The organism is Halalkalibaculum sp. DA384 (genome assembly GCF_043951955.1).
Lineage (GTDB): Bacteria > Bacteroidota > Rhodothermia > Balneolales > Balneolaceae > JAMQKA01.
Map to the genome: position 1 here is coordinate 1 of NZ_JBINJE010000001.1, position 365563 is coordinate 365563.

283 protein-coding genes, 3 tRNA genes and 1 riboswitch are annotated in these 365563 nt (G+C 50.7%); of the genes, 130 read left to right on the forward strand and 156 right to left on the reverse strand.

Going from position 1 to position 365563, the window contains the following annotated elements:
- Positions 1 to 318 precede the first annotated feature (318 nt).
- The gene (locus tag ACG2E4_RS00005; RefSeq protein ID WP_395275323.1) at positions 319 to 1419 is read right to left on the reverse strand and encodes a calcium/sodium antiporter; all 1101 of its coding nucleotides are present in this window, start codon (positions 1417 to 1419) and stop codon (positions 319 to 321) included.
- Positions 1420 to 2024: 605 nt separating this feature from the next.
- Between ACG2E4_RS00005 and ACG2E4_RS00010 the strand changes: the two genes are divergently transcribed.
- From ACG2E4_RS00010 to ACG2E4_RS00060, 11 genes are read left to right on the forward strand one after another with little or no spacing between them, the layout of a single operon-like run.
- Positions 2025 to 2579 (forward strand): Na+/H+ antiporter subunit E, encoded by a 555-nt coding sequence (locus ACG2E4_RS00010; protein ID WP_395275324.1) that lies wholly within the window; start codon positions 2025 to 2027, stop codon positions 2577 to 2579.
- Positions 2579 to 2854: a monovalent cation/H+ antiporter complex subunit F gene (locus ACG2E4_RS00015; protein WP_395275326.1), complete on the forward strand. Its 276-nt coding sequence runs from the start codon at positions 2579 to 2581 to the stop codon at positions 2852 to 2854. The genes ACG2E4_RS00010 and ACG2E4_RS00015 overlap by 1 nt, the downstream gene beginning before the upstream one ends.
- Positions 2847 to 3164, forward strand: coding sequence for a monovalent cation/H(+) antiporter subunit G (mnhG, locus tag ACG2E4_RS00020; RefSeq protein WP_395275327.1), 318 nt, complete (start codon positions 2847 to 2849; stop codon positions 3162 to 3164). Before ACG2E4_RS00015 ends, mnhG begins: the two co-directional genes overlap by 8 nt.
- A gap of 3 nt (positions 3165 to 3167) precedes the next feature.
- Positions 3168 to 3413, forward strand: a complete 246-nt coding sequence (locus ACG2E4_RS00025) for a Na(+)/H(+) antiporter subunit B (RefSeq protein ID WP_395257987.1) — start codon at positions 3168 to 3170, stop codon at positions 3411 to 3413.
- Positions 3410 to 3718 carry a hydrogen gas-evolving membrane-bound hydrogenase subunit E gene (gene mbhE, locus ACG2E4_RS00030; protein ID WP_395275328.1) on the forward strand — a complete coding sequence of 103 codons (309 nt, stop codon included), beginning with the start codon at positions 3410 to 3412 and terminating at the stop codon, positions 3716 to 3718. The genes ACG2E4_RS00025 and mbhE overlap by 4 nt, the downstream gene beginning before the upstream one ends.
- Entirely contained in the window at positions 3708 to 4148 is a 441-nt protein-coding gene (locus tag ACG2E4_RS00035; RefSeq protein WP_395257983.1) for an MnhB domain-containing protein, read from the forward strand. Before mbhE ends, ACG2E4_RS00035 begins: the two co-directional genes overlap by 11 nt.
- A complete protein-coding gene (locus ACG2E4_RS00040) occupies positions 4141 to 4509 on the forward strand; it encodes a cation:proton antiporter subunit C (protein WP_395275329.1) in 369 nt (122 codons plus the stop codon). The genes ACG2E4_RS00035 and ACG2E4_RS00040 overlap by 8 nt, the downstream gene beginning before the upstream one ends.
- A complete protein-coding gene (locus ACG2E4_RS00045) occupies positions 4506 to 5999 on the forward strand; it encodes a complex I subunit 5 family protein (RefSeq protein WP_395275330.1) in 1494 nt (497 codons plus the stop codon). Before ACG2E4_RS00040 ends, ACG2E4_RS00045 begins: the two co-directional genes overlap by 4 nt.
- 21 nt (positions 6000 to 6020) lie before the next feature.
- Complete coding sequence (locus tag ACG2E4_RS00050; RefSeq protein ID WP_395275331.1) at positions 6021 to 7496, forward strand: monovalent cation/H+ antiporter subunit D family protein; 1476 nt, start codon at positions 6021 to 6023, stop codon at positions 7494 to 7496.
- An 11-nt stretch (positions 7497 to 7507) separates the two neighbouring features.
- A complete protein-coding gene (locus ACG2E4_RS00055) occupies positions 7508 to 7723 on the forward strand; it encodes a hypothetical protein (RefSeq protein ID WP_395275332.1) in 216 nt (71 codons plus the stop codon).
- Positions 7713 to 9440, forward strand: coding sequence for a Na(+)/H(+) antiporter subunit D (locus tag ACG2E4_RS00060; RefSeq protein WP_395275333.1), 1728 nt, complete (start codon positions 7713 to 7715; stop codon positions 9438 to 9440). Before ACG2E4_RS00055 ends, ACG2E4_RS00060 begins: the two co-directional genes overlap by 11 nt.
- Positions 9441 to 9877: 437 nt before the next feature.
- On the opposite strand, the gene ACG2E4_RS00065 is transcribed toward ACG2E4_RS00060, so the two are convergent.
- The gene (locus ACG2E4_RS00065) at positions 9878 to 12016 is read right to left on the reverse strand and encodes an amino acid permease (RefSeq protein ID WP_395275334.1); all 2139 of its coding nucleotides are present in this window, start codon (positions 12014 to 12016) and stop codon (positions 9878 to 9880) included.
- Between the two features lie 67 nt (positions 12017 to 12083).
- Positions 12084 to 14201 carry an amino acid permease gene (locus ACG2E4_RS00070; protein ID WP_395257965.1) on the reverse strand — a complete coding sequence of 706 codons (2118 nt, stop codon included), beginning with the start codon at positions 14199 to 14201 and terminating at the stop codon, positions 12084 to 12086.
- A gap of 922 nt (positions 14202 to 15123) precedes the next feature.
- On the opposite strand from ACG2E4_RS00070, the gene ACG2E4_RS00075 reads away from it, so the two are divergent.
- The 6 genes from ACG2E4_RS00075 to ACG2E4_RS00100 all read left to right on the forward strand — a co-directional run bounded on the left by ACG2E4_RS00075 (position 15124) and on the right by ACG2E4_RS00100 (position 27026).
- Positions 15124 to 17625 carry a cation:proton antiporter gene (locus tag ACG2E4_RS00075; RefSeq protein ID WP_395275335.1) on the forward strand — a complete coding sequence of 834 codons (2502 nt, stop codon included), beginning with the start codon at positions 15124 to 15126 and terminating at the stop codon, positions 17623 to 17625.
- A gap of 17 nt (positions 17626 to 17642) precedes the next feature.
- Positions 17643 to 21455: a hydantoinase B/oxoprolinase family protein gene (locus tag ACG2E4_RS00080; RefSeq protein ID WP_395275336.1), complete on the forward strand. Its 3813-nt coding sequence runs from the start codon at positions 17643 to 17645 to the stop codon at positions 21453 to 21455.
- A gap of 182 nt (positions 21456 to 21637) precedes the next feature.
- Complete coding sequence (locus tag ACG2E4_RS00085) at positions 21638 to 22690, forward strand: serine protease (RefSeq protein WP_395257958.1); 1053 nt, start codon at positions 21638 to 21640, stop codon at positions 22688 to 22690.
- 174 nt (positions 22691 to 22864) lie between these two features.
- On the forward strand, positions 22865 to 24250 hold the full coding sequence (locus ACG2E4_RS00090) for an aspartate kinase (RefSeq protein WP_395257956.1): 1386 nt from the start codon (positions 22865 to 22867) through the stop codon (positions 24248 to 24250).
- A 1-nt stretch (position 24251) separates the two neighbouring features.
- Positions 24252 to 26237 (forward strand): ATP-binding cassette domain-containing protein, encoded by a 1986-nt coding sequence (locus tag ACG2E4_RS00095; RefSeq protein WP_395275337.1) that lies wholly within the window; start codon positions 24252 to 24254, stop codon positions 26235 to 26237.
- 21 nt (positions 26238 to 26258) lie between these two features.
- Positions 26259 to 27026: an SDR family NAD(P)-dependent oxidoreductase gene (locus tag ACG2E4_RS00100; protein WP_395257952.1), complete on the forward strand. Its 768-nt coding sequence runs from the start codon at positions 26259 to 26261 to the stop codon at positions 27024 to 27026.
- An 84-nt stretch (positions 27027 to 27110) separates the two neighbouring features.
- Here the strand turns inward: ACG2E4_RS00100 and ACG2E4_RS00105 are convergent, their stop codons facing one another.
- Complete coding sequence (locus ACG2E4_RS00105) at positions 27111 to 28184, reverse strand: CNNM domain-containing protein (RefSeq protein ID WP_395275338.1); 1074 nt, start codon at positions 28182 to 28184, stop codon at positions 27111 to 27113.
- A 66-nt stretch (positions 28185 to 28250) separates the two neighbouring features.
- A complete protein-coding gene (locus ACG2E4_RS00110) occupies positions 28251 to 28679 on the reverse strand; it encodes a VOC family protein (protein WP_395275339.1) in 429 nt (142 codons plus the stop codon).
- A 317-nt stretch (positions 28680 to 28996) separates the two neighbouring features.
- Here ACG2E4_RS00110 and ACG2E4_RS00115 point away from each other — a divergent pair, with 317 nt between their 5' ends.
- Positions 28997 to 29578 carry a superoxide dismutase family protein gene (locus ACG2E4_RS00115; protein ID WP_395257946.1) on the forward strand — a complete coding sequence of 194 codons (582 nt, stop codon included), beginning with the start codon at positions 28997 to 28999 and terminating at the stop codon, positions 29576 to 29578.
- Positions 29579 to 29708: 130 nt separating this feature from the next.
- On the opposite strand, the gene ACG2E4_RS00120 is transcribed toward ACG2E4_RS00115, so the two are convergent.
- Together ACG2E4_RS00120 and ACG2E4_RS00125 are read right to left on the reverse strand one after the other, a co-directional pair.
- Entirely contained in the window at positions 29709 to 30632 is a 924-nt protein-coding gene (locus tag ACG2E4_RS00120; RefSeq protein WP_395275340.1) for a sulfite exporter TauE/SafE family protein, read from the reverse strand.
- Between the two features lie 139 nt (positions 30633 to 30771).
- Complete coding sequence (locus ACG2E4_RS00125; protein WP_395275341.1) at positions 30772 to 32244, reverse strand: glycine--tRNA ligase; 1473 nt, start codon at positions 32242 to 32244, stop codon at positions 30772 to 30774.
- A 187-nt stretch (positions 32245 to 32431) separates the two neighbouring features.
- Between ACG2E4_RS00125 and asd the strand changes: the two genes are divergently transcribed.
- Complete coding sequence (gene asd / locus ACG2E4_RS00130; protein WP_395275342.1) at positions 32432 to 33493, forward strand: aspartate-semialdehyde dehydrogenase; 1062 nt, start codon at positions 32432 to 32434, stop codon at positions 33491 to 33493.
- Positions 33494 to 33569: 76 nt separating this feature from the next.
- On the opposite strand, the gene ACG2E4_RS00135 is transcribed toward asd, so the two are convergent.
- Positions 33570 to 33962, reverse strand: a complete 393-nt coding sequence (locus tag ACG2E4_RS00135; RefSeq protein WP_395257938.1) for a hypothetical protein — start codon at positions 33960 to 33962, stop codon at positions 33570 to 33572.
- Between the two features lie 551 nt (positions 33963 to 34513).
- Here ACG2E4_RS00135 and ACG2E4_RS00140 point away from each other — a divergent pair.
- The 3 genes from ACG2E4_RS00140 (at position 34514) to ACG2E4_RS00150 (ending at position 40996) form a co-directional block, all read left to right on the forward strand.
- A complete protein-coding gene (locus ACG2E4_RS00140; protein WP_395275343.1) occupies positions 34514 to 38647 on the forward strand; it encodes a lamin tail domain-containing protein in 4134 nt (1377 codons plus the stop codon).
- A 178-nt stretch (positions 38648 to 38825) separates the two neighbouring features.
- Entirely contained in the window at positions 38826 to 39632 is an 807-nt protein-coding gene (gene murI, locus ACG2E4_RS00145; protein WP_395257934.1) for a glutamate racemase, read from the forward strand.
- Between the two features lie 128 nt (positions 39633 to 39760).
- Positions 39761 to 40996 carry an NAD(P)/FAD-dependent oxidoreductase gene (locus tag ACG2E4_RS00150; protein WP_395275344.1) on the forward strand — a complete coding sequence of 412 codons (1236 nt, stop codon included), beginning with the start codon at positions 39761 to 39763 and terminating at the stop codon, positions 40994 to 40996.
- Positions 40997 to 41117: 121 nt separating this feature from the next.
- Here the strand turns inward: ACG2E4_RS00150 and ACG2E4_RS00155 are convergent, their stop codons facing one another.
- Together ACG2E4_RS00155 and ACG2E4_RS00160 are read right to left on the reverse strand one after the other, a co-directional pair.
- Positions 41118 to 42449 carry a PhoH family protein gene (locus ACG2E4_RS00155; protein ID WP_395275345.1) on the reverse strand — a complete coding sequence of 444 codons (1332 nt, stop codon included), beginning with the start codon at positions 42447 to 42449 and terminating at the stop codon, positions 41118 to 41120.
- A 369-nt stretch (positions 42450 to 42818) separates the two neighbouring features.
- On the reverse strand, positions 42819 to 43610 hold the full coding sequence (locus ACG2E4_RS00160; RefSeq protein WP_395275346.1) for a TrmH family RNA methyltransferase: 792 nt from the start codon (positions 43608 to 43610) through the stop codon (positions 42819 to 42821).
- A gap of 379 nt (positions 43611 to 43989) precedes the next feature.
- Here ACG2E4_RS00160 and ACG2E4_RS00165 point away from each other — a divergent pair, with 379 nt between their 5' ends.
- Positions 43990 to 45528, forward strand: coding sequence for an aldehyde dehydrogenase family protein (locus ACG2E4_RS00165; protein WP_395275347.1), 1539 nt, complete (start codon positions 43990 to 43992; stop codon positions 45526 to 45528).
- A 26-nt stretch (positions 45529 to 45554) separates the two neighbouring features.
- Here ACG2E4_RS00165 and ACG2E4_RS00170 read toward each other — a convergent pair whose 3' ends face one another.
- Together ACG2E4_RS00170 and ACG2E4_RS00175 are read right to left on the reverse strand one after the other, a co-directional pair.
- Entirely contained in the window at positions 45555 to 46427 is an 873-nt protein-coding gene (locus ACG2E4_RS00170) for a DUF3078 domain-containing protein (protein ID WP_395275348.1), read from the reverse strand.
- An 89-nt stretch (positions 46428 to 46516) separates the two neighbouring features.
- Positions 46517 to 47023, reverse strand: a complete 507-nt coding sequence (locus tag ACG2E4_RS00175; protein ID WP_395275349.1) for a phosphoribosyltransferase family protein — start codon at positions 47021 to 47023, stop codon at positions 46517 to 46519.
- Positions 47024 to 47180: 157 nt separating this feature from the next.
- Here ACG2E4_RS00175 and ACG2E4_RS00180 point away from each other — a divergent pair, with 157 nt between their 5' ends.
- The 8 genes from ACG2E4_RS00180 (at position 47181) to ACG2E4_RS00215 (ending at position 54151) form a co-directional block, all read left to right on the forward strand.
- The gene (locus tag ACG2E4_RS00180) at positions 47181 to 47459 is read left to right on the forward strand and encodes a hypothetical protein (RefSeq protein WP_395275350.1); all 279 of its coding nucleotides are present in this window, start codon (positions 47181 to 47183) and stop codon (positions 47457 to 47459) included.
- A 9-nt stretch (positions 47460 to 47468) separates the two neighbouring features.
- Positions 47469 to 48659 (forward strand): DUF2851 family protein, encoded by a 1191-nt coding sequence (locus tag ACG2E4_RS00185; RefSeq protein ID WP_395275351.1) that lies wholly within the window; start codon positions 47469 to 47471, stop codon positions 48657 to 48659.
- 47 nt (positions 48660 to 48706) lie between these two features.
- Positions 48707 to 48777, forward strand: a tRNA-Gln gene (locus ACG2E4_RS00190).
- 84 nt (positions 48778 to 48861) lie between these two features.
- A complete protein-coding gene (locus ACG2E4_RS00195) occupies positions 48862 to 49794 on the forward strand; it encodes a ribose-phosphate diphosphokinase (protein WP_395257916.1) in 933 nt (310 codons plus the stop codon).
- Between the two features lie 17 nt (positions 49795 to 49811).
- Complete coding sequence (locus ACG2E4_RS00200; RefSeq protein ID WP_395257914.1) at positions 49812 to 50519, forward strand: 50S ribosomal protein L25; 708 nt, start codon at positions 49812 to 49814, stop codon at positions 50517 to 50519.
- A 42-nt stretch (positions 50520 to 50561) separates the two neighbouring features.
- Entirely contained in the window at positions 50562 to 51119 is a 558-nt protein-coding gene (pth, locus tag ACG2E4_RS00205) for an aminoacyl-tRNA hydrolase (RefSeq protein ID WP_395257911.1), read from the forward strand.
- A 40-nt stretch (positions 51120 to 51159) separates the two neighbouring features.
- Positions 51160 to 53352, forward strand: a complete 2193-nt coding sequence (locus tag ACG2E4_RS00210) for a sodium-translocating pyrophosphatase (protein ID WP_395257908.1) — start codon at positions 51160 to 51162, stop codon at positions 53350 to 53352.
- A 136-nt stretch (positions 53353 to 53488) separates the two neighbouring features.
- Entirely contained in the window at positions 53489 to 54151 is a 663-nt protein-coding gene (locus tag ACG2E4_RS00215; protein WP_395257906.1) for a hypothetical protein, read from the forward strand.
- 223 nt (positions 54152 to 54374) lie between these two features.
- Here the strand turns inward: ACG2E4_RS00215 and ACG2E4_RS00220 are convergent, their stop codons facing one another.
- Entirely contained in the window at positions 54375 to 55136 is a 762-nt protein-coding gene (locus ACG2E4_RS00220) for an SAM-dependent methyltransferase (protein ID WP_395275352.1), read from the reverse strand.
- Between the two features lie 182 nt (positions 55137 to 55318).
- On the opposite strand from ACG2E4_RS00220, the gene pyrF reads away from it, so the two are divergent.
- Together pyrF and rnhA are read left to right on the forward strand one after the other, a co-directional pair.
- Positions 55319 to 56161, forward strand: coding sequence for an orotidine-5'-phosphate decarboxylase (gene pyrF / locus ACG2E4_RS00225; RefSeq protein WP_395257902.1), 843 nt, complete (start codon positions 55319 to 55321; stop codon positions 56159 to 56161).
- Positions 56154 to 56606: a ribonuclease HI gene (gene rnhA / locus ACG2E4_RS00230; RefSeq protein ID WP_395257900.1), complete on the forward strand. Its 453-nt coding sequence runs from the start codon at positions 56154 to 56156 to the stop codon at positions 56604 to 56606. The genes pyrF and rnhA overlap by 8 nt, the downstream gene beginning before the upstream one ends.
- 62 nt (positions 56607 to 56668) lie before the next feature.
- On the opposite strand, the gene tsaD is transcribed toward rnhA, so the two are convergent.
- The 9 genes from tsaD to ACG2E4_RS00275 form a co-directional block, all read right to left on the reverse strand.
- The gene (gene tsaD, locus ACG2E4_RS00235) at positions 56669 to 57655 is read right to left on the reverse strand and encodes a tRNA (adenosine(37)-N6)-threonylcarbamoyltransferase complex transferase subunit TsaD (protein WP_395257898.1); all 987 of its coding nucleotides are present in this window, start codon (positions 57653 to 57655) and stop codon (positions 56669 to 56671) included.
- A gap of 124 nt (positions 57656 to 57779) precedes the next feature.
- Positions 57780 to 59735, reverse strand: a complete 1956-nt coding sequence (gene dnaK / locus ACG2E4_RS00240; protein WP_395257896.1) for a molecular chaperone DnaK — start codon at positions 59733 to 59735, stop codon at positions 57780 to 57782.
- A gap of 87 nt (positions 59736 to 59822) precedes the next feature.
- Complete coding sequence (locus ACG2E4_RS00245) at positions 59823 to 60248, reverse strand: Hsp20/alpha crystallin family protein (RefSeq protein WP_395275353.1); 426 nt, start codon at positions 60246 to 60248, stop codon at positions 59823 to 59825.
- A 148-nt stretch (positions 60249 to 60396) separates the two neighbouring features.
- On the reverse strand, positions 60397 to 61683 hold the full coding sequence (gene aroA, locus ACG2E4_RS00250; RefSeq protein WP_395275354.1) for a 3-phosphoshikimate 1-carboxyvinyltransferase: 1287 nt from the start codon (positions 61681 to 61683) through the stop codon (positions 60397 to 60399).
- A gap of 4 nt (positions 61684 to 61687) precedes the next feature.
- On the reverse strand, positions 61688 to 64678 hold the full coding sequence (locus ACG2E4_RS00255; protein ID WP_395275355.1) for a tetratricopeptide repeat protein: 2991 nt from the start codon (positions 64676 to 64678) through the stop codon (positions 61688 to 61690).
- A 106-nt stretch (positions 64679 to 64784) separates the two neighbouring features.
- Entirely contained in the window at positions 64785 to 65456 is a 672-nt protein-coding gene (locus ACG2E4_RS00260; RefSeq protein WP_395275356.1) for a CBS domain-containing protein, read from the reverse strand.
- A gap of 37 nt (positions 65457 to 65493) precedes the next feature.
- Entirely contained in the window at positions 65494 to 66783 is a 1290-nt protein-coding gene (hflX, locus tag ACG2E4_RS00265; protein WP_395275357.1) for a GTPase HflX, read from the reverse strand.
- Positions 66784 to 66829: 46 nt separating this feature from the next.
- Positions 66830 to 67429, reverse strand: a complete 600-nt coding sequence (locus ACG2E4_RS00270; RefSeq protein ID WP_395257884.1) for a hypothetical protein — start codon at positions 67427 to 67429, stop codon at positions 66830 to 66832.
- The gene (locus ACG2E4_RS00275; protein WP_395275358.1) at positions 67426 to 69555 is read right to left on the reverse strand and encodes a BatA domain-containing protein; all 2130 of its coding nucleotides are present in this window, start codon (positions 69553 to 69555) and stop codon (positions 67426 to 67428) included. Before ACG2E4_RS00275 ends, ACG2E4_RS00270 begins: the two co-directional genes overlap by 4 nt.
- Before the next feature lie 140 nt (positions 69556 to 69695).
- Between ACG2E4_RS00275 and ACG2E4_RS00280 the strand changes: the two genes are divergently transcribed.
- The 3 genes from ACG2E4_RS00280 to ACG2E4_RS00290 all read left to right on the forward strand — a co-directional run bounded on the left by ACG2E4_RS00280 (position 69696) and on the right by ACG2E4_RS00290 (position 73478).
- Positions 69696 to 72344 (forward strand): hypothetical protein, encoded by a 2649-nt coding sequence (locus tag ACG2E4_RS00280; RefSeq protein WP_395275359.1) that lies wholly within the window; start codon positions 69696 to 69698, stop codon positions 72342 to 72344.
- 334 nt (positions 72345 to 72678) lie between these two features.
- Positions 72679 to 72763: transfer RNA gene (locus ACG2E4_RS00285), tRNA-Leu, on the forward strand.
- Positions 72764 to 73127: 364 nt separating this feature from the next.
- Entirely contained in the window at positions 73128 to 73478 is a 351-nt protein-coding gene (locus ACG2E4_RS00290; protein WP_395257877.1) for a carboxypeptidase regulatory-like domain-containing protein, read from the forward strand.
- Between the two features lie 328 nt (positions 73479 to 73806).
- Here ACG2E4_RS00290 and ACG2E4_RS00295 read toward each other — a convergent pair whose 3' ends face one another.
- A complete protein-coding gene (locus tag ACG2E4_RS00295) occupies positions 73807 to 74280 on the reverse strand; it encodes an NlpC/P60 family protein (RefSeq protein WP_395275360.1) in 474 nt (157 codons plus the stop codon).
- Positions 74281 to 74398: 118 nt separating this feature from the next.
- Here ACG2E4_RS00295 and ACG2E4_RS00300 point away from each other — a divergent pair, with 118 nt between their 5' ends.
- From ACG2E4_RS00300 to rpsU, 3 genes are all read left to right on the forward strand, one after another.
- Positions 74399 to 75127, forward strand: coding sequence for a pyridoxine 5'-phosphate synthase (locus tag ACG2E4_RS00300; RefSeq protein WP_395257873.1), 729 nt, complete (start codon positions 74399 to 74401; stop codon positions 75125 to 75127).
- 50 nt (positions 75128 to 75177) lie between these two features.
- On the forward strand, positions 75178 to 76074 hold the full coding sequence (era, locus tag ACG2E4_RS00305; protein WP_395275361.1) for a GTPase Era: 897 nt from the start codon (positions 75178 to 75180) through the stop codon (positions 76072 to 76074).
- Positions 76075 to 76224: 150 nt separating this feature from the next.
- Positions 76225 to 76419, forward strand: a complete 195-nt coding sequence (rpsU, locus tag ACG2E4_RS00310; protein ID WP_310681356.1) for a 30S ribosomal protein S21 — start codon at positions 76225 to 76227, stop codon at positions 76417 to 76419.
- A gap of 41 nt (positions 76420 to 76460) precedes the next feature.
- Here rpsU and radA read toward each other — a convergent pair whose 3' ends face one another.
- From radA to ACG2E4_RS00325, 3 genes are all read right to left on the reverse strand, one after another.
- On the reverse strand, positions 76461 to 77831 hold the full coding sequence (gene radA, locus ACG2E4_RS00315) for a DNA repair protein RadA (protein WP_395257868.1): 1371 nt from the start codon (positions 77829 to 77831) through the stop codon (positions 76461 to 76463).
- A 12-nt stretch (positions 77832 to 77843) separates the two neighbouring features.
- Positions 77844 to 78932 carry a YbhN family protein gene (locus tag ACG2E4_RS00320; RefSeq protein WP_395275362.1) on the reverse strand — a complete coding sequence of 363 codons (1089 nt, stop codon included), beginning with the start codon at positions 78930 to 78932 and terminating at the stop codon, positions 77844 to 77846.
- Between the two features lie 305 nt (positions 78933 to 79237).
- Positions 79238 to 80314, reverse strand: coding sequence for a class I fructose-bisphosphate aldolase (locus ACG2E4_RS00325; protein ID WP_395257863.1), 1077 nt, complete (start codon positions 80312 to 80314; stop codon positions 79238 to 79240).
- Positions 80315 to 80608: 294 nt separating this feature from the next.
- On the opposite strand from ACG2E4_RS00325, the gene dusB reads away from it, so the two are divergent.
- Complete coding sequence (gene dusB / locus ACG2E4_RS00330; RefSeq protein WP_395257861.1) at positions 80609 to 81601, forward strand: tRNA dihydrouridine synthase DusB; 993 nt, start codon at positions 80609 to 80611, stop codon at positions 81599 to 81601.
- A 142-nt stretch (positions 81602 to 81743) separates the two neighbouring features.
- On the opposite strand, the gene ACG2E4_RS00335 is transcribed toward dusB, so the two are convergent.
- Positions 81744 to 82343: a hypothetical protein gene (locus ACG2E4_RS00335; protein ID WP_395275363.1), complete on the reverse strand. Its 600-nt coding sequence runs from the start codon at positions 82341 to 82343 to the stop codon at positions 81744 to 81746.
- A 54-nt stretch (positions 82344 to 82397) separates the two neighbouring features.
- Entirely contained in the window at positions 82398 to 83666 is a 1269-nt protein-coding gene (gene serS / locus ACG2E4_RS00340; RefSeq protein WP_395275364.1) for a serine--tRNA ligase, read from the reverse strand.
- 200 nt (positions 83667 to 83866) lie between these two features.
- Between serS and ACG2E4_RS00345 the strand changes: the two genes are divergently transcribed.
- Complete coding sequence (locus tag ACG2E4_RS00345; RefSeq protein ID WP_395257855.1) at positions 83867 to 84349, forward strand: Lrp/AsnC family transcriptional regulator; 483 nt, start codon at positions 83867 to 83869, stop codon at positions 84347 to 84349.
- 31 nt (positions 84350 to 84380) lie between these two features.
- Positions 84381 to 85886 (forward strand): hypothetical protein, encoded by a 1506-nt coding sequence (locus ACG2E4_RS00350; RefSeq protein WP_395257853.1) that lies wholly within the window; start codon positions 84381 to 84383, stop codon positions 85884 to 85886.
- On the opposite strand, the gene rpoN is transcribed toward ACG2E4_RS00350, so the two are convergent.
- The 9 genes from rpoN to ACG2E4_RS00395 all read right to left on the reverse strand — a co-directional run bounded on the left by rpoN (position 85887) and on the right by ACG2E4_RS00395 (position 98315).
- Positions 85887 to 87425, reverse strand: a complete 1539-nt coding sequence (gene rpoN / locus ACG2E4_RS00355) for an RNA polymerase factor sigma-54 (RefSeq protein ID WP_395257851.1) — start codon at positions 87423 to 87425, stop codon at positions 85887 to 85889. It lies immediately after the preceding gene.
- Positions 87422 to 88015 carry a DUF3109 family protein gene (locus ACG2E4_RS00360; RefSeq protein WP_395257849.1) on the reverse strand — a complete coding sequence of 198 codons (594 nt, stop codon included), beginning with the start codon at positions 88013 to 88015 and terminating at the stop codon, positions 87422 to 87424. Before ACG2E4_RS00360 ends, rpoN begins: the two co-directional genes overlap by 4 nt.
- A gap of 129 nt (positions 88016 to 88144) precedes the next feature.
- Positions 88145 to 89266, reverse strand: a complete 1122-nt coding sequence (gene dprA, locus ACG2E4_RS00365; protein WP_395275365.1) for a DNA-processing protein DprA — start codon at positions 89264 to 89266, stop codon at positions 88145 to 88147.
- Positions 89241 to 90239: a GTPase ObgE gene (gene obgE, locus ACG2E4_RS00370; RefSeq protein WP_395257845.1), complete on the reverse strand. Its 999-nt coding sequence runs from the start codon at positions 90237 to 90239 to the stop codon at positions 89241 to 89243. The genes dprA and obgE overlap by 26 nt, the downstream gene beginning before the upstream one ends.
- A gap of 71 nt (positions 90240 to 90310) precedes the next feature.
- Positions 90311 to 92506: a S9 family peptidase gene (locus tag ACG2E4_RS00375; RefSeq protein ID WP_395275366.1), complete on the reverse strand. Its 2196-nt coding sequence runs from the start codon at positions 92504 to 92506 to the stop codon at positions 90311 to 90313.
- A 138-nt stretch (positions 92507 to 92644) separates the two neighbouring features.
- Complete coding sequence (accD, locus tag ACG2E4_RS00380) at positions 92645 to 93496, reverse strand: acetyl-CoA carboxylase, carboxyltransferase subunit beta (protein ID WP_395257841.1); 852 nt, start codon at positions 93494 to 93496, stop codon at positions 92645 to 92647.
- 132 nt (positions 93497 to 93628) lie between these two features.
- Entirely contained in the window at positions 93629 to 94297 is a 669-nt protein-coding gene (gene tsaB, locus ACG2E4_RS00385; RefSeq protein ID WP_395275367.1) for a tRNA (adenosine(37)-N6)-threonylcarbamoyltransferase complex dimerization subunit type 1 TsaB, read from the reverse strand.
- A 233-nt stretch (positions 94298 to 94530) separates the two neighbouring features.
- Positions 94531 to 96609 carry a DUF3857 domain-containing protein gene (locus ACG2E4_RS00390; RefSeq protein ID WP_395275368.1) on the reverse strand — a complete coding sequence of 693 codons (2079 nt, stop codon included), beginning with the start codon at positions 96607 to 96609 and terminating at the stop codon, positions 94531 to 94533.
- A gap of 410 nt (positions 96610 to 97019) precedes the next feature.
- A complete protein-coding gene (locus ACG2E4_RS00395) occupies positions 97020 to 98315 on the reverse strand; it encodes a dihydroorotase (protein ID WP_395275369.1) in 1296 nt (431 codons plus the stop codon).
- Positions 98316 to 98517: 202 nt separating this feature from the next.
- On the opposite strand from ACG2E4_RS00395, the gene xseA reads away from it, so the two are divergent.
- A complete protein-coding gene (gene xseA / locus ACG2E4_RS00400; protein ID WP_395275370.1) occupies positions 98518 to 99723 on the forward strand; it encodes an exodeoxyribonuclease VII large subunit in 1206 nt (401 codons plus the stop codon).
- A 220-nt stretch (positions 99724 to 99943) separates the two neighbouring features.
- Here the strand turns inward: xseA and pheA are convergent, their stop codons facing one another.
- The 8 genes from pheA to ACG2E4_RS00440 form a co-directional block, all read right to left on the reverse strand.
- Positions 99944 to 101104 (reverse strand): prephenate dehydratase, encoded by a 1161-nt coding sequence (gene pheA, locus ACG2E4_RS00405; protein WP_395275371.1) that lies wholly within the window; start codon positions 101102 to 101104, stop codon positions 99944 to 99946.
- A 277-nt stretch (positions 101105 to 101381) separates the two neighbouring features.
- Positions 101382 to 103094, reverse strand: coding sequence for an ATP-binding protein (locus ACG2E4_RS00410; protein ID WP_395257830.1), 1713 nt, complete (start codon positions 103092 to 103094; stop codon positions 101382 to 101384).
- A gap of 197 nt (positions 103095 to 103291) precedes the next feature.
- A complete protein-coding gene (locus ACG2E4_RS00415; protein WP_395257828.1) occupies positions 103292 to 104572 on the reverse strand; it encodes a hemolysin family protein in 1281 nt (426 codons plus the stop codon).
- Positions 104573 to 104639: 67 nt separating this feature from the next.
- Complete coding sequence (locus ACG2E4_RS00420) at positions 104640 to 105422, reverse strand: enoyl-CoA hydratase/isomerase family protein (RefSeq protein WP_395257826.1); 783 nt, start codon at positions 105420 to 105422, stop codon at positions 104640 to 104642.
- Positions 105423 to 105453: 31 nt separating this feature from the next.
- Positions 105454 to 106347, reverse strand: coding sequence for a hypothetical protein (locus ACG2E4_RS00425; RefSeq protein WP_395257824.1), 894 nt, complete (start codon positions 106345 to 106347; stop codon positions 105454 to 105456).
- Positions 106348 to 106357: 10 nt separating this feature from the next.
- Entirely contained in the window at positions 106358 to 106813 is a 456-nt protein-coding gene (locus ACG2E4_RS00430) for a hypothetical protein (RefSeq protein ID WP_395275372.1), read from the reverse strand.
- 14 nt (positions 106814 to 106827) lie between these two features.
- Entirely contained in the window at positions 106828 to 107616 is a 789-nt protein-coding gene (locus ACG2E4_RS00435) for a PspA/IM30 family protein (RefSeq protein WP_395257820.1), read from the reverse strand.
- A gap of 206 nt (positions 107617 to 107822) precedes the next feature.
- Complete coding sequence (locus ACG2E4_RS00440) at positions 107823 to 109169, reverse strand: thymidine phosphorylase (RefSeq protein WP_395275373.1); 1347 nt, start codon at positions 109167 to 109169, stop codon at positions 107823 to 107825.
- 78 nt (positions 109170 to 109247) lie between these two features.
- Here ACG2E4_RS00440 and ACG2E4_RS00445 point away from each other — a divergent pair, with 78 nt between their 5' ends.
- Positions 109248 to 110381, forward strand: a complete 1134-nt coding sequence (locus ACG2E4_RS00445; protein ID WP_395275374.1) for a 4-phosphoerythronate dehydrogenase — start codon at positions 109248 to 109250, stop codon at positions 110379 to 110381.
- Between the two features lie 69 nt (positions 110382 to 110450).
- Here ACG2E4_RS00445 and ACG2E4_RS00450 read toward each other — a convergent pair whose 3' ends face one another.
- On the reverse strand, positions 110451 to 111227 hold the full coding sequence (locus tag ACG2E4_RS00450; RefSeq protein WP_395275375.1) for a TatD family hydrolase: 777 nt from the start codon (positions 111225 to 111227) through the stop codon (positions 110451 to 110453).
- Complete coding sequence (locus ACG2E4_RS00455) at positions 111220 to 112071, reverse strand: hypothetical protein (RefSeq protein ID WP_395275376.1); 852 nt, start codon at positions 112069 to 112071, stop codon at positions 111220 to 111222. Before ACG2E4_RS00455 ends, ACG2E4_RS00450 begins: the two co-directional genes overlap by 8 nt.
- Positions 112072 to 112207: 136 nt before the next feature.
- Between ACG2E4_RS00455 and ACG2E4_RS00460 the strand changes: the two genes are divergently transcribed.
- From ACG2E4_RS00460 to rodA, 11 genes are all read left to right on the forward strand, one after another.
- The gene (locus ACG2E4_RS00460; protein ID WP_395275377.1) at positions 112208 to 112990 is read left to right on the forward strand and encodes a tryptophan 2,3-dioxygenase; all 783 of its coding nucleotides are present in this window, start codon (positions 112208 to 112210) and stop codon (positions 112988 to 112990) included.
- Positions 112991 to 113736: 746 nt separating this feature from the next.
- The gene (gene recA, locus ACG2E4_RS00465; RefSeq protein ID WP_395257809.1) at positions 113737 to 114798 is read left to right on the forward strand and encodes a recombinase RecA; all 1062 of its coding nucleotides are present in this window, start codon (positions 113737 to 113739) and stop codon (positions 114796 to 114798) included.
- Between the two features lie 20 nt (positions 114799 to 114818).
- Positions 114819 to 115487, forward strand: a complete 669-nt coding sequence (locus ACG2E4_RS00470) for a regulatory protein RecX (RefSeq protein ID WP_395275378.1) — start codon at positions 114819 to 114821, stop codon at positions 115485 to 115487.
- On the forward strand, positions 115484 to 116557 hold the full coding sequence (locus ACG2E4_RS00475) for an AI-2E family transporter (protein WP_395257805.1): 1074 nt from the start codon (positions 115484 to 115486) through the stop codon (positions 116555 to 116557). The genes ACG2E4_RS00470 and ACG2E4_RS00475 overlap by 4 nt, the downstream gene beginning before the upstream one ends.
- An 80-nt stretch (positions 116558 to 116637) precedes the next feature.
- Positions 116638 to 117216, forward strand: a complete 579-nt coding sequence (gene purN, locus ACG2E4_RS00480; protein WP_395275379.1) for a phosphoribosylglycinamide formyltransferase — start codon at positions 116638 to 116640, stop codon at positions 117214 to 117216.
- 101 nt (positions 117217 to 117317) lie between these two features.
- The gene (purH, locus tag ACG2E4_RS00485; RefSeq protein ID WP_395275380.1) at positions 117318 to 118892 is read left to right on the forward strand and encodes a bifunctional phosphoribosylaminoimidazolecarboxamide formyltransferase/IMP cyclohydrolase; all 1575 of its coding nucleotides are present in this window, start codon (positions 117318 to 117320) and stop codon (positions 118890 to 118892) included.
- A gap of 151 nt (positions 118893 to 119043) precedes the next feature.
- Positions 119044 to 120096: a rod shape-determining protein gene (locus ACG2E4_RS00490; protein WP_395257799.1), complete on the forward strand. Its 1053-nt coding sequence runs from the start codon at positions 119044 to 119046 to the stop codon at positions 120094 to 120096.
- Positions 120097 to 120109: 13 nt separating this feature from the next.
- Positions 120110 to 120952 carry a rod shape-determining protein MreC gene (gene mreC, locus ACG2E4_RS00495; protein ID WP_395275381.1) on the forward strand — a complete coding sequence of 281 codons (843 nt, stop codon included), beginning with the start codon at positions 120110 to 120112 and terminating at the stop codon, positions 120950 to 120952.
- Positions 120949 to 121419 carry a rod shape-determining protein MreD gene (gene mreD, locus ACG2E4_RS00500; protein WP_395275382.1) on the forward strand — a complete coding sequence of 157 codons (471 nt, stop codon included), beginning with the start codon at positions 120949 to 120951 and terminating at the stop codon, positions 121417 to 121419. Before mreC ends, mreD begins: the two co-directional genes overlap by 4 nt.
- Positions 121420 to 121441: 22 nt before the next feature.
- The gene (gene mrdA, locus ACG2E4_RS00505) at positions 121442 to 123295 is read left to right on the forward strand and encodes a penicillin-binding protein 2 (RefSeq protein ID WP_395275383.1); all 1854 of its coding nucleotides are present in this window, start codon (positions 121442 to 121444) and stop codon (positions 123293 to 123295) included.
- The gene (rodA, locus tag ACG2E4_RS00510) at positions 123292 to 124542 is read left to right on the forward strand and encodes a rod shape-determining protein RodA (protein WP_395275384.1); all 1251 of its coding nucleotides are present in this window, start codon (positions 123292 to 123294) and stop codon (positions 124540 to 124542) included. Before mrdA ends, rodA begins: the two co-directional genes overlap by 4 nt.
- Before the next feature lie 22 nt (positions 124543 to 124564).
- On the opposite strand, the gene ACG2E4_RS00515 is transcribed toward rodA, so the two are convergent.
- On the reverse strand, positions 124565 to 125188 hold the full coding sequence (locus ACG2E4_RS00515) for a ribonuclease HII (RefSeq protein WP_395275385.1): 624 nt from the start codon (positions 125186 to 125188) through the stop codon (positions 124565 to 124567).
- A 186-nt stretch (positions 125189 to 125374) separates the two neighbouring features.
- Between ACG2E4_RS00515 and ACG2E4_RS00520 the strand changes: the two genes are divergently transcribed.
- From ACG2E4_RS00520 to ACG2E4_RS00545, 6 genes are all read left to right on the forward strand, one after another.
- Entirely contained in the window at positions 125375 to 125947 is a 573-nt protein-coding gene (locus tag ACG2E4_RS00520) for an RNA polymerase sigma-70 factor (protein WP_395275386.1), read from the forward strand.
- A gap of 3 nt (positions 125948 to 125950) precedes the next feature.
- Positions 125951 to 126901: a FecR family protein gene (locus ACG2E4_RS00525; RefSeq protein WP_395275387.1), complete on the forward strand. Its 951-nt coding sequence runs from the start codon at positions 125951 to 125953 to the stop codon at positions 126899 to 126901.
- A 107-nt stretch (positions 126902 to 127008) separates the two neighbouring features.
- A complete protein-coding gene (locus ACG2E4_RS00530; RefSeq protein WP_395275388.1) occupies positions 127009 to 129780 on the forward strand; it encodes a carboxypeptidase-like regulatory domain-containing protein in 2772 nt (923 codons plus the stop codon).
- Between the two features lie 109 nt (positions 129781 to 129889).
- Positions 129890 to 130693 carry a hypothetical protein gene (locus ACG2E4_RS00535; protein ID WP_395275389.1) on the forward strand — a complete coding sequence of 268 codons (804 nt, stop codon included), beginning with the start codon at positions 129890 to 129892 and terminating at the stop codon, positions 130691 to 130693.
- A gap of 3 nt (positions 130694 to 130696) precedes the next feature.
- Positions 130697 to 131212 (forward strand): hypothetical protein, encoded by a 516-nt coding sequence (locus tag ACG2E4_RS00540; protein WP_395275390.1) that lies wholly within the window; start codon positions 130697 to 130699, stop codon positions 131210 to 131212.
- Positions 131213 to 131558: 346 nt separating this feature from the next.
- Positions 131559 to 132671, forward strand: coding sequence for a VWA domain-containing protein (locus ACG2E4_RS00545; RefSeq protein ID WP_395257778.1), 1113 nt, complete (start codon positions 131559 to 131561; stop codon positions 132669 to 132671).
- Between the two features lie 152 nt (positions 132672 to 132823).
- Here ACG2E4_RS00545 and ACG2E4_RS00550 read toward each other — a convergent pair whose 3' ends face one another.
- From ACG2E4_RS00550 to ACG2E4_RS00620, 15 genes are all read right to left on the reverse strand, one after another.
- Positions 132824 to 133372 (reverse strand): OmpH family outer membrane protein, encoded by a 549-nt coding sequence (locus tag ACG2E4_RS00550; RefSeq protein WP_395257776.1) that lies wholly within the window; start codon positions 133370 to 133372, stop codon positions 132824 to 132826.
- Between the two features lie 30 nt (positions 133373 to 133402).
- Positions 133403 to 133936 (reverse strand): OmpH family outer membrane protein, encoded by a 534-nt coding sequence (locus ACG2E4_RS00555; protein WP_395275391.1) that lies wholly within the window; start codon positions 133934 to 133936, stop codon positions 133403 to 133405.
- Positions 133937 to 133990: 54 nt separating this feature from the next.
- Complete coding sequence (locus tag ACG2E4_RS00560) at positions 133991 to 134557, reverse strand: OmpH family outer membrane protein (RefSeq protein ID WP_395275392.1); 567 nt, start codon at positions 134555 to 134557, stop codon at positions 133991 to 133993.
- Between the two features lie 5 nt (positions 134558 to 134562).
- A complete protein-coding gene (gene bamA, locus ACG2E4_RS00565) occupies positions 134563 to 137052 on the reverse strand; it encodes an outer membrane protein assembly factor BamA (RefSeq protein ID WP_395275393.1) in 2490 nt (829 codons plus the stop codon).
- 46 nt (positions 137053 to 137098) lie between these two features.
- The gene (locus ACG2E4_RS00570) at positions 137099 to 137920 is read right to left on the reverse strand and encodes an isoprenyl transferase (RefSeq protein ID WP_395275394.1); all 822 of its coding nucleotides are present in this window, start codon (positions 137918 to 137920) and stop codon (positions 137099 to 137101) included.
- A gap of 65 nt (positions 137921 to 137985) precedes the next feature.
- Positions 137986 to 138462 carry a 6,7-dimethyl-8-ribityllumazine synthase gene (gene ribH / locus ACG2E4_RS00575; protein WP_395257766.1) on the reverse strand — a complete coding sequence of 159 codons (477 nt, stop codon included), beginning with the start codon at positions 138460 to 138462 and terminating at the stop codon, positions 137986 to 137988.
- 11 nt (positions 138463 to 138473) lie between these two features.
- On the reverse strand, positions 138474 to 139313 hold the full coding sequence (locus ACG2E4_RS00580; protein WP_395275395.1) for a PHP domain-containing protein: 840 nt from the start codon (positions 139311 to 139313) through the stop codon (positions 138474 to 138476).
- 3 nt (positions 139314 to 139316) lie between these two features.
- Positions 139317 to 140972 carry a S41 family peptidase gene (locus tag ACG2E4_RS00585; RefSeq protein ID WP_395257762.1) on the reverse strand — a complete coding sequence of 552 codons (1656 nt, stop codon included), beginning with the start codon at positions 140970 to 140972 and terminating at the stop codon, positions 139317 to 139319.
- 28 nt (positions 140973 to 141000) lie between these two features.
- The gene (locus tag ACG2E4_RS00590; protein WP_395257760.1) at positions 141001 to 142986 is read right to left on the reverse strand and encodes a LysM peptidoglycan-binding domain-containing protein; all 1986 of its coding nucleotides are present in this window, start codon (positions 142984 to 142986) and stop codon (positions 141001 to 141003) included.
- A 270-nt stretch (positions 142987 to 143256) separates the two neighbouring features.
- Positions 143257 to 144936, reverse strand: a complete 1680-nt coding sequence (locus tag ACG2E4_RS00595; RefSeq protein WP_395257758.1) for an NAD+ synthase — start codon at positions 144934 to 144936, stop codon at positions 143257 to 143259.
- Positions 144937 to 145179: 243 nt separating this feature from the next.
- A complete protein-coding gene (locus ACG2E4_RS00600) occupies positions 145180 to 145662 on the reverse strand; it encodes an NUDIX domain-containing protein (protein ID WP_395275508.1) in 483 nt (160 codons plus the stop codon).
- Position 145663: 1 nt separating this feature from the next.
- Complete coding sequence (locus tag ACG2E4_RS00605) at positions 145664 to 147316, reverse strand: CTP synthase (protein WP_395257756.1); 1653 nt, start codon at positions 147314 to 147316, stop codon at positions 145664 to 145666.
- A 418-nt stretch (positions 147317 to 147734) separates the two neighbouring features.
- Positions 147735 to 148514: a glycerophosphodiester phosphodiesterase gene (locus tag ACG2E4_RS00610; protein WP_395275397.1), complete on the reverse strand. Its 780-nt coding sequence runs from the start codon at positions 148512 to 148514 to the stop codon at positions 147735 to 147737.
- Positions 148515 to 148593: 79 nt separating this feature from the next.
- On the reverse strand, positions 148594 to 148920 hold the full coding sequence (locus ACG2E4_RS00615) for a hypothetical protein (RefSeq protein WP_395257752.1): 327 nt from the start codon (positions 148918 to 148920) through the stop codon (positions 148594 to 148596).
- 2 nt (positions 148921 to 148922) lie between these two features.
- Positions 148923 to 149270: a hypothetical protein gene (locus tag ACG2E4_RS00620; RefSeq protein WP_395257750.1), complete on the reverse strand. Its 348-nt coding sequence runs from the start codon at positions 149268 to 149270 to the stop codon at positions 148923 to 148925.
- A gap of 132 nt (positions 149271 to 149402) precedes the next feature.
- Between ACG2E4_RS00620 and rlmB the strand changes: the two genes are divergently transcribed.
- Positions 149403 to 150149, forward strand: coding sequence for a 23S rRNA (guanosine(2251)-2'-O)-methyltransferase RlmB (gene rlmB, locus ACG2E4_RS00625; protein ID WP_395257748.1), 747 nt, complete (start codon positions 149403 to 149405; stop codon positions 150147 to 150149).
- A 405-nt stretch (positions 150150 to 150554) separates the two neighbouring features.
- Here rlmB and ACG2E4_RS00630 read toward each other — a convergent pair whose 3' ends face one another.
- The 4 genes from ACG2E4_RS00630 to ACG2E4_RS00645 form a co-directional block, all read right to left on the reverse strand.
- A complete protein-coding gene (locus ACG2E4_RS00630) occupies positions 150555 to 151370 on the reverse strand; it encodes an NYN domain-containing protein (protein WP_395257746.1) in 816 nt (271 codons plus the stop codon).
- 108 nt (positions 151371 to 151478) lie between these two features.
- Positions 151479 to 152951 (reverse strand): lipopolysaccharide biosynthesis protein, encoded by a 1473-nt coding sequence (locus ACG2E4_RS00635; protein ID WP_395275398.1) that lies wholly within the window; start codon positions 152949 to 152951, stop codon positions 151479 to 151481.
- A 208-nt stretch (positions 152952 to 153159) separates the two neighbouring features.
- A complete protein-coding gene (locus tag ACG2E4_RS00640) occupies positions 153160 to 153591 on the reverse strand; it encodes a type II 3-dehydroquinate dehydratase (protein ID WP_395257742.1) in 432 nt (143 codons plus the stop codon).
- Entirely contained in the window at positions 153588 to 153986 is a 399-nt protein-coding gene (locus ACG2E4_RS00645) for an HIT family protein (RefSeq protein ID WP_395257740.1), read from the reverse strand. The genes ACG2E4_RS00640 and ACG2E4_RS00645 overlap by 4 nt, the downstream gene beginning before the upstream one ends.
- 224 nt (positions 153987 to 154210) lie before the next feature.
- Between ACG2E4_RS00645 and ACG2E4_RS00650 the strand changes: the two genes are divergently transcribed.
- The 6 genes from ACG2E4_RS00650 (at position 154211) to ACG2E4_RS00675 (ending at position 160689) form a co-directional block, all read left to right on the forward strand.
- Positions 154211 to 154747, forward strand: a complete 537-nt coding sequence (locus ACG2E4_RS00650) for a DinB family protein (RefSeq protein WP_395257738.1) — start codon at positions 154211 to 154213, stop codon at positions 154745 to 154747.
- A 461-nt stretch (positions 154748 to 155208) separates the two neighbouring features.
- Complete coding sequence (locus ACG2E4_RS00655; protein ID WP_395275399.1) at positions 155209 to 157644, forward strand: TonB-dependent receptor domain-containing protein; 2436 nt, start codon at positions 155209 to 155211, stop codon at positions 157642 to 157644.
- 419 nt (positions 157645 to 158063) lie between these two features.
- Complete coding sequence (locus tag ACG2E4_RS00660; protein WP_395275400.1) at positions 158064 to 158777, forward strand: DUF1080 domain-containing protein; 714 nt, start codon at positions 158064 to 158066, stop codon at positions 158775 to 158777.
- A 243-nt stretch (positions 158778 to 159020) separates the two neighbouring features.
- Positions 159021 to 159440, forward strand: coding sequence for a TonB-dependent receptor plug domain-containing protein (locus ACG2E4_RS00665; protein ID WP_395257734.1), 420 nt, complete (start codon positions 159021 to 159023; stop codon positions 159438 to 159440).
- Between the two features lie 198 nt (positions 159441 to 159638).
- On the forward strand, positions 159639 to 160067 hold the full coding sequence (locus tag ACG2E4_RS00670) for a TonB-dependent receptor plug domain-containing protein (RefSeq protein ID WP_395275401.1): 429 nt from the start codon (positions 159639 to 159641) through the stop codon (positions 160065 to 160067).
- Between the two features lie 193 nt (positions 160068 to 160260).
- Complete coding sequence (locus ACG2E4_RS00675) at positions 160261 to 160689, forward strand: TonB-dependent receptor plug domain-containing protein (RefSeq protein WP_395275402.1); 429 nt, start codon at positions 160261 to 160263, stop codon at positions 160687 to 160689.
- 143 nt (positions 160690 to 160832) lie between these two features.
- On the opposite strand, the gene ACG2E4_RS00680 is transcribed toward ACG2E4_RS00675, so the two are convergent.
- From ACG2E4_RS00680 to ACG2E4_RS00820, 29 genes are all read right to left on the reverse strand, one after another.
- Complete coding sequence (locus ACG2E4_RS00680) at positions 160833 to 161507, reverse strand: GDSL-type esterase/lipase family protein (RefSeq protein ID WP_395275403.1); 675 nt, start codon at positions 161505 to 161507, stop codon at positions 160833 to 160835.
- A gap of 36 nt (positions 161508 to 161543) precedes the next feature.
- Complete coding sequence (locus ACG2E4_RS00685) at positions 161544 to 164381, reverse strand: DUF6797 domain-containing protein (RefSeq protein ID WP_395275404.1); 2838 nt, start codon at positions 164379 to 164381, stop codon at positions 161544 to 161546.
- 59 nt (positions 164382 to 164440) lie between these two features.
- Positions 164441 to 165679 (reverse strand): PmoA family protein, encoded by a 1239-nt coding sequence (locus ACG2E4_RS00690; RefSeq protein WP_395275405.1) that lies wholly within the window; start codon positions 165677 to 165679, stop codon positions 164441 to 164443.
- A 2-nt stretch (positions 165680 to 165681) separates the two neighbouring features.
- Positions 165682 to 167256, reverse strand: coding sequence for an SLC13 family permease (locus ACG2E4_RS00695; protein ID WP_395275406.1), 1575 nt, complete (start codon positions 167254 to 167256; stop codon positions 165682 to 165684).
- Positions 167257 to 167303: 47 nt separating this feature from the next.
- Positions 167304 to 168074, reverse strand: a complete 771-nt coding sequence (locus tag ACG2E4_RS00700; protein ID WP_395275509.1) for a 3-ketoacyl-ACP reductase — start codon at positions 168072 to 168074, stop codon at positions 167304 to 167306.
- 2 nt (positions 168075 to 168076) lie between these two features.
- Entirely contained in the window at positions 168077 to 169468 is a 1392-nt protein-coding gene (locus ACG2E4_RS00705; protein WP_395275407.1) for a glycosyl hydrolase, read from the reverse strand.
- Positions 169469 to 169490: 22 nt separating this feature from the next.
- Entirely contained in the window at positions 169491 to 170651 is a 1161-nt protein-coding gene (locus ACG2E4_RS00710) for a Gfo/Idh/MocA family protein (protein ID WP_395275408.1), read from the reverse strand.
- Positions 170652 to 170687: 36 nt separating this feature from the next.
- A complete protein-coding gene (locus ACG2E4_RS00715) occupies positions 170688 to 171143 on the reverse strand; it encodes a dimethylsulfonioproprionate lyase family protein (protein ID WP_395257716.1) in 456 nt (151 codons plus the stop codon).
- A 78-nt stretch (positions 171144 to 171221) separates the two neighbouring features.
- Positions 171222 to 172250, reverse strand: coding sequence for a PmoA family protein (locus ACG2E4_RS00720; RefSeq protein ID WP_395275409.1), 1029 nt, complete (start codon positions 172248 to 172250; stop codon positions 171222 to 171224).
- A gap of 170 nt (positions 172251 to 172420) precedes the next feature.
- On the reverse strand, positions 172421 to 173788 hold the full coding sequence (locus tag ACG2E4_RS00725; protein ID WP_395275410.1) for a Gfo/Idh/MocA family protein: 1368 nt from the start codon (positions 173786 to 173788) through the stop codon (positions 172421 to 172423).
- A gap of 131 nt (positions 173789 to 173919) precedes the next feature.
- Positions 173920 to 175614, reverse strand: coding sequence for a RagB/SusD family nutrient uptake outer membrane protein (locus ACG2E4_RS00730; protein WP_395275411.1), 1695 nt, complete (start codon positions 175612 to 175614; stop codon positions 173920 to 173922).
- Between the two features lie 21 nt (positions 175615 to 175635).
- Positions 175636 to 178632, reverse strand: a complete 2997-nt coding sequence (locus ACG2E4_RS00735; RefSeq protein WP_395257708.1) for a SusC/RagA family TonB-linked outer membrane protein — start codon at positions 178630 to 178632, stop codon at positions 175636 to 175638.
- A gap of 524 nt (positions 178633 to 179156) precedes the next feature.
- Complete coding sequence (locus ACG2E4_RS00740) at positions 179157 to 180968, reverse strand: hypothetical protein (RefSeq protein ID WP_395275412.1); 1812 nt, start codon at positions 180966 to 180968, stop codon at positions 179157 to 179159.
- A 70-nt stretch (positions 180969 to 181038) separates the two neighbouring features.
- Complete coding sequence (locus ACG2E4_RS00745) at positions 181039 to 184776, reverse strand: FG-GAP-like repeat-containing protein (protein WP_395275413.1); 3738 nt, start codon at positions 184774 to 184776, stop codon at positions 181039 to 181041.
- Positions 184777 to 184980: 204 nt separating this feature from the next.
- Positions 184981 to 186000 (reverse strand): LacI family DNA-binding transcriptional regulator, encoded by a 1020-nt coding sequence (locus ACG2E4_RS00750; protein ID WP_395260717.1) that lies wholly within the window; start codon positions 185998 to 186000, stop codon positions 184981 to 184983.
- Positions 186001 to 186412: 412 nt separating this feature from the next.
- The gene (locus ACG2E4_RS00755; protein ID WP_395275414.1) at positions 186413 to 187843 is read right to left on the reverse strand and encodes a Gfo/Idh/MocA family oxidoreductase; all 1431 of its coding nucleotides are present in this window, start codon (positions 187841 to 187843) and stop codon (positions 186413 to 186415) included.
- 457 nt (positions 187844 to 188300) lie between these two features.
- Positions 188301 to 188951: a sulfite exporter TauE/SafE family protein gene (locus ACG2E4_RS00760; protein ID WP_395275415.1), complete on the reverse strand. Its 651-nt coding sequence runs from the start codon at positions 188949 to 188951 to the stop codon at positions 188301 to 188303.
- A 108-nt stretch (positions 188952 to 189059) separates the two neighbouring features.
- Positions 189060 to 189536 carry a FixH family protein gene (locus ACG2E4_RS00765; RefSeq protein ID WP_395260712.1) on the reverse strand — a complete coding sequence of 159 codons (477 nt, stop codon included), beginning with the start codon at positions 189534 to 189536 and terminating at the stop codon, positions 189060 to 189062.
- Positions 189537 to 189833: 297 nt separating this feature from the next.
- The gene (gene ccoG, locus ACG2E4_RS00770; RefSeq protein WP_395260710.1) at positions 189834 to 191297 is read right to left on the reverse strand and encodes a cytochrome c oxidase accessory protein CcoG; all 1464 of its coding nucleotides are present in this window, start codon (positions 191295 to 191297) and stop codon (positions 189834 to 189836) included.
- A gap of 400 nt (positions 191298 to 191697) precedes the next feature.
- Complete coding sequence (locus ACG2E4_RS00775; RefSeq protein WP_395275416.1) at positions 191698 to 192315, reverse strand: cbb3-type cytochrome c oxidase N-terminal domain-containing protein; 618 nt, start codon at positions 192313 to 192315, stop codon at positions 191698 to 191700.
- On the reverse strand, positions 192312 to 192506 hold the full coding sequence (locus ACG2E4_RS00780; protein WP_395260706.1) for a cbb3-type cytochrome c oxidase subunit 3: 195 nt from the start codon (positions 192504 to 192506) through the stop codon (positions 192312 to 192314). Before ACG2E4_RS00780 ends, ACG2E4_RS00775 begins: the two co-directional genes overlap by 4 nt.
- 220 nt (positions 192507 to 192726) lie before the next feature.
- On the reverse strand, positions 192727 to 194928 hold the full coding sequence (ccoN, locus tag ACG2E4_RS00785; RefSeq protein WP_395275417.1) for a cytochrome-c oxidase, cbb3-type subunit I: 2202 nt from the start codon (positions 194926 to 194928) through the stop codon (positions 192727 to 192729).
- A complete protein-coding gene (gene ccoS, locus ACG2E4_RS00790; RefSeq protein WP_395260704.1) occupies positions 194928 to 195116 on the reverse strand; it encodes a cbb3-type cytochrome oxidase assembly protein CcoS in 189 nt (62 codons plus the stop codon). The genes ccoN and ccoS overlap by 1 nt, the downstream gene beginning before the upstream one ends.
- Complete coding sequence (locus tag ACG2E4_RS00795) at positions 195107 to 197560, reverse strand: heavy metal translocating P-type ATPase (RefSeq protein ID WP_395275418.1); 2454 nt, start codon at positions 197558 to 197560, stop codon at positions 195107 to 195109. The genes ccoS and ACG2E4_RS00795 overlap by 10 nt, the downstream gene beginning before the upstream one ends.
- A 24-nt stretch (positions 197561 to 197584) precedes the next feature.
- Positions 197585 to 198034 (reverse strand): RrF2 family transcriptional regulator, encoded by a 450-nt coding sequence (locus tag ACG2E4_RS00800; RefSeq protein ID WP_395260700.1) that lies wholly within the window; start codon positions 198032 to 198034, stop codon positions 197585 to 197587.
- A 534-nt stretch (positions 198035 to 198568) separates the two neighbouring features.
- Positions 198569 to 199087 (reverse strand): helix-turn-helix domain-containing protein, encoded by a 519-nt coding sequence (locus tag ACG2E4_RS00805; protein WP_395275419.1) that lies wholly within the window; start codon positions 199085 to 199087, stop codon positions 198569 to 198571.
- A 195-nt stretch (positions 199088 to 199282) separates the two neighbouring features.
- A complete protein-coding gene (locus tag ACG2E4_RS00810) occupies positions 199283 to 200269 on the reverse strand; it encodes a sigma-54 interaction domain-containing protein (protein WP_395275420.1) in 987 nt (328 codons plus the stop codon).
- 161 nt (positions 200270 to 200430) lie between these two features.
- Positions 200431 to 200790 carry a hypothetical protein gene (locus ACG2E4_RS00815; RefSeq protein WP_395275421.1) on the reverse strand — a complete coding sequence of 120 codons (360 nt, stop codon included), beginning with the start codon at positions 200788 to 200790 and terminating at the stop codon, positions 200431 to 200433.
- Positions 200790 to 201140 carry a cupin domain-containing protein gene (locus ACG2E4_RS00820; RefSeq protein WP_395260694.1) on the reverse strand — a complete coding sequence of 117 codons (351 nt, stop codon included), beginning with the start codon at positions 201138 to 201140 and terminating at the stop codon, positions 200790 to 200792. Before ACG2E4_RS00820 ends, ACG2E4_RS00815 begins: the two co-directional genes overlap by 1 nt.
- Positions 201141 to 201482: 342 nt before the next feature.
- Here ACG2E4_RS00820 and ACG2E4_RS00825 point away from each other — a divergent pair, with 342 nt between their 5' ends.
- The 3 genes from ACG2E4_RS00825 to ACG2E4_RS00835 all read left to right on the forward strand — a co-directional run bounded on the left by ACG2E4_RS00825 (position 201483) and on the right by ACG2E4_RS00835 (position 204369).
- Positions 201483 to 202592, forward strand: coding sequence for a fatty acid desaturase family protein (locus tag ACG2E4_RS00825; protein ID WP_395275422.1), 1110 nt, complete (start codon positions 201483 to 201485; stop codon positions 202590 to 202592).
- Positions 202593 to 202798: 206 nt separating this feature from the next.
- A complete protein-coding gene (locus tag ACG2E4_RS00830; protein ID WP_395275423.1) occupies positions 202799 to 202921 on the forward strand; it encodes a hypothetical protein in 123 nt (40 codons plus the stop codon).
- Positions 202922 to 203109: 188 nt separating this feature from the next.
- On the forward strand, positions 203110 to 204369 hold the full coding sequence (locus ACG2E4_RS00835; RefSeq protein ID WP_395275425.1) for a sensor histidine kinase: 1260 nt from the start codon (positions 203110 to 203112) through the stop codon (positions 204367 to 204369).
- Positions 204370 to 204706: 337 nt separating this feature from the next.
- Here the strand turns inward: ACG2E4_RS00835 and ACG2E4_RS00840 are convergent, their stop codons facing one another.
- Positions 204707 to 205267 carry a helix-turn-helix domain-containing protein gene (locus ACG2E4_RS00840; RefSeq protein ID WP_395260676.1) on the reverse strand — a complete coding sequence of 187 codons (561 nt, stop codon included), beginning with the start codon at positions 205265 to 205267 and terminating at the stop codon, positions 204707 to 204709.
- 829 nt (positions 205268 to 206096) lie between these two features.
- The gene (locus tag ACG2E4_RS00845) at positions 206097 to 206732 is read right to left on the reverse strand and encodes a response regulator (RefSeq protein WP_395260674.1); all 636 of its coding nucleotides are present in this window, start codon (positions 206730 to 206732) and stop codon (positions 206097 to 206099) included.
- Between the two features lie 293 nt (positions 206733 to 207025).
- On the opposite strand from ACG2E4_RS00845, the gene ACG2E4_RS00850 reads away from it, so the two are divergent.
- The 3 genes from ACG2E4_RS00850 (at position 207026) to ACG2E4_RS00860 (ending at position 212366) form a co-directional block, all read left to right on the forward strand.
- Entirely contained in the window at positions 207026 to 210793 is a 3768-nt protein-coding gene (locus ACG2E4_RS00850; protein WP_395275426.1) for a chemotaxis protein CheB, read from the forward strand.
- 470 nt (positions 210794 to 211263) lie between these two features.
- Entirely contained in the window at positions 211264 to 211917 is a 654-nt protein-coding gene (locus tag ACG2E4_RS00855; RefSeq protein WP_395275427.1) for a DUF2959 family protein, read from the forward strand.
- A gap of 290 nt (positions 211918 to 212207) precedes the next feature.
- Positions 212208 to 212366, forward strand: coding sequence for a YqaE/Pmp3 family membrane protein (locus ACG2E4_RS00860; protein ID WP_395260670.1), 159 nt, complete (start codon positions 212208 to 212210; stop codon positions 212364 to 212366).
- Between the two features lie 242 nt (positions 212367 to 212608).
- Here ACG2E4_RS00860 and ACG2E4_RS00865 read toward each other — a convergent pair whose 3' ends face one another.
- Complete coding sequence (locus tag ACG2E4_RS00865; protein ID WP_395260668.1) at positions 212609 to 212764, reverse strand: lmo0937 family membrane protein; 156 nt, start codon at positions 212762 to 212764, stop codon at positions 212609 to 212611.
- Between the two features lie 711 nt (positions 212765 to 213475).
- Between ACG2E4_RS00865 and ACG2E4_RS00870 the strand changes: the two genes are divergently transcribed.
- The 4 genes from ACG2E4_RS00870 (at position 213476) to ACG2E4_RS00885 (ending at position 215596) form a co-directional block, all read left to right on the forward strand.
- Positions 213476 to 213718 carry a hypothetical protein gene (locus tag ACG2E4_RS00870; RefSeq protein ID WP_395260667.1) on the forward strand — a complete coding sequence of 81 codons (243 nt, stop codon included), beginning with the start codon at positions 213476 to 213478 and terminating at the stop codon, positions 213716 to 213718.
- A gap of 14 nt (positions 213719 to 213732) precedes the next feature.
- On the forward strand, positions 213733 to 214260 hold the full coding sequence (locus ACG2E4_RS00875; protein ID WP_395275428.1) for a hypothetical protein: 528 nt from the start codon (positions 213733 to 213735) through the stop codon (positions 214258 to 214260).
- 221 nt (positions 214261 to 214481) lie between these two features.
- The gene (locus ACG2E4_RS00880; protein WP_395275430.1) at positions 214482 to 215132 is read left to right on the forward strand and encodes a DUF2959 family protein; all 651 of its coding nucleotides are present in this window, start codon (positions 214482 to 214484) and stop codon (positions 215130 to 215132) included.
- 59 nt (positions 215133 to 215191) lie between these two features.
- Complete coding sequence (locus tag ACG2E4_RS00885) at positions 215192 to 215596, forward strand: hypothetical protein (RefSeq protein WP_395260663.1); 405 nt, start codon at positions 215192 to 215194, stop codon at positions 215594 to 215596.
- Between the two features lie 537 nt (positions 215597 to 216133).
- Here ACG2E4_RS00885 and ACG2E4_RS00890 read toward each other — a convergent pair.
- Positions 216134 to 217630 (reverse strand): M48 family metalloprotease, encoded by a 1497-nt coding sequence (locus ACG2E4_RS00890; protein ID WP_395275431.1) that lies wholly within the window; start codon positions 217628 to 217630, stop codon positions 216134 to 216136.
- Positions 217631 to 217844: 214 nt separating this feature from the next.
- The gene (locus ACG2E4_RS00895; protein ID WP_395275432.1) at positions 217845 to 218045 is read right to left on the reverse strand and encodes a hypothetical protein; all 201 of its coding nucleotides are present in this window, start codon (positions 218043 to 218045) and stop codon (positions 217845 to 217847) included.
- A 482-nt stretch (positions 218046 to 218527) separates the two neighbouring features.
- On the opposite strand from ACG2E4_RS00895, the gene ACG2E4_RS00900 reads away from it, so the two are divergent.
- On the forward strand, positions 218528 to 219841 hold the full coding sequence (locus ACG2E4_RS00900; protein WP_395275433.1) for an ice-binding family protein: 1314 nt from the start codon (positions 218528 to 218530) through the stop codon (positions 219839 to 219841).
- 182 nt (positions 219842 to 220023) lie between these two features.
- On the opposite strand, the gene ACG2E4_RS00905 is transcribed toward ACG2E4_RS00900, so the two are convergent.
- The 5 genes from ACG2E4_RS00905 to ACG2E4_RS00925 all read right to left on the reverse strand — a co-directional run bounded on the left by ACG2E4_RS00905 (position 220024) and on the right by ACG2E4_RS00925 (position 225731).
- On the reverse strand, positions 220024 to 221409 hold the full coding sequence (locus ACG2E4_RS00905) for a mechanosensitive ion channel domain-containing protein (protein ID WP_395275434.1): 1386 nt from the start codon (positions 221407 to 221409) through the stop codon (positions 220024 to 220026).
- Positions 221410 to 221926: 517 nt separating this feature from the next.
- A complete protein-coding gene (locus ACG2E4_RS00910; protein ID WP_395275435.1) occupies positions 221927 to 223744 on the reverse strand; it encodes an SLC13 family permease in 1818 nt (605 codons plus the stop codon).
- A gap of 45 nt (positions 223745 to 223789) precedes the next feature.
- The gene (locus ACG2E4_RS00915) at positions 223790 to 224020 is read right to left on the reverse strand and encodes a LapA family protein (protein ID WP_395275436.1); all 231 of its coding nucleotides are present in this window, start codon (positions 224018 to 224020) and stop codon (positions 223790 to 223792) included.
- A 549-nt stretch (positions 224021 to 224569) separates the two neighbouring features.
- Positions 224570 to 225391, reverse strand: coding sequence for an arsenite methyltransferase (locus ACG2E4_RS00920; protein ID WP_395260654.1), 822 nt, complete (start codon positions 225389 to 225391; stop codon positions 224570 to 224572).
- A gap of 4 nt (positions 225392 to 225395) precedes the next feature.
- Entirely contained in the window at positions 225396 to 225731 is a 336-nt protein-coding gene (locus ACG2E4_RS00925) for an ArsR/SmtB family transcription factor (RefSeq protein ID WP_395260652.1), read from the reverse strand.
- A gap of 440 nt (positions 225732 to 226171) precedes the next feature.
- Between ACG2E4_RS00925 and ACG2E4_RS00930 the strand changes: the two genes are divergently transcribed.
- The 10 genes from ACG2E4_RS00930 (at position 226172) to ACG2E4_RS00975 (ending at position 242796) form a co-directional block, all read left to right on the forward strand.
- Positions 226172 to 227224: a porin gene (locus ACG2E4_RS00930; RefSeq protein ID WP_395275437.1), complete on the forward strand. Its 1053-nt coding sequence runs from the start codon at positions 226172 to 226174 to the stop codon at positions 227222 to 227224.
- A 264-nt stretch (positions 227225 to 227488) separates the two neighbouring features.
- The gene (locus ACG2E4_RS00935; protein WP_395260650.1) at positions 227489 to 228475 is read left to right on the forward strand and encodes a 2-hydroxyacid dehydrogenase; all 987 of its coding nucleotides are present in this window, start codon (positions 227489 to 227491) and stop codon (positions 228473 to 228475) included.
- Positions 228476 to 228771: 296 nt separating this feature from the next.
- Positions 228772 to 229818 carry a LacI family DNA-binding transcriptional regulator gene (locus ACG2E4_RS00940; protein ID WP_395260648.1) on the forward strand — a complete coding sequence of 349 codons (1047 nt, stop codon included), beginning with the start codon at positions 228772 to 228774 and terminating at the stop codon, positions 229816 to 229818.
- 474 nt (positions 229819 to 230292) lie between these two features.
- Entirely contained in the window at positions 230293 to 233472 is a 3180-nt protein-coding gene (locus ACG2E4_RS00945) for a SusC/RagA family TonB-linked outer membrane protein (RefSeq protein WP_395275438.1), read from the forward strand.
- Between the two features lie 42 nt (positions 233473 to 233514).
- Positions 233515 to 235269 (forward strand): RagB/SusD family nutrient uptake outer membrane protein, encoded by a 1755-nt coding sequence (locus ACG2E4_RS00950; RefSeq protein ID WP_395260644.1) that lies wholly within the window; start codon positions 233515 to 233517, stop codon positions 235267 to 235269.
- A 392-nt stretch (positions 235270 to 235661) separates the two neighbouring features.
- The gene (locus tag ACG2E4_RS00955) at positions 235662 to 237344 is read left to right on the forward strand and encodes a GH32 C-terminal domain-containing protein (RefSeq protein ID WP_395275439.1); all 1683 of its coding nucleotides are present in this window, start codon (positions 235662 to 235664) and stop codon (positions 237342 to 237344) included.
- Between the two features lie 104 nt (positions 237345 to 237448).
- On the forward strand, positions 237449 to 239032 hold the full coding sequence (locus ACG2E4_RS00960; protein WP_395275440.1) for a glycoside hydrolase family 32 protein: 1584 nt from the start codon (positions 237449 to 237451) through the stop codon (positions 239030 to 239032).
- A gap of 27 nt (positions 239033 to 239059) precedes the next feature.
- Entirely contained in the window at positions 239060 to 240415 is a 1356-nt protein-coding gene (locus ACG2E4_RS00965; RefSeq protein WP_395260640.1) for a sugar porter family MFS transporter, read from the forward strand.
- A 21-nt stretch (positions 240416 to 240436) separates the two neighbouring features.
- A complete protein-coding gene (locus ACG2E4_RS00970) occupies positions 240437 to 241792 on the forward strand; it encodes a sugar porter family MFS transporter (RefSeq protein ID WP_395275441.1) in 1356 nt (451 codons plus the stop codon).
- A 104-nt stretch (positions 241793 to 241896) separates the two neighbouring features.
- Entirely contained in the window at positions 241897 to 242796 is a 900-nt protein-coding gene (locus ACG2E4_RS00975; protein WP_395275442.1) for a carbohydrate kinase, read from the forward strand.
- Between the two features lie 60 nt (positions 242797 to 242856).
- Here the strand turns inward: ACG2E4_RS00975 and argS are convergent, their stop codons facing one another.
- From argS to ACG2E4_RS00995, 4 genes are all read right to left on the reverse strand, one after another.
- Positions 242857 to 244494 carry an arginine--tRNA ligase gene (argS, locus tag ACG2E4_RS00980; protein ID WP_395260634.1) on the reverse strand — a complete coding sequence of 546 codons (1638 nt, stop codon included), beginning with the start codon at positions 244492 to 244494 and terminating at the stop codon, positions 242857 to 242859.
- 88 nt (positions 244495 to 244582) lie between these two features.
- Entirely contained in the window at positions 244583 to 244963 is a 381-nt protein-coding gene (locus tag ACG2E4_RS00985; protein WP_395260632.1) for a four helix bundle protein, read from the reverse strand.
- Positions 244964 to 244993: 30 nt separating this feature from the next.
- Positions 244994 to 245743 carry a DNA repair protein RadC gene (gene radC / locus ACG2E4_RS00990; RefSeq protein WP_395275443.1) on the reverse strand — a complete coding sequence of 250 codons (750 nt, stop codon included), beginning with the start codon at positions 245741 to 245743 and terminating at the stop codon, positions 244994 to 244996.
- Positions 245744 to 245955: 212 nt separating this feature from the next.
- A complete protein-coding gene (locus ACG2E4_RS00995; protein WP_395260628.1) occupies positions 245956 to 247146 on the reverse strand; it encodes an AMP nucleosidase in 1191 nt (396 codons plus the stop codon).
- Positions 247147 to 247156: 10 nt separating this feature from the next.
- On the opposite strand from ACG2E4_RS00995, the gene ACG2E4_RS01000 reads away from it, so the two are divergent.
- The 4 genes from ACG2E4_RS01000 (at position 247157) to ACG2E4_RS01015 (ending at position 251588) form a co-directional block, all read left to right on the forward strand.
- A complete protein-coding gene (locus tag ACG2E4_RS01000) occupies positions 247157 to 247720 on the forward strand; it encodes an NUDIX hydrolase (protein WP_395275444.1) in 564 nt (187 codons plus the stop codon).
- 158 nt (positions 247721 to 247878) lie between these two features.
- Positions 247879 to 248352 carry a peroxiredoxin gene (locus tag ACG2E4_RS01005; protein WP_395260624.1) on the forward strand — a complete coding sequence of 158 codons (474 nt, stop codon included), beginning with the start codon at positions 247879 to 247881 and terminating at the stop codon, positions 248350 to 248352.
- 14 nt (positions 248353 to 248366) lie between these two features.
- A complete protein-coding gene (gene topA / locus ACG2E4_RS01010) occupies positions 248367 to 250910 on the forward strand; it encodes a type I DNA topoisomerase (RefSeq protein ID WP_395275445.1) in 2544 nt (847 codons plus the stop codon).
- Between the two features lie 105 nt (positions 250911 to 251015).
- Positions 251016 to 251588 carry a hypothetical protein gene (locus ACG2E4_RS01015; RefSeq protein ID WP_395275446.1) on the forward strand — a complete coding sequence of 191 codons (573 nt, stop codon included), beginning with the start codon at positions 251016 to 251018 and terminating at the stop codon, positions 251586 to 251588.
- Between the two features lie 329 nt (positions 251589 to 251917).
- Here the strand turns inward: ACG2E4_RS01015 and ACG2E4_RS01020 are convergent, their stop codons facing one another.
- The 4 genes from ACG2E4_RS01020 to ACG2E4_RS01035 form a co-directional block, all read right to left on the reverse strand.
- Complete coding sequence (locus tag ACG2E4_RS01020) at positions 251918 to 252562, reverse strand: Pycsar system effector family protein (protein ID WP_395260617.1); 645 nt, start codon at positions 252560 to 252562, stop codon at positions 251918 to 251920.
- Between the two features lie 146 nt (positions 252563 to 252708).
- Positions 252709 to 254676, reverse strand: coding sequence for a tetratricopeptide repeat protein (locus ACG2E4_RS01025; protein ID WP_395275447.1), 1968 nt, complete (start codon positions 254674 to 254676; stop codon positions 252709 to 252711).
- Positions 254677 to 255119: 443 nt separating this feature from the next.
- The gene (locus ACG2E4_RS01030; protein WP_395275449.1) at positions 255120 to 258914 is read right to left on the reverse strand and encodes a metallophosphoesterase; all 3795 of its coding nucleotides are present in this window, start codon (positions 258912 to 258914) and stop codon (positions 255120 to 255122) included.
- Between the two features lie 45 nt (positions 258915 to 258959).
- Positions 258960 to 259580: a TetR/AcrR family transcriptional regulator gene (locus tag ACG2E4_RS01035; protein WP_395260609.1), complete on the reverse strand. Its 621-nt coding sequence runs from the start codon at positions 259578 to 259580 to the stop codon at positions 258960 to 258962.
- 353 nt (positions 259581 to 259933) lie between these two features.
- Between ACG2E4_RS01035 and ACG2E4_RS01040 the strand changes: the two genes are divergently transcribed.
- Positions 259934 to 261253 (forward strand): nodulation protein NfeD, encoded by a 1320-nt coding sequence (locus ACG2E4_RS01040; protein ID WP_395275450.1) that lies wholly within the window; start codon positions 259934 to 259936, stop codon positions 261251 to 261253.
- Between the two features lie 195 nt (positions 261254 to 261448).
- Positions 261449 to 262306 carry an SPFH domain-containing protein gene (locus ACG2E4_RS01045; RefSeq protein WP_395275451.1) on the forward strand — a complete coding sequence of 286 codons (858 nt, stop codon included), beginning with the start codon at positions 261449 to 261451 and terminating at the stop codon, positions 262304 to 262306.
- A 192-nt stretch (positions 262307 to 262498) separates the two neighbouring features.
- Here ACG2E4_RS01045 and ACG2E4_RS01050 read toward each other — a convergent pair whose 3' ends face one another.
- Entirely contained in the window at positions 262499 to 263881 is a 1383-nt protein-coding gene (locus tag ACG2E4_RS01050; protein WP_395275452.1) for an alkaline phosphatase PhoX, read from the reverse strand.
- 355 nt (positions 263882 to 264236) lie between these two features.
- Between ACG2E4_RS01050 and ACG2E4_RS01055 the strand changes: the two genes are divergently transcribed.
- Both ACG2E4_RS01055 and ACG2E4_RS01060 read left to right on the forward strand, forming a co-directional pair.
- Positions 264237 to 264908, forward strand: coding sequence for a hypothetical protein (locus ACG2E4_RS01055; protein ID WP_395275453.1), 672 nt, complete (start codon positions 264237 to 264239; stop codon positions 264906 to 264908).
- A 38-nt stretch (positions 264909 to 264946) separates the two neighbouring features.
- The gene (locus ACG2E4_RS01060) at positions 264947 to 265165 is read left to right on the forward strand and encodes a hypothetical protein (RefSeq protein ID WP_395275454.1); all 219 of its coding nucleotides are present in this window, start codon (positions 264947 to 264949) and stop codon (positions 265163 to 265165) included.
- 206 nt (positions 265166 to 265371) lie between these two features.
- On the opposite strand, the gene ACG2E4_RS01065 is transcribed toward ACG2E4_RS01060, so the two are convergent.
- Together ACG2E4_RS01065 and ACG2E4_RS01070 are read right to left on the reverse strand one after the other, a co-directional pair.
- Complete coding sequence (locus ACG2E4_RS01065; protein ID WP_395275455.1) at positions 265372 to 268494, reverse strand: efflux RND transporter permease subunit; 3123 nt, start codon at positions 268492 to 268494, stop codon at positions 265372 to 265374.
- Between the two features lie 18 nt (positions 268495 to 268512).
- Positions 268513 to 269856, reverse strand: coding sequence for an efflux RND transporter periplasmic adaptor subunit (locus ACG2E4_RS01070; protein WP_395275456.1), 1344 nt, complete (start codon positions 269854 to 269856; stop codon positions 268513 to 268515).
- Positions 269857 to 270052: 196 nt separating this feature from the next.
- Between ACG2E4_RS01070 and ACG2E4_RS01075 the strand changes: the two genes are divergently transcribed.
- On the forward strand, positions 270053 to 271081 hold the full coding sequence (locus tag ACG2E4_RS01075; protein WP_395275457.1) for a metal-dependent hydrolase: 1029 nt from the start codon (positions 270053 to 270055) through the stop codon (positions 271079 to 271081).
- Between the two features lie 58 nt (positions 271082 to 271139).
- Here ACG2E4_RS01075 and ACG2E4_RS01080 read toward each other — a convergent pair whose 3' ends face one another.
- Complete coding sequence (locus ACG2E4_RS01080) at positions 271140 to 271850, reverse strand: SIMPL domain-containing protein (protein ID WP_395260590.1); 711 nt, start codon at positions 271848 to 271850, stop codon at positions 271140 to 271142.
- Between the two features lie 295 nt (positions 271851 to 272145).
- Here ACG2E4_RS01080 and ACG2E4_RS01085 point away from each other — a divergent pair, with 295 nt between their 5' ends.
- Positions 272146 to 273582 (forward strand): alkaline phosphatase, encoded by a 1437-nt coding sequence (locus ACG2E4_RS01085; RefSeq protein ID WP_395275458.1) that lies wholly within the window; start codon positions 272146 to 272148, stop codon positions 273580 to 273582.
- 9 nt (positions 273583 to 273591) lie between these two features.
- Positions 273592 to 274617, forward strand: a complete 1026-nt coding sequence (locus ACG2E4_RS01090) for a medium chain dehydrogenase/reductase family protein (protein ID WP_395275459.1) — start codon at positions 273592 to 273594, stop codon at positions 274615 to 274617.
- A 285-nt stretch (positions 274618 to 274902) separates the two neighbouring features.
- Here the strand turns inward: ACG2E4_RS01090 and ACG2E4_RS01095 are convergent, their stop codons facing one another.
- Positions 274903 to 276009 carry an alkene reductase gene (locus ACG2E4_RS01095; protein ID WP_395275460.1) on the reverse strand — a complete coding sequence of 369 codons (1107 nt, stop codon included), beginning with the start codon at positions 276007 to 276009 and terminating at the stop codon, positions 274903 to 274905.
- 480 nt (positions 276010 to 276489) lie between these two features.
- On the opposite strand from ACG2E4_RS01095, the gene ACG2E4_RS01100 reads away from it, so the two are divergent.
- A complete protein-coding gene (locus ACG2E4_RS01100) occupies positions 276490 to 278715 on the forward strand; it encodes an amino acid permease (RefSeq protein ID WP_395275461.1) in 2226 nt (741 codons plus the stop codon).
- A gap of 214 nt (positions 278716 to 278929) precedes the next feature.
- Here the strand turns inward: ACG2E4_RS01100 and ACG2E4_RS01105 are convergent, their stop codons facing one another.
- From ACG2E4_RS01105 to ACG2E4_RS01115, 3 genes are all read right to left on the reverse strand, one after another.
- The gene (locus ACG2E4_RS01105; RefSeq protein ID WP_395275462.1) at positions 278930 to 280066 is read right to left on the reverse strand and encodes a Fic family protein; all 1137 of its coding nucleotides are present in this window, start codon (positions 280064 to 280066) and stop codon (positions 278930 to 278932) included.
- Between the two features lie 303 nt (positions 280067 to 280369).
- A complete protein-coding gene (locus tag ACG2E4_RS01110) occupies positions 280370 to 282424 on the reverse strand; it encodes an ATP-binding protein (RefSeq protein WP_395275464.1) in 2055 nt (684 codons plus the stop codon).
- A 145-nt stretch (positions 282425 to 282569) separates the two neighbouring features.
- A complete protein-coding gene (locus tag ACG2E4_RS01115; protein WP_395275465.1) occupies positions 282570 to 283463 on the reverse strand; it encodes an HNH endonuclease in 894 nt (297 codons plus the stop codon).
- A gap of 986 nt (positions 283464 to 284449) precedes the next feature.
- On the opposite strand from ACG2E4_RS01115, the gene ACG2E4_RS01120 reads away from it, so the two are divergent.
- Both ACG2E4_RS01120 and ACG2E4_RS01125 read left to right on the forward strand, forming a co-directional pair.
- Positions 284450 to 285214 carry a DUF5995 family protein gene (locus ACG2E4_RS01120; protein WP_395275466.1) on the forward strand — a complete coding sequence of 255 codons (765 nt, stop codon included), beginning with the start codon at positions 284450 to 284452 and terminating at the stop codon, positions 285212 to 285214.
- Positions 285215 to 285427: 213 nt separating this feature from the next.
- On the forward strand, positions 285428 to 286798 hold the full coding sequence (locus ACG2E4_RS01125) for a GntP family permease (RefSeq protein ID WP_395259695.1): 1371 nt from the start codon (positions 285428 to 285430) through the stop codon (positions 286796 to 286798).
- 369 nt (positions 286799 to 287167) lie between these two features.
- On the opposite strand, the gene ACG2E4_RS01130 is transcribed toward ACG2E4_RS01125, so the two are convergent.
- The 5 genes from ACG2E4_RS01130 to ACG2E4_RS01150 all read right to left on the reverse strand — a co-directional run bounded on the left by ACG2E4_RS01130 (position 287168) and on the right by ACG2E4_RS01150 (position 290532).
- Positions 287168 to 287374, reverse strand: coding sequence for a DUF3185 family protein (locus ACG2E4_RS01130; RefSeq protein WP_395275467.1), 207 nt, complete (start codon positions 287372 to 287374; stop codon positions 287168 to 287170).
- Positions 287375 to 287570: 196 nt separating this feature from the next.
- Positions 287571 to 288023: a large-conductance mechanosensitive channel protein MscL gene (gene mscL, locus ACG2E4_RS01135; RefSeq protein ID WP_395259569.1), complete on the reverse strand. Its 453-nt coding sequence runs from the start codon at positions 288021 to 288023 to the stop codon at positions 287571 to 287573.
- 165 nt (positions 288024 to 288188) lie between these two features.
- Positions 288189 to 288362, reverse strand: a complete 174-nt coding sequence (locus tag ACG2E4_RS01140; RefSeq protein WP_395275468.1) for a hypothetical protein — start codon at positions 288360 to 288362, stop codon at positions 288189 to 288191.
- An 8-nt stretch (positions 288363 to 288370) separates the two neighbouring features.
- Positions 288371 to 290308 carry an ATP-dependent zinc metalloprotease FtsH gene (gene ftsH / locus ACG2E4_RS01145; protein ID WP_395275469.1) on the reverse strand — a complete coding sequence of 646 codons (1938 nt, stop codon included), beginning with the start codon at positions 290306 to 290308 and terminating at the stop codon, positions 288371 to 288373.
- 148 nt (positions 290309 to 290456) lie between these two features.
- A tRNA-Lys gene (locus ACG2E4_RS01150) sits at positions 290457 to 290532 on the reverse strand.
- Positions 290533 to 291146: 614 nt separating this feature from the next.
- Between ACG2E4_RS01150 and ACG2E4_RS01155 the strand changes: the two genes are divergently transcribed.
- Positions 291147 to 292427: an outer membrane beta-barrel protein gene (locus tag ACG2E4_RS01155; protein ID WP_395275470.1), complete on the forward strand. Its 1281-nt coding sequence runs from the start codon at positions 291147 to 291149 to the stop codon at positions 292425 to 292427.
- A gap of 971 nt (positions 292428 to 293398) precedes the next feature.
- Positions 293399 to 295285, forward strand: a complete 1887-nt coding sequence (locus ACG2E4_RS01160) for a serine hydrolase domain-containing protein (RefSeq protein WP_395275471.1) — start codon at positions 293399 to 293401, stop codon at positions 295283 to 295285.
- A 53-nt stretch (positions 295286 to 295338) separates the two neighbouring features.
- On the opposite strand, the gene ACG2E4_RS01165 is transcribed toward ACG2E4_RS01160, so the two are convergent.
- The 7 genes from ACG2E4_RS01165 to uvrA all read right to left on the reverse strand — a co-directional run bounded on the left by ACG2E4_RS01165 (position 295339) and on the right by uvrA (position 306192).
- Positions 295339 to 296124, reverse strand: a complete 786-nt coding sequence (locus ACG2E4_RS01165) for an ABC transporter ATP-binding protein (protein WP_395275472.1) — start codon at positions 296122 to 296124, stop codon at positions 295339 to 295341.
- A gap of 39 nt (positions 296125 to 296163) precedes the next feature.
- The gene (locus tag ACG2E4_RS01170) at positions 296164 to 297852 is read right to left on the reverse strand and encodes a hypothetical protein (protein WP_395275473.1); all 1689 of its coding nucleotides are present in this window, start codon (positions 297850 to 297852) and stop codon (positions 296164 to 296166) included.
- A gap of 52 nt (positions 297853 to 297904) precedes the next feature.
- Positions 297905 to 298558: a porin family protein gene (locus tag ACG2E4_RS01175; protein ID WP_395275474.1), complete on the reverse strand. Its 654-nt coding sequence runs from the start codon at positions 298556 to 298558 to the stop codon at positions 297905 to 297907.
- Positions 298559 to 298771: 213 nt separating this feature from the next.
- Positions 298772 to 299515, reverse strand: a complete 744-nt coding sequence (locus ACG2E4_RS01180; protein WP_395259577.1) for a hypothetical protein — start codon at positions 299513 to 299515, stop codon at positions 298772 to 298774.
- A 173-nt stretch (positions 299516 to 299688) separates the two neighbouring features.
- Positions 299689 to 300528 (reverse strand): hypothetical protein, encoded by an 840-nt coding sequence (locus ACG2E4_RS01185; RefSeq protein WP_395275475.1) that lies wholly within the window; start codon positions 300526 to 300528, stop codon positions 299689 to 299691.
- A gap of 164 nt (positions 300529 to 300692) precedes the next feature.
- Positions 300693 to 302960 carry a carboxypeptidase-like regulatory domain-containing protein gene (locus ACG2E4_RS01190; protein ID WP_395275476.1) on the reverse strand — a complete coding sequence of 756 codons (2268 nt, stop codon included), beginning with the start codon at positions 302958 to 302960 and terminating at the stop codon, positions 300693 to 300695.
- Between the two features lie 421 nt (positions 302961 to 303381).
- Positions 303382 to 306192 (reverse strand): excinuclease ABC subunit UvrA, encoded by a 2811-nt coding sequence (gene uvrA / locus ACG2E4_RS01195; RefSeq protein ID WP_395259580.1) that lies wholly within the window; start codon positions 306190 to 306192, stop codon positions 303382 to 303384.
- Between the two features lie 615 nt (positions 306193 to 306807).
- Here uvrA and ACG2E4_RS01200 point away from each other — a divergent pair.
- Both ACG2E4_RS01200 and ACG2E4_RS01205 read left to right on the forward strand, forming a co-directional pair.
- Positions 306808 to 307152, forward strand: a complete 345-nt coding sequence (locus tag ACG2E4_RS01200; protein WP_395275477.1) for a hypothetical protein — start codon at positions 306808 to 306810, stop codon at positions 307150 to 307152.
- Positions 307153 to 307586: 434 nt separating this feature from the next.
- Positions 307587 to 308771, forward strand: coding sequence for a P-loop NTPase (locus ACG2E4_RS01205; protein ID WP_395275478.1), 1185 nt, complete (start codon positions 307587 to 307589; stop codon positions 308769 to 308771).
- Between the two features lie 91 nt (positions 308772 to 308862).
- Here ACG2E4_RS01205 and ACG2E4_RS01210 read toward each other — a convergent pair whose 3' ends face one another.
- Both ACG2E4_RS01210 and murF read right to left on the reverse strand, forming a co-directional pair.
- Positions 308863 to 309237, reverse strand: a complete 375-nt coding sequence (locus tag ACG2E4_RS01210; protein ID WP_395259583.1) for a VOC family protein — start codon at positions 309235 to 309237, stop codon at positions 308863 to 308865.
- Between the two features lie 217 nt (positions 309238 to 309454).
- Positions 309455 to 311128 (reverse strand): UDP-N-acetylmuramoyl-tripeptide--D-alanyl-D-alanine ligase, encoded by a 1674-nt coding sequence (murF, locus tag ACG2E4_RS01215; protein WP_395275479.1) that lies wholly within the window; start codon positions 311126 to 311128, stop codon positions 309455 to 309457.
- 119 nt (positions 311129 to 311247) lie between these two features.
- Here murF and ACG2E4_RS01220 point away from each other — a divergent pair, with 119 nt between their 5' ends.
- Positions 311248 to 312261 carry a sugar phosphate nucleotidyltransferase gene (locus ACG2E4_RS01220; protein ID WP_395275480.1) on the forward strand — a complete coding sequence of 338 codons (1014 nt, stop codon included), beginning with the start codon at positions 311248 to 311250 and terminating at the stop codon, positions 312259 to 312261.
- Between the two features lie 171 nt (positions 312262 to 312432).
- Here the strand turns inward: ACG2E4_RS01220 and ACG2E4_RS01225 are convergent, their stop codons facing one another.
- The gene (locus ACG2E4_RS01225; protein ID WP_395259591.1) at positions 312433 to 313365 is read right to left on the reverse strand and encodes a cation diffusion facilitator family transporter; all 933 of its coding nucleotides are present in this window, start codon (positions 313363 to 313365) and stop codon (positions 312433 to 312435) included.
- Positions 313366 to 313462: 97 nt separating this feature from the next.
- On the opposite strand from ACG2E4_RS01225, the gene ACG2E4_RS01230 reads away from it, so the two are divergent.
- The 3 genes from ACG2E4_RS01230 (at position 313463) to ACG2E4_RS01240 (ending at position 318539) form a co-directional block, all read left to right on the forward strand.
- Positions 313463 to 314905 carry a CCA tRNA nucleotidyltransferase gene (locus ACG2E4_RS01230; RefSeq protein WP_395275510.1) on the forward strand — a complete coding sequence of 481 codons (1443 nt, stop codon included), beginning with the start codon at positions 313463 to 313465 and terminating at the stop codon, positions 314903 to 314905.
- A 147-nt stretch (positions 314906 to 315052) separates the two neighbouring features.
- On the forward strand, positions 315053 to 315925 hold the full coding sequence (gene ispE / locus ACG2E4_RS01235) for a 4-(cytidine 5'-diphospho)-2-C-methyl-D-erythritol kinase (RefSeq protein WP_395275481.1): 873 nt from the start codon (positions 315053 to 315055) through the stop codon (positions 315923 to 315925).
- A gap of 148 nt (positions 315926 to 316073) precedes the next feature.
- Entirely contained in the window at positions 316074 to 318539 is a 2466-nt protein-coding gene (locus ACG2E4_RS01240) for a glycogen/starch/alpha-glucan phosphorylase (protein WP_395275482.1), read from the forward strand.
- A gap of 43 nt (positions 318540 to 318582) precedes the next feature.
- On the opposite strand, the gene ACG2E4_RS01245 is transcribed toward ACG2E4_RS01240, so the two are convergent.
- Entirely contained in the window at positions 318583 to 319551 is a 969-nt protein-coding gene (locus tag ACG2E4_RS01245; protein ID WP_395259595.1) for a c-type cytochrome, read from the reverse strand.
- A 113-nt stretch (positions 319552 to 319664) separates the two neighbouring features.
- Between ACG2E4_RS01245 and ACG2E4_RS01250 the strand changes: the two genes are divergently transcribed.
- Positions 319665 to 320090 (forward strand): MarR family winged helix-turn-helix transcriptional regulator, encoded by a 426-nt coding sequence (locus tag ACG2E4_RS01250; protein WP_395259596.1) that lies wholly within the window; start codon positions 319665 to 319667, stop codon positions 320088 to 320090.
- Positions 320091 to 320223: 133 nt separating this feature from the next.
- Here ACG2E4_RS01250 and ACG2E4_RS01255 read toward each other — a convergent pair whose 3' ends face one another.
- From ACG2E4_RS01255 to ACG2E4_RS01265, 3 genes are all read right to left on the reverse strand, one after another.
- On the reverse strand, positions 320224 to 321603 hold the full coding sequence (locus ACG2E4_RS01255; protein WP_395259597.1) for an amidohydrolase family protein: 1380 nt from the start codon (positions 321601 to 321603) through the stop codon (positions 320224 to 320226).
- Between the two features lie 468 nt (positions 321604 to 322071).
- A complete protein-coding gene (locus ACG2E4_RS01260; protein WP_395259598.1) occupies positions 322072 to 322359 on the reverse strand; it encodes a ubiquitin carboxyl-terminal hydrolase 14 in 288 nt (95 codons plus the stop codon).
- 84 nt (positions 322360 to 322443) lie between these two features.
- Positions 322444 to 324024, reverse strand: coding sequence for a cation:proton antiporter (locus ACG2E4_RS01265; RefSeq protein WP_395259599.1), 1581 nt, complete (start codon positions 324022 to 324024; stop codon positions 322444 to 322446).
- Between the two features lie 267 nt (positions 324025 to 324291).
- Here ACG2E4_RS01265 and ACG2E4_RS01270 point away from each other — a divergent pair, with 267 nt between their 5' ends.
- A complete protein-coding gene (locus ACG2E4_RS01270; protein ID WP_395259600.1) occupies positions 324292 to 325275 on the forward strand; it encodes a C-terminal binding protein in 984 nt (327 codons plus the stop codon).
- Between the two features lie 144 nt (positions 325276 to 325419).
- On the opposite strand, the gene ACG2E4_RS01275 is transcribed toward ACG2E4_RS01270, so the two are convergent.
- The 5 genes from ACG2E4_RS01275 to ACG2E4_RS01295 all read right to left on the reverse strand — a co-directional run bounded on the left by ACG2E4_RS01275 (position 325420) and on the right by ACG2E4_RS01295 (position 329113).
- Complete coding sequence (locus ACG2E4_RS01275; protein WP_395259601.1) at positions 325420 to 325794, reverse strand: hypothetical protein; 375 nt, start codon at positions 325792 to 325794, stop codon at positions 325420 to 325422.
- 9 nt (positions 325795 to 325803) lie between these two features.
- On the reverse strand, positions 325804 to 326361 hold the full coding sequence (locus ACG2E4_RS01280; RefSeq protein WP_395259602.1) for an NADPH-dependent FMN reductase: 558 nt from the start codon (positions 326359 to 326361) through the stop codon (positions 325804 to 325806).
- A 39-nt stretch (positions 326362 to 326400) separates the two neighbouring features.
- The gene (locus tag ACG2E4_RS01285) at positions 326401 to 327075 is read right to left on the reverse strand and encodes an alpha/beta hydrolase (protein ID WP_395259603.1); all 675 of its coding nucleotides are present in this window, start codon (positions 327073 to 327075) and stop codon (positions 326401 to 326403) included.
- Positions 327076 to 327161: 86 nt separating this feature from the next.
- Positions 327162 to 328094, reverse strand: a complete 933-nt coding sequence (locus tag ACG2E4_RS01290) for a ring-cleaving dioxygenase (RefSeq protein ID WP_395259604.1) — start codon at positions 328092 to 328094, stop codon at positions 327162 to 327164.
- Between the two features lie 89 nt (positions 328095 to 328183).
- Positions 328184 to 329113 (reverse strand): ring-cleaving dioxygenase, encoded by a 930-nt coding sequence (locus ACG2E4_RS01295; protein ID WP_395275483.1) that lies wholly within the window; start codon positions 329111 to 329113, stop codon positions 328184 to 328186.
- Positions 329114 to 329469: 356 nt separating this feature from the next.
- Here ACG2E4_RS01295 and ACG2E4_RS01300 point away from each other — a divergent pair, with 356 nt between their 5' ends.
- Positions 329470 to 330243: a patatin-like phospholipase family protein gene (locus ACG2E4_RS01300; protein ID WP_395275484.1), complete on the forward strand. Its 774-nt coding sequence runs from the start codon at positions 329470 to 329472 to the stop codon at positions 330241 to 330243.
- A gap of 238 nt (positions 330244 to 330481) precedes the next feature.
- Here the strand turns inward: ACG2E4_RS01300 and ACG2E4_RS01305 are convergent, their stop codons facing one another.
- The 3 genes from ACG2E4_RS01305 to ACG2E4_RS01315 form a co-directional block, all read right to left on the reverse strand.
- Positions 330482 to 331897 carry a sulfatase gene (locus ACG2E4_RS01305; RefSeq protein WP_395275485.1) on the reverse strand — a complete coding sequence of 472 codons (1416 nt, stop codon included), beginning with the start codon at positions 331895 to 331897 and terminating at the stop codon, positions 330482 to 330484.
- A gap of 154 nt (positions 331898 to 332051) precedes the next feature.
- Positions 332052 to 333398, reverse strand: a complete 1347-nt coding sequence (locus tag ACG2E4_RS01310) for an FAD-binding protein (RefSeq protein ID WP_395275486.1) — start codon at positions 333396 to 333398, stop codon at positions 332052 to 332054.
- 571 nt (positions 333399 to 333969) lie between these two features.
- The gene (locus ACG2E4_RS01315; protein ID WP_395275487.1) at positions 333970 to 334692 is read right to left on the reverse strand and encodes an SDR family NAD(P)-dependent oxidoreductase; all 723 of its coding nucleotides are present in this window, start codon (positions 334690 to 334692) and stop codon (positions 333970 to 333972) included.
- Between the two features lie 163 nt (positions 334693 to 334855).
- Between ACG2E4_RS01315 and ACG2E4_RS01320 the strand changes: the two genes are divergently transcribed.
- The 6 genes from ACG2E4_RS01320 to ACG2E4_RS01345 all read left to right on the forward strand — a co-directional run bounded on the left by ACG2E4_RS01320 (position 334856) and on the right by ACG2E4_RS01345 (position 341511).
- Complete coding sequence (locus tag ACG2E4_RS01320) at positions 334856 to 336181, forward strand: sigma-54-dependent transcriptional regulator (protein WP_395275488.1); 1326 nt, start codon at positions 334856 to 334858, stop codon at positions 336179 to 336181.
- Between the two features lie 164 nt (positions 336182 to 336345).
- Positions 336346 to 338208: an ATP-binding protein gene (locus ACG2E4_RS01325; protein ID WP_395275489.1), complete on the forward strand. Its 1863-nt coding sequence runs from the start codon at positions 336346 to 336348 to the stop codon at positions 338206 to 338208.
- Positions 338201 to 338467: a hypothetical protein gene (locus tag ACG2E4_RS01330; RefSeq protein ID WP_395275490.1), complete on the forward strand. Its 267-nt coding sequence runs from the start codon at positions 338201 to 338203 to the stop codon at positions 338465 to 338467. The genes ACG2E4_RS01325 and ACG2E4_RS01330 overlap by 8 nt, the downstream gene beginning before the upstream one ends.
- Positions 338464 to 338886: a hypothetical protein gene (locus tag ACG2E4_RS01335; RefSeq protein ID WP_395275491.1), complete on the forward strand. Its 423-nt coding sequence runs from the start codon at positions 338464 to 338466 to the stop codon at positions 338884 to 338886. The genes ACG2E4_RS01330 and ACG2E4_RS01335 overlap by 4 nt, the downstream gene beginning before the upstream one ends.
- A gap of 45 nt (positions 338887 to 338931) precedes the next feature.
- The gene (locus ACG2E4_RS01340) at positions 338932 to 340785 is read left to right on the forward strand and encodes a TrkH family potassium uptake protein (RefSeq protein WP_395275492.1); all 1854 of its coding nucleotides are present in this window, start codon (positions 338932 to 338934) and stop codon (positions 340783 to 340785) included.
- 24 nt (positions 340786 to 340809) lie between these two features.
- Positions 340810 to 341511, forward strand: a complete 702-nt coding sequence (locus ACG2E4_RS01345) for a potassium channel family protein (RefSeq protein WP_395275493.1) — start codon at positions 340810 to 340812, stop codon at positions 341509 to 341511.
- 243 nt (positions 341512 to 341754) lie between these two features.
- Here ACG2E4_RS01345 and ACG2E4_RS01350 read toward each other — a convergent pair whose 3' ends face one another.
- Positions 341755 to 343989 (reverse strand): amino acid permease, encoded by a 2235-nt coding sequence (locus ACG2E4_RS01350; protein WP_395275494.1) that lies wholly within the window; start codon positions 343987 to 343989, stop codon positions 341755 to 341757.
- Positions 343990 to 344224: 235 nt separating this feature from the next.
- Here ACG2E4_RS01350 and ACG2E4_RS01355 point away from each other — a divergent pair, with 235 nt between their 5' ends.
- On the forward strand, positions 344225 to 345460 hold the full coding sequence (locus ACG2E4_RS01355; RefSeq protein WP_395275495.1) for a M48 family metallopeptidase: 1236 nt from the start codon (positions 344225 to 344227) through the stop codon (positions 345458 to 345460).
- 172 nt (positions 345461 to 345632) lie between these two features.
- Here ACG2E4_RS01355 and ACG2E4_RS01360 read toward each other — a convergent pair whose 3' ends face one another.
- A complete protein-coding gene (locus ACG2E4_RS01360) occupies positions 345633 to 345830 on the reverse strand; it encodes a hypothetical protein (RefSeq protein ID WP_395275496.1) in 198 nt (65 codons plus the stop codon).
- Between the two features lie 295 nt (positions 345831 to 346125).
- On the opposite strand from ACG2E4_RS01360, the gene ACG2E4_RS01365 reads away from it, so the two are divergent.
- The 3 genes from ACG2E4_RS01365 (at position 346126) to ACG2E4_RS01375 (ending at position 348917) form a co-directional block, all read left to right on the forward strand.
- Complete coding sequence (locus tag ACG2E4_RS01365; RefSeq protein ID WP_395275497.1) at positions 346126 to 347073, forward strand: sugar phosphate isomerase/epimerase family protein; 948 nt, start codon at positions 346126 to 346128, stop codon at positions 347071 to 347073.
- A 61-nt stretch (positions 347074 to 347134) separates the two neighbouring features.
- Positions 347135 to 348172 (forward strand): polysaccharide deacetylase family protein, encoded by a 1038-nt coding sequence (locus tag ACG2E4_RS01370; RefSeq protein WP_395275498.1) that lies wholly within the window; start codon positions 347135 to 347137, stop codon positions 348170 to 348172.
- A 1-nt stretch (position 348173) separates the two neighbouring features.
- On the forward strand, positions 348174 to 348917 hold the full coding sequence (locus ACG2E4_RS01375) for a copper homeostasis protein CutC (protein ID WP_395275499.1): 744 nt from the start codon (positions 348174 to 348176) through the stop codon (positions 348915 to 348917).
- Positions 348918 to 349055: 138 nt separating this feature from the next.
- Here ACG2E4_RS01375 and ACG2E4_RS01380 read toward each other — a convergent pair whose 3' ends face one another.
- On the reverse strand, positions 349056 to 349232 hold the full coding sequence (locus tag ACG2E4_RS01380) for an FG-GAP repeat protein (RefSeq protein WP_395275500.1): 177 nt from the start codon (positions 349230 to 349232) through the stop codon (positions 349056 to 349058).
- Between the two features lie 173 nt (positions 349233 to 349405).
- On the opposite strand from ACG2E4_RS01380, the gene msrA reads away from it, so the two are divergent.
- From msrA to ACG2E4_RS01395, 3 genes are all read left to right on the forward strand, one after another.
- Positions 349406 to 349957: a peptide-methionine (S)-S-oxide reductase MsrA gene (gene msrA / locus ACG2E4_RS01385; protein WP_395275501.1), complete on the forward strand. Its 552-nt coding sequence runs from the start codon at positions 349406 to 349408 to the stop codon at positions 349955 to 349957.
- Positions 349958 to 350424: 467 nt separating this feature from the next.
- The gene (locus ACG2E4_RS01390) at positions 350425 to 350973 is read left to right on the forward strand and encodes a DUF2911 domain-containing protein (RefSeq protein WP_395275502.1); all 549 of its coding nucleotides are present in this window, start codon (positions 350425 to 350427) and stop codon (positions 350971 to 350973) included.
- Positions 350974 to 351048: 75 nt separating this feature from the next.
- Positions 351049 to 351990: a DMT family transporter gene (locus ACG2E4_RS01395; protein ID WP_395259697.1), complete on the forward strand. Its 942-nt coding sequence runs from the start codon at positions 351049 to 351051 to the stop codon at positions 351988 to 351990.
- Positions 351991 to 352041: 51 nt separating this feature from the next.
- Here the strand turns inward: ACG2E4_RS01395 and ACG2E4_RS01400 are convergent, their stop codons facing one another.
- A complete protein-coding gene (locus ACG2E4_RS01400) occupies positions 352042 to 354444 on the reverse strand; it encodes a TonB-dependent receptor (RefSeq protein WP_395275503.1) in 2403 nt (800 codons plus the stop codon).
- A gap of 141 nt (positions 354445 to 354585) precedes the next feature.
- Positions 354586 to 354681: riboswitch (TPP riboswitch) on the reverse strand.
- Positions 354682 to 354956: 275 nt separating this feature from the next.
- Here ACG2E4_RS01400 and ACG2E4_RS01405 point away from each other — a divergent pair.
- The gene (locus ACG2E4_RS01405; protein WP_395275504.1) at positions 354957 to 356246 is read left to right on the forward strand and encodes a M28 family peptidase; all 1290 of its coding nucleotides are present in this window, start codon (positions 354957 to 354959) and stop codon (positions 356244 to 356246) included.
- A 358-nt stretch (positions 356247 to 356604) separates the two neighbouring features.
- Here ACG2E4_RS01405 and ACG2E4_RS01410 read toward each other — a convergent pair whose 3' ends face one another.
- Positions 356605 to 359130 carry a M14 family metallopeptidase gene (locus ACG2E4_RS01410; protein ID WP_395275505.1) on the reverse strand — a complete coding sequence of 842 codons (2526 nt, stop codon included), beginning with the start codon at positions 359128 to 359130 and terminating at the stop codon, positions 356605 to 356607.
- 194 nt (positions 359131 to 359324) lie between these two features.
- Between ACG2E4_RS01410 and polX the strand changes: the two genes are divergently transcribed.
- Both polX and ACG2E4_RS01420 read left to right on the forward strand, forming a co-directional pair.
- The gene (polX, locus tag ACG2E4_RS01415; protein WP_395275506.1) at positions 359325 to 361085 is read left to right on the forward strand and encodes a DNA polymerase/3'-5' exonuclease PolX; all 1761 of its coding nucleotides are present in this window, start codon (positions 359325 to 359327) and stop codon (positions 361083 to 361085) included.
- Between the two features lie 469 nt (positions 361086 to 361554).
- Entirely contained in the window at positions 361555 to 362553 is a 999-nt protein-coding gene (locus ACG2E4_RS01420) for an aldo/keto reductase (protein ID WP_395259631.1), read from the forward strand.
- 416 nt (positions 362554 to 362969) lie between these two features.
- On the opposite strand, the gene ACG2E4_RS01425 is transcribed toward ACG2E4_RS01420, so the two are convergent.
- Positions 362970 to 364721, reverse strand: coding sequence for a sodium:solute symporter (locus ACG2E4_RS01425; protein WP_395259632.1), 1752 nt, complete (start codon positions 364719 to 364721; stop codon positions 362970 to 362972).
- A gap of 341 nt (positions 364722 to 365062) precedes the next feature.
- Complete coding sequence (locus ACG2E4_RS01430; protein WP_395275507.1) at positions 365063 to 365446, reverse strand: VOC family protein; 384 nt, start codon at positions 365444 to 365446, stop codon at positions 365063 to 365065.
- Positions 365447 to 365563 lie beyond the last annotated feature (117 nt).

Genomic DNA, 365563 nt, shown 5'->3' on the forward strand with positions numbered 1-365563 from the left:
ACCAATAATTGAAATTTGTACCCTGCACTGAGGTTACGTATTCAATGAAAATGTTTTTATGAGGCTACTATTTTACTCACAACTATAAAAATTTTAGGGTGACAAAATGCATGTATATGGCGTTTAAAAACCACTTTTTTAAAAATGTCTCACAGATTTTACGCTTTATTCTATAAGTCATTGAGCCCCAATGAGTTTAAACGGGACACTAGTGTAATAAATACTCTAATTTGCTGGTAACCAATGAGTTGATGAGGCCCTGTTTAAAGCAGGCCTGATGCCCATTTTCTGATCACAGTGCCAGTCAGATCCAGCAGATTACGAACGGCCAGACAACTCATCGGCCTTGTTGGCCAGCCGTTTCAGGTACAGAGACCGCGTAACCAGTATCCCCAGGGTCAACAGCGTAATAGGCACCACAAACCAGATCATGATGGTATTGAATCGTGGCAGCAGCTCATGGCCGGTGGTGTCCAAAAACAGGTACACAAGATAGGCCGCATAATAAAACAGAAAGACGCCCCCTTCCCAACGTGCAATACGGTGTCCGGTAAAAAAGATCGGCAGGCAGGCGATACTGACTGCCACCATAAAAGGTATGTCGAGCGCAACCGCCGCCGGCGATACTGCAAAACCACCGCTTAGCACAACACTTAAGCCCAGCACCAGCAAAAGATTGAAAATATTGCTGCCCACTACATTTCCCACGGAAAGATCCTGCTCTCCCTTCAGTGCTGCAATGACAGAGGTGGCAATCTCCGGCAACGAGGTGCCAACTGATATTACCGTTAGGCCAATAATCAGCTCGCTCATTCCCCAGGCCAGGGCTATTTCCACCGCGCTGCCAACCATCCAGCGGGCGCCCAGTATCAGGGTTCCCAGCCCTGTAACAAACAGTCCTATTTGTATCGGCAGGGGGCGAACTTCTCGTTGAACAGGAGGTTCAGCCTCTGTTGGTTCGGGCATGCTGTCTCTTTGAATCTGCTTAATCTGGAAAACAAGAAATCCGGCAAACAGGGTAAGCAGGAGTACCCCCTCCCACAGCTGCAGCACTCCATCCAGGCTCAGCAGGTAGACCAGGAGCGATAGTACAATCAGGATCGGGATGTCAAGCAGAACAATTCGGCGCCGGATGGCAATTGGAGCGATAACGGCGGTAACTCCCAGAATCAGGAGCACATTTACGATATTACTGCCAACTACATTTCCCAGGGCCAGGCCGGCCTCTCCCCCCAGTGCTGCGCCTATACTTACCGCAACCTCGGGCGCACTGGTCGCAAAGGCGACAATCACCACCCCTACAAAGAGTGGTGAAATCTCATAACGGGCAGCAATGCCGGTAGAGGAGTCCACGAGCCATTGCGCCCCTGCCAGCAGAAAAACAAGTCCGATGATAAAAAGGAAGTAAGTAAGAATCATACACAAAAATACGATTTAACTTAACACTATCTAATTACAGGGAGCCGGGTGTAACTCTCCCGTTCTTCTTCTCCTTGATAAGAACTCATTGAGCCCGTTAATCGATCATTACCCCATTCGGTGACAAATCCATAAAATCCGTCTTGGAGAGGAGAAGTTCACGGAGATTGATCCATTGGGTAAAAAACGCTGTGCCACTTTCTGAAACAGTAAACGTGGTTACATTAATGGATACCACACTCAATTTTGGTTGATACAAGAGAGCTAAAAAAATTGATATCGGGTTGCTTTATTTTTTCTGCTACTAATTTACTCGCCGAATAATACGGGTTAAAAAGGCCCAGATCCTATTTACATTTTTTTAAGAAAAACTTATAGCTACATACAACCATGTTTTGGAAATCTGATGTACAGTTTATATTCTCCAATCATCAAAATTGAGTTCCGTAAAAGGCAGCGACAATGCTCCGATCATTTGCATTTATATCATTGCAGGAATATCCGTATATACGTTGAATGACCCAGGCGAATTCATTTTGAGGATTCCCCTTTTTTGATATTTTAAGAGCCCGCAATTATCTCTATCAACATAACTGGTTAGAACTTTGAAGTTATCAGCAAAAAGTCTGCTCCTGTCGTTTATTAGCCTGATGGGGTTTTGGTATCTTATGAGTGGCTTTTTTGACCTTGTCCATACGATCATGGGGTTGATAAGCGTGGGTATTGTCATGGGGATCAATTACAAGCTCAAAACCTTTTCGTTTTATGAAAATGAAACCGATGTTCTAAAAGACCTTCGCATCTTGTACGCCCCCTACTATTTCGGGTGGCTGCTGGTGCAAATTGTGATATCGGGAATCGAAGTGGCAAAAATTCTGCTCAGTCCATCGCTGCCTATTCAAACCACCGTTGTCCGTTTCAAGGTCGATTATCCCAACCCCCATTGTAAAATGATTTTGGGCAATTCTATTACGCTCACCCCCGGTACGTTAACCGTAGATATTCAGGATAACGAATTCATTGTACATGCCATAACCCCTTCATCATTTGAGGGGATCGAAAGTGACAAAATGCCTAAACAAGTATTACGGCTATTCACTACTGAAGACCGTTCTGTAGTATCAGACTTTGAGATCATTGAAAGCAAGGAGGAACTATAATGGAAGCCTTTTTTCTGATCAGCGCAGTCGTTTTAACTGCCATTATAGCTGTTCCTGCTTATCGCGTTATTAAAGGACCAACCGTATTTGACCGCCTTATCGGTACCAATGCCATTGCTACCAAAACCATCGTACTGATTATTTTAATCGGGTACATTTACGGGCGGATCGACATGTTTATCGATATTACACTGGCGTATGCCATTCTCGGGTTTATAGGATCACTGACCATAGCAAAATACTTTTCAACAACAAAAGTGCGATTTGATGATTGATATCACCGCTGTTCTAGCCACCATATTTATTGTGTTGGGTATTTTTTTCCTGCTGATCGGCAGTATAGGAATCATTCGTCTGCCTGATTTTTATTCCCGCACCCACGCCACCAGCAAAAGCGATACGCTGGGCATGATCTTAATCATTATCGGGCTGATTATTTTTGAAGGATTTACTCTTAACAGCGGCAAGTTATTTCTGGTACTGCTTTTTATACTCCTGGCCAATCCTATTGGAGCACATGCGCTGGCCAGAGCAGCCTACTCCTCAGGACTTTCGCCGCAATTTCTCGACAAAAAAAATGACTAACGAATGTACTGGGCACTTGAACTCATACTATTTTTATTTCTGCTGATTACTGCCTATATCGCCCTGGAAGCGGATGATCTGCTTGTGGCAGCCGTCATGCTGACCACATTCAGCTTTTTGATGGCCCTGCTTTTTACAACGATGGGGGCTGTAGACGTAGGTTTTACCGAGGCCGTGGTCGGAGCCGGGGTAACAGGGATCTTACTTGTAATAGCAATTTATCAAACCAAATTTACCACAGTAGATTGAAGTACTTAAAATTACTTTTAATCCTCACATTTACCCTGGTGCTTGTTTTTGCAGCCTCTGATCTGCCGTACCGCGGCAATCCCGACAATCAAATGAACCAGGAAACAAGCATAACGGGTACCGAAGTACCGGGCAACTACTATATTCAGGAAGCATACAATGATGCTCATACTCCCAATATTGTCACGGTTATTTTGGGCGATTATCGTAGTATTGATACGCTTGGAGAACAGATCGTAATTTTCACAGCTGGATTGATATGCTTTTTACTGTTAAGAAAACGGGGGCAGGAAGATGACGAATAGAGAACACAGTCCCATTATTTTATTGGGCACCCGATTTTTAAGCCCCTATATCATGATTTTCGGTTTTTATGTGATCTTCCACGGGCACTATTCCCCGGGTGGGGGATTTCAGGGCGGTACGCTGCTGGCAGCATCTCTGCTGTTGATTCGCATTTCAAGCGGTACGGAAATTGCCAACCTGCAATTCAGGGATTACCTGGCCACCCCCTACGCCGCACTCGGCGTTCTCATTTATTTTGGAACCGGACTCGTCGCACTACTCTGCGGAGGCTATTTCCTGGATTACGAACAGCTGCCCATTCCGGGGTTGGAAGGTGCAGATCTGCGGTACTGGGGCATCTTAATCATTGAACTGGGCATTGGCATAACCGTGATGACCGTACTTGTACTCATTTATGACAACATGGTAAAAGGTGAAGACTATGCTTGATTTTATTATGGGCCATTACGCTTACTGGTTTACCATTATTTTACTGGCCATTGGCCTGTACGGCATGCTCTTGAAAAAAAACCTTGTTAAAAAAACAATTGGACTTTCCATTTTTCAGGCTGCTGTCATTCTATTTTTTGTATCCGTAGCCATGAAAGACGGTGCCACTGTTCCTGTAAAATCAGATAAACTCCCGGTTAGCGAAGTGGCAAACTACATGAATGCCCTTCCACACACCCTGATGCTGACAGCTATTGTAGTGGGAGTGGCGACATTGGGTGTGGCCTTTACATTGATCATCAACATATATAACCGTTACAAAACACTCAACGAAGAAGAACTTTTAGATAAGATTCAATGATCGGATCAGAGATACCGGCTTTAATCCCCATTACCTATATCTTATTTGCGATTCTGATTCCCGTTATCGGGCTGTGGAAGCGGGATATAACATGGCACCTGGCCCTGCTGGGCTCAGGCATCGCCACCTTCTTCTCCACTTATGGATTGTGGTATTTACTTCAAACCGGTGAAACCGTTCGGTACTTTTTCGGCGGATGGCCGCCCCCCATCGGCATTGAGTTCGTTTATGACGGGCTTGCCGCGTTTATTGTGCTCGTGATTAACGCGATTTCCTTCCTGGTTCTTATTCATTCCAGGGAGATCAGCCAAAATGAATTTCCCGGCAAATTAATGGGATATTATTCGGTAGCCATGCTGATGATGCTTGGCTTCAACGGCATGGTGCTTACCGGCGATCTGTTTAACCTCTACGTGTTTTTGGAAATCTCTTCCCTCTCCAGCTATGCACTCATCGCTATTGGAGAAAAACGGGCCCCTTATGCCGCCTTCAGGTACCTGATTATCGGTACGGTTGGCGGATCGCTCTATCTGCTGGGCGTCGGATTTTTATACACCGTCACCGGCACGCTGAATATCATTGACATGCACGACATGCTGCCACAGGTTATCGGGCACTCTTCCGTCATAGTAGCAATAATATTGATGGTCGTCGGTATCGGCGTAAAAGCGGCACTGTTTCCCCTGCACGGCTGGCTGCCCGATTCCTACACCTACGCTTCATCGACTTCGTCGGCCATTATCGCCCCCATCGGCACCAAGGTAGCGGCCTACATTCTCTTCCGCGTGGTGTTGTTTTTGTTCGGAGTAGAGCTTATTGATGCAGCTCTTCCAGTTACAACCATTATCGGAATATTTGCGGGTATCGGGATCCTCTACGGATCGATTATGGCGATTGCCCAGAGCGAGCTCAAAAAGATGCTGGCCTACAGCAGTGTTTCACAGATTGGCTACATCATTATGGGACTCAGCCTTGCCAATCCCTTCGGTTTTATTGGCGCCATACTTCACGTGTTAAATCACGCAATAATGAAAGCCCTGCTATTCCTTGTATCCGGGAGCATGCGACTTAAAGAGGGCCACTCCCTGATTACAAAATTTGACGACAGCTATCGCAAAAAATATCCGTGGACCATGGCCGCTTTTACTACCGCAGCGATCTCAATGGTGGGATTGCCGCCGCTGGCAGGTTTTTTCAGCAAGTGGTACTTGGCACTGGGCACCATCGAAAACAGCAGCTGGATACTACTGGCTGTCATTTTAATTAGTTCACTGCTCAATGCGGTATACTTCTTTCGAATTTTGGAAAAAGTGTATCTGCGCAATCCCGAGTCCGAAGAAACCGCTGTTACCGAGACTACCCGAACCAATGAAGTTGGCTTTAGCATGATGATGCCGATGGGCATAATGGCGATCGGACTTTTGATCGCAGGGATCTTCAATGCCTACATCGTTGATATCATTGTAACTATGTTCCCGGCAGGATTTTAACCAAAGTATTTACCCATTAACATGGAGCTTACGTATATCCCCTTATTGGCAGTCCTGGTATCGCTGGCAGCGGTACCGTTTATATTACTGAGTTCTGGCAAGCCGAACATACGCGAATTCTGGACCATCCTGGCCGGAGTCGTCAAGTTTTTACTTGTTCTTACACTCCTCCCCTCGGCCCTGGATGGCGAAACCGTTTCCATCACCCTATTGGAAATTGCTCCTGGCCTACCGCTGGTTCTTGAGGCGGATACCTTTGGCGTCTTTTTTGCCATTATTGCCTCAGGCTTATGGATTTTCACCTCATTCTATTCGATCGGCTACATGCGCGGTCATCACGAGAAAAAGCAGACCCGCTATTTTGCCAGCTTTGCCGTCTGCCTGTCTTCCACCATCGGCATCGCGTTTTCCGGCAACCTGCTGACGTTTATTATCTTTTACGAGATGCTCACGCTGGCCACCTACCCGCTGGTCGTTCACAGTGAGAATAAAAAAGCTGTTGCAGCTGGCCGCAAATACCTGACCTACACGTTAACGGCGGGCCTCCTGTTAATCGCCGCAGCCGGAATTACCTATTCCATTACCGGTACGCTCGATTTTCAGGCCGGCGGAATCTTTGGAGACTCTGAGCTTTCCCCCGCCATGGCCGTTACCATCTTCCTGCTTTTTTTAGGCGGAGTTGGAGTTAAAGCGGGTATTATGCCCCTGCACAGCTGGTTACCCTCGGCGATGGCGGCGCCCACTCCCGTCAGTGCTCTATTACACGCGGTAGCAGTGGTTAAATCGGGGGTATTCGGGGTCATCCGTGTAGTTGGATTTATCTTTGGTCCCGATGTGATGGCGGCCTTCGGTCTAAACGAAATTTTGTTGGTGCTGGCCGGCTTTACCGTTATTGTGGCATCACTGCTGGCATTTGCCCAGGACAATCTCAAGCGGCGGCTGGCATACTCTACCGTGGGACATTTATCATATATCGTACTCGGTGCTGCCCTGCTCACCGAAACGGGACTCATCGGCAGCATCATGCATATTTCCACCCACGCGACCATGAAAATTACCCTCTTTTTCTGCGCCGGGGCTATCATGGTGAATCTCCATAAAAAAAATATCAGCAACATGAACGGCATTGCAAAAGTTATGCCGTGGACGATGGGAGCATTCACTGTTGGATCGATGGGGCTGGCCGGCATACCGCCTGTCAACGGGTTTGTAAGCAAATGGTATCTCGCTTCCGGCGTACTGGAGGGAGATATGATAATCCCCCTCATAATTCTGGTCATCAGCGGATTGCTGAACGTGGGATATTTCTTTCCCATCATCCACCGGGCCTATTTTAAAAAGGGCGGTCCGGAACTCGAGGGCCATACCGAGGCTTCCCCGTTTATGGTTGTTCCGCTGACCGGCACCGCCATACTTTCGGTTTTATTTGGCATATATCCCGACCTGTTTTTCAGCTTTTTTGATCTGGCAACATCAATAGCTTCAACTATTTTCTAACACCTGTATCTATGAAGAAGTGGCATTGGATAGCACTCGGCATTATTTTCGTCATCAGCTTGATCCTGGAGTTCACCTTCCTGGCAGGCTATGACTCCCACTGGTGGAACCACATTCCCGCATTTTATGCCACCTGGGGATTTGTGGGATGCGTTGCTGTCATCTACATCTCAAGGTGGTTAGGCAAACTTTTCATTTTAAGCGACGAAGACTACTATGATCGTTGAGCTCCTTACCGTACCTGCAATTATATTAATTCTGGGAGCCTTCCTGCTCCCGCTGATACCGAAACGTCTTCGGAGTAGCAGTTTTATCCTGTTTCCCCTGATAGCTTTAGGAGTACTGTGGACCTTACCTGAAGGCAGTTTGCTGCAACTGCCATTTGCCAGTTACGAGCTACACCTGCTCACGGTTGACTCGCTAAGCCGCATATTCGGTACCATCTTTGCGATGATTACGATCATCGGCGGGGTGTATGCCTTCCATCTTAAAGACCTGGGGCAACAGACCTCGGCCCTGGCCTATGCCGGCGGTGCACTCGGCGTTACTTTTGCAGGTGATTTCTTCACCCTGTTTATCTTCTGGGAAATTATGGCTGCGGCTTCAACATGGCTCATCTGGGCTCGCAAGACCGAAGCATCCGACAAAGCCGGCATGCGTTACGTGCTGGTTCATATTTTTGGCGGCGGACTTCTGTTTTCCGGAATTTTACTGCACCTGAATAGCGGCGGATCTTTTTTAATCGATAACCTGGAACAAACCTACACCCTTGCCAATGTATTGATACTTTTAGGAGTGGGACTTAACTCTGCGATCCCTCCCCTGCACGCCTGGGTGGCCGATGCTTATCCAAAAGCGACCATTACCGGTGCCGTTTTTATGTGCGCCCTGACTACCAAATCCGCCGTATATGTTTTAATTCGGATGTTCCCGGGCTGGGAAATCCTTATCTGGGTAGGCGTTGTGATGGCTATTTACGGTACCATTTATGCCCTGCTTGCAAACGATATCCGCGAGATCCTGGCTTACAGTATTATCAGCCAGATCGGGTATATGGTCACCGCTATCGGTATTGGTACTGAACTTGCCCTAAATGGGGCCACCGCTCACGCTTTTAACCACATTATTTATAAATCCCTCTTATTTATGGCAGCAGGAGCTGTCATCCACGCCACCGGGAAAAGCAAACTGAGCGAGCTGGGAATAGGCGCAAAAAAAATGCCGCTGATTATCGGTTTATACATGGTGGGTGCCCTCTCTATTTCGGGAATGCCCCTGCTAAATGGGTTCATCAGTAAAACCATGATCTCAACAGCCCTTGGAAATGCTCACCTGGAATGGCCAATTTTACTGTTGCTTTTGGCCACCATCGGTACCTTTATACACACCGGGCTCAAACTCCCCTATTTCACATGGTTTGGGAAAAATAAAAATGAACTCAGCCTCTCCAATATTCCATTCAACATGAAAATTGCGATGGGAATCGGCGCCTTTTTCTGTCTGCTTTTCGGCCTGTATCCTGCACTTCTCTACAACTATTTGCCTTATGCGGCTGATTACGAACCCTACACCATCTATAACCTTGTAGAGATGACTCAGATCCTCGTTTTCGCTTTCATCGGTTTTTGGCTGCTGCGTAAAAAGCTGGAAGGAACGCCCCAGATTGCCCTCGATACCGACTGGTTTTACCGGCGTCCGGCGGATAGTGTAGAGCGCCTGTTTGTAACGATGCCCAATAACTTGTTTGGGAAGGCGGAGAAAATCGCACTGAATATTGCAAATTCCCTGTCCGGAACGTCCAGGAATCCTCTCAAACTACTGTTACCAGCCTTTATAACAGAAGGCCGGAAAGTGACCTCCGATGACTTTAGCAGTCCAATTGGCACGGCCCTGGCGTTTATCCTCTTCGGCTTTATTTTCGCCAGCCTGGTCGTCCTTCTCTGAATCTATTAAGGGCACTATCCGTTCTGCTGCTTATCCAACCAGGGCTTTTCTCAAAAGTCACGGTAGGCTTTCCCCTTTTTTGGCTTTCTAATCACTTTTCCATGTTCATTTTTTAGTCATTTAAAAAATGAACAACCCATTTCGTTGGTTATGAGTGGTTATGTTTTGTCAGGGCCCGGGGTGGGTGCCACACCCGTATCAAATGCAATGAAATTTGACAAAATCCGTAAAACCCGGCATTCAAAAAAGCCTGTTTTTCCATAGCTATTGATAAAATAAGTTCCATTACAAAATGGGAACCTACGAGCCACGACAAAAAATACGCAATCTACAGACTTTGACGGCTTTCAAAACCATCACATATCCTGGAGTCTACCAGCACCTGATCTACAATACCATAAAATAACAAAGAAGCAGAGAGCTCCCCTGAACAAGCCTTAATTACCGCCCCTCTTTAACCTCCTCACTTCGTCGATATCTTCACTATCACCTATGATGGAAAGTTCATCATTTTCATGGATTTCAGTATTGCCGTGTGGTATGATAATATCATTGTCACGTTTCAGGATAGCGACAAGACTTTTACCCGGCAGCTCAATATCTTTTATTTTTTTCCCAATCATCTTGGCGGTCATGTCGTCGGTGGTGACCGTAAGGTTGATAAAGCGTTCGTCGCGCAGCATAATTTCACGCAGCGCCCCTTCATCCTCGGCAGCCAGCCAGCGATCCATGAAATGCTTGTTGTCAATCATTTCCGCAAGATGGGCCAGAATACGCAGATGCGAGCTCGAATGCTTTTCCGAACTTATCAGGAAGATAAAGGCCCGTACTTTCTGGGATGGATCTTCCGCACTTTGGCTCAGCTGTTCAAAATGATCCGTATCCATCGTGATTCCCTCCTTCATCCGCACCAGCACCATCTCGGAACTGATATCCTTCTCAACCCGCAGGTGGTTGAGCGCCACCCCGCGCCCCATCGGTATCAAACCCGACTGATTGATATTACAGAACGAATCGAACATCTCGCTCTGGTCAAGGTTCACCCGAACAGCCAGCCGGGAAGAGGCCATGCGTATGATCTCCCGGTAGGTGGTATTCGGTTCAAGATCGTCAATAACCATAGAGCGGGCCACCACCTCTTCGTAGGGATCCTCCTCCCGCAGTCCCTTTTCACGGAGTATGCCCCTCATTTCGTGCTCAAGTCCGCTGTCCTGCTTTTCGCCGAGACGAGCATGGATGTGAAATATCGCTCCCTGGCGATCAATTTCGCTGTGGGCGTAGTAATAATACCAACCCACGGAAAATGCCGACACAGCTACCGTAAACAGTATTGACAGGATGCCCATCTCAAAAATAAGAACAAACGACAGTACCATGCCGGCAATTTGCAGCCAGGGATACCAGGGTGCATTGAAGCCGGGATCGTACTCCTCAATCTTGCTCTCCCGCATCACAATAACCCCGAGGTTCAACAAGGCAAAAAGCAAAAGTTGAAAGGCGCTTGCCAGCTTGGCGACAGATGCAACATTAAACGCAAGCAGGAAAAAGATCATCAGGCCCACCGTGGCCAGGATAGAATTTTGGGGCGTATTGAAACGTCCGAGTTTTGCAAAACGCGGTTCAAACAGGGAATCCCGCGCCATCGCCATCGGGTAGCGGGAAGCGGACATAATCCCGGCATTTCCCGTTGAGGCGAAGGCAGCTATGGCGGCAATCACAATCAAGATCAGCCCGACATCTCCCGGCAGCCAGTCCATAAACACCTCTCCGGCCGTGGCCACAGGGGTCAAATCCTGGCGAAACGCCTCCGGCTCCAACACGGCAACCATTAAATAGACCCCCAGCACATATACCGTAATCGCCGACAAGACCGACAAAAACATGCCCAGCGGAATATTGCGATCCGGGTCTTTTACCTCTTCGGCAATGCTGGCAACTTTGGTAAGTCCGGCGTAGGAAACAAACACCATTCCTACTGTTGCAAAAAAACCGCTGGCACCCTTTGTGAAAAACGGTGTGAACTGCTCCTCGGTTATCCCGAGAATATCCATTGAGAGCAGATAGCCGATACCCTCAACAAGATAGCCAAACATAATGGTGATCAGGGCAGCCACAAGCACTTTCTGCAGGGTTGTTGTCTCTTTGGCCCCCACAATATTCAGCATGCCAAAAGCGATGGTGAGACCTATGGCCACAACCGTAATGTTAATATCATAAAACAGGGCGATATAGGCTCCCATCCCGATCAGGGCAAATGCACTTTTAAGCACCAGTGCCAGCCAGGATCCAAATCCCCCGATACTGCCCATCAAAGGTCCAAGGCTGCGGTCAATAATATAGTATGTCCCCCCGGCCCGGGGTAGCGCAGTAGAGAGCTCAGCCACGCTGAACATCGTGGGGAGAATGAGCAACCCGGAAACCAGGTATGCCAAGAAAACAGAAGGACCCGTTTCTGCAGCGGCGATACCGGGAAGCAGGAAAAACCCTGAGCTGAACATAGCCCCTGTTGCTATGGCGTATACGTCAAATAAGTTGAGCTCTTTTTTTAGCTTGTCGGACTTCTTCAGTTTTGGCAAAATGCTGTGATGCTTTAAATATTTGTTTTAAAAATAAAAAGGAATAAATCTTATCCTTCAATTCCAATTAACTTATCATCTCTTTGATCGCTTCTATATCCTGTTTCTCTCCAATGATTGACAACTGGTCCCCCTCCTTAATAATAGTGTCTCCGTGAGGGATCGTGATTTTGCCGTCTCTTTTAATGATCGCCACCAGACTTTCACCCGGCAGATCGACCTCCTTGATTTTCTGCCCGGTCAGCGTTCTGGTTTTATTTTCCATACTGATCGTAATATTGATAAAACGTTCGTCGCGCAGCAACACCTCCCGGAGTTCGCCTTCATGCCGCGCATTGTTCCAGCGATCAATAAATGATGGATTATCAACCATCTCAGCCAAATGCGCCAGCGTTCGCAGGTGCTGGCCGGAATTGTTTTCTGAACTTACGATAAACAAAATTGCGCAAATTTTTTCTGCCTCGGCCTGCCCGTTTTTATTAAGCGGATGGTATCCCTCGGTCTTCAATTTAATACTTTCGGGAATTCGAACCAGTGCCATTTCCGTGGGACGGTCGCGGTCGATCCTGAGATGATTGATGACCACACCACGCCCCAGTGGCACCGTACCGGTATCCTGGGCTTTGATAAAAAGCTCACTCAGTGCGTCAGCTTCAATATGGAAACGGGGGGCAAGCTGCTGTGATACCTGCTTGATGATCGTGTGATAACTGAGATCGCCCCGTTTTTCATCGATAACCACCGATCGTGCCACAATTTTTTCATACGGATCCTCCTCGCGCAGTCCCTTTTCCCGGAGAATATCACGCATCTCGGTCTCCAGCCCGTGGTATCGGCGCTCACCCAGTCGTGCGTGCACGTGGTAAATAGCCCCCTGCCGCTGCACCTTTGCATATGCATAGTAAAAATACCACCCGATGCAGGCTACCGTCATAAGACCGGTAAAAGCGATGGGCAATATCCCCATCTCGATAATCAAAAATGTGGAGACCAACATCCCGGCCAGCTGCAGCCACGGATACAATGGGGAATTGAATCCGGGATCATACTCCTCAATTTTACTTTCCCTCATCACAATTACAGCCAGGTTCAGCAACCCAAAAATCATAAGCATGAACGCGCTGGCGAGCTTGGCGATATCCTCCACATTCATAACCAGGATAAAAAACACCATCAGCAGGGAGGTAATTATGATGGAGATGGTCGGTGTTTTAAATTTGCCAACCTGAGACATCTTCTTCCAGATCAGGTTATCACGAGCCATTGCCAACGGGTAACGCGCCGCCGACATAATTCCCGCATTCCCCGTAGAGGCAAAAGCCGCAATGGCGGCAATAACTATCAAAATTAATCCCGTTGGCTCAGGGAAAAGATCGAAAAACTCAACAGCAGCGGTAGCTACCGGGGTCAGGTCTTCGCGAAGCATATCGGGATCAAGTACGCCCACCATTACAAATACGCCCAGCACATAAATAACGGTAGCCGTGAGGAGCGACAGAATCATTCCCAGCGGGATGTTGCGGTCCGGGTTTTTCACCTCCTCGGCCACGCTGGCTATCTGGGTCAACCCGGCATATGATACGAACACCAGTCCGATTGTTGCCAGCAATCCCTCGTATCCAAACGGCAGGAACGGTGTCAATTGCGTTGAGGCAACTTGTTGCATTCCTATTCCAAACAGCTCAAATAACCCTTCTACCACGAAGAGCAGCAGTATCCCGACAAGGATGATCACAAATGAGTTTTGCAGGCGTGTCGTCTTTTTGACCCCGATGATATTCATAATCATAAAAAGGAAGGTCAGCGTAACGGCAACAGGCTTAATTTGAACATCAAAAAACAGTCCCAGGTAAGCGCCCATTCCCACCAGGGCAAATGCACTTTTGAAGATAAGGGCCATCCATGTTCCCAGTCCCCCAACGGTACCTACCATGGGACCTAAACTTCGGTCCAGGAAGTAATACGGTCCGCCGGCACGGGGTAACGCTGTTGACAGCTCGGCTACACTCAACATTGCCGGCAGCACCAGTATACCACCGATTAAATATGCAATAATTACAGAGGGACCGCTGTATGCACTGGCAATACCGGGAAGCAGGAAAAATCCAGAGCTGAACATAGCGCCGGTGCTAATGGCATACACATCAAATAATCCAAGTTGCTTTTCTAGTTTTTCGTGCTTCATGCATTTACAAATTTGGTATATCTAATGTTATTCTGATGGTTACTGTTTGGAACTAAAGAGAGTGGCAGGCAGGCAGTTCCCGGCAATATGATTGATAAGTACACTACTTATTGGATGTCATAGTGTCAACCTCGTTGCAATGGGTCCATAATCTAATAAATATATCCCGATTCAGGTAATCGCAGATAGTTTACAGATGGTCTTTTCATAGTGTCGTACTGCTTTTATAATCAATAAACAGGTGATTTAAGTATGCACTAAACTGACAATTAAATATAAAGCGTTTCGAGTTTCTACAAAGTTTTTCTTTTAGGGATTGTATTCACCCGGGAAGATAAAAAATAGATACCATCCTTACCTATCCTTTACGTTTTTTAACCCTGCTCTTGAAAACATGGCACCGATCAGGACTTACTACTTCAAGCAGGTAACCCTGTATTTCGAACTGTGGAACATCCCATTTATCAAATCCGGGAAATACGGTAGTAAGTACTGATGGAACCCGACATAAGTCCAGCTAAATTTTCCCTCACTAATGAGGACTGTCCGACTTGTTATGTTCTGGCTGTCGAGGATAATGTCGATATCTACAAAAAATGTAAGAACACCGTTATGGGATGCTGCAACAAAGTCCAACCCGGTTTACATGTCTCTGGTTTAACAGGGAGCGTTGAAAAACCCTCAATTTCTCGTTCTGAGGAAGTTGTCCTCCCGTTTAAAAGGACCAATGGTCGATGGTAAAACCACCTCCCAACAAAATAGTAGGCTTTCAACGCCCTTTAACAACAGTAAAGATATCAAATAACACTGTTGAGTATAAATTTTTTGTACAAATTCAGAGTGCTTTGTTAAATAATTACTTTTAACTTGGCCCCCTTTGGGTCTCCACACCAATCAGCGGTTCATTTCACTGATAGATTTTATGAATTTCCCCGATTTATCTCTCCCTTTTCAAGATCCCGTGCTGGTATTCGCCATGGTAATGCTCATTGTGTTTCTGGCGCCCATGCTCTTTCGGCTCATCAAAGTGCCGGGGCTGGTCGGACATATTGTTGCCGGTATTATTATTGGTCCTTATGCCCTTGGCGTGCTACAGCGCGGAAGCACGATGGAGCTGTTAGGAACGGTGGGACTACTCTTTCTGATGTTCATTGCCGGGCTGGAGATTGACCTCAATAAGTTTGAAAAATTAAAGGGACGCAGTATTGTCTTTGGATTAGTTTCATTTTTTATCCCCCAAATTGGCGCCCTGATCGCAGGCATATACCTGCTGGATTTTTCGCTCTACCAAGCCCTTCTACTGGGCTCTATCGTAGGTTCTCATACCCTGCTGGCCTATCCGGTGGCCGAGCGAATCGGTATCACCAAAAACACGGCTATTACCATGACGATGGGGGGTACCATTGTCACCGATACTCTGTCGCTGCTTATTCTGGCGATTGTCTCGGGTGCGGTAACGGGAGATATCGGTCCCGCTTTTTGGATTACATTCATTACGCTGGTTGCTGTTTACACTTTCGTAATGATTTACGCCCTTCCCCGTTTGGGACGCTGGTTTTTCAAAGACACCCGCAACGATACCAATACCGAGTTCGTATTTATGGTCACCGTGCTGTTCCTGGCCTCATTTATTGCTGACTTTGTCGGCCTGGCCGCTATCATCGGTGCGTTTCTGGCCGGATTATCGCTGAACCGTCTCGTTCCCGGATCAAGTCCGCTGATGAGCCGGATCCAGTTTGTAGGTAATACGCTTTTCATTCCCTTCTTTCTTATTTCAACCGGCATGCTGGTGGATGTATCCGTCCTCCTGGAAGGCACCGAAATCTGGATGATGGCCGGAGCTTTTACCGGCCTTGTGCTCGTCGGCAAATTTTTAGCGGCCACCATAATCCAAAAAATTTACGGATACACTCCCACTGAACGGACTTCAATATTTGGTTTGTCGGTCGCACAGGCAGCTGCTACCCTGGCCGTTACGCTGGTGGGATATGACATTGGACTTTTCAGCGGTGAAGTCGTCAATGCCGTCGTAATTATGATTCTGTTAACCTGCCTGATCGGTCCCTGGCTCACAGAAAAATATGGACGCAAACTGGCACTCGAAGAGCAAAAAAAGCCCTACGAACCCTCCGAAGCTCCACAACGTATCCTGGTTCCGTTGGCTAATCCCGTGACCTCCCAGGCCATGATCGACCTGGCGATGATCATTCGTGACGAAGATTCCCCGGAGCCGATTTTTCCCTTGACCGTGGCTCCTGAGAAAGGCGATATTGAGGCCGAAGTAGCCGCAACCGAAAACATGCTGGGACACGCCGTTGTGCATGCTGCGGCTGCCGACGTTCCTGTAACACCCATCACCCGGGTAGACATGAATATTGCCAACGGCATCATGCGAGCGGCCAAAGAACTGCGTATCTCCGATATCATTATAGGCTGGAACGGTGAACCATCGGCCAAACAGCGAATTTTCGGAAGCATCCTGGATCGGGTGCTCGAAGAGAGCAAACAACTTGTTATCGTCTCCCGAATCGTGCATCCCGTCAATACTTCCGAAAGAATTATCCTTGCCATCCCTGAAAATGCCGACCGGGAACCTGGATTTCCAAGTGCCATTCGTGATATTAAAAATATCATCAACGAGCTGGGAACCCAGCTTATCGTTTTTTCTCCGGCAACCATGCACCGCTCCCTCCGCACTGTTATCGAAAGTACCGAGCCGGAACTGGAGGCCACCTTCCTGGATATTAAACATTGGCGGAATCTTCTTTCCGATAAACTGACGATCGATGAAGACGACCTGTTTATACTGCTGAGCTCGCGGGAAGGATCCATCTCGTGGGATAAAGATCTCGAACGCCTGCCCGGCCTTATCGCCGAACGCTACCCCGGCAACAACTTTCTGACCGTTTATCCCAATGAGCAGGCAGCAGGCAACAATACCGGACTCAAACTCAGGATCGAGCGCAAAGCCCAGCTGCCTGATATCGAATCCCGGCACATCGCTTTCGACCTGAATACCCCAGATGCCGCTGACGCTCTTACTCAAATGCTCAATCCCCATTTCGGAGACAAACCTGACATCCTCGAAAGCCTGGTTAAAAATATTCTGAATGTGAATCCCGACAACCTCCCGGGAGATATTCCGGGTGTTGCCATTACGAAACTCCGGTCTTCGTTTGTAAATGATCCCACCTTGTTCCTGGGGATCAGCCCGGACGGGGTAAATTATCCTGGGCTAGACCAAAAAGTACACGTAATTTTTCTGCTGATCTCTCCCCGCACCGTACCCTACGAAAAAAGCTTGAAAATGCTCGGGAAACTGGCCTCCCACCTGAGCCAGGCCGAGGCCATAGATCACATAAAAAACGCCAAAACCATAAAGGAAATCAGTACCTTCTTTAAAGAAGGTGAGCTAAAGACCTAATCCGGATTATTCACAAAATGAATCAACAATCCTGGGATATTTGGATCGACACGGGCGGGACTTTTACCGATTGCATTGCCCGCGATCCCCACGGTACATTCCATAAAACCAAAGTGTTGAGCAGCAGTGCTCTCCGTGGTACCATTACCGAATGGATTGATTCCCGAACTCTCCGGGTTGAAGAGAGCTGGAATGCACCAGACGATTTTATCAGGGGATTCCATTTTCAATTACTTGATTCGAGCCATCCGCCTGTCGAAATTCATGCATTCGATGCCGAGACCTCCGTCATCGTACTCAAGCATGCCATGGACGTACGGGAGCTATCCGCTTTCGAGTTGACGAGCAATTTTGAGGCCCCGATTCTTGCCGCGCGGCTCATCACCCAAACCCCGGCCGGTGAACCCCTTCCCCCCGCCGACCTGCGACTGGCCACCACCAAGGGCACGAATGCCCTGCTGGAGCACAAAGGCGCCCACACCCTGCTGCTGGTCACCGAAGGCTTCCGCGATCTCCTGAAGATTGGAAATCAAAAACGACCCGAACTTTTTTCGCTGCAAATCAATAAGCCGCAACCACTGTATGAGCAGGTTATTGAAGTACCCGAACGAATTGATGCCGATGGTAAAATTATCCGGCCGCTGAATCTGAACCTGCTCAGCAAACATCTGCACTCCGTAGAAAAACCCGCTGAGATATCTGTAGCGCTCTGCCTGATAAACAGCTACAAAAATGATGAACATGAGCAGCAAATTGCCGGTTTGCTGGATGAGCTCGGCTTTAATCATGTCTCGGTTTCTTCGGAATTAAGTCCATTCATCAAGATTTTGCCGCGGGCGCAAACGGCGGTAGTCAATGCATACCTTGCTCCTATTCTGCACGAATATGTCTACAATGTACGGGAACAGCTCTCGGCAGGCTCGTTCCGGTTGATGACCAGTGCGGGCGGCCTGGTACAGTCTGAAAAGTTCAATCCCAAAGACAGTCTTCTCAGCGGTCCCGCAGGGGGCGTGGTCGGGGCCTCCACCGCGGGGCGGCAAGCTGGATTCAACCACATCATCTCGTTCGACATGGGAGGAACCAGCACCGATGTTGCCCGCTATGACAATGAATACGACTATCTTTTTCAACACCAGGTCGGGGATGCACAGGTCGCCGCCCCGGCTCTCTCTATTGAAACGGTCGCCGCGGGGGGAGGATCCATATGCTCCTTTGATGGGTTTAAACTGTCAGTCGGGCCGGAAAGTGCGGGGGCCGACCCCGGACCGGCCTGTTATGATGCTGGCGGTCCTCTCACAGTAACGGACGTCAACCTGCTGCTTGGACGACTGGAACCTGAGAACTTTGGTATCCCCATAAACAAAGAGGCGTCACAGAGGCGGCTGGAGGAAATCCTTGCCGAAGTCCGGAATCTCAACAACCGGGACGTTACACCAAAACAGATCCTGGAAGGGTTTCTGCAGATTGCCAATGAACGCATGAGCGATGCGATCCGGAAAATATCGCTGCGAAAGGGATACGATCCCGCAGAATACGCTCTCGTTTCATTTGGCGGAGCGGGTGCCCAGCACGCCTGTGCCATCGCCGGGCAGCTCAATATCAGCAATATTGTGATCCCGGCCGATGCCGGTTTGCTGAGCGCTTATGGACTGGGAAATGCCGTCATAGAGCAATTTGAGGAACAGCAGGTGCTGGAACCGCTGCGCGAGCTGGGAGACAGGCTGGAAGTGATGTTCAGTGAATTGGGGAATAAAGCGGTTCGTACCCTGTCAGAGCATATCCCGAAATCGAAAATAGAGCTGCGCCGGCATTCAGTCTTTATGCGACTTGCGGGCCAGGAGTCGACTCTTGAAATCGCTTTTGAAGAAAACAAAAATCTTGCGGACGCATTCCGGCATGCCTATCAAACCCGCTATGGGCACTGGGTCAGTGACCGTGAAATTGAGGTGGAATCGATCCGGGTGGTGGCCTCCAGCCGCAAACCTGAACTCAACCGCAGTATAGAGGCAGCCTCCCCCCGTTCCGATAAGCCGGCTAAAGTCCGGCCGGTGGTATTTTCCGGAAATAAGATCGATACCCCGGTCTACAATCGCGGGCAGCTCGCCCCGGGGGAGAAACTTGACGGCCCCGCCCTGATCCTGGACCCGTACAGCACTATCGTTGTTGAGCCGGGGTGGACGCTTGCCGTTGAGGGAAACGGTTCCCTGATCCTCTCACAGTTGAAGAACAGGAACCACCAGAATTCTTCAGATCACGATTCCCGATCCGAGGCGGTAGCGCTGGAACTCTTCACCAACCGGTTTACCTCAATAGCCGAGGAGATGGGAGAGATGCTCCGGCGGACGGCGCTCTCGGTCAACGTCAAAGAACGAATGGACTACTCCTGTGCCCTGCTCAACGCCGAAGGGGAGCTCATCGTCAATGCACCCCATATCCCGGTTCACCTGGGAGCGCTCGGTATCTGCGTTCGACGCCTCAAAAAAACTATCGAAATGCGGCCGGGAGATGTGGTAGTTACCAACCATCCCGCCTTTGGTGGGTCGCACCTTCCGGATGTTACTGTAGTCACGCCCATTTTTACCGGCAAGAATGAACCGGAACTGATCGGTTTTGCTGCCAGCCGGGCCCACCATGCAGAGATCGGCGGAACGCGACCCGGCTCCATGCCGCCCGGAGCAACGACCCTGGCAGAGGAGGGCGTTGTTCTGCCCCCGACGCACTTGATCCGGCTGGGGAAGGAACGGTGGGACGACCTCCGCAACCTGCTCAATTCTGCAGAGCATCCCACGCGAAGCATTGAAGAAAATATGGCCGACCTGCAGGCAGCTGTTGCAGCAAACCAGCGCGGCAGCCGATCACTGCAGGCGCTGGTGACCGCCCACGGGAGAAAACAGGTACTGCACTACATGCACGCCCTAAAGAGTTATGCAGCCCAAAAAATGAGGACGACGCTCCGCCGGCTGCCGGATGGCACGTTTGAGACCACTGAAAAAATGGATGACGGCACCCGCCTGCACGCCGCTATCACTATTGCTGAAGAGACGATCACATTTAATTTCGAGGGAACCGCCCCGGTACACCCCGGCAACCTGAATGCGACTCCGGCCATCGTGAGCAGTGTGATTATCTACATCCTGAGGCTCCTGGTCGATGAACCGCTTCCCCTGAATGAAGGATTGCTCGAGCCCGTCACCATACAGCTGCCGAAGGGATCTATCCTGAACCCGGACTTTGCGAGTGATCCCCGCAAGTCGCCCGCGGTTGTGGGAGGCAACGTGGAAACAAGCCAGCGGCTGGTGGATCTGTTGCTAAAACCCTTCGGAAAAATGGCCTGCAGCCAGGGAACCATGAACAACGTGCTGTTCGGCAGCGACACGTTCGGCTACTACGAAACCATTGGGGGAGGAACCGGCGCCGGACCTACTTTTGACGGCGCAGATGCTGTTCACCATCATATGACCAATACCGCAGGTACTGACCCGGAAATTCTGGAACAGCGCTACCCGGTGCGGCTTGACCGTTACAGCATTCGTCCCGGCTCGGGTGGCGAGGGCGCTCACTGCGGTGGAAATGGAATCCGGCGTGAAATGACCTTCCTGAAACCCGTACGCCTGTCGCTGCTCACCCAGCACCGGGTGGAGGGACCCTACGGCCTGGAAGGAGGGAAAGCGGGCGCCAACGGACAGCAGTGGATTGTTCGAAAAAACGGGGAGCGGGAACCGCTCGCCTCTATCGACGGGGCGGACCTGGAGCCGGGCGACCGTTTTATAATCCTGACGCCGGGCGGCGGTGGTTATGGAGTCGACCACTCTTCAAGGAAAAAATCATGACTCCGATACCGGAATATACGCAATAGTCTGCCCGGAACGTTGTAATAAACAGTCAGGAATTCAACGCAAAAGAATAATGGCCCAATGCCGGGAAGAGACGCCAAATTCCTGCAGACCTGTTCCATTATTTTTTAGCTAAAACAGCGGTTTTGCAAAAACCTCACAAATCAAACCGTAGGTGAATGATTTTCTTTAGACAGATCGGCCTCTGTATAGCAGCATTCATGTTCATATCGGGATGTGTCTCTACGGAACTAGGAGTACAATCGTCCTCCGCGGGAAGTGATAACAGGCGCAACCTGCAGGAGGAGTATACATCCGCTTTTCCCACGAAAGATATATCTGCAAACATCAGTAACGTTTTTCGGTCCGTAAGGCGAATCACGATATCGGGAATTTACCGTATCTTTTATTTTGAAGAGGAACCGGTAACGCTCCCTCAAATCCGTGGCGCCGACTTGATGCAACTCTCCTCCCGCTCAACAACCAAAGAGGAGAGCGTTGCCGGAACAGCCATCTCCATTGCCCAGGATAGCCGGTTCATATCGCTGCTCACATGCGCGCATATAGTTCAGTTCCCGGATACACTGATCGAATATGTTGAAACAGGCGATCTTCCTGAAAATGAATATATCCGGTCTGTAGCCGTAAAATTCACCCAACACAACCTGGTTTATGGAGAAAGGCACCTCGCTCCTTTTGAAGTAAAATCAGTTGACCCCGTCAAGGACCTGGCACTTATTCAAGTTCAGAGGCAACAAGAGCCCAACCTGCAAATACCACCGCTTTCGATTCAGCTGGGAAATTCAAAGGATCTGAAATGGGGATCATTTCTCTATATTGCCGGCTATCCAAGAGGGAGAGCTGTAGTAACCCGCGCCATCGTCAGCGATCCAAATCGTACCAGTCGAGGAGACTTCCTGACCGACGGACTTTTTAACCAGGGTATGAGCGGTGGTATCATATTGGCCAGCAGAGATCATTATTCCAGCTTTGAATGGGTTGGAATGACCAATACCGCATCAGCCGAAGAAGAACACATTTTGGTTCCCGCCCCGAATCGATCCACCAGCGACAAACTAACAGAGCCGTATGACGGTCCCGTCTACCAGGAAAAAAAAGTTCGTATTGCATATGGCGTTACCCAATCAATTCCCACCGGAGATATCGCTGATTTTTTAGATGAAAACCGGCAGCTCCTCCAAGCTTCAGCGGTTAGTTTTCCCAGCTTTTAGCTGGCGCAAACCATGCAACTACCGTTTTCATCATTCTTCTCAACCTGCAAGATATCATTCCGATTTTATCGATACTTGGGTTCAGGTAATATTTGAAACGAGCATTTCTATTTAAATCTGTAGCCTCAGTTTGGTATCTTTGGCACTGTTTGTTTCAGCTTATAAAATGGTATCATGAAGACAACACGCGTACTCAAATTCGGCGGCACTTCCATGGGCGACGAGCACACATGGCGCATGGTGCTGGAGATCGTCAAACAATATGAACAGCCCGTGGTTGTGGTCTCTGCCACCTCCCGAACTACGCGACAGCTGCTGGCCGCCGTCGAGGCGGCACCGGACCGCTATGAGCGCTCGCTCGAAATAAGCAGTGAAATACGTTCACGTCACGAAACCCTGATCCGCCGATTTCTGCAGGAGTTCGACCATCATGATGCGGCCGATGCCCTTGAGCAGTGCCTGGCATGGATTGAAAAGAAGATCCGTGATCTGAACCGGCATCTCAGGGAGATCAACAAAAGCAAAAAAACAGATGCTGCCCGCAAAGATGCCGTGGCAAGTATCGGGGAACAGCTCTCCTCCGGGCTTTTTGCGACATGTGGAAAAGTGTTTGGCCTGAATACCACGTTTATGGATGCGCGCGATATTATCAAGACGAACTCCGATTTCGGTCACGCCACTCCCGACCTCCGCAGGATTAACCAACAAGCCCGGAAAATACGCCAGAACATTGAGCAGTCGATAATCCCGGTCATCGGCGGGTATTACGGCGAAAACGATCAGGGAGAACTAACCACCCTCGGATTCGAGGGATCCGACTACACCGCCAGCCTGATCGGGGCCGCCCTCAACTGCGAGGCGATTGAAATATGGACCGATGTCAGCGGTATTTTTACCTGCGACCCACGGGTGGTGGAGGAGGCCCGGCCTATCCCGGAAATCAGCTTTCGGGAAGCCACCGAGATGGCCTATTTCGGGGCACGGGTGCTGCATCCTTCCACACTGAAACCGGCGGCACAAAAAGAGATCCCGGTATATGTCCGCAACATTTTTGATCCCGGTCATCCGGGAACCAAGATCTACTCCAATGCCGAATCCGGGCGGCCGGTACGCGCACTTGCATTCCTGGAAGACGTTGTTATCATAACGGTCAACGCCCCCAGCACGTTGATGGGATTTCGTTTCCTGTCGAACGTGTTCCAGATCCTGGAGCATCATCATATTACGGTAGATGTGGTAACCACCACTGAGGCTTCCGTTTCGATCGCCCTGGAACGGCCGGAGAAGCTCGATCTGGTTATAAACGAGCTGCAAGGAATTGGGGAAGTCACAATAACGGAGCAGCAGGGCCTGGTCAGCCTGATCGGCTTCGGGCTTTCGAATGTGGAGTCGATCACAAGCCGCGTCTTTTCCTCGGTCAGGGGCGGTCCCCTTTCGCTGATCTCCTTCAGCCGGGATAAACGGAACCTGAACCTGGTGCTCCCGGAACAACAGCTGATCGCCACCGTTCGCTCGCTTCACCGCTCACTCTTCAGAACCGAACTTTCTTCAACATCCTGACATGCTGGCACTTGAAAATATATCACTTACGCTGGGAGATCAGCCCCTCTTTAATTCGATCGATGCGCTGATCAATCCCGGGGAACGGATCGGGCTTGTGGGACCCAATGGAGCGGGAAAATCGACCCTCCTCAAAATTATTGCCGGGCAGATCGAGCCAGACGAGGGCCAACTGAAGCTGTCCAAATCGGCCACGGTCGGATACCTCCCGCAGGACGGGGTGGATCCGGACCCGTCACTGACCGTGCTGGAAGAGGTGAAAAGCGCCTTCTCCGACCTGCAGGAACTGCGAGAAAAAACCCGGAAAGAACAGCAAAAATTGAGCCACCTGGAGTCCGACAGTGATCAATACAAGCAGACCCTGGAGCGCATGGGGCGGTTGCAGGATCGCCTGGAGCAGTCGGGGGCCTACTCACTGGATTCTGACATCGAAAAAGTGCTGATGGGTCTGGGCTTTACGAAAAAGGATTTTAACCGGTCGACCACTGAATTCAGCGGGGGCTGGCTAATGCGAATTGCCCTGGCCAAGCTGCTGCTTCAGCAGCCGACCTATCTCATGCTTGACGAGCCGACCAATCACCTGGATATCGAATCCCTGCAGTGGATCGAGAATTTTCTCCTTAGCTACAAGGGGGCGGTCATCGTCGTCTCCCACGACAAGGCATTCCTTGACAAAATCACCGGGCGAACGCTTGCGCTGGACCGTGGAAATCTTTACGACTATGCGGGCAACTATTCATACTACGTGGAAAAGCATGAGGAGCGGATGGACCATCTCCGCAAGGCCTACAAAAACCAGCAGCGGGAGATCAAGGAACTGCAGGAGTTTATTGACAAATTCCGATACAATGCCAGCAAGGCTTCGCAGGTACAGAGCCGGATCAAGCAGCTGGAAAAGATGGACAAAATTGAGCTGGATGAACACGAGGAGGAGATCACGTTTCAGTTCCCCCCGCCCGAGCGAAGTGGTGCAGTAGTCATGAAGCTGCAGAATATCAGCAAGAGCTACGGCGAAAACCAGGTATTTGACGGCCTGGACTATTCCGTGGAGCGCGGGGATAAAATTGCCGTCGTAGGTCCGAACGGCGCGGGAAAATCCACCATGGTGCGCATTCTGGCCGGACTTGAAGATTATGACGGGGGCAGCCGCGAGCCGGGACACAATCTCACCACAAACTATTTTGCCCAGCACCAGGCCGACGAGCTCGACCTGTCGAAGACGGTGTTTGAAATTATGCGAGAAGCGGCCCCCAACGCCCGGGAAACCCGCTTGCGCACCATCCTGGGCTGCTTTTTGTTCCAGGGGGATGAGGTCTTTAAAAAAGTGTCGGTGCTGTCGGGGGGCGAAAAAAGTCGCCTTGCCCTGGCCCGTATGCTGGTGAACTCGGCCAATTTCATGATTTTTGACGAGCCGACCAACCACCTGGATATGCAGTCAAAACAGATCCTCCAGCAGGCTCTCGACCAATATGAGGGGACATTCATTATCGTTTCGCACGACCGCGATTTTCTCGATCCCATCGTCAGCAAAGTGCTGGAAGTTCAGCCGAATCGCGTGCGCACGTTTCTGGGGAATGTTTCCTACTATCTTGAAAAAAAGAGAGAAGAAGAGAATGAAACGTTAAACACGGCCTCAGCCAACAACAGAACGGGGCCGCCACACTCAGCAAACGGCTCCGGTTCCGGGTCTACCCTCTCACGTAAGGAAGAACGCCGGGTAGAAGCTCAAAAACGGCAGGAAAAGTATAACAAGCTCAAGCCGTTTAAAAAGAAGATCGATCCCCTGGAAGAAAAAATAGAAACCCTGGAAAATCGCAAGCAGGAGATTGAGCAGGAGATGGCAGAGCCCGATTTCTACGATGATGAAGTGCAGGTGAAAGAGATCTCCCTGGAGTATGAAAAGCTGAAGGCCGAGCTCGTGGAGACCTACGCGGAATGGGAGAAGCTGGCCATGAAGATCAGCGAAATTGAGGAGGAGTTTGAATAGCAAGACCCAAGAAAAAAAGATATGAAGAAACTAGACGGTAAAACAGCTATTGTTACCGGTGCCACCCGGGGGATGGGGCGCGCCGTGGCCGAACTTTTTACCGCTGAGGGGGCTCGCGTAGTCATGAATGGACGAGATACACAGCAGGGACGGGAGGTGGTGACGAAGATCACTTCCCGCGGGGGAGAAGCCATTTTTATCCCGGGCGATGTCAGCTCTCGGGATCTCAACAAGCAGCTCGTGGAACGGGCGGTCTCCGAATTCGGCGGACTTGACCTGCTCGTGCCCAACGCCGGGATGCTGGGACTGGGATCGATCACAGAGGTGACCACGGAAACCTGGGACAAAACGCTGGATACCAATCTGAATGCCGTTTTTTACCTGCTGCGTGCCGGCATCCCGAAAATGCAGCAGACAAAAGGCGGCGGAGCTGTGGTTGTGACCGGCTCCATTGCTGCACACAAAGGGTTCCCGAATCACGCCGCCTATTGTGCATCAAAAGGTGCATTGGAGGCGTTGGTACGGCAGGCGGCCGTCGATTACGCCCCGGATATTCGGATCAACCTGGTGCAGCCCGGTCCGGTAGACACCAAGCTCTATAACGACTCTGCAGAAGCATTTCCCAATCCGGATACCATCCTGGATGAAGTGCCCGGCACGCTGCCGATGAAACGGATCGGCTCCCCGGAAGAGATTGCAAGAACCGTGCTGTTCCTGGCCAGCGATGACGCAGGCTGGACGACCGGCTCCGTCGTCACGGTGGACGGGGGCGCCTCAGCGGCGGGATGATTGTTTGTTTGTAGACGTGAGACGTCAGATGTGAGATGGGAGACGAATTTGACATCTTGTTCTGTACCTCTCACGTTTGACGTCTCACATCTCACGTCTGTCCTCCTCATCCTCGTCCGAGACGATACCGAGGCGGGCCGCGCGTTCTCTCCACTTTTTACGAGCCAGTTTCTGCATATCTTCATAGGCATCCACCTCGTCAATAATCTCCATGCCCAACAGGGTTTCCACCAGGTCTTCCATTGTCACCACACCTGAAAATCCGCCATATTCATCCACTACCAGCGCAATATGATCCTGCTGCTCCAGCAGCCGTTCAAAAAGGATTTTCAGGTTGGCATTTTCCGGGACAACCAGAATCTCCCGTTTCAATTCTTTGAGCTTTTTATGCTTCTCATCGCGCGCCAGTTGTATTAACAGGTCGTTTTTAAGCACATACCCGGTGATGTTGTCTTCGTTGTCCTCATAAAGCGGGAGCCGCGAAAAACGCAGATCTTCCACCTTGTCTGGAATCTCCTCAATTGTCCGTTCCTGGTTGTAGTATTTAACGACAATCCGTGGCGTCATGATATCCTTGACGCGAAGCGAGCTGAACCGGATGAGATTCTTAAAAATCATTGACTCCTCCTCCTCAAAGATTCCCTGCTCCACCCCACGCTCGGCCAGTGCGCTGAATTCTTCCCGGCTGAAGGAGGGCGGACGGTTATCGCTTGAAAGCAGACGCGTGATGCCGTTTGACAGTGCTACAAAAGGATACATCAGGAACATAAGCACCCGCAGCGTGCGCGCAGCCAGCGGCGAAAGCGTTTTCCAATAGGTTGCTCCCAGCGTTTTGGGGATAATTTCTGAGAAGACGAGAATAAGCAGGGTAAGTACAGCCGATATTATACTGACGTATTCATTGCCGAAAACCGCCTGGGCCTGGGCTCCGACACCCGCCGCTCCCACGGTATGGGCAATGGTGTTGAGGCTGAGAATTGCCGACAGGGGACGATCGATATCCTCCTTGTACCGGGCAAGCAACTCTCCACCCTGCGTGCCCTTCCGCTTCATAACGGCAACATACGATTCGCTGACCGACAACAGCACCGATTCCAGAATAGAACACAGAAACGATACTCCCAGAGCGAGGAACAGGTAGAATAAAAGCAGTGTCATAGGCTGGATTTGAGACTCAAAAATTTAATCGGAAAATGAACATTGTATAATCCCACTATCAATCTGTTACCCTGCAAAAATTTGATCCTCATTTTTAAATGTTTTGAACTCCATGGTGTTGCCGCTCGGGTCCCTGAAAAACATCTTGCCCTCCTCTTCCGGCAATCCTTTGTCTCTGACATAGGGCTCAAAGACAAAATCGTGTTCCGAGGCCCGAATCCGCTCGGCCAGTGCTTCCCATTCGTCCCACTCGAGGATCACCCCGAAGTGGTGCACCGGTACCGGGTTACCGTCAATTTCATTGGTTCCGTGTTTTCCCGCGAATTCAGGGATCAGGTGTCCGACAAGCTGGTGCCCCCAAAAATTGATATTAATCGTCCGTTCGGAGCTCCGTACGATGTCACATCCCAGTATTTCCCCGTAAAATTTACGAGTCTCCTCAATATCGGATATGGGAAATCCAAGATGAAAACGTTCAAAAGATTGCTCAGCCATCAGTTTCTAAAATTGCTCTGGAGTTAATGTTTCGCTTAAAATAGGTATTTCACGTGAAGTGAAAAATTTTGACCGAAATTATATCCGTATTTTGTGGAGACCGGTTGTAAATTATTATTTTTTCTGCAGCCTATCGGCCCTCGGCTGGTACCCTACTTTTACCCACCCAACAAATATTCCACGAAAACACCCCATCTCCTTTTTTAAAACGGTCAATCAAATTTGCAGATGTACCCAACATAAGATTTATTGAATGCCGAAGCCTGGCAAGTTGTTAACAACTACCCGTAATTTCTAACAAAATATTTCTCTAAACCATGAAACACATTTCAAAAATATTTTCGATCCCTCTCATAATTGTAGCATTTGTAATCGCCGGTTGTGCGCAGCCACAACAGCAGGAGTCTGCCGAAGAGGAAACCACTACCGCTCCTTCTACCAATTTTACTAAAGCGGTTGCAGTTGTCCATCCCACGGAAGGCAATGAGGTCAGTGGTACCGTTACTTTTGAGCAGACCGCAGAAGGCGTGCAGGTGACGGCTGAATTGAGTGGACTTGAGGAAGGCCGGCACGGGTTCCACATCCACCAATATGGAGATTGCACTGCCAGCGACGGGACTTCTGCCGGCGGTCACTACAACCCGGCTGGAAATGATCACGGTGCGCCCACCCAGGATGATCGTCACATGGGGGATATGGGCAATATCGTTGCCGACAGTGAAGGAAATGCGACCATCGACTACACTGATTCCGTGATTGAGCTGAATGGTCCTGACAGCATTATCGGTCGCGGTATTGTGGTGCACGGCGGAGAAGATGACCTGGAGTCGCAACCCTCTGGTGCGGCCGGTCCCCGCATTGGCTGTGGCGTAATCGGTATTGCGAATACTTCCCAGTAATAGAGTTTCAACGACAGGCAGGGGACATATCATTTAGGATATGTCCCCTTTTCTTTTGGAATCGTTCTCTTTCTTCTTTCGACCCGATTTTTCCTGGTTTTCATGAACCCTTCCTCCCATATATTCACCATTACTCAGAAGCAACCGGCATCTGCCCGTTCGTGCGGTTGTAATTCGTGAGCCAGAAGAACAGAACCAGGCCCGACAGAAAAATTCCAGCCGAAAACAGAATCAGCATCCCGGAGGGACGGATAATCAATATGGCGCTGACGAACTGTACAAGCAGGATAACATAGAGTAAAACGGCAATATACAAGCGGTTTACCCTGCTGATGACGTAAGCCCCCATTGGTGCTCCCAGGACGACCACGGGAATACAGACCAACCAAAAGTTGATCGCTTCCGGCTGCAGATCCTGCAGTATCAGCCCGTGCAGCAGAGTTCCCACCACGGCATTCATCGCCATCAGGATGACGGAAGTTGGGGTCGCGATTTTCTCCGAGAGACGATATTTCAGCGTCACAAATGCAAACGAGCAGATATCGATCCCGTTGCCGAGGATGGCACTCAGGATACCCCCGACAAAGCCGACAGCCACCAATTCGATCTTTTGTCCCGGGGTGAGAGCGGGCAGTGCCTCTGCCGATGTTCGCTTCCGGATGTGATTGATAAAAAAGAGCGCGATTCCGTAGCTGAGCCAGAATGATACAAACATCATTTTGGCGTAAGCCGGTAAAACGTAGGGGGCGATGAGGTAGGTGCCGAAGATGATGCCGCCCGTCCCGCCAGCGGCTACGATCCAGAGGTACGTTTTCTCAATTGGAACCTTTTTGGCAATTATCCAGAGGGAAGCCGCCGTCATCCCCACACTTTGGATCGCCAGGCTGAAATTACGCGCCACCGAGGGATCGATCTCGAATATCAGCGTCATTACCGGGTAGGCGATGGCACCGCCGCCCTCAGAGCTGGCTCCCGCGATAAACGAGCCAAATACCATGGTCAGGGTCATGTACCAGTCTGACAGGAACAGATACCATCTATTTTGGGAGATCATCCAGAAGAGCCAGATTCCGTAAACCAGTAAAACCGGACCAAGAAAAATGAGTATACGCTGCTTAGCGAAACCTGTTGGCCTGTGCTTTTGCAAATCGGGCGATTCCAAAGAGTTAAGGCGGGAGCCATCCAACCCGGAACTAATCTTCCGGACTCCAGGATTTCATTTTGTCGTTGATCACTTCTTTAAGACGACTGACCGGCACGCGATCCTGCGTCATATCATCGCGGTAGCGGATGGTGACCGTATCTTCTCCCTCTGACTCAACCCCGTCAAAGTCGACCGTGATGCAAAAGGGCGTACCGGCCTCATCCTGCCGGCGATAGCGTTTCCCGATAGATCCGGATTCATCATAAAGCACGGTGTATTCCTCTCGCAGGTCCGCTTCAATCTTTTTGGCCAGGTCGATCAGCTTGTCTTTTTTGATGAGCGGGAAAATGCCCAATTTTCGGGGCGCCACTTCCGGATTCAGTTTTAATACCGTACGCGTGTCTCCGTCCACCTCTTCCTCGCGATAAGCGTCGCAGAGCACCATCATGACGGTCCGATCAAGTCCCACGGAGGTTTCTATAACATAGGGAATGTAGCGTTTTTGCTTGGCCTGGTCGTAATACTCCAGCTTTTTACCGGAAAACTCCTGGTGCTGGCTCAGGTCAAAGTCGGTGCGGTTGTGGATGCCTTCCACCTCCTGCCAGCCGATCGGGTATTCATACTGGATATCAGCCGCAGCTGCAGCGTAGTGTGCCAGCTTGTCTTCGGGGTGGGGAGCTGTACGCAGCTTTCGGGGGCGGATGCCCAGGTTTTTGTGCCACTCCAAGCGGTCCGCAAGCCAGTTGTCATACTCCTCCTCGTCGGTGCCCGGCTCCACAAAGTACTGCATCTCCATCTGCTCGAACTCCCGCATCCGGAATACAAACTGCCGGGCCACCACCTCGTTACGGAACGCCTTGCCGGTCTGGGCAATGCCGAACGGCACCTGCTGCCGGGCGGTATCCATCACGTTCTTGAAATTCACGAAAATGCCCTGGGCCGTTTCCGGGCGCAGGTATACTGCATCGTCATCATCCCCAGAAGAGACCGCTCCGAACTGGGTCTTGAACATCAGGTTAAACTGGCGGACTTCGGTCCAGTCGAACGCCCCGGATTCGGGCGCCCGGATTTCGTTGTCGATGATGATCTTGTGGAGATCCTCGCACAATCCCTCGCGCGTGCCGGCGGTATCGAGCAGTTCCTGTAGCTGGTCGGCCTCCTCCGCCTTTTCTTTGCTGCGGAGCTTGGCGATATGCCCTTCAATAAGCATATCGGCCCGGTACCGCTTGTTCGACTGCCTGTCATCGATCATCGGGTCGTTGAAGCCGGAAACGTGTCCGCTGGCCTCCCACACTTTGGGATGCATGAAAATAGCGGCATCAATGCCCACGATGTTATCATGCTTTTGGGTCATCTCCCTCCACCACAGGTCACGGATATTGCGCTTCAGCTCCACTCCCAGCGGGCCGTAGTCGTAAACGGCCCCGAGCCCGCCGTAAATTTCGGAAGATTGAAAAATAAGGCCGCGCGCTTTGGCCAGCGATACGATTTTATCCAGACTGTCGAGTTCGGTTACTGCCATTGAAGTGTGTAAAAATTATTTTGGGTTCAGATTCATCGATGCCAAAGATAAAAAAAGTACGTTTAATTAATGAATTCTAGTTTTTTAATTCCGATATTCCCTGCCTCCTGTATTTCCGGCCCGGTTTACTCCCGGAAACCGGCAGCGGGAGCAATCAACTTTTTAAACCCACAGAAATCATAATACAATGCACAGTTTCAACGTAGGAATTCTCGGCGCAACCGGCGCTGTCGGACAAAAATTTATCCGTTTACTTCGCAGGCATCCCTGGTTCACGATCAAGGCCCTGGGTGCTTCCAAACGTTCGGCCGGAAAGACCTATAAACAGGCCGCTCACTGGATTGAGGATATTGAACTTCCCGGGCAGGTAGCCAAACTGAAGGTTTCTACGTGTGAACCTGCACATTTTGAAGGGGTCGATTTCGTGTTTTCCGGGCTCGATTCCTCCGTGGCCAAAGATATTGAGCAGGCCTTTGCGACTGCGGGTATCCCGGTAATTTCCAATGCAAAAAATCACCGGATGTTTGACTCGGTACCGCTGCTGGTTCCGGAAGTGAACCCGGATCATGTTGAAATGATCAAATCACAGGATTTTACCGCCGACGGCAGCGGTTGGATCGTCACCAATCCAAACTGCGTGTGCGTGCCGCTGTCGATGTCGCTGCGCCCGATCTTTGACGCCTTTGGGATCGAATCGGTCGTTGTTACCTCGATGCAGGCGGTTTCGGGGGCGGGATATCCCGGCGTTCCCAGCCTCGATATTCTGGGCAACGCGGTTCCCTTTATCGGAGGCGAAGAGGACAAAATTCACACTGAGCCGCTGAAGATGCTCGGAACCCTTAACAGCAACGGTACCGTGACGCATGCCGACTTTGGCGTTCAATCCACGGCTGTTCGCATTCCCACCGTTGAGGGACACCTGCTTTCTGTTGCTGTTAAATTAAAAGAGAAGCCCTCGGATATCTCGGACGTACAGAAGGCGATTGAAGACTGGAAGAGCCCGATTGCCGACCTTGATCTCCCCTCGGCGCCCAAGCAGCCGGTCAAGCTGTATGAAGAGGAGCGCCATCCACAACCGCGCCTGCACTCTGCCCGCGAAAACGGGATGCAGCTCGGTATGGGACGCCTGAGAACGGGCTCTGTATTTGACATTTCCTATATCGCGCTGGCCCACAATACCGTTCGCGGTGCAGCCGGCGGAGCGATCCTGAATGCAGAGCTGCTGGCCGAGAAGGGCTATCTGAATTAGCAAGTTGAGAATATCGAACAAGGAATGTCGACTGAAGGGACGTTCCCTTTACCATTCCTTGTTCTTTATTCGATGTTTACTCTTCATTCAGGTCGTTTAACTTAATTTCTGACATCACAAGGCGTATTTTGGAGACCAGCTTTTCGGCTTCCTTTCTCTCCTTTCGCTTTATCTTGAGTATACATTCGCCCTGGTCAGCGCCCGGGATTTCATCAAAGACCCGCAACGAATCTGCCTCCAGGACAATCCTGGAGCTGAACCATCCTTTTTTGTATTCAACGGACTGCAGCGCCCGGAGCGGAATGGCGACCTCCTCCACATCCGACTTGAATACTTCAAACAGGGCGTCTTTCACCTGGAATTCGATCAGAAGCTCTTCCCCCTCCAGCTTAAGTAATCCACTGGCCGTTTGAAGCCCGTAATTTACTGCAGGGATCTCAAATTGTACCGCTTTGGTCTCAAATGGCATGGTATGTGTAACGCAATTGAATTTATGGGAGACATTTGCAACGAAAATTCCATCTTGAACATACAAATTACAAACTTTTCAGGATCCGAATTTTGCAAAAACCTGTTCGCCACATCTGCTACCTGTCACTTCAAGTTATTTTCACGTCAAACCCTGGATAGCGGCCTCTCCCTGACAAACCGAGGATAACACCGATCATGCCGATCGGTGCAGACAGATCATGTATCAGGTACTGCCTGAACTGCTATCCCGTGATGACCTGCACCTTTCGTGTCATCTGCGCTCCGGTAAACCCTGAATGTTCATAGTTAAAATCGCGCTGTTATATCCTCAAGCTCAGAAAAAAATTAATTTTTTTTGTAAGGATTGCCCTGTTTACCGGTCTAGTAAGTAGAGATGAAGATAACTCATCTTTCACAAGCCGTTGAATGAGAGAGCACATTCAATGTCCTTCCGAGGTGAAGAGGCTGACCCCTCTTCACCTTATTTTTTACCGTTGGCTTCCCAACCCGCCCTCTTACCTCAGATATGAACATCAAAACAAGAGAGCTATGAACAATTTCCTCGCAACGTTACTTGTCGTTCTTTTAATTCTGCTACTGCCTGGGCAGACAAGTGCCCAGACAACCATTATTGACGAAACCTTCAGCGACGGCGATTTTACCGCTGATCCTGCATGGACCGGATCCGTGGATGACCATATTATTTTCGACGACCAGGGAAACAGCAAACTTCGGCTGGATGCCTCCGGTGGAGGCACCTCCTATTTAACAACCGAAAGCACCGCGGCCTACGGAACCTGGGAGTTCCTGGTGGAGTTCGATTTCAACCCCTCCTCAACCAGCTATTCCAGAATCTACCTGTTGGCCGATCAGCCCGAGCTTGCTGAACCGGTCAACGGCTATTACGTCCGGGTGGGCCATACAGATGACGAAGTCAGCCTCTTCCGGCAGACGGGAACCGAGCAAACAAAAATTATTGATGGAGCAAACGATTTAATTGATCATGATCCCGTTGCCGTTCGCATAAAAGTTACAAGAGACCTGGAGGGACACTGGAAGCTCCTGGCAGATTCCACCGGGGGTAATGATTTCACATCCCAGGGATCTGCCCGGGATAACACTCATCGTTTCAGCAACGTTTTCGGGATCTACAGCCAATATATCGGTAGCCGCACATCCCACTATTTTTATGACGATATCCAGGTACGCAAGGTAACACCCCCGCTTAAAATTGCAGATATAATTCCCTCCGAAAACAGAATTATGGATGTTGTATTCAACACCAGAATTGCGCCCAACAGTGTTGCTGCCGCAGACTTCACCTTAAATAACGGTATCGGGACTCCCTCTTCTGCACGTGTAACCGACCTGAATACGGTACGGCTGACCTATTCCCAACCGCTCCCCGGCGGCGACTACACACTGACGGTCAACAACATCGATGATGCCGCAGGAAATACCATCAATACGGATTCAACAATCGATTTTGTTCTTTTTGACATTTTTAACCAGGGCGATATCGCTATTACCGAGGTTATGTATGACGAGCCCCGGGAACAGGCTGAATATATTGAAATCACAAACAGGAGTTCAAAACGCCTGAACCTGGAAGACTGGCTGATTGGTGATGAACAGGCGATGGTCTCCCTCAGCAGGGATACTCTGGTGATCGGGGCTGGTGATTTCCTGGTATTTTCCTCCGATACCACTGCTCTCTTCAACACCTACGGTTCCCGGAATTACGTTCCCGTGGCCTCGCTTCCCGCCTTCAATAACGGGGGAGATGCAGTCCGGATCCATACCGAGAGTGGCATACGGGTCGACTCCCTCTTTTATTCTCCCGATTGGGGTGGTTCAGAGGTCGCCCTGGAACGACGTTCAACCTCCACGACTGCAATCTACCGTTCCAACTGGGGAGATTCGCCGCACCCCACCGGCGGAACACCCGGGCGGCCGAACACCATACCCGATGACACCATGCCTCCCTCCGTCATCGAATTTAATATTCTTGAGGATCAAAAACTACAGCTCCTGTTCAATGAGAGGGTAGATCGACGTACAGCCGGCGCTATTTCGCGCTACAGCATCAGCGGGGAAATTGGCTTCAGCGGCGTACAGGTTTCAGAGCCGGATACCGTACTTCTACTGCTGGATACCCCACTGAAAAATGCGTCCCGGTACACCCTCACCATCTCCGGCGTAGAGGATATCTTCGGCAACTCCCAGGTGTCGAGCAACATCGATTTCACATACTACCATATCTCGCGCGCCGACTCCGGTGATATTTTTATCAATGAATTTATGTACGAGCCGCCGGAAGGCGGTACGGAGTTTGTTGAGCTGTACAATCCCACTCAGCGGTCGTTCGACCTGCAGGGATGGACGCTCAGCGACAATACCGGCAACCGGAAGGTACTTGCCTACAAATCGTTTGTACTGCCCCCTGATTCGTTCGCCGTCATTGCCCCGGACAGCACCCTGGCATCCCGGTATCCGGGCATCCGTATCCTTACGACCGGGAGCCGGTTTCCATCGCTAAACAACGGTGGCGACGACATCGTACTCCGGCGGCCCGATGGAACGCTGATGGATTCTCTCCGGTACCGCTCAGGCTGGGGCGGCGACAAGGTTTCGCTGGAACGACGCACAACCCGTGTTCCCGCCTACCACCAGGCCAACTGGGGAGACACGCCCCAAGGCACCGGCACACCCGGAACCGGCAATGCAATACCCCCGGACACTACCCCTCCGAAGTTATCGAAATTCCAGATTCCCGACGCTTCAACGATGAAGCTGGTATTTTCTGAACCCGTTTCCAGCGAAAGCGCCCGCAATCCTTCCAACTACTCGGTCACTCCTCCGGTGGATATTCAGATGAGATCGGTGGCAGGCGACACCGTTACGCTCCTTCTTGCCGAAGATCTTGTCTCGGGCACCGCATATAACATAACGCTCAGCAACCTGCAGGATATTTTTGGGAATGCGATGGAGACCGTTTCCCGGACCCGCGAATACCTGGAGTTTGCCTCTGCAGAGCGCGGAGATATCGTGATCAACGAAATCCTGTATCATCGATCCGGGGCCTCAGGGCCTGAATTTGTAGAGCTGTACAATCCCGGCAGCGAACACTACGACTTGTCGGGCTGGCAGCTGGGCGACGGGGTCGCTGTAACGGACCTCTCCCGCGGAATTCAGCTCAAAGCGGGAGAGTATGTTCTGTTGACGGGTCACAAGAAATTCGCCTCCACTTTGGACAACGGATACTATCTATCCGGCTTCCCGTCTCTCAATGATGATGAAGACGCGATATACATACGTTCAAGCCAGGGTACCACGATAGATTCACTTTACTACAAGGCCCGATGGGGCGGTGATGAAGGAATATCGATAGAGCGTAAAGACCCCCTGGCGGCCTCCAACGACGGGTCCAACTGGACCAGCAGCGGATCCCCGGAAGGAAGCAGCGGGGGAACAAAAAACAGCCGTTTTTCACCAGACCGATCACCTCCCGGTGTGCTCTTTTCAACCCGCCGGCCGGATGGCCTGATCGAAGTTCGGTTTGACGAATTTATTCAACTTTCGCCGGAACTTACTTTTATGCTGGAAGGAAAGTCATTATCGGTAGCAACATTCACTCCCGGGAATGGCAACAAAATTTTACTGCAGCAACCGGCTTCGGGTAGCAGCAACCCCAAACCGAGGGAGCTCAATATCCGAAACCTGGCGGATGTAAAAGGAAACATCACCAGAGCAACATCCATACCGGTGGCTGAGCCGATCGAAGCGGGCAGCGTAGTAATCAACGAGATCATGTACAATCCGCTGAACGACCCGGAGGACAACCAGCCTGATCAGCGTGAGTATATTGAACTCCGGAACACCCGGGATTACGCCGTCTCGCTTGAGGGATTCACCCTGCACGACGCGCCCGATGAAACCGGGGCAACCCGTTCGCTCATACCGGTTAACTCCCGCGCAAAATTTCTGCCTCCCCAGGGACACGTATTGGTCTATGCGGATGAAAAAGACAGATTTTCCGACAGCCAGACCGCCCTCTTTTTTGAACTCGACGATCTCTCTCCCACCCGCACAGTGAGAATTGACCGGGGAACATTAAACCTCGCTTCCAGGGATGATGCGATCTACCTGGCTGACAGCACCGGGGCTACGATCGACTCGGTCTACTATGATGAAAGCTGGCACAATCCCAATATCATTGACACACGCGGAGTGGCTTTAGAACGAATAAATCCGTCCGGTCCCAGTGGAAGTGCCTCCAACTGGAGCTCCAGCACCACAAAAAAGGGCGGAACCCCCGGAACGGAAAACTCGATCTACCAGGTACCCGGGCAACCGCCGGACGAGATCGGCATCAGCTTCAATCCCAATCCCTTTTCCCCGGATGGGGACGGCCACGAAGACAACCTGTTTATCAATTACACGCTGGATCACCCCAACTACCTGTTGAAGGTTCGCATTTTTGACCGATATGGACGCCTGGTCCGTGAACTGGCGGACGGCAAGCAGGCGGGCTATGAGGGCTCCCTCCAGTGGGATGGCACAACCGATGACGGGAATCGCAACCGGGTGGGCATCTATATTGTGCTGTTCGAGGCGTACGACAGCAGCAACGGCAGCAACCGCACATTCAAAGAAGTCGTCGTACTGGCACGGCAAATGTAGGAGGTTAAATGTTTGATGTTGAAGGTTGAAGGTTGCAAGGTCCGAGATGGAAAGGAATTTCGAGTGTCGGACTTTCAATAACGCGCGGTTCAGCATTCGTTACGCTAAATCCCTTGTTCGATATTCCTTTCTTCAATACTTTGCCCTCTCCTGAAATTACAGTTTTAAAGCAATCTACATGAGTAAAAAAGCGGCTCCCATCGGCATTTTTGATTCCGGCATCGGAGGACTTACCGTTGTAAAGGCAGTTCGCGAGGCGCTCCCCAACGAGAATATCATCTATTTTGGGGATACCGCCCGCGTGCCCTACGGTATTAAATCGGAAGAAACCGTACGAAATTACGCGCTGCAGATCACTGATTTTCTGTTGGATCGGAATGTGAAGATGATCCTGATCGCCTGCAATACCGTTTCGGCTTCCGCCAAACGAGAGGTACAGAAGGCCGCCGGGGACATTCCCGTGCTGGATGTAATCACCGCCGGAACGCGCGCCGCGATGCAGCACAAACATCGACATATTGGAGTAATCGGTACGCTTGCTACGGTGGGCTCAGGAGCCTATGAGACCGCAATCCGGGAGTACAACGGGGGCATCACCATCACCTCAGCGGCCTGTCCACTGCTGGTGCCGCTGGCCGAAGAGGGATGGACCGACAACGAAATTGCCGAAAAAACCCTGCAGACCTATCTCAAAAAATTTGAAGGCAGCAACATCGACAGCCTGATTCTCGGCTGCACGCACTATCCGCTCTTCAAGGAATCGATTCGTCGAATTCTGCACGATCCAAAGATTGAGATCGTGGACTCGGCCTTGTCGATAGCTGAGATGGCCCGCACAGAACTGCAAAACCTGGAGCTGCTGAATGATGAAGCAGAGGGAAAATTAGAAACATTTGTGAGCGACCGCCCCCAGCGTTTTCATGAACTTGCGGAGCGCTTCCTGGGCCACCGTATTGAGGATGTGGAGATTGTTGCCCTTCCCTGATCATTTCACAGTAGCGCTAATTTATCTAAAGAAGGCACAGAAGTTCACAAAGTTTTCTTTGATATTCTTCGTGACTACTTCGTGTAACTTTGTGATATAACCTTCTCAGCGGTTTAACTAACTTTAAAATGTCTCAAAATTCCTTTAACAAAAAACTAGCTGTCATAGGTGGTGGTGCAGCCGGCTTTTTCGGGGCCATTCGTGCGGCCCGGAATAATCCTGATCTCAATATCACTATTTTCGAACGCAGCCGGGAAGTGCTCTCCAAAGTGCGCATTTCAGGTGGCGGGCGGTGCAACGTAACGCATCACTGCTTTGATCCCGAGCTGCTCTCCAAAGCCTACCCTCGGGGCGAGAGGGAACTGCGCTGGGCGTTTGAACGATTTGATGCCAAAAATACGGTGCGATGGTTTGAGGAGCGCGGCGTGGAGCTCAAAACTGAGGAGGATGGACGCATGTTCCCGGTTACCGATGACTCCGCCACCATCATCAATTGCCTGAAGCGGGAAGCCCTGGAAAGAGGTATTCAAGTACGCACCAAAACCAAGATCGAGCGAGTGGAGCCTCTGAAGAATGGACGCTTCAACCTGCATATCCACAACTCAAATCCGGCAACTGTGGATCTCGTACTTATCGCAACCGGCGGCAGCAACCGCCGTAAGTCCTACGCCTGGCTGGAGGAGCTGGGACACTCCATCGAAGAGCCGGTGCCCTCACTATTTACGTTTAACTTTCGGGATAAAATTTTCACCGATCTGGCGGGCATTTCGGTGCCGGAGGCGGAAGTCAGTATAACAGACAGCCCCTACACGCATACCGGTCCGCTGCTGATTACGCACTGGGGACTCAGCGGTCCGGCAGTGCTGAAGGCTTCGGCGTGGGCAGCGCGTTACCTTCACGAACAGGAGTACCGGTTTACGATCCAGGTCAATTGGCTGCATCCCAAAACCGAACAGGAGGTGCGAAAAATACTTAAAAAGCTGAGGCAGGAAAACGCTAAAAAGCTGGTCACTAAACAGGACCGGTTCCCCATCCCCAACCGACTGTGGAAGCGTTTCACTGGGCTCGTACAGATCAATGCCAATACCCGCTGGGCCAATCTTTCCAACCAGCAGATCCATGAACTTGCTCATCAGCTGGTCAATGGCACTTACCAGATCCAGGGCAAAACCACTTACAAAGAGGAGTTCGTCACCTGCGGCGGCATTCCACTCACCGAAATCGATTTCGGGACGATGGAGAGCAAGAAATGTCCCGGCGTTTATTTTGCCGGCGAAGTGCTGGATATTGATGCCATCACCGGCGGCTACAATTTCCAGTCGGCCTGGACCACGGGCTGGATTTTTGGGGAGAATTGGCAATGAGTGCTAAGTAAGGAGTAATACTACAGTCTCCTTAGTGATAAGCTGTGGCTTTTCGTTTTACGTATTTCGTATTACGTACTTCGTATTTTTCTTGTCCTTTATCTCTGTGCAGATCTGTGGCCTACAGCAGTTTGCTTGCCAGGTTGGCCAGTTCGGAGCGTTCGCCTTTCTCCAGGTTGATGTGGGCGTACAGGTCGTTGTCGTGCATGCGGTCCACCAGGAAGGAGAGACCGTTGCTCTGGGTGTCCAAGTAGGGCGTGTCGATCTGGTAAATATCGCCGGTAAATATAATCTTTGTATTTTCGCCGGCCCTGGTGATGATGGTCTTAACCTCGTGCGGCGTCAGGTTCTGGGCTTCATCCACAATGAAAATGACGTTGGATAGGCTGCGACCCCGGATGTAGGCCAGCGGCACAATGCGGAGTTTCTCGGTTTTCACCATCTCTTCCACCCGCTTGTACTGCTTGCTGGTTTCCGAGAACTGGTTTTTGATAAAGTTCAGGTTATCCCACAGCGGCTGCATGTAGGGATCGATCTTGGACTTGATATCGCCGGGCAGGTAGCCGATATCCTTGTTGCTGAGCGGCACGATGGGGCGCGCCATATAGATCTGCTTAAAATTGCGACGCTGCTCCATGGCCCCGGCCAGTGCAATCAGCGTTTTTCCTGTACCCGCAGCCCCGGTAATGGTTACCAGCGATATTTCAGGGTCCATAATAGCCTGCAGGGCAAAGGTCTGCTCGGCATTGCGCGGGTTTACCCCGTAGGCTGCCATCTTGCGGACGGGTTCAATGTGCTGGGTCCGAGAATTATAAAAGCCGAGCGCCGAGCTGGAGTGATTTTTCAGGATAAAAAAGTGGTTGCTCACCGGCTTGTCATCCCCCACCTTTTTTGGATCCAGCTTACCATCGTTGTAAAATTCATTGATCACATCCGCATCGTTGTATTTTACCTCGGTCTTGCCCTTGTACAGGTGATCGATATCCTTGACGCGCACCGTTTCATAATCCTCCGCCTCAATGTTCAGCGCCCGTGCCTTGATACGCAGGTTGATATCCTTGGAAACCAGGATCACTTTTTTATCCGGCTCACTCTCCATCAGCTTCAGGGTGGCATTCAGTATGCGATGATCTTTCTTCTTGGAGCCAAATACTTCAGCGGCATCCGTCTTGCTGCCTTCATCGTTCAGCACGCGCAGCTTGCCGTGCGACTGACCGTTGAGGGAGATCCACTCCTGCAGCATGTTTTTGTCTGAAATTTTATCCAGATAGCGAATAAACTCGCGGGCGTGCAGGTTGATGACGTCGTTGCCTTTCTTGAAGGTGTCAAGCTCTTCAAGAACGGTGATGGGAATGGCGATATCGTTTTTCTGGAAATTTTTTACGGCATCGGAATCATACAGGAGAACGGAGGTATCGAGTACAAAAATCTTCTTTTGCTTGGCTCTTGGCATAGACAGAAGTCCAATTTAGTTATAAAAGAACGTCGCAGATGATAGCGAAACCCAGTCTATTTGAACAATAGCTAAACAGAGGAACAGAAGCAATTCTGAGGGGCTTGTTTACGAAAAATTAATTTGATATTGGCCAATAATGATTTTGGTGGATCTGCTGAGGATTAAAGGTATGCAAGAACATTATAAATGAACCGTACCGCGAGCTTCAGCTCGCGATCTCAGCCCTATTTAAAAGCTGCTGCTCTTCCAAATTAACACTTTTGATCAATTAATGCCCTTTCACACCAGCAGACGCTGTTCTAAATCTAAGTTGCGAGCTGAAGCTCGCAGTACAGGTTGCTTTTATCAAGACTCCTTAGTTATTACTCAGGTCTGATCACTCAACGCATAAAGTGCTATGGAAAGCGCAATCGAGGCATTCAGGCTCTCTACCTGTTTCTCTTTTTGTGGATGGGGAATTTCAACAACTCTGCGGTTTCGTCCAGCCATTAAACTCGGATCAACGCCATTTGCTTCGTTGCCGATCACCACAATAGTCTGGGGGGCGGCCTCAACCGTACGCAGGCTTTCTGCATGTTCGGAGGTATCGAGCAGCAGCACCTGCCAGCCCTTCTCCTCAAAAAAAGAAAGTGTTTGCTCCAGGTTCACATTCACAAACGGGATTGTTCCCGTGGCACCCGCCGTGCTGCGCACCACTTTGGGATTAAACAGATCTGCGGTTCCCTTGCCCAGCAGCAATCCCTGCACGCCAAACCACGCTGCCGAGCGCAGAATAGTGCCCAGGTTGCCGGGATCCTGGATGCGGTCGGTTGCCACAACCACTCCCTGTTTGTCCGAAAGCTCGTCGAGCGCAACCTCCGGCGGCATCTCGCAAAGCGCCAGTATCCCCTGGGGATTGTCTGTGTCGGTAATCTCACGGAATGAATGAGGATCTACTTTGGCAGAGAGTAGTTGCCCGGCCCGCTCGCTCCAGCCCGGCCTCTTCCACAGCTGCTGGTTTTCATCCCAAAAAAGATGCGTCACTTGAACTGTCCCGTTTTGGATAACCTGTTCTACAGCCCGCTCGCCCTCCACGAGGAACAACTGCTCACGTTCGCGATATTTTTTCTTCTGCAGTTTTCTCAGGAGTGTCAACTGCCGATTTGAAATGGTATCCATACAAATTCTTAGATTCTTTCGTGTGATTCCCGGGATAATACAAAATACGCAGCCGGCAAGAAAAATAACCCGGACTATTCACAAAATTATAAATATAAAAGGTTAAGCCTTTGATTTTGGTTGACATATCGAAAATAACCTGTAGCTCAAATTTGAGTGTCTTTACAACGGGCTGCAAAATTTGGCCGTGCCCTTCGTTGTCCCGACAATGGCTCCTCAACGTACCTCGGTACGTCTGCTGGTGCCATTGTCAGGATGCCTCGTTCACAACCAAATTTCTTGGTGAATAATCCGGGTTAAGCAGATGATCAGGGTTTAAAACCTCCGCAGTATCGTTATCTTTACAGTGTACAACGAGAATAAATAAGCAAGGATCGTCATGGAGTTTTTGAAAAAGCTTGGCATTGAGGGTACAAATTACGGCACCAGTACGGGGCAACAATCGCTGGGCGACGGCAGTGAGCCGCACATTGAAAGCAGCACGCCGATTGACGGCAGACATATTGCTGATGTCACCGTAACCACCCGCGAGCAGTATGAACAGGTGATAGAACAAGCGCAGCAAGCGTTCAAGCAGTGGCGGATGACGCCGGCACCCAAGCGCGGGGAGATTGTACGACAGATCGGCCTGCGGCTGCGCGAATACAAGGAGGACCTGGGCAAGTTGGTAACCTACGAGATGGGAAAAATTCACCAAGAGGGACTCGGCGAGGTGCAGGAAATGATCGACATCTGTGACTTTGCGGTGGGGCAGTCGCGCCAGCTCTATGGCAAAACGATGCAGTCTGAACGTCCTGATCACCGTATGTATGAGCAGTGGCATCCGCTGGGGCCGGTGGGCATCATCACGGCCTTCAACTTCCCGGTGGCGGTGTGGTCCTGGAACGCCATGATTGCGGCCGTCTGCGGCGATGTGATGATCTGGAAACCCTCCGAAAAGGTGCCGCTCTGTGCCGTGGCCGTGCAGAATATTGTGGCGGATGTTCTCAAGGAAAATGACCTGCCGGAAGGCATCTTCAACCTCGTCACCGGTGACAAAGAGGTGGGCAAATGGATGACCAACGATGAGCGGCTGCCGCTGATCTCGGCCACCGGCTCCATCCGGATGGGGCGACAGGTGGCGCAGACCGTAGGGGCACGCCTCGGTAAAACAATCCTGGAGCTGGGCGGTAACAACGCCATCATCGTCACAGAAAATGCTGACCTTGAGATGGCCGCCCGTGCCACGGTGTTTGGCTCAGTAGGTACCTGTGGGCAACGCTGTACCACAACGCGCCGGCTGATTGTTCATGACTCTATTTTTGATGAGTTGAAAGATCGGCTGGTAGAGCTATACAAGAGCGTAAAAATCGGGAATCCATTGAATGAAGATACCTTGGTCGGTCCGCTGATTGATGAACAGGCCGCCGAAAGCATGCAACAAGCCTTGGAGGAAGTGCAACGGTCGGGCGGCGAGCTGATCTACGGTGGTGAGCTGCTGGAGGGCAACAACCTGGAAGTCGAAGGAGGTCACTATGTGCGTCCGGCCATCGTAATCGCTGAGCATGACTACCCTATTGTGCAGGAGGAGACTTTTGCCCCCATTCTCTACCTGATGAAGTACAGCGAGCTGGATCAGGCTATTGATATCCACAACAGCGTGCGGCAGGGGCTCAGCTCGGCAATGTTTACCCTGAATGTGCGGGAGGCGGAGAGCTTCCTTAGTGCACGTGGTTCCGATTGCGGCATCGCAAATATTAATGTGGGTACCAGCGGTGCGGAGATCGGCGGGGCATTTGGCGGCGAAAAGGATACCGGTGGCGGACGCGAATCGGGATCGGATGCATGGAAAGCCTACATGCGCCGGCAAACCAATACCATCAACTGGAGTGATGAGATGCCACTGGCACAGGGTATTGAGTTTGACGTTGACCCATGAGCCACAACCTGCAATCTACGGATCGTTCAAAGAATGCTGTAGGAAAATCCCACGGAAAGAACCTGTTTGAGCTGAACCTCCCTGGAGAAATCTTCGTCATAGACCAACACAAACTGGAAGGTCGTATTAAGGTAGTCGTTGATCTTTCCGACTATTTCGTTTGAAAAATTAATATCTGTTTTTCTCACATTCTCCTTCAGGTTGGTGAAGGTCTCCAGCGTACTGTTTAGCCTTACATTACTTACAATTTTTTTCTCGAAATTGAATATTAATGAATATCCGGGCTCAAACCGGAATTTTTCTCCCCTTTCCAGGCCATATCGTTCAGACAGGGTTTTATCCCGCACAATGGTCTCCTTCATTGCTACGCCCCCCTCTGCAGAGAAATAATCTGCGGGGTGAAATCCCAGGCCGAACACCTGCGACAGGTAGGCCGGGGCCAAAAACCTTGAGAGCAGCAATTTGGGATCTTCCCCGTAATCATATCCCCTGTCAAACTGGGTAGTAAAATTGATGTTTCCGAATACATTAAACCGCTCATCCCGGAACCGGTAACTAAATTTATTTGCGATGGCGATCCTGTCATCGGTTTTCCGGGTACCCTCGTCCTCGATCCGCGCCTGCCCGTATTTAAAGTTGGTCACAAGCTGGTAGCCAAATCGTTCTTTGCGGTATTTCAGGTCAAAAAGAGTAGACGCTGTTACACTGATGGTGTTGACCCCACCCTGGCTCCAGTTTCGATATGAAGCCTGTGACCCATTCAGTCCTCCTACCCAGTTGAAGCCCCAGCCGTTGGTCGTGTCTTGTAGTATTACATCGCTTTCCGCCGAAGTAGAATAGATCATATCCACGTAGTCACGGTCGCTCTGGCCAAATCCACCCCTGACAAGGATACACAACAGTATTGGGATTAAAAATAGAGACAGCTTAAAATGCATGAAAACTTTACAAAAATCGTGTTATTTGGTTACAGTGATGAAGTTCGGCCTTACCCCATCTGCAGTACCACTTTTTCTACCTTTTCCTGTTGAACCACGACAGAGACATGTTCCTTCAATTTTGTTGACAGTTCCAGCCCTACAAACTGGGCCTGGATCGGAAACCTGCGATGCCCCCGGTCTACGAGAACGGCAGTATGTATTTCATCAAAACTGAAAAAATCATAGATATGGTTGAGCGTGGTAAACATGGTATGCCCGCTGAAGATCACATCATCTACAACCAAGAGGTAGCACTCCCTCAACCGGCGGGGGGAGATCTTCTTGCCGGAAAGTGTTTTTTGGGGATCCAGCCGTGTGAGAACAAATTCAGTGCCGTAAATATCAGCAAGGTAAGCGTTCAGTCGAGAGGCGACGGCAAAACCGCGGGAACCGATTCCAAAGAGGAAAATATCCCGGTCCTGTCGATTGTCTTCTGAAACCTGATAGGCCATCCGTTTGAGCGTACGACCTACCCGATCGCTATCCATATAAATTAACTCAGAACTATCTGACATAAAAAAATTATATCTTGAAAATAACGTCTAAAATATGAATTTATAACCTGCTTTACGAGTACTAAACTCCGGAAAAATCACGTTCAAGGTTTAGAGAACGATCTCAGGTTTATTAAATTTTATTCCCTGCAAAAATGAAAAGAGAGGACTATCAGCGATGAAAGAGAAAAAAAGCATGAGGCTGTTTCTCGTTGCCGCCAGCTCATTTATCGGAGGGGTGGGACTTGGCCTTCTTATGGCTCCAAGAAACGGGCGACAGAACCGGCAGTGGCTGATCCAACACGTCTCAGAATGGTCTCCACGCCGGACGAACAACAAAAAGCGGCACACCCTAAAACGGCAGCTCCGCAAGCTGCGAAACCGTGTGAAACGCGGGTATGACAACCGCGTACCAGACCTGTATGCTGCAACCGACCAGCTGGATCTCGGCTATTAAAAATCACAGATGAAAGATCTTGAAGAGAAATACCATGAGCACCTGCTCCATTGGATTTGGCAGACTCTCCATTTTGATGCCGGCAACCTGGAAACTACATGCGGACAGCCTGTTACCATTCTTGAACCGGGAAGACTGAACTCCTCTGGCGGACCTGATTTTAAGGAGGCGCGCCTGCAGATCGGCGATCTCCGCTGGCACGGCGATATCGAATTTCACTGGTCAGTCGCCGACTGGCGGAGACACGGGCATCAACACGATTCCGGATACAACCAGGTAATTCTCCATGTCGTATATCAAAATCCCGACGGGAAAAGGGCATACCGCCAAGACGGCTCCGCTCCCTTTCTGCTGCATCTCCGCCCCCACCTGCCGGAAAACCTGGAAGAGCTGCTCGCCGCCTTCCGTCAGCCCGACCGGCTGCCGTGTGCCGGACAGCTCCGCTATATTTCCCGGGAAGCACTGGAACAGCAATTCAGGAAGGCTCATCGCGAATATTTTGAAACCAAGGCCGATGCCCTCCTGAACTTTTATGACCCGGATTTAGCCCCTGCAACAGCCTGGAAAAAAGTATTTTCTCTCGGATTGTTTGACGGGCTCGGTATCTCCCTGAACCGGGAACCGATGCTCCGCGTCGGCCGCCGCCTTTACAATCATGTGTTACAGGAGGAGACGTTCCCGGCGGTAGAAGAGCTACAGTTCCTGGCCTTGCAATTCGGTGGGTTCGGATCTGCCCGCTCCGCCGCGCGCTGGAGCTACAAGGGCGTCCGGCCCGCCAACCGTCCCAAAATTCGGTTGCAACAAGCGGCCACGCTGATGGGGACAATTCACCATGAGCCGCTGGATGCGTGGTTCAAGGGAACCCCGAGCGACCGATGGGAGAGGCTACTCAACACGGTTGACACCGAAACAGGAATCGGCCGGCAACGAAGTGACATCCTGTACGGCATCGTCTACCTGCCCGCCCTGTGGCTGCTGGGAACCCTCTTTCATATTGACCGCCTGAAACAACGCGCCTTTGAACTTTGGATGAATCACCGCGCACAGGTTCCCTCCACCCTGTTCAAGCTTTTCGCACAATCAGATTTTCCGCCGGATCTTTACAAGCAACGACTCGGAGCCGTATTTCAGCTCAAACAGTATTGCAAACCCCGCAGGTGTAGCCAGTGCAAAGTATTAAAAGAAATAATTTCTTCTTGATTCCAAATCGGTAAATTCATATCATCTGAATCTCTCGAAAACGACATTGCCCGGTCGTCTAATGGCAGGACAGCGGTTTTTGGTACCGTCAGTGGGGGTTCGAATCCTCCCCGGGCAACAAGGGTAATATTAAACTCTTAGAAAGGATGACTGTAAAGCCATCCTTTTTCTTTTATTTTGAACCACTGAATGCTTTGCCTCGTTGGACACACCTCTAGCCATATTTGCCGGACGCAGCAACCTGGCGCTAGCTCGGGCTATTGCGGAACATTATGGCACTACGCTTGGAGAAGTTACCATCAAGCCGTTTTCGGACGGAGAACTTTATGTTAAATACGAGCAGAGCATACGCGGCGAAGATATTTTCGTGGTTCAATCTACGCCTCCGCCGGGCGACAATATTATTGAATTATTGATGATGCTCGATGCAGCCAAGCGGGCTTCGGCCAAGCGGGTAACGGCTGTCATCCCCTATTTCGGGTATGCCCGGCAAGACCGGAAAGATCGCCCGCGGGTCTCCATCGCCTCCAAGCTGATGGCAAACCTGCTGACCGAAGCCGGGGCCGACCGCGTGTTAACGATGGACCTGCACGCAGCGCAGATCCAGGGTTTTTTTGACATACCGATGGATCACCTGTATGCAAGCCGATTGTTTATTGACTACTTCAGGGAAAACCCGATTGAAAACCTGGTGGTGGTAGCCCCGGACGTCGGGAGCCTGAAGATGTCCCGGTCGTATGCCAAACGCATTGGAGCGCGACTGGCATTCATCGACAAACGGCGCCCAAAGCAGAATGTGGCAGAGGTGATGAATATCGTTGGTGAAGTGGAAGGCAAAAATGTATTGATTGTAGATGATCTGATTGATACGGCCGGCACTTTGACCAACGCCGCCGCAGCGTTAAAAGAACGAGGGGCGTTAAACATTATCGCCACGTGTACGCATCCCATATTGTCGGGGCCCGCGTACCAGCGGATTGATGATTCACCTATTGACGAGTTGCTGGTTACGGATACCGTACCGCTGCAGCGCCCATCGGATAAAATCCGGGTGTTGAGTGTCGCAGGAATTTTTGCCGAGGCGATACAGCGTATTCACACCAACGACAGCATTAGTGTTCTATTTGATGATTAAATTCAATTGTTAAAATTATGATTACGCCAGAAGTAGTTACCCTAAAGGGAAAAGTAAGAGAAACCGGACGTAAAGTGGCAGATGCCCTCCGCGATTCTATGAGAGTTCCTGCCGTCCTCTACGGACCTGAAGTTGAAGAGAATGTCCATTTCTCTATTGATGAACTTGAGCTCGAAAAAATTCTTTCCAACAGAAAGCGTCAAATCATCGAACTTGAAATCGATGGCACGACGTACCGAACACTCCTCAAAACCACCGATTTCCACCCGGTCTCGGATCGGGCCGTTCACGCCGATTTTTATGTGCTCGACGACGACCACAAGGTAACCCTCAGCGTCCCCCTCAGGCTGACGGGGACCGCCATCGGGGTTACGGATGGGGGAGGCCGCGTATTCCAGCCGATGCATATCCTCAGAATTCGCACCTATCCCGACAGAATACCGGGTGAATACAGCGTGGATATCACGGAACTGGCTATTGGCGATTCGGTCCACGTACAGGACCTGGAGCTCGAGGGCATTGAAGCTCTCGACGAGGGCAGCCGAACAATTGTGACCGTCGTACCTCCGAAATCCGAAGCCCTGCTTACATCTACACTCGTTACCGAAGAGCCTGCTGAAGAAGAGCTTGAAGAAGGTGAAGAACCTGTTGAAGGCGAGCTTGAAGAGGGTGAAGAGCCCGCAGAAGGCGAAGAAGAGGATGGCGAAGAAGAGGATATTGAATAAAACGTATCCATCACCTGTACTAAATAACTATATGTTGACCCCATGCCCGTAATTGTTGGCTTAGGTAATCCCGGCAGAAAGTACGCCGGCACCCGTCACAATATCGGGTATGAGGTTATTGACAGGCTGTCCGATCGCCTTTCTGTCAGCCTGGGGCCTGGGAAGGGCCCTTTTCATATCGGGGACACTCATTATCACGGACACAAATTACGGCTGGTAAAACCGACCACCTACATGAATAAAAGCGGAGACGCTGTTGTTCAGGTACTCAACTGGTATAAAACTGAGATCTCCGAATGTCTGGTGTGTTACGATGACCTGAACCTGCCTGTAGGTGCCATTCGAATACGTCCCGGGGGCAGTGCCGGCGGACATAATGGAATCAAGGACGTCATCAACAAGGTTGGAACCAAGCAGTTTCCACGCCTCCGGATCGGCATAGGAGACGACTTCCGCAACGGTAACCAGGTGGGATATGTACTCTCGAAGTTTTCAGATGAAGAGCGGCAACTTATGGATGACACGCTGGATCGAGCTTGCGATGCCGTGCTTACATTTGTAGAGTATGGCATAGATACTGCGATGAATAACTATAACTAAATCTTAACAACGCTAACTACCAGAAACCTAAACCGTAAACATGAATACACTCATAACCTATTTAGTACCTGCAGCAGGGATCATTGCGCTGTTATATACCTACCTGAAGTCTTCCTGGGTAGGGAAACAGGATCCCGGTACCGAAAAAATGTCAAAAATAAGTGCTCACATTCAGCGGGGCGCCATGGCGTTTCTCAAGGCCGAGTACAAAGTACTGTCCATTTTTGTAATCTGCGTAGCCATCCTGCTGGGTGTAACTGCAAATCCTGAAACCTCTCACTGGCTGATTGCAGTTTCATTTGTTGTGGGAGCTTTCTGTTCGGGCCTGGCCGGATTCATAGGCATGAGAGTGGCGACCAAAGCTAATGTGCGAACAACAAATGCCGCCCGTAACAGCCTGGGACAGGGCCTTAATATCGCATTTGCCGGTGGTTCGGTCATGGGTCTTGGCGTTGTTGGTTTGGGCGTTCTCGGCCTTGGCGTGCTGTTTCTTGTTTTTGGCGATATGTTCGGCATCGGAAATGCTGCCACTGTCAACAAGGTGCTGGCGGTTGTTACCGGGTTCTCTTTCGGGGCCTCTTCCATCGCTCTTTTTGCTCGTGTTGGCGGCGGTATCTACACCAAGGCGGCAGATGTTGGTGCAGACCTTGTCGGTAAAGTTGAAGCAGGAATTCCCGAGGATCATCCCCTGAACCCCGCCACTATTGCAGACAACGTTGGGGATAATGTAGGGGACGTTGCGGGAATGGGCGCTGACCTGTTTGAATCGTATGTCGGCTCTATTATTGGCGCCATGGTTCTGGGCGCGGCATTTATTGGACTGGACGGCTTTGCAAGCGCCAACACCTTTGGAGGACTCAACGCCGTTCTTCTACCGCTGGTTCTTGCCGGAGTCGGTATATTGACCTCCATCCTCGGAACGTTTTTCGTACGGGTCAAAGAGGGCGGCGATCCCCAAAAGGCACTAAATATCGGAGAATTTGTTTCCGCCGCTGTCATGCTGGTGGCTTCGTACCTGCTCATACACTGGATGCTGCCAGGCAGCTGGACGTTTAACGGAATTGAGTATACTCCCGGTGGCGTCTTCTGGGCCACCATTTTCGGTCTCGCGGCCGGACTCCTCATCGGGCTTATCACTGAACACTACACCGGTACCGGCACCGGACCCGTCACCTCCATCGTTCGGCAGTCGTCCACGGGGGCGGCAACCAACATTATTTCCGGGGTAGGCGTTGGCATGATGTCAACCGCTATTCCGATCGTCATTATCGCAACTGCCATTATTGGTGCTTACCACCTGGCCGGTCTCTACGGAATTGCTATTGCTGCTGTGGGAATGCTCTCCAACACCGGGATCCAGCTCGCTGTAGATGCCTACGGCCCGATCTCCGACAACGCCGGGGGAATTGCAGAAATGTCTGAACTGCCGGGCGAAGTGCGCGAACGTACCGACAAACTTGATGCCGTTGGCAACACCACGGCGGCTATCGGTAAAGGATTCGCTATTGGATCTGCAGCCCTTACGGCACTTGCTCTTTTTGCAGCTTTTATCACTTCCTACGAAGCGGTAAATCCGGGTGCGAACATATCAATCAGCGTTACCAACCCGTATGTCATGGCTTCCCTCTTTATCGGAGCGATGCTCCCATTCCTGTTTTCCGCCCTCTCCATGAACGCAGTGGGCCGGGCAGCCATGTCGATGATTGAGGAGGTCCGCCGCCAGTTCAACGATATTCCCGAATTACGCGCCGGCCTTGATGCCATGAACAACAACAAAGGTGAAAAACTGGAAAACTGGCCAGAGGAAGACCGCAAAGCGTTTGAAGCGGCAGACGGCAAGGCGGAATATGAGAAATGCGTCGCCATTTCCACAACTGCCTCTATTCGCGAGATGGTCGCTCCCGGCGTACTTGCCGTTGCAGTTCCCGTGGCATTCGGGTTTCTGGGAGGACCTGAGATGCTTGGCGGACTGCTGGCTGGTGTTACCGCCGCGGGCGTACTGATGGCCCTGTTCCAGTCTAATGCCGGCGGCGCCTGGGACAACGCCAAGAAGATGATTGAAGAAGGCTTTGAACACAATGGGGAAATACTTGGAAAAGGTTCGGAAGCTCACAAAGCCGCCGTTGTAGGCGATACTGTCGGCGATCCCTTCAAGGATACTTCCGGCCCCTCCCTGAATATTCTCATCAAGCTCATGTCTGTTGTGGCTCTCGTTATCGCAACCATGATCTAAGTTGAAAATATACCTGTTTTTATCGCCTCGTCGCGTTACCGCGGCGAGGCTTTTTTATTTGATTTACCGCGTACCTTGTATTTCGTATTTTGGAATCTGCAGACACATCAAAATATCTAACTGGTTTAACAACGTTATGGCTGACATTTTCAAGCTTTTTTTCGAACACGATCTCCGACTTGACAACCTGAGAGAACGACATACCGCAAAGAATCCCGAAACAGGAATCTCTATTGAAGATTTTATGACTCCGGATCCCACCTACTCCAAATTCTATTTCACCGGTACTGTGCTCAAAGAGGAGAAATTTGGCCTGAACACGCTCAGCAATTATAACGAGCTTCTGCTCTGCCTGGAGGATGCTTTCCACGACCTGTACTTTATCACGGCATACGGTACAAACTCCAGTCTTGGAGAAGCCCTTCAGCGAATTTCCATCGGTGAGGCTATCCTGATCAGTCCTAAGCCTGAAACCGATTTCAACCCGCCGGACCTGCACGTAGACCGCAACTCAAACGTGGGGCATTTCAAGGAAGAGCTGAGCCAGGTGTTGGAAGCAGGCTTGCTGGTTCTCTATAAGGAGAAAGCGCACCATGGATTTGACCTGCATCTTTTTTCGCGGGAAAATATCTATGAAAAGCTATTCTATCCTCTCCGGGGGCTGGTAAACAGCACCTTCCGCTTTTTCAGCATCAATAACAAGCGGATCGGTTCAGAACGGAAGTTTTATTTTGAGACGTGGACGCTTGACAAACCTCCCCATGGAGTCGAGGAGGTTTCAGCTGAGACGGTTTTGTAACCTATCCCGGAGCGCAGGAACCGATAATTCAACCTTTTAAAAATCGACCGATTCCGAGAGGGCCTTGCAAAAGACTGAATTCCTTGTTCTGAGGGAGTTGCACTCCCGTTTAAAGGTCAATACGCTCGGTGGTACAACCAGCTCCCAACAACACAGCAGGTCCTGCAAAGATCTCTCCAACATTATTTCGTTTTCCCGGCTCTCTCTCGTAAAACCATTTCGCTTATTCCAGGTGACTCACAATCATCAGGCGGGGACTGCTTTCAGGATCGAACCTGTGGCCGTGATAATCGCCGTACAGGTGATCGATCTGTAAGTTTCGCTTCTCAAATTCCTTTTTAAACCAGTCCAGTTCATAAAGCTTAACTCGCTCAGAATACTGTTTCTTTCCCTTGATGGGTCCCCCGGAAAACTCAATATCCTTGATAATCGATCCGCGGCTGATATACCGGTGCACTTTAAAACTGATATCCCGGAACCGTCCATGATCTGTTGGCTGGAACGTCTTTTTCACCTTGTTTGAATTCATATAATCCAACACGAACATTCCGCCGGGATCCAGCATCTCGGTGACGCTGTCCAGCACGCGGGTATTTTCCTCATCCCTTGCAAAATAGCCAAAGGTGGTGAAAAGGTTTACGATCGCATCAAACTTCCGGGGCAGTGGGTTGCGCATATCGCGGACCTCAAACCGGATCTTCAGCCCCATGCGCTTCGTTTTCTCACGAGCCGTTTTTATCGCCTCTTCAGACAGGTCAATTGCCGAGACCCTGTAGCCCCGCTGAGCCAGGCTGATTGCATGACGTCCCCGGCCGCAGCCCAGATCCAGTATTTCGGAACACCCGCTCAAATTGAGCGTTTTTTCCAGCAGGTCGATCAGCTGTTTAGCCTCCTCTTCATCACGGTTTGCATACAGCTTTTCATATAGTGGGCTGTTGAACCACTCTTCAAACCAATTCGCTGTTTTCTGCAGTTCTTCTTTCATAGAGGGCTGAATATAATGATTACACCTGTATTAATTAATGCGAACTTCAGGAAGATATTTTAGATGACCAGAGACTGCGTACGAACTGTTCATCCTTGAAAGCAGTAGCCACCACAAGGTAAATACAACTCGAATTCGTAGCACAGTATTTGTACCTTCTACTGGAATTTAATATCAGAATTATGGCAACATTCAGCGATAAAATAAGGCAGTCGATCGGGGCGGCCGGTTCTACCCTTTGTGTCGGGCTTGATCCCCATCTCCACCTTTTGCCCTCGCACCTGGCGGAGGAGTTCCCGGATCAAAACGAGCGCGTGACCTATTTCTTGAAAAAAGTTATAGATATCACTCATCCCTACTGCGCTGCATACAAACCCAACCTTGCTTTTTTTGAAGCTCTTGGCAGGCAGGGGCTGGAGACCTTTTCGCAGGTTCTGGAATATATTCCCACAAATAAAATCGTCATCGCCGATGCCAAACGTGGCGATATCGGCTCCACTGCCGCCAACTACAAAACAGCATACTTCGACCACTGGGATGTGGACGCCATAACGCTGAATCCCCTCATGGGTTTTGAAACACTTGAATCCTATTTCAACTACCCGGAAAAAGCGATCTATGCCTTGACGCTCACCTCCAATCCCGGTGCTGCGGACTTCCTGGAAAAACCATTCGCGGGATATCGTTCAATGGCGGAATATATCGCTGCCAACCTCGAGCGACACCAATCCAACAGCAAAACGGCATTGGGACTTGTAGTCGGGGCTACCCAGCCCGCGCATCTTGAATCTGTGCTCTCCCAACACCGCACCTCTCCACTGCTGATTCCCGGTGTCGGTACACAGGGCGGCACAGTCGGGGAGCTCGTATCAGTACTGAAAGATCACTCCGGCATCCCCTTGGTGTCCTCCAGTCGCAGCATCCTTTTTGCGGGCGGCGACAGTACGAACTGGCAAGAAGCCGTGCTGGAAAAGGTCACTTCATACCGAGAACAGCTAACTCCCATAACGGAACGATATGCCTGACCCAAAAAAACCTTTTGTATTAATTTATACTGACGGCGCCTGCAGCGGGAACCCGGGCCCGGGGGGCTGGGGCGCTCTGCTCAACTGGAACGGCAAGGAGAAGGAGCTCTCGGGAGGCGAACCTGATACTACCAATAACCGGATGGAGATGCGGGCCATTATCGAGGCGCTCAAGGCCCTCACCAAACCGTGCAAAGTGGAAATCCGAAGCGACAGTGCCCTTATTATCAACGCCTTTAAACAGGGCTGGATTGACAGCTGGCAGAAACGGGGATGGCGAAAAGCCAATAAGAAGCCGGTGGAGAACCAGGACTTGTGGAAAGAGATGCTCAAAGCGATGGAACCCCACGAGGTCAAATGGACCAAAGTCAAGGGACATGCCGACGACGATCGAAACAATTACGTAGACGGATTGGCGGTCGAGGCCTCAAAGCAGTTTCAGTAGGTCATGGGTCTTGGGTCTTGGGTCGTGAGTCATGGGTTTCACTCACCACCCAAGACCCACGACTACCTTAATTGCGCGAATGGTTTTAAATTCATATCCGAAAATTTACCGCGCTCTGCCAGCATTGCTCCAGTTATGGCTATCATTGCCGCGTTGTCGGTACAGTATTCGATCCGGGGGATATGTATGTTCAGCTCTTTTTCCCTGGCCAAATGCCCGGTTTTCTCCCGCAGCATGGAGTTTGCAGACACCCCCCCGGCCAGTAAAACCGTTTTCACCCCGGTCGCTTCCACCGCCCGGGAAAGCTTTTTCACCAATACTTCTGTGATCGCGTGGGAGACACTGGCACAGATATCGTTCAGATGTTCGTTCACAAAGCGGTCATCCTTCTCCTGGAGATAATACAATACAGAAGTTTTCAGGCCGGAAAAACTGAATTCCAATCCACCGTCCAGCATCGCCTGCGGAAAATCATGAAATGATGGATCGCCTTCTTTGGCCTTTTCATCGATCACCGGCCCCGCCGGGTAAGGGAGACCCAGAATTTTCCCAATTTTATCAAACGCTTCACCGGCGGCATCATCGCGGGTTTTACCCAGCATGCGGTGCTCGAAAGGCGCGGTCACATGCACCAGGTGCGTATGTCCTCCGGAGACAGTCAGGGCTACAAAAGGATACTTGGGCTTCTGTTCAATGAAGTTCGCATAGATATGCGCATCCATGTGATTAACACCGATCAGCCTCATCCCCCTTGCAAGTGCCAGGCCCTTGGAAAAGCAGAGCCCCACCAGCAACGCCCCCATCAGACCGGGTCCCCGGGTCACGGCAACAGCTTCTATCTCATCCAATGAGATGTCTGCCTCGTCCAGGGCTTGCTGTACGGTCCGCCATATCGTCTTGTGGTGGGCCCGCGAGGCCAGCTCGGGGACAACCCCGCCATACTGCTCATGAACTGTTTGTGAGGCGATAACATTGGATTTGAGGCCATCAGAAGTATAAACGGCGGCCGCGGTCTCATCGCAGGAGGATTCAATACCGAGAATAATCATGTGTGTTACGTATTGCGTATTGCTTAAAGGCTCGCCAAAATACACGGTACGCAATAAAATAAAAAGCCCCGAATCCCGGCGGACGCCGAAATTCAGGGCTAAATCTTCATTAAATATTAGTCGCTTACTTATCGTCTTCGTCTTCGTCGACCACCTCGAAATCGGCGTCAACCGCGTCTTCTCCTTCATCGGAATCCTCAGCCTGTCCCTTTTGACCGTTGCCCGGACCGCCGGCAGCCCCTGCGGCTCCGGCAGCTCCAGGTCCTCCTGCGGCCTGTTGCGCGGCCTGATAGATCTCCTGGGAGGCTTCATTCCAAACTTCGTTGAGATGCTCCATGGCCGATTCGAGCTCTTCCATGTTCTCTTCCTGCCGAACCTTTTCTACCTTGTCGGCTGCTTCTTTGATCTTCTCTTTGTTTTCGTCAGAGATTTTGTCTTTGTGCTCGTCAAGCTGCTTTCGGGTTGAAAAGACGAGGTTATCCGCTTCATTGAGCTTTTCAGTTTTTTCTCTGATTCGCTCATCCTCTTTGGCATGCTCTTCCGCATCTTTTTTCATCTTTTCGATCTCCTCTTCAGAGAGTCCGGAAGACGATTCGATACGGATGCTCTGCTCTTTGCCCGTGCCCTTGTCCTTGGCGCTTACATTCAGCACACCGTTGGCATCGATATCGAAGGTTACCTCAATCTGCGGGACACCGCGCGGGGCCGGAGGAATTCCATCCAGGTGGAACCGGCCGAGGGTGCGGTTGTCTTGCGCCTTGGCACGTTCACCCTGCAACACGTGGATCTCCACGCTGGTCTGGTTGTCAGCAGCTGTGGAGAAGGTCTCGGTTTTGCTGGTCGGGATGGTGGTATTGGCCTCGATCAGCTTTGTGGATACGCCCCCGAGCGTTTCGATACCGAGGGTAAGCGGGGTCACGTCAAGCAGTACCACATCGTCGACATCGCCTGACATTACGCCTCCCTGGATGGCCGCTCCGATCGCAACCACTTCGTCGGGGTTGACACCCTTGCTCGGATCTTTGCCAAAGAACTCCTTGACGACCTCCTGGATCTTCGGAATCCTTGTCGATCCGCCAACCAGGATAACCTGGTCTATCTCGTCTTTCGTAAGACCTGCATCATCAAGAGATTTTTTGCAGGGATCGATTGTTTTCTGAATCAGATCGTCGATCAGCTGCTCAAACTGGGCGCGCGTGATATCGATATTCAGGTGCTTGGGACCCGAATCCGTGGCGGTAATAAACGGCAGATTCACATTCGTTTTCTGCGAGCTGGACAGCTCAATTTTGGCTTTTTCAGCCGCATCTTTCAGCCGCTGCATCGCCATCGGATCCTCACGCAGATCGATGCCCTCATCCTTTTTGAACTCTTTGGCCAGATGGTCGATCAGGCGGGAGTCGAAGTCGTCGCCGCCCAGGTGGGTATCGCCGTGCGTGGACTTCACTTCAAAAACGCCGTCACCCAGCTCAAGGACCGACACGTCGAAGGTACCTCCACCGAGGTCATAAACAACGATTGTTTGATCCTGATCTTTTTTGTCAAGGCCGTATGCCAGTGAAGCGGCCGTCGGTTCGTTGATAATACGTTTTACATTGAAACCGGCAATTTCACCCGCCTCCTGGGTGGCCTTACGCTGCGCATCGTTGAAGTAGGCCGGCACCGTAATAACGGCATCGGTCACCTTTTCTCCGAGGTATTCCTCGGCAGTCTGCTTCATCTTTTGCAGCACCATCGCAGAAATTTCCTGCGGGGCGTATGTTCGGTCTTCAATTTTGACGCGGGCCGTATTGTTTTCGCCTTTTACGATTTGGTAGGAGGCCTGCTTGGCTTCCTCCTTCACCTCATCGTAAAATCGGCCCATAAACCGCTTGATTGAAGAGATCGTTTTATCAGGATTCGTAATCGCCTGACGCTTTGCAGGGGCACCGACCAACCGCTCTCCTTCTTTGGAGAAGGCAACGACAGAGGGAGTCGTACGCCCACCTTCGGAGTTCTGGATAACCGTGGGTTCATTGCCCTCCATCACGGCTACGCAGGAGTTGGTGGTACCTAAGTCAATTCCTATGATTTTTCCCATAATATTAATGTTCCTTTTTGGTTATGTGTTTAATTTTCTTCAAACAGGTATTCAATTTCTTTTTGTGTAGTACCGGTAAAGATTTCCTCATTTAATCGGAATCGATTGCGTGTCATTGAGAACTTCCGATTTCGGCAGTGTAATACTTAACACTCCATTCCTGAGCTGTGCTTCAGTCTCGGCGGTGTTGACGTTCTCAGGCAGCGCAAATGACCGGGAAAACACTCCGGATTTGCGTTCCTGCCTCCGGTAGGATTCCTCCTCCGAAAGCTGGTCAGCCCGTTCGCCTTTGACCGTTAACACATGCTCTTTCAACGCAATATGGATCTCCTTCTTCGACAAACCGGGAAGGTCCAGCAGAATTTTAACCTGCTCTCCACTTTCTATGATGTCACACGCGGGAGTGAAATCATGCCCCTGGTCTTCCAGCGGGACGATCCGCTCCACAAAATCCTGAATATCCTTTCCCAGCTTGCTCAATTGTCTTTCAATATCAATTACAAATTCACTCATAAGCTTTTCCGCTTGTTCAGTTTCACAATATTATGAGCAATCACAATGCCAAGGGATAGAGGAATCCCCGTTTTATGACGTATTGACATTAAAAAGAAATGAGGCCGCGGTATTTGTCAGAATTGCGGACGAATAACGGGCGATGAGCTCAATTCGTCAGGAGTTGCAGGTCATCCCAGAAGGAAGGATAGGAGATGGCCGTACACTCGGCTCCGAGTACCGTACTTGGGCTGTCGGCAAGCAGGGACAGTACGCCGGCCGCCATTGCAATGCGGTGATCGTGGTAGCTGTTGTAACGGGCCGGACGAGGAGTGAAGTCCGGACTGCCGTTGATTTCGAGACCGTCCTCGTATTCCGTAAAGTCGGCCCCGGCATTTTCCAATATCTCTGCCACCGCATTAAGGCGATCCGTCTCTTTGTGCCGCAGCTCTTCGGCGCCCGATATACGGGAGACTCCATCCGCAAAAAGCATGGCAACAGCCAGTATCGGCAGCTCATCGATACAGTTGGGCACGCGTTCGGAAGAGATGTTAATCGGCTTGAGCTCGCTGCCGGCCACCGTTATGTCGCCCACAGGCTCCTGGCCTGCCTGGCGCTCCTGCTCAATCCTGATGTTGGCTCCCATCTCCCGAAGGATATCCAAAAAAGCGGTGCGCGTGGGATTAAGCCCCGTACCCGGGAGCTCAATCTCTGCCCGGGGATGTATAGCTCCCGCCGCCAGCCAGAACGCCGCCGCCGAAAAGTCTCCCGGAATGGTGTAACTCTGTTCCGGGATCACATCCTGCCTGCTGCTGGAAATAATGCGTGTATTCCCCGCCTTTTCAATACCCAGATCCAGCAGGCGTTCGGTATGATCCCTGCTCGGGATCCGCTCAATAACCTGCGTGGGCTCTTTTCCAAAAAGGCCGGCCAGCAGTACACATGATTTAAGCTGGGCACTGGGAATCGGCAATTCGAAACGTAGTGGGATGAGGGATCCCGGGCGGCTGATACTCAGCGGGGCGTAGTCATCCTGGCGGGCTTTAATCCTGGCTCCCATCTTCTCCAGCGGGTCAATAATGCGGCGCATCGTTCGGGCGGAGAGCGACTCATCGCCCACCAGCGTACAGCTGATACCTGCGCCGGCCAGTATTCCCGACAGCAGCCGCATGGTGGTGCCTGAATTTCCACAGTCCAGATCTTGCTGTGGGTGCCGGAATCCATCTCGTCCCACCCCGTGCACTGTTAGTGTTGAACGGTGCTGCTCAATCTCCACGCCCAGCGAACGAAAGCAGCTAACGGTGCTGTGGGGATCGGCCGCTTCCGAAAAGTTTTCGATCGTGGAGACCCCCTGGTGCAGGGCGGCAAACATAACCGACCGGTGAGAGATTGATTTGTCTGGAGGAGGAGCAATCGTGCCCTTGAGTTGTGCTGCCGGTAAAACCTTCTGATCCATCTGTTTAGTTTGCGTTGAGCATCTGTTTAGCTTTTTCTGCTTCCGGGGTTCCCGTATAATTCTCCATGATGGCGTTGAGCGTGCTTCGCGCCTCTCCGGTATTGCCCAGTTGAATATGACATTCCGCACTTCTCAGCATCGCTTTGACGACCCATTCATCAAACGCCTCGTACAGCACGCTGACATTGGAATAAGCTTCCAGCGCCTGCTTGAAATTTTGCTGCTGCTGAGCCACATAGCCAAGCAGGTACTGCGCTTCCGCCCCGATTTCCGTGGTGTTGGATTCAGCCACGAGCCCCAGCAGATCGCTGGCCTCCGAGTAATTCCCCTGCTGGAGCTCCACTTTACCCAGCCCCACCTTTGCCGGGTCATAGTCGTTATTTACTTCAAGAGCCGCCTCATAATGCTTGCGCGCCGCATCCACATTACCCATGGCCAACTGCGACCGCCCCATGCCGACGTGTGCTTCCATGCTGAAATCCGATCGTTCATTCAACAACTGCTCGTAGTACTGAAAGGAGGTGGAATACTCGCCGCGCTCGTAGTAGATGCGGGCCAATGCAACCAGTGCTGAGCCCATCTGTTCAGAGTCGGAATAATTTTCTACAATCGCCCTGTATGAGTCGATCGCATTTTGGATCTCTCCGGTCTGTTCATACGCATTGGCCAGGCTGAAATGAGCCTCGGGCAGCAGGTTCTGATTATTGGTAATCCGGATATACTGGCGAAACTCCTCTATGGCGCCGGTGTAATCTCCCGACTGAAACAGGTTTTCGGCTTGCCGGTAACGAAGTCGATCTGCCGTTGACGACTGGGGGTGATCGTCGAGGAAGCTCTCCAGAATCGCCGAACTCGAATCCTGCTGTCCCGATGAGAGCTGGGCGTATTGTATGCCGTTGATCGCCTCGATCAGGTAATCGCTTTGGGGATAGTCCTCCAATACTTTTTTATACGCGGCTATCGCTTTTTCGTAATCCCCGGCGTTGTAGTATGCATCACCGATATTATACTGGGAGCGGGCCGCCCAGCTGGTATTCGGGTACTTGTTGATAGCGGCCTGAAACTCATCAATCGCCTGGGTATAATTCCCGGTATTCAGGTAGATATAGGCGATATTGTACTGCGCCTGCTCCCGGAGCTGTGTATAGGGATATATACGGAGAAGCCGGCGAAAGGTGGTCACCGCTTCATACGTTTGGTTGGCCCGGTAATAGCTGTTGGCCACCTGGAACATCGCATAATCTCCTCCGGGCTCGGCCCCGATCGCCCGTTTGTAGGTTTCAATGGCCTCATCGTACTGGTGGGACGCATAGTAGGAGTCGCCCAGCCGCAATATCGCATCCGTGTCATACGGGTAAAGTGCAATGGGTGGCGGATCATACTCCTCCAGGAACCGGCTAAAGGGTTCGATGGCGTTCTGGTACGCGCCGTTGTTAAAATAGCTCCACCCCAGGGAATAGCGTGCGGCCCCGTTCAGCTCATGGTCCGGGTATCGATTTACAAAGGCCGAAAACCGGTCACTGGCCGACCCGTACTGCCCCATCTGGTAGTAGCAGTCGGCACTCCAGAAAAGGGCCTCTTTACCGAGATCGCTGTTCGGGGCTTCGTTGTAGATACTCTCAAACACCGGCTGAGCCTGCTGGTACGCCTGGTTGCGATATTGTACCCATGCTTTCTGGAACCGCGCCTGGCGTTTTACGTTGTCCTCGATATCGGTAAGTTGTTCGGCCTCCTCAAATGCCTGCAGGGCACGGGTATATTCTTTATTGGCATAATATGCCTCACCTAGCAGGGTATACACCTTTCCCGCCCAGTCCAGGTCATCGTCATTGCGGACAATGGTGAGCAGCGTTTCAATCGCCTCGGCATAGATTCCCATCTCGTAAGCTGTTACAGCCCACTCGTAATACGCCTCCTCTACCCAGAGACCTTCGTTGTACTGTGATCCGAAGTTGCGAAAAGTCTCGATCGCCTGGTCGTACCGCCCGCCCAGTTTTTCATTTACCGCCTTGTAATAGAGCGCCTTGCGGGCCGTTTCGTCATCTCCCTGCGCCGCCTTGCTGAAGGAGTCGGCCGCCCAGTGATAAATCTGCTGCTTGTGGTATATCCACCCGAGACCATAATGGGCAATGCGCACCCGATCTGTCCCTTTGTTCATGTTGATATACTGGAGATAATATTTTGAGGCCTCATCAAAATTATTCAGGTAGTTGTGGCTTTCCGCAATCAGGTAGACCGCCTTTGAACGCAGCTCATCCTCGAGGTAGGCCATGGCGTTGTCAAGAGCGGTTATCGCCTCTTTATATTTTCCCTGCTGGTAATAGGATTCTCCCAGGGCCGTACCGATACGGCGGGTCATCTCGTGGTTGGGGTAGCGGTCTTTGAGCACCTCAAAAGCGATGGAGGAGGAATCAAATTTGCTGTCACTCAGATAAAGCCTGCCACGCGAATAGAGTGCTTTTGGCGCCCACTCCGACTCGGGATACCGGTCGGCAAGCCTCAAAAAGTAGTTGCGGGCCTGATGGTTATTCCCGTTTAGCACCGAAGTTTCCGCAAGCCAGTAGTGAATCTGTGCACCCTGCCGGTCGTGCGGCTTATGCTGCAGCGAACGCTCATAATACCGTAATGCTTCTGTATAATTGCTGTCTGCTTCAGATGCGCTGGCAAGTTCAAACAGCAGCTTTCGGGCAAATTCGGTATTGGGATACTCCTGTATATACTGCTCATAATTGTGTTTTTTCGAGGCGGGATCGAGGCGGGCCTGCGCACGGATACGATAGAATTCGGCCGATTTTCGCAATTCATGGCCGTGATATTTTTCACCAAACTGTGCAAGCAGATCAGCCGAGTCGTCATACAAGCCCCTGTCAAACAGGGTTATCCCTTTTTGATACAGGGCTTCAGGAGAGTCCGATTTCTGCTGACCTGATACAATGACCGGAAACAAGATGAACAGAAGGATGGAGAAGTAACAAACATTCCGGATCGAGATCATTCAGATTTTGGTGCCTTTTGCTTTATGGTTTTGTATAAAATATACCAACTATACGAAATATGTTCCCAGATTTAAAGAGGAATCAATCCAAAAAGAAGTGAATAACCTACATATCAATATATTTAAGTAATTCATCGGCCCGGTTTTCCATATCGAACCCGAATACATCTCTGCTGATATCGTCAACAATCACATCATAATCATGGCGGCGCAGCGCCGACGTTATGCGGGAGGCATCTCTCAGATTGATCTTGATGGAAATTCTGAACGTTCCACCCTCAGATTTTGGACGCTCCACGGAAAGAGCCAGGATTTTGGCCACCTCCACTTCGATCAAATGGATAATTTCGGACAGTGAAAAATCGACCCTTTCCAGCTGTATGGTCAGTATCGCGCCGTTCGTCACCAGATTCATTATATCGGGAAGCGTTTGCAGGATATGCTGCTTTTCTATCGTCCCGAGAAACGTGATCTCCTCGTCAACGACCGGGAGCAGCTGCAGCTCATACTGCAGCATCAGCCGAGCCGCCTCAAAAATATGCTGGCGGCTGAACACCTTCACCGGTTCATCCAGCTCCAGGGTTGCAATGGTAGCCTGCGGATCTTCCTTTTCCCGCAACTGCGAACCGCGAACCTGGCCGATCAATTTTTTTGTCGTCGGGTCCACAACCGGCAGGCAGTCGATCTCCAGCTCCTGCATCTGCTGTAAAGCATCGGTAATGGTATCTTGCCCGCTGAGTGGAGCTATATCGGTGTTAAGTATATCTGCTGCCTGCATATCTGCATCGTTGGTTAATGGAACTATCTACTTCTATTTAAACAACTGATTCGGGAGAGTCAATATTATCCAACAAGTTTTCCAGCCGCATAAAATCTTTTTTTGAAATGCTGAAGGTTATCTTCACGTTTGCTCCCACATATTCTTTAGAATGAATATGGGCTTCGCGATGCAGAAACGCCACTCCTTCATATTTTGCGGCGGGAATCTTCATCGTTTTTTTGATGTAGTCTTCTTCGATCAGGACTTCAATCTGCTCTTTGAGCTTTCCGATGCCTATACCCCGTTCCGCCGACACAAATATGGCATCCGGGTAGGCAGATTTAAGCTCTGCAATTCGGTGGGGCTGCAGTTTGTCAATTTTGTTAAAAGCCAGGATTCCCTTTTTGTCCTTCGCATCCAGGTCTTCGAGTGTATCCCGGACCACTTCAATATAATCATCGATCATCAGCGCCGAAGCGTCTACCAGGTGAATAAGAATATCGGACTCGCGCACCTCGTCGAGGGTGGACTTGAAGCTTTCTATCAGGTTGTGGGGCAGCTTCCTTATAAAGCCAACCGTATCGGATATCAAAACCTCGTGGTGACCGATATTACAGCGGCGCACGGTGGAGTCGAGGGTGGCAAACAGCCGGTCTTCGGCCAGGACTTCCGTATCGGTCAGGGTATTCATCAGTGTTGACTTGCCGGCATTGGTATATCCTACCAGGGAAACGCGAATCATTCCGGAGCGACCTTTTCGCTGCGTCTGGCGCTGCTGGTCCAGCTTGTCGAGCTTGTCTTTCAGCGTGGTAATGCGTTTGTCGATCAGCCGGCGGTCCGTTTCAATCTGGGTTTCTCCCGGTCCCCTTGTGCCGATCCCCCCCTGCTGCCGCGAAAGGTGGGTCCAAAACCGGGTAAGGCGGGGCAACAAATATTGCAGCTGGGCGAGCTCAACCTGGGTTTTTGCCGCAGAAGTTTGCGCCCGCGTGGCAAAAATATCGAGAATCAGTCCACTGCGGTCAAGCACCTTTGCCTCTGTTTCCCTCTCCACGTTGCGGATCTGTGTGGGAGAAAGATCATCATCAAAAATAATAGTTTCCAGGTCATGTTCGCCCACCATCCGCCGGATGGTGCTTAACTTCCCTTTACCGATATAGGTAGAGGGGTCGGGATGGGTCCTGTTCTGCAGGATAGTATCTATCGGTATGCCTCCCGCCGTTTTGGTAAGCATGCCAAGCTCTTCGATATATTCCTCAGCTACCACTTTTGGCGTTTCCGGGCCATATACGCCCACCAAGAGGGACCGTTCTTGTATTATGTCGGATTTTTTTAAGTCTTCTAACAAAAATATGCAGGTGTGAGTAACGTTTTTGTCAATGTAACATAAGGTATCACTTCAAATCAAACTGTTCCAGATCAAAGCTGGCTGTATTATAACAATTTATCTGTCTTCCGAGTTTATGCGCCAGCAGTTTATGGAAGTCCTCGAGATGTTTTTTGGGTACATCCAGCTCCAGCCTGACAAACTGGGTGTCCTGGTCTACTTCATCCTCCTTGTATAAAAATATATATTTCTGATATCGATCCTGATCCTGTTCCAGGTAGTCCCGAATTTGGTACCACTGCACAGACTGTGAAGGGTCATTAATATTTTTGACAATACCGTTGTCGGTAATATACCGCTTTGAAGCCAGGTAACTGTTGACAAACCACCCGCCGCTCATCCAAACATAGAGCAAAAAGCCCACCCAGTGCGTGGCCGATCCCGTGTGGAATGCCAGGGCGAAAAGTCCCAGGCTGAAAAAAAGAAAGAGGGTTGAAAACAGGGGATACCCGTTCAGCTTTCCTGCATTCCAGCTCAACCGTACATTGCGCAGTCGATACTTATTTAACAAAGTGGCTGCAGCCATGACTGTTGCCGAAAAGGCAAAAGTGGCAACCAGCAGGATAATAAAAAATCCCGGTTCGACAGGTAGTGATGATTCGTTCATGTTATGGACTCTGCCCTGTAGAGCTTTGAAATGAGTGTTTCGGCGACCAACAGTGCCAATGCAGCCCAGATAAACCAACTCCAGATTTCCCGCCCCATACCGGCGGACTGCAACTCGGCAACCAGGTTGTCTTGCGAGAGCTCATTCGTATTCAACACGGTGGTTATAGTTACGGGGATTTCGGAAAAATTTTCAAGTTCTTCTTCTGATAATGACTGGAAATCGGACTCTGCCACCTCTTGATTTACGGCAACCAGGCGCTGCTGATCACCCGCGCTTATCTTGAGGAGACCCGGATTCCATTCCCTTCCTGTGTATTGAACGGAAACACCGTTGGGTATATTTTGCACTTCCGGCTTGTATGTGAAGTCATTTAGTGATAATTCCACGGATGGGTTGTCCAACACCCCGTTCCAGGCGAATGTGCTGCCCAGCTGATGGCTGTTGAGCCCGCCCTGTTCAGAAGCCGAGGCATACAGTACCGACCGGAAGTAGATCGGCGCAAAAAGCGCGTTTACCGGGAAATTGGACCATCCGGGATCGGCACCCAGCGTTGAAACCAACAGCCGCCCGTCGCCAAAACGTTGTTCAACCAAAATTTCATCATCCGTCGTAGATGAAAGTATGGTATACGTTCCGGTGCCGGAAGCCTGCTCCAGCTCGTAATAATAAAACAGTTCGGGAAGATCTACCTGTATCTGCTCATCCTCCTCTTTCTCGAACATCCCTTCCAGGATCGGGTGCCCCTCTACCAGCCCGGCTACTCTGCCCACCGGCTTAAAACTGGCATACTCACCGCGAATTCCGGTAAACCGGCCGGCATTAAACAATCCCAGGAAGCGGTTATAGTTTTCAATACTTCCCTGCTCTGACGGTAAAAAGAGCAGTCCCTTCCCGTTTTGCACATATCGCTGCAGGTCCTCGCTCCAGTATTCGGGAATCTCCTCCAGCCCGTCCAGGATAATCACATCATTCTGCAGCCAGGTTGACTGGTCCACTTCCTCCGGTTGTTGGCGGGTAAACTCAATCTGGGTATTGGCGCGCCGGGCTGCCTCCAGCGCCGGGCGCAGGTAGGAGACAAACTCCGAAGCCTCATCTTCCGAATCGCTGATTAACAACACCGTTCGGGTCTCAGGAATCCTCAGCACAAAATAGCGCTCATTGTCGTAGCTGATCTCATCCCCTTCAATCACGACTTTTCCCGCAATATCCCCCACATTTTGAGGTACAATTTCAAAACCGAGCTGTCTTGTTTCCCCCGGATCCAGGTTAACCTCATACTGACCCACCATGCGGCCCTCCACTTCCAGGGAAACGAACTGGTTTGCAGCTCCCGCATTTCCATAATTACGCACCTCTACCTGCAAGGTAACAGGAGTCCCCTGGCTGAGCATCCGCGACTGAAGCTCTAAATCCGCAACAGCAACATTGGGCTGGCTGGAGGCCCCGAGGGTTATAATCTGCAGTCCCACCCGCCTGCTTTCATCCAGTTGCAGCTCATCCAGCTCCTTCAATTCGTCCAGCTGGCTTTTCTGGGCATCGGTGATCAGGTAGATAACGGCGTGCTGCATCGCCGAATTCTTGAGCTGATTGGCCACCATCTCAATAGCATGATTGATCTGGTTACCCGTATTCGTCACAGAAATCTCCTCAATCAGGTCCAGCGCACGCGCCCCATTCACCATCTGCGCGCCCTGTTCTGAATGGTTTGTACCCGTAACAATAAACCGGTCGTCGCTCTTTGACTGCTCGACAACCTGCTTTGCCACTTCCCGGGCCTGCTCAAAAAAAGGTCCCTCCGCCCCGATACGGTTCATACTGGGACTGTTATCCATCAACAAAACAGCGAGTTTGGGTTCATTGGCGTCCGATGCACCTCCCAGTGTGGGACTCAGCAGCGGTCTCGCCAAAGCCAGGGCCAGCATTAACACGGCCAGCACGCGCAGGGCCAGCAAAATGTACTGTTTGATCCGAATCTTGCGAATGGTACTTTTCTGCAGCTCTTCAAAAAAGGCGAGCGTTGAAAATGAGACCTTCTGCGGGCGCCTTAGGTTAATGAGGTGTATGACTACGGGAATAGCCACCGACAAGGCCCCCAGCAAAAAAAAGGGATTCAAAAAATTCATTTAGTTTTAAAATTATTACTTTTGAGCTGTCTGATTTGCAAGTAACAGTTTCGAAACTTTTTTTCGTTGTTGGTATAAGCTATAAAATAAAACATCCTATTCCCTAACATTATTTCACTGAATTTTCAATTCCATTTTTTATGAAGAAGTTTGTTCTTCCTGTTCTTTGCACAGTGTTGACGCTCGTACTGCTTTCGTGCCAGGGTCTCCCGGAAAAGCACTGGGTAACATCGATTCCGCAAACGACGCCTGCCGTAATTATTCCCTCTGAAGAACTTTCTCCCCGCGAGATGCTCGAGCAGGACTATACCCCGTTTGTGGATGACATCACCTCCTCGGCTCTTCAGCTTGTTTCCGAAATCGACTCCTACCCCACCGTCAACCTCCGGGTCAACGCCCTTGCACTCTATCCGGGCGCAGATGATCAGTTACAACCCGTATGGCTGATCCAGGCTCCCGACCAATTTGCAAAAAACCTTCACCAAACGTTTTACAAGGATTTCACCCAAAACAGGTACAATTTTCACCAGCAGGTCATCTATACACTCCACGTCAAAAACCGCGTGATCTATGCCAGCCAGCTACACGGCCTGTTGATTCTCTCAGAATCGAGCCTGGGAATTGAAGATGCTATCCGCGCATACCTGGGCCGGGTACCATCCATCCAGCTTGACCCTGCAGAGCTTCGACCCTCTTCACTGGTATTGAACACTCCCTCCCTGGACCGCTGGATTGAGCAACTCGCAAAAGTTGAATATCGGCCGTCCATCAAGGGAGCCTTCCGCGGAACCGGGCCTGTTGTACTTGATCTGGAAACCCTTTCTGACGAAGAGGAGAACAGCCAGTACCGCTTTACCGGGAATATTCCACTGGCTGAAGATGACCGGACGGGGTTGGTCGACGCTTTCTCATCCCAAAATGCTCCCATCTCGCTCGACCGTTATATTTCGGGCAACGCCTCGTCATTCGGTATCTTTCGTCTCCCCCCCCGTACGGTTCCTCCGGATTCCGTTCCCAACAGCACCCGGCTGGATTCCCTTTTAATGGCGGAAAGTGGACCGTATTCCGCGCTTGCCGCAACCCTGAACGCCGAATTCTCCATTGTTACCTATACCGAATCGGGATTTCTTTCTACCGGGGAATACCTGTTTTTACGCAAATTGCGGGACCCCGCAGGTCTCGCCGGCCAGCTCGATGACCTCGTCTCGCGGCAATTTATACAAAAATCCGATGACACCTATTTTATTCAAAGTCAGGTACTGGGAAGCCTGATCGGCTCCGAGCTCTGCAATTACACCGATTTCTACCTGAATATCACCGGTGATGCGGTCGTCATATCAAAGCGGAAAGGACTGGCGGAGATCGTTGAATCTGACCGCAACCGAAGGCGGGTGATCTACTATGATCAGGATTACATGGACATACGAAGCAACCTGCCCGAAGAGGTGAGCGGCTACCTTTTTGCCAACAGTGATTTCTACGATTTCATCAGCACCTATCTTGATCCGGGAACCTATGTGAATGCCATTACCTCCCAATTCAATCAGCTGACAACCTCATTCCAGCTGCAAGAAGAGCAGCAGCTGGCATTTGAAATGCGCACCTATACACGCCAACAGAGCGATATTCCCTATGAAGAGCAGTGGTTGTTTCCCACCGGGGGCGCTGAACTATCCGGGGCGCCGGTCCTCTCCGACCTGAGGGGCAGTGCACGCAATGAAGTCATATTTGCCACCACTTCGGGCAGCGTGTACGCCCTGGCCTCTGATGGCACTACCGTGATGCAGGCCAGTACCGGGGACGATGAACCCGTCGGCTCTCCCGTGGTATATGACTGGTATGGTACCAACCAGCAGGTGATATTGCTAGCGGCGGGCAACAAAATCTACGGGTGGAACGACACCGGATCTACTCTCCCAAAATTTCCGTTTGAACTTACCGAGACCATCACTACGCCTCTCACCGTAACCGATATCGACCAAAACGGTTTGCCCGAAGCGGTAGTGGCCACCGCCAACCGGCAGCTTCACGCACTCGACGGACGCGGAGAAAACATCAGCGGCTGGCCGGTAACCACCAATGCCGTGATCCGCAGCAAACCGGCCGTTGAGCTTTTCAGGGGTGGAATCGGGGTAGTGGCATTCTCGGAAAACGCCGTTCATGCCTGGAACCAGGATGGCTCTCCCAAGGCCGACTTTCCCAAGTTCGTTAATGCTTCCCTGAACGGTTCACCCGTGCTGCACAAGGGGAACATCCTGGGAGGGGCCGCCGATGGATATCTCTACGCGGTGGGCGGGGAGCCGCTGTTTCCCGACTCCGTTGACGTGTACAGCAACCGGACGGAGAAGGACGAACTGCAGGCTGTGTATGTCTCCAACAGTGCCCTCTCCGGTACGCCCTCCCTCCATTCTGCTTCTGTACAGATAGACGAGGATCGGACTGTCTCCGAAGATATGATCCTGACCATGAGCAGCAACGGCTCCCTCTTTTTGATCAATGAACAGGGACAACTGCGGTTTACGGCAAGCATGGGGCAGCCGGCGGCCCAAAATTTCTCCCCATTTATCACCGATATCAATGGTGACGGCACGGATGAGATTATCGGGCTTGCCAGTTTCGGACGGCTGTATGCCTGGCAGGTACGTGACGGGGAGCGCCTCTATTCGCTTCCTACTAGCGGCATGCAGTATCCTGTGGTTACCGACCTGGACGGGGATGGCTACAAGGAACTGATTGCCCAAACCAGCGAGGGCGTACGCAGCTGGACGATATACAGGACCAGTGACTAGATGGCAGAGACTATTGGTTTTAGATTTCGTTTCAAAGTCATTTTTTGGAAATACAGTATTTTGGGTACTGCGTGATAAATAAAGAGGAGGATACCTGTTCTCGCATTACATACCACGAATTATGTATCTGGCATCTGCGCAACTCCACCGGGCTGTTTGGCGAGGCCATAAAATTAAATAAATTCTCTATTGAATTTACCCCCGCAAGATCCCTATATTTGCACTCCAATTGAAATGGTGCCGTAAGTAGTTGAGCAGCTGGAGGGTTGAATAGAAATTTTATGCTTCAGGAATTGCTCACATCCTGTTTCAATTGCACTTTCTTTATTGTCAAGCCCAAGTGGCGGAATTGGTAGACGCGCATGCTTCAGGAGCATGTGACCATCTTGGTCGTGGAGGTTCGAGTCCTCTCTTGGGCACTCTGGCCCTTGCAAGTCGTTGACTTGCAAGGGCTTATTATTTACACCCATTCAATATACTGGCAATATTGCCATCTCTTCTCAATACGTTTAATTACGGTGTTGCTTAGCCCTCTTATCGGTTCCCTGCTTTATCATTTTCAATCAGCCTCTCAAAATTGTTCTCTGCATTTGCTTTAAAGTGATGCGATGTAACTGTTGCCTCAGTTTACGATAGTGCAGAAGTCTGGTACTTTTTAGTGTGAAACGTAACAATTTTCCCGGATTTGGTCCTTAACGGAACAAATCTGCAATTTTCCCATAAGAATAGACGTAGCATTCACTGAATATTTAACCATCAACCTAACAAATACAGGTTATTGTTATGTTTAACTTTAACAAGGCAACATTTTTTACCACTATTTTGGCGCTTATCTTCAGTTTGAGTTTCTCCACCAGCTATGCGCAGGAGAACAACTCAGATACCGAAAAATACAAGCTGACGCTGAATGTGGTGGATGCTGAATCCGGGGAAGCTTTAATGAATGCCAACATTCAAATCCTGGGAATCTATTCCCCGCATACTACCAATCAGGAGGGACAACTGGTATTTGAAGAAATTGAGAACGATCCCCACACATTCAAAATCTCTGCCGATGGGTATCAAACCTGGAAGAAAACAGTGACGGTTACTGACGATTCCAAGCTAACCGTTGAACTTACTCCCACTGGATAAGCATTCGCTGCCAGTTTTAAAGCACCGGGTTTGCCACCCGGTGCTTTTCATTTTTCGTTACTTAAAAGAGGGTTTTGCAAAACCCTCAACTCCTCGTTCTGAGGGCGTTGTACTCCCGTTAAAAGGGCACCAGGGTCGGTAGTACAACTACCTCCCTCAAAATAGCAGGTTCTGCAAAGGTTTCTTGAAAATGATACGTCACAGGATATCAGATGTAAGATCTCGTCAATATTTAACCTGACAGGAGTTTACGTTGCGTTTTACTTCTGAAAAAGTTTGGAAAGTCTCCCGTTTTTAGCTTTACCGTTATAACAAATATTTCCCCACCTTACATTACGCGGCGAGCCCCAAGGTAGCGGTTGGCCCAGTATCTGTCATACAGGCTGCTCAGCGTCACCCCCTGGGAGGTCGAGGCATGCAGGAACTCTCCATCTTCCACAAGAATCCCCACATGAAAGGTTCGCCTACCGGTTTTAAAAAAGATAAGATCGCCGGTGCGTACCGAGCGTCGCCGGATGCCTTCGCCCCGGTTTAGTAATCGCTGCGTATGCATCGGCAGGTCGATGCCGAAATACTCATCAAAAATAATGCTGACAAAAGAGGAGCAGTCTACCCCGGAAGCCGACCGGCCGCCCAGCAGGTAAGGCGTTCCCTTCCAGTCGCGGTAGGCCTGCTTTAATGAAACCCGGGTCTCACTGTATTTATTGACGGAATAGGCCACGGGAGAAGAGGAACTACTGCCCGAAGAGTGTGTGGCACGTCGGGTTGAAATACCACAAGCCGTCAACAGGGTGGTTATCACTATGTATATGATCAGATGCCTCATTAGAAAGTGTTGCCGTGGCTGTCTATTTTGTCCTCTAAATGATCTATATTTAGAGAATGAAACACAACCCGAAAATGCTTAACAAGTAACCAATATGCGACTTTTGGTTAATATCGACCATGTAGCTACACTCCGAAACGCCCGGGGAGAGGGATATCCCGACCCTGTGAAAGCGGCCCACGTATGCGAAGAGGCCGGGGCCGCCGGAATTGTTTTTCACCTTAGAAAAGACCGCCGACACATCAGGGAAGCGGATGTCTACCGGCTGAAGGAGTCGGTCCGGGGCATCCTGGATTTTGAAATGGCGGCTACCAAGGAGATGATAGAGACAAGTATTGACGTAGACCCGCACCTGGTGACGCTGGTCCCCGAAAGTCGTGAAGAGCTGACAACCGAAGGCGGACTGAGCATGGATACCGTGTTTGAGGATTTCAGAAACCGGGTATTTCCCCGTTACAGGGATACCGATATTGAAGTAAGCCTGTTTATTGATCCCAACCCGGAAGATATTGACGATGCGGCCGAACTGGGCAGCGACGCCGTGGAGCTCCACACCGGTACCTATGCAAATGCGCGAACCGACGAGGCCCGAAACCATGAGCTGCAGCGGCTGAAAGAGGCGGCTAAACGCGCACATAACCTGGGGATGAAGGTAAATGCCGGGCATGGATTAAACCTCGACAATCTTGAAGCACTAGTCAAAACCGTGCCCCACCTGCATGATGTAAGCATCGGGCACGCCCTGGTTTCAACAGCTGTTTTTAACGGATTAGAGAACACGGTAAAGGCGTTTCTCAATATCATGAACAAATACAACGATTAAATTTCAACTTTAGATGATTTCAAATTTCGAATTTTCATCCACGGAGATAAATGACTGAGAATCCAAACAAGGAGGAACACAAGTCCGGCTACGTGGCCATTGTTGGCAAGCCCAACGCGGGGAAATCAACCCTGATGAACCAGATTCTGGGCAGCAAGATATCGATTACCACTCCCAAGCCGCAGACCACGCGTCACCAGATCATAGGGATCCATTCGGAAGAAAATCTGCAGATCATCTTCCTGGATACCCCCGGCATCATCCACCCGCGCTACGAGCTGCAAAAAGCGATGATGAGCTTTGTAGACCGGGCACGCAGCGATGCCGATATCATCCTCTTTTTGGTGGAGGCCGGAGAAGACCGCATGCCCGACTACGCCTTTGACGTATTCAAAACCATGAACAAACCGATTGTCCTGGTTGTCAACAAAATGGACACCAGCAGCCGCGAGCGGGAACTGGAGATGGTGGAATCCCTGCAGGAGTCCTACCAGTTTGCCAATACCGTCTATATTTCTGCCCTCACCGGGGAGGGCGTGCCGGAGCTGATGGAGGTCATCTACCAAAACCTGAAGCCGGGCCCGCCCTATTATCCGAAGGATATGCTCAGCGAACAGCCGGTACGCTTTTTCGTGGCCGAGCTGATCCGCGAGCAGCTTTTCATGCAGTTTGAACAGGAGATCCCGTACTCCTGCACCGTGGATGTGATACAATACGATGAGCGGGACGAGCTGGACTACATCAATGCGGAAATCATTGTCAACAGAAACTCTCAAAAAGGCATTTTAATCGGCAAGGGTGGAAAGGCGATCAAAGAGCTGGGCAAAAACGCGCGGCAAAAAATCCAGGATTTTATCGGCAAAAAAGTGTTCCTCGATCTTCATGTTAAAGTGCGGGACAAGTGGCGAGAAAACCCGAATATGATCCGTAATTTCGGGTACCGGTAAACTGGATTTCAGTCGTAGTCGTTTTTCCGACTGTTTTCCCGAGCCATCCACCACATTTTGTAAGAAAATAGATATTACACTTTGGCAGATAATGCTTATATTTAAGGCCTAATTTGGAAAGAAAACTTTATAAGGCAGGTGAATTAGTAAATGGTTGGAGTAAACGTAAAAGACAACGAAAGCATTGACCGCGCAATTAACCGGTTTAAGAAGCTGGTAACACGTTCCCGGATACTGAATGAATACAAAGAAAATCAACAGTATACGAAACCTTCCGAGGAACGTCGTGAAGCGCTGAAAAGAAGCATTCGTGAACAGAAACGACGAGAACGTAACAATTACTGAGTTTCTGTACTACACTACCAACGTTAAGCCCTGTGGCCTTGCTACAGGGCTTTTTTTATGGCTTCGCTAAAATATTGCACGCCTTCCAGTGCAATTGAACTCTTTTTTTTCTTGTTAATATTGTTGGCGCGCGGGATAACTGCCCCTTCAAAACCCATTTTCTCGATCTCTCCCAGGCGTTGCTCAAGCTTGGGTACCGCCCGAATTTCCGACCCAAGTCCCACCTCTCCCAGGAACACCAACTCACTGGAAATCGGTTTGTCCAAAAAGCTGGAAACCAGTGCACAAATCACCCCCAGGTCGCCGGCGGTGTCGCTCAACTTAATTCCGCCGGCCACATTAAGATAAACATCCTGGCCCGAAAACTGGTAGCCTCCCCGCTTTTCGAGGACTGCCAGTAATAACGAAAGACGCCGATGGTCGAAACCGCTTGCCGTACGCTGCGGGGTCCCGTAGTTGCTGGGCGTGACCAGCGCCTGTACTTCAATAAGAAGAGGCCTGGAGCCCTCGATAGTACAGACTACGGCATTGCCGCTTACCTTGTTGTTATAGTCAGACAGGAAAAGCTGGGAGGGATTCAGGATATCAGTAAGCCCGTTTTCATTCATCTCAAAAACCCCGACCTCCTGGGCCGGACCAAACCGGTTTTTTATACTGCGAAGTAACCGGTACGTATAGTTTTGATCCCCCTCGAACTGGAGTACCGTATCCACCATATGCTCCAGTACGCGCGGACCTGCCAGCGTACCCTCCTTGGTTACATGCCCGATCAACAGGGTGGTGATCTCCTGCTTTTTGGCCAGCTGCTGGAACAGGGCGGCGCACTCCTTCACCTGCTGGATGCTGCCCGCCATGCTGGTCAACTCGGTGCGATACACGGTTTGTATGGAATCTACAATCAGCAGGTCCGGCTCCATCTTGCGGGCCTCTTTCAGGATGTTGCTCACATCCGTTTCGTTGTAAATGAACAGGTTTTCAGAGTCGACCCCGAGGCGTCGGGCCCGCTGCTTGATTTGCCCGGCAGATTCCTCTCCCGCGCAGTACAGGATCTTGAGACCGGGATTCGATTTGCTTATCTGCAGTGCCAGTGTACTTTTTCCGATGCCGGGATCTCCCCCAATCAAGACAAAAGAGCCCGGGACAAAACCGCCGCCGAGAACCCGGTCCAGCTCGGCAATATTGCTGGCAAAACGGGCTTCCTCATTGAGCTCAATATCGTCAAGTGATTTGGGAGCTCCGGCATCTTCAAGTCCCTCGACCTTGCCCTTGTGAGATTTGTCGGACTTTTTTTCCCGCTCTACGGTAAACTCTTTAAACGTATGCCAACTACCGCAGGAGGGGCAGTTCCCCAGCCATTTTGTTGATGTGTGCCCGCATTCGCTGCAAACGTATTCAATTCTGTTTTTCGGCAACTTTGGTGCTGTTTATTTTATCTCTCCGATTACATCCGAGTCGCTGCTGGGCTCGGTTTTATCCTCCATTTTCTGTACTACAGACTGGTTTATATACCACGTGGTTGCCATCATCCCGAGTCCTATACTTATATAGTAGCTGATAATTCTCCATGCAAAAACGGCCAGCCCGATGAATGCTTTTCGATCAATCAACGGGCCCTGAAAAATTGCGAAAAGCCCCTCCACACCACCACTACCGCCCGGGGTGGGCATGATAAGAAAAGCGAGATTCATCGCCAGGCTTCGCAATAGCGATAATATTTCGTCTGCGGGAAGCAGGCTCAGTATCACAATCGTTGGCAGTGCGATGCGGCACAGCCACGACATCGTGGAGAGAAAAAAAGCTTTCAGCAGAAAAGAAGCCGGCTTCTTTCGCAGCTCGTGGGAATACTCCTCCAGGTGTTCCGCCTCTTCCTTTACCTTTTCTTCCCATTTCCGCAGGAAGGGGAGGCGAAAAACCGCATTTACCACCTTTTTGAGTGCAGCGGGATTTTTTAACACCCCGTAGGCGAGCAGTCCTGCATAAGTAAGCAGCCCCGCGTAGAGCAGCAGCATCGAAATGTCGCCCACCATCCCGATATTTTCCGGGACCACTTCGTAATAGAGGCCTGCGATAAGCAATATGGGAATCGCCATCGCGAACCACAGCTGATCCAGCAGCACGCCGTACAAAATAATGGCCGTGGACTGGCCGGCTTTCAGCCCTTCTTTGGTCATGGCATAGGTAGCCACCGGAGCGCCCCCAATCGTTGAGGGAGTGACGGAAGAGGTAAAATCCCAGCTCAGGATCACCCGGAATGACTGCATCCAGTTTAGCTGGTCTTCCGCCAAAAACCGGATTTTGGCAGCTGAAAACCAGACCCTCAGCAGGGAAACAATCACGGCGATGACTAGTCCCGGCATGCGCTTCGGCCTCAGATGTTCCAACACACCCGGGGTGTATGTCAGGTAAATCACGACCCCCATCCCAAGAATACTTAACCCAATGGAGATGAATAAATATCGCTTGGAGAAGAAGCTCTTTGGATCCTCTTGTATATGTTCTGTGTTATCACTCAAAAGTTAATCATTTGTAATACCGGTACGAACCGCATTTGGTAACCAAAGGTAGCGCGCTACATTGAATAAGTCTAACTGGCTGTGTCAAGGCGTACAGTACATTACCAAAAGAAGTTTTTGAAGCCGTTGTTCTGCCCATTTCAGTATTTCCGCGAATTAAAAACCCTCAATCCATGGACTGAAAACCGCGATTTCGATTTTACTCAGGAGTTGACTTTGGACAAAGTTCCCGGTTTTCAAAGCTCTCTTAATAAAAAAGCCTTATGGAAAGCGATCTCCATAAGGCTTTAAACGGATCAAGCTGATCAGGCCACAGTGATGTTGTCGTCAAGATATACATCCTGGATAAAGTTCAGGATCTTGACTCCTTCATCCATCGGCCGCTGGAATGCCTTGCGCCCGCTGATTAAGCCCATTCCGCCGGCACGCTTGTTGATTACTGCCGTGCGCACGGCCTGGGCAAAATCGTTTTCACCGGAACCACCACCCGAGTTGATCAGCCCTGCCCGGCCCATATAGCAGTTGGCTACCTGGTAACGGGTAAGGTCGATGGGATGATCGGAAGCCAGTTCGGTATAAATGCTTTCATCAAGCTTGCCATAGGAGGAATCCCCGATATTAAGTGCCTTGTACCCGCCGTTGTTCACCGGCTGTTTCTGCTTGATGATATCCGCCTGGATCGTGACCCCGAGATGGTTGGCCTGACCGGTAAGATCGGCCGAGGCGTGGTAGTCGGTGCCGTCTACATTGAAGGCGGAGTTTCGGGTGTAGCACCAGAGAATGGTGGCCAGGCCGAGCTCATGCGCATACTCAAACGCTTTGGCAACTTCCTGTATCTGGCGGCTGGACTCTTCTGAACCAAAATAGATCGTGGCACCCACTGCAACAGCCCCCATGTTAAACGCTTCATCAATGCTGCCAAACATAATCTGGTCATAGGTATTCGGGTAGGTCATCAGCTCGTTGTGGTTGATCTTGACCACGAACGGAATTTTGTGGGCATACTTGCGAGCCACGGCACCAAGCACTCCGTATGTTGAGGCCACGGCATTGCAGCCGCCTTCAATTGCAAGCTTTACGATATTTTCAGGATCAAAGTAGGCCGGATTCGGAGCAAAAGACGCGCCCCCGGAATGCTCAACCCCCTGGTCCACGGGCAAAATTGAGAGGTAACCGGTTCCCCCGAGGCGCCCGTTGTCAAACAGGGTCTGCAGGTTCCGCAATACGCGAGGATTCCGATCCGAATCGATCCAGACCTGGTCTACAAAATCCGGGCCGGGCAGGTGTAAATTTTCTTTTGAAATGGTCTCGCAAGAATGATTTAACAGGTCATCCGCCTCATTTCCAAGCATCTCTTCAATGCTTTTAGCAGCAAGTGCCATAGTAATAACTCCTAATTTAATTGGTATAATGGTTTATGAATTACTAGGAGCCCAATATAAGTGATCTGTCTAGAAATGACTAAAAAGGTTTCCGGGAATTCCGTTCTCCTGCCATGGGAATCGACCGCTCGCGGCATCCGCGTAAAGCGTGCTGACAACAGTAGAGTGCAGCCTGGAAGCCACTTCATCCAGCAAGGGACAAATCCGGCGTCCCGGGGATAATTCCCATCGACCTTGAGACTAAATTTTCCTATATTTTCACCTTGCATTTTTAACCCTTGAAAAGCATAGAATATGAAAATCGGTCCCATAGATTTGGGCGAAAAACCACTGCTCTTGGCCCCCATGGAAGATGTAACGGACTCCCCCTTTCGGCTGATGTGCCGGCGAAGAGGGGCCAGCATTGTCTATACGGAATTTATCAGTTCTGAAGCTATCGTTCGCGATGTAAATGGGGCGAAGCAAAAAATGGATTTCAGAGAAGAGGAACGTCCTTTCGGAATTCAGATTTTCGGCAGCCGCGAGGAAGCAATGGAAGGCGCAGCCCAAAAAGCCGAAGCGAACAACCCCGACCTGGTCGATATCAACTTCGGATGCCCGGTGTACAAAATTGCCAAAAAAGGAGCCGGGGCCGGCTGCCTTAAAGACCTGGCGCTGATGGAACGGATGGCGGGCAGCGTAGTAGATGCGGTGCAAGACAAGCCGGTGACTGTAAAAACGCGCCTTGGCTGGGACGACCGAACAATCCGTATCCGGGAGGTGGCCCTGATGCTGCAGAAGCTGGGCGTCAAGGCGCTGACGGTTCATGCCCGCACGCGGAACCAGAAATACAAGGGAGAAGCACGCTGGAACTGGTTGAAAAAGCTGAAGGATACGCCGGGACTCGAGATTCCAATTATTGGCAACGGCGATGTAACATCCCCGGAGGATGCCAAGCGGATGTTTGACGAAACCGGGGTCGACGGCGTGATGATCGGGCGCGGGGCCATCGGCAGCCCCTGGATTTTTGAACAGACCCGCCATTACCTTGAAACCGGCGAACGGCTGCCTCCGCCCCCGGTGGAGGAGCGCATCGAACTGGCGGCTGAACAGTTGCGGCGTTCCGTAGAACACCACGGAGAACGATACGGCGTTATCATCATGAAAAAGCATTACGGGCAGTACTTAAAAGGGGTCCGCAACAGCCGTAAACTTCGGGGAGCGATTATGGAAGAAAAGGAGATGCAGCCGATCCTGGAACTGCTGCTCAACTTCAAGGAACAGGAACTGTACGCAGCTGCTTCCTGAAACAGATGATCCACCGGCAATTTGCGGGATGTTTCCCGATCCGTTACTTCAGGGTAGACAAGTTAAGATGTATGCCCAGCGAAACCAGCGCCGGGCGATAGTCAAACGCCACCTCCTCCTGCAGTAGATCGGCGGTTCCCAACTACCCCTCTATCTTGATATTTTTCCAGCCCAGCCGGGCATAAAGGGCAGGTTCGAAAAAAGTGCCGGCCTCCGCCTCTTCGTATGTGGTGGCAGATGTTTCAAACTCGGTAAACCTGACCTGTCCCAACCGCAGCGCCAGCCCTGTTTCAACCCAGTCGGTCTCCAGCCCGATATTGGACTGCAGGAACAGCTTGTTATATCTGCCTGTAGCCTGAACCGCACGATCTGTACCGGAAAAAGCATAATTGTCGACCGAGGTTGCGGATCCCAGTCCGGCTCCTCCCAGCAGTTCAAATCGACCGATATTTCCGATCACGCGAAAATATTCCACGGCAATCTCCCCGTAGGAATGCTCGTGGTAATCTTCGTTTCCCTCTTCCTCATTATCGCCGAAAGACGCGGCTCCTGCAAAACCAAAACGGTCTGAAACCGCATATGCTCCCTGCAGATCGATGCCGTTGGTACCCACAAAAGCCGCACCACTTAATTCTCCTTTATGATCCAGTTGATGGGTGTGCCGGGCACTGGGAATATAAACTGGGGCACAGGCCTGAATCGCCATCAGCGGCAAAGCAAGTATCAAAAGTCGCAGTTTCATGACAGTTCCCGTTTTATTGCGATTGACATGAGTTGCCACCCCTGTAATTCTGCTCTATATCATTTTCGCACCCATATGGGGCTGAAGCACTTCGGGTACTCTGATATTCCCGTCCTGATCTTGATAAGTTTCCAAAATGGCTGAAACGACCCGCGGCAACGCCAGTCCCGAGCCGTTGAGCGTATGCAGGATCTGGGTATTCCCCTGCTCGTTGCGAAACCGAAGCTGCATGCGGCGGGCCTGGTAATCCACAAAGTTGGAACAGGAGCTTACCTCCAGCCAGCGCTGCTGACCCGGACTCCAGACTTCAAGATCATACTTTTTGGATTGCGTAAAGCCCATATCGCCGGTGCACATCAGCAGGGTTCGATAGGGCAGGCCAAGCTCTTCGAGCAGGGATTCCGCATACTCCCGGAGGGTCTCCAGCTCGTCATAGGAATTTTCGGGCTGTACAATTTTTACCAGCTCTACCTTGTCAAATTGATGCAGCCGGTTCAATCCCCGCACATCCTTCCCATAAGAGCCGGCCTCGCGTCTCCAGCACGGGGTGTACGCTACATAGTATATCGGGAGCTTGTCTTTCGGTATTATCTCATCCCGGTGAAAATTGGTAACCGGTACCTCGGCAGTCGGAATCAGAAAAAATTCATCGCGGGGTATCTCGTACATCATATCCTCTTTATCGGGAATCTGTCCGGTGCCGCGGGCGGAATCCTCATTTACGAAGAAAGGCGGCTGAATTTCGATAAATCCCTGTTCGGCAGCTTTATCCAAAAAATAGTTGATCAGCGCACGCTGCAGGCGGGCTATCGGCCCGATATAAAACGGGAAGCCTGCGCCCGTTACCTTGGCTCCGCGTTCAAAATCGACCCACCCGGAATCTTCCGCGAGCTCCCAGTGGGGACTTCGCCATGCTTCCTCCGCCGGATCTCCCCAGGTTTTGTAAATTTCATTGTCCTCTTCCGTCGCTCCCACGGGCACTGATTTATGAGGGACGTTTGGGATCTGCAACAGCAGTTCATCGCATTTATCCCTGAGCCGATTCAGATCTTCCTCCTTTCGCTTGATCTTCTCCTTTAGTTTGCTGGTATATTCAATAATCTCCCGGGCTTCCTCTTTCCGGCCCGAACCCATCAGCTGGCCAATCTCCTTCGCCTTCGTATTACTTTCGTTTCGGAGGTCATCCACGCTTTTGACCAGCGAGCGCCAGTTCTTATCGGCTTCAAGAAGCTCATCGACCACCTCCACCGCTTCTTCCCCCTTGTTTTTCATTCCTTCCTTAACCACATCGGCATGTTCTCGAATAAACGCTATGTCAAGCATATAATTAACATTTAAATTTGAATTTTCTTCTCGTCAAAGATAAAAGAGTTTTGCCAAGTAATGAACCAATTTTTAGTTTGCAACAGGTTGGCATTTCAACAAATATATTTTAAATTCTACCATCATATATTGGGTTGCCTACCTAAATAATTTAAGTTAAATTAAATAGTTCATAGATAAATAAGGGTCGGATTTATAAAATGGCGCATACCTTAGACGAAATTGATATCAAGATTCTGAAGCACCTTCAAAAAGATGCAAGAGCGCAGCGGAACAAGCTGTCGGAGATCGTGCATCTTTCGGTTCCCTCTGTTTCCGAACGGATGAGGAAACTGGAAGAACGCGAACTTATCGAGGGGTATCATGCCGTGCTCAATTCACGCCGTTTTGAATTTGATATTACCGCGTTTGTGTTTGTTGAGGTGGATGGCTCCGACAATTATCCAAAGTTTGTCGAAAAAGCTATTGAAGAACCTGAAATCCTGGAGTGCTACTCCATCACTGGTGATGGTTCCCACATCCTGAAAATACGAACCTGGAACACCGAATCTTTTGAGAAGCTGTTATCCAAAATACAGTCGTGGAGCGGCGTCCATAAAACACGTTCCAACGTTGTGTTGACCAACTTCAAAGAAACACGTGAACTGCCCATAGAGCTGACCGGTACCATAGAAATCAAGTAAACTTTCATTTTCGCGTTTCTGCATTTCACTTATGAGCAGAATTCCGGTTGCACTCACGCTTTTGGCGTTTCTACTTGTATTGCCCCGCCCCGTCACTGCACAGCGCACGTTTGGCGTAGTCTGGGATGTGCCGGAAGACACCGGCGAAGCCCTGAACCAGCTTGACGACTTTAAGGACCTGAAAATAACCTATCTGGAGCTGGACGAACTGGTCTCCGACGCACTGTGGAAAGAGATCCAGCAGCGTAATTTCAGCGTTTTTATCCAGGTCCCGGTCCAGTATCCGGTGGTTGAAACGTTTGCGCGAACAGATTCCGCCCTCGCGCAGATTTACCAGCGCTTCCTTACGCACTACCAGGGGAAACAGGTGGAAGCGATCGGGGCCTTTGCTTATGGACAGACACACGACCCATCATTTTCCGAAGCCGTTAAACCTTTTACGGCCGAGCTTTCCTCCACGCTTTCAGTGCCCCTTTACTACAAAGAGTGGAACGCCGTCGGCCACCCCACAAGCACGTTGTTTGACTTTACCCTGACCAGGGTGAATGTGGATGCCGGTTTTACCTCGTCCTCATCCCCTGACTACCGCCTTCCGGCCTCTGGCGCATACCTGTATCATCCCTCTCCCTCACTGGCATCAAAAATGGCTCCCCTGAAATGGTTTTTCCAGACTACACGGGACACCCCCGATGCGATCCTTTTTTTTGACTCCGGCTGGCTATTGAATTTTGTTGAGGTTCATCAACCGGTTCAGCAAATACTGGTCGAACACGCCACCTTCCAGGATGCGGTATTTCCCCTGCCCCGGGAACGTATGCCCTCCGGCCATTCCCACAGCATTATCGTCCTGATACTGGTACTGGTATGGGGTACGGTTGCCCTGAACTACAGTTTTATGCCGACGTACCGGCGCTCGCTATTCCGTTTTTTTCACAGTCACAGGTTCTTCATTGAGGATGTTATCAAGCGCCATATACGGTCTGTTGTTCCCAGCCTTTTGCTTCTTATCCAGCACTCGATACTGAGTGGAATTTTCCTTTATTGTGCGGCAAGCACCTTTTTTTCCAGAGCCGGGCTAGAGGTTTTCTACCACTATTTTCCCACACTTTCGCTGTTTGGCAACGAATACTTCTCCTTTTTTGTGCTTGGACTGATCACTGCGTTCCTGTTTCAGACCGTATCCATACTGTGGCTCTATTTTGCCAACCGCAGCATCAATTATTTGAGCCAGATCTCCATTTTGTATTCCTGGCCTTTTCACCTGAACCTCGTTATAACCACGATCATTGTTACTATGCTGATGGCAGGCGCCAACGCTTACCTGCTTTCCATCTTTTTTATTCTCTTTACCGTGGTGCTGCTGCTCGATTTCCCGGTTACGGCGTACGATGCCGGGCAGAACGTCAATAGTTACAGGGGGCTCTACGCGATGGGCACCATCGGGCTGTATACGTTGCTACTGGCAATAGCGCTGTCTGCGATCTTCACCAACAGCTATCTGCTAAATATCATGGACCTGGCGATCGCCATTACGTAATCACATAATCTGCTTGCGAAGGCGGGCAACAGGAATATTCAGCTGTTCCCGGTATTTACTCACCGTCCGCCGGGCCACTTTGTATCCCTCTTTTTTCAGCTTGTCGGCGATAGCCTGATCGCTCAGTGGTTTCTGTTTATTCTCATTGTCAATGATCTGCTGAAGGGCATTTTTTACTTCGCGATTCGAAACCTCTTCCCCGCTTTCCGTCTCAAGTCCTTCACTGAAAAAATATTTTAACTCAAACACCCCAAAATTGGTTTGTACATACTTTCCGTTCACCACCCGCGATATCGTCGAAATGTCCAGGTTTACCCGTTCAGCAATATCTTTCAAAATCATCGGTTTCAGCCCCTCCCCGTGCTTAAAAAACTCCTCCTGCAGGGCTACGATCGTCTTCATCGTATTCATAAGCGTATTCTGGCGCTGGCGGATAGAATCGATAAACCACTGGGCCGAATCGATCTTGTCTTTTATGAAGTTTTTTGTCTCTTTTACGCTTTCATTTGCTTCCTTCTTGTTCTTTTTTTTGAGGTCATCCCACATTTTTTTGTAGCGGGGAGATATCCGAAGGGCCGGTACATTCCGGTCGTTCAGCTTGATAATAAAATCTCCCTCCCCGGTCTCTTTTCCCTCTTCATCCGTCATCGGCTGGTAGCGAACCTCAAAATCCGGTTCGATATAATTCTGGGTATCCTCTACTTCCGTACCTCCCCCGCCCGGTTTGGGATCGAGCCCCTTGATACAGTCGAAAGCCTCTTTCAGCTGTTCATCCCCGATATTGAGTTTCTTTTTCAGCTTGCTGAAATGTTTTTTTTCAAACAATTTCCAGTGATTTTCGAGCATCTTGATCGCGATTTTTCTGCCGCTCGATTCATCCTCCATCATCTCCAGCTGCACCAGCAGACAATCCCGCAGATCGGTTGAGGCGATGCCCGGCGGATCAAGCCGCTGGATCTGTTTTCGCACTTTTTCGATCTCCTCTTCTGAAACCAGCACCCCCTCGTTGAAGGCTATATTATCGACCACCGCTTCCAATTCCCGGCGGAAATAGCCGTCATGGTCGAGAGAGCCGAGGATCTGGTCGGCAATCAGTTTTTCATTTTCATTCAAATTGAGCAGGCCTACCTGCTGTTCCAGCTCTTCCAGCAGCGACTCGTGGTAGGGGTTAGGCAGGTCGCGCCACTCCTCATTGGCCCCGGACCCGGAATACCCGCCGTAGTTCTCCCCTTCGTACTCCGTATTGTGCATAAATTCTTCCCAGTCGACCTCCTCATTTTGGTCCACCGGATCAAGCTCATCGCTTTTCTCTTTTTGCTCTTCCCAGTCTTCGGGCGAATCCAGCCGCTCATCGGTCTGCAGCTCCTCCGGTTCGGCTTCCTCAAGCACCGGATTCATCTCCATCTCCTCCTTGATGCGCTGCTCCAGGGCAATAGTGGGCAGTTGCAGGAGCTTGATGTACTGGATCTGCTGCGGAGATAGCCGCTGTTGCTGCGACTGTTTTTGACTTAACTGTTGGCTCTGGCCGGTTTTAATCATACGTCAACCGTTTCATTATTAACTCTGATCTTGTTGCATGCTTCAAGGAACTCGCTGTACCACTCTTCCCCGTACCGTCGGATCAGCGGCTTTTCCAGGAAGTCGGACAGCCATATGCCCTCCTTCTTTCCACGGTCGCACCCGGCGCTGCAGAGACTGGGGAAATAGGTAAAATTCGCATAATCCAGGTCAACTAAACGTTTCAGACGAATCGGGAACAGATGACAGCTCAGCGGTTTTTCCCAGGAAAACTCATCCTTGTAATAGGCTTCCTGTATGGCACATTTCGCATTGCCATGCGGATCAAAGGTCACAAAAATGCACTCGCCGTCATCCACGCAGCTGAGTTCATAACCGTGCTTCTTATCCCCCTGCACAAGTCCCTGCTCCTCCACCGCCTGCACTGCCTCCGGTCGGAGCCGGTCTTTCAACCGTCGATACGCTTTTTTTAGCACGGGTATCTCTTTTTTGTCAACCGGGGCGCCCGCATCCCCCACTACGCAACACGCTCCCCTGCATCTGCTTATGTTGCAGGCGAACTTTGCCGTAGCGATATCTTCCGATAATATAGTGTTTTGTACTCTAAACATTGGGCTCCCAAAATACCTTTTCTATCTCCTAATTTAAAAGACGAATTGAATAGCCGTTCACTGTTCGGCCTGGCACGGGCTTCTCGGCCTCGTGAGGGTTCCTGAAAGTCCGGCAATTTTATCAATAGTTTACCGCAACTCAAAATTTTTACCCGCGGTTTGGCGTACGCACTCCTGTATCTCAAGCTCCAGCAATTTTGGCAGCAGTTGGTGGGTGGACCTGCCGAGCCGCTCCGCCAGCTCATCGACATGTTTTGGGGATTCCTCCAGCAGTTCACATATGGAAACCGATAACGAATCCAGCTCTTTACGCTTCCATCTTCGCTCGGCGGGCTCATGATCATTTTGTACCGGATTTTTCCGGTGGATATCGATCTCGTATAAAATATCATCCACCGTTTGAATCAGCTTGCCCTGCCCGGTTTTTATTAGATGGTTGCAGCCGATCCCCGTTTTGGAGCGAAGAGAGTGGGGTACCACAAAGACCTCCCGGTTTTGGTCCAGGGCCGAAGAGGCGGTGATCATACTTCCGCCTTTCAATCCGGACTCGACCACCACCGTCCCCAGTGTCAACCCGCTGACGATGCGGTTGCGAACCGGGAAATTTCCCGCATCCGGCTCGGTACCGGGGGGGAACTCGGTAATAACCGCCCCGCCCTGTTCGGCCATCTCAAAAGCAAGCCGAATATTTTTGGAGGGATAGATATTGTCAATCCCGGAACCCAGTACAGCAATAGTTCGGCCCCCGGCCACCAGTGTACCACGGTGAGAAGCCGCATCAATTCCATATGCCAAGCCGCTTACCACCGTGAGTCCGGCGGCAACGAGCTCGCCGGCCAGGTCCCTGGCGATATCCTTCCCGTAGTCCGAGGCGCTGCGGGTGCCCACTATTGCGATCGCATCAGTGTCGAGAACTGCTGCATCTCCCCGAACCCAGAGCAGGATGGGGGGATCGTAGATCTGTTTCAGGAGCTTGGGGTAGGCTTCGTCGACGATGGTAAGTAAAGAAAAGTCGGCGTGCTGCGTCTTCTCTATGATTCGGTCGGCTTCTTTCCAGTCATCAAAGACCAGGATCTGGTTGGCTGTAGCCTCCCCGATACCATAAACGGACGTAAGCTGGGTACGGCTGAGCCGGAATACATCCTGCGGTTGGTCCACCGCCTTCAGCAGCGCCCGAATGCGCTGGGCACCCAGGTTCGGTATCAGATTTAATGCGACAAGCTCTCTAAGATGTTGATTCGTTGTCTCCAATGGTAGATTTCAGTTGCTCCCAGATGAGTTCTTTAAGTTCTTCCATATGGTACCCTGTTGCAGCCGAAATTTCAACCGTGGGAATATCGAGGTCTATCTCCTCTTCCAGCTCATAATTTTCCTTCAGATCCATCTTCGTGATTGCCAGAATGCGGGGTTTATCCAGCAGATCCGAACGGTAGGCCTCCAGTTCGTTAAGCAACGCGTTATATTCATATTCCACATCCTGCTGGCAGCTGACCATAAAAAGGAGCAGGCTGTTACGCTCAATATGACGCAAAAACTGGATTCCCAGCCCGCGCCCGTCGTGTGCCTCTTCGATGATCCCGGGAATATCGGCCATGACAAACGTACGGTAGTCAGCCAGCGTGATAACTCCCAGGTTTGGTTCAAGCGTAGTAAAGGGATAGGAATCGATCTTCGGCTTTGCCCCTGACATGGCTGAGAGCAAGGTGCTTTTACCGGCGTTGGGAAATCCCACCAAGCCCACGTCAGCAAGCAGTTTAAGCTCAATTTCAATCGTTCGCTCTTCGCCCGGTCTTCCATCCTCCGCCTTGTTGGGCGTCTGGTTGGTCGAACTGCGAAAATGCCAGTTCCCCCGCCCCCCCTTGCCTCCGCGGGCCACTACCATCTGCTGCTCGTGTTCCGTTATTTCGCCCAGTCGTTCACGGGTATCGGCGTCATAAATCACGCTGCCGAGCGGAACTTCCAGGAGCTCATCCTCCCCGTCTTTGCCCCGCTTCTTGCTGGATTTTCCATTTTCGCCATGACCGGCCTTCACAAATTTTCGGTAGCGCAGGTCGAGCAATGTGTTGAGCTGCTCATTTCCCTGCAGGATGATGTCGCCGCCGTCGCCGCCGTCGCCGCCATCCGGTCCTCCGCGAGGTACATACTTTTCCCGCCGGAAGTGAACAGAACCATCCCCTCCACTTCCCGCTGTTAAATAAATTTTGGCGTAATCGGCAAAGCGCATGGCAATATCGATTGAAATATTATGAACAAGTAGATTAAATGTTCGATGTTCCCTGTCCGGGATTTGAGTTTCTACAACTCTTCGAGGATGAAATCGGTCATCATCCGGTAGAGATGGCGCCGGGTATTGCCTCCGTAAATCCCGTGGTTTCGATCCGGGTAGAACATCGATTCAAACTGTACTCCCGCCTCGACAAGTTGATTTACCAGCTCAATACTGTTTTGGAAATGGACGTTGTCATCGCCGGTGCCGTGAACGAGCAGGTATTCACCTTTGATATTATCGACCTTGTAGATGGGTGAACCCTCCTGATATCCATCGGGGTTCATATCGGGGGTCTGCATAAACCGCTCGGTGTAGATCGTATCATAAAAACGCCAGTGCGTAACCGGGGCCACGGCGATACCGGCCTTGTATAGATCGCTGCCTTCGGCCATCAGCAGGGTCGACATGTAGCCGCCGTAACTCCATCCCCAAATACCAATGCGGTCGGGATCCACATATTCATACCGGTCGATAACATACTCGATGGCATCAATCTGGTCCGTGACTTCATACTGCCCCAGTTTTTCATACACCTGTTTCTCAAAGTCGCGCCCACGGCCACCGGTACCCCGGTTGTCGATACTGAGGATGATATATCCCTTCGTAGTCAGGTAGCGATGCCACATGGGACGCTGCCCTGTTCCAAACTCTTTGTCCACTGTCTGGCTGCCCGGTCCCCCGTACACATATACCAGCACCGGATATTTCCTGGAGGGATCAAAATCGTGCGGTTTCAGCATGTAGGCATTAAGTTCAGCCTGCGGGAGAGAAATCCTGAAAAACTCTTTCCGGGGCATGTTGTATTCCTCCCACTGGCTGTAGAGGGGGGCGTTGTCCTGCAGCACTCTTACCTGCCTGCCATCCCCCCTGTGCAGGGTGTAGCGGGGCGGGCCAGCGGGACCTGATGAGGTCTCGATATAATATTTATAATCGCGGCTCATATTCACCGAATTCCAGTTGTCTCCGTCACTCAGCTTCCTTTTGTTCTCCCCCGTAATGCTGATGCTGTAAAAATGCCGTTCCAGCGGCGACTCTTCCGTGCTTATATAATAAAGTTGCCGGTTCTCCTCGTTAAAACCCACAAAATTAGTGACCTCCCAGTCTCCTTGTGTTATCTGGCGTATCAACTCTCCCTCCATACTGTACAGGTACAGATGGTTGTAGCCCGACTCTTCACTTGCGTAGATAAACTGTTTGCCGTTTTCCAGGAAGGTCAGATCATCATTGACATCAATCCAGGTTTCACTTCGTTCAGTCTTGATAATTTCCGTTTCACCGGTTTCCGCATCTGCAAGTATGAGCTCCTGGCGATTCTGCATCCGGTTCATGCGGCGTATAGCCAGTGTCTCAGAACTCTGTGTCCAGTTTACCCGGGGAATGTACTGATCACGATCGCTGTCGATATCCATCCAGGTGGTGCGGCCGGATGCGAGATCGTATACTCCTATTTTGACAACAGAATTTTGCTCACCCGCCTTGGGATATTTAAATTCAGTAAGCTTGGGATACAGCGGGCCCCAGTCGGTCATAAAAAACTCCTTGACGTCTGTTTCATCAAAACGATAGAAGGCGATTTTTGACCCGTCGGGCGACCAAAACCATGCTTTGGCAAATCCGAATTCCTCTTCGTAGACCCAGTCGGCAGCCCCGTTTATTATTTTACCCTTCTCCCCGTCGGTTGTAATCGGGGTTTCTTCGCCGGTATTCAAATTCACCCAATACAGGTTGTTATCAATGACAAACGCGGCTTTGTCCCCTTCCGGCGAAAGCTGAGCATACTGCTGTTTTTTTTCCGAACGGGTCAACTTCTGGAGTTCGCCGGTCTGCAGGTCATATACAAAATAGTTCTCTTTTGTACTGCGCCGCCAGATCTGCTCAACGTCCGTCTTGATCATGAGCTTGGATTCGTCAGCGGAAAACTGGTAATCCTGGATGATAATCGGGTGATTCCGCCCGTCGTTTTCGAGTTCTGAACTCTTTACGATAACCTCGTATTCTCCGGAGGTAATATCGTATTTCCGGAGCTCCAGGTCTCTCTCCGTCCGCACAAGCGTAGTGTAAAACTGTCCGTCCCGCATCCAGTTTACATTGCGAACAGATTCCGGCTCAAAGGTTCCGTCAAAGATATGATCAAATTCCAGTTGCTTCGTTTGCTGAGCAACTGCCGGTCCGCTGACAAATACCCAGGAAAAAAGTACAGAAAGCAGTAAAATATTCTTCATAAATCTAACTAATTTGAGTAAAGAACTTATTGTCACACTACCGGTGACCGTTGCTGCCAACGGGAGATGGCATTGCAGCGGAGCCGTACTCCTGGAAACCAGCTGTCCCTGCATACCTCCCCGCAGGTTGACAACGTTTTATTCTTCGAATTTGTGTGTGACGATTTTTAACAGTTTGGTGAGCTTCGATTTCATCTGTGTACGTTTAACGATAAAATCCAGAAATCCGTGTTCAAGCAGATATTCTGAAGTCTGAAACCCCTCGGGCAGATCGCGACCAATGGTTTGACGAATAACGCGCGGGCCTGCGAACCCGATAAGCGCCCCGGGCTCGGCGATATTGAAATCCCCCAGCATGGCAAAACTGGCCGTAACCCCCCCGGTAGTGGGATTGGTCATGACGGATATATAGGGAACGCCCGCCTCTTCCAGTTGTGCAAGCTTGGCAGAGGTTTTGGCCATCTGCATCAGACTGAGTACGCTTTCCATCATGCGGGCACCGCCTGATTGTGAAATAATGATCAGCGGTATTTCATTTTCGCGGGCATGATCAATCGCCCGTGCTATACGTTCTCCCACAACCGACCCCATGCTGCCGCCAATAAAGTCAAAATCCATGCAGGCGATCACTACCTCCAGCTCATTCATCCGGCCTATTCCTACACGGAGAGCATCGGAATGACCCGTCTTATCCTGGTATTCTTTCAAGCGATCGCTGTACTTTTTTCGATCTTCGAACTCCAGGGGATCGGCAGGCTGTATCTCCTGCCCGATTTCTTCAAACTCCCCGTCATCAAACAGGAACGAAAAATACTCTTCGCTGCCTACCCGGAAATGATACCCGCTCATGGGATCGACCCACAGGTTCTCCTCCAGCTCGCGCCGGTGAACCGTTTCGCCGGTGGTCGGTACTTTTACCCAGACACCTTCCGGCATCTCCTTGCGCTGTTCGGTCTGGATGTTTTTGTCTTTTCGTTTAAACCAAGCCATGCATCATTATTTTAGTTCAAATGAAAGCCCAAAATAACGATTCTGCACCGAAGCTGAAACGGTTTATTTTAGCTGGCTTTTGACCTCTTTTCTTGGCTTTACTCCCGAGCATAAAAAACTACTGGCGCAAGCCTACTTTTTTGCCTGCCGAGAAGTGTAGTATTTGGGATCGTAGCTCTCGGGATCGGCTCGGGTAATGAAAGGAGAGCCCTGGCCGGAATTACTGTAAAGTGTAATGAGCGCCCGAGCGGTAATCTGTTCAGGACCGAAAACGGAAGCATTTTTCAAGACCTCTTCATCAATGCGCTTAGTCCCTGTTCCTACGACGGTATCACCCGGTTTTATCATCTCCTGTACCTGCTCAATCGGCTTAATTTCTACCTCGGTCTCTGCCTGGAAGCCATCTTCTTCAACAGCAAAAGCCTGGTGGTACAGGTGTACCCGCCGTGCATCAATGACTGAATGAATGGTTTCGGATTTTATTCCCTGATCAAACACCGACTGCGCAAACCCGGCCAGCGTGTTGATGGCATACAGCGGAATTTCGGTACCAAACAGCAGCCCCTTTACCGCACTGGCGCTGATCCTCAGCCCCGTGTAGGAACCCGGTCCCTCGCTTACCAGTACCGCTTTCAGGTCCGAAACGGCAAATCCCTGCTCCTTCATCAGCTCCTCCAGAAACAGGAACAGTTGTTCTGAATGAGCACCGCGTTTCTCAATCCGTTTCTCATGGATTTGACCGCCATCGTCTTTGAAGGCCACGGAGCATACGTTGGTAGCAGTTTCAAACGCCAGAAGCATTTTAGTTATTTGTGATTAGTTATTGGTTATTAGTGATTGGCTGATTTCAAGATAAATGTCAGAGCAATATATTTCGTATTGTGTACTGCGTATTTGAAAGAGCCTCTTCTTGAACCGGCGCGAGGGTCCCGATCGTATTCCATAAAGTATAGACTATCACGAGCAGACGCCTGCGCTGGTAGGTGGATACAGGCAAAAGTAATACGCATTACGGAATACGAAATACGCAACTTTCAATTCCGTTTAATCTGCCAGGTCATATTGCTCAGTTTCACCCATCGCTCATACAGGTCCAGCAACTGGGGATATAGCTCCGGCTCAAACTGCTTGCGCGCTATATCAATCTCATACCCGTAGCGGACCCACTGCCCCCGCGACTGGTATGACTCCATCAGTTCGGCCCCTGACAGCTGTATCGAGCGGTTCTGAGTTCCTTCTCCCAGGGTATACCCGTCCGGAAGCTTGATTCGAAAGGAGAGATCCAGCCTCTCCGGGGCATCAAGCGTGACGGGCAGATCCCGCTCTTCATCACCGAAGGGATTGCTCATCAGCGAACCCACAACCAGTGGCCGGTAGTCTAGGCCATCCGTGTAGCTGGTAGCGTATCCCCTGATTGCAACATTCGCAATTATCTTAACCGTATCCTTGTACTGTTGCAAATTTTGTATCCGTACGTCTTCCAGCGCTACATCGGGATATCCCTCGAACATCGCCTCCCGCAAAATCTGATCATACCCTGCCCCCCCTGCCGCCTTTTCACGAATCAGTCGTGCGGGATACCCCACATGTTTCGTCGTAATCGTACCCCTGAGATTGCCCTGCGGATCGAGTTCAGCATCCAGGTTTGTATTAATGGAAAATATGCTGAATTCCGGCCTGAGTTCAATCCAATCATACGATTCCTTCTTCAGGAGCAGGCCGGTTTCATTATAGGTTTCCACCGGCAGCAGATTTGGATGGCTGTGGGAATAACTCGCATCCATGAAATAGCCTTCTCCGTCAATTTCGGAATAAGCAAGCATTCCGTTGAACTGGTAATAGGAGGGAAATGATCGGTTGATCCGGCCATACTGCCGGGTAGAGATAAGCAGCGGCCACGCATCAATCCCTGCTCCCCGCAGCATAGCTGTCAATGTTTGATTTATTGCCGGTTGGCTCACCAGTGCTCCGCCCAGCACGCTGTCGCTCCGCATCTCGCTGAACGCCCCCCTGCTATCGCTAAACCGGGCCATACTGTTCAGGTACCGGAAGATACTGTCCTGTGCCAGTACCGGTGTTTCAAACTCATCCGCAATCTGTTTGCCCGCCTTACGGGCCTGTTCGTCCTTTTCTATTACCGACCAGGGATTTTGGTTTCGCCGCAGCTGCGCTACGACAATTTCCCAGCTGTTCTCCAGGCGCTGTCTCGGAATACCGAACTCCTTCAACTGGAATTTGAGTTTTCCCCGGTAGTCATCGATGGAGGAGATAAACGCCTCTTGTTCAACTCCCGGAACGTCGCGGGCGATCCAGTGATCCAGTACCAGCGGATTTGGGCGCGGCAGTGAAAACACTTTGGGCACGGAACTGGTGTCAATACGCTGTCTTACATGGTGAATCTCCCCGTCAAAGTCGACAGGAACCACTTCGTAGCGCAAATATTCGGGATTCTGAATGGTCGCCTTGGCAAATGCAGTTGGCACCTGGTGAGCAAGGTAGAAGTCCGGCAACTCCTCTATATAACGTCTCTTCTTTTTATAGGTATATTCAATGACCGAACCGTCGGTCACCCCCGGCATCGTGAACTCCTTCACATTATACCGGGTATTGAGATTGATAGTGCGGATTTGCTCCTCCTGCAGGGGCAACTGGTCTCCATCCGGCGTGTGGGTGTAGCCTTCAATCTGTTCAACGGCTTCTACTCCATCTTTGAAATAGTATGGAATCGCAATAATGGACGCCTGCGTGGCCTGGGCGTCAAACACTTTGATCCGAATGTGATAGTCGAGTGTGGCTACAATGGATTTTTCATCCTCTTCGAACGTAATATTCACGTCCTTGTAGGCATAAAAGTAGGGCGCCGAAGGGTCCTGCCGATACGCCTCCAGGGCAAACAGGGAATCCGGAATTTCACCAAACCGGGCATCCGGGATGCCCTCCGCCCCGTTGATATGCCGATCCTGCGAAAACCCGTTTAAAAAAAAGAAAAACAGGAGCAATCCCAATACAGCAAGATGCCTGGCCAACGGAGCCCCGTTTACCTGCAAACAGACCGGTTTATTTTTCCGGCGTACAGAAAATTCATATGACAAGCGGTATTCAGTACCAATCATGGAAGATCACATCAAATTCCAAACGTATCCAATACTTTCATTTATATCTAAAAAATAGCTAACGCAGTTGTCGCAGATCCATTCCAGCTGAAGCTCCTGACCGTTTAGCCAGCGGGTAGTATTTAGGGAGAGCGTTGCCCAACGGTTGTTGAGCCCGCCCCAGGATCCCGGCATGTCTCCGATGCCTTTTCTAACCCGGATTTCTCACGATTATTTTGGGTGAAATCATGTAACCTCATGGATGACCATAACTTATCCCATTTTTACTGCCAAATTATCATTACAGTCTGTAACAGGCTGTGAAATGGGCCTTTCAGCTGCGTTGAAGTACAAATCACGTACCAACGTACGCCTGCGCAGCCATTTGCCCTTCGCCTTGCTGAAAAACAAATTTCTTGGTGAGTTCCGGGCTAAAGGGTATTCAAAACAAAACGGCCTTTGTTATAGATCGCTTCGGCACGTCCAGTCATTTTGCTGCCCAGGTAGGGTGAATTCCCGGATTTCGATTTTACATGCCGCTCCTCGAATTTCCACTCCTGGTCGGTATTAAAGATTGTCAGGTTGGCAGTTGCGCCTTCCTCAATTTTGGGAATATCCAGGTTCAGGATTTTGCGGGGATTGACCACCAGTTTCCGCAGCAGCTGATCCAGCTCAAGCTTGCCCGGCTTGAGCAGGCGGCGCACGCATACGCCCCAGGCGGTTTCCAAACCGATAATGCCGTTCGGGGCATAGATAAACTCCACCTCTTTCTCTTCTATGGCGTGGGGGGCATGGTCGGTACAGATCGCATCGATGGTGCCGTCGGCCAGCCCTTCAATCATCGCTTCCACATCTTTGGCGGTGCGCAGCGGAGGATGCATCTTGCAGTTGGTATCGAAATCACGTTTTTCAATTTCCTCATCTGTAAGGTCAAAATGGTGGGGACACACCTCGGCCGTTACATTTACGCCGTCCGCCTTTGCCCACCGTACCAGTTCAACCCCTTTGGCCGTGCTGATATGTGCAATATGAATATGTCCGCCGGTAAACTCCGCCAGCAGCAGGTCCCGGGCTATCATCACTTCTTCGGCGATGCCGGGTGTCCCGTCGAGTCCAAGCCGGGTAGAAACTTTGCCCTCGTGCATATGTCCTGGCCGGGACAGTTTAAGATCCTCCTCGTGATTGATGATCGGCATGCCCAGCATGGAGGAATATTCCAGCGCCACACGCATCAGCTGTGCATTGGAAACCGGATCGCCGTCGTCGCTGAACGCCACGGCGCCACCCGCCTGCATGTCCGCCATTTCAGCAATAGAATCTCCTTCCCGCTCTTTCGATACACACCCTATCGGATGGACTTCAACCGGCAGGTTCTCCGATTTTTTCTTAATAAACTCCACTACATCGCGGGTATGAATAGGGGGATTTGTATTTGGCATGCAGGCTACTTCCGTAAACCCGCCAAAAGCTGCTGCCGCGGAGCCGGTTTCTATGGTTTCCTTGTGCTCAAACCCCGGTTCGCGAAAGTGCACGTGCATGTCTATCCAGCCAGGCGAAATGCAGGCGCCATCAAAATTTCGGACTTCTTCACTTTCACTGGAATTCAGTTTTTTCCCTATCTCAACAATCTTGCCATCCCGGATACGCAGATCCAGGGATTCGCGGTCGCGGTGGCGCCGGCTGACCGGAACAACATTTTGAAACAGAATATCGGGCGTATCACTCATGCAAACTTTCCTTTATTTTTGTTGGCAAATATACGTGTTTTAAGGTGAATTCAATAACGGCCTTGCAGGATGGGATTCTACCCTCTGGCCGCATCATTATCATTTTAAAAATATCCCGATTTAAATTTTAACCTGTACAGCACTCAGTATCTGACAGTTCATGTTCCTCCACTACTGGGAGCTGGTCTCTTGAAATCACGCTATGTCGCAATCCGATCTTTTTACTCCGTCTGTACTCTCGGTTTCCGAGCTTACCGAAGATATTAAAACCCTGCTTGAGGGCAATTTTATGGATATCAAAGTGGAAGGAGAGATCAGCAACGCCAGTACCAGCGCCAACGGTCACACCTATTTTACCCTGAAAGATGAAGATGCCCAGCTTTCGTGCGTCATCTGGCGGGGAGTTGCCCGGCGCATCGGTGGGGAGCCGGTCATCGACGGCCAGCAGATCATTGCCGGCGGGGATATCCAGGTGTATCCTCCTCACGGCAAGTACCAGCTTATCGTGCGATCGGTAAAACAGGCGGGGTTAGGTGCCCTGCAGGAGGCGTTCGAAAAACTAAAAGCCCGGTTAAAGGAAGAGGGCCTGTTTGATGAGAAACACAAGAAGCCGCTTCCCAAATTTCCGCAGCGGATCGGCGTCATCACTTCCGAAACCGGGGCTGCCTTTCACGATATCCGCGACACCCTGGAACGGCGCTGGCCGGTGGCCCGGGTTCTGCTTCACCATGCCAGCGTACAGGGCGTAAACGCCGCGCCGGAGCTCGTCAAAGCCATCAACTGGTTTTCCAGCCGTCAAAATGTGGACCTTCTGATCGTCGGGCGCGGGGGCGGTTCGCTTGAGGACCTCTGGCCGTTCAACGAGGAAGCGGTGGCCCGGGCTCTGTTCAACTGCACGATACCGACAGTCAGCGCGGTGGGACACGAGGTCGATTTCAGCATTTCCGACTTCGTGGCTGACGCCCGGGCTGCCACGCCGACCCAGGCCGCCATCGTCGCCACCCCGGATATCAACGAGTACCGGATGCTCGTGGACGATCTCAGTACCACGCTAAGGGAATCGGTTACAGGTCGCATTGAAGATCAGAAGGAGCGCGTTCGTCAACTTGTAAAGTCACATGCCCTGCTGGCTATCAAGCAAAAAGTCGTTACCAATCGCGAGCATATACATAGTCTCCTCGCACGCCTCAGTCACCGCCGGGAGATGCTCTTTATGAAGAAAAAAGAACAGCTTACCGATCTTGTTCACCGCATGGAAAACAAGAATCCGAACCTGCCGCTGGAGCAAGGCTATGCCCGAATCTGGCAAGAGGACCGGTGGATCAAACAGGCTGCAGAATTTGAATCTGACCGGGCTGCCCGGCTCGAGTGGAAGGATGGAGAGGTGACCGTACGAGACGAATCCTAACTTTATCCCTGTCCCAAACAGTTTCGGTTTCATCGAGGGTTTTGCAAAATCCTCAACTCCTCGTTCATAGGGAGTTGTACTCCCGTTCAAAGGTCAATAAATAGAGTCGGTGGTACAACCCCCTCTCAACACAACAGCAGGTTCTGCAAAAGTCTCTTTCATAACTTTCTCCGTTTACCCTGCAGATTTTTACCAAACACCGACCCAGAAAGTGCACCTGCTAATCCTGTTCATCCGAGTGCCATCCCATCTGGGTCGGGTAGCAGCCAAGTATTTTTAATGAACTGGATTTATCCCGTAGCTCATCAAGAGCGGCATCCACATCGGGATTATCCATATTGCCTTCGATATCCAGGTAGAACTGGTATTTCCAGGGCTCATTGGGCTTGGGACGGGATTCCAGCTTCACCATGTTGATGCCGCGATCGGCCAAAATATTGAGGCAGCCCACCAGATCTCCCTGCTGGTGCCCGGTAACCAGTAACATGGAGGTTTTGCACGGAATCTGGGGATCGCAATGTATCGGTTCTGGAGCCACGATCACAAATCGCGTAAAATTCTCTTTTTGATTGGCGATATCCCGCTCCAGAATCTGGAGTCCGTAAAGGTCGGCGGCGTGCGCCCCGGCGATCGCCGCCTGGGAAAGATCCCCGTCCTCAACCACTTTTTTAGCAGCCATCGCCGTATCGATATACGATTCCACTTTGCAGCGGTGAAGTCCGGCCAGGAAGTTACTGCACTGGGCGATCGCCTGCGGGTGTGACATAATGCGGCGGATACGATCTACAGGGATCGATTCCAGTGCCAGCAGGCAATGGATAATCCGGATTACCTCTTCACCCACGATATGCAGATTATCCTCTCCCAGGATATCGTAGGTTTCATTAATAGACCCCGCGGTGGTATTCTCGATCGGGAGAATCGCATAATTGTGCTCTCCCTTCATCACCGAATCCGCGGCCTGCTTGAAGGTATCATATCCATAACTTTTAACTTCGGAATAACGCTCCTCAAAATGCCGGAACGCAGCCTGGTGGCTGAATGCCCCCTCGGTACCCTGGTATGCCACGGATACACTTTCCTGCTTTCCCTTTTTATTCTGGTGGTCTACAAGCGAATGCGTTTGAAAGCGAACTGAGTGATCCAGGATATCGCGATAAAGCTGTTCGGCAAAGTACCGATCCAGGCCGTGCTCCCGCGCCAGGTTAGTAATGCGCTGCAACAGCTGTTCTTCCCGCTCGTGATCCCGTATTGCTCCCTGCTCCTCAATTTTGAGCGAAGAAACCTGCTGAATCACTTCCTGCCGCTTGGCCAGCGATTCAATAATACTTTTGTCGATCCGGTCCAGTGCATCCCGGATTTGTTTTAACTTTTCGTCCATGGGTTTCCGTAAAGATCCTGTTTGTAAAATGAAGCGGAATATAAGAAGAGCAACGCAGAATTATGAATGGGATTGTTGGCAGATGGCAGATGGCAGATGGCAGATGGCAGATACTGCTTGTTTCTGAGAGCCGTGTCAAGAGGAATTTATGTACAATTTTACCTGATTGATAATTCTTTATCCAATTACGAATTACGCGGAAAGGGGGGACTCTCCCCAACGCTGGCTGCAACTCCCAACGGCCATTGTTCATTGCTCATCGACACACTCCGCACGGCTATTCTATCCGGTATTTTAGCGTCTCAATCTTGTCGAGTATTTCGCCGCGGTCCATCTCCTGGTAGCGTTCCGGCAACAGCTCTTTTGAGGTACACTCGATAACGGCGCTCAATGTCTGGAGTTCGATCTCCTCGGGATATGTCGGGGGGAGGAAATCGGTCAGGGCGGCGTCCAGTATTTCAGGGGTAACCTGCTCCTCTCCTTCGGCGGCAGCGCGAAATTTCGCCCGGGTCAACGCCGCCTCCATATCGGCCCCGGAAAATGTTTTAAGCCCGTCTTTAATTATTTTGGGCAGGTACTCCTCGGTTAGCTGAATTCCTGTTTTTTTTCTCATTACTTCAAAAAGTTCCACCCGCTCCTCTTCTGTGTAAGGGTGAAACAGGGCCAGGTGCTCTTCGGCTCTTCCCTGGCGCTTCAGGTCGACCGGCATCAGGTCGGGTCGGGCCGTCATCAGGAACCAGATAATTTCGCCCCGGTGGCTGGTATCACTCATAAAAGAAGCGATCTGCGAAAATACGCGGCTGGAGACGCCGCTGTCTCCGCTCGAATCGCGATCCCCCAGGTAGGCATCCGCTTCATCGATCATCACCGCAACAGGGGCCATCGCCTCCAACAGGTTTAGGATTTTTTCCAGGTTCCCTTCGGTCACTCCCTGCCACTGGCTGCGGAAATTTTTCAATTTCACCATCGGTATGCCGACCTCACTGGCGAAGCAGGTCACCATAAAGGTTTTGCCGGTGCCGACGGGTCCACATACAAGGTAACCCATCGGCAGTACATCCTGGCGCCCACGCTTTAGAGCCGTGACCGCCTGGCGCAAATGCTTCTTAACCTTGGTATGTCCTGCAACATCATCAAGGTCATAGGCAGTTTCAACAAATTCCAGCAGGCCGTAAGCTTCTGCTTCAATTAGCTCTTTCTTGGTTTCAGTCAGCCCTTCATGGGTGATCTTTTCCCTGTTTTCCTTGGCATTTGAGATAATGCTGCGAATATTAATGAAATTTAGTCCCGCCGTTTGCCGGGCCAACACGCCAGGGGGTACAGCAGAAACGGTGGAATACTCATCACCGGCCGTCTCCGACTCAATAAAAGTGAGTCGCTGTTTTTCGTCCGGTATGCCGATCCCGATATTGGTGGTATAGGGATTCTGGATGAGCGTCCGGTTGAGATCGGTCATGTTTTCCGTAATCAGAACTGTCGTAAAATCAGATGCCAGGAAAAGAGGGTCGTGCGCCCATCGAGAAAGGTAGACCAGGGAATTTCGATCTTCAGATCCCGATGAGCCCGCCTCATTCATCGGCACGATTGTTTCGGCATAATCTACAATCAGGGCGATGCTCTTTTGGTTTTCCAGCCGTACACGCAAGTACTGCTCAAGAATTGAAAACACGCGAACAGGATCTTTGGGCAGGTTTTTGGCGTATTCCGTTCCCACAAGAGAATCTCGACCGGCAATGGCCCGGTTAAAATCTTTTTGACTCTCCTTGTCCCGAAAATAGATACCCGAGGAGCGATCGTAAAAAATCACAAAATCGCGTGCCCCGAAGAAGTCGTCAGAGAGAAACGATTTCAGCCTTAAAAAATCGGTTTTTCCGTTTCTCTCAAGAGGTACCAGATCATGAACATTGCCGTGAAGAATAAACTGATTAATGGTACGTCCCAAATACTTTTGCGCGAACTCCTGCGCCCACTCCGGATAATGCTCAAACATTCTTGGTTATTCGTTATTGGTTAACTCGTTGTTGGTTAGCAGAGGCTGCTTATTTCTAAGTACATAGTCAATGTTTGACTTAACGTATTGCGTATATGGGACTATTGTCTGAAACAACGATTTATCCAATACACAGTACGAAATACCATATTGCATCTCCCCCCCGAACGCCGGCAATAATTATCAATTGCTCACCGTCACTGTTCGCTGCCGAGGATCAGCTTTACATTTTCTATGCGACTTGGGGAGGCTTTGCTTATGATAAATTTATTGCCGTCAAGCAGCAGCTCCTCGTTCACTTTCGGGATCCGGCCCAAAGCGTTGATAATGTACCCCGCCACAGTTTCATAATCGGCCGTTTCTTCCGGCAGGTTGATCTCGGGATAGGCCTCCAGGAGATCCTCAATCTCCACATTGCCACTCAGCACGTAGGTATTGGGAGAAAGTCTCTTCATAACCTGATCCTCGGTATCATACTCGTCCTGGATATCCCCGACCACCTCTTCCAGCAGATCCTCAATGGTTACCATCCCGGCGGTTCCCCCATATTCATCAATAACAACGGCCACCGAAAGATTAGATTTGCGAAATTCGGACAACAGGTCTTTTGACCGCTGGGAAGGCGGAATCAACTTGATCGGGCGCATTATCTCGGTAAGGCTGCCGGGATTGTTAAACAGATCATGAGCAAAGATTACGCCCACGATATCGTCGATGGTCTCTTCATAAACAGGCAGTTTTGAAAAGCCCGAAGAGATGAACACCTTCAGTGTCTCTTCAATGCTCGTGTTCTTTTCTATGGCCACCATATCCGTGCGGGGTATCATCGACTCCTTTACCCGTTTGTTGGAGAGCTCCAGCACATTATGCAGTATTTCAGAATCCTCCCTGTCGAGATCAGAGCCGCCCACATCCCGCAGCTCCTTGAAAATGAGTTCGATATCCTGCCGCCTGAATACCTGTCCCGTGCGATCGATTTCCGGGTTTATTGTCCTGATAATAGCATCAGACGCTATATCAGCAATAACGATCAGTGGCTTGAACAGCCAGTGGAAAATCTGCTGGGGAACTGAAATCAGCCGTACGATCCAGTCGGAATGGATCCGGAAAAGCGCCTTCGGCAAAATTTCTCCAAACAGCATAATAACAACCGAAGCCACGATGGTCTGGATCGCCAGCATCATTGCTGGTGAGGGAATATGGCCAAACCAGTTCTCATAGATCATTGACACCGGGGCCGCAAGGAAAAGCGTCATCAGGGTGGCATAAATCACGTTCACAATATTATTGCCGACCAGCGTGGTGGTAAGAAATGTTTCCGGATTCCGGATAAAGTAGTTGACCGACCGGCCGACCAGCGACTTTTTGCGAGATTCAATCTCCAGCTTCAATCGGTTTGCCGAAACGAATGCGATCTCAGAGCCGGAGAAAAAACCGCTGAGCAGTATCGTTACCAGTATGAGCAGTAGTTCAATCATTCAGGTGGATTAGAAAATCAGAAGAAACAGTGTTATTGGCAACCAGGAGGAACAATATTAATCCTGTTCATTTTCCCTGGAATTCAGGGGATCTTTTTTCAAGAAATGCGGTCGTGCCCTCTTCTGCATCCTCGGTGCTGCAGAGGTAACCAAAAAGTTCAGCCTCGGACTGGAATCCCCCGGCCGCACCCGACTGGTAAACCGCCTGTAGTGCCCCGCTTACTGCAAGTGGACCATTTTCAAGAATCTCATTCATCAGATTTTGGGCGCTCCCCATCCCCTCGGTCTCCGGCACCAGCATGTTGACCAATCCCAGCCGGTGGGCTTCTTCAGCGGAAATATGATTGCCGGTTAATATCAGTTCCAGGGCTTTGGCACGTCCAACGATGCCCGGCAGGCGCTGTGTTCCCCCGTACCCGGGGATCAGTCCCAGACTAACTTCCGGGAACCCAAAAACAGCCTTCCGGGTTGCCACCCGCATATGGCACGCCAACGCCAGTTCAGCCCCTCCGCCCAGGGCATATCCATTTACAAGGGCGATGACCGGCTTTCGGATCTCTTCGACAGACTGGAATACCTGTTGTCCTTTCAGAGATTTTTCCCTTCCGCTTTGTTCATCCAGTCCACGCAGCTCCCGAATGTCGGCACCGGCGACAAACGCCTTTTCTCCGGACCCGGTAATAATAACTCCCCGCGTTGAATCATCCTCTTTGATTTTATTGATTACCTGCCCCAGCTCATCGAGAAGCGTGCCGTTCAGGGCATTGAGTTTATCGGGCCGGTTAATCGTTATGTAGGCGACTCCGTGTTCATCCAGCTCGAAACGTAGGGTTTTGTAGGTATCACTCATAATTCATGCCAATGATGTAGCCTTGCCTTTTCTATTCCTGCATTCTTTCCCGGGAGGTACCGCCCGTTGATTCAATATCCTTCTCGATCTCCGGAATGTCGATACTGATGTCTTCTTCAAAATCCATTTCATCGAGATCCGAATACAGGGGAAAAATATTCTTGTCGAGGTCCTCGATAATCTGGGACGTCTCCTCCACCTCCTCGAGGAGATTGTCAAGCTGAAAGCCGATCTCTTCGGGATTGCTCATGGTCATCGACTGCTCATAGATGTATCGTATCGCATCCTCGATCGTCTCCAGGTGGGTCTCGCAGATCAGGTATTTCTCCTTGGCGATTTCAAACTTTTTCAGGCGCTTCTTTAATATCCTGATGCGACGGGCCTTGGTACGTTTCAGCCGCTCCGATTCCACTCCTTCAATCTCCGCCTCCTCTTGTTCCACCTCCCTCTTCAGTCCCTCTTCCACCGAGGTGTTCATATACAGCTGATAGCGCTTGTGGAGGTCGAGCAGGGTGAGGTAGTTGGAAATCAGTTCCTCAATCTTTTTGCGAATATTCTCCAGCAGCCCCTGGGAGCTGTAGGGCAGTTTGTCAAAATTCTCTTTAGTGAGTTTGGCCAGGTGCTTCAGCACCAAAAACCGGCGCCTGCTTTTTTCATCCAGATCGCGGAATACCGTTTTGTCCCCGGCAGCAGCATTTCGCTCCCGGAGCTTCTTCAATTTTACATTTTTGCGGAATCGCGGCAGTCGGGGTACAATCCCCAGGTACATCAACTCGGTACCAAACGTCATGGTGAGTATCAGGTTCGAGATCAGTCCGACGTCCGCCAGAACAAAAGCCGAAATCGCCGCCACGAGCAGTCCCCCCATATTAAGGGGATGTAAAAACGCTTCCCGTGTGTAGTTTATCGAATCATCTTTTTCCATATTGTAAGCCTCAGCTTTCGCTCTGGGTAGTATCATCTTCCGGCGGGGACTTTGCCGACCCCACCGTCTTCTCTACATGCATGTTGCCGGCCTGCCGCTCGATCTCATTGTACAGCTTTCCCATTTCAAGCTTTACCTGCTTCAGGGTTTCCCGGGCCTTCGTTTTCTGCATCTCTTCATCGCGCTCCTGTTCACTCATGCCCGCGTGTTGCTTTTCATCCTCAGCCAGGCTCTCCATCGCCACATCCAGCCGGGCTTCCACGCTGGCGATCTTGCTTTTAACCGTAAACAGCAAATTGTCAAACGAGTCCATCAACTCGGACGTATCCATGTTGCGCAGGGCTTCCGTGATATTTCTTTTGCGCCTGGTGCGGTTTAGCTGCTCTTTGGCCTCCCGCATTTTGCGGTAGTGCTGCTTGTATTCCTCTTTCAGGCGTTCGCGCTGTTTCCGGCTTTCTTCGGACATCGGTTCTGGCCCGGTTACGATTTGGATTTTTCTTTCTTGCCGACTGTCTTTGAGGATTCAGACTGCTTTTCCTCCTGCTTCTCCCCGATATCAACCTGCCCGTCAGCAGTTGCTTCCTCATCCACCTGTACTTCCGGCTCGCCTTTTCCCATCTCTGATTTAAACTGTTTTACCAGTTCACTGGCCCGAAGCTTTTCGGCATTCGCCTCGATCTCCATCGTCTCAGTGTCGATGCTGTCGAGCGCCAGCTCCATGCGTGCTTCATTCTTGGCCGTTTCCTCATTGAGCCTGTTCAGCATTTCATCGTGGGTCTGATCGAGCCCGCCCACTTCGAACTGCTCAAGGGCATCGGCCACTTTCGACTGCCACTCGGCCCGTTCGCTGGCCCGAAGCGCCTCTTTGGCTTCCTGGATTTTGCGATCTTTTTCACGCACAAACGCTTTCTTCACCTTCAGCGCCTTCTCGTAGGCCTGTTCGGCAAATTCGAGCTGTTCCCTGGAATGCTGGAGATTCTCCCGGGCCTTTTCCAGCTGCAGTGCATATCCTTCGGCGATATCGTCCCGATCGGCGTTGATCGCAGATTTTATTTTGGATGTCAGGTCCTGGATCTGCTTCTCATACTTTTTGACCTCCTTCTGCAGCATAATCATATTGGCCTTCACCGTGGAGATATTCTCATTCATCTGCGGAATCTGGTCGTTCAGATCACGGATATTCTGTTCGAGAATCAGCTTGGGATCCTCGATGGAGCTCACAAATCCACCAAACAGTGATTTTAATGCTCTGACTAATCGTTTAAACATAGTGTTCTTTGTTTTATTAACCTTTGCCCTGCCCTGTTATTCATTATGTTGGTTGCTTATCCAACGACTGAGGGTTTGCAAACCTGTTGTCTTGTTCAGGACCGGCATATTCTGACTGAAACTACCGGTTTTTCAAAACCCTCTCACACTTTATAACTAATATAATGGATATAAGTTATGTGATTTTGTTGATATTGCAATAGTAATCAGGATTTCAATGGGTGAACGCCGCGGCTGTCTGCCCTGTACTGTATCAGCCGTGAAGTTTCGGGGCGTTCATCTCCTATCGAGACCGCTTCTTCCATTACGGGTAAGACCGCCTCGACTACAGCTTCCTTGTTCGTATAACCGCGGGCAATTGTTTCACCGCTGTTCACATAATCTCCACGTTTCCTTTCCAGGAGGATACCGGCAGAGGGGTCGATCGAATCCTCTTTTCGGCGCCGGCCAGCCCCCAGTTCCAGCGATGCCATGCCCATTTTATACGCATCCATTTCGCGGATGTATCCATCCCGGGCGGCCTTCAGCGTAAACCGGTGGTCCGCTTGCTCATATCTTTCCGGGTGCCGGATCAGTTCCGTATCTCCCCCCTGTTCCCTCACCAACGCCAGCAACTTCTCAAACGCCTGTCCATTGGCAACGGCTTCCCTGCTCATCTCCACCCCTTCATCGATCGAGTCGGCCTTTTCTGCCAGACAGATCATCGTACCCGCCAGCGTGTGGGTAATTTCCATCACATCATCCGGGCCCTCGCCTTTCAGGGCGTCAATCGACTCTGCCACCTCCAGCCAGTTGCCGATGGCACGGCCCAGCGGCTGATTCATATCGGTAAGGTAGGCGATGGTCTCTTTGTCAAAACGCTCTCCGATTGCTACCAGTGCCTCAGCAAGTGCAATCGCCTCGTCCAGCTCCGTCATAAACGCCCCGGAACCGAATTTTACATCCAGAACCAGGGCATCGATCCCCTCGGCCAGTTTTTTACTCATAATACTGCTGGCGATCAGCGGAATGGACTCTACCGTGGCGGTCACATCACGCAGGGCGTACAGCCGCTTGTCGGCCGGGGCCACCTCTTCGGTCTGGCCCGCCATCACCATGTGTATCTTTTCCAAAATATGCCGGTATCGCTTCAGCGACAGGTCCACGGTAAACCCCGTAATCGACTCCAGCTTGTCAAGCGTGCCCCCGGTATGGCCCAATCCCCGGCCCGAGATCATCGGTACCGGGATACCCCAGCTGGCCACAATGGGGGCCAGAATCAGGGATAATTTATCGCCGACATCGCCGGTAGAGTGCTTGTCAACTTTTTTCCCGGGGATATCGCTCAAATCCAGGATCTTCCCGGAATGAAGCATCGCGTCGGTCAGGGCCGCGGCTTCACGGTCATCAAATCCGCGGATAAACCCTGCCATCAGAAAGGCACTCATCTGGTAGTCGGGAAGCTGGTCTTTTGTAAATTCTTTGATGAAGCAATGAATTTCGTCGGCCGAAAGACTGCTTCCATCTCGTTTTTTCCGAATCAGGGAAACAGGATTGAAATTATGTGACGACATTGTTAGTCTTGACTTGATTTTTTGTGGACTTTAAGTGAACTATATTGACGGTAACTTTCAACCTCTAAATCCCTGTTTGTGCTTACGGTATTTGCAGATCAACATCTCTTTAAAGCCAGAGAGATTGTCCCCGACGAAATAGATCTCCGGTTTTATGATCCGGAGAAGGGACTGCCCGCCCCCCTTGACGAGGTTGACGCCCTGTTAATCCGAACCGTTACCGGGATTAATGCCGGCACGCTTGGGGAGCCCCCTCCAACACTGAAATTTGTGGGGACCGGGTCCGCCGGCACCGACCATGTTGATACCGATTTTTTGGCCGCTCACGGAATCCGCTTTGCCCACTCCGCCGGGTGCAATGCCCGCTCTGTAGCTGAATATGTGGTTACCAGTTTGATCATATGGAGCGATCGCAACAATATCGACCTGGAGCAGGAAACAATCGGTATTGTAGGCGTGGGACATGTAGGCACCGTTCTGCAGCAGATGTGCGATGATCTGGGTTGGCAGCATATCCTGTTTGATCCACCACGAGCTGAACGGGAGAAGGCGTTCAGATCGGCCGAGCTGGCGGAGCTGCTGGAAGCATCTACTCTTACCTTCCATACTCCACTGCATGACCACGGAGTACATTCCACCTATCACTGGTTGAACCATGAGTATTTAGCAGACCATCGATTTAAACTGGTGATCAATACCTCCCGGGGAGGCGTGGTTGATGAGCAGGCCCTTCTGAGGGCAATAAGCAGCGGAACCGTCGACGACATGATCATCGATGTGTGGGAAAACGAACCGAACTTTGACAACGAAGTGGCTGAAAACGCTTTTATCGCCACTCCGCATATTGCGGGGTATTCTGTTCAGGCCAAATACCGCGCCACAAAGATGGTGGTCGATCAAATGATTGAGCACTTTTCACTTGATCTGCCCGTCAACAAGCTCACAAACTCTAAAGAAGCGGTCTGTTTTGAGGGACAAGATATTGAAACGCTTTCGCTAGCCCAGGTACTGCAGCAGGTTCACCCCGTTCAGCAATATGCAGATGCCCTCAACAAGCTGGTCGGGCTGGCCATAGATCTCAAAAAGAAACGGTTCAACAGGCTGCGGACCTCCATGCCGTTCAGAAATGAATACGCCTTCCTTACGGTCCCCGAGCCGCTTGTCAGGCGTTTCCCGGTCTTGTCAAAACTGGGAATATCTCCTCCGGCGTAACCTGGTTCTGGAATGCACCTTGCCTTTTTAAACATGCCAGGCTCGATGCCGATATGACAGAGTGAAAAATCACAGATAAATACCGTCCTGGAGTTTGAAGAGCTTCATCGCGTTCTCCGTGGTGCGACGGTCGACCTCGTTGAGCGACAGGTTCATCACCTCAGCCAACCGCTGTGCTGTATACCGGACAAAAGCGGGTTCATTGCGTTTTCCCCGTTTGGGCTCGGGAGAAAGATAGGGAGCATCGGTCTCCAGGATCATCTTTTTAAGGGGAAGGCGAGCAACCGCCTCATCAACACCGGCATTGTTAAAAGTGAATACGCCTCCTATTCCCAGGTACAGACCCAGATCCATCGCACGCCTGCCTTCGTCCGCCGACCCGGTAAAGCAGTGCCAAACGCCGGTGAGGCTGCCATCCTGTTCCTGTTCAATAATATCGAGCAGGTCGCCCGTGCTCTCCCGGTTGTGCAGTACAACTGGTTTTCCCACGCTCTTTGCAACCCGGCAATGCAGTTTCAGGCTTTCCTGTTGTTCTTGCTTGTAGGCCCTGCTCCAGTGGTAATCCAGCCCGGTTTCCCCGACCGCCACAATATCTGCGGAGCTGCAATACTCCGACAATTCCGATTCGGTTGTTGAGACGCCCTCATTTATTTCGGTGGGATGTATGCCCGCCATCTTGTGGAACCGGATCTTCTCATGCGCCATTTGATCCATCCTGGGGAGGGAACCAAAATTGATGGCCGGCATCAAAATCCGGCGAACCCCCGCTTCCGCGGCGCGGTCGAGCACCTGCGGCAAATCCTCCTCAAAATGTTCCATGTAGATGTGGCAGTGCGTATCAATCATGAACCCGCCGGGTATGATATTCCATGAGCCGCTGCATCGGTTTCTGTATAAACCCGCCGGCCTTCATGCCATGGGACTCCAGTATTTCCGTGAGCATACCTTTGTAGGCGTGGCCCACCGACCCTATAAAACGCACCTCATAATCCTGTGCGTTGGTGTAGTTCATCAGGATGCGGGTGATAAAATTTTCAAATCCCTCGCGCAACATTTCCTGGATAAAAGGATGGTCGGAATGCTCTCCCAAAAAGGCTCCGTAGGAAGCGATAAACCGGCTTTTCTGAGCCCCGTCATAAACTCCCTTGGTTATGTATTCGAGCGAGGTGTTATAGTTTTCTTCAAACGCCTTTTCCAGCTCCGGGGGTAACTCAAAGCGAAAATAGCTGTTAATTATTTTTTTTCCGAAATACCCGGCACTCCCCTCGTCACCCAGGATAAATGCCAGGGAGGGGATATGCTCCACGATCTTCTCCCCGTCATACAGGCAGGAATTGGAGCCGGTCCCCAGAATACAGGCGATACCGGGCTTGTCGAGGAAACAGGCACGGGCTGCTCCCAACAAGTCATGATATACTTCAACTTCCGCTCCTTCAAAAAAGGGTTGGAGAGCTTCCAGCACTACCTGTTTTTTGTCTTCAGAGTCGCATCCCGCCCCGTAAAAGAATATTTTTTCGACCTCTTCTGCGTCAATCTGGGTAATTACCTCTTCTCGTATTACATTCCGAATGCTGTCGGTGGTATGGTAGTAGGGGTTCAATCCCTCCGTAGCAATAATATCGCTTTCACCATCTTCCCACACACACCACTCGGTTTTGGTGGCTCCGCTATCTGCTATAATAATGCTCATCAATAGAAGTTTCGTTTTCGTTTTTTATACTGCCAAATCTAATGATTTTTGATCATTTCCCACAAAGTTCCTGCGCTGTAGAGATCAACTTAATTTCTGCCTATACTTTCGGTCAAGCTGAATAAAAAATTTAAATATGAATCTCACATACGGAAAATATTTAAAGATTGAGGAGCTCCTCAACCTGCAGCAGCCCCTCTCCCAACCCGAGGAGCACGACGAGATGCTCTTCATCGTCATCCACCAGGTGTATGAATTGTGGTTCAAACAGATTTTGCACGAATTTGATAAACTGAGGACCCAGCTCAAGCAGGGAGAGACGTGGACTTCTGCCAAAACCATGAGCCGCGTTCTTACCATCCTTAAAACCATGGTTGCACAGATAGATGTACTGGAGACGATGACCCCGCTGGAATTTGAAAGCTTCCGGGGGTTCCTGCAAAATGCCAGCGGATTCCAGTCGGCCCAGTTCCGCGAAGTCGAAATTCTGTGTGGACTCCGCTCGCCCCACATGCTCAAAGCCCACAAAGACGAGCCCAAAAATTTAGAACGACTGCAGAAAAGACTGGGTGAGCTCACCTTGTGGGAATGTTTTTGCATCTATCTCGAAAAACGGGGATATGGGATTCCACAGCCTGAGCGAGTTCACGATCAGGGGCTGCTGCATGAGACGAACCAGGAAATCCAGCAGACATTGCTCCACATAATGAAAAACGACCCGGAGACAGCCCTGCTCTGTGAACGTTTTGTAGATTTTGACGAGGGCATGCAGGAGTGGCGCTATCGGCATGTGAAAATGGTGGAACGAACGATCGGAAACAAGCAGGGAACCGGCGGGTCCAGCGGGGTGGAATACCTGAGAGGCACCCTCCACCAGCGGATATTTCCCGACCTGTGGGAGATGAGAGCACAAATATAGTTTTTTGAAGGCTTTGCAAAAAACGGAAATGCTCAGGGATTACTGCTCAACTTTTATAACTCCAGCGAATTCCTTCTGCCTTTCGGAGGACTTTGAACAACCAGGAATTTTGGTCAAGATCAACGCTTGAGCGAATTTGAACCCGGGGCTTATTAGCTATAACTCAGAATTCCAAATTCACGAAAATACCAAGCTTGGCCAAAACAACGGTTTAGCAAAGCCATCGTTCGGATAATACGCACCTACTCCTTGTGGCATGGCTCTCGTTCTGATCTGGGCAACAAGCCCAACATTTTACGCTATCCGGTAAAAAATTGTAAGGATCGGCCTGTAAAAGGGTCTAGTAAGTAGCAGAAAGCTGTTGAAAGCCGGTTTGACCCATGCGGCTGTTCACGCTGAGGAGACCTTACGGAATATTAACCGCGGTTTGGGATGCGCTCAGGGAGCAATCCCGACAAAATACCGGCGGCTGGGCGCTTCGTGGGGGTAAAACTTCCACCGAGAGGTTTGGGCGACCAGGCAGACCGCAAACTGCAGTTTCTGCTCCCGGCTTCTTAAGCTTCAAGTAGAAATTGAACATTTTTATGGCAAATAGCAGTTAGCGAAACATCGGGGACGGGCTATTCGAAATCTAACAGGTGCAAATTGATGATCTATTTGTTTTGGGTGTGACAATGGGTTGTCAGCTTTATTTTTTATCTTCGGTTCGAAATTGAATAAAAAGCCAACAATTATAAATCTTCATTATGTCTGACAAGAACAACGATCGCGAGAAAGCCCTTGAGATGGCCATCGGCCAGATAGAAAAACAACACGGCAAGGGCACTATTATGCGGCTGGGAGAAGAAGCCAACAAGAACGTACCCACCATATCAACCGGGTCAATTATGGTTGACTACGCGCTGGGGGTGGGGGGAATACCTCGCGGGCGGGTGACCGAAATTTACGGGCCCGAAGCCAGCGGAAAAACGACCCTGGCACTCCATGTCATTTCCGAAGCACAAAAAACGGGGGGATACGCCGCCTTTGTTGATGCCGAACATGCCTTTGACCCCCGCTATGCCAAAAATCTTGGGATCAACACGGATGAGCTGCTGGTTTCACAACCCGACTCCGGCGAACAGGCCCTGGAAATCACCGAAACGCTGATTCGTTCAGCCGCCCTGGATGTTGTCGTCATCGACTCGGTGGCCGCCCTCGTACCGCGCGCCGAGCTGGAAGGGGAGATGGGAGATTCCCACGTCGGGCTGCAGGCACGGCTGATGTCGCAGGCGTTGCGTAAAATCACCGGAATTGTCAACAAAACCCGTACAGCCGTTATCTTTATCAACCAGATTCGGGAAAAGATCGGGGTCATGTTTGGAAACCCGGAAACCACCTCGGGTGGACGGGCGCTTAAATTTTATTCCTCCGTCCGTCTCGACATACGGAGAATCGGATCCCTGAAACAGGGCGATGATGTAGTGGGCAACCGCACGAAGGTTAAAGTGGTCAAAAACAAGGTCGCCCCCCCCTTCAAAGTGGTCGAATTCAACATCATGTACGGCAAGGGGATCTCCCGGCTGGGCGAAATACTTGATCTCGCCGTCGAGCTTGACATCATAGAAAAACGGGGCAGCTGGTATCGATATGACGGCGAGCCGATCGGGCAAGGTACCGACAACGCCACCGATTTCCTTGAGAATGAACCGGAACTCACGAAAAAGATAGAGGCAAAGATCCGTGCTGAGCTCCTCCCCGACGAGGAGGGCAGCGAGGAAAATGGGGAACCGTCCGACGAGGACCAATCCGACGCTGACGAGGATTAATCATTCACACCCTTTAACCATTGAGTACCGACAACTCCGACCGGCTGCCGGCGTCCATCACTTCCATCGTAACGCAGAAAAACAACAGGGAGCGGTATTCCCTGTTTATCGAGGAAGGATTCCTAATCGGGGTGTCCGAATCGACATTGCTGGAGTACAAGCTGCGGAAGGGACTCGAAGTGACGCCCGCTCTCTTCAGGAAGCTCCAGCGGGCCGAGGGGCGGCATGCCGTCAAATCATACTGCATGCGGATGCTGGCCCGGCGAGACTACTCCCGCAAAGAGCTCTTCGAGAAGGCGGCCAAAAAGGAGCATCCCTCCGGGATCATCCACGCTGTGCTTGATGAACTGGAGGAAAAAGGGTATGTAAATGACCGCACGTTTGCCGAAAAATACGCTTCCGACAAAAGCCGGCTTAACAACTGGGGGCCGGCAAAGATAACATCAAAACTCTACCAGAAAGGGATATCAAAACATGTGGCTCAAGAAAGCGTTGAAAAGGCATTTGAGGGGATCGACCTGCAGCAGGTATTTCTTGAGCTGGTCAACAAAAAGAGCCGGCGGTTTCTCCGCGAGGAGGATCCGTGGAAGCGAAAGAAGAAAATTTTTGATTATTTACACAGAAAAGGGTATCGATCAGATCATATTTTTAAATACCTCGACATGTTGATGGCATCGTTGGATTCATGAACAACCTTACACTGGATAAAATCGTAAAATTCCTGCTCGGAACCGCGGCGTTTGCGGCGGTTTTAATGGTGTTGTACAACTACAGCAACCTCCTGACCTACGCCATCATCGCGATGATTCTCAGCTACATTCTGGATCCCATTGTGAACCGGATGCAGTTCGCCGGCATGAATCGAACCGTGGCGATAACCCTGACCCTGAGCTCTGTCATTCTGCTGCTGGTATGGATTTCAACCACCGTTATCCCGATCATTGCCACCCAGATGGTACAACTGGCCAATCAACTCAACATCGAGACGATCCGAAATATCCTGAACCAGGTGGAAAGCCGCTTTACCGAGAACCTTACCTTCCTGCCGGAAGGATTCCTGATCGAAAATGTAACCCAAATTCTCGAAGAGCTGTTTGACGTGGGAGAACTTCCCACCGCGATCAGCAATATTATAGATCTTTTCACCAATCTTTTTTCCGCGTTCCTGGTTATCCCGTTTGCCACATTTTTTTTCCTGAAAGACGGCAGCAAAATCCGGCGCGACCTTCTTCAATTTGTGCCCAACAAGTATTTTGAAACCACCCTCAGTCTCATCGATAAAATTGAGACGCGGCTGGGACACTATTTCAGGAGCGTTGTCTTCCAAAGCTTTCTGGTTGCCACCTCATCCTATATAGCCTTGTCGGTCGTCGAGCTCAATAACGCGCTCTCCGTCGGTATTTCGATCGGTATTGCCAACTCCATCCCCTATTTTGGACCCATTATCGGGTATATTCTCTCTATCATCGTATCCATCATCGAGGTGGGTGATTTCTCGCTCATCCTTCCCTGCGTGCTTGCTATTTTAGTCGTTCAAATTCTGGACAACGCCGTGTTCCAGCCGCTGATCTTTTCCCGGTCGGCCGACATGCACCCCGTTGCCATCCTCTTTATCATTTTAATCGGCGCTGAAACCGCCGGCATCCTGGGCATGCTCATCGCTATCCCGATCGCCACCATTATCAAGATTACTATTAACCAGTTCCGATGGAGTTTCAACAACTATTACATCTTTAGAGCGGGGAGCCAAAAAGAGTAATATTTGTATTATAGTTGACCTTTATTTTTCATTATCTTTGCCACGCAACTAGATCGACAATTTTCTTAAATCATCTCAGGTTGAATCATATTGTTGTTTTTGCCTCAGGTTCAGGCACCAATTTCCAGGCTATTATCGATGCTGTTGAGGAGGGTCGTATTGAGGCCCGTATCAATGGGCTTATTGCCAGCAAGCCAGGCATTCAGGCGCTGGAACGAGCCCGGAAGCACAACATCGACACGGAGGTCCTCACTCCTTCTGATTTTGATACTCCCGCTGCTTACGAAACCAAACTGCTTCAAACCCTGGAACGATGGGATACGGACCTGATCGTTCTGGCGGGCTATATGCTGAAAGTACCAACTGCGGTATTAGAACAATACCCGGAAAAAGTTATCAATATTCATCCTTCGCTGCTTCCCAAATACGGCGGCAAGGGTTTTTACGGGAGCAACGTGCATGAGGCGGTCCTCGCAAACGACGAGAAAGAATCGGGCTGTACAGTCCACTACGTTACGGAGCAATATGATGAAGGTCCCATTATCGACCAGGTTAAAGTTCCCGTACGGGAGACCGACGACGCCGAAACACTGGCTGCCCGCGTGCTGGAGCAAGAACACAAGCTGCTGCCTCGCGTAATTGCTGACCTGGTAAATTAGTTGCCAGTTATTTGTTATTAGTTATTGGGAATGCCCGAATACAGCTCCCACACTTGTAACTAATACCAAATAACTAGCAACCATTAACAAACAACCAAGTTGTGGCGGTAAAACCCTTAGACAAACTACCCGAAGAACCCCTAACCATCAACCGGGCCCTGCTGTCGGTATCCGACAAAACGGGACTGATACCTCTGGCCAAAACGTTGCACGAGGCTGGAGTTGAACTGATCTCTACCGGGGGAACGGCCCGTAAAATACGATCGGCAGATATCCCCGTAACGGATATTTCTGAGCTGACCGGCTTCCCCGAGTCGCTCGACGGCCGCGTGAAGACCCTGCACCCCCGCGTCCATGCCGGACTGCTGGCACGCACGAGCTACCAACCTGATCTCGATGAACTTAAAAAGTTGAATGTGAAGCCGATTGAACTGGTCGTTGTCAACCTGTACCCGTTTAAGGAGACAGTGGCCGACCCGGACTGCAGCCCGGCGACAGCGACCGAAAATATCGATATCGGCGGGCCGACGATGATCCGCGCCGCGGCCAAAAATTTTGCCCATGTGTCGGTGCTGACAGCCCCCGGCCAGTACGAGCATTTTATCCGGCAGCTCAAGGAACACAATACTGTCGATTTTGAGTTCCGCAAGGCGCTGGCCCGCGAGGCGTTCAACCACACGGCGAACTACGACGCCCACATTGCCGACTATTTCAACCGGTTGTTTGAGGAGGACAATCCCCCGCAGTTGAACATCTCCCTGCCCAAATCTCAAGAACTGCGGTATGGCGAAAACCCACATCAAAAAGCAGCCGTCTACGGTAACCAGCCCGCATTTATCGACTGCTTCCACGGCAAAAAGCTCAGCTACAACAACTACCTGGATTTAGACAGCGCCCTGAACCTTATTGCCGATTTCGAGGAGTCGGCACCCACTTGTGCCATCTTCAAGCATACGGTACCCTGCGGTGTGGCCACCGGCCAAAACCTGGCCACCGCCTGGGAAAAAGCCTTCGCCACCGATACGAAATCCCCGTTTGGAGGAATCGTGGTGGTCAATCGTCCCCTGGATATTGAAGCGGCCAAAGCAATCGATGAAATTTTTACTGAAATAATAATCGCCCCCTCCTTTTCAGATGAGGCCGAAACGCTGTTGAGACAGAAAAAGAAACGACGGCTTGTTCGATTAAAACAGTCTGTCCGCGGAACACAAACCCGCCATTTTCGTTCAATTTTCGGGGGAGCACTCAGCCAGCAGCCTGACTTTGTGACCGAGCGGATGGAAGACTACGAGGTTGTTACCGAGCGGGAACCCACCGAGCAGGAAATCCGGGATCTTTTATTTGCGTGGAAAGTAGTAAAACATGTGAAATCGAACGCCATCGTTTATGCCAGAAAAGAGCAGACAATTGGTATCGGAACCGGCCAAACCAGCCGGGTGGAAGCCTCTGAAATTGCCATTGCCAAAGCCGAAGAAGAGGGACTTTCAACAGAACATACTGTAATCGCCTCCGATGCGTTTTTTCCTTTCGCAGATGGTGTTGAAGCCGCCGCAAAAGCCGGATCTACCGCCGTAATACAGCCGGGAGGAAGCATCCGCGATGAGGAGGTCATAAAAATGGCCAACAAACATAACCTGGCCATGGTATTTACTGGAAAACGCCATTTCAGGCACTGAAAGCCCGGCATTCCTCTTTTAAACAAGGAAAAATCTGTTTATATATTTATCGCTATTTATTCGCAAATAGCTGCACAATATTGTATTTTCGATCACGCGATTTTCTATGTAACTGTAATGTAGTTTGTTCATCACGCCTATGATTGAGTCCATGCCAAAGAAGAGCTCACAAAAAAATAGTAAAAATAAAAAAAACGGACTATTTGATTGGCTCTATACCGATATTGCCATCGACCTTGGGACGGCTAATACCCTTATCTATTCCCGCGGTGAAGGGATTGTGCTCAACGAGCCCTCCATTGTTGCCCTGAATATGCAGAACGAGCCTGTGGCCACCGGTCACGAGGCACGGCTGATGCATGAGAAAACCCATAAAAACATCCGGACGGTGCGGCCGCTCAGAGACGGCGTTATCGCCGATTTTGAAGTGGCGGAACAGATGATCCGCGGGATGATCAAGAAGGTAAAAATGAAGTGGTACTCCAGCACCCGCCAGATGGTGGTGTGCGTGCCCAGCGGCATAACCGAGGTAGAGCGCCGCGCCGTGCGAGACAGTGCCGAACACGCCGGGGCCAAGGAGGTCTACCTGGTGGATGAACCGATGGCCGCCGCCATCGGGATCGGGCTCAACGTTCACGAACCGGTGGGAAATATGATTGTCGATATCGGGGGGGGGACCACGGAAATTGCGGTGATTGCCCTTTCCGGCATTGTATATGCCCAGTCGGTGCGCCTGGGCGGCGATGAACTGAACGAGGATATCATCAACTACTTCCGGCGCAACCACAACCTGCTGATTGGTGAACGCACTGCAGAAAATATTAAGTGCGAAATCGGTACGGCCGCGCCGCTCGAGGAAGAACTCGAGATGGTAACAAAAGGTCGGGACCTGGTCAACGGGGTGCCCCGGACCCGGCATGTGACATCAAAAGATGTGCGGGAGGCGATCCAGGAATCGGTCAATACCATTGTAGAGTCGATCACAAAATCGCTGGAGCAAACCCCGCCCGAACTCTCGGCAGATATCCTGGACCGTGGCATTATGCTTACCGGCGGCGGTGCCCTGCTTAAAAATCTGGACAAACTGATAATCGAGACAACCGACCTGCCGGTCCACATTGCCGAAGACCCGCTTACCGCGGTCGTGCGCGGAACCGGTGCAATCCTTGAAGATCTGGAATATTATCGAACAGTAGTGTCATAATGAACGGAAATGAATGCGCTTTCGATTACCCCGAATAACCGATGCTAAAGACCATTTAATAACAGCGGTACTGCTGGTTCTGTCCCTGGTGTTGATGGTGAGTCGCCACCAGGGCGGCATCGAAAACCTGCGCAAAGTTTCCATCACCCTGTTCAGCTACCTCGAAGAACCGCTCTCCAACATACGGGTATACCGGCAAGCCCTGAAAACCAATACCTACCTTCGCAAGCAAAATATTCTTTTGCTGGATGAGTTGAGCCGGCTGCGTGCGGCGGGCCAGCAGAACCGGGAGCTCCGGGAACTGCTGGAACTGAAACGGCAAACCGAGCTCCAGCTCTATCCTGTGCACATTGTGGGCAAAGAGCTCAATGAAATTAACAATTCCATTACTGTAGATGCCGGAACCAACCAGGGCATCCAGATGGGCATGCCGATGGTTTCTGCAGACGGCCTGGTGGGGCGGGTCATACTGACAGCCCCGAACTACTCCCAGGTGATGCCTTTCTACAATACGCTGTTCCGGGCCAGCGCCAAGCTCCAGCAGTCCGGGGCCTACGGCATCGTATCGTGGAATGGAGAAAGCATTCATGAGCTGGTGCTCAACTTCGTTCCCCAGACGGTACCGGTAGATACGGGCGAAGTGGTGGTAACTTCGGGGTACAGCAACCAGTTTCCACCGGACATCCCGATCGGCAAGGTGGTCCAGACCCAGCCGGAGCGGGGCAAGGAAACACAAAAAATTTTCGTGGAGCCGTTTGTCAACCTTCATTCCATAGCAGAGGGTTTTATTATAAAATTTACCCCGGATACCACTATTCAAAATCTCAATCAAGAATATCAGCAACAGTTTGAATGAATACAGAACGGCTTAAAGATTTTGGAATCGGCCTGGGTTTTGTGGGATTGCAAATCGTTATGTTCCGGCACCTGAAGGTCTGGAATATGCAGCCGGACCTGGTGCTCATCTATATCCTATGGCTGATTACCGTTCGCGATCGCACCTCCTGCCTCTTCATGGCGGCATCACTGGGGCTGTTCCAGGATGCCCTGCTGGACTTGTGGGGACTAAATATGTTTTCCAAAACGCTGATAACTTTTGCCGCTTACAACTTTATCCCAAAAAGTGATAAAGTACGGCTGCTAATTGGACAAATTTTTCTTACTGTGTTTATTGCTTCGCTGTTTCACAACATAATATTTGTGGGATTGAGCGTTATTGTAGAAAGCTATTCTGCGGAATTCCTTTTCTGGCAACAATGGCTGGGGAACGCAGTTTACACTACCCTTGTAGCAGGCTTAATACAACTTTTCAGAACCCAATAACAAGTAGCAGAATGCTCTGCCCATGATGCGGCATCGACGAGAAAAAAGACAAGAAACATCCATCCGCGTATTGCAGATCGCAATGCTTGGGCTTGGTGTGCTTATCCTGGGACGTCTTGTGCAGCTTCAGATCATAGAATATGACCTGTACAGCCCGATGAGCCGCGATAACTCCCTGCGGCAGGAGATCATCAATCCGGCCCGCGGGCTTATTTACGACCGGAATGGACAGCTGATTGTGGACAACGAACCGATCTATTCTATTACCATCACGCCGGCCAATTATGACCAATCAAACACGCCCCTGCTGGCAGACCTGCTCGACTTGCCGGAAGAAGAGGTCAATAACCGGATTGAACAGGCCCGCGCCTACTCCTGGTACCGTTCATCCCGGTTGTTTACCGAAATAAGCTTTCCGAAATTTTCGCTTATCCAGGAAAATATCTGGCGTCTGCCCGGCATTGGGCACCAGATCGAAAGTAAGCGTCACTACGCGGTGGACAGCATGAAGGCCTCGCATGTGCTCGGCTATTTACGGGAGGTCTCGGAGCAGAAATATCTCGATTCTGATAATTACCACATCGGCGACAAGGTGGGGAAAAGCGGTCTTGAAATGGTATACGAGGAACGCCTGCGGGGATCCCTCGGTGTCGAATACATTCGCATCAATGCGCTCGGACAGTCGCTCGGCCCCTTTAACGAGGAAAACATCAGCGAAGCTCCCGAAAAGGGCAACGACCTGCACACCACGCTCGATGCCCGCCTTCAGCTGCTGGCTGAAGACCTGATGGAGGGCAAGCAGGGAGGAGTAGTTGCCATGGACCCCAACAACGGGGCAATTCTTTCTCTCGTGAGTTCTCCCCAGTACAGCATCCGGCGACTTTCGGGACGTATTGACTCCACTTACTGGCAGGTAGTCAACACCGATACGACCAACCCGCTCTACAACCGGGCCATCTCCAGCAAGCAACCCCCGGGATCGACCTTCAAGCCCCTTATGGCGTTGATCGGCATGGAGATGGGCATCATCACTCCCGAAACCGAGATCAATAATCCCGGCTACTACTATCGCGGGCGACGGTACGGTGATCTGGCCGACCCCGGGATGTACGATGTGGAGAAAGCCCTGGAAAAATCAAGCAACACTTTTTTCTTCTGGATGATGGACAAAATAGCCTCCAACGGACGGCTGAACCAGTGGCACGATCTTGCCACCGAATTTGGCCTGGGCCGGATAAACGGAATCGACCTGCCGCACGAAACCGCCGGTATTCTCCCTGACAGCAGCTACATGGATCGCGTTTTTGGCGAAAACAGATGGGGAATTGGTGATATCATCAACCTGGGCGTAGGCCAGGGATCGATTGCAGCCTCCCCGCTCCAGATGGCGGTGGTCGCCTCCGGAATCGCCAACGACGGGTACCGCGTTCAGCCGCACCTGGTCAGCAGAATCGAAACGCCTGAAGGGCGGGTGTTCAACTCGAATCCAGACAGAAAAAAAATAAGCTGGGTTGACCAGCATGAAATTGACATCGTCAAGGACGGCATGCGACGAGTGGTTACCGATGGCAGCGGGCGCTGGTATGCCAATCTCGACAGTATTAAAGTAGCCGGCAAAACCGGTACGGCCCAAAACCCGCACGGGCGCGATCACGGCTGGTTTATCTCGTTCGCACCACTCGAAAATCCACAGATTGTCGTAGCCGTACTGGTAGAAAACGCCGGGTATGGATCCATTTCAGCCGCCCCGATCGCCTCACTGGTTATTGAACGATATCTGAAGGGAGAGATCGAACGGACCCACGTGTACGACTATGTTAAAAACTTTGAACCACGGGATACCAACAACAGCAGCAGTGAAGAGGAGGAAGAATGAATGACATTCGTGACATCAGCTGGTCGCTTGTCCTCTTTTGGCTGGGACTCACCTCCATCGGCCTTATTGGCATTTATAGTGCCACACAGGGACCTGTTGCGCAGTTTCTACCCGAGTTCATCCAAAATAATTTTTTCAAACAGCTTGTTTGGATCGGAATATCCATCTGTATACTTGTAGGAATACAGTTCCTCTCTCCCCGGTTTTTCCAGAATTTTTCGTACCTGCTTTATGGATTTGGCCTTTTCCTCATGGTGTTGACCCTGCTGTTCGGGCAGGAGGTAAATGGCGCCAAAAGCTGGTTGCAGGTAGGTCCGGTGAACCTCCAGATCAGTGAATTTATGAAGGTAGCGACCATACTGGCCGTGGCAAACTACCTGACCAGCCGTCGTAATATTTCAGCAGAGAACCTGCGTTACGCACTTATCGCCGTACTGCTCATTCTTATTCCAACCGTGCTGGTCATCCTGCAGAATGATATGGGAACGGCCGTCGTGTTTATGGCGCTGATTCCAGTCATGCTGTTCTGGTCGGGCCTGCCATACGGGGTTTCCCTTTTTATCATCTCTCCAGCTATTATCGGCTATTTGAGTATCATTCAGTGGTACTGGGGGTTGATTGCCACCGTGGTCTTAACCCTTGCGATCTTTATCATTCAGCGACGGACCTGGCTGACGTTTGCCTCTTTTGTCTGCGGAGTGCTTATGGTCATCGGTGTTCAGGTAGCCCTGTTCCAGGTTCTGCAACCGCATCAGCGGGCGCGTATCGCCGCATTCACGAATCCCTCCTTTGACCCACAGGGTGCCGGATGGAATGTAATTCAGGCGAAAACGGCGATCGGATCTGGGGGCATCTATGGCAAGGGATTCCTGGAGGGAACCCAAACGCAGCGGCGTTTTTTACCCGAGCAGTGGACTGATTTTATCTTTTGTGTAGTGGGAGAGGAGTTTGGTTTTATCGGGGCCAGCCTGGTTGTGTTACTTTTTCTCGGTATGGTGCTGCGGATGCTCAATGCGGCCGGCAGTCATAAACACCCCTTTGCCCAGCTTGTCATCGTCGGGGTAACCACCATCCTGTTTATCCACTTCTTTATCAATGTCGGGAGTGCCACCGGCCTGCTTCCCGTGATCGGCTTGCCGCTTCCGTTTGTCAGCTACGGGGGATCCGCTTTCCTCGCAAACACGCTGATGCTCGCCATCTGTGTCAACCTGGATACGTACAAACGGCAGTTCAGCATTTATCGCTGAGAAGTTCCTTGTCTGCTCATTGCTACTGGTCCTTCTCTCTGTATTCCTTGTCAGTCTTCAGGTTAAAACTGCGCCGGTGATATTGAGTAATTCCATACGCCTGTAACCCCTCGTAGTGCTGAACCGTTGGGTAGCCTACATTCGTTTTCCACCCATAGTGCGGGAAATCCTGATGCAGGCGCTTCATCAGCTCATCGCGATGCACCTTGGCCAGGATTGAGGCCGCACCGATGGAAACCGACCGGTCATCTCCCTTGACGAGACAGGTGTAAGGAATCAGGCTGCTGCCGTACCGGTTGCCGTCGACAAGCAGATAATCCGGTTTCTCGCGGGCGGCATCCACACACTTTTGCATCGCTTTCAGGGAGGCCCAGAGAATATTCAGCTCATCGATCTCATCAACACTGCAGTATTCTACTGTCCAGAACAGGGCCCGTTGCTTGATCAGGCCTGCAAGACGCTTGCGTTCGCCTTCCTCCAGGCTCTTGCTGTCCCTGATCCCCTCGATATCGGTGCCGGACTCAAAAATAACGCCGGCCGCGGCCACTGGTCCGGAGAGACACCCCCGCCCCACCTCATCAAGTCCCATCACCCGGCTATAGCCCTGTTGCCATAATCGCTGCTCATATTCCAGTCTCGCATTCATGCTCAGATAATATTTTCTGCAGTATTTGAATGTTGGGTTAGCCGAAAAACTATAAAAAACCGTCAAATTTTCAGAAGTTTTTTACTTATCAGGCATCCTAAAAAATATTCCCGAAAATATCTCATTAAAAAAGCAAAGCCAATAGTTGTTTATCTTGTGGAAGTGTAACTCTAGTAGAATAAGAACATGGAAAAACCGACAGCAGAACAAATACAGATCTGGGCAAAACGGATTTCCGAGTCGGACCAGGAGGCTTTCAACCGCTTTTTCCGGTCCATGTACCCCCGGCTTGTCCATTTTGCCATGCGATATACGAGACGTAAAACCGTAGCCAGTGATATCGTCCAGGATGCATTTGTGAAGTTGTGGGAAAAACGGCGAAACATCGATCCGGGCCAGTCGATCAAGGCCTACATTTACAGGACCGTGCGGAACAAGGCTCTCAATTATATACGCGATCACTCAGACGAGACGGTGGGACTGGAGGTGTTGAATGATACACCGGCCGATACCGAAACAGAAATTCAGTTAAACGATCGTTCCGAACAGTTATGGGAACTCCTCAAACAGTGGATCGAGGAGCTGCCGGATCGCCAGCGCGAGGCGTTCAAGCTGAGCCGGTTTGACGGGCTTGACCACGAAGAGATAGCCGGGGTCATGAATATATCATCCAACACGGTGAACAATCATATCGTAGCCGCCCTGGACAATCTGCGAAGCCGCTGCGATCTTTATCAACAAGAAGTAAACGAAGCATGAGTTATGACTGATCACACCGGACATAACAAAACCAACAAGCGTGAAGTGGAAAAACTGCTTAACCAGTTTCCTGCTGACAAGAAAGACCTTGCAAAAAAAATATGGGAGGAGAGTCCCCGGGCCGCCCCTGAATACGCCGCTATAACTGGGGAAGAAACCGAACAGGCACTGAATAACGTTCACGAACGGCTGCCGGATTTCAGTTCTGACAGCCCAAACAACGGCTCATCTATTTCACCTGCCTGGCGGTGGATGGCAGCTGCGGCTGTATTGTTTCTTGCCCTCGGGGCCGGATGGCTGTTCATTCCCAAAACTGCTTCTGCCCCGTACGGGGAACTCGCCTCGGTGATGTTGCCGGATGGATCTACCATTGACTTAAACAGTGGAACTCACATCACGTATAACCGCTTGTTCGGAATTACGCATCGCGATATAGACCTGGAGGGCGAAGCCTACTTTATTGTTGAAGACGGTGACCATCCATTCGTCGTCAACACCGCCACCTCTACTATCCAGGTCACCGGCACCGAGTTCAACGTCCGTTCTTGGAGCGAAGATCCGGGCGGAGAAACAGAAGTAACAGTTTCGGAAGGAAGTGTACAGTTTTTTCCCGCTGAAGAACCCGACAGTTTCGTTACGATCAATCCGGGCCAGTTAAGCAGGTTTGCCGCACGGTGGAACAGGCCCACCCCTCCCGAATCGGTGGCGGTTGATCGCTTTCTGGGATGGCGGAACAATAAATTGATCTTCAACAATAAAACGCTTGGCGTCATCTTCCGGGAACTTGAACGCAGGTTTGATGTAGTTATCGACCTTCAGGCCGTGGAGGTCGCCAATGAAACGCTAACGACCTACTATGCAAATCCCAAAGATATTGAGCCCATACTCGCGGATATCTGCCGGGTTAAGGGACTTCGCTACGCGCAGACCGCCAATGGATATCGCGTATACTGAACCTGGCGGTATTCCGGTTATGAAAGATGGGAAAAACAATTTCTGGTATACCCTGTTATGCTGAATCTCAAAACCAGGATCAAAACAAAACACCCTGATTTTAACAGATGAAAAGCAGCTTTTTACGGACCTGTCTCTGCGTTTTCCTCCTTTTTTGGGCAGGGAGTACCCTCCATGCGCAAGAGCGGCCCGAAAAGAACTACTCGTTCGAGTTCAGGGGCGTTTCCCTGACTGCTGTCCTCGATGAAATTGCCCGCGAGACCGGTATCGACCTGGTGTACGATCCGGAACTCGTCAACGATGTCACCATATATGAACGGATTCAGGCACAACCAGTCCCCGAGTTGTTGAAGACCATTCTCGCTGATACCCCGCTCGACTTCCTCACACTCTCTTCCGGCACTGTTGTCATCGTGCAGACGGTGAATGAAGAACCGGCTTACGGTTCGTACTACGGGAAGGTCGTAGACAGCGAGACCGGCGATCCCCTGCCCGGCGCTTCTGTCATGCTCGCCGATGCATCCGGCGGCACCAGTACCAGCCAGGCGGGCAACTTTTCCCTGAATCGCCTGGTTTCCGGAACATATAACATTATCTTCAGCTACGTCGGCTATCATCCTGTCCAGAAAACAGTGGAGATCAGGCCAAACCAGGATACGCAGCAAAAAGTGGCCCTGCGTCCCAAGCCGCTGGATTTCAGCCCTATTGTAGTAACGGGCCACGTTCCGCAGATGCCGTTTAATCACGACGGGGGAGAAACGATCGCTGTCGACTCGCAGTGGGAGCCAACCGGGCGCATTCAGAATACCATCCACAGCCTGTCACTGCTCCCCGGGGTCCAGTACGGACTGCCGATGACCGACCTGCACCTGCAGGGCGGGCAGAGCAGTGAACACCGTATTCTGCTGGATGGAGTTCCTGTTTACAACCCATACAGCTTTGGCAAAATGTTCAGTGCATTTAGTCCCTATGCCATCAACAAGGTAGAGCTTCATAAAGCGGGATATGGAGTATCGCAGGGCAGCCAGATTGCGGGACTGGTGGACCTGCAACATCGCATCGGCAATAATTCCGGGCCGGATGCCATGGTACAAGCTGATCCCCTGAGCCTGAATGCACGAGCCGGTACCCGCCTGAACTTCAGTAACAACGATTCCTCTTCACTGGATATCATGGCAGCGGCCCGTACGAATTACTGGGACCTGTACCAGGAGCCGATACTCCAGCAGACTCTCCGTAAGTGGGATGCCCTCGATCCACTTGTTACCAACCTGCTTATCGATTCTGACGAAGACGCCACCCTGTACCGGCCCGAGGAACACCATTCCGATGTACGGTTTTACGACCTCCACCTGGCATCACAGTACAATATCGATGCCTACCGTACCCTTTCCTCATCGTTTTATGTCGGAGAAAATTTTGTCAGTACCGATCTGCTCCGGCAGGCACCCCGGGCTGAAGAACTTCCGGAATACCTGTATGCCCAGGATGCGTATCGCTGGAACAACGTGATGGGACAGCTAACCTACGAACATTTTATATCTTCACGTTTCGACCTTCAGTCCCAGCTCAGTTTCAGCTCCAACCGGTTCAGCCACCGCTATCGCATAGGAACCAATGAGGACCCCAGCCTCCCCGAAGTCAACCTGGCTGCCGGCGATGTATATTCCACCTTCCAGGCGGCTGGAGAACAAAACCAGATACCTACCCAGCGAAATTCGAACCATATTGACCATTTTATCTTTCGAACTGACGGGAGCTACAGTGTAAGCCCGAACTTCAGCCTGGAGGGCGGCCTGCGGCTGGATGCTGTTGAATCGCGTGTGGACCTAAGCGATCTTTTTTACCTGCCGACGATTTCAGATCAGCGGTCGCATTTTTACAGCGGATACCTGAATGGAAACTGGATACTCGGTGAATACTGGAAGCTGACGGCGGGAAACCGGTTAACGCTGCTTCAACCTGCAAAAGAGCTGTACGCTGAGCCCCGGGCCAGCCTGCAGTACGACCGTCCGGATACAAAGATGGGGTATTGGTCGGCCCGGCTCTCCGGCGGCATCTACCGGCAGTTTATCAACCATTATGAAATTACCAATCCCGGACCAACCTCCCTTGTACCCTCATTTTCCGTATGGTCCCATGCCGAAGCCGACGAGATTCCGGAAGCGTTGCATCTGAGCGGTTCTCTGCACCTTAAACCCAGCACCCGCACCAGCCTGGACCTCGAGGGATTCTATAAATGGCAACCCACGACCTACACGGTCTCTTACCGTAACCTGCTGCAGGGAATTTCCGTTGACCGATCCGGATTTAATGCTTTTGCCGAAACCACCGAAATGAAATCACTGGGCGCCGGTCTTCGTATCAATCAATCTCTGGCCGATGCCCGGCTCAAGTTGTTGCTCGGCTATGATTATAATTTTAGCCGCATCGACCTGGATTCGCAATTCGGGCATGCGGTGCCCGCACCCTGGAACGAGCCCCACCGTTTCCAATTTCGTGCCCTCTGGCACGTCACGCCCGGCTTTTCAACCGTCCTGAAATGGCAAAGCATCCTGGGAAGGTCCTGGGGATTCCGGCAGGCTTATTACAACTTTCTCTACTATGAAACGGGAGGACCGTATGGTGAATATTCGTTCAACAATCCAGAAAAAGACCACCTCAGCCCCTTTCACCAGCTGGATCTCTCCCTGGTTTACGCCCCTTCCTTCAACCAGTTTGACCTGGAGATCAGGCTCGACCTGATCAACCTGATGGATCGTGCCAATACCATCGACTGGAGTCTCCAGCCTGAACGTCCGGGAGCACAGGACTATACCATCCGTGAGCGGAACATGCCTGGATTCAGTCCCTCTCTCAGTATACAGTTGGCATATTAAGCCCCCCTTTGCAAGAATCACTCCACTCCCTGACGCATAGTTACTGTCCATTTGAAAGTGTATTAGCAGTAGAAACAAGAAAAGTAAAATCAAAAATCATCTGCAAGCCATGAACAGCGCAAGAACAACCCGCTTTATCATATCCATTCTGACTATCTGCGTTCTCAGCACGTGCGACGGCCTGCTGGACAGTACCAACTCCCGGCTGGATACTATTGACTGGCGGGAGGGAGCTGAAATTGTACCGGCACCCGAGGATTCACTCTCTGCAGAACTGCAGCAGGCCTACCGACAGGATGCTGAAAAACTGGCTATTCGATATGTTAACAATTCCGATTCGACCGAAACAGCCATACCCAGCCCGTTGATTGACAGGATCTATAATGGACTTGTACATGTGGCTGCCTCCGGGCATCCCAAAGCGAATGAGGTTACCGAAGATTATCAAATCCATGCTCAGATGCCCTCCCATCCGCGCCAGGTGGTAGTTCATGTGGATACAACCGCACCGTGGATCGGTGCCTGGAAAAATGGTGCGCCGGATACAGGCAATGAACAGATCGATATGCTGATGGAGGAATTTAATCTTGAGCCAGTCAGCTACCAGGCAGTGGAATCCACTCCCAATGCAGAAGTAAAACTTCAGTCCGACAAGGCGATCAATGTATTTGCCGTGGGCAGGCAGTTCCGAACGCTGGATTACATCGTCAATGCCGGTTCAGAAGGCATAACGGACGGCAATGAAATTGATGTCCTGTTTTTCAGCAATCACCTGCGTTACTACTACACACTCGGATTTGGCGACTGTCCCTCCGGGTGCATAAATTCCCATGTGTGGGTATTTGACGTCTACAGCGACGGAACGGTTCAGTTTGTGGGAGAGGAGGGCGATCCCCTTGAAAATATTAATTAACCGATGAAACGATTTATTACCGGCGTGCTGATCCTCTGCACATACGCACTCTTTGCCGGTTGCGGGAACACGCTTTCCCCTTTCAACTCCGGATCGGCAGATAAACTGTATTTCAGCTCATTTGAGAGCAAAGCCGATACCTCCGGCTGGCAAAGCTTCGCTGCTTTTAACATAAGAAATGAGACCCCACCAGCCGGGGGAGAAAAATCGGTCTATATTGCAGGAGGATGCCTCTACCCGCACGCGTTACTGGAGATACCGGGTATTGGCAAAAGCCTGGAGGTGGAGCTCCGCCTGTGGGGTAAAACCCTTGTCAACGGGGGGAACGTGGTGCTAACAAATACCGGCACGGGAAAACGTATTTCAGTGGCCGTCACCGATTCTTCATGGACCGAATACCAGTCCGCCGGCAAGCTTGCCGTGAACAAAAACGACCGACTGGAACTTTCCATGAGTTCCGTGGGGATCATCCCGGGCGGTATGCTGGTCGACCGGGTTGAAATTGCCGTGACAAAGTAAATATTCCCGATCTCGCTTCACGCGGCTTTATTGCCAACAATATTCAGGCATCTGCTTCTCCTTTCTAATTCAGGCTCAGGCGGTACCTGTCGTTGAAGTTCTCCATCTGGTTATAAATATTACATACAAAAACCGCCGATATTGAATGTTTTAGGCTGTTCACTGGTTAACATATACGCAGTAGACTTTGTAAAACCGTTATTTTGTCCAATCTCGGAATTTATGCAGATTATAAATCCCTATAATAGGATATAAACTGCGGTTCTGAATTAACTCATGCGTTGATCCCGGACAAAATTACTGGTTCTGAAACCTTCGACAAACCTAACCCAGATCGCAACTATTTATGTATTTCAAGTACCAACAGTGGGACGAACGTTTCAGTCGTGGAACAGGCAAATCCCCTTTCGATACGTTGTGGGATCTATTCCAGGAGCTGCTAACGATTGCCAGTGGCGATGTGGCGCAGGCCATGCGGTGGCTGACCGAGCTGGACAAAGAATACGGGCTTACCGACCAGTTTGAGGAGGGCTACGGCATTGCTGATTTCATGGATGAGATGAAGGAACGCGGATATATTCGGGAGGATGAGAATCAGCAGACAATGATCATAACCCGGAAAACGGAACGCAGCCTGCGGCAGCGCTCGCTCGAGGAGATTTTCAATAATCTGAAAAAAGGCAGTTTTGGCGGTCACAAAACCAATTACACCGGCACAGGGCGCGAACGACAGCCCGAAACCCGCCCCTGGCAGCAGGGGGATGACGTGAGCAATATCGACAGCGTGGGCACCATGATGAACATGCTGAAGCACAGTTCCATCGACCAGGTCAACCTGCATGAAGATGACCTGCGGGTCCATGATACCGACCACTACAGCTCGGCCGCAACGGTATTACTTATCGATTTGAGCCACTCAATGGTGCTTTACGGGGAAGACCGCATCACCCCGGCAAAGAAGGTGGCGATGGCGCTCTCAGAGCTTATTATGAGAAACTACTCCAAAGACTCACTGGACATTGTCGCATTCGGCAATGAAGCCTGGGAGGTCAGTATTGAAGACCTGCCCTACCTGGAGGTCGGACCCTACCATACCAACACCAAGCAGGCCTTGGAGCTGGCCCGTCATATCCTGCACCGCCGGAAATTTACCAACAAGCAGGTATTCATGATCACAGATGGCAAACCCTCCTGTATCATTGAAAACGGGCAAATATACAAGAACAGCTACGGCCTCGACCGAAAAATTGTCAATAAAGTGCTGGATGAGGCGGTGAAGTGCCGCCGGGACGATATCACCATTACCACGTTTATGATTGCCCGCGATCCCTACCTGCAGGATTTTGTCCGCGAGCTGACGGAGGCCAATAAAGGGCGCGCCTATTTCTCCTCTCTCGACAACCTTGGAGAATATATATTTGAAGACTATATCAAAAACCGGAAGCGCCGGATGAAGTAACATTTTGGAACCGGTTCATTCCCCTGGCACTTTTGTCTAAGAGACTTTGCAAAACCGTTGTTTTATAGAAGAGCCCTCGTCTAAAAAAGTGAAGCCCTGAACGCAATATTCAGGGCTTCACTTTTCAACTGTTTTTCAATGCCGTAATCAGCTTAAATGCCTAGCTGCTGCATAACTGAATCGGTGATATCATAATTTTCACGGGCCGAAGGAGAAGCGTACAGTATAATCACATCCCCGTTACTCGTGGTGGTATTCAGTACATAGGTGAGGTCCCGTTCTTCAGCAACCGTATTGATAGCCTCTTCAATCTGCTGCAGCAGCGGACCTACAAGCTCTTGCTGTTTCTGTTGAATCTCCTGTTGAAGCTGTGTTTGGAACTGCTGCAGTTCAGCCTGCATTTGTCCAAGTCGTTCTTCTTCCTTTTGCTTAGCTTCTTCGGAAATGACCGCCGATTTCTGCTGATAGGCGGTAACCTGTTCCTGGAAATTGGTCTGCTTATCCTGCAGCTCCTGGCGTTTCCGGTCCGCAAAATTTTGAAGGCGCTGTTGCACCGCCTTCATTTCCGGCATTTTGCTGAGGATAGCCTGCGGGTCAACATAGCCTATTGAAAGATTATCCTGGGCCTGTGCGCTTTGCGTGAGCGCCATCCCCGAAAATGCCAGACAAAAAACTAATACTGTAAGTACTCGCTTAACCATAATTTCTTGCTCTTTTAATATGATTCTAAATTAATTTGATTCGCTATTCATACGATCCAGAACCTGTTGGGTAACATTTAGCTTCTGATCGGCTGAATAATAGATAATAGTTTCACCCATGCCGGTTGCCTCATTCAATACAAAATCAAGATTATTAGCCTCAGCAGTGGCGGCAATTGCCTGATCCATCCGGTTGTAAATGGGGGCCATCAGTTCCGAACGGCGCTGTTGCACCTGCTGCTGGATGCTTTGCTGCATCTCCATCAGCTCCTGCTCCCGGGTTGCCAGCTCTTCTTCCCTTTTTTGCTGTTCCTGTTCCGACATCGAGGCCGCATTCTGCTGGTAGGTGCTTACCGCCTGCTGAAAGGCCGTACTCTCCCGCTCCAGCTCGGATCGTTTTTCCTGGATAAAAGAGTTTAGCTGCTGTTCAATATCGGCCCGTTCGGGAAGCTGACTGAGCACCTCCTGTGGATTCATGTAGCCGATACTCAGATCCTGGCCTACGGCTGTAAGTGTAAATGCGAATAAAAGGACAAAAGCTGTAGCAAGTAGCTTTCTAAACATAAATGTAAAGGGTTTACAGATTATAATGGCGTGTGATTATACTAACTATTTTTCTTAATTGCTCGTCTGATTTGCGCCGGTGTTGATATCCAGTTCCATCAGCACTTCATCATTCAGATTCCATTCCTGCCTGAAATAGAGCATGCTTGTATCTGCCGCCCGGTCGAATACGAAATCATAACCATTACGTTCCGCGACGACGTTTATTGCCCTAAAGACCCTGCGCTGTATCGGTTCCAGCAGTACTTTTTGTTGTTGAAAGTATTCACCTTCGGCCCCAAACTTCTCTTCACGGTACTGCTGGCGTTCCTGTATCCGCCGGCGAATTTCCTGCTGCCGCTGGTTACGAACCTCTTCAGTAAATAGTATTTCCCTGTCGGAAAAATCCTGTTTTAACTGCTCGATCTCATTCTGCATCTGTTCCAGTTCCTTCTTCCATTTTTGGCTCAGGGTACGCAGTTTTTGATCAATACCTTTGTATTCGGGCATCTGCTGCAGGATAGTGTCCGTGTTAACATACCCGATCTTCTGCTCCTGGGCCTCGGCAACTGTACCCACCGACAGGCAGCCGACAACCGCCAGGCAGAGCAGCTTCCAGTTATGTGACGTTAAGCGTTTCATCTTTATCAGAATGGCGTTCCGATATTAAACAAGAACTCCCATTCGCCTGCCTCGATCGGGGGATTGGTACCCGGCAGTCCATCCAGGCGATAGCCGTAACTCAAGTCAACCAGTCCCAAAATGGGGAGAAATATCCGTACCCCCACTCCAGTTGCCCGTTTCAGATCAAACGGGGCAAAATCCTCGATATTCAGGTATGCATTTCCGGCATCACTAAACAGGTATGGGATCACCTGGACCTGGTCTTCCTGCACAGCAGGATATCTCAATTCCAGGGAATATTTGCTGTAAAGTCGGCCACCGACCTCTTGCCCGTCAATGCGTGGGGTGATTGACCCGTTATTTCCGCCGGGAAACCCGCGCAGATCAATGTTGTCATTGATAAAGCTCTGTCGCTGCTGCATCTGTGTTCCCCCCAGCATAAATCGCTGGAAGTTGCTGCGCTGCCCGGAACCCAGGTATCCCAGGTATCCGTACTCAATCGTATTGGTAAAGACCAGCTTTCCGGCAAGCGCCGTGTGGTTCTGATACGATGTTTTAAGCTTGTAGAATTGGGCAAATGACGGCAGCGGCGGGGCTACCTCGGCAGAGAACAACAACTTTGACCCGGAAGTGGGTGATATCGGATTGTTCAGCGAATTTCGTTCTATCTGCTGGGTAATACTCAAAATGCTGGAAGTCCCCTCGGCAAGAAACGATGCGCCACCGGCCACATCATAGAGTTGGTACGAAAGGACCGTTCGGCGGGTGAAATAATCGTCCGGCCACTTCAGGCGTTTACCGAGCGAGACGCTTCCGGAAAAAAGCTCATTTCTCAGGTCGCTGTTCCGGTACTTGATCAGGTTGTAATTGAAGTTGACGCCCAGCGAGAGGGGTTCGCCACCGAGCCACGGCTCCTGGAATCCAAAACTGTAGCTTTGATAACCGCCACCGGTGACCTGCACCCCAAGTGACAATTTCTGGCCGTCGCCCGAGGGGATCGGGTTAAACCCTTCTCCGCGCAGCGCCCGCCCCATTGAAAAATTGTTGAAATTGAGCCGCGCCGAAAGAATCAGTCCGATCCCACGTCCGCCAAAACCCCCGGAAAACTCAAAATTGTCGGTACTCTGCGACTCATCCAGCTCATAATTGATATCGACCGTCTTGTCCTGGTAGTTGGGTTGGGGGACGGGATTTATATTTTCTGACTGGAAATAGCCCAGGGTCCCAAGCTCGCGGACTGTACGCACAATCGCCTGGCGGCTGTATGTTTCTCCCGGAATAGTCCGCAGGGTGCGGCGCACCACATCGTCATGGGTTTTGGTATTACCACTGAACGAAACCTCATTGATGGTGGCAATTTCATCCTCAACAATATTCATATGGATATCGAGTGAATCTTCGGCGACCACATCAATCTGGGGCTGTACATCAAAAAACAGGTACCCGATATTGTGGTAGAGGCTGGTGACGTCGGTATTTCCCTGGGTAAACTGCAGGTTCTCCTGGAATTTTGTCTCGTTAAACACCTCTCCTTTCTGGAAACCCAGTGCCTGTGTCAGGCGCTCATCGGTATACACCGTATTGCCTTCCCAGGTGATATTCCGCACTTTGTACTGGGGACCCTCACTGACCTTGATCCAGACCCCGACCCCTTCCTTGTCATCCTTGTAGTTGTAGGTGAAAACCGAGTCTTCCACGATGTAGAAATCACGGAACCCGTTCTCCCGGTAAAAGGTCCGCAAGTTGGTTTTGGCCTCCTCGTAGTCTTCCTGCTTAAACAGCTTTTTTGAAAAAATCTTCCACCATCGATCCTCCTGGATTGTATCCAGTGTTTTCCGGAGCTTCTTCTCGTCGTAGTTTTCATTGCCTTCAAACCGGATATCCTTGATCTCAAGCCGTTCACCCGGGTCAATATCGAAATACATGGTCACCCGGTTTCGCACCGTATCCGCAGTACTCGTGGAGATATCAACTTCGGTAAACCAGTGTCCCTTCTCCTTATAGAAGTTTTTAATCGTATTAACAGCCTGTGTTTTGGCCGACTGGGTCACGGCAAAACCGGAGAGTAGATTCAGGCGTTCCCGAAGATCATTCCGCTCTGATCGCTTCACACCGCGTATTTCGTAATCAGAAAGTCGCGGCTGCTCCACCACCTTTATCTGCAGGTGTATCCCATCGGCGGTAGTTCCCGTCTGGTTAATTTCAATATCAGAAAACAACCCGGTCCTGTTCAGGCGCCTCATCGCCTGGGAGATATCTTCACCCGGGATGGTGATGGTCGATCCCACCTCAAGGCCGCTGGTACTTTCAATAAACGAAGGACGAACAGTATTCACCCCTTCCACCGAAAGGCTCAGTATTTCATATTGACTGGGGGTCGCCTCCAACGGGTTGCTTATTTCAATATCAAGCGTGTCGCTGCCTGTATCCTGTGCGTAAACGGCCGTTGTGAAAACGAAAAATGCTAGTGGAAATAAAAACAGTAAAGCTTTGGTAAGTAAGCGTTGAACCACAATTTTCTTTGATCGCTGATTAGACTTCTGAATTAAGTTGAGTGTACTAAACGTAGGAACCGGCCTTTTTCTTTTGTGATTTATTTCCTTCCAGTGTTCCGAATCTCCGTTCACGGCTCTGGTAGGACTGAATGGCTTTATAGAGCTCGTTTCGGCGGAAATCCGGCCAGTAAGTTTCTGTAATATACAGCTCGGAATAAGCCAGTTGCCAAAGCAAAAAGTTGCTTATGCGGTATTCTCCGCTGGTCCGGATGATAAGATCGGGATCCGGTATTTCAGCTGTCGAAAGGTGTGAACTAATTAGATCGTCATCAATATCTTCGGGATCGACCTTCCCCTCCTTAACCTCCCGGGCCAGCTTTTTTACGGCCTCGGTGATATCCCACCGGCCTGAATAACTGAGCGCAAGGCACAGGTGGAGCCTGGTATTGTCGCACGTTAACTCGGCTGCTTCCTTGAGTTCATCCTGGCATCTTTGGGGAAACCGTTCAATTTGCCCGATCGTGGCCAGCTTAATATTGTTTTTATGGAGGTTTTCGGCCTCTTTTCTGAGTGAGTTAACCAGCAAACGCATCAGCGCATTGACCTCTGCTTTGGGCCGCCCCCAGTTTTCAGTGGAAAAGGCGTAGAGTGTCAGGTATTCAACTCCCATCTGCGCACACGCTTCGGTAATGTCGCGTACGGAGTCAACCCCTGCCTTATGGCCATAGGCGCGTATATTGCCCTTGCTTTTGGCCCATCGACCGTTCCCATCCATGATGATGGCTACATGCCGGGGGATCTCCCCGGAAGCAACAAGTTCCTGCTGCTTTTGCTTATCCACAACATCCTGTTCTGTATCTGTAAGCTGAATCGGTTTCAATGACATCCTAATGAGTTATTTAAAAGCTCATTATATTAGTGCTTTATCCTCGGTTATTCAAGCATCATAACTTATAAGCTCTCAATTTGTTGTGTTATGGAAAGCATCTCCAGTACGGCCAGGGCTGCTTCCGTTCCCTTATTCCCTTTCGGGGATTCCGCGTCGGCCCGTTTCGTTGCCTGTTCAACGGTATCTGTGGTAAGAATCCCGAACCCCACCGGCTTGCCGGATGAGAGATTAAGATCTGCAAGTCCCCTGGTTACCGCCTCACAAACATAATCAAAATGGGGGGTGTCCCCGCGAATAACCGCCCCGATGGCAATTACGCCATCCACTTTTGTGAGCATTTTTTTTACCGTCAGCGGTATTTCAAAAGAACCGGGACAACGCGCCACCACAAGTTGGTCTTCCGCCAGGCCCTTGCTGCGCAGCAGGTCCAGCGCCCCCGCCAACATCTTGTCGGTTACAAACGAATTCCACTGTGCTGCTACAATACCTATTTTCCAGGTGCTATCCGTTATATCTGCTTCAATCTGTTGAACTGGCATCTATCTACTTTTTAAACTGATATTTTTTTTCGCTGCCGGGTCATCTGCTTGAGTTTTTCAACCTGTGCCAGGCTGGTCGTGATAACGCCAAAATTACGCAGGTAACCCTCCCCGTCGCCGTGATAATCGCTTCCGCCGGTCATAAGCAAATTGTGCTGTTCGGCCATCTCCCGGTATTTTTTCTGCTGATCGTAGTTGTGGCTGGAATGAACAACCTCCAGGCCGTCAAGACCCGCATCAATCCATTGCTCAATCTCTTCCCGGGAGTACAGCACGCCCGGATGCGCCAGGATGGTGGCACCTCCGGCCCCCTTGATCCGTTCAACTGCCTCTTCGTGCGATACGTAATAGCTCTGGATAGGTCCCAGCGCATGGTTGCCCAGATACCGGATAAACGCCTCCTTGGCACTGCCTACATAGCCTTTTTTGACGAGTACCGACGCCACATGCGGACGCCCCACATTTCCACCGGCAGCTTCGGCTCGCACCTCATTTTTGTCGATATCCAGCCCCTGCTGGGTTAACTGGCCGACGATCCACTCGATACGATCGAGGCGGGCTTTCTTGTGATGGGCCAGCAGCTGCAGGAAGTCGGGATCTTCCGGGTCAAAACAATAGGCAAGCAGGTGACTTTCCCGGTTGTTAAAATCGCAGGTGAGTTCTACGCCCGGAAGGACCTCCACCCCGATCCTCTCTCCGGCTTCAGACGCCGGAAAGTAACCGTCAATCGTATCGTGATCGGTTATGGCGATCACCTCCAGCCCGTTTTCACTAGCCAACGCGGGGACCTCTTCGGGAGATAACCGGCCATCGGAGGCGGTAGTATGGATATGTAAATCTGCCTTACCCAAAAACTATTGGTTGATTGCCAGTATTTGTCGGTAGCGATTGGCGTTGTGTATTACTTCGATCCCTCTTTCCACAAACGGATCAAACTGAACGGACGCTTCGTACTTTCCGCTTTGCCCCCGGTAACGAGAGATAAGCTCCAGATAGAGAATCTGTTTAATCTCCTCCTTTTGCTCCTGCAAATTTTCCTGCTTTTCATTGTCAAGGGCCTGCTCCAGCTGACTCAAGCTTTGGCCAACGGCATTGCTGGCATCCAAACTGGCAAAGTGTTCCTCCACTTTTTCCAGATGTTGTTCCGTTCTTGTCTCATAACTGAAATCGTTTTCGTCCAGGTAAGCCTCGAACTCCTCAAAAATGGAGTCGGGAATGGTTTGTGCGTCCAGCGATTTGTGATTGGCTGCATACTTGTTGGCAAAAAAGAAAAAGTGGCTGTTTTGGTACAGGGCCGTTTCAAGCAGGGTGGGGGCATCTTCCCTGACCTCAAGGTCAGGAGCAATCCCCTGGCCGTCGTACACCGTTCGGCCATTCCGGGTCTGAAATGCTTTTCGGGCAGAGTCCGGCATGTTGATCTGGGAGTTATTTTCATCATGGGTGTAGGTTACCGACTGAATACTGCGGCCGCTCGGGATATAATATTTTGCTGTTGTAATCTTTAACGCGCTGTTGTAGGAAAGGGGCCTCACTACCTGCACCAGCCCTTTGCCAAAACTCTGTTCACCGATAATTACCGCCCGGTCCAGGTCTTGCAGCGCCCCCGCCACAATCTCAGAAGCGCTGGCGCTTCCGCCGTTCTGCAGAACTACCAGCGGCAATTTCTCCACCATTGCGGGTTCTTCGGTTCTGTATGTGCTGTTATGTTCGCTCAGGCGTCCCCGCGTTTCCACCACCTTGACGCCCGGCTCCAAAAATTTGTCAACCGTGGAGACAGCCTCATTCAACAGCCCCCCGGGATTGTTCCGCAGGTCCAGGATAAGCCCTTTGAGATCGGCCCTATCCTGCAACTCGGTTATCGCCGTTCGGACCTCTTCGGCAGTATTTTGTGAAAACCGGCTTAACAATATATACCCCACATCGTTACTGCTCCCCACCAGGCCGCTGTAGGCCACATTTTTTACATCAATCCGCTCTCGTGTGAGCTCAAAATTGAGCAGCTGATCACTGCCATAGCGCTCTATCGTCAGCGAGACGGTAGATCCAGGTTCGCCAAGCGTCATATTCTGAACTTCCTCGGCAGATAAATTCTCTACCGAAATGCCGTTAACCTTGACAATGACATCGCCGGTACGGATACCCTTGCGATGGGCGGGGTACCCTTCCATCGGGGCGATTACCACTATTTTGTTACTTCTAAATCCAACTTCAAGTCCTACCCCGCCATAATTTCCGCGGGTAATGATATCAAGTTCCTGGTTCTGGGCCTCGTCGATAAATACAGTATAGGGATCCAGCGATTCCAGCATCGCGTCGACCCCTTTGCGCATCAGCTTTTCGGGATTCACCTCATCTACATAATTGAGGGACACCTCGCGGAATACCTCACTGAAAATGGTGAAATTCTTTTTTATCTGGAAGTAAACATCAGGTAACCTTGCCGCACCGGCCACCATCAGAAAAAGGACAAGGGAGCCGGCAACAGCCGTAATTTTTGCTTTTTTACTCATTAAACCACACTACTCGTTGTTTCTAACTCTATTTAATGCGAAGAGTCTGCCCCACGTAGATCTGCGATCCCTGTATATTGTTGAGCTGCCTGATTTGGGACACAGACACTCCAAATGAATTCGCTATCTCTATTAACGTATCGTTTTGACGTACCGTATACACCGTAGACCCAGAACTGGAACCTGAATTTGAACTGGAGCCTTCAGCAGAGGCGTACAGCTGGGTCACATCTTTGCCTGAACGCTGCTCTCGTTCAATGCTCTGCTTCTTATCAAACGGCATTTCGTTGACCTGCCGGTAATAGTTTTCCTTGCTTTCAGGAACATAAACGGTCAGCGTTTGTCCCGGGTGGATATAATTTGAAATTCCGTTCCATCCCCGGATCTGCCAGGCGCGCACATCATACCACTCGGCAATATGGCCCACGGTATCCCCCTTTTTGACCTTGTAACTAACTGCGGTGGTGTTGGCCGGTGCCTTTGCCCGAGATCGCGTGTTCGAAGCGCTGCTGCTGCGCGGCTGATGGGTCGGGCGATTCACCGCCAGCTTCTCGTTGCTGCCCGGCGCAAGGGGAACAACCAGTTTTTGCCCCGGATAAATAACATTCGAAAGGTTGTCATTGGTCTCGTACAACGCGCGGACCGATGTGCCATACTTGCGGGCGATATGTCCCAGCGTTTCGCCCCGCTGTACCGTGTGCATAGCGATGTTTCGGTTGCGATCTTCCCTTGGGATATTCTCATAGTTTTCCTGGAACTCCTCTTTCGTACCAACGGGCAGTTTCAGCGAATATCTGCTCCCCGGGGGAGTAGCCCAACGCAGCAGTTCAGGGTTGTATTCCTTGAGCTCCTCGGTTGTTATCGAGGCCGCTTTTGCCAGCTGATCCAGCGGCATCAAGGGATCTACCTCAACCGTCTCGTAATCGTATTCGCTTTCGCCATATTCCGTCTGGAATCCAAATTCGACGGGATTGTGAGCGACCATCGTGGCAGCGATAAAGCCGGGCACATATCCGCGGGTTTCGCGCGGCAGATAGTCATAAGCAGCCCAGTAATCCTCAATGCCGCCGCCAGCCCGAATTGCCCGTTTCAAACCGCGTGGACTAATATTATAATTGGCCATCGCCAGGTGCCAGTCGCCCCAGATATTATACAGGTCTACCAGGTGACGGGCCGCCGCACGCGTTGCCTTCTCCGGATCTCGTCGTTCATCCACCCAAAAGTTGACCTCCAAACCATACATGGAGCCCGTCGCCCGGATAAACTGCCACATCCCCACTGCGGATGCCCAGCTCCGTGCCCGCGGATTCAGCCCGCTTTCAATCATCGAAAGGTGAATCAGCTCTTCCGGCGCGCCCTCTTCCCTGAATATCCGTCTCATCATGGGAAAATACTTTTCCGAACGCTGAAGCCATTTCTCCATCACTTCGGGGCGCCGCATCGTGTAATACATAAGGTGACGGTTCACCTGCCGGTTCTGTACCAGCGGTACATCCGTTTCATTTACCGTTATATTTTCCGGCAGCACGTATCCCTCTTTCATCCAGTCATTGTTTTCAGCAAAAAGTTCTTCCTGGATTTCAAAAATTTCCCCTTCAACCTCCCTGGAAGAGTCTTCAATACCGTAAAACTCGCGGTACTCGGTCATCACCGACCGGTAAAGTTCGTTAAACCGCTTGTCCGACTGCACCTCCGGGAATTCATCCAGCAACGACTGGATGGAGGAGAGGGCGTTGTTAATATTTTTTTCGGTGTTGACAGGATCGTTATTGATCTGTGCTTCTATCGCGTTCACATGCAGACGGTAGATACCCGCAATCCGGTTCATTATTTCCTTCTGGAACTCGTCAAGCTCCCTTGCTTCCGGTTCACCTGCATCGCCAAAATCCATTTCCACAGGTTGCAACGGATTGTTGTAGGGAAGTAGCTTTTTACCGATCGGCACCTCCTCCAACTCCACCTCCGAATCCCGGTTCTGGGCCTCAGCCGTAAAAACAGTTGCTGTTAGAAACATAATTAGGATACACAGATATCGCTTTTGCATGCCGTACCGATTTAATCTTTTAAGGATAGATTTGATATCAAATTAGGTGAAAATTTAATAAATCCGAATTAAAATTAAACATATCCTCCCTAATTCCACAACCTTATGTACACCGGCAATTCGAATTTGCGGGATAAATCACCGCGGGGGTCCCGGGATGAAGAACTTCAGCTCGTGCAGAGTAACCTGCAAGTTGTTCTGTTTCCCGATTTTAAATTTGGGCAGAAGATCCGGGGAACACTACTGGTGTTTCGTCCATTGCTGTACGATAGGCCAGCGCCGCCCGCTGCCAAACGCCTTGGGCGATACTTTTAAACCCGGTGTGGCCTGGAATCGTTTGAACTCGTTGTTGTCGACCATTTTTATAAGTCGTTTTACGAGGTCGTAATCAAAACCTTGTTCCGCGATGCGTTCGGCCGACTCCTGCTTTTCAATATAGCTGTACAGAATGGGATCCAGCACCTCATAGGGCGGCAGGCTGTCAGAGTCTTTTTGACCGGGCCGAAGTTCTGCCGTCGGCGGCTTGTCGATGACAGACTGCGGAATCACATTCCTCCCGTAATAATGCTCGTTCAGCCAGCGGGCCATATCATATACTTCGGTTTTGTACAGGTCGTTCAGCACTCCCAGTCCCCCGTTCATATCTCCATAAAGCGTACAGTAGCCGGTGGCCATCTCCGACTTATTCCCGGTATTGAGCAGCATATACCCGAACTTGTTGGCAACTGCCATAAGCAGCATGCCCCTGATCCTGCTTTGCAGGTTTTCCTCGGCCACCCCAAAGGAGGTACCCCTGAACAACGGTTCCAGCGTATCCTCATATTGCTCGTAAATATCTTTAATGGCCAGCTGATGAAACCCGATTCCCAGGTTTTCTGCCAGCCGTTCGGAGTCACTGATGCTGCCTTCAGACGAAAACTCCGAGGGCATGGTAATGCCGATCACATTGCCTGGCTTAAGCGCCTCGGCTGCGATACAGGCCACAAGCGTGGAATCGATACCGCCGCTGAGTCCGAGAATAACCTTTTCGGCAATGCCGGTCTTTCTCAGGTAGTCCTTCAGACCCAGTGACAGGCCTTTGAAAACACCTTCTGACTTCTCCGGTATTTCAGCAGGGGGCTGCCCAATATTTACAAGTGAATCGTTTTCGACATCCCACGCCGTATCCACGTAACACTCTTCAAAAAGGGGGGCCCGGGCCACCATATTTGCCTGGCTGTCGACCGCCATCGAATCCCCGTCAAAAACAAGCTCGGTGTTGGCCCCGACCTGGTTGCAGTAAAACAGCGGTCGCTGCAGGTTCCGGGCGTGATCCTGCAACATCCGCTGCCTGCTCTGCGGTTTGGTTTTAGTAAAGGGTGAAGCGGATATATTGATGATCGCCTGCGCCCCCCGTTCAGCCAGCTCTTCGGCCGGATTCAACCGGTAGGTGTGGTACTGGATGTCATTTTCATTGTACCATATATCCTCGCAGATGGTAATCCCCAGCCTGATTCCATCAATTTCAATACATTCAAAATGATCGTTCGGTTCAAAATAGCGCAGCTCGTCAAATACATCGTAGGTGGGCAGGAGCGTTTTGTGGACCTGTGCCAGCTTCTTTCCGTTTCGGGCAACCAGGGCGGTATTGCAACACTGCCGGCCAAACCGCAAGCCCCTGTTTGGGGTTATACTGCCAAATACAAGTGCCGTGCTTACCGTGGTGGCTTTAATAATCCTTTCGTTGGCAGCATAAACTGAATTGCGGAAGGCCGCCCGTTCCAGCAGATCCATGGGCGGATATCCACAGACCGTCATCTCCGGCAGGACCAACAGGTCTATTCCATCCGATACAGCTTCTTCCAGGGCTTGGAGTATTGAGCGTACATTCTGTTCCAGGTCACCAATAGTCTGGTTTAACTGTTGAAGACGTATTTTCATGATTACGGCAACTCCAGGGGCGTCAGTTCACATTAGTTTTACAATTCCATTTAACTTGCAAAAGGACTTTGCCAAACCGTTTTTTGCCCAGTTTCGGCATATTTCCAGGTTTCGGACTCCTTATCTACTATGGGATAAAAATGTTACGTAAGAATTACTGGTACGTAAAAACCGAGAATGGGAAAAACGACAAATTCACGGAATCCAATGTATAACAATGATCCAAGAGATGAAATACGGATTTCAGCGATGCTCCGGCGAATAGCTTATGCCCTCCTTGCCGGCTCGCTGCTCAGCCGCAAAATCGGTTCGTATATAGTCCGGGGCAATCGGTTCAGAGTAGGATTCCAACTCTTCAACCGGTATAAACCGGAGTTCTTCCATAATTTGACCGCTGTCGGGATGTTCGGGATCGCTGCCAAGTGATGGTTCCCCACCCATGCCGGTAACATCAAAATAGAACTCAAGGGCATGAAAAGGGGGAGCCACCAGTTCATTGACGTGCCGCAGGGAGCCGACCTCTATCTGGAGTCCTGTTTCTTCCCGAAATTCTCTTACCAATCCCTCTTCCGCGGTTTCTCCGAACTTCACACCGCCGCCCGGCGGCAACCAGACGGTACGGCCGGTTACAGGAGAACGCATCCTGATCATAAGGAGAGCCTCATCCCGGATCAGCAGGCCGCTGACCCGAACACGAATTCGTCCTTTATAGGGCGAGCCGGGCATGTCAGCCAACCACAACCTCTTCTTTGTTGACAGGACTCGTTAAATCATTCTGCCTGGCATATTCCAGGCTTGCCTTTACAAAATCCACAAAAAGGGGCTGTGGATTGTTGACCGTGCTGGTCAACTCCGGGTGGAACTGAACACCGATAAACCAGGGATGTTCCTGCAGTTCAATAATCTCCACGAGATCCCGATGTGGGTTTACGCCCGAGAGCTTCATCCCCTCTTCGATCAACCGGTACCGCAGGTTATTGTTGACCTCGTAACGGTGGCGATGGCGTTCCTGTACAAAATCGGTGCCGTATGCCTGGTGGGTTTTGGTACCCTCCTTAATCTTGCAATCGTACAGGCCCAGCCGCATAGTTCCCCCCTTGTCTTCAATCTCCTTCTGCTCCGGCATGAGATCGATGATCGGGTGTTCACAGTCCTCGTCAAACTCCGTACTGTTGGCATCCTCCCAGCCACAGACATTCCGGGCAAACTCAATGACAGCGCACTGCATTCCCAGGCAAATACCAAAGAAGGGAACTCCATTTTCACGGGCGTACCTTATCGCCGACAGCTTGCCGTCGATTCCCCGGCCTCCAAAACCAGGGGCTACAAGGATCCCCGATACTTCCTCCAGCTTCTTGGCAATATTGTTGTCGTTCAGGTCATCCGATTGTATCCATACAATATCGACATGGCAGTCGTTAACGGCTCCGCTGTGAATAAAAGCTTCTACAATAGATTTATAGGCATCCCGGTGTTCAACATACTTCCCGACCAGGGCGATCTTTATCTCAGTAGAAGGATTGCGCACCGCCTCAACAAAGCCGATCCACCGATCCAGCTCCGGCTCCTTCCTTTCGAGCGAAAGCTTGTCGATAACCCGGGCGTCAAGTCCCTCTTTCTGCATCAGCAGCGGTACTTCGTAGATGCTCGGGGCGTCGATCGATTCAATCACATCTTCGACCTCCACATTACAAAATTGAGCAATTTTTCGACGAATACTCTGGTCAAGATGATGTTCCGTGCGGGCGACAATAATATCTGGCTGGAGTCCGCTTTCCGAGAGCGTCTTGACTGAATGCTGGGTCGGCTTTGTTTTCAGTTCCCGTGCCGCAGACAGGTAGGGCACCAGCGTCAGGTGAATGGCCAGCGTGTTTTGGCGACCCACATCGTACCGGAGCTGGCGTACTGCTTCAATGTAGGGCAGACTTTCGATATCGCCAACGGTACCGCCAATTTCGGCGATGACCACATCATAGTCGCCCGATTCCCCCAGCTGCAGCACGTGCGATTTGATCTCATCCGTAATATGGGGAATGACCTGCACCGTTTTACCCAGGTAAGCCCCCTGGCGCTCCTTGTTGATTACATCGTAGTAGATACGGCCGGTTGTCACGTTATTTTCCTGGGAGGTCTTGATATCCAGGAACCGCTCGTAATGCCCCAGGTCGAGATCTGTTTCCGCGCCGTCATCGGTCACAAAAACTTCTCCGTGCTCATAGGGATTCATCGTCCCGGGATCCACATTGATGTAGGGATCCAGCTTTTGAATGGTCACTTTCAGTCCCCGGGCCACAAGAAGTCGTCCGAGCGAAGCGCAGATGATACCTTTGCCTAGTGAGGATGTAACACCGCCGGTGATGAAAATATATTTCGTTGCCATTATGTGCTGAAGGTTGAGTTGAGGGTTAAGGAAAAATAGAACCTTTCGGCTCACCATTCAAACCGTTATAAACTTTTTTTGGATTTCGTAAGTGCCATGGCGATCGATGGTGTAATTAGCATTTGGTAACGGTCCAATAGAAATGATGACGGGCAGACCGTACCGGGCTTCCCTGCATTATATTGCCCTCATCAGCCGGCATTCTCCTGCTACAGGCTGCAACACCTTGGAACATCTACGCTCAAAAGGGCTATAATGTCAATGTAGATGATAGATCGGGTTCATTACCCAGTAAAAGATATGGTTAACCTAAGGGGGGACAGGCCCTGACAAGTACTGTCCCCCATTTTTTCTTCACGGGAAAAGGGTCAATCGTTCTCTTCTCTAAAGAATATCCATCAAGAGAGGAAGGTCCGTATTACTTGTTCACACTCTCCGCCACCTTCCGAAGCAGGTCGGGCTTATCCGAAAAGATACCCGTCACCCCCATTTTCACCAGTTTTTTCATTCTCTGCTGCTGGTTCACGGTATATACAAACACCGGTATATTGTGCAGCCGGATGTCCCGTAACCGCTTGCGATTCAGCTGCTTGTAACTACAGTTAAATGCATCAGCAGAGTAATCGGCCACCAGCTGCGAGGGCAGTCGCTTGTTGGAGGTCTGACTGTTATACAAAAGAGCCGCCGGCATGGTTGGTTCCAGCGCTTTTATGTGTGCTATCGCCCGGTAGTCAAAGCTGGAAAAAAGGACGTGGTCTTCCATCCCGTACTTCCTGACCAGCTCAAGTGATTTCTCCTCTACGCCCCCTCTTTCCTGATCCGTGACAGCCTCGGTCTTGATCTCAATATTCACGGCAATCCTGTCTCTGGCAAACTGAAGAACCTCCTCCAGGGTGGGTATTTTCTCACCGGCAAATTCCGCGCCGAACCATGAACCGGCATCCAGCTCTCTTAACTCATCCAGGGAATAATCAGCCAGTTCCCCCTCCCCGTTGGTATGGTCTGCAAGTGTTGCATCATGAAAAACGACCGGCACCCCGTCGCTGCTCATCATCACATCAATTTCGATCATCTCCGCTCCCATCTCAACTGCTCCCCGGAACGCCGGCATGGTATTTTCGGGAAAATAGGCACTGGCCCCGCGGTGGGCGATGACGATAAAGTTATCTCCGTTGTCGCTATAAAGAGTGGGAAGCATATAGGGGAAAGATTCAGATTCCTGGGCAGATAGAGCAGGGGATATTGCAGCAAATACTGTTAAAAACACACAGACGGGTCTAATCATGCTTTTGTGTTTGTAAATATTCTATGAGTGACCGAATTTGTCGTTTCTGGTAGAAAATGAGAACTACGTTAATTCCAAAAACTACTGCAATAATGATAAAAAAAGTTTGACTTAGCTGTGTTAAGTCAAAGTAAAAAGAGTAGCCAAAAAGGAGTATAGCAGCCACGTTTATGAGCAGGTGGAACCATTTGTTGCGATCTCTTTTCTCCAGCAGGGTGATCTTTTGATCGATCGGCAGCTCCGTCTGATTTTTTTTGAGATGAATATTCAAATACGATTCGTACTTCTGCTTCTGCTCGTCAGGGATCTCCTGCTCCATAGTCAGTTCTGGGCGTTCATAATTCGGCGGGTGGCCTCGCGCAGCAGTTCTTCCGCATTGCCATCTTTGTGAATAATATTATACAACAGGAACACTCCGATCATGCAGCCGAGGCTTCCCAGCAAACACATAAAGTTCGAGAACCAAAGCGGTTCCATGAGCCCCGCAACCGATGCGAACACAACACCAACACCAAGCACGATCTCCAGGATTGAGGCGATAAAGATCAATGTTGTCGGCGCCTGGCTCCGATTAAACAGGTTCAACAACCTGGAGGATTGGTTCGGCTGCATTAAATCCGATGAATCCGAAGAAAGAAAATGTCCCTTGTTTTTATGTTCTAAGTCCATGACGTTATTCCTTATTTTAAAGAGGTAGGGAAGTCCTTTGCAACGATAATCTACTTTTTTAAATCACCGTTTTCCTATTCCCATATATAAGTTAACCGAATTAGATAATTTTTCAATCTGTTTATTAATAATATGCCTGAAACCGATGAAAACATTTACATTTACGGCCGGAACCCCGTAAAGGAGGCGCTTGAACATGAGCCCGAGCGCATAGAAAAAATATTTGTGCGAGATTCTGTCAAAGATCAGGATATTGACTCCATTTTTAGTCTCTCTTCTAATAACCGTATTCCGATTTCCCACGTTCCGGGATCCCGGTTGCACAACCTCGTGGGATCGGTCAACGACCAGGGGGTTGTAGCCTTAATGAGCGCGATTGAGTACCATGAATTCGGTCCCTGGCTGGACACGCTCGACCTCGCTGCCTACCCGGGCATTCTTTTGCTGGACGGGCTGGAAGATCCACACAATGTGGGAGCCATTCTCCGCACGGCCGCAGCCGCGGGTATTGATGCGGTACTGGTTCCCAAACACCGGCAGGCCCCGATCAACGCCACAGTGTTTAAAACATCCGCCGGCACGGCAGGGCGCATTCCCACCGTAAGAGTGGGCAACCTGAACCAGGCGATCCTAAAACTGAAGGAGGCCGGCTTTTGGATTGGGGGGCTAGACCAGGAAGGTGAAACGCAACTATGGGACCTCCAGGTTGATCGGCCACTGGCGTTTGTGATCGGCAGTGAAAGCAGCGGCATCCGCCAGAAGACGCTGGAACACTGCGACTATACCTTTGCCATCCCGATGCATAACCGGGTTGAATCGCTGAATGCATCGGTCAGTGCCGCCCTGCTGAGCTACGAATGGAGAAGAAAAAAGGGATGACGCCCTCGATCCGTCAAAAGAAAACGGGCGGATACTGATCTCACCCGGAATAACACAACGCCCCTGGAGTCCGTCCCCTCCGGCCGAAACCGTTGCGGCCGGCAACAAATGGGCTGAGCTCTCCAGACCGCTAGCCCGCATTTCTCACGATAATTTTTGATAAAATTATGTACCCTCATGATCGGCAGTATCTTACATCATATTTTACAGACCATTGTATGTAACAGGGTGTAACGTGCCGCGAGATTTGCCCTCCAGCTGCATTAAAGAGGAAATCGCCTGCTCAACGTGCGAAGGTACGTCTGCGCGGCCATTTTCCCTTCGCCTTGCTGAAGAACAAATTTCTTGGTGGGAAATGCAGGCTAGTTCCTCCCGGCCAGCTCCTGAACGGGCCTATAAAAAAGATCAAGGGGCGGAAACCAGGACTATATTTTCTGCCACGAGCCCCTTGTCGCTCTCGGCCAGGTCAAACTCAAAGATCAGGTCGCGACTGGGCAGAAAACTGGTATCAAAATTCTCTTCAAATTGCGAGATATGGGCAAACACGGTCTTGTATGGCGATCCCTTGAACCGGGAATCGGTAATCCACAAATGCTCATTGAAGCTGGTCAGGTAGCGCATAAACCCGTACCCATCGTTGTGCGAAAAGTCGTAACACACCCCCCGAACCCGGGAACCGACGCGCCCCCATTCATAAGGCGATTCTATTGGCAGAAGACCCGGTACAAGGTACCCTGAAATATACATGTCCGCCTCCCTTTTCAGCGGACTGGCAATCGCGTCGAAACCTATAATCTCAACCCGGCACCCTTTCTGCTGCACTGCGCGCACCAGGCGCACGAAGCTGGCCTTGTTCGTGAGTAGTACAACCTTGTCCAGCTCGTCGGCCTGCTGCAGGATGTCGACCGTCATGTCTACATCTACCGCAGAATTAATGTTGCTTTCTCCATCAGACTGACTTTCATTCCGGACAAGCGGTTTTTCGATCACTTTATATTCGTAGTCGCGCAGCACCTCGGCAAACCGGGTCGCCTTATCGCGGTAAGAGCTGTCCTGCTTGGCCCGTTTGGCATCATAAATCTGGTACACGTTCAACCGGGCCGGGTACTCTCCGCCCCGGGTCGCAAATTTACGAAGAATCTCATACCGAAGACCGAAGCCACCATTTTGCGAAACATTTGCTGCATCAACATAGACGCCAACTTGTTCTGTTTTTCCCATAATACTTTTGAAACCTGATATTCTTTAAGAAATAATTTTGGCAACAGGTCTCGCTGCTACACCTGGTTATCCAACCTGTCAAAGATAGCGGGATTACTCCTTCTCAATTCATGAAATAGCTGCTGCACCCTTCCGATAACCGAGCAATCCCAACAGAAAGGTGCCTATCAATAACAACAGGATATTGGCTGTCCATTCCGATCCCGCCCATTGAATCATCGCAGGTTGCATAACCAGGCAAAGAGCCGCAACGGCGATCATTAACCCCGCACGGCCGAGCTCATAGGATACGGGGTAGACCTTTGTGCTGCGATGATAAAGAAGGAGGGCCATCGCAGCATAGCTCAAAAGGGTGGCTGTTGCTGAGCCGAGCATGCCGTAAAAAGGAATCAAGACCAGGTTGGCGCATACGGTGATGGCGGCCCCTGCCAGCGTAATTTTGGGCAAAATCCGGGTTTCCTCCTCGATGAAAATTCCTGCCGAAAAATTCATATACCAGCCGTGGAACCAATACGCCCCCAGCAGCAGCGGCACGATATGGAGGCCCATCCAGTATTCTTTCCCGATAATGTAGGCGTTCAGGACCGGGATTTCTATCTGTACGATCTCCTCGACAAAAAGGGCTACAGACAAAAACAGGATACCCGCTGCGACATTAAAATATCGAAATACATCCCGAAACAGGGCGGGAGCCTGCGCATCATCGGAGTGGCGCATAAAAAAGGGCTGCCACGCCATCCGGAACATCTGGACAAGCAGCAGCATGAATACGGCCAGCTTGTAGCAGGCATTGTATACCCCGACGACAGCCTCCGGCGTATAGCCGGTTCCGTAAAGAGCAGTCACCGCATCAGGTGAAAGATAATTGTTCAGAAAAAAGCGATCGAGCATCTCATTAATGGCATACCCGACTCCGGCGGGAATAAAGGGGAGGCCAAACTTCAGCGCCTTCCGAAATACCGGGTGCGACCAGCTACCGCTGAGCATGTCGGCCGTCAAAAGCCAAAGCACTAGCGTTGTTGCCCCCGAAGCCACTACATTTGCCCAGAACACAGCCTCAATACCCCAGCCCAGCGACAGAATCAGGAAAAAGTTGAGGCCGAGATTTATCAATACATTCCCGGTCCGCAGAGTGGCAAACAGCCAGGAGCGGCGGACCAGCCGCAGCTCGGCAAACGGTACGATAGAAAGAGTATCGAACCACAGGATGCCGATCATCATCAGGTAGATCGTTTCCGTGCCGGCATCCAGGCTCATCAACGGCATCAGCCATGGGGAGAGCAGCCAGAGCAGGAACGCCAGTATCGTGGCGATGCCCAACAGGCCCAGCTGCAGGGTTTTAAATACGTCTCGGGCCTTGTCGCGATCTTTGGCATACCGCAGGTAGGCCGATTCCATTCCAAAGGTGAAAATAACATTCAAAAAAGCGATCGCCGCATAAATCAGTCCCACTACGCCATACTGGGCAGGCCGAAACACATCCGTGTGGAACGGTACCAGCAGATAGTTGATAAAACGGGCCAGCACACTGCTGATGCCGTACACCAGGGTATCGGACAGGAGTTCTTTAAGCTTCTTCAAGAATATTTTTGTTATCGTTTATTCTTCAGTGGAATCGCCTGTTTTCGGTGATCACGGCTACCCTTTCATGAGATTAATACCGCAATACTGCTCACCCCTCACATTACAAGAGTTCCTGCAAATGATGCTAATTTATGCACGCGGTGCACTCCTTTACCAAACTCAGCAAAGTTTGTGATAAGAGGCCGGCAACTGGCTCAAATTCAACTCATCTATTTAACAGCTGTTCTACCGCCTGGATACCCAAAACGTAGCTCTGTTTTCCAAAGCCGGCAATAATCCCCGTTGAGACAGCACCGGTCAACGTTTTATGGCGGAACGCCTCCCGGGCGTGGATGTTGGAGAGATGGACTTCAACGACAGGAATCGTCAGCAGTTCAAGTGCATCCCGTATCGCAACAGAAGTATGGGTGTAAGCTCCAAAATTGGCCACCAATCCTTCATGGTCGCCGCTGACCAGCTCCTGTATTGCGCTTACAATCGCTCCCTCCCCGTTACTCTGGAAAAAGGTAAGTTCATGCTCCGGGAATCTCTCCACGAGCATCGTCTCGATTTCTTTCAGTGTTGAGGCCCCGTACTGTTCAGGGTCGCGACTTCCCAGCATATTCAGATTTGGACCGTTGAGGATAAACAGCTTCATATTTTTACCTCGGCGCTGATCTTTTTGGCCAGCTCTTTCATCTCGTTTTCCGTCACCTCCACGTTGTGCCCCAGCGCCATCACCTGTCGCGTTTTATACAAGGGAACCAGGTGAAGGTGCGCGTGCGGAACCTCCAGGCCCTGCACGATAATCCCGGTCCGAAACGGTTCGAGGGCGCGGTCGATCGCTCCCGCTATCCCCCGGGCAAAATCCATGGTGCTGTGATACAGCTCATCCGGCAGGTCAAAGAAATAATCGATCTCTTTTTTAGGCACAATCAGGGTATGTCCCCGGGCAATGGGATTAATATCCAGGAACGCAATATGCTCTTCATTTTCTGCAATCTTGTGACAGGGAATTTCTCCCTCGATAATCTTGGTAAAAATAGTAGACATAAGATACCTCTGAATTCTATTTCTGGTTTGTTCTATTATATCGTTTTAAACCTATATTTTCAGGGATTTGATGAAATGATTGAATATGAGTGCCTGACTCCCTCTGTAACGCGGTATGTGCAGATTTACTTCAACCCCCCTCTGAAAATCCATTTGGAACGGGTGGAACTGTTTTGCATATTTTGCTTACGCGTACCATTCATCATTAACCAGGGACCACTGCCATGAAAAAAACACTCACCACTCTGTTTGCAGCCGTTGTGCTCGTATTTTCCGGGTATCCGGCTTCTGCCCAGGAAAGCTCCGAAAACAATTTCAAACAGCAGTTTATCGGCCAGTTTGACTACAGCTCCCGCGTGCTTGAACTCGCAAAGGCGATGCCCGCCGAGCATTACGACTGGCGGCCGATGGAAGGAGTTAGTTCGGTAGGCGAAGTATACCGGCATATTGCCGGAGCCAACTTCTCCATGCTACAGGGAGCTCTCGACATACCCGCGCCCGACGGTGTGGACATGGAAAATATTAGTTCCATGACCGGGAAAGAAGAAATTGTATCCCTACTCGAACAATCCATACAGCATGTCAAGGAATCCGTACAGAACATGCCGGATGCCAAGCTGAGGGAACAAACCGAAATTTATGGTCGATCTACCGATGGGCAGGGCGTGTTGGTCATGCTGCTCAGCCATATGAGCGAACATGTCGGCCAATCTATCGCCTATGCCCGGATGAACGAAGTGGTTCCGCCATGGAGCCAGTAGCACCATTGACCGGGACCGGGGTTGATCTCGATCCCGCGGTGTGCTAATAGAGAGCTCTGCAAAACAAGGCTTTTCAAAAGCTCTCTATTAGAGACCTTTACAGAACCTGTTATTTTGTTGGGAGGGGACTGTACCACCGACCTTATCCCCCTTGAGACGGTAGTACAACCCCCTCCCAACGACCAATTGAGAGTTTCGCAAAACCCACCCAAATACCTATCCCAAAATAAAAGATACGGATGATCGCCGGTATTGAGGGGAGACCTTCGTGACAGCATCTCTACAATCCCAGGTGGTGGTCAACCCGCCTCATCATTTTTTTAACACCGATTTACAAGTTTACACATGTCGAATCAGAATCTTCAAATTCTGATCAGATTTCATTCAGGATTGGGTCAGCATCGGCTATTATGTTTAGAATGAATTGAAAACGGCAATGTAATGAACAGACCAATAACACTATGAAGCGTTTACTCCTGGGCGTGCTGTTAATATGTATCGCACAAATATCATTTGGGCAAACCGGTGAAACAGATCCAGCCGTTGTAGAAGGGGTCATCTACAATGAAGCGGGGGAGACGGTGCCAAATGCCTCTGTAGCTATCTATGACTCCACGGAAACCGACCTTATTACGGGCACTTCCAGCAATAACGACGGCACTTTCAACATTGAAGTGGAACCGGGACGTTATGTTCTCCAGATATCGTATGTCTCCTATAATAATTATACCGAACCGGTTGAGCTCTCCGCCGGAGAAACCTACGATGCCGGAGAAATCAACATGCAGCCTACATCCGCCCAGATGCAGGAAGTGATGGTACGTGGCGAAAAGTCCGAAATGTCCATGAATTTCGACAGCCGTTCTTTTGATGTCGGTCAAGACCTGACCAGCATGGGCGGTTCGGCGCTCGACGTGCTCGACAATGTCCCCTCCATCGCCAGCGACATTGACGGCAACATCAGCCTGCGGGGCAACCAGTCGGTGCGTATTTTGATCAACGGCAGGCCCTCAAACCTGGTGGAAGACGGGGCAGACGGACTCAGAAGCATCCCCTCCTACCTGATCCAGGAAGTGGAGATTATTACCAATCCATCTGCAAAATTTTCAGCGGAAGGCTCGGCCGGGATCATCAATATTATAATGAAGAAAGACCAGCGCCAGGGATTCAACGGCAGTGTGGGCCTTGGCTCGGGCATGCCGCAGGATCATGAAGTTTCAACCAACCTGAACTACCGTACCGAAAATGTAAACTGGTTTGGCGGCGGTGGAATCGACTACCGGAGCGATCCCGAAGAGGGATTTTCCTACCAGGAGTTCAACCTCGGCCAGAACGCCACTGCCGATACCTCCTACGCATACCGCGAAAATACGGATGCCGATGAAAGTGAAATTGATGGTGACCTCAGGCTGGGAGCCGACTTCTTTCTCACCGAAAATCAAACATTGACGATCGACGGAAACCTGGACCTGGAAGATGGATGGACCGATGAAACCGTCAATTATACCGACTACAATATCAATGGCGGATCGGTCGGGGATATCAGCCGGCGCATACAGCGAAGCGACGAACAGGATGAACAGGAGAAGGAATTTGAAGCGAACCTGGAGTATGAAAACAGGTATGACGGGCAGGACCACCGGTTAACCGCCGAAGCGAGTTTTGAGGTCGAGGATGAATCGGAACGGTCCAACTTTACCGAATCCGTTATGCAGGGTAGTTATGATCCCCAGCGGGAACGCACCTTCGCCAGTGAATTTGCACGCGACTTCCGATTCGACATTGATTATGTGCGACCGATCGGGGAGAGCGGCCAGCTTGAGGCCGGTGGACGCTCCAGGTTTGAATGGATGGACAACAGCCTGCGCGCCGAAGTGCTTGAAAACAGTACCTGGCAACCTCTGCAGGCCGCTGCATTTAATGACAACTTCCTCTATCATGAAAATATCAACGCCGCCTATGCAACCTACAGCCAGGAGTTCGGGGCATTTTCTACCTCGATTGGCGTGCGGGCCGAGCATACGGTCATTGAAACAGAGCTTAAAACGACCGGCGATAAAACCAACCAGAATTACTTCGGGCTGTTTCCGAGCGTGTTCCTGAATTACTCCTTTAACGACCGGCAGTCGGTCCAGGTGAGCTACAGCCGCCGCCTCGATCGCCCCTGGTCGCGCATGCTGCTTCCCTTTTCCGACTATTCCGACTCCCGCAGCCGGTTTACCGGCAATCCCGAACTGGAGCCTGAATATGGAAACTCCTTTGAAACGGGCTACCTGCAATACTGGGAGACAGGCTCGCTGCTCACCAGTGTGTATTATCGCTACCGCACCGGCGTTCACGAGCGCGTGACCACGCTGGATGACCAGGGAATACGACGCACGCAGCCGATCAACCTGGCTACTGAAGAGGCATGGGGCATCGAATTTTCCGGAGACCAGGATCTGGCCCAAACGCTCAGCCTCCGTCTCAATGCCAACTTCTACCGCTCCGACTCCAGAGGCAATTACCAGGGTGAGCTTCTCACCAGCGACGCCCAAACGGCACAGGGACGGCTGACACTGCGCTGGCGACCCACCTCGCAGTGGAATATGCAGTTTGCAGGCCGATATCGCGGGCCGCGCAACACCACGCAGGGTCGACGAGCCGGAATGATGATGATGGACACCGGCATCTCCAGGAGTTTTGAACTCTGGGAGGGTCAAGCTACCGTTTCCCTCAGTGTTGACGACATACTGAATTCACGCAATTTCCAGAACACCATCGATAATCCAAACTTCTATTCGGAACGCGAATTCAGCTGGTCGAGCCGAAGCTTTATGCTCAATTTCCGCTATAATTTTAACCAGTTCGGCAATAACCGTGGAGGCCGTGGCGGGGGTCGCGGTGACTGGGATTAACGATTTTATTCCTGTTAACCTATCACACAAACAAGTCCATTACATACTTCTTGTGTGATTTTCCCTAGAAATCGCAAGCCCTTGATTGGGCTTGCGATTTATTTATTTTCACGGATCCTTTGCAGAACCTGAACCTGCTACTTTATTAGCAGGTGGTTCTACCAACGACCTTATTAACCTTTTAGACAGGACTCCCCTCCTCAGAACAATGACGGCGAAAATTACCTATTATTTTTTGAAAGGATATTTCAAAATAAGTAAATATAGTTTATATATATGAGACGGCACTCTTGCCAAACCGGCTATTTCATGATGGAATAGTGGTCAGGTCCCAACTATATTTCGCTACCGGAATCTACCGCGAACCGGCGGTTTGTCGCTGCAGCAGACTTCAAACAATTAATCTACTCGATACGAGGATGTATGCTGATAAAAAACTGTTTTTGTTCTGCATTATTTTCGCTTTTTCATTGCACATTCCCAACCAGGTACACGGACAGTCCCAGTCGCTTTTTAATGGGAAAGACCTGAGCGGATGGTACATGGACGTACCCGCTCTCGACGAGGATTCAGCCCTCCGGAAACCGTTTATTGTACGGGATGGCTATCTTGTCAGTCTTGGAGAACCCCGGGGACACCTGATTACAGAAGATGAATTCAGCAACTACCGCCTTGAAGTAGAATACCGTTTCCCCGGTGAGCCCGGCAACTGCGGCGTTCTTGTGCATGCCTCTACCCCGAGGGCGCTATATGAGATGTTTCCTAAATCGATTGAAGTGCAGATGATGCATGAAAACGCGGGTGACTTCTGGTGCATCGTGGAAGATATTACCGTACCCAACATGGTGGAACGTCGTGGTCCCAGGGAGGAGTGGGGCATTACAGAGGGGAAAAATCGAAGAATTCTTAATCTCACCGATGACTCCGAACACCCACTTGGCGAATGGAACAGCATGACTATAGAAGCGGTCAGCGACTCGATTAAGGTCTGGGTAAATGGCGACCTGGTTAACTTCGGGTACGACGCCACCGCCAGCAGCGGAAAAATTGCCCTCCAGGCTGAGGGAGCGGAAGTAGAGTTTCGCAAGATAATACTTACCCCGATTCAAAAAATCAGCGGAGACAGAGAATGAGGCAAATTTATGGCCACTCCATCTATTCAGCCCTCAAGAGCATTACACAATAAAACAGTTTTGCAGTCTCTCCTGTTTAACAGCTACTTTGGGTGGCAAATTAATTTATCCTGAATAATTCAGGATAAATGCAATATTTACCTTTATTTACGTTAACTTATAACGGGTGAATAAAAAGAGAGGTACAGCACCAGTAAAATTATATGTTGTATATATATTCCTCCTAAACTAAACACCACAAATATGAAATGCGAAGAAGTCAATATCTACCTTCTGAGCATTGCCTTGGCACTGCTTATCTCAGGTTGTGGTACGAGCGGAAATGGTGTGGGAAAATCCGAATCGGCATTCAACAGCTCGAGAGTTGTTGTCGACAACCCGTCGATCGATTTAACTGACTATTTACGGAGGATACCCGGCGTCCAGGTAACAGGACACGGAGCCAACGCCCGAATTACCATCCGTGGTATCAATACGTTTTTAGGTAATCCCAGTCCTCTTTTTGTAATTGATGGCATCCGGATCGGAAGAGATTTTAGCAGTGTCTATGGTTTTATTAACATCAATGATATCGGAAGTATCGAGGTATTGAAGGGCCCGGAAGCTTCGGCTTACGGGGTAGAAGGAGGTGGCGGCGTTGTTCTTTTTCATACGAGGTCTTAGCATATTTTAACGTTAAGAGGCTGGGACACCGGGATATTGCAAGTACTTTCCGTTTCGGACTCTTTGATGAGAATTGACTGTCGGCTACTGTTAGAATACGGAAATCGTGGGAAACGAGTGGGTTCAGCAGTCACAGTATCCGAGTCAAAACGCTGCACTCCCGGAGGTTAAAACATAACTTCATTATTATTCCCGAATATGAAACGGTTCCATTCACTCATTGTCATTGCAATCACCATCACGGCTACCGTTGCAGCATCCTGTGCCAGCACGGGAAACAGTGCACGTTCCGAGCGGCAAAGCTCTGAACGACTGAGCCGGGTTCAGGTAGAAAATCCAAATATTTCTCTGGCTGATTATCTTCGGCGCGTCCCCGGTGTCAATGTCCAGGGTTCCGGGAATAATGTTCAAATAATCATACGGGGGATTAATACATTTCGCGGCAGCACCGCCCCGCTTTTTTATATTGACCAAACCCGGGTGGGCCGAAGCTACAGCCGCGTAAAAAGCATGGTAAACATGCACGATGTTGATAATATTAAAGTTGTAAAGGGAGTTGAGGCCTCGGCTTATGGGGTTGAAGGGGCCAATGGTGTAGTCATTATCAACACCAAACGCAGCGGCTAGTGTAGTTACTCGTTGTATTGTATATCAGCTATCTGTAGGATACAGAGATTGCTGGTATTCGGTCCGATGGCCCTTATGGATTCAACTGATATGTACAGCTTTTACCAAAAGTATTTGCAAACAGCACAGGAATCCCACTCTAACCACTCATACATGAGATAAACCCGTTCTTCTGAAATTAACCTTTTCTGCTATGGATTATCTACATTCAACTTCCGGTATTCTTTTAGTTGTCATTGCACTGATCTTGGCAGGATGCGCAACCAGCGGACAAGGCGGTGTCAGAAGCAACATCGATGAAAACACCAACGAAAGCAACTCCGTTAAAGTGGTGCAAAATAACTCCGATTCCCTGACCGATTATCTTCGGCGGATTGTCGGCGTCAAGGTGATAGGGGATGGTCCCAATGCCCGCATTACCATACGGGAAAAAAGCTCGTTTAACAGCGATACGACACCACTTTTTGTTATTAACGGCATACGCGCCGGAAAAGATTTTTCCGACATTTACAGCTTGTTAAACCCGGCCGATATTGTCGAGATAGAGGTGGTTAAAGGGGCCGACACCGCACTGTACGGTATGGATGGTGCAAACGGTGTGATTGTCATCAGCACGAAATAGGTGATATTCTCAGCATCGCATAATGCTTCCGTGCCCATTCGAGGCCGTGAAGTGCAGGTGGTGCTTTTGCTGTCTTTCGTCGTCAGAAAAATTTTCCTTGCCGGGAAAAGGGCATTTGTGATTTTGGGAGAGAGCCCTGATCGTCAATACAACGTGTCAAGCGCAGGTGCCAGCACCCGGTTCCACGCTGCATACCCCTTATCGTTGAGGTGCAGCAGGTCCTCCATAAACAAGCTGTCATCCGGCTTGCCGTTTTTGAGAAGAGGAGTGGCCAGATCCACATAAAACAACTGCTCGTATTGCTGATTATAGCTCTTTATCCGCCGGTTTACCTTTTCCATACGCTCCCAGTAATTCCATCGACTGGAACTCGGCTTTATCGGGATATAGACAAACTTGACTTCCGGGAAATCCGTCTGAACCCGTTCCGTGAGATTACGATAGTCGTCCACCACCTGTTCAACCGGCTTGTCGGCCGCGACATCATTATCGCCGGCGTAGAACACAATCACAGAGGGCTCGTACTTATGGATGACGTGCTTATAGAAATGCCGGACATCGGAAATGTGGGAGCCACCGAATCCCCTGTTTATGACCGGGTACTCCGGAAACGCCCGGCGGGTTTTCCAAAACCGAATACTTGAACTCCCCACAAATAAAATGGCATCCTCGGGAAAGGTGTTTTTCGCATCCCACTCCAAAAAAGTCTCTATCTGTTGTTGAAAACGCTGTGGATCGGGGTCCCCGACGGGTTGCGACCGGACCAAATCACCGGCAAATACACAGATAATAAAACACAGCAGATATTTTTGAAGCATGGCATGCGAAATATAGGTTTGAAAAGTACAAGGCACCTACTCAGAAATGGACTCGATATACAGGATTAACGATTCGATTTCACTTTCAGAGAGCACCCCGAGAAATGAGGGCATTTCAGCCGAATATCCTTCCGCAACCTCCTGCCCCGGTTCAAGAATGGAACGCCGGAGGTATTCCTCATCGGCTATAACAGAGGACCCGTCGTCCAGCTTGCGTTCGGAACCGAACAGTCCCTGCATGGTGGGACCCACTTTACCGGCCTCCGTCCCGTCCACCGAGTGGCAGGCGAAACAGCCCGTGCGCTGAAACAGCTCTTTTCCGCGTTCCACCGACGCCGGCTCCTCTTCTTGCCGAGCTACCATCTGCTGCCCCGAATCCTGCAACAGTTCATCCACATTCAAATCGCCAAAACCCTCGGTCACCAGGTTGGGCTGTTCCACGTCATTGACTGTAAACCAGAATTCATCGTCCATGGCCTCCCCGGCGCTCGTTTCCAGGTTGTAGGCGATCTCCATCTGCATCACCTCCTGGATATCGGGGATGGCGATAAAAACGGAGCGGTTGTCATCCGACAAGTGGGCAGAAAAAACCGGCATCAGCTCTTCTCCCGGCGAATCATCCAGCTTAAAATGCCCGGATCCATACTCCTCTGTCCGCCGGTAATTCCACCGTTTCACCTGGTAGTTGGCGGGATTTGTGGCCATCTCTTCATCCAGTTCAGTTCCAAAACGGAGGATCACTCCACCCTCCCGGACCCTGAAATCTTCGGGAAGCGGGCTTTGCTGACCGGTATACCGCAGCCGGATCAGCGAACTTATCACATCAGAATTCGAGCCCCAGAGCGAAAACCCGGCAACATACAGCTGCCCGTCATCAGGACCGATAGCACCTTTCATGGTCGGGGCCGGGTAGTTGCCCGGAATTGCTGACACCCCGCCCTGCACCGCGTCGCTGGTGCTGTCAATCAGTACCTTGAACAGGCCCGGGCGCCCGTAGGAAAGATGGATCAGCTCCCCGTTTAACGGCCCCATCTGGTCGCTGGTTATCCATACCTGGCCCGTCCCCGAACGGTCCACGCTGTGGGGAATCCACGTTAATGGCGGTGTAATCTCCGGCAGGGGATCGCGGTAGGCGGTTGCCGGCACCCCGTAATAGTCGCCATTGTCGACCAGCATTACGGGGGTCGAAGGCACGTGGTGTCCCTGCTGATCCGAGGCAGTCAGCACCCCGGTCTCGGGATTGATCCCCAGGTAGGGACCGCGAAATCCGGTGGCGTAGCGTTCTATTTCACGCCCATCCGGAGAAATTTTAGCGATGGAACCTCCATACCAGGAGCCCGCGCGAAATCCCATAATCGTTTTCGGAGACGACGTTTCCGGTCCCATATCCAACGCGCCAAATTTTGAAACGTAAAACGATCCGTCCGGGGCGTGCACCATGTCGCTGGCCCACTCCCTGGTCTCGATGGATTGTTCCATCAGGCTGGAAAAATTTTCATAGTAGTCGGCCGAACCGTCGCCATTCAGGTCATGGAGTTTCGTAATCCCCTCTTTCCCGAAAACGTGCACCTTCTCGTCCACCACCTCTATACTTTGCGGTTCATACATGCCCGAGGCAAACCGCTGCCACTCCAGGGTCTCCAGGTCGCGATCTATCCCATCCACAATCCAGACATCTCCCTCAAACGTAACCAGTGCGGCCCGATTGTCATCGAAAAATGCAATGTCTACCACACGTACATTCCGTTTCCAGGGATTCGGGATGGGAAGCGTCAGGCGGTCCACCACAAAGGCGGAAGTATCGGGCGCCAGCTGTCCCCGCGTATGCACCGGTTCCGGCCAGTATGCGGGCCCACCATCTTCAAACTTGGCGAGATTCACATTTAAATCCGCCTCTGACTCCGAACCGGAAAGCAGTTGATTAAACGTCTCTACCTGCCCTGCCGGTCCCTTCCACAGTACTATCGTAAATTCCACGGTTTCACCGGCAGGTGAAACGGCTGCCGTGGCGTACCGATCCCCGGTAACCTCCAGTTCAACTTCAGCTGCCGACCCGACCAGCCCGATCGCTGTGACCGTATCCTCTCCCGGGCCATGATAAATAAGGGCGGTATTCCCGGACACTTCACTCCTCGCGCCATCGGAAACCTCGGCCGCTGCAAGCGAAAGCGCCTGATCCGGATTTTCAACCTGAAATGTTCGGGTAAATGCAGTGACATCTCCCGATTGGATCGCCCCCGGCTTTTCGTAGATATCGGTATTTTGAGCCGTATATGAGAGTACCACTTCCTGGTCATTCACATAGATACCGTTCCATCGACCGAGCTCCAGCGGCAGGGGTCCCCACGAGGGACCATCGGGATTGGGAGCCGGCGGTCGGGGATCGGAAAAGCCGGGATCCGCACCCATCCAGCCGGGATACAGTCCCGTTGCAATTTTTGGGTTTCCCGCGATCAGGGGAATCTCGTTATCCTTGTTATGGAAATCGCGATAAGAGATCTGTCCCATGGTAACCATCGGCAGGAAATCTCCGGTCCAGGCCACCGACCAGCGCAGCATATCGGTGTCAAAACAGGCATACGCTTCTGACCCCAGTCGCAAAGCCAGGCATCGCGGCGTGATGTTGTCGGCCGGAAATCCGGGTCCGAGTTCACGGGCATCCACCGAGGTGGTAATAAACGGGAATTCCGGCTCCACGAACGGGGCCAAGTCCTCCGGGTCAAAATTCTGTTCCGTGAGTATCTTCTCATCGCCCGTACCGCATCCCGCCAGCAGTATGACGAAACTCAGCACCAGCAGACGGGACGTAATATTCCAAAACCCGGGAAAAATATGTGGATTTTTGCTTGATCGTGGCTTGCTGTAGAACTTCATAGTATCAAAAAGTTATATAATTCATTGCTGAACAGGGCTCTGCAAAACCAGCGCCTGTTTTATTGCTTTTCAACGGTTATCCCCGGCGGATAGGCATAATCATTCCACAAACGATTGATTTTTTCGATGTCCGGTTCTCCGTCATAAGTGACAAATCGATAGCGCATGATGTAGGGCGAACCGGGTTCAATTGTCATTTTCCCCAGCTGCATCGGGGCGTAGACCACATACGGCGTTTCGGGATGTATGCGAATCGGCTGCGGAGCCCGGTAATTGTCGGGATGTCCGAGCAGGGCAACACCGGCACGCTCACCGTTTACCAGCCCCCCCATGTGAACCCAGCGGGCACGGGTTTCATTAGCTTCATCCCGGTTCATACCCTCAGAAGTAACAAAAGATACATTCTCCGGGTTATTCCAGTCGCCATGCCCGCGAAACGCCAGTCCACCGTAGTGATATTCCGGCAGAACCAGCGGCTGCCCCGTGTTGGTCGTATGCGTCAGTACCAGATCCACCATGTTGTAATCGCCGTCTGAAGCAGTGTTGTACACGATAACCTTCCACTCCTCGTTGAGTGCAGTAACCGGTGCCGAACCTGAAATATCCACAAAATAGTTTTTTGCCTTGAAACCGGCGTGCACGGGTCCCTCCCAGGCCTTCTCCACCGAATCCGCATGATCTACCCGGCCCGAATGGTTGTGTGGATTCCAAAAATCGGGCGTTCTTCCCTGGAATTCCGTATTTGTCCAGGCCGAGAATATGCCGTAGTGATGGGGATGTATTTCCTGGTCCAGGTGGTTGGTCAGCGGTACGCCCCCCGGTGAATAGAGCGGGTGGATATACCCCGCGCGCTTGTACATTTTATCCATTCCCGGCGGTAATCGGTTTTCACGGTGATAATACGAGAGCACCTTTCGGCTTCCATCGTTAAATATAAGGGTTCGCTGACCGGCGGAGATGCTCATTTCCGGCTGACCCGGCATCGATGAGACCGGGGCTTCGGTATCAACTGTATAGGTTCTGGTCTCCTCTGAAGGTAATTCCCTCAAAATAAACGATCCTCTTTGGTTTTCATCCACCTGCAGTAGCAGGTTTTCCCCTGAATCGCTGTTCATCCGGTAGGTGCCGGGAGCAACCGGTTCGGGAAATGTAAAAGAGGCAACCGTCTCCACCCGGTCAAATGCACCGGCACTGACCGTAATTTCGTATTGTGCCATCGCCTGCCCTGCACCAGTCGCCCAAAACAGACCGACCAGCAGCAGAACAATATGTTGAGCCAAATTTTCAGTTCTTTCCATCGCTAGTAGATAGTTAAGAGTGAACTGATGCCTTCAGGTACCACCCCGATATCGATACCCAGGAATATCGTGAAGAGGAAATAGGTAAGCAGTGTTATCAGGATGGCAAAAAACAGGTTCAATACCAGTCCCGCCCGCGTCATTTGCGGGATGCTCATCACCCCACTGCCGTAGACAATGGCATTGGGCGGGGTAGCCACCGGCAGCATGAACGCACAACTGGCTACCATGGTGATAGGTACGGCAAACAGCAGCGGATCCTGGCCGATACCAATTGCCACCGAGGCGATCACTGGCAGAAAAGCGGCAGCGGTCGCCGAGTTACTGGCCAGCTCGGTAAACATGATGATAATAACTGCAACAATGAATATAATGAGAATGACAGGCCATCCGCCGAGGATCTCAAAATATCCGCCGACCCACTCCGCAAGTCCTGTACGCTGGATCGCCCCGGCCAGTGAAAGTCCGCCACCAAAAAGGATCAGCACACCCCACGGAATCTCCTCGGCATCTTTCCACCGCATCAGGAACCGGGATTTATCAAGATTGACGGGGATAATAAACAAGAGCAGTGCCCCAAATATGGCTATACTCGCATCCGAAATGCCGGGAACCAGGGGTTCGACAAGCGGACGTGTTATCCAGAGCAGGGCAACCAGTACAAATACAGCTGCCACCATAATTTCCGGTCGGGAGATCTTGCCCAGCCGTTCCATCTCGCTGTTCAGGTATTCTTTTCCACCGGGCAGCGATTGCATGCGCACCGGGAACACAATGTTGGTGAGCGTATAAAAGATAATCGGAAGTCCGAGTATGACGACCGGCAATCCCAGCGACATCCACTGGGCAAACGTTATTTCCATGTTATACGCGTCATTCACGAATGCGATCATCAGGGCATTGGTGGGTGTTCCGATAACGGTTCCCAGCCCGCCCACGTTGGCGGCATAGGCGATCGCCAGCATCAGCGCCACGGCAAAATTTCGATTCTGCTGCTGTTCCTTGTAGGACTTTCTCCCCTTCTGTGTTAGCTGGATGACCGAGAGCCCGATCGGCAGCATCATCATGGTGGCGGCGGTATTGCTGACCCACATGCTCATGAATGCGGATGAGACAATAAAACCGGCAATTATATTACGGGGTTTTGAACCGATAAAGTTGATAATATTGAGCGCAATCCGGCGATGCAGGTCCCAGCGCTGCATCGCGATGGCGATGATAAATCCACCCAGGAACAGGTAAATCATCGGGTCCGCATAGGGTGCGGCTGCCGCATCGATATCCGTGATACCGAGGATTGGAAACAGGACCAGCGGTATCATCGCCGTTCCTGATATCGGTATGACCTCCGTCACCCACCAGGTGGCCATCAGGGCCGCAACGGCTGCCGTTCGCCACCCCGCCAGGCTCAGCCCTTCGGGAGAACTTGAAAACAACATCAAGAAAAACAGGAGTAATCCCCCGATAAATCCGCCCCATTTTATCCCGCTGACCGGACCCTCTTCGGAATCTCCCATCTTCATACCTGTTGAACTTTGCTCTTCCTGTGTATCGACCGTTTCAGACTCCTGCTTCATATCCAGATATCTTAGATTAATGGATTCAAATTAGTCATACGTTTAGATCAGAGACGCGGCATCGTCAATCCCCCGTCTATCATAATCACTTCGCCTGTGGAATATGGAAAATCACCGTCGACCAGTGACAGCACCGCTTTCCCGACATCTTCCGGATAGCCCCAGCGCTGCTGCACCGTCAATCCTTCGGCGATCAGCTTGTTGTATTTTTCCTCCACTGCGGAGGTCATATCGGTTTTGATCACGCCCGGCCGCACTTCGTAGACCGTAATATCATATTCTGCCAGCCGGGCTGCCCAAATCTTGTTATGCATCGCCAGTCCCGCCTTCGAGATACAGTATTCTCCCCTCTTGGGAGAAACCACGGTGGCTGATATCGAGCCGACCGTAACGATGGTGCCGGAATAAGAATCATCCGCCTCTTTCTGTTCCACCATCCATCGCGCAATGCTCTGAGTCAAAAAATAGGGACCTTTCAGGTTGATACCCATCACCCGGTCATAGCTCTCCTCGGTTGCCTTCAGGGGGTCTTGCCGTACCTTGGGAGCGACCCCGGCGTTGTTAACCAATATGTTAAACCGGCCGTAATACGCTTTCAGTTTCTCAACGACAGCCTGCCGGTCTTCGGAGGAGCCAATATCGCCCTGGCAATAAATTGAATCGGAGCCCGCTTCACGCAGTTTTTCAAGGGTATCCTGCACCTGTTCTTCTCCGCGAACGCCGTTGATCGCCACATCGTACCCGTTCTCGGCCAGCAGCCTGGCAATTCCAAAACCGATCCCCCGGGATCCCCCGGTAACCAATGCAACAGATTTCATCATCAACTTTTATTTTTAATTGCACTGAAAAAGGTGTAATAGGGAGCCTCTCTCAATATTCTGGTTAGATACAGCGCCAGCTCCCGCACGTGATAATCTCCCCACATGCTCGATTCTCCACAGGGAATTTTCTCTCCCTCCGGTATATGATCCCACCCGTTGGGACGGTGATATACCGAATGCAGGAGCAGCCCGTGGTGATCTTCGTCTGTACTAAGGTAGGGTTCCCCGAGGAGCGTACGGGTGACGGCCAGGCCCGCCTGCCAGTATTTTTCGCCCTCGCTTTCATCACCCTGCGCTTCCAGGTAATGACCCAGGCGCAGCAGCCCCTGAGCACCTATGGCGGCCGCTGAACTGTCGACCGGTTCATAATCGTTATACGGGTCGGCCGGTTTGGCCGTGTAGTCGCCCAGCTTGTGAAGAAGGGGAGCACCGGTATCCCAGTACGGGATGCCATCCTGCGAGGTATGATCGATATAAAAATCGCAGGTGGCGCGGGCGGCTTTTCGCATCATCGCTTCGATCTCGTCGTAGCCTCCATACGGTTCCAGCTCGGCAGAATCGATCTCATTTAAAAACTCCAGTTGTTCGGCAAAACCGCACATCGCCCAGGCCAATCCCCGGGTCCATGTAGAAAAGGGGGAATAGCCCTGTTGAGAGTTGGGACAACGAAATTGCCCGTCATTGGTATTAAAAACCGCCTCGTGCACCGTTCGTCCCCGGATGTCATATGAATCGCGGCCTTCTCCATAGTAGATACTGTATTTCGCCGTCGAGCGGGCGTGCTCCACCAGGCGGCCGAGCAGCGATATCGGTTCGTCGTGCTCCCCGTAGAGCAGGTGTCCCAACCGGTGGCTGAGCGCCAGGGCTCGTATCGTTCGGATGGTATCCACAAAAAGGGAATGGGGACCGTTAAATGAGTATATAAACCCGCCGCCATCCGCCGTTTCCGTCCACCGCGCCGCCTGTACGGCCCCGGTGGATTTCAACGCCAGCTCGTAGAACTCCTTCTCCCAGTCTTCCGCCTCAACCCGGCCTTCGCCGGCAAGGCGGCGAAGTGCCCCATACGTGCTTACATTGTTAAACCCGTGATCATGCACCCCGATATGGGTGATGTGCGGGGCCATTTTTTGCACCGTCGCCTTGCGACCCATCTCCAGGAACTCCGCGTCGCCGGTAGCGTCGAACTGAAGGATTTCGGAACCGAACTGAAATCCCTGGGTCCACTCGGTCCATCCGCGGGTCGTATATTTGCCCTCCACAGTAAACACCGGTGATCCCTGGGAGGTGTCGTACTCCTTTCGAATTCGCTTTATCTTCCGGGCTGAAAGCTCCCAAAACTGTTCAAGTGACTGCTCCAGGTCTGTTACGCCCAATTCATCGTTAATTTTCATCGTGTATCTGCTGCTACATTGTTTAAATTAGTGAAGGAACATCGATCCATTCGCGCTTTTCGGAGGCCTCGTACCCCAGTTCCGCCAGCTGAACTCCCTTGGCAGCCTCCAGCAGGTTCCACCGGAAGGGCTCATCCTTAACTATGTGACGCAGGAACAGCTCCCACTGAATTTTGAACGCGTTGTCAAACTCCTGCTGGTTGGGCATCAGCATCCAGTCGTCAAAGAAGTTGTGATCCGAATCCACATCCGGGTTCCAGACCGGTTTGGGCGTGGCCGAGTGGGGCTGAATCCAAACCTCGCGCAACCCGGCTACGGCCGAACCTTTGGTTCCATCTACCTGGAATGTGACGAGATCATCGCGACGCACCCTCGTTGTCCAGGAGGAGTTGAACTGCGCGACCACCCCGTTTTCCAGTTCAAAGATCGCATACGCCGCATCGTCGGCGGTGGCGTCATACGGTTCTCCCTGCTCGTTGTAGCGCTTGTCAATATGGGTGGCCCCAAGACAAGAAACACGCTCCACTTCTCCAAACAGGTTGTCCAGCACGTAGCGCCAGTGACAAAACATATCCAGGATGATGCCCCCGCCGTCTTCCTTGCGGTAGTTCCAGGAGGGTCGCTGTGCGGGAACAGTATCTCCTTCAAAGACCCAGTACCCGAAATCGGCCTTGACCGAAAGAAGTTCTCCAAAAAAATCCTGCTCCCTGAGCTGCCGTAGTTTTGCCAGTCCGGGCAACCAGAGCTTATCCTGCACTACGCCGTGCTTTACTCCCTTTTCTTCCGCTATTTTATGAAGTTCAACCGCATCGGCAGTATTGAGTGCTGTCGGTTTTTCACAGTAAATGTGCTTACCGGCCGCTATCGCTTTTTTGATGTGGAGCGGGCGCAGGTCGGTGCGAAGGGCATCAAAATAGACCTGGTTGTCCTCGTCCTCCAACTCTTTGTCGAGATCCGTCGTCCACTTGTCAATACCGGTCTGTTCTGAAAGTTTTTCCAGCTTTACCGGGTTTCGGCCCACCAGGACCGGGTCGGGCATAATCACCTCATCTTCACTTATTTTGACGCCGCCCTGCTCAATAATCGGGACTATCGAGCGCAGAAGATGTTGATTGGTTCCCATACGGCCGGTTACGCCGTTCATTATAACGCCTACTCGGTGTGTCGTCAGTTCATCGCTCATGTGCCTGTTAAAATCTAAATGTTTGTTGATAGCGTATTATTTGTACTCCTCGGCAGGTTCCGTGCACTGCGGCCGGGCCCCCTCCGGAAGCGGTGGAACATCTTCACCGGCCCGCGGCAAGGTTCCCTTCAGCTCCTGCTTCCAGTGAGCGACATCGCCGGCCGGACCGTAGCAATACACAAACTTCAGCGGTTCATCGCCAATGTTGGTCAGCTGGTGGAACTCGTTTGAGGGGATATACACGGTCTGCCCGCCGATGATCTGCTGCCGTTCGGTACCGACACATATCTCACCGGTACCTTCCAGGATCATATAGATCTCCTCCTGTTCGTGGTTATGCCAGGGCACCTGTCCCCCGTTTGGTTCGAGTGTTACGAGTCCAAGGCTGAAGTTTTCTGCCTGTATGCTTGAACTTCCTCCCACAATATTTTTCGTAAGACGTCGCGCGGGAAACGTACGTCCTTCGGTCTTATTCAAATCTGCTATTTTCATATTATTTAATATTGTTTTTAAATGATCGTTTGTTATACCGATTCGTACACGGATTCTTTCAACGTAAGCCGGCTGGTCTTAAAACGTATCACGGAATTGTTCCCAATCCTGATCCAGTTCGCTGTCAGAAGCCGCCTGGCCGGAATAGATGATCACCCGGTGCCTGAACGTCGTGGATCGGCCGGCCGCCAGCTCAAAATTGAGTTCCTTCTGTCCACCGCTCAACGCTTTCTGTCCCAGTGGATTGGCCGCAAACAGGCCGTATCCCCGGGCGTGCCAGTAGGTTGGGAAGCCCACATTCTCCGGGTGATCCAGTATCGCCACCGATACCTGCTCGCCTTCAATTTGACCGGACAAGTTCATCCAGTGGGCGCGTGTGCCCCACACTTCCGTGCCTTCGATCCCGCTGCTGCTGAGGTAGGTACCGCTCACTCCTTCGTTATCGACGACCTCCCGGTCCGCCGGCCGACCGGATTCATCGATTAAAAGCACCGGTTCATCGAAGGGGTGTTCCAGCTCCCGGGCTACCCTTAGTCCCAGCATTCCTTCCTTGTTATCCCGTAGGGAAACTTTCTCGTCCAGTGCCTGCAGCGTGGTAATCCGGTCAATAATTCGTTTGTTACCCGAGCTCCGAAAAATAAAGGTGGCTTGCTCTTCCAGCAGGGGCTTCCCCCCGGGTCCCACCCAGTCGTGGGTTACCTCGAGCAGACCTTTACCGCTACCGCTTTCGATATTGTCGATACTCCGGTGAACCACCGTCCCGTACTCGTCTTCTTCCCCGGGGGGAACGGCATCGGAATTATTCCAGAAGTCCAGCCCGTTCACATCACCATAATTGAGCCACAACCCCACATGATGCGGATGATCCGCCCGTTCCCCGGGTCGCGGTTCCAGCGGATAGCCCCGCGTGACCTGATTGCTATGCTGGGTTTTTATAGGATAAAGCACCGGCTTTTTAAATTCCGGGGAATAGAGGTAGCTGGTAAACAGCTGCCCGTCAAACCGTACCTCAACTTTATGTTGTTCTTGTTTGTGAATCAGTTTTATGGACGAATCCTTCCCAAATTTCGCACCGCTGAACGCCACAAGCAGTGTTGGTGCCAGCAAGGTGCCTATATATTTAGCGATACTACAAATTCTATACACAATAATGGAATAATTTGTATCATTTGCCTTTTTACGCACTGGCCCGGAAAAGGCGATGCTGCATCTCTTTTACGTACAAACAAAAAAGAGCTCGAAAAAAAGTACCGAAGTGTATATACGGAAAAATAACCCTAATATTTAAATACGTCGCCTCCCGCCATCACTTCCTGGTTCTCCTCATCGAATGTCACCTGCCGGCCTGTACGAAGTGCGGCTGTGGTCATAATATTGGCAATGGAGTGATTGTAACCTGCTCGAACATCGGCGTTCGGCTTTTCGCGGCTTCGCACGCATTGCATCCAGTTCCTCATGTGGGCCGAGGTCATATTGTCGACACCCGTATCGGCACTGGTTTCCGCACCGGCGGCATCCGAGAGCGACTGATCTTCGAGCAGGTTGGGCTCCATGCCCATTGCCGACGCGTGGCGCTCGCGCAGTCCACCGTTGGGGGTCACTTTATTCGTACTCAGGTTCAGCTCCCCGGCGTTGGAGAAATAGATCTCTTTTACGCCTCCCGCAGAATTGGTAAACCGCGAGGAGTAGACCACCTGGAATCCTTCCGACGGATCGTCCAGCGGACCGTAATCAAATACGGCGGTCATCGTATCGAAGTTTTCGCGGCCATCTTTCCACAGGTATATGCCGCCGTTGGCTGATACGCTGCGCGGATGCGGCAGCCCGCTGAACCAGTGCACGGTATCGATCTGGTGCGACATCCACTGCCCGGGTATACCCGAAGAATAGGGCCAGAAGAGACGATATTCCAAATACTTGCGCGGGTCCCAAGGCTCATAGGGACGGTTCATCAGGTACCGCTCCCAGTCCGTATCCTCTTTTTCAATTTCCCTGGTGAGTTCCGGAAGGCGCCAGCGGCCCGGTTGATTCACATTCCAGGTCATTTCAACACTTACGATATCTCCGAATTTACCTGATTTTATAAAATTTTCGGCGGCATGATAGTTTCGCCCGCTCCTCCGCTGCGAACCAACCTGTACAATTTTGTTACTCTCATTCACCGCTTTCAACGCCGCCCGGTTGTCCTGCATCGTTTCGGCAAACGGTTTTTCCACGTACACATCGCACCCTGCCTCTACCGCCTGCTTGCAGTGCAGTGCGTGCTGGAAATCGGCCGTACTGATAATGACCGCATCCAGGTCGTACTCGTCATATAATTCCTCGTTGTTACGGGCTTTCGCAATTTTTTGGCCGGACTGTTTGCGTATAAATGCGGCTCCTTCATTTCGGCGCTTGTTCCATATATCCGAAACCGCGGTCAATTCAAAATTCAGTTCATCGGCATGATCCAGAAAAGATGGGATCAGCGATCCCCTGGCTCGATTCGAGAAGCCGACAACACCCACGCGTACCCGGTCATTGGCACCGATAATATTTTCATAACTTTTGGCACTAATTCCTGTAGAGAGGCCCGCAGACAAGATAGCCGATGTTGTTAAAAACTCTTTGCGCGTAATGCGGTTCTTGTTTTCTGTATTACTCATATTCTTCTGTAAAAATCAAATATTAGCATGTGATAGGTCATATTTAAACAGTTATAAAATGGTAAAATGACATAAAGTGGCAAGCATGTACATGCCTGCCACTCATGTCAAGGTTCCGGTCCTATCTATCTCTAGTAACCGGGGTTTTGGGGAAATGCACTTTCACCGCCATCTGTCAAGTCAATTTGAGACTGCGGTATCGGTCTCAGGTTGTGAAACTCTTCCAGTCCACCTGTCGGGGGAACGGTATCCGGGTTGTACTGGGTGGCTCTTTCCACCAGCTTTCCGGTTCGTTTCAGGTCAAACCAGCGGAATCCCTCACCCAGGAGCTCGCGTCCCCGTTCATCCAGGATGAAGTCGATGCCGTCGCTGGCCAGCAGCTGGGCTGTCTCAGCAGCCATGGTTGCTTCTTCTCCCGGCCAGGCGGCTCGTTCTCGTACCGCATTCAGGTGTGCGATGGCATCCGGCGAACCTGCCCCGTCCATATAGTAGTAGGCTTCAGCGGCGATCAGGTGAGATTCAGCCAGCCGGAAGGCCATCCAGTCGCGCGATCCACCCGTTTCATTCACGCTGGCCCGGTTGGGATCGGTGTGCTTCCAGAGCGGCGGGAAGTTAATGAAGTTGTACTCTTCCGGCGTAATCACCTGCATGTTGTAGGTCTGCTGCTCGGAAAGCGGCATGTTATATCCCGGGAACCAGATCGCCGTATCTCCCTCGGCAAAGGTCACTTCCACTCCGTCAACGTTGGAGTAGGTGCCCGGATCGATCACGCGGAATGCATCCTTGAAGGTTTTCTTGTACCGGGAGTCCACATCGCGGTCGTCCACGTGGAACATCTCCTGGGTGGTAAACTCCGTAGGACGGAAGCGACGGAACGGACGCCCGAACTCAACGGTACGAAACAGCCCCGGTTCCTGGTCATACGGAAAGTTAAAATAGAGATGCGAGGAGTTGCCGCCCCGGAACAGGTCGTGGTCCGGCGTACCGTTTACAAGAGAGTTCTCGGAGTACTGAACGGCCCAGATCACCTCGGCATTCTGCTCATTTCCGACCGCAAAAATATCTCCGTAGTCATCCAGGAGCTGGAAGTTGTAGTCGTCGATGACCGTTTCGGCCAGGTCAGCCGCCATCTGGTAATCGTTGGATCCCGCTGCGTCGGTTGTAGCGCGGGTTAAAAAGACCCTCGAGAGCAGGTGCTCGGCAGCAGGCTTGGTAGCCCGGCCGTACTGTTCAGGCTCAACCGGCAGGTTGTTTGCCGCAAACTCCAGGTCACTGATGATCTGGTCATAGACATCACTAATCGGCGCACGTGAAGCCTCCAGTTCAACTCCCTCGGTTTCCTCGGTTGTGAGGTGAACGGGTCCAAAAAACTGTACAAGGATAAAGTAGAAGTGTCCCCGCAGGAACCGCACTTCGGCTGTTCTGCGTGTCACTTCTTCTCCACTCAATCCTTCAACGCCGCCCTCGGAGCGGGCAATCACCGTATTGGTGATGTTGATACCGCGGTACATATTTCTCCAGATTGACTCGATCGGGTAGGAGAATGAGTCAAACTCGTTGCTGTACCGGTTCATGGCTTTAAAGTCACCGTCAGCCCCCTCGCGGTAGGTGTCGGTGCCAAAAACGGTGGCCGTAAGTCCCTCCTCGGTCCCGTAAAAGGTCCGCAGGTAGGAATAAGCCGAATTCACCGCCTCGTTGAAGCCTTCGGGGGTACTATACCGCTCGTTACTTACCTGGGTTTTAACATCCTCCTCCAAAAAATCCGAGCAGGAAGCCACCAGCCCCGCTATCATTACAATTGCAAATATTCTTAGATACTTATTCATAATGTTATCCGGTTGGTTGTGTTAAAATGTTATGTTGATTCCGAAGTTCATTTGCCACTGGGCCGGGGTACCGGTTCCGGGATTTTCAGGATCGATACCGCGGTGGTTTTGCACATAAGGTGAGATGATAAGTGGCTGCTGTGCATTGGCATATACCCGGAGTCGCTGTATCCCGAGCGTCTGCTGAACAATATGGCTCGGAAGGTTATAGCCTAACACCACATTCCGGACTTTGACAAAATCGCCATCATAATAGTGACGAGCACTATTATAAATCGGGAATTCCCGGTTGATCGTCGGTTGCGGATGCCGGTTCACCGGGTTTTCCGGCGTCCAGTAATCCACATCGAACTCGTTGTACCGACCCACCAGGGCATCATCGTGGATACCGCTGTCAATGGTGTGGCCGAAGTTGCCGTACAGGAAGACCGACAGGTCTACGCCCTTGTAGCTGAACCGGGTATTCAGTCCACCCGTCAGCTTCGGCATCTCCTGGCCGATAATAACACGGTCGGCGGCATTGATCTGGTCGTCGTTGTTAACATCTCTGACCCTGATTTCCCCCGGGATCTGATCATAATTCTGGGCTTCAGCCTCTTCATCAAGCTGCCATACGCCCACCTGATCATAGTCATAAAACACATCAATCGGCTCGCCGATGAACCACTCGTTTCCGACATCATCCTGCGTTCCGCCGTAGAGTTCAACGATCTCCTCTTTGTTGGAGGCGAGATTCAGGTCAACGCCCCACTGGAAGGCATCACGGCCGGTAGCCTGGATAATATCAGCAGAAATCGACCCCTCAATACCGGTGTTGCGGGTGGATCCGACATTCTCCAAAATACTGGAATATCCACTGGTAATGGGCAGCTGCCGCTCGAGCAGCAGGTCGGACGTCTCCTGTCGATATACGTCGATGCCACCGCTGATTCTCGAGTCAAGTATCGCAAACTCGATTCCAAGGTTGGTGGATGTCGTTGTCTCCCATTTCAGCTCCGGGTTGGCAATCTGGGAAGGTTCAAATCCAAATGCCGCATCGCCCCCGTAATTGTACTGGGTGCGTGCGAGCAATCCCTGCGTCTGATAGGGATCGATACCGGTTTGCCCGGTTTTACCCCAGCTGACACGAAGCCTCAGGTCGTTGAACAGCGCATCTCCGGGAAAGAAATCTTCGTTGGCGATATTCCAGGAAACCGCAACTGAAGGAAAGAACCCGTACTTGTTCTCTTCGCCAAAGCGCGACGACCCATCGCGGCGACCGGTGGCCGTAATAAAATACCGTTCGTCGTAATTGTAGTTTAACCGGAGCATTGTCGAGAGCAGGGTCCATTTAACGTAACCGGTTTCCGCTCCCAGGATTTCCTCGGCAGCGCCAAAGTTGTAAAGTTCCATGGTTTCCACCGGGATACCACGTACCGAGGTAGAGGCCGTCTCCTGGTTAAACTCCTGCATACTGAACAAGCCCGTTACATCGAACGTGTGATTTTCACCAACGGTCTGCTGGTAATTCACAATGTTCTCCCACGTATACTCAAAACGATAGTCTTCCCCTTTCTGAGCAGCGGCCGGTCCCAGGAACTGGGCTCGCGAACGGGAGGCCTGGTAATCGTTATCGCGCTCATAGCTGATGTCAGGCGCGAAATTGACCCGGAAATTCAGGTTGTCAGTAAAGTCAATATCGGCAAAGATATTGCTCAACAAGCGCTGCCGGATCTCTTCATCCACATAGGTTTCAGGCTGCACTTCAATCAAGGGATTGGAGCGCTGACCGTCATTGATTGGCTGGAATCGAAGATTTCCCTCTTCGTCATACGGGACACCGAGCGGGCTGTTGGCGATCGCTTCACCGTAAAAATTGCGGTCTCCCCCATTCTGAACGCTGTAGCTGGCCAGCGTAGAAGTACCGATCGTAATATTGTCGGTCACGTCAAAATCGAGATTCAGGCGGGTAGTGTACCGGCTGTAATCTTCCGGGGCAAGAATCCCATCCTGGACGAGTCCGCCAAACGAGACGTTATACCGGGTCGTCTCATTTCCACCGGAAATCCCCAGCTGGTGGTTATGGCGCGCACCGGTCTGCAGGATCATCTCCTGGTAGTCTTGCCAGACCCCGTTTTCCAGGTTTTCCAGCTCCCCGGGTTCCAGAAATTGCGAATCATTCTGGTATTGCCCGGCCTGGCGATGAGCTTCACGGTTTAACTCCGCGTACTCTTCACCGTTCATTACGTCGATCTTTCTCAGTGCCTTCGTAAAGCCGATAGAACCACTGTACTCAACGGAGATCTCTCCATCATAACCGCGATTGGTTGTTACAAGGATAACCCCGTTCGAGCCTCTTGAACCGTAAATGGCGGTGGCCGATGCATCCTTCAATATCTCAATCGACTCAATATCCTGCGGGTTCAGGTCCCGGATACCGCCGGAAATGGGTACCCCGTCCACTACGTAAAGTGGCTCATTACTGGCGTTGATGGAGCGGTTCCCCCGAATCCGAATTGAAGCGCCATCTCCCGGCTTTGTTCCTCCGGAAGAAACCACGACCCCGGCCGACTGTCCCGTCAGGCCCTGATCGATAGAATTAACCGGCACTTCGTTCAGGTCATCACCTGACACCGAAGAGACCGCCCCGGTCACAGCACTTTCCTGCTGGGTACCATACCCGACCACGACCACGTCTTCGCCAAGCAGTGTTCCCTGGCTCAATTCTATATCCAGCGTTAGTGATTCGCCGGAAGATATGTTAACGGTGGTCTCAAATCGCTCATATCCTACAAAAGAGGCGACAAGCGTGTAAGAACCGGGCTCAATACCAGTAATTTGATAGTTACCCTCGGCATCGGTTGCCGTACCGGTTTGTGTTTCAGACAAAAAAACATTTACACCGGGCAAGGTTTCGCCGGTGCCTGCGTCTGTGACTGTTCCACTGATCTGCTGTGCATACATTGGTATTGCCGAGCAGAAGAAAAGCCCTGCCAGCAATCCGAAAATTAGTAGCGATGTTTTGTTCGTTTTTCCCATAGTATCACCTTCGTTATTATTTCTAGTTATCCCGACTTACCTACCATAGGGTTACCGGTTAAGTAATTATAAATAAAAAAATTTAACCGGTTAAGTAAAGTGCGAAAAATAATAGCTACATCTCTGCAGCGTCTTTCCTTCCCTTTTCCCTGAGCAGGCGAATGCGAAGTCCTTTTTATTCTTGGCATTCGCTTGTGTGTCGGTCTCGTTAATTAAATAAATTAATAAGAATTCGCAAACAATTTTTCCGATAAAGGTAAAAACCTGGTAAATGAGCCCCTTTCCCAGATAGTACAGCGGGTAGCGAGCATATCACCGGTCTCAAGGAATGTCTGCCAGCATTATGTAAGGCTTCCTTCCTCAAAAACCTAATAGTCCCTTCCCGTGGCAGAGTTTTTCCTTTTGTGTGAACAAAAACGAACGCCTCAACCGGGGAAACAAACTTTTCTCTTTTGGGCTTCTCCATCTTTTTCCCTTGTTCATTTATTGATCACCCAAAAATAAGTACCCTGCCAGGTGAACGTCTATTTATTAAGGGGAAAAGTCTGTCCGGCGTAGCTCACCGGTATACCGTGGGCCTCCTCCGGCCACCCTTCTTTGGTAATAGTGGTATAATACCAGATCGCCTGGTCAGCGTCCTCTCTCCAATTCCATTGTCCGACCTGCACTTCATGCGGATACATTTTAATTTTTTGAGCGATCTCCGGAATCTGTTTTAGGGCCACCCTCGTTTCATTCATCAGTGATTCGGTTCGGAACTCTTCGCCGCGGGCATAAATCCGGAACCCAAAATAGGCGGCCGCCACCTGGCGGTGAAGTTGAGCGGTCAGCAGCGTTCGTTCAAAGTATTGATACAGTTTCTCATATTCCGTTTCCGGAACCAGCGACTCCACCTTCTCGATGTGACGAAGCGATTCTTCCGCCAACCGAATGCCGTACTCCTTCTCCGTTATGATATGGTCGAGATAGGTCTCGTTCATATTTTCACTTTCATCCAGCCACCCGTTTTCCAGGACCCAGGATATCTCTTCGAGCTGTGTGCCTCCCTTTTTAGCCCAGGCCGGAGCCAGCGTGTTTACCAGATCCTTCCAGTAGTGAAACTCCTTGTTCACCCCGTGCTCCACTTTTGCGATGGGTGGATCCAGCCATTTTCCGGAGACGTGCCGCGCCCAGTGTGAGCTGTACGGATCGTAGTTGAGGCGGGAGTGATTTGCCGTGTTGGTGCCCAGCGTGTACAGCACCGACGTGATGATATCAAAGGCGTTCTCAAACGCCGCCCGGATATGGGGATACGCCTCCTCCCCATAACGCATGAATATAAACTCCTCGTAAATATCATCGGCAGTAAGACTTTGATCCTCAAAATACCGTTTAAGCGCCCACAGATTGATCTCCGTGGGTCGACCGACAATCCGCGTGTCGCCGTAGCGGTCGGTTCGGGCTACATAGCCGATAATGTGATCTCTTTCCAACAAATCGCTCCAGCGGTACAGTATGTGTCCTGGCCAGGTGTTGGCGATGATTCCCTGCCCGTTGAACTCCCCCGTGGGGTCAAACTCCATAATTGTGGGGCGGTCAATTGTTCCGGCAAAAAAATCATTGGGATGGGTCAGGAAAAAATCGTGGGGCGTCTCTTTCATCATTAACCGTATGCCCGGGTGGTCAAAAAGCTCGATCGCACCCACGATGTTTTCGTACTCTTCGTGCGTGTAGGAAAACGTGCGGGCATACAGGTTCATCCCGCGCTCCTCGATAACTACGTCGGCCACGGCGTTAACGACGGCCGCCAGCTTCTGGTGGTTGGTTGTCATCTTCTCGGAATATTGATCCTCCACCCGGGCGCCCGTCTCAATAAACGTCAAAATCAAGCCCTGGATGTCCGGGGCCAGGTCAAGCAGCTGGCGGTAATCGTTCTTGAACCAATCCCAAAATTCGGGATTGTCGAGGTTAAGCGTACTGTCCGGGCCGGTCTTGAATCGATCGGGATAGTAATCCATATTGTGCAGCGCCCGGTCCCAGAAAACCACCTCCTGTATTCCCTGTTTATGAGCGGCGTCCGTAAACCTACGGGCTATTCGGCGGCGCCTGTCATCACGGACATGCCGCAACGAGTGAATGACGTGGTGCGAAATCTGCAGGTGGTTGATATCATATCGATCCGCATTCTCGATAACGTAGAGCCCCTCCTCTTCATTGTCCGACAAGATCATCCATCCCTTGACCGGCTGTTCAGGTGAAAGCGGAGCCGGTACCACCGCTTTTTCCTGCGAGCATCCCGTGCTGCACAGCAGTATGGATATATACAGAACTGCTACAAATCCTTTATTTATATTCATGCCTGTCTTTTCGTTGGAGCCACAATTCACATTTTGGAACCAATGTTTTATTTGCTGAACCAGCGCGCAATCAGTTGTCAGCGGGATATGAGATGATATAGTCCCATTTTCCATCTTCAATGTTCACAGTCTGGATACGGCCGTCGTACCAGTGGATTTCGATCTGTTCCGCCTCCGCTTCGGCTCCCATCACCTGGGTCACGCTGTTTTGCGACCAGTAGCCGGAACCCGCCTGTATTTCTCGCAGCGGTCCCCTGGTTTCCCGTCCCGCGTAGACCAGCCGAATGCCGGAACCGATACCATCCCGGTTTTCCGGGGGGCCTTCCAGGCTGACTCGATACCCCCTGTTTTCGGTCTGGTTCACGTAGAGCCTGGTGTCATAACTGTTTTGGGATACGGCCAGGTCCACCCGGCCGTCGCGGTTGAAATCACTGAATGCCGCGCCGCGCTGCTCCCCATAAATCCTGATGCCGGAGCGACTTCCCGGGACCGGTAGCAGGCCACCCTCTCCGTCACCTTTGAGCCACAGTCCCCTTCCCGCATCCTGCCGCGGTACCTGCCGGGGAAACGCGAAAAAGTTTTGGCTCAAAAAGAGATCTTCGTTTCCGTCGTTGTCCATGTCGGCCACTCCTGCGTGAAAAGCCACGCTGAACTGGGCTTCCATCGGGAGCGGGTGGGCTTCAAACCCGTTCTCTGAACTGAGAAAAAGGGTATGCTGCAGGGTATTAATTTCTTTGTAGGGGATATTTTGAAGCCGGGACCCGAAAAGTTCTCTCAACGTCGTGTTGGCAAACTGCTCATGGCTTCGGATGCGATTGGCGATGGCCGGAACCGACCCGTAGTTAAAGAGCCGTTTTCTGGGTACGTACTCCCCTTCCGCTGAAGCATAACTCTCAATTATTTCCACCCACTGGTCGCCGTTAAAATCACTGAAATAGAGCCGGAGCGGCTTGCCCATCTCCAGCTGGTACGAACTGTTGAGTCCCCGGTTCGTGGCAACCAGGTCGGGCTTGCCGTCGTTGTTAAAATCTCCCGTGGCAATGCCGTGCCACCAGCCCTTGTATTCGTCGAGCCCATACCGTTCCGTGGCATCAGTGAAGACACCGTTTTGGTTTTCCAGGAGCAGCAGGGAATCCCATCCCCGGCTCAGCACCAGGTCCTGGTCTCCATCGCGGTCGATGTCGGTAAAGACAGCCCCCGTTACCAGTCCCGCCTCCTGCAGGGTTCGGGAATTCTGTCTATCCAGAACCATTGTACCCTGCTCGTTCCGGTACAACCGGGAAGGGGCATCCATCGGGTAGTGTCCGGGGACGAAGCGTCCCCCCACAAAGAGGTCCACCTGCCCATCGTTGTCGTAGTCGGCCGCAGCCAGCGGGCCGGTGGTAGAGATATTGTCAGGCAGGGAATCCCGGCGGACATCCGTCAACCCGTTGACCTGGTACTGGTACGCCGACGGCACCCGGAGCTTGCCCTGCTCGTAGTTTGCGCTCCCGGTAAAAAGCCGTACGCCGTGCTCCCCTTCCCACCCCACAACAGCGGTCTGGTCGCCGGGCGCTGTGCTGCTCAACTCATTAACCGTCAACTGACGAAACGCGGCGTCACCGGTATTATCATATACAGCGGTTTCCCCTCCCTGACCCGAACTTATCAGCAGCTCATCGTCCCGGTCCCCGTCGATATCGATCCACGAAATACCGGGCCCCAGCTTGCTCATGCCGATCGGCAGCAGCGGCTGCAGCTGAAAATCCTGGAAATCATTTTCGTGGTGGCGGTGACCAATCCGGCTGGAAACATCCTCAAATAATGGTGGAGCAGCTTCAGGGTCGGTTCTTCCTGGTTTAACGCGCTCACTCGCGGATTCCTCAATCTCATATATCCGGTCGGGATGTATATCGTCAATACGACTTACTGTGCCATCCGGCCAGGTAATCGTCAGGCGGTGATCGGTATTTTCAGGGTCGGCCGCAAACACCACCAACGGATCTGATCCTGAAAGGTAGTCTCCTCCCGAGGAGATCTCTTTCTGCTGAACGACCGGTCCCCCCTCCAGCTTTACTTTTGCTCCTATAGCCTGGGTATTGGGGGCTTCCCCGATTAATCGGACCGCAATACGCGGTCGTGTCGTATTATTTTGATATACGCCCGCCTCCTCGTTCATGCGGTTCATGACGAGGTCGAGCGCCCCGTCATTATCGAGATCAGCCACGGCCATGCCGTGGGAAATATCCGCTCCCACAAATCCGAGATCCGTGCTCTGGTCCCGAAACGTAAGGTCGCCGTTATTCATCAGAATCCTGTTCTGCAGCTCCAGGTCCGGGGCCCCCTGCATGAATTCGGTAAAATGCTCATCCATATTCCGACCTTTCCGCATCATCCCGATCTGTGCATCCATATCCAGGATATGATAGAGGTACCCGTTATTAACGATCAGATCCTCATAGCCGTCCAGATCGATATCCAAAAAAGTGGCATCCCACGACCAGCCGGTGGCCTCCACTCCACTCAGGTACGAGATTTCCGCATAGGTTTCATCCTCCCGTTTCAGGTACAGCGAGTTTCGATTGTTGGTGGGGCGTGCTTCCGTGTTTCTGTAGTCATCGGGATTGGGATCGTCGGAGCCCACCTGGCGCAGCCGCTCGCTGTGTTCAGAGCTGAGCATCTCGGCCGTGAAAATATCGAGCTCCCCGTCGCGGTTGATATCGGCCATATCGACGCCCATGCAGGCGAAGCTCAAATTGCGGATGGCGTTGCGGGATATCGCCTGGAATACACCCTCTCCCTGGTTTATCCATACCCGGTCTTTGGTAAAAAAGTCGTTGCAGACATACAGGTCTGGCAGCCCGTCCCCGTTCAGGTCCTGGAACTTGGCCGTTAGTCCCCAGTCGGGCTGCAGCCCGTAGGGAGCTCCCTCCTCATCCAGGAACACCGGGCGCGTATCGGCAACATCCTCAAAGGTTCCTCCCTGGTTTAGATAGAGGTCATCTTCCTGCCCGGTTTCCGCCAGGCCCGCCAGGCGGTTCTCTTCATCCATAAAGATCTCGTAATGCTCATCAAAGGGGGGGACCAGGGTATAGGGACCGGTTTGCTGCTGCTCATTATACGGTTCATTCAGGATGGTATTCCAATCAAGCTCTTCGGTTGTGTAGATATCCTTGACCGATTTCTCCTTGTATTTTGCCACGTAGAGATCCAGGTCCCCGTCGCCGTCAATATCGGCCAGGGTCATGGTGGTGCTGCCCTGCCCCGGGCCCAACCCGCTGTTTTCTTCGAGCGTGAAATTGCCATCCCCGTCATTGATGTAGAGCGCAATATCCTTATAGATAGAGGTCACCAGCAGGTCCAGGTGCGAGTCGCCGTTGACATCTGCAAAAACGGCACCCGTGGAGTAGTGGTCTTCGTGGGCAACACCGGCGGCTTCAGTCACATCCTCAAACTGCATGTTTCCCCGGTTTTTGTACAGCTTGTTCGGGTTTTTCAGTCCCGCAAAGTAGAGATCGACCCGCCCGTCGCCGTCCACATCTCCCGCGGCGACTCCGGATCCATTCAGGTAGTGGCGGTTGTCCGAAAGCTCCTGTTCAGTTATATCGTTTGAAAAAGTGATATTCGTTTCAGAGGAAGCGAGTTCAGTAAACCCGACCTCTCCACTCTCAAAAAAACCGGTGGCAGGCTCCGCCCAACGGTAGCCGTCCTCCTGCTGCCACTGTAGTTCTTCGGAACGATTGCAGCCGGCAACCAGTAAACCGGCAACTAGCACTCCGATTATATATCGCAGAGAACGCAGTCTTTTGTTTCTCAATAGATCAAGCATATTCTTTCAATATTTGATATGGCAATCTTCAAATCCGGGGGGCTTTTCTGGTAGTCACTACAAAAGCTTAACCTGATATATCAGATGTTACAAATTAAAATATTCTCGATAAATTCTGAGAGGCTCGTTCAAAAAGAAAGAATGGTCGCTGTCTTCGGTATACTATTCATCCCCGGTCGCTCATCACCATTCTTCCACGGCAGCTTATCCAATAATTTTATCGGCCGGCAGTGTAATGACTTCCGGCTTGATCTCTTCTTCTGCACCGATCTCCGAAACCAGCCGTTTAAACGCGCTTTCACCGAGTCCAAACGAAGGTTGATCAATACAGATAAACGGGTGCGCCAAATATTGATTATACTCGCTTCCGCCAAAGGTAAGAATAGGAAATTCTCCGGAATCGATGCCGTGATCCTGCATATACCGAAGGGCTCCGATACCGACCGGGTAGGTGACACAAAAAAGGGCCTCCGGCTTGCCGTACTGCTCCAGCAGCCGACCCATCGCGGCGTAGCCATCCTTCTCGCCATATGCCCCTTCTACAACCGCATTCTCATCGAATTCCAAACCGGCCTCCTCCATGGCATCCCGGTATCCCAGGTACCGCTCCTGGCCAATTTTCGCAATATTGCGATCCTGCCCGTTATCCACTTCAAGAATTCCCGAAAGATGTGCAATTTTTTTATATCCCCGTTCGATCAGGTGCAAAACACCTCTGCGTGCCCCGCCCCGATCTTCCACTTTTATATAGCTAAAGTTGTCACTAATAAATCCGCGATCATAAAATACCAGGTGCACCCCCATATCATGTACCATTTCGAACGTTTTCATATCTTTTGTTCGCTCAGATATGGAAACCAAGAGCCCTTCCACCCGCATATTAAGCATCGACTCTATATGTTTTTTCTCCAGCTCGGGATCCTCCATGGAGATTCCCAGGATCACCTCGTACTTTGTCCGCAGGGCCGCCTGGTAAATCCCCTGGATGACCGAGGAAAAAAAGGTATGGGCAATTTTGGGGACGATAACGCCAATGGTATTGGTCTTTTGAGAAGTCAGCGAACGTGCCACAAGATTCGGGCGATACCCCATCTTGTCTGCCATCTCTTTTACTTTTTTCCTGGTTTCTTCAGATATATCCGGATGATCGCGCAGCGCTTTAGAGACACTCACCTTGGTGAGATCCAGTTTTTTTGCGATGTCTTTTAACCGTACATTTTTCATTGGTTATTATCTTAAGATTAATAACGCCAAATAAAAGAAAGTCCGCCTGCTTTTACCTTTTTGATGCAGATCCAAGCTCTCCCTGTTGAGCTCTTCAACGCTCTTTAAAAAAGGTATTTTTTTAATATTAATACAGTTCCAGTTTTTATCTTTGTAAAATCGCTGCCTTCAAAACATACATTGACGTGATTCCAGGTCCGGAATTCACCGCCGTGTCATTTTCCCTATGTAAATATGAGCTCTTTGCAAAACCCTCGACTCGTCATTGTGAGGAACTGCAGTTCCGCCTGCGAGATCGTTGGGCCCCTGCAAAGCAGAAGGTTCTGAAAAGTTCCCTGTAAAAAGTCGAGGCATTGCAATGAGCCTGTGCAATGCCTCGAACGGATGTATCCAGCATGTGTAAGTGATTCGCTCAGGCTCCGCGGGTTGGATGCGGCGTGAGCGACGTCAAATCATCTATGCGAACCGGTTTGCCGGATTCAATACTCTTGCGAGCTGCAATACCCACCAGTATTGACATGGCACCATCCCGGCTGCCGGCAGAGTGACCCAGGGGGTCATCCATATCGGTGTTGCGGAAAATCTGGTTCTGCAGGCGAATATCTCCACCGCCGTGCCCGCCACTCTCCTGGAACACCTTGATCTGCTCATGCTTGCTGCTGAAGTTATCCATCACCATGATCTCTTCATAGTCGGTTGCCTCGTCCATCTCGTCCTGGGACATCTCCTGGCTGTGCAGCTCGGCCTGGCTCACTTTTTCCTGTTCTCTCCACGGGATGCCGTGCCATGCATCAATCCGGCCGTCAAATCCGTTGAAAGCGATCTTCATACCTTCATACGGTGAATACGTGGTAAGCGAGTAGTTCACCTGAACGTTATTTGCATACTCAACCTGGACAGACATCTTGTCGTATATATCGATTTCGTGCCTCCAGAGACAGTTGTCCCGGATATAGCCGTCGTGGTGCTCATTATCCACATACAGGTCCATGTAGGTGTCGTTCTGGGTAATATCCCAGTAAAATCGGCACTTGTCTTTATGGGGACAGGTTCGACACTTGTTCCCACGGAACGGATGATTGCTTCCATAGTGCTCCAGCGCCCCCTCGGCGTACACCTCAACGGGATCGGAGTCGAGCCACCAGTTCAGCAGGTCGAAATGGTGCGTGGCCTTGTGGACCAGCAGTGTTCCGCCACTGGATTCTTCTCCGTGCCAGCGACGGAAATAGGAGGCCCCGTGATAGACATTCAGGTACCAGTGAAAATCGACGGATGTGATTTTGCCGACCCGCCGGTTCACCAGCATCTCCTTTAGCTTGGTGTGATGCGGACTGTACCGGTAGTTGAAGCCCACGATGACCTCGGCTTCAGAATTGGCCTCGGCATCCAGCACGCGCTGGCATTTAATTTCGTCCGTGGTCATCGGTTTTTCTGTAAGCACGTCTATATCCCGCTCAAGGGCCCCGATGATAAACTGGTGGTGCGTGGCATCCACCGTTGTGACGATCAGCATATCCGGGTTTACCGTATCCATCATCTCATCAAAATCGGTAAAGGTAGGGCAGTCGGCCCCGATAAAACCTTTACCATACTCCAGGCGACCCGGGTTGATATCACACAGGCCGACAAATTCGATGATATCGCCGTACCGTTCCCGAATGGTCCGCCCCCAGAACGTGATACCCCGGATTCCCGTACCTACCAGGGCGATCCGTTTTTTCTGGGTTTGCGGATTTTGGGGACTTTTCGAAAACGCCCCCGCCGGGGTGGCAAGCATGGACCCGGCAACAGCTCCGGTTGTACTTTTTAAGAAATCCTTACGTGTAAACTTTTTTTGTGACATATGAATATCCCGTCATTTGATTATTAACTATGTGTTGTTTAAACCTTCCGTTAAGGCTGTATACTCTGCACGCCGAAACATTCGGCTGAGGATACAACCCTCTGATCCCAAAACCTTTTATAAATCTACCAATACAAGCCGGAGTGTTTCAGGAATACAAAAGAGGAGTGCATGATACCGCAGCCCTTCATCATCCCAATAAATACCGGTTTTGTGCCTTCCATCCGATAGCCATGACCCCCGGTCATCGATCCGTTACCGGTTCCCAACAACCCGCCCGACCACCTTGCAGCAGTCGAACCCTATCGCTAATTAACCGGTTACTTTGATTATAAAGTATTAGTTAATTTTTAAAAAGACAATTTTATCCATCCCGTGTTTGCTAATGGGCCCTTGGGACAATTCCCGGCGCAGTCCTGTGCATAACACCGGAGTTGGCTGCTTTCCGGCAAACGGGTCAAACTCCTCCCATCGCCAAACCGCGAAAAACAAGGTACCCGCCCAGGGCCACCGCCAGCCAGGGCAATACGCGGTTGATACGCCGGCGCAGCCTCAGGCTGATCAAATTTGGAGCCATCGCCATCAACATCATCGCGGGGAAGGTACCGAGGCCGAACAGCGCCATATAGCTCATTCCGCCGATAACCGACTCCGTGGTAAGCGAGGACGCCAACCCGACATACACAAACCCGCAGGGCAGCAACCCGTTGAGAATTCCTGTCACCAGCATCGTACTGTTTCCACGCCGGCTCATCTGCTGTTTAAGCTTTTGCCGAAGCCAGTCGAAAAACCGCTGAACAGGCTTGATGCGCTGTATTCCGGCGGAAGAGATCACGGGAAGAAAAGCGCCTGCGATAATCAGCATGCCAAGAAAAACGGAGAGCGGTCGCTGCAGACCGGCAAGAGAAACGGCCTGCCCCGCTCCCCCGACTACGCCCCCGAGCAGGCTGTAGGTAAGAATCCGCCCGAGGTTGTAGATCCCTTTCCGGGTCAGTTCGGCGGCCATCCCTGCCCCGGAACCGGGCAGTGCCATTGCAATGGGCCCACACATCCCCACACAGTGGAAACTCCCAAACAGGCCGATCGTGAAGGCGGTCCACAGTTCCATGCAGGGCTTTGTTTTATGTTACGGGTTGAAAGTTAGTCTCGCTTCGGTTTTGTTCTCCGCAGAGGTTATTGAAAAACATGCGGTCGGTATCTTTTGATCCGTTAAATACTAAAGAAAAATGGATTCTTCCTCGAAATATTCTTTCTCCCCCGACTGCCACGTAACCTGAACCAACCACTTCCCTTTTGCAAGGCTTCGGGTCGAAATCAGCTGTTTACCATCCGCGTCAAGCGACAAGCTAACTGAGTGATCGAGGCTGGAATTGCTGGGCCGGTAAAGTCGGATTGTACCTTTGGGTTTCAGCGATAGCTGTGCCGCGGGAAATTGAATGTGTATCTCCCGCGATTCCGTCTGGCTGATCCTGACAGAATTTTCAAGAGACCGCGCGTGTTCGATACGATCAATCTGCTGCTGGTATTTGGCCGCCTGCTCGTAATGGTTTTCACTGACCATGTAGTAGTCCAGACTCACCAGGTAAAACACCACGCCGAGGGTCGTAATCACAAACAGGGCGATGACGACCGCAAGGCCTTTTCCCCAGTTCCAGAAGACTTTTTGTTGATTGTTACCAGGTTGCTGGCTCATATTCCAATTTTCAATTACAGATTTCCTTTGAACAGGTGCGAGCGTCCCGCTCGTACCATATTGTGAAGCATCGATTATAGATTTCCGATATCACTTATAAGGCTCACTGCGTATTAAGTCACCGTCTGTTAATTTAGTTATCGGTTATTAGGAATTAGTTATTAGTCGTCAATACTCGCCAACTAATAACCAGTAACAGATAACTAAATCGCGCCTTTGCTTCATTTACTCCGGGCGGTTCACGAATACCAAGGCCACGCTATTTAAAATCATTTCTAATTCTTAATTCTTCATTTTTCATTCCTGATTCCCTTCCGAACCTGGTCCGATAAATCCTGAAGTAACCGTTTCCACCTTTTCACCGTTTGCATAGACATCGAACACCAGTTCTGTCGATGCCGCATTCAGCTGGTTCCCGTCAAGCGTGACCAACAGCCGACCCTGCGCAGAACCCTGGGCCGGAATAGCGCTGATATCTCCCAGCTCCGAGAGCTCTCCCTCCGGCTGACGCAGGCGCACCTCGTAGTCGATCTCCTCAAAGGTTTTGTTGATCGCCCTGATTTCATAAATGTTGCTGTACCGGTTGTTTGGCAGCTCCTGGTAGAGCGTACCCGGCTGGCGCAGAATGCTGGTTTCAGTATCCGGACGCATACTAAGCAGAGTAACAAAAATACCCAGCAACACCACCAGTATGCCGCTGTATCCCGCCACGCGGGGCGTAAGAATCCTGCTCTTGCCCTCTTTTATCGCTTCTTCAGAAGAATATCGAATAAGCCCGCGCGGCTTGTCGATCTTGTCCATTACCTCGTCGCAGGCATCGATGCAGGCGGTGCAGTGCACGCACTCCAGCTGGGTGCCGTTGCGGATGTCAATTCCCATCGGACACACGCGCACGCATTGCTTGCAGTCTATACAATCTCCGTAGCTGGTGGGGCTGAGCCCGAGATCCCCGAGCGTCGCTTTCCGGCCAATGTCGTCGCGCTCCGACACTTTGCCCCGGGGTTCGCCGCGCACGTAATCGTACATTACGTTGATGGAATTGTTGTCCAGCAATACCGACTGCATACGCCCATATGGGCAAATAAAGTGACAGACCTGCTCCCGTAGAAATGCAAACACCCCGTAAAACACGCCGCTGAAGATGATCATCGCTGAAAGCCCGGCGATATGCTCTGAAGGCGGATCAGTGACAATGACATACAGTTCATCCACCCCGATGATGTAGGCCAGAAAAAGATTTGATATGATAAAGGCCAAACCAAAGAAAATCCCGTGCTTAAGCGTCTTTTTCCAGATTTTAGTCCAGTTCCAGGGCGCCCTGTCCAGCCGGATTTGCGCACCACGGTCGCCCTCAATCCAGTACTCTATTCGCCGGAACACCATCTCCATAAAGATGGTCTGCGGGCAGGCCCATCCACACCACAACCTTCCAAAAACCGCGGTAAACAGCACAATGAATATCACAATGGAAAGCGCCCCGAACACCAGCAGGTGTAGGTCCTGCGGCCAGAACGCCACCCCAAAAAACACAAATTTGCGCTCCAGGATATTCAGCAACAGCAGCGGCTGCCCGTTAACCGTGATAAACGGGGCCGAAAAGAAGAACAGCAGCAATATTACGGCAACGACATTCCGAGCCTTGTAATACCGACCGCTCGGTTTTTTGGGAAAAATCCAGTTTCGCCTGCCCTCTTCATCGACGGTAGACAGGTGATCCCGGAAGGATTCCCGGCTGTTGCGTATGTCATCTGATCGTGCCATCTGCTTCTTTTGAAGTACTGTAAATTGTGATCTCGCTACTTATTCTAATGTGGCAGCAAAGACTCTATTAATCCGGATTATTCACTAGGCCTGTTTGCACTATTTTAACTTCAACTCATCACATGATCAAATTTCGTAGCCGTTTCGAATAATATCCAAATGTTAGCTACAGATCATTTTCATTATGTGAAATAACCTCAGTTCGATATAAGAAACTGCTAAGCAAACAAGGCGCTTTCAAATCCCTCCTTCAGGAGGGTGCCGAAATTCCGTGTGTTTTCGGAATTTCGGCGGGAGGTGTCAGGTATCATGCATGAAACTTCCGACACCCCTCAGATAGATTTGAGGAATAACTCAAATCTATCATCTCCCCTTAAGGGGAGATTTAGTCGAGCCCTGATTACGAACCTGAGCTCAGCGGACCTTCCTGGCACGGCTGGGTGCGGCTCATATCCGCCTCTTTCGCGTCCGGGGGGTCGGTCCCCTGCAATGAGGCGATGTAGCTGACCAGGTGCTGCACCTGCTCGTTGCTCAGCTTCGTGCCGCTGCCGTATGGCAACATTCCCATATCGGGGTATCCGTTAATAATACTCGCGGCGATATCCCTGGGCGTACAGCCGTGCATCCAGTACTCGTCCGTCAGGTTGGGCCCCACCATGCCCTGCCCCTGGTTGCCGTGGCAGGTAAAACAGAGCTGACCGGGATTATCAAACAGTGCCTTTCCCGCGGCGATATCCTCCTGATCGGTACTGATGGTCCAGGAAAACTCCTCAACCGGATCGCCCTCCTCTTCAGGAGTTCCGAATCGGGCTTCAGCCGCCGCTACCTCCTGCTGGTATTCCTCGTGCTGGGTGGGGCCCCACCCGAGCACCTGGTAGTAGAGCAGGTAGCCCACCCCAAACGCAATGGTGAAATAAAACAACCAGAGCCACCAAACCGGCTTATGATTGTCGAGCTCACGAATTCCGTCATACTCGTGATCCAGCAACTTATCCTTTTCGTCGTCAAATACTTTCATGATCCTTTTTGATATTGGGTTTCAATTTCTTCGTCGGTTTCCAGAGGCAGACGGGCGGCATCCTCCCAGTGGCTGTTTCCCTTCCTCAGCAGACAGATTACCAGCCAGGTAAAAAAACCGAAAAAAATCACCAGCGAAATACTGGGAAAGATACCGATACCCTCTATAGATCTGAGAACTTCTTTATACATGATGTTGTATTGCTTTTGGCCAGCTGTGACACTGAGCATCCCAGCCAGATATTCAATTTATGTTCACAAGTTGATTTCGTACCAATGTCACGTCAAATCCTGGATTTTGGTCTCTTCCTGACCGAACGCGAACAGCTCCGATCCTCCCCCTGTTCTCCATCTCCAGGGTGGAACTCTTTGACCGCATCTGGATTATTGCCGGGCCTTTATCCCGCATTGGCTACTCGCTTTCCGGTCGTTGTTCCAGTTCGGCGGTTCCGATCACCTTGCTGGACGGGAGTCCCTCAAACGGGTTGTTATCGCCCTTGATATCGACTCCCAGCCGCTGCAGGTAGGCGATCATCGCGATTATCTGCTTGTCGGACGTGATCTCAATGCCGTCCACCTCCTTGAACCCGGCCTGGTGCAGTTCCTGGGTAATCTCTTCTGCCTGGGCCTTCATATCAGCCAGGGCCTGCTCCTCATATCCCTCGGCATAGGGAACGCCCACCGACCTGAGAGCTGAAATCCGGTTGCCGATCGACTCCATATCCATTTGCTGGGAAAACATCCAGGGATACGCAGGCATAATGGAGCCCGGGGAAGTGGATTCAGGATCGTACATGTGCCGCAAGTGCCAGGAATCAGGATATTTCCCCCCGACCCGGTGCAGATCGGGACCGGTGCGCTTGGAGCCCCACAGGAAGGGATGATCATAGACAAATTCACCCGCCTTGGAGTACTCGCCATACCGCTCCGTTTCGGAACGGAACGGGCGGATCATCTGCGAGTGACAGTTGTTGCAGCCCTCGGCGATGTAGATATCGCGGCCCTCCACCTCAAGCGGCGTATACGGTTTTACGCTGGAGATAGTCGGCACATTGGAATCGATCAGGGCAGTCGGGACATACTCCACAATGCCCCCGATCAGGATTACGACCAATGTCAGCGCGGTAAGCTGAATCGGGCGACTTTCCAGGCGCCGGTGCCAGGTTTCTTTGGCGTTGGCCGAAGGATCGGCAATGGGCTGGGCCTCGTCCTCTTCGGCGGCGACAAACTGTCCGGAAGCGGCGGTTTTCCACAGATTATACACCGAGATGATGGCACCGGTAATAAAGAGTGTACCCCCGACCGCACGCAAGGCGTACATCGGGATGATTTGCTGAACCGTCTCCAGGAAATTGGGATACTGCAACACGCCTTCCGCGGTGAACTCTTTCCACATCAGGCTTTGGGTGATGCCGCCCCAGTACATCGGGATGACGTAGAAGATCGCCCCAAGCGTGGCGAACCAGAAGTGAACGTTGGCCAGCTTCGTGGAATAGAGGTCGGTCTCATAAATCCTGGGCGTAATATAGTAGAGCATCGCAAAGGTCAGTCCGCCGTTCCAGAGCAGGGCGCCCAGGTGTACGTGACCGATAATATAGTCGCTGTAGTGTGCCACGGCGTTCACGTTTCCGATAGAGAGCATCGGGCCCTCAAAGGTGGCCATCCCGTAGGCGGTCACTCCAACCACGAGAAATTTCAGCACCGGGTCTTCCCGAACGCGATCCCACGCCCCCCGCAGTGTTAACAATCCATTCAACATGCCACCCCAGGATGGCGCGATAAGCATGAGGCTAAAGACGGTTCCGAGCGCCTGCGCCCATCCCGGCAGCGCCGTGTAGAGCAGGTGGTGCGGACCCGCCCAGATGTAGATAAAGATCAGTGACCAGAAGTGCACAATCGACAGCCGGTAGGAAAAGATCGGTCGGTTGGCCGCTTTCGGGATAAAGTAGTACATGATGCCGAGGAACGGCGTCGTCAGGAAGAAGGCCACCGCGTTGTGCCCGTACCACCACTGCACCAGCGCATCCTGCACTCCTGCGTACACCGGGTAGCTTTTCAGGAGGGTGGCGGGGATCTCAATAGAGTTCACCACGTGCAGCACCGCCACCGTCACAAACGTGGCGATATAAAACCAGATCGCGACATACAGGTGCTTTTCGCGACGCTTCCAGATCGTCATCAGCATGTTGATGCCGAATATGACCCATATAACAGTGATGGCAATATCGATCGGCCACTCCAGCTCGGCGTACTCCTTGCTGGTATTAAAGCCCATCGGCAGGGTTATTACCGCGGATAGAATGATCGCCTGCCATCCCCAGAAGTTGATTTTACTGAGCAGGTTGCTCCACATCGGGGCCTTGCAGAGCCGGGGAAGCGAGTAATACACACCGTAAAAAATGGCGTTACCCGCAAACGCAAAGATTACCGCGTTGGTGTGGAGCGGTCGGAGTCGCCCGTAGGAGAGTTCCGGGATCAGGCCCAGAAAACCCGGCCAGATCAGCTTCAGGGCTACCGTCAGGCCGACCAGGAACCCGATGATTCCCCAGAAGATGGTGGCTATCCCGAACTTCCGGACGATCTCGTTATCATACTTAAATGTTTCTACAGCCATTAATCTTGATCTTGTTTATGGGTTGATGATTGTTTTTTATTGGATTTCGTTGTGTTGTCAAAAAGAATCCTTATCGACGGGGTGTGGGGGTCGTCAAACTGCCCGGAGCGCACGGCCCAGAAAAATAGTCCCAGGAAAATCAGGGCCACCAGCAGGCTGAATCCTATGAGCATAAAAATTACTTCCATGTGGCCAGCCCCATATTTTTTGCCGTTAAAATGGTTGTCACGCTCGTAAATACCATGATGCTGATGGAGCTCAGCGGCATCAGGACCGCCGCCACCAGGGGTGAGAGGTGCCCTGTTACGGCAAAACTGAGTCCCACAACATTGTAGATCAGCGACAGACCAAAGCTCCAGAGAATGATGCGAATACTCTTCTGTGCAAAATGGATGAAGCGATCCATCGAAGAGATCGCATCCCCATCCAGGATGGCATCACAGGCCGGGGTAAAAGAACTGAGATTGTCGGTCAGCGCGATCCCGAAGTTGCTCTGCTGAAGGGCACCGGCGTCGTTCAGACCATCGCCGATCATCAGGATGTTCCTGTCTTCGTTCTGCAGATTTTTGATAAAATCGAGTTTTTCCTGTGGCTTCCGGTTGAACAGCAGAGAATTGTTACTGAAATAAGTCTCAAGCTCCGCTTTCTGCCGGTCGTTATCGCCGGAGACCAGGAAGAGGCCGAAACGCTTCCTGAGATCATCAAGCAGCGTGGCAACGCCCGTACGATAATGGCTTCTCATTTCGAACCAGCCTTTCCACTCCCCGTCAATGGCTACATGGACCCGGGAGGCGTATTTGGCAGATCGATCCTGATTCATCATGCCCAAACCGGTTTCTTCGGCTACAAATTCTGCAGATCCGATAACCAGCTTTTTCCCATCCACGGTGGCTTTAAGGCCCTTGTTAATAACTTCCTCAAACTCATTAACCACTTTGAGCGGCATCGACTCCAGCCAGCCCACGATTTTACGGCTCAGCGGGTGTACCGACTGCTTGCAGACCGATTTGACCATCCGGTATTCCTCTTCGGTCAGCTTACCGCCATCAAACGAAACATCGGCCTGGTCAGATTTTGTCAAGGTTCCTGTTTTATCGAATACTACATCCGTAATTTTGGATAGATTTTCTATGACCTCTATGCCCTTGATGTAGAGCCCGTTGCGGGAAAAGATATTGAGTGCGGAACCCAGCGTAAACGGGGTAGAGAGCGCAAGCGCACAGGGGCAGGCGATGATCAGCACGGCCGTGAACACGTTAATGCCCTGACCGGCCCCCTCCGGCAGCCACATCAGTCCGGCCACCATGGCAATAGTTAGCACTGAAAGCGTAAAATGGGGACTGATGCGATCGGCCAGCGAGCTCACATTACCTCTTGTCGAAGCCGAATCAAATGCAGCGTCATTCCATAGTTTGGTCAGGTAGCTGTTGGAAACCTCACTGGTGGCGGTCATCAGCGCAGATTTGCCCACGATGCGTCCGCCGGCATAGATGGTCTCGCCCTGTTCAATTTTAACTGGTTCCGATTCGCCGGTGATAAAACTGTAATCCACAAAGCACTGCTCAGAAAGCAGAGTGGCATCGGCCGGAACAAGCTCCTGGTTGCGGATCAGCATGCGAACACCTTCGCCAATTTTGTGGATGGAGGTGGAGCGTTCTATCCCGTTCTGACCCAGGATGGTCACTGAAAGCGGCAGGTATGATTTGTAATCTCGATCGAACGCCAGCCGCTCATAGGTTTTTTTCTGGATCATGCGCCCGATCAGAAGGAAGAAAACAAGGCCGGTAAAAGAGTCCATGTATCCCGTACCGATACCGGTCATGATTTCATATACGCTGCGGCCAAACAGCGCCAGGATCCCGATGGAGATCGGTACATCCAGGTTGATACCGCCCTGCCGCAACGCCGCCCAGGCCGACTTCAGGTAGTCGCTGCTGCTGAAAAGCAATACGGGCAGACCGAGGGCAATGTTCAGAATCCCAAAAAAGACAGTGAAGTAACCGTGACTGTCCAGGTCGGTGGCGCTACCGGCCAGGTAATCCGGGAAACTGAACAGCATGATGTTGCCAAATGCAAAACCGGCCACACCCATCTTGAGCCACAGCCGCCGATCGGGGGTGGACCGTTTCTTATTTTCAACCTGGTCCAGCCGAAACTCCGGTTCATATCCGATGGAGTGGAGCAGCTCTGAAATAGTGCGCAGGCTGGTCTGCTGATGATTAAAGGTGAGGCTCAGTTCCCGTTTCAGGAAGTTGACACTGCTCTGAGTTATGCCATTATCCAGCTTGTAGATATTTTCCAGCAGCCATACGCAGGATGTGCAGTGAATGCCCGGGATATAAAGACGAACCGAGGTTTTTGCGCCATCCCGGAAGTCAACAATTTCGTCCAACAGTGCCTCATCTTCCAGGTACTCAAACCGCCCGGACCGTTGTTTCCCGTTCAGCGAGATGCCCGGCTGCTCCTGCAGGCAGTAGTAGGTTTCCATCTCGTTTTCATCCAGAATCTGGTACACCATCTTGCAGCCTTCGCAACAGAACGACTTTTCATCAACGGCAACCGCATCAGATCCACAGGCCTCCCCACAGTGGTAACACGCTGTCGATCTGTCTGTCAGTAGCTGTTGCTGCATTCGATGCTTCCGCTGGTTCTTTATTTAATCGTTGTTAAACTGGAACCTCAGGTCGAACCACGCCTGCGACATCGACTGCTCGCAGTCGGCAAACGTGGTATTGGCAAGCCAGTCCTGGATTTTATCTCGCTCTTCTGACCAAAAATTGTGAAACGGGCAGGGTTCAATGGTACCGCACCCCTCGATACCGAGGAAGCAGTGCTCAAAAAAGTCCATCCCGTCAATCGCCTTTATCACGTCGATTAACGGTATCTCTTCGGGATCGCGGACCAGATACACCCCACCGTTCAGTCCGCGCCGGGATTTGAGTATGCCGGCAGGCTTTAGTTTGGACAGCACCTGCGAGAGATAGGCCGGCGGACAGTTCAGCGGTTCTGCCAGTGCGGCAGCTGAAACCGTTGTACCCGGTGATTGTTTAGCCAGCGTAATAATTGCTGAAATGGCGTACTGAGCGCCCTGAGAGATCAACTTCAATGCTCAAGAATGATTTAAATCCTTTAAAACCGATAATCGAATATGATTATCCGATTTTACGGTTCTCGCTGTTTAGACTCAATATGAATTAAAGGTATTTTACTCCTTTATCTATTTTTAGCCCTAAGGAACGACAGGCACTCCAAGCAAGCGGGACGTGCCCAAAGCTCCCCCGTACATTCTTATTTGGGGGGGGAGACCTTTACAGAATCTGCTTTTGGTTGGGAGGGGGTTGTAACACCGACCTCATTGACCTTGTAAACGGGAGTTAAACTCCCTCAGAACGAGGAAAGGAGGGGTTTACAAAATCCTCATTTACTTCAATGGCCATCAATGAACCAGAAGATTTTGCAATACCGTTGGCGCGTTATGTGCAGTTAAAAGTAGAGAATGGGATGTTCTTCGAATTAGGTTTGACTAACTGCTTGAATAGATTAGAAGAGTATAGCTTGCTATAAAAACCCTAGCGGATTACCTCTCAACAGACTCAAGTTTTTTTACCTATAACTATCATCCACCCGATGAGCAATCGATTTATATTTGGTGCGAAATACTTGTGCGTTTTCTCTTTAGTTTTTGAAAATAGGTGGGATGCAGCCCGGTGAACTTTTTGAATTGAGCGATTAAGTAGTGTTCGTTTTTGTACCGAAGCTTTTGCGATATTTCCGCCAGGGACAGGTCCTCATACAGCAGAAGCTCTTTAACCCGTTCAATTTTTTGTAGCAGGATAAACTGCATAATTGATATCCCCTTTACATCCGAAAATATTTTCAGTAACGATTCCCTTTCCGATCCCAGGCTTTTACCAATGATATCCTCAAAATTGAGGTTGGGCAATTCATCGGAATAATGGATCACTTCTATGACGGTGTTTATGATGCGATCGATAAGCATACTGTTACTTTGGTCAAGCAGCTCCAGGCCCGATTGCATCAAATTCCTGTTGAGCTCCTCAAGTTGGGTCTGTGTCGTTTCTTCAAGAAACTCTATGGCGCCATGGGGAGAAATTGAGTATCTGAGGCTCGCTTTGCCAAGCTCCTCCTTAAGTATCATTTTGCACCTCAAACTCACCATATATTTCACATACCGCCGGGTAGATACCATGATCAACAATTCATTTTTTCGGTTTTATTCATTTACGCCCATCGTCAAAAAGAGCAATACCAGAGTCGTGGAAACACTGAAAACCTTTATTAAAAATGCTCAAATATTTAATTGGGTCAAAATGCGGTACCATAAAGCCCGCAGTTACGCTTCATTATTATGTTTGTCCAGGTGATTCCGAAGTGTTTTCCTGGTAAACCCCAATATTTTGGCTGCTTCGGTCTTGTTATTATCAACGGAATCAAGCGTTTGGTTAATTACTTCTTGTTCAACCTGTTTCAACGAGGACCCAAATTTTATTTGAATAATTTTATCAGCCAACGAATGGTAATTCACAGGATGTATGCTGCCATTTTTACATATCTGCATGGGAAGGTTTTCACGATCGATAATATCCCCTTCGGACAATATCACGCATCGCTCAACGGCGTTTTTCAATTCACGAACATTCCCGGGCCAGCTATGTTTCATCAGCGATTCTATGCAGTCATCAGAAAATTTCCTGGGCTCTTTCCCATAAAGGTTGAGAAAATGATCTTTATAATACCGAGTCAATAGTCGAATATCCTCCTTGCGTTCGCGCAGCGGGGGCACGTGGAGCTCGATAACATTGAGCCGGTAGAACAGGTCTTCCCGGAAGTCGCCCGATTTAACCTGTTCAGACAGTATTTTGTTGGTGGCAGAAATCAGGGAAATATCCACTTGAATATCTTCTTTTCCTCCCAGCCTGCGAAATGTACCGAGCTCAACCACCCGCAATAGTTTGGCCTGTATAGATTTGGGCATCTCTCCGATTTCATCCAGGAACAAGGTTCCGCCATCGGCTTGCTCAAAACAGCCTGTTCTCTGTTCATGAGCGCCGGTAAACGCGCCCTTTTCATGGCCGAAAAACGTGCTCTCCGCCAGGTCTGCGGGTATAGCCCCACAATTTATCGTAACCATCGGTTTATCTCTGCGTGGCCCGTAATAATGAAACAGGCGGGCCATCACCTCCTTGCCCGTACCATTTTCCCCGGTAATCAGTACAGCGGGGCACCCTGTTTGGGCAACTTGTCTAACTTTGGTAACCAAATCTTTCATATCCTTGTTTCGAGTCAGGCATACCGGTTTCTCAGTTGCGTTCCGTGCCATATTATTTACACTCCGTTAATTGCGCTTAAACCATTTCCGTGATATAAAAAAGAAGGCAGGATCTCACTAGGCCTGCCTTCCTGATTGAAGACAGTCCTCGCAAACTGCCTTCGCTCTCTCTTATTCCTTTCATATTCTTAATTTCCAAACCTGATATTGCACTATCCTTTCCATCCGAGTGCCATAAGGCGCTGTTCAAGACCTGTCAACGTCAGGCTATTTCCGGTAATGTAATTCTGCAGGTTTGCCGTTCTCAAGTCTTCATTACATAAATTGTTCGCTTTTATTTTACAATAAGCATTAAACAGTACATTCATTTCAAGCATCTCTTTCTCATTCAAATAATAGTGCCTGGCTTTTTCCAACAGGAGACTAACCGATTGGGGCCTGACCACCAGTTGGTGGAAGTCATCCATAAAGTCGTTGTAATCCGACATGATGTTAGAACCTTTATCAGGATCAGTTTGCTTGATCCTTGCAAGAGTTTGTTCCAGTTTTTTTAATCTGAGCTCCAAATCCATCAGCTTACCTCCTCATATCCGCTTTTGATTGTCGTGGATATCATTTTAAACCGGTCATTCGCCTTGAACGAATTGCGGGCGTGGGCCGGTACAATAATCGATTCCCCGGTTTCCAGGAGTGTTGATTTTCCATCGATTATAACCTCCGCATTCCCGTCAATAATCTGTATAAACTTATCGAACGGGGAGGTCTTCTCCTCCAGTTTCTCTCCGGTATCAAAAGAGACGGCATTAATATTCCCCGTCGCCTTCTTTATAATCGTTTTAATCACCACCGAATCGGGGACGTATTCGATGATTTCGACAATAATCATCGCTTTTGACTTTTCAAGCTCGAACGATTCTTTCATTTGATAACGATTACTTTGAAGGTTTACCGGGTGGTAAAAGATCGGATCATTATTTACTCATTCTGTACCATTCTCATTTTTCTGTGTTCTTTCTGTGTATAGAAGAATATTCAGAAATTATGGGTAGAGTGCGTTACACACTTGCAAGAGGAATCTTACATAAATTACAGGTTTTCACCTTTCGCTTACTCATACCCCGATCATCATTGCAAAATGTGATGACGGGGGGTAGCCTCTGCCGGGCGGGTGTAAAATCTGCAACAAAAACCAAAACGTATGTAATAGCCTACAGGCAATTTTTTGGCATCTTTAATGCGATATCGCATTAAAGGACCAAACAAGATGTCTGCCGTCAAAAAAGTAACATTCAACAACAGCACCAGCCGGGAATTCAGTAACACTGTAAAACAGCGGGTCAATCAATATTTTGAAGAGCATGACCTCTCAAAACATGCCAACCTGCAGATGGTCCTGAAAACCATCGTGTTGCTGACCCTGTACTTCGGCTCGTATGCCCTGATCATATCGGGACAGCTTTCCCTTACGGCGATGTGGTTTTTAACATTTGTGATGGGCGTCGGGATGGCCGGAATCGGCTTCTCGGTATCGCACGATGCCCTGCACGGGGCCTACTCTTCCAACAAGTATGTCAACCGCGCCCTGGGATACACCTTTGACCTGATGGGAGCCAACGGGTACATCTGGAAAATCACCCACAACATTATCCACCACACCTACACCAACATTCACGGGCATGATGAAGACCTGGAGGTGGCCGGGTTTATCAGGCTCTCCCCGCACTCTGAATACAAGCCGATCCATCGCGTGCAGCATATCCTGGCCTTTTTTGCCTACAGCCTGGCCACCTTCTTCTGGGTCTTCGTTAAGGATTACAAGCATTTTCTGAAAGACAATATCGGCCCGTACGAAAACAAAACTCATCCCACAAGCGAATGGATCATCCTGTTTGTGACCAAGGGCATCTATTACAGCTACATGCTGGTGCTGCCGATGCTGGTGCTCGATATTACCTGGGTGCACCTGTTGATAGGATTTGCAACGCTCCATCTTACGGCCGGCCTGATACTGGGTATCATCTTTCAGCTTGCCCACGTGGTGGAGGGGACCGACCACCCGGTGCCCGATGAAGAGAACATGATTGACGAGCACTGGATGATACACGAGATGGTGACTACCAATAATTTTGCGCGGGACAACAAGGCGTTGTGCTGGTTTGTCGGCGGATTGAATTTTCAGATAGAGCATCACCTGTTCCCGGGAATATGCAGCGTGCACTACCCGGCCATCAGTCATATTGTGGAAAAGACGGCCGATGAATTTGGTATTCCCTACAATCAGCATGACACCTTCCTCGAAGCAGTGGCGTCACATTATCGCACGCTCAAAAAATTCGGGGATCCGGACTTCACCTATTCTGAAGCTCACATGTGAGAGATCTGCAGAGAGCTTTGGTCATCGTTTGGAGGGAGTTGTACTCCCGCTAACGAGCATGTAAGGTCGGTGGTACAACCACCTCCCAACAAATTAGCTCGCATGTGAGATATCTGTAATCTTTTTATGGGTTTATGTAACTATAAATTAACACCGACAGGGTACATTAAAACTGAATCAGATAATGCTAACAAATGGGCTTGAACATGGATAAACATAATAAAGACCGAAAGAAAAAATCTTCCTCCCCCAAAAAATATTATCCCAAGGGGAGCAAAGACAACGATTCGAAACAGCCGGAAAAGAAAGCTGAAAAGAAGCAGGCTTAACCTTTAAGAATCCCCTTTAGGTCGAATCTCTGTTTTATCCGGAGGTTCGACTTTTACACCGAGGGGCATGCAAAACCCTCAAAAAAGAAACACTCACTTATCCTCACTGTTGATCTGAGATATACATTTGGATAAAGCGTCAAAATGATTTCCGGATATCAGAATCGCCAAACAAACTGCATGATGTAATGAATGATAATGAGCCGGCCCGACCCCAACAATCTGTCTCTCGTGCTATCGAAGGGAATAAACAGTACCTTAACCTACAGCCATACGTAACGTTGGCTCAGCACATCATGGATGCACCGGTTTGTGAAATCCACATCATGGATGCTCATTACCAGCGCACGGTAGCACACAATATAGATAAAGCCGTCTATAAAGATATCATCAACTACAATGCAATAAGGCAAAACGGAACCGTTTATGAAGTGGAGGATCTCGCTAATGACAGGCGCTATAAAGATCACGCTTACGTGAAGAACCCTCCCTTTTTTCAATATTTCTGCAGCGCTAACCTCACTGCTAAAAACGGCAGGGATATCGGCTGTATCTACGTGCTGGATACCAAACCAAAATCTGTTTCAACCAACCAGAAGAAACAGCTCCGACACCTTGCCCGGTTAGCCGTGAACGTCATTGAATATGAAAACAGATACAGAGAGATGGCTTCGAAATTAGAGGTGCTGAGTGATAGCCTTCATAAACTTAACCATGATGTGCGCACCCCCATCAGCGGCATTATGGGGATCTCCGACCTGTTGATCGAAAAGAAAGATTACATTGAATTCCCTGCCCGGGAACTTACGATGATAAAAGAATCTGCCGAAACAATCCTCAATATTATCGATGGAGTTTTAGAAGCTTCGATCATCGATGACTACGTACAAGAAGAGCAGGGAAAAAAGCGATTCGGTATTATTGTTGAACAGTTACAACACCTGTTCGATCCTCCGTCGAAAGCAAAGGGGATCTCTCTGGCGTTTGACAGCCACGTAAACACCGGGCTCAAAGTGTCTCAATCTTTTGCTCTTAAACTGCTGCAGATCACCAGCAACCTTCTTTCTAATGCGATAAAATTTACTCCACAAAACGGTGCTATTGACGTTACGATAACCCGGGACAGCGATAACAATAACAATATCCTGCATATCACCGTTGTGGATAATGGACAAGGTATGACCGCCGATCAGATCGCAGCGTTTAATAATGGTGATGCGGTTGCAAGATCGGCCGGCACCAATGGAGAGCAGAGTTTTGGGGTAGGCCTTGAACATGTCAAGCAGGTGGTCGCCCAGGCAGGAGGAACCATCTCTGTACAGGCTGGAGAAAACAACGGAACACAGTTCTTCGTCTCGTTACCCGTACCGGTCGATAACTTTGGCAAATTGCTGTCATCGTTATCTTTGCATAAGGAAACTAAACCCTCGGGTAATGGAGTAAAGTAAACTTACGAAAAGAGATCTTTGCAAAACCTGTTATTCCCAGGGTATTTAGGGCATCCTCAACAGATGCTACCTCACGATGTACCAGCAACGTGCTAGGCTAAAAGGGGCCATAACCGAGATGTCCCTTTAGGCTTGATCTTTATCCAGAAAGAACCAAAAAACCAAGGCGGTAAAAACGGGATGGTATTTTTTGTAACCCGTCCCTCGCCAGAGAGAAATTCTTCCAGTTTGGTGTTATAACTTGTTAATACGAACTCCTCTCCGTCGTTCGAAATTCGTTATTCGCGATTTTACATCCTTAATCCCCCATTCCCCTCCGCTCAAAGCGTTTCCTATATCACAGGTCTTCGAGATTCTTTTCCCGTTTCTCTTTCAGCTCTTTGAAATAGGTGGGCGTGAGGCCGGTAACCTTTTTAAACTGGTTGGACAGGTGGGCCACGCTGCTGTAGTGCAGTTTATAGGCTATTTCGGTCAGGGTCAGCTCATCATACAACAGCAGCTCTTTTGCCCGTTCAATTTTGTGCATAATAATATACTGCTGTATGGTGGTCCCCTTTACCTCTGAGAAGGTGTTGGAGAGATAAGTGTAATCGTAGCCCAGCTTTTCGCTGATATAATCGGAATCATTTACTTTCGGAACTTCATCCTCGTAGTGGATCATTTCCACGATCACGCTTTTTATTTTTTCAACCAGGATATTCTTTTTATCGTCAAGCAGTTCCAGGCCGGCTTTTTTCAGGTTCTCCGCAAATGTTTCCAGCTGCTCATCGGTAATGTCATCCTGAATCTCGACCACGCCAAGGTCAACCGATACGCAGTCAATGCCAAGCTTTTTTAATTCCTCCTTGACCACCATTTTGCAACGCAGGCTTACCATATACTTAATATATAGCTTCATACTGTGCCATTCTTAAACCGTGAACAAGCAAAATTTAAAAAAGATGATTCAAGCAGAGGTTACCCACATTCATTTTGTGGTTCTTCATTCCAACACCGGTATCCTCCCAGTATCCAGTTAAAACGACCGGTCTTTAAGTGGTGGGCACCGGCAAAGGCTCCTTTTCATGACCGAGAAGCTCACTCTCCACCCCGTCAACAGGTATGGCCTCCGAAAGGGGGAACTGCCACAGGATTATACTGGCTGTGAACGGTAATAACGGAACAGCCGGGCCGCCACTTCCTGGTGAATAATCCGTGCTTTGAAATACTGCTGTTTTGATCTCCCTGCCCCCCCTGTGTTTGCAAGTGGGGATGATGTGGAAGTATTTCAAAGTCCTCTCCCAATCGAAGCGGAGGGTTCTATTCTCGTTTTTTTTTCATTTTCTATGTACACCTTCATTAAAGAATCGTACTTCGTGACGAGATTTCGGACCATTTTTTAGTTGAGGTAGTGAAAAGTTAACAAGAAGGATTCCAGGGCCTGATACTCCCCGCATTCTCGGTTATTCGGGTAATCCCGAGTTTTGCCTTTTCTCTCTTGTCATCTATTCAAAACTTCTGCCATAAAAATATTAGAAATTTGTAAATAGATTCCCTGTAGTACGTTTTGCTATTTTCTTGTACCAATTATTGCTATAAAAAGTCCAGCGGACTCCTGGCGTGCCAAGGTTTTTCGTATTGACTCATGCACAGAGAGGAGGACAGTGTCGCTATATCCAGTTCCAACGAGGAGTATTAGAATGGGATACCAGACCAGGGCAGAAATGGCAAGGCGTTATTACACGGCTCTATTCGATCAAATTGTGTTCGATGGCGTACCTGGTCATTTCCACATTTGAGCTTAGGTTCATCTTGTCTTTGATGCGAGACCGATACGTATGGATCGTTTGAGGGCTCAGTGAAAGTTCCTCGGCGATAGCTGTCACCTTCATGCCCCTGGCAATCATGCAAAGAACCTGGAACTCCCGGTCTGACAACTCCTCGTGCATCAGATTGTCCTTGCCAATATCTATTTGTGAGGCAAGCTGCTCGGCTACTTCCGGGGTTATGTATCTCCGTTTTTCAGTAGTGATTTTTCGGATCGCCTTAATCAACTCGTCGGAAATACTTGTCTTGGTCAAATAGCCGTACGCTCCTGCTTTTAAGGCCCGGATGGCAAACCGCTCTTCCGAATGGATACTCAAAATAAGGACCGGAAGTTGAGGATATAGTTTATTGATATGCTTTAGCAGATCGAGTCCACTTTTGCCGGGCATCGTTATATCCAACACTAAAATATTAGGGGTTTTCTCTTCGAGTATATCCAGCAGCTCATCCCCGTCTTCCGCCTCACCGACCACTGTCAAATCGGTTTTGCTGTCGACTACTTTTTTTATTCCCTCTCGAATAAGGGGATGGTCATCGGCGATTACTACCTTAACCATATTTCACATTCCTGTATAGCTTATTCCTAAACTTCCCGAGGGCTTTGCAAAACCCCTCAATTCCTCGTTCTGAGGGAGTTGTACTCCCGTTTAAAAGGGCTATAAGGTCGGTGGTACAACCACCTCCCAACCAAATAGCAGGTTCTGCAAAGGTCCCTCCCCGGGTATTTTATTAATATATTAAGAGATAAGAATATAGTATAAAGAAGAAAGAAAATTTATGATATTTTGTTTTTCCGAGGAGAAGAACATGACAACATTTTCATTTCGCCTTAAAAAATGAGATCAATTTTATGGCAGTACATGCAAAAAATGAACAGCAGGATAACAGCCAGGATTTCCTGGTAGTCGGGCTGGGCGCTTCAGCCGGCGGACTGGAAGCCCTGGAAGCTTTTTTTGAAGCGATGCCGGATGCTCCGGGCATGGCGTTTGTCGTCATTATTCATCTCTCTCCCGATCATGAGAGCAGCATGGCCGAGCTGCTGCAGGACCACACCTCGCTGCAGGTATCACAAATTACCGAAGAAACACAGATAGCGCCCAACCATGTGTATATCATTCCGCCGGGCAAGCTCTTGTCCGTAGAAGACCGGCACCTGGTGTTGGCTGATGCTGACAAGAAGGATAAAAGACTTACCACGATTGATCTTTTTTTCCGCTCGCTCGGCAAAGCCAGGGGTAATTATTCCGCCTGTGTCATTTTATCGGGAACCGGCAGCGACGGGACCATTGGCCTTAAAACCATCAAGGAACACGGGGGTATTGTACTCACCCAGAACCCTGAAGAGGCAGGGTACGACGGGATGCCCTACAACGCCATGCAGACGGGCATGGTGGATATGACCCTGCCTGTCAACGAAATTCCCGCAAAGCTGAAGGAGTACCAGGAAAGTCTCAGGCAGATTAACATTTCCGATTCCGGGGAGCTTCCGGAACGCGAGACAAAGGTGCTCAGCAAGATCTTTGGAAAGATAAATGTTGCATTGGGTCATGATTTCACCCAGTACAAGCGATCTTCGGTCCTTCGCAGAATTGAACGCCGTATGCGGGTCACCCGAATAACTTCGCTTTCCGACTACCTGGAGTATATCACTGAGCACCCGCCCGAAATTAAAGAGCTGTTCAAGGATCTGCTAATCAGCGTAACCAATTTTTTCCGCGACCCCGAGGCCTTTGATAAACTTCAGGAAACAGTTATCCCCAAGCTTTTTGAGGGCAAGAATGCAACAGACAGCGTGCGCGTTTGGGTGCCGGGGTGTGCTACGGGAGAAGAGGCCTATTCCCTTGCCATATTACTGCATGAACATGCCCAAACGCTCAGCAGTCCGCCGCAAATTCAGATCTTTGCAACCGACATCGATCAGGAAGCACTGGATATTGCCCGCAAGGGGTGTTATCCCGAATCTATGGCTGCTGACATTACAACAGAACGATTACACCGGTATTTCAAAAAGGAAGGAGCTGAATATTGTGTCAGACAAAATATAAGCGGCATGATACTGTTTGCTGTTCACAACCTGCTTAAGGACCCGCCCTTCTCCAAGCTTGACCTTGTCAGCTGTCGCAACCTGTTGATCTACCTGAACCGTGATTTACAATCGGAGGTGTTCAACCTGTTCCATTACGCCTTAAAACCGGAGCAGTGGCTGTTTCTGGGCATGTCTGATTCTATTCTGGAAGCCACCGACCTGTTTAACTCCATTGACAAAAAATACCAGATTTTTCAACAAAGCACGGTTTCAAAATCCCAGGTGCGGCTGCCGCGGTACCCGCTTTCCAGGCAAAGTGATCGCCGCCCTGCCTATCACCGCCGTAACGAGGTGTATAGCAAAAGGCAAAGTAATATCGAGGAGCTCCATCATCGCCTGCTATTCAACCAATATGAACCGGCCAGCGTCATTATCAATAACAATAATGAGGTTCTGCACTCTACATCTGACATTGACCGGTTCCTGAAATATTCGGGCGGAGAGCCCAGCCAAAAGATCCTGGATTTGGTCATCCCGGATCTACGAAAAGTGCTCAGCCGCTTGCTGTTCCAGGCGAAACAAGATGCGGCCGCATCCACATCCAAAAAAATAACTCTCAATATCGAGGGGGGCTTCCGTCATTACAAGATTATTGTTCGGAAGATAACCGAACCGAATTTTCCTGAAGGATTGCTGCATGTCATCTTTATGGAAGATCCCGATCAAGCGAGCAGCCATCCACAACCAGTTGAACAAATTGAGTCGGTAACCGCGGAGGAATCTGATATTATTTCTGCGCTGGAAAAGGAGCTGGAGCATACCAAAGAACAGCTTCACGTCACGATCGAGGAATATGAAACCTCCAATGAAGAGCTCCAGGCTTCCAACGAGGAGCTGCAGTCGATGAATGAAGAGCTGAGATCTACGACTGAACAGCTTGAAACCAGCAAAGAGGAACTGCAATCGGTTAATGAGGAACTCAAGAGCGTAAATACCGAACTCGAGCATAAAATTGAAAAACTAAACGAGGCGAACAGCAACCTCAAAAACCTGATGGAGGCCACCGATATTGCTACGCTCTTTATTGACAGCAATAACTGCGTGCAGTTTTTCACCTCGTCGGCTACCAATCTTTTTAACCTGATCTCCTCTGATACGGGTCGCCCCTTTAACCATGTGACCCATCAGCTCGACTACGATTCGATACCGGCTGATATCGGCGAGGTAACAGAGAGCCTGCAGCCCGTCAAAAAGATCGTGCCGGATGATCAAGGAAATCAATATATCATGCGCGTGCGACCTTATCGCACCATAAATGACAAAATTGACGGGGTGGTGCTTACCCTTGTGGACATCACATCGCTAAAAAAAGCGGAAGAACAGCTTACAGAGCGGGCACGGAGGCAGGAAATCATCTCAGAACTGGGCCTGTTTGCACTACAGGAAGATGATCTGCAGAAAATTATTGAAAAGGCGATAGATGACATTTGTGATATTACCGGTATCGATTATGGTTTCGTGTTCGAACGTGATCAGCATAAAGATTTATTAAGGCTGATCAGCACTAATTTGAAAAAGGGTACGCCAGGCGAGGCAACCATCGGGCTGGATACCGATTGGGATGTCGGCTATGCCATAATCCGGTCAGAACCATTGATTACGGAAGACTTCCGGGAAGAACAACGATATAGCATACTACCATTGCTTGAGGAATATGAGGTTACTTCCGGCATACATGTTAATATCGGGGGAAGAGAGGAAGACTTCGGAGTTTTATGTCTCTATACCAAAACATTATACCAGTTTTCAACGCACGACATTAGTTTTATTAAAATTATCGCAAACATTATCGGTTCCGCTATTGAACGAAAACGTGATGCTCAAGAGCTTCTTACAACCAATGATCGACTTCAAAAAGAGGTTGAACGAAGTACCGAACTCCAAAAACAGATCTTGAGTAACAGCCTGGCAGAACGCTGGGAACTGGGGGGATACCTCCATGATGATCTGGCCCAGATCTTGGCATATATAAAGATGACCGTCAAAAATCTCAAGGATAAGCTGTCGGGCACGAGTCAGGCTAATGCTTCTTCTATGCTCGATGAGATCAATTCTCTTATAAATCTCCAAATTGATAATATCCGGAATCTAAGTCATGACATCATCCCCATTGATGTAGAAGAAGAAGGGGCATCCCATGCGTTTACCCTTCTCATCCGGCGGTCCCAGAAAATCCACAACGTAAAATGTTCCCTGGAAGCTGATGATATATTGGACAAAATCAACAACAGGGAGTTATCCTCCAGCTTATACCATATTACCCAGGAAGCGATCAAGAACGCTGCCACTCATGGAGAGGCGAGTCGAATTTTGGTAGCCATTAGCCAACAAAAAGACCAGTTGATATTGGAAATCAAGGATGATGGCAGGGGATTTTCACCCGAGGAAACAGACAGCAAGGGAATGGGACTCCGGATTATCGGCCACCGGGTTGACTTGCTGGGAGGGACGTTTGCCATTGACCGGCTGCCGGACTCGGAGGATTTCACTACGTGTGTGAGATGTACATTTCCGTTCAAGTCTGTTACATGAGGCTTTGTAAACTCTCCCTGTTCGGTCACGGGCTCCTAATGACCAACCAATTCCACCGATAATCAGACCTCTACTTTACAAGCGGGCTGTATCCTGGCAAAGTCCCTGTACCGAGATGGAGCACAACGGGCAGTGTACTCCATCAGTATACATTTACAATATTCAGGATTCCTCAAAAAATCATAGCCGTCTTTTCCCGTGACAGAGGTGCGTTTTGGGAAGTAGTTCCAACGCCCGCCTTTTCCCGGAACCAGTGATATATGTAAGCCTTTTGTGATACGGTATAACACTTTTCAGACCTGGAATAGCGACCTTCTATTACAGTGGGAAATACATCAACTCACCGTTCGGAGGGAGTTGCACTCCCGTTTAAAGACCAATACGGTCGGTAGTACAACTACCTCCCAACAAAACAGTAGGTTCTACAAAGGCCTCTTACAGTAAAAAGACCAATAAATGGGAGCATAATTATGACCCCTACCAGGCATATAAATCGTGTTCTTCTGTCCGCAATTATTGCTGGCTTCGTTATGACAGCCGGTTGCCAGTCGACAGGAATGGAGCGCTCCGATGAAACCCGGATCTCCCTGCAAACCATGGACGACGATATAACGTCGGCGATACGACAGCTGGATGCCACCGGGGCGGCGCTGGGTGAGATCCTCAGGCCCGGCCAACCCGACCTGAAGAAGGCGCTGGAAGCTTTTTCGGATAACGCCGCTAAAATAGTTGCTACCGAGACCAAGTTTGCCCGTCATGCGGACGAACTAACCGAACACGGCACCGATTATTTCGAGGAATGGCAACAGGAGGGCACTGAATATAATAATCCGAAAATACAGCAGCTGAGTGACCGGCGCCGGTCAATACTGGGGGGCGTTTACGGGCGAATTTCTGCACAGAGTACCAGGATTAAAGACTCCTTTAAAACGTATGCGTCTGATATAACGGAAATCAAGGTGTTTCTCTCCAACGATCTATCAGCCAATGGCGTGACCGCCATCGCCCCGATCGCGCGCCGGGTTATCAGCGAAGGAGACAGCCTTAAACAGGCTATGCAGAATGTCCAAAGCATCATTCAGAGTGCACGCAACGAAATGGCGCAAAGTGGAAGCGGCCTGTAATTTCGTTGGCACGACCATTAGCGGACTTTCTTTGGCTCTGATTGTTTTCCAAGTCGTGCAAGTGACATGGATAAAAATATAAGCAGAACAGTAGAGCGTAGCAGTTATGAAATCAAAAGCGACTTGTTTCACGTTACGCTCAGACATGAAAAAGAGATCGACTTTTATTCAAAACAATACCTATTGGCCTTTGAAATATTACTGTTTTAACCTTCCCAAATTCCTTCTGCATGTACAAGAGGGGATTATGAAGCGATATTTCAACAACCTCAAATAATCAAGGTAAAAACATGGATATCCTGAAAATTATTTTTGCAATTATTCTTCCTCCTGTCGGAGTTTTTTTAGAAGTTGGATTAACAGGTGCTTTTTGGATAAATGTGATACTAACCATACTTGGCTACATTCCCGGAATTATTCATGCTATATGGATTATTGCCAAACATTAATATCCGGGATTTTATGGTGAGTGTTGCGATTCATTTTTTCCTCACCGAAAAAACGAACACTCCATTCCGGGATTATCGGTTGTACTGGGATATCAGAATGGCAATGGAAGAGATTTTTTGAAAAAACAGAAATATCACCGCCTCCCATTTTATGATATTAGGAGTGGGGTGAAATGCCTCGCCAATCCCCCATCTGGATGCAGTAGGGGGAGAGGTCGAAACAGTAGTTTTTTAGTGACTCTTTAAAACGCTTTTCGTCCTTGAATCACCTGTAATAAAACAGCTATTACGGCAATGACAAGCAATACGTGAATCAGGCCACCCGCGCTGTATCCAATAAATCCAACCAGCCAGCCAATGATTAAAATTACGGCAATAATATAGAGTAGATTTCCCATGGTCGTTTTATTTAAAAGATTGCAATCCAGCTCTCTGGATTATGTAATCTGCCTCTTATTAAAAATCGTGGCAAACAGAATCACACTCCACATAGCCTGATCGTTCTTGTAGTCGCTATTTGCGAAGACAGAGGTGGAGTGTATCTCCACCAAGAAATGTACTATCATTTAACCCGGTCAATATTACATGATCCTGAAAAAGAGTTACAAATATCACAGATCTGCCAGGCTTTTGCTTCTTTCGGTAAAACCCTTAAAACCCGTGACTTGACGTTTTGAGGGCGTTGTACTCCCGCTTGCCAACCCCCTCCCAACAAACAGAAGATCCTGCAACCCCGATAAATGAGGATTTTGTATTCTTGAGAATAGCAATATGGCGCAAAACAACAGTTTTGCAACGTGCTCGCTAAGATTTTCGGGACCTGTGATATATGCAAATCTTTTCCCCCATTGTATAACATTTATTGGGCATAAAGGGGGATCTTATAGTACATATAAAAATTTTGAGCCAACAGGTAGGAGAATCCACTCTGCCCGATCGTCGTCATCTTGATTATCGGGCCGTTTGTTTCCCCGGCTTCAGTATTGTCACCTGGTACCTGTTCTGTTTGTAATTGCTGTTATAGCAATATAACGGTAGCTAAATCAACGAAGGCGGGTTATATGCTTGAAGTCTTTCACAAAAACATATCCAACTTTAAAAATAACGTCATGAATACGAGAAAAGCATTATACGCCATACTTGGTGGTGTGGCACTTACCACCATAATCGGAATCCTGGTAACGCCCTACAGAGACTCCTCGGGGCGAAAGAGTATCGTCGACAAAGCCAAAGACTATACAGACACTGCCGGAGAAACAATAAATGAGTCGGTTGACAATGTTAAAAAACAGGTAAAAAAAATGGGCGAAGACGCTGAGCGAATGATTAATGAGGGAGGAAACGCGGTATAAATTACGAAAGTGAAATGAAACAGACCGTTACCATAGCGATGTTTATCGCTGGAATGATTATTACAGGAACGGCCCGGGCACAAGATGAGATGCCAGCAGTTACTACGCAGTATCGGCTCGTTGAAGGGATTGTGCAACTGTCCAAACCCGGTGAAGAGTCGGTATTGATTAATCTCTGGGGAGATGTAAACGCCCCCGGGCGATTTATGGTCCCCACCGGTACCACACTTATCGAACTGATCTCATTCGCTCGCGGCCCGGCCAGTTTCCGTACGGGCGAAACCACCCTTGACTGGTCCAAATTGCGTGTTGAAGTCAACGTATCCCGGCGCAACCAGGAACTGAACATTGATGAAGTGGTCAATTTCAGGTTTCGCTATACGCAACAGTTACCAGCTGGAATGCGCGATTTCGTCCTGCAAGAGAATGACTTCATTACGCTTGAAGTAAAAAGACGCCCGGCCTTTGTCGACTACATGCGGATTATAGGCCCCATCTCCACCGTTGTGGCCGCTATGATACTGCTCGTAGACAAGCTTTAGCCCGTATTCCTGGTGAGATACCCGGGTAAAAGATGATCCACTACTGCGCTGGCTACAGAATCACATGTCATGTCTCTTCCCCCGATTTCTGTGAAATGTGTGATATATATAAGTCTGCGTCGGTGATCTGTAATGCTTCCCGGGGGCAGAATGCTCATATTACTTTTGTGAAATTAATTCACAGCTGTCCCGCCAGTCGCGGGCAATTGAAGGAGTTTACGATGAAACAACTAAACCAAACTTGTACGTGGCACGGTGCACTGCTGATAATAGCTGCATTAGTTATTACCAGTTGCGCTTCCACCGGCATGCAGCGTTCACAAGACACGAGAACAACCATGGAGACCATGGATAATGATATTCAAGAAGCATCCCGGCAACTTGATGCTACTGAAGCATCCCTGGAAGCACTTATGAGGCCCAGCCAAACGGATGTAAAACAAGCATTTGAATCTTACAGTGAAAATGTGGAAAAAATGGTGGCCATGGAGAAAAAATTTGCCAAACATGCCGAAGAGATGAAAGCTAAAGGCATTGAATATTTTGAGGAATGGGAAAAAGAGGGAAATGAATACAATAATCCACAAATTCAGCAACTCAGTGAACAGCGGCGGGCTGCACTTGGAAAAATTTATGACAAAATAGCTGAAAATAGTATTGGCGTAGACGAGGCGTTTAAAACCTATACATCTGACGTAAAAGAAATCCAGACCTTCCTGTCAAATGATCTGACCACAAAGGGAATTTCGGCCATTGCCCCGACCTCTGAAGAAGTTGTCAAGGATGGAAACAGGCTGAAATATGCCATGCAAGACCTTCAAACTGCCATTCAAAATGCGCGAGCAGAAATGTCACAAACCAGTAGTAACTAATTATGAAAAACTTTAATCCCATTATAGTGAAAAAACCAGCTTTAATACTCGTAATATCCATGATGACTACAGTCGTCCTTTTAACCGGCTGCAACAGCCCGGACCAAAATATGGAAAATGCACAATCAGCCGTAGTTGAGGCCAACCGGGAGCTGGAAGAAGCTACCCGGGAATACCAGGCCGATATGAACCAGTACCGTGAAGAAGCAGCCGAAAGGATTGCCGCCAACGACTCAACGATCACAGCTTTCAAGGAACGTATGGCCAACAAAACAGCCGATGTGAAGGCGACATACGAAAAACAACTGGCCGAACTCGAACAAAAGAACAGCGACATGAAAAAGAAACTCGCTGACTACAAAGGGGAAGGAAAAGAGCAGTGGGAAACCTTTAAAACTGCTTTTAACCGCGAGATGAATTCCCTCGGTGAAGCCTTTGAAGATTTTACTGATACCAATTCCTAACATCACCCTTATCGTTATCATCCCTTAATCCCTAAAAATAACATTCATCAAAGAGAAACCCCTCAAGGACAGAGATAACCCTCTGTCCTTCTTTTTTGGATCCTGTTTGCAAAATTAATACAGGAGGATACCCATCTGAAGTTTTTGGTCTCTTGGTGATAAAAGCGGGATAGTGTTATAACCATGAAGTAATCTTTGTCTATTGGGTATGTCAGTCAGTACTACCCTCACCACAGATATCCCATTATAACCGGCAATCCCGGAATGTGAGTGTTCATTTTTTCAGTGAAGAAAAAACGAACCTTTAAAATTCACCATAAAATCCCCAGATATTGACCTTTTGCCACCTCCTAACAATTATTTGCCTATCCACACCAAGTGGTTTTACTGGGATCAGTTGCAGGGATTTTCTGGGTTCGTTTTTGTTCACACAAAAACGAACACCTCTGCCATGAGAAAAGAGCTACCGTGATTTTTTGAGGAAGGAAAGCCCTTATTACATTATGAACCAACCGATAACAACACAGGCTTCCGCGTTTACTGAGTTGGGAGTTTTAACCACGTGCCGGCATCGATCTGTTCATCGAGGCCCACCTGGTTCATTATGGCCAAGTCCTCTGGCGACACTGTTATCGAAAAGCTTTCGAGGTTCCCTGGAAGAAAGGACTGAAAGGTGCCTGAACGGCTGGCTTTTACCGCTTGCAGGCGAACCGGTTGAATATTCAATATATCTGAATCGGTCAGCTCCCTGAACTCACTGGTTATCTCATCAAAACGTGAAGCATAGGTTTCATACTTTTCAACGGTTGTATAGTTTAAAAAGCGATAGATGGAACCGCCATACTCTATTGCATATAGATAGAATTTGAGCTGGGTTCCGTCCTCCGTCTGTCCGGTGGCTTCTGCCCGGAACGCAGCAAGGCCGTTGCTTTGGGTATTTGATTTTCCCAGCGTGGTAATACCCTCTTGATTTAAAAACTCGTTAACGGAGGCCTCTGCACCCGCCGACTCGCCGTCCAGCGTCATAATCGAAACGGCATCCTGGTCCCCGCTTACAACCGCAACCAGTGACCGCTGATTAACCACCTGCCAGTCCTCAGGATAGGGAAATTGAAATTTCATATCCGGATGGTAGAAATGGCCGTTACGGGTAAACCCCTCCCGCGGATTTTCGCCATAGATCATATTGTCGAGCTTGCCCATATACTGATCGGTGTTGTCAATGGTCTGTTCATATCCTTTTGCTTTCCACTCTTCGGCAAGTTCAGGAATACTCCTTGCCCTTTCGCCCGGATCGGGATGGGTTGATTGCCAGTCGGGAATGCTCTGGCCGGACTGTTTGGACATCCGCTCCAGGGAAACAAAAAACTGTGCCCCTTCAGCCGCCTTGTAATGTTGCATGGAGGCGTACTCAACCCCAAGGCGATCGGATTCCCGTTCGTCATCGCGGCTGTAGCTTAAAAACAGCAGCTGGGCTGCCTGGCTGCCAATACCAAGGATATCTCCACCGGGAAGCCCCAGCAGTTCCCCGCCTATGGCTCCCCCGATCAGGGCAATCTGTCCCATCTGCTGCTCGAAGGCTCGTTGGGAGGCATGGCGTGCAATCACGTGGCCGATTTCATGACCCAGCACCACGGAGAGCTGGGCTTCATTGTCAAGATGCGACAGCAGTCCCCGGGTTACATAGATGTATCCGCCCGGCAAGGCAAAAGCGTTGACGACCGGGCTGTCTAAAACACGAAAGTAAAAGTCCGTTCCTTCATACTCGGCAGGCGTGTCGGCCCGGTTCATATGGCTGACGGCCAGCATCTCCTGCCCAATATTTTCCACATACGCTTGCAGCTCATCATTATCATATACCCCGTATTGTTGTTGAATCTGCTGGTCGGCATCTTTGCCAATCTGTTTTTCCTGGTCCCAGCTATAGCCGTACGCCCGCCGTTCACCGCTTATCGCACTTTCCTGTATACTGCAGGCAGAAACCAAAAGCCCCAGCATGAATATCAGCCATATATTTGAAATAATGGGTCTCATAATCGATCTCTCCTAATTTTTCTTATTGTGTACACAATTCCGGGATATTAAACCGTCAAAGCCAATTTGGGACGATTGGATTCATCATATTTCACTGCCTAATAATTTTTCAATCCCCCCTCTAACGCAGCTTGGTTGGATGGGCCCATGAGTGATATGTCAATCAATAAAGATCAGCATAACAACCCTTATGGACTATTAGACCGACAATTGACTACTCCTTAGACTGATAAATGACTACTCCCAGAATGAGTACGATTAGTGATATGAGAATCGGAACCCAATTACCAGTACTTACAGCGACATCTGCCCCCAATAATTCAAAAGATTCAGAATCGTTCATATATTGAATTCCAAAATATATCACTCCGATCAATCCGCCTACACTTAAGATACTTCCAATTGTCTGTTTCATAATTTCTCTCTTTTTAATTTTCATTACTTGGAACCAATGTACACTCTCACAAAATAGCGACTCAGCTAGAATAAAATGCTCCCGTGACTGTAGCTATCTTTTTAGTTTTCCTCATCTGAAAGAGCAATTCTAACAGATTTCTCATAACAATTTTTAAATATTCGTGCCGGGATGTGTTACAAATTATTGTGAAAGTATTACATATATCGCAGGTTTTGTTTGTTTTTTACACAGAGGAGGAGCTATCATTTTTTCTAGCAGCTGTTATATGGATTTCCAGCCATCAAAGAGAGATTAGCGAAAGCGAAATCATTACCTATTTGCAAAAATTGAAGAGTCTTTTTCATCGAGGTCAGGAACGGCAGGTGCATTCAGCTTCAGTGATATATACAACTAATAACCGGCATGCTGTAACAACTCTCAGTCAATTTATATACAGATTAAAGGCGTGATAATTACTCCACGCTAATCAAAAATATATTATGAAAACAAATAAACAGTTATTTAAATGCACCGCTCTCTCAGCCCTGCTTTTTGCCGGTTTTTCTGCTGGTAGTATAGCACAGGATACAAGCACTGTCGCTGAGCCAGAGACAAAAGCACCCGTCATTTTATCAACCATTCCCGCTGGTGATGAGTTGAATGTTGATCTAAGTAGCGTTATCGAGGTAACATTCAGCAGTGATATGAATGAAGAAAGTATCAATGGAAGGACATTACTTTTACATGCTACGTATGCAGATACAATGCACGGAAAGCATGGAGGCCATGGCGAGATCCTGGATAATCCAATCAGTGACCGGTCAACAATTAAAGATTCTGAAAATAGCCGGCAGTATTCTACAGGTCCTGTAGGTGGAACTATCAGTTATTCTGATAAAGTAGCACTGTTTACACCTGACAGGGAATTGAATGAGGGTACTCTGTACACCTTTACCGTTACAAATGGTGTCAAAAATTCAAAAAATATTGCACTTGAAAATGATCAAACCTGGAGTTTTACAACCACAGGAAAATCTGGCGCAACTGGCTTTGATAAAGAAAATGACAGATATGGTATGGATTGGACTGAGAACAGCTCAATGTATGCCATGTTAACAAATAGGACAACGAGTATTGATCTCGGTAAAGCCGGCCATTTTGTTATTCTGGCAAAAACATCTGTTATAAACAGTTCATCATCCGTTATTACGGGTCACGTCGGAGAAGGCGCTGTGGCAACCAGCACTCCAAAAGAGGAGGACATCTTTAAGCCAACACTGCAAACAACCTCCGGTAAGGTTTTTGTTTTGCATGCGAACCAACGGAATGCAACTTCTCCAGATGCCATTGAAGCCATCGGAGACATGATCTCTGCCTTCGGTGATGCATCAATGCAGAACGGAGATGACTCAACAAGTCACGTCAATGAAAGTTTTCAAAATACTGTGTTGACCCCCGGAGTACATGAATGGAGTGATTCCCTTCATATAGCCTCCGATGTTACTCTTTCAGGCAGTGTAGATGATGTGTGGCTGATCAAGGTAGGTAAAAACCTTACCATAAGTGAAAATACGGTATTCACGTTAACCAATGGAGCCCGTGCAGATAATATTTTTTGGTATGTAGAAGATGATGTAACCATCGGTAAGAATGCCCATTTTGAAGGCATCATCCTGTCCATCAATGAGATCACGCTTGAAAAAGGTGCAAAACTGAACGGGAGATTGTTTAGTCAAACGTCAATCATCCTCGATGATAATACCGTTACTGAACCCAGAAGTATCGACAGCCAAACTTCTTCAACAATCAGGTAAGGCAGGAAAAACTGTTCTATAGTAATCTGAAGTAGTCATAAAGCGGGCACCGGCCGGTGCCCGCTTTATTAAATTATTCTTGCAACTAATTCATCTTGCAAAAAAAATTTTATGCAGCAATAACCTGGCTGACCGGCATAACCGGTATTCTAGAAGTATATCAGACAACCACAATTTTGCGCCTATTTATTAGGTTTTAGAAGGTCATCTCCTTCTTCAGGAGATCTTGACTTCCGGGCCTGTTCTAAAATTTCCTCATCATTGCTTTCCAGCTGTCCTTCTGCCTTCGTTATTAATTTTGAATCTTCTGCAACAGGTCTGCTCACGGTTTTTTTCTTATCGGACGCTTCCGTTTCCTTTCGGGATTGAATGGTTACACCATCGAGGAATATTCTTTCCCTTGCATCATCAGGCATTGAAACCTCCTCTGCCAAATAAGCGGTTTTGATCTGCCTTAGCACAGATGATTTTACCTTTAATACATTATGTTTGCTTCCATCCACCCAAACATAGAACATCAAATTAATGGTAGAAGGAGCCAGCTTGTCCACCAAAACCAAGGGCTCCGGTTCCCTCAAAACGGCCGGATGTTCTTCAAATATCTTTGTGGCAAGATCCTGTGCAGACGTAACGCTGGCATCATATCCAATACCAATAACAAAACTGAATCGCTGGTTTGGATTACTGGTGTAATTGAGGATACTGCTTTTATAGACGATAGAATTTGGAATTTGCAGATGGTTGCCGTCAAGGGTCATAAGTAGCGTAGCCCGAATGGTAAGCCGCTGGACATATCCAATATTGTTATTTATCTCTACATGATCACCCGCATGAAATGGGTTTTGAACACTCAAAAAAATACTGGCCAGGAAATTTTCCGTTATATCCCGGAATGCGATCCCCAAAACAATCCCCAGCAACCCTGTACCTCCCAGTATGGTGAGAGCTACATTGGTTAAATCTGCAACATGAAAAACGATATATATACCCAGGAGGAAAACAAAAATGCCAATACCTCGTGCAGCAATATCCTGCAAAAGGTCGTTCATTTGACGATTTACCAAATAAGCGCGGGCACCTTTAGCTACCAACACGGAAATTCCCCAGAAGATAACCAGTACCACTATTCCGAAGATCAGGAATGGAATAGCACTCATAATATTTCGCCATAATTCCTGCAAGCCGGTATAAGCGGGTTGATAATCCCATATATCCGGATCCAGAATATCAATTCTATTTACGACGGCAGTTACGTCCTGGGTATTTCTGGCCAAATCTCCCGCCCATCTCTTATAATCACCGGTTTCTGTTGATCCACTTAGAAAAACTACCCCATCGTTCACCTCTACCTGTGGATTTTCGAACCACTCTGTTGCAGTCAAAATCCGGGCAAGCCGATCCCGTATCTGGGAATCATCTGCCACTGGGGCAACATCTACGCGTTCGGGAGCGGCAGTTTCATCCGGTTCAGTAGTTTCAGTCTGGTTTTGAACCTGCGCGAGCACGCTATGCGGCATGGTGATCAGCAGGAGAAGTACGATAAATATGTACTGATATTCTTTATGCATACAGGTCTCTTAATAGTACTGATATGTATCTGGCGGATTTAAACCAGCAAAACAATTTGGTAAATATTGCCTCTTGAAGCTTCAGAAATATGGCTAACAAAAACCTTAATCACAATTTGAATGTTATTTTGCCAGGGGAATTTCCCACCGGGATAACTTTCATAGATGTACATGTTAACCCGAATATCTCACAGATCAGTTGTTGAAAGTTTTGTTACCAAATGAAATGCAACTATTTGAATCAATGTATGGGATGGCTGAAATGAAATTAAATAAAAGCTCGTTACCTGTAATTAAGACCCCATATTAGTCAATGATAAGCTATTTGCTACAACCAAGATCCTGCATTGGCATAAAGGGACCCGCAAAATTGGAAGGGTTTTGGGCAAATTAGCAAAATTCCTTGCATTTAATCACCACATAAATACCTTTAATTTATTGGCAGCCAATGAAGTAATGGGGGGACTGAGGAAGGCCCTAATTAAACGGATATTTTGGGGATAAAAAGTAAAAAAACTCACATTGTCCAAAAGATCGGCACCAAGATGATGACAAGCGCCCACAACGTTAATTCAAGCGGGAAACCGACCTTGAAGAAATCCGTAAACCGGTAATTGCCGGGACCATAAACCATAAGATTGGTCTGGTAACCGATCGGGGTGATCAGCGACATGGAGGCCACCAGGGTAATCGAGATAAACAGGCCGCGGGCTTCAACGCCCTGTGACTCGGCAACCGACAACGCTATGGGGAACATCAGGGCTACCGCGCCGTTATTGGTAATAACTTCAGTGAGCAGACCCGTAACAATAACAACCCCGGCCAGCACCGCCCGGTGGCCGTACACACTGGTCAAATCCACCATCCACCTTCCGATGAGTTCGGCCGTTCCGCTTACCTCCATGGCTTTCCCCAGACCAATAGCGGAACCAATGACTATTAAAACAGTCCAATCAACCGATTTTCGAGCTTCACCGGCTTTAATGACATTGAAACTCAACAATACTGCAACTCCCAAAATGCCCGCCAGCGCAATATGAACCAGTCCAGTGGCGACCAGCGATACAATGCCCACTAACACGGCCACCGAAATATACAAATCTTTTCCCCCGGGCCGGCGCTCTTCAATGCTTGTTTCTGCCCCCACTGCTTCCCCACCGGCCGCACTAGTCAGGAAAAAATCTTTGGTATCCTCATGGGCCTCTCGGAATCCAGGCCTTGTATCAAGCAACAGCACATCACCGGGATGCAGTACAAACGGTCCAAGAGGCTGGTCAACACGTTTTCCTCTCCTGCGCACGCCGGTTACGGCGGCTCCGAACCGGTCTAGGAGCCTGGCTTTTTCAACGGTGCTGCCCACCAGCGGCGATCCTTCTTTTACAACCACCTGGTGAAGCTCCCGTTCCGGGCTTCCCTCCTGCTGCACATCATCTCTCGGAGGCTTATGAACAACGTGCAGCCCGGAATAATCGGTCAAGTCAGGTGCTTTCACTGCAATGCCCCCTTTTGCAGTATACAAAAGATGATCGCCCTGCCGTAGTTTCTCATTTTTCGGAACAGGTGCTATTTCACGGTCCCCGCGGTTAATACGAGAAAGGAAGAAGCCCTGTATTTCATCTAACCCTGTTTCCCTTACCCTTTTTCCAATTACATCTGCACCTTCTCTAATCTCAACCTCCACCAGCAGGTTCCGTTCCTGCTCCTCCTCATAGCGAATATCGCGACGGGCCGGGGTTAACAGGGGAGAAATGAAAACGAGGTACAACAGTCCGACAACTGCACTGGGTACGCCAACCCAGGCTAGTTCAAAAAAGGAAAGACCCTCAAATCCGTGACTTTGCAGCAGTCCGTGGGTAATGAGGTTGGTACTGGTCCCGATTAAGGTGCAGAGCCCTCCCAAAATTGCGGCAAAAGAAAGGGGCATAAGCAGCTTTGAGACGACAATGTTATTTTTCAGGGCCCATCGCCGGATAGCGGGAATACCCATCGCTACAACGGGAGTGTTATTTAAGAAGGCGGAATAGATGGATACACTGGGGCACAACCGCAGCAATATTCGCTGGATACTCCGGGTCTCCCGTCCCAGGATAAAGGAACTGGCACGGTCGAGCGCGCCGCTTTCCCGCATCGCCGCCGACACCACGTACAGGCTGCCCAACGCAATTAATGTTGTATTTGCGAATCCCTGGAACGCCTGCTCAAGGCTTAGAACCCCGCTGATTGTGAGGATAGCCAGGGCCGTCAACAGGATAGCATCCGGGCTCCACAGGTCAATCACCAACCCGATAAAAACTCCTACCAATACTCCAATAATTAGCAGCTGTTCGAATCCCATGTGGAGTAAGACAAGATTATAATTTCCAGATGAATAGCCCCTTTATCACGCCTCTCGCTGCTGGTCGGGGGCCCGGGAGCGCCTGCTCTTCAATAGAAAACCGAGCACCAATCCTGATACAAAGCCTATACCCCCGGTCAGGAATAGCAGAACGACCAGCGACATTTCTGCAGTAAAGCCCAGAAAGTGGGCCTGAACGGAAGCGGTATTTTGTACCACAAGCAACACCAGGACCAGGGTCAGAATCACGAAAATTGCCACTTTTATTTTTTTCATAGTGTACTTCCCATTTTCAGTACCAGGATTAATCGACCGGCATCCACTCAATCAAAGGTATAAATTAAATTACCCACCTGGTAAGTAAATTTTGCTGCACCGGAGCCTTAGTTTAATTCATTTAACAAGCCGAACCCGACAGGTGCATACATTTGCTATTCATAAGAATTGGTGCTTTGGGCCGTACCTCATCCCGCATTATTCCCGAAGAGTTCCTAAATAATTGGATGGCTCAAATTTTGGAATTTACCGTTAAATATTTTTAAGCCACCTTTACAGAATCTGCTGTTTTGTTGGGAGGTGGTTGTATCACCGACATTAACATACGGGAGAATAACGCCCGCAACGAAGGGTCGAGGAGATTGCAAAGGTCTCCATAACTTGATCCTGAAAAACCGATTTTTCCGCTAACATCTTTCCCATTGCTTTCCGCTACTACATGAAGCCCTAATATTCTGGCTTCATTTAATACACATCAACATCTCGCACCGGCTTTATATTTCTGAGAACCACCAGGGTTGCCCAACCCTGGTGGTTAAACATTTATTACTACGGTTTTTCGGCATACACCGTAATGCTGTAGATGCCTACCCCGGAAGCGTTGAATTCCCCGATTTCATCAGCGGACATGTACGGACTTAAAATATCATCCGGGAGCTGAATCTCTTTCTGTTTTTGGAGGGTGATATTTTCGAAGCCGCTTTCCCTTATGACCGACAGATACGCATCAAGGTCGATTGCACCGGCAACACAGCCCGCGTACATTTCGGCGTCCTCTTTGAGAGATTCAGGCAGATCGCCCTTGGTGACGACGTCGGAGATGCTGAAATGCCCCCCGCTTTTAAGGATCCGATATGTCTCCGAAAAAGCCTTTTTCTTGTCGGGCACCAGGTTCAGCACGCAATTGCTGACTACCACATCGGCCAGTTCCTCTCCGAGCGGCATATCTTCAATATCTCCGACCACAAATTCCACATTTTCATATCCCAGTTTCGCGGCATTTTTCCTAGCTTTCTCCACCATCTCCTCGGTCATGTCCAACCCGATGACGCGCCCGGTTTCGCCTGCGACCTGACGGGCCACAAAGCAGTCGTTGCCCGCCCCGGAGCCGAGGTCAACCACCGTATCTCCCTCACTGATCTTTGCAAATTCGGTGGGCAAACCGCATCCCAACCCCAGGTCCGCCTCTTCATTGTACCCTTCAACCGTCGAATAATCTTCGGCAAATACCGCGTAATCCACGGTATCGCAGCAGCCGGTTGCTCCGCAGCAGGAACTCGCATTTTGGTCGCGTGACTGCTTGCTTATTTGGGCATATTTTTCTTTCACTGTAGCTTTTAAATCTTCAGATGTTTGGTTTTTGGTATTCATGGTGTTAGCAGCATTCGTTGTTAATGGATTTGAGTAGTTTTCCGGCAAGTTCGCCGAGCAGGGCGTGAAGTTCCGGGACGACCTCCTCGTCAAGGCAGTAGCAGGTGCGAACTCCGTCGATTTCGCCCTTAATGATACCCGCTTTTTTCAGAGCCTTCAGATGTTGTGAGACCGTGGACTGCGCCAGCGGCAACTCTTCCGTGATATCGCCACAGATGCATCCCGGGCGGTCTGCCAGAATCTGGAGAATCGCCACTCGCGCGGGATGCCCCATCGCCTTGGCCAGCGCCGCCGTTCGCTTCTGTTTTTCTTCGAAAAGACCTTCCTTGGTTATCGCCATAGCTAAACTCTTAATCGTTTATCGTAATAAAACGATATAATATATGCATCCTTGTATTCTCCTCCAAATAATCGCGGATTTTTTATCTGGTTTCCGAACTAGTGTCATGTCAGCCATAAACAGTCGGGGTTACGGGATACTGCAACGCAGATGACACTGATACCGAGGATTAGCCACAGAATAGGTTTTCAAACAGCCCCTTCAAATGATCAATTTCGTAGATTAGCCTGATCGGTAGTATTCGCATTTTGCCAGTCGGCCGGTAACAGTCTCTTGCAGCACGGCTATTACGACTAGCCGGAAACAACAACCGGACGTTTCCTGTATAACCTCACGATTCCGGCCCTAAAACCTAACCGGGAAACCTGCGGTGAACGATGAATGGCCGGAATCAATTACAACATCACAGATTAAACAAAATTAAACAAAACTATTATTGTATGATGGCAAGCTACACGACAAAACTTAAATCTTTTTTCCTCTCTTTCTCAATTATTTTGCTCTGTTCTGCCGTAGCCGTTGCCCAGTCGGCCGACAGCCAGGAGCCCGACTTTAACGCATTTCAGCAGCAGTTAAAAAAGGATTATTTTTCGGTAGGCGCCCTGTTACAAACCATCGGGGACTACCAGCACGAACGCTCCGCGGGATACAACGGATTTTTGGTCGGCAATGCCCGTTTGCAGGTGTACGGCGAATTTGACCAGGGATTTGGCTATCAGCTGCAAACAAATTTTACCAGTTCAGCCGCCCTGCTGGATGCCGCGGCCTACTACCGGTTTTCGGATGGTTTCCAGGTCAAAACAGGGGTTTTTAAATCACCCTTCAGCTACGAGTACCTGACCGGGGCCGCCGCCATTGATTTTGTAAATCGATCAACCGCCGTCAGTCAACTGGCTCCAAAGCGCCAGATCGGGGTTCAGCTCTCCGGACAAACCACCGACGGTATCCTCCATTACAGCGTTGGCGCGTTCAATGGCAATGGATTTGGAATAAACCGAAATAACGACTCCCACCTACTCTATGTCGGACGACTGGAAGCCCGGTTTGACACCGACCGGCAACATTCCGACGACCAGATTACGTTCGGGGTCAACGCCTCCCGGGAAACCAAACGGCGCAGCGGGTTTATCGGCGGTATACGGGGAGACCAGACGCTGCTGGGCACGGATGTCCGAATCACTCAGAGCAACCTTTTCCTGGCCGGCGAATTTATCTATTCCTGGCTTGATGCGGATTCCCAGGCCGATCAATACAACCCGTTTGGATACCACGCTACCGCCGGCTACCATGTCACTCCAAAAACACAGCTGCTGGCCCGGTGGGACTATTTCACCAGTGATGAGTTGCCCGGGAGCGTCAATACCGAATCGATTCTGGCCGGGATCAACATCTTTCCCACCAGCGTCTCTGAAATTCAACTCAACTATATCATTCCGACCGAACAATCTATTGAATACTCCCAGGTGCTGGTTAACTTCCAAATAAGCATCTGATTCCGCTTTGGACCTGTAATACACTCCCGCGGGAATACGGCATTGCCGATCTAAACAGTCCGTTCACGGGTACTGTTTGAATATCATTCCGCGGTGATCTGCAGCATCGGTTTCATCTGCATTCCGGTAAACCTGACGATTCATAGTTGAGATGGCACCGGTCGTCCTTTTTATAATTTAAAAATAGGATTGAGCTTTCGATCCGAAACGAAGAAATTGGACCAACAGTTTAGCAGGAACAGTAACCCAACACTACCATCTATCATGCAACGCACGCAGCAAAAACCCGTGGTACTGATTGTGGATTCGGTCTACAACCGCGCACCGCAGCTTTTTTCATCCATATCAGATTTACATATTCTTGAAGCCCCGACAGGGGAGGAAGCCCTCGCACGCATGGTCAAGGAAAAACAGGCCGCAGCGGTGGTGCTCAATGTTGACTCCTACCGTGGACCTCTCTACCAATCTTTTGGCAACAAGGGTCTGCTCGCCCGGTTCGGAGTGGGTTGCGATGGCGTGGATTTTGACAAAGCTTCAAAACACGGGCTGGTCGTCACCAACACACCGGGCGTCCTTGATTCCACGGTCGCGGAATTCACGGTCTTTCTGGCGGGCGAAGTGCTGCGGATGGCGGGCCGCTGCAGCAACGAGATCAAGCAGGGCCGTTGGAACCCGGTTATGGGAAGAGAACTGCATGGAAAAACCTTTGCTATTCTTGGACTTGGCAACATCGGGAAGCGGGTCAGCCAAATTTTGTCATTTGGATTTGGGGTGGATGTACTGGCGCTAAAAAAACATGCAGGCGACCCGGATCGGCTGAAGGAAAAATACGGGGTTAATAAAATTTCGACAGAATTTTCTGAAATTGCTCCCCACGCGGATATTGTATCGCTGCATCTGCCCGCCAACAGCGAGACTCATCATTTTTTGGACCGGGACCGCCTGCATCAGCTGAAGAGGGGAGCTGTACTCATCAATACCGGACGCGGTGCACTTGTCGATGAAATTGCTCTTTACGAAGCCCTGAAAAGCGGTCAACTAGCCGGAGCCGGACTTGACGTGTTCGCCCGCGAACCCTACAAGCCCGCTGACCCGGATGCCGACCTGCGCACCCTCTCCAACGTGATTCTCACTCCTCATATCGGCAGCAGCACGAAGGAGTGCTCCCGAAGAATGGCCAAACGGGTGTTGCAAAATATTCGCTATTTTCTGGATAAAGAATATGACCAGATGGATGTCGTTACCAGGTAGCCCAATACCAGGAATGGTTGCAACGGAAATCTTGGGAAAATTTAAACTGACTGGTTGGCTGACACATCCCGGCCACGTTAACAAGTGAACAGGTTACACTCCTTTTGTGGCACCTGCTTATTTCTCTTCAGGGGAGGTTGTAATATTGGCACATGAAATAGTCATTTTTCGGGGATATCACGTTGACACTATGCAGGGGTGATCAAATTTTCGAAATAATTGGCAAAATTCGTATTGTAAATTCCTGCCATTGGATAACAATGTAAACCAGAGCAGATGGTATTTTTACTACATACATGAAAAAAAAGAACAGTTATACCGTTGAAGATGTTGCAGAAGAAGCGAATGTATCAACCGCGACGGTTTCCCGGGTCTTCAGCGGGTCGGCAAAAGTAAATACCAAAACCACTGAGCGGGTGATCAAGGCCGCCAAAAAACTGAATTACCGGCCGAGCCGGGTTGCCCGCCGCCTGCGGGTTAAGAGTACCCAGTCGATGGTGATCGGCCTGATCGTAACCGATCTGCAAAATCCCTTTTTTTCCGAAATTGCGCGCGGCGTGGAAGATGTGGCTTATGAAAACAAGAACGGTGTAATCGTCTGTAATTCTGACGAAAACCTGAAAAAAGAACACTTCTATCTCGACACGCTGCTGGATGAACAGGTCGCCGGACTGATCATGGCCCCGACAAGCGGTAACCACGAATATATTCAGGAAATTGTTGATCAAAACGTCCCCGTGGTGTTCGTGGACCGCCATATCCCTTCCCTGAATGTGGATACGGTGACCGTCGACAATGAGAACGGGGCCTACAAAGCGGTCAAGCGATTGATCGGGCTGGGACACCGGCGAATCGGTATTATTACCGGCATCAAAGGCATTTATACCACGGACCAGCGTTACAACGGGTATGTAAAAGCCCTGGATGAGCACAACATCCCGGTTGACGAGGAGCTGGTTGCCTATGGAAACTCCAAGGAACAGGGGGGCATTGAAGGCACCCGCAAGCTGTTATCTCTTGACACCCCGCCTACGGCTATCTTTTCGACGAACAACCTTATGACCCTCGGCTGTTTTGAGGAGATGTATCGGCAAAATGTGAACGTACCTGATGATATTTCAATTGTAGGCTTCGACGATATGTCCTGGGCCTCGGCTCTCAATCCCCCGCTTACCGCGGTTCGGCAGCCGGGATATGAGCTGGGTACTACGGCGGCGGAACTGCTGCTTAAAAGACTCAGGGATCCAGCCCGCACCATCTCCAACATTGAGCTGCACTCTGAGCTCATTATTCGAAAATCCTGTGGTACAAGCGTCGCACGATCAGCGGCCGACACGGTATAAAACCATCTTCCCTTCGCAACATCTATCCCTGCAACCAGGCTTATGCAACGAGCAATTTGGTTATAGGCCAAGCCCAGGTGAAGCTGCTTCATAAACATTCAGCTGCATTTCGAATGGACAGTTTCAACTTTATCCCCGCCCAACCAAATTTTAAAAGTATTACGCCACAAACTCTCAGCAATCCATCCTAATTTGTAAAAAAATGTAAACAATATTGCCATTAATTATGTAAACGATTTCATTTAATAATCCACTCATTAGTAAAAATAAAAGGGTAAATCCTTATTTTTTTTATGTAAAATGTAAACGATTACATAAAAAGGGGATCGTTTTACATGTCAGTCGGGTGGAAATAAAAGGGAATATCAATAAAAGTCAGAAAGGAACAGGGATGGATATGATTCTACCATTGATGTAATTCGTGCATTTCCGGATCACCATATACAATACCAACTTCTAACTTTGGGATAAGTTATGAAAACGTTCAAAATACTACTTTTTCTGTGCCTGGCAGCATTAGCAGTCAACTCCCAGGCAATCGCAGCAGTGACCCTCCAGGACGCGCAGTCCAGCTCACAAACCGTAAGCGGAACGGTAACGGATCAAGCCGAAGGCAGCACCCTGCCCGGTGTCAATATCCTTGTAAAAGGAACAACCATCGGCACCTCGACAGATAGTGAGGGCCAGTATGAATTAACGGTACCCTCTCTGCAGGATACACTGGTATTTTCCTTTATAGGATATCAAACCCAGGAGGTGCCCATACAGGGAAGAACACTCATAGATATTGCACTCGCACCTCAAACACTGATTGGGGAGGAGCTGGTCGTTACCGGCTATGGAGTTCAGCGCCGGGGGGAGCTGACGGGCTCCGTAACGAGTGTTGACCCGGAAGATGTGGCAGAAGTAGCCACGCATAATCCGCTGCAGGGCCTGCAGGGACGCGTGGCAGGCTTGCAGATCAACCGGGACGGAACGCCCGGCGGCGGCACCCAGCAGGTTCTTATACGGGGCATTAGTACGCTCGGGGATAACGAACCGCTCTATATCATTGATGATCAGCCGGTGGAACGAAGGCGCTTCGACCTGTTGTCTCCCAATGAAATTGAGTCTATCCAGGTGCTGAAAGATGCTTCCGCCGCCTCGATTTATGGATCGAGAGCTTCCAATGGAGTTATCATTGTCACTACCAAAAAGGGCCAGCCCGGTGAGTTGCGGCTGAAATTCAACTCCAGAACGACGTTTGAAAGCCAGTACCCCACGGTAGATGTCATGAATACCGAGCAGCGCGGAAGGGCGGCCTGGCGGGCATCCGTAAACAGCGGGGCGGACCCAAATGATCAGGTCCATTACGATTATGACTGGTCCATGCAGGATGGCCGGCCGGTGCTGAACAGTATCGAAACCGTTGAGTGGCTTGACCAAAATGTGCAGGGAGGTATCCGGGCTGCCGATACCGACTGGTTCGATGTTATTACCAGAAACGGGCTGAGTACGGAAAACAACCTCTCGCTCTCAAGTGGAGGCGACAATTACAGCCTGCTGGCATCTGTCGGTCACAATTTTCAGGAGGGAGTTGTCAAGTTTAATGACTTTGAGCGGTTTACGTTCCGACTGAACTCCTCCATGGATCTGCTTGACGGCAGATTGACCATTGGGGAAAATATGCAGCTTGCCAGAAGCGAGCAAACGCCCTTTTCAGATTACGTGTTCGGCGGGAACCCGTTAAGTACAGCTACATTGCTGCATCCCATCATTCCCGTATACGCTGAAGATGGCAGCTTTGCCGGCCCGATCGGAGGTGGACTCTCCGACCGGCTGAATCCACTGGCTACATCCACATTTCAACGAGACGACAACAACGAGGTACGGTCGGTATATGGAAATTTCTATATGGATTTAAGCATCATGGAGAACCTGGAATTCAGCTCCAATTTTGCAATCGATTATGACCAGGAGGTCCAGTCCGTGACCCTGGAGGAGTTTAACATTGGATTTCTTTCCCGCGAGCCCAACAGGCTGGTTGAAGATAACCGCACTACCTCCAACTGGACATGGTATAACACGCTGAATTACTCCTTTGATCTTGGAGAGCACAGCACCGAAATACTGGCCGGAGTGGAAGCAACCCGCAGTAATACGGAATTTTTGTCGGCCGAACGGCAGGATTTTCTGCTGGAGACCGACGACTTCTGGCAATTTGACGCCGGAACCGGCCCGATGACCGTCTCCGGCACCGCCACCGGCTTCCGGCTGTTTTCATACTTTTCCAAAATAAATTATGACTATGCCAACCGGTATCTGGCTACCGCCACGTTCCGGTATGACGGCTCCTCCCGGTTTGGCGAAGACAAGCGCTTTGGGTTTTTCCCCGCGTTCTCTGCGGGATGGAGAATCTCAGGTGAAGAGTTTTTCCGAAACAGTGAAAGCCTTGATTTTATATCCGATCTCAAGATACGAGCCGGCGTTGGCAGAATGGGGAATCAACGCATCGACAACGAGGCCCCGTTTGCCTTTTTCACCCCGGCCTACGGCACCGCCGAATTCTTGTGCTGTGGGGCATTCGGCCGACCCACCGGCACCGCCTATGCCCTCTCAGGCCAGCAAACCGGGGAACTCCCCTCGGGTGTGAAACAGGTGCAGCGTGCCAATCCCAACCTGAACTGGGAAGAGACGGATGAACTCAATATGGGGTTGGATATCGGGCTGTTTGACCAGCGGTTGACCGGATCATTTGATTATTTCTTCCGGGAAACCCGCGATATCCTGGTATTGCCTCCCCGGCTGGCGATACTTGGAGAAGGAGCCGACCGGTGGGAAAACGGGGCCACCATGGAAAACCGGGGCTGGGAAGTCGCCCTGGGCTATAACAACAGCTCGGGAGATATCGGCTACGGATTTAATGCCTCCTTTTCCTCATCCAGTAACAAGGTAACATTTGTGCCCGAATCCGTAGTCCGCGATTTTCCTGGCAATGTGGAAAAAACGATCATCGGTCAGTCGATTACCTCCAACTTCGGATATGTGGCCGACGGCATTTTCCAAAACCAGCAGGAGGTCGATAACCACGCCGATCAACCCGGTAAAGGAGTGGGACGGCTGCGCTTTAAAGACCTAAACGGGGATGGAGTGGTCAATACGCTGGACCAGGATTGGCTTGGCAATGAATCGCCCGACCTTGAATATGGATTCCAGGGCAATGTCAGCTACAAGCAATTCACCCTTTCATTCTACCTACAGGGCGTGTATGGGGTGGATCGGTTTAACCCCGTGAAATCCAGGGTATTCTACGGGGCCGGCACCCACTCGGGAGAAAACCTGCTCACCATGGCGCTCGATGCCTGGACCCCGCAAAACACCGACTCGGATATTCCAGCCCTCTCTCTGGATGATGCCAACAATGAGTCCAGGATGTCCACCTTTATGATTGAGGATATGTCGTATCTAAAACTCCGAAATATCCGGCTGGAATACACCCTGCCTGTGGAACTGCAAGACAGGATCGGCTTGAAAAATGCACGGGTCCACGTAACCGGGGGCGAGCTGTTTACGATCTCATCCAGTGGTTTTTCCACCGGTGGAGACCCTGAGAACCCGGGGGCGTTCTATCCCCTGCCCCGCACATTCACATTCGGCTTCAACGTGGCAATATAACCAAGTAATTCGAGATTTTTAACGTAAAACGAGGTAACTAATATGTTTTCATTCAAATTTAGATCATATCTGCTGGTAGTGGCGGCCCCTGTATTGGCGATCATGCTTGCGGGCTGCGAAGGCTTTCTGGATTACAAGCCTAAAGGGGTCGTAAACGAAGAGGACATCAGCGGCGCAGACGGTATTGAGCGATTGACAACCGCGGCCTATGCATCGCTGGGTAACTCCGACTGGCTCTATTCCTACGAGTCGAACTGGCTATACGGCAGCGTCCGCTCGGATGATGCCTATAAAGGAGGCGGAGCACTGAGCGATCAGGGTGAAATGGACTGGTACGAGCGCTTTGTCTTTATCCGGGCAGACCAGGGATATCAACACCGCGCCTGGCAGGCTCTCTTCCAGGGAATTGAGCGGGCCAATTTGGCGCTGCGGAAAATCGGCGAGCTGGAGGTACAGGACCAGTCGTATCCCCTGCAGGAACGGGTGGCAGAAATGCGCTTCCTCAGAGCTCATTTTTATTTCCGCCTGGTCATCCTTTTCAAACAGGTCCCCTGGATTGATGAGACCGTCAGCTCTGAAGAAATGGCGGAAATTTCCAACGCAGAGTTTACGCGAGACCAGCTGCTGGATAAAATTGCGGCTGAATTTCAGTTTGCCAAAGATAACCTTCCCGACGAACAGCAGGAGGTCGGCAGGGCCAGTGCCGTAGCGGCCGCCGCCTACCTGGCCCGAACCCGGCTTTACCAGGCGTATGAGCAGGATGAAGATCACAATGTGGTCAACATCAACCAGGAACGGTTAAACCAGGTCGTGGTGGAAGCCGATTATGTGATCAATTCCGGCAAACATCAGCTGTTTGATGATTTCGGCAAAAATTTCATTACCGAATACGATAACGGTCCCGAGTCGGTGTTTGCGGTGCAGCATTCCTTTGACGACGGTACGTCCCAGGGAGGGCGGATGAATTATGAGCACGGGCTGAATTATAACATGGCCCCGGAATACGGCTGTTGCTGGTTCCATATACCAAGCCATAATTTGGTAAACGCGTTCAAGACGGATGAAAACACCGGCTTGCCGTTGTTTGACACCTTCAATGACCAGATGGTGAGCGACACCGACCCGAACGCCTACCTGCAACAGTCGTTTGATCCGCGCCTGAGCCACACCGTGGCCATTCCGGGTCACCCCTTCAAGTATGATTCAGACTGGCTGTACCAGGCAGGCTGGGCACGGCAACCGGAGCTCTATGGGCACCATTCAACCATGAAGGAAGTACAACATCCCGACCAGCAGGGAACCCAGTCCTGGGGTCCGTTCTGGGGAAGCGCCAAAAATGTGGACATAATCCGTTATGATGATGTGCTATTGATGAAAGCCGAAGCCCTTATCGAGTTGGGCCGCGAAGACGAGGCGCTGCCGCTGATCAACATGCTCAGAAACAGGGCCGCCAACAGTACCGACATGGTCCGGTATTCCGATGGCTCCGCCCCGGCCAACTACAATATCGAACCGTACCGGGATGGGGACAACATCAACTGGACACAGGAAAACGCCAGGGAGGCCCTGCGCTGGGAACGGCGACTGGAATTTGCCATGGAAAGCTGGCGCTTTTTCGATCTGGTCCGCTGGGGTATAGTGGAAGAGGTGCTTAACAATTACTTCGAAGTAGAACAGACGAGAAAAGGATACCTCAGGGAGGCTCACTTTGAAGCCAATAAAAACGAGTACCTTCCCATTCCGGAACAGGAAATTGTGTTGAGCGAAGGGCTCTACGAACAAAACCCGGGCTACTAGATCAATATCGAATAAGGAACAGGGAATAAAGAATATCGGAGGATATTGCTTCCAAAATATTCTGGGAGCGCCTTCGGTATTCAGCATTCCTTGTTCGCGATATTCGTAATGCAATTCCAGCAATTCTGCCTGAAGCCTGGCCACCTAAAATGTCTGGTTTACCCGGCTAATATAATGAAATTCACATTGCAGCAATTTCATTGCGCTCCCGGGGACAGCAGAGCCGGCTTCCCTCTTTTGATGCATGACAGATGAGACACCCTGGGATATAACGCTTGACGAATGGTATGATAAACCGGTCTGGCAATAATATAGATAAAGGCATTAACCAGTAAAGTAATTACCGTATGGACGTAGCATACTATGTCCCAACAGTTAAAATCATTAAAATTATGAAAACACTAATCACCAGTATTTTTCTCATATTTGCAACCATCTCGTCCATCGCCCAAACGCTCTCCCGGGAGATCAAGGTGGAAAACCAGGACCGATACCTGAACTTCCCAGTTGCGGGGTGGAGCAGCGATTTCGAGGGTGAGCAACAGATGATGCGTATCATCCACGACGGAACCGTGCTCGATGAGTTTTCCATCAGCCTGGCCGCCGGTGATGCCGACTGGTGGGCTTTTTTTCCGGTCGAAAACTTCCGGGGAGAAACGATTACGGTCGAGGTGGATGATCCTTCCGGCAAGAATGGGCTCAACCAGGTTTTTTCGGACGCTGAATTTCCCGGATCAGATCAACTGTACAATGAACGTTACCGGCAGCAGGTACACTTTTCCTCCCGCCGCGGATGGAACAACGACCCGAACGGGCTCATTTGGTACGAAGGCGAATGGCACCTGTTCTACCAGCACAATCCCTATGGATGGGCGTGGGGAAATATGCACTGGGGTCACGCAGTAAGCACCGACCTGGTGCACTGGCGGGAACTCCCCGATGCGCTCTATTCTCCCGATCACGATCACATGGCCTTTTCCGGGGGAGCGATGGTGGATCCCGAAAATACCGCTGGATTCCGAAGAAATGGGGTGGATCCGCTTATCGCCACCTATACGCGAACGGGCTCCGGCGAACACCTGGCACTGAGCTACGACAACGGCCGAACCTTTGAGGAATACGAAGGCAACCCGGTAGTAGAACACCGGGGTCGGGATCCAAAAGTTTTTTGGTATGAGCCCGGCAATCACTGGGTGATGATTGTGTATAGCGAATCGCATACCCGGGAACTGGCATCGGGAGAGGAGGTCAGGCTGTACCAGCACTCCATCTACACTTCTTCCAATTTAAAAGAGTGGACCTACCAGTCTGGGGTTACCAATTTTTTTGAGTGCCCGGAGCTGTTTGAACTGCCCGTGCGGGGAGAACCCGGCGCCAGCAAGTGGGTGATGTACGATGCCGACGGCAAGTACGTGGTCGGAACGTTTGATGGCAAAAAATTCAATGTAGAACAAGGGCTGCGGCAATTTGACTACGGCGGGGATTTCTACGCATCTCAAACCTTTGCCAACGTACCCGAAGAGGATGGACGAAGAATCCAGATCGGCTGGTTCCAGACCGAAACTCCCTATATGCCCTTCAACCAGAGCATGACGTTTCCAACTGAACTGAACCTCAGAAAAACAGACGACGGGTACCTGCTGTATCCCAGGCCGATCCGGGAAATTAAAAAACTTCACACCCGCAGCTACCGGCTGGAAAACAGGGTGATCAGTGATACCACAATTTCATCCCCCATACGGGGAGATCAACTGCATGTTATTGCGGAGTTTGACAAGGGGGAATCAACCCAGTTCGGCCTGAATGTGAATGGCTATGAGCTGACCTACAACCTGCTGCGGAGCACCCTGAACGATACCTTTTACCCGATCGAGGAAACCCTGAAGCTGGAGCTGATTGTAGACCGGATGGGCATCGAGGTATTTGTCAATGATGGTGAATTGTATTATGTAGAGGAATATAATTCTGTGGACGCCGAGCACCTCGTGGAGATATTTTCCCGGGGCAGAAGCTCCTCCACACTCCAGATCAAGTCGTTCGAGGTACATGAACTTTCCTCCATATGGAATAAGTGAATTTTTTCCACATATTCTGCCAAAAGCATTCTTTTTTTCAGAAAGAGAGAAAAAATCGCAATCGGGATAACTTCAACCTTTATTATCACACAAAAACCAACGCTATGGATATTCTAACAAAATTTAGAACCCTCATATTTCTTGTACTGCCGGGAATTCTGCTCATCTCCTGTCAAAATGGGGACCCGCAACAGGAGGTGACTGAATTGGAAACACAAACGGCAAGCTATGACGAGCCCTATCGCCCCCAGTTCCACTTCACACCGGCTGAGAACTGGATGAACGATCCGAACGGACTGGTGTATCATGACGGGGAATACCACCTATTCTACCAGCACAATCCGTTTGGAGATACCTGGGGACATATGAGCTGGGGACACGCCGTGAGTCCCGACCTGGTGCACTGGGAACATCTTCCCGTCGCCCTGCCAGAGGAAAATAACATCATGATCTTCTCGGGGAGCGCGGTAGTGGACCACAACAATACGTCTGGTTTTGGGTCAGACGAAAATCCGCCGATGGTAGCGATCTATACCGGTCACCATACCGATCAAGACCGGCAGGACCAGCGCATCGCCTACAGTACCGACAACGGGCGCAGCTGGACCAAATTTGAGGGCAACCCCGTCATCGACGAGGAGATGGAAAACTTCCGGGATCCCAAAGTAATATGGCACGAGGATACGGATCAATGGATTATGGTCGTGGCCCTGCCTACTGAGTACAAAGTTCGGTTTTATAGCTCCGATAACCTGAAAGACTGGAGCCTGCTCAGCGAATTTGGCCCCTCCGGCGCTACCGACGGTATCTGGGAATGCCCGGATCTTTTTGAGCTCCCGGTAGACGGAGATAGCGACCGCACGAAATGGGTGCTGCAGGTAGACCTGAATCCCGGTGGACCTTTCGGCGGTTCGGGAGCACAGTATTTCGTGGGCCATTTTGACGGCGAAACATTTGTCCAGGACCCGGAGACCGAGGGACAAACCCGCTGGGTGGATTACGGCAAGGATTTTTACGCGGTGCAGTCCTATGCCAATATTCCCCGGGACGACGGCCGCAGAATATGGCTGGCATGGATGAACAACTGGCAGTATGCCCAGGAGATTCCCACCAGCCCCTGGCGAAGCGCCATGACCATTCCGCGATCGCTGAGCCTGCAAACATTTGATGATGGCATCCACCTGATGCAGCAGCCGGTGGATGAGCTGACCCAACTGAGAGGCGAGCATCACCATTTTGAACAGCAGCAAATTGACGGCGATTTGAACCTGCTCAGCGAGGCGGGCATCAGGGGCAACCTGCTGGAAATCAAAGCCCGTTTCAATGTCGGTGAGGCCTCTGTAGTGGGATTCAGAGCGGCACAAGGCAACGGGGAAGAAACGCTGGCCGCTTATAATAACGATACGGGTCAACTGTTTGTAGACCGTACCAATTCCGGCAATACGGCATTTAACGAGGAGTTTCCCGGCGTTCACGAGGCTCCCCTAAAAACAGTTGAAGGTGAAGTTACGCTGCATATATTTATAGACCGTTCTTCAATCGAGCTGTTTGGCAACGGGGGGCGTGCTGTCATCACAGACCGCATCTTTCCATCGGAAGGGAGCGACGGGATATCGCTTTACACGGAAGGAGGCACAGCACAGCTCATCAGCATGGATGTATGGCAGCTTGAATCGGCCTGGAACTAACCACTTAATCAACAAGGATTACAGGGAATGATAAAAACAAAATCGATTCTTCTATCGGCTATTGTCGCCTCGCTGGCGGGTTTTCTTTTCGGATTTGATACAATCGTCATCTCCGGGGCGGAACAGCCCATTCAAAAATTGTGGAATACCAGCGACCTGTTTCACGGCACCTTTATCACCTCCATGGCCCTGTGGGGGACCGTCATCGGGGCCCTGTTTGGTGGCATTCCCTGCGATCGCATCGGGCGGCGCAGAACGCTGTTCTGGATCGGCATCTTTTACCTGCTCTCGGCACTGGGGTCGGCTTTTGCCCCCGGGCCCTATATTTTTTCCTTCTCCCGCTTTATCGGCGGACTCGGCGTCGGGGCCTCTTCGGTGGCCGCCCCGATCTATATCTCCGAGATCACCCCGGCCGGCGACCGCGGCCGGCTGGTGGCCTCCTACCAGTTCAATATCGTATTCGGTATCCTGGTCGCCTACCTATCCAATTACCTGATCGGGGAATATTTCGGCGTCAACGCCTGGCGCTGGATGCTCGGAGTCGAGGCGATCCCTGCCGCCATCTACGCCCTGTTTGTGCTCGGCGTGCCCGAAAGTCCACGCTGGCTGGCACTCCGAAAAGATGACCAGGCCGGCGCTCGAAAAATTTTGGAGCATCTCAATCCCACCGAAAATATCGACCTGCTGCTCGAAGAGATCACCAGCTCGGTAAAAAAAGCCTCCAGGTCGGTATTCTTTTCCAAAAAGTACAGCTTTCCCATCATGCTGGCGTTTCTGATCGCCTTTTTCAACCAGCTTTCCGGCATCAACTTCGTGCTGTATTACGCGCCCCGCATTTTTGAGCAGGCGGGACTGGCCGCATCGGAAGTGCTCGGGGCCTCGGTGCCGATAGGAATTGTCAACCTGCTGTTTACCCTGACGGGCATGGCTCTGATAGACCGGATGGGGCGTACAAAACTGATGTATATCGGCTCATTCGGATATATACTCTCACTGGCCGGGGTCTCCTGGGCGTTCTTCACTGGGGCGGAGGGCAGTCTCGTTGTCCTGTTTGTCAGCGCCTTTATCGCCTCGCATGCCATCGGGCAGGGAGCTGTAATCTGGGTGTTTATTTCTGAAATATTCCCAAATTCGGTTCGCGACTATGGGATGTCGCTGGGGGCCGGCACCCACTGGGTTTTTGCAGCCCTCATCACCCTGTTGACGCCCACGGTACTCAGTACATTTTCGGGCGGCACCATATTTGCCTTTTTTGCCTTTATGATGGTTCTGCAACTGCTGTTCGTCTGGAAACTGATGCCCGAAACCAAGAACAAGAGCCTCGAAGAGCTGGAAAAAGAGCTGCTGCCAGAGGATGCCGAGTTTGATGAAGAGCTGGGGTAATTAACAGAAAAGACAAACAAGATGATAAAAACAAAATCAGTTTTACTGTCTGTTATTGTCGCCTCGCTGGCGGGATTTCTCTTCGGGTTTGACACCATTGTCATCTCCGGGGCCGACCGCCCCATTCAACTGTTGTGGGACACCAGCGACCTGTTCCACGGCACTTTTATCATGTCGATGGCCCTTTGGGGAACGGTTATCGGGGCCCTGTTCGGCGGTATTCCCTCTGATAAATTTGGGCGACGGAAAACCCTTTTTGGTATCGGTATCCTGTACCTGCTGTCTGCGCTGGGCTCCGCGCTGGCGCCCGATCCATACATATTTTCCTTCTCCAGGTTTATCGGCGGACTCGGCGTGGGTGCCTCTGCCGTGGCTGCCCCGATCTATATCTCCGAGATCACCCCGGCCGGCGATCGCGGGCGCCTGGTGGCCACCTACCAGTTTAATATCGTATTCGGTATCCTGGTCGCCTACCTCTCCAATTACATGATCGGGGAATATTTCGGCGTCAACGCCTGGCGATGGATGCTCGGGGTGGAGGCAATACCCGCCGCGATTTACGCCCTGTTCGTGCTCGGCGTGCCCGAAAGTCCACGCTGGCTGGCGCTGCGAAAAAATGATGAAAAAACAGCCCGCGAAATATTGACACAGCTTAACCCTACAGAAAACATTGAGCGCCTGCTACAGGAGATAACAAAATCGGTTTCCACCGTTTCCCGCTCCGAGTTCTTCACAAAAAAATACAGCTTCCTGATACTCCTGGCCTTCCTGGTTGCTTTCTTCAATCAATTTTCCGGCATCAACTTCGTGTTGTATTACGCGCCCCGCATTTTTGAACAGGCTGGACTGGCGGAATCGGAAGTACTCGGGGCGTCGGTTCCCATAGGGATTGCGATGGTCGTCTTCACGATGGTGGGGATGTACCTGATCGACAAACTGGGTCGAAAAAAATTGCTGTATTACGGGTCCATCGGATACATCCTGTCCCTGTCAGGCGTTTCCTGGGCCTTTTTTTCTGGTGCAGACGGCAGCCTGCTGGTACTGTTCATCGTGGCTTTTATTGCCGCTCACGGCATCGGGCAGGGGACCGTTATCTGGGTCTATATTTCTGAAATATTTCCAAATTCCGTTCGCGACTACGGGATGTCGCTGGGAGCCGGCACCCACTGGGTGTGCGCTGCTGTCATCACCCTGATTACCCCCACGGTATTGAATACCTTTTCGGGCGGCACCATATTCGCCTTTTTTGCCTTTATGATGGTTCTTCAACTGCTTTTTGTGATCTACATCATGCCGGAAACCAAAAATCGCTCGCTGGAGGAACTGGAACGAGAACTGCTCCCGGAAGAGGTGGAACTGCAGGGGGAATGGAAATAGGTTTTCCAGAGAATGCAACAATAATTCTCAGAGCATGTACGGTCGATTAGTTCAGACTAATACTGATCTGCTGGAATTCAAATGCTTCAATTTTAAAAGAAGTGATGAGTACGAAAACAGGAATACTTTGTATCGGTGAAATTTTATGGGATGCTCTCCCTTCGGCACTGTACCTGGGAGGCGCCCCGCTGAATGTATGTTACCATCTAAATCGCTTTGGGATAAACGCCTCCATTGCCAGCCGCGTGGGCCGGGATCGCCTCGGCAGCGAAGCGATCAACCGGATCAGGCGAAAAGGAATTCCGGTCGACCAGATCCAGGAAGACAATGACTACGAAACCGGGTTTGTATGTGTGAAGTTGAGCACAAGTGGAGATCCAACCTACAATATTATTGAACCGGTCGCGTGGGACTATATCCGGCTTACCCAGTCCCTCAAAAATAAGGCGCAACAGTGCTGGGGATTGGTTTTCGGGTCACTTGCACAGCGCAATGATGTAAGCCGGCACACTATTCAACAACTCTGGGAGTTTGATGTCAAGAAAATCCTGGATATGAATCTCCGAACGCCCTTTGTCGACAAATCCATTATTTATGATTCCCTTTCGGTCTCGGATATCGTCAAGATGAATGAGGACGAGCTCAACCAGCTTTCAGACTGGTACGGGTTTTCCGCTGACACGCCAAAAGCGGTGGAGCAGGTGGCCCGCAAGTTTGACTGCCGGCTGGTATGCGTTACCCGGGGAGCCGACGGGGCCATGCTATACCGGGAAGGGGAATGGTACGAGCACAAGGGATTCCCGGTTAAAGCCAAAGATGCAGTGGGAGCCGGAGATGCATTCCTCGCCGCCCTGCTTCACGGGATCAAAAACAACAAAAAAAGCAGCGAACTGCTCCCCTTTGCCAACGCCACAGGCGCCCTGGTAGCCCAAAAAGATGGAGCGACCCCGGCGTATTCTATACAGGATATTCTCGTTGAGCTGGAAGAAACCGGCAGGGAATAAGAGGACGTTACAGGGCTGTACGCCCATTTTGAGGTTTCACATATGCCCTGTATAACAATATCACATCTGGTCGGGCGCCGATATCCCCAGGATCCCCAATCCATTGGCCAGCACCTGCGCGGTGGCCCTGGCAAGTTCGGATCGTGCCAACACCAGTTCCTCGGCCTCTCCCAGGATACGGCAATCGTGATAAAAGCGGGTGAAATCCGACGCCAAGTCATTCAGGTAGTTGATCAGCCGGTGTGGTTCACGCGCTTCGGCCGCGCTCCGAATCACCTGCGGGAAACGGATCATCGTCTTGATGAGCTGAATCTCGGAGTCATGCGTCAGCACCTCCAGGTTGGAGTCCATTTCAAAGTCGTACTCCTCATCCACTTTGCGCAGGATGCTTTTGATCCTCGCATGCGCATATTGCAGGTAGAAGACCGGGTTCTTCTCTCCCGCCTCCTTTGCCTCGGCGATGTCAAACTCAAGGTGCGTATTGGGATCGCGCATCAGGAAGAAAAAGCGGGTCACATCCGATCCGACCTCGTCCATCAGTTCGTCAAGCGTCACGAAGTTGGCCTTGCGCGTACTCATTTTGAACGGTTTGCCCTCTTTAACAAGCGTGACAAACTGGTACACCACCACATCCACTTTCGAGGAATCGTATCCGAGTGCTTCGATGCCGGACATCACATCCGGGTAGGTGGCGATGTGATCGGCCCCGAAGATATCGATACACTGGTCATATCCCCGCTCCAGCTTGTTGGCGTGATAGGCGATGTCGGGCAGGCGGTAGGTTGGCTCTCCCGTGCTTTTAACGAGTACAGTGTCTTTGTCTTTCCCGAACTTGGTGGTTCTGAACCAGGTGGCCCCGTCTTTGTCGTATGCAAGTTCCTTTTTTCGGAACGCCTCCACGGTCTGGTCTATTGAGCCATCCTCATAGAGCGTGTGCTCATTGAAAAAGGAGTCCATGTGAATATTCATACGGTCCAGGGTCTGCTGGATATCTTCAAAGATGAGCTCCTCGGCCTTTTCCTTGAAGGGAGTGACATCTTCAGCGTCGACCAGCGCCTCGCCGTGTTCATCAATCAGGGCCTGCGCAATCTTTTTGATATACTCTCCCTGGTACCCGTCTTCGGGAAATTCCACATCCCGGCCAAGTTCCTGCAGGTAGCGTGCCCGCACGCTTTCCCCGAGCACGCGCATCTGGCGGCCGGCGTCATTAAAATAATATTCGCGGTCGACCTCCGCGCCGGTCCATTCCAGCAGCCGGGCAATAGTGTCGCCGAGCACTGCATTCCGGCCGTGTCCCACAGTCAGCGGACCCGTGGGATTGGCACTCACAAATTCGACCAAAATTTTTTGTCCTTTACCGACATCGGTTTTCCCAAAATCGGTAGTGGTCGAGAGTATATCGTCCAGCTCGTCATACAGGTAGGCGTCGGCATAGCGAAAATTGATAAAGCCGGGTCCGGCGATCTCGACCTCCTTTATTCGCCTGGAATCGTAATCAAGGTTTGCGACGATTTGCTCAGCAATCTTTCGCGGATTATTGCGCAGGGGCCGGGCCAGCATCATGGCGATATTGGTGGCGGCATCACCGTGTTCGGGCTGGTTCGGTTTTTCAATCTCAATTTCATCCGGAAGATCTTCGTCGGAGAGGTCAAACTGTTTCAGTGACTCGCTGATTACAGAGCGCAGGTATTCTTTCATTCAACAAACTTTTTTAGGGCTTAGCGTGAAACGCCAAATATAAGACTTTTGAATATCGAATATCGAACAAGGAATTATAAATCCTGAATTAGGTACTCTTTCTTAGATTTGATCTTGCTGTCGCTATACTAGTTACAAAAATGGATATTAACTCATTATTCTCTTTAAGAGTTGTGTTTATCAGTTTAGACTTGTCTATTAACGGCTTTCTTTGAATAATTTTTAAGCATACTTGTGTTTCCCTTAATTCTTTCAAGCTAATTTTCATTTTATGGATAAAATCCCTTCTCGATTCTGCACTCTGGGCCTCTGCATATTGCAAAGCAGGTGCTGTACCTGATCTTATTAATTGATTAGCAAAATGTCTACCAACTGAAGTCTTGGGTAATATTTCTACAATCGTTATAACGGATAATGAAAATTCTATCAACCGCTCCTCAAGATCGAATTTGCCCTTATACTTCTTCATTCCAAATTCCCTGTTCAATATTCTTCAGTTCTATCCAATCAAGCCTTTGGCGCGGAAGCTGGTGTAGCTGTCGCCCGCGATGATGATATGGTCATTGACCGGTATGCCGAGCAGCTTTCCCGACTCAACAATACGTTCCGTAAGCCGGTTATCCGCCTTTGACTCGCTTTTATTGCCACTGGGATGATTGTGGACAAGTAAAATGCTTTGAGCCTCGTTGAGAATAGCCTGGCGCATGACCTCGGCGGGATCGACAATCGTGGCGGTGGAACCGCCCGAGCTGATCTTGTGATAGCCGGAAAGGTATTTTGCATTATTCAGGAAGGCCACGATAAAGGTTTCCTTCGTCAAATCGCGCAGCTTGGGAGCAAAATAGGCAACCGCCTGCTGCGGAGACGTAATCTGCAGCTGTTCGCCCAGTGAAGCCACCTGGATACGGCGTGACAGCTCAAACACCGCTTCCAGCGTCAGGGCTTTGACCTTGGCGATGCCCGGAATCACTTTCATATCCTGCCAGCTTTTGCGGGCCAGGTGGCGCAGCCCGTCAAAATGATCGAGCAGCGCCTGCGACATCTGGATGACATTCATCTCCCGGCTGCCGGTACGCAACAAAATAGCCAGCAACTCTGCATCGGAAAGACTTTCCCCGCCATATTTCATCAGCTTTTCGCGCGGCTGCTCATCAGGGCGCATCTCCTTGACGGTTCGATTGCGAAACCGCTCAGCTTCAAACGTTTCCTTTTCTCTCCCGGATTCGGTAGCATTCCCAGAATTTGACATATGTACCCCTCTCTTTTGACTGTTATCAGATCAATTTTCTATCTATATAGAGCGGTTTTGGGAGCAATCCTTACAGAAAAAGGCAGACCGCAAACGGCAGATGTGAGACGTGAGACGTTGATGAAATTTAAATCAATATATCTGTCTCCCATCTCACATCTGCCGTCTGCCGTTTACCGTTTCACGTCTGCCGTCTCACGTCTGACCTCGCGCTAATCATCATCCGGTCCGCCCATGAGAGGCTCATTCGGGGCGCGTATGCTGGCGTTGGGAAGTCCCTCCGGGTAGTTCTGCTTGCACATCTCCAGCGCCTCGATCACCATCTCCAGATGCATTTGCTTGGATTCCTCGTAAAAATGCTGGGCTTCATCGCTGAGTTTCGGCTTGCCGTGCAGCGGGCGGTCGCTCACGCAGAGCAGCGTGGCATTGGGTATGCGGTAGCGGTAGCCGTTCGTCGCCACGGTAGCCGACTCCATGTCGATGGCGATGCTCCGGCTCATGTGAATCTCCTCGACCGTACGCCGCTTGATAAACTCCCAGTTGCGGTTGGCGGTGGTATATACCGTTCCCATCCGGTGGTTGCGGTCGTAAGTATCGAGCACCTCCTTAAGGTACACATTCAACAGGTAGTTGGGCGTAATCGGGATATTCAGCGGCAGGATATCATCCAGCACGCCGTCGGCCCGGAGAAATCCCGTAGCAAGTACAAAATCCCCGATACTCTGGTGGTTCCGCAACCCGCCGCAGTGCCCCACCATCACCATGGCGTCCGGTCGCAGTACGGCTACGTGATCGGTAATGGTCTTGGCATTCGAGGGCCCCACCCCGATGTTGATAAGCGTCACCCCCTTGTTGTCGGGCAAAACATGGTGATAGGCCGGCATCTGCACTCCATCACGATCCGGTTTAATGCAGTCCGGGTATTTTTGATTGAAGACCTCCACATGCATATCGTAGTTCGTAAAAAGAATATAACGCTGAAAGTGCTCCGGGCTGGTTCCTGTGTAATGATGCAGACGATTCAGGGAAATGTCGATCCGCTCGGGACTAAACAGGAACAGCTTTTTCTGTGTGATATCCCACTCGTCCTCATCGGTATTATCGAGCAGCAGGGGATCGTCCATCGGCACAATATTGCGGGAGGGACTTATCTTGATATAGGCCCCCTTTTCGGCAAGCTTGGTGAGTTCCCGCAGCAGGTACCAGCGATACGCCCGGGGCCGGGCCATCTCCCCGTCGATCACCGGGTTGTGCCGGGACCACGACCGGCGGATCAATACTTTGGGATATTCTCCATGATCATAGATATCTTCCATCAGGTTGCAGGCCTGCACCATTTTATCATGAATGGTCTCCTGTTTTCCCAGATCCTCTTTATGAAATTCAAACTTCTTATCAGTCATTACCTCACCCATGAGTAAAAAACCGTTCTCTTTTAGTGTCGAACCGTGGTCTATTGAACAAGAAAATAAGGAATATGACACACCAATATTCAGTCTTTTGAAACGGCGGCTTTGCCTTCGGTCCGAACAACATCAAGGGACATTCTATGTGATTGATGCCCCCCACTGGGTCAACGTCATCGCGTTGACGGAAGAGCGGGCGGTTGTGCTCGTCGAACAGTTTCGTTTTGGGATAGACAAGCCCTCACTGGAAATACCCGGCGGCGTGTGCGATGAAGGGGAAACACCCCTCGAGACGGCCCGACGAGAACTGCAGGAAGAAACCGGCTACACTTCTGCTTCATGGACCTCGCTCGGCAAGGTGAGTGCCAATCCCGCCATCATGAACAACTACAATCACTTTTTCCTGGCGGAAAATTGCAAACGAGATGGTTCCATGAACCTGGATCAACACGAACGGATCAAGGTGCACACCCTTCCCTATGCACAATTTCTGGAACGTGTGCGTGACGGCACCATCGATCACTCCATCGTGGTGGCCGCGGTGGCTAAACTGGTGTTGAGGGAGACGTGAGACGTTTCCAACAAAAAGTAATTGCAGTATCAACAAGAGGGCGTTATTATATACGGTCTTTAAAATGTTGGCTGGTACGGAAACGATAGAAGGCCAAATACAATTTATTATCCTTCCAAGAAGAACCAGGGAACAATCAAACCAAAAAGAAGGAACAAATGATATCGACCGGAGATCAAATTGATACCGACTTTTCGCTCACTGTCGTCCAGAATGGGGAACAAAAAGAGGTTGCGTTCGGCGATCTTCTTGACCGGCCAACGATTGTATCGGTTTATATGAGGAATAACACCTCCGGTTGCGACAGGCAGAACAAGAGCCTCGCAGAACATTCCGAATGGTTTGATGAAGAGGGCTTTAACCTGGTGGCGATCAGTAAAGACGGATGCCGGTCGCACAAAAATTATGCGGAGAAGCTGGATATCAATTACACGCTGGCCTCCGATCCCGATTACAAATTTGCGGAAGCCACCGATTCGATCGTAGAAAAAAACATGTTTGGCAATACATATGAGGCTCCTTCCCGTTCCGCTTATGTGATCGATACCGACGGAACCGTTTTGGGAATTATTGAAAAAGTTAATACGAAAGCTCATGCCGAGGAGTTAAAAGAGCTGATCGAGAACCTGTAGTACCTGATTACATTATGAAATCGTTAGTAATAGTAGAGTCACCCACAAAAATCAAAACCCTCAAACAATACCTGCCCAAGGATTACGTCATCGATTCCTCGATGGGGCATATCCGCGATCTTCCGGCCTCCGCCAAGGAGATACCCGCGAAATTCAAGAAAGAGGAATGGGCCAACCTGGGGGTTAATACGGATGAAGATTTTGAACCGCTTTATGTTATTCCCCGGGGCAAAAAGAAGGTCGTCAAAAAACTAAAAAAGCTGCTCAAGGATGCCGACGAGCTGGTCCTGGCTACCGATGAAGACCGTGAGGGAGAAGCGATCTCCTGGCACCTGGTGGAACTGCTGAATCCCGATGTGCCGGTCAAACGGATGGTATTCCGCGAGATTACCAAGGAGGCGATCCAGGATGCCCTCAAGAATTTCCGAGATATCGACATGAACCTGGTTAACGCCCAGGAGACCCGCCGCATCATCGACCGGCTGGCGGGCTATACGATCTCTCCCCTGCTGTGGAAAAAGATCGCGCCGGGCCTTTCTGCCGGGCGCGTGCAGTCGGTGGCCGTGCGATTTCTGGTGGAACGGGAACGCGAGCGTATGAAATTCCGCTCGGCACGTTACTGGGACTTGAAAGCCCAGCTCAGCAAGCTGGAAGACAACGATATTTTTGAGGCCGACCTGACGCACCTGGACGGCAAGCGGCTCGCATCCGGCAAAGATTTTGATGAAAATACCGGGAAGCTGAAAAAGCCGAAGTCGGTTGTCCTGCTTGATGACAAAAAAGCTTCCCAGCTGCGGGATGACCTGGCGGAAGCGGAGTGGAAGGTGTCGGAGGTCAAGAAAAACCGGCAGAAACGCAATCCGTCACCGGCGTTTATAACCTCTACCCTTCAGCAGGAGGCCAACCGGAAGTTTGGCTATTCCGCAAAACGCACCATGCAGATTGCCCAGAAACTGTACGAAAACGGGCTTATCACCTACATGCGTACCGACTCGGCGCGCCTTTCGGGACAGGCGATCAACGCCGCCCGTAATGCGGTTGAGGAGGAATACGGGGAGGAATACCTGTTTAAGCGCGCGCGAAACTACGGCGGAGGCTCAAAAGGGGCCCAGGAAGCCCACGAGGCGATTCGACCGGCGGGCAGCTATTTCAAGAAACCGGAAAAAGCCGGCCTCAGCGGTCCCGATTTCAAACTGTACGACCTGATCTGGAAGCGCACAATTGCCACCCAGATGGCGGAGGCCGAACTTGAATTCACCAACGTAGTCATTAAAGCGACAGCCAACGGCACGAAAGCGGAGTTCAAAACCAGCGGAAAAAAAATTCTGTTCCCGGGCTTTTTCCGGGCCTACGTGGAGGGTAGTGATGATCCTGAAGCGGCGCTTGAAAACCAGGAAAATTATCTGCCCGAGCTGACTGAAGGCGAAAAGATTGAGGAACACGGCATAGAACCGATCTCCCATGAAACCAAACCGCCTGCCCGGTTTACGGAGGCCACGCTGGTCAAGGAGCTCGAAAAACGGGGCATCGGTCGACCGAGTACCTATGCCAATATTATTAGTACGGTGCAAGATCGCGGCTATGTGGAAACCGACGGGAAGACCCTGATCCCCACCTTTACCGCCTTTGCCGTTACCGAACTGCTGGAGCGCAACTTTCCCGAACTGGTGGACAGCGATTTTACTTCCGAAATGGAGAACAAACTTGACAAGATTGCCCAGGGCAAAGGAGATCCCAAGGAATATCTCAGCAACTATTACAAAGGAGACGATGGGCTGAAAGCCAAGGTGGAATCTCGTGAAGACAACATCGATCCCCAGGAAGCGCGCCAGCTGCACCTGCCGCTGAAGGACCTCGATAACATTGATGTGCTCGTAGGCCGGTACGGACCGTATATCAAATCGAAACGAAATGGCGACGAGGTGACAACGTCGATCCCGAACCAGTGGTACCCGAGTGATATAACGGTAGAAAAGCTGGAGGAGCTGGTCAAAGCGGAAGAAGAAGGCCCCAAATCGATCGGCAAACACCCCGAAACCGGCGAATCTGTCTATGTTCGCAACGGCCGCTACGGTCCCTACGTACAGGTCGGGGAAGTAACCGACGACAATAAAAAGCCTCCCCGCGCTTCTCTCCTGAAAGGGATGAAGCCGGAAGAAGTGGACCTGGACCTGGCGTTGCAGCTGCTGGACCTCCCGCGTCTGCTGGGCAAGCATCCGGATACCGGCAAGGAGGTGCGCGCCGGGGTTGGACGCTACGGGCCGTTTGTCGTACATGACGGGACGTTCGCTTCGCTGCGAAAGAATGACAATGTACTGGATGTGACTCTTGACCGCGCGCTGGAGCTGCTGGCCAAGAAGAAAAAACCGAAACGCAGCTCTGAGATCAAAGAGCTTGGCGAACATCCCACCAACGGGAAAAAGATCCGGGTGATGAACGGGCGGTATGGTCCTTATATTAAGTATGGAAAAAAAAATATCAGCCTCCCGGATAATGTGGAGCCGGAAAAAGTATCGATGAAGCAGGCTGTCAAGCTAATTGAAGAGAAAGGAAAGTAGACGTGGCCCGAAGAATACAGGCTAATATTTCCACTCGGCGACGGTTTATCGCCGAAGTCACGGCCTCAAAAACCAACCGGGCATTCTTATTAATTTGAAAGGGCTATGGAAAAGAAATCCGACTTTCATTTTAGTTATCCTCCCAACCTGCATGAGTTGGATCTGGCTACACTCGTTTCAATGTATCGCGAACGGGGAATGCCCAAAAAAGCGAAAGCCGGCGATTATTTTGCATGTACCGTTACCCACCGTATGGTGAAGGATGCCAAGTGGTGGTTCGGCCTCTACTACAGCCAGAAAGCCTGGGACGAACTGCTGACCAAAGGTTCCGAGGGCTATCCGCTGACTGAAACGGAGCTGAATATCCTGGGTTTGGTTCTTGACGCGGGGGACGAAACCGTGAGCCGGGACTACGTTGAACAAAATTCCGGTACGATCTCCAAGCTTACCTTCATGATTATCAATGATCTCAAGGAATTCGGGTTCCTGACAATCGAAGAAAATGAACGCCTGTTGATTACCCCCCGCGGGGAAAAAGCACTCCAGGGGATCGCGCGGCGGATTTATGACAAAAAATTCCACCCCGACATGCTGCTGATCAACCGGGAACGAGGCCCCGCCCCCAAAATGGAGCGCGCACAAAAGAAAGATGATGACGAACAAGCCAGTCTTTTCTAACAGGTTTCAGACGTTAAATGTGAGACGTCAGACGTGAGATGTTGTTCCGTGATTAGGTTCTTTTTGGAAACAGTTTCTTTAGAGCGAACGACAGGTGAAGAACAACGCTGCTTTTTACGCAATACGTAATATGTAGTGACCTTTGCAGAACCCACTATTTTGTTGGGAGGTGGTTGTACCACCGACCTTATTGACCTTTAAGCGGGAGCACAGCTTCCTCAGAACGAGAAATTGAGGGGGGTTGAAAAGACTTAATGTATTAATTTACAAAATAGTATCAGCCTTCAATTCTGTTGGCACCTGTTTTAAAAGGATTAAGTGGCAAACCCTCAGGCAACGGTCAAAAAAACGGTGATGAACAGAACCACGGCCAGCACAATACCCGCCATAAAGATTGTGTAGGAGACCTTCAGAAGGTCGTATTTTTTGAATAGCACTTGTCCCAGCCCGTAAAGATCGCGCGCCATCGAGTCATACAGGCGTTGTTCATCCTGCATTAACTCCTCGATGCCCTCTACAAATTCACTGCGCTCCATATTGTTATAGTTGCCAAAGAACAGGATATTTGCACGATTTTCGCGCACATCCTCCAGCGTTACCGGATTCTTATTAACCCTGGGACGAGCGGCCAGGATGGCAAACACCAGTGACGCCAGACAAAAAATAAGCAGGGCCGCGGTAGGCCACAGCAGCCAGGGATTGGCATCAATTTTTGGAGATATGGATGCGATGACGATGGAAATGATAATCCCGTTGATGCTGATCATGATATTTGACTTGTTGTCGGCAATGGCACTCAGTTCCACATGCGTCCGGTAGGCCGTTCGGAACATATCTGACACGCCCCGTTTTCGTGAACCAAACTTTTTCTCCTCCTCGGCCTCCTTTTCCTGCTCTCCATTCTTCGGCTGCTCTTCCGGTTCCGACCCGGTGCGCTCTTCCTGTTCTTTTGTAGGTTCTGTTGATTGTTCCATAATGGTTTTCTAATTAGAAGGATTTTTCGCAAAACCGTTGATTCACCCGATCCCGGTTTTTTGCAGGATACTACTGTTTCCAGTGAATAATTACTGAAGCCGCCTCTTCCCCGATTTACCATACTAACCGGAGTACCGGTAATGAATCAACCTGCTACAAGGGTTTCCTTCTCCATCCCTATTCGCTCCAGCAATTTTTCATATCGCAGATCCGACTTCAGCGGATTCCACAGCGGGATCGACCGGATAAACAATACGCTGCCCAGATGTTCCTCAACTGCTTGGTTCAGGTAGTGAAAGACCTGGTCGATCTCACCTAATCCCAAACAGACCATCGCATAATCCATGGCCAGTGAAATATCCGGTTCTTGCTTTTCCTTTTTTCGCAACAGTTTTATACACTCGTTGGCTTTTTCCCTCTTGCCCATGATTCCATATACATAGCCCCGCTGGGCAATCTGTTTCAATTCTTTCTCCAACGTTCCCGGGTTTGTTTCAAACATCTCCAGGGCTTTTTCAAAGTCACCCATCGCCACATATGTCCATCCCTTTCCCTCCAGGGCCGGACGAAAAGTGGCATCCAGCTCCAGGGTTTTCTTAAACTGTTCCAGGGCTTTTTTCAATTGTCCGTCATTGATGTAGGTACGGCCGAGGTCTGCATTGATTGTCAACGAAAGCGGATCTTTTTGCAGGGCCTCTTTCAGCGCTCGTATTGCCGGCCGGTTTTTGCCCATTATCCGCAAGTACAGGGCATAACCCTGCTTTACAAAAGGGGAAGCGGGATCGATAGCCAGGGCTCGCCTCAAGCTTTTTTTCGCCCCCTTGAAATCCCAGTAATAAAACAGCCGTACAAAGGCGAGTGCTATATGGGAGTCTGCCCGCCGGTTGTCGAGTTGAATAGACTTTTCAGCTGCCTCTTCAGCCCTGGCATATATATTGTGATGGGTGGAGCAGCGCGTGCTGGTTCCCAGAAAGGTATAGCAGTTGGCAATGCCCGCATAGGCTTCGGCATATCCCTCGCAATATTCCAGGGCTTTTTTGTAGTGCTCTATCGCCTTCCTGGCATCTTCCGGCGACCATTTGTGCAGGTAAAAGTTTCCTCTCAAAAAATGATTGTATGCCTGAACACTTTTGGTTCTCGGTTTAACCAGCGACTTGATTCCCAGATCGGCATCGGAGAAATCCTCCTTGAGCTTGGCCGCAATCTTGCGGGAAATTTCGTCCTGTACCCTGAAGATATCCTCCAGATCGCGGTCAAACACTTCCGACCAGATATGAAATCCATCTTCCGTGTCGATAAGCTGAGCGGTAATGCGCACACGATTTCCCACCTTCCGAACACTGCCCTCCAGCAGGTAGCGCACCGATAATTCCTCTCCAATTTGCCGGGCATCCTTGCTCAATCCTTTAAAAGCAAACGCGGAAGTCCGTGATGTCACCTCCAGACCTTCTACCCGGGTCAGGGCGTTGATAATTTCTTCAGTGATACCATCACTGAAATACTCGTTATCCGGATCGGCACTCATATTCAAAAACGGCAGCACGGCCACACTTCGAACCAGACCGCCGGTCTTGTATTGTATATCGGCCCGGGATGGAACTTCCAATCCGCTGTTACTGATGGCATACACCGTCACCTCGCGGCTGATATTTTTCAGCTGGTGCGTTCCCAGGTTTTTTACCTTTATTTTAGGATGGTTTTTGAGTTCATCGTAGAGGCGGTCGCTTACCAGGATGCTCCCGGGAACCGCCAGTGCCTGGATGCGGGCGGCCATATTTACAGCATCTCCATAGGCGCCCTCATCGTCATAGACGATATCTCCCACATGCAGGCCAATGCGCAGGGGTATCTGCTCGTTGGACGAATTGAGTTTCTTTTGGATCTCGATGGCGCACTCCACCGAGCGTATGGCACTGCCAAAGATGCTGAGCGTACCGTCCCCGTAATACTGGATCACCCGCCCCTGGTTCTCCAGGATGCATTCTTCCAGTATCTCACGCTGGCGATCGCGCTTTTTCACAGCTTCCTCTTCGTCCTCCTGCATCATGGCGGTATATCCGACCATGTCCGCAAACATGATAGCAGCCAACAGACGAAAATGTTCAACAGCCATTTATTTACTCCTGCATTAATTGTCAAACCGTAAATACGAATACCCGGTGCCACGCCAAACCCTGAATTTCGGTCTTTCCCAAACAGTACGCAGATAACACCGATCGGTTGATCTGTACAGACCGACCATGTTAAAGACTACTGTTCCTACTACTATTCCGTAGTAACCTGACCTGCAGCAAAGTCTCATCTCCGTTTCATTGAGCCTGAATCTTCCTAGTTCACTAAAGCACTGACGGTGTTTGAAAGCCCTACACCTCATTTGCAGTCAAGGATATTCCCCGTACGAGAAAACAATTCGTCGAACGAGTAATTCAATGGCTTCTGCCATGAAAGCAATATATATTACTTTCGAGTATTCGCATTATTAAATATTACGAAAAAATCCTCTCACAAGCGACGCGCTTCCCCCGTCTCTGTCATGCGGGGACTAACAGCAGGACCTCAAAAGAAAAAGCCGGCCCCAGCCAGTATATTCCACTCCCCTTCCGAGAAACCGATGCTGCCACGTACTATCGACATCCTGAACAGATTGACCCACAGTCCCCCGCCGTAGCCCCAATGCCAGGTATCCGACTGCTCCCCGTCGGTCCAGACCCGCCCGTGGTCCAGGAATCCCAAAAATCCCGCTTCGCCGCCCAGCACGTAGCTGCTGAAATCGAAGAGCTTGCCACGTAATTCCATATTATTATAGAAGTTGGTTCTCCCGTTGTAGCGGGTGCTGCGGAGTCCTCTCAAATTCCTGACGCCCCCCAGGCTGTTGGCTTTGTAAAACGGGAACGGGCCGATGTTGTGCTCAGATCCGACGCGGGCGGCCAGCGTAAACTGTGGGTTCAGCGAGGGCGAAAAATAGAGTGCCAAAGAACTTCCAACAGTCCCATGAGTGGCGCTTGTATTTTTGACTCCCAGATTCAGGTCTCCCCAACCCTGCAGCCGAAACCCTTGCCGCGGATTCGTGCTGTTGTCAATATCCTGCAGCCTCAGCTCTCCGGCCAAACCGGTATACCACTGATCTTCGAATGTATTGGGAGAAACTCCGGCCTGCGGCTGACCGATAAACCGGCCGGCATCTTCGCGCACGTTGGTAACCTGGAAATAGGGGCCCACCGATATGTCGACGCCGGTGCCCAGGCTTCGACGCAGAGAAGGAGCCACTCCGAACTGCCAAAGGCGGGCCTTATAGTAGTCATCATCTTTGACAGACTCTTTTGTCTCGTTTCCAAATCCCAAAAAGTTGCGAATATTATTGGGAGTCAATGCCCGGATATCAAGCTCGCCATCCCATCTTCCCGCAACCTCTGTGAACCGGCTATTATACCGAATATTAAACGCCCCCGTTCGGGCCGCAACGTTTGCCCGAAGCGTGTGGGAGGCTGCAAAAGGATATTTCTTGAACCCGTGAAGCTGTACGGTACCTCCACCTCCCATAAAAATGCCATCATCCCTGTTATGCCCGAAAAAAAGGAGCGGTTCCCCGGTATTGTAGGAATATCCCCTGCTGTAATCATACCTGTTGAGCCCGGAGCGGTTGGACCTTTTGATATCAAGTCCCGCTACCTCATTCCAGGTGTTCCCGGCGGTGGAGTCATACAGTTTGATATTCTCATCTCCCCCCGGGCTCAACCCTTTTCCTGTAAACCGGTCGGCGCCACTGCCACCCACAATTCTGACCAAAATGGAACTGCCGGCGGCGCCTTTTATCTCAAATTCATCATCGTCACCCATTCCATATATGCGAACCTCGCGGGTTTCACTGGGGTAGAACGTTCGCTGATAATAGGGTTTTCGATCCGGCTCCTCTTTTTCACTGCGTTTAAATACCCGTACCCGGGTTCGATCATTATCCAGCCGTTCGATCTCAAAGAACTCCTTTTTGTGGCTTCCGACCACATCCACAACTTTGCTGATCAGCTCATAATACCGCCCAGCGATCTCGGGAAGCTGATCACGCCGTACCCTCATTACATGCTCAATGCGGTCAGCCGCTGCCAGCTGCACTTCCTGCGGCAGCCGTCCCACCGCCTCTTTGATAATCTCGTTCGTAAGGGCATCTGTCACATCCCGGGCAATCGACATCCACTCGCGCCGAGTTAACTGGTTGGTAAACCGGCGGGTAAGGGCCAGGCTGTTCATCGTCAGGCCCTTAAGGTTTCCGTAGCTCTCGGTAAAATCCTGGTACAACCTGAACGAGGTTAATTTCCCGAGAGTGGGGAGCACCCCGTTCATCACCATAAAAGCGACATCCCGGTCGCGGGGAATCGGCTGGTATATTTTCCCTTCGGTTCGTTTTTCTCCACGGAGCGAAGAGTCGAGTTCAAACGGCTCAAAAGAGGCCCACCGCCACTGGTCTTCGTGGCGATCCCAGTCGCTTATCCAGATATCCAGCAACCGGTTCCGAAGCATCATCGGCTGGTCTACGCGGTGATCCAGGTCGCCCTCCACCTCGCTCAGCATAGCGCGCGTGCTCATCACTTCTCTGGATCCGCTCAAATGGGGAGCATGCGACATATCATCATCCGGGCGTTCTTCAAACAATGCGAGGCGCCCGCCGACCTGGTGGGCAAATTCTCCCAGCCTCGGGTCGTGCGGGATGTAATAGATCCTGGGATTGGTATGGTATATACCCACGGCCTCGGCCAGGGGAGGCACCATCAGCGCGCCGTAGGGATTCAGGATCGAAAACTGATCTTGTGCCAAATCCTCCGCCAGGGTATTTTTCAGGTGCTCGTCCCAGATTTTGCCCGCCACTTTATCGACTGAACGCAGCACAAATTCCCGCCCCTGCTCGTTTTCCAATCTCAGGGTGTTGGATTGCCCCTTCCCTCCCAGCTTTACGGCCTCCAGCCCCCCTTCCACCGTTGCTATGTCAAATACCGGAAATTCCACCGGGATCGCCCACAGGTCCCGGTTGTGCACCCCCAATACCGTCCGAAATATGGGTCCGGGCTTGTCGTAGGCGGAGTTGGCAGCGATGGTAATCGTGCTGTCCTTCAATTCCGCGCTATCCAGATTCGACATTTTAAACTCGGAACCGGTACCATAAAAAGGATCATCATCGGGGGCTGCCAGCTGCCGCCGGTACAGCAGGCGTCCCTGCCCGGAGGAACTGTTCCCGGGAGTCCAGGCCTCCAGCCAGCTCGAGCCGTCTTCATAATACCGGATCACCATAAAACCCGCTCCCCTGTAGGTAAAATCGGCGTTCCGGCCGGCAGCGACAAAGTCGGGGCGCGAACCGGCCCCACTCACCAGATAATGCTGGTACATCCGTCGCCGGTCTATCCGGAAGTGCTGAAGGCTGTGATCATGGCCCGAAGCATAAATCAAATTGGAGACGCCGTCGAACGCCTCCAGCAGCGCATTTTTAAGCTCCTGGTAGCGGTAATGGGAGATATCCTGCCGGAATCCAAAAAACTTCCGATACCAGACGTAGAGTGATCCGAACACGGGAGGAAGCAGGTGATTCACGGGAGGGAAATATCCACCGTGGGTTCCGTTGGAATAGAGCGGATGGTGCCCCGCAACGATTACATGGTCGTTGGTCCGTTTCCGGATAATATCCCGCAGCTCCACCAGGAAATCGCCCGCGTCCTGCAGTTCATACTCCCCGGTATCGCCAAACGCCTTTTCGTGCTGGTACAGCCACCACTCAGTGTCCATCAATATGAGCCTGATATCCTTGTCAAACGGGGTATCGTCGTCATCCACCAGCTCGATATCCACCGGACCCGGGAAGCCATCGTCCGGCAAAAACGTATTGCCGCGCCCCAGGTATTGCTCTACAAACGCCTCCTGCCGCCCGACTGCCTCCAGTCCCCCGGGCTGCGAGTTATTCCAGTCATGGTTTCCCGGGATAAAGAAGACCCTCCCGGAATATTGCTTCACAATATCCAGCTGCGCGCGAATTCTGGCTTCTGCCTCTTCACGTCCCGGTTGTCCCGGCTCCGGCAGACCGTCCGGGTAGATGTTGTCTCCCAAAAAAACAACAGCGCTCTGTTCGCCCGCTTCGTTGGCCTTTCGCTTCAGCAACTTTCCCACCGGATCACCCTTGATTGGTGCCAGTGCCCCAGCGTCACCCACCAGAAAAACCGAATAAAGAGGCGACTCAACCGGAGGCTGCCGAGCCTGCTGATCTGTGGCTTCCTCCGAAATGTATATCCCGGAAGAACCGCATCCCGCCAGGATAAACAGTATTACTGCATATAAATAATATAAATATGAAGAGAAGAGGTTGTTATGCATGGATTCAATGGTGGCGGAAGGGTTTGGAATACCCCTCGTTGTTAGTCAGGCGGTAAGCCAGCTGATCGTCATATCGTAAATGATTCCTTTCCGTTCCTCCAGGAAGTTCCTGTACTCGCGCCCGTCCGATATATCAAGCATCACCGTGTAATACTTCTGGTTGATGACCGGTCCGAGACAAAGCGAAGTAATATTTGCCATCAGTTGCCGCGGGCTGATCCGGGCAATCTCATAACGATCAGCAGCTTCGTTCATTTGCCGCTCCAGCACGGAACGGTCAAAATCGATCGCTTCCACCAATATCTCTGTCAATACCCCGGGATGACGATTGAGCTCGTTCATGACAAAAGAAAACACGCGGGGCTCTTCTGCCAGTTTCCCGGTAAGTGCGGCGATATACTCCTCAATTTTTTCAAACAGGGACGTCTGCTCGTCCTCCATTGCTTCCAGCGTTTTCAACCCGCTTTCCCGGACCGCCTTCCGAAAGACCTCTTTGAACAGGTGTTCTTTGGAGTCGAAATAGTAGTAGAGCATCGCCTTGTTGACCTGGGCCCGGTCCGCAATCTGCTTGATTCCGGAGCCATCTATTCCATGTTGCAAAAAAACCTCATAAGCCGATTCAAGAATTTTGTCTTTCGTATCGATTGCGTTTTCCCGGTCTTTCATAGAGTAATTACCAACTGGTTAATTAATTTTTCAGGATACAATATATCAGTTTATCCGGAATCACCCAACCGGGTACACCCGGCGCAGGGCGGGCAATATCCGCTTTTCGACCCCTCCCCATTGATCGATCCCCGAACATTAAAAGACCAGTTAATAGCAGCGCCTCCAACTATTTTCGGACGTTTCTGTCTTCCTCCCTTTTACGAAAGCCTGCAAGTGCTGTCAAGCCCGTATTCAGGCACACTCTTTTACAGAAGTTTCTGCAGATGGAACTGTTTTGTTGATCAAAGTTCTTTATAATGAAAAAGGGTACCTGCTTGTTTGGGTCACACAATTTTTGATATTCACGGCTTATGATACGACTGTTCCTCATACTTTCTTTTTTCATGTTCGGCCAGGGAGATACGCCTGCTGATACCACCGCCCTCGACAGCAGGGATTCAGTTTCCGTGAGCGTGATTCGCGTAGAGGGCGCCATCAGTCCCACGACCACCAACTACATTCGCCGGGGAATCGACAACGCCCGGGAGAACGGGTCTGTTTGCCTCATCATAGAAATGGATACGCCCGGCGGACTGCTTGAATCCACCAAAAACATCGTACAAACTTTCTTTGATTCCGATATTCCCATCGTTGTGTATGTATCACCGGATGGAGCACGGGCCGCCAGTGCCGGCACTTTTATTACCATGGCTGCTCATATTGCCGCGATGGCTCCCTCTACCACCATCGGGGCGGCGTCCCCGGTTTCAGGCAGCGGGGCACAGATGGACAGCGTAATGCAGAACAAGGTATTCAACTACTCCGAGAGTTTTATTGAGAGTATCGCCGAGCGCAGAGATCGCAACAAGGAGTGGGCAATTTCTGCTGTCCGAGAAGGAGAAGCCGTGACGGAATCGGAGGCGCTTGAACTGAATGTAATTGACCTGATTGCAGAAGATCGGGATGACCTCCTTCAACAGATCGACGGGCGAACTGTGGAAGGCGACACGCTGCGTACCACCGGCGCCACTATTACGGAGATTCCCCAAAACCTGGCGGAAAATCTTTTCGGGTTTATCATGCGACCTGAGGTCATGTTGATCCTGACCATGATTGCCATTTACGGCATTGTCGGGGAAGTGACGAATCCCGGCGCCATCGTTCCGGGGGTAGCCGGCGTTATCGCGCTGATCCTTCTGCTGTACGCCTCGGCGGCCATGCCGATCAACATTGCCGGCTTTGTGCTGATCGGGCTGGCGATCATCCTTTTTGTTGCGGAAGCGTTTACCCCCACATTCGGACTCCTTATTGCCGGGGGAGCGGTTTCGTTTTTCCTGGGAGCTCTGATGCTGTTCCAGGACCTTCCCGAATCGATGGAGCTCTCCTGGGCCTGGCTGGTACCGGCAACGGTGCTTACCACCCTGTTTTTCGTTTGGATTGTGACGGCCGGACTAAAAATACAATTTTCTGAAAACCGTACCGGGGTGGAAACGATGATCGGGCAGCATGCGGAAGTCGTTGACAAGGTAAACAGCAGCGGCGGGCGCGTCTTTATCAGCGGAGAGTACTGGAACGCGTACAGCGACGAAGAGATTGAAAAAGGAGCGTTAGCGGAAGTGGAAGAGGTCAAGGGGCTTAAAATGAAGGTCAAACCGGTTTCTGACATCACCTCATCTTCACGGCAATCATGAGAACAAGATGAATTCAAACAAACAGTTAGTCAACACCTCGGCACCGGATATTTTTCCAAGCTGATCATGATCTTCAAATCCGGCCAGGTCAGGTGTACGTGCCGTCCCACTGGTGACATTCAACCGATCCAGCAATTAATTAACACAACAAACAAATAACCAATAACAGCAAACTAATAAAAAACGGAGCAGATTATGGATTCTGGAATTATTGATTCTCTATCCTGGGTCATCACTATTGCCGTACTTGCGGCCATCCTGTTACCGCAGATGTTTAAAATCCTGCGGGAATATGAACGGGCAGTGGTATTCAGGCTGGGTAAATTTCAACATACCAAAGGTCCGGGACTGATCTTCCTTATTCCCTTTATCGATAAAATTGAGCGGGTGGATATGCGCGTGCTCACGATCAACGTGGAGCGGCAGGAAGTGATTACCAAGGACAACGTAACCGTTAACGTGGACGCCATCACCTTTTTCAGGGTGATAGACGCTGAACAGGCGATTATACAGGTGGAACGCTATATTGAGGCTACCACCTGGCTGGCACAAACGACTCTCCGAAGTATCGTGGGACAGGTAGAGCTGGATGAGCTGCTGGCCAATCGCGACAAAATCAACAAAAAGATTCAGGAGATCATTGACCGGCAGACAGATCCCTGGGGGATCAAGGTGGTGTCGGTAGAGGTGCGTGATGTGGTGCTGCCTGAAAACATGAAACGCGCCATGGCCCGACAGGCTGAAACCGAGCGGGATCGGCGTGCCAAAGTTATTAATGCCGAAGGAGAGTTCCAGGCTGCCGCCCGGCTGGTTGAAGCGGCCGAAATGATGCAAACAGCCCCCATAGCGCTGCAACTGCGCTACCTGCAAACCATGAGCGAAGTGGCAGAAGAAAATACCAGCTACGCCTTCTTCCCGCTGCCGATGGATTTCCTGGAGGCTTTTAAGTCGATGGCCAACGGAAAGGATATTGATCTGGATGTTGATACCAGCGAGATTGACACCGGTCCTATAGACCCAACCCAGGGAGAGGATACAGAAGAAACCGATTAAATTGACATCAGGTTTAACAAGGGATTGGAGGGCGGTCTGCTTTTCAATCCCTTTTTTTACCCTTTATCCAATAGAATCCAAAAGTGTGAAAAGTTATTATTTACACCGTTTCGGGCAAATCATTAGATCAAATGGCAGAGGGATCACGTTTGCCATCACAACCCAGGACAATCAAAAGGAAACCAGTCTTTTCTATCCCCACTTTTTTGCCTTGTTCCAGGGACCGGTAATAGCGATCGTAAGACCTTCGTGCTGTATATTCATAAAGAGCGTAGAGCCGTCAGGAGAAAAGGTGGCCCCGGCCAGTTCCGAAGTACTGACCGCATTTCTACCGAACTTGTAGATCTCTCCCTCGGGCGTAATCCCGTTGAGATACTGCTCGGCATCGCCATCCTCACACACAAAGATATCGCCCCAGGGGGCTACTGTCAGGTTATCCGCATTTTCAATCATGGTCCCGTCGTTGGGTTCCACAAACAGTTCGAGCTTGTCATGCTCCTCCTGCGGGCCGGCGGGCATCAGCTTCCAGATCTGTCCCAGCTCTTCCCGCCCGCCGTTGGTGCAGGCGAAATAGACAGCGTCATTACCATACCACATGCCTTCGCCACGGGCAAAGCGCGCCGCTCCATCCTCAAAACCGCGGTACCGAAGGTCGTCTTCCGGCGCATCCACATCTTCCAGGTCGATCCATTCCACATCCAATGTCTGTCCCACGGCCACCGCCTGCTGTTTCCAGTTGCGTGTATCCATACGGGGCTGATCGACAACAGCCAGGGCCTGAAGCGTACCCCCATCCAGCAGCCTGCCGGGAGTATTGGGAATATATCGATACAACAGGCCCTCCCCGTCATCCTCGGTCAGGTACACTATGCCACTCTCGGGATCAACAGCTACCGCCTCATGGTTAAACCGTCCCATCGCCTTAATCGGTATGGGGCGGGCAAGACCCGGCTCGGCCGTGGCGGGCACCTCAAAGACATACCCGTGCGCCTTCGCGTAGGTGTCATCGGGCTGCATCACAATCTCTTCGCACGTTATCCAGCTGTTCCACGGAGTGGGTCCCCCCGCACAATTGCGCAGGGTTCCGGCCAGACTCAAAAACTGGCGTACCACCTGCTGATTCTCGGTATCATACACCACCGTCGTCGTGCCGCCCTGCCCTGGATTTCTATTGACGCCATAATCGTAAAAATCCTCCTCGCTCAGTTTTTCGGCAAGTGCAAAATCAGAACCAAACGCGCTCTCATCACCTCCGCGGGCTGCATTCACCTCGTGGTTCCGAATCAGGATGGTAGTGCCGCCCGGTCCTTCAAACGTTGCCATGCCATCGGGCCGGTGGGGTACGTAAAACCCATCGTCCATTTTATCGCGGAACCGGGACACGATTTTGTAAGAGAACCCTTCCGGCAGGTCCATAATGCCCTTGGGGTCCGACCTGAGCGGACCAAACGCTTCCGAAATAGCTTCGGGATTTATATTACGCGTAGCGGCACAACCGGAAAAGATATGGAGTCCCGAAAAACCCAGCGCTACTGCACCTGCGCGTTGAATAAACTGCTTGCGTGATATTGACATAAATGCACTAATTTAACTTTCACTTAGGGTGATATTCTCAGTTCTATATAACAAATCTATTTTACTTCTGCATTACGTGTAGATTGTAAAACTGTAAATATTTTGTTGGCAAAGTCATAAAGGCTGGTCTTACCTCAATAACGATTTTGAAAATAATCCCAGTCCCCTTGAGCTTGCGGGATTTTAAATTTCTATCCCGGGATGCATGAATTTAATTACCTCCGTTAAAAAATATTTATGTAAATGCTAGTTATGCTCAGGCACCTTATATTTATTTTTCAAATACAGACATTAATTAGTGATCGGCAATATAAAAACATCAAGAGTCGAGTCTCTCCTTAAGGAAATACGTATTATGAAATCCATACCGGTATGGCGCTGGCCAATATTGCTCCTGATACTCCTCATTTCGGCTGACCTTATGTTTATCGGGCTCGAAATTATCCACACCGTTGGATATGCAAGTGACAACAAGTTTTCTCTTGGCACAGAGCGGGGATATTCAGAGGTCTACCAATACGTCAAGTTCTTTTGGGTCGCCTTTCTCCTGGGATGGTTGACGATTAAAATGTATCAGCCGATATACGGCATTGGCTCCCTTCTTTTTCTGTATCTGCTTCTTGACGACTCCCTTGAGATCCACGAAACGGCGGGCGGAGATATCGCTGACTGGGTTGGACTGGCTCCGGCGCTGGGGCTTCGGGGAAAGGACTACGGAGAGCTGGCGGTGTATGCGCTTGTCGGCACGCTGTTTTTGGCCCTCGGATGGCTGGCATATCGAGCTAGTAATGCGCTTGCACGCCAAATCAGCTGGTACGTACTTGGAGGGGTAATTGTACTGGCAATATTTGGCGCCGGAGCAGATATGCTACACGCACTGCTGATGAATAGATTTCCCTGGTCAGATACCCCCATGCTGATACTGGAAGACGGGGGAGAGCTGATCGCCTTAAGCGGCATCACCTGGATTGTCTTTTCATTCGCCAACCAGGAGTTGAACACCGATCTCTCCTATGACAAACTGTAAGGGGGGGTAGCCGAAGCAGGATCCAGTACAGACGCGACATGGCGCGCCTCAACAAACTTACACGCCTGTTGCAGCTGGAGCGAATTGCCCCATTCTACGCCTTTTTGGGTTACTTATGGATCATGCCAAAAAGAATACCGCTGTCAAAGGAAAAGAAAACCGTAACTTTTGGTGAAAATCATTTACTTATATGGCCTCTTCCTGCTTATAGTCTGAAACTATTTGAGAAGGCTTTCTCAAATCAACAGTCATTGTAAATGGATTGGATCCACTTTCTCCAGGTCCTCTCTAAAATGGGGCCTTTGCAGAACCTGCTATTTTGTTGGGAGGTAGTTGTAATACCGACCTTTGTGACCTTAAAACGAGAAATAGAATGTTTTGCAGAGCCCTTTAAAATCAAGGGCAACAAAAAAGCCTGGTCCCCATATGAGCACCAGGCTTAAAACGACGAAGGTACCAACGGTTACGCCTTGGCCGTTTGTACCTGCTGGTCCGTTTTGTCGAACAGGTACCATTTTGAGGCACGAACTTTTTCAAGCACATTGTTCGCCGTAACATACACTACGGGGATAAATACGAGCGTGACGAGGGTAGAGGCAGTAAGTCCGCCAATTACCACACGTGCCAGCGAAGCCTGAATTTCAGCGCCTGCCCCGAGCCCGAAGGAGAGCGGCAGCAGTCCCAGAACAGTGGTCAGTGTCGTCATCAAGATGGGACGCAGGCGCAGCTTGCCCGAGACAATTACAGCCTCGCGGACGCTCATTCCGTGATCGCGGCGCATCAGGTTGATATAGTCGACCAGTACAATGGCGTTATTCACCACAATACCGATCAGCATAACCACGCCCATCAAGCTCTGCATGTTAAGCGTCGTTCCCGTAAGCAGCAGCGTCGGGACCACCCCGATGACAGCAAGCGGTACCGAAAACATGACGATTACCGGGTCCAGGAAACGCTCAAACTGGGCGGCCATCACCATGTAGATCAGGATCAGCGCCATGAGAATAGAGAGCTGAAAGTCAGCTGCCGCCTCCTGTTGTTCCTCGTATTCTCCACTGTATACAATAGAGAAGCCGGCCGGAAGCTCCAGGGTTGAGAGCTTTTCCTGAATTTTTTCCACGGCCTCACCCAGGGGCACGCCGCTCTGCAGGTTCGCCGATATGTATGATACCCGCTGGCTGTTCACCCTGTTGATATCGGTCGGTCCCCGTCCCATCTCCTTGGTAACCAGCGAAGACACCGGGATCACCTGCCCGTTGGGAGTGGTAATCGAGATATTATCAAGATCGGTCGTACTCAGGCGGTCTTCGGGCTGCAGGCGCACAATAATCGGGTATTCATCGCCGTCCTCGCGGAACACCCCGGCCCGGCTGCCGCCCACGTTGGTTTGGATGACGCGGGCTACTTCAGTAATCGAAAGGCCGAGATCAGCAATTTTTTCACGATTGAAAATAATTCGCTGTTCCGGTCGTCCTTCTCTGCGGTCGGTGCGTACGCCCTCCACCTCGGGAATCTCCTCCATCAGCAGCTTAATCTGGTTGGATATCTCCTGGGCCTGATCCAGGTTGTACCCCATAAGCTGTACTTCCACCTCGGTGCCCCCTCCCGAGCCAAACAATCGACGCAGCATCCAGAGTCCCGATTGCGCGCTAACCCTGATATCGGCTCCCGGAATCAGTCCCTGAACATTATCCCGAATTTGATCGGCAATTTTTGAGGTACTCATGGAACGCTCGTCAGCCGACACCATTGAAATTTCCACTTCAGCTCGCCCGTCGCGTACGTCGGTCGTAATATGCCGTACATCCTCCATCGGCAAGTTTGCCCGGACTACTGTCTCCAGCTCCTTCAGGTACTCATTCAAAACCGTGATGCTGGTGCCCTGCGCCATCTCGAGATCCACATCGATCTCGTCAGCATCGGTTTGCGGGGCGAGCTCCATCGGGAGCTGTGGAATCACCAGGAAGCAGCCGATGACCAGTACGGCAGTAGAACTGAACACTATTACCTTGCGATCCAGTACCTTGTCGATAATCTGGGAATATTTCTCTTCCATCATCACAAAGAAACGGCGAAAACGACCTTTCTTCTTGATCTCCTCCTTTTCAGAAGGTTTAATCGTGAGGAACTTGCTGCAGAGCATCGGTACCAGTGAAAGGGCCACAAACAGGGAGCACACCAATGCAAATACAACCACCAGCGCCAGCTCCTGGAAAATGATGCCGGTGATGGTATTCATGAATACCACCGGCAGGAAGATCACGGAGGTAGTGAGCGTAGAGGCGATAATGGCGCCGCCCACCTCTTTGGTACCGACCAGCGAGCTGGTTCGCAGATTCTCGCCTTTTTCCTCCCTTAGACGTACGATATTCTCCAGCACCACGATAGCGTTGTCCACAATGAGGCCGACACCCAGGGCGAGCCCTCCAAAACTCATTTGGTTTAACGTAAGTCCGTTAAAATAGAGCAGTGCAAAAGTGGCGATGATCGAAATAGGAATAGAAAGGGCGATAATAAATGTTGAGGATCCGTTTCTCAGGAACAGGTACAGGATAAATACCGCCAACAGTCCGCCCCACATGGCCGAAGACTGCACGTTGTCTATGGAATTCTGTATAAAATCACTCTGGTCAATGGTGACAAACAGTTCAAGATCCGAACGCTCGCTGTTGACGCGTTCAACCTCTGCACGGATCTCTTCAGCCACCGCTACCGTGTTGGCACCCGTCTGTTTGCGAATGCCGAATCGAACCATCGGTTCACCGTTGATCGTAACCAGCCGGTCCAGGTCCTCATAGTCCCACTTTACCTCGGCCACATCTTTTACGCGGATCGGTTTCCCGTCAACCACGGTAATGATGGTATTGGCGATCTCGTCGACCGTCTCGTACTCCCCTAGAGTCCGCACATAGAGCTGCTGCGTACCGGAGTTCACATTCCCGCCCGGCAGGTTCACGTTTTCGCTGGCGATCGCCTGCTGAACCTGCGCCGAGGAGAGTCCGCTTGCGATCAGTCGATCTCTCTTCAGGTCTACATGCACTTCTCGGTAGATACCGCCCCAGATATCGATAGAGCCGACCCCGTCTATCTGCTCAAAACGCTGCGTAATTTCCCGCTCCAGTATCTGGGTTAGGTCGGGAAGCGGGCGTTCGGAGTTGGCTCCCACAATAATAATGGGAAAATTATTGGGGTCGAACTTCCAGATGCGGGGCGATTCCACCTCGGGCGGCAGGTCATCCCGGATGCGATCCAGCGCGGCCCGCACATCATTGGCCGCCACATCCACATCCGTGGTCTGGGAAAACTCAAGCGTCACCCGGCTTCGGCCCTCCGAGGAGCTTGAGCGTACGCGCTCCACGCCCGGAACGCCGGCAATGGCATTTTCAACCGGCTTTGTAATAATTTTTTCCATCTCCTCAGGCCCGACATTGTTGTAATCGGTACTGACCGTAAGCTGGGGATACTCAATCGGGGGCAGCAGGTCTACCGGCAGATACCGGAACGAGATGACGCCCAGCACGATGACAATCAAAAACACCATCGTGGTGGCAATAGGTCGGTCTACAGCAGTTTTCGTTAGCGGCATGGTTAGATCCTTTTTACGTTACATGGTTGGTTGTTGAGGACTCTGTTGCTGGGTGTTGAGGACCTCCTGCAACAGGTCGTTACGCTGGTATCCCTGGAGCGTCAAAATGCGCTCCCAGGAGCTGGTGCGCACCCGGGCCTGCCGGCGGCCGCCCGTCAACAGGTGCTGCCCGACGGTAATGACCCAGTCACCCGGTTCCACCCCGGCCACTCCCAGTTCCATACGTCCTTCCGCAATAACATCAATCACCTTGAACTCGACATCAACAGGTTCAGTAAGCGGGGCCGGGTTCCCGGAATCATCCGGTGTACTTTCGACCGGTTCCACCTCCGATCCAAGCGTAGTGGCCACATAAACTCCCTCTTCACCGGTTTGAGGATCGGTGTACAGCGCACTGGTAGGCAGCAGCGTGGCCTGCTCACTTTCTCCATACAAAATATCCACCGCGACAAACATCCCGGGCCTCAACAGGCCCTTTTCATTTGATACATCAATTTCTGCTTCGGTACTGCGGGCCACGGGATTCAGAAAGGGAGAAATACGGGAGAGCTCCGCTTGTATAATTTCAGTCTGCCCATCTCTTGTCGGTGCCATAATTTCGGCCGTCTGTCCGATCTCAATCCTGTTCAGCATATCTTCGGTCAATACGACTTCCACCCGTAAATCTCCAAGATTCCCGATCGTAAACAGGTGGGTGCCGGTACCTACCTGCATGCCCACCTCTGCATTGCGCTGCCCCACGGACCCCGTGATCGGGGCCCTGATCACGGTCCGTTGCAGCATCTCTTTTTGCTCTTCAAGCGTTGACTGCGCGCGCTCAAGCTCAGCTTCAGCCAGTTCAACATCCGCCTCGGCTGATGCCATCTGGGCCTCCAGCGTTTCCATCTCCAGCTCGCTGGAAAGATCGCGGTCGGCCAGTGTTTTGGTTCGCTTGTACTCCGCCTCCAGCTGGCGCAACCGGGCCCGGGCCTGCTTTAAACGGGCGTTACTGATCCTGTAGCTTGCCTCCGCCTGTTGGACCTGTTCCCGGTACTGGGTGTCATCAAGACGGACCAGCGGATCCCCTTTCTGAACTTCGCCGCCATTGCTGACCAGTACCTCGGCAACGCGACCGCTTATCTCGGGGTAAAGCTCCACCTGGTTTTCGGCAATCACTGTACCGCTGAGCCGCTCGCTTAACGGCAGGGATCCGTAACGTGCCTCTACCGCTTCAACTGCTGGAATAACTGAATTAGTAGGGGAATCGCTGTTTCCCTGAGAGGCCTCATCTGAACAGGAAACCACAAAAAAAACCGCCACCAGGGCGACCGTGGTAGAACGGATATATGAACCGGCTGCAAATATCATTGGATAATTATTCAAAATTGTTGTTGTATTGTCTACGTCCGACTTTTTTGTCTCAGTAACCAAAAAAAGTGAATGAAATATGAAATAGTTCAACACTAAATGTAAAAACTTGTCTAGTGTAAATAACGCACATGATTCTGAAGGAAAATTGAGAAATCGACCAGGTTTGGCCGCACAAACAAATCTTTAATTTTTTTTACAAAATTGCTGAATGGACACCATTACACAGATCACACTGGGAGCTGCCGTCGGGGAGGCCGTACTCGGGCGCAGGATTGGAAATAAAGCTCCACTATGGGGCGCTGTACTCGGGGTGGTTCCCGACCTTGATATTCTGGCGAATCCCTTCCTGACAGAAGCTCAACAGATTGTTGCTCACCGCGGAATTACCCACTCCATACTTTTTTGCCTGCTGACCCCGCCCCTGTTTGGCTGGCTGCTGGCCCAACTCAAATGGAACCACAAGGCCGGATGGAAGCAGTGGAGCGGGCTGGTGTTCTGGGTTTTTTCTACCCATATCTTTATCGACGTGTGTACCAGCTACGGTACGCAGGTATTCCAGCCTTTCAGCAATTATGCCGCCAGTTTTAACTCAATCTTTATTATCGACCCGTTTTATACGGTGCCTCTCCTCGGCGGCATCCTGGTTGCGCTCTTCCTCAACCGGAATCTGCACAAACGGCGGTGGGCCAACTACCTCGGGCTGGGAATCAGCTCCTTCTACCTGCTGATGGGCTTTGGAGTAAAATGGCATGTAAATACGGTCTTTGAGGATAACTCCCGGCAGCAGAATATGGCGGTGGACCGGTACATGACCACCCCCGCTCCCCTGACCATATTTCTCTGGACCGGCTACCTGGAAAGCGGCGACGATATCCATGTGGGACTCTACTCCATCTTTGACGACGATCAGGAGATCGATTTTATAACGCTGCCCAGGCAGTCTGACCTGATAGCCCCCTACCGGGATGACCTGCCCGTCCAGCGACTGCTCTGGTTCTCCAACGGGTATTATACCGTCGAGAAGCGCCCGGACGGACTCATCTTCTCCGATCTCCGTTTTGGGCGATCCGACCTCTGGTTATCGGGTGCCAACCCTTCTTCCGCCTACGTATGGAATTACAAGCTGGAATTTAACGGGGACAGCACACAGGTAACGGGATTCCGGCATTTCGAACCCTCCTTTGACACCCGAAAGGGGATGTTCGGCCAACTGTTTAACCGCATCCTGGGAGAATAGAATCGATGATTCCGCCGTTAACCTCACTGCCTCAATTTGAGACAGTCAGATCCAGAGACTAGTCTGACAGGTAATACTCGATCGTAGAAACCACGCGGATGTTTTTAATATACGGGGTATTGTTATCTCTTGGGGCAATGCTAAACTGTCCCTGCGAAGCCGTCTTGATCTTACCCAGCCTGCTGTTGGAATCTTCGGCGAATTTCTGTGCTACCTGCCGCGCCTCTTTTGTGGCCTGCTCAATCATCTCCGGCTTGATCTCATTTAGCCGCGTAAACAGGTATTCGGTTCGCACCTGGTACTCGTCGCCACTCAGCGTGATGCCCCGCTTCCCCAGCTCCACCAGCTCTCCCATCACCTCGCGCACCTTGTCGACCTCGCTCGAGTAGACCGTCACATTCTGGGTGGCCACATACCGGAATTCCACGTTCTCATTTCCACCATACCGCTGTGCCGACCTGTCAGTCATAACCGGCGTCGAAAACGAGATCGCCTCCTCACCGATACCGCGCTCCATAAGGAACGTTTTAACGATATTTGCGCTCTTCTCAACCGAGGTGTAGATCGCCTCGAGGTTATTACCCGCCTCGGTAAACTGGATCGGCCAGATTACGATATCCGCCGGGTGCTCCTGCTCGGCAAGGCCCTTGACGGTGACCGTGCGCTCGTACTCTTTAAAACGGATCGCCGTTTCCCTTATGAAATATCCCAGTACGGCCATTGCAAGAATAATTGCGATACTCAACAAAATATAGTGCTGTTTTTCCATCTCACTTTATGTAGATAACATTGGATTTCTGAGGACTCCGAAAAAAGGGAGCTTTGCAAAGCCCTCTTGTGAATAGCGATACCGGATACTACGAATTTTATGTGAAAATAGGTATCAGTCCGTGTTATTTACCTACACATCCCGCACACCTTTTGAAAGGGTAATCGCGTCCTGGATTACGCGAATCAGTGCGCGTACACAATAAGGATAAAAACATTTAACAAGGAGTTAATCACACTTCTACCTGATATCACTTATCTTAACCAAAACCATTGTCAAGACAATCAGATCCTTTATGTCTTCATTTAGTCGGAAAGATTTTTTAAAAAGCAGCGCATTAGCATCTCTTGGAATCGGTTCCTCTGTTTTATCCGGAAAATCCAGTAGCCTGCTGGACAGGATTTCCCAGGCGAAGGGGGAAGCGAAGAACATCATATTTATGGTCAGTGACGGGATGAGCAGTGGCACCCTGACGCTGGGCGACCTTGTCAAACGGCGCCAGTATGGAGAGGCCACCAATTGGCTGGAGCTCTACGATTCCACCGAGCGCCCATACCACCGGGGGCTGATGGATATGGCCTCTCTCGATTCTCCGGTGACCGATTCCGCCGCAGCGGCTTCCTCCTGGGGAGCCGGCCAGCGAATCAACAACGGGGCGATCAACATGTCGCCCGACGGGCGCCGCCACAAGCCGATCGCCGAAATATTCCGCGATGCCGGCAAAAAAACCGGCCTGGTTACGACCACGCGGCTTACCCACGCCACACCCGCCGGGTTTGCCGCCAACGTGCCCGACCGGGGCATGGAAGACACTATTGCTATGCAGTACCTGCAGCGGGAATTCGACCTGCTGATGGGCGGAGGAGCCCGTCATTTTGCTCCGGCGGACCGGGATGACGGCAAGGATCTCTTTGCGGGATTCCGCGCCAAGGGATACGACGTGATTCGCGAAAAGGCAAACCTGCCAAACGCCAGCCGGCAAAAGCTGCTCGGTGTCTTTTCCGATTCGCACCTGCCCTACACCATCGACCGTCAAAACAACGCTGCCCTGGCGTCGACAGTGCCGACCCTTGCAGAGATGACCCAAACCGCTCTCAAACAGTTCAACGGGGCTCAGAACGGGTTTCTGCTGCAGGTAGAAGGCGGACGTGTGGATCACGCGGCCCACGGCAACGATGCCGCCGGACTGATTTACGACCAGATTGAGTTTGACGAGGCGGTGGGTGTGGCCCTCGACTTTGCCTCCGGCAGAGAGGATACCCTGCTGATCATCACGACCGATCACGGGAACGCGAATCCCGCTGTCAACGGGACCGGAGACCGCTATACCGATTCCGGCAGCAACCTCGACAACATCCAGCAGTTCACCCACAGCAACGACTGGATCCTTTCCGGTCTGGACGCCAATAGTTCCGTTGAAGACATTCGGGACCGTGTGAAAACGGCAACCAACCTGGGCATTACCCGGCAGCAAGCCATCATGCTCCTTAAATCGCTGAATGGTGAACTCACCACCGTCTACGAGGCCAAAAACAGTCCCAAGGCGGTGCTCGGCTCCATATTGGCCAACTACCTTTCCATCAACTGGCTGGGCACCGTGCACACTTCCGACTACGTGGAGCTGGCGGTGCTTGGACCCGGCATTGAACAGATGGATAATTTTACCCGGAATACCGATCTTTTTGAGATGATGGTGGCCCTTGCCGGGGTGGAAAAATATGCAAGCAACTAACAGGGTATTATGCGAGAGATTGTAAACAGCGCCGACGGCAGTTACGACGTACTCACCATATCGGAAGCGGAAGACCCTGTGCCTGACGGGGAGGAGCTGCTGATTGACGTTCGGGCGGCGGGCATCAATTTTGCCGATATCCTGGCCCGCAAAGGCACCTACCAGGATGCCCCGCCCAAGCCGTGCGTCATGGGCTACGAAGTTTCAGGGATCGTGGAGGCAGCCGGGGCGCAGGCGGATCCGAAATGGAAAGGAAAAGAGGTCATTGCCACCACCCGTTTCGGGGGACAAGCCGAAAAAGTTTTGGTGAAGCCCCATCAACTATTTGAAAAGCCTGAAGCCCTCTCCTTCGAAGAGGCGGCTGCGCTGCCGGTAAATTACCTCACCGCCTGGGTGCTGATACGGGTCATGGGCTCGCTGCAGCCCGAGGAGTCGATCCTGATCCATAACGCTGGCGGGGGCGTGGGACTTGCCGCACTGCAGATCGCCCAGCACATCGGGGCCACCACCTACGGCACGGCCAGCCCCCGAAAACACGAATTCCTGGTAGCACGCGGGCTTGACCACCCGATCGACTACCGGAACAACGACTGGTACAAGCAGCTCATGAAAATGACGGACAACCGGGGGGTAGAGTTAATCATCGATCCGCTGGGCGGAAAGGAGTGGAAACGGAGCTATAAAGCCCTTCGGACAACCGGGCGACTCGGCATGTTTGGGGTTTCCAGTGCCAGCGAAGGGGTTTCTGGTGGATGGTGGGCCAAGCTCAAACTGCTGGCAACTGTCGTTACCATGCCTTTTTTCCACCCTCTGCCGCTGCTCGACAAAAACCGGGGCGTCTTTGGAGTCAACCTGGGACACCTGTGGCATGAAAAGGAGAAGGCGCAACACTGGATGCGCCAACTCCTGGAGGGCGTCGGTGAAGGATGGGTATCCCCGCATGTAGACAAAACCTTCCCGTTCAGCGAGGTGGCCGACGCTCACCGCTACATTGAGGAGCGCCAGAATATCGGCAAAGTCATTCTGGTACCCTGACTTTTCAGCGTTGCTGGAAACCCACCTGTTCCGGCTGAATTCAGCAGACCCCGCTAACCTGCATTTCTCACGAGAATAATTTTGAATCATTGTAATACTATGAATTACAATGATTTAGATTGATTTCCCGACCGAAAATACTATGACAGGGTGTAGCGGACTGCGAAATTGGTTCATCTGCTGCGTTGAATGTGGGAATCGCTCGCTGAACGTACCAGCATACGTCTCGCTTGCGATTACCACTTCGCCTTGCATACAAACCAATTTCTTGGGGAGAAATGCAGGCTAACCCTTGATTTCCATTTCCTCCAGAAACGGGTAATCCGTATAGCCTTTCGCGTCGCCGCCGTAGAAGGTGTCGCGATCCGGTTCATTGAGGGGGGCGTTCTGCGCGAAGCGCTTCGGAAGGTCCGGGTTGGCCAGGAATTCGCGGGCGAAAGAAACCATATCTGCTTTCCCCTCTTCTACCACGTTGATGGCCGCTATACGGTCATAGTTGCCATTAGTCATCAGCACGCCGTCATAAAAAGGACCATAGTAGGCCAACACATTCTCTGCCAGTTGCGGGTGGTCCGACAGGTCGGCCAGCGGTTCCACCAGCTCAAGGAAAGCGAGCTCATACTCCTCATTCAGTTTGCGGATCACATACTCATACAGGGCTTTCGATTCAGAGTCATTTTCAGTAGCCATCAGATTACTGGGGGAGAGGCGCAGCGATGTTTTATCAGATCCCACCTCCTCAATCACCGCATCCAGCACCTCAAAGAGAAAACGGGCCCGATTTTTGACAGAGCCGCCATAGCGGTCCGTGCGGTCGTTGATGCTGTCATGGAGGAACTGCTCCACCAGGTAGCCGTTGGCGCCGTGGATCTGTACGCCGTCGAACCCGGCCTCGATGGCGTTGCGCGCGGCCTGCCGAAAATCCTGCACCACGGCTTCCACCTCTTCCGTAGAGAGGGCACGGGGCGTGGAGGTCGGCTGGAAGCCCTCGGGCGTGAATACCTGGGTGTTGGCATTTTTATTTGTGGAGGACACCGGCGGCTCCCCATCGTGGAACCAGGTGTGGGAAACCCGTCCCACGTGCCAGAGCTGGCTGTACATCACACCCTCGTTCTGGTGGACGGCCTCCAGCACCTTCTTCCATCCCTCGATCTGCTCCTGGCTGTGGATACCGGCAGTGTCGATATAGCCCATCCCCTGCCGGGATATCTGCGATCCCTCTGAGAGGATGAGTCCAGCTGAGGCGCGCTGGCTGTAATACTCGGCATGCAGCTCCGTGGGAGCATTGGCCTCGTTATGAGCCCGGTTGCGGGTCATCGGCGCCATCGCCAGCCGGTTTTTCAGGGTTTGGGTTCCCACGTCAATAGTGTCAAAAAGCTTGGGGGTGGACATTTGTAATCCTTTTTAGTTTAACATTGAACTATATTGACTGTTACAACCGCGAAGACTCCCCAACCATTCCACCCGGCTGTTAGAAATTATCGATCAGGAGTATAGGATTTGATTATATCTCTAAAGCGATACATAGTCCGTGAATTCCAATGCAGAACATTGTAACCGAGAAACATCTGTTAAACGGGGACTTTGCAAAGCCGTTGTTTTGCCAATTTCAGTGATTAAAATTTCATCTGTTGAAGTGAGTGTATTTGGGAGTGCAATAACCATAAAAATTTCCCTCCAGGGCACACACCATTGGAAAGCCATACCTCTGTAGAAATACGGCGAAGTAAAAAGTCCGAGATCATTCACCGGACGACAACACCAGCCGTCCGACAAGCAGTTCGAAGATCTCCATAAACAAGTTTGTTCATTAAAAGTGATTTTATAGTTTGCTTGTCATATTGACCGGTAAACCCGTTACCATGAATCTCCATGAATAAACAACCCGCAGAAGAATCCACGCTGCAGGAACAAGTTGAGGAACATGCTTCCAAAAAAAAGCAGAAGTACGGCACTTTTGGCGGCGTGTTTGTTCCCACCCTGCTGACTATCCTGGGAGTCATCCTGTTTTTGCGACAGGGCTGGGTGATCGGGAATGCCGGACTGCTGGGCGGATGGCTGATCATCACCCTTGCCTTCCTGATCGTCACTTTTACGGCGCTGTCGATGTCGTGCATCACCACCAATATCCGCATTAAGGCCGGCGGGGCGTATTCCATTATCTCGCAGTCGCTGGGACTGGAAGTCGGCGGCAGTGTGGGCGTGCCGCTGTACCTGGCACAGACGTTTGCCATCACCATGTACATTTTCGGTTTTAGGGAAGGCTGGCTCTATATCTTCCCCGACCATTATGCCATTGCCGTCGATATGGTCGTATTCAGCCTGCTCTTCATCGTCGCCTATCTAAGCGCAAGGCTGGCTTTTCGTATCCAGTACATCATACTGGCGGTTATCATCGCGGCCCTGGTATCGGTGGGCGCCAGCGTGTTTACCGGGGCGATGGAACACAGCATCCAGTGGTGGGGAGAGTTCCCGGGTGAGCCGGAGGATAATTTCCAGGGTGTCAGCTTCTGGGTGGTCTTTGCCGTTCTTTTTCCCGCCGCCACCGGTATTATGGCCGGGGCCAACATGTCGGGAGAGCTTAAAAATCCCAAGAAGAGCATACCGCTGGGCACGCTGTCGGCCATCGGCATCAGCTACCTTATTTATATGTCCAGTGGATACTGGATGGCCAAAGTGGCCCCGGTAGATGAGCTGGTGAGCAACTACAACGTGATGATCGATTACGCGTTCTGGTCGCCAGCGGTGCTGGGCGGACTGCTGGGGGCGACCTTTTCATCGGCGCTGGCCTCTATCGTGGGGGCGCCCCGTATCCTGCAGGCACTGGGAGATCACAGGATATTTCCGGGCGGCGAGGTGTTCTCGAAGCTGGCGGACAACGGCGAACCGCGTAATGCCATCCTGCTGACCGGCGGCCTGGTGCTGGGCACCCTGCTGCTGCGGGATTTGAATACCATCGCCCCGCTGATCACCATGTTTTTCCTGATCACCTACATGATGATCAACATGGTGGTCTTTATTGAGCAGCAGATGGACATGATCAGCTTTCGGCCGACGTTTTCGATTCCCAAATTTGTGCCGTTCCTGGGCACGGTGGGCTGCCTGTTTACCATGTTTGTCATCAACTCCACCTTCGGGCTCATCGCCCTGGGCTTCGTCATAATCACGTACCTGTACCTGTCCAACCGAAAGCTTCAGGTCCCCTACGGCGATATGCGAAGCGGCCTGTTTGTGTCACTGGCCGAGTGGGCGGCCAAGCGGGTATCCCTATTGCCCGAAAATAACGAGCGGGCCTGGAAAGCCAATCTCTTGGTGCCGGTCCGGAGCTCCCGCGAGCTGCGCGGCAACTTCAGCCTTATCAGGAACCTGGTGTATCCCAAGGGATCGGTCAAGCTGGTGGGAGTCTCGGGGGAGGAAGATGAGGGAACGTTCAGGGATTCACTGATGGATTTTTCAATGTCATTTCAGCGAGAAAATATTTATGCCCGGTGGAGCGTCATCGATTCCAATAATTTTGAAGATGCCGTGCTCAATTCGCTGCAAACCCTGCAAGGCACATTTTTCAGGCCCAACATTTTGTTTTTGAGACTCCCCGCCCACAAGCAGTATGATGATGAAATTTTGTCGATCATCCGGCAGGCGCGCCTCAACAATATGGGCATTCAACTATATGTTGAGGATACGATTGCCCAGCTCGGACGCAGTGCGCTGGTAAATGTGTGGGTCCATGAGCAGAGCCCCGATTGGGATCTGAGCATGGAGCTCGGCAACGTAGACCTGGCGATGCTGACCGCGTACAAGCTGAAGGTCAACTGGGATGCCGAGATGCGCATCATCACCGTGGTGGAGGAGCCGGAGGTGGAGAATGCGTATCAATATCTTGAAAATCTGCGGGATGTGGCCCGCCTGCCCGATGTGAAGCCCCATGTGGAGATCGGCGATTTTAAGACGGTGATGCGGGAGGCGCCCCAGGCAGATGTCGACCTGTTTGGGCTGCCGGAAGACCCGGACCTGGATGAGCTCCGCAGCTATGTAGAGCAGACCCAGTCTGCCTGCGTATTTGTAGCGGATTCGGGCAATGAGAATATTTTGGCGTAGGGTTTTAGAAATATTCGGATGAAGCTGGCCACGCCCCTTGCTACCGCCCAATCCTGCCAACTGATAACCAGTCAATCAATAACGCACTCCGCCTTCTTTGTGTTTGCCGGGAGCGGGAGACAAATTCATAGGCCGTGAGGAGAAAACCTAACTCGAATTTCTCACCAAGAAATTTGGTTGTGCGTCTTTTTAATATGATTGTGAATAATTCGGGTTAAAACGTCAGGATCTGTTCCAGTTCACGATTACGATAATAGTGACGCCCCTTGATCTCCCGTTTCTCCAGCACCCCCATCTCATCCAGCGTATTCAGGTAGCTGCGGGCCGTATTTTCCGCATACAGCCCCGCATCGGTCAGGTGACTCACCTTCGTAAACGGCTGGGTGAAAATGGCATCGATAAGCTGGCCCGGGCGCTGAAAATTCTGCTCACGTTCCACGGCCTCCAAAATGGCTTCTTTGGCCTCCAGGATATCATTGACCTTCCGGTAGGTCAGCCGTGCCGTAGAATCCACCGCCCGAAGCATATACAGTATCCAGGCCTCCCAGTCCCCGCGCTGCGACACCCCCGCCAGCGTATCGTAATACTCCTGCTTGTGATCGATGACATAGCGACTGAGATAAAGAATGGGCAGCTCCAAAAGTCCCGCCTTTGTCAGGTAATGAATATTCAGGATGCGTCCCACGCGTCCATTGCCATCGCGAAAGGGGTGGATCGCCTCAAATTGAAAGTGAGCAATCGCCATCTTTAGCAGCGGCTCGTGGGGCGGGATGGAATCGTCATTCAAAAACTCCGTCAGGTTCTCCAGCTTCTCCCGCAGCACCTCCTTTCCCTTGGGCGGCGTGTACACTCGTTTGCCGGCATTGGGTCCACTGCCCCCCTGGCGAATATAGGTCGTGGCAAAAGGCGGACGAATGGCATCGCGGGCTTCTTTGATCTCCTGGTACAAGTTCACAAAGTAATCCAGATCAAACGCACCGTGTTCTTGTAAATATTTATGTCCCTCCCATATCGCCTCCCGATAACGAAGCACCTCTTTCGTGGGGGCGGATACATTATCATCGAACCGGCTGTCGCTGAACGCCTGGTAGAGATCGTCGGTGGTGGTAAAGACGTTCTCGATGGCGCTCGAATCCTTCGCCTCCTGCAGGGTAATACTGTTGATCAGGAGCGCCTGGTTGGGGATGGCCACGCTGCGTCCGGCCAGCAGCCCCATCGCCTCCTTGGCCCGGCCCAGCTGTTCGTAGATCTCAACATTTTTATACAGTTCTTCATCGATCGGCAGCAGCGGCAGGTCATTCCAGGGTGTATTGCGATCGGGATTAACGCGGTATATCGGCTGTTGAGACATTAAAATACCTGTCATTTAAGGCATGAGTTTAATTCCGGCCTCAACATAAGGGTTTTACAGGTACCATACATTAAAAATTACACTTTTTGATGTATGGGTTGGGTTCCGGCCTTAATGGTACGTTGGGATGGGTTGTGAAACCTCAATATCAAACCGAACTGGGACGGCGACCTGGCCAAAATCTGCAGCTTTGCGGGAATGATTGTTGTTTAGATGCTGGTTGCAGTGCGGGGTTGGCTGAGAGTATTCGCAGGTTGAGGTAAAATAAAAAACTATTAATTAGGATATTGTACCAATTGTATCCTACTCTTCTTGATCTTGTGATGTTTCTCGTTTTAGATCAATAATCATTGGTAATTTTGACTTGATGGCCTTGCCCGAAACTACAGCATGATACCTTTTAAGTGTTGGGATCGCATTTATCATATCACTGCCAAAGTAATTTTCCAAAAACCCAAAAGAGGTTTTGTCATGTGCTTGAAAACTTATAATTGTATTACATTGTGTTAGTACTGTCTTTGAAACATTGGCAGTTCTTTGAGCAATAACAAAAAATCCAACATCGTACTTTCTACCTTGGAGGGCTATTTGTCCAATTTTATTCACTAAAGCTTTATTACTACTATAATCTCCAAAATCCCCCAAGCTATTAGTTTCAGGTACAACTGTGTGAGCTTCTTCGATAACTATACAAATTCTCTCGTCATCATTTTTCTTAGCATATTTAAATATACTTTCTAAAAACTGCTGAGTAAACTTCAAAATAAAAGACGTATTTGATAAGTCAGGTAGCTCAAAGATGGATAGGTTATCTTCACTATCCATAAAATCTGTTATATAGCCTAACAACTTCTCATCTATTTGATTTTTCAACTTTAAAGTTTCTTGGTTCCCAGCCCGTTTGGAATCAGCATCTTTATACTTTGCATATAATTCTTCAGTCGCATCTAATCCTTCCTTATCTACAAGTAGTTCTGGGTCTAATGCTGATAATTTATCAACATACTCACCTGTGAAATCAATACAGATTACTTTAGTATCTCTTTTTAGCTTTGCAATTATTTCTCTCGCGATAAATGACTTACCACTACCAGTAATACCTAATATGGCTGTATGATGTGTTACAGCTTCTTTTAAATCTAGAACAGATGGAATATCAGTTTTAGGTATAAAACCAAGTTCAAATTCATTTTCTGAAGTTTCTGGCAAATCAAAATCTCTATAAAATCTATTGACAGGGGTATTTATATTTGGAACCCAACCAAATTTATCAAATGCTCCTAAATCTTTATCCCAAACCCCAAGTTGGATTGCAACTGCCTCTACATATCCTCTTTTATTTCGCTCTTCTAAGTTTTCAGATTTAACCACGCCATTTATTATTTGATAGAATACATTTCTACCGTCTATATCAAGCGTAACCAAGTCTCCATCTTCTAAACTTCCAACCTTCGGAGAATATTCAAACTTAATTGTTTCGATATCCGAACCAGATGTCACAAGACCTACAAAATTTTCGTAATCCTCTCCTTTGTCTCTATCGGTTTGGTATATTCTATTTGCTGAGAGATTCGAATTTACTTTTATTTCTTCTAACTGTAGTATTTTGATCCACTTCTCTTCATCTAAGAGGGTGCTATCAACGACTAAGCCAAGAAAAGTTTTTTCATTACCCTGAATAGTGTGGGTAAACATTAAAAATTCAAATTTATCTATGTGAGTATTTTGGTCTGGATAAATTTTTGCGAGAAAAATATTACCAGATTCTACACTTAGTATTTCACCAACTTCTTCAGGAGCCGTATCCTTTTCAATAAAGAAATTAATTGTATGTTTTTTGGGCTCTATAAAAAGGATTAAAGCACTATAAAAAAATAAACTGAGAAAAGCCCAAGATTGATTATCTACATAGAAAAGAAGAGTTAAAATGAACAAAGCAAAAAACAATAGTTTACCCTTCCCGAACAAAGTGCTGAATTCCTTAAACCTCTTTGACCATATGTTCTTAGTTGATTTAGAAGACTCATTCTTAGTTAAAAGGAATAAAGCCATTAAGGAGGTACAGAAAAGAAGAATATTGTATATCAAAAAAAAATCATACCAAATCCCTAAGTTGTTTAACTGATCATTTAATGGAGCTAGCAACAAGATTATCGATATTGTTGAAGCCAGAACATCAGTAGGCTTTGTAAAAAAATGTTCTAAAAAAAATGTTACCAATGACAGCATAACTAAAGTGGATATCAATACAATCTTGGCTGATTGGTTTTCAGGTAAGCTCGTGTTAAACGATACAATTATAAATATTAGGATTCCTAGAAAAATAAGAAGTAGTAACCCTCTCTCATTTTTATTCATCTTAGATTAAAGTATTTATTGTTTGAATCAAGTTGATATCTATTATTGTTTGGTAATCGGTTATGGTTATGAATAATTCTTAAGTCAAGATGTCTAAAATGTAAAGTCTAATCTTCAGAGGTAATTTCATCAGAATGATTACAGATTAAATTTTATCCTTAAACTCCTGATACCGCCACTCCAAAAACTCCTGATTAGGCCAAGCCTTCTTCGATCTAGGCAAAATCAATTTCTTATCCTGCAACTCTTGAATTCCATGCAGTAGCATTGGTCCATCCTCTTCTCTCAAGACCTCATCTTTGACCTTGATTTCATAGTCCGGAGTAACGCCAAGAATGTGCTTGTCAAAAGCGGCGTGATGGATTTTGCACAAGGCCAATCCATTGTTAACGGAGGGTATCCCTTCTTCCTCTTGGTCGGGAATGATATGGGCGGCATCCAACAGCTCTACATGTTTTAAGTGGCAGAAGGCACATTGCGACTGGTAGGCGGCAATCACGCGTTCACGGAAACCGCGCTGGTGCAGTCGTTGTCTTACGGAAGCAGTAATATAAGCCCGGCGATATTTGTCAGTCTCACCAACTCGGCTTATTTCCTGGTCCACATCATATTGGTTGTCTGCTGCAACCCTGAATGTCAGCGAGTCGGGATCATCTCCAATTATATATACCGGCCAAACGACAAGATACTTGCCGGGTATAATGCCATGGAAATAGATTAAGGGCACCTCTTTCTGCATGCACTTGCGAAGTCCCACGTTGTCTCGGTGCATGGGATCGGTGCCCCTATACTTGTAGAGCAAGAAATCATGTTCATCAAAGCTATCTTCATAAGGACCTTTGGGCGAGGTGGTTATAGTGAGAGGCAAATCAAGTATTTTGGGTTTAAAGATTCCCTGCGGTGAAACCAGTGGTATTCTGGTTCCCTTGAATTCAAACCCCTGGGCCAGCATATCTCGATTTAATACATCACCATATTTTTCTACCTGTTTTTTCAGCCAGTTGAAAGCCGCCAATCGTATTTGCTTATCTAGATCCATCTGGTGGGATTTGGAAATGATCCTGTACCCGATTCAAAATGATTATACCTTTTATTCAATAGAAAATCATTTTAGGAATAAATATTTCAACTGAACACCTTTTCAGCCCCACATCAATCTGACTCAATAATCCAAAAATTTTCTGCACGGATCCCGGTTCTCAGCGATCATTTAAGTAGCGTTGGCACTTGAGCCAATTCAAGAAACAGCTCCAACAATCGAAAAAACCATCAACAGACTCATGAGTATGAAATATGCATTAATAACCCAACCATTTACCGACTTCCCGGAAAACACATGGCCATTGTACAAGATCAGACCTCCCGGACTATGCACGGATCTTGGAAGCGATGGCGAACCGCAAATCTACCGTAACCGGGTCCGATTTTTCCGTTGATCGGGGAGGGGAGAATGTAGAATGAAGAATTATGAAGTATTAATAATGCCGGAGGATTGAGGATTGAAGGTTGAAGGTTAAGAGTTGAAGGTTTGAGGTTATTTTTGACCAGGGGTGAATGAAAAACTACCCGCTTTCCCGGCCTTGAATGGGGCGCAGAGACCGAAGCAGTATCCCGTACAGACGCGACATACCGCGCAACAAGCATCCACGCCTGCTGAGGCTCGGGCGTTTGCCCCATTCACCGCCCAGATCTTTTAGATTCCTTTTGGATCAAGCCAAAAGGAACACCACTTTTATGAAAATTAGCTTCATGTTTCTTGTTGGAACTTCTTTATCATCTTTAGAGATTCCCCAGAGTAATTAGGTTAATCCGTGCAGATCGGCATGATCGGTTTTATCCGCGTTCTGCCAGAGCAAGGCCAAAATCCAGGATCCTGGGTTGACATACCACTAGATTTGTACCCCAATAAGCTGTACGTTTTTAAAGCAGATTCACAGGGCACAAATATCTAGTTACACCAGTTAGTCAATTACACACCAGCCTGTTGCGATCATAGGTCATAAACACGAAAAAAAGAGGCTTTCCATGCCCCACACCGACATCACCACCATCGACGAGGTTCTTACGGAGCTGGACAATATCATCGATGCAACGCTCGGCGAGGGAAGTCCGTTGGGTATTTTTGCCTGTGTCTATCGCCATACGACAGCCAAAATTGCCAGGGGGATCGAAGAAAATCGATTCGAGAACGCCACTCGCATGGAGCATTTTGACGTCGCGTTTGCCCGCCTGTATATCGATGCATTCTGGCGGCACAGGGATGGCGAACCGGTCTCCTTTTCGTGGGAGGTCGCTTTTGAGGCCGCAGAAAACCGGGAGGTGATTATTATGCAGCACCTGCTGCTGGGAATGAACGCACATATCAACCTGGACCTGGGAATCGCCGCCTCCGAAGTGGCACCGGGCGATGAGATTTACGGCCTGGAAGGCGATTTCATGATGATCAACACGCTGCTGGCCGAACTGGTGGATGAGATGCAGCAGCGGATAAGCCGGGTCTCTCCCCTCATGTTTCTGCTCGACTGGATCGGCAAGCGAAACGACGAGGCGGTAGTGAATTTCAGTATAGCAAAAGCGCGGGACTTCGCCTGGAAATTTGCCCGAAACCTGGCACAGGCCGAAGAGGAAGCGCGGGACCAGCTCATCCGCCGCGTGGATGACCAGATCTCCAGCCTCGGCAACCTGGTAGCCTATCCCCCGGGATTCCTGCTGCCCCGGGTGCTCTCCCTGATCCACTATTTTGAAGAGAAGAACATGCAAAAAGCGATTGAAGTATTGAACAGGGAGTAGGCCAAATTTTTAAACGGGGAGAGTTATTTTCCCGATCGGAACATAGACAGAGAAGACCGACTCATACAGGTCGGTGCTGCCCGTATCCGCCCGGCAGGAAAACACGGGACAATTGTATCTCCATTCTTATTCCCAATCCCCATTTCCCGAGTTGTCCTTTTCCGTGAGATTCTTATACTTGAAGCGGGATATTAACGAAAAGAAAGGTTGTTGATGCACGGATACCTGTTGTTGGGGTTACTGATCGTCGCCGTAATTTTTATCGTACTGGGAACCGCCCGTTGGAAGCTGCATCCTTTCCTGGCGCTGCTGCTGGCTGCTTTTGGGGTGGGACTTTTTTCCGGCTTACCGGGGTCGGAAACGGTATCGGCCATCACCGGGGGATTTGGCGGCACGCTGGGTTCGATCGGTATTGTGATTGCCGCCGGAACGATTATCGGGTCGCTGCTGGAGAAGAGCGGAAGTACGCAGGTGATCGCCGACCTGGTGATTCGCGGTATCGGCAAAGCGCGCTCGGCCCTGGCCATGAGTATTACGGGGGCGATCGTCTCTATCCCGGTATTTTGCGATTCTGGCTTTGTTATTCTCTCCCCGCTCAACCGCTCACTGGCTTCCGAGACCAAACAGTCGCTGGCCACCTTTGCGGTTGCCCTCAGCATGGGATTGTACGCCACACATGTGTTTGTACCGCCCACACCCGGACCGATTGCCGCCGCGGGCACCCTGGAGGCTGATATCGGGTCCGTCATTTTGCTGGGAATTGCGGTAACAATTCCCGTGATTGTGGTCACCTATCTTTTTGCCAGGTGGATCGGGAACCGGATCTATATCGACCCGGATGCGGCCGGCACTGTTGATGCCGCTGGCGGAAAACAAGCGGTGAAACCGTCAGCGGGGGCCGGACCAAAGCCGAGTTCGACTACGGCCCTTCTGCCGATTCTTGTGCCGATGGCGCTCATCGCCCTGGGCTCGGTGGCCTCCCTGCCCTCGAACCCGTTCGGAGCGGGATGGGGCGCCGAAGCGATTAACTTCCTGGGCGATCCCAACACGGCGCTGATCATCGGGGTGTTCCTGGCCTTCCGGACGATTCATCCAACCCACCGCGATGCAAAAGTGTATGGCGACTGGGTGGGAGACGGGCTAAAAAATGCCGGCACGATCATCCTTATTACGGGAGCGGGCGGGGCGTTTGGCAGCGTGTTGCGGGCCACAGAGATCGGTACGTTCCTCGGGGAGCTGCTTGCCAACTGGAATATCGGCATCTTCCTGCCGTTCCTTATTGCGGCAGCGCTCAAGTCGGCCCAGGGATCGTCGACCGTGGCTATCATCACCAGCGCCTCCATCATGCTGCCGCTGCTGCCCGGGGCCGGACTGGCAGAGGGACTGGGACCGGTGCTGGTCACCCTGGCGATCGGGGCGGGGGCGATGACCGTTTCTCATGCCAACGACAGCTACTTTTGGGTGGTCAGCCAGTTTTCGGGGATGGATGTAGCCCAGGCATACCGACTGCAGACCGCGGGCTCCGCCGTGGCCGGCATCACAGGCATGGCGATGGTCTTTTTGCTGAACCTGTTCCTGGGATAGGCGTTACCCGGGGTCGTTATTGCCTACAAGGCCTCTTCACAATAGTAGTGTTCCTTTTCGCTTGATTCAAAAGCAACCAAAAGGCGATGAATGGGACATCCCGCTGCAGCCGCCGCATTCAAGGCCAAGAAAAGCTGATTCTACATAAAAATGGGGGGCACTGCGAGGCTGTCCAAAAAGTCAAATAAAAACCGCCACAAGGGGGGAAAGATCCGTGTTCTCTATCCCGGCACCCCTTCGAAATTCATTATTCCTGATTCTACATTCATTATTCCCCATCCCTTTCCGGCCTTGGACTTGTGAGCCGACCGAGACAAGTGCAGGGGCAGCGCAGTTTAGTTAATTGCGGACTGATTATGATGCTCCATCTCAAATCGACCGCTCTCCACGCAGCAGTCCGACCAAGCCCCCGATTGAAGCGGCCGTTCCGCCTACCAGCATCCAGATCGCTTTGTCGGAGCCACCACCGCCCAGCAACTGGTCGACTTCCGAACGGAAAGAATGATATTCATCATAACCAAAATAAAGCAGCAGGAGTCCGCTGACCAGCAACACTGTGGATATTATTTTTCTCATCACCGTACCGTTTTATTACCATTCACTTGATAGCTACTAAATTCGACGTGGAACCACAAGGGAGCTTCCAAAAGCAAAGCATTCCCTTCTAAAAAAGGATCATAAAGACACACTGCTCCGCACCCGCACAGGGCGTCTCATCCATCACTCAAATGGCGGCGTACCATATCTGTCTTTTACAATATACCGTGGGTTGCTAATCCACTTCCGAGGTACAATGGGGGCAGCGTGTAGCCTCGACGGGAATATCGGAAATACAGAACGGGCATTTTTTCAGGCTGGGGACCACCGGTTCCGGCGTTTCCTGCGGACGTTTAAGCTTGTTGATATACCGGATAAGCACAAACACCGCGAAGGCGACGATCAAAAAGCCTAAAATAGTGTTAATAAAAACGCCGTAATTCAGTGTAACCGCGCCGGCCTCCTGCGCCGCAGTGATCGTCGCATAAGGGGCGGGGGCTGTTCCCTCCTTCAGGACAATAAAAAAATTAGAAAAATCGACTCCTCCAAGCAGCAGCCCCAGTGGAGGCATCATCACATCTTTTACCAGCGACTGGACGACACCGGTAAACGCCGCCCCGATAATAATACCGACCGCCATGTCCACCACATTCCCTTTTACGGCAAACTCTTTGAACTCTTTCAACATAACGCTCCCTCGTTGGGTTCAGTAATTATGAACAGATCACTTGCATACTACTATTTTGTGGTCTAAAATCCTATAGACAAGTTACAAATAAAGCGCACCGGGGTTCCCGTAAACGGCGGCTTTATCACACCCAATTGAGCCATTTCCAGTGACAGGGAATCACTGTCAGTCCTGCGGAATAATCGCCGCAATCTGTTCAAAATCCAGGTAGAACTGTTCCATCTCGTCCCCGTTTTCGTCGTTAATCTCTATCCGGCCGATGTGGTCATTATACTCTATCGACCCCACTTCAACCCGCTCTGTTACTCCGCTGTCAAATATAATTTTGTACGTTTTCATGTGCGGGATTACTCCTCTTCGTCGCTGACCTTCTGGTTATTTGACTTCGCTTTTACCAGGTCCTCAACCCATTTGCCGGGAATTTCCTCTTTTTCGAGCAGCTCCTGGGCTACCTTGTCCAGTATATCCCGGTGTTCCTTGAGGGCGTTTTCCGCCTTTTTGTATGAATCTTCCAGGATCCGCCTCACCTCTTCATCGATTTCGCGGGCGGTACTGTCGCTGTACTCGCGCTGGCTGCCCATCTGCTCCCCAAGGAACACCTGTTCCCGCTGGCCGCCAAACGCCATGTGGCCGAACTTGTCGCTCATGCCCCAGTCGAGCACCATCTTGCGAGCGAGCTTGGTGATCTCTTTCAGATCGTTTTCAGCTCCGCTTGTCGAGGTGTCAAAGATCAGGCTTTCTGCTGCCCGTCCTCCCATCATCACCGCCATGCGGTCCAGCATATACTTTTTCTGGTAGAGCAGTTTTTCTCTTTCCGGCAGCTGCATGGTCACGCCCATCGCTTTGCCACGCGGGATGACGGTTACTTTGTGGATCGGGTCAGCGTTGGGCATTGCTGCGGCCACGACGGCATGGCCCGCCTCGTGGTAAGCCAGCAGCGATTTCTCCTCATCCGACAACTTGATGCCGTCGCGCTTGAGGCCCATCATCACCTTGTCGCGGGCCTGGTCGATATCTTCCTGCTCTACGTGCTTGCTCTTCTTTCGGGCGGCAATCAGTGCGGCCTCGTTCAGCAGGTTCCGGAGATCCGCTCCACTGAATCCCGGGGTCGAACGAGCGATCTCCGCCAGGTCAATATCATCGCTCATCTTTTTATTCTTGGCATGAATTTTCAGGATCTCCTCGCGATGTTCCTGGGTTGGCAGGTTTACGGTAATCTGCCGGTCGAAGCGCCCCGGCCTGAGCAGCGCTTTATCCAAAATATCGGGTCGGTTCGTAGCCGCCATCACGATTACGCCCTCGTTGGGTTCAAACCCGTCAAGCTCCGCCAGCATCTGGTTGAGCGTCTGCTCACGTTCGTCATGTCCACCACCGAGGCCGGCCCCTCGCTTGCGCCCGATGGAGTCGAGCTCGTCAATAAAGATGATGCTGGGGGCTTTCTCCTTAGCTTTGCCAAACATATCCCGCACCCGCTTGGCGCCAACCCCGACAAACATCTCCATAAAGTCGGACCCGGTAATCGTAAAGAACGGCACGCCGGCTTCACCCGCCACCGCCCGGGCCAGCAACGTTTTACCGGTACCGGGAGGCCCCACCAGCAGCACTCCTTTGGGGACTTCTCCTCCCAGCGAGTCAAACTGCTCCGGATCTTTTAAAAATCCCACGATCTCTTTCAACTCTGTTTTGGGGCTTTCCAGTCCGGCCACATCGTCAAATGTGGTATCCACTTTTTTGGCATCCTGCAGCTTGGCTTTGCTTTTCCCGATATTCATAAACGGTTGCCCCTGGGCGCGCATCTGCCGGAAAAACTGCATCCCTATAAAAAAGAGGAACATCAGCGGAATACCCCAGAGGAGAATGGTCCACCAGTTGAAATCGCTTTGGGGGACAGCCGTAACTTTGACATCGTTCTCCTCCAGCATGCCCAGCAGCCGATCGTCTCCCACAGAGGGGATATAAGTCGTAAATTCCGAATAGCGGGTGGTGTCGTTTTCCGAAGACTTGAGCGCGGTTTGCTGTTTGAGCTCGCCCTGGATGCGGTCGCCCTTCATCACAACCTGATCGACATTGCCCGACTCTACCTGTGCCCGAAAAGTGCTGTAATCAATACTCGGCGGACCACCAAAAATTCCGGTATCGCTAGAACTTAAGACCCAAAATCCGAAGAGTGCTGCGATGATAAGCCAAAAAATAATGCGCTGCTTACCACCCGGCGTGCTGAACTGGGGAGCATTTTGGGGGGATGGTTGCTCGTTTGAAGACTGATCTTGTTCTTTATCTGCCATAAATAGTGTTCGACTCTAAAAAGTAGTATGCATACAAAATATGTAATAGAACAACGATAATAGACCGGCTTTGCATTCCACACATGTTGTTCCAGAAAAAAGCCCCTGCGGTTATCCACCTACAGGGGCTTAAGAGAGAGTTAATGCTTGGTGAGTCGGGAGGGGATCGAACCCTCGACCCACGGCTTAAAAGGCCGTTGCTCTACCATCTGAGCTACCGACTCATCGGCTTTAAAATAGATTCCAAATATACGGGATTAGAAAAAATAATATCAAACCGAATTTTGATATTATTTCTCACTCCCAAAACAGGGTCTGCAGGATACAGAAACCATTATTTCAAGCCTAAACATACAAATTATAGATCGTAATGTGTATGTGGAACTGAATACTGCGCGAGCCGCTTCCCAATTACACATTATGCCCACGTTTATATATCGCAAAAGGCCCTGGTATTCATCAAGAAACATCACTTTTGCACCATTTACCGAGTTCAACCGGGTTTAGAAAAGATCCCGGCACGAAGGTCAGTGCAAGTTTGATTTTGGGATTAGCTCAGGCGAATAGCGCCGCATTTGCAAAGACAGGTTTGTGCCCTTGCCGGGCACGCCGCCTGCTGGCACAATCGAGACCTGATTACACTGCTTGAAAGCCTGGAGAGCGGGTAAAAAAAATTAGAAAATTCAAATATGAGCTCGTTGAAAATCTGTGTAAACTTTAACTACACGCAATGCACGGAAGGATCAGGACATAATATTATAGAGAGAGTATGTCCGGCCAACTGATTCAATACGAGAGCAGTAAAATAAGGCATAGCAACAAACAAAGAGAGAGTATTATGATTTCTTCATCGATTATTAAAAAAAGTATACTCAGCATTTCCATATTGCTGATCGCCTCTACGGTAGCTTTTTCCCAGCACTACTCCAATAACGAATACCGGAGACTGAGTCTTTCAGTGAGTGGTGGAGCCAGTCTTGGAGACATGAACCAGGGCAATTACTTCATGTCAAGCAACTTCAGCGTCAACACCAAAGACACCCCGGCATTCGGGCTGGGAGTGCAATATGCGCTGACTCCCGCGTGGTCGCTGGAACTCGGTTACCGGCACACGCAGGTAAAAGGGAGAGCCATCCCGTTTACCAGCTCGGTGAACCTGTTTACGCTGAAAAACTTTGTCAATCTCAATCAGCTTTTATTCGTGAACAGGATCTCTAACCGGGTCAACCCTTTTCTCACCGCCGGTATCGGTTATGATGTTGTCAATTACGATGGCCCCGATGCCGCGTATGACCTGCACAACGCGAGCTATAATGCGGGGGCGGGCGTCGCCTATCGACTGACGAATACGGTGGACCTGTTCAGCCAGTATGAATACCATATCGGTTCCAACTCTATTGACAATGATGACGAGGGCTTTGGAACGGACCTGATCAATACCCTCACGTTCGGAGTTCGGATCAACTTTGGCAAAAAAGATGCCAAACTTGCCTCCTGGCGGGATGTGCCGGTGGATATCAGTCCCAGTGAATACGATCGCTTTATGACACAGTCCAATCTCATCTCCAACCTGGAACAACGGGTAGAGCAGGTAGAAAAACGGGATACCGACAACGAGAAGCTTTTGACTGAGCTGAAAAATGAAAAAGAAGCTGAAATCGACTCCCTGAAAAACCATATCAGCCGTTTAAATGAACGGTTAAGCAACCTAAAAATGGCTTTCTCTGAGCTTCAGGACAAAACAATAAATGGCGTAGAAGTGGATACCGCGACAGGGCTCACCGAATCTCTGCCCAGGGGACATTATGTGCAGATTTTTGCCACCCAAAACCTGGATATCGCCCGGGATATGCGGGAACATACGCTCCAGCAACTAAACGGGGTGATAGAACAAGCCGAGGAGAAGATCTTCATCATCCACCGCAAAGAATTCTATGAGGTCATGATCGGGTTATTTAAAGAGTTCAGCCACGCCAGCGATGTTCAGGAGGTGCTGAAGCCGATCCACGAGGATGCCTACGTGATCTCCTTCCCACGCCCCCTGAGCCTGAAAACAGATTTCGAAGGACTTGAAGTGATCAACACAAACAAAGCCGAGATAACGGTATTCAACAACTGATTTAACATAGGCTCTCTGAATTACTCGTCGGACGCCTGGCTTTGTCGTCCGACGATTGCCGTGAAAATGGGATAAAAAACCTGAGCCTCCTCGGAAAACAATTGGCAATCCAGATCCCGTTATGTGTCAGGGTTAAACCACGGAGCCGAGTTCTTGCTTTCCCGGCAGGCTGCCAAATTCAGCTGGACTCCTCCGGATTTTTGGATTCATTGTTGGGCCGTTCAAAAAAATGAACGGGGAATGCGGCCCCGCTCCAGCCACCGCAGGCACAGGTTAGTTATGTGTGGACTGGTTTATTAGTTATTTGAAGAGACCTTTGCAGAACCTGTTATTTTGTTGGGAGGTAGTTGTACCAACGACCTTATGGTCTTTAAACGGGAGTACAACTCCCTCCGATCGAGGAATTGAGGATTTTGCAGACCCTTCTTGAATAAACTAATAACCCAATCTCTAACGGTAACTTTTGAGTTCATTTCCGCCCACACAACTTGAACCGGATTTATCGCACCCCATTGTCGTTGGCAGAAAGTTGAGTTCAGCTTGCCGGGAGTTGACAGGCCGGGCCAAGGGATTCTCTGTTGCGCATTCAAAAAGCCCGAATCCTCTCTCATTACGCGGAACTTTTTTTATAGTAACCGATATCAAATCACTGCTATCGGATAAAAATTTCGATTGCGGATCATTGCCGCAGGCCCTATTCTGCTTTTACTGTTTATGGAAAACCTTTGCAGAACCTGCTATTTTGTTGGAAAGTCCGACCGTTTTGATCTTTTAACCGGCGTACAAATCTCTCAGAACAAGGAGTTGGGAGTTTTGCAAAGCCTTCTATAATATTTTTTGACCGGGGAATTCTCTAAAGCCGGGATCGGTGCAGCCCTGGCAAAAAATATAGTTGCTATTGAAAAACAGCGGTTGTACAGTTCCCTTTACTGCTGAAATGTCCATGTTCTACTTTTAAGTTTGCTGATCTCATGAAAAAGTTGTGCATACTCTTTCTCCTTTTTATTTACTCAACTTCGGGACCCTCTTTTGGTCAGACTGTCCCCGTTGACAGCGTTGACCTGCACGCGTTTTTGGATGGCACTATTCAATCGTATATGGAGGAACAACAGATTGCCGGTGCCACCCTCGCCGTTATCCAAAACGGGCAGCCACTGATGCTCAAAGGCTATGGATATGCAGACCGGCGCAATCAGGTACCGGTCGACCCGAACCAGACGCTTTTCCGGGTTGGATCTATCTCCAAGCTTTTTGTCTGGACCGCCGTTATGCAGCTCGTTGAAGAAGGGCAGCTGGACCTCAACACCGATGTTAACCGGTACCTGGAAGCGTTCACTATTCCCGACACCTATCCTGAGCCGATCACCCTTAAACACCTGATGACTCATACCGCCGGTTTTGAAGACCGGATTATCGGGCTTTTTGCACTTGATACCGGTCGGCTGCGACCGCTCGAAGAAATACTGATCGAAGAGCTGCCCGCCCGGGTGCATCCACCGGGCCAGATCGCCTCCTATTCCAACCACGGTACCGCAATCGCCGCCCATATCGTAGAGCAGGTAAGCGGACTCCGGTTCCCCGACTATATAGAACAGTATGTCCTTCATCCGCTGGAGATGGACGCCACGACCTTCAGGCAACCTGTCCCCGAGCCTCTACAGCCCCGGCTCTCCCGGGGATATGCGGTCGAAGAGGGGATCCTCACTGAACAGCCGTTCGAGTTTGTTCCGCTGGGCCCTGTTGGTACTGCCAGCTCCACCGCCGCCGACATGATCCCCTTTATGCAGGCTCATTTGAACTTGGGCAGCTACCAGGGAAACACACTGCTCGATTCCACAACCGCCCGGCTTATGCAGAGCCAGGCCTTCAGCCACCACGATCAGCTCAACCCGATGCGCTACGGCTTTATCGACATGAGCCAAAATGGCGTCTCCATTTTTGGACACGGGGGCAGCACATTTTGGTTCCACTCCCTGCTGGCCCTGTTTCCCGATTACGATATCGGCTTTTTTATCTCGTTTAACAGTGCTGGCGGAGCACAGGCAACCCAGCATGTCCTGGAGGCGTTTGTTGACCGCTACTTCCCCGACCAGGCGTCGCCCCCAGATACGATGTCCACTGATCAACCCTACCTGCAGCAGTTTGCCGGGGAGTACCGCTCCAACCGGTACTCCCACGAACGGCTGACCAAAATCATTTCGCTGATGAATCCCGTAACGGTTCAAGTAACCGGCGACCGCACCCTGAACGTGACGCGGGACGGCCAAACACAGGAATGGATTCCCACCGAGAGCCTCCAGTTCCGGAATACCGAAAATCGACACCCGCTGATTTTTCGACAGAACAGTGACGGGGAGATCACGCACCTGTTTTTTAATGACATGCCGTTTGTTGCCTTTGAAAAAATCCCGTTCATCTCTTCGCGTACCCTCCATTTCACCCTGTTAGGCATCACGTTCGCCACCCTGTTGCTGACTCTGCTGTACTGGCCCGCCGCCTACCTGGTACGCCGCCCCTACCGGCCCACGCTGATAACCACCTCGCCGCTGCCACTGTATATCAAGATTATCGCATGGCTCAACAGCCTGCTCCTGCTCGTTTTTTATATCGGCTTGGGCACCTCGCTGACCGGACCGGAAAGTATCGTGTACGGGCTATCTTCGGCCATCACCTTTTGGCTGATCTTCCCGCTGATATCGGTCATGCTGACGATCACACTCTGGTACCTGACTTTCCGGGCGTGGGAAAATTCGCTCAGCGGCTTCTGGAGCCGGCTCTGCCTAGCGATTATCAGCATCGTTTTTACCGCCAACCTCTGGCAGCTTTACCACTGGAACTGGCTGGGATTTCACTATTAATTACGGATCTCCTGCCGAAACCCAAAACAGCCGTAAAGAACCTGAAAAAACGTCTACAGCCATTTCAGCACGTCCTCTCGCGGGTGCTCCACCCCAACATAGTGCTCAAAAATTTCGCTCAGGCTGGCATCTTCCTGGAGCTCCCTGCGGGTTTCGGAATCGAGATAGGCAATCACTTCTCCCTCGTGCAGGATAGCGATATCGTCGCACATATTTTCAACAATTTCGAGGATGTGACTCGTGATAACGATCGTAACGCCCTTGTCCTGCAGCCGGTTCAGTATTGTTTTCATCCTGCCGATCGAGATCACGTCAATACTCTCAAACGGTTCATCCAGGAACAGGATCTCCGGCTCACTCAGGATAGCTGCGCAAAACGAGAGCTTTTTCCGGCTGCCCGAAGACAACTTGCTGATCTTGGCGTGCTGGAACTCTGAAAGTCCCAAAAAGTCCAGCAGTGATTCCATCCTCTTCTGTCGCTCTGCGGCCGGCACCTCATAAATGTCGCAGATATAATGCAGGAAATCGTGGCTGCTGAAGTGTTCAAACAGCAGCGGTGGCTGCAATACGGAAGCGATCTGCGCCTTGATGTTGATCTCATTTTCTTCGGTAAGCGGCAATCCATTGATCACGATCTCTCCCTCCTCGGAATCAAGCAGGCCGGTTAAAATACCGATCAGGGTACTCTTGCCTGCGCCGTTGGGACCGATAAGCCCAAAAACTGTTCCCGAGGGTACGGAAAGGCTGAAATTATCCAGTATCATGGTATCGCCGTACGATTTTCGCAGGCCCGTTATCCGGATTGCCTGGTCTGTTTCACGCTTCACTTGTTCATTCATTTGGATACCGTTGAAGTTGTCTTTTCATTATCCGTATTGCTACTCCCCATCCAGCCAGATCTGGTGCAGCACATGCTTTTCAAATGCCTTCACCAGCACCCGCATATTCAGCCAAAGGTAGATACTGATGGCTGCGATGAGTCCCACCATCACCCAGCGGCGGTAGATATTGTATTCTCCCAGCGGGATAAAAATAGTGTAGCCGAGTCCGAACATCAGAAATGTCATCAAAAAAGTGACCTTTTGCGGGATAATCGGGTGCTTAAAACTGAACGAGCTGTAGCTCACTTTCTTGTAATAGTTGAAAGATGTAAACAGGAATACCAGCATAAAACAGAGGAAAAAGAAGGTGTTGGCGACATAGATATCAACCACCTGCCCGAGCTGCGGCAAGTATATAAGCTCCCCGATTGTGATCAAGTAAAAGATAAACAGCGGTACGGTAATTATGCCCAGGAACCGCTCCTTCAGCTGCTTCTCAAACGGCACCGGGAACTGCCGGTGCAGCAAAAACTCCCGGTGCTCATATCCGAACATGTTGGCCATGCCAACAGCCAGCAGTGCCACCGGTATGGCCGCCATCATGGTGGGAATGAGAACCGAGGTGATCCAGCTCTGTTCAAGATGCAGCAACAGGGGAATGTAGATTGCGGGAACCAGGGCCACCGTCAACAAAAACAGGCGATTATAGGGATGCAGTATAATATAGTAGTAAAACTTGCCTGCATTTCCACCGAGCCACCGCTTCAGGAAGCCCCAGAGCGTACTCCGGCGGTTTTTCGCCTTTTGTGTGTGAGGCGTCTGCAGCCCCTCCCTGGTTTTGTAAAAGTGATCCCGGAATACCAGGAACACCAGCAGTGCCGAAAACCCGTAAATGGCCGCCGCGATAGCCAGGTTATACTCGGCTGTGGCCGATGCCATCATCAGTCCACCGGGGAAATAGGTCAATATTCGGATCAGGCTCTGCACATCCGGCAGGTACTGGCTTAACACAAAGCTGGAATAGCGCGACAAAATAGCCAGTGCGGATATCGTCCCGAAAACCAGGAATAGCCCGCTGAAGACAACCAGCCTGAACCGCTTTTCGATAAGATGCAGGAACCGGTGCTTGATGGAGTAGATGATCGAGTAGTTAAGCAGCACAACGGCAATGACCACGGGAATATACATAGGATGACGCACCTGCATCAGCAAAAAAGCAGCCCATGTGAAGTTATAGATCACATTAATGGGATGGAAAAAGCCGATCAGGTTGAGATGCCAGGCCAGCTTGTTGACCGGGTAGCCGTAGGCCAGTAGCTTCCGGTTGAGCTCCATGTTCAGCAGTCGCGTGCTGGTAAATGAAAAGTGCAGCAGCCAAAAAACGTTGGCAAATACGATCAGGATCAGCACGCGGACAGAGGGCGTCAGCCACGGTAGTTCCTGGAATCCCCGGGGCGCGCGCTCATACATAATCACCAACAAGGCACTGCCCAGCAGGTTGGAGAACAGTATCAGCAAAAATATGATATAGCCGATCACCAGTATCGACTGAAATTTGGTGAGTCGTGCCAAAAAAGCTGACCAGTTTAGATATATAAGCCGCCTGAACATATTCTCTTTTTCTTTGAATACCCGGAGTACCCCGCCGCCAGTGCGCAGGGTGATGGCCGCCGGGTTATACTTTGGCATGATTACAGCGTGAAGGGTCTGACCGCCTGCTGTTTCCAGCGTACCAAAATGCTTCAACACGTTAAGAATGAAGGGGCTCTTATGCAAAAGTTAACGCAGGAAAACTTGCCTAAAATTGAAATCCTATTAACAACATAACCGTCCCATTGCGCGCGGGTTGCGGGGCTGCGCCGCCAAACACATCGGTAAATCCGGCGCTATACCTTATCTCAGCACTCACGGTGTTAAATCTGAAATCAAGATCGGTCCCGATCCCGGCAACAATCCCGAAATCACTGTCTCTCGCTTCCCCGATCAGCTCGTCAGGGGTCTGCTGCTCATTTTCAAAGATTTCAGTATTGCTGTTGTTTTCAATCAGAAAAGAAGCGTAGGGGCCTATATAAACGTGGGGGAGCAACAGGCCGTCCGCGGGCAGGTGAAACTTTGCCAGGACCGGTACTTCAACATAATCGAGGACAAGGTTAAATTCCGTATCGAGGGATGGCACCTGTACTCGTTCCCGGCTGCCTTTCTCAACGTACAAGACTTCAGGCTGAACAGAAAAAAGCCGGGTAAACCGAAAATCGAGCGATAGTCCAATTGCAAAGCCCGGTGCCGGGCTGCTCTCCCATTCCGTATTTATTAGCCGGCTGCCCACCAGCCCGCCCTTGATCTGCTTGTCCGGCTTGATCTCTTCCTGGGATTGCGCCTGTGCCGAAGCAGACCCCAAAAGAAATACTGCCAGAAATGCTATTTGTTTGATAGAAGTTACAGGTTTAATCATGGTCGCTGATCTGGTTTTCCGGCAGGAACAGCTGCATGCTGAGTTAAAGTCCATTTCCCGGCAACGTTTCCTGCCAGTGGAATTCGGGAAACCGGATCATGTAGTATTTCGCTCTTCGGAGCGGCGGGCAGGGCCAGACCAGGGCAATATACTATGCCTCCGGCTCAAGTAAAATGGATTTTCCCGTTGTAAAGGGGACCTTCTTCGAGGGCATCACTGAGGGCTGCACTCTTTATAGGGTATTTTTTTGCTGATAATTCCGACTACATATCCAAGCCCGTCTGTCACATTGGAAAATCCTTCCGGCAACGTATAGGTAATATTATCCAGCGAATCGACCCCTTCAACCCATTCGGGACCGCCCGAGGCCACCCACAGGTAGCGTTCGGTAAGCCTGGCGTCACCGTCCGGAACATTTATATGCTCTCTTTCGCGGATTGGATCGATGGTTACAGTATACCCCCCGGATAGTCCATAGGCCTGGTCCCGATAGGAAAACCGGTACAGGTCTACGCGTTTATATCCCGCTTGATTGATATGAAACTGCCATACCGACTGTATGTCGGCCAGACGCTCCACCTCCCGGATCGATACAGTGGCTGAACATCCCATTTGGGCGTATCCCAGTCTAGGTTGTGGAAAATCCGGCGGTATCGTTACGGTGACACTGCTGTAGGCCCCATCTTTTCGTTCCGCTTTTAAACGGTACGTGTGCTGAGGTTTGAGATCCATGGTTGTCCAAAAATTCAGCATGTTAACGCCGTTATCCAGTTGGAAAAGAGAGTCCTTCATGACCGCCGAACGACCGCTCTCCATTTCCCTGAGTGTGACCTGCATTTCGGGGATATCGTCCGGCATCTCGAGTTGCGTACGCGCCGGGGCAATCCGTACCCACTGGGTATCGGCAGAAGCGTCCAGATAGCCGTACATGGAAAAGAAATACTGTTCATTTTCCATGACAGGCTGGAAGGACGAGTCACAGCCGGCTGCAACCATTGCCAGGCAACCTCCAACGATCAGGCATATCCATATCCCGCCGACAGTTGTATGCCTGTATTTTTGCTGACTGTATTTCACTTGTTGTAGCCCTTGCAATTGCAATATTTACTTGTCGATCGATTTCTTGCTGGCTAATGGCACTCTTCATACGGAGTCGTTTTACTGAGAATTCCCACCATATAGCCAAGACCGTTTTGCACGTTGGAAAACCCCTCCGGCAGGGTATAGGTCGGATCGTCCAGTGAATCCACCCCCTCCACCCATTCGGGGCCGCCGGCAGCAACCATTACATACCTACTCTGCACATCCACATTTTCGGCCACCGGTATCTGGGTTCTTTCACGAATAGCATTCAGCTCGATGGTATGAAAACCAGAAACGCCTCCATATGCCTGGGTTCGGTAGGGAAACCGGTAGAGTTGTTGAGCAGAATAGCGCCATACCGACTGTGCATCTGCCAGCCGCTCGACGCCACGAATGGACAGGGTAGCCTGGCATCCGTTAAGATGATATCCGATCCTGGGCTTCGGGAAGTCTGGAGGAATGGTGACGGTGACGCTGCTTGTAGCCCCATCCGGAGATTCGGCCAGCAGTCGGTAGGTGTGCTCCGCCCGGACATCCATCGTGGTCCAGTAATTCCAGTAGTTGTATCCGCCTGTACGTTCGAACAGCGAATCCTCCAAAACGGCTGAATGGCCGGTTTCCATTTCTTCAAGTGTCACTACTGCGTCCGGTGCATCCGTGGGGACCTGAAACTCCACTCGAGCAGGTGAAATCCGCACCCACTGCGTATCGGCGGAGGCATCCAGGTAGCCGTAAAATGAGAAATGAAACTCATTATTTTCCTTGTAGGGTTCAAAGGTTTGCTCGCATCCGGCCAAACTTCCACCCCAGAGGCACAAAAGCAGGCCCGAGATCAACGTGCAAAACGAGTTTGCCATGATGGGATTACCAGAAATTTTACCATTCATTTTCACTTCTTTCCTGTTAACGCGGTTTTTTAAAACACAGGAGTGTTGGTCCCTGAGTGCATTCAAAACCGCAGCTTATATCTCATAAATGAGGATTCGAGTGCGCAAAAATATAAAATCGGGCAAAACAACGGTTTTACAAGACCTCTATGACAAACATGATATCAAGTGCCTACCTTCATTTCCAGCGTAAGATAGGGTAAAACCGGCAGCTGATTGATGCGCCGATGGGTATAGACATCGTAATAGAAAATATTGGTCTGGTCATATATATTGACGACTCCTGCCCTCGCATTCAATGTCAGCCCGGGATCTATGATCCTGAACGCCCGTTCCAGTGACATATCCAGCCGGTGTACGGCGGGCAGCCGGCCCTGATACGGCTTGTCAAGGATTACGCGGCGCAGCCCCTGGTCTCGAAGCACATCCGGCAGGCGCTCCCTGAAATCCAGGATATCGTCGAATCCCATCGGTCGGGTAAACGGCACGCCGGTACCGAGCTGCCATCGCACGCCGGCGGTAAAAGAGCCTATATCAGCGCTCACCAGCGCATTCACCTGGTGCCGGCGATCGTGGGGCGGATGATACTGCTGAACCGGCTCATCAAACCAGACACTAAAGTGATCCTGCGCGGCTTCATACATCGTCCAGCTAAACCCGTATCCCAGCATGCCGTAGAACCAGCTGGTACTGTACTCCATGCGCAGGTCACTGCCGTAGACCTCTCCATTGGCCTGGGCCAGGTCTGTCGTAAACCGGGCAATAGTGTTCCAAAGCGGTACCGGCTGGTTGCGCATTTGCTTGTAATAACCCTCGACCGACCATGTCAGACCCCGGGCAAGCGACTGCTGCCATCCCAGCGTGGCATGCAGCGCTTCCATCTGCTCTTGTTCTACCGGTGAAGTCATCCATGCTACAAATACAGAGCTGGCATCCCGCATGTCGCTTATGCCTGTCACCGCCTGGCGATACAGGCCGGCTGCCGCCGTAATTTCTTCCGTTTCGCGCCCGAACGGTTGCCAGGACATCCTGAAACGGGGTTCCAGGCTTGGGGCGTAATCGCCCGTATACAACGTTATGGCGGCGCCCGGACGGACCGTCAGTCGTTCACCAATCGGGATATTTGTTTCGAGATGTCCACCAAGGACAAATTGCGAGAGGCTTTCGCTGTTCAACCCCAGAAATTCTTCATCCATATGGTAGTTGAGGCGCTTTAACCGGGAAAAAAAACCGTAATCAACCCGGATATCGCCAATATATTGACGAAGGTTCATATCCAGGTTTACCCGCCAGATATCTGAAGAATATCCAGACGATTCCTCATCGATCCTGGAATTGGAAAAATAGGACAGGTTGACATTTGTCTGCATGAGTGTTCGGGAGTCCGGGGGCAGGGCTATACAGTTCCCCCCCAAAATAAAATTCCGCCATTTTATACTGTCATTCACCTCAAAATCCATGCGGCCGCGGTCGTAGGTATTCATGACCATTGCAGAGCAGCGGTCATCATTGCCGGTGAAGCTGGTTTTAAGCAGCTGGCTGCCGAATTTGAGCGGCTGCCTCTCTACCGGAAGCCAGCTGCTCGCCTGTTCGATAAACGAATTTCTGGCCGAAAACATCCAGGATGATTTTCCTTCCTGGATCGGGCCTTCTGCAAACACTTCGCCGGCAAACGGACTCACAGAACCCGACCCTGAGAAGTTGTACCGGTCGCCATGCCGCATCTGGATATCCATGACCGATGAGACCCGGCTGTTGTAGCGGGGACCAAATCCCCCGGCGTAAAAATCGACTCCCGAGATCAGATCTTCCGGGAAGGGAGAAAAGAATCCCACAATATGGGTGGGGCGGTAGACGATCGCTCCATCCAGCAGCACCAGGTTTTGAGTAGGCGTTCCCCCGCGAATAAACACCTGCCCTCCGCGATCGCCCATCGACACAACGCCCGGCAACGTCTGAAGATAGGTGGCAAGGTCACCGGCAGCAGGACTGGGCACCCGGCTCAATTCAACCGGGGTAATGCGCTGGCGCCCCTCCTGTTTCCATACGGCCCCGGTGGTTTGCTCCACCACCACTTCCTCGAGCTGGGCGTCATCCGGCTGTAGCGATACATTAACAGTCCTGTTTTCCCCCTCATCCAAATCCAGGGTGTCGGTATAGGGTCGGTACCCGATATAACTAATGCGCAGTGAATAGGTGCCCGGTTCTATCGAACTGATGCGGTAGAATCCATCGCCGTCAGCCGCAGCCCCCATGAACTTCTCTCCGGCAACAGGTTTTAACACCACGTTAGCCCCGTAGAGCGGCTGGCCGGTGGAATTATCAGAAATAATTCCCTGCATTGCCGCATCCTGGGCCTGAGCTTTTGATACTACCAGAAATGCGTAGATGGAAATGAAGGACAGAAGTATCAGTCGCTTATCATAAAACATAAACGGTTTCTTTTGATCTGAATTTATCAAAATTATCCGGGTAGGTTACCTGATGAATGATCAATGGGATTATCTCCTGGACAGGCAGGCAGCAGTTGATTTATGTTAAGGCAGCTCTTGAAAATGATCCTTTGCGTTTTACGCCCAAACAGGCAACCGCGTCCGCCTTTACCCCACATTTGAGAAATTCTGAATAAAAATATAAACCAAGTACACCATTAAAAAAATCTCATAAGGGTTTGCCCGATCCCACATAAGCCTGTTTGTACAATAGCCATTTTCTCTGTCAGCAGGAATAAATTTGTTCGAATTATTCACCGAGGAATTAGCCCGATATAGTACGGGAAAAGATTATCCATTCTAAAATCACAAACAACCACTCACGTCTCACGTTTGACGTCTGACGTCTCCCCCTCACATCCTACAACATCTCTTTCAGATATTTGCCCGTGTAGCTCTCCTCGATCCCGGCAATCTCCTCCGGCGTACCAGTACCCACAATCTGTCCCCCCGCAAATCCGCCTTCTGGACCAATATCGATAATGTGGTCGGCGCTCTTGATGACGTCCAAGTTGTGCTCAATGATGATAACGGTGTGCCCCTCATCCACCAGGCGGTTGAAGGAATCCAGCAGGTTGTTGATATCCTCAAAATGGAGACCTGTGGTAGGCTCATCAAAGAAATAGAGCGTGTGATCGCCTGCGCTCTTGGAAAGAAATTTGGCCAGCTTTACACGCTGTGCCTCTCCGCCGGAAAGTGTTGGAGCGCTTTGTCCCAGTTTCAGGTAGCCGAGTCCCACGTCCTCCAGCGGCTGCAGCCGGTTGGTGATGGAGGGTTCATCCACAAAAAACTCGATCGCTTCGGAGACCGACATCTCCAGCACGTCGTGAATATTCTTGCCGCGGTACTTTACACCCAGCACATCTTTCCTGTAGCGTTTCCCGTTGCAAGTTTCACAGGTAAGCTCAATATCCGCCATAAACTGCATTTCGATCGTCTGCACCCCTTCGCCCTCGCAGGTCTCACAGCGCCCGCCCGGTACGTTAAAGGAGAAATGACCCGGTTCGTAACCCATCAGCTTGGACTGCCGGGTATTGGAGAAAAGATCCCGCACCCCGTCAAATGCCTTGGTATAAGTGGCGGGATTAGAGCGCGAAGAGCGCCCGATCGGCGACTGGTCGACCATCTCCACCGAATCGATATGGTTAAGCCCCTTGATCGCCTTGTGGCGGCCCACTTTGTCGTTGTAGGTACCCAGCTGTTTTTGGATACCGGCATAGAGCGTATCGTGCACTAGCGTTGACTTGCCGGAACCGCTGACCCCTGTAACACAGATAAACTTGCCAAGCGGGAACTCCACCTCCAGGCTCTTCAGGTTATGCTCGCTGGCCCCTTGCAGCACGATGGCGTTTCCGGTGCCCTTCCTGCGCTTTTCGGGGACCGGGATCTCCTTGCGTCCACTAACATACTTGCCGGTCAGGGTTTTGGCTTTTTTCAGCTCGTCATATGGACCTTCAAATACCACTTCACCGCCGTGTACCCCGGCAAAGGGACCTATATCGATGATATTGTCGGCGGCCTCGATCATGGCGGGGTCGTGCTCTACCACCAGCACCGTGTTTCCGATATCGCGGAGCGATTTCAGGATGTTGATCAGGCGGTCGTTGTCGCGCGGGTGCAGCCCGATGGTGGGCTCGTCCAACACGTAGAGGCTGCCGATCAGCGAGCTGCCCAGCGAGTTGGCCAGGCTTATCCGCTGCGACTCCCCGCCGCTGAGCGTGTTGGCCAGCCGGTTCAGGGTGAGGTAGTCGAGTCCCACCTCATCGAGATATTTCAGGCGCTTCCGAATTTCATACAAAATCTGCTCGGCCACCTCTTTCTCAAATTCAGTCAGCTCCAGCTCCTCGAAGAATTCCCGGGCATGCCCGATGGTGAGCTCGGCAATCTCCCCGATATGTTTGCCCGCCACCTTCACGTACAAACCGTCGGGCCGCACGCGGTACCCTTCACAATCGGGACAGCGGCTGTAGCCCCGGTAGCGCGAGTAAAATACCCGCATGTGCACTTTGTAGGACTGACTTTTGACATCCTCAAAAAACTCATTCAGCCCCTTGTATTCATCCTTGCCGTTCCAGATGATATCCTTCATTTCTTTGGAAAGCTCGTTGTAGGAAGTATCGATCGGCAGGCCGTAACGGGCGGAAACCTTGATCAGGTCGCGCAGGTGTTTGCTGAATTTTTGTCCGCTGTAGGGAGCAATAGCCCCGTCACGGATTGTTTTTTCCGGATCGGGAATAACCAGGTCCTCGTCAATGCCCGCCACGCGCCCGAATCCCTCGCACTTGTCGCAGGCACCATACGGGTTGTTGAAGGAGAACATCTGGGGCGTAGGCTCCTCGAACTCCATGCCGTCCATCTCAAATCGCTCGCTGAAGTTGAGCTCTTCACCGTTGCGTATCTTGATTGAGCAGCGCCCCCGCCCCTCATGAAACGCGGTCTCCAGGGAACCCGCGATGCGACTCCGGGTATCCTCATCCTTCTTCACTGCCAGCCGATCTACCAGCACACGGTACTCATCTGCATTCATCTTGTCAGGATTGACTTCATCGACGGTCAAATCCAGCAACTCTTCATCCTGCATGTGCAGCAGGCGGGTAAATCCCTTCTCCTTCAGCACCTTCAGCTCGTCATTCAGTTTTTTCTTCTCGTGGTGGGGGATCGGGAACAGCACGTAAAACCGGGTGCCCTCCTCAAACCGGCCGAGCAGCTCTTCGATTACGGTCTTGGTGGAATCCTTCTTTACCTCGCGGCCCGATTTCGGTGAAATTGTGCGGCCGATACGCCCCCAAAGCAGGCGCATGTAGTCATAAATTTCGGTAGTGGTACCCACCGTGGAGCGCGGATTGGAGGAGGTGGTTTTCTGCTGAATGGCCATAGCCGGCGAAATCCCCTGCATAAAATCCACATCCGGCTTGTCCATGCGCTCCAGGAACTGCCGGGCATAGCTTGAAAGGCTTTCTACATATCGGCGCTGACCTTCAGCATAAATAGTGTCAAAGGCCAGGCTGGATTTCCCGGAACCCGATACGCCGGTCACCACGGTCATCTTGTTCCGGGGAATCTCAATATCGATATTTTTCAGATTGTGAACACGGGCGCCTTTAACAATAATGGGGCGGTCGCCGCTTTTCGTTGACTTCTGCTCTTTAGCTGCAGCTTGGGATCGGGACATTCAGTAGTGTAATTTTGACATTTAAATAAACAGGTGAATATACGAAATTAAGACAAGAAGATTATGAACTGATTGCCATTTAAATAATCACCGCCCATTCAAGGGAGCGGATTAAATCCGCGTTCATCGTGAACACCAGCCTTAAGTATATAAGCCGTCTGTGTCAGAGGCCATTCAAAACCGGTTAACGAAGAACTGGCGGCGTATCGTTCTGTGGATTCGATTTCCAGCTCTCCTCTGCCCTTAAATATTGCTCAACGAATAGTGCTAAAACCGGGAAGCGGTGATCTTTTCACCCAAGGATATTCGAGTACGATTAAAATATTACAAACAATTAATATTCATTAGTTTTTTTTAATATTTATTTGTAACATAATTTTGCGCATTAAGAAAAACGCGCATATAATTTACAGGCGATGATTACCCCATGAGAGGTTTGTAAAACAAGCGGTCATTTTTGCGTTGAGCAAAGCAGTCTTTCGATCACAATCCCATACTTGAAAATTGCTTTGCAGGCCGCCCTGACAACAACAGACGAGAATTTCCAACGGCATCAACATATCATCTGCAGTATTTATAGCTAACTGGCTTAACAACGGAAGAACAGGCTGAATTATGAATAAATGTGGCAATTATCGGGACTACTATTCAACCGACAGATACAGAGGGTTCTACAGGTTGCATAAAGCCGGGAATGGGTTTTCCAGGTTTATCCATCTGGCATTCTCTGATGGAGAGAACATCATCGTTACAACCGGTGTTTACATTGAAGAAGCCATGGCCAAAGCCTTTCAGGCAATTGACAAATTTCACTTGCAGCAGAAGCGTAAAAAAGAGCAGCAGATGGCGCAACTCTCTTCTGAACAAGTACTGCCTGGTGTCAGAAAAAAGCGTACTACCAAGCCCGCCGGCTCATATTTTCGCGATTCAGCTATTCCATCCCTCGCAGGGTACCAGTAAACAGTTATCCAATCTTGAGTTTTTGAACCAAGCCAAATGGAACACCTCTTTTTTTAAAAAATGCTACTATTTTCTTGTTGGGCTTTCTGATCATTTTGTGCACGGCCAAAAACAAACTAAAAAAATGCCGTCAAATTTTGGTTATCGACTATTGGTGTATTCGAATAACGGATAACCAGTCCACAAATAACCAAACTTCGCCTCCGGTTACTGCAGAAATCCCAACATATAGGCGATGTGTAAATACCTGCAAATCTTGCCTTCCTCCTCGGCAGGTAGGCCCTTATTGGTCATAGATGGATCGTTGACGATTGATCGAATTTAATCGTGGAGCACATCAAGACACGTATAAAAAGTCGAAACACGGCGTTTAGCATCTCGGGTAAAATCCTTATCTTTACGGGCTTTAAAGAAAACTTTGTAAATGACAGTTTATGGCTATCAACAAACAGCAGGTACGTACGGCGTTAACGCATGTCATCCATCCGAAATATGGAAAAGACCTCATCACCCTCGATCTTGTTCAGGACCTGATTGTCCAGGATAAATTTGTGACCTTTACGATCGATTTGCCCGAAAAAACCCCGGAGCTGGATACCAGGCTCAAGCAGATGTGCGAGGAGACGCTCCACAAGTATGTAGACAACGACCTGGTGCTGGACATCCAGACGGCGGTCAACCTCTCCAAGAAACGCGCGCTCGAAGGAGATGAAGAGGATGGCGGAGAACCGGCTTTTCCCGGCCAGGGACATCGAGAAAAAAAGCAGCAACAATCCACGCAACAGCCGCAGGGGGAGGAAGAACTGCTGCCCGGGGTCGAAAATATCATTGCAGTGGCTTCAGGCAAAGGGGGCGTGGGGAAATCCACCGTGGCCGTCAACCTGGCGTGCGGACTGGCCCGTACCGGGGCCAAAGTGGGCTTGCTGGATACCGATATTTACGGGCCCAGCATCCCGACGATGATGGACACTCACGAACGACCCAATATTACTACCCAAAAAAAGCTGATTCCACTTGAAAAATATGGCGTCAAGTTTGTTTCAATGGGATTGCTGGTCGATCCCGACCAGGCGATGATCTGGCGCGGACCGATGGTCACCAGTGCCGTCAAACAGTTTATGCAGGAAGTGGTCTGGGGCGATCTCGATTACCTCGTACTCGATCTGCCTCCCGGAACCGGGGATATCCAGCTTACGATTGTTCAAACGGTGCCCCTGACGGGATCTATCGTCGTATCCACCCCGCAGAATGTAGCGCTCGACGACGCCCGCAAAGGGGTGGCGATGTTTAAAAAAGTAAGTGTCCCGGTTCTCGGCATCGTCGAAAACATGGCCTACTTTGTTCCCCCGGACATGCCCGACAAGAAGTACCATATTTTTGGCAAACACGGGGCCCGCAAGCTGGCTGAGCGGATGGGGATCAACTTCCTGGGTGAAATTCCCCTGGAGCAGTCGGTTCGCGAGAGTGGCGACAGCGGCAAGCCTATTGTGTTGCAGGATGTGGAATCCAGGTCGGCTCAGGCTTTTATCGAACTTTCAAACAACACCATACAGCAGCTGGCCATCCGCAACAAGGAGCAGCCTACCACTGAGAAAATCGATATCAAGATCAAACCCTAGAAAATAGCGAACCGCAGAACAAGGAATTTCGAATAAGGAGCCTATCCTTCTGCATTCGATATTCCTTGTTCAATATTCTGTGGTTCTACAATCATTTCATGGCGTGCAGGGCCACGCGGTTGCCTTCGGTGTCCTCAAAAATAGCCATGTACCCATATTCCTCGGATATCTGGGTTTTCGGACGAAGTATTTTTCCCCCGTGCTTCTCAATCCGGTCGACAACGGACTGCAGGCGGGGCTCGGCATTCAGGTAGATCAACGAACCCTCGTGGCTCGGGATATAAAACTCTTTTCCTTCGCAAAGGGCACCTCCCATCCCTCCATCCTCTACGGGGAACATCGCCATCTTGAAATCATCGCCCATCTCCATATCGATCAGTTCCACTTCAAAGATTCCCTCATAAAACTTCTTCGCCCGGCTCAATTTTTTGACCGGTATCTCAAACCACGTGGCTGCGGTTTTCATTGTGTTCTTCATCGTCTTGGGTACCATAACTCCCTCCCTTTTGATTATTATGGATATAAATAATAAACAAACAGAATGGTTAATTTTCTTTTTGCATCCCTGCCATGACATGCAGGGAACCTGCTAGCAAATTAATACAAAACAGTAAGATAACCTAGGAAAACCTAAGGTATGATCGTCGTTTATCCGGAACATTCACCCGATCCCCCATCAAGAATTACTCGTTGTACGTATCCGGCAGATCATTTTCATACAAGACCACATCCCCTGCTCGAGTGAAATCCCGGACAATATCGTTTGCTTCAAAAAGACTGTTTACCACCCGGACCTGTTCTTCAGGAAAACCCACCGAGTGAATACCCTTAAGAATCGGCTGGGTGCGCTTCTTACCGACCAAAATGACCAGGTCGAGCCCGGCACGCCCGATGGCTTCCCCAAACTCCCGGTTTTTCTGCTCTTGCAGCTCTCCGAGCTCAATCATCCCCGGGGTAATGATGATACGACGGCCACTCTCGAATTGCGAAAGGATCTCTACGGCGTTCCTGGCTCCCACCGGGTTGGAATTAAAGGCGTCATCAATCACATAGAGATCGCCCTCTTTTTTCAGCTCGAGCCGATGCTCAATCGGCTCGATATGCGAGGCGGCCACCGCCATCGTACCGGGACGGATATCAAAGAGCCTGGCCACCCCTGCGGCCAGCAGCAGGTTTTGCACGTTGTGCGCTCCCAGCAACTTCGTCTGAAAAGATTCGGTAACTCCGTTTATATGCAGCCTAAAACCGGTTCCCTCCGGACCATAGGTGATATCGGTGGCCCTGATCTCTCCCCGTTCCAGTCCCACTCCCACCACCTGTATATCTTCCCGCAAGTCGGCCATTTCGCGCACGAGGGGGTCATCAACGTTCAGCACCGCTTTCCCATTGGGATTCAGCCGCCGTACCAGCGTGCTTTTGGTCCGGGCAATCGCCTCTTTCGAACCAAACGTCTCCAAATGGGCAATACCCACATTGGTAACAACCGCAATATCCGGCTGAACGATATCGCAGAGTTCGTCAATATTGCCCTCGTAGCGAGCCCCCATCTCAAGAATCAAAATTTGATGATGGGCCTCCAGATCGTTGTTGATTACCTTGCAGATACCCATCGGGGTGTTGTAGCTGCCCGGTGTTGAACAGACGCTGTACCGCTCTTCCAGCAGGTCGCGGATCATGAACTTGGTGCTGGTTTTACCATAGCTTCCGGTAATGCCGATCACCGCAAGCTCCGGCATGGAGGCGACTTTTTTACGCGCCAGGTCGATATAATACTGGTGCACCCGTTTTTCAATGGGCGCCGTAAGCATGGCAGCCGGAAAGACCAGGAACGGCATCAGGGCGTCGGCCAGCACCCAGCCGAAGGCCAGCACGTAGATATCGGCACTGTGAAACAGCGGCTGCTTCATGAGGATATCGGTGAATGGGATTCGGCCGAGATAGGCTCCGCCCGTGGCCATTACCGGGATCACAAGACTTAAAAGAGCATAGGGGATGGCAAGGCGAATCATGCGGGCAGTAAATACGATCGGTTTTTTCTGCCGGTCTCCCCGGTAGTAGTTGAACTTGCCAAACCAGAAAAAACCAAACATCGACAAGGTGATAATTGCGGCGCTGCCCGTAATCGTATTCGACATAAAATAGAGCAGTAAAAAAATCACCAGGTTGAAGAAGACATGCTCCGGCGTCAACACCCGCTGGTTCCAGTGCTCAAACAGCCACCCCCGGTACTCTTTAATTTTATATCCCTTTTGCTGAAAGATGTGCAAAAAATACTTGCCTCTCAGAAATGTGTGGCGCGCCATCACCAGTACAAACGCGGCCATAAGCAGTTCAATAAACCGAAAATACAGATTCAATGGAGGAAAGTCCGAATTAAATTGAGGTTAACAATATATTTGAAAGTCGCTAAAGTATTTGAGTTCCATTATATTAACAGCCCTCAATAAATCTTTCATCTAAACCAAGACGAAAATATATGAAATTAATTATCCCTATGGCAGGTCGCGGTACCCGGGTCCGTCCGCATTCGCATACGACCCCCAAGCCGCTGCTGCCCGTAGCCGGAAAAATGATTGTTGAACGCATTGTGGAGACGTTTGCCCGAACTCTCGACCGGGCGATAGATGAAATTGTATTTATTCTGGGTCCCGATTTTGGGCAGGAAATCAAAGATACGCTATCTGCGATGAGCAAACGTCACAACGCTAAATCCCGCTTCCGGGTTCAGGAGGAAGCGCTCGGTACGGCTCATGCGGTCTACTGTGCCGAAGAGGATCTCGAAGGCGAGTGCATCGTCGTTTTTGCAGACACTATTTTTGACACCGATTCAGAGGTATCGGTTGAAGAGGCTGATTCTGTCATCTGGCTGAAGGAGGTAGAGGATCCCTCCCGTTTCGGAGTGGCCGTACATGAAGGGGATAAAATCACCGATTTTGTAGAAAAGCCCGACAAACCGATCTCAAACCTGGCAATCATCGGGGTCTACTACTTCAAGGAGGCAGCCGACATCAAGAAAGAGATCGAATACCTGCTCGACAACAAAATTCGGGGAAAGGGCAATGAATACCAGCTTACGGATGCACTGGACCGCATGCTAAAAGACAACAAGGTTTTTAAAAAAGCGACTGTTGATGAATGGCTTGACTGCGGTACGCTCCCGGCCTGGCGAGCCACCTCGTCGGTAATCTTGGAAAAAGAGCAGGATCAACACCCGTACGACGAAAACGATTACAAAAACACGACCATCCACGATCCGGTCTACCTCGGGGAAGGGGTAGAGCTGGAAAACTGCACCATTGGCCCCAATGCCAGCATAGCCGCCGGTTGCCGCTTAAAAAATACCACGGTAACGAACAGCATCGTGCGCTCAAATACAACTATTGAGGACAGCCATATCGAGAATTCAACCATCGGGCAGCACGTAGAGCTCAAGAATGTAAACCAGGAAGTACATCTGGGCGATCACTCCAAAATCGGCGTGGAAGTGTGAAAATGGTCTTGAGTCTTGGGTCTTGGGTCTCTTTTTTTGCTCAGTAGCCAATTGTATTAAAAACTCAAAAAGTCTCAGGCGCATACAAACCTCCCGGGTTTTCGAAAACCCTGTAGGTTTTTTAAATGGCAACTCCCACCTCACTCACGACTCAAGACCCATCACACACAGCTAAATAAAATCCTCCAGCGGGCGATCCTGATCGGCCTCGCGCAGGGCCTCATGAACCTCTTCATGGTGGCCATCCGGCTCAAGATGAATTGTGACAATCACATCTCCACGTACGCCGTCAATAAGCCTTCGCTCTAAGATTGTGGCGTCTTCGTGGGCGTGTTTCAGGCTGACTCCCTTCTCAAAAAGGGCGTGCAGCTCAATCCACGTGGTGTTGCCGGTGGTGCGGTGCCGCAGGTTGTGAATACTGCTCATTGAGCCGGGCAGCTCCTCCTGCAGGACGCCCCTGATCCTGCGATCGATCTGGGGATTTCGGCTGTCCATCAGCCCGTCAACCGAATATTTGAGGAGTTTGAATCCCTCGTACATAATAAATATCGCCAGCCCTACTCCCACAATTGAATCCAGCACTTCCCAGGAGGTAAACTTGATAATAAGCAGGGTCGCCACCACGCCAAGGCTGGTCCACACATCGGTAAGCGTATGGCGTGCATTGCTGACCACCATCATGTTATTTTCCTCCCGGCCCACCTTCAGCAGGTATTGCCCGAGAAAAAAGTTGATGCCCGCCGCGCCGCCCAGCAGGTAGATACCGGTGTTCAACTCTTGCAGGTTATAGCCGGTCAGGTAGGTATGTACAGACTGATAAATGATGGTAATGCCGGCAAGCAGAATAACCGCGCCCTCGACCCCCACCGAAAGATATTCCACACGTTCGTGACCGTAGAGATGTTTCTCATCGGGGGGTTTGGTGCTCAACAAAAATCCATAATATACAAACGCCACTGCCAGAACATGGATAAACGATTCGGCCGCATCCGAGAGAGCCGTGGTTGAATTCGTGATCAGGAACCCGCTGCTTTTAATAAGCAACAGGCAGAACGATACGAACAGGCTGACACGAAGCGCTATTTTGGAACGAGACTGTTTCACGACGGTTTCAAATGGATCAGTTTAGACCAAAAAGATTAGACAAAGAATACCTGAAAGCAAGTTCAATTGTTATTATTTTTACGCTCATTTGAACAATCTGAACAGGCAACACCATTTCCCGTTGAAGGATATAGATCCCAAGCATAAAAAAGTTTTTTCCGTTATTTCCGAAGCCGGCGCTGCGCTCGGCCAGCCGGTGTACGTGGTGGGCGGGTATGTCCGCGACTATTTTTTAAATCGATCCAAACAGGACGATGCACTGGATATCGATTTTGTTACGGTAGGATCAGGAATTGAAATAGCCCGGGAGGTCGCATCCCGGCTGGGTACCGATAACCTCGCCGTATTCAAGCGGTTCGGAACCGCGCAGGTGAAGTATCAAGACCTGGACCTGGAGTTTGTCGGGGCCCGCAGGGAAAGCTACCGGCGCAACTCCCGAAAGCCGGTTGTGGAAGACGGCACCCTCGAGGATGACCAGCTCCGGCGCGATTTTACCATCAATGCCCTCTCCTGGTCGCTCAACAAAGAGAACTTCGGCGAACTGCTGGATCCATTCAGCGGTATCCAGGACCTCAAAAAGCGATTGATCCGCACGCCGGTTGATCCCGAGCAAACCTTCGACGACGACCCGCTGCGCATGATGCGGGCCGTCCGGTTTGCCACCCAGCTCAATTTTGACATCGAAAAGAACACCTACAAGGCGATCGAAAAGATGGCCTCCCGCATCGAAATCATCTCCAAAGAGCGGATCATCGAGGAGCTCAACAAAATTGTGATGGCTCCCACACCCTCTATCGGATTCTCCTACCTGTTTCGCACAGGTCTCCTGGAGAAGTTTTTTCCCGAAATGCACCGGCTGCACGGGGTCAAGGAGGTGCGCGGCGTGCGCCACAAAGACAACTTCTGGCATACGCTCAAAGTGCTGGACAACGTGGCCGAAATGAGTGACAACCTCTGGCTGCGGTGGGCGGCCATCATGCACGACATCGCCAAACCGGCCACCCAGAAATTTGAAGAGGGAACGGGCTGGACCTTCCACGGCCACGATGCAATCGGCGCCAAATGGGTCAAGTCGATTTTTCGGCGGCTGGGACTTCCTCTCGACGAGCGGATGCGGTATGTACGCAAGCTCGTGCGCCTGCACCTGCGGCCTATCGCCCTTGTCTCTGACGAGGTCACCGACAGTGCGGTCCGCCGACTCCTGTATGAAGCGGGGGAAGATATCGACGACCTGATGACGCTGTGCCGGGCCGACATCACCAGCAAAAACGAGCGAAAAGTACAACGCTATCACAAAAATTTCGATCGTGTTGAACAAAAAATCGAAGAGGTCGAAGAAAAAGATCGCATGCGCAGATGGACCAACCCGATCAGCGGAGATGAAATTATGGAGACCTTTGACCTGAAACCCGGACCGGTCATCGGTGAAATTAAAGAGGCGATCAAAGAGGCCATACTGGAGGGAGAAATCCCCAACGAACATGATGCGGCATTCGATTACATGATAAAAATCAAAGACCAATTTATCAGTGAACAGTGAACAGTATTACAGTGATCATGCTGATCACGTTAAATATTAGCTCTACACTGAATGATGTTTTGCCGGGATCGAAAATGATTAATTTTTCATTTTTTAGTTCTTAATTCCACTGTTAACTGACACACTGCCAAATTGTTAAACTGATATATGAAGTGGATTGCTGACTCATACGCCAAAATAAATCTCGGGCTGCACGTACTGGAACGGCTGCCCACCGGGTACCACCGCATAGAAACCGGATTTGGCTTCATCAACTGGAGCGACCGTTTTGAAGTGCAAAAAGCCAGCCGCTGGCAGCTGGAGCTGGATACCGACGACGAGACGATCTCCGCCGGGGAAGATAACCTCATCAACCGGGCGGTGCGACAACTGAAAAAATATGTGGAGATCAGCAACGCCTATCATATCAACGTTGACAAACGTATTCCGGCCGGCGGTGGCCTGGGCGGCGGGAGCAGCAATGCCGCCCTTATCCTGCGCATGCTCAACAAAATTGAGAACCTGGGCCTGACAGATGAGGAACTGGCAGACCTTGGGCGGGATCTCGGCGCGGATGTACCGCTGTTCATCAAGGGACAAGCAGGCATAGGGAGCGGCGTGGGACACGAAATTCGCCCGCTCGACATTCAACCCGATTACTGGATTATCACCTGTTTCCCCAATGTAAAGAGCAGCACTCCCGAGGCCTACCGCCACTGCCGGCCCAACCCGGAACCGGAGTTCGACCTCGAAAAAACCCTTACGGAGACCGACCCCGAAGAGTGGCGCTTCACCCTCCAAAACGACCTCGAGCAATCGGTCCTGCCCCGCAACCACATTGTCGGCAACATGAAGGACCAGTTTTACGAATTTGGCGCCCTTTACGCCTCCATGAGTGGCAGCGGGTCCTCGGTCTACGGTCTCTTTGAACAAGACTTTGTAGCTACCAACGCCTATCACGGATTTGTAGACCTGGGATTTCCCACCAATATCACCAAACCGGGCTTTAAACCGGATCGCGGTATCTACCAAAAGGAATAAACCGTACATTCACTCCTGCCAGGGCAGCCAGCCCCTACCCCTCTCGCATCCCAAAAGAAGCCTTTTATCGAAATAATTTCGTGCCTCACTTTTAATTGACCAATTAATACTTTTAATTAGCTGTTCATTTGAAAGAAATTTGGTCTATATGGAAAACAGTGCTACTCACGTTGATCCGCGTACCGGAATGGACGTGGAATCGTTTAAACAGGACATTCACCAGCATCTCTACTACACTCTCGCAAAAGACAAGTACTCATCCACCGAATGGGATATCTATCGCAGCGTGGTAATGTCGGTCATGGACCGGCTGCACGACCGCTGGATCGACACCCAGCAGCGCTATTACAGGCAGGACGTCAAGCGTGTCTATTACCTGTCGATGGAGTACCTGATCGGGCGCCTTCTCGACAACATGCTGATCAACCTGGGCATGCAGGATGAAGCGATACAGGCCTTTGAGGAGTTGGGCCTCGATTACGAAAAAATCCGCGAGGTGGAGGTGGATGCGGGCCTCGGCAACGGCGGGCTCGGGCGGCTGGCCGCGTGCTATCTCGATTCGATGGCAACCCTCGGTATTCCCTCCATCGGGTACGGGATCCGGTATGATTACGGAATTTTTGACCAGGAGATCGAGGATGGCTGGCAGGTGGAAAAGGCAGACCTGTGGCTCCAGTACGGCTACCCCTGGAACATGGTGCGTCCCAAGGTGGAATACCCGGTCCACTTTTACGGGGAAACGGTTTCTCACATGGGAGACGACGGTGAACTCCATTTTGAGTGGAAAAACACCCATGATGTGCTGGCCGTGGCCTACGACACCCCGATACCCGGGTACAAAAATGATATCGTAAATCACCTCCGGCTTTGGAAAGCCACCGCCTCTCACGAATTTGACCTCAAAAGTTTCAACCAGGGCGACTACATCGACGCGGTGCGCGACAACATGCTGGAGGAAAATATCTCCCGCGTCCTCTACCCCAATGACAAGGTGTTCAAGGGACAGGAACTGCGGTTGAAGCAGGAATATTTCCTTGTTTCCGCCTCTGTACAAGATGCCATCCGGCGGTTCAAAAAGCAGCATGACGACTTCCGGAAACTGCCCGAAAAAGTCGCTTTTCAATGCAACGATACCCATCCCAACCTGGCGGTACCTGAACTCATGCGCATCCTGATGGATATCGAAGGCCTGAACTGGGATACCAGCTGGAATATCACCACCCAATGCATCAACTATACCAATCACACCCTGATGCCGGAGGCCCTCGAAAAATGGCCGATCTCGCTGATGCAAAACCTGCTGCCGCGGCATACACAAATTATCCACGAGATCAACCGGCGGTTTATGGATGAGATCAGGGCCGAGTTTCCCGATGACGAAGACCGGGTCAGCCGCATGCGCATCGTCGGGGAAGAGATGGATCCGGTTGTCGAGATGGGGCCGCTGGGCATCGTGGCTGCCAACAAGATCAACGGGGTGTCGAAGATCCACTCCGACCTGATGAAGAAGACCATCTTCAAGGATTATGCCGAACTTTACCCCGACAAGTTCACCAATGTCACCAACGGGATCACCCCGCGCCGCTGGCTGAAACAGTGCAATCCCGGCCTGTCAAGCCTGATTTCGGAACACATCGGCGACGACTGGCTGACCGACCTGAAACAGCTGAAAAAGGTGGAGCAGTTTGCCGACGACGAGGCCTTTAAGAACCGCTTCGGCGAGATCAAGCGGGAGAACAAAAAGCGCCTCGCTGGCTACATCAAGCGGGAGCTTGATATCGATGTAAATCCCGATTCTATTTTCGACATCCAGATCAAGCGTATCCACGAGTACAAGCGACAACTAATGGCGGCATTGCACGTCATTACGCTGTACAACCGTATCAAGGATAACCCGGAAGCCGACATACAGCCGCGCACTGTCATTTTCGGCGGAAAAGCGGCGCCGGGCTACACCACCGCCAAACAGCACATCAAGCTGATCAACAATATTGGCCGCAAGGTGAACAATGATCCCGATGTAGGCGATAAATTAAAATGTATTTTCCTGCCTAACTACCGCGTTTCACTGGCTGAAAAAATGATTCCCGCAGCCGATCTTTCTGAGCAGATTTCGACGGCCGGCATGGAGGCTTCCGGCACTGGCAATATGAAGTTTGCGCTGAACGGCGCCCTTACAATCGGCACGCTTGACGGGGCCAATATCGAGATTCGCAACCAGGTGGGAGACGAAAACATCTTCATCTTCGGTCTCGAAGTCGACGACATCGAGCGACTCCGTTCGGAAGGATATAATCCCCAGGAATACTACCAGGAAAACAAGGAACTGCGCAAAGCGCTCGACCAGATACGGGACGGATTCTTCAGCCCCGAAAAACCGGACCTGTTCCAGCCTGTTATCAATAACCTGCTGCATCACGGCGACTATTTTATGGTTCTGGCCGATTATGAAGCCTATGTCAAAAAACAGGAAGAGGTCGAAAAAGTCTACCGCAACAAGCAGGATTGGTACAATCGGGCCATTATCAATGTGGCCCATATGGGCTTTTTCTCCTCGGACCGCTCGATCTCGGATTATGCGGAACGAATCTGGGATATCGAACCGATCAAATAAACGGTCTCGTGGGGTGCACCTTCCCCGTGCGTCCCACACCCCGTTATTGAATATCCGAAGAAAAGGCCGTCACCTTGTGTTCAACCGGAGCTACTGTTCGCAGGTAGGCATAAATAGCCTTTAAATCATCCTCGTGCATTCCGCCAAATGAAGTCCAGGGCATTTCGGTATTGAACTGTTGCTCTTTTACCGCACGCACTCCTGCGACATAGGATTTAAAACGGGCCACAAACTTTTCTTCCGTCCAGGTTCCTATTCCGGTTGCCGTATCCGGCGTAATATTTGATGAACGCGCCACGCCTCCCGTGGGCATCGGAAATTCAAATCCACCGGCCAGCTCCAGTCCCGGCAGCGGCTGACCCTGCGCATCCTTTGGTGTGTGGCAGCTGGAACAGCTCGCGGCATTTACGAGATACCGGCCATAGGCTATCGTATCGGTCTTTGGCGGGCGGGGCTGTGGGTTCGGGTCCCGGGGAATCGTCTTGACTATCAAGTTCATCGGGAATTCAAGCTCCGAATCTGGCACCTCCTGTTCGATCGGATCCAGCGTGCGCACGTAGGCGATGATGGAAAAAATATCCTCGCGGTCCATCTCAGCGTAGTGCTGATAGGGCATCAGGGGAAACAGGGCATTCCCGTCCCTGTCAACTCCGGCGGTAATAGCCCGGTACAGCTCGCCATCGGTCCAGTTTTTCAAATTGTAAGGCGTGATGTTTGCAGCATACAACCGGCCGACGCCCTCCTCCACAAAGGGAGCCAGATTACCCCCGCCGATACGGGAAGAGTCGATCGGTTGCGAAAAAATTTGGTGCTGCCTGTTGGTGTGACAAGTCGTACAAACAGTTACATTTTCCACCAGGTATCGGCCGCGCTCTACCCGCTCATCTGTATATTCAATTTCCAGCTTTGGTGGTTCACTCACGTTTGGCAATACAAGTGAGAAGTAAATAATCCCGATGACAATTCCGGTCGCAATAAACCCAACACTCCCAAATAAAATATTCTTTATCATATCCCTAACCCCCTGATTTTATTACTGTTAATGATGAAAAAATATTAAAAAAAAGAACATCTTACCTATAATTTTCGAGTTGCCCGTCCAGAGTAAATCTGTATTTTAATGATATGGAATTTTCACAAAACAGATACCGGGACTGCCTCTATTTTACCACCAATGTTCTCTCGCGCAGGTTGACAAGTATTGCCGAGGAGGCGTTTACTCCCCTGGGACTGTCTCCATCCTACGCTTACCTGCTGATGACGGTCAACGAGCAACCCGGAATCCGCCCGGGCCAGATCAGCCGGGAGCTGGAGCTGAGTCCCTCTACCGTAACACGGCTGCTCGACAAAATGGAGCATCGCGGCTACCTCGAGCGCACCTCTGCAGGGCGTGCTACGGAAGTGCACCCCACCGGAAAAAGCCTTGACCTGCAACCCCGGCTGCAGCAGGTTCAGGATGAGCTCCGGTCGACCATCGCCAGGGAGCTGGGCGAACGCTACACCGAGGTGCTCACTGAAATGACCTACACGGCTGTAGACAAGCTCGATTGAGTGCTGCGTTGCAATTTCACCCTCCCCGCTCCATGCTCGAAAGATGGTATTCTCGTCCCGCATCCACCCGGAATTTACGTTTAGCAAAGTGATTACTCTCCGCGAGTGACTGCCCGAGAAAACAGGGAGAACGCTACCGGTATTTTTGCGCGATCTTCTCCAGTCGGTTATCTATCTCCTCTTTGCTCAACCAGTTGCCGCGATACATCACGCCGGCAATCGTCTCCGAGTTGCTGATATCTTCCAGCGGATTGGACTCCAGCAGCACCAGGTCGGCCATTTTTCCCTCCTCTATGGTCCCGGTATTCTCCAGATCCTGCAGGTACTGCGCGGTGTTGTAGGTACCGGTTTCCAGGGCCTGGTAGGGCGTCAGGCCCGCTTCGACGATATAACGGAGTTCATGATGCATGGAAAACCCGGGAACGTTAAAAATTTGCGGTGCATCCGATCCGAGCAACAGGTTTGCACCCTCATCATGTAACGCCTTGATGATGTCGCGGCGCAGCTGCAGGTATTCCGTGGCCAGCTCTTCTGAGTAGGCCTCATTACCGGTTATCGACTGTTTGCTGCTGATCCACTCCGAGACCGTTTCATCGGGCATGTACTGGAATTCCGGGCGCCGGGCAAACTCTTCAGCCGATTCCAAACCCAGTACATGTTCCAGCAGGGCCTGGGTTGGCACGTTCCAGGTTCCCCCTTCGGCCGTCATTTGCGCTACCTCCGGTATCCTGTTGCGGTCTGCCACGGGTGTGAGATGCATGCCAAAATATATGACACCCGGATCCTCTATCTGGTCGAGATCCACCGTGTCGGGGACCAGGGCGTCAACATATTTATCCAGGTGATCCACCGTGGTCTGACCCGCTTCAATAGCCCGCTCAAGTCCCACCGATGCGGGAATGTGACCGGAAAATTCAATCCCGACGCTGTTGGCCTCATCGGCAATTGCGTTGTACTCTTCCAGGCTGAGGCCCGGAAATATCTTCAGAAAGTCGTACCCCGCCTTGTGCTGGTCGCGAACGCGCTGGCGGGCCTGCTCCACATTTTGGATGCTGCCGCCGCTGAACCCCGGTCCGGAGGTATAAATGCGGGGACTTACGATCTCATCCCGCGCCGCCTGCTCCCGAAGTTCGAGATGCAGCGGCTGCCCGAGCATTCCCCGTATCGTAGTTATGCCGTTGGCAAGATACAGGAACAGCACATCTTCAATATATGCGCGATCGGCATCTTCCGGGGGGATGTGGGCGTGCATCTCCGACAAGCCGGGGATCAGGTATCCACCCTGACCATCGATCCGTTCAGCCTCCTCCGGCGCCTGCAGTTGACCGGCTTCCGCAATGCGTATGATGCGATCGCCAGCGATAAACAGCGTGCGATCCTGCTGTATCTCTCCCTCATTATTCATCGAAATGATATGCACATTTTCAATCACCTTGTCGGCATCCACAACCTCTTGCGAGGTGCATCCCACCGAAAGTCCCAATAACAATAAAAATACAAGTTTTATCTTCATGGTGTCAGCCCTTTTGAATGAGTTTAAAATGAATGTTTTGCCTTCCTCAATCCCTTCTTTTTGGCAACAGGTACTACAACACACCGGTTCTCGGTGCCTGTTGAGTAATAAAATAGTTTTGCCGGCGATATGATCAAAATTGACCCGCAAGTTCTTTTATGGCAAATTGATCGTTTTTAAAACAGATCAACAACGTACCAAATTTGCAACCTTCGGCGCAATCACATCTCCTGGATGATACGGAATAGTGCATTGTAAAGTCCCGGATTTTATCTTTTCCTGACATAACGCGGATACCATCAGTCAGGCTGATCTACATGGATAGATCATTGAAAGTACTTGGAACAACTATTCTGTGGTTAATCCGCAGTATCAGCCTCATCTGCGTTCAAGTATCCCGTAAACCCGAATATTCATGGTTGACATATGGCATAGCACGATGGATAAATTCAAAACCCAACAGCTACACTAGCCTTTGCGGATCGCCCTGTTTTGCGAATTCAGAAAAAGCTTGTCTATATAGCAGTAGCGCCACGTTTCACCCGGTTCCACCGACCGGATCAGCGGGTGCCCGGTCTGCCGGTAATGCTTTCGGGCGTGCCGGTTTTTTGAAGAATCACAACATCCCACGTGACCACAAACCAGGCACATACGCAGATGCACCCACTGATCGCCCTGCGCTTCGCATTCGGGACAAACCGTTTGATCGGTTCCTGTCACTTGTATCTGATCAAGGTGTGTACACTCCATATCCATATTGAATCATGTGTTAAATCCGTTTATTTGTCCAAAATTTGCACTCTTCAGTTAAAAGCATTGTTGAAATTTTTATGAAAAATTTCAACGGTCCGGGATTCCAACTTCCGTATTCAGTATCAACTCTTCCGAACCGTCGTCACCGAAAAGGCTCAACTCCGCCAGTTTGCGTCCGGCCTGCGTGATGGGGAGACACACAGCCGTAGCCCCGGCCTCTCTCAATGCGCGGTGTTCTTCATCCCGCATCGTTAGAGCATAAATGGATCCTTTAAACCTGTTTGACCGCATATATTTTGTCGCATTAATTTTCGCATCCGGCGTACCAACGGCCAAAATAACGGCCTGGATATTATCCAGCTCCATATTGCTCCAAAGCTCAATATCCTGCATATCACCATATATTACACGCCGTCCCTCCTCGATATTTTGCTGAATCCGCGCCGGGTCAATATCCACGCCGACGACCTGTTTCTTCTCTTTTTTCAGGCGGTCGTATGCGGCCTTCCCTGCATTCCCCATGCCAACGACCAGGTATTCGGCGGCTCCGAGGGAGATCGTTTGCTGGTCGGGATGGCGAACGTCGCGCTCAAACCGGCTGAGAAACAGCTCCATCCGTTTCCACAACGCTTCTTCCCAGATCGAAAGCGGGGCGTTGAGCGCAAAGGAGATCGCTGTGAGCAGGGCAAAAGCCACGACCACTCCCCCGGGTATAAATCCCGCAGAAGCCGCAACTGAACCCGCAATCAGCGTAAATTCACTGTATGAGGTAAGAGAAATTGTGGCGATAAACGAGGTACGGGCCCTCAGCTTAAAAAACAGCATAAGCGCAAAAAACAGCACCGCTTTCAACGGCAGAAGGGCAACGGCGACCAGCGCCAGGTAAAAGTCCTGCAGTCCGGGGAGTCCCGCCAGCCCCACTTCAAGGAAAAAGCCCACCAGGAAAGCCTCTTTCAGGCCCCATAATTTTTTTGACAGCTCGTCTGCCACTTCGTGACCGGAAAGCAGCATGCCCGCAACAAGAGCCCCGAGTTCGGAGGAGAGTCCCACCCCCTCAAAAACGGCTCCACCGCCCATCGCCAGCATCAGTGCAAACAGCAGTTTGAGCTCCTCTTCGTTGCTCAGCTCAACAATTTTTATTACTCCCGGCCGGATCAGGGGCAGCCCCAGCAGGGCAAGACTCCAGGGTGAGGGCGTCGTTCCACTGGTCAGCCCCAGCAGCACAATGGCCACGATATCCTGCACTATCAGGATTCCAATAGCCACCCGACCGTGAAAAGCACCCAGTTCGCCCCTGCGCTCCAGATTTTTAGCCGTCAACACGGTACTCGAAAACCCGAGCACCACGGCTATAATCAGGGACGCCAGGATGCTGTATCCAAAAAGAAGGGCAATGGGTACAAAGATGCCGATGCTAAGCAGCAGGTGAATACCTCCTGTGCCCAGAACCTCAATCCTGACAATATTTTTAAGCCGCAGGTGCAGTCCCACGGTAAAGAGCAGGAACAGCACCCCGAGATGCGCCACTTCATGAAGCGCCTGCCCCGCCTCGTAGCCGTAAGCCGAAAGAATGACCCCCGCTGCCAGATAGCCGACCAGCGGCGGCAGCTTAACCCGGGAAACCAGCATCCCGAACAAGAAAGCCATGCCTATCCATAAAATATCCATAGAAACAGGATTGAGAAAATTGGCGGATGAGACAATCTAACAATACTTTTCATAATAGGGAATTACACATTACAGAAAGCGCAGCAAAAGGATGGCGATAGCCGGATATCAACACGTTCTCGCATTCGAGTGCACTCCGAGTTGTCCCGAACCGATCAGGATATGCTCTCATCCGTTCATAATGAACATGCAAAAAATTCAGGAACATTGCCTGGCTACGCAAGAATGGTTAACCTTCCACTTTTCAAAAAAATACCGTTATTTTTTATGACTGACAATGATACAACAACCCCGAAGATCGCACTGCTGGATCCGGGGATCGCATCCTGCAGCTATGAAGAAACGTTGTTCACTGAACACGGGTACCATTTCGAAGTCTTTGAGGGCGAGAAGGGAGATTACCAGTCAAAAATCAACCTGGCTTCTGATGCGGAGGGGATACTGATCCGTTTCACTGAAATCGACGATCGTTTCCTGGAGCAAACGCCAAACCTTAAAGCTGTTGCCCGCTATGGAGTGGGGTACGACAACATCGATGTCGACGCCTGTACCCGTTTTGGCGTCCGTTGCGCCAACGTTCGTGGATACGGCAACCATTCGGTCTCCGATCACGCCCTGGCACTCATCCTTGCCTGCGTGCGCATGCTAAAACCCGGCTATGAAAATATCTACACCCGCTTTGGAGGCGCCCCCTCCGATCGCGTCCCGGAGCTCCATGAACTGGTTCTTGGCATTCTCGGGCTGGGCCGGATCGGGGGGACCCTGGCTCAAAAAGCGGGCTCCCTGTTTAAAAGCGTTATCGCCTGCGACCCCTATGTCGAAGAGCAACAATTTGAGCGGGCAAACGCTCAGCCCGTTTCATACCATGAACTGCTGCAAACGGCGGATGTCATCAGCATTCACTGTAACCTCACGGAGGAGACCCGCCACCTGATTAATAAGGAGGCCTTCGACCAGATGGAACGCGGCCCGATTCTGGTGAATACGGCCCGGGGGGAAGTGGTGGATGAGGAGGCCCTGCTGGAAGCCCTGGAAAGTGGATCTATTCACAGCGCGGGACTTGACGTTTTTAAAACGGAGCTTCCGGACCAGCTTTCACGCCGGCTTGTTGAGCATCCCCGCGTGATGGCCACGGGACACTATGCCTGGTTTTCTGACAGGGCACAGGATGAACTGCAAAAAAGAACCGCCGACAACCTTTTGGCGATGCTGCAAGGGCAAAATCCGGAGGATTGCCTGAATCCTTTTTAACATTTTTGGGATATTAAATCTTAGTCGCAAAGCAGACTTACTTCGACCCCGATATGTAGAACATCCTCTGAAATCACCGGACAATATTAGTTGTTGGTTTTACAAATAACTAAACTAAGCCTTCGCTGCGTTTACCCTGGTGGCTCATAACTCCCCAACAACTTGAAATTCGTCCAGCGTCACAAAAACGGACTTCCTCGGCTTGTTATCTACCGCCCTGCTTTTATGTCCCCGCCCCGTGGTGTCTTCGGCCAGCAAAACATCGCCGGTGCCAAAACGGCGGACCGTTCCGTCACTGATCTCCACATCCACCGCTCCATCCAGCATGATGATGTACTGCCGCCGCGGGGCGTTGTGCCAGTCATAATCATAATCGGGCCCGGTCTCCCTGAAAACAATGCCTGTTGCATCCTCCCGTTCCGATAGACGCCCGATATCGCCCGCATCCTCCAGGGAAATCTCAATATCCTCAAAATGTGACTCCCCGTCTTCACCGCTGTATAACCTGGTTATCTGCATAGGACTCCTCTACTGAAATTTCAATATCCACTCGTACAACGACTGCAGGTACCTGCCAAAATAATCCCTCGTTCGCTCGTCAACAAGCGTTCCCTCCGAATCAAACTTTTCATGAGCCCGGTAGACCAGGATTTCCGGCTGGGGCATGCAATAGGAATTGGTAAACTCAAACGCCTGGCGAAGCTGGCTCTGTCCACGGGCGGAACCCGTCATACCGGGCGATGCCCCTACAATTCCGACCGGTTTCTCGTTAAGAGGCGCTTTCTTCGGGGGACGCGACGCCCAGTCAATCGCATTTTTCGTGACGGCCGGTACCCCGTGATTGTACTCCGGGGTGGCGATTAACAGTCCATCTGCGCGGTCGATCGCCTTCTTAAATTCGATCACCCGCTCCGGGTCGCCCTTTGCCTCCAGATCCGCATTGTACAGGGGAATACCCTCGAGATCGAAAAAATGGATCTCCATCTCTTCCGGGGACAGCTCTGCTGCGGCCCTGATCAGTGCTTTGTTGTATGAGCCTTCCCTGAGGCTCCCTGCAAAACCAAGTACGTTAATTGGCTTGTTCATGGTGTAAGTCTTGATTAGAAATTGTAAGTGCGTAAAAAATTACGAAGTTAACAGCTCTGCCATCATTCCGCGGATCGTTTTGATCTCATCGTCGTTGACCGTGTGGGGCATCCCCTTGTAGAGTTTTTTGGTTACTTCCGCTCCAAGGGATTTTAATACCTGTTCCGTCTCGTTCACCCGTTCCTTGGGGATGTGGGGATCGACCGTACTGCACCCAAGGAATACGGGCGTTTTTTCGAGATCGCCCTCATACTCATCAAACTGGATTTCAGGACCAATAAGGCCACCGCTTAAGCCGACCACTCCGCCGTACCGTGCAGGATGGCGCGCAGCAAATTCGGTTGCCAGGCAGGCACCCTGTGAAAAGCCCAGCAGCATAATCTTGTTTTTGGGGATCCCCTGGTCCTCGATCGACCGGATCAAATCGTACAGTTTTTGCAACCCGGAGGAGATACCCGGCTGATTTTTTTCCTTCGGTTCGAGGAAGGAGTACGGGTACCACGTATGGTTGGCGGCCTTGGGCGCCACGTAGTGAAAGTCGGGCTGCGCAAACTGGTCGGCCAGCGAAAACATACCTTCTGCAGAGGCCCCGCGCCCGTGCACCAGGATCATTGCGGCTTTTGCTTTTTCCACGGATGAACCGTAGGTCTGTTCCCCCTGCTTTTGATGAGGACCTTCGAACGGGTCGTCCGGATCTACTCTGAATAATGGCATAAAAACCTGTTGTTTTTTTCTGGTTGAAGAGAGTGGAAAAAAGGCTTGTACCAGCTCTCGCTGGATATGGTTACAGCGGCTGCTCCTCAGATGTTGATCTCCGGCAGCCGTTTTTCAATCATCTCCCGTTTGCCCTCGAGCCAGGGAGGCAATATCAATTTTTCTCCCAGCTTGTCGGGATCTTCATCCACATCATAACCGGGTCCTTCTGTAGCCATTTCGAACAGCACCCCGCCCGGCTCCCGAAAATAGACCGAGTGAAACCAGTGGCGGTCGATAATCTGCGAAGGCTGCAAACCCATGTCAATGACCTCCTGGCGAAGTGATTCCAGCTCTTCGTCATCGCGGGCCCGAAATGCCACGTGATGAATAATGCCCCGCCCGTTGGCCGACGGTTTCGACTCCCCCTCCTCAATAATTACGGCACGCCCGATCGGGGCATCCGTGGTGTAGAGAGTATGCTTTTCGCTGCGGGACGTTTCCCGGAATCCAAAAAGTTCATTGAGGATACGGGCCGTAGGTTCCTGCTGTTTCAACCGGAGTGTGGTTCCCCAAAACCCCCGGATGGCGTACTTTTCGTGCACGGTGCCTTCCGACCAGCCCGGGAGATCGGCCACCTGATCATCAAATACAAGTTCAAGCTGCATGTTGTCGGGGTCCCTGAACCGCATCACCGGCCGCCCAAACCGGTCAAAGGGTCCGTCAAAGGCGATATCCTGCTCCCCGAACCGCTCTGCCCAGAACTCCTGCGACCCATCCGGCACCGACAGAGAAACCGCCACCGCCTCACCAAGACCGGGCTTTCCCTGGACTGCCATCGGCCACGGAAAGAAGGTGAGTCCCGATCCCGGAGAACCTGTTGCATTACCATAGAAAAGGTGATAAGTCCCCGGATCATCCTGATTGACCGATTTTTTTACCAATCGCATTCCCAGCTTTTTGACATAGAACTCAGCGTTTCGGCCCGGATCCCCGGCCAGTGCTGTTATATGGTGAATTCCTTTATAATGTGTTTCCATAATTTTGTGAATTAAGTAATGATTATTTCGCAAACCCCCACATCTAATGCCCCATGACCCAAGACCCAAGACTCAAGACCATTCAATCCCTAAACTTTCAACTCCGGCAGATCGGCTTCAATAAGCGCACGGCGATTCTCAAGCCACCCGGGAAGCTTCAGGGTCTCTCCCAGCTGTTCAACCGGCTCATCGCGATCAAAGCCCGGTCCCTCTGTGGCAACTTCAAAAAGTACTCCCCCCGATTCATAAAAATAAACCGATTTAAAATACCGGCGATCCTTTTGTTCGGTCACGTGGTAGCCCTCCTCCACCAGGCGCCTGCGGATAGCTTGCTGCTCAGCTTCATCCTTGGCCCTGAAAGCGATATGGTGCACCGTGCCCTTGCCCGGCTTGCCGTCCAGCTCCGACTGGTCGATAATCTCAATCGCGGAACCCAGCCGGGCGCCAGACTCAAACAGGTGACGATCGTCAAATTCATCTGTTTTTCTATACCCGAGGTGTTCCTCAAGCAGTTGTCCCGTCGGGCGGTAATCATCTTCTGCCAGCGTAGCCCCGTGAAACCCGCGAATGGCATGCTCAGAAGGAAGCGCTCCCCCCGACCAGCCCTCGATGTCATTCACACCGGCCGTCTCTACCAGCTCGAGGTGTAGCCCGTTGGGATCTTGCAGTCCGAGCACTTTTTTGCCAAAACGGGTAAAGGGTTCAATAACATCGATATCCTGCTGATCCAGGTGGTTACCCCACACCTCAATCGCCCCTTCCGGCACTGCAAAGCTTACCGCCACCACTTGTCCCCGGCCCGGCTTCCCCTGCTGCAGGTGAGACCACGGGAAAAAAGTCAGCACCGAACCCGGCCGGCCGAACTCATCGCCGTAATACAGGTGGTAGACCGAGGGATCATCAAAATTGACAGTCTTTTTCACCAGCCGCATTCCCATTACCCGGGTATAAAAATCCAGATTTTTCTGCGGGTTTCCGGCAATGGCGGTTATGTGATGAATTCCTTTGCTGTGTTCCATGAGTTCCTGTATTTAATTCGAAAATAGTTTAACATTAAACTAAATAAATTGCAATCAATATATTCTATTGGGTTCATCAGCGCTACCAAATCCACATTAACTCCCTTTAATTCGTTCACATTCTACAAGGTTAAAAGCTGTCGTTTTGCAGCAGCTTGCATAAAAGCAGAAGGAGAAATTGGCAGGCACTTTCAACCACCAGAAATCGTTGCCACCACTGTTCACTTTTATCATAATATTCCTTTTACTACTATTTATTATTTATGTGAATTTAATGGGTAGTGACTTTATAAAACCACTATTTCAACCAGGGTCAATATCACCGTTTTCCATCCAACCTTATTGCGTTACAGTATATGATAAATTTTACGAATAATTCGAAAACAGGATTGGCCCTGGGCGGCGGCGCTGCTCTGGGAGCAGCCCATATCGGGGTTTTGAAAGCACTGGAGGAGCACGGCCAGCAGATCGACTATGTCAGCGGTACCAGCATCGGCGCAATGATTGGCGCCTTCTATGCCTTTGGCATGAGCGTGGAAGAGATCGAAAAAATTGCTGTTAACCTGAGATGGCTGGATGTTTCAAGCCTGTCTGTTTCCAAGATGGGGCTGCTCTCCAATCAAAAGCTGGGCAATTTGGTAAGAGAAGAGCTTGGAGATGTAACGATCGAGGAGGCTCCCAAACCGCTGGCGATTGTTGCCACCGACCTGGCCAGCGGACGGAAAGTGGTATTTCGCGAGGGCGATCTCGCTACCGCGGTGATGGCCAGCACCTGCATCCCCGGCATCTTCATACCGGTTGAAACCGACGGCAAGCTACTGGTGGATGGCGGCCTTGTCGAAAATGTGCCCATTCAAAGCCTTAAAACGATCGGGGCTAAAAAAATTATCGCCGTTGATATCAATGCCATGCGACTGTACAAAAAGCCGGATGATATCATCGAGGTGATCACCAATGCGCTGGACATTGCAATCGAAAACCTCTCCAGGGCCAAAGCGGACGAGGTAGACCTGTTGATACGTCCGAAACTCGCATCCTACAGCCGCACGGTCGATGATCCCGAAAAACTCAGGGAATTGATTGACAAGGGGTACCACGCAGCCAACAAGAAGCTGAATAGCTACAAGTAAAAACCAGTGTATTAACCACAACCCAATACAAATAACCGATAACAAATAACTAAACTTCGCCTGTGCTGCGCTTGTCCCGTGCGGCTCATAAATCCTAGGCCGGAAGGGGATGGGTAAATAGGAATGTAGAATAAGAAATAACGAATTTCGAAGGAATGCCGGGATGAAGAACACAGGTCTCTCGCCCATGTGGCAGTTATGAAAAGCTAGCAAAATATATGATTCAACATGCATTCCTTTACTCTTGATATTCCGCCTTTAATTTTTCCCTTTCCTTTGAAAAGCAACAAGCCGATGGTTGTTCGGGTAAAGATTCTTCAATCGTTTTCATTTGCTCCCATAGCTCCTTAACCTTTTCCGGTCTTTGGGCCGACCGGTCTTCCTGTTCTGCCCAATCAGTATCGATATTGTACAATTCCGTGCGGTCCATTTCCTCATTTACCAGAAGCTTCCAGTTCTCATCCTGTATGCCTGCACTTGGCCAAAAACCGGGTCGCTCGCGGGCATAACGCCAGTCCCAGTAGATAGGCTTCTGCCGGTCGTATGATTTGCCCATGATGGCTGGCACAAGACTCTCCCCATCGGGTTGATAATTTTCAGGATAGGATGCCCCCGCCAGTTCCACAAATGTGGGCAGCAGATCTACAGCCGCCATTTCTGTAGTCTTGTCCACCGTTCCGGCCGGTGCTTGTCCCGGCCACCGCACGATAAACGGAACCCGAACACCACCGGCAAATAAGGAGCGCTTACGCCCCTTAAGTCCACCTGTTTCACCTACCGAGTAATAGCTCCCCAAACCGGGCCCGGTCGAGTTATCGTCAATACTCTTTCTATTACCAGTTATTTCAGGACCATTGTCCGATGAAAATATCACCAGCGTATTTTCATCCAGCCCCAATTCCTTCAGTGCCGCAAATAGTTCTCCTATGCGGGCATCATATTCCGCCACTACAGCGGCATAGACTTGTTGCTGTTCATCCAAATTGTCAAACTGGTTCAAATATTTAAGCCTGGGATAATGCGGGGTGTGTGTCGCATGAATCCAGGCATTGACAAAGAAGGGCTGATCTTTATGGCGCCTTACAAAGTCAATGGTTTTATAGATGGTAGAGTCTGCCTGCATCTGGTGCAATCGTCCGGGCAGATTAAACGCTCCATACTCGTCATACCCATATTCCAGCGGGGATGGGGCATCTTGCACATGAGTATTGGTAAGATGCCACTTGCCAAAGTGAGCCGTGGCATAGCCTGCTTCTTTTAACATGCGAGGCAACATCGGGGCGTTGGGATCCAACCAGTCCGGCATATCCCGGTTCATATGGGATTCTACAGAAGCAAAATGGCCATGCACGCTGTGACGAGCGGGGAACTGCCCGGTCATCAGCGCTACCCTGCTGGGAGAACATACGGGATTGACCACCGAAAAATTTTTGAAATCGATACCTTCCGAAGCCATCTTATCCAAATTTGGGGTCTCACAGTACGTACAACCATGGATTCCCAAATCACCATAGCCCCAATCATCCGCATAAATGAAAATGATATTGGGTTGCTCTATCTCCTGAGATGCTGCTTCTTCTGTTCCATCCCTCTGACAATTATATAGCAGCATTAGGGATATCATTAAGTTGATAATGGCCCATTTGTTCATCATAGCTCAGTTTTTTACTTAATTTACATTTTCATCTATAGAGGGCTTTGCAAAATCCACCGATCATGGTTCTGAGGGAGTTATACTCCCTCAGAATGAGGAATAGAGAGTTTTGCAAAATCCCTTTATAGCATGAGACCCATTAACCAGTAACGAATTACGTATACAGGTACTCTTCCAGGAACCGGTTCCGGAACTTCCCCTTCGGATCGCACCCCGCAAGCAGCTTTTTAAAATCATCCAGCTTTTCGTAGCGTGACTGGAGAACGCGGGGCGACAGCGTAAACAGTTTACCCCAGTGCGGACGTACATCATACGGTGCCAGCCGCTCTTCAATAAGCGGCAATACCTTTTTGACCGAGGGCCAGTCCGGCTTCCATGTAAAGTGGAGAGCTACCGAGGGCTGCCGGTAACAGGGACTCATCCACAAGTTATCTGCATCGATCGTCCTGATTTCAGAAATGAGCAGGTGCGGAGCAATCCTGTCGCTTAGCTTGAAGAGCTCGGCAACGGCATCCCAGGCATGCTCCCGGGGCACAAAAAACTCCGATTGCAGCTCATCCCCGCTGCTGGGTGTAAAGTCCATCCGGAAGTGCGGCAGCCGCTGGTGCCAGGGACCGGGAATTCCCATTTGTCGCGTACAATTTTCGGCAGATATTTCGGCGATCGGGTGCATGTGGCGATCGGTCAGCCGGGCATCAAACAGCGTATCTTCGGCCCTGAATTCAATATCATCGTCCAGGCGATTTTTCATCCACACCTGGTTGATAGTGTTATTCCTAAAATCGGTAAACAGGCTCACGCTGTAGGCACCCGACATGATATCATCAAAATGGGTTTCAAGATGCTTCGCCGAAAGATCCCGGTACACGTACTGCTCGACCTCGTACGTCGGTTCAATATTCAGGGTCAGACTTGTCACCACCCCGACGCCTCCCAAACCGACGACACTCCCTGAAAGCTGTTCCTCGTCCCTTTCGCGACTAATCGACAGCAGCTCGCCATCGGCAGTAACAAGCTCCATCCCGGATACCGCTGTGGCCAGGTTCCCGTTACGAACGCCCGATCCGTGAGTGGCCGTAGCGCACGCCCCGGCCACCGAAATATGGGGAAGAGAAGCCAGGTTATGCAGGGCAAATCCATGCTTTTGCAGGTGCCGCGCCAGTTCACCGTACCGTACCCCGGCTGTGACAGTAACGGTTTGGGTTTCGCGATCAATGAAGATCTCCGGTCTTAGGTTCTTCAGGGAAATGAGATCCTCGGGGCTGTCGGCGATGCTGTTAAACGAGTGGCGGGAACCGAGCACCCGCACCTTTTCACTCTCCTCCACCAGAGCTTGTACCTGATCAATGCGTTCCGGCTCGTGAAGCTCTTTCGCTTTATAGTAGTAGTTGCCCGCCCAGTTGCTGCCGATCTCGCGGTCCGGCCGATACAAAAACGGCGGTGTAAAAAAGCTGCCTGTCACTATAAGAGATGAAATTTTGAGAAATGTTCTTTTTTTCATCGTCCTGTATCCCGACTTTTATATTAATATTTTATAGGCTGTTAAAACCCCTATCCATCCCCAATTACCGGCACACTCTCTGCCAGACAAAACCGCTGAATCTTTGCCTGCTGCAACTCCAGTACATATTACTTAAACCAGTTGAAAAATGATAACAGATCTGTTTAGAGGATCCTCAAAAGGCGTGACAGCCATCTCCCACTGCAGAGGTCTTCCTTGTGAAAAACAAAAAAGGAAAAACTCCACTTATAAATGATGAAGTCGGAGGCAAAAAAACGCAGTACTGCTTTCCCGGCCTTGAATGGGGTGCACCGGCCGCAGCGTTTGCCCCATTCTCTGCCTAGATCTTTTGATTCCTTTGGGATCAAGACATACGAGGGACAACTCCGTCGCGGGCAATAGTCTCCTGTTTACATTAAGACTAATTCAACACCATAACTGTTTGCTATCGCCAAAAACCTGCCAACTAATGATTATCCGCTACGTTTGTCGGGCGATTCACAAATCCACAGGCCGGGAGAAATAAAAAATTATTTCTGTGGCAGTATTTGCATCCTCCAACAGCGGAAAATCAGGATTTGCCATACACCGGCACGACAGCCCCGCGCGTCACCTCGTTCCGGGGCGATACCAGGTACCCGATCTGCTGAGCCAGCTGTTCCGGCTTCGGCCAGTCGTCATAGTTTGCATCCGGCATCGCGCTCCGGTTGGCTTCCGTATCGATAGTTGAGGGGGCGATGGCATTGACCAGGATATCGTCCCCGACCACCTCCGCCGCCAGCGACTCAGTCAACGCGGCGACCCCGGCCTTGGCCACCGTATAGGCGGTCATCTGTTTGCCCTGACGAGGCTCAACGCCCGGTCGCGAAGCGATATTCACAATGCGTCCCCCGCCGTGGGTCGACTTTCTCATCCAGTGCACCGCAGCGCGACACGAATTATAACAGGTTATCGTATTCATCTGGATCTGCTTGTTAAAATCGGCCAGCGGCGTATCTTCAATTGCTCCCATCCCAAAACCCCCGGCTATATGGACAGAGCCCCAGAGCCCGCCCTGGGCAGAGACCGCCAGTTCATAAAAAGACCGGCACTGCTGTTCATCTGCCAGGTTGACCGGCGTTTTCGTGTAGACATCCTGCTCATCTTTCTGCAGAAAAGATTCCAGCTCTTTTTCATTAAAACAGGGCACGCTGCACCTGGCACCCGCCTTCAGCAGCAGCTTCACCACGGCAGATCCCAAGGCCCCGGCGCCCCCGGTAACGACAATATGCTTATCATTCAAATCAACATTCATAATGTGATCAATCGATGTTTGTTCGTTGGTTATTTCGTATAAAAGGACAAATCCTATTACATTAAAAGAGGACTTTGCAACACCTCCTGAATCTATACTAACACAAAGGTCTGGACTGAGCAATCATTCCATCCTGGAATCTACTGTTTTGAATACCGAAAAAATGAAACAAAGTGTCCTGATCATAGATGACGAACACCGATTTCGCGAACTGCTGGCCCGGGTTATAGGGCTGGAAGGTTTTGAGGTGTTTCAGGCAAAAAATGTGAGAGAAGGTTTTAAAATACTTGAAAAAGAACCCATTAGCGTAGTTGTTACGGATGTGAAGCTGCCCGACGGTAATGGATTGGAGGTGCTGGAGCGTATCAAGAAAGAGTATCCGCTTATAGAAGTTATCGTCATAACCGCCTTCGGTACCATCCAGGATGGAGTGAATGCGATGAAACAGGGGGCGTTTGACTATATTACCAAGGGAGATGAAGACGATCACATCCACGTTGTTGTCGAACGGGCCGTTGAGAAAGCCCAGATGCAATCCAGGCTTAAGCATCTGGAGCAGCGCGTGGAGAGCCAGTACAGCTTCAGAAATATTATCGGGGAATCGAAAGCGATACGGGAAGCCAAGCAGATGGCTCAAAAGGTGGCCGGATCTGATATGAGCGTGCTGCTTCAGGGAGAGACGGGCACCGGTAAAGAACTTTTTGCACAAGCCGTTCATCAGGCCAGCCCGCGCAAAAACGGACCTTTTGTCGCCCTAAACTGCAGCGCTTTTCCAAAGGACCTGTTGGAATCCGAATTATTCGGGTATAAGAAAGGTGCTTTTACCGGTGCCGACCAATCTAAAAAGGGGATCCTGGAAGAAGCTGATACGGGCACGTTGTTTCTTGACGAAATCGGAGAAATGGATCCCGGCCTTCAAGCCAAATTATTACGTTTTTTAGAGAACAAAACTTTTACCAAGCTCGGAGATACAAAACAACAGTCGGTTGATATTCGCATCATAGCGGCAACCAACAAAAAGCTTAAAAAAGCGGCCGAAAACGGAGATTTCAGGGATGACCTCTACTATCGTCTTGCCGGATTTACCATAGAGATTCCACCTCTCAGAAAGCGAAAAGAGGATATCCCGATCCTTGCAAATTTTTTTCTAAAGCGCGTCAATAATCGTGTTAAAGAGATTGATGAGAATGCGCTCCACCTTCTTGAAGAATATCCCTGGAAAGGCAACATCCGGGAACTAAAAAATGTGATCGAACGAGCAGCAGTTTTGGCCGAGGGGGATCGGATAACCGTAGACCTGTTACCTCCAGAGCTGCAAAAAGAATACGAGTCCGGCGGCCATTCAGCTTCAAATACGCTGAAGGAAGTGGAGCGATCTCATATCAAACGGGTGCTTGACGATGTGGATGGAAACAAAACGAAAGCTGCCAATATATTAGAAATTGGCACAAGTACCCTATATCGTAAAATCGAAGAATATGGTTTGTGACCCTCCCAAATTGAAATAGTATATCTCCCAAAATGGGAGAGCTTTCTCAATACGCTCGTTTGATCACCCCCCCTACATGAGTTAAAACCCGAATATGCAGTTATATTGCCCAGCAATGCGAAGCTGGCACAGTTTTTTCATACTAAGCTACAAGGACTGTTTTTATGAATATTAGTGTAAAATCAAAGCTCTACGCAGGAATCGGTCTGCTGGCAGGATTTGTAATTCTTCTGTGGATGAGTGGTTCTGTGTTTATCAACACCCTTGCAGAGAATTCCGGGGCGATTATTCAGGATAATATCCGATCAGTCAGTTATGCCCAGCAAATGGAACAGGCCTTAAATGACTTATATACCTCTCAAGTATTGGCTGTAAGTGGGTCAAGCACTGCCGGTATTTTGGGGAGTGCTCGTTATCAAAAGTCTATCCAGCAGTTTGAGGAGCTGTTGGACAAACAGCAGGCAAACATTACGGAAACGGGGGAACAGGAACTTTCGAACCAACTGCAGGAAAATTTTGAGAATCTTATTGGGATCTTTGAGTCAGGTGCCCAAACTCCTGTCGCTCCCAAACAGGTAATTAATCAGCGATTGACCTCCGCCTACCACCGGCTGCAACAAAATTTGAGTCAACTCACAACCATGAATGTAGATGCGATTCACCGGAAGAATACCATTGCCCAGGAAACGGCATCGAGCGTAACCCTTTACATGAGTGTTATTGGAGCGCTTTGTTCAATATTGGGTATTCTGATGCTCATTCGCTTCCCTGGCTATATTGTGGATCCGATTCGCGAGCTTATCAGGCGCATTAAAGAAATTGCCAATCGAAACTACGATCAGTCGCTGGAACTTCATACCGGCGACGAATACGAAGACCTTGCTGAAGCGTTCAACCAAATGGCCCGGAAGCTTCAAGAGTACGAGAATAGCAATATCGACCGGATTATGAGTGAAAAAAAGCGCGTTGAGACCATCATTAATCATATGGGAGATGCCGTCATAGGGTTAGATGCTGACAATGATATTTTATTTGCCAATAACAAAGCAATCGAGCTTATCGGTTATCCAAAGAAAGAGATTGTTGGAGAATACGCCCCAGATCTTGCATCCCGGAGTGAATTATTCCACGAAATTATGAAATCACTTTCTGGAGATCATGAAGAAGAGGTGAATTATCTGAAGATCGGGAATCAAAACGAGCACTATTTTTCTATCGACGTTGTTCCGGTGCCCCACCAGAATAGAGATGCCGGTCAGGACACTCACCTGGGTAACATCATTACCCTCAAGAATGTCACGCGCTTTCACGAGATGGATCAAGCCAAAACAAATTTCATTTCTGTGGTATCTCACGAGCTTAAAACGCCGATATCCTCCATTAACATGAGCCTTCGGCTACTGGGAGACCAGCGAGTGGGCATGCTTAATGAAGAACAACGAGAGCTGATTTCCAGTATCAAAAAGGATGTACGCCGCATGAAACAAACCACCTCAGACCTGTTGGATCTGTCAAAAATTGAGTCGGGGAATATCCAGCTTAATACCAGAGATGTTTCCCCCGAAGAGTTGTTGGAGTATGCGTATGAGACCATGATTATGCAAGCGTTCCAAAAAGATATTTCCATGGATATAAATGTGCATGAAGATCTGCCACAGGTTCAGGCTGATTCGCAAAAGACCGTTTGGGTACTTGTAAACCTTATCTCTAATGCCATACGATATACTGGTCCTGGTGGACAGATTATCCTGGAAGGCGCCCTGGCAGAGGGAATGCCGAAATATGTCCAGTTTGCCGTGAAGGATACGGGTGAAGGGATAGCTCCCGAAGATCTGGATAAGATCTTTGACAAGTATTATCAGGTTGATAAAGATCAAAAAGACCGGAAAGGCTCCGGACTTGGGCTCGCCATTGCAAAGGAATTTATCATGGGCCAGGGCGGACGTATTTGGGTGGAAAGCACCCCCGGCGCGGGCAGCATCTTTTATTTCACATTACCAGTAAGTAAGCATTCTGACGATGACTAAATTTTTAGGCACGTATCGCGGAGCCGCCATCTATGAAGTTGGTGAGTTTGACTCCCCTGCAGGCGAAAAAGCAGGTTCAAAGCTGATGGCAAAAGCCGTGTATCCATACAAACAAAACCTGCAGGTCGATTTTGTGGAGCAGGCCGGAACACAGCAAAAAGCGTGCGAAAAAATAAAAAAAACGATTGACCGGTTCCTGGATGAGCACGACATGACCCAGTTTGAAATTAGTTCTTTAATCGATAGCAAAGACCAATGAAAGCAACAATGGACGATATTTCCCGCAAAGAACATCTGCTGGCTGAAAAAGCACAGGATATCCTCGAGCATCAACAGCAATTAGAATTATTAGAATCACAAAAAGGGGAACTACAGCAGCAAAAGCCGACAGCTGACAAACAGCAACTCTCCTACCAGGAGTCGCTGGAATTCAGGGAGCACATAAAGCAATATGAAAAAAATCTGAAACGCATTGAAGTGCAGATCCAAAAATTGACAAGAGAGCTTAACGCACTTAAAAAACAGGCAAAAAAACTATTGCCTGTATCCGGCGTCAAGGTAAAAGTGTCCACCCATTCAACTGGTGATGTACAATCACCGACCTATTGCATAAAGCACATTACGGAAGATGGCAGCAATGAATCCAATGACCATTTCGAGATTGAGCGCCTGCAATAAAAGACCGATGTTTGTAGTCAGGCAATTAGTTTTTAGATTCGGGACATGAACATTCCTTATGACTGGAAGCAAAAGTGGATCAGGTTGCTTCGCCGGTGGCGAAGCTTTAAAAAAGAGGCCAACCTAATCCTCCACTATCTGCAGGATGATATTTATGAAATTGACAAGGTGGCGCATCCGTACCTGCGGGCCTTTACCGTAATACTTAGCCTGCTGGTGGTGGCGAGCATTCTTATCCCCATCGGGTTTGACCTGACTCCCGAACTCATTCACCTGAACCGCCAGATCGAGGGATGGATCCTGTTTGGGTTCGTTGCCAGTTTTATACTCCGGCTGGGGTTGACCAGTGACCGCACAACCTACCTCAAGAGACGCTGGTTCGAGGCGGTCGTCTCCCTCTTTTCCATGGTTTTACTAATCGATATCGGGGTTGCATCGATCGGCATTATCGACTATCTAATTGGGGTTTCGCCCAACCCGGAAGAGGTGTTCCTGCAGTTTCTGAAAGGCTACCTGCTGTTTGTAGTTGTGGTAAAATTTCTGCAGTACCTGCCCGAACTACTGGGTCAACAAGAGAATACCGGCCGCTTTTTGGTCTATAGTTTCTTGTCGCTCATTGTTGGTGGCACGTTTCTGCTGATGCTGCCCGGCGCCACCCGGGATGGCCAGGGACTTGTTTTTATTGATGCGCTGTTTACCTCCACCAGTGCTGTCTGTGTAACCGGACTCATTGTGGTGGATACGGCCACGCACTTTACGCTGTTTGGAAAACTGGTGATTCTCGCCTTAATCCAGCTGGGCGGAATTGGCATTGTCACCTTTGCCACCTTCCTGTTTCTGTTCATCAGCGGCGGGCTGGGCGTGGGCCAGATGAATACCCTGAAAGATGTAGTCGGAGAAAGCAATACCAGCTTGGTAACCGCTACGCTAAAGCGTGTGGTGGGATTTACATTTCTGGTTGAGGCGATCGGTGCTGTTGGTTACTACCTTAGCTGGGAGGTGAGTTTTCCCAGTCAGGGGCAAAAGATTCTGTTTTCTGTGTTTCATGCAATATCGGCTTTTTGCAATGCGGGATTTTCGCTGTTTACCAACAGCCTGGCTGATCCATTGAATGCCACCAGCCTGGGGATTAATATTACCACCATGATCCTCATTGTTTTAGGAGGTTTGGGCTTTACCGTCATTTGGGAGATGATCAGAACCCAAACCGATCGCTCGCGGTGGCGAAGACGCCTCTCGATCCATACGCGGACGGTCCTTATTTCCACAGCCGTGCTTATTGCGGCCGGCACCGTGTTGATTTTAGCGATGGAATGGAACGGGACGCTGGCCGGATTTTCCTGGGGAAACAAGATTATGGCCTCCCTGTTTCAAAGTATTACTACGCGTACGGCGGGCTTTAACACCATTGATACCGGGGCTATCGGCATATCCGCGACCCTGGTGATGCTCACACTCATGTTTATTGGGGGATCGCCGGCCTCCACCGCCGGTGGAATAAAAACCACGACGTTTACAGTCGTCATGCGATCTATTGTGATGACCGTGCGCGGATATAACAAGATGGAGCTGTTTAAGCGAACGGTGCCCAACCAGGTGATCTTTCGGGCCATGACCGTCATCTTATTAGCCGCATCCTGCATCAGTATCAGTACCATTTTATTGTCGCTGGTAGAAGATCATGCGTTTATGGACCTGTTTTTTGAAGAAGTGTCGGCTTTTGCCACGGTGGGATTGTCGCGGGGCATTACCGGTGATTTAACATCGTGGGGCAAGTTCATTATAGTCGTCTCCATGTTTTTGGGCCGGGTGGGTATCCTCACCTTTATGGCCGCCTTTGCCAGCAAAGTGGATACGAACAAGTACAAGTATCCCGAAGAAGATATTATGGTATCCTAAGATTAATAATTAACGTTATCCATTATGAAACGACGAAGTGATCTGCATTTTGCAATTATCGGCATCGGAGCTTTTGGAAGCGCACTGGCTAAAAAACTTTCCGAGGAAGGGGCCTATGTTATCGCCATTGACAACAACATGGAGCATATTAACCAGGTTAAGGAGTATGTCTCTGATGCGATCTGTTTTGATGCAACCGATCCCGAACTGCTGGAAAGCCACGGCATTACCAATGTGGATGTAGCGGTCATATCCATTGGTGAAACGTTTGAGCCGGTGGCCCTTATTGCCATGCACCTGCTTAACGCCGGAGTAAAAGAGGTATATGGGCGGGCAGGCAGCCGCATCCAGGAACAGATACTGGAACAAATTGGCATTACGGATGTCATCCATCCGGAACGACAGGTGGCCGAACGCATGGGGATATCGCTGGTACGCCGGGGCATGTCAGATGTATTTGATATCGGGGAAGGGCTGGCCATGTTCGAAGTTCAGGCCCCGGATGCAATGGTTGGCTACACGTTGGAAGAGCTCGAAATTCGCAAGCGATATGAGCTCAATTTAATTACGATAAAACGCCTGGTACCGATGGATAGCGAGATCGGTCCCGAAAAACAATATAAACCGATCGGCATACTGTCGGGGAAAACAACGATCAAGGAAGGTGACCATTTTTTACTGGTCGGTCGCAAAGAAGATGTTGATAAGCTACTTGAGACGAATTAACTCGGCGTCCGACTTGGGAAATTACAACAAAAAAACTTGCTTTCTTTAGCCAAAGGTTCAATCTCCCTGAGTCCCTCTTCTCAAGAGGGACTCTTGATGAAGCTGCCCATTTCTACCAACGAATACCTCCCTGGAGAGGAGCCTGTCCCGAACACTTTCGGGAAGAGCAGAAGGATTGACCCCGAATTAGATACTTAAGCAAGTTGGCAGCTGGTAAACGCGTTATGGCGAATAAAACCAATCCTACCTCGAAAGCCGCTCAATAATACCTTCCGTCACAGAACGGGGTTTGTATTCCCGGTTCCGCGTTATAATAACGGTGCCATCGGAGTGCTCGCCGATCTCTTCCGGAATGGAGCCAAACAGGGCTTGCCGGATCGCCGTACTCCTTGTTGCACCGATACATACGGTATCATAGTCTTTGGTAGCTCCCAGCAACGCTTCTCGAACATTATCGGATATTATAACTTCTGAATGATACTGCCCGGAATCTATACCGGCTTCATGGGCTACGGAACGGATAAGGCCTTCTCCCTCTGATTTGGGATCTGCCTGCTCATCAGAACCTGGTTGTTGTACCGTTAATAAGGTAAGGGAAGCTCCGGCGGTATGGGAGGCCAAATCGAATCCCCGTTTTACCGCCAATATGGTGTTTGGTCCGGTGCCCACCAGGACGACGATATCTTTCACCGGCTGACTGCCGGCCTTGACAAGCGTTATCTCGCAGGTGGCTTCGTCCACAATATGGTCGATATTGGAGCCCAGGATATGTTGGTACCGCTTGCGCTTGCCACTCCAGCCGAGCACAAGATGCTGCGCCCGTTCCTCTTTAAGGACGTTTAAGACCGTTGAACTGATGCTGTGGGCCACAATAGCACGCGTACGAAGACCCAGTCCCCCCTGCTGGGCCGTCTTGCGAGCACTGTTCAACAGGTCCTGCTGGCGGCGAATCCGTTCATCTTCATACTCTATGCTCTGCTCGAGAGAGGTTTGCTGCGGAACCTGGAGAACGCTGACAGCCACGATCTCCGCTTCACCGTAGTTGGCGCCGATGGCTCCCCCAACATTGATAAGATGCTGCTCGGTCTGGGGATTGGCCACGGGGATAACAATGCGATACCGTTCATTGGGAGCCGGGGTTTGACTTCGGGCTGCAATAGCATCGCCAACGAGACTGGGCTTGAGTGCACGGCTGGCGGCATAGCCGAAATACCACAGAACACCCACTATGATAATACCACCGCCGATGACAAGAACAAGCGGACGCATTTGAGCTACGATAACCAGGCATGAAAACGATCCAAGCAGGGGAATGGTCGGGTATGCCCAAGACGACAATTTGAAATCAGGATTGTAATCCTCAGGCTCGGCACGTCGCATGACGATGACCGCCACATGGACAAGTGCATAGGTGATGAGATATAAAAAGCTGGCTACATCTGCCAGCGTCTCAATACCAACTCCAACACCGATAAGCAGGAGAATAACCACTCCTGTGATCAGAATGGCCCGGAAGGGAGTGCGAAATTTACTATGAATTTTGTTGAGCCAGCTGGTGAGAATTTTATCGCGCCCCATCGCAAAGTTGACACGCGCAGCAGACAGAATGGAGGCATTGGCACTGGATACCGTGGCAAGAAGAGCCCCCACTACCATCATTAACGCACCAATAGTGCCCAGGTATTCGCTTGCCACATCGGCCACCGGAATATTAGAGGCGGCCAGATCGGCCACCGGCAGCACTCCCGTGGAAACCAGCATCACCAACACGTAGAATATCATCGGCGTCAGCACCGAGGCAATCATCGACAGGGGCAGGTTGCGACCGGGATCTTTGATCTCTTCTGCACTGGTTGCGATAACTTCAAACCCGATAAACGAAACATAGACGGTGGCCGCCGTGGAGGCCACGGCTCCCCATCCATTGGGATTGAACGGGCGAAATACGGACCAGTCGATATTAAATACTCCAAAAGCCAAAAATACAATGATAAACCCAATCAGCAGAACGACAATCAGGTTCTGCAGCACCCCGGCTTCTTTAACGCCCCGATAGTTTACGCCAATAAGCAGAAAGGCCATGACCAGCGCAGACCAGGCCACGGGAATATTGCCCCAGAAAAAAGTTAAATACTGTCCAAATCCCAGCATGTAAAAAGCCGTGGCGAACATGAGCCCCGCCCACATGCTCCAGCCTACAATAGAGCCGAAAAAACTGCCCATCGCTCGGTTCACGTAGTGGTAGCTGCCCCCCGCCTTGGGCATACCGGTAGCCAGTTCAGAAAGGGAGAGCGCCGTAAGTAGCGACACGACCCCGCCGATGGCAAATGAAATCATACCTGCCGGCCCCGCGTTGTTGGCAACAATACCGGGGAGCACGAAAATGCCGGCGCCGATCATCGTGCCGACTCCAATAGTGTAGGCTTCGAGAAACCCCAGGTCGCGGGCCAGTTCCTGATCACTTGAATGGTCAGTCATCTAACGTTTTTTTGTTTAAAATGCAGCGAAATATGGCTCAATCTACGCAGCGGGACCCATCCCGAATGATACGAACACGCAAACTGACCGCTTAAGTTCATTGCAGGATGATACTAAATAAGTTCTTGTTCATAAAAAATGATTTTGTGGAAAAGGATTTTGCAAAAGCCTCTTTTACTAATTAATTCATTTAGTTTACCTTGAGTCAAAAACTAAACAGCAACAACCATCCCGCATGAACATTTTCGGTATAATCATCCTTGCCACGCTGCTGGCAGATTACCTGCTGAACCTGGTCGCAGATTATTACAATTTACAAGCCCTGAAGCCGGAACTGCCGGAGGAGTTTGAGGGCGTATACGATGAGGAGACCTACCGGCGCTCCCAGGAATATACGCGCGTAAACACCAAATTCGGATTCGTAAGCTCAGCCTTTAGCCTGGTGTTAATACTGGTGTTTTGGTTTGCGGGCGGATTCAACTGGCTCGACCAAATTGTTCGCGGCTGGGAACTCGGCGCCATCTGGACCGGTCTGGCCTATATCGGCATCCTGATTCTGGCCAAAAGCATCCTGTCGCTGCCGTTTTCCATCTATTCCACGTTTGTAATTGAGGAAAAATTCGGGTTCAATAAAACAACTCCCAAAACCTTTGTGCTGGATATGCTGAAAGGCCTGGGCCTGGGCATCGTGCTGGGCGGACCGCTGCTGGCCGGCATCCTGGCCTTTTTCACCTATTTCGAAACCTACGGCTGGCTCTATGCCTGGGGCGCCGTCACCGCCTTTACCCTCTTCGTACAGTTCATCGCCCCCACCTGGATCATGCCCCTTTTCAATAATTTTGAGCCGCTGGAGGATGGCGAGCTCCGCCAGAAAATTGAGAATATGGCCGCCAGCGTCAATTTCCCGCTGCAGGGTATTTTTGTGATGGACGGCTCGAAGCGATCCTCCAAGTCGAACGCCTTTTTTACCGGATTTGGCAAAAACAAGCGGATCGCCCTGTACGACACGCTCATCGAAAAACACACCGACGACGAGCTGGTGGCCGTGCTGGCACACGAGGTGGGCCACTACAAGAAAAAGCATATCATCCAGAATATGGCAATCAGCATCCTCCAGACCGGCATAATGTTTTTCCTGCTTTCGGTTTTCCTTAATGCAGGGGGGCTCTACGAGGCTTTTTACATGGAGCAGCCTTCGGTCTATACCGGCCTCATCTTTTTCGGGATGCTCTATGCGCCCATTGACATGATTCTCTCCATATTCATGCAGGTCATCTCCCGCAAGCACGAGTTCCAGGCCGACCGCTTCGCCGCTGAAACCACCCGCCAGCCTGAAACGATGGTGCAGGCCCTCAAAAAGCTCTCCAAAGACAACCTCTCCAACCTGACGCCGCACCCGTTTTATGTGTTTCTGAATTACTCGCACCCGCCGGTGCTTGAGCGGATTAAGGCGATCCGGGGTCAACGGTAACTGAACACGTTTAGCGTGTTTTACAATGTGACCTGCCATCGTTACTCAACGGATCATTCACCCTAAGTCCCTCTTCCCCAATAGGGACTTAGGGTGGGTCCCATCAAGACTTATAATCCACAATACAGGACAAAGAGTTCCTCTTTAAAGAAGGAAAGCCAGAAGAATTAACTTAATCAACTGACCAAGATTTTAATCCAGTCACTGCACACATCTTATCCTGAATACCTAACGTTTCCACGCTAACGGTGCACACGCGCTTAAACAGTTTGTGAAAAGTGTTGCGGATGGAGGTTTCTTTACGTGATCCGCCGTAACGAATAACTTTTTCACCTTCTTTGAGGTACTGCTCGACCAGGTAGTTGGACATAGCGGTATGTTGCTCTCAATTTGATGCTGCTGCATAAATACTAAAGAAATGGCTTTTTTGAAAAGGGAAAGTGACACAAGAGGCGGAACGAGGATTTCGAATGCATGAAAATGCAGAAGTCCTGCAAAACAACGGTTATCAAAATAGCTCGTTCATTTGGTATTCCTTCAGGATCCGTCCATCTCAGCCCCCCACTTTGATCCTTCCTCAGAAGTGCTATTTTTATATGGAATTCAGATCTCCCTCCTGACCAGGAGCGGGGCCAGGTAATGTTAATCACAAACGCACGGTATTTATGAAACGACGAAATTTTCTGGGATTAGGGGCAGCGGGACTGCTGGGAGCGGCGCTGCCGAAACAGTCTGAGGCCAGCGGCCAACAGTCAAAACCTGACGATCACCGGTACCAGGATGGGAAAAGTCCATGGCCAATCTGCCTGGATACCGCCACTATCCGACCGGCATCCCTGAGGGAAAAAGTGGAAATCGCCGACAAAGCCGGGTTCGATGCCATTGAGCCATGGGACGGCGAGCTGGAGGAGTTTGAAGAAGAGGGCGGCGACCTGAAGGCCCTGGGGCAGGAAATCAAGGATCGCGGCCTGTTTGTACCGAGCGTCATCGGCCTCTGGAACGCGCTGCCGCCCACCCGGGATGAGTGGGAAAATTCCTTAAAGGATACGCGGCGGCGCATGCGGATGGCTTCCGATATCGGGTCCGAGCACGTCCAGACCATCCCCAATACGGTGGGGGAGAACTACGATCTCCGCTGGGTGGCCGAACGCTATCACGACATTATCGAGATCGGCCTCAACGATTATGGCGTCAAGCCGGCCATCGTATTTGTGAAGTTTTTCCCGCTGAAGACGCTCGGTGAGGCCGCCGCCGTGGCGATGAACGCGGATCACCCGCAGGCGCTTGTTATCCCCGATACGTTCCACATGTATATCAGCCAGGGCGGATTCAACAGCTTGTCGCTGCTGGACGGCAGCTCAATCGCCATCTTCCAGTTTGCCGATGCCCCCGAATCGCCGGCCCCGGACCAGATGGAGGACCGGCATCGCGTATTCCCCGGCGACGGCATCCTGCCCCTTCCCGATATTCTGAAGGATCTGAAAGCAACCGGGTATAAAGGATGCATTTCGCTGGAACTTTATAACCCGGATTACTGGGAGCGCGACCTGCAGGAAGTAGCCGATACCGGTCTCCAAAAAACGCTCGGTGTTATCGAAAAAGCCGGCGTTTAATGCCAGGGAGTAGCAACCATCACTGATACAACGTAAAACTCCAACATCCTTCTAAAAACGCATGGAAATATATCTGACGCATACCTCCCTGGCTGTTGTGCTGATATCAATGTCAATCATTTCTGCCAAAAGCAGTACCGCTGAAGCACAGGACCAAACCTACGCCGAAAAGCTGGGATTCCCGGAAAACGCGACCGTGCTCATCATGCATATCGATGATGTGGGGATGTCGCACGAGTCCAACCGGGGCGCGATCCATGCCATGGAGAAGGGCGTTGCCAACTCCCTCAGCATTATGATGCCCTGCGCATGGGTACCGGAGTTTGCCCGATACTACAAGCAACATCCCGATATCGATGCCGGCCTGCACCTCACGCTCACCTCCGAATGGGACAACTACCGGTGGGGACCGGTCAGCGGGGCCACCTGCAATCCGAGCCTGGCAGACCGCCAAGGGGCTTTTTATCCCTCTGTGGAGGAGGTCGTACAACATGCCGAACCGGACGAGGTAGAGGACGAGATCCGGGCCCAGATCGAGCTTGCACGGAATATGGGATTTAGTCCAACCCATCTGGATTCCCACATGGGAACGCTCTTTGCCACAGCAGACCTGATGCAAATTTATATAAATCTGGGAATTGAATACCAGATTCCCGTTATGTTTCCCGCGGGGCACAGTACGCTAATCCGGCAGCAGCGCCAGCTTACTTCTGATCAACATCAGCAGATGCAGGAAGCCGGGCAAAAACTCTGGGCGGCCGGGCTCCCCGTGCTCGATGACCTCCACAATTTCAGTTACGGGTGGGAGATTCCCCGGGAAGTGGCCGACTCAGACAAAAAGCTGCAGGCCTACTGGACACAAAAATATATCGATTCCTTTGAGCACCTGGAACCGGGCGTAACCATGGTGATCATGCACTGTACCGATCCCTCGGAAACGTTTGCCCAAATATCCGATTCGGGCACCCTCCGCAAGGCCGATATGCTGGCGATGACCAGTACACGGCTAAAAGACTATATCGAAAAGGAGGGAATTATCCTGACTACCTGGAAGGAGTTGAAACGGCGACGTGACAGCCTGCAAAAAAATGAAAAATAGCATGCCTGTACAGATCGAAATTTGTATCAACGCCGACCGGGAAGAATCGGTCCGCCGCTCCGTTTCTGCGGCCTTCCAGGGGGGAGCGGGCCGCATCGAGCTGTGTGGCGCGATGCATCACGACGGACTCACTCCACAAAAAAAGCTGATCGATGTTGCACGAAAAACGTTCCGTGAACGGCCGGGACTGCTGGTGATGATCCGTCCCCGAAAGGGAGATTTTTTCTACACTCCACAAACTGTCACCAAAATGATTGCCCAGATTGAAGGAGCGGCCCGACAGGGTGCAGATGGAGTGGTATTTGGCGCCTTACATCATACGGACCATACGATCAACCGTTCTGCCACTCTGCGCCTGGCGGAGGCGGCCAAAAAATACGACCTGGCAACCACGTTCCACCGCGCGTTTGATGCCACCCCGAATCCCTCTGAGTCACTGGAGCAGCTTATAGAGATGGGGATCGATCGCGTGCTCACGTCAGGAAATCCCTGGGGCGAACCCGGCTCAGCACTTACGGGCCTCCCGAAGCTTGCCTCAATGCTGGAGCAGGCCCGGAATCGAATTGAACTGGTGGTTGGCGGCGGTGTCTCACCGGGAAACGCCGGCACCCTTTGCCGGTCGCTTCAAACCCACGGCACCCATTTTTCCCTTCATGCCTACAGCAGTGTCCGGCAGGATGAAAGAACTTCTCAAATAAAAGTAGAGCGTCTTATAGAGAGCGCATCGCTGACATCGACCCTATAACCGCTTTTTAACCCGGATTACCTCACCCATATTTTCCCAAAAGTAAGGCGAAGAGAAAAAATTGCACAGAGATCCTATTATAGACCTTGAGCAGATTATTTCCGCTTCAACACAGCAGGGTGCCAATTTCGCTGCCCGCTACTGCGTGTTATTTCTTAGAATGACAATCGGAAGCCGGGTATTCCAGGTGGGCTCCACGTTGAACTTGCTCATGAAGCGGCGTGAAAAATTGCCCAGCACCAGGTCCAGGTCTCCGTCGTTGTCAATATCCCCGGCATCCATCGCGATCCACCGCCCCAATTTTGTCTTAGACAAGAAATGATAAATCCGAAACCGTTGTTATTGCGTACTGTGAGGTATCAATGCAAAACAGACATGGTGTGCATCCTATGAAATACAAGAATCTATATCTCCTTCTGCTGCCAATTTTTGTAATATTGGCGTGTTCTTCGAAAGCACAAAACAACCGTTCAACCGAATCATTTGATATGAGCAATACAAATTTTGAACAAGCCACGCTTGGAGCGGGATGCTTCTGGTGTGTTGAAGCAGTGTTTGAAGAATTAAAGGGCGTCAAACACGTAGAGGCCGGTTACGCCGGTGGAGAGGAGCAAAATCCCACTTACAAGCAGGTGTCCTCGGGCAACACCGGCCATGCAGAGGTCGCTCGCATCGTTTACGACCCGGAAGTGATCTCTTTTGACCAGCTGCTTACCGTTTTTTGGCACACGCACAACCCCACCACACTGAACAGGCAGGGACCGGATGTGGGCCCTCAATACCGGTCGGCTATTTTTTATCACAATGAAGAGCAGAAAAAAATAGCTGAACAATCGATGGAGGAGGTCGATCGCTCCGATTTATGGGAGGACCCGATCGTGACTGAAATTTCGCCCGTCAAAAACTATACGACGGCGGAAAATTATCATCAAAACTATTATGAAAACAATCCCAATGCCGGGTACTGCCAGGTCATCATAGCACCCAAGCTTAAAAAATTTCGAACGGAGTTTTCCCACATGCTCAAAGAGAACGGGTGACTGTAAATTAAACGGGATACGCCCCGCAAACGCCAGCTGGGCGGGGAATCAGACCTTTAAAGATGCAAACGTTCGCATGATGGCGGTAGGCACCACTGGTACAATACGCCTCGTACATCTTCTCTTTTCTATTTTCTTTCCTTCCTTAAACCGGGTCAGGGTCAACCTGTTTCTGCTGAACATTACAGGCCGGGCTCAACTGTGGACGATAGGTCCTTCAGGGTTAACTGAATTTTAAAACCTTTTAAAATCTAATGTTCTTATTCTTTTAGATATTTATTTATGTTATCAGCTTATTTTTGCCTAAAGTTCATTACTCTTTGTCTTTTATAGGAGTGCATTTTTTTATTCCGTTGTGGAAGATCCCGCAGGTCACTCTTTCGCAATGGTAAGAACGAATCTTATCCATTCTTGTTTATGGGATGTTACTTAATGGGAAATCAAACTTAATTTATGTCGAGATGAAAATGAAAAGCTTTTTAGTATCTGTTTCGCTGTCGTTCGCACTGATGTTTGCATTCGCTTACTCCGCTTCTGCCCAGGAACGGGCGACCAACGAGGCGAGAGTAAGTCCCAACGCCTCGGTAAGCCAAACCATTGGAACAACCCAGGTAACCATTACGTATGGGCGCCCCAGCGTAAAAGGACGCCAGGTTTTTGGCGGACTGGAACCCTACGGTAGTGTCTGGAGAACCGGGGCGAATGAGGCCACCACCATCAGGTTTTCCGATGATGTCCTCATCGAGGGAGAGCCGCTGCAAGCCGGAACATACGGCCTGTTTACCGTTCCTGGTGAAGATGAATGGGTCGTCATATTCAACAATGTTCCCAACCAGTGGGGTGCATTCGATTATGACAGCAGTGAGGATGCCCTTCGCGTGAAGGTTTCCCCGGAAGAGGCTCATCACATAGAACAACTGATGTTTTACTTTGAGGATGTTACCAGTGACTCCGGCACTGCGGTAGTACACTGGAGTACGATTAAAGTGCCTTTTACGATAGAATCAGCATCCTGACGTCCTATTAAAAAAGTAGAACAAGATACCAACACCACCTCTGGTGAGGCTATATCTCATCACGGTATTCTTTTACTGTTTACGTTTCTATGGGGAGCCAACTTTATCCTGGCCGAAGTGGCGCTAAAGGAGATGGCTCCCATCTCCTTTAGCGTCTCCCGTTTTTTTATGGGCGGGGTGGCGATGCTGAGCGTTCTCTATACCCAGTGCTATTATGATGCCAAGGTAGCAGATAAACCGTTCCGTTTTTTCCCGCAGATTGAAAAAGGAGACTGGTTTCGGCTACTGCTGGTTTCTGTATTCGGGGCCACCCTGGCTCCCTGGCTCGGTATCGAGGGACTGGGCCTTACCCATGGCGCACGGGCTTCTATCTGGCTTGCCCTTGGACCCGCTATCAGCACCGGTTTCGGATACCTGTTGAGTACAGAAAACATGGGGAAATCCGGCATAGCGGGGGTTACCCTGGCGGGGCTGGGGACCGTTACCCTTGCCTACGACGGACTAATGGTGGAGGGCTACTGGCTCGGCGATCTTCTTCTCTGTATCGCCCTGATATTGACGGTGGTGGAACTTCACCTGATCAAGCCCCTGGCGCGTAAATACGGGTCCATCAGCATGGTTGCCATGCGGACGCTCATCGGGGGCAGCCTCTATCTGTTTATTGCATCTCCCTCACTGATTCAGGAGCCCTGGCTTAACCTGGGCATGTGGACCTGGATTGCCATCCTTGCCGGAGGGGCTGTGGGGGTGGGCGTAGGGCAGTGGGTCAAAGTTCGGGCCCTCCGCTCTCTTGGACCCACGCAGGTGGTAATCTACGGGAATCTCGTCCCTATCGCCGCCCTCCTCATCGCCTGGCTGTCCGTCGGTCAGAATCCCTCGCTCTTCGAAATTATCGCCTGTATTTTAATTATCGCGGGAGCTATCCTGATCCAGGTTATCGATGCACGAAGGACAAGAAGAACGAAATCGAAGGAGGACGATGAACTCTCCGTGGTTTCCAGCGCCAAGCAGGAGTAACAAAGACTGCAGGAAACGTGAACCGGGTGTCACCATCCCCCTTCTCAAAACTTAAAACTCCATCTTAACCTGCAACATCGCATTGCGCCCTGCCTGCGGATAATAATAATTAAAGTGCTGCTCCTCTTCTCCTGCCACCCATCCGAAAGTATAACCGTTGGTCTCGTATTTTTCACTCAGCAGATTGTTAATCTGGAGTGTTAACTGCACGGCCCGGGCAAAGGGAATGTCGGCAAAGCGGTATCCCAACCTGACATCATGCAAAACGTAGGGATCCAGCGACCGGCTTTTGGTCTCGGTATTGTCGAGGTACTGGCGTGACACATATTTACTGATCAGTTCCGCAGAAAACTGGTCTTCGGTAAAACCGAATACCGAATTTCCGATAACAGCCGGAGAAAATGAAAGAGCTGTATTTTCATAGGTTGCCACCTCCTGTCCGCCCAGGTAGTAGGTATAATTTTCAATCCTGTTGCGGCTGAAGGTGGCATTCCCGGACCACTCAAGTCCCCGGTACAGTTTTGTGCCCACCTGCAGCTCAACACCTGCTCGGTAACTTTCAGGGACATTCTGACGGATGCTGGCACCCACATCGTTGATTTCGCCTGTCAATGCAAGCTGGTTCCTGTAGTTCATATAATACAGGTTGACCGCTCCAAAAAACGTGCTGAATGAGGCGCGGTAGCCCAGCTCCCAGTCATAGAGCGTTTCATGGCTGGGGCGACTTTCCGGCGTGGAGTTGACATACTCTTCGCGCGTAGGCTCGCGGTTGGCCACACTGAACGATGCGTATACCCGCTGCCGGTCATCCACCCGGTAGACCAACCCGAGTTTGGGATTCAGGAAGCCAAGCCGGTCGCTCTGTCGCACATCAAGAATCTGCTCGGATCCCCCCGAAGTCTGGGTATCCTTGCCCAGAAAATCATAGGTTATTTCACGGAACTGCAGGTCCAGGAAACCGCTCAGTGTTTCCGTAAAATAGTATTGACCTTTACCATAGATGTTGAAGTCGGTTTTAAACCCGTTGTTGTTATAATAGGTTTCCTCGATACGGCTGTCGCCGGCGTAGCGCGCCCAGATCACCTCGCCAAAATGGTCGCCGTCATACTCATTGTATCCCCCGCCCAGTGTTACCGACCAGCGATCCGCAACCCGGTAATCGGTGGAAAAGACAATCCCGTAGAAGTGATTATCCAGCCACCGCCGGCGTACCAGGTCACTTTGGGTGATGGTCTGGCCGCCGATCTGAATCGGCCCGATACCGTAGGTTGCGAGGTCATCTTCATCGCGAAACTCCTCGTAATAGCCCCGGCCGTAGGTGTAGTGAAGCGAGGCGTTGGCATTCCAGCGGTCCGCCAGCTGGTATGAATAGTGGACCTGGTAGTGATCCTGCTGGTAGTTGTCGGTTTGGTCCTCGTAGGTAAACTCGTTGAACTGCCGGTTGCCCACGTTGTTGCGAAAATGTACAGCCTTTTCCCCGGCTATGCCGAGACTGGTTATATACCTTTCAAGCTGATCTGAATTCCCGTTCAACACCGGTTCCGGCACGCCATTCCACGCCTGATAGGTTTCCTCTACGCCGGAGAGCACATCGACCTTGAGCAGACTTCGCTCACCATTCCGGGAACCGCTCAGGTAGATCGATTTCAGGTCGGACGTCGCCCGGTCGATATACCCGTCCGAGATGATTTTGGAGAGGCGACCTTCAAACTGCCAGCCGTTTTCCATCAGGCCCGAACCCAGCTGTACATTTATTTTTTGAGTGTTGAATGAGCCGTAGCCGGTATTGACCTCCCCATAGGGCTCGGGGGTCATCGTCGAGGTCTGGATATTCATCGTGCCCCCGAACGCTCCCGCGCCGTGAGTTGAAGTGCCGACTCCCCGCTGGATCTGGATATTTTCCACCGACGAAGCCAGATCAGGGAGGTCAACCCAAAAAACTCCATGCGATTCCGCATCATTCAGCGGAATTCCATTAATCGTGACGTTTATACGCGTGGGATCGACGCCGCGAATACGCAGGCCGGTATACCCGATCCCCGTCCCGGCATCTGACGTGGTCGTCACCGATGGGGTGGAGCTGACCAGGTATGGGATATCCTGGCCGAGATTCCTCTTTTCGATCTCTTCGCGCTCGATATTTTCGTAGGCCATCGGTGAGGCCTCATCCACCCGCAGCGCCCGAACAAACACTTCGCTGCTCATCACCGATTCCGGAACAAGGGCAATGCGGAGATCGCCGCCTCCCCGCTCCTCAATATTAATCGATTTTGACCTGTAGCCAACAAATGAAACCGTGACTTTTTTTAATCCACCATCGACCAGGAGCAGCTTAAAACTGCCGTCCGCGGCTGTTGTGGTCCCGTTTTGGGTGCCCTCCTGGACAACATGGGCCCCTGCGAGGGGCTCGCTGGACCGGGCATCGATGACAGCCCCCGCGACAGTCTGGCTCAAGGCCGTATTCTGGTTAAAAAATTGAATAAAACACAGGAATACCGCTCCTGCTGCAAAACGTGTGATGTGAGTAAACATGAAAAAATCCTCCATCTTATTTGTTTATAAGAGGAGGAGGTAAACTTGCAAGAAGTGCTGAAGCATGGGAACTCCAGGTTTCCCTACGCCGGTGTTAACCGGTTCAGGTTCTTAGGGTATGATCTCAGCCCGCTGTTGCAAGCACCCCCAACCATTGTGAGTGTGTATTTGTATGTGCCGTAAATATAATGCTACTCGAAAATCTTTCAAAGATAAATACCAGAGGGTTTTGCAAAACCCTCACTTCTTCGTTCTGAGGGAGTTGTACTCCCGTTAAAAGCTCAATAAGGTCGACAGTACAACTCCCTCCCAACAAAATAGCAGGTTCTGCAAAGGTCTTTGCCAATCATTTTATATTGTAACAAAGTGATTTACTGTTGCAACTTTCATGCTGTATTCCCGATTTTCAGGTACTGCTTAACTCAATTGTTGCTATGAACGGTAGAACCCCGGTATTACTGGCATTCATGTTCTTTTTTATTTCATGCGGACCGGAACAGTCGTCCCCGGAAGCGCCCCGGGCACGACTTTCCGCCACCATTGAACCCGGCGATATCAGGACCCATATCCAGTTTCTTGCCAGTGATTCGCTGCGGGGCCGTGCAACAGGCACGGCCGGGGAAGCGATCGCAGCCAACTACATTGCCGATGCCTTCAATCAATTCGGGATTGCACCACTGGGCGAAGACGATACCTACTTTCAGCCTTTCACCGTGACCACAGACCATCTCCACAATCCGCCCCGGGGGGATACCTCCCGGCAGCGGGAACGGCCTCTTCTCTCCCGGAACGTAGTGGGAATCATAAACGGAAGCAAAGAACCAGATTCCTACATGATCATCGGCGCCCATTATGACCACCTCGGCACGGGAGGATACGGCTCGCTCGCCAACCGGCGAAGGAACCAGATCCACAACGGAGCCGATGACAACGCCTCCGGCACGGCGGGCATTCTTGAACTGGCGCAGTACTTTTCGGTTAATTCTCCCCGGAAAAGCCTGGTCTTTGTTGCATTTTCAGGGGAAGAGATCGGCCTGCTGGGATCGCAGCATTTTGTCGACCAGCTGCCGGTACCGCCAGAGCAGGTCGAGGCGATGATCAACCTCGATATGATCGGGCGACTGCAGGATAACAAACTGCTCATTTTCGGCACCGGCTCCGCTGAGCGGTGGGAGCAACTCATAGCAGAAGCCAACACCGACTCGCTTCAGATCGAGACTTCGGCAGATGGAACGGGAGCCAGCGACCACACCAGCTTCTATAACAAGCAGATTCCCGTACTGCACTACTTCACCGGTACCCACGGCGACTACCACCGCCCCACTGACGACGCCGGGCAGATTAATTATGACGGCCAGGACAAGGTGCTGGAGCATGTGCGCCGCGTGATACAACAGCTGGACAAACCTGGCAGCGAGCTTACATTCACGGAAGTTCCGGCCAGTGAACAGCAGAAGGGGATTAGCATGAAGGGCGTGACCCTTGGCGTAACGCCGGATTACGGCTTTGACGGCACCGGCATGCGAATTACAGGGGTCAACGCCGGTGGACCAGCCGGGCGGGCCGGACTCCGGAGTGGAGATGTAATCATAAAGCTGGATGGCCAGCCCCTGAAGGATATCTATGAATATATGAAGATTCTGGGCGGGCTCGAAGAAGGGGAAACCGGTACCGTTACCGTCCAGCGCGGAGAGGAGGAGCTTACCCTCGATATCCGGTTTTAAGTGGTCGCATTTTTCCAATCATTAAGAATGTCGACGCTTTATAAATACACCATCCAGGAGTCTGTCGGTCGGACTTAGAAAATCATTACGAAAATGTCTCAGTTTGAGACAGATTTTGTGATTCTTTTGAGGGGAACAGTGGTTCTATTTGCCGAAAAAGAGCACAAAATATGACCAAATCTGACGCTTTTGCAATAGGTTTAGCTAAGTCCGACAGACTCCCAGTACATTTAAAAATTTGCTTACTTCCCATGGTTCTTCCAAGCGTGAACACCTGACATAGCCCGTAACTTATCTCCTAAATTGAACTAACCTTTAAAAAATCGTCTCACCTCTCACGTCTGGCGTTTGCCATCAGCTACTGTCCCACCATGAATACCGCATTCCCAAAAAGCAGTTTCCCGTTGTGCCAAAAAGCGCGGAACAGGGGATTATCGATCATATACACCACTCTTCCCTCCCCGATCTCCTGAACCCCGAACGTCAGCGTTTGTTCCAGTTCCTGCTCGGCCCTGTAGCCGATAAATCCACTCAGGTGGGCATCTTTTCGGGCAATCCCGACATTCCACCCATCCTTCAGGTAGCGATATGCGTCGGTATCCAGCTTAAGAGAAAAATAGGTGTCTCCGAGCCCGTACCCGAGCGGATGCGAGGCATCGATCAAAATTTTGAAGACAGATCCGCTGTTCGCTTCGCTGACCCGTTCTCTCTGCTGTTTATAAAATGAAGTGCCGTAAGCGGGGTCACTGTCTTTAGATTCGCCCTCCTCTTTTGTAGTCAGGGAAAATCCCTCCCTGCCAGACAGAAAAGCGTTGGCCTGCCGCAATGCAACCAGTCTTCCCCCGCCGGCGATCCACTCCCTTATGGCTCGCAGGCGATCGTCATCAATGATGCCCGCGTAACTACCGCCTGGTAAAATGAGCAGATCATACCTTTGCAAATCTACATTGTCAAAATAGCCGGAGTCCACCAGCGTGACGGGATAATTAATCTGCCGGTCAAAAAAGTGCCATATTTCACCTACGTTGCCGGCGGAAGTACCTTTACCGGAAAGGACCGCCACCCTTGGCTTTTCTAAAAAGCGAAACGAATCAGATCCAAAATTGGGACCGGAATCCACCCAACCTGTGGAGACGGGGTACAGCGGCTGCCCGAAACCGTTTGCTGTCTGTTGAACAACCTGGTCAAATTGAGCTCCGAGCTCCGCGTTTGCATTCCGCGTAATCACCAGCGTCCCCGGATCGTACCTGGTACCGTCAATAACAAATTGACTGCCGGCAATATGGATGTCAATGCCCTTTTGGAGCAGGGCTGCCACCATCCGCATATCGCTCAACGACTTCCATTCAGCCAGGTAGGCATAGGGAGTTCCCGCATCCTCATTCTGTACCCGGGGGACCGGCGGTTGGCCGGGAACGGGATCGACACGCTCCTTCAAGGCGTACCCATCCAAACCATAAGCGTAATGTTGTCCCCATGCGGTAATATCGTAGGTGACGGAATCGGTCAACTCCGGATTTGGCTCAAAAAAGATGCGTGCCAACACCGACTTCGGCTGGTATGCACTTACAAGGTAATCGTCCGTTGTGAGATCAAACTGCTCGTACTCCCCGGTTTGATAGTTGTACCCGGTATAGGTCTCTTCCCGCGGTGCCATGCCGTACTGCACCCGGTGCTTTTCCAACAGGTTGAACAGCGAGCGGAGTTTGTCGGGATTATTATCACCGCTGATTACGTACGTTTTGTATTTGCCCGCCGGGTTTTCGCGCGACTGCCGGTAATAGGCGGCAAACTCGTGCACGATCTCTTTAGCATGTCGGGAGGCTACCTCAATCGTCGAAAGGCCGGTGGTGACGTGGTGCGTCAGCCGATCTCTGAGTGTCAGGGTGTCCCCTTCTGCCTGGATGATGCGGAGTCCCGCCTGGCCGGCCTGCTCGTAGGTCATCCCGATGGACCCGTTATAGGTGGGGTAGGTATCCCCGTAGCTTGGATAAAAAAGATCGAACACCTCGCGGGTAAAGTAGAGCCAGTTGTTGGCATCAAAATAGTCTGCGTGGTTTTTCCCGATGGTGTACTGAAACTGGCGCTGCCATTCCGTTATCGCCTTGTGAAACGGTTCGGCGGCCGGGGCAAAATAGTAGGGGGCGTTGTGGTTCTGCTCGTGAAAATCCACGTGGATGTGAGGCAACCATTGCTGAAAAATTTCGTTGCGCTGGCGCGATTCTTTCTGCGTCAGCCACGCCCAGTCCCGGTTCAGATCAAAATAATAGTGGTTGGTACGTCCCCCCGGCCACGGCTCGTTGTGCTCTCGGGCATCGGCATGTGGATTTGCCTCGTCCCCCGCCGTCTCTTTGTACCAGTGGACATACCGGTCGCGTCCGTCGGGATTCAGCATCGGATCCATGATGACCATCGTATTTTTCAGCCACCGGCCGACATGGTCATTGCCGGGACGGACCAGCTCGTAGAGCGTTTTCATGGCCGCCTCGCTGCCGGAGGCCTCATTACCGTGCACGTTGTAACTCAACCAGACGATAGCGGTTGAGTCTTCCGTGGAACTCCCCTCTGCCAGGCCGGTGCGCCTCAGGTTGTTAATGCGAATTTCTTCAGATCGACCAATATTTTCTTCCGAGGAAACAATCAGGTATGTGAGTGCACGCCCTTCGTTAGATCTCCCATACTGCTGCAGCTGAACCATCGGGGAGGCCCCGGCCACCTGCCTGATGTAGTCCATCACTTTATAATGGGGAGTCCATTCCGCACCCAGTTTGTACCCCAAAAAATCTTCCGGCGACTGCAAGTCAGGCTGCGCCTGCACCAATACCGGGGAAACCAGCAGAAACCCGGCCACATATAATAACAGTTTATGAATTCGCTTGATCATAGGACCACTTCTCACTTCTCACTTCTCACTTCTCACTGAATGATAGATAGTACTAAATGGTTTCTAAACCACAAAATGGCCGAGAGCTGTATGTTTTGAAAAGGAAAGAATATTTTTACTGCTTTTGAAGATTGTATTTTTGATTTTAGCTCTCACAAGAAAATGCATATCAAACCGATTAAACCTATTTCAATATGTCTGTAAGCAACCAGGAGGTCGCCCGGCGGCTTCGCGAAATTTACCAACTGATGCAACTGGCCGGTGAAAACCGGTTTCGTGCCATCGCTTTTGACCGGGCTGCTCAAACGATTGAGGGGCTGGGCGAAGATATTAACACCTACATTACAAACGACACCCTGACCGACATCAAGGGGATTGGATCCTCGATCGCGGAGGATATAAAATCATACGCAGAGACCGGCAAGATCGATGTACTGGAAGATCTGCGCGCGAAAATCCCGGAAGGGGTCATCAAATGGCTGGATATTTCCGGGCTCGGACCGAAAAATATCGCCAAAATCCACAAAGAGCTGGGCATCAGCGAGCTTGAGGAGCTAAAAGAGGCTTGCCAGGATGGGCGTGTGGCCTCGCTCGATGGTCTCGGGGAAAAATCGGCCCAAAAAATTGTAAAATCGATTGAATGGATGGAGCAGTTCGAGGAACGCTGCCGGCTTGACCAGGCCCTGAAAATTGCCGATCCCCTGTTCCATTTTTTGAAGAAGCAGGAGGGAGTCGAACATATTGAGGTGGCCGGCTCCCTGCGCCGATCCAACGAAACCATCGGGGATGTCGACATTCTTATTGGGGCAAAAAAGAAGTATGGGCCTTCCATCTTTGACGCGTTTGTCGGGCACGAACTGGTCGTGGATGTGCTTGGCCGCGGCGACACGAAAAGCTCGATCCGTACTAAAGAGGGTCGGCAGGTAGACCTCCGTATCGTGACGCCAGCCGAATTTCCTGCTGCCCTGATGTATTTCACCGGCAGCAAGGAGCACAATGTTGTGATGCGGCAGCGGGCCCGGGAACGCGGCATGTCGCTCAACGAATACGGGCTTTTCAAACTCAATGAACAGGGGGAGACCGATTTTGACCAGCCAATCGCGTATGCTTCGGAGAGCGATATTTATGAGCACCTGGATCTCCATTTTATTCCACCCGAGCTCCGGGAAGATCAGGGTGAAATCGATTTTTTTGAAACCCATGAAACGATGGAGCTTGTCAAAAAGTCCGACATCCGCGGCGTGCTCCATGTACACAGCACCTACAGCGATGGAAAATACTCAATCCGCGAGATGGCCGAAGCCTGCCTAGAACGGGGATATGAATACCTGGGCTTGTCGGATCACTCCCAGACGGCCGCTTACGCCGGGGGACTTTCACCCGATGAAGTCAAACGGCAGTGGGACGAGGTGGACCAGCTCAACGAGGAGTTTAAATCTTCCGGTGCCAACTTCCGTATTTTCAAGGGCATCGAATCTGACATACTGGGCGACGGCAGCCTCGACTACGATGATAAACTGCTCGAAGGCTTCGATTTTGTGATCGCCAGCGTTCACAGCGCCATAGACCAGCCCAGGAGCAAAATGATGGAGCGATTTCGCAACGCCATTGCCAATCCTTTTACCCGGATGGTGGGTCACCCTACCGGCCGGCTGCTGCTAAAACGAAACGGCAGCGACCTCGACATGAATGAGCTCATTGAGCTGGCCGCGGAGCATAATACGGCTATTGAAATCAATGCCAACCCGCTTCGCCTGGACCTGGATTGGCGCCACGGCAACAAGGCCCTGGAGGTGGAACTGATGTCGGCGATCAATCCGGATGCCCATACGACGGAAGGGATCGACTACATGAAGTACGGTGTAATGACAGCGCGCAAAGGCAAATTTGAGAAAGAGCGGATCCTGAATACGAAATCTGCAGATCAGGTGGAAACGTTCTTCCGCAACAGGTAATTGAGTTTTTGAAGAAAACTTTGCAAAACCCCGGTTCCTCGACCTGAGGGAGTTGTACTCCCGTTTAAAAGGTCAATAAGGCCGGTGGCACAATCCCCAACAACATAGCAGGTTCTGCAAAGCTTCCTTGAAGTGGATTTTGGAAACACCGTTGTTTTGGCTAGTTTCGTGATTTTCGCAAAGCTCTTTTTGAACTTACCTTTGAGACACCGATATTTTGCGCATGGAATCATTAACACCTTCTGCTGGTTCCCTGTGTAAAGCGACAAGCCGGTCCGTCACTACTGATGTCACGAACGGGCCGACTTGCAACCGATCCCGGAGTGTTCACCTGGGAATTTGAGCTGTAAATCATTTAGCTATCGAGGGGCTCAAGTAACATATTCTTTAGTGAATAATCCGGGCTGCGAAATTTATGGGAATTGGTATTAACTCAAATCATTAATTAAACCATTATTCAGGGACAATCATGAAATACAGAACACTTGGCGATACCGATTTGGAACTTTCAGTGGTAACATTCGGCGCCTGGGCGGCCGGCGGCTGGATGTGGGGCGGAACCGAGCAGAATGACGCCGTGGATGCCATCCGTGCATCTTATGACCTCGGCGTCACCTCAATCGATACCGCGCCGGTATACGGACAGGGACTCAGTGAAAAAATTGTGGGAGATGCTATTAAAGACATCCCGCGCGACAAGGTTCAGATTCTTACCAAATACGGCCTTCGCTGGGATACTGACAAAGGAACCTTCTACTTCAAAAGCAAAGACAACGACGGCAACGATATCGACATTCACAAATACGCCGGTAAAGAGGCGATCATTAAGGAATGCGAGGAAAGCCTGCAGCGGCTCGGTACCGATTATATTGATCTGTACCAAATTCACTGGCCGGACCCTTCGACACCTATCGAGGAGACGATGGAAGCGGTACTGAAACTCAAGGAGCAGGGAAAAATCCGCGAGGCCGGCGTCTGCAATTACAGTGCCGAGCAGATGAAAACCGCCGAAAAAACGATCAAGCTCGCCTCCAACCAGGTTCCATACAGCATGGTGCGGCGCGATATCGAAGAAGAAGTTGTGCCCTACTGTATTCAAAACAACAAGGGCATCCTGGCCTATAGCCCCTTTCAGCGGGGCCTGCTCACCGGCAAGATGAGCCCGGGATACGAATTCGGGGAGGGCGACACCCGAGCCAACGAAGTGTACTATACCGATGAGAACATCCGCCGGACCAACGCGATGCTTGAGAAGATCAAACCGATTGCCGAAGACAAAGGGGCCACGCTTCCGCAACTGGTTATCCAGTGGACGATCCAGCAACCCGGCATCACCATTGCCCTGGTGGGAGCCCGCACGCCCGAACAGTCTACACAGAACGCCAAGGCAGCCGACCTTGAACTGACCAAGGATGAACTCAAATTCATTAACCAGCAGATTGAAGAGCTTGAGCTGGAAAAAGACTAAGAGCGGTTCCAGTGCCTCGATTTGCCCGTCGGCACGGCCAGACAGGCGAACCGAACGCTGTTAAACTCGTTCGGTTACAGATCGAGGGCAGGATTTCTCACCAAGAAATTTGTTTTTCAGCAAGGCGAAGGGCAAAGGGCCGCGCAGACGTACGTTGGTACGTTGAGCCGGTGATTTGTTCTTCAACGCAGCTGAAAGGCCCATTTCGCAGCCTGTTACAGACTGTAATGATAATTGGGCAGTAAAAAATGGGATAAGTTATGGTCATCCATAAAGTTACATGATTTTATCCAGAATACTCGTGAGAAATCCGGGCCAGGGCCGGTAAAGCCATCTCTTGAACAGCTCTTCGATATAATTAAACCTCCGCGGCTTTGAAAGCCGCGGAGGTTTTTATTTTAGTTCAATTAATGCCGTCAGCCGGTGAAGTAGAGATAGGCGGCCAATATCAGCGCAATAACCAGGCCCGACATCGCCACATCTCTCCAATCCCAGCTGGCTCTGTTTTCCGACCGGTCCTCATCTGAAAGCGTACCGTAGGTAAGTCCGGCTATCTTTTCGTAGGAGGGAGGAGCAGTCATATAACTGACACCCACCATCACCAGGATGCAGACCAGGAAGATTCCGAGGCTGTAGTACTGGAAGAAAATGTTATTGATAATCCAGAAAAATGACCCTTCCTGGTAGCTAAACCCGTCAATAAGCATCGCCGGGGTATCAACGGCCAGGCGAAATATGCCGAGTGCAAAACCCACACCCAGGGCGGCCAGGCACCCCTCCTTGTTCAATCGTTTGTTATAAATTCCCAGGAAAAAGACGACAAAAATCGGCGGCGCCAGGTAGGACTGCACCCCCTGAAGGTAGTCATAAAGCCCCCGGCTCCCCTGGATGACCGGAATCCACAACAGACCGATGATCACCATAACCACGGTAGCCACCCGGCCCATCCACACCAGGTGCTGCTCGGAGGCATCCGGTTTAAGACGGGAATAGAAGTCCATGGTAAACAGCGTGGAAGAGGCATTAAAAACGCCGGCCAGCGAGCTCATCAGCGCTGCAAGCAACCCTGCAACTACAATGCCGCGGATACCGATCGGGAGAATATGGGCTACCAGCAGCGGAAAGGCCGCCTGGGCATTCTCGCGCACCAGTTCGCCGTTTTGCATCATCTCGTTTTGGAGGGCCGTAACCTCTCCCGTTTTGGCCAGGGCAAATGCAATAATTCCGGGAATAATGAAAATGAATACGGGAAGAAGCTTCAGGAAAGCAGCCGCTATGGACCCACGGCGCGCCTGTGTAATATTGGCGGCTCCCAGCGTACGCTGCACAATATACTGGTCGGTAGTCCAGTACCAGAGGCCCACAATGGGTGCGGCAAACAGCATTCCCAGCCAGGGATAGTTATTATTAAAATACCACGCCATCTGGTCGGGCTCCTTCACGGGCGCCCAGGTTGCCGCAACGCCTTCCGGGGTCAGGGGCTTCCAGAGGTTGAACATCTCTGACCCCACAATGTTATACAGCCGGTTCCATCCCCCTACGGCATCCAGCCCGTAGATAAGCACCAACAGCGAACCGACAACCAGGACCAACGTCTGCAGCGCCTCCGTATAGGCAACCGCCCGAAGTCCACCGAGCACCGTATAGATACCGGTAAACACGATAACAAGGATGGAACCGATCCAGAAACTGTTCATCCCCATGAAACTTACATCGGGGAGCAGCACGCTGAAGACGACCCCGCCTGCAAAAATACCAACGGCAATTTTCGTCAACACGTAAGCAACCAGGGAGATAACCGACAATACGGAACGCGCGATGGGCGAAAACCGCTTTTCAAGGAACTCCGGCATGGTGAACACCTTGGATCGCATATAAAACGGGACCATAACCCATCCCAGCACCAGCAGGCACCAGGCGTGCAGCTCATAATGCGCCATGGCAACACCATCGGTGGCACCGGACCCCGCCAGCCCCACCAGGTGCTCGGAACCGATGTTGGAAGCAAAAATTGAGGCCCCAACGATAAACCATCCCAGGTGCCTGCCCGCCAGGAAGTAATCGGTGGAAGTGTCGGTTTTTTGCCTGATCACCCACCAGGCAAGCACAACGAGTATTAAAAAGTATATCGCAATGACAATCCAGTCAATAGCTGCAAGTGTACCCATAGATCTCCTCTGCGAATTAGTTTAAAATTGCGGCAGGTATTTCTGCCTTCCCAAATAAATGAGACGTCCTTTCAACGTCGTAACCCTTAGTATTCCCTGCACCGGGACTGGCTCTATTCCCGATTTTTAACGCACGTGTTTTCCGATTCAATACCACGCAAACCTCCCGGCATCATCGGGAATGAAGCCGTTTCTTTTGCACTTAATATGGTATCTGAGAGCAATCGTGCGCCCAAAAATCCAAGTCAATATGGGAGTATTTGATAAAAAATCCAACCTGCCCCTGTACAAATACCCTTATTCTGCCCTGCAGCGACAACCCGTTCTTCCGGGCAGAAGCTTCACAGCATCGGCTCGGACCGCTTGCAGAGCTGGATCGCCAGTCCCCAGGGATCCCTGAGCATCACCAGGCGGGAACCATCCTTCAGCGTTTCGTCGCTGACAAGAGATGCCCCGGCGTCAAGCAGCCGGTCCCGATCCTGGTCCGGATTTTCGGAACAAAAAGCCAGGTGCAGCGTCAGCGGATCCATCGCGTCATAATCCGGCACCCGGCTCGCGGGATTATTATACAGCTCAATCATCACCGAGCCGCTGCTGTCGGCCAAAAAATGCATCTGCGGAGGCTCCTCCACTTTTTTGACGATCGACATCTCCAGGTGCTCGACATACCATCGGGCTGTTTCAATGGGATCTTCAACGTTAAACGCAATGTGTTCAATTTTCATAACCGGCTGTTTTTATATTATATAAACGCGTTTAGGGGTTAGGATTTTAACAATTTTAAACTAAGAAAGGCCATGCAAACGCTTGATATTCAATATCTTAGGGATGTTAATTCTCAC

Coding starts and splice junctions, on each gene's coding strand:
- ACG2E4_RS00005 (WP_395275323.1), bottom strand. CDS start 1,419: ATGATTCTTACTTACTTCCTTTTTATCATCGGACTTGTTTTTCTGCTG.
- ACG2E4_RS00015 (WP_395275326.1), top strand. CDS start 2,579: ATGGAAGCCTTTTTTCTGATCAGCGCAGTCGTTTTAACTGCCATTATA.
- mnhG (WP_395275327.1), top strand. CDS start 2,847: ATGATTGATATCACCGCTGTTCTAGCCACCATATTTATTGTGTTGGGT.
- ACG2E4_RS00025 (WP_395257987.1), top strand. CDS start 3,168: ATGTACTGGGCACTTGAACTCATACTATTTTTATTTCTGCTGATTACT.
- ACG2E4_RS00035 (WP_395257983.1), top strand. CDS start 3,708: ATGACGAATAGAGAACACAGTCCCATTATTTTATTGGGCACCCGATTT.
- ACG2E4_RS00040 (WP_395275329.1), top strand. CDS start 4,141: ATGCTTGATTTTATTATGGGCCATTACGCTTACTGGTTTACCATTATT.
- ACG2E4_RS00045 (WP_395275330.1), top strand. CDS start 4,506: ATGATCGGATCAGAGATACCGGCTTTAATCCCCATTACCTATATCTTA.
- ACG2E4_RS00050 (WP_395275331.1), top strand. CDS start 6,021: ATGGAGCTTACGTATATCCCCTTATTGGCAGTCCTGGTATCGCTGGCA.
- ACG2E4_RS00055 (WP_395275332.1), top strand. CDS start 7,508: ATGAAGAAGTGGCATTGGATAGCACTCGGCATTATTTTCGTCATCAGC.
- ACG2E4_RS00060 (WP_395275333.1), top strand. CDS start 7,713: ATGATCGTTGAGCTCCTTACCGTACCTGCAATTATATTAATTCTGGGA.
- ACG2E4_RS00070 (WP_395257965.1), bottom strand. CDS start 14,201: ATGAAGCACGAAAAACTAGAAAAGCAACTTGGATTATTTGATGTGTAT.
- ACG2E4_RS00075 (WP_395275335.1), top strand. CDS start 15,124: ATGAATTTCCCCGATTTATCTCTCCCTTTTCAAGATCCCGTGCTGGTA.
- ACG2E4_RS00080 (WP_395275336.1), top strand. CDS start 17,643: ATGAATCAACAATCCTGGGATATTTGGATCGACACGGGCGGGACTTTT.
- ACG2E4_RS00085 (WP_395257958.1), top strand. CDS start 21,638: ATGATTTTCTTTAGACAGATCGGCCTCTGTATAGCAGCATTCATGTTC.
- ACG2E4_RS00090 (WP_395257956.1), top strand. CDS start 22,865: ATGAAGACAACACGCGTACTCAAATTCGGCGGCACTTCCATGGGCGAC.
- ACG2E4_RS00095 (WP_395275337.1), top strand. CDS start 24,252: ATGCTGGCACTTGAAAATATATCACTTACGCTGGGAGATCAGCCCCTC.
- ACG2E4_RS00100 (WP_395257952.1), top strand. CDS start 26,259: ATGAAGAAACTAGACGGTAAAACAGCTATTGTTACCGGTGCCACCCGG.
- ACG2E4_RS00105 (WP_395275338.1), bottom strand. CDS start 28,184: ATGACACTGCTTTTATTCTACCTGTTCCTCGCTCTGGGAGTATCGTTT.
- ACG2E4_RS00110 (WP_395275339.1), bottom strand. CDS start 28,679: ATGGCTGAGCAATCTTTTGAACGTTTTCATCTTGGATTTCCCATATCC.
- ACG2E4_RS00115 (WP_395257946.1), top strand. CDS start 28,997: ATGAAACACATTTCAAAAATATTTTCGATCCCTCTCATAATTGTAGCA.
- ACG2E4_RS00120 (WP_395275340.1), bottom strand. CDS start 30,632: ATGATCTCCCAAAATAGATGGTATCTGTTCCTGTCAGACTGGTACATG.
- ACG2E4_RS00125 (WP_395275341.1), bottom strand. CDS start 32,244: ATGGCAGTAACCGAACTCGACAGTCTGGATAAAATCGTATCGCTGGCC.
- asd (WP_395275342.1), top strand. CDS start 32,432: ATGCACAGTTTCAACGTAGGAATTCTCGGCGCAACCGGCGCTGTCGGA.
- ACG2E4_RS00135 (WP_395257938.1), bottom strand. CDS start 33,962: ATGCCATTTGAGACCAAAGCGGTACAATTTGAGATCCCTGCAGTAAAT.
- ACG2E4_RS00140 (WP_395275343.1), top strand. CDS start 34,514: ATGAACAATTTCCTCGCAACGTTACTTGTCGTTCTTTTAATTCTGCTA.
- murI (WP_395257934.1), top strand. CDS start 38,826: ATGAGTAAAAAAGCGGCTCCCATCGGCATTTTTGATTCCGGCATCGGA.
- ACG2E4_RS00150 (WP_395275344.1), top strand. CDS start 39,761: ATGTCTCAAAATTCCTTTAACAAAAAACTAGCTGTCATAGGTGGTGGT.
- ACG2E4_RS00155 (WP_395275345.1), bottom strand. CDS start 42,449: ATGCCAAGAGCCAAGCAAAAGAAGATTTTTGTACTCGATACCTCCGTT.
- ACG2E4_RS00160 (WP_395275346.1), bottom strand. CDS start 43,610: ATGGATACCATTTCAAATCGGCAGTTGACACTCCTGAGAAAACTGCAG.
- ACG2E4_RS00165 (WP_395275347.1), top strand. CDS start 43,990: ATGGAGTTTTTGAAAAAGCTTGGCATTGAGGGTACAAATTACGGCACC.
- ACG2E4_RS00175 (WP_395275349.1), bottom strand. CDS start 47,023: ATGTCAGATAGTTCTGAGTTAATTTATATGGATAGCGATCGGGTAGGT.
- ACG2E4_RS00180 (WP_395275350.1), top strand. CDS start 47,181: ATGAAAGAGAAAAAAAGCATGAGGCTGTTTCTCGTTGCCGCCAGCTCA.
- ACG2E4_RS00185 (WP_395275351.1), top strand. CDS start 47,469: ATGAAAGATCTTGAAGAGAAATACCATGAGCACCTGCTCCATTGGATT.
- ACG2E4_RS00200 (WP_395257914.1), top strand. CDS start 49,812: ATGATTACGCCAGAAGTAGTTACCCTAAAGGGAAAAGTAAGAGAAACC.
- pth (WP_395257911.1), top strand. CDS start 50,562: ATGCCCGTAATTGTTGGCTTAGGTAATCCCGGCAGAAAGTACGCCGGC.
- ACG2E4_RS00210 (WP_395257908.1), top strand. CDS start 51,160: ATGAATACACTCATAACCTATTTAGTACCTGCAGCAGGGATCATTGCG.
- ACG2E4_RS00215 (WP_395257906.1), top strand. CDS start 53,489: ATGGCTGACATTTTCAAGCTTTTTTTCGAACACGATCTCCGACTTGAC.
- ACG2E4_RS00220 (WP_395275352.1), bottom strand. CDS start 55,136: ATGAAAGAAGAACTGCAGAAAACAGCGAATTGGTTTGAAGAGTGGTTC.
- pyrF (WP_395257902.1), top strand. CDS start 55,319: ATGGCAACATTCAGCGATAAAATAAGGCAGTCGATCGGGGCGGCCGGT.
- rnhA (WP_395257900.1), top strand. CDS start 56,154: ATGCCTGACCCAAAAAAACCTTTTGTATTAATTTATACTGACGGCGCC.
- tsaD (WP_395257898.1), bottom strand. CDS start 57,655: ATGATTATTCTCGGTATTGAATCCTCCTGCGATGAGACCGCGGCCGCC.
- dnaK (WP_395257896.1), bottom strand. CDS start 59,735: ATGGGAAAAATCATAGGAATTGACTTAGGTACCACCAACTCCTGCGTA.
- ACG2E4_RS00245 (WP_395275353.1), bottom strand. CDS start 60,248: ATGAGTGAATTTGTAATTGATATTGAAAGACAATTGAGCAAGCTGGGA.
- aroA (WP_395275354.1), bottom strand. CDS start 61,683: ATGGATCAGAAGGTTTTACCGGCAGCACAACTCAAGGGCACGATTGCT.
- ACG2E4_RS00255 (WP_395275355.1), bottom strand. CDS start 64,678: ATGATCTCGATCCGGAATGTTTGTTACTTCTCCATCCTTCTGTTCATC.
- ACG2E4_RS00260 (WP_395275356.1), bottom strand. CDS start 65,456: ATGCAGGCAGCAGATATACTTAACACCGATATAGCTCCACTCAGCGGG.
- ACG2E4_RS00270 (WP_395257884.1), bottom strand. CDS start 67,429: ATGAACGAATCATCACTACCTGTCGAACCGGGATTTTTTATTATCCTG.
- ACG2E4_RS00275 (WP_395275358.1), bottom strand. CDS start 69,555: ATGAATTTTTTGAATCCCTTTTTTTTGCTGGGGGCCTTGTCGGTGGCT.
- ACG2E4_RS00280 (WP_395275359.1), top strand. CDS start 69,696: ATGAAGAAGTTTGTTCTTCCTGTTCTTTGCACAGTGTTGACGCTCGTA.
- ACG2E4_RS00290 (WP_395257877.1), top strand. CDS start 73,128: ATGTTTAACTTTAACAAGGCAACATTTTTTACCACTATTTTGGCGCTT.
- ACG2E4_RS00300 (WP_395257873.1), top strand. CDS start 74,399: ATGCGACTTTTGGTTAATATCGACCATGTAGCTACACTCCGAAACGCC.
- era (WP_395275361.1), top strand. CDS start 75,178: ATGACTGAGAATCCAAACAAGGAGGAACACAAGTCCGGCTACGTGGCC.
- rpsU (WP_310681356.1), top strand. CDS start 76,225: ATGGTTGGAGTAAACGTAAAAGACAACGAAAGCATTGACCGCGCAATT.
- ACG2E4_RS00325 (WP_395257863.1), bottom strand. CDS start 80,314: ATGGCACTTGCTGCTAAAAGCATTGAAGAGATGCTTGGAAATGAGGCG.
- dusB (WP_395257861.1), top strand. CDS start 80,609: ATGAAAATCGGTCCCATAGATTTGGGCGAAAAACCACTGCTCTTGGCC.
- ACG2E4_RS00335 (WP_395275363.1), bottom strand. CDS start 82,343: ATGAAACTGCGACTTTTGATACTTGCTTTGCCGCTGATGGCGATTCAG.
- serS (WP_395275364.1), bottom strand. CDS start 83,666: ATGCTTGACATAGCGTTTATTCGAGAACATGCCGATGTGGTTAAGGAA.
- ACG2E4_RS00345 (WP_395257855.1), top strand. CDS start 83,867: ATGGCGCATACCTTAGACGAAATTGATATCAAGATTCTGAAGCACCTT.
- ACG2E4_RS00350 (WP_395257853.1), top strand. CDS start 84,381: ATGAGCAGAATTCCGGTTGCACTCACGCTTTTGGCGTTTCTACTTGTA.
- rpoN (WP_395257851.1), bottom strand. CDS start 87,425: ATGATTAAAACCGGCCAGAGCCAACAGTTAAGTCAAAAACAGTCGCAG.
- ACG2E4_RS00360 (WP_395257849.1), bottom strand. CDS start 88,015: ATGTTTAGAGTACAAAACACTATATTATCGGAAGATATCGCTACGGCA.
- obgE (WP_395257845.1), bottom strand. CDS start 90,239: ATGCGCTTTGCCGATTACGCCAAAATTTATTTAACAGCGGGAAGTGGA.
- ACG2E4_RS00375 (WP_395275366.1), bottom strand. CDS start 92,506: ATGAAGAATATTTTACTGCTTTCTGTACTTTTTTCCTGGGTATTTGTC.
- accD (WP_395257841.1), bottom strand. CDS start 93,496: ATGGCTTGGTTTAAACGAAAAGACAAAAACATCCAGACCGAACAGCGC.
- tsaB (WP_395275367.1), bottom strand. CDS start 94,297: ATGCTTCTGGCGTTTGAAACTGCTACCAACGTATGCTCCGTGGCCTTC.
- ACG2E4_RS00390 (WP_395275368.1), bottom strand. CDS start 96,609: ATGATTGGTACTGAATACCGCTTGTCATATGAATTTTCTGTACGCCGG.
- ACG2E4_RS00395 (WP_395275369.1), bottom strand. CDS start 98,315: ATGAGTGATACGCCCGATATTCTGTTTCAAAATGTTGTTCCGGTCAGC.
- xseA (WP_395275370.1), top strand. CDS start 98,518: ATGTCGCAATCCGATCTTTTTACTCCGTCTGTACTCTCGGTTTCCGAG.
- pheA (WP_395275371.1), bottom strand. CDS start 101,104: ATGGACGAAAAGTTAAAACAAATCCGGGATGCACTGGACCGGATCGAC.
- ACG2E4_RS00410 (WP_395257830.1), bottom strand. CDS start 103,094: ATGTTTGAGCATTATCCGGAGTGGGCGCAGGAGTTCGCGCAAAAGTAT.
- ACG2E4_RS00415 (WP_395257828.1), bottom strand. CDS start 104,572: ATGATTGAACTACTGCTCATACTGGTAACGATACTGCTCAGCGGTTTT.
- ACG2E4_RS00420 (WP_395257826.1), bottom strand. CDS start 105,422: ATGAGTGATACCTACAAAACCCTACGTTTCGAGCTGGATGAACACGGA.
- ACG2E4_RS00425 (WP_395257824.1), bottom strand. CDS start 106,347: ATGGAAAAAGATGATTCGATAAACTACACACGGGAAGCGTTTTTACAT.
- ACG2E4_RS00430 (WP_395275372.1), bottom strand. CDS start 106,813: ATGTCCGAAGAAAGCCGGAAACAGCGCGAACGCCTGAAAGAGGAATAC.
- ACG2E4_RS00435 (WP_395257820.1), bottom strand. CDS start 107,616: ATGTTTAAACGATTAGTCAGAGCATTAAAATCACTGTTTGGTGGATTT.
- ACG2E4_RS00440 (WP_395275373.1), bottom strand. CDS start 109,169: ATGTCGTCACATAATTTCAATCCTGTTTCCCTGATTCGGAAAAAACGA.
- ACG2E4_RS00450 (WP_395275375.1), bottom strand. CDS start 111,227: ATGATTGATACGCACTGCCACATCTACATGGAACATTTTGAGGAGGAT.
- ACG2E4_RS00455 (WP_395275376.1), bottom strand. CDS start 112,071: ATGAGCATTATTATAGCAGATAGCGGAGCCACCAAAACCGAGTGGTGT.
- ACG2E4_RS00460 (WP_395275377.1), top strand. CDS start 112,208: ATGAATCTCACATACGGAAAATATTTAAAGATTGAGGAGCTCCTCAAC.
- recA (WP_395257809.1), top strand. CDS start 113,737: ATGTCTGACAAGAACAACGATCGCGAGAAAGCCCTTGAGATGGCCATC.
- ACG2E4_RS00475 (WP_395257805.1), top strand. CDS start 115,484: ATGAACAACCTTACACTGGATAAAATCGTAAAATTCCTGCTCGGAACC.
- ACG2E4_RS00490 (WP_395257799.1), top strand. CDS start 119,044: ATGCCAAAGAAGAGCTCACAAAAAAATAGTAAAAATAAAAAAAACGGA.
- mreC (WP_395275381.1), top strand. CDS start 120,110: ATGCGCTTTCGATTACCCCGAATAACCGATGCTAAAGACCATTTAATA.
- mreD (WP_395275382.1), top strand. CDS start 120,949: ATGAATACAGAACGGCTTAAAGATTTTGGAATCGGCCTGGGTTTTGTG.
- mrdA (WP_395275383.1), top strand. CDS start 121,442: ATGATGCGGCATCGACGAGAAAAAAGACAAGAAACATCCATCCGCGTA.
- rodA (WP_395275384.1), top strand. CDS start 123,292: ATGAATGACATTCGTGACATCAGCTGGTCGCTTGTCCTCTTTTGGCTG.
- ACG2E4_RS00515 (WP_395275385.1), bottom strand. CDS start 125,188: ATGAATGCGAGACTGGAATATGAGCAGCGATTATGGCAACAGGGCTAT.
- ACG2E4_RS00520 (WP_395275386.1), top strand. CDS start 125,375: ATGGAAAAACCGACAGCAGAACAAATACAGATCTGGGCAAAACGGATT.
- ACG2E4_RS00525 (WP_395275387.1), top strand. CDS start 125,951: ATGACTGATCACACCGGACATAACAAAACCAACAAGCGTGAAGTGGAA.
- ACG2E4_RS00530 (WP_395275388.1), top strand. CDS start 127,009: ATGAAAAGCAGCTTTTTACGGACCTGTCTCTGCGTTTTCCTCCTTTTT.
- ACG2E4_RS00535 (WP_395275389.1), top strand. CDS start 129,890: ATGAACAGCGCAAGAACAACCCGCTTTATCATATCCATTCTGACTATC.
- ACG2E4_RS00540 (WP_395275390.1), top strand. CDS start 130,697: ATGAAACGATTTATTACCGGCGTGCTGATCCTCTGCACATACGCACTC.
- ACG2E4_RS00545 (WP_395257778.1), top strand. CDS start 131,559: ATGTATTTCAAGTACCAACAGTGGGACGAACGTTTCAGTCGTGGAACA.
- ACG2E4_RS00550 (WP_395257776.1), bottom strand. CDS start 133,372: ATGGTTAAGCGAGTACTTACAGTATTAGTTTTTTGTCTGGCATTTTCG.
- ACG2E4_RS00555 (WP_395275391.1), bottom strand. CDS start 133,936: ATGTTTAGAAAGCTACTTGCTACAGCTTTTGTCCTTTTATTCGCATTT.
- ACG2E4_RS00560 (WP_395275392.1), bottom strand. CDS start 134,557: ATGAAACGCTTAACGTCACATAACTGGAAGCTGCTCTGCCTGGCGGTT.
- ACG2E4_RS00570 (WP_395275394.1), bottom strand. CDS start 137,920: ATGTCATTGAAACCGATTCAGCTTACAGATACAGAACAGGATGTTGTG.
- ribH (WP_395257766.1), bottom strand. CDS start 138,462: ATGCCAGTTCAACAGATTGAAGCAGATATAACGGATAGCACCTGGAAA.
- ACG2E4_RS00585 (WP_395257762.1), bottom strand. CDS start 140,972: ATGAGTAAAAAAGCAAAAATTACGGCTGTTGCCGGCTCCCTTGTCCTT.
- ACG2E4_RS00590 (WP_395257760.1), bottom strand. CDS start 142,986: ATGTTTCTAACAGCAACTGTTTTTACGGCTGAGGCCCAGAACCGGGAT.
- ACG2E4_RS00595 (WP_395257758.1), bottom strand. CDS start 144,936: ATGAAAATACGTCTTCAACAGTTAAACCAGACTATTGGTGACCTGGAA.
- ACG2E4_RS00600 (WP_395275508.1), bottom strand. CDS start 145,662: ATGCCCGGCTCGCCCTATAAAGGACGAATTCGTGTTCGGGTCAGCGGC.
- ACG2E4_RS00605 (WP_395257756.1), bottom strand. CDS start 147,316: ATGGCAACGAAATATATTTTCATCACCGGCGGTGTTACATCCTCACTA.
- ACG2E4_RS00610 (WP_395275397.1), bottom strand. CDS start 148,514: ATGCTTCCCACTCTTTATAGCGACAACGGAGATAACTTTATCGTCATC.
- ACG2E4_RS00615 (WP_395257752.1), bottom strand. CDS start 148,920: ATGGAGCAGGAGATCCCTGACGAGCAGAAGCAGAAGTACGAATCGTAT.
- ACG2E4_RS00620 (WP_395257750.1), bottom strand. CDS start 149,270: ATGGACTTAGAACATAAAAACAAGGGACATTTTCTTTCTTCGGATTCA.
- rlmB (WP_395257748.1), top strand. CDS start 149,403: ATGCCTGAAACCGATGAAAACATTTACATTTACGGCCGGAACCCCGTA.
- ACG2E4_RS00630 (WP_395257746.1), bottom strand. CDS start 151,370: ATGGGAAAAACAGAACAAGTTGGCGTCTATGTTGATGCAGCAAATGTT.
- ACG2E4_RS00640 (WP_395257742.1), bottom strand. CDS start 153,591: ATGAAGCTGTTTATCCTCAACGGTCCAAATCTGAATATGCTGGGAAGT.
- ACG2E4_RS00645 (WP_395257740.1), bottom strand. CDS start 153,986: ATGTCTACTATTTTTACCAAGATTATCGAGGGAGAAATTCCCTGTCAC.
- ACG2E4_RS00650 (WP_395257738.1), top strand. CDS start 154,211: ATGAAAAAAACACTCACCACTCTGTTTGCAGCCGTTGTGCTCGTATTT.
- ACG2E4_RS00655 (WP_395275399.1), top strand. CDS start 155,209: ATGAAGCGTTTACTCCTGGGCGTGCTGTTAATATGTATCGCACAAATA.
- ACG2E4_RS00660 (WP_395275400.1), top strand. CDS start 158,064: ATGTATGCTGATAAAAAACTGTTTTTGTTCTGCATTATTTTCGCTTTT.
- ACG2E4_RS00665 (WP_395257734.1), top strand. CDS start 159,021: ATGAAATGCGAAGAAGTCAATATCTACCTTCTGAGCATTGCCTTGGCA.
- ACG2E4_RS00670 (WP_395275401.1), top strand. CDS start 159,639: ATGAAACGGTTCCATTCACTCATTGTCATTGCAATCACCATCACGGCT.
- ACG2E4_RS00675 (WP_395275402.1), top strand. CDS start 160,261: ATGGATTATCTACATTCAACTTCCGGTATTCTTTTAGTTGTCATTGCA.
- ACG2E4_RS00680 (WP_395275403.1), bottom strand. CDS start 161,507: ATGCTTCAAAAATATCTGCTGTGTTTTATTATCTGTGTATTTGCCGGT.
- ACG2E4_RS00685 (WP_395275404.1), bottom strand. CDS start 164,381: ATGAAGTTCTACAGCAAGCCACGATCAAGCAAAAATCCACATATTTTT.
- ACG2E4_RS00690 (WP_395275405.1), bottom strand. CDS start 165,679: ATGGAAAGAACTGAAAATTTGGCTCAACATATTGTTCTGCTGCTGGTC.
- ACG2E4_RS00695 (WP_395275406.1), bottom strand. CDS start 167,256: ATGAAGCAGGAGTCTGAAACGGTCGATACACAGGAAGAGCAAAGTTCA.
- ACG2E4_RS00700 (WP_395275509.1), bottom strand. CDS start 168,074: ATGAAATCTGTTGCATTGGTTACCGGGGGATCCCGGGGGATCGGTTTT.
- ACG2E4_RS00705 (WP_395275407.1), bottom strand. CDS start 169,468: ATGAAAATTAACGATGAATTGGGCGTAACAGACCTGGAGCAGTCACTT.
- ACG2E4_RS00710 (WP_395275408.1), bottom strand. CDS start 170,651: ATGAGCGATGAACTGACGACACACCGAGTAGGCGTTATAATGAACGGC.
- ACG2E4_RS00715 (WP_395257716.1), bottom strand. CDS start 171,143: ATGAAAATAGCAGATTTGAATAAGACCGAAGGACGTACGTTTCCCGCG.
- ACG2E4_RS00725 (WP_395275410.1), bottom strand. CDS start 173,788: ATGAGTAATACAGAAAACAAGAACCGCATTACGCGCAAAGAGTTTTTA.
- ACG2E4_RS00730 (WP_395275411.1), bottom strand. CDS start 175,614: ATGAATAAGTATCTAAGAATATTTGCAATTGTAATGATAGCGGGGCTG.
- ACG2E4_RS00735 (WP_395257708.1), bottom strand. CDS start 178,632: ATGGGAAAAACGAACAAAACATCGCTACTAATTTTCGGATTGCTGGCA.
- ACG2E4_RS00740 (WP_395275412.1), bottom strand. CDS start 180,968: ATGAATATAAATAAAGGATTTGTAGCAGTTCTGTATATATCCATACTG.
- ACG2E4_RS00745 (WP_395275413.1), bottom strand. CDS start 184,776: ATGCTTGATCTATTGAGAAACAAAAGACTGCGTTCTCTGCGATATATA.
- ACG2E4_RS00750 (WP_395260717.1), bottom strand. CDS start 186,000: ATGAAAAATGTACGGTTAAAAGACATCGCAAAAAAACTGGATCTCACC.
- ACG2E4_RS00755 (WP_395275414.1), bottom strand. CDS start 187,843: ATGTCACAAAAAAAGTTTACACGTAAGGATTTCTTAAAAAGTACAACC.
- ACG2E4_RS00760 (WP_395275415.1), bottom strand. CDS start 188,951: ATGGAACTGTGGACCGCCTTCACGATCGGCCTGTTTGGGAGTTTCCAC.
- ACG2E4_RS00765 (WP_395260712.1), bottom strand. CDS start 189,536: ATGAGCCAGCAACCTGGTAACAATCAACAAAAAGTCTTCTGGAACTGG.
- ccoG (WP_395260710.1), bottom strand. CDS start 191,297: ATGGCACGATCAGATGACATACGCAACAGCCGGGAATCCTTCCGGGAT.
- ACG2E4_RS00775 (WP_395275416.1), bottom strand. CDS start 192,315: ATGAAAGTATTTGACGACGAAAAGGATAAGTTGCTGGATCACGAGTAT.
- ACG2E4_RS00780 (WP_395260706.1), bottom strand. CDS start 192,506: ATGTATAAAGAAGTTCTCAGATCTATAGAGGGTATCGGTATCTTTCCC.
- ccoN (WP_395275417.1), bottom strand. CDS start 194,928: ATGGCTGTAGAAACATTTAAGTATGATAACGAGATCGTCCGGAAGTTC.
- ccoS (WP_395260704.1), bottom strand. CDS start 195,116: ATGGAAGTAATTTTTATGCTCATAGGATTCAGCCTGCTGGTGGCCCTG.
- ACG2E4_RS00795 (WP_395275418.1), bottom strand. CDS start 197,560: ATGCAGCAACAGCTACTGACAGACAGATCGACAGCGTGTTACCACTGT.
- ACG2E4_RS00805 (WP_395275419.1), bottom strand. CDS start 199,087: ATGATACTTAAGGAGGAGCTTGGCAAAGCGAGCCTCAGATACTCAATT.
- ACG2E4_RS00810 (WP_395275420.1), bottom strand. CDS start 200,269: ATGGCACGGAACGCAACTGAGAAACCGGTATGCCTGACTCGAAACAAG.
- ACG2E4_RS00815 (WP_395275421.1), bottom strand. CDS start 200,790: ATGGATTTGGAGCTCAGATTAAAAAAACTGGAACAAACTCTTGCAAGG.
- ACG2E4_RS00820 (WP_395260694.1), bottom strand. CDS start 201,140: ATGAAAGAATCGTTCGAGCTTGAAAAGTCAAAAGCGATGATTATTGTC.
- ACG2E4_RS00825 (WP_395275422.1), top strand. CDS start 201,483: ATGTCTGCCGTCAAAAAAGTAACATTCAACAACAGCACCAGCCGGGAA.
- ACG2E4_RS00830 (WP_395275423.1), top strand. CDS start 202,799: ATGGATAAACATAATAAAGACCGAAAGAAAAAATCTTCCTCCCCCAAA.
- ACG2E4_RS00835 (WP_395275425.1), top strand. CDS start 203,110: ATGAATGATAATGAGCCGGCCCGACCCCAACAATCTGTCTCTCGTGCT.
- ACG2E4_RS00840 (WP_395260676.1), bottom strand. CDS start 205,267: ATGAAGCTATATATTAAGTATATGGTAAGCCTGCGTTGCAAAATGGTG.
- ACG2E4_RS00845 (WP_395260674.1), bottom strand. CDS start 206,732: ATGGTTAAGGTAGTAATCGCCGATGACCATCCCCTTATTCGAGAGGGA.
- ACG2E4_RS00850 (WP_395275426.1), top strand. CDS start 207,026: ATGGCAGTACATGCAAAAAATGAACAGCAGGATAACAGCCAGGATTTC.
- ACG2E4_RS00855 (WP_395275427.1), top strand. CDS start 211,264: ATGACCCCTACCAGGCATATAAATCGTGTTCTTCTGTCCGCAATTATT.
- ACG2E4_RS00860 (WP_395260670.1), top strand. CDS start 212,208: ATGGATATCCTGAAAATTATTTTTGCAATTATTCTTCCTCCTGTCGGA.
- ACG2E4_RS00865 (WP_395260668.1), bottom strand. CDS start 212,764: ATGGGAAATCTACTCTATATTATTGCCGTAATTTTAATCATTGGCTGG.
- ACG2E4_RS00870 (WP_395260667.1), top strand. CDS start 213,476: ATGAATACGAGAAAAGCATTATACGCCATACTTGGTGGTGTGGCACTT.
- ACG2E4_RS00875 (WP_395275428.1), top strand. CDS start 213,733: ATGAAACAGACCGTTACCATAGCGATGTTTATCGCTGGAATGATTATT.
- ACG2E4_RS00880 (WP_395275430.1), top strand. CDS start 214,482: ATGAAACAACTAAACCAAACTTGTACGTGGCACGGTGCACTGCTGATA.
- ACG2E4_RS00885 (WP_395260663.1), top strand. CDS start 215,192: ATGATGACTACAGTCGTCCTTTTAACCGGCTGCAACAGCCCGGACCAA.
- ACG2E4_RS00890 (WP_395275431.1), bottom strand. CDS start 217,630: ATGAGACCCATTATTTCAAATATATGGCTGATATTCATGCTGGGGCTT.
- ACG2E4_RS00895 (WP_395275432.1), bottom strand. CDS start 218,045: ATGAAACAGACAATTGGAAGTATCTTAAGTGTAGGCGGATTGATCGGA.
- ACG2E4_RS00900 (WP_395275433.1), top strand. CDS start 218,528: ATGAAAACAAATAAACAGTTATTTAAATGCACCGCTCTCTCAGCCCTG.
- ACG2E4_RS00905 (WP_395275434.1), bottom strand. CDS start 221,409: ATGCATAAAGAATATCAGTACATATTTATCGTACTTCTCCTGCTGATC.
- ACG2E4_RS00910 (WP_395275435.1), bottom strand. CDS start 223,744: ATGGGATTCGAACAGCTGCTAATTATTGGAGTATTGGTAGGAGTTTTT.
- ACG2E4_RS00915 (WP_395275436.1), bottom strand. CDS start 224,020: ATGAAAAAAATAAAAGTGGCAATTTTCGTGATTCTGACCCTGGTCCTG.
- ACG2E4_RS00920 (WP_395260654.1), bottom strand. CDS start 225,391: ATGAATACCAAAAACCAAACATCTGAAGATTTAAAAGCTACAGTGAAA.
- ACG2E4_RS00925 (WP_395260652.1), bottom strand. CDS start 225,731: ATGGCGATAACCAAGGAAGGTCTTTTCGAAGAAAAACAGAAGCGAACG.
- ACG2E4_RS00930 (WP_395275437.1), top strand. CDS start 226,172: ATGATGGCAAGCTACACGACAAAACTTAAATCTTTTTTCCTCTCTTTC.
- ACG2E4_RS00935 (WP_395260650.1), top strand. CDS start 227,489: ATGCAACGCACGCAGCAAAAACCCGTGGTACTGATTGTGGATTCGGTC.
- ACG2E4_RS00940 (WP_395260648.1), top strand. CDS start 228,772: ATGAAAAAAAAGAACAGTTATACCGTTGAAGATGTTGCAGAAGAAGCG.
- ACG2E4_RS00945 (WP_395275438.1), top strand. CDS start 230,293: ATGAAAACGTTCAAAATACTACTTTTTCTGTGCCTGGCAGCATTAGCA.
- ACG2E4_RS00950 (WP_395260644.1), top strand. CDS start 233,515: ATGTTTTCATTCAAATTTAGATCATATCTGCTGGTAGTGGCGGCCCCT.
- ACG2E4_RS00955 (WP_395275439.1), top strand. CDS start 235,662: ATGAAAACACTAATCACCAGTATTTTTCTCATATTTGCAACCATCTCG.
- ACG2E4_RS00960 (WP_395275440.1), top strand. CDS start 237,449: ATGGATATTCTAACAAAATTTAGAACCCTCATATTTCTTGTACTGCCG.
- ACG2E4_RS00965 (WP_395260640.1), top strand. CDS start 239,060: ATGATAAAAACAAAATCGATTCTTCTATCGGCTATTGTCGCCTCGCTG.
- ACG2E4_RS00970 (WP_395275441.1), top strand. CDS start 240,437: ATGATAAAAACAAAATCAGTTTTACTGTCTGTTATTGTCGCCTCGCTG.
- ACG2E4_RS00975 (WP_395275442.1), top strand. CDS start 241,897: ATGAGTACGAAAACAGGAATACTTTGTATCGGTGAAATTTTATGGGAT.
- argS (WP_395260634.1), bottom strand. CDS start 244,494: ATGAAAGAATACCTGCGCTCTGTAATCAGCGAGTCACTGAAACAGTTT.
- ACG2E4_RS00985 (WP_395260632.1), bottom strand. CDS start 244,963: ATGAAGAAGTATAAGGGCAAATTCGATCTTGAGGAGCGGTTGATAGAA.
- radC (WP_395275443.1), bottom strand. CDS start 245,743: ATGTCAAATTCTGGGAATGCTACCGAATCCGGGAGAGAAAAGGAAACG.
- ACG2E4_RS00995 (WP_395260628.1), bottom strand. CDS start 247,146: ATGACTGATAAGAAGTTTGAATTTCATAAAGAGGATCTGGGAAAACAG.
- ACG2E4_RS01000 (WP_395275444.1), top strand. CDS start 247,157: ATGAGTAAAAAACCGTTCTCTTTTAGTGTCGAACCGTGGTCTATTGAA.
- ACG2E4_RS01005 (WP_395260624.1), top strand. CDS start 247,879: ATGATATCGACCGGAGATCAAATTGATACCGACTTTTCGCTCACTGTC.
- topA (WP_395275445.1), top strand. CDS start 248,367: ATGAAATCGTTAGTAATAGTAGAGTCACCCACAAAAATCAAAACCCTC.
- ACG2E4_RS01015 (WP_395275446.1), top strand. CDS start 251,016: ATGGAAAAGAAATCCGACTTTCATTTTAGTTATCCTCCCAACCTGCAT.
- ACG2E4_RS01020 (WP_395260617.1), bottom strand. CDS start 252,562: ATGGAACAATCAACAGAACCTACAAAAGAACAGGAAGAGCGCACCGGG.
- ACG2E4_RS01025 (WP_395275447.1), bottom strand. CDS start 254,676: ATGGCTGTTGAACATTTTCGTCTGTTGGCTGCTATCATGTTTGCGGAC.
- ACG2E4_RS01030 (WP_395275449.1), bottom strand. CDS start 258,914: ATGCATAACAACCTCTTCTCTTCATATTTATATTATTTATATGCAGTA.
- ACG2E4_RS01035 (WP_395260609.1), bottom strand. CDS start 259,580: ATGAAAGACCGGGAAAACGCAATCGATACGAAAGACAAAATTCTTGAA.
- ACG2E4_RS01040 (WP_395275450.1), top strand. CDS start 259,934: ATGATACGACTGTTCCTCATACTTTCTTTTTTCATGTTCGGCCAGGGA.
- ACG2E4_RS01045 (WP_395275451.1), top strand. CDS start 261,449: ATGGATTCTGGAATTATTGATTCTCTATCCTGGGTCATCACTATTGCC.
- ACG2E4_RS01050 (WP_395275452.1), bottom strand. CDS start 263,881: ATGTCAATATCACGCAAGCAGTTTATTCAACGCGCAGGTGCAGTAGCG.
- ACG2E4_RS01055 (WP_395275453.1), top strand. CDS start 264,237: ATGAAATCCATACCGGTATGGCGCTGGCCAATATTGCTCCTGATACTC.
- ACG2E4_RS01060 (WP_395275454.1), top strand. CDS start 264,947: ATGGCGCGCCTCAACAAACTTACACGCCTGTTGCAGCTGGAGCGAATT.
- ACG2E4_RS01065 (WP_395275455.1), bottom strand. CDS start 268,494: ATGCCGCTAACGAAAACTGCTGTAGACCGACCTATTGCCACCACGATG.
- ACG2E4_RS01075 (WP_395275457.1), top strand. CDS start 270,053: ATGGACACCATTACACAGATCACACTGGGAGCTGCCGTCGGGGAGGCC.
- ACG2E4_RS01080 (WP_395260590.1), bottom strand. CDS start 271,850: ATGGAAAAACAGCACTATATTTTGTTGAGTATCGCAATTATTCTTGCA.
- ACG2E4_RS01085 (WP_395275458.1), top strand. CDS start 272,146: ATGTCTTCATTTAGTCGGAAAGATTTTTTAAAAAGCAGCGCATTAGCA.
- ACG2E4_RS01090 (WP_395275459.1), top strand. CDS start 273,592: ATGCGAGAGATTGTAAACAGCGCCGACGGCAGTTACGACGTACTCACC.
- ACG2E4_RS01095 (WP_395275460.1), bottom strand. CDS start 276,009: ATGTCCACCCCCAAGCTTTTTGACACTATTGACGTGGGAACCCAAACC.
- ACG2E4_RS01100 (WP_395275461.1), top strand. CDS start 276,490: ATGAATAAACAACCCGCAGAAGAATCCACGCTGCAGGAACAAGTTGAG.
- ACG2E4_RS01105 (WP_395275462.1), bottom strand. CDS start 280,066: ATGTCTCAACAGCCGATATACCGCGTTAATCCCGATCGCAATACACCC.
- ACG2E4_RS01110 (WP_395275464.1), bottom strand. CDS start 282,424: ATGAATAAAAATGAGAGAGGGTTACTACTTCTTATTTTTCTAGGAATC.
- ACG2E4_RS01115 (WP_395275465.1), bottom strand. CDS start 283,463: ATGGATCTAGATAAGCAAATACGATTGGCGGCTTTCAACTGGCTGAAA.
- ACG2E4_RS01120 (WP_395275466.1), top strand. CDS start 284,450: ATGCCCCACACCGACATCACCACCATCGACGAGGTTCTTACGGAGCTG.
- ACG2E4_RS01125 (WP_395259695.1), top strand. CDS start 285,428: ATGCACGGATACCTGTTGTTGGGGTTACTGATCGTCGCCGTAATTTTT.
- ACG2E4_RS01130 (WP_395275467.1), bottom strand. CDS start 287,374: ATGAGAAAAATAATATCCACAGTGTTGCTGGTCAGCGGACTCCTGCTG.
- mscL (WP_395259569.1), bottom strand. CDS start 288,023: ATGTTGAAAGAGTTCAAAGAGTTTGCCGTAAAAGGGAATGTGGTGGAC.
- ACG2E4_RS01140 (WP_395275468.1), bottom strand. CDS start 288,362: ATGAAAACGTACAAAATTATATTTGACAGCGGAGTAACAGAGCGGGTT.
- ftsH (WP_395275469.1), bottom strand. CDS start 290,308: ATGGCAGATAAAGAACAAGATCAGTCTTCAAACGAGCAACCATCCCCC.
- ACG2E4_RS01155 (WP_395275470.1), top strand. CDS start 291,147: ATGATTTCTTCATCGATTATTAAAAAAAGTATACTCAGCATTTCCATA.
- ACG2E4_RS01160 (WP_395275471.1), top strand. CDS start 293,399: ATGAAAAAGTTGTGCATACTCTTTCTCCTTTTTATTTACTCAACTTCG.
- ACG2E4_RS01165 (WP_395275472.1), bottom strand. CDS start 296,124: ATGAATGAACAAGTGAAGCGTGAAACAGACCAGGCAATCCGGATAACG.
- ACG2E4_RS01175 (WP_395275474.1), bottom strand. CDS start 298,558: ATGATTAAACCTGTAACTTCTATCAAACAAATAGCATTTCTGGCAGTA.
- ACG2E4_RS01180 (WP_395259577.1), bottom strand. CDS start 299,515: ATGGAAAATGAACAGTATTTCTTTTCCATGTACGGCTATCTGGACGCT.
- ACG2E4_RS01185 (WP_395275475.1), bottom strand. CDS start 300,528: ATGAATGGTAAAATTTCTGGTAATCCCATCATGGCAAACTCGTTTTGC.
- ACG2E4_RS01190 (WP_395275476.1), bottom strand. CDS start 302,960: ATGTTTTATGATAAGCGACTGATACTTCTGTCCTTCATTTCCATCTAC.
- uvrA (WP_395259580.1), bottom strand. CDS start 306,192: ATGTCCCGATCCCAAGCTGCAGCTAAAGAGCAGAAGTCAACGAAAAGC.
- ACG2E4_RS01200 (WP_395275477.1), top strand. CDS start 306,808: ATGAATAAATGTGGCAATTATCGGGACTACTATTCAACCGACAGATAC.
- ACG2E4_RS01205 (WP_395275478.1), top strand. CDS start 307,587: ATGGCTATCAACAAACAGCAGGTACGTACGGCGTTAACGCATGTCATC.
- ACG2E4_RS01210 (WP_395259583.1), bottom strand. CDS start 309,237: ATGAAAACCGCAGCCACGTGGTTTGAGATACCGGTCAAAAAATTGAGC.
- ACG2E4_RS01220 (WP_395275480.1), top strand. CDS start 311,248: ATGAAATTAATTATCCCTATGGCAGGTCGCGGTACCCGGGTCCGTCCG.
- ispE (WP_395275481.1), top strand. CDS start 315,053: ATGAAGTGGATTGCTGACTCATACGCCAAAATAAATCTCGGGCTGCAC.
- ACG2E4_RS01240 (WP_395275482.1), top strand. CDS start 316,074: ATGGAAAACAGTGCTACTCACGTTGATCCGCGTACCGGAATGGACGTG.
- ACG2E4_RS01245 (WP_395259595.1), bottom strand. CDS start 319,551: ATGATAAAGAATATTTTATTTGGGAGTGTTGGGTTTATTGCGACCGGA.
- ACG2E4_RS01250 (WP_395259596.1), top strand. CDS start 319,665: ATGGAATTTTCACAAAACAGATACCGGGACTGCCTCTATTTTACCACC.
- ACG2E4_RS01255 (WP_395259597.1), bottom strand. CDS start 321,603: ATGAAGATAAAACTTGTATTTTTATTGTTATTGGGACTTTCGGTGGGA.
- ACG2E4_RS01260 (WP_395259598.1), bottom strand. CDS start 322,359: ATGGATATGGAGTGTACACACCTTGATCAGATACAAGTGACAGGAACC.
- ACG2E4_RS01265 (WP_395259599.1), bottom strand. CDS start 324,024: ATGGATATTTTATGGATAGGCATGGCTTTCTTGTTCGGGATGCTGGTT.
- ACG2E4_RS01270 (WP_395259600.1), top strand. CDS start 324,292: ATGACTGACAATGATACAACAACCCCGAAGATCGCACTGCTGGATCCG.
- ACG2E4_RS01275 (WP_395259601.1), bottom strand. CDS start 325,794: ATGCAGATAACCAGGTTATACAGCGGTGAAGACGGGGAGTCACATTTT.
- ACG2E4_RS01280 (WP_395259602.1), bottom strand. CDS start 326,361: ATGAACAAGCCAATTAACGTACTTGGTTTTGCAGGGAGCCTCAGGGAA.
- ACG2E4_RS01285 (WP_395259603.1), bottom strand. CDS start 327,075: ATGCCATTATTCAGAGTAGATCCGGACGACCCGTTCGAAGGTCCTCAT.
- ACG2E4_RS01290 (WP_395259604.1), bottom strand. CDS start 328,094: ATGGAAACACATTATAAAGGAATTCACCATATAACAGCACTGGCCGGG.
- ACG2E4_RS01295 (WP_395275483.1), bottom strand. CDS start 329,113: ATGGAACACAGCAAAGGAATTCATCACATAACCGCCATTGCCGGAAAC.
- ACG2E4_RS01300 (WP_395275484.1), top strand. CDS start 329,470: ATGATAAATTTTACGAATAATTCGAAAACAGGATTGGCCCTGGGCGGC.
- ACG2E4_RS01305 (WP_395275485.1), bottom strand. CDS start 331,897: ATGATGAACAAATGGGCCATTATCAACTTAATGATATCCCTAATGCTG.
- ACG2E4_RS01310 (WP_395275486.1), bottom strand. CDS start 333,398: ATGAAAAAAAGAACATTTCTCAAAATTTCATCTCTTATAGTGACAGGC.
- ACG2E4_RS01315 (WP_395275487.1), bottom strand. CDS start 334,692: ATGAATGTTGATTTGAATGATAAGCATATTGTCGTTACCGGGGGCGCC.
- ACG2E4_RS01320 (WP_395275488.1), top strand. CDS start 334,856: ATGAAACAAAGTGTCCTGATCATAGATGACGAACACCGATTTCGCGAA.
- ACG2E4_RS01325 (WP_395275489.1), top strand. CDS start 336,346: ATGAATATTAGTGTAAAATCAAAGCTCTACGCAGGAATCGGTCTGCTG.
- ACG2E4_RS01330 (WP_395275490.1), top strand. CDS start 338,201: ATGACTAAATTTTTAGGCACGTATCGCGGAGCCGCCATCTATGAAGTT.
- ACG2E4_RS01335 (WP_395275491.1), top strand. CDS start 338,464: ATGAAAGCAACAATGGACGATATTTCCCGCAAAGAACATCTGCTGGCT.
- ACG2E4_RS01340 (WP_395275492.1), top strand. CDS start 338,932: ATGAACATTCCTTATGACTGGAAGCAAAAGTGGATCAGGTTGCTTCGC.
- ACG2E4_RS01345 (WP_395275493.1), top strand. CDS start 340,810: ATGAAACGACGAAGTGATCTGCATTTTGCAATTATCGGCATCGGAGCT.
- ACG2E4_RS01350 (WP_395275494.1), bottom strand. CDS start 343,989: ATGACTGACCATTCAAGTGATCAGGAACTGGCCCGCGACCTGGGGTTT.
- ACG2E4_RS01355 (WP_395275495.1), top strand. CDS start 344,225: ATGAACATTTTCGGTATAATCATCCTTGCCACGCTGCTGGCAGATTAC.
- ACG2E4_RS01360 (WP_395275496.1), bottom strand. CDS start 345,830: ATGTCCAACTACCTGGTCGAGCAGTACCTCAAAGAAGGTGAAAAAGTT.
- ACG2E4_RS01365 (WP_395275497.1), top strand. CDS start 346,126: ATGAAACGACGAAATTTTCTGGGATTAGGGGCAGCGGGACTGCTGGGA.
- ACG2E4_RS01370 (WP_395275498.1), top strand. CDS start 347,135: ATGGAAATATATCTGACGCATACCTCCCTGGCTGTTGTGCTGATATCA.
- ACG2E4_RS01375 (WP_395275499.1), top strand. CDS start 348,174: ATGCCTGTACAGATCGAAATTTGTATCAACGCCGACCGGGAAGAATCG.
- msrA (WP_395275501.1), top strand. CDS start 349,406: ATGAGCAATACAAATTTTGAACAAGCCACGCTTGGAGCGGGATGCTTC.
- ACG2E4_RS01390 (WP_395275502.1), top strand. CDS start 350,425: ATGAAAAGCTTTTTAGTATCTGTTTCGCTGTCGTTCGCACTGATGTTT.
- ACG2E4_RS01405 (WP_395275504.1), top strand. CDS start 354,957: ATGAACGGTAGAACCCCGGTATTACTGGCATTCATGTTCTTTTTTATT.
- ACG2E4_RS01410 (WP_395275505.1), bottom strand. CDS start 359,130: ATGATCAAGCGAATTCATAAACTGTTATTATATGTGGCCGGGTTTCTG.
- polX (WP_395275506.1), top strand. CDS start 359,325: ATGTCTGTAAGCAACCAGGAGGTCGCCCGGCGGCTTCGCGAAATTTAC.
- ACG2E4_RS01420 (WP_395259631.1), top strand. CDS start 361,555: ATGAAATACAGAACACTTGGCGATACCGATTTGGAACTTTCAGTGGTA.
- ACG2E4_RS01425 (WP_395259632.1), bottom strand. CDS start 364,721: ATGGGTACACTTGCAGCTATTGACTGGATTGTCATTGCGATATACTTT.
- ACG2E4_RS01430 (WP_395275507.1), bottom strand. CDS start 365,446: ATGAAAATTGAACACATTGCGTTTAACGTTGAAGATCCCATTGAAACA.